The organism is Paenibacillus sp. FSL H3-0310, assembly GCF_038002785.1.
Classification (GTDB): Bacteria; Bacillota; Bacilli; order Paenibacillales; family Paenibacillaceae; genus Paenibacillus_AQ; species Paenibacillus_AQ odorifer.
Genome location: NZ_JBBODC010000002.1, coordinates 1,038,084 through 1,499,456, shown reverse-complemented (window position 1 = coordinate 1,499,456; position 461,373 = coordinate 1,038,084). Strand labels below are relative to the sequence as shown.

Below are 461,373 nucleotides of genomic sequence, written 5' to 3'. Positions count from 1 at the left end.
GCTCCCGTAGTCAGGTGAGTAGCATCTGTTACCCATTTATTAGATTGACTATCTTTTGTAAGCTGCTCTACAGTAACCTTCATCGTGGAAGATGTTACCTGAGAGTAGGTTCCTGTAATTGAAAAGGTAGGGCTACTTACTTTGTAAACACTAGAACGGTCAATAAGTCCCTCAGGATTAGGATTAGCTGTTGTTGCTACAACATCCTGTTTCAACAGAACAGTATTACGTAATGTGAGATCATCCGGACTGAAGAAAGTCGTGGAGCTCGTGGTAGCCGCTGCCGCTATGGGCGTGTATTTACCTGGGAACATAGAAACGATCAAAGCCGCCAGCATCAGCCAAATGAACGGTCTCTTAAAGCGTTGCATGTGTTATATCTCTCCTTTGAGTATAAATTCTCGTAAACCTTCACTTTGTTCTTTATCGGTCATAGGAAGCGATATTTTTAGGGAAAACAACAAAAAACTCATCCGAAAAGGGATGAGTTTTGTTAGTTATAGAAAATATTAGAATAATACCATTAATAAATTAAGATTTGGAACCTCTTTCCGGATTAGCCTTCATACGAATTCTTAAAAAGAAATCAATCAGCGGACGTTTAGTCTTACCGATCAAACCTGTAACTTCCGCACCGATCTGCAAGAAGAAGAGCATGATGCAGATGACTACGAAGGTAACCCAGTTCGCCTCGTAAAGAGCGGCAGAGGATTGAATAACAGCTAAAACTCCAAAAAATGCAGCAATACCATAAATAATGAGCACAGTCTGACGATGACTAAAGCCTAGCTCGCGAAGGCAATGATGCAAGTGACCTTTGTCTGGTGCAAAGATTGGTTTCTTCTGCAGCTTACGGCGCACGATCGCAAAGAACGTGTCCGACAACGGTACACCAATAATAAGCAAAGGTGTAATAAACGAAACCACGGCAATCTGTTTAAACCCTAGCAAAGCAAGTAAAGCTAAGCAGAAGCCTAAGAACAGCGATCCCGTATCCCCCATAAAAATCTTGGCGGGATGGAAGTTGAAGAACAAGAATCCGATTATGCTACCCAGAAGCAACAGGCATAACATGGCAACCATCGTGTTACCCATCAAGAAAGCCATTACCGCAATCGTAGCAATCGCAATCCCTGATACACCAGCAGCAAGCCCGTCCAACCCGTCAATCAGGTTAACAGCATTGGTGACACCAACAATCCAGAAAATCGTAAGCGGGATAGCAATCCAGCTTTCCAACGAAGAATACGTATTGTTAAATGGAATATTCACAAAATCTACAGTAATACCAAAACCGAAAACTACAATACATGCTGCGACAATTTGGCCCAGCAGCTTCAACTTTGCTGATAATTCAAATCGGTCATCCAAACCTCCGATAAGTACAATCAGTCCGCCGCCACACAGCAGCGCTTTGATGAAGTTGGCCTCCCGCGGAGTGAACTCATATGGAATAATCGGCAATACGGCAAGCAGGCCTAACACAAACGCCAGAAAAATAGCTAATCCGCCAAGGCGGGGCATAATTTTCGTGTGCACTTTACGAGCATTCGGCACATCTGTCGCACCAATCTTAATGGCGAATTTCTTCACCAAAGGTGTGAGGCCAAGTGCGAGTCCCATGCATACGATAAATCCAGCGATGTATATGATTAACATTTGATCAGTCGACCCCCATTTCTCTACCGCATTGAATTATACGCTGTTACAAAAACAAATTCCAATCCCTTTTTTAGGCTATTCATCTGATTTTCTAGGTGAATATCGGCATTTGACTAGACTTTTGTTACTTTATCTTTCTCACGCACCACTTTTAATGCGAATTTCGGCAACGCAAGCATTCTTTTGTACCGCGTAGGCTCTTTTAATAAACGGTACAACCATTCAATTCTCATTTTTTGGAAAACTTTTGGTGCTCTCTTGCTCTTGCCAGAAATTACATCAAAGCTGCCGCCGACCCCCATCATGATCGGAACACCTAACTTGGATTTGTGTTTTGCAATCCATGGTTCCTGACTATCCGCGCCTCTGGCCACAAATAATAAGTCAGGATTGGTTTTAACAATTCCAGCAATAATCTCATCATCCGATTCCGGACCAAAATAACCGTCATGATATCCTGCAATAATAACACGCGGATATTGCAATTGTAACCTTTCAGCGGTTTCCTGAATCACCTCAGGTGTAGAACCAAGGAGATATACCTTCCATCCATATCTTTCACCCTGTTGCATCAATTCATGTAACAGGTCAAAACCAGCTACCCGTTCGGTTACAGGCTCCTTACAATAATTAGCAGCCCATACCACACCGGTTCCATCTGGGACAACTAATTCAGCTGACTTCATTATCTCCATATAAGCTGGATCTTCCAAAGCAGCCATAACCATAATCGGATTAGCTGTAATCACTTGATGCGGGATACGGGTATGAACCGCCTCTGTCAAATATGCAACAGTTGCTGCCATATCAACCTTGGAGACTCTAATCCCAAAAATAGGAACTGTAGGTACCGCGCTTTCTGCTTTCACTTTAGATCATCCTTTATGGTGGAAATATTCTACGATTTGCCGTGCTGGAGCCCCTGCTTCTTGAATCAACGAGGAGAGGATCGTCTCCCTCTCATTTCTCCATCCCTCTGCTGTTTCCAAAAGATGGCCTATCTCAGCAGCAACTTGTCCAGCATCTAATGATTGGGTCGTGCCCACAGGCTGACACCGAACTCTGTCTAGAAAATGATCAATTTTCGGATCATAAGAGATACCAATCAGCGGAACTCGCCGCCCTGCGGCATAAATCAGGCTATGAAGACGCATTCCGATCAGCACTTCACATTGCCCTACTTCCCGCAGCATGTGTTGCGGATGACTGGCATCTTCACAAATACTGACCTGCCCCCCATGCTGGCTTATATTTTCTTCCAGCTTCTCCATCACATAACGTGAGGCTTCAATATCAGATGGAAGATGAAACGGAAGGAATCTTAAATGCAATGGTTTTTCAAGATTCGCCTTAATCAAGCCTTGAGCAAGAGCGTCCAGCTCCTTGCGATCTTGTTCCCAATAACGTACCGAAATACCTACTACCGGAAGTGAATCTGAAGACTCTGGTAATTCAGCAGCATCAGTCTCTTCAGGTAAAGATAAGCCCATCACCGGGTCAGGAACAACCTCTATGTTCTTCTGTTCTAATCCCATAGAAAGTAAAAGCTCGCGGGATTGTTCATCCCGCACAGAGATATAAGTACATTTGCGAAACACTGATTTGATTAATGGGTGGAAAAGCTTACGATTCACAGGTCCGATACCTTGAGCATAAATAAAGGTCGGTTTACCCATCCACTGCGCAAGCTTAATAATACCTAAATAGTAAGGAATACTCTTGCTTCCTGTTACATCTTGCAGCAAGCTGCCTCCACCGCTAATCAGACCAGAACTCTCATAAATAGCTTGACGGACTTCAACCAGCTTCATCCGGTGCACAGATTTCACTCCATATGTGGCGCTAGTCCACTCAGGATCGATGGACAAGACAATGGGTTCGATCTCTATACCTGCAGCTTGAGCATGTTGTTGCAGTGCAATCAATATAGATTGCAGTACCGCCTCATCCCCGCTGTTATGGAAACCGTAATAACCGGAAATAACTATCTTTTTAGGAGTGGCGACCATCGTTTCCAACACCCTTCTGCAATTTGCCATACGATTACGGCAATCACACCAATGATCAGTCCTAATCCAAGACCGAGCAAGCCACGAATGAGCGAGATCAGAACTGGCGAGTGAATATGAGCAAAGGTATCTACCATCGAGAGCTGACCGATTACAGCAATAATCATGATAAACGCTGCATTCCGATATCTAAAGGCCAAGAATGCGCCAAGAATTAATAACGGATGCGCTAGCAAAAACTCTTTATTACGCGGTCGAACGCCAACCGTATTTTCCAAGAATGTACGTAAAACCATTTCCAACGGACTCACACTGCCACCGTTACCTGTACGGGTCATGTAATAATAGCCAACAACCGCCAAAACAAAGGCAATGATAATCATCGCAAATGTGATTGGTGTCCGCAGCAGCTTACCTGTCTTGTTAAAGACAAAATCCCCACGATACAAAAGCACGTAAAGTGCCACAAGACCGATAGGCGCCATATGAAGCAGACTGACACCACGGAACTGGTTGAGAACCAGGCTATAAGTTACATTATTAAGCAGTGCTATCATAAACGGCACAGCGCTCAAAGAGATCAGTGAAGTCTTAAAATAAAGCACTAAGCTATGTGTAAACCGGCGTTGCGGGCTCATAGCCTTATAGGTAAGGGGATTGCTCCGTAGAGGTGGTCCCATTTCATTAACCTTACGAATGGCAAGCACAACGGCAAGCGTTGGTGCACTTATCGCAGCGGCAAGCGCGAGCGCTTGTTCAAACATTTCAGGCTTCACTAGCATCAGGCCTGCACTTCCAATCAAACCTAACACCCAGGCAGCAAGCGTGAGCTGTGGAATGAAGTAAGAGACCAGCAGAGCCACTAAAGACACTGCTCCAACCACCGCAACTAGCTTAAAGTAACGTTGATAAGAGGAATCTACAACCTCAAATGCCGTAGCTTGTCCCAGTTTAAATCCATTGCCTTTAATCTGCTCAACTGCTCCGCCTGGTTCGCTTAGGCTGGTAATAAGGTTATCTAATGTATCTGTAACCTGTGCCTTAGCAGTATTTCTTGCAGGAATCGTGTTTAAGTAGATCATGCGGATATTCCGATCCTTTGTTGCCAGAGCGAAACGGTCCGAAATTACTTTTGGATCTAAGGCAGAATCTCCCTCACTAAGGGAATATAAACGTGTCACATTATAATCCAGCAAATAAGCGAGCCTGTTAAAGCCCTTTTGCTGTTTTTTAATATTCTCAATTGCTGCAATCCCCATTCCACGTTCCTTAAGGAGATTTGCAAAGTCAGTGATACTCCCAGTATCGGCATCATCATTAAACCCTTTAACAGACTCACCTTCAAATAGAATCCGTTTAACACCCAATTCCTCATAACGATCCAACAGCTTCTTTACCGTGGCTTCATTATAAGTCAGAGAATCCACAAGACGAGGTACAATACTGAATCCCTTGTTATGCAGCATGTCCAGTGTAAATGGATCGGGCTGCAGTGGCTTCAATGTAGCGTCTTCTAGCGGGGTCTCGATGATAAGACCCTGCTGTCCGCGGAAACTCCAGTCTCTTGAATTAATCCCAAGATTACTAAATGCTTCTTTAATTACAGGCGCTAAAGTATCGCTGTAATCAGCACTGGTAAACAGAATATAGGTATAGTTTTCATTTTCAGGTATGATCGTGTCCGTAAGATTAGCTATATCAGCCGCACCCCATATCATTAGACGACGCGCCTTACGGTAATCTTCCAATGTGCTTTCGTAAATCGCCATGCTCTGTACACCAGCGTCTTTAAGGCGATCTAACTGTTCGGAAATATAATCTTGTGGATTTGCACGATAGCTGGCTACATCAACCAGATCACGATAATCAAATACAAATTCTACTGTCTTGGAAGACTTCTCCGTCTGCAGTCGATCATAGACCACAGGCAAGGCTGCTATAACGCCAACCACAACTATGATCCACAGCCACTTTCGGAAAGTAATATTCCAACGTTGCCATTTTTGCCGCACCAAAAGTACCTCCTCTTTCGCTTTAAAAACTCTTTTAACAAAAGTAGAAACGGATCGTCATCCTTTTAGAGACGGTACCCGTTTCTACGTAAAATATAATTCACAATATAGAAAGCACTCTATATTTATTATTGTCCCCCGTCAACGCGAGCCATAACCTGTTTCGACAGTGCAGCAACCTTATCCTTAGCATTCTGCAGGGAGTCACCCACTACTGCAAAATAAACTTTAATCTTAGGTTCTGTGCCGGAAGGGCGCAGGCAGAACCAAGATCCGTCAGCCAGCAAATACTTCAGTACATTTTCCTTCGGCAGTCCATTTAAGCCCAGGGAATAATCCTGAATTTCTGTTACGGCAGATCCAGCAATTTCTTGTGGTGCATTAGAACGCCAATCATTCATGATTCCTTGAATTTGCGCAACGCCATCTTTGCCTTTCAGCGTACGGGACTCCAAGCTTTCCAAGAAGTATCCGAACTGCTCGTACAATTCCTGAAGAACATCATATAATGTTTTGCCTTGAGCTTTATAATAAGCACCTGCTTCAGCGATAAGCATAGCAGCAAGAACAGCATCCTTATCGCGAGCATAATTGCCTGCAAGATAACCATAGCTTTCTTCATATCCGAAAAGATATGTGTATTCTCCGGATTGTTCGAACTGGGTCATCTTTTCTCCAATATATTTGAAGCCAGTCAGCGTATTAAATACAGTTGCACCATAATGAGAAGCTACAGCAGCCCCCATTTCGCTAGTAACGATAGTCTTTACAACCGCACCATTGCTAGGCAGCTTTCCTTGTTCCTGCAAACGACTCAAATAGTAATGAATCATCAGTGCTCCGGATTGATTGCCGGACAGAACAACAAATTTACCTTCATTGTCGCGAACTACCGCACCCATACGGTCTGCATCAGGATCCGTGCCAATCAAAAGGTCAGCATTCAACTCTTCGCCCAGCTTCATAGCCAGCGTAAAAGCTTCACGTTCCTCCGGGTTCGGCGATTTCACTGTAGAGAATTCAGAATCCGGCTGTTCTTGCTCAGGTACAACATGTACCTGGGTGAAGCCGATTTTCTCAAGTACACGGCGGACTGGCAAATTACCTGTACCATGCAGCGGAGTGTATACGATTTTGAAGTCTTTTCCAAGCGTAGAGGCAATCTCTTCACTTGCAAGACTGACCGCAGCAACAGTATCGGTAAACGCTTCGTCATCCTTCTCTCCTAGCCAGTGCAACAGACCTTGAGCTTCAGCTTCTTCTTGCGAAATCCGCTTTACACCATCAAAAGTGTCAACCTCTAGTATGTAAGAAATGACCTTTTCGGCTTCGTGTGGTACAAGCTGTCCGCCTTCCGAATTATAGACCTTATAACCATTGTATTCAGGAGGGTTATGGCTCGCGGTGATTACAATACCACCCGTTGCTTTCAAATAACGCACGCTGAATGACAGCTGTGGTGTTGATCGAAGGGAGGTAAACAAATGCGCCTCGATGCCATTAGCAGCCAGCACAAGAGCAGCCTCAAGTGTGAATTCAGGCGAGAAGCGACGAGAGTCATGCGCGATAACAACCGAAGGTCTGCCTTCTCCAGTATGCTTTTCTAGAATATAATTAGCGAAGCCTTGTGTAGCTCTGCCAACAGTATAACGATTGATACGATTGCTGCCCGCACCAATAACCCCACGCAAGCCGCCTGTACCAAACTCTAAGTCTCTGTAAAAACGCTCTTCAAGCTCCTGTGGCTCATTCTCCAGAGCGCGAAGCTCTGCCTTTGTAGCCTCGTCAACAGAAGGGTCCTGCAACCAGCGGGATAATGTGTCTGCCGCTTTCGCACTTAATTGAGTCATATGAATCTCTCCTTTAGATATATTTATAGAAAAATAAAATATTTAGCTCAGAGCAAACATAATTTCTCCAGAGGCTACAACCTTACCTTCAACGGAAGCAGTAGCTTGTCCTTTTCCGATGCTACCCTTAAGGCGGGTGATCTCTACTTCAAGAGTGAGTGTATCGCCCGGTACCACTTGACCACGAAAACGGAATCCGTCCAGCCCAGCTAAAAAACCGATTCGGCCGCGATTAGCTTCTACTCCCAGGATAGCAACCGCACCCACTTGTGCAAGGGCTTCTGTAATCAGTACACCCGGCATTACCGGATAGCCCGGAAAGTGACCTACAAAGAACGGTTCATTGATCGTTACATTTTTGATTCCTACAGCTTTTTTGCCCATTTCAATCTCGATAATTTTGTCCACCAGCAGAAATGGAGGCCGATGGGGGATGATTTCTTGAATTTGGTTGATATCCAGCATTATGACAAAACTCCTTTCGGATGTTGCACATTTTCTTTTATTCTTTGCCGAAATGCATAAAATTAGGCAGGTTCGGTAAAAACTATATTTATCCTTCACCAACTGCAGAAGTGGAGGTTGAGATAAGGGGCTTTCTCCACCGGATGCGGCAGCATGGCGGAGAGGGCCCTTTTTGCTGCCCGAGGCCCCCCACCATTATACATTTTTCAGCATAAAAAAGAAAACTCCCTTATATAACAAGGGAGTGGTTAAATCATCTTCATTTATGGAGCAAAAACCAAATCATATACATGTCTCCACGTACTCCACTGCAGAGCATCGCTTAACTCTTTCTTACCCAGGACAACGTAACCGACGGCCAGGCCGCCTCCAAGTGCAGCTACGAGAAGCAAGGGAATAAGAACCCATTGTATCATGGTCCATTTGGAGATCCCTCGTGGAGAGGGTTCTTTCTTCTCTTCCGATTTAACTTTTTCCTGTCGATCCATTCCTTCACCTCTACGCGCGCATGTTATTGGCTAGACCAAACATCTGATCACTGGACGAAAGTGCCCGAGCTACGAGTTGATACGTGCGTTGAATCTGCATCATTTCTGTCATTTCTGAGGTCATATCGACATTCGACTGCTCCAGCCATCCTGAGCGCACTCCAATTCCAGATGCCTCGCCTGCCGCTCTTTGTACAAAAGCCTGCTGTGCTGTAACCCCATCTGCAAGCATATAGAAATTCCCGTCGACAGCCTTTAAGGCATTCTGTGTCTTAGGTTCTACTATCATTATAGTACCCGCTACCTGAACAGGTCCATTCTCCGTCTTTTTTGTTAACACACGACCAGATTCATCGATAGCAGCATTCACACCTACAGGAACCGTTAGAGGTTTGCCCTCTGTATTTAAAACCGAGTTTCCTGTGTTATCAACCAATACCATCTTTTTAGCATCAGTCGTGTCAGGAATAAAGTGAAAATCACCCTGACGTGTATACGCTGTAGTACCATTGACCTGAACACCAAAAAGCCCGTTGCCCTGAATGGCTAAGTCGGTCGGACTCCCTGTTTCTTTAAGGGGTCCCTCTTCCCAATTCGTTGAGATCGAAGGCACATAAGTCCCAAAACCCATATTAAAGCCTAGGGGTGTAGAACGGCCCGGTTGGTCATAATCATCTGATTGCTGTTGTACACGAGTCAGCACGTCCTCAAAAGAGCCCTGCTTGCTCTTATAACCATTGGTATCCATGTTGGCTAGATTATCCGCTATAATATCAAGCCGCTGCTGAAGGCTCGACATGGAGACTGCTGCACTAATCGTTGAGTTGTTCATAGATCAAACCTCCTATAAGCTCTACCTGTAAAGCTCATTCCTAAGCACTGCCTATACCCTGCCAACTTCACTTACAGCCTTCTGCAAGCTGCCATCATAATATTGAACAATCTTCTGGTTCGCTTCATAAGCCCGATAGGCGGCATTCAAATCCACAGTAACCTGAGTAGGATCTACATTGGAGCTTTCCAGGTAACCTTGGCGTACTTGCATGTTATCTGTTCCGTTAGAGAAACGGATATCTGCCGCCTCTACATCATCAGCGTGAAATACACCATTACCGTCACGTACAAGCTCCTGTGGCTTTGTTACTACACTCACACCAAGCTTGGTCCCTGTCGGAAGTCCTGTTACTGGATTAAGCAAATTACCCTGCCCGTCCACTTTAAGGGTGTCCTGATTTCCTGTCAAGACAAGGGGCTTGCCTGTGGAATCAAGAACCTTGAAGCCACCACTGCTCAGTACCTCTCCTGTAGCCGCGTTTATTGAGAAGCTCCCATTTCGCGTATACAGATTATTCCCTTCAGCATCCTGTACAGTAAAGAAGGCCTGTGGACGATAAACAACCTCACCCTCAGGGCTTACATATTTGCCTGAACCATCAAAGGAGATATTTTGACCTGTCACTGGATCAGCTACTTGCAAATCCGTAGATAAAGCAAAATCCATGGTCTTGCCGCTCTCCCTTAAATCACCCTGTAAATATTGGGATATCGATTGTTCTGCAAAAACCCCAGTGTTAAGGCGCCCCACTGGCTTTGTATTGCCATTACTCATAGCAGAGATCAGTACATCCGGAAAAGCATGATTGACACTGTCAACCTGCTTGTACCCCGTTGTATTCAAGTTAGCGATGTTCTGTGTTGCCGTATCATGTCTACGCTGCTGTGTAACCATACCTGCAGCGGCTGTATATAATCCTCTTATCATGAAGGTAGTCCCCTTCCGAATCTTTTGCTACCTTTTATATCGGCTGCTTAGAACTTTTTCTTAACGACCTTGTCCAAATTATCTAGCATTATTCCGGTTCCCTTAACTACACAATGCATCGGGTCTTCCGCTATCCACACCGGAACATGTAATTCTTCTGAGAGGAGCTCGTCCAATCCATTAAGTAAAGCGCCACCACCAGTTAGAACAACACCCCGGTCAATAATATCTGCTGATAGCTCAGGCGGTGTACGTTCCAGAACGGACTTAGCAGCTGCCACAATAGAAGAAACCGGATCCCATAGTGCTTCTTTTACCTCGCCTGAAGTAATAGTGAGCGTCTGAGGGAGTCCACTTACCATATCACGACCACGAATATCCATTTCAGCCTGCATCAGGCCTGGACGCACGGTGCCAATTGTAACCTTAATATCCTCTGCCGTACGTTCACCGATTAACAGCTTATACTTTTGTTTAATATATCTTAAAATGGCCTCATCGAACTTGTCTCCTGCGACTTTAATCGAAGAAGCGGTAACGACGTCGCCCATAGAAAGTACGGCTACATCCGTCGTTCCGCCACCGATATCGACGACCATGTTCCCACTAGGCTGATAAATATCCATTCCCGCTCCGATTGCAGCGGCTTTTGGCTCTTCCTCCATAAAAACTTCCTTAGCCCCGCTCCGCTCTGCCGCTTCCCGTATGGACTTCTGTTCCACAGATGTAATATTTGTAGGGGCGCAAATCAGAATACGGGGCCGTGCGTACCAGGACCGGCCGCCAACGCGGTCGATAAAATACTTGAGCATCATTTCTGTGATTTCAAAATCTGCAATGACACCATCCCGGAGAGGACGGATTGTTATAATATTTCCAGGTGTACGTCCAACCATGCGACGTGCCTGTTCTCCCACCGCAAGGACTCTCTTCGTATCACTTTCAAGTGTGACCACGGAAGGTTCATCCAGAACGACTCCCCTTCCCTTAACATGTATGAGCACATTGGCCGTGCCGAGGTCGATTCCGATATCCTTGCTAAACATAATGAAAGAGCCCCCAAAGTGTTATTTTAATTGAAAAAACAGCAGTTAGTACTAAATTTAAAAATACCATACTTTAGGGGAAGTACACAATGTATTAAAGCTGAATATTTCCTTAAATTTCCGAAAATCTCATGGCTTTGATGCTACAGCAACCTCACGTTTTTTCCCCGTCGATTTTTTATATTTGATTTTTGTGGCTTCTCCCCCCCGAAGATGTCGGATGGACTTGTGATATTCGAGAATGTGCTTCACCTGATCGGCCAGATCAGGGTTGATCTCTGGCAGACGCTCAGTTAAATCTTTATGCACCGTGCTCTTTGAAACGCCAAATTCCTTGGCTATGGTCCGGACCGTATGCCTGGTTTCCACGATGCAGCGTCCGATTTTGATCGTACGTTCCTTGATGTAATCGTGCACGCTCCCGCCTCCCAACTGTGGATAGTTTGGTACATTATATGAGGGGCGGGCTTATATATTCGCGCTTTCAAGACATGACAAGCTATGGAGGGCTCATTTTATTTAATGGACAACCTAATAACCCGTGTTATTAGCATGATGAAAAGCCGTCGTTCTCCCTTTAGGTCAACAACCGTTTCCCGCGTAAACAAAAGGCTCATCACAAACACAACCTTAAAAATCCTTATATACACAAAAAAATAGGGGGCTTTCGCCCCCTGCTATAGAAATTTTTATCGCTGTGGCAGTAAATCCGATGGATTGACTACTTTGCCATCTTCGTACACTTCAAAGTGTACATGATTTCCAAGGTCCTTTTCGATCTCACTGCGACCAGCTGTGGCAAGAGTATCTCCTTGCTTCACTACATCGCCTTGTTTAACTTTTGTTTCACCAAGACTTTGGTATACAGTCTTCAAATTACCTTGATGGGTAATTTCAATCACTTTACCTAATACCGCAACATCTTCCACTCTGGTCACTTCACCGCTGAGCGCTGCTTTAACATCGAACGTATTGTTGTCTTCACGGGCAATATCGATTCCGACATTAGGAATAAATTTGTCGTTATATTGCACCATAGCGGCAACGTGATTGTCCTCTGTACCATTCTCATCATAATACGGCTTAACTACTTCTACTTCACCTGGATTAGCTACTGGCCAAGCCATACTTTCCGTTGAAGCAACAACTTCAAGTGCATCTGGACCTCCGGTTGTTGTACCAGCTTCGTTAGCGGAAGTTCCTACTTGCTGCGAAGTGGCGGCGGTGTCCTGGTTGAGCGGCTTCTGGCCGGCATCCTGATAGACCCACACCAAGGTTAGTATAATTGCCGCTGCCGCCGTGTAGACTGCTGGGAATACCCAACGCTTAGATACCAGTCTGTTCCATGAAGAAGGTTTTGCACCAGGTAAATCTCCCTGAGTTTTTTTGAGAGATTCATCTTGGTTTGTTTTGTTTTTGTCTTGTTCATTCATATGGTTATCACCTCAGTAACCAGTGTTACCGGGGTTTTCTCTTTTATACGTATCTTTCAAGTTATTTTTTCAGAAGAGTTGAGATTTGTGTAAATGAGATACCACTATAATAGTGTTTGAGAATTTGGGTAGCAGTTCCACCCTCTTTAGCCATCCCATTTGCCCCCCACTGGCTCATCCCTACTCCATGCCCATTTCCGAAGGTCGTGATTAAAATCTTATTCCCCTTACGACTCCAACTGAATTGGCTGGATCGTAGGCCCAGCTTCTCTCTCACTTCACGTCCAGTAAATATAGAGCCTCCAATTGAGATTTCTTTAATCCGATGTCCAGTGGTAAGAGACAACACTTCCATAGGTAATCTCGAAGATGATGAAATCTTCGTTGTAGTTCCTGAATTGGTAGTTTCTTTGGAGGCTGGAATGACTTTATCGTTCAGACCCAATCTAGTAAGTATTTCAGCAACAGTAAAGGTGTTAGTCACTGCATAGTTTGGGGTAATCTCTTTCTCCCAAGGACTCGTCACGCTGCGCAGATAGGGAATCGCTGCATTCCAATACTCTTCTGAGTTCTCAGTATATCCTCCACTGGAGGCGAAAAAGGAGGCCGTTATCGGCTGCCCTTTATAAGTCATGATCACTCCGCGCGTCTCAAGGACCGCGCGCTGCAGCTTTGCGAGGTCGGCGCTTCTTCCGCCGAGCTTCCATTGCCGTTCCAGCGTGTCCTTAGATATGTAAGCCTGATGGCTTACCGTATCGGTTACATCCGCCTCCGGAACGGGTACGCCGCTTCTGTCGCCAGCCACCAGGCGGCGCATGATAAAGGTGCGGGCAGCTACGGCCTGCGCTTTGAGCGCTTCAAGCTCAAAGTCGGCCGGCATCTCGGCCGCAAGCACGCCGCGGACGTAGTCCTCCAGCGGCAATGTCTCTATTTGTCCGCTGTGTGACAAATAGACAGAGACGTCCGGCTGCGGCGCTTCCTGCGCAGCCGTCTCCGGCGCCGCCGGAGGGGCCGTGACTGCTGGCACGGCCACAGGCGCCGGTTGTCCCCGGTGTAGCGGGACAACCGCCAGCGGAATCAGCAGCGCCGCCAGGAAAGGCGCTGCGAGCCAGGCAACGGGGATGAGTCGCCTGCGCCGGGGAGCAAGGGGACGCGAGTGCCAGCGCGTTGTCTTGTTTCTTCGCAAGTAGCGGAAATCTTTCATCTCTATGGCTCCTTCCGTGAATCACTGGTGATTCTTATAGATATGAATTTGCAGCAACTGCTAGAACACAATTTGAGAGAAAGAGAGTTCCTGTCCTCAATCTATTACTAGACCACAGGCTATTAAATTGCATACAAAAAAATCCCCATCAAATGAGGATTCCATAAAAAAAGACCAAGCTGCAAACTGCAGCCTGGTCTCTCCTAATGATTGATATTATACCCAAGTTGGTTGAACCTGAAAGCGTGGTTTAACCTCTTCGTTTTTAGTCGATTCACTCTTGGATACTTCCGGTTTAAGAACTTCATCCTTCACGGTTTGCGCTGAAGTATCTTCCATGGAGATGCGCCAAATTTCCGCACCCAATCCGGACAGTTTCTCAGCCAAATGAACATACCCGCGGTCAATATGATGAGTTCCGCTTACTTCAGTAGTGCCCTCAGCAACCAGACCTGCCAAAATAAGCGCAGCTCCCGCACGCAGATCCGTAGCACAAACCTTAGCTCCGACCAATTGTGCATTACCTGTAACGATCGCCGAGCGACCTTCGATCTTAATCTCAGCATTCATGTTGTGGAATTCATCCACATGCATAAACCGGTTCTCAAATACGGTTTCTGTAACGACACTAGTACCTTCAGAACGCAGCAATAATGCCATCATTTGCGACTGCATATCCGTAGGAAAACCTGGATACGGCAAAGTCTTCAAATCAACAGCTTTGAGAGGCTTGTCACTGATTACACGAATACCGTTCTCGTCGGGAATAATGGTTACACCCATTTCTTCCATCTTAGCAATAACAGGACCTAAGTGATCAGCAATTGCGCCTTCCACATATACATCGCCCCCGGTAATTGCTGCAGCCGCCATGTACGTACCTGCTTCGATACGGTCAGGGATTACATGATGTTTGACCCCATGCAGACGTTCTACCCCTTCAATACGGATAACGCCTGTTCCCGCACCGCGTACGATTGCGCCCATACCATTCAAGTAATTGGCCAGGTCGACAATCTCAGGCTCCTTAGCCGCATTCTCGATAACGGTCACGCCTTCGGCTAATGTAGCTGCCATCATTATATTTTCGGTCGCACCTACGCTTGCTACATCCAAATACACTTTGGCACCGCGCAGGCGTCCGTTGCTTTTCGCTTCAATGTAGCCCTGGCCGAGACTAATCTCCGCACCCAGTGCTTCAAACCCTTTCAAATGCTGATCAATCGGTCGTGTACCAATGGCACAGCCGCCTGGCAGGGAAATTCTTGTCTGACCAAGTCTAGATAACAGTGGGCCCATGACTAAAAAAGACGCCCGCATTTTTCGAACCCATTCATAAGGTGCTTCACAGGATGTGATATTTGTAGCATCCACCTGGATAATATCGTTCTGATATGTAACCCCTGCACCCAGAGATTCCAGCATTTTTGATATCGTCATCACATCATCAAGCGGAGGTGCGTCTACAATGACGCTTACTCCTTCTTCTGCCAATAGAGAGGCGGCTATGATCGGTAATACGGAATTTTTTGCGCCGCTAACTTTCACGCTCCCGGTCAATCTGTTGCCACCGCGGACGATAAATTTGCTCATTTTCGGTTTCCCTCCGCGTCCATTATTTCTTAAATTATTTTTTTAGATTAAAGTAATTGCAAAAAAGTTCTCTACTCCATCAATACGCCCATTTACTCGGGCATGTTCCTTAAAGTTCAGTGTTGACATAATAAAACCTTATTATTCGACACCTTTTGACCACTGCGACCTAAGACACTTATAACCAAACTACATCCCCTTAAAACATATATCGGATCATCCCACTCCAGCTCAGGTAATCCAGGAAGAACCCCGCTACAAAACGACCAAGTACAATGGCCAACAGCAAGTGCAGCAGCCTTCCCTGAGGACTCTTGGGATATCTTATGACCAAATCGAGCTTAAGGTTCTGCAATGCCCACCAAGATAATACAACACTGAGCAAAGATACAATCATTGAGACCATACTGCTGGTTCCAACTGCGCTAGACAACCCACCCGACAATATATCCTCCATGCTAACCCTCCGTGTTCGTATTACTCGGAAATCGACTCTTATATCATACTTGTGAAGGGCAAAAGAATCCAGTACTTTTACAAATTTTTAAACAATTCAACGCCATTATCCAAAATAATGAAGAAATTTTAACCTTTTTTCAATAGATTACTATAATAAAAAGCAGTCAAACCCTAAGGCTTGACTGCTTTTATCCTACTGTTGTCCTTTTCCAGTGGACACTTTAATCCGTGTAACAGCGCGTTGCAGCGCCAATTCCGCACGGCGGTGATCGATATCATCTTGTTTGCTCCGAGTCTGGAGACGGCGTTGAGCCCGTTCTCTAGCCGCTTCGGCGCGCTCAACATCGATATCTGTTGGCAGCTCGGCACTTTCAGCCAGCACGGTTACTTTGTCCTTATGCACTTCAACGAACCCGCCATGAACAGCGATGGAGATCGTAACACCGTCCGATTTGACGGATAACGGAGCAACCTGAAGTGGAGTCACAAGCGGAATGTGTCCCGGCAAAATACCCAACTCGCCTTCGACCCCTCTTACAATCAAGCTATTCACTTGCTTGGAGTAAACGAGATGCTCCGGCGTGACAATTTCCAACAAAAAGGTATTCACTTCCATTCCTCCTTAAAGCTTTACATTGTAAAGCTCGCTTCGAAAGCATGCACTAAGCTTTACGAAGTAAAGCTTGCATCGAAAGCATTAGCTAAGCTCAGGTTACATCGATTTCGCTTTTTCTACTGCTTCTTCAATCGTACCTACAAATAGGAAAGCTGCTTCTGGAAGATCATCATGCTTACCATCCAGGATTTCCTTAAAGCTGCGTACAGTTTCTTTGATTGGTACATATTTACCCTTAAAGCCAGTGAACTGTTCAGCCACGTGGAATGGCTGCGACAGGAAGCGTTCAACTTTACGAGCACGAGCTACGATAACCTTATCATCCTCACTCAATTCATCCATACCCAAGATGGCAATGATATCTTGAAGCTCGGTATAACGTTGCAGCAATTGTTTAACACCTTGTGCCACGTTGTAATGTTCTTCACCAACAATTTCTGGAGCGAGCAAACGCGAGCTGGAAGCCAGTGGGTCAACCGCTGGGAAAATCCCCTTCTCGGAAATTTTACGCTCAAGGTTAGTTGTTGCATCCAAGTGAGCAAACGCTGTAGCCGGAGCAGGGTCAGTGTAGTCATCCGCCGGTACGTAGATTGCTTGAATCGATGTAACTGAACCTTTTTTAGTCGATGTGATACGCTCTTGCAGCTGGCCCATTTCAGTAGCCAGAGTCGGCTGATAACCAACCGCAGATGGCATACGGCCGAGAAGAGCGGACACTTCGGAACCCGCTTGGGTAAAGCGGAATATATTATCGATAAAGAGCAGCGTATCGCGGCCTTCCACATCACGGAAATATTCCGCCATGGTCAAACCGGTCAAAGCTACACGAAGACGTGCACCTGGAGGCTCGTTCATTTGTCCGAAGACCATTGCTGTCTTCTTAATAACGCCGGAATCCGTCATTTCGTGATAAAGGTCATTACCTTCACGAGTACGTTCACCGACACCTGCGAATACGGAAATACCACCGTGCTCTTGGGCAATGTTATTAATCAATTCTTGGATTGTTACTGTTTTACCTACGCCGGCACCGCCGAAGAGGCCGACTTTACCACCCTTAGCATAAGGTGCGAGCAAGTCGATAACTTTAATACCTGTTTCCAAGATTTCCGCTTGTGTTGACAATTCGTCAAATGTTGGTGCGAGACGGTGAATCGGGTTCTTTTTCTCAGCAAGAACTTCACCAGCGTTATCAATTGGATTACCAAGTACGTTAAATACACGGCCTAATGTCGCTTCCCCTACAGGAACCGAAATTGGACCTCCTTGATCGATTGCATCCAGTCCACGAACCAGACCATCAGTAGAAGACATCGCGATACAACGTACCAGATTGTCTCCCAAGTGATTGGAAACCTCAAGTGTTAGGTTAAGCTGACGACCATTGTCCAAGACGGTTTCAATTTTGATAGCGTTGAAAATCTCGGGCAACTGGCCGCGTTCAAATTCAATATCGACAACCGGACCCATAATGCTTACAACGCGTCCTTTGTTCATCTTCTTTTCCCTCCTCGAAAGCTGTTACATCAAGAAGAAACGACGTTGTCGTCATATAAAGATGACAACCGTTTCTCGTAGAAATATAAGCATTTTGTATAGTGTAAAACCATACTTTCTTATATTTTAAGAAGAACTTACAGTGCCGTTCTTAAGGAGCTATGCACCCTAAGCAAGCGACACTGTTTCTCGTAAAACACAAGACAAGTTAAGCACTTAGTTTAACTTTTCTTGTATTTTAAGACTGCGCGTTCGCTCCGGCCACGATCTCGGTAATTTCCTGCGTAATTGCCGCCTGACGGGCACGGTTGTACGTAAGGGTAAGTTCTCCGATCATTTTCGACGCGTTCTTCGTTGCACTGCCCATAGCTGTCATTTTCGCACCCAGCTCACTGGCCTTGCCATCCAGAATAGCGCTATAAATCAAAGTTTCAGCGTACTTTGGAAGCAATACTTCTAGCACGCCTTCCGGTGAAGGTTCATATTCGTAGTTTGCAGAAGCTTCATGATGCTCTTGATTCCCTACTCCATCCATAGGCAACAGTCGCTCAACGGTTGGGATCTGGGTGATAGCATTGACGAATTGATTGTAACAAACATACAACTCATCATACGTACCATCTACAAACTGCTGTACTGCCGAATTCGCGATAGACTTGATGTCAGCAAACTTCGGCGCATCCGATAGCTCAGTAACTTCCTGTACAATCGGATATTCACGGCGACGTAGAAAGTCACGGCCCTTACGACCAATAACAAACAATGCGTACTCATCTTTGGACTTATGCTTCTCCGCGATGAGCATCGTCACCTTACGCAAAATATTAGCGTTGTAACCACCTGCAAGCCCTCTATCAGAGGTAACGATTAGATAACCAGTCTTCTTCACAGGGCGGCTAACCAGCATAGGGTGTTGAACACCTTCTGTGCCAGCCGCAATGCTCGATACAACCTCTTTTAGCTTCTCAGCATAAGGACGGGCGGCAATTGCCTTCTCCTGAGCTTTTCTCAGCTTGGATGCGGCTACCATTTCCATCGCTTTTGTGATCTGTCTTGTGTTTTGAACACTCTTAATTTGACGTTTAATATCACGCATGCTTCTTGCCATGATTTCACCACCTTAGAGCTTTGACGGAGTCAAAGCTAACTTCGTAAGCATCATCTTAGCTTTGACGGAGTCAAAGCTACTTCATAAGCACAGCCTGAGCTTCGGCAGAGCCAAAGCTCACTTAGTAAAATCCGTTAAAGTCTATCTATATTAGCTAGTAGCGAAACCTCTTTTAAAGGTATCAATCGCTGCTTTAAGAGCGGCTTCGTTATCAGCTGTCAAATCTTTTGTATCCCTGATGGATTGAGCTACATCAGCAGCACTGCTATCCATGTAAGCAAGGAATTCCTTTTCAAAACGTTTTACGTCTTTAACTGGAATATCATCCAAATATCCTTTTACAGCTGTGTACAAGCTAAGTACTTGATGCTCAACAGACAACGGCTGATTCACACCTTGTTTCAGAACTTCCATCATACGTGCCCCGCGATTCAGACGGGCAAGTGTAGATTTATCAAGATCTGAGCCGAACTGTGAGAAGGCTTGAAGTTCGCGATATTGGGCAAGATCCAGACGGAGCGAGCCGGCTACCTTCTTCATCGCTTTGATTTGAGCGGAGCCCCCTACACGGGAAACGGAGATACCGACGTTGATTGCCGGACGTTGACCAGAGTAGAACAGATCGGATTCAAGGAAGATTTGACCATCTGTAATCGAGATTACGTTCGTAGGAATGTAAGCTGATACGTCAGATGCCTGTGTTTCGATAAATGGAAGTGCGGTTAATGAACCACCACCAAGCTCATCACTAAGCTTAGCTGCACGCTCCAAAAGACGGGAGTGCAAGTAGAATACGTCACCCGGGAATGCTTCACGACCCGGTGGACGACGAAGCAGCAAGGACAATTCGCGATAAGCCGAAGCTTGTTTCGAAAGGTCATCGTAAATGATCAGTACGTGCTCGCCCTTGTACATGAAGTATTCGCCCATTGCGCAACCTGCGTATGGAGCAATGTACAACAATGGGGACGGCTCGGAAGCCGATGCAGTTACAACGATTGTATATTCCAAAGCGCCATGACGGCGAAGAGTTTCTACAACCTGCGCTACTGTGGATTGCTTTTGACCAATGGCAACATAAATACATTTCATGCCGTTGCCTTTTTGGTTGATAATCGCATCAATTGCGATTGCAGTCTTACCTGTTTGACGGTCACCAATGATAAGTTCGCGTTGTCCACGACCGATTGGTACCATCGCATCAATGGCTTTAAGACCTGTTTGCATCGGTTCATGTACCGATTTACGATCGATAACACCTGGTGCATTATTTTCTACAGGACGGAATTCAGTTGTAGCAATTGGGCCTTTGCCGTCAAGCGGCATACCAAGTGCGTTAACTACACGACCGAGCAGAGCTTCACCAACAGGAACTTGCATAATTTGTCCTGTACGTTTTACTTGATCGCCTTCACGAATTTCCTTGTACTCACCCAGAATAACAACACCGACGTTGCTTTCTTCCAGATTGAGCGCCATGCCCACTACTCCGTTGGAGAACTCTAGCAATTCGCCAGCCATTGCGTTTTCCAGACCGTAGACACGGGCGATACCGTCGCCGACTTGAATGACGGTGCCGACTTCGGCAACTTCGATATCGGCTTTATATTCCTCAATTTGACTTTTGATCAAAGTGCTGATCTCTTCAGGTCTGATGCCCAATATCCTCACCCCTATCTTCTATGCTTATCATTAAAGGATTTCTCGAGACGCTCCAATTTGTTAGACAGACTGCCGTCATACAGCGTATCGCCGATATAAACTTTCAGTCCTCCCAACAGGCTTGGGTCCACCACATTCGTAATCCGGATTTTACGGTTTACGAGTTGGCCGAATTCTGCAGCTACAGCTGCTTTTTCTTCTTCACTTAAAGAATAAACAGAGTATACCTTAGCATCACCAATGCCAAGAGCGTCTCCTTCAATCTTGATATACGTATCCAGCAGATCGGCAAAAATATCGGTTCTGCCTCGCTCTACTAACAATTCTACAATGTTCATCACGATGGGAGAGAGCTTATCTTGAAGCGCTGTGCGCAGCACTTTCAGCTTGTCGGACTCCGAGATGCGCGGTGCAAGAATAAACCGCTTTATCTCTTGGTCGGAATGTAATAATCCAACCACTGCCTTGAGCTCTTCTTCTACTTCAAGGGTAATCCCTTTCTCTACCGCTGCACTGTACAATGCTCTAGCGTAGCGCTTGGCAACTACCGTATCGCGGCTCATGATTGGCCTCCTACCTCTTTGAGGTATTGGTTCACAAGTTGCTCCTGCTCGCCGTTAGCACTAACTTCTTTCTTAAGAAGTTTAGAAGCAATACGAACAGATGCCGTTCCAATTTCGCTGCGCAACTCTTCCACTGCTTTGTTCTTTTCGTTCTCGATATCGCGCACGGCCTCTTCTTTGACACGTGCTGCATCTGCTTTGGCTTGTGCCAAAGTTTGTTCTACCTGTAGATTGCTTGTGATTTGCGATTGTTGAATAATCTGTTGAGCTTCCTGGCGTGCACTGTTCAGCGCTTGCTTCTGCTCTTCCACATACGCGACCGCTTGTTCTCTAGTCTTCGCAGCTTCGTCCATTTGCTGCATTACCAGCTCACGGCGTTTCTCCATAACTGCAAAAAGTTTGCTGAACGCATACTTGCTAAGCAAGAAATATAAAATCCCAAAGGCGACAATTGAAAATACTATGTTTGTCCAAACAATATCCACTGAGGTCACTCCCTTCCGTTACCGCGTCATGCGGACGTATACAAAAGTAAGGCGCGGATGGCATCGGCCGTCCCCGCCAAACCGTAACTACGGTTTATTAAGTAAACATAATCAGGAATGCGATAACTGTTGCTGCCAACGGAATAACTTCGACGATACCTACACCAATAAACATTGTTGTTTGCAAAGCATTTTTCGCTTCTGGTTGACGAGCGATGGACTCAACTGTTCTACTAACGATCATACCGTTACCAAGACCTGCGCCAAGTGCACCCAATCCAACCGCTATTGCTGCTGCTAAAAATTCCATTTGTAAATATCCTCCTTTAATTTCGGTTCATATTTGTGTTTAATGATATAAGATATCTCCCACGAAGGAAAATCAGACGATAGCCGTTCTCTTCGCAGCAGTTCATTAATGTGCTTCTTCTTCGTGAATCGTCATCTGTGCGATATAAACCATCGTCAGAATTGTAAAGATAAACGCTTGTAGTGCCCCGACGAAAATACTGAAGCCCTGCCATACAGCCAGGAACGGAATACTGAGAATCCCCAGCTTCAAAATGACTGTAATCAGTACTTCTCCGGCGAAAATGTTAGCGAATAGACGAATAGCCAACGCTACAGGTTTTGCCAGGTTTTCGATAATGTTCAGTGGCAAAAAGATTGGAAACGGCTCGATGTAGTGTTTGAAATAATGTTTGCCGTTGAGCTTAATGCCCAGAAAGTTCATCAGTACAAATACTATGATTGCCAGTCCTGCAGTGACGTTAATGTCAGCAGTTGGCGACTTGTACCATAAAATTTCTGCATGCTCACCATTCGCCAAGTTCTTAGTTGCTTCAATCACGTGGCCAAACACTGTTACAGGTCCATGCGCCTCAGTTACAACGGAGAAAGGCAATCCAAGTAGATTGGAAACAAAGATAAACAGAATCAATGTCAACCCTAAAGATATGTAAGGTTTTCCTTTCTTCAGATCCATGGCACTGCTTATGACACCCTCTACAAATTCCACAACCCATTCCATGAAGTTCTGAAGCTTGGATGGATTTTCAACGGAAAGCTTACGAACCGAAAGCATAACCAGAACAAACACCACTGTACAACTGATCAGAAGCATCAACACGGCGGATAAATCTATCGGTATTCCCCCGACAAATATTTTCGGCATGTCATGCATAGTATCATCCCCCTTTCTCTTTAATCTGGTTAAAGCTTATTCTTCACACTCAGATATATCCCCGCAGGAATGGCGAGAAGCTGAGGAATGAATACGCCCGAAACAGTTGCTACCAGGGAGAAATGCTCAATCTTGACCGAGAACATGGTGACCAAAATTGCGAAGCTAATCCGTGTAACAAAACCGAGGCTGAAGGCATTCCCTTCGTTGCTCGCAATCGACTGCGTAACCCGTCGAACCTTGACGGCCAGATAACGAAAGTTTACCAATCCCGCCACCAGACCCAGAGTCATGCCCAGTGTAATTGCCCGGGTCTCATGATGAAGCACCCAGCCCATTAAGAGTCCTGCCATAAGGACGAGCGTAACTCTAGTGACGGTATTGATCATGGGAGTCATATTATCCATTCTGCTCCCCCAAAAATTTTTTAATTAACAAGGCGACATTCACAATTCCCAGAATCATTCCAGTTATAGTGCCAATGGCGAGCCAATATTTCGGCCCCTCCATCAGGTCTTTCAGCCATCTTGCCGCAAAAAAACCAATAAGAATGTAAGCGGCAAGCAAAGTGCCTGCACTTCCAATGACAAGCGCGGTCTGTAACAAGCTGTCCTTGCTATTTTGTTCTTTCATGGGCTACAATCCCAACTAATTTTACTGAATTTCCTGAGTCTTTGTCAATTCATTGAACATTGCCTAAAAACCCTTGAAAACATGAAAATAATCACAGCAAAACGTTCCAAAACCATATAAACCGTACAGTTTCACTGTATGTTGATTTTAATCAGATCAGATATTAGTTTAATTGAAATTATTTATTTTTTGTGAACATTCTGTGAAACTCTTCAGGACGTTCCTTATTAACACCAAAATGGTGCAAAATCGCATTGACAATCCGTTGGGAAGCCTTGCCATCTCCATACGGGTTGGCGGCCCGACTCATCGACTGATAGAGCTCATTATCAGTCAAAAGAGCATGTGTCCGTTGATACACCTTCTCCTCGTCCGTGCCCACAAGTTCCAGTGTTCCAGCCTCTATCCCTTCGGGACGCTCCGTTGTATCACGAAGCACAAGAACAGGCACTCCATAAGAAGGAGCTTCCTCTTGCAGACCGCCGGAATCGGTCAATATCAAGTGGGTATGCGGATAAAAATTATGCAGGTCCACGACATCCAGCGGATCAATCAGCTTAATTCTTGGATGTCCTCCCAGTATCTCATGCGCAGGTTCCTTAACGGCAGGACTCGGATGCACAGGGTAAACAATGGCGACATCTTCGAATTCATCAGCGATTCTTTTAATAGCTCGGAAGATATTACGATGCGGTTCACCTTGAGATTCTCTGCGGTGAGCGGTCATCAAAATAAGTCTTTTTCCTGAAGCAAAATCCAAAACAGGATGCCGGTAATCCGGCTGTACGGTATATTGAAACACATCAGTTACGGTGTTGCCTGTGATATAAATACTTGATTCTTTTTTGTTCTCGTGTCTCAGATTGTTAGCTGACAAATCGGTTGGAGCGAAATGCAGATCAGCTAACACACCTGTGAGTTGACGGTTCATTTCTTCAGGATACGGAGACAATTTGTTCCATGTCCTAAGTCCTGCTTCTACGTGCCCAACCTGAATTTGCTGCAGGAAGGAAGCGTAACTAGCTAAAAACGTTGTTAAGGTGTCCCCATGCACCAGCACGAGGTCAGGTTTAACTTCTTTCAGTACAGGTTCCAAACCTTCAAGCACACGAATAGTAATCTCATTCAAGGTCTGACGGTCCTTCATCACGTCCAAATCGTAATCAGGGGTGATATTAAACACTTCCAACACTTGATCGAGCAGTTCTCTATGCTGTGCTGTTACACATACTATTGATTCGATATGCTCAGGATGCTTCTTCAGTTCAAGAACCAGAGGAGCCATCTTGATCGCCTCGGGGCGCACTCCGAAAATAGTCATTACTTTGATTTTGGACATAACCCCTACCCTCTCATCAAATATTCTCGCATTACTATACTTAATACTTAATTACTTATTACTTGGTTCCATAAAGACGGTCACCAGCATCACCAAGACCTGGCACGATGTAACCATGTTCATTCAAATGATCATCAAGCGCTGCAACATAAATATCAACATCCGGATGAGCTTCCTGAACTGCAGCAACACCTTCTGGCGCTGCAATCAAGTTCATCATTTTGATCTGTGTACAACCACGATTCTTCAGTGAGGTAATCGCAGCAATTGCGGATCCGCCTGTAGCAAGCATCGGGTCAATTACTATCAACTCACGTTCCTGTACATCAGTTGGAAGCTTGATATAATACTCCACTGGTTGAAGAGTGTCTGGATCACGGAAAAGCCCTACATGTCCTACTTTAGCCGCAGGTAGAAGCTTCAGTACACCTTCAAGCATACCTAAACCCGCACGAAGAATAGGAATAAGCCCCAGCATTCTTCCCGAAATCACTTTGCTTTCCGTCTCAGTGACCGGTGTTTGTACCGTAATGGTCTCTAGTGGAATATCACGTGTAATCTCATAAGCCATCAATGTGGCAACTTCGTCAACATGTTCTCTGAAATCCTTCGTGTTTGTTCTAACGTCGCGAATAAATGTTAGTTTGTGTTGAATTAAAGGATGATCGCAAATCACCAATTTTCCCATTTACTGTCCCTCCGGTAATTGTAAGTCTTGTCTATAGCCCTAGAAAGCGCTTTGCTTCTCAGTGGCTAAATCCTGTCTATTATAGCACTCCCGCCGCTGCATTTCACCTCAGAATGGTACTTGAACTCACATTGAACATATTCCTTTGTATTTCCTTGTTTTTAAAGGTAATGATTGGCTTAATTAGGAAACCAATCACTTATAAAACCTAGATTATGTTGTGCAACTTTGGCTTTTTCATACTATTCACATTATTTTCACTAATTTTATTGAAAGTTCCATGAACTTTCATGATTAATTTCATTCAATTTCATCTAATACCTACTGTAATATTTGTGAACAATATGCAACAAAAAAGCCTCCATCAAACCCGGAAGAGGGTATGGATGGAGGCAGAATCATTTCTTATTAGAAGCAAAGATTTAGTATTTCAATTCTGGATAAAGAGGGTATTGGTCAGTCAACTCAGCCACTTGACGGGCAGATTCTGCCAAGTTTGCCTCATCCTTCGGATTCTTTAGAACATTAGCAATGATACGTCCAATAGTGACCATCGCCTGCTCGTCCATACCACGGGATGTGACTGCAGGTGTACCAATACGAATACCACTTGTTACGAAAGGACTTGTAGGATCAAATGGAATTGCGTTTTTATTCACAGTAATCCCGATGGAATCTAGTACTTTTTCCGCATCTTTTCCGGTAATGTTCAGATTACGGGTATCCAGCAGCATCAAGTGGTTATCTGTACCTCCGGATACAATGTTAACCCCTTCGCTGATCAACGTTTCTGCAAGAACATTAGCGTTCTTCACTACATTTTGAGCATAAGTCTTAAAGGATGGCTGCAATGCTTCACCAAATGCGACTGCTTTTGAAGCAATTACATGCATCAGAGGTCCACCTTGGGAACCAGGGAATACCGCTTTATCAATAGCAGCTGCCCATGGCTGTCTGCACATAATCATACCTCCGCGGGGACCGCGCAAAGTCTTATGCGTAGTAGTTGTAACGAAATGAGCATGAGGAACCGGGCTCGGATGAAGACCAGCAGCAACCAATCCTGCGATATGGGCCATATCTACCATAAATAGCGCACCCACATCATTGGCGATAGCGCCAAGTTTTTCGAAATCAATAATACGCGGATAGGCACTAGCACCAGCCACAATCATTTTTGGACGGTGCTTGAAGGCTGCTTTACGTACTTCATCATAATCAATTAGGAAAGTATCTTCTTGTACTCCATAAGCAACGAAGTTATAAAGCAATCCAGAAGCATTAACTGGGCTACCATGTGTCAAATGACCACCGTGCGCCAAATTCATTCCAAGAACGGTGTCGCCAGGCTTAAGTGCAGCCAGATAAACTGCCATATTTGCTTGAGCGCCGGAATGTGGTTGTACGTTGACATGATCCGCGCCAAACAATTCTTTTGCACGATCACGAGCAAGGTTCTCAACGATATCTACATCTTCACAGCCACCATAATAACGTTTGCCTGGATAACCTTCTGCATATTTGTTCGTAAGCACGGAGCCCATAGCTTCCATTACGGCTTCGCTAACGATATTCTCTGAGGCAATAAGCTCAATGTTGGCACGCTGACGTTTCAGTTCCAGTTCCATCGCTTCCAGTACTGCCGGGTCACTCTTACGCAATTGTTCCATGTTCTTATTTCCTCCCTAGTGTGTGTAGATATGTTGTATTTAAGTAGAAACGATTTGCCCGCCATAAAGAGACTTAGGTCTACGTTTCTGCAAAAAATATAAAAACTAAAGTTCGTTAATCACAAAACTGTGAACCACTTTGTTCTGGAGCACGATATACCGCACGTTCCCCGCCAATTAGTGGGGGTCTGGTCCATGCCGCATTCACTCTGGCTGCTCCAATGTATCGTAGAGTCGGACGGAAAGGAACGGCTACCCGCCGTAAATGCATTCCTATCAGTGTCTCGCCAATATCTAAACCAGCATGAGCTTCTATCGTTTCCGCCAAAACAGGATCTTTCATAGCGTGATAAGCAGCCGTAGCCATCGAACCTCCAGCACCTCGTATAGGTACAGCTGATACTTCCTTCAGACCAAGTGACTCTAGCAGAGAGCGTTCCATGACAAGTGCACGATTTAAATGCTCGCAGCACTGATACACCGGATGAAATCCTTTTTCCGCTGCTACTAAACGAACACCTTCAAGCAGTTGTTCTGCAACTTCAAGTGCACCACCAGTTCCAATCCGGACACCAGCAACCTCACTTGTGCTCACTCCGACGACAACAATTTTGCCTGACCCAAGGTTACCAGCCTCCGCCAACTCCCTTAACACAGTGACGGTGGCTTCAGTTAATGATAGCTCCACAACTTCGTCCATCACTCTACCTCCTCAAACTTCAAACAAGCTTATTTTAAACAAAAAAGAGCAGTCCGCAGGTAGCTGCGGATTTGCTCTTTTGCCCAGGCGACCGGCCGTTTATTCCGATGCTCCATCGTGGTTTGATCCACATTTGTCGCCAGTTACATCGGAACCGATTATTTGTAACTTCATCTTAAAGCAAAGTGAACTGAAAATCAACCATTTACAAATGGCGGAAGGTTTCCAGCTTATCCAGCAAACTGAATAGCGCAGTGCGAATCTCAGCAGCAGTTAGCTCATAGTCCTCACGCGTGCCACCAAATGGATCAGAAATATCGAAGCTCGGAATACGCTGGCGAATCTCAATCATCCGCTGCAGATCCGTTGCATTCGGTTCACCACCAAGAGCTAAGCTCAACTCCGCATCTGCGTAGAGGCTGTCCAATTCCTTGATATCTTCCGTCACCGACTCTTCATCATGCACGTATTCCTTCAATGTATAGGTTTTCGTTACAGCATCCGGAAAATACTGCAGCAAATGCTGCTTATGCCCACCCGTCAAGGTCAGCACAAGGTCGGCCCAAGCGACAGCTTGACCTGTCAATTGTGACGACTCCATTGAATCATGAATTCCTTCTTCCTGCAGTATAGCTGCAGCATGTCTTGATATAGAAGTACCGGAAATGGCGGATACACCTGCAGACCGCACTTCCAGGTCGATTCCACGTTCCTTCGCGAGCTTTCGTAAAAGCCCCTCAGCCATAGGACTTCGGCATGTATTCCCGGTGCAGACGAATAAAATATGCAGCATGTTTTGCACCCCCATGAAATTAAATATTCTAATGCCGTTATTGTATCAAAAGATGAATAGCAAGCCAAACCCCAGAAGTATTGCACCGCCTAGCGCTTCTCCATAATCCCCGAGACCACGACTGACATGCCGTCCAATTAGCAACCCTAGAATCGACATTATTCCCCCGCAAGCACCGAAGGCTAAGATGGTCAAAAGTACTCCATTCACAAACATCCCCAGTGATACACCCACGGAGAAAGAGTCAATACTGACACTGAGCGAAAGAAGTATCATTCCCCACAAGGTTCGATGATCCATAGCTCGTGAGCTTCCTGTATCCGGACGAAAGGAGTTGTACACCATATGCCCGCCCAAAAGAACTAGAAGACCTCCAGCAGCATAAGTCGTTACTTGACCTAACAGGTGTCCGACATAACTTCCTGTCAATAAACCCAGGAGAGGCATCAGCATATGAAAAACAGCAATGAGCAGACTCATTTGCAGAACATGCAGCAGACGAATACCTTTCATCCCGATCCCTACACCGAGCGAAAAGGCATCCATCCCTAATGCAACCGCCATTATAGTAATGGTAACAATCTGCCCCCATTCGGTATATACATCTCCTAAGCCCATGCTTAACCCCCCAAGTCCGAAATATCTTGTACAACAACGATATGCGGACAAGGGGGTATTCATGACTTCATATGGGAGTCATATACGAAAAAGCAATGCCGTGGTTATCCGGCGTCGATGACAGATCCGCCGGCGGCTTTCATAAGCCGGTTCATGATTGCAGCGCCGAGGCCGGTATACGGGCAAGCCTCGGCTAAGATGTAAGTCGCTCCCGCTTCATCGAAGCGCCGCAAGGCGGCATATAGGGAGCGAGCCCCTTCCTCCGGCGAGGATAACGAGCCGAGGGAAAGAACACAGGCGGCAGGGTCGGCGGGATAAAGGGCCTTATGCTCCTCGAAGAGGAGCAAGCCCGTGACCTCGCCGTTTAGCTGCGCCGCCTGAAGTTGACTTGCGGCTTCATCCGCCACGCGCTGCGGGGAAGAGCCGCGCACTACACCAAGCCAGCCGCGCGGTGCGTAGTGCGTGTACTTCATGCCCGGCGCGCGCGGCGCCGAAATATCGCCAGCAGCATCCGCACCATGCTGCTCAATAGATGCGGAAGCCCTTTCGAAAGGCTCACGATTGTTAACATTCAGGCAATCCGCTGAAGATTGCGCGGTAGTTGCTTTAGCTGTGATTGGCTCAGCAGTACTGAAATCAACAACAGAGTTTGTCGTCCCCGAATCAGCCAAGACAGTAGCGGCTGCGGTTGCTGAAACAGTTGCCTCAGCTTTACCGGGCTCTGAGCTTACTGCCTCTGCTCCCACCACTGCAGCCAATTGTTCCGAAGTAATCCCGCCGGGGCGCAGCACAGCAACTTTTCCGTCAGGCTGTACCTGCACGACTGTTGACTCTAGTCCAACTCCAGCAGCACCACCATCAAGGACGCCATCAATGTATCCAGCCAAATCTTCCATCACATGCGAAGCTAATGTCGGGCTCGGGCGACCCGAACGATTAGCACTGGGCGCCGCAACTGGACAACCTGCGGCACTTATCAGTGCTAGAGCTACCGGATGATCCGGCATCCGCACACCAACCGTATCCAAACCCGCCGTCACACAGGGCGACAGTACACCTTCACGAACAGGAAGCACAACTGTCAGCGGACCAGGCCAATAAGCTGCCATCAGCGCGGCCGCCTTAGGATGCACCTCTACAACAAGCTCGTCCAAAGCTGCCGTATCCGCAATATGCACAATTAACGGATTGTCAGAGGGCCGTCCTTTTGCCGCAAAAACAGCCTCAACTGCCGCCGTATTTCGGGCATCCGCCCCTAGCCCGTAGACGGTTTCGGTTGTAAAAGCCACGGTTCCGCCTTCACGAAGCATTGTTGCTGCCTCCGCTATCGCCAGCTTGTCAGCTTCATTCGGCTGAAATACCTCAGAGTTCGTTCCCTCAGCGGAATTCAACTTCCAGTATACAGTCTCATCTCTATTTCCACTCCGCCGCTGAACGGCGAATAAAGGATTATTGTGTTCATTCATTCTCATCACAGGCTTTCTAGAAGATATAATTTAGCTTAGCAAAAAAACGGCCCCTGTAGGGAGCCGTGATAGATCTGCTTATAAAATAGTAACACATCTGGGGTCTTACGACCATAATCCACTGATCCAGTTCCAAAGGTTTTGCAGCAGCTCCCAGACGAAGAACCGTACCTCTGGCTCAGCAGCAGTTTCTCCTGATGAAGCACTTCCTGCCGAGGAATCAGCCTGCACTGTTTTTGCAGCTGCTGATTTCACCTTAGCACTGTTATCCGCACCAGCAGCGGACACTGTTTTTGTACCTTTGTCAGCAGCAGGTGCTGCCGCATCTCCAGAGCCTGCATCGATAAAGCAAAGCGGAGGAAACAGTACACACCACCAATTTTGCCCCTTGCCCGCACCAAGTGTGACCCGAACAGCTTCATACTCCCCAGCAGGATAGACGGTGCCACCGTATAATTTGGTTGGAAAAGGGACTACGCCCAGCTCCACTTTATAGGAATATTCAATGCCCCGTTTCTCCAGCTCTGATCCAACCAACGCGTTAAGCTCCGGCAGATGATTTCTAATCAGAGCACGTGCCTGCTCCAAGCTCTGTGGATCCTCAAGAGCGGATACCCACTGGTTCATTTGCTCCACAATTTTATCGCGAATTTGCCGTTTCACCAGCTGATCTTGCGCTCCGTCAGAATTAGCTAGAATACGTAACCGGATAGATTCTTGGGGAATAGATACTTCAGCTACTGCAGCATCGGTTTTTTGACCTTCCCAAGCCATCATGAGGACCATAAAAAAACAAATTAAAATGGCAGTATACTTAAAAGTTACACGTAAGGAATCTCTTTTATCCATATGATTATCGTTCATTTGTTGCAGCCCCTCTCCTCTTAACTCTCATGCTAGTAGTATGCCCGGAGATAAGAGACTGCAAACCTATGAATCTATTAAAATTATAACTTCAATGCCAGCTCCTTATGCAGCTGCAAATCTTCCTCTACATCCTGCCCATAAAGATGCACGCTCATCACGACCCCCATGCTGGCCATATTAATCAGAAGAGACGTGCCCCCATAACTGATAAACGGAAGTGTTATTCCTGTCAACGGCATCAGGCCGATAAAAGCTCCAACATTCTCAAGAATTTGATACAACAGCATAGCCGTAATTCCAATGATTAGAAATGGACCGCTACGCTCCTTACTCTCGAGAGCAATCAATATCATCCGATGCAGCAAAATAAAAAAGAGCAAGAGCAGCAGCGCAGACCCCACAAATCCAAACTCCTCGGCAATCTGCACGAATATCGCATCCGAATAGGTATATGGGACACGATTATTCTGCACAGAGCTGCCCTGCATATATCCCTCTCCACTCATTCCCCCGGAGGCTATAGCTATTTTGGCATTTTTCGTGTGATAGCTTGCCTTATCTGTCGCTAAATCAGGTACCAGCCAAGGGTCAAACCGCTCCACTAAATGATCCTTACCAATGCCTTCAAAAAAATTGACTGCCTCATCATGATAGTTTATGTAGCTCAAAATCCCAGCAAGGCCGATCCCACCCACTATAAGCAAACCGATGAGTGCATGCGACAATTTGATATTCCCGATCCATAGAAGCCCAATCAATATTACGATGTAGCTAAGGGCATTTCCCAAATCATTTTGCATAATGACTATACCAAATGGAATGAACGTAAGAATGGTGAGAGGAACAATCCCTTTCCAGAAGGTTAAGGTAGACCCTTGTTTTCGAATTAAGATCGATGATAAAAAAAGAATTAATACCAATTTAAACAGCTCGGCAGGCTGAAACCTAAGTCCACCAATCTCAAGTCCCAATTGAGCACCGTTCTCTACTTTACCAATAAAACTAACCGACACTAACAAGACTAAGCCCAAGAGATAAATATAAAGTGCATGTTTAACAAATATCTTAAAGTCCACAAAAGCGAGCACAATAAAAACTACAAAACCTAAAATATAGTATTTAAGCATTTGTAAATGAAATCCATCCAATTTCATCGGAGGCGTTATTCTTCCATTGGTTACACTGTATATTGAAAAAATACTAATCACCATCAGCAAAATCAGAACAGTAACAATTACCTTATCAATCCTTTTGAACTTTTGAAGCATCTGCAAGCCCCTTACTCTGTTAAGGTTTCAACTCTCCTCTCTCAGGGAAAGTCGTTCCTTTCTATTGTAGAACATTCGTGAATATAATTCCAAATTTATGTAGCCAATCTATAAAATATCTTTCTATTAAAATTATACTCTGACGTGATTTTACTCTATGATCCAAACCTAACGGACTCCGTAGACTTTATTTATGGATTTATTGCTTCACGGGAACTTTTGCGGACTCCAGAGTCGTTATTACTTGCCATTTTGCAGTAAATCCAGTCTTTTTGATCAAATAACGTCTTTGCGGTCCGATACTATCCAATACGTAGTTAATATTCGAGTATAAGGGCATCTGAGTCCGAGTCAGGATACAAATACAAATACGAATACGATACAAATACAAATACGAATTGCTTCCAGCTTGCTTACCTGAAACGGCCCGTATTACGTATTACACCAATCCGACGAAGCCGTCCTCCATCAAAAAGAACCGCCAGCACCCCTATTAAACAATAAGGACCTGACGGTTCTACTTTATTTCATGGTTACACCTGTTTGGCAGCTGCATAAGGAGTAGGTTTAGGAAAATCCTCTTCCACTTCTTGCCCGTGCAGGCGCACACTCATTACCAGCCCGATGCTGGCCATATTAATGAGCAGTGATGTACCCCCGAAGCTGATGAAAGGTAACGTAATACCAGTCAATGGCATCAAGCCGATAAATGCGCCGATATTCTCAAAAATCTGATACAACATCATCGCGACAACACCGACAATCAGGAAAGGGCCAGCTCTATCCCTAGACTCCAGCGCAATCAGAATCATCCGGTGAATCAAAATAAAGTACAGCAGCAACACAAACGCCGAACCTACAAACCCAAATTCTTCGGCAATCTGCACAAAGATAGAATCTGAATACGTATATGGCACCCGATCCGTCTGAACGGAGCTGCCGTTCATGTAGCCTTCGCCACTCATTCCACCTGATGCAATCGCCAGCTTGGCGTTTTTAGTATGATAAAGGGCTTTGGCTGTTGCCTTGTCTGGAACAAGCCAAGGATCAAAACGTTCAATCCAGTGAGATCGTCCAATATCCGTAAGAAAGGTTTTAATTTCATCATGATAATGGATATAACTCATAATTCCCGCAATCGCAGAACTAGCCACGATGACCAGCCCGATTAATGCATGCGTGTATTTAATATTGCCAATCCACAACAGACCCGCAAGAATCACAACGTAAGACAAGGCATTCCCAAGGTCATTTTGGGTAAGGACAATAAGGAACGGAAACAAGGTCAGAAGGCCGAGCGGCAAAACATCCCGCCAGAACAGAAGCTTACTCTTATTCTTGCGGACAAGCATGGCTGCCAGAAAAAGAATTAATATCAGCTTGAACAGCTCTGCAGGCTGCAGACTCAGGCCCCCCGGCAGGGTCAACCAGCCTTGCGCATTATTTTTGGTCTCGCCCAAAAAGCTGACGAGCACCAGCATCCCTATCCCAAACAGATAAATATATATCGCATATTTCACTAATATTCTGTAATCCAAAAAGGTCATTCCAATAAAGGCTACAAAACCAATAGCATAATACATCATCATACGAATATGATGTCCGTCCAGCTTCTCTCTTCCATGAGTAACGCTATATATGGCGAAGATGCTGACCACCATGAGTAATAACAGAACGACTACAATAGCACCATCAATCTTTTTAATCTTCTGAAGCACGCTCTGCCTCCCTACTCTATATCTGGGCTTTCTTTATGATCCCCTAAGAAATCCTGCTAAATTCTATTGTAAAGGAAGTCGGATTGAAAATACAATTTCTCTACTCCGGACAAAATGAACCCTCTGCATAGCAGGTAATATTATCTCGTTATGCCTAGCACATGACGCGGGATTCCAGCCAGATCATTAATGGTGATAATCTCGGTCCAATGGCCCGCTGCCGCAAGGAGTGCAGCGACTTGCTCAGCTTGACCGAAGCCAAGCTCAAAGCCGATCAGGCGCGGCGGTGCCGGGAGCAGCGTCAGCTGCTCCATCATGCGGCGGTACGGGTCCAGCCCGTCCGCTCCGCCATCCAGCGCAGTGCGCGGCTCATGGTCGCGCACCTCACGCTGCAGCCCGGCGATATCCTCGCCGGGGATGTATGGCGGGTTGGAGACGAGAATATCCGTCTCCATCCCCGCGAACGGCTCGAGCAGATCGCCGAGCCGAAAGTCCACAGCTGTGCCATTGCGCAAAGCGTTGCGCTCGGCCACAGCCAGAGCCGCCGGCGAAATATCGCCGGCGCAGACCCGCCACGCCGGCGCTTCCGCCGCCAACGTGACGGAGATCGCACCGCTGCCGGCGCCGATATCGACGGCGGCCAGCGGTCTTGCGGCGCGCACGTCCCCCGCGCCGCCCGCGCTATCCAGCGCCGCTTCGCCCGGCGTTACGACGCCGTCCGGCCAAAGCTCCGCGCCGTAACGTAAAATCGCCTCGACAAGCAGCTCCGTCTCCGGCCGCGGAATAAGCACGTCAGGCGTCACCTCAAAAGGCCGCCCGTAGAATTCTTGCTCGCCGATGATATACTGCACCGGCTCACCAGCGCCCCGGCGGGTAACTCCCGCCTCAAATGCTTCCTTAACCGCAGCTGGAAAAGGATCTGCCAGCGCCATGTAATAAGCTGCGCCAGACACTCCAAGCACATGCTCCAGCAGCAATTGTGCACTGCGCTGCGGTTCATTGCAGCCGCTCCGGCTCAAAAAAGAAGAAGCCTCCGCAAAGGCTTCCCGGATGCTTTTGACTTCCGACATGACATATACGCCATCGTTCAAAGCATTATTCTCCATTATCCATATTATCCATCAAGTCAGCTTGTTCAGCGATTGAAAGGGCTGAGATAATTTCAGTGATTTCTCCGTTCATAACCTGCTCCAAACGGTGCAGTGTCAGGCCAATACGATGGTCTGTAACCCGGCTCTGCGGGAAGTTATACGTCCGAATGCGCTCACTACGGTCACCCGTACCTACTTTGCTCTTCCGTTCCCCAGCATACTTCGCTTCTTCTTCCTGCCGTTTCATATCGGAGATACGGGCACGAAGCACTTGCAGCGCTTTTTCTTTATTGGAGTTCTGTGACTTACCGTCCTGACAGGTAGCAACGATGCCTGTAGGTACATGGGTTACACGTACTGCAGACTTGGTCGTATTTACAGACTGTCCGCCTGCACCACTTGAACAGAAGGTATCCACGCGAATATCTTTATCATGGATCTCGATCTCAAAAGCCTCAGCTTCCGGCATCACAGACACCGTAGAAGTAGAGGTATGAATACGACCTCCGGATTCGGTCGCTGGGATACGTTGTACGCGATGCGCACCACTTTCGTATTTCAGCTTACTGTATGCACCACGGCCGTTAATAAGGAAGATTACCTCTTTGAATCCACCAAGATCACTCGCGTTAACATCCATTAACTCAACGCGCCATCCTTGTGCATCAGCATAACGAGTGTACATCCGGTAAAGGTCTGAAGCGAACAATGCTGCTTCATCTCCACCCGCTGCACCACGAATTTCAACGATTACGTTCTTATCATCATTCGGGTCTTTAGGCAGCAGCAATACGCGGATTCTCTCTTCCAGCTCCACTTGACGTTTGGAAAGGTCATCAATTTCCATCTTGACCATTTCTTTCATCTCATCATCAAGCTTTTCGCCTTGCATCTGCTTAGCAGCCTCAAGCTCTTCCATTACACTCTTATATTCAGTATACGCCTCAAATGCGGGCTGTAGGTCTGATTGTTCTTTGGAATAGTCCCTCAGTTTCTTACTGTCGTTTGCAACATCCGGATCACAAAGCAGTTCACTGAGCTTCTCATAGCGGTCCGCCAGGGATTGCAATCGGTCCAACAAGGGAATTCACCTCTCCTGATTCAATTTCAAATTCGCAAATATAACATCAAATTTGTACTGTCATAAAAATAGATATACGACTTTATATTATACCAAAGATATTGTGAAATGGCTACAGTTCCGTACGCACAATACCTTAATAAAAAGCTTATATTTTTAAAAAGGATCATCCCAGCAATAGAAACTCCCACTGCTCGAGATGACCCCTTTATCATTCGTACACTTAAACCTTCTTAAACGTTAAAACGGAAATGCATTACGTCGCCGTCTTGCACCAAATATTCTTTACCTTCAAGACGTAGTTGACCACGTTCCTTCGCACCGTTCATGGAACCAGCTGCCACAAGATCCGCGTAAGCCACTACTTCAGCACGGATAAATCCGCGTTCGAAATCTGTATGAATCACACCGGCAGCTCCAGGTGCCTTGGTGCCGCGGCGAATCGTCCACGCCCGAACTTCCTGAACGCCTGCTGTGAAATACGTATACAAGCCAAGCAGTTTATAAGCCGCTTTAATCAACCGGTTAAGGCCGGATTCTTCCAGTCCCAGCTCTTCCAGGAACATAGCTTTATCTTCGCCTTCAAGCTCAGCAATTTCTGCTTCCACCTTAGCACTGATCGGAACCACTTCTGCACCTTCAGTAGCTGCAAAATCGCGAACTTGCTGTACATAAGGATTGTCCTCTGCACTTGCCACTTCATCTTCACTTACATTCGCCGCATACAGCACTGGCTTCAATGTTAACAGATGAAGATCGCGGATAATAAGCTTCTCGTCATCAGACAATTCTATACTGCGTGCAGGTTTATCTTCGTAGAGCACTTCTTTGACGCGTTCTAGCAGTTCAACTTCTTGAGCGTATTTCTTGTCGCCGCCTTTGATATTCTTACGGGAACGCTCAATCCGCTTCTCAATGCTCTCAATATCAGCAAGAATCAGCTCCAGATTAATGGTCTGGATGTCGCTGATCGGATTTACTTTTCCATCAACGTGGGTAACGTTCTCATCTTCAAAACAACGAACCACATGCACGATAGCATCTACTTCACGGATATGGGCCAGGAACTTGTTGCCTAGTCCTTCTCCTTTACTCGCACCACGCACGAGACCCGCAATATCAACAAATTCAAAAGCAGTAGGTACGGTCTTGTTCGGCTGTACCAGCTCAGTCAGTTTATCAAGACGTTCGTCTGGAACTTCAACAACACCCACGTTAGGGTCAATGGTACAAAAAGGGTAGTTAGCGGATTCTGCTCCCGCTTGCGTTATCGCATTAAACAATGTGGATTTTCCTACGTTAGGAAGACCGACGATTCCAGCTTTCAAAGCCATTTATATGACAACTCCTATTTTCAGCTAAATTGATCATCCGAATAAGCTATACGATCTAAACCATTATATATTAGAACATATTCGCCAGCAACACCGGATGTCAAGCAGATGTGTCCGAACGCGCAAGCTCTAATACCTTTTTTATCGCCGACTGGTCCAGTAATGGCTTAGATTTATCTGGATCAACCTCCACATCAGGCACAGTCTTTACCTCTTCATTACAACTTCCATCAGAATTCAGACCCATTTCAAAGGAAAACCTGAATACATAACCGCTATTTGGCAATGCAACAACAAGCGGATCTATCCCTAGTCCATCCCCACCTGTCCTGCCGCCTACAACCGTTGCAAACCCGGTGCCTTTTGCAAAGGCTGCAAGACCTTCCGCTGATGAATACACAGAGCTATCTACCAGCAAATAGATTTTCCCTTTAAATCCAACAGATTTATTAGGAGTTACTACATCATTTATTTTTCTATATGTCTTGAACATCTTTAAAGCCTCAGATGGCAGATTAGGCAGTTGCTCATCTTTGATGCCGGAAATAGGTTGTTGCCCGGCTGTGATCTGACGTGCCTGCATAAAAGTCTCCGCATATTTGCCTCTTGTATAAAGGAAGTATGTATTATATTCGATAGGTTTATTAATCAATAGAGGAACAATATGAATTCTCCAATAATTACTGTTTCCTCCGCCATTTCCACGGATATCTAATATTAAGGTCTTATAGTCCTTTACCTCTATTAAAAAATCATGGATCTCGGAGCTGTCCATCTCCATGAGACTCCCGTCAAAGCTTTGCATGCCGAGATAAGCGATTCGATCGGGCTCTATAATGACTTTTTTTACATTCCCAGAAGTCTTTTTTGTTACATCTCCTACTCCATCTCCACCATTATGCATATCATTATTGAGTTCATTAGAGCTTTGCTGCTCCGCTAAAGGTTTCTGGTTGTAACGGGCCAATACGTTAGGCTGTTGAACCACGTCGATCCAAGGTTCATAACCAAAACCTGCTTGAACATAGGTATGTAGATACCAAGGATATTCCTCCTTGGATATAAAATTCGTATGCCCATTGTTTAATCTGCTAAGGACAAATCTCATTCGTCTCAAAAACTCATCATCCGATTTCACGGCTGCTATTTTATTGCGGTATTCCTCTTTTTTAGCAAGCCAATCCTCTCCATTGAGACGTTTATTCACCTCTAGGAAAGGATAGTTCTCCTCAATAATCTTCCACATGTAATCAAAATCTTCTAGCCTTTTTTCCACTGTCAATGAAGGCAACGCTACTTTCGATTGTTCTTCAACTACAGCTGAAGAGGCTAGCGGTGCAACCGGACTTGCCTGAACTTGCTCAGACTCAGATTTCTTCTTTCCTGGTAAATCGCCACTGTTGCAGCTAACCAGTAATAGTAATACTACTGCGGAAACAACCACCCACGATACAGTCCTTGGCCTCACCTTAATCCCCCCTTTTCTCTCTTTATGACTTAATCCATTTTCAGGAAGTTATTTTTTAATCATATTTTCCTAATCATCCTAAATCAAATATATTTATCACAATTATTTACATAATAATTCAGTAGAACAACAAAAAAAAGACCTCTTTCGAGGTCCTCACACTTATGGACTACAGATCTTTAGACATCGTGATGTCAGTTACGATATACCCCATTTTTTTGTATAGCTCAAATGCGCGATTGTTCTGGCCGAAGACGTGCAACCCGATTTTGGTAACATTCATCTCCCGGGCTTCTTCATCGAGTGCGATCATAGCCTGCTTGCCATAACCCTTACTCTGGAACGGTTCAAAAACATAAAAATCATAAATGAAAGCCTCGCGGCCACCACGGCCTTCACTTACGTTAAACCAGATATAACCCACCTGTTCATCACTGCTTATTTCTACTATGGAATATAGATAAGCACCATCTGTGTGCAGCCCTTTTGGCAAAGAGCGTGTTATAGCTTCCTCAGACAGCTTCATCGCGATCTCTGGATCCCAAGCACCGGCACTGATCTTATCTTCCGCATAATCCCGGGTAGCTTGACCTAAGAAAAATTGAAAGGCCGACTCATCCATATGGATCAGTTTAATCATAATCTTACTCACTTCCTCGCTTCAATATTTACCATCCTATTTACGTATTAAACGGGAAGTTCCACGTAAAGTTGCTAAATCTGGAGCGCCAATACCAAACATTGCTATTTTCAGCTCCAGTTCTACCTGTGCTAATGCAGCATCCAGCGCCTCTTCAGAATCGACAGCCGGCCCTAACAGATTGCGGCCAAAGCCTGCCAGATCAGCTCCAAGTGCCAATGCTTTCGCTGCATCCACGCCATGTTTCAGTCCGCCGCTGCCAATCAAAGCGCCCTGCGGAGAAACTGCACGCACCTCTGTGATACAATCAGCTGTTGGAGTACCCCAATCCGCGAAAGCCTCCGCCGCTGCCCGCCGTATAGGATCTACACTGCGGAACTTCTCCACCTGACTCCAGGATGTCCCGCCTGCACCCGCAACATCAATAAAAGCCGCTCCTGCATTATAAAGACGTGCAGCTGCATCTCCATCAATGCCCCAGCCTACTTCTTTCACACCTACAGGGACTTCAAGTGCCCGGCATACCTTCTCTATCTGCGATAGCAAAGAGGCAAAACCAGTGTTCCCTTCCGGTTGAAAGACCTCTTGCAGGCCATTCAGATGTAGTACAAGAAAATCAGCACCTGCGATATCCACAGCCCGGCGACATTCCTCAATCCCAAAACCATAGGACAGCTGTACAGCACCAATATTGGCGATAACCGGAATATCAGGCGCTTGATCCCGCACATAAAAGGTTGCCGTAAGCTCAGAACGCTCCACTGCCGCCCGAACCGAACCTACACCCAGCGCCCAACCCCGACGCTGCGCAGCTGCGGCTAACCGGGCATTAATCGCTCCTGTAGCTGCACTGCCACCTGTCATCGAGCTGATGAGCAGCGGCGTACGCAGCTTACGATCCAAAAACGTAGTCTGCAATGATATATCGTCGAAATTCAGCTCTGGCAGAGCATTATGCTGAAATCTGTAATGTTCAAACCCTGTAGTCACACCGACGCCACCTACTTCCTCATTTAGGCAAAGGCGTACATGTTCAATTTTGCGTTCGCCTGTCTTCGATGTAGGCAATAAAGATCTTTTGTCAGAAGCCTCTGCAGCCGGTAGGTCCTTGCCATGATCTGCGCCAGACTGCCTAGTCGCATCATATGGCACGGCCTCTTCTGGCGTATGATTCATGCTGCGTTCCTCCTATTTCCAAACTCGATTTATTATAACATATCCCTACAGATGAATTTACAATATGAGGTTAGCGATTACAATTCTCCGTTTCGTAATCATTAATTTCATAAACATCGTACTAATCGCTCAAACTCATTATAGCTAGCCGAATGTTATTTCATTACTGTTAAGGATATTTGGGCTGCTTCATTTCGCTCCACTAGGTGTTAATAGGTTGGTAATACACCGGAGCATAACAATCACAAGGAAGTGCTCTGCAATAATTTCAGGAGGAACTTCCATGAATTCAGATCGTCAGCAACCCGTTCACCCCTATAAACCTAAAGAAATAAACTACGCTCCCGGTTTAACTACGAAGAAACGTTCCGGTTCACGCCACCGTACACGGGTGTTATGGGCTTTCGTCATTCTAATCCTCTGGCTAATCGGCGTAATGACTTACCAGACGCACAAACCTTTACCCCGCGGCATTTCCTATGAAAGCCCTATATACAAAACGAATCATGTATCCTTCTGGCACGACCTAACCTATTCGGACGGTACAGCCACGGGCACTCAAGAGAGTCAGATTCTTTCGAGGATTCTACAAATTATCGAGGAGTCCAAAGAATTTTTGGTGATTGACCTCTTTCTTTTCAATGATTATACCCATAAAGATCAGTCCTTTCCTCCGGTCAGCCGAATGTTGACGGACAAGCTTATTTTACAAAAAACAACTTATCCTGAGATGGAGATCGTCTTCATTACAGATGAGGTTAATACCAATTACAACTCTGCACCCAATCATCTTCTGGAAGAATTGAAGGCTGCGGGGATTAAAGTGATTTTGACCGATGTAAATGCTCTACGCGATTCTACGCCTGCTTATTCCGCTGTCTGGCGTACCTTTATTCAATGGTTCGGACAGTCGGGCGAAGGCCGGATTCCCAATCTTATGGCCAGCGGAGGACCGGATATTACCGCACGTTCTTATTTGAAGCTACTTAATGTGAAGGCTAACCACCGTAAGGTAGTTGTTAGTGAGAATACCGCTCTAGTCTCCTCAGGAAATATCCATGATGCCAGCGCCTATCATTCCAATATCGCTCTGGAAGTACAAGGCCCAATTATTGCTGATATTCTCCAGACGGAACAAGCCGCGGCCAATCTTTCGGATGCAGGGCCACTACTCACTTATGAGCCAGACTTCACCAAGGAGAAGGATCAGCACTCTGAAGAATCTATGGAGGTCCGCTATTTAACGGAAGGAAAGGTATATAAATATGCACGGCAAGCCCTCCAATCTGCGCAGAAGGGTGATACCATTTGGATGGGTATGTTCTACCTTGCCGATGATGCCATTCTCGATGAATTGGTAGAGGCTACCGAACGAGGGGCTACGGTAAAATTGATACTGGACCCCAATCAGAACGCCTTCGGCCGTGATAAAATCGGCATTCCTAACCGTCCAGTTGCCATGAACTTGAACAAGCGCACGAACGGAAAGATCTCTATTCGCTGGTACAATACGACCAAAGAGCAATATCATCCAAAGTTGCTCTTCATTGCCAAACAGACTGGAAGTTCCATCATTCTTGGCGGTTCCACCAATTTCACGACACGCAATCTGGATGACTACAACCTGGAGAATAATCTGTGGGTATCTGTAAAACAAGACCAGCCTCTTTATGCCGAGATGGAAACCTACTTCAATCGACTGTGGAATAACGAGGACCATGAGTATACTCTGCCTCTTGAAGCTTATCAGGGGGAAGTAACTTGGTTCAAGTACATTCTGTTCCGGTTGCAGACCACCTTGGGTTTAACTACTTTTTAAAGCAAAAACCACCGCAGATGAGGGATAACACCCTCTGCGGTGGTTTTTGGGTTATAGTAACGGTGACATAAGCCGAGCAGCAGATTCCAGTATACGGATCACCATACGCTTATTCATAAATTCCTCATGCTCAATTAAGCTGGTAGATAATAAATCCCGTTCAAAATCAGCAACAATACGAGCAACGCTCTCCGTCTGAATCAGTAGTGCATTCACTTCAAAGTTAAGGTGGAAGCTGCGCATATCCATATTGGCCGTGCCAATGGTCGCTATTTCACCATCAACGATAAGCAGCTTCGAGTGGATAAATCCCTTTTCATATTCATAAATCTTCACGCCAGCTTCCAGCAACGCCGGAAAATAAGAGTGTGAAGCCAGAAACGGAATCCATTTATCCGGCTTAGCCGGGAATAACAATCGCACATCTAAACCAGAAACAGCAGCTACACGCAGTGCAGTTAAGATGTCCTCATCAGGAATAAAATATGGACTGGCAATCCACACCGATTTCTCGGCAGAAGTGATCATGGAGAAGAAAATGTTTTTGAGCGCACGACGTTCGTTATCCGGCCCACTAGCAATAATCTGTACGGCACCATCACCTGTCATAAAGCGAAGCTGCGGAGTGAGATAGTCTTGCTCCAGTATTTTTTCACCCGTAGTGTGCATCCAATCTTGCAGAAAAATAATTTGCATCGTCCGTACCGCTTCGCCTCTAACCAACATATGTGTGTCACGCCAAAACCCATAAGTCTTACTGCGGCTTAAATATTCATCGCCTACATTGAGACCCCCCATGAATCCGACATCGCCGTCGATCACAACAATCTTACGGTGATTCCGGTAATTCACACGACTGGAAAAAAAGGATGTTGAATTTCCGTACGAAGCCACCTGAACCCCGGCATCACTCATTTCCTTCAAAAAAGCTTTGGAAAGCTGAAAACTGCCAACGGCATCATACATAAATCTGACTGCAACACCGGCGCGAGCTTTATCGATCAGAATTTGTTTAATGCGTGTTCCAATGTGGTCCGCCCGGAAGATGTAATACTCCATATGAATGTGATGTTTAGCTTGACGGAGCTCCAACAATAACGTACCAAACGTCTCTTCACCATTAGTGAGGATACGTGTTTCTGATGCAAAGGAAATAGGAGTACGTGCTAAAGTTTTGGATAACAGCAGCAGTTTTTGGCGCGAGGGATCAAAGACTGACCAATCTTGGTGCGTACGTAAAGCGTCATTCTCAATTCTTTCGTAGGCCATAAGGTCTCTTTGTGCCTTTTTATCATATTTACGGCGTTTGAACACATTTTGCCCAAATAGAAAATAGAAGACCAGTCCCAGCACCGGGATCAACGCAAGCAATAAGATCCATGACATTGTTGTAGAAGGATTACGGTTCTCCATAAAAATAGCCAAGCTAATCGAAATGACTGTCAGAGTGGAGAAGATACTAATAATCGTTCCCGCAGTACTCCCAAAAATGCCGAAACCAAAATAATAAAATGCTATGAATGCCCCAATGATAATTATAGATTGAAGTCCTCTTCTCATACTCTACCTACCTTCTTATTCATACAAGCAACACGAAATTGACACATTTTATATATTACATGAAGAACACATTTCTTCCTAGCAAATTACTGTTTAAAGTCTATTTACGACAAAACTGTAACCCTTCTGTTCCGATATTTGTAATGCCTGGTTGTATAGAATATAATTATTCTGACCAACTAGTCAATTATAGAACCGGGTAGTCAGAAAGGAGGTTAATCCTTTAATGAATGATAAAACTGTTGATAAGCAGGAGCAGATTATTAAGATTGCTATGCAGTTATTCGCTGTAAAAGGCTCCTCGTCCACATCCATGCAAGAGATAGCTGAATTATGCGGGATTTCGAAGGGCAGTTTATATCTGGTATTCAAATCAAAAGAAGAACTGGAGCGCAGTATCTTCCTTTATTGTTATCGGATGATTCGGGATCCCTTGTTACGTGAAGAACAAGAAACCCGACGAACACCACGTGAGAAGCTTAGGAATCAGATAGAAATTCTGCTAAGTCATGTGTACGAATTACGCGAGTTCTTGCAGCGTCAAATTCAGGAGGTTGCGGGCAAAGGATTTGATACTGAAGTCCCAGACTGGCTGCGTAGAAACAACGCTTCCTTCTTAAGATGGTTCCAGGTAAAAATGGAGTTGCTCTACGGAAAAGACGTCGTTCCCTATACCGGAGATTTATGTATGATCGGACATGGTCTCATCAAATCTTATATTGCGGTTATTTTTCGTAAGGATACGCAGGTACCTATTGCCGATATGGCAGATCATCTAATGAATCTAATGGATATGATCGTGTCTGGCTTGCTTACTAGTAAACAGGCTCCGCTAATCAACTCTGCTACTTTAGCAAACTGGATGGCGGAGAATGAGGAGAACAAACGAAAAAATCCATTACAGCTCATTAAAGAAATGAAGACTGCGATCAGTAAACTAGATAATATAGCATCCGAAGAAGCAGCCGATCTGCTGGAATCGCTCAACATTCTGGAAGGTGAAGTGCTTATCCCTCACCCGCGAAAAGCAATCATTCAGGGGATGCTGTCCAACCTCCAATCCTGCTCTGAGCTCACAGCAGAATTGGAAGAGCTGAGGAAGCTAATTGCCTCAATTCCGCACAATTCATGTGTATTTCGTTAATTGACTCTAAGAAGAGTTCGGTAGAGAGAAAGTCATGGATAGTGAGTATTATGATTTTTTATAATGGCGCCTTATTTCGTAAAGAAAAGGGCCGAGAGGAGCAGAAACGAAACTTATGAAAAGCTTAATTAATTTCTCGCTCAGGAACAAATTTGCCATTTGGCTTCTGACGATAATTATTGTGTTTGCCGGTTTATATAGCGGACTGACGATGAAGCAAGAAACCTTGCCTAATATTAGTATACCCTATCTTAGCGTAACAACCATTTATCCGGGGGCCGCACCAGAAGGCGTCGTTAATGATGTCAGCAAACCGTTGGAGCAAAAGCTCCGCAATGTGGATGGTGTAAAGACGATCACCTCCACTTCTCTGGAGAATGCCTCCAGCATCCAAATTGAATTCGATTATGGAACAAATCTGGATAATGCTACAGCAGCAGTGCGCGAATCACTAAATGAAGTCTCATTGCCAGACAATGTGCAGAAGCCTTCCATTTCCCGCTTTAGTCTTAGCTCAATGCCTGTTGTCTCCCTCAGTCTTTCTAACGGGGATACCCAGGATCTTGAGGAACTGACCCGTATTGCTGAGAACGATATTCGCCCGGCCCTGGAGGATGTTGAGGGTGTCGCTTCTATCCAAATCTCTGGTCAATACGTCAAAGAAGTATCACTCAAATTCAATCAAGATAAGCTCAATCAATATGGACTGACCGAAGATACCGTTAAAGGTATCATTCAAGGCTCTTCCCTCCGTGTTCCACTCGGACTATTCGAGATGGACAAGGCTCAAAAGGCAGTTGTCGTGGATGGCAACATCACTACCGTTGAGGATCTTAAAAATGTGACCATTCCGGTAATGCCAACTGGCGCTAACGCTGCTGGTGCTGGAGCTACTGGAGCTACTGGAGCTACTGGAGCTACTGGAGCTACTGGAGCTGCCGGCGTTGATGCTGGTGCTGCTAACGGAGCTGCTGGTGCTGGTGCTGGAAATGCTGCTCCTGGCGGAGCTGCAAGTATGGGACTTCCAACCGTGAAGCTCGGAGAGCTGGCCACGATTGAGGTTGTGGGCAATTCCGAATCCATCTCCCGTACAAATGGTAAAGAATCGATCGGTATTCAGATTGTCAAAGCCAATGATGCCAACACTGTTGATGTTGTAAATGGCGTTAAAGACAAAACTGAAGAATTAAAAGCACAATATAAAGGCATTGACCTTACTGTTCTACTTGACCAAGGGAAGCCCATTGAGGACTCCGTAAATACGATGTTGTCCAAAGCGGTATTTGGTGCCTTATTCGCAGTAATTATCATTTTGGTGTTCCTGCGGAATATTCGTTCGACGATTATTTCTATCATCTCTATTCCATTATCCCTGCTGATCGCAGTGCTGTGTCTGCGGCAGATGGACATTACGCTTAATATGATGACACTGGGAGCGATGACGGTCGCGATCGGGCGGGTAGTCGATGACTCGATTGTAGTCATAGAGAACATATATCGACGGCTCTCCTTATCTGGTGAGAAACTGAAGGGTAGAGAATTAATCAGTGCGGCCACACGTGAAATGTTCGTGCCTATCATGTCCTCTACAATTGTAACCATCGCGGTGTTCTTACCACTTGCTTTGGTTAGTGGTATGGTTGGTGAGCTGTTCTTGCCTTTCGCTCTAACCATGGTCTTCGCCCTGCTCGCTTCATTAGTAGTTGCGATTACCCTAGTTCCTGCAATGGCTCACTCGTTGTTCCGTAATGGATTGAAAGGTAAAAAAACTCACAGCGAGAAACCAGACAAACTTTCTGCTGGTTATCAAAAGATTCTGAACTGGTGTCTTTCTCATAAGCTCGTTACGTTTGGAGTTGCCGTTCTTCTCCTTGCAGGCAGCTTGTTCTTAATCAAACCTATTGGTGTAAGCTTTATGCCATCCCAAGAGGATAAAACCGTAATGCTTACTTATTCACCAAAGGCTGGACAACGGATTGAGGAAGTTCAAGAGCAAGGTCTGAAAGCTGAAAAATACATTTTAGCGCAGAAGCATATAGACAAAATGCAATATTCCATTGGCGGCGGAAGCCCGATGGGTATGGGTGGATCCAGCAATTCAGGACTATTTTTCATCGTTTATGATAGTGACACTCCTGATTTTGAAGCTGTTAAAGAGAAGCTTATTGAAGGTTTGACCGCAGAAGTGCCAGATGGTGTATGGGGTGACATGTCCGCTCTGATGAGTGGAGGCATGGGTGGAAGCACTCTGACCGTGAATGTATTCGGAGATGAACTGGATCAGCTGAAGCCAGTCGCGGATGAGATTGCCTCAATCGTACAGGCTGACACCACTAATTTCAAAGACGCAGAAACAAGTCTCAAGGAAGCTTACGATCAATATACGATTGTAGCGGATCAACAGAAGCTTAGCTCCCTTGGACTTACAGCCGGACAAATTGCGATGAAGCTGAGTCCAGCAGGCACACGTCCAGTGCTCACAGAAGTAGAATTGGACGGCAAGAACTACAAAGTCTATATCGAAACAGATAAAGAAACGTACAAGAGTATTAAAGAAATGGAAGAGGCTACTTTGACTTCCCCACTAGGCATCTCCGTGCCAATCGGGCAAGTCGCTAAAATTGAAAATGGCTCCTCACCTGACTCGATTACTCGTATGGACGGTAAAATGAAGGTAGATGTTACTGCCGAAATTATTTCGAGTGACGTGAATAGCGCTTCGAACAGCGTGAAAGAAAAAATAGACGCTATGGAATTGCCTGATGGTGTAACTGTTACCTTCGGCGGTGTAACCGAGCAGATCAATGATACGTTTGGTCAATTAGGAATTGCTATGGCGGCTGCTATTGCCATCGTATACTTCGTGCTTGTGGTTACATTTGGCGGTGGATTAGCACCATTCGCTATCCTGTTCTCACTTCCTTTCACAGTGATCGGGGTACTCGTTGCCCTTCTGATCGCTGGGGAAACCTTAAACGTGTCCTCGCTCATGGGTGCGCTGATGTTGATTGGTATCGTAGTAACGAATGCGATTGTCCTTATCGACCGCGTTATTCATAAGGAAAAAGAAGGACTCACTACGCGTCAAGCCTTGCTTGAAGCAGGTGGCACACGTTTACGTCCAATCCTGATGACTGCACTTGCAACGATTGGTGCATTGCTGCCATTGGTTACTGGACTTGAAAACAGTGCTGGAATTATCTCTAAGGGGCTCGGTGTGACCGTAATCGGTGGTTTGGTCAGTTCCACGCTGCTGACACTTGTAGTAGTGCCAGTCGTGTATGAATTCCTGATGAAATTCCGCAGCAAAAAGGTAATTGATTAGAACTATGATGTGAACAAGTAAATAAGCTCAAACGAGAGGCTGTCTCCAAAGTAGTGAATTCTACTTATGAGGCAGCTTCTTTTTTTAGTAAAAGGCTGTACAGCGGATTCTTGCCTTAGCCAATAGACTGTGTGCTGTGCCAATTGTTCAACGCCATTAGGTTGGGTGGTGAGTAGGGAGAGTTGAGCGGTGAAAAATACGTGATGAGTGATAGCTGATGTACTGTGGGTGCTGTATGATATGCGGTGGACGAAGTACCGTGGGTGATGTGCGGAGTGGATCTTAAACTAGGGCGAAAATCCCTGAAAAAAGCCAATATTCGCTCTAAATGAACGAAATTAGGGAATTCCTCCCTGATAATAAGGGGGATTTCTTTAATTACCGCCGAATCAGCTATATTTTAGGGAGGTTTTCCCTAATTATTAGTCTAATGACCAGAAACTCTAGAATTTCAGGGAGAAATTGCCCAATTATTCTATCGGCGCTTGAGTTAGGCAACAATAAGGCGCTTCGGTTGGTACTTCAATTACTACTTCAGTTGGTGCTTCAGCCTCTACTTCTATCGGAGTTTAATTAGATCATCACTAGGATGCTTCCCACGGTACTTCTATTTGTGCTTCTACAGAGCTTCTATTAAAGCTTCATATCTACTTGACCAGCACGCAAAAGCCCGACCTATCAATTAGGCCGGGCTTTCTAATATTAAATGCTTGTAGCTGCACTGCTCTCCAATGAAGCTCTCCAGGAACGAAGCATTTGCAGATCAAGTGGCAGAAATTCCTCAAGCATATGTGAGAGACCTAGATATAGCGGACTATCCGTTGCTGCATTCAGTTTCTGACAGAACTGCGGTGTCCATTGCAGTAGATGCTTTTCCAAAAAGGACTCCTGAATATCAAGCAGCTCCATAGCACTTCTTATTGAAAAGCTATTGTAAAGCATACGCTCATGCATGACTGCCATAAATTCGAGCTCAATAGCAATATGATCATCGGCTTCACCATTACACTTATTGAATACAATTCCAGCGGAGGTGTATACATCCGCAAGCACGTTACAGAAATCCTCCGAGCGTCCTAAAATCGCTGCTTCGCGCAATTTAAAAGAACTAACGGACTGTTCTTGCATAAGCCGTTTATATTCTTTGCTCTCTTTCTCGCATATCATTGGCAGCTTGTTCGGTTCCTGACTCAAATAGCGCTTCAGCTCCCGACCGCCTTCCGTCATCTCAGCCGCTACACTCATCTGGCGATTGCGGCTCCATTGAGCCACTAGAGAGAGTGATGGTTTTCTACCCAAAAAATCCACTAAAAGCTGATATATTAATCCCCGACTTTCCAACCAACGGCTAAAAGCCTCCGGAACGGTGAGCGATGGAACAGTATGTGTACTCATTTTGCAAATCCTCCTCAATGGTTTCCCGGTCACTCTCCGTCACATTACCGACGTGCGGTTTCCGGTATCCTATCTGTTTTCGCAAAAGTGAACGTTAAAACTAATCCGCACCTAGATTATATCGGATATTAAAAGCGCTTTCCGTGAGCATTCTATGTCTAAAAACTTTATTTGTCGTACTTTTGTCACACTTTCCGTTGTTCAATATGCGTTATCTTCTTATCTAGTTTGTCCAGTTTTATGTAATGAAACCCTGTCGTCCAGAACTTTGCTCATTGACGTGAATCCAAGCGATCTTTAAAATTCTAAACAAGTATAAACATCTTCGCGTTCTGTCCTATTAGGGACGTTATGCGTGTATACGAGAAAGTATAAGAGCAATTTATCAGCCAGATTTAAAGGAAGGGAGCAACGCCATGGAGCCGCTGACGGACCCTTTTGGACGTTTACACGATTACATCCGCATTTCGGTTACCGACCGCTGCAACCTGCGTTGCATCTATTGTATGCCAGCGGAAGGGATGCAATTCCAACCGCAGGACGAGATTCTGAGTTACGAGGAAATTACCGCAGTCGTTAAGTCGCTAGCCCCTCTTGGATTACGTAAAGTACGACTAACTGGTGGAGAACCTCTTGTCCGCAAAGATCTGGAAAAGCTTGTTGCTATGATATCTGCGATCCCAGGTATAGAAGATATTTCGCTGACTACAAATGGTTTAATGCTTCCAGCCAAAGCAGCACAGCTAAAAGAAGCCGGTCTGTCACGGGTAAACATCAGCCTAGACTCCTTACGGCAGGATCGATTTTCTATGATTACTCGTGGCGGCGAAGTCGCCAAGGTATTAAAGGGGATCGAGGCCGCACAAGCCGCCGGACTTCAACCGATAAAGCTTAACGTTGTATTGATGAAAGGAATTAATGACGACGAAATCAAAGACTTCATCTCCCTTACGCTGGAGAGTCCTCTAAATGTACGCTTTATAGAATACATGCCGATTGGCAGTGCTACTGATGCTTGGCGCCAAACTTATCTGCCTCTGGAAAGGGTTGTAGAAGCTTGTACTGAGGCTGGTTGGGAAACGGAAGCGGCAGAAATGCCCTCCGGGAATGGCCCTTCCCAGAATCGGCGGGTTGTCGGAGCCCCTGGTACATTCGGCCTGATTCATCCGGTGAGCGAGCACTTCTGCGATAATTGCAACCGCCTGAGACTTACCGCAGATGGGCACATCAAAGCTTGCCTGTATTGGGCAGATGAATACAATGTCCGCCCTTTGATAAGCGATCCTGTTGCTGTGCAGGCCTTATTCCGGAAAGCGCTGGGCAACAAACCCCATAATCATGAAATGGCCTTAGCTCTGGAGAAAAAAGCACAGAGCCACACGCCGACAGCTCGGCGCATGTCTCAAATTGGTGGATAAACGTCCATCCCGGTATTATAGTTCCTCTTTTAATTGCATAAATACAAAAAACGCCGCTTTCCCACTGAACGATCTGGGAAAGCGGCGTTGTGCTTAAAGCTTAGCGATGAGCTATTCAATCACTATTAGAGAGATAGAGCTTCGAGCAGCTTAGAAATAGTCGCCGCCGCCTCGGCTCTTGTAGCCTTTTTCTCAGGACGGAAGGTATTGTCTTCGAATCCACCCAGAATACCGGCTTCAGCTGTTTTTCACATACAGCAAGTTTATTTCATTCGTACTGGCAAGCTCACCTTGAACGCTGTCCCATCCCCCGGGCGACTATTTGCAGTTACCTTACCTTCATGCAGCTCAACGATTTTTTTAACCAATGACAGACCTAGTCCACTACCGCCACCACTTGCGGTTCTAGCTTTATCTGCCTTATAGAAACGCTCGAAAATCCGAGGCAGATCTTCCTCCGAGATGCCAATCCCGCTATCTTGAATCTCCACCTCTACCTGCTCATCGACCATGCGAAGGCTAATATGGATGCAACCGTTCTGCGGAGTAAACTTGATACTGTTATGCAGCAGATTAGTCCAAACCTGACTCATTAAATCTTTTACAGCAGATACATTCACTTCTTCCAGTTCAGCCTCTACCTCTATTTTTTTCTCCAACCACTGTGGTTCAGAAGCCAGAATCGTATCTCTAAGCTGCTTATCCAGGCGGTAAATCTGATTTTCAAACGGAAAATTGCCCGATTCAAGCGCGGACAGCTTCAATAAATTATCACTGAGCCCAGATACGCGGGTACTCTCAGCCACTATAATATTAAGGTAGTGCCTCCTGCTCTTCACACTCAGAGTTTCATCCTGCAGCGCAAGAGCAAACCCCCGAATAGAGGTTAGCGGAGATTGAATTTCATGCGATACATTAGAGATAAAATCCTGACGCATGGTCTCCATCTGGCTCAGTTCGCTGGCCATTACGTTGATACTCTCTACAATCTCACCGAAATCACCGTAGTCCTTTGTATTATCAAGTACCACATTGAAATCACCCTTAGCAATCCGCCCTAAACCTTCGATAATTGATTTATAAAAAACACGTTCCCAGCCCCGGAATAACTTGGAGGTTACCAATGCCATCAAAAACAAAATCACAATTCCGACCATCACGCCGATTAACTGGGTCAAATACTCCGAAGAGGGGCGTCCAACCCTGCCATATATCCAGTTCATCAAGAAATAAGCTGCACTCCAGCTAATCCCAACACCACCGAAGTAAATAAAAGTCATCCCAATCCGCTTAAGAAGCTCCTTAAACCGGTTCATGCCTCTGCCTCCAGCCGATAGCCTAATCCGCGGATGGTACGAATAACAAACCCGTATTTATCAGGAGCGAACCGTTCGCGTAAACGGTTGATATGCACATCGAGCGTCCGCTCATTCCCTTCAAAATCATAACCCCATATCTCTTCGATTAGCCTGTCTCTAGTCAATGTCTGCCCCGGATAGCTGCCCAGCTTAAATAACAGCTCAAATTCCTTAAGCGGCAAGGTGACTTCTCCATACGCTGAGGATACCTCGTAGGTTTTACGATTCATTCGCAGCCGGCCAATCCCCACACTTTGTGCAGCAGAGATTTGGTAACGTTTGAGCAGCGCCTTTACTCGCGCAATAAGCACCACTGGCTCAAAGGGTTTGACGAGATAGTCATCACTTCCCAGCTCAAAGCCCTTCACAATTTGTGAGGTCTCTCCCTTAGCCGTCAGCATCAATATCGGAAAATCATAGGTTTGGCGCATCTTCCGGCACAGCTCCCAGCCATCCAAATTGGGCATCATCACATCAATAATGGCTAAGTCTATGTTATGGCTCTCCAGAATCTGAAGAGCCTCCAGTCCATCAGAAGCTCCATAGATGTCATCCATCCCCTCAGCTCTCAGAAACACTTCTACCAATTCGCGGATGTGCGGATCGTCGTCCGCTACTAGTATTTTTGTCATGTATCACTGGAGCCTCCTCTTTATTGTCTTGAATCTCAAGGTTATTCATCTGCAGTTGCTGGGTGGCAAATTCACGATATAGCTCATGGTTTTCCAGCAGTTCTTCATGTCTTCCCATCCCGGTAATCTGGCCCTTTTCCATAAAAATAATCTGCTCAGCATTTACAACAGTAGCCAAACGGTGCGCAATTACAATCGTAGTCCGGCCCTTCATCAAATTGGACAGTGCCTTCTGCACTACGGCCTCTGATTGGCTATCCAGACTGGAGGTCGCCTCATCAAGCATAAGAATCTTTGGATTCCGCAGCAGCGCTCTAGCAATAGCAATCCGTTGCCGCTGTCCACCCGAGAGCTTCACACCTCTCTCACCGACATCCGTATTATATCCTTCAGGAAGCTCATCGATAAAGCCATCTGCATAAGCCATTGCTGCTGCTGCGCGCATCTCCTCCATGCTAACGTCTCGATCCAATCCATAGGTTAAATTCTCAGCAATCGTACCTGCCAACAATGGGCTTTCCTGTGAGACGTACCCGATCAGTTTCCGCCATGAGCGTAATGAGAAGGTTGACACTGGTTTATCGCCTAGCTTAACCATACCTTTCTGAGGCTCATAGAATCGTTCGAGCAGTGAAAATAATGTAGTCTTGCCTCCCCCGCTCGGTCCAACAATAGCCGTCACCTGACCCGGAAGCATCCGGAAGCTTACATCGGTTAGCACATTCTCACCATTTTTATATCCAAAGCTTAGATCTTCTACCGAGATAGGACCCTCTGCACCGTTCGCCTCTTCCTGGCCCTCATATACCTCCTCTTCTGCTGCCAGGGTTTCAATAATGCGCTCTGATGCCCCTTTAGCTTTCTGAATCTGTGTAAAGAACGTGGTCAATTGAGTAAGCGGCATAATAATCTGAATAAGATACAGGATAAAGGCTACCAGCTCTCCAGCTGTCAAAGCACCGGAAGATACCTGCATTCCGCCATAACCGATAATGACCACAAGTAACATCATAAAGACAAAAGAGACCAGTGGGCTGATCATAGCGCTGATTTTGCCTTCACGAATACCAAAGGAGAGCAGGTTCATAATTCCGGTTTTGCCTGCTTCGTACTCTTTTTTCTCTGCACCCGAGGATTTCACCAGACGGATCTCTGACAATACACCACTAAGTGTGGCGGTAAAAGAAGCTGTTTCGTCCTGCATGCCTTTGGAGATTTTGTACATCTGCCGTCCAAGCGGCACCAAAATCAACGCAGATAGTGGAAGAACGGTGAACAGAACAAGCGTCATCTTCCAGTTTAAAAATAACAGCACAGCAATGGAGCCCACAATGGAAATCACTCCGGTAAATAAGCTGGCCAGATGTTCAGAGATCAGCGTTTTGATGATCCCTGTATCATTCGTCATCCGGCTGACGCTTTCTCCTGTCCGATTATCATTGTAATAAGCTACTGGCAACACTAAAAATTTACGCCATAACCGGTCACGAAGACCTGCAACCATCTTCTGGCCTACATAATTCAGCAGATAGATAGAGATTCCCCCGGCGATCGTCTGCGCGATAAAAGCACCCGCTATGCCTGCAATTTGCAGCTTGCTGACAGAAGCCAAAGAAAAGCCATCCACCAGATTTTTGGTGAACATTGGGATCACCAGACTAACCAATGTCGAGATCATGCTTAGTGCAATGGCTATTGCCAATAAGCCGTATGAAGGCTTGGTTTCTTTTAATAATGTGAGGAATGGCTTCAGCGCCGTTTTCCCCTTAGCTTCGGATTTTTTCATGCAAAAACTCCCCTTTTTTTGGTGAATCTGCGAGAAGAATGTATCTTCTCTGTTTCGCCTAACCCCATCCTAGCCCTGAATTGTAAACTGAAGTTAAACCCATTGATTCTCTTTTATACAAACGTAGATAGGATAATCCTCAGGCATATTCCTAATAAGGAGGAGCGAACTCTTAACATTTCTACCACCTGCAAACTTGTTATATGCGTTTTTTGTCACTTAGCGGATCAAATTTAAATAAACGTTAAAAAAATGTAAAAAAGTAAAAAAGGAAGTTTGTATCCCTTTTCAACACGTGTTACAGTGATAGAAGGGCCTAATATTGGTCAGTATATCCATGCAAGACATCTAGTGGGAAAGGAGTGACGCATTTGCGGAAAGGCGTTAACTATCCATCTTCTTTCACGTCTTTAAAATGGTTCAATTTTTTTGTATACGGAACCATGGTCCTCTTCTCCAGCTTCTTTCAACTATACCTGCTGGATGTAGGGATGAACAAATTAGAGATCGGTGCCGTATTTTCTATGGGTGCGCTAGTATCCATCTTTGCAAATCCATTCTGGGCAATCTGGACTGACCGATACCAGAATATCCGGAGAATCGTTTTGCTTATGTTAATCGGAACGTTAGTGTTATCCCAGCTTATGTTTCGGGCAAATACATATGAGATGATCTACATCTCCATTCTTTTGTTCTATTTCTTCCAAGGACCGTTATTTGCTCAGAGCAATACGATGATTCTCAGCTATATTGACGGAACTAACTATCGCTTCCGTTCTTTTCGGCTTTGGGGTTCATTGGGGTGGGCACTAATTGCAATTGCCGCCGGATTGGTCCTTGATTGGGCTGGTGTATCTATCTTGTCCTATCTGTTTGCAGGCTTACTATGTGCATCAATGTTATCCATTCTTGCATTACCGAAACTTAACCATACCATTGGCATGGCTCCTATGCCGTATAGAGGCTTCAGCAAACTAATTTATAATCCCTTTTTCTTGTGTTTCATATTGTTTGGTATCCTAGTTTCCATACCGAACACCATGAACACTACATTCATGTCTTTGTATATTACGGACCTAGGCGGCTCCAAGGGAATGATTGGTCTCGCAGTATTCCTCTCCTCTATTTTGGAAGTGGGTGTATTTGTTCTCTGCGACCGATTCCTTAAACGTAAAATATCTGTTCTGCTCGGCTGGCTTGCGCTGGTTAGCGCTTTATTCGTACTACGATGGTGGTTCATGGCGGACGCGACTACAGCCCTCCAAGTAGTGCTCATTCAAATTTTACACTGCATAACATTTGGTGGTTTCTTCTATGTAGGCACTCAACTGACCATGCTTCTTATTCCAAGACCTTACCGTGCTTCAGGACAAGCGCTCTACACACTGACTTGGAGCGGTATAGCCGGTATTGTTGGAGGAGTTCTCGGAGGTTGGATGTATCAAAATCTAGGGGCACAGAGCATGTATCAAGCGGGTGTCTTCTTGACACTGTTTGGAACGCTAGGCTTTACTTTCATGTGGCTCTTTGTAAACCGTGGAGGCTACCGGCCCCCTACAGAGGATGAGGAAGAACTCTCTCACATCGAAATATTATAAGCGAAAATATAAAAAACAGGCGCAAACGTACCTAAACGGGACGTTTGCGCCTGTTTTATTATAAAGAACCTGAACGAATCAAGTGTTAGCCTTGTTTTGGAGGCTGAAATGAACTCTTCAGTGAAACGATAAGATTGAATACGAGATGCCCAGGCGCCGAATATTTGCTATCTACATTAAAATAGCCATGACGGAAGAACTGGAATTTATCCTGAGCCACACTGTCCTTAAGCGCGGGTTCCACAAAACCTTGTAAGATTTCAATGGATTTAGGATTAAGCTGATCCAAGAAGCTAGGCTCCGCTTTCTCTACCGTGGAATCCAGACCTTCAACTTCTGCAGCTTCATCTACTTCTTCAGCAGAAATCAGTGGCTCGTATAAACGGAATTCTGCAGGCACAGCTTGACTAGCTTCTACCCAGTGCAGAGTACCTTTTACCTTACGGCCTGTAAATCCACTACCACTCTTTGTTTCCGGATCATACGTACAATGCAGTTCAACAACCTCGCCATTCTCATCTTTAATGACTTCATTACATTTGATGAAATAAGCATGCTTCAGGCGTACTTCATTGCCGGGGAACAAGCGGAAATATTTATTGGGCGGATTCTCCATAAAGTCGTCGCGCTCAACATAAATCTCACGAGAGAACGGAATTTGGCGTACACCCATTTCTTCATTCTCTGTATTATTCTCCGCTTCAAGCCATTCTGTTTGGCCTTCCGGATAATTGGTGATAACAACCTTAAGCGGACGAAGTATAGCCATGGTGCGAGGCACAGTTAACTTAAGGTCTTCCCGGATAAAGTGCTCCAGCATTTGCAGGTCCACTAGACCCTGACTCTTGGAGATCCCTGCTTCGTACACGAATTTACGAATCGCTTCCGGCGTATATCCTCTGCGGCGCAGGCCGGAGATCGTTGGCATCCGCGGATCGTCCCAGCCATCCACATGTTTTTCGTCTACCAGCAGCTTCAGCTTACGTTTACTAGTCATAGTTTGAGCGAGATTCAGACGGCCGAATTCATATTGATGCGGAACTGAAGGCATCTCACATTCCGCTACGACCCAATCATAAAATGGGCGTTGATCTTCAAACTCAAGCGAACAAAGGGAGTGAGTTACTCCTTCAATGGCGTCCTCAAGTGGATGAGCGAACGTGTACATCGGATAGATGCACCATTTATCCCCTGTATTATGGTGATGCGCATGAGTAATCCGATAGATGACAGGATCACGCAGATTAATATTTGGTGATGCCATATCGATCTTGGCACGAAGAACCTTCTCACCATCTTTGAATTCCCCTGCCCGCATACGGCGGAACAGATCCAAATTCTCTTCGATGCTGCGCTCACGATGTGGGCTGTTCTGTCCTGGCTCCGTCAGCGTTCCCCGCAATTGGCGAATTTCATCCGCGCTGAGGTCATCTACATAAGCTTTACCTTTAGTAATTAATAATTCGGCACGTTTGTACATTTCCTCAAAATAATCCGATGCAAAACGCAGCTCTTCCCATTCATAGCCCAGCCACTTTACATCTTCCTGAATGGAGTTCACATATTCCGTATCTTCTTTGGCAGGATTCGTGTCGTCAAATCTTAGGTTAGTCTTGCCACCGAACTCGTCCGCCAGTGTAAAGTTAATCCAAATCGCCTTGGCATGTCCGATATGTAAGTAACCGTTCGGCTCCGGCGGAAAGCGTGTGACAACTTCTTTTACTTTACCCGTACGGAGGTCTTCGGTAATAACATTTTTAATAAAATTGGAGGGGGTAGTACGGTTCTCCACAGCTATCAACCTTTCGTTCTGTAGTGTTACACTACTTCTTGTATAAACATGTTTCCTACTAATATACCCGTTAACTGTAGATTGTTCAATAAAAGGGGGCACATGGCCTGGATCAATTTTTAGCATCTTTAGACCTTTTGACTTCTCTGCGGGCGATAGAGTAGCATGATAATCATAAGAAAAAATCCATAATCATACATAAGGCCTTGTGCCGAAAAGGAGGCAACTGCTTGTTTAATTATGTCATCGACGAAGAGCTTATCTTAAAGCCACTCATGCCTGAGCATGCTAGGCACATATTCGCGTTAGTGGAGCGCTCGCGGGAACGACTTAGGCAATGGCTTCCTTGGGTTGATGCCGTTACGGAACAGGATCACACCCTTAATTTCATTAAAAATGCTATAAAACAAGGCACCGACAATGGCGCCTTCACTGCTGGACTTTGGGTCCGCGGCGAGCTCGCTGGCGTCATTGGGTATCACCAGATTGACTGGCATAACCGTTCCGTAGGGATTGGTTATTGGCTTGGTGATGGATATGAAGGCAAAGGTTATATGACCAGTGCCTGCCGAGTTCTAGTAGACTACGCCCTGCTGGAAATGGAGCTGCAGCGGGTAGAAATTCGCTGCGCAACCGCCAACGTAACTAGCCGGGCAATTCCTGAACGGCTTGGTTTTGTGCTCGAAGGTGTGATCAGACAGGCAGAAAAGCTGCCCGATGGCTACGTGAATCACGCCGTATATGGTTTATTGCGTAGTGAGTGGCAACTGCTCGGCTAAGTTGATTAAGGAAAGTTATACAAACACGCAAGCAGAAATAAACCTGGCCGGCATACGCCCCCAGGTTTATTTTATTGTGCAGACCAAGATTAGATCTCTGGCATACCCAGTTGTTTTCGAAACTTGTTCCGTACTACGGCTGAGAGAGCTTCCAGCTCCACAAGCTCTGCCAGAGCAGCTTCCTCTTGCAGCCCAACCTGCATTAAATGCAGTACATGCGCCACGGAAGCATTGCTGTCTCCGTTTTCTTTTTTGACAATTGCATCGCCGGTTGAAATCATTCCTTCACGAAGTACACGTAAGTAAAATCCGCTATACCTTGTATCCAGAACTTGAGCCGGTAGATCTGCGGGTCCATGCTTTTGTGAGATTTTGAAGCAAGGGTATCGTGGTTGGCTAACCTGAAGCAAAGTGGTGCCTATTTCATATACATCGCCAATACACACCTCTGTCTCCAGTAGACCCGTTGTGGTGATATTTTCTCCAAAAGCCGAGTACTCCAGTTTCTTTCCCATCTGCTGTTCCCAATACGGATAGTGCTCAATGGGATAGGCGCATACCGCCTTGTCAGGACCTCCATGATGTTTAAGATCTGCCTGGCCATCTCCAACAAATCCATTGGTATGTAGCTGAACTGATCCATCTACAGGCGTTTTATAAATTCCGGTCTCCAAAGGTTTTCCCCGATAATCCACCGTCACCGGCCGACCGACATTAAGCGAGACGATCTCCATATCCATTTCCTCCTGTCAGCATGCAGCTCATAAATATCTCATCCACATAACGACCGCCAAGATAAAACTCCTCCCGCAGACGCCCCTCTTCCACAAAACCGCATTCCCGGTAAAAAGAAATCGCTGATTCATTGCAGGATAATACACGCAGACGAAGCTTACGAATAGCATGCGCCGCAGCGTGTTCCTTAATGGCTTCCATGAGCTGCCGGCCGATGCCTAAACGTTGATAGTTCGGATGAACAGCAATATTAACCTCGCACACATGCCGGTTGCTCTCCATTCTACTAGGGCAGCCAAACCCGACATATCCACATAGCTTGTCATCTTGCAGCGCTACGAGCTGTGATCCCGGGGGAGCATTCAGTAAGAAATCTTCTTGTGAGCGCCACAACATAGGTCCCGGGCTAGTATCCTCTGTCCAAATCAGATGGTCCAGATCAATCAGTTCTCGCACGTCTTTAATCTCTGATGGTCTAATAGTTAACCTTGCCTTGTTGATTTGTTTCATAAGATGTACACCCCTTGCCTTGCACCTCTATAGAATTCACAGCAGATGTTGGAATCCACTGTGTATAGTTATCCTACGGACCGCTCTAACGAATGGCCTTTACGATTGACTAAAGCATGGATGACGAAAAACCCTACAGACAGCAGCGCCATCGCACAGGCCAGCCAGGCTGTTGGTGCCAAACCACCGCTATCATACAGTCTGCCCATGAAGTAAGGGCCAATGACTCTCCCGACTGCACCAATCCCTCCGCTTAGTCCCAAATAAAACGGTGCGCTGCGCCCCGCATGATCCGAGATAAAGGATGGCATCGCTGGAGAAATCAGCATTTCTCCCAGTGTAGCAAGCACCATTCCAAGCACTAATCCAGGATAATTAGGCATCCACAAAAGAAACGCATAGCCACCCAAATAAAACAGGGCACTTGCAGTCATTTGCGCCGTTGAGGTAGACGCGAACCAGCGCTTAATCATTGTTACCAATGGCTGAGCTGCAAAAATCAAAATACCGTTCAGTGTCCAGAGAAAACCATAAGTTTTCTTAGGCCAGCCCTCTGAAATAATGAACGGAGATACCCCTGTATTCCAGATAGAGTTACCGAGAAGCAGGAACAAAGAACCGATCCCCATATAAAGATAAATACGAGTATGCCCCATTAGCTTCCACGTGGATTGTTTCTCTAGTTCATTCTTCTGATGCCCCATTACCTCATGCGCAGGTTCTCCACCGATTTTCTTCAGATATATAAAAAAGAAACCCGCAAATACCGCCGAGGTTACACCATTCATTACAAAGCTTAGCATATAGGAAATATCGGCCAAAAAACCGCTTAATGCCGTCCCCAGTGCTACACCAATATTATTGGCGACATAAATAACATTAAACAGCTCACCACGCTGCTTCGTGAAACGAAAGCCGATAAATGCCTGAATGGCAGGTAATGATAAGGAATTAAATAATCCCACTAGTCCCATTGCAACCATAAATAACGTCCAGTTGTTACTAGCTGCCGGCAAGGTGAACAGTGCCAAAGCATTCATGGCGAGCGCTCCGACAATCAGCCGGTTCACGCCTACCTTATGATAGAGTGAGCCCCCGAGTAGTTGACCCACGATCCCACCAACCGATTGAATAAGAATCACCAGTCCAGCATCTGACATGCTGCGTCCAAGCTCATCAAATACATACATCGTAACGAGCGGCCACATCAGCGCACTACCTGTTGCGTTAATTAGGCTGGCAATGAGAAATATTTTCACTTCTTTTGGATATGCCTGTAAAAACTTCATAAGTAGTGTACATCCCCTGTTATATATGTGTCATTAATTCATCCAGTATCATCCCAAAACAGGGCTATGAGCAAGCATACACATTGACGTTTTATCGTGATAAAGTACGCATGAAATCTAAAGGATAAAACGCACATATCGCATGAAATATCCCGTCTCCCTTGGGGTTCACGTCCGCAGTCCTCCCTAGTTCTAATATCTATTCTTATTTTAAAGCCGTGGCTGTCGTCCGTAAAGCAAACAAACAAGAAGAAACTGATTCGCTTTTAGAAAGACGGGGTAATAGAGCCTAGAAACACTCCCCCTTCAAAATTCGCCGTGATCCGATTTCGTTCCCCCGAGCGCGGATATATCACGGCGGATTTTTTTGTGTCTACATAACAAAAAGCACCCCTAAAACATTAACGCCACCAATAAGGCAGACCTTGAATGTTCTATGGAGTGCTCTATAAGACGAGCTTAAGCGTGTTTTTTGACACTGCTGCCGGACATGCTATCTACGGATTGAATAGCCGTAGGTGCTTTACGCAAGTATGCCATCCAATAGGCAGCTGCGACAAATATTGCCCCACCCGTTAGATTTCCGAGCCAGACGGGAACAAAGTTAGTGAAGTATTGCCCCCATGAATAGTAACCTTCAAAAATAGCTGCTGGAATTAGGAACATGTTAGCTACAACGTGCTGGAATCCGATCGCAACAAAGGCCATCGTCGGGAACCAAATACCAAGGATTTTGCCGCTGAAGTTATCTGCTCCATAGGAGAGCCATACGGCCAGCGCAACGAGCCAGTTACAGCCGATACCCGAAACAAATGCCGGAAAGAATTCTGCATCGATTTTATGACCAGCCATATCCACCAATTTTTCTAAATACACACCCTCTGAAGTTAAACCCACCACATGACCGAAGAAATAAGCTACAAATAATGCCCCTGCCAGATTACTAATTGTAATGAGCAAAAGATTCTTCACAACTTCCCAGAAAGAAATCTTCTTAGCCATAAAAGCAAGCGGCACGGCCATCATATTCCCTGTCAGTAGTTCTCCACCTGCAAGGAGTACCATGATCAGCCCAACGGGGAAGACTGCGGCTCCGATAAAGTTAGCAATGGAACCCCATTCCTGTGGTGCGCCAGCAATGACGCGAATATCTAATAAAAACCCGAGCGCAATAAACGCTCCTCCCAAAAAGCCCAGAATAAGTACGGTACTTAGCGGATTATGAGCTTTTTTTATGCCGTTCTCTACAGTTACTTCGGCAATTTGCTGCGGTTTGCTATAAGCCATGGTTCCTATCCCCTTCATCTATTTACTTCAAATTTGTTCCTTTATGACCATTGTAGCGTGTCGTAAAATACATTAACGTGATAATTATCACTTTGAGAAAACTAAGTGAAAGTTTTCACTGACATGTCAAATTTACTGCGACCTGAGCACAAATAGAAGTTTGTGTATGACCGGCTAAGCCAGCATATCTTGTTTCGTTGGATTACATTTGAGCGTACGCAGCAGCTATCGGACACAGTTGTCCTTATATGCAGCTAGATCTCACAGTAGCTATACCTCACTGTAGTCATACCTCACTATAGTCATACTTCACTATCGGCATTCTATCGGACTCGGATGACTCTAATCGTAGCTTTTGAGCATATTTGGCCCACACCCGGACATCGGACTCAGTTGACCTTATACGTAGCTTTTGAGCACATTTGGCTCGCTATCGGACCCCATAGTCGCTATTGGCACCAAAAACACACTAGTTGTACCTCATTCTATGTAATAGCTGCACTGGAGTCCGAAATCACACTCAAAAGGCGATTATTTGCTAAATAGCGGCTTCTGAGTCCGAAAAATTCTGCAGAGGGCGATGATTCAGCACGATCGGACTCAGTTGACCCTAATCGCAACTTTCGAGCACATTTGGCTTGCCATCGGACCCCATGGTCGCTATTAGCACGAAAAACACACTAGTTTTACCTCGTTCTATGTAATAGCTGCACTGGAGTCCGAAATCACACTCAAAAGGCGATTAATTGCTAAATACCGGCTTCTGAGTCCGAAAGCTTCTGCAGGGGGCGATGACTCGGCACGATCGGACTCAGTTGACCCTATTCGTAGCTTTTGAGCACATTTGGCTCGCTATCGGACCCCATAGTCGCTATTAGCACCAAAAACACACTAGTTGTACCTCATTCTATGTAATAGCTGCACTGGAGTCCGAAATCACACTCAAACGGCGATTATTTGCTATATAGCGGCTTCTGAGTCCGAAAAATTCTGCAGAGGGCGATGATTCAGCACGATCGGACTCAGTTGACCTTATACGTAGCTTTTGAGCACATTTGGCTCGCTATCGGACCCCATAGTCGCTATTGGCACCAAAAACACACTAGTTTTACCTCGTTCTATGTAATAGCTGCACTGGAGTCCGAAAGCACACTCAAAAGGCGATTATTTGCTAAATAGCGGCTTCTGAGTCCGAAAGCATCTGCGGAGGGCGGTGACTCAGCACGTCGGACTCAGATGACCTTATACGTAGCTTTTGAGCACATTTGGCTCGCTATCGGACCCCATAGTCTCTATTGGCACCAAAAACACACTAGTTGCACCTCATTCTATGTAATAGCTGCACTGGAGTCCGAGACCACGCTCAAACGGCGATTATTTGCTATATAGCGGCTTCTGAGTCCGATAAATTCTGCGGAGGGCGGTGACTCAGCACGATCGGACTCAGTTGACCTTATACGTAGCTTTTGAGCACATTTGGCTCGCTATCGGACCCCATAGTCGCTATTGGCACGAAAAACACACTAGTTGTACCTCATTCTATGTAATAGCTGCGTTGGAGTCCGAAACCACGCTCAAACGGCGATTATTTGCTATATAGCGGCTTCTGAGTCCGATAAATTCTGCGGAGGGCGATGACTCAGCACGATCGGACTCAGATGACCTTATACGTAGCTTTTGAGCACATTTGGCTCGCTATCGGACCCCATAGTCGCTATTGGCACCAAAAACACACTAGTTGTACCTCATTCTATGTAATAGCTGCACTGGAGTCCGAAATCACACTCAAAAGGCGATTATTTGCTATATAGCAGCTTATGAGTCCGGAAAATTCTGAGATGGGCGATAACTCAGCACGATCGGACTCAGTTGACCTTATACAGAGCTCCTGAGTCCGAAAGCTTCTGCAGGGGGCGATGACTCGGCACGATCGACTCAGTTGACCCTATTCGTAGCTTTTGAGCACATTTGGCTCGCTACCATCACCGAAGCCATTGGATTGCATCTACCCAAGCAGCTAATCATTCTGCACCTAACAAAAAAAGCAGCGATCCTCCCGTTACAGGAGGATCACTGCTTCTCTAGCTTTACAAGGCTGTCTTATTCTTCGATAAATCACTCAGGAACAACGTCCCTTTTTAAACCGTTACAGCCTCTTTGCTTGGTACTGTTGTCGGCAGCGCTTGAAGACCTACTGTATTCAGGAAATTCCAAGGTTTGTTGTAATGCGGTTGGAAGAAGAAATCGATAAAGGCAAGTTGGTCGATTGTCATTTGATTTTGAATACATACAGACACTGTGTTGATCGATTGCGTCAGATCCATCTTGGACATAATTTGAGCCCCGAGAATACGGCGTGTGGCGCGATCAAACACTACTTTTAACTGAACCTGCTCAAAGGTGGGCATAAATTCTGGACGGTAGTTATCAATAATCATGGCGGTTTCTACGTCCATTCCTTCAGCCTTAGCTCCTTCTTCAGTAAGCCCTGTTGCAGCGATATTGTCTTCATAAATCTTAATGCCCGAAGTTCCTTGTGTACCCATATAAGGAATGGTCTCTGTTACCAAGTTGCGCGCAACTAAGGTTCCCATCCGTACGGCATTGGTTGCCAGTGGGATATAGGCGTGTTTGCCTGTAGGGTTGTAATGAATCGCACAGCTGTCGCCAGCGGCATATACATCCGGGCAGCTAGTCTGCATATAGTTATTGACTACAATGGCACCATTAGGCAGCATATCGACTTGACCTTTTAAGAGTTCAGTATTAGGACGGAAACCAATGCAGAGAATGACCAGATCTGTCTCATGCTCACCTTTGCTTGTAATAACCTTTGTTACCTTACCGTCTTTGCCTGCAAAAGAGCTGACCTTCTCATTCAGTGCCAATTTAATCCCATGATCCTGAAAAGATTGTTCGATCGGTGCAGTAAATTCTTGGTCCAGATATTTACTCAGAATGCGATCTTCACCATCAATTAGCGTAACTTGCTTGCCATTCATTTGAAAAGCTTCCACCAGTTCAACGCCGATATATCCAGCGCCGACGACGGTGATTTTATTCGCTTGTTTAGCTTTTTCTATAATAGTGTTGGAATGATCATAGTTCTTGGAAAGTAAAATCCCCTCGAGTTCAAATCCTTCAAGCTTCGGTACAATCGGCCATGAACCTGTAGTCATAATCAGCTTATCGTAGGTATCAGCGAACTCGTGGCCTGTCTCCAGATTGCGTACACGCAATGTTTTGGACTTCGTATCCACTGCAGTTACTTCATGACGCATATTGGTCTTTACGCCAAGCTCTGCAAGCTTTTCTGGTGAAGAATAGAATAGCCCCTCTGGGTCTTTAACCACTCCACCTACATACAAGGCAATCCCACAGGATAAGAAGGAAATATTATCATTACGCTCATATACAGTAATCTCGGCATCCGGGTAAAGTTGAGCAGTATTCACAATTGCGGCGGTTCCGGCATGGGTACATCCAATGACAGCTACTTTCATTATTTCTTCCTCCTTCAAATGGACAATCGGGTTATATATTTGACTTGCATGACCGATCAATGATGGAATCTGATCAACAATGGGTTAGTTGTGATTTATTTCACTTTATAAACTGATTATATTGTGATATTTATCACATTACAAGTCTTTTTTACCTATATCCTCATATTGTTCACAATTTTAAGTTTTTTTCCGCCACTGCTGCCGAATGCGACTCCGTTAGCTTTGCCACGTGGGAGGTACATTATGATCCGCATTTGCAGGAATCCAAAGGAAGCATAAAAAAAGGCCTCCCCTCTAATACCAACAAGGAGAAGCCTTTTATTAAAACACTTTTACACCAAACCGTGAATCTCTCCGTCCTCATCCATCCATAGTCCCTCAGCGGCTGGCTTAGCTGGCAGACCTGGCATCGTAACGATATTGCCTGTAATAACTACCGCAAAACCTGCACCAAGCGAAAGGGTAATATCTCGGACACCAATCGTAAAGCCTTCCGGTGCTCCGAGGAGTCTAGGCTGGTCGGAGAAGGAATAAGGCGTCTTCGCCAAACATACTTGAAGATCATTTAGCCCAAGCCGCTCGATAACCGCCAGACTCCGCTTAGCCGCCGGGGAAAAATTCACTTCTGCCCCGCGGTAGATCTCATGGACAATTTTGTTGATTTTGGATGAAATGTCGAGATCCTTCTCATACAGAGGAGCAAACTGGCTCGGACCACTATTGTCCAAGAGCTTGTTCAGTTCAGAAGCCAGCTCCTGTCCACCTGCACTACCTTCCGCCCATACTTTTGAGATCGCAGCTGGCACGTTTAAATTGCGGCAGGCCTCCAATACATCATTAATCTCGCCCTCACTGTCCCCTTCAAAATGATTTATGGCAACTAAAACAGGGACTCCAAATTTACCAAGATTCTCTACATGACGTTCTAAGTTCACCAATCCCGCGCGCAGCGCCGTCCGATTCTCGGTTAGAAGCTCGCCTTTAGGCACACCACCGTTATATTTTAAGGACTTAACAGTTACGACAAGAACAGCAGCAGAAGGGGTTAACCCGGCCTGTTGGCATTTGATATCCATGAATTTCTCTGCACCAAGATCCGCTCCGAAGCCTGCTTCGGTGACCACAACATCTCCCAGCTTAAGGGCATAACGAGTGCCAATAACACTGCTGCAGCCATGAGCGATATTCGCAAACGGCCCCCCGTGCACAATAACAGGCGTACCTTCCAGAGTCTGTACCAAGTTTGGCTTAACTGCTTCCTTAAGCAGCGCTGTCATCGCTTCAACGGCCCCGATTTGCTCGGCTGTTACCGGTTGTCCCTCTTGGTCATATCCAATCAGAATACGGTTTAAACGCTTCTTGAGATCAATAAGGTTATCGCATAAGCATAACACAGCCATAATCTCAGAAGCCGTTGTAATCTGAAAGCCACTTTCCCGTACCGCTCCATTTCCGTCCCCGAGCCCAGTCACAATACTGCGCAGGCTGCGGTCGTTCATATCCATGACACGTTTCCAAACGATACGCTGCGGATCCAGTCCCAGCTCATTGCCTTGGAAGATATGATTGTCAATCATTGCGGACAATAAATTATGCGCAGAAGTTACCGCATGAATGTCACCGGTAAAGTGCAAATTAATCTCATCAGCCGGAACAATCTGCGACTTCCCGCCGCCTGTTGCGCCGCCCTTCATCCCTAAGCAAGGCCCAAGCGAGGGCTCACGTAAAGCAGCCACGGTCTTCACTCCTGCTGCATTCATTGCCTGCGCCAACCCGATGGTTGTTAAGGTCTTACCCTCGCCAGCAGGGGTCGGATTCACCGCAGTGACCAGAACCAGCTTGCCATCTGGCTTGTTTTTCATATCCTCCCATAAGGAAGGTGAGAGTTTGCTTTTATATTTGCCGTATAGTTCCAGATGCTGCTCGTCGATTCCTGCTTGTGCTGCTACCTCTGTAATTAACTTCATGCTTGTATAAAACCCTCCTGCCGTTATTATCCTGCTGTACTCCGCTTTTTTATGCATGTTCGCTCAGTTGCTATATTCTCTTCAAAGGATACATCGTCTTTTTAAAGCGTCAAGTATAATTTATCACAATAAAAATTCAAGGCAATCTCCATTAATCCTTTAAAAAAGAAAATCCCCGCGAGCATCGGTCGAAACCGAGTCGAAGGGATACTTGGAAGATCACTCTGCAACTGACCCCATAATGGATCTACAGTAGTGACTCAATATGTTGTTTCATCGTTTCCGGCGATTCTTTGGGCTCCACACGAGCCACTACATCGCCGCTGCGATCAATAAGAAATTTGGTGAAATTCCAGCTAATGTCGCTGCTGTCTCCAGCACCAGGCTGCTGCTCCTTCAAATAATTGAAAAGCGGGCTGGCATCCGGTCCATTAACATCAACTTTGGCGAATACCGGAAAGGTAACTCCATAATTAATCTGACAGAATTCCTCAGCCTCTTCACTCGTACCTGGCTCCTGGCCCGCAAACTGGTTGCAGGGGAATCCTAATACTACAAGTCCTTGATCGCTATACTGTTCGTATAGTTTCTGAAGATCTCCATACTGTGGCGTAAGCCCGCACTTACTAGCCGTATTAGCAATCAGCAGCACCTTACCTTCATACTCCGCAAACGGCACTTCTTTACCCGAAGGTGTAACGCCGGCAAAATTGTAGATCGACATCTTTATTCCCCTTCCTTCCTTGTACTTAGACTACACTACGTATCTTACCCGAACTGTAAGGGAATGCAACTTCTGAACTTTTTTTATTGCCATAGAAAAAGCAGCCCTACAAATTTCATAGGACTGCCCTCTGCGTCTGTGTTATTTCGATGCCGGAATTGCGTCATAATATTCTTCCAACGTAATATCCTTCTCATTGATATAGGCAGCAATGTCCTTACCTACATAACGGATATGCCAAGGCTCGTACTTATATCCGGTAATGTCTTGCTTACCTTCAGGATATCTGATGATAAAACCATATTCCCCTACATGCTTGGCCAACCACTCGGCTTCCTTCGTCCCACCAAAACAGCTCTCAGCGGCACACTTGCCATCACTTCCCGAGACATCAATAGCCAGCCCGGTCTGATGCTCACTATAGCCAGGGACTGCACTGTAAGTACGGGCTTTTTCTTCCCCATCTCTCTCCACATAACGGTTATACAAAGTCGTCTGGGTTGCCTGTGAGCGGTAGGCAGAAACGCCTGCTAAATAAATTCCGTCTTCCTCTGCACCTGCGAACATCTTCTCCAAGGCTTTAGCGGCTTCGCTGCGCATCATACGCTTTTCGATTTTCTCTTTGAAGGTAAACCGGACATCAGGATAGACAAGATCCGTTGGTTTATAATTATCAGGCAAACCATACTGCTTATTTACCATCACTGTAATACTATCAGGCTCTGCAGATATAGGATCTGGAACACTACCTGCATTATCACCGCCTGATTCAGGCGGACTAGAGGGTTCTGATGGATCTGGTGTATCCGATGGATCAGCTACTGCCGGGTCTGTAATCCCCCTCCATCACTTTCCCCCGTCTCCCCAGGCTCACCTTGAAGATTATCCCCCACATTTATATTTGAACCGTTACTCTCCGAAGCAGAAGGAGACGTGTACTTTCCTATTCCCCAACCGACAGCAATAACGACAATTAACAAGATTATAATTTTAAATTTTTTTGACATCTGTAAGTTCTTCCTCCTCGAAGCCGAACATTCTATTTATCTATTAGACAGGCTTTCCTTCATAAATGTTTCACTAAGAACCTATTTTTAATATAAAAATCAATATGTTCCACGCTATAAAATAAAGGTTACCATAGGTCATTAGCTTCAGCGCTAACTACCCTATGGTAACAAGTTTCATCTATAAAACTCTACTAACTTTATCTGGAAGTGCCGCGACCGCCGCTTTTAAAGCCACCGGATCCATTGCTACGGCCACCGCGTGAAGATCCGCCGCCGCTGTTGCGGCCGCCTTTGCCAGCAGCGCCACCCTTGGCACCGGCGTATCCGCCTTTGCTGCCTTTACCACCTTTGCCGCCTCTAGACGGGCCTGCACCGTAGCCGCTGCCTAAGCCGCCACGTGGAGTGCCTCCAGTGTAGGCACCGCCGTCCGCACCTCTAGCTACGTTCTCACTGTAGCCAGTGCTTGGTCCGCCCTTCCGGTTCGCACCGCGCGAACCGGCGCTAGGCGTTGCCGCGTTGCCGCTGGCAGACGCTTCGCCTCGGGAGGCGAAGGCGCCATAGCCGCCGCCTACTCGCACTACGCCGGCAGCCTTGCCGCCGCCCTTAGGAGCAGCAGCGTCATAGCCGCTGCCGCCACGCTTGCCCGCCGCCGCATCGGAACGACCGCGGCGACCTTCTGCAGGCGCGCCCCAGCCGCCTGCTTCTTTACCGCGGCCACGGCCACCTTGCCGCGCTCCGCCTTCGCCGCGCGGAGCTCCGCCGCGGCCAGAGCCGCCGGTCTTCGGCCCGCGGCCCGTGCGCGCTGCTTCAGCGCCGCCGCTTTGGCGACCGCTGTGGCGTCCGCCGCCCTGCACAGGGATGAATTCGCCAACGCCGAATTCATCCTTCTCGTAACGGCGGCGATCCAGCCGCTGCGAGATGCCATGCTCGATCAAATCCAGACCCTCTTGATCACGTGGAGATACGAAAGTTATTGCAAGCCCTTTGCCTCCAGCACGGCCAGTCCGGCCGATCCGGTGAATATAGCTATCCACATCAAGCGGCATATCATAGTTAAAGATGTGAGTAATACCTTCAACATCCAGACCTCGAGCTGCTACGTCTGTCGCTACAAGCAGCTGCAGCTTCGCATCACGGAATCTTTTCATCACGCCTTCACGTTTACCTTGGGACAAATCACCGTGCAGCTCGTCACATTCATAACCGGCTGCTTGCAGCGCTTCGTTCAGATTGGATACCCGCCGTTTCGTCCGGCAGAAAATAATTGCCAAGTAAGGACGATCCCGTTCAATGAGGGATTTGAGCGCTTCTTCTTTATTACGGTCCGAGCATTCCACTACTTGCTGTTTGATATTATCCAGCGGAATCGGAGAACCGCTCTTAATGATGATATCCAGTGGCTCTTTCATGTAATTAGCAGCGAGACGTTTAATCGGATCAGGCATTGTCGCGGAGAACAACATAGTCTGACGGCGATAAGGCACAGCCGTAATGATAGTCTCAACATCCTCCAAGAAGCCCATGTGCAGCATTTGATCGGCTTCGTCCAGAACGAGCATTTTTACACCGCTAAGATCCAGCGTCTCCCGGCGCATATGATCCAAAAGTCTGCCCGGTGTACCGATGATAAGATGTCTGCCGCCTTCCAGCTTGCGCAGTTGCTTCTCTACATCCTGACCCCCGTAAACCGCCAATATTTTGATATCCGTATGACGCGCCAGCTTGCGTGCCTCTTCTGTAATCTGCAAAGCCAGCTCACGTGTTGGAGCCATAATCAGCGCTTGAGGATAAGCCCGCTCCGTATGGATCTTGTCCATAATTGGCAGCAAAAAGGCCAAGGTCTTCCCTGTACCTGTCTTCGCTCTAGCTATTACGTCCAAGCCCTGCACCAATGGCGGAATGGCTTCCTGTTGCACTGGCGTAGGCTTAACAATGCCTTGACTTTGAAGCAATGTACACAGTAATTCTGAAACTCCTAAATCTTTAAATCCCGGCAAATTCTCCACCTCACTATTTTCTCGGTTTAATTTGATTACATCTCTTTCTTAACTTCCGTCTTCAAAAGCCCTGTATGAGGCAGCCTGCATAGGCTGTCCTGTTCTGGGGCATATGCTTCAGATTCAGCTATATTCAAACAAAAGCGGAAGAACACCGTCACCGGCATCCTTCCGTCCCATGTATCCCTTGACCCGTTAAAAGAGTGCGGTCAAAGTTCGGTTTCTGGGCAGCAGCGATCCACCGGACGTTAAGACGGCACTCCATTTGCGTTCCATTCCACTTTATACAATAGAAGTAAAGTTAAGCTTAGAAAGTTATCTTTTATATTGTACTTGATAGAAAGGCATTTGTGTGAAACTGCTGAAGAATAATTATTCAAATCCCTTAAGCTAGAACCTTCCCGATTTAAAAATCGCATAGATCAGCCACAAGAACATCAGAAGAGCCACTACGCTGCCAACCTCCACTGTAGGGAAATTCCATAACACTGAAGGCTGTCCACGCATCGCAGTACCAATAATGAGTCCTGTCATGATGATGCTAAACGCGAGCATCACAATACTGAATGCTAAACGGTTACCTACCCGGTCCAGCTTACGCTCCAGATTCTGCATCTCAGGTGCCACAATCTCCACCTTTATCTTTCCCTTACTGATCAGCGCGGATAACTGCTTAGCCTGCCCAGGAAGCTCCAGCAGACTCTCTGTTAAGTCGGCTACGCCTCCCAGGAACTTACGCTGCAATCGACTGCCGCTAAAGCGCTGCTTCACAAGTTCCCGCCCAAAGGGTTCCGCCATCTCCAAAATACTGATGGTTGGATCTAAGTTGCTGATGACTCCCTCCAGCGTGAGCATTGTCTTCCCTAACATCGTCAAATCCGGCGGCAGCACTAGACGGTGTTTTCGCGCTATGCCGAACAGATCATTCAGGGCTTTGCCTATACTCATTTTGCTAAATGGAACATCATAATATTCATCCCGCAGCCGATCCATATCATCATGCAGCGCACTTCGATCAGCATCCTCAGGAATGACTCCAAGACGCAAAATTGCCCGGACCATTGCATCCGTATTTTTGCGCATCAGAGCGATAATAAGTGCAGACAGCTGCTCCTTCATCTCCTCATTCAGCCGACCCATCATGCCAAAATCAATCAAAGCCAGCTTTCCATCACCCATCCGTATAACATTGCCCGGATGAGGATCAGCATGGAAAAAACCATGAATGAAGATTTGTCTAAGCATCATCTCCACAAGTTGCTGAGCAATGGCTTTAAGCTTAACGCCTTTACTCAGCAACTCATCGCGACGACTCAGTGTTGTCCCTACCACATATTCCATCGTCAGCACTCGTGTTGACGTATAGTCCCAATAGATATCCGGGATGTACACTCCCTCATAATCCATCTGCTGATCGATTTTCTCTGCATTACGCCCCTCTTGGCTGTAATCCAGCTCGCCAAGCAGCGATTTCGAGAACTCCTCTACCATACGGCATAGCTGATATTGCCTCGCCCAAGCGAGCCGCTTTTCAGCAAGCATGCTTAAATCTTTGAGAATTTCCAAATCCCTGCTCATCGTTCGCAGAATACCCGGACGTTGAACTTTAACAGCTACGACTTGTCCACTGTGAAGCACAGCCCTATGCACCTGACCGATGGATGCCGCAGCAAGTGGCGTATCCTCAAAAGAATTAAAGATTTCATCCATATGCTGGTCCAGTTCCTGCTCAATGATCGCGCGCACGCGGTCGACAGGAAAAGGAGGCACATTATCCTGTAGTTTTACCAATTCCTGAATAATAGAATCAGGCAGCAGATCTGAACGGGTACTGGCGAGTTGTCCCAGCTTAATAAAGGTTGGACCCAAATCCTCCAGCACCAGCCGAATCCGCTCCCCGAGCGTAAGGCTTGTGTGTGCTTCCTGCGTTACAAGACGACGTGGAAGGGATAGTAAGTGATAGAGCCCCAGCTCTTCCACCATATAGCCAAAACCATGGCGCATAAGCGCCATGGCGATTGCCCGGTAACGTCCGGCATGTCTAATGCGTACTGCCATTTAGTCCGAACGCGTTTCCGCCGATGTTCCCTCTAGATGGGAAATTCCCTCTAGCTCGGCCAACCGGCGCTCCAATACTGCAATTCGCCCTTCCAGCTCGGCAATATCGTTTTGTACAGGCACATTCATTTCCTTCAGCACGCGTTGTACTTGCTCTTGTACAGCAGATTTGAACATGCCTCGTTCTTCCTCACCACGTTCAATCAACCGATCGACGAGAGCCCTAGATTCCGAAGGAGCAAGCTCCCCGCGTTTCACTAGTTCTTCAACAACCTTCTCTACTTTTTCCTTACTGACAATGGTGAGGCCCACTCCTAAAGAGATCGCTTTTTTAAACAAATCACTCATGGCACTTTCCTCCCAAAGATTCCGTTTCATTACATAACGGAGTTTATGATTAAAGTATACCCCACTGTGTACGTATTTCAAAAAAAACACAACATTGCTTAGTTAGTGACCGGAATACGGGCAGCCCAAGTAGCCGCCTGTAGAATTAGTTTACGTAGTGCCGGATGACGGAAGGAGGGTTCATGATGACCAGGCATAAGGAATACTACTCGTCCTAAACCATAGCTATGGCACCATGCAGCTGGAATCCATTGCCCCTCAGATTCATATTGAAGCAGAATAGTCCGTTCTGTGAACGGGTCAAATTCAAAATGATAGGGCTCCTCATCCAATTGGAAATCTTCCACACCTTCGGTGATGTCATGCTCTAGCACTTTGAAGTTCAGGGGTTCGTAAGCTGTGTGTCCGTTAAATCGACCCCCGATTAGCTGTGCAAGCTCGTTACGTTTCGTCAGCGAAGCTCCCGTATGAAGAACAATGAGTCCGCCTCCTCCACTTACGTAGCTGAGCAAACCAGCCGTTTGTTGAGGGGAGACTGTTTCGTTCCACAATTCATTGTAAGCAATACATAGGTCATAACTTGCTAAATGCTCAATGCGCATTAATTTTTTATTTTCTGAACATTGCACGGTTAATAAATCATTTAAGATCTCACTAATTTGTTGGTCCACTCCTTGAAGTGGATGAAACCGGGGATGGGTGTAATCACCAAGTAATAGACATTTTCTCTTGTCCATGGGATCCTCCTCCTTATTCGTTGTTATTATTCGTCACATGTTGCCTATATTCTAAGGAAAACTGCCGCGAATGTCCATGCAGATGGCAGGTATATTGCTCTTTGGGCTTATTTTTCCGGGTAAAAAAGCATCCCCGGCCTTGATAACAGGCGGGAATGCTTCTGTGCGATAACGTCATTCGTGTAAAGCTGACGCAACTTGTGACTTAGCGATTCGCCGCCACATATTTGCCTAGCTCTACAATCATGCTTCCCATCCGTTCATGCTCAGGCATAATGATACGCTGTACGCCCTCTTCTTTAAGCGCCTCAGAGGTAATCCGTCCTACAGAAACAGCAAGCACTTTATCCTCGAAAGACTTCAGCATTTCTTCCAGCTTTCCCTGTTCCCGTGCAAATTGACAGAGGAAACGAAACTGTGGTGCACTCGTAAAAGCCACGGCATCAATTTTGCCTGATATGATTTCTAGAAGCAATCTTTCCAGTTCGCCCGGCTCAGGTGGGGTATGGCGATACGGCAGCACTTGGCGGGTAGTAGCCCCAGCCTCCTGCAGCCATGCAAGCATATGAGGAGCTGGATCGCCGTGCAGCTGAAGAACGACTTCTTTCCCCTGCAAATTCAGGGATTGAAGCCCACGAATCAATCCGATTGTACTTCCGTCGTCGTCACGAACCTCCGGCGTAAGTCCTCTTTTTTTCAAAGCATTCACTGTCTTATAACCCCGTGCGGCAATAATAGAACCAGAAAGTACTTCTAAGAAACGTTCTTCGATCCCCATTCGCTCAGCCATATCGAAGAGAGCATCAAGTCCCATCCCTGTAGTCAGGATCGCCAAGTAGGGAGGCTGATTGATCCATGCATTCAAACCTTCCTGCAAGGCCTCGTCATCAAGAAATACAGTCCCTTGAGCAGGCCGGCATACTGCCGTCCCCCCCATATTCTGAACCAGCTTGGCCATTTCTTCCGATTTGCGCGGACCCGCCAAGGCGACAGTGATCCCTTTTAATTGCTCTGCCATTTCCTATTATCTCTCCTCTCTCCATTGCCTAACCCAACATTATTGTTTATCAGTATACTTGCAAAGGAGTTCAAAAGGGAAGATAAAAAGCACGGTTCTCCTATCAGAAATCATTCTTATTACCAGAAGCGTTTATCTTAAAGCGGCTCGCCAGCTTCTGCAGTTCTTCTGCAAGACGGCTAAGGTCGGTAGACGAGGATGCCATCTCCTCTACAGAAGCAAGCTGCTCTTGTGCGGCAGTTGCGATAGTTTCCGTATTCACAGCCGCCTCTTCCGATATGCCGCGAATTTCCCCAATAGCCTTCTCCATATCATTAGATTCCACCAATAAAGTCTGCACAACCCCACCCATGGCTTCAATCTTCTCCGCGGCACTCTTTACTGCTCTTCGGATACGAGAGAAAGAACGTCCGGAAGTATCCACAGCCTCAATACCTTCGGATACGCGCTGTCTGGTGTCTTCCATCGTATGAGTTACCAGCAGCATTTCACTATTAATAGCGGTAATCTGTTCGGCAATCAAATGTGCGGATCTCTCTGATTCCTCTGCCAGCTTACGCACCTCGGCAGCAACCACCGCAAATCCACGCCCTTGTTCCCCGGCTCTGGCTGCCTCAATGGAAGCATTGAGGGCCAGCAGGTTGGTCTGGCGGGCAATCCCGGTGATGACACCAACAATGCCCTCAATTTGACTGGTTCTTTCATTCAGCTTGTCAATTACACTGCCCAGCTCTCCGACCGTTTCATGGATACCATTGATTTTGTCCACCACGCTGATAACCGAATCATTACCTTCTGATGCTGAGAGTGAAGTCTTGTCCATCATTGTGGATACTTGCTCCATATATGTGGAAATCTGCTCGACCTCACTAGCTGTAGCGGCAGTGCTCTCCATTCCTTTTCGTACACTAACCACCTGTCGCTCCGTCCCTGCCGCTACGTCCTGAATCGCTATGGTCACCTGCTCAATCGTTTGGGCAGTCTGATCCGCACTAGCCGTCAGTTCTTCCGCTGAGGAGGATACATTGCTTGTCATCTCCTGCACGCCAATGATCATCTCGCGCAAGCTGATCACCATTAATTGAAAATTCTCTGCCAGCAGCCCTATTTCATCTTTACGGAAAACACCCATGTCTTCCGACAGATCACCTTTGGCTATCACCGCAGTTGCTTTCCGCAGCCGGAAAAGCGGTCTCAAAATCGATTGAATATTAAAATAGATCACAACCAGCGCAAGCAGAACGGAAACTACAATAACAAGCAGAGCTGTATCGCGAATTCCACTAGTTGCTGAGTTAACCTCATCAATGCTGATCGTACCTCCGATTCTCCAACCCGTCAGTTCATTGACCATAAAGGTCATCTTTTTGGACGTATCCTTGAAGACATAATCGAAGACCCCTTGTTCTTTCTCGAACATTTTCTTTACAAAATCATCTGACGATTCCTGCCCGATAGCCTCTGTAGGATGAACTAGAAACTTCTTGCTGTTATCAACGATGAGGATATAACCTTCCTTGCCTACCTTAATTGAGGTCAGCTCCCCTAAAGTAGACAGGTTGAGATTCATTGTGATCACCCCATCACCGCCCTTAAGAACCGTTGATATCGCAATCGCGGTTTCTTTATTTACGGTTTGAAAAGCTGGAGAAATCACAGCCCCTTTTCCTTGCTTCAGAGAATTAATATAGGCGCTTTCCTGCCTTGGATCATAACCCTCTGGCAGCTTAGCATCTAAAGCATGAATAGCCTTGCCATTGCTTGTACCCACATAAATGTCCAGTACATCCGGATGCAGCGCCACATATTCCTTCAGTCTGGCTTTTACAGCAGAGGAAGTCCCCCCAGATCCCTCACTGTTGATCCCCTCAGATGAAAACTCCGCGGCAAAATAAGAAATCGCATCTATTTTGGATTGAATATTAGAGTTAATGATTTCATTTACGGCCAACACACTTTCGGTAGCATTGTTCACCAGTTGATCTTCCACTTCCTGGCTGGCAGCTTGATAGGTTCGCCAGCCTATTATAATACTGGGCAGCAGCAGTATTATTAGGTATGTAAGAATTAACTTGGTACGGATAGTCATACCCGCATTTTTTTTCATAGACGTCATCATCTCTCTCTCATCTGAGTCTTAGGCAAGGATACATTTACCAGACTTAATATATAATTTAAAATCTGTTTTAGGAACCGATTTTCCTCCTATCTTTCTTTGTTTTTCTCATTTTTTTTGAGAATTGTCATATAAATGCAACAAAAAAGGCCGCCTCAATGAAAGCGGTCTCTCCGGATATACATATTATTACCGCAGCACAGGCTCCGGCACCTCTATCCTAATTATTCTTTTTGTTCTTACAGTTTGGGCAGACGCCCCCGAATACTACATGAGCATGACCAATGGTATAACCGGTATCCTTGGCCACTGTATTCATCCATTCACGCGGAACTTGATTCATAACCTCATCCACTGCTCCACAAACCTCACAAATGATATGCTGGTGATCATCCATACGTGCGTCATATCTGCTAGCAGCTTCACCAAGCTTAAGCTCACGAATCATTTGTTTATCTGAAAGATAACGCAGAGAGTTATATACCGTACCGTATGCTAAGCTATGTCCCTGCTCTACTAGCCGATTCATTACTTCCGCAGCAGTAGGATGGTCATGTGAATTAAGGACGATATCGTAAACGGCTTGACGTTGGGAGGTCAAATTTAGACTTTTCATTCCTATCATCCTCTAACTTATTTTTAGATCAAGTATAAATCTTGTGAATGGGAACGTCAATCCCATTTTTATCCACATGTTACTTTACAAGCTACCTAATCATTCCTGAATATTTAATGTTTACATCAGCCTTCACTTGGAAATCAAGTTTAGAATAGAGCTCCTTCCACACTTTCATTTCCGTATCGTTATTAAAATGCCTTGCTCCATAATGCAGCCCCCAACCCAAGGGATCTAGGCCACTGGCTTGTATTTTGGTCAGCAATGCTAAGATATCCGCTTCCAATTCCTTTTCCCCGGCTTCCTGGATCTTCTTCAACATGTGATGTGTCACCAGATCTGGGCTACTACTCTCTTCGAGAATACCTTTTATCTTAATATGATAACGAATAGTAGCTTTCCCATGCTCTGGTGTTACGATTTTATAGTGCGAGGATGACCTCTCTGTGTAATATTGAAACATAATTCCCTCGGAATGGGCGGGTAAGTTAGTCCGCAGATTCGGGCGTGACAGCAGATTATATAGCCGGGTCTCATTTGGCGTAAGAACCATTTTGATTTTCTCATTATTCAGCAGAGCAATTTTATCAATTAAAAACTCCTTATCCCCTTTGGCCTCAATAATCGGCAGGATTGGATCAATCCCCTCCTCAAAGATATTTCTCATCAGCTGAAAGGAATACACACTAGAAATAAATGGAGACTCTGTGCCTTGTCCACTCATAGCCAGAATAAGAGAATTCGATGGGATCCGCTCCGATTCGGGTCTTACCTTCAGCACTTGAAGTGCTTCCGGACGCCCTATTGCAAAATTGACAATAAGCTGGATATCTCTACGTCGCACAGCCCAATCCATAACATGGAGAATATCTTCACGGGCAACCCCTTCCCCCAAAACAATTGATTTACAATGGGAGTAATCAAGCTCCTTTTCCACTCTGGATTTCATTCTACGAAGGGCTTCCGAAATGCTTGGAGATTCCTCAGTCAAGATTTGCATCTTCTCATCAATCTTAGTAACATCCCCCTGAGGGATGGCAAGCTTCAAGCTAATCTTAAAATTCCCTGCTTCTGTACCTTGGTCAACGCCGATCGCTAACACGAAAATCCGCAAATCAATCTCCTTGAAGTCACAACCGGGAAGAAGAAGGAGCAAGGTAATTCCAATTCCAGCAAGTACTCTTCTCATAGCTTCCCCCTCCTAGCTTTGCGATAACAATAAAACAACAGAGCGATGATGAACATCTCACCAAACCAGCGAATTTGCAGAAACCAGGCACCAAACATATTAAGTTGATACTGATCCTGCCCCATTAAGGACAGAACCATCGCGCTAAACAAGCCTAGGATGCCCCACTCTTTCCAGCGCTCTGCTTTTGGGGACTGTTTTTTTGCAGATGAAAGAGCACCTTTAAAAAGCTCTAAACCTCCATGCCAATGAACGATTACACTCACCAGAGATAAACTTAAATAGGCAAAATAAAAAATAAACAGCATCCGTTCAATAATAAAGGATTCCATCCGAATACTGTCGGCCGTCGAGAACCATGTATACACATGTCTATCAATAGCAACGGTTCCGAAATAGCCGATGGGAACTAAAAAAGTCAAGAGTAATACGAAAAGACCCTCCACACCTAAAATCCAGACATGCTTCAGCTTCAGCCCATGAAATACCCGATTAAATATGGCCAGGTTTAAGTAACCGCTAAACGAAAAGGTAGCCGCCGCAAGGCTCATTAGGTCCGGCTTATGCCAGAAGTATGTAGTGACCTGCAGAACAGAATCCCAATTAAAGTCCGGATTGGTCAATGCTTTTACGAGGCCATAAATAATTAAAGGTAAGGATACGCTGAGAATGATTTCAAGCCCATACAAGAGTGATAGAGAATCGAAGCGACAGCAGATGCAGACCAAGACTAAAAAACTGATCACAACCGTATAAGGACTCGAATCCGGACTGATAAACCGCAGCGTAATATCTACAAAAGAAAGCAATGTAACTCCCCCGGCCACACACCATAAGCCAGCAAAAAGGACCAGTAAGATTCTGGATAACTTCTTAGGAAGCAAAGAGTTAAATATTTCCGGTAACCCCTTGCCGGGGAATTTAGCAATCAGTACAGTAAATATATAGACAAACAAAGTGCCCAAAATCGTTCCGATTAGTATGGACATCAAAGCGCCACCAAAACGTCTGTCTATTAGTTCCCTTGGAACAAAATTAATGATGTTGATCAGGCTGTTCATCAGAAAAAGACAGTAGAAATAACGGCTTTTGGCCATCAATGCTCTCCACCCTTCTTCTTGCCGAGATTATCGAGAAAAAACAATCTGAAATAAGGTTGTCCGAAGGTACGCTGTTTGCATAAATACATTGCGAATCCCACGACACAGACTACTACCCCAACCAATCCTAAAAAAGCTGCGGCAATTAAAAAAATATACTTCAGCACTCGTATGGACAAGCTCATCATATTCAGCGGAATTAGAAAATTAGATATCGCAACAGCAGAAACCAATATGATCATGATATTTCCTACAAGTCCTGCTGCCGTCGCTGCCTGCCCCAAGATAAGCCCCCCTACCGTCGTGGCCGTTGGACCAATTGCCTTGGGGAGCCGTAAGCTCGCCTCAGTCAGAAACTCCATCATCATGAGCATTAAAAGCACTTCCACAAAAGATGGATAAGGCACAGTCGCACGACTGCCCGCAATAAGCAAGGCAATCTGCACACGAATAATCTCTGGGTTATACGAGGTGAGTGTTACATAGAGCGCAGGCAGCCACAACGTCATGCACACACCGATAATCCGAAGCAGCTTTAGGAATCGCCCCACGATAGGAAATTGTATTTTATCATCCATGGATGTAAAGAAATCATTAAAAATAGAAGGCAGCACTATCGCATAACCGGTTGTATCCAGCACTATCGCTACTTTTCCTTCAGACAAATTAAACACCACTCTATCCGGTCTTTCGGTGATGATGGACTTAGGGAGTATTCTTAATTTGTCACTGCTTATAAACTTCTCAAGCTCTCCTGTAGCCTGCAAAATATCAACCTTTAGCGTTCCCATCTTCTCCCTTAATTCTTTTAAAACGTTATGGTCAACACGACTGTCATCGTATAAAATAGCTATCTTTGTTTTAGAGACATCGCCGATGACCATGGTCTCCATTTTGAGATTAGTGGATTGATAACGCCGCCGAATCATGTTCAAATTAATCGCTATATCCTCTGTCAGTGCATCTGACGGCCCCTGTGAAATACTTTCGGCAGACGTTTCACTAACACCGCTGCTCTCCGTACTCATAGCATCGAAGAAATATATCACATCTTTTATACCCAGAAGCACATAACCACTGAGCAAAAGGTCGATCGCCTTCTCTCTCGTAGTCGCCTCTTCAGTGCCCGGATAAGTCATAATGTAATCCTGATAAGCGCTAATACTCTCCATTTCATAAAACGGCGCAATCACGTGGCGGCTGAGTGTCTGCGCATCTGTAACACTTTTGATATAGAGCAGGTTGATTTGCCCAAAAGGGGCAACGCTTGTTTTATCGATTAAATCCGCGAACCCGTTCAGCTGATCTTTGATCCATTCCAGAGAAATATTGTCCTTATCCTGTTGAACTGACATGGAACATCATCCCTCCTATTTATCCTTTACGTCCCAGTTTCCACCTTATTTTGGCACTGTTTCTCTGAATTCATGCACAGCACGATGGAATGGGAAGTTTCTTTTCACAGGACTGTGGTAATAAATGAGATGAAGATTGTAAAGATGGAGGGATAATAGATGGACCCAAACCGTAAAATAACGCAAAGTCTTCCACAATTTCCGGAATCATTATGGAGAGATACCACGGATTTACCGGCTTTTCCAAAGCTGGCTGAAGATATTTCTACAGATGTGGCAGTGGTAGGCGGTGGAATTACAGGCATTACAACAGCCTATCTCCTCAGCAACGCAGGCTACAAAGTCACGCTCTTAGAAGCCGGAGAAATTCTGAGTGGCACTACGGGTTTTACCAGTGCAAAAATCTCAGCACAGCACGGGTTAATCTATCATCATTTGATAAAGCATTTTGGGCAGGAGCAAGCCCGGCTCTATTATCGCTCGAACAGCGAGGCTATGAATTGGATCCAGAATACGGCTGAGGAACTTGAAGTATCCTGCGGCATGAAACATGAGGCGGCTTTTCTGTACGCGGATGCTGAAGATCATAAAACGCTTAAACAACTGGAGGAAGAGTATAAAGCCTATGAACAATTGGGTCTGCCCGGAGAATGGCTAGATAACGTCTCTATCCCTCTGATGGCCAGTGGCGCCATTAAATTACCAGGACAAGCCCGCTTTCACCCGCTGCAATATCTGAAGGGGCTACTGAAGGTCATTCAGGATAAAGGTGGCGTAATCTATGAGCATACGATGATGGCGGATAAGGTGGAGAAGAACGATAAGCTTACGCTTTTTACTGAAAAGGACGAGTATCGGATTACCTGCCGCTACGCTGTTTCAGCTTCTCATTTCCCCTTTTACGATGGAGGAGCATTATATTTCTCGCGGCTGCATGCTGAACGTTCCTACTGTCTGGCGATCCAGCCTGAAACGGATTTTGAGGGTGGAATGTATCTAAGCGCAAGCGAACCCACCCGTTCTCTGCGTGCAGTAGAGTGGGAAGGCAGGAATCTGGTCATTGTCGGGGGAGACAATCATAAGACAGGCCAAGGCATCTGTACGATAGGACATTATGAGAATTTGGAGCTTTTCGCAGGAAATCTGCTCGGCATCAAAACAATCCCTTACCGCTGGGCAGCACAGGATTTAATCACCTTAGACAGGGTGCCCTACATCGGCAAGATTTCAGACAACGAAGAAATTTATATCGCCACAGGTTTTGGAAAATGGGGCATGACAAGCGGTACGCTGGCCGCACAGATCATCTCGGATCAGATTCAGCGCAAAGATAATCCATATACCGAATTGTACGATCCGTCCCGCTTCAAAGCTGGCACCAGCCTAAAAAACTTCATCGTGCAAAATGCCAATGTAGCAAAAGAGCTCGTGGCGGGCAAAGTGGAAATCGTCCATAAAAAGACCACTGATTTAGAAGCTGACGAAGGAGCCGTTGTGTTCCATGATGGCAAACGTGTGGGAGCTTATAAGGATACAGAAGGTAAACTTCATCTGGTGGATAGAACCTGTACCCATATGGGCTGTGAATGCGAATGGAACAACGGGGATCGTTCTTGGGATTGCCCTTGCCATGGTTCCCGCTTCTCCTACGATGGCGAGGTTTTAGAGGGCCCAGCTTCGGTACCGCTGACGAAACTCCATGAATAATACCTTTCATGAAAAGGCAGTTCGGCTTCATGAAAATTTGCAGACCATTTTCTAAGGGGCGATTGTAATTGCCCTACAGCATTCAGGTATAATAAGACTTGAATGAAGCAGCTGCTTCAAAAAAGTTTGAAGGAGAGTGACGATAGAGATGGATTTGAGAGGAAAGAGTGTTGTAATTACTGGTGCAGGCAAAGGGATCGGAAAAGCCTTGGCTATGGCACTGGCTAAGGAAGGTGCTAATTTAGGCCTGATCTCCAGAACTTCAGGTGATCTCGAAGCGTTAAAATCAGCCTTAACGGAAGTATATGACGTTAAAGTCAGCATTGCCGTGGCCGATATCGCCGTACGCGAAGAAGCTGAACGTGCTGTTGCTTCCCTGCAAAATGAGCTTGGAGCATTTGATGCATTAATCAACAATGCCGGGATCGCAAAATTCGGCACTTTAGTAGAAATGGATCCTGCAGACTGGGAGCGCCACATCCAAGTTAATCTTTACGGTACTTATTACGTAACCCGTGCTGCACTGCCTGCGATGATTGAGAAAAATGGCGGAAATATCATCAATATTTCATCCACAGCCGGAGAACGTGGCTTCGCGACAGGCTCTGCTTATTGCGCGTCCAAGTTCGCTCTCATGGGCATGACCGAAGCCCTCGCACAAGAAGTGCGCAAACACAATATCCGCGTCGTAGCTTTGACTCCAAGCACCGTCAACACTGGCCTAGCTTCCAATGCTGGACTTAAAATCGGTGACGAAGACCGCATGATGCAACCTGAAGATGTTGCTGAATTGGCACTGACAGCTTTGAAGCTGCCGGATCGCGTCTTCCTAAAAACAGCAGGACTATGGACCACCAATCCGCAATAAAATCGCGCTGGACGCGGGGGGAGCCGGGTGATCTGGGGGATTGCATTTTGTGCAATAGAATCGCTCTAGACGAGGGTGAGGCCTTGGGTGATTGCACTTTGTGCGGGATAACGCTTCAGGATTGCTCTGCTCCGTTTTCTCATTGCACTTTGTGCAATTGAATCCCTCTAGCTGAGGGCGAAACCTTGGGTGATTGCACGTGCACGTGGTGCAATCAGTTTAGTGGCTCCCCTCCTTTTAGGCGATTTGGGCTTGATTCTATTGTACAGAATGCAACAGACTGCCTTATTCAGATAACATTCAGGCTATTCTGTTGCACATTCTGCAATGCAACTTCATTTGGGGGCTTTATTAGGGAACTGGGACTGGAATTAGGTGCTAGCTGTAATGGTGGTTTTGAGTAAAAACTTTGGAGTTGGGTTGGCACTTTGGCTTAGAGTAACATTACGGTTGAGGTGGCACTTTACTTGCGGTAGTTACTTTAACGTGCAATAGTTACTTTAACTTGCTATAGCCACTTTACTTGCAGTAGACACTTTGATTTTTCGCAGGTACCTGAGTTTGCACAATACTTAACGTTTAAATAGATAATAGTTGCACTTTGTACATCTATTCAGCGCAATTAGAGTAGAAATCATACTTTAATTGCACTCTATACAGTTAAAAGAAGGCTAATCTCGGCGATTCACCAGATTCGCACAAATTAGTTGCAGAGAATACACTTATTCGATCGTTTCTGGTGTGACGGATAATTTAAGTGTACAAAGTGCAATTAAACGCCCGCACTCTTGTGTCTTGTGGGATGGTCTTTTATTTTGTTAGTTGAAAATCACGATGTTACCTTGAGATATTGGCTAATTTTCGAGGTTCCCATGTTATATTATTTCGATTCACAATGTCCTGAAAAATATACTAACTTTCTGATCGGAGGTTTATCTATCATGCTGGTAGTAACTAATACTATTAAAGTAAAAGAAGGCCATGGCGAAGCTATTGCTCAACGTTTCGGAGGAAATAATGGTGTGCAGGTTATGCCAGGGTTTGTACGTATGGAGGTTTGGCGTGGAAATGCCAAGGAAGGTGTCGAGGAACTAAAAATCTGCACCGTATGGGAGAATGAGGATGCATTCAAAGGCTGGACCTCCAGCGAGTCATTCCGTCAGTCGCACCGTGGTGCTGGTGGTAATGACGCAATCCTGGGTGCTTCCATCGATAAATATGAACTAATGATCAGCCGCACGCCCAGTAACTAAGGATTTGGACCACCCAAACAGAGCAGTAGTAGCTAGATTGAACCAGCAGTGTGTACGGAATGGTAGCCCGATAAGTACAGTTAACTAATTGACTATTAATGCTAGGTAACCGGTGATACGAGCTAATTAACTATTATTGATGCAGCCACCTAATTGTCTTTTACCACTCGGTTAACCAATGGAGCCACCTAATTAACTTTTACCTCCGGGCTAGCCAATGCAGCACGCTAATTGTCTTCTACCACTGGGCTAAGAGAATCAGCGGGCTAATTAACACAGTTATCGCTTCTAGATACTAATTAGCACAGTGAATACTTAGAATAACTATCGTCAAGCAGACTGATTGATTAGCCTAATAGATACAATTAAGTTAGTTGGTACAAGCAGCGCTATTATCCAGCGATGTCCTGTGCCCAAGCCTAAAACAAACAGGGATGTCCGGAGCCAATATGGCTCTGTGACATCCCTGTTTGTTTATAAACTCATTATTTACTTACATCTGGCTGAGGGGTCTCCACCTCTTGATGTTTACCCGGCCAGAACGACCAACGGCCAAAGAGCGTTGTAATAGCTGGTACAAGGAACGGCCGAACCACGAAGGTATCCAGCAGAACACCAAGAGCGGTGATAATACCGAACTGCACAAGCACCTGAATCGGCAAGCTTGCCAATACAGCAAATGTACCTGCCAGAATGAGGCCGGCAGAGGTAATTACCGAGCTGGTCTCATTCACTCCTTCCGCGATAGCCTGCTTAAGCGGCATGGTTTTACGCTTTTTCCAGATATTCGAGATCATGAAGATGTTGTAGTCTTCTCCAAGTGCCACCAAGAAAACAAAGGAATACAGTGGGATCGCTCCCTGAATAGCATCTGCTCCCATCACATAGTGAATGATAATCCAGCCTAAGCCAAGCGCTGAGAAGAAGGAGAGAATAACAGTGCCGACCAGATAGATGGTGGCCACTATTGAACGCAGATATATCAACAACAGTACGGTGATCATTCCGATCACCACGGGGATAATCAGATCGGTGTCCCGATCTCCAATCTCTTTAGTGTCATGCTGTGTCGCCGTCTGCCCGCTTACCCACACGTGATCCGCAGGGTTCGCAACGTCTACATCGATTAATGCCTGCTCTGCGGTAGCAAGAAGGGTAGGAATATGACCCATCGCTTCTAGTGAATATGGATTGCTTTTAAATTCAATATCAAAACCAACAATATCTTTGTTTACTGCCCCCTGCTGCGGATCGGAAACCGTGTCCACATAGGTGAGTCCGCCAAGAATGACCTTTAAATCCTCTCCGCTCGCTTTTCCTTGGGTATCAATAATCAGCTTCGCTGGAGCTAATTCTCCGGGAGAGAACTGTTTGCCAATAAGGTCGAAACCTTCGCGGGACTCCATATTTTTAGGAAAAGAGGATAGGATATCATACGTAAATTTGATGCCACTGGAGAATGAAGCCAGAATCCCCAGGCCGATAACGGTCACACCTACGATAGCCCAAGGCCGGGTTACTACCAAGCCGCCAATGCCCTTTTTACGGGAAACCTTGAGTTCAGGAACAGGTTTGCCTTTAGCCTTAGCCCGTTCTACCTCCATTTGCGGTGTGCGCGGAATGAATGGGAAGAACGAGGTCCGTCCGAAGATTGCCAGCAGTGCTGGTACGAGGGTTAGACTGGCAATTCCCATGATGAAGATAGACACGCTAAATGGAATGGCAAAACGATGATAAGCTCCATACTTAGCCAGCAATAACGCAAACAGCGCGAGCACGACGGTGAAGCCACTCATAGCAATGGCGCCTGAAGATTCGGTAATGGAGCGAAGAAGCGCACGACTCTTACTCTCTTCTACCTTCAACAACTGCCGGAACCGTGAGATCAGGAACAGGCAATAGTCCGTACCAGCTCCGAATAGCAAAACAGTCATAATCGAGACAGCCTGTGAATCTACTGTGATCCAGCCTTCTTGTGCCATTTTTCCAAGAATCGGACTAGTTACACCATAAGCGAATCCAACCGCAATAAGTGGAATAAAAGCCAAGATCGGTGAACGATAAATCACCAATAAGAACACCAGCACAAGCATAACCGTAGCAATTAACAAGGAAACGTCTGCGTTCTGAAACAGGCCTGAAGCATCTATAGAGATGCCCACTGGACCCGTAACACGTAAACTCAGGTCTTTTCCATCTACCTTAGCCGCGGAGGGGTCTCCACCCGTCTCTGTGTTTATGATCTTCTTCATTTCTGTCACAGCTTCACCGAGCTGATCACTATCTGCCGTTTTATCAAAAAGCACCGGGGTTACCAGCGTGCTAAGATCCTCAGATAACGAGGCTTGTAATGCCTGTGGCGGCAGTTGTCCTAATGGGGGAACAAAATTCTGATGGGGCAATGGTTGCTGCTCCAACTTCTTGTACACAGCAGTGATATGTACTAAATCATCTTGTGAAAGCCCACCTTCTCTATGCCATACGAGCAGCGCAGGCACTCCACTTCCACTAGGGAATTCTTGCTCTGCAATAGCTGCTGCCTGTACCGATTGTGAATCATCTGGGAGGTTAGGCGCATTATTAGCAACCTGAGAATTCACTGCAGGCCATAACAGGGTAAGTGCACCTACAAGCACTATCCATACGAGAAGAGTAATCCACTTCGTCTTTTTTCCTGCCACCCATTTTCCGTAGCCTGACATTCCCTTCATCCTCTCCTTTACCTTGCAGCCTTAAAAATGAGCCGCGGGTCATTTTTTATTCTATCATATATATGCTTTAATTTTTAATCAAACTTTTTTTATTTTTCAGAAAAATTAAAACACATCATCACATATAAAATACCCCTCTCTTCACATAAAAAATCAGCAACATGTGAAAAGAGGGGTTTATGGGTTATCTATACTTTTTTCTTCACTTCAATTTAGCCTACGTCCAAATCTCCTTCAGAGAACTGACTGTTATAGAGATCCGCATAGAATCCGCCTTGGGCCAGCAGTTCTTCGTGGTTGCCTTTCTCGATTACACTACCTTGATTCATGACAAGGATGAGATCCGCATCACGAATCGTCGAGAGACGATGGGCAATAACGAAGCTGGTTCTGTTTTGCATCAGCGCATTCATCGCTTTTTGAATCAGCAATTCAGTCCGTGTATCGACACTGCTCGTTGCTTCATCAAGAATAAGGATCGATGGATCGGCCAGAATAGCGCGAGCAATAGTAATCAACTGCTTCTGTCCTTGTGAAATATTAGAAGCTTCTTCATTTAACACCGTATTGTAGCCAAGCGGAAGTGTGCGGATAAAGTGATCGGCATGCGCAGCTTTGGCAGCCCGCACCACATCAGCTTCAGATGCACCTTCACGACCGTAAGCAATGTTGTCACGAATCGTACCGTTGAAGAGCCAGGTATCCTGAAGCACCATACCAAATTTACTGCGTAGGTCACTCCGTTTCATATCGGTAATGTTGACGCCATCAATGATAATTTCCCCATCGTTAAGCTCGTAGAAGCGCATCAACAGGTTAATCAAAGTGGTTTTACCAGCACCAGTAGGACCGACAATCGCTATAGTCTGACCTGGACTAACCTCAATATTCATGTCCTCAATCAGAATAGCATCCTCTTTATAGCCGAATTTCACATGGCGGAACTCAACGGAACCTTCCGGAGCACCTTCATCAAGCTTCACAAGTGTAGTATTAACTTCCTTAACTTCCTCTTCTTCATCCAGAAGTTCAAATACACGTTCTGCGGAAGCAATGGTGGATTGAATAATGTTAGCAATATTAGCCGTTTGTGCAATCGGCTGGGTGAACTGACGTGAATATTGAATGAAGGCTTGGATATCCCCGACATCAATCATTTTTTTAGTAACAAAAATACCACCCACAACACAGATAAGCACATAACCCAAGTTACCGATAAACATCATAAGCGGCATAATCATACCTGACATAAATTGAGACCGCCAGCCAGAATCATAAAGCTTATCATTTATTTCATCAAAATCTTTAAGCGACTGCGGTTCGCGGCCGAAAGCTTTAATAATCCGGTGCCCCGTATACATTTCCTCTACATGACCATTCAACTGGCCAAGCGATTTCTGCTGTCTCACAAAATAAGTCTGCGAACGTTTAGAGATCGCCATAATCACAATAAAGCTGAGTGGCAACGTAGTAATCGTGATTAAAGTCAGCCATGGGCTGATGGTAAGCATCATCACAATAACACCAATAATAGTGACGATTGAAGTAATTAGCTGCGTTAAACTTTGCTGCAACGTGGTACTGATGTTATCCACGTCATTCGTAGCACGGCTAAGAATTTCCCCGTGTGTACGGGAGTCAAAATATTTTAAAGGTAAACGCTCCAGCTTGCTGTTGATCTGCTCACGCATGTCATAAACTACCTTCTGCGCTACACCAGCCATTACATACTGCTGAATGTAACTAAACAGAGCACTAAGCAGATACAATCCCGCGAGCAGGATCAGAATATCATTAATATATCCAAAATCAATGGAGGCACCCTCTACACCCATCAGTTTGCCGTAAGCACCTTCGAACAGTTTGGTTGTAGCTTTACCCATAACTTTTGGACTGAAGATACTGAACACCGTACTGGCAATCGCCATAATTAGTACAATAATCAATTGAACCATACGCGGGCGCAAGTATTTGATCAGGCGACGAAGTGTACCTTTAAAATCTTTAGCTTTTTCTGCCGGCATCCTCATTCCAGGACCACCCGGTCCACCCGGTCCTTTATGGCCGCGGGGAGCTGCAGGTTTATGTTCTCTGTTTTGTTCACTCATGCTATTTCCTCCTCTGACAGCTGCGAGGATACGATCTCGCGGTACACATCACTGCTCTCGAGCAGTTCACGGTGAGTGCCCATTCCAGCAATTTCACCCTCATCAATTACAATAATCCGGTCCGCATCCATAACGGTGCTAACCCGCTGAGCTACGATCAATACGGTGGATTCCGTAGTTTCAGCTTTGAGAGCCGCGCGAAGTTTGGCATCTGTCTTGAAATCAAGAGCTGAGAAGCTATCGTCGAACAGATAAACTTCAGGTTTTCTCACAAGCGCCCGAGCAATGGACAACCGCTGTTTCTGACCACCTGAGACGTTATTCCCACCCTGAGCAATTTCCGAGTCAAACCCATCCTTCATCGCGGATACGAAATCGTAGGCTTGAGCCACCTTCGATGCATGAATGATTTCTTCATCCGTAGCATCCTCTTTACCATAGCGGATGTTCTCATTAATCGTACCCGAGAACAATACTGCTTTTTGTGGGATGTAACCGATTTTGCTCCGCAGCTCTTCCTGTGTCATCTCACGCACATCCACTCCGTCTACGCGTACAGCACCTTCATTAACATCATAGAATCTTGGAATCAGGCTAAGCAGTGTAGATTTACCCGATCCGGTACCCCCGATAATTGCGGTAACTTCACCCGGACGAGCACTAAAGCTAATTTTCGAAAGTGCAGGCTGTTCTGCCCCTGGATAGGAAAAAGATACATTCTCAAACTCAACAAAACCACGCAAAGAATCGCGTCCATCTTTTTTAGTAGCTTGAGCTGTTGTATGCAGTTCACTCTCAGTAGGATCTGTAAATTCAGGCTGCATATCCAGCACCTCATTGATACGCACGGCTGAAGCTGAAGCACGCGGAATTAACACGAACATCATCGATACCATAATCAGAGAGAACATAATTTGCATTGCATATTGGATAAATGCCATCAGGGACCCAACTTGCAAGTCGCCATCACCAATTCGTATTCCACCAAAATAAAGAATAGCAATCATAGAAAAGTTCATTACAATCATCATCAGCGGCATCAGGCCGGCCATGATTTTGTTGACCTTGATAGCTGTATCCGTAAGATCACGGTTAGCTTCGGTGAAACGTCTATTCTCATGATCAATCCGGTTAAAAGAACGAATAACACGAATACCTGTCAGATGCTCACGCAGCACCAGGTTTAATTTATCAAGCTTAATCTGAATGGCTTTAAACAGTGGCAGACCCTTCATCCCAATAAAGAAGATCGCCCCTACAAGTACAGGAATAACGACTACAAAAATCAATGATAATTTAGCATCTTCAGATACTGCCATGATGATACCACCAATCATCATCATCGGTGCTCCGATCATCATGCGCAACATCATAGTAAGTACCGTTTGAACTTGTGTAATATCATTTGTTGTACGTGTAATCAAGGAAGCTGTACCCAGCTTATCGAATTCATGCAGCGTAAAATTTTCTACATGGTTAAATACTCGTGCACGGGTGAGTTTACCAAACCCGGCTGCTACTTTTGCCGATAAGTAACTGGCAATTACCGAACATAAAGCACCGCCACCTGCAACCAGGAGCATGAAACTACCTATTTTCCAAATATAAGCGCGATCTCCTTGAACAATCCCTTTGTCGACGATGTCGGACATCAGTGTAGGAAGGTATAAATCGCCCATGGACTGCAAAAATACAAGGATTAATACAGCACCAATAGCTACCCTAAAAGGCTTCAGTTGTTTAAATAATTTAATCAAGCTTCTCATCTCCGTTCATTTGTAGCCTATCCCAATCAGGTGGTGGATTATCCTCAACGTATTCATGTACCTTAAGCAATAGCTCTGTGAGCTGTTTAGTGTCTTTTTCGCCTAAGTGTTGCACAAGCTTATCAAGCATCACATCACGATAATGTTCTGCTTTTCGTGTGAGTTCTTTTCCACTTTCCGTTAATTTCACGCGTACAACTCTTCGATCCGAAGGATCCGCGCGTCTTTCCACCATCTGTTTCGCTTCAAGACTGTTAATCAGCTGCGTGATGGTAGGAGGAGTGAATCCAAGTAGTCGGCTGATTTCAGACACCTTGAGACCCTCTTCATCAGAATGATTCCATTTTTCAATGCATATCATTAAAGTCATCTCACTTGGCTTGTGGCCCTCAACGCCCTTTTGCCATTGAGCTTTGTGCAGGCGTTTCATCGCCGCAAAAAGCCCGTGTGCGACTGAATTTTCAGTATTTTCTGTATTTCCTCCGTTTATCCCAATTTCCTTCACCTCTGTTTTAGTTAGGTCAACTAATTATTAAACACTATATTATTTAGGCTACCTAATTATATTTTCGCCAGATTACTTTGTCAAATTATGAATACGCTATCAATTATTACGAAAAAGAAAACTCCCCAGCACGAGTGCAAGGGAGTAGTTATCGGTTTATGTATTGCTCTGTATTTTAAGGATTGAATAGATGTTTTCATCCCTTAGAACCAAGCTCCGTGCTCATAGGTTGTAATGCCTCCATTACTTCCAGAGCCCACAGGTCCAATGATAATGAAGCTAAACAATGCTAACACGCTTACCATCATCAACAGTGATTTTTTCATTTTTTCTCACCCCCTTTACTAGTTCTCTATATTTATCCTGTTGAGAAGCAGTAGCGTAATCCCTGCTCGTCTCAAATAAGGTTATACAATTAATGAAATCTTTTCCGTTGTTTTGCTTTATAGATAACTCCAAAGATTTCAGAAGATAATCTACACCTGTGCTATAACATTGCTTATTTATTTCATAGATTGCTACTTGATAGTACAAACGAAATACGCGATCTACATTATTAGGCTCCTGGAACCCTTCAAACCTCAACATTTCTCGTGAGAATCGTGTAAGTACACTGTCAGCAGAGAACCCGTAACGATTAGCAGCATCCATAATAGTTATAAGTCCAGCTAAGATTTCACCTGGGTGATCTGCTAAAAAGGCCGCGTAGGAAGATAGAACATCCACATTACCCATCAACAACTCAATTGTGAAACCATTGCCCATTGCGAATAACCGAAATTGTTCTACCGCCTGACGACCTTCTTCGTTCATCATTTCAAACCAGCCAAGATCTGCGTAGCCTGCAGTATACTTTTTGGCTTCTTCATATTTACCTTGCTTGGTCAGCGAAATCGCTTTAAGCAAATACCCATGACCGTAATAAACCACTAATGGACGTTCCGTATGAAGAACTTCCTTACGTTTATCCACATTACTTCGCAGTTGCTCGCGGTAAACAGCATTAGCCAGCGTTCTTAGCTCATCAGCGAAAGACTCCATTTTATTCCATCGACGAAGATCGAAACATAACTGTGTCAAAGTTAAGAGACCATCCAATTGCATATTTTCTGGTAGACGATTCCTGAAAGGTTCAAAAGTAATAACTGCATGTAACTTCTCGTCTGAATCGACGATTGATAAAATGGCTCTAAAAATACGATAATGACTTATTGCGAGCCGCTCCGAGTAACTGTCGGACTCATTCTCAGCTACAACTTTATAAAAAAATATCGATTCATCTATTTTACCTTTTTTAAACAATTTATCAGCTACCGAATAAACGATATCCAGAGACTTCGGATATTCCAGTAATCTGCTTAAAGTGTCCTCAATACAAGGCTGTTTGCCCAATTCAGCACAACGAATCAAAAAAGGCTCCACTCTACGGCGTGAGACCTTCTCATCATTGAAGCATTCATCAACATATAGAGGATATAACCAACCTTCTGGAAAACCAAAGGCTTTTATAATTGCATCTACTTGTCCCAAGGACATAGGCTTCGGCGGATTTCCATGCAGAATTGCACTGAGGCTGCCTCGATTCAGGCCACAAATTTTTGAAAATGAGGCGAGATTATGGCCGGAGCGGGACAAATTTTTCTCAATTTCTGAGCGTATAGTTGTTAACTTTCCCTCCACTCGGCACCCCCAAAGTTTGACTTGAAAAGATTCTATTAATTGACATTATAGGTGAAAGTTATGGATTGTACAACAAATAGATTGTACGACAAATAGAGGAGCCTAATACGCTCCTCTAGATCAGTAACATCTTCATAGTATTATAATTCTATGTTGTTGGTAGTTTAGCTAACAGTGATGGCGGTTTTGGAACTTCTACTATAGGATGTAATGCCGGCTTTCCGGTTGCGCAAATTTTCCATCATCTTATTTTGTGCCAGCAAAATATAGCTGTCTAATCGCTCACTGAGCTCTAGAACAGCACGGTCACTAAGACTGCGTTGCTCTGCAACCTCCAGCAATTCACATCTAAGACTCTCTATAGTTACAAGTAGCTCATCTTCTTTATAATCTTTTCTATGATTATTCTTGGAGGAATTTGGATTTTGTGTCACATCTCTCTCCTTCTCTCTATCAACATCTTCTCCTATCATAAGTCATGATACCAAAAAACATATTTTCAAAAAAAAGAAAAATTGTAGAGCTTCTAACAAAAACGGAATTACTACTTATTCAGAGTCCTCCGCAAGTTCGTCAGGGAGCTCATTTGGATACTGTTCTCGCAAAAGTCCCTTTGCAAAAGCAATCCATTCGCGTGCCGCAAAAGATAAATAACGGTCTCTACGCCACGCCATAGCAAGCTGCCACGGAATTACCGGATCCGTCAAAGGCACAACGACCAATCGTGAACGATCCATATCCCGGCAAATGGTTTCTGGCAGCAATGCGATTCCCATTCCGGCAGCCACCATACGGCTAATTAAGTCCCATTGGGAGCTCTCATAGATAACCTTAGGCTGAAATCCCGCCTTCACACATTCCGTAATAATCCGATCATGCAGCGTAAAATCCTCCCGGAACAGCACAAACTCCTCTTCGGCTAGTTCACTTAACGGAACAAGGTCTGCCTCGGCCAATCTATGTCCAACAGGTAAAATAAGATTCAGCTTCTCTTCAACAAAGGTGAAGCAATGAAGTTTGGCTGTATTTACAGGCAGCACAACCATTCCGATATCCAACAAGCCCGTTTCTACATCTTCCTCCACTTTTTTCGCGCCATCCTCATGCAGACGAATAGTAACCTGCGGATAACGTTTATGAAATTGACCAATCACCGAAGGAAAAAAGCTCGCTCCTACCATTGGAGGCAGACCGATGCGGATGTGGCCCTGCTCCAAATTTCGTAAGCTATCCAGCTCAGAAGACAAGCTGGCGAACGACTCCACGATATTTTGCGCTTTGGTGAACAGAATTTCCCCCGCATCTGTAAGCCGGACACTTTTCCCTTCACGGTAAAACAAATCAGCCTCCAGCTCGATCTCCATATTCCGGATCATTTTACTGATCGTAGGTTGTGAAATATATAAGGATTCGGCAGCCCGAGTAAAGCTTTTCATTCGTGCTGCTTGGACGAAATATTCTAATTGTCGGATATCCATTTTCCAACCTCCGATCCATAGACAAAAGGAATGTCATTTATTCAATCTATTCATTTTACCTATGAAAACAATTGATGTAAACTTTCATTATCATGAAAGGAGCGAAGCCTTATGAAAAAGATTGTTATAGGCTTGCTGCAGGTAGCGGGACTCACCCTATTCTCATTACTAATCAATGCTGTAACCCCATTTTTGCATATCCCTATTCCCGGAAGCATACTCGGAATGATTATATTGTTTCTTCTGCTTGAGTTTGGTGTCATTCATCTGAATTGGGTTGAAGTTGGTGCTTCTTGGCTACTGGCTGAGCTCTTGCTGTTCTTTATTCCATCTGCTATCGGCGTAATGAAATACGCCAATATTCTGGAAACTGATGGTTTACGAATCCTCGCGGTGGTCATTTTGGGTACGATTGTTGTAATGGCCAGTTCCGGATTACTTACCAGTAGAATTTACAAAGCAAAGGAGCGGAAAGGATCATGTTAAACGCTCTATTATTCTTCGGTCTTACGGTTGCTGTATATCTACTGGCGAAACGCATTTATGCTTCTAGTGGCAAAGTGTACACCTCTCCATTGATCATTACACCCGTGCTTATGATTATCTTCTTACTCATCACAGGCATTACTTATGATTCTTACAATGCGGGAGGCAAATGGCTGACGGATTTGCTGCAACCGGCAACTATGGCCTTTGCAATCCCTTTGCATAAAAACTTCAAGGTGCTCAAAAAGCACGCCGCCGAAATTGCGGCAGGCGTGCTGTCAGGGACGATAACAGCGGTGATCTCTTCCATTCTGCTCGCCAAATGGCTGCATGTCAGCGGCGATCTGGCAGCCAGTCTGGTTCCACGTTCGGTGACTACACCGATCGCTATGAGCATCTCGCAAAGTATCGGCGGTGTACCGAGTATTACTGCAGTCTTCGTCATCATTACCGGGATACTCGGTACAATGATGGGCCCTACAGTACTCCGCATCTTCCGCATTGACAATGAAATCGCGCGTGGTGTATCGCTGGGAACCGCTGCGCATGGTACAGGAACATCCAAGGCCTTCGAGCTTAGTTCACTGACCGGAACCATCTCCAGTATTGCGATGATTCTGTCCGCGCTGTTATCCATAGGTGTGGCGCCAGCTTTACTCGCAATATTCCTCCACTAGGCTAACCCAGCTTGAGCCAAGGACATGTCTCATTAGCACATCTAAGGCGGCATGTCCTTTTTTTAAGAATCCGAACTTAGAATTTAACCGGAAGTCCACTTTGTGCGGACTCGTAAGCCGCACAAGTTACTTTAAGCGTCTTGAATCCATCCTCATAGTCACTGAGAATACGCGAACGATCTCCTGTCCGTACAGCATACAGAAAAGCTTCACTTTCCACTAAATATGGATTTCCTGTGTTTTCAAATTCGGTGCTATTGCCACTTCGCACTTCCAAGAGACGATCCGGGTTCCAGTCCAGCAATCCCCGATCATTATAGAAACTAAGACCTACACTTCCTACCGGATCAGGCAGCACACATGTATTTGAAATATTAGCTATGATTCCATTCTCAAGCTTCAGAGATACGGTACCTACATCGGCTACACTCACACCTTCATGCTGCTCATGCATAATTCGATTTCCGAACATGCCGTATACTTCTTTTACCTCTCCTGCCAGATAACGCACCAAATCGACGATATGAGTGGTCTGCTCGGTGAACTGTCCTCCGGATTGCTCCTGATCACGCCACCAAGCTACGCCCGGCATGCCGCCCATCCACTGGCCCATGACCATACCGATCTTGTCACCACGTAGTGTTTCCTTGAGCCTATTAACATTCTCTTGATAGCGGAAATGGTAGCCTACCGAGGTCAATAAATTATGTTCTTTAATATCTTGCAGCAAGCTGGCAGGAATTTCAGTAGTCATACTAAGCGGCTTCTCTATAAAAAAAGGAATATCCCTCTTGATTAATGAACGTTCAATCGCACCATGAGATTGTGGAGGCACACAGATATAAACAGCATCAAGCTTCTCCGCATCCAACATCTCTGTAATATCACCATATCCAGCAGCTCCATATGGACGTGCCATATCTTCGCCTTTGGCTTTACTGCTTCCACAGACTGCCCGCAACTGGACATCAGCCATCCCTGCCAGCAAATCAGCATGTACCTTAGAGAACCAACCTGTACCCACAATACCCACTTTTATTGTCATATTATTTCCTCCTGCCGATTGATTATGAATACCCTTTCGTAGATTATAACCTCTTATGAGCGTATAAGATAATCTCTCCATTCTTCGGGAAGCAAATGCATATATGGACTCTGCAAAAAACGGTCATCCGCCAACACGATAATGCCCGTATCCGTCTCGCTGCGAATCAACCTGCCTCCGGCTTGGAGTACCTTACACATTCCCGGATAGACATAGGCATAATCAAAGCCATTTTTTCCTCTGGCATTAAAATATTGACGCAGCAGATTGCGTTCAAGACCAAGCTGTGGCAGGCCAACGCCAACAACCATAACCCCATTGAGGCGATCCCCTGGCAGATCCACACCTTCTGAAAAAATCCCTCCAAGTACAGCAAATCCCAATAACGTCTCGTCATTATCTGGACTAAATGCGGCTAAAAATTTTTCTCTAGCTAGCTCGCTCATGCCTGTATCCTGCATCAATGTCCGGATTTCAGGGTAATTCTCCGTAAAGGCCTGATATACGTTTTGCAAATAGAGGTACGAAGGAAAAAACACCAGATAGTTGCCCTTTTTAGAGACCATTTGGCTCAGTGCTTTAGTCAACGGAACTAGGGAGGCTTCCCGGTCATGATAACGTGTGGAGACAGGTAAGACGGTTACTTCCCACTGCTCTTTTTGAAAAGGGGAAGACACGGTTAAACTGTAATCTTCCTCCGCTGCACCAATCATATCCCGGTAGTAAGATAATGGAGAAAGTGTAGCTGAGAACAGGATCTGACTGCGAAAGCTCTTGGACATCTGCCGTAGCAGATGCGAGGGATCCAAATTGAATAGCTTGAGATAGACATCCCCTCTACGAACCTCCGCATAGGTAATGTAGCGTTCATCATAGGTCTTAAAGGTGCGGAGCATGCCCTGAACTGCAAAATAGGTATCCAAGAGGACATTTTCCCCTTCTCCTTCCCCATTCAGTGAGACAATACTGGAGCTCGGGTGAATAAGCTCCTGTTCCGCCTCCAAAGAAAATATCTCAAGCAAAGCCGGCAGCTCCTCCGGGAACGAGTCCCACTGCCCTTGCCCCTCTTCATTGCAAATTTTGCGAAGGGAGATGAAAAAAGCATTCACCGATTTAGCGGCTGTACTCAAATTCCGGTTCATTTCTTTATATTGGCGCTGGATTTCCAGGAAAGGGGCTTTCAGCAAAGAGGCGGAGAACATCTCCCGTCCCCGGTCTACCAGATTATGTGCTTCATCTACTAGAAGTACCGTTTCTCTCTTTCTTTCCTCTGTAAGCCGTTTCAGACTGATGCGAGGATCATATATATAATTGTAATCGCAGATCACAGCATCACAGGCATAAGCTGCATCCAATGAGAACTCAAACGGGCACACTTTGTGTTTGTGAGCATACAGTGCAAGGGTGTCTCTGCTCATGAGCGTCTCGTGCTCTAACAGATCCATCAACGCGTCGTTGATCCGGTCATAATAGCCGTCCGTATAAGGACAGGAATCCTTACCGCAAATCCCCTCTTCGAGAAAACAGGCCTTCTCTTTAGCGGTAATTGTGATGACATGCAGCTGAAGTCCCTGCGTTAGCAACAGCGAGATGGCTTCCTGCGCGGCAAAACGGGTAACTGTCTTTGCCGTTAAATAGAACAATCCCTTAGCTTGTCCTTCGCCCATCGCTTTAAGGACAGGGAACAACGTCGACATTGTTTTCCCGATACCTGTGGGGGCTTGAGCGAACAGACTGACCTTTTCCACGACGGACTTGTATACAGCTCCTGCAAAATGACGTTGTCCCTTTCGATAAGAGGAGAACGGAAAGCTCAACTCCCGAAGACTCTGCTCCTTCTTAGCATCATGACGAACCATCATCTCGGCGTATGGAGCATATCTAGCCACTGTGTCATTCACAAATGAAAGCAGTTCTTCAAAAGACAACGTTCGGTACAAGCTTTTTTGCTCATCAGTGGCCCGGTGGACATAGGTAAGCTTAACCTGAATAGAAGAAAGCTCTTGCTCCAGAGCTACCATATATGCGTACATCAGTGCCTGTGCCCAATGAACCTCATGTCCCTCATCCAGTAAATCCAGCAGTCCGGAGGTTGATTTGATCTCTTCGACCGTAAAGCTCCCATCCTCCGAGACCAGCAATCCATCACAACGCCCATCTACAACATAAAGCAGGTTTCCATAAGGAATCTCCGTTTTCAAATAAACCTCCTTGCGGTCACCTTCCTTATATTGCTTTTGGATCTTCTGATGAATTCTTGTGCCTTCGACCATAGCGCCCGTTCCATGAAAGCCAGGTTCAATGCTTCCGCTGCGAAAAACATATTCAACGAGAGTTCTAACTGATAAAGCTACTGTAGAGCTCATCCAGCATCACCTCCTTTTATTATCCATATATCCTTTTTGTTCCCAATTGCCGTTTTAGTCCTGAATTCGTTGTATAGCCCTGCATGAGAGCAGGAGCGTCAGCTTCAACCCTTTGTGTTCAACTTTACGCGCTCCACTAAGCTTATACTTAGGTTCTCGATTTTTGACATTCTATAGCCAGCCCTGCATAATAAATTTAATTACTATGGAATTATTTTGTCTGGGCGCTGTTTCTTCCTAGCCGGGAAATGGCGTTTTATCATGTAGAAAGAAGGCGAAGCTGTGTCATCCTTTAACTTTAAACAGTGGATCGTTAAACCTTTTGTGTTTTTCACAATAATTTTTATTCTAAAAGCTTTCTTGGCATGGGGCGTAATCTTTGACGATATATTGCCCTGGAAATCATTATTAACTGAAATCCCCTTTGCTTGGGCGCTCTTCTGTATCATTGAACGTTTTGGTTCCAAGCGCAAGCTCGGATATTACATGACCGTAAATTTATTAGTGACAGCCATTTTCTTCGCAGCCATTATGTATTTTAAATATTACGGTGTTATTGTGACTTACCATGCAGCGGAGCAGGTGAATCAAGTCACCGCCGTCAGCAACAGCGTATTCTCACTAATGGATCCATACTACCTGCTGATTTTTACAGACATCATTATTCTTGGCGTCTATTTCTTCTTTAATAAAAAAGGCCGGGTCTATAAGAAAGAGAATATCAACCACCGCCGTGGCGGAAAACTTAAGTATAGTGTTCTGTTTGCAGTCTCACTTGCTTTATGTTTGTTCAACATCTTGCCTAATAAGGCCAGTATGAACGAAATTAAGAAAGCTCAAGAAATGGGAATTCTTAATTATGAAGCTTATACGATCTTCGCTAAAGAAGAGCCTGAGCTAGTCGATTCAAGTGACATTACACAAGATGCCATCAACAAATTGAAGGGGATTAATACTGCGGCTAGTTCTCCACTTCAAGGCATCGCTAAAGGCAAGAACCTTATTATTCTTCAAATGGAATCTTTCCAGAATTTCTTGTTGGGCCTTAAATTAGACGGTCAAGAAATTACACCGAACCTGAACAAGGTAATGAAGGACAGTCTTTACTTCCCTAATTTCTATCAAATGGTTGGCCAAGGGAATACGTCGGATGCAGAGTTCGTAGTTAACACTTCCTTCTACATCCCTCCACGTGGAGCGGCAACGATGTCTTATGTGGATAAAGTACTTCCAAGTCTGCCACGCGTGCTTAAAGAAAATGGATATCAGACTGCAACCTTCCACACCAATGTCGTAGAATTCTGGAACCGCGGCGAGCTGTATGACTCCCTCGGCTTCGATCATTATTATGACCGCAAATTTTTTGGTGAAGATGATGTCTTCTTCTTTGGAGCTTCTGATGATACGCTCTACAGTAAGACAGCCGATAAACTAAAAGAAATGGACCAACAGGAGCAGCCTTTTTACGCTCAAGTCATTTCAATGTCAGCGCATCACCCTTTTACTATTCCGGAAGAAAAATACCGCATGAAGCTGCCGGAGCGTTATGAAGGTACTTTTGTTGGTGACTATATCCGTTCCCAGAACTATGCCGATGATGCTTTTGGACATTTTGTAGAAGAGCTTAAAGCAAATGGTGTCTGGGACAATAGTGTAATCATGATTTATGGAGATCATATGGGATTGCCGATTTATTCGCTCGATCATGATGATAAAGAATTGATGACTGAAATCTATGGTCATGAATACAGTTATGCGGATATGATGAACATCCCTCTGCTTATTCATGCAGGTGCTGGCGTAGCATCGCAGACCATTGACGAAGTAGGCGGGGAAGTGGATATCATGCCAACCGCAGCCAGTCTGCTTGGGATTTCATTAGAGAATAACGTATATTTTGGTCAAGATCTACTCAGTCAGACTTATAATTTGCTGCCAGAACGATATTATTTACCTTCTGGTTCATTCATTGCCAGCTCAGGATTGCTTATTCCTGGTAACAGCTTTGAAGACAACACTCAGTACTCTATTTATAACAATGGAACAACGCCGAGTGCCACTGAAGACGAATATAACCGTGCCTTGAGGCTTTTACAGCTTTCCCACAGCTATATCACTCAGTTGCCTGACAAACAACCTAAACAATAAATTACAGGGCGTAGGCAGCCAACGAACAAAAACAGCAGAGCAGCGGTTCTCCAATAATGGAGAACCACTGCTCTGCTGTTTTTTTATAAAGATATCCATTCCGAAGCTTAGCTGACTAACGCTCCTGGTCCTCGATCATACGGTAATACTCTGCAAAGTTGCGTAGTTCTTCGGGCTTCAGTATGGATAAATGCTCCGCCAGCAGTTCTTTGGACCGGAAATGTCCTTCTTCGAGCACCTGCTGACCTTTTTCGGTGATCGTCACTACAACCGCTCTCCGATCCTTCCCATCCGGCTCACGTTTGATATAACCCAGCGCCTCCAAACGGTCCAGCATCACCGTCACTGCACTGGATTTGACCTCCATACATTCTGCCAGCTGTACCACCCGCGACTTCTTTTCTTTCGCTATCATATTTAACAGACCCATCTGTGGCACCGTAAGTCCGAGTTCTTTGTGCAAAGACATTTGAGACATAATCTTACGCTGTACTCTCCACATGGATAGTCCAAGACGATCTATTAACGGATCTATTTGATGTGGCATATTTGTTCAACCCCAATCCGTTTTTAATAACTCAAGCGTACCATTAGAACTGGTTATGATTCAATGGTTTTGTCTACTAAACCATTGAAAGCATGATGGAAAGCGCAAACTTCCATGATTCTCCAATTTCCGACACAGAAATACTATATTCCATGTAAGGTTATAAGCATATCAATACGATATAATCGTAGAGGTGAGAGCTATTATCACTGAGAACATAATTTGTCAAGGTTGGTGCGAAGAATGAAATTAGCAACTAAATTAACTTGGATGATGTTCGTCGTCTTACTTCTTGTAGGATCATCCATCGGGTTTTTCGGATACCGTACAGCTTATAAGCAAGTAGACGAAGCTGCAGGTATCGAATTGGTAGGATGCGCTAATATTACAACCGGCCTGATTGACCCCGCAGACATTTCCGCATTGTTGGCAGGCGATCAAAGTAAACTGGAGGCTGTAGAGGATCGAATCGGTTGGATTGTAGCACATAAGGCTATTTTTAAAGAGGCATTCATCTTATCCTTAGACGGAAAAGTACTTGCCGCAGATTCAAGCTTCCAAGCTAGAGGTTATAAAGCAGGCGATACTTTTTATTTTTCAGATGAAGATAAGCAAATGATTACTGAGCATAAGCATTCCTCCTACTCCAAGGTTTATACATACGAAGGCACCTCACTTAAGACAGGGTACGGCCCCATCTATCAGGATCATGATCCGTCTAAACCTATAGTTGCGCTGATGGCTATTAATTTCGATGGTTCCATAATTCAAGAACGAACTCAAGATATCATTGTTCAGCCTTTTATTATCGGAGCTTCCATTCTGGTTATAGCTATTGTGGCAGCTTATCTGTTAATCCGCCGAATGATTAGTCCGTTAACCAAGCTGTCCAAAGGGGTCAATCTTGTTGCACAGGGCGACCTTACTCATAATCCTATTTTATTCAACAGCAAGGATGAGATTGGTACATTAGCCCGTAATTTCAATGACATGACCCAAAGCCTGCGCTTACTTATTACCGAGGTCAATGAGACCTCCATGCAGGTAGCCTCCTCTTCCGAAGAGCTCTCCGCCAGTGCGCAGGAAACCAACCGGGCCGGTGAATATAGCGTCAATGTTACGATTGAGCTTGCCGATAGCGCGAATTCGCAGCTGCAGAATATGGAGGGTGAATATAAGTCTGTACAAGACCTATCTCGTTTCATCACAGAGATTGCAGGCAATGCAGATAACGCGATGAATAATGCGGTCAGCAACGCTAATAAAGCACGTACAGGCCGTGAGGCAATGGATTCCACCACACAGCAGATGAGAGTCGTAAGTGACAGTATTACCGACCTAGCACTCATTATTGAAACCTTGGGTGGTTATTCCAAAGAAATTGAAAATATCGTGGGTACTATTGCCAGCATCGCAGAAGAAACCAATCTCCTGTCCCTGAATGCAGCGATTGAAGCCGCAAGAGCTGGAGAAGAGGGAAGAGGGTTTGCGGTCGTTGCCCATTCCGTACGTAAGCTTGCTGAGCGCTCAGCCCATTCCGCTGCGCAAATTGGCCAACTGGTCAACATCATCGTGAACCAGATGGATCAGGCAGGAGAAACTATGAAACGCTCTACAGAAGAGATGGAGCACGGCAGAGAAATGATTGCCACGGCAGGCCAGTCCTTCTCGGAGATTGAAATGTCTGTCTCGGGAATGGCCTCACAAAGCCAACAGATCTCAGGAACGGTTCGACAGCTTTCGCTGATCTCCGACCGTCTCGTTACAACCCTTCAGAATATAGTAAATGTCGCTAATCAGACGGCCAGCAGTGCAGAGACATTATCCGCTTCCTCAGAAGAACAGCTTGCCGCAATGGAGGAAGTTGAGTCTGCAGCAGCTTTCCTGTCCTCCCTAGCTGAGAAGCTGCAAATTCTGATTGAACGATTTAAGGTTTCTTAATAGCAAAGGGGCTAGCATCCAAGCAGAGATATTCTGCTTAGACGCTAGCCCCTTATTCTATGTATTGAGATCATCTGCTACGATACTGCTGTATTCGCTATAAACCACTGGCCCAGCTCATGCACCGGCATTGGCCGCCCATAATAATAACCCTGCATCACTCTGCAGCCTAAGGATTGCAGCAGCTCAATCTGCTCTGGTGTCTCCACACCTTCCGCCACGACCTCCATATTAAGATTGGTGGCAATCGCAATGATATTACTGATAATGGCTTTCTTGGAATGCATCTTGCTCTTACGAATAAACACTTGATCAATCTTGAGTGTGTTAACTGGAATCTCATCTAAATTACCAAGGGATGAAAAGCCTGTCCCAAAGTCATCCAGTGATACCCTTACCCCAAGTGCCCGAAGTCTGGAGAGCTGCGCAACCGTCTCTTCCATGTTATTCATCGCAATGGACTCTGTAATCTCCAGTTCAAGGAAATGCGGCTCTAGACCTGAACGTGTGAGTGCTTCTTCTACAACATCGTATAAGCCCCCGCCCTCAAACATCCGTGCTGACATATTAATAGAGACTGCGACATTTGCTATCTCTTCCTTATGCCAAAGCATGTTCTGGCTGCATACATCATGCAGCATCCAATAGGTAATCGGGACAATCAGTCCCGTTTCCTCTGCAATGGGAATGAATTCAGCCGGGGAGATTATCCCATGTTCAGGGTGCCGCCAACGCAGCAGTGCTTCAAGACCCACGGTAACGTTCATATACGAATCCCATTTTGGCTGGTACACAACCATAAACTCGGAGCGTGCCAGCGCTTTACGAAGATCCTTCTCCAGCGACATCCGTCGCAGCTGATGGCGGTTCATCTCCTGATCGAACACACTGAATTTATTCTTACCCGAATCCTTAGAGGTATAAAGAGCTGTATCGGCTGCCTTCATTAACGCTGAGCGGTCAGTTCCATGCATAGGGGTCATACTGATCCCCACGCTTGCAGTAACATATAGCTCATTACCTTGAATACTGTAATATTTCTTAAGCTCATATAAAATGTGCTCTGCTTCCTCTTGCGCATCCTCCACAGTACAATCTGGAAGAGCGATCAGGAATTCATCTCCGCCCAAACGAAAGACCTTGCCTTTACTTCCTACAGAGCGTCTTAATCTTATAGCGACCTCTCGCAGTAACAAGTCCCCTATATCATGTCCAAGCGTATCATTAATCGACTTAAACCGATCCAGATCCACAAAAAATACGGCGCCAGATCTACTCCCGAAAAATTCATCTTTAAAATAACGTACCAGGCCATGCCTGTTCGGAAGATCAGTTAGTGGATCATAATAAGCCATCCGTTCCAGCACATGCCGGTCCAGAAATACAGCACCACCAGAAATCGCAAGCATAAATAGCGTTACCAAGGACACTCCCATTAAAAGAATAACATCAGTCTCCATAAAAAAAGTTGTATTGCCTAGTAGACCGTTATATTCAAAATGAGTCGCCCTTACACTCGTATAATGCAATCCAGTCACCGAAAATCCGATAAAGAGAGCAGAGTATAACTTCCAGCGGTTAAAACCCACATAGTCTTTAAACTTGTGAAATAGAAATAATCCGATAAAAGACGAGAGCATAACGAGGATTACAGCACATGTCTGAGTCCATATCTCATAATGAATCTCCGCTGCGATCTTCATGGAGGACATTCCGATATAATGCATAGCCGAAATTCCGCTGCCTAGAAGAACACCACTAACTATTAAACAACTTTTTCTTAAACGTGGCACAAACGTAATCCGGAATGCCGAATAGCAGCACAACACACCAACCAATAACGATAATACAGCCCTGCCTGGATAATAATTCACGCTAAAAGGAAAACGGCTCGCCATAATCCCTACATAATGTATCGACCATATGCCACTGCCGAGTACACATGCCCCCGATATTAACCATAAGCGACGAACTTTCCCAAACGAACGAGGGACTTGCGAGATCAGATTCAGCGCGGAATAAGCTGCAGTCGCCGCTAGCGCAAATGATAGTAAAACAATCCAAACGTTATAGTGGATTCCCATTTTATCCATTAGTTAACCTCTTCACCGGTTTTGAATACCGTAATCGCTGCAGCGTATTTCTCAAGTAAAAAATCAGTACACGAATATCAGATAAATGGAAGAGTGCGTAAAGATTATAGGTTATCCCTGAAAAGCAACTTTAGATGTATTCTACCTTGTATTCAGCCGATTGTCTAAGAAAATACTGGAATTTATACCCTTTTTTTATGTCGGCAAAAAATGTCCATATTTGACGCATTCACTCACCCCGAAAAGTTGGATATGTGACCTGTGGTTGATGGGGTTTTGGGGAAGGTCTTTCGCCATAACCATTGATTCAAAACTACCAGAACTAACAGATAGATGTAAATTCCTCCGGTAAATAAAGTGAAGACATAATGAATACCCGCCATCCCCATCAGCAAAAACATAAGCATGAAGGCGACTCCAGTGTAATCCTTTTGTTTGGCTGCCTCATAACGCTCTGAAAAAGGTAAGCTCCGCGGATAAACACGAAAGCAGATGACTGAGAAAATCAGCATGGCGAATAATACCACTACTAAATCAGGTACAATGTGCACACCGAACAACAGAATGAACAATACCGCATCTACAGCAAATAAAGGCAAGACTAGCCGTAGCAGCGCCGCCTTAAGCATCCCACGGTAAATAGGCGTGCTATCGGGTAAAGGAATCAGCCTGTAAATCCAAGCTCCTTTATAACTTGTAGAGTATCGTAGCATCTGTATTACAGTCTGCATTAACATCGTGCAGAAATAGATTAACAAGTACACTTTTGAACCTTTAAGGGAACCATCATAACTATTCTGCAATATACCAAATATAAAAATAAACGGGAATGCGATAGAAAAGCCAAGTGCAGGATAGACCTTCAGCTTAAAATCGCGCTCATTCTTCATCATGGACCAAGTAAACCGAAAGAAAATCCCCTCTGCCGGTTCCTTGCATACTCTGCGCGAGAGCCACTCTGCGATCTGGCCCTTGTCTTTTCCACCGGAGCCTTGCTCCGCCAGCTTTTGCAAATTCCGCTCAAACTGTGGCATCAGCTTAATATAGGCTGCGATCAGTACAAGTGGGGTTATCAAAGCCAGCATTGAAAGAATGAAGTAATAGGGTTCTCTCGCTCCACCAAGCAACAGTTCAAACGGAGCCGCGAACCAAACCGGAAAAATAAAGTACTGCCACCAAGCAGGATGATAAGCAGCGCCAAGCTCAGTGAGGTTGAACAACCGGGAGATGAATTGATAGCCCACCATTATTCCGATCGTCAGAAGGATTTGCGTATAATTTATAATATCCTTGAGCTTCTCCCCATCAAAAAACCGCATGATCATCAGGTAGAGCAGTGCAGTTATTACGAGGATAAAACAGTCTAACAAGACAATTGTCACCGCATACATCAGAAAAAAAGCGATCCCCTGCTTAAATAGGCTAAATACCAAAGATGGACCAGTGATCGACAATGTAACTGTCCCTAAGTAGAGGAGAACGTGGATGGTTTTGGCCATATTTAAGGTGGTACGGTTGACGGGTTTGGAAAAAAGAATATTTTTATCACGTAAATCAAGCATTACTGAAGAAAAGTCAGAGATCAGGGTTGTGGAGACAAAAAACATAATGATCCCAAAGGTTAAGCTCATTTGCAGCATATAGTGGTCGTTGGATAGCGTTAGCGGGATTAATATTAAACCAAACAGTAAATAAATCCACTGTAATCGCAAAGGCGAACCTTCTTTAACGTTCTCCTTTTTCTGCATACCTGCAAGCGCTGTAGGCGTTCTTCTTCCGTCCATGGTCAGTTTGATCTGCAGAATACTCCGTATGGTGTCATAATCGACTCCAAATCTTATAAATGCACCCCGCAGCTTATCCAACAGCCTTAGCACGAAGAAATCAGTCATAAGAGGATACCTCTTGCTCTTGCATGACCGCAACAAATTCACCAGCGATATCACGGTATTTATCAAATCCGGTTAATTGATTGAAAATATCTTCAAGCGTCCCTTCGCGGCCTTTCTCCTTCAGCTCTGCAAAACTTCCGTCCGCCACAATATCCCCGCCATCAATCAAAATGATCCGGCTGCTGATTTTCTCAACCACATCCATGATATGTGAGGAGTAAAAAATGGTCTTCCCCCTTGCTGCCAGCGATGCAAAAATCTCCTTCACTATCATCACGCTATTAGCATCCAAACCACTCAGCGGTTCATCCAGGAATAAAATATCAGGGTCATGCAGCATGCTGGAGATAAGCAGCACCTTTTGCTTCATCCCTTTTGAGAACGAAGAAATCCGCATATCGTAAGACTTCTCCAAACCTAACAGTGTAGTTAATTTTTTGGCCTTGTAGTCCGCCTCCGCACGACCTAGCCCATACAGCTCGCCAACAAAGGTTAGATACTCTCTTGCAGTGAGGCTATCATATAATTCGGCTACCTCCGGCACATAACCTATACGTTTCTTGTAAGAAACATCTCCATCGGCAATATCCTTACCGAAAATCTCCACTTTACCGTTATATCCTTCTACCAGACCGAGCATAATCTTCACCGTTGTACTCTTGCCTGCCCCGTTAGGGCCGATATAACCAATAATTTGTCCTCTATATACCTTAAGATCAATTCCCTTTAGCACCATTCGGTCTGTATAGTTCATCCATAAACCTGAAATCGCTATGACCGGATCGTCAGCTAAACCCATATCTCAGTCCCCTTTCTAGTAACTAATCAATAATGTGAAATATTACTACTTTATGTAATTACAATAATTGTATCATTTAGTAGAATCCTCTTCCATGATTTAGTCTGCTAATCTTATGTCTAGTTAAAAAAGAGTGGCCATTAGGCCACCCACTAGAGATTTATAGCGAAAGGCAGCACCACCGATGCCACGAAATGGCTGTTGGCACCCCCTCTATTTGAGCAAACCAGACTAAGATCAGCGTACGTTTGGTCGGGTAGCATTTATAAGTAAGAGAGCGAACACGCTATCGGACACAGCTGACCTTATACGCGGCTTTTTCCCACATTTAGAGTGCTAAAGGACCCCATAGTCGCTATCAGCATGAAAACCACCATAAACGCACCTTTTTCTAAGTGATAGCGTCGCTGGAGTCCGAAACTATGCCCCAAAGGCTGGAAAGCGGAAAATAACGTCATCTGGGTCCGAAAACCGCGCCGATAATGAATGAACTGCTGAATCAAGCGGGCATGAGGGCAAGCGGACAGGGCAAGGGCAACCAGCCAGCCTGCTAACAAACAAAAAAACAGAGCAGCGATACTCCAATAAAAGAGGAATCGCTGCTCTGCTGTCTTAGCCAAACCGAGTCGCCGCATTCATAGTTGAACGCTACTTACGTGACGTCCGCTATGTCTTAGTGGCTGATTATTTGGATAGCAAATTGTAAATAACCAGTGCTGCTTCTGCTCTTGTAGTGACTTCTTTTGGATTGAGTTTACCGTTCGCTCCGGTCACTATGCCTCTCTCTACCAGCGCTTGAAGGGCTTCTTGTGCATAACCAGCGATCTGTCCAGCATCACTAAAGCCGGCAAGCGTGGCCGCTGTCTTCTCAGATGGCAGTTCACCTAGCGCTACAAGCGAGCGGTACAAGAGTGTAAATAGCTCCTGCCTAGTGATCTGAATATCTGGCTGGAATTGATTATCTCCCGAACCCGTTGCTACCCCAAGACGTTTAGCTGTAGCAAGATAATTCGTATAATACGTATTGCCTGCATCTGCAAAATTATCAGCAGCAATGGCATCCGGTGTGATGTCATAAGCCTTGAGCAACAAGACGATGAACTGCCCTCTAGTGATTGCAGCATTCGGACTGTAATGTTCAGCATCCGTACCAGATGTGATACTGCGTGCTGCTAAGAAACCTACTGCATAGCTATACCATGATGCCTCTGGAACATCTGCAAAGCTCACCTGATTATATCCAATAATATATTGGGAGAAATGTGTGGTTACGAAATCTACAGTTCCCTTGGCGGCATTGTAATTTCCACGTACATTGTCCAAACTTCCAGTGCTGTTAATGTGATACACGATAACCGCATCTGACCTTTCTCCCGCTTGCAGCACATACGGTACGCTGATACGAACACTCCCCCCACCGAAGGTGGAAATCGTACTTTCACCCGCTATAACCGACAAGTCATAAACCGGTCTGTCTCCGAGAACAGCCTTGCCTTCTGCCGTTAATGACACCTTCGCGATTCTAACAATTATGTCTCCGGCATCTGAAGCTGCACTAATGCTCGCCAATGATTTGGCATCAAACGTAATCGTACCCACATTCTCATAATCAATGGTAATCTCCGCCTTCGTTCCGGCGGCTAACTCATTAATTATGCTTCTTGGAAGTATAAGATCAGCTGTTTGAGTATCCGAAGTAGCTGCAACTTTAATTTCAAGAACAGCTTTCTTCCCATCAGCTTCTGCCTTCTTAGCGAGACTCACAAATTCAGCAGCCGTTTCTTTTGTGATCGTAGCAGTAGTAACTCCTGTGGTTTTATCCGTTTTAGTTGCCGCTGTTGCTGACAGGTTCACGGTATTCCCTGCTGTTGCCGTAGCAACCAGTTGCGGGCTTGCTGATGGTGTTGGTGTAGTCGTGCTCGGTGTAGAATTGCCACCCGATCCACCTGTTCCACCTGTTCCAGGATCTGAAATAGGCACATAGGCCGGAACCACAATGTCAGTCGCTGGACTTGCCTTATAACCTTCTTTGGCTGCGTATCTCACTTGATACGCGCCCGGTATTAATCCTGTGATTTCTTTATCTGGTGCATACACATAATTAGTTACACTCGACAGCTTATATTCTAAGGCTGTCGTGGTTCCCGTAATTCTTCCATCGTTGTTCGCTGCTGAGGTAGGAGCAACTCCCTGTAACCCAGTTGGAGCTGCTTGTTCCGCAGTGAATGCTGGAACGATTACATCTGCTGCTCTACCAGCGTTAAATCCCTCTTTAGCTGCGTATCTTACCTGATAGATACCCGGCACAAGTCCAACGATCTCTACATCTGATGCGTAGACATAATCGGTAACGGTAGACAGCTTATATTCCAGCGCTTTCGTAGTTCCTATAATTTTACCGTCGTCATTAGCTGCACTGGTTGGTGCTACACCTACTAATCCTGTAGGTGCCGCTTGCTCACCATATGCCGGGACTTCAACTGTAGCGTCTTTACCAACGCTGTATCCCTCTTTTGCCGCATATCGCACATTATAGAAGCCCGGAGTAAGACCAGTGATAGCCGCACCTGTTACAGGCTTATAATCAGCTTCTCCAACGCCTTTATACTCCTGTCCTTCCGCTGAACCCGTAATTTGCCCATCATCATTAGCTTCAGAAGTAGGGGCTACGCCCACCAGTCCTATCGGAGCTGCTTGTTGATGGGTGTAAGCAGGAACTTCCACACTTACGTCTTCGCCAGCATTATAAGGAATGATTGTGGGTCCAGCTGCGGAAGTTGGCCCTTGATAGCCCGATGTTGCGGCATATCTTACCTTGTAAACACCAGGTGCAAGCCCTGTGATGGCTGATCCCGAAACTGGGGTGTAAGCCTCGTCTCCAGCAAGCTTAAATTCCAATGCTGAACTGGTGCCTACAATTTGCCCATCCTTATTGTCGGCCGCAGTTGGTGCTACACCCGTAAGTCCTGCCGGCACAGCTTCGAGTCTGGAGAATATTTTATCCAGCGCTGTTGTAGTGTTATTGTATCTGGCTCCGATTGGGTAATTAGCCTGCACGTAATCCGGTTGGATATTCGTCCAGCTGTACATAAGTTCAACATGCCCTAGAATCGGTGTGTTTTTGCCTCCTGCATCCTTGTTGTCCTTGTTATAAGTGAACAGATACGGAACCTGAAGTCTGTCTCCGCTCACAGTGTTTCCAAGTCCGTCTACATAACTAATTACAGTTGGTTTAGCAGCTGTATTGTTTTCGGTCTTGATATTGGTCAGATAAGTACGAACCAGATCAACATAAAGCTGCGCATACGGATGATTGGTGGTTCTAATCTGAAGCTCATTATTATTATGCGGATTCGCACTGCCCTTAGTGCCGCTGTTGTTATTAGGCTCAGCAACGGTCACACCAGCATCCAGCTTAGTGTCGAAGAAGTAGATCTTATGGATATTATGTTTTTTGGCATATTCGTTGATATATTTAATCACCGCTTGCGTGTTAGGGCACCACGAGCCGCCTAACAAAATCGCATAGTTTCCCTCACTCGCTAAAATTTGCTTCAGCTGATGATAGGTCACATGTTCATAAACAAGCGTGCCATCCGCTTCGTTGAAGATCGTAGGTTTGCCCTCATTTTCCCCTTCATAGTTCTTATTAAATGCAGCCTTGATATAAGCCGACTCGTCGATAGTGTCATATCGGGAAGCGGCACCCAGCACCTCACTTACTGATGTTTTATACGCATTAACCTTCGCCGCATCAAGTGTTCCGTTCGTCAGGAACTCATTCCACGAATAGCTCTTATCCAGATAGGATACGACAGGAGCACTATTTCCCTGTGCATCCTTGTGATCCTTGTTGTATACCAATAAGAATGGAGACTCGAGCTTGTTAGCAGTCACAACTTCCCCGTTTGTATTGGTATAGCTGACATTGCGTTCTGGATCATCTTTGGAAGACAGATTTAAATTCTTCAAATACTTGTTGACCAGATCAACATATTTATAGGCAAATTTATTATTGCTGTCTGCAATCTGAAGGGTGTCCCCGTCCAGCTTAGTATCAAAGTTATAAATCGTTGAGATGCCATATTCCTTGGCTGCCTCGTTGATAAAGCCGATATCGGCCTGTGTATTCTCACTCCAAGCGCCGCCAACCAGAACAGCGTATGTGCCTTCACTCTCAAAAAGATGAACGATATCTTCATACGTCGCTGTTTTAAATACATGGTTAGCATCATTTAGACGGTCATAGACATGACTGAAATAGTCAAACTGGTTAACGCCGCCTTGGGAAGAGGTTATCGCTTCTGCGGTATCCGGATTAGCATAAGCTCTCCCTGCCTGAGTAGGCAGGATTAGCAGGGAGGCTGCCAGCAACAGCGTTACAATTTTTTTGAAGGTTAATGGTCGTATCATTATGTGCACCTCGCCTTAAATAGGTTTATGGGATGAATGGGCTGAAAGGAATCCTGAATGAGCCTGCTGCTCATCAAGGACAAACCTCTTCCTCAGCGGCTGGTGCCGGTGCGGGTGCCTGAACCGTTTCCACTGGAGCAGCTGCTGGCGCGCTGACTGTAGATGCAGGTGCAGAAAACGATGTTTTCGGTTGAGAAGACTCAACTACCGGAGCCGGGGTTGCCTTAACTACCTCTGTGGTAGAGAAGGTTATAGCCTTTTTGGAAGGTGTCTCCGTTGCTTTTGCTACGGGAGCTGCAGTTTCCTTAGGCTGTTCAGATACAACAGGAGCGGCAGTCGGCTGAACGGCTTTAGCGGTTACGTTTGCTTTTGGAGCAGTCGTAGGCGCAGCAGTTGGCGCAGGCGTTGCTGCGCTGGTTTGCGGTTTAACAGATGCAGATACCGTTGTTGCAGCTGTTGCCGTCTTAGCGGTGTCCGTAGCCGGGGATACAGCTGCTTTAGGCTGAGCTGCACCCGCTTCTGGAGCTGCTGAAGCCACAACCTTCGCCGCAGAATCAACAGCTGCGGCTGGGGCCGTAGTCGCTTTTGCCGTGACTGTCTCAGCTGCTGGAGCCGAAGCTTCCGGCTGGACAGCTTCTGTTACAGGAGCTGCAGTAGCTTCTGCCTGAACAACAACTGCTGCCGCAGAAGTAGCTACTGGTAAAGCTGCTGCGGTTACTGCTGTATTACTACTCTCTTGAATGGGTGCTGCCTCTGCTGTTTTTTTGTTAGCGGATACCGCGGCATACGTCAATGCGGAGAAGACGATAGCGGCGGCAACCAAAGAGATCGAAAGCTTTTTCATATGTGTACCATCCTTTTCAAATAAAATAAGAAACCCCTTCACTACATTCTTGTACCTTAAATCCGTAACTCTCCCTTCTCTAAAGTAAAAAAAAGAGACTCAACGGGACGCAATTTACGCGTCTTTCGTTGAATCTCCGGCTGTCCAGTCGATTCCAATTGGCTTGTGATTAAGTTCCATATTATTCATGCCATAGTGCCTTGTCAATCAATTTTTATTTTTCACATGGTTTTTATCGGAATTAATTATTTTTAACATATAATTACATTGACTTTACTATAAATTCTATATAGATTGATCTCAATAGGATTAATCACATTAAAAAACTAGGTTTAAGGGGGTATTGGTAGTGAACATAGATAACAACTTATTATCCGCCATCGAAACGAACTGGTATGGATTTGTCGCCTCCATATTTGTGTTTGCAATTTTGTTTCTACTGGCACGTAAACGAATTGGATTTGGTACCCGGGTACTCATCGGACTTGGCATCGGACTTATTGCCGGTATATTCTTTCAGTACTTCGATTTAGAGACCAAAGCTATTAGCACATTCGGCAGCATTTATATCAGCTTGATCCGCATGCTCGTCATTCCTTTAGTATTCGTACTCGTATTAAACAGCATTTCTTCCTTAACCAATCTGGAGTATCTACGCAAAATCGGGATCAAAACCTTCGCCTGGTTCCTCGGAACAACGGGCATCGCTTCTATTATCGGCCTATCCGTTGCGCTGCTGTTCAATCCCGGCCAAGGTATACAACAAGATGTACCCGCAGATTTTGCAGCCCGTGAAATCCCGACCTTCTCCCAGGTTATCCTCGATCTTGTTCCATCTAACCCTGTTAATGAAGCAGCTACGGGTAAGGTTGTGCCTCTACTCATTTTCGCGATCTTCCTAGCAGTGGCTATAATCAAGATTGGCTCCAAGAAACCGGAAGCCGTCAAGCCTGTACGTGATCTTATTGAATCCCTGACACTGATACTGCATCAGGTTGTGAAATTCATTATTCGCCTGACGCCTTATGGCGTATTCGCACTGATTGCCGGAATCACCGCACGTTATGGCTGGGAGACGTTGCAGGAGCTAGGCAGCGTAATTATAACCTCGTACGTAGCAATGATTATACATTTTGTACTTATCTTTGGCGGATTGGTTCTATTAGTAGCGAAGGTGAATCCAATTCGTTTCTTCCGCAAAGTGTATCCAACCATTACCGTTGCCTTCACAACCAGAAGCAGCTACGCAACCCTACCGGTCAATCTAGAAGTGATTACGAAGCGGCTTCATGTCTCCCCGCGGATCGCGAGCTTTATCGCACCGTTAGGGGCATCTGTGAACTTTAATGCGTGCGGTGGGATTTGGCCAGCTATTGTGGCTGTATTTACCGCCCAAGTATTCGGTATTGATCTGAACTGGACCGACTATATTACACTGGTATTAGTAAGTATTATTTCTTCCATTGGTGTAGCTGGCGTACCTGGACCTGCCGTAATATCGACCACGGTAGTCTTAACTGCTCTCGGCCTTCCGCTTGAAGGAATCGCTATCGTTGCAGGTGTTGAAGCGCTCATCGATATGGGCCGTACCGCAGTAAACGCAACTGGAACAGCTGTAACAGCTCTGTTAGTAGCTAATTCCGAAGGTGAATTTGACCGCGAAGCGTTTAATAGCAATGATGACGATGATATTCTCTTGAGCACCGTGTAAAAGCTGAAACTGTAAAAACCTCCGGAAGCTGCGTAAAGCAGAGCGCCCGGAGGTTTTTTTGCATAGATTCCTATTGGATTCATCTTCTTAGAGCATACTAATTCTTTCCCGCTTTTTAGCAGAAGCTAGACAAGTCTCGATCAATTGCATGCCCAGCACTGCATCCTCAGGTGCAAATAATTTTTTTCCTGTAAATACTGCGGCGGCAAAATCATCGACCTCCCGTGTATAGGGATTCGCCCCGGTGGCATCAACCCGTCTTACCCCTTCTCCCGTATGCACAAAAAATTCAGCATCCTCATCTCTAGCATTAAAAGGCATAGGCACTTCAATCATTCCATCGGTCCCCAGAATCTCTAACAGCTGGCGGTTATATGCCCACATCCCGCAATCAAAAATCAGGCTTAGCCCCTTCGGAAACTCTACCAGCCCTGAAGCCATCATATCTACATTGTCATGCTTCGGAGAGAACATTGCCTGTACTGTCACGGCTTCCGGCTCAGCTCCGAACAGCAGTCGTGCTGCACTAAGCGGATAACAGCCGATATCATAAAGCGAGCCGCCGCCCCAAGCGGATTTAAAGCGAATATTAGAGGTGTCTGTAGCGTCATTATAAGTAAAAGTGCCTCGAATGGAGCGTAATTCGCCAATTTCACCGCTAGCTATAATCTCTTGCAATTCCGCAATCCGAGGATGATGCCGATACATATAAGCTTCTGCCAAATGGACTCCAGCATCATTACAAGCTTTTACCATCTCAGCCGCTTCTTCACTGTTCAGCGCGATCGGTTTCTCACATAAGATATGTTTGCCAGCTTCCGCCGCACGGATTACCCATTCCCGATGGAGGTGATTTGGCAGTGGAATATACACTGCATCAATATCCTTATCCGCCAGTAATTCATCATAGCTGCCGTAAGCTTTATCTATTCCGAACTCTGCGGCTACAGCGCTGCTTTTTTCTAAACCGCGACTGGCTACCGCTGTAATCATTCCCGTCTCCGAATCCATTATAGCCGGCATCACTGAACCTGTCGCAATCTGCGCGCAGCCCATGATTCCCCAGCGAAGTTTTTGCACCATCGTTGCTAACCTTCTTCCTTATAGATTACTTACTATACTTAAAGCCACCTTATCATAGAATGAAACGTTTCTCTAACAGAAAGAAGCCTGCAAATTGCAAAAAAACAGTGCCAAAAGGAGCTCCAACCCCGATAGACACTGCTTTTTTATAAAATATGAATGTTTATATTAGTGCATTCAACAGCACAGCCGCACCCAGCACAACTATACGCGCAAGGTTCATCAATACGAAGTTTTTGACGGCAAGAATAAAGGTACTCGCCTTCTCCTGTTTCTCTGTGAACAAGGCAATATTTCGGCGAAGCGGGATCAGCGTAAGTAGAATCAACAGAACCAGAATAGGATTAATCCCTAAGATCAGCAGCACTACAAGATCCAGATAAGAGACATAGTAGAGATATTTAAAAAGCACAAGCGCATTGCGGCGGCCAATGTACACCGGAAGCGTGTACCTGCGATTCTCCACATCCTCATCAATATCACAAATATTATTAGCGAGCATAATCCCTGCGATCCCCAAAATAGCGGGCACGGAAAACCAGAAAAGGTACAGCACTTCCACGATGTTGATATTCAAGCTGACCCAGCCGTTCTGAAGCAGCAGTGAAACCACATGCTCATCCGTATGGATATAGGCAGAGATAAAAATAATAACAAAGCCCATAAACAAACCCGAAAACAGCTCACCTAACGGCATACGCGAGATGGGAATCGGCCCGAACGAATAAAGTATACCGATCAAGAACGACAGTCCACCCAGCAAAAAGACCAGCAAACCCGTCTGAGTGACAAGCGCAATCCCGCCCCCTGCTGCCAGCGCCAGCAAAATAACAATCGTCGCCACGACGGTGCGCTCTTTTAGCTTAAAATGAACAATCGGATTATGCGTTTCGTAGCCGTAGCCGTGGGTTTTGGAGGCTTTTTTGAAATCGTAATAGTTGTTAATCGCCGTCGTCGCCATATCGAAGCTAAGCAAAGACACGAACATCAATCCAAAACGCAATACGTAAAAATCCTCAAACCGGTACAGGGCATACAACGTTCCCATTAGAAACGGAATAATACTGGCTACCTTCGTCGGCAGCTCCACAAATCTTAGAAAGCTTTTAATATTCACACCATACACCCTTATCTGTCAAATGAGCCTGCAAGGTATTACTGTTCAGTTGTTGTAACCGTCACCGGGGACCATTCTGCAATAACTGTTTGTCCATGTACAGACACACTGCCTTCAGGACTCAGATCCTTCTCTGTCATAATTCCGAGCGCTACAGTGAAGTTATTGAATTTAAGCGGTATATTTTTCTCGCGGCGTACTTCCTTGCCGTTCAAATAGAATACAGCCTCATCATTGCCGCGGTGATAGGTAATACGGTACGTATTGAATTCCCGTGGTTTGAAATCCGTATCTTCTTTAAAGATGCAGAAATATTTCGTTCCAGTGCTTTCTGGCACTTGTACACCCGGGAATGGCAATATACCATATACACTAGCGTATTTGTCATTTCCCGCGAAGAAATCAAGCGCAGCGCCTGTCGTGAAATCCAGCAGGTTCAGCGATACATATCCATCATACAGATCTCCAGGTGCAGTTCCTTGTGTACGGCAACGAATTTGCAGCTCAATGCTAATCTCTCCAGCTTCCGGAATCTCCACTGGCTTGGCTGAATAATACATGTGCTTGGCATTGTCCAGAATTTGCACTTGATGGTTCTCACGAGATAACTTCGCACGTACATACAAGGTATCATTACGAACGATAACTACAGCCTCCGGCTCACGGTAAGCCCAAAAAGATCCGTCAGGCAGTGTAAATCCACCCGTCTTCCAGACCTTTCCTTCTTCTAAAATAGAGTGGAAATCCCCAAGAACCATGCGATTGCCTTTAACTTGTTGTTCTTCTGCCGTCAATTCCTTGTCCTTCTTTTCCATGAAAGCTCACTCCTTCTGTAGTCCATCTATTAGTATCAGATCAAGCCTTGAATTAATAAAGTTATTGCCATTACTACTCCGCAGCGTACGGAGGCTTTTTGTGAAGCACCCATCAGCGGGATATAAGCCGGCGAAGCATTATGTTGCTTGAGACTACTGTAAATGCGCAGCGGCCAGAAAGCTGTAACCAGCGCCAGCAGTGCGTAAACAGGAAGTACACCCAACAGCACACAGACTATCACCGAAGCGTAACCAGTAAAAAGAAGTACACGTGAGAATACAAGTGCCTTTTGTTCTCCCCATACTACAACAAGCGTAAGCTTACCCGCCTGCTCATCCGCTTTCCAATGTAGGAAATGGTGATTAAACAACAATAATGTAGTTAAAAATCCGACAGGCAGCGAGAGAATTACAGGCTTCATGCTAAACTGACCGGTTTGTACGAAATAGGAGCCTAATACAGGCATAATCCCAAAAGCAATAAAAATGGCCATCTCACTATAACCTTTGCCGCGATAGCCATAACGCAGTGGCGGAGCCACATAGAAATAAGCGATTAAAGCACCAACAAGTACAAACCAGAGGATGTTCCAACCGCTATATATACTAAGAATCCCACCACAGATAAGGGCAATCGCCAGCATACTCCAGGTCATCCTTGCATAAAAAGACTCCGAGAGGATTCCACCTGTCAGTAGCCCGGAGTTTGTGCTGATTTCACCAGCGGAATTCTTTGCTTCTGTATCGGTTCCGTTGCGGAAGTCCCACAGATCATTCACCATATTGGAGAACAAATGCGCCGAAATCGCCCCTATTAAGGTAAGAATAAATAAAACCGGATGGAATGTCCCTTCCCATACATATGCCCCAACGGTCCCCAAAACAATCGGGATGAGCATAACAGAAAAACTCCAAAACCGGGTCGCCTTGGTAAATAATGTCCATTTGTTCACTTCAAGCTTACCGCCTTTTTCATATGATTTGATAATAATTATCACTGACTATTATACATCAATTTTCAATAGATTGTGAAGATTATCACTGCATATAATGTCTATTCTTGACATAATACTTCCGTTTGTTTGGTTAAGTATCTTGATAATGGAAGATAAAAATGTAAACAATTCCTTATTTCACGCAGGACCCCTATTTTACGACAAAAAATGAGTGTTGTTTTATAGGCAAGCACATACCGATATGATATGATAGGCAAGCCTATGAACAGCGCCCCTTACGGGCTGTTTTTAAGAGCGTAAAACTATATATAATAATGGAGGCTTTTACTGTCATGTCAGCGCAATCCCCTAACACCCAATCTGTCAAAATCGTCACTGCCGACCCTAGCGCCATCGGGCTATTCGGACTGGCTATTGTCACATTGGTCGCTTCTTCACAGAAGCTTGAATTTACAACAGGACTTAGCTACGTTATTCCTTGGGCTATCTTCCTGGGAGCATTCGCGCAGCTATTCGCCGCCATTCAGGATGCTAAGCACAACAATACCTTTGGTATGACCGCCTTTGGCGCCTACGCTTTCTTTTGGTTCGGCATGGCTAGCAGCTGGCTAATCAAGCTTGGCGTATTTGGTCCAACGCTTGCGGAGGCTGTAGATCCTAAGCAGCTCGGATTTGTATTTCTGGGTTACTTGATCTTCACACTCTTTATGACGATTGGTGCCGTTGAGGCAAATAGAGTTCTGCTTATCATTTTTGTATTGATAGATTTTCTCTTTATCGGACTAACCTTTGATTCCTTTGGGATCGCTCCAGAATTCTTCCATAAGCTAGCTGCTTGTGCTGAGCTTGGTATTGGTATCGTGTCCCTTTACGGATGTGGAGCATCCGTGCTAAACGCTCATTTCGGCCGCAGCTTCTTACCGATTGGAGCTCCGCTGGGCATCTTCAAAAAATAGAAATTGTTCTGATCTGAAACTAATACTTTTGCAAGCCGAAAGGATGCTGAGACTATGCATGTCCTGTCCTCTTCTGAATTAGCGGTAACTGCTATTTTCGCCCTTATTCTCGCAGTTATTGCCTACCTGATCATTCGGAATATCCCGAAGATGGTTGGTGATATTGCGGCTTTTCGCAAAAGAACACTGGTTTGGACCCAAGTTTCACTAGTACTAACGGTGCTTCAGTTGAATTTCAAAGCAGGCGATTGGCGCTTTTCTATCGTCCTTGGACTCATTGTGTTATTTACCGGAGCTATTTGGCTGTCCGCCCGTTATTACGACATCAGTCGCAATGCAGGTCCAGAATCTAAAGATCCTGAAGCACATTAGTAAATCTCAAGCTCCCGAAAGGGGGCTTTTTTTTATAATTTCAGAAAGCTTCTTCGCATAGTTCTCCCCATCACAACCATACTAATGACATTCTAATAAAAGTAACGGGAGGATTATCAGGGTGAGCAAAAAAATCAATCTGCTAATGTTCAGTGGGGAATACGACAAAGCGATGGCTGGACTGATCCTAGCAAATGCCGCAAGAGATATCGATGTCGAGGTTACTATGTTTTTTTCATTCTGGGGTCTATTTTTGGTGCGTGATCCGGAGAAAATGACTCTTGAGGACAAGAGTATCTACGAGAAGCTGATGGATGTTATTACACCGAAGGGCCCTGGGCAGCTGCCGCTCTCTCATCTGAACTTTAGCGGGCTGGGACGAATGATGCTGGAGGAAATGATGGAGGAACAAGGCGCACCGAAGCTGATTCATTTTCTAAAAGGGGCTCGTAAAAAAAACATCAAATTCTATGCCTGCAAGCTCTCTGTGGAGATCATGGGCTTTAAGCCCGAGGAACTGCTGCCAGAGGTCGAAATCATTGATGCTGCGGCATATTTAAAGGACGCTTTAGAAAGTGATGTACAGTTATTTATTTAAAGTCTGACTAGGCTTTAACCCAATCCCCCATGCAGGCATATACTGTTGCCATAGAAACTACTGGCACGCCGAAAATACACCCCATTAACTTAACACTGACGGCGTACGGGCTGGAGGGAATATCCGTGCTAAACATCATCCACGCCTCTTCTGCAGAGACGCCCGCTTCATTACAAGACCATTTTAATACTTTTCGTGGTCACACCATCGGCATTCGGCATCAAATCAACACCCCTTATGGCAGACAGCCGCTTCTGTATGCCGATTGGACCGCAAGCGGGCGCTTATATGAACCGATCGAACGCAAGTTGCAGGAAGCCTTCGGTCCCTACGTCAGCAATCCACATACAGATTCCAACACCACCGGACTAATCATGACGCAGGCTTATAATGAAGCTCGCCAAATCATTAAGAACCATGTAAATGCTGGCCCTCAGGATGTACTGCTCTTCTGCGGCAATGGAACAACAGGAGCCGTGAACAAGCTGCAGCGTATCATGGGATTAAGGCTCCCGGAATGGCTACTGGAACATAATAACCGTGCACTGGAAGACCGCCCCGTTATCTTCACCAGCCATATGGAGCATCATTCCAATATTCTTCCTTGGCAGGAGGGACTTGGTGACGTCGTTACCATTCCCGCCGGAAAGGACGGAAATATTGACCCTCAACAGCTTGAAGACCAGCTGCGACTGTACCCCAATCGCCGTTTCAAGATTGGTTCATTTACAGCTTGTTCTAATGTGACTGGAATTCAGACGCCTTACGCAAAGCTAGCGGCTACTATGCATCGTCATGGGGGCGTATGCTTTGTGGATTTTGCCGCCAGTGCTCCCTACGAGCCTATCAATATGCACCCACCTTCCCCACTGGAGAAGCTTGATGCGATCTTTTTTTCTCCGCATAAATTTCTGGGTGGGCCGGGCACAAATGGCGTTCTAATCTTTGATGAAGCGCTGAGCAATGGACGTATTCCTGACGAACCGGGTGGAGGTACAGTAGCCTGGGTCAACCCTTGGGGAGGACGCCGCTACACTAATGCGATTGAGATGCGGGAAGACGGGGGAACACCGGGGTTTTTACAGGCTTTTCGCACGGCACTTTGCGTGAAGCTGAAGGAGCAGATGAATGGAAACGGTCAATATATGGTGATTAGAGAACACGAGCTGTGTCAGGAATTAATGGCAGGACTCCGCAGCATCCCGGAGTGCGCGCTGCTGGCCGGAGATCATACAGAACGTCATGGAATCGTCTCTTTTACACTTCGTGATATCCATTACAACCTCGCTGTTCAGCTGTTGAATGACCGTTTCGGCATACAAGCTCGAGGCGGCTGCTCTTGTGCAGGTCCATACGGACATTACCTTCTTGGATTAGGGTGGACGCAATCCGCTCAGATTGCCGGAGCGATCATGAGCGGCGACCAATCCTTCAGACCAGGGTGGATTCGCATCTCCCTACATCCCATTATGACTAATCAGGAAGTAGAGAGAATTGTATCCGCTGTAAGGAGTATTGCGACCCATGTCCAGCAATGGAAGCAGGACTACCTTTACGATACTTCCACGAACAGCTGGAATCATATCTACGCGCAGCATTCACCCGAGATGAAGCTCCAAGAACTCTTCACCATGTAACAATCTAACTTATCACACGTTGCCCTTCACCATGTCCAAATCGGCAGCACTGGCATTGGAGATGACCTGTTCTACATTTTTGCAGCCCGGAATTACACTGGTTACTGCGGAATGCTGGAGACACCAAGCCAAAGCCCACTGCGCCATATCCAGACCTGACGGCACTTCAGTAGCAGCAATTTCTGCTACTGCGCGCAGCTGCTTTTGTCTTACATCCTCTTTATGGTTAGCTCGCACATCACCCTGAGCAAAAACCGCATCTGGCTTATACTTGCCGCTCAAATAACCACTGGCTAACGGAACGCGAGCTAACACACCTAATTGATGCTCGATGCACAGCGGAAGAATCTCTTCTTCAGGTTGACGATCCAGCCGATTATATACTACTTGTATGGCCTCTGCTTGCACATCCGCTGCCGCAGAGGTCTGGTGCACCCCCGAGCCCGATGCACTGATCGACACGCCCAAATGACGGATTTTGCCGGCTTGCTTCTGTCTGTCGAGCATACTCCACAGCTTATCATTATCGAATTGCTCATCCGTTCCGGAATGGAATTGATAGAGGTCAATATACTCTGTTTGGAGTGCGCGGAGGGAGTCGTCTAGCTGCTTAAGCACATCCTCAGCACGCCATAGCTGTTCCCGCTGCAAATGCCCCTGAAAATGATGGCCAAATTTCGTAGCTACAACCCAGTCCTCGCGTTTGCGGCGCGCCAGATAATCCCCGATGAACTTCTCCGACAAGTGATCTCCGTAACATTCTGCCGTATCAATCAGATTAATACCCAGCTCTCCAGCCTTATCCAGCATGGCATCGACTTCAACCTGAGTGAAATCCTTGCCCCACTCTCCGCCAAACTGCCAAGTCCCTAGGCCAATCACCGAGACATTCATTCCTGTACTGCCAAGCTTACGATATTTCATCATCATTTCCTCCTTTATTCTATTTAAATTTAGGGATTCAAGTTAATTCTGACTCTATGCTAAGCTATCTTGTTCCCATCCTGTGCTGTTCTAGCAAAACGCGCTTCGATGGCTTTGACTCCCCATAACGACAGCCCGATAAACAACAGAACATAGATAATCTCCCACGGCTGGCGAATGAAACGTTCCAGATCGTTGCCAATGTATGAAACTGCGAATACCATAATCGCTTTGCCTACCGTGAGCGCAAGAAGATACGAACGGAACCTCATCCCGGCAAGCCCCGCTGCCATATTAATCACAACAAAAGGTCCTACCGGAAATATACTAAGCAGAAAAACATAGCTAAATCCGCTTTGCCGCACCCACGTCATGCTTTTGGCTACTTTGGGCCGCGCTGCCCATTTTCGTAAATAACGATGGGAGGCTACTTTGCGGATAATCCAAAAGGTAGTCACACAGCCTGCAACCAGACCGATCCAAGAATACAAAAAACCTAACCATAAACCATATACGGCCCCATTTAACCCTACGATCGCAATAGTTGGCAGTGGTGGTATAAATGATTTCATAAACGTTAACGCAATGCCCGGAAAGGGCCCAAACGAACGATATTGTTCAAGCAGATGCCGCAGATTATCCTCTGTCAGCCAAGACATAATATCAAGAAAATACATAACCAGCTGATCTCCTCATCCGATTGGAATTCTTAACACTTGGTCTCAATTATACACGAAGTTACGTTTATTCCTACAGTGCCGCCAATATAGAGTGAGCAACCGGGACTAATTAAATGACAGGGAGAAAATTCTTCGTTACTATAGACAAAAATACATATTAGACGGGGGCATAAGGTTATGATCATTCATTCAGAAACGTTGGATCTGCAAACTACCACTGAGCAGGATTTAGCGTTCGTTCTAGCCATTGAACAAAGTGAGCTTAATCGTGCCTATATCGGACAGTGGAGTAAAGACGAGCACATTACGGCTATCCATGATCCAGATATCCTGCATCTTACAATTTGGGAGAGGTCCGGGAAAAGAGTCGGCTATATCATCGTAACAGGACTTCAAGATATTCATCTTACCGTTTGTATTAAACGAATCGTCATCCATTCCAAGGGCTTTGGGTATGGCAAACTGTCGCTTCGTCTCGTGAGCGACTGGATCTTCCAGCACACCGAGACGCATCGGCTATGGTTGGATGTTAGAGATCACAACCACAGGGCTCGCCATGTCTATGAAAGCTGTGGCTTTACACTGGAAGGGACTCTACGTGATTGTATGAAGGTTGAGGGACATTTTGAATCTCTGCATATCATGTCCATATTACGGTATGAGTATATAGAGCGTGAGCAGCAGCGACAGAAATAGATTAGGGAAATCCTCCCTGATCTTTGGTCTTTCAGGTGCCTATAACTGCAAATCAGGGAAAACTTCCCTAATATTCAGCGAATTTGAGCAAAATCGGCGTATTTCAGTAATTTTTAGGGAGGTTTTCCCTAAATCGTCTATTCGGGGACCCTAATCAGCCACTTTTTAGGGAGGTTTTCCCCAAAAAGTGTATGCCGCGATGATAATCGGCTATTTTCAGAGAAGTTATCTCCACGCACCCTTTCAGGAACACAATAAAAAGCCGAGCAGTAGGCCCCCTATCCTGCGCAGGCTCACTACTCAGCTTTCAATTCCATTTCCCTCAAACCTCTCCACTGTAACAACCCGCCTGCTCACCTTCCGCCCTCAGCCCCGCAACCACAAGGGTTGTCACGTACTTACGGGCATCCGCTGTCAGCAGTAACAGCTCTACCGAGCTTTTAGCCGGCTCCCCTCTGACAAACTTTATTCGGGCACCGTCCAAATCCTCTTGGATGCCGGCAATCGTATATCCTTTAAAAAGCAGCCCATCAATCTCCTGCTGTTCTTTGGCATATTCCGCAAAAGCAGACATTAGACTACACCTCCGCTGATTTCTGCCTTAGAAGGAAGAGGAGCCTCCGCTGCAAAACGTTTGCGTTTCAAATATTTTCCCGAACCTGCTTTGCCGACAAATTGTTTGTCACGAATAACAAATTCGCCTCGACTGAGAACAGAAACAGGCTCTCCCTTCACTTCAAAGCCCTCAAACGCATTATAATCTACGTTCATATGGTGCGTGTCCGCAGAAAGGGTTCTTTCTACAGAAGGATCAAAAATGACCAGGTCAGCGTCACTACCTACTGCGACCGTGCCTTTTTGCGGATACAAGCCAAACAGCTTGGCGCTAGAGGTAGCAATAATGTCTACGAATTTGTTCAATGAGATCCGGCCTTTCTGCACACCTTCCGAATATAGAATTGTAAACCGGTCCTCAATGGTCGGCCCACCGTTCGGGATTTTGGAGAAATCGCCCAGCCCCAGATCCTTTTGTCCTTTGAAATCAAACGAGCACTGGTCAGAGCCAATCGTCTGCAAGCTGCCGCTCCATAACGCATCCCACAAAACATCCTGATTCCACTGCTCACGCAGGGGCGGAGACCACACGTATTTAGCACCTTCGAAATTAGGCTTTTCCAGTGCCGTCTGATCCAGCACTAAATACTGTGGACAAGTCTCGCCGTAGACGCGCAGTCCCTTTTTACGCGCTTCAGCAATCTTCCAAGCAGCTTCCGCACAGGTCACGTGTACAACATACAGCTGAGAATCTGTCAGTTCGGTTAGATAAGCTGCGCGTCCCGTAGCTTCACCCTCCAGCTCCGGCGGGCGGGTCAGCGCATGAAAGATCGGATCAGTGTTGCCTGCGGCCAAGGCCTGCTCAACAAGATATTCAATGACATCTCCATTCTCCGCATGCACCATAACGAGTGCACCTTCTTTTTTCGCAGCTTGAAGGGTCTTAAAAAGTGTGCCGTCATCCGCCTGAAAAGTATTCTTATAAGCCATAAATACTTTGAGCGAGGTAATGCCTTCATTCTCAATTATCTCCGGAAGCTCACCCAGTACTTTATCGTTTAATTCTGAGACCATAAGGTGGAAGCTGTAATCAATCACCGCTTTATCCTGCGACTTATGATGCCATGTATCTACGGCTTGCTGTAGCGGTTGTCCTTTGGTGGTTAAGCAAAAATCAATGACTGTGGTCGTTCCGCCATATGCAGCCGCAATAGTTCCCGTCTCAAAATTATCAGCTGTAACCGTGCCGCCAAAAGGCATATCCAGATGGGTATGAGGATCAATGCCTCCAGGAAAAACATAACACCCCGAGGCATCTATAATTTCCGCACCAGGGACATCCAAATGAAGGCCAATCTCCGTAATAACCCCGTTTTCAATCGCCACATCGCCTGTATAAGTATCTGCTGCGGTAACGATGATGCCATTTTTAATAATCTTTTTCATCCTTACACCACCTCCACTTCCGAATAGGTGCCATTCAAACTGCCGATCACTTTCTGCCGCTGATTCCAGGTCAGTGGAGCTGCCCCGGTATCTACTGGAACCATATCGATCGCGCCGTCTGCTGGACAGACAATAGAACAAAGATTACAACCTACACAATCTTCCTCGCGGACCTGTAGAATAGCTTTCCCATCTGCATTAGTTAACATATCAATACACTGATGTGAAGCATCTTCGCAGGCAATATGGCATTTATTACAGTTGATGCAGTTGTTCTCATTAATACGGGCAACAACCTTATAGTTGAGATCCAGATCACCCCAGTTGGAGTACCGGGATACCGATTTACCGATTAACTCTGTTACAGAAGCCAAGCCTTTGTCATCCAAATAGTTGTTCAGGCCATCGATCATTTCCTCTACAATCCGGAAGCCATGATGCATGACCGCTGTACATACTTGAATGCCCGTAGCACCCATCAGCATGAATTCAACAACATCCTGCCAGGTCGAAATCCCTCCAATACCGGAGATAGGAATGCCTACTCCCCGGTCACGGGCACACTCGGCCACCATACTAAGCGCAATTGGTTTCACAGCCGGCCCGCAGTAACCGCCATGTGCACCCTGACCCCCAACATTCGGAATTGTGTTCCAGCTATGAATATCTACACCAGCAAGACTGTTGATCGTGTTGATCATACTAATTGCGTCTGCTCCACCCTTAACCGCATGGCGGGCAACGACGGTGATATCCGTAATATTAGGCGTCAGCTTCACAATCACCGGGGTCGTCGCAACTTCTTTTACCCAGGTGGTCTGTGCCTGCACCAGATCAGGCTGCTGCCCCGAAGCAGCGCCCATTCCACGCTCAGCCATTCCGTGCGGACAACCAAAATTAAGTTCCAGGCCGTCTACACCCACATCCTCTACCCGCTTAACAATCTCATGCCATTTATGCTGCGTTGGTTCTACCATCAGGGAGGCTATAATCGCATGATTCGGGAATCTTTTTTTCGTTTCATAGATTTCCTTCAGATTAACTTCAAGCGGACGGTCGGTGATCAGTTCAATATTGTTAAAGCCCGCAACCCGTTGCCCATTGAAATTTACTGCCGCAAAACGCGATGAGGTATTAATGATCGGATCGCCGAGCGTCTTCCACACCGCACCGCCCCAACCTGCTTCAAAGGCCCGCTGCACTTGATAACCTGTATTCGTAGGCGGCGCGGAGGCCAGCCAGAACGGATTCGGTGATTTGATTCCTGCGAGATTAATACTTAAATCTGCCATGATGTTCCCTCCCTGTCATGTAAAATCCAATTTGACTTCTACGCTCAGCCCGCTGATCTAACAACGACCTCCTGCTGGCCTGAGAATTGTTTAACAATCGCATGGGCTGCATCTTTTCCCTGCTGTGCCGCTGACACAACCATGGCCTCACCCTTACCTGAACCAAAAATAATGTCCCCAGCGGCATAAATCTGCGGATCGGAGGTTTGGCAGGTGACCTCATCCACCTTAACAACCCCACGGTCATGCATAAGACCTAAGGAATCTATTAGATCCAGACGACGCTTTTGACCAATAGCTATTACAACCGCATCAACAGGAATCAAGAACTCAGAACCCTCGATCGGCATAGGTATTGGACGCCCATCTTTGCCCAGCTCCTCCGTCAGCTTCATCTGCACACATTCCAGTGCGGTTACATTCCCAAGCTCATCACCCACGATACGTTTCGGTAAGGTAAGCCAGCTGAACTCCACACCTTCCTGCTTCGCGAATTCATATTCAAAGTCATATGCCGTCATCTCTTCGCGGGTCCGGCGGTAGACCATTTTCACATTGGTGGCTCCCAGCCGCACTGAGCAAGTCGCTGCATCAATAGCCGTATTCCCTGCCCCAATGACAGCGACCCGCTGACCCATCAGCTCTAGCAGAGGAATGCCCGTCTTAGTAGATTCTACAAGCGCAATAGCGTCATAAACTCCAGCCATTTTTTCACCTTCAATCCCTATTGGAGGCACATATCCCATACCCGCTGCCAAAACGATAGCATCATAATTCGACTTCAGCTCATCTACAGAAACATCCACTCCGACTTTTACACCTGTACGTATTTCCACACCCAGCTTCTCTACCTGCTCTACTTCCCAAAGAGATACAGACTGCGGGAGCCGAAACGATACAATCCCATGTGTATCCAGCCCTCCCGCTAACGCCTTTGCTTCGTAGATCACAACAGCAAAACCTTCACGGGCGAGCTCCCTAGCCGCAGACAATCCCGCAGGACCACCACCAATTACGGCTACCTTTTTCCCATTAGGGGTGCCAGCCTTAAATAATTGAACTCCGCTGTTCATCGCCCAATCTGTCGCATAACGCTGCAGCAGTCCGATTTGGATCGGCGCCGAGGCATCATTTAACACACAGGCTCCTTCACACAGCTCATCTGTAGGACAAACACGAGCACAACTGGCACCCACAGGATTGGAATCCATAATCGTCTGTGCCGAGCCTTTCAAATTGTCAGTAGCGATCCGTTTGATAAAGGAGGGAATATTAATGCTGGTCGGACATGCTTTTATACATGGGGCATCGTAGCAATATAGACAGCGATTAGACTCATCCAGGGCACCTTTATGGGTCAGAGGCGGCTCAGCCTCGGCGAAATTGCGCATGAACATATCAGGTGTAAATGCTGTTAACGGAGATGAATGCTCCATCACTAGTCCCTCCTTATGGGTAATTTTTCATATTTGTGTTATATAATATAACATTATTTCAAGTTTTGTCTGAATATTTTGCTTACATCTTTAATTTATTGTAGTAATATAAGCATTAATAGAAATTATCTCTCAACGTTCTTCCTGATTAGGTTATATATACTGACATCCGTTAATCAAACTATAGTCATTTCGAATTTTCGTTGCATTAGACACTTTGTCTAATTTCAAAACTGTATTTTTTACGTGTGAGAATAGGCTGAGAATAACAGGGCGTTAGCCGAAGGCCAGAGCGCAGAAGATCGAGGGGGAGTAACTATGGACTGGGAGCTTGTATTAACCATTCGTGACGCTTTAAAAAGACCACTATTCGCAGAAGCCGAGGTGATCGGCGGGAAAAGCGGCCTAAGCCGTGCCATTCGCTGGGTGCATGTACTGGAAAGTGCCAACTTCGAGACTCTGATTCATGGCGAAGAAATGATTTTGACTACGGGGATTGGTGCAAGTGTCGATCTCCCTTCCTCCTTGGAGTTTATGCAGAACCTGATCGACAAAAATGCAGCTTGCCTATGTATTGAGTTAGGTACGTATTTCAGCACCATCCCGCAAGAGATGATCGACTTAGCCGACAGGCATGACTTTCCGCTAATCATCTTCACCCGCACGGTTCGTTTCGTAGATATCACGTTGGATCTTCACTCGATTATCATTAACCGGCATCACCGGATGCTCCAAGAACTTGAAAAAATCTCACGTGAATTCCACCGCCTGACCTTAACTTCACAAGGAACGCTGAAAGTGCTGCAATTATTGTGCAAAAGTACCCGCACACAAATTGTCTATATGCAGCTGCAAGGCAAACCCTTATTTTTTCCGGCACTTCCGCCGGAAGAGCAGGCTCCATTGCTGAATTTTTTCACCGCCTTCGGCGACGAGCTGGAAGGAATTCAACCTGACGTTGCCCCCTATATCCGGGAATATGGACAGAAGACCATCGCGCTCAAGCCTGTAGGTGCGCTGGATCAGACCTGGGCTTACATTCTGATGGTATGCAATCACAAACCACAGGAGTTCGACTGTCTGCTGCTGGATTCCGCCTCTTTGTCCATTGCACAAGAGCTGCTGCGGACGCGGTATATGGAGGAGCGTAAGCTTTTTTCAGAAAATCTATGGGTCGACGAGCTGATCAATGGCCGCATCGAAGATGATAACCGCTTAAAGGGCCTGATCGGCTCCAATTTCAACGTGGTCAACGAGCTCCCTTACCGTGTATGCCTTATAGAGATCAAGAACCCCAGAGATGTAAAATGGAACAGCTCGGAGAACGAATGGGAGTCCATTACCTTCCACCTTTCGCTCATCCTGCGTTCCATCTTTGAGAAATATTCTTTACGTCCGCTGATCACCCTTAAGAACAATCGCCTCACCGTCATCGCCCTCGATATCCAATCGAAAATGCCTGGAAAAATGCGACTTCAACAAGCACTTGAAGCCCTGCAGAACATCCGCTCCGATGAGAAGCTCAAGGATTTGCAGCTCGTCATTGGAGTCAGCAAATCGCATAAGCGCCTAAAACGAGCCTATTCCGGTTATCAGGAAGCCCTACAGGCATTGTCGTTATACTCCTGTTACCAGAAGTCACTACTCTTCTATGAAGAGCTGGGTGTATTCCAGCTGCTGTTGAGCTTAAATGACGGAAAAACGTTGCAGAACTTCATTCGCAGTTATCTCGGCCCGCTAATCGACCACGACCAAACCAAAGGCAGCGAGCTGCTGCTTACCCTTCGTGTTTATCTGGATCATGATGGTTCCAAACAAATTGCCGCTCGAAACCTATTCATTGTCAGACAGTCCCTTTATTATCGCCTGGACAAAATAACAGAGCTACTGGGTGAAGACTTCATGCAGCCAGAGAATCGGATCTCCATTCAAGTCGCCCTGCGCGCTTACCAATTTCTATATCCAGACAAAATCACTTTACCTAGCCCCCGTTCAGCACAGATTTAAAGGTATCGATAATAAATTCTATATCTTCATCCGTGGAGGATAACGGCGGGGCGAAGGTAAGCACGTTGTTGAACCCAGCTACGGTATCGCCATTTTTACCGATGATAAGCCCCTTGGACTTACATTCGGCAATAATCCCCTTCACAATATTCAGATCAACCGGTTTCTTACTGACCTTGTCTTCAACCAGCTCAATCCCTGTCACCAAACCAAAGCTGCGGACATCACCTACAAGCTTGTGATCAAGCAGCTCAGTAAATTCTGTATTTATTCTTTTACCTAAAAGATCCGCACGTTCCACCAGCTTCTCCTGCTCGATAATTTCCAGATTACGCAGCGCCAGCGCACAGGAAGCAGGGTTACCACCAAAAGTATTCACATGGCGAAAATGCCCATAGTCATCGCTATTGTCCTTAAATACCTCATAGATATCCTTACGAACAGCAGTGGCAGATAGAGGAAGATAAGCGCTAGTCAGTCCCTTAGCCATCGTTACGATGTCAGGCTTCACATTAAAGTTGTGATGACCAAACTTACGTCCAGAACGTCCGAATCCACAAATCACCTCATCCATAATGAGCAACACACCGTGCTTACGGCAGATTTCCTGCACCCGATCCAAATAAACCTGATGCGGTACAATGACGCCACCACCCGTAATTACAGGCTCCATAATCACCGCAGCTACCGTCTCCACGCCTTCCCAGATGATCATATCCTCTATGGACTGTGCACACTGGAGATTGAATTCTTCCACAGTCATCCCAGCCGGGCGGCGATAGCTGTCCGGGGGAGCTACATGCAGAAAACCACCTGCCAACGGTTCATATTTATATTTGCGCTGGGCCTGGCCCGTTGCAGATAATGCCCCAAGTGAACTGCCATGGTACCCACGATAACGGGCAATGAATTTATGGCGATAATGCTGGCCGATTTGCTGCTGGTACTGGCGGGCCATTTTGAAAGCAGCCTCATTGGCTTCCGATCCACTATTGGAAAAAAAGATCACATAATCGTCTCCGAGCCACTCATTCAGCTTCTCCGCCAGCGCAATCGCCGGGAGATGACTTTGTGTCAGAGGAAAATATGGCAGGGCCAGCAATTGATTGTAAGCAGCTTCCGCCAGCTCCTTGCGCCCGTATCCCACATTTACACACCACAAGCCAGACATCCCATCCAAAAATTGATTGCCCTGTATATCCGTAATCCACGACCCACTTGCCGAGGCGGCAATCATAGGCGGATTCTTTTCACTATAAGGTGTAATGTTGTGCCATAAATATTTCTGATCCTTCTTCACCGCAAGCTCACTATCATTCCCCAGACTCTGCATAACATTTTCTCCTCTCAGCAGCTCATTTTCTCTAATAACGGGCAGTGATCATCTTTTTACGCGTATAGAACTCCACCCCATCACGCCCATTGGCATGCAGGTCTCCATAGAACGATTTCTTATAACCCGAGAAGGGGAAAAATGCCATGGGGGCAGGCACACCCAGATTCACACCCAACATCCCTGCATCAATTTCTTCCCGAAATTCACGGATCGCCTTTGCGCTATCTGTATAAATACACGCCCCATTCGCGAATGGGGATTGATTCGTTACCGCAATCGCTTCACTCAGACTTTTCACACGAATCACAGACAATACCGGCGCAAAAATTTCATCCTTCCAGATAGTCATTCCCGGCTGTACATGATCAAATATCGTCGGCCCGATAAAATAACCCGCACCACCTGTAGCAGCATCCTTCCGCCCATCTCTCACAAGCTTGGCTGCCTCAGCTTCACCAGTCTCAATGTAATAAAGCGTCTTCTCCTTATTCGACTGGCGAATTACCGGACCCAAAAACACCCCGTCATCGGCGCCATTACCAATCTTAAGTTCATCCGCAGCCGCAGCCAGACGACCCACTAGCTCGTCAGCGATATCCTCATGAACCACCACAACCGAGCACGCCATACAACGCTCACCTGCCGAACCAAAGGAAGCCGCAATGATATTTTTGACCGCATTGTCCAACTCCGCATCAGGCAGCACAATCGAGTGATTCTTGGCTCCAGCTAGCGCCTGCACCCGTTTTCCCTGCGCCGTCCCTGTCTTATATACATATTCCGCAACCGGCTGCGAACCCACGAACGAAATCGCCTTCACTTCATCATGCTCCAGCAGCCCATTCACAACCTCGTGCGCCCCATGTATCACATTCAGTACACCTGGAGGAAAGCCCGCTTCGGCAAATAACTCTGCCAATCGATTAACAAGCAGCGGCGTCCGTTCAGAAGGCTTCAGCACAAAGGTATTTCCACAAGCGATGGCAAGCGGAAACATCCAACAAGGAACCATCATCGGAAAATTAAACGGGGCAATCCCCCCGATCACCCCCAATGGATAACGGTACATCCCGGATTCAATACCGGTAGCAATGTCCGGAAGCTGACTGCCCATCATCAACGTGGGGATGCCTGCGGCAAATTCCACACACTCAATTCCACGCTGCACCTCACCTTGCGCCTCTTCCAGACTTTTGCCATTCTCCAGCGTAACCAGCTCGGCCAGCTCATGCCAATGCTTTACCAGCAGCTGTTGATATTGAAAAAAATAGCGGGCACGACGCGGCACAGCGACCCTTTTCCACGCTTGAAATGCTGCCGCAGCCGCTTCTACCGCTGCACCCAGCTCTTCCTTACTAGAAATGGGCACATAAGCAATCACTTCACCTGTCGCCGGATTATAAACCTCTTCATCTCGCCCGGACGACGATTCTACCCAAGCTCCATTCACATAATTCTTAACTCTTTCAGCCTGCGTTACTAGGAGAGACATAGCTCGCACCCCTTTCTCTGTTTCAGATGCACTGATGGACTGCTGATTATAATAGATGACCGCCAGATCAGGCGGCCATCCACTATAACATTAAGCTCAGTTAGTTATTTTGCCGCCATTTCTACGATTTCGTTCGTATAAGCCTCATCTACCTTAACCGGTTCTTTAATGACACCAAATTTAAGCGAAATATCAGCGGTTTGCTGGAACGCCGCCGCATCGGTATATCCCATCTTGGCACTGTCAAAGCCTTCAGGCAGAATCAGCTTGGCAACCTCAGTCATCATTGTCAGCTGATGTTCCTTCGTCGTACTGCCGTCTTCCGCTTGCTTCATCACACTGTCCACGGCAGTTGCAGGATCAGCAATTGCATCTTTCCAGCCCTTCAGGGAGGCACGTACAAACTTTGCTGCAGTCTCTTTATTCTCCGCAAGCCATTCCTTATTCGCGAACAAGTTATCCTCAAGCATCGCAACGCCTTCTGTATTCATGTCGATGACGTTCAGATCCTCAGCCTTAATACCTGACTCCAACACCACTTGGTACTCGTTATAAGTCATCGCTGAGGCCGCATCGATCTGATCGCCCAAGAACTGATCCATCGTGAACCCTTGCTTCGTAAAGCTTAGGTCCTTATTCGGATCGAACTTATATTTATCGAATAACGCTAATAGTTCAAATTCGTTGCCACCCATCCAGTTGCCGACTTTTTTACCCTTAAGATCAGCGGCTGAGTTAATGCCAGCAGTTTTTTTGGAGACCAGGACCAACCCGCTCTTTTGATAGATTTGCGCGATCTGCACCAGCGGCATTCCCTCTTCAAGACTCGGCAGCAAGCTGGCTACCCAACCCACACCGATATCTGCGGAGCCACCTGCCACTTGCTGTTCCGGAACGATATCAGGCCCACCCGGCAGAATTTCTACATCCAAGCCTTCTTCCTTGTAATATCCTTTATCCTGCGCCACAAAATACCCAGCGAATTGTGCCTGCGGCACCCATTTCAGCTGTAGCTTCACTGTAACTGGATCAGCAGCCGGTTCAGTAGCAGCACTTGCGTCAGGAGCTGCTGAAGCTTCAGGGGCAGTCGTAGCTTCAGCTGCCGAGTTATTATTGTTGCCACCGCAACCCGCCATTAAAGAAACACTCAACATCATCACGATTGCCAACAAACCACCACGAAATTTGCGTTTTTTCCCGTTCATCAATCGAACTCCCCCTATCGTAATTTAAGTTTGTAACAAGCACAGTATGGACAATCATCGTGGTGCGTTTATGCATACAGCCGTGGGCGGTTTCTCTTTTCCATTCCCACTATGGCCGGATGTAATGAGGGGAAGATTAAGTACGCTGCGAAGGATGCCACTTAATGAATACTTTCTCCAGCCGCTCAACCACTAAATAGAAGAGCACGCCTGCAATTGCAGCCAACACAATACAGGACCACCCCAGTGGCATTTTGGCAACTTTAATGGAATTGGATAGCAGATATCCAAGCCCTTTTGAGGAGAAAAAGAATTCCCCAACAATGGCGCCAATCATACTGGCAGTAGCATTAATCTTGAGTGCTGTAAATACATAGGGCAAACTGCTCTGAATCCGCAGATAACGGAACACTGCCGGTTTACCTGCCGCATAGGAATGCATCAGATCCAGCGCCAATGGATCAATCGCCGCCATACCTTTATAGGCGTTGATCGCCATCGCTGCCATTGTAGTTGCTGTTACTATGGCAATTCGTGAGCCTATCCCATCTCCAAACCACAAATTCATGATGGGCGCGAGGGCGACGATAGGCACAGCATTTAGGGCGGCAACCAGCGTCAAGCTTCCACTCCCCCAGCGCGGCCAAGCTGTCGCGACTAAAGCGATCAGGAAGCCGATAGCAGAACCAACCAACATTCCCAGCACAGCTTCAGCAAGAGTGTATCCGGTATAGGACAGCAACAAGCTGAAATTATCTCGCATGGTTTCGGCGATGGCTGTAGGCAGCGGGAGTTGATATTTTTTCAGATCAAAGATCTTATGAAAAAATTGAAATTCCCATAGTGCAAGAAATAACAGACCTGCCAGTACAGGCAGCAGTACCCCTGCGCTAAATATCCTCTTCAGCATTCGTGAGCCGCCGCGACTCGCCGTAGCTTCCGCAGGTTTCGGAACGGCTACAGCATTCTTTGGTGTAGCCGTTAGCGCCGGCTGAGCCATTTCTTTACCAGTAGAGCCTATAAACGTGGTCTCCCGAACGGAGTTAGTTTCCATTAGCGGCTGCCTCCTTTCGGACGATATTCAGGCTGCCAAGGCGTTACCAGGCGTTCTATCAGACTGATTAACCAGTAGCTTACGATTCCCAGCAAGGCACCCACAATCACCGTAGACCAGAACATATAGGTGTGAGAGCTTCCATAATAGAGATTGCGCAGCATAATTACACCAATGCCATGCTGGGCACCCATAAGCTCCACCAGAATAGCTCCAGTCACAGCAAGTGGGGCAGCTATCTTAAGCCCACCGAACAAACCCGGCAAAGCCGCCGGGAATCTGAGTTTCCAATAGACCGCCCAAGGTTTCGCCGCGTAAGAATGCATCAATTCGAGCGCTGATGGATCTACACTCCGCAAGCCGCGCAGCATGTTCAGAGCCACCGGGAAAAAGGTGATATATCCCGAAATAATAATCCGCGAGGTCTGCTCATCGCGCACAATCCCGTAGATGATGGGTGCCAACCCCAGAATCGGAATCATCTGCGAGGCAATAGCATAAGGAAAAGTTAATTGCTCTATTGTCTTCGACAAGCTCATCAACACCGCCAATGAGGCACCAGCTACCGCTCCAATCAGGAAGCCAACACCAGCATTACCGAAGGTCGCAGCCCCCTCCTTCAAGAGCGTGTCTCCATACTGCCATAAGGTAGCTAACACCTCATGAACATATGGCAGCTTGGACTGTGCCAACGGCGTCTCCACCACATGGAGCAGCATCCAGGAAGTCCCTTCCCAGACTAGCAGCAGGCCAAAAATCCAGACGAACAACGGCAGCAGACGGCCTCGCACAAAGATACTGCCCCCTTTCATCACTACACCCCTTCGAAGCTGTCGCGAATACGTGCGATCAGTTCGAAAAACTCTGGGCTATTTCTCATTTCCGCCGTTCGCGGACGTGGCAGAGGAATTTCGACCACAGCGGACAAGCGACCTGGATGCGGGGAAAGGACAAACACCCGGTCAGAGAGGAATATAGATTCAGGAATACTATGAGTTACAAAGACAATTGTGTTCTGCACTTTACTCCAGACAGACAATAACTCTTCATTCAATCGCTCACGCGTAAATTCATCCAGCGCAGAGAACGGCTCATCCATGAGCAGAATTTCCGGCTCCATCGATAGCGCTCTGGCAATCGCTACACGCTGCTGCATCCCGCCGCTGAGCTGCCACGGATATTTATCCGCAAAGCTCTGCAGCCCCACCAGATCAAGAAGCTCCATCGCCTTTTCCTCACGGATTGACTTCTTTACCCCCATCAGCTCCAGTGGCAATGTGATGTTATGCTTCACTTTTCGCCAGTCGTATAACACTGGACTTTGAAAAACAATGCCATATTTTTGCGCCAGCCTGGCTTCTCTGGCACTTTTCCCAGCTACCACAATGTTCCCGCCTGTTGGTGCTATGAGATCGGCCATCAGTCTAAGCAGCGTCGTTTTGCCACATCCGGAAGGTCCGAGCAGGGAGACGAACTCCCCTTTTGCAATATCAAGACTCACCTGATGCAGGGCAAGCACTTCCGCAGCTTCTGTCCGATAACGCATTTCAACATTCTCCAGCTGAATCTCAGGAATATTTGTCGCTAGTGATGACATCCTCAGCCCCCCTTTTCAAAATAAGCCATGTTTATAATGTTATATAAACTGACGCTATTTAGATAAAATAAAGAAAACTTCTGTTGCGTGTAGTATTAACTAACATGTTACACGCTGCTCACTGGACTCTCACTAGACAATTAGTAAAATAGCTCCTGTTAAATTGCGTCATTTTGTCTAGGAGACATTTTTTTGACCACAAACCCGAAGTATTTTTTTTATATCCGCAGATATGTGGTAATATTTATCCATATCTTTCCTCGGTAGGTGACAATAGACCCATGGGATCTATAATCTCGAATTATATTGTAATTGTTGCTATATCAGGTGTGCTGAGTGTCTTACTAGCCCTTTTCGCCTATTATAAAAAAACTGATTTCTTAGGAATCAGGGCTTTTGTTATAAGCTCCTTTACCTCTGCTATTTACACCTTCGGTTTCGCATTAGAATTATCGGGGAAAACTCTGGAGGAAATCAGCTTCTGGATTAAGTTAGAATATCTGGGGATGCCCTTTATTGCGCCGGCTAGTCTAATCATGGTGATCCATTTCGTTGGGCTGGAGACGCTGTTTAAAAAAGGCATACGGGCGGCGTTATTTATCATTCCATTCATTACAACGCTGCTGGTCTGGACCAATGATTACCATCATCTCTTCTATAAATCCATTTATTTACGGGAAAATACGCCCACCCCACTCGTTGATGTTGTGATGGGACCTTGGTATATCGTTCACGGCAGCTTTACTTTCGGCTGTCTGCTGGCAGCCATTTGCCTCATGATATGGCAGTGGAACAGGATGAAAAGGGTATACCGCAGGCAGATCATCACAATAATAATCGGGTTAAGCCTTCCAACCCTCGGCGCTTTTTTGTATCTGATAGGCTTGACTCCTTACGGAATGGATCCCGTCCCGATCATTATGAGCCTAACCTCCTCCCTATATATTTGGGCTATTTTATCCCGGGGCATGTTAACGGCTGCACCTATTGCTCGTGAGAATCTGTTCGAGAGCATGCGGGAGGGAGTGCTTGTCACCGACCGCTCGGACATGCTCGTCGATTACAATCGTGCAGCCGCGAATATGATAGAGGGGCTCAACTCCTCATCGATTGGCAAACCGCTAGCACAATTGTTTCTTAACGCAGGCAAAGATGCCTTGTCCTATGTGATGGATGCCGAGCCACTGTTGCGCGAAGAACGGGAAGTGGCTTGGAACAAAGCAGAGGAGATCTGCTATTATCAAATCCGCTCCTCTCCGGTACAGAAACAAGAAGGGCACATAGCAGGACAGATGATCATGCTGATTGACGTGACTGAACGAATACTGCTTCAGGAGAAGCTGCGTCAATTGGCTACGATGGACAGCCTAACGGGTATCTATAACCGCTCCTATTTTTTGGAGCTGAGTCAAGCATTGCTTGCCCGGGCTGCCAGCCTGCGAAGCTCATTATCTATGATTTTGCTGGATGTGGACTTCTTCAAGAGCATTAATGACCGCTATGGGCATCAATATGGAGATCAAGCTCTACAGCATATTGTCCAGGTGTGCAGCAGACATCTGCGGGAGGGAGATCTCTTTGGCCGTTATGGTGGTGAGGAATTTGTGATCTGTCTGCCAGAGACGTCACTGAAGCAAGCAGCATTGCTCTGCGAAAATATCCGCGCGGATATTGAACAAAGCACCTTATATACCGTCATCGGGCCCATTAATGTGACCGCAAGCTTTGGAGTTGTGGAGGCCCTAAATCCAGAGGCCACTCTAGAAGAACTGCTATCTGAAGCCGACCATGCTCTGTATAGCTCCAAACGGAATGGACGCAACGCTGTGCATCTCTCCCAAAGGTCAGAAATCATTCTTTTCAAGCCTGTTTAATGACAATCATGTCCCTTCCTGCGCATTCAACAACTGGCCTTATTTTTCATAGTCTGTTTTTAAGTTTAATAAGAGTTATCTGAAAAACTAATCAGAGTGTTGAGAGTAAAATTTGCTTGATGGGATATGGAGGCGTAAGAAATAATGAGGAACCATACAATGATGCAGTTTTTTGAATGGCATGTTGCTGCGGACGGGAAACACTGGGATCGCTTAAAAGAAACTGCACCCGCGCTAAAAGCCGTAGGCATTGATTCTGTTTGGGTACCTCCTGTGACAAAGGCCGTCTCCGCTGACGATACAGGCTATGGCGTGTATGATCTATACGATCTGGGCGAATATGACCAAAAAGGTACGGTACGCACCAAATATGGCACCAAACAAGCACTGATCAACGCAATTTCGGAATGTCAAAAGAATGGCATCGCCGTTTACGTTGATTTGGTGATGAATCATAAGGCTGGCGCGGATGAAAAGGAAGTATTCCAGGTCATCGAGGTCGACCCCAATGATCGGATGAAAGAAATTTCGAAACCTTTCGAGATTGAGGGCTGGACAAAATTCACCTTCCCTGGCCGCGGGAATGAACACTCTGCCTTTAAGTGGAATCACAATCATTTTAACGGCACTGACTTTGACGCCAAAGAAGAGCGAACCGGCGTATTCCGTATAGTAGGCGAGAATAAAGCGTGGAATCAGAATGTTGACGACGAGTTCGGAAACTATGATTATCTAATGTTCGCTAATATTGATTACAGCCATCCGGAAGTCAAAAAAGAAATGATCCAATGGGGAAAATGGCTGGTGGATACCCTCCACTGCAGCGGCTTCCGCTTGGACGCCATCAAACATATCAACCATGAGTTTGTTAAAGAATTCGCGGTAGAGATGTTTAATAAATGCGAGAAGGATTTCTATATCGTCGGTGAATTCTGGAATTCCGACTTAGAGTCCTGTCGACAATTTCTGAATACCGTCGATTATAAAATTGACCTCTTCGATGTATCCCTTCACTACAAGCTGCATTCAGCTTCTTTGGAGGGCAGAAACTATGATCTGACCAAAATTCTTGATGACACACTGGTGCAGACTCATCCCACCAATGCTGTAACCTTCGTTGACAATCATGATTCTCAGCCTCACGAAGCCCTGGAATCCTGGGTAGATGATTGGTTCAAGCAAAGTGCTTACGCGCTTATACTGCTGCGACGGGATGGATATCCTGTGGTCTTTTACGGGGATTATTATGGGATCGAAGGACCAACACCTGTAGCAGGTAAAAAAGATGCGATTGACCCTCTGCTGTATACCCGCTATCACAAAGCTTATGGTGAACAGAAGGATTATTTCGATCATCCTAACACGATTGGCTGGACACGGCTCGGCGTGGAGGATATTGAACACTCCGGTTGTGCGGTTGTGATCAGTAATGGTGAGAATGGCCAGAAGAGAATGTTCGTAGGAGAACATCGCGCCGGTGAAGCATGGGTGGATTTCACCCATAACCATAAAGCCACCATAACCATTGAAAAAGATGGTTGGGCGACCTTCCCGGTCAATGGCGGCAGCGTCTCCGTCTGGGCTCTGCCAGATGCAGAAGCTGACAAGAAGTAAACCTGATTAAAAAGGTGCCCAACGCCGTTTGGCGTTGGGCACCTTTTTTTAGTTATTCGTTTTATGCTCCGGATGGCGGGATACAAGCCTCACCAGATCCAGCGTTAAGACGGGTAATGTTAGGGACGCTGGATAAGCTAAGTAACGCGGCTCCCACTCTGGATTGAACTTTTCCTTGTAACGACGCAATCTGGCAAAACCGTAACCATGCCCATGCCCACCTCTATTAAACACTTGATGAGCCAGCTTCTCCTCCTTCAGAGCTCCGGGGTCCTGACCCCCACTGGATGATAGAGGAGTGTTGCCTAGATTAAATCGCCGATACCCCTTGGACTTCGCCCATTCCAGCATACAAACCAATAAATAATCTACCGTCCCGTTTGGCACATTCTTCCGCTGGCGCAACAAATCTACGGACAGGGTCAATCCTTGATCATACCCTGGGGCAATAGAAGCAAATGCCAGTATTGTACCTTTGGTGTTCCGCAGCACCACAATGGGAGCCCGTTGCAGATACTCGACCTTAAACCACCCTAACGAATAACCCTTTTCCGCTCGGCCATTCAACCACTCGTCCGAAATCGTTCGCAGATCTCTCAGCAAACTATCAGCATGCGGCGCTTCTGTAATTTCAACACTCATGCCTTCCCGTTCAAAACGATCGCTTACCCTTTGCAGATCACCATTCTTCAGATCACTGAGTGCAAAGTTATCAAGGCTTATCACTGCCTCTTCACCCAGCTTAAAAAAGCGATAGCCCTGCTCCTGATAGACCGATAAAAAAGCAGGTGAAGCTTGATAGAAAACTACAACCAGACCATACTGATCTGCAGCTTGTCTAAATTCACTGATGGCTTCACTTATTAAGCTTCTCTCTCCCAGCGGATCACCCAGCACAACGAGTTTATCCCTAACTCTGGCGAAAGCGAGCAGCACTTTATCGTTCTGAGCCCAGAAGAAGCCCTTATCACCCAAAAACAAAGTATGAGTTAAGGTATTGCCTTGAACTCCATCTAGAAAATGTTTCAGCTTAGCTACATCCAAGGTCCCGAACAGCTCGTTCTCCTTATGATGGGGCCTGAGGTTTACCCACATTATGAGCAGTACCCAAGACAAGACCAATCCTCCCACTGCCGTAAATGCAACATGACTATATCGCTGCAACCATTCAGGCTGTACACCCGGAGGCAGATGCTTCAGAAATCCACGATGTACATAACAGCCCATCAGATAGTAGCTTAGTGCAATTACTGAAGTGAGGGCAAACCACCGGATCGCGCTCTGTCTGCTGATTGGCGCACTAATCCGATAAAACCGCGATCTGGATATCCAAAGAATAAGCGCTACTATAAGTAGCAAAAGCGCCTCTTCATAATCAAAACCCTTAGTGACTGCAAACAATGATCCAATAAACAGAAGTATGCTAGTCCATACATATGCACTATGGACCCGCAATGTAATGCCCCGCGACAATAAAATCAGCATAAAACCAATAAGGACAGACAGATGATGAGAAAGCTGCATTACCGGAAACGGCAATATTTCCTCCGTAATCTTCAACCTATACAGCAATCCGGGTACTGCTGCAGATAGTAAGAGAATAAGCCCGCTAGCTAGTACCAGCTTGCCAAGAGCCCACATCCCAAGATCGCTCAGAAAGGTATACTGACCCGGCCAGCCCCAGATCTTCTGCCATTTGTTAAGAGAGGGTTCGAACCCTGGAACTGAACGATCTTGATCCTTTTTTCCTTGCAGACCAATTTCCAGTGCAGCCAGCACCAATCCAATCAACCAAGGAATGACATAATAAAACAATCGAAAGATGACAAGCACCGCCATCGCCTTATCGGTCTGGTAGCCAAGCTGTGTCAGCCCGAGCAAGGCGATAAGGTCAAATGCACCGATACCGCCGGGTGCCATACTCAAGATTCCGGCAATAGCAGCAATCGTAAATATACCAAAGATAGCTATAAAATGGACCTCATCCAAGAGATGGCTGCTGATGGTCCAAAACGTCACGCCAGCAAAGCTCCATTCCAGAAAGGAAGCACCGACGGAGTTAACGACTGTAAGCCATGATGTTCTGCCTTTTCCCCGGTTAATCCATTTCGCATAAAGCGATGAGCGCTGCACAAACACAAAAACCGGCAAATAAAGCGCCATACCCCATACTGCAAATACCAGCCAGCGATGTTCTTCCAGCAAAGCCGTTGCCGGGAGTAAACCAAAGATATTCGCCCATGAAAGTAGTGATAACCCGGTAATCATAAGCGGCGAAAGAAATACAATGGCGGGCGTTAGCACGGAGGTCGGCACTCCGCTTTTTTTATACAGCAGCGTCCTTAAACCAACTCCAGCCAGACCTGCAAACCCAATCAAGTTATTAAATGTATTAGCAATCCATGCATACCGAAAGGTACTCCACAGCCCTACTTTTAAACGAAAATGTGCCCGAATCAAATAATCATAAGCACTCATCACAGCTACGGAAAGAAGTGCAAAACCAATCATTTGCAAAATAGCAGACGTAGGTACTCGCCTTAGTTCACGCATTATAAGTCCTAAATGAACCTGCTTCAGCTCATGTTGCCCCTCCCAGTATACGAACGCTATGATAGCCACTGGAAAAAGAGCTCTGACCGCCCGGATCCGATAGATAGATAAGATCAGTCTTACAATTTTGAATCTTTCTAATGTCTGTTGCTTTGAATGCATGAGCCCACCTGCCTTTACCGCTGACACACGTTGTGCTAGACAATTTTTACAACTAGTCCATTATAGCAATTCTTGGAATAGAAGACCCGTGATAATCAACACCTACTCTATTAGACTGCCAGCAAATCCCTAACCCCTGCAACAGTTAAAGATTTTTTGGGAAATGAGGATAAGCATAGTTAATATATTACGAAGCTGGACAGATCAATATGACGGAACTTTATTTTAGGGGTATCTTTCTAGTATTGGCCAACAATGTGATAAAAGAACATTTAAATTGTAGTCTAAACTTAAAAATACATAACAAAAAGGACATCCCTCACGGCAAAGGATGCCCTTTTTGTTATGTAACACGACTTAGTATGGTTTATACACGAATATCAAATCTGCCTTGGCTATTCGTTGTTGCGGTAGCGATTTCTTGCGGGCTTGCCGCAGCAAGCGCGTTGTTTGCAGGTTTGGCAGGTGCTTCTGCACTACTGCTTGCAGCGGAAGCACTGCTCTGCGACTTCTGGGAAATTTGTGCCTCGATTTGCTTGATCTGCTGCTCAATTTGTTTCGTTTTCGTTTCTTTGGTCTTCGCGTCATCCGAGCTGGCATCAATCTTGTCCAATTCGGCTTCCAGCTTCGCTTTTTGTTTCTCGAGCGCGCTGGTATCTGTAGTACTAGACGTCGAGGTAGTATACGATGTAGAACCTGAGACTGCGGATATACTCATAATCATCCCTCCCTTCCTTACCTCCAATATAATCCTTTTGCAGATAAGGAACGTTAAAACCCGCTGAAAGTTTGCTGAAAGTATTGCTCTCTTTCAAGGTTATAAGGATGAGCTGTCAATAATTGGAATTCCCCCGTTTGACCAACAGAAGATAAGACAGAATAGAGAGAACACCCGTACAGGCAATCACAATCGCCATTGGAAGGGCTGAATCTACGCCTCCAAGACCCACAAGCGGTGCTACACAGCTACCAAGCAGCAACGGGATCAGCCCTATCAAAGCCGAAGCGCTGCCTGCGGCTTCTCCTTGGTCCTGCATTGCAAGTGAGAAGCTGGTTGCGCCGACAATCCCCACACTGGAGACAACAGCGAACAGACAGATTAGAATAGGAATCAGCCCTCCCCCTATCAGGATCGTAAGCAGCAGCAAGACGCCCCCCGTTGTACAGAGCAGCAACCCGCTAAGCAGTAGCTTCGTCTCACTCACCTTACCAGCAAGTCTGCCGGCAATTTGACCTGTAATAATAATCCCAATCCCGTTCACAGCAAAGATCAAGCTATATACCTGCGGAGTAACCGCAAAAATATTTTGCAAAACAAAAGATGACCCAGAGATATAAGCGAACATAGACGCTGTAACAAAACCTTGGGACAAGGCATAACCCATAAACTTGCGGTTGCCAAGTAACACCTTAAAGGTAAGCAAAGTACCCTTCAACCCACTCTTGGAGCGCCGCTCCTTCGGCAATGTCTCAGGCAAGCGCAGGAGAATCGTTAAGCAAAAAATAATTCCGGCAGCAAATAATACGAGGAATATCCCCTGCCATGTAGTCACTCTTAAGAGCTGGCCTCCAATGACTGGAGCCAAAATCGGACCCAGACCATTAACAATCATCAATAAAGAGAAAAATTTCGTTAGTTCAGAGCCACTGTACAGATCACGCACAGCCGCCCTAGAGACAACTACACCCACTGAACCAGCAAGACCTTGAATAAACCGCAAAACAATTAAAAGTCCAATCGAAGGACTAAAAGCACATAGCACTGAGGAAACGGCATAGATGAACATCCCTATAAGCAGTGGACGGCGACGTCCATATACATCACTCAGTGGTCCAGCTACTAACTGACCCGAGGCCAGTCCCAATAAAAAGAAGGTGAGACTTAGCTGCACCAAAGCAGCTGTCGTACCGAAATCGTCGACAAGTGTAGGCAGTGCTGGCAAATACATGTCAATCGACAACGGCCCAATGGTTGTAATGGAGCCCAGAATAACAGCAAGTTGCAATCTCTGCTTCCTTGAGGGTCCATCTACAGCAAGTTTATTAGCATTTTGCATTCCAATCATGATCCTTACGTCAACCTTTCTAAAGCAACCCGGGGGCCTTTTTTGTATTCTTCATACTAACGTAAAGGAACTCAAATGATCAATCCTTTTATAAGGCCTCATTCGGGGCTAATAACTTAAAAATAACCGCCAAAAGGCGGTTATCCTAATTGTTTTATGCATTTTGAGATGTACTAAACCCCTGTAGCCAATCTTTGGCGGCTTCGGCTTCCGCCATACTCAAGCGGTGACCTTGGTTGCCCCAATGGGTTGTAACCTCAGCGCCTGCTTTCTGCAGAATCCCCTCTAGCTCCTGAGTTTCCGTAGATGTTATTAGCGGATCATTCGTACCTGCCCCAATAAAGATAGACACCCCTTCAAGAGAAGGAAGCTCCACATTGCGTAATGGCACCATCGGATGCAACAGCACTGCCGCGCGGAAAATGTCCTTATAATGAAACAGAAGGCTACCAGCAATGTTTGCACCGTTAGAGTAACCAACCGCTACCAGATTGTTGGCATCAAACCCGTATTTCTCTGCCGCTTCATCCAGAAATTGCTTAATCTCATGGGTACGGAAAACTAAGTCCGCTTCATCGAACACTCCTTCTGCCAGCCGACGGAAGAATCGTGGCATGCCATTCTCCAGCACATTGCCCCGTATACCTAGCACCGATGAATCTGGGGATAACATCTCAGCCAGCGGCAGCAAATCCTGCTCATTACCACCTGTGCCATGAAACAACACTAATGTAGGTTTAGTTATATCTTTACCTTTACGGAATACATGAATCATCCCTGCTTCACCTCAATTTCTCTTACTTGAATAGGCGTTAAGTTTTCTTCGATGGCCGCGCGATGCGGCTCAAACCAGGAAGGCAGCATCAACTTTTCACCCAACGCATCTGGGGCTTCATCACGGGCAAAACCTGGAGGATCTGTAGCGATTTCGAACAGGATTCCTCCTCTTTCACGGAAATAGATCGCATTAAAATACTGACGGTCTTGAACGGGTGTAGGTCTATGCCCATGACTCTGTACATGGCGCGACCATTCCAGTTGCTCTGCATTATCCTTTGCCCGCCACGCGATGTGATGAACTGTCCCTGCACCTCCAGCTCCGAGCGGAACGGGTGATGTCTTCAAATCAATAATATTACCTAGCTCCCCATTGCTTCTATAGCGAGTATATCCATCTCCGTCAGCAATATGTTCCATACCCAGCGTATGAACAAGTGTCTCAGCTGTTTGCAACGGATTGCTGCTATACAGCACAGCTCCGCCAAAACCTTTGATCGCGTATTTAGTAGGAATCCCACCAAAGGACCACTTACTGAGCGGGCCTTCCTCACGTTCCACCAGTTCAATCCGCAGACCGTCGTAATCGGCAAAAGATAAATAGGGTTCCGAGATCCGACTTCCCTTTGTAACCGAAATTCCGTATTCAGCAAGGCGTTGTTCCCAGAATTGCAGAGCACCGACCGGCACTGCGTAGATCGTTACGCCAACTTGACCACTGCCTATTCTGCCTCTACGCCCTACAGGTGAAGGGAAAAATGTAATAATCGTTCCCGGCGAACCCTGCTCATTCCCAAAGTATAAATGATAGACCTCTGGAGCATCAAAATTAATCGTTTTTTTCACGAGCCGTAGGCCCAGAATCCCGGCGTAGAAATCAACATTGCGCTGAGCGTCTCCGACAAAAGCTGTAATATGATGTATTCCTGCAGTTTGAAGTGTCATTATTATAAACTCCCTTCTTAGTTAAAAAACAATGCATCTAGAGAAATCGAACCTGGTCCCGTAAGCGCCACACCTACCGCAAATACCAAAACCGTAAGCGGAAACTCAATCCCGTTCGAAGTGGACCAGAAACCATTTGGAGCATGAACCTTAACGATTGCCCCCAGCATCGTGGCAGCGATTAACACCGCTGCAACAGGCGTTAACAGTCCGGCAGCGAACATAAATCCGCCCACCAGCTCCATAATCCCTGCTAAAATCGCCATAGTCACACCCGGTTTGATTCCGATGGACTCCATCCAGCCTCCCGTACCCTTCGGACCGTAACCTCCGAACCATCCAAATAGCTTTTGTGCGCCATGTCCTATAAAAGCAAGCCCTATCACCAATCTCATTAATAACAGTCCTACACTTATCATTTTTACCTTCCCCTATTCCTTTGATTTAATTATCTTAATGTTAAGATATTTGGTAAAAAAGAGCGCCCGGCGAACCGGAATAACCTATGGGCTGCTCTCCTCTTCCCTCTTCTATCTACAACTCGGAGGCGTTAAACGTATCGCCGCCCTTAATCGTACCCGAGTTAAAACCTTTGTAGAACCAGCGCTTTCTCTGCTCTGAGGTACCGTGAGTGAAACTATCCGGCACTGCATAGCCCTGAGCCTGCTTCTGAATCGTATCATCGCCGACGGCGCTTGCAGCTGCCAGAGCTTCCTCTAAGTCGCCTTCCTCCAGCAGATTCATACCCTGAGCATGATTGGCCCAGACACCGGCCAAATAATCAGCCTGCAGCTCAAAACGAACCTGATATTTGTTGTACTCCTTCTCACTCAACGTCTGGCGAAGGGAATCGAGTTGTTTCGAGGTGCCTAGTAATGTCTGTACATGATGTCCAACCTCATGGGCAATGACATAAGCCATGGCGAAGTCGCCCGGCGCGTGGAAGCGTTGCTGCAACTCATCATAAAAGCTCAGATCAATATATAGTTTGGCGTCGCCCGGACAGTAGAAGGGACCAACTGCCGAGGTGGCTGTTCCGCAAGCAGAGTCTACACTCCCACTGTATAGCACTAAGGTGGGGTCCGTATAGGTCATTCCCTGCTGCTGAAAAATCTCACCCCAAACCTCCTCTGTGTCGGCAAGAACTACCGATACAAACTCCGCAAGCTCTTGCTCCTCTGCGGTCTGTTCATAAGGGGCCGTTGAACTGGAGCCTGTGGAAGTCAAACTTCCCAGGATATCCCCGGCATTGCCTCCACTGAGTAATGTGATGACCAGGACAAGGATAATTCCTCCGATCCCGCCACCAATCATCTTGCCGCCGCCGCTCATGCCTCTGCGGTCCTCCACGTTCGAACTCCCTCTTCTTCCCTGCCATTTCATGGCCAAGCCCCCAGTCGAAATATCAGGTAATCTTAAGTAAATGGCTACCTGGCTTCGTTAAGTTAAATATCTTATTAGTGATATACCCAAAAAAGCAGGGTTTCACTTATACTTACTGGAGTTGGGAGAATGAGGATGGAGCCGAACTACTTCCAAACTTATAGAAGCGCCTAGTTATTCGTCATGTTCGCAGCACCTATACACCTTTGCCAAGCTTTTTCATTAATTCGATAGCCTGGACTTTCTCTTCCTTATCTAATCCACCCATCAAATCATGAATTGAGGCTACATGACGAGGGAAAATCTCATCAAACAGTTCACGACCTGCATCCGTAATCTCCGCATAAGTAACGCGGCGATCCTCGCTACAGGGTACACGTTTCAGCAGTCCCTTTTTCTCCAACTTGTCGATATTATAGGTAATGCTTCCGCTCGTAACGAGAATTTTCTCCCCGATCTGTTGCAGCGGAATCCGCGTTCTATGGTAAAGTACTTCAAGCACCATGAATTCAGCCGAAGCCAAGCCATAACTCTTCATATCCTTCACCGCATGATCCATTAGGCTCTTATAAGCCTTAGATAAGACTACAAACAATTTCAGTGAGGCGGCTTGTTCTTCGTCAGGTGCACTCTCTGTATTACGCAGATTTACTTGTTTATCACTCATCAATTCCACCTCCACTTCAATCAAACTTGTATTCAATCCATTTATTTGTCTTTACATTAAATATCTTTAAGTTAAGATAACTATACGACTTCCCATCCTCCTTGTCAACCTCATCGCTAAAAAAGTTACTTCCGTCTAGAGATCGGTAAGTTTTCCTATGACACTTTACAGGGAGTGATAAAAATCACCCCAAGTTTGACCTGACCTATAAAAGGGCGTATTCTTGTCTTTACGAATGACTCTTTAGTAAGCGATTTCAATACCCTAAAGGAGGCGACCTGATGAGTTCGTTCAATCCAACCCCTACCGAAGAAGCTATGGAGGGGCAGGCTGGAGCACGACGCGTGCTGATCGTGACAGCCGTAGACGCGGAGCGTGACGCGGTCCTGCGCGGCCTGCAAGGCAGCGACAGGTTCCATGTTATCGCTGCCGGCGCTGGGCCGGCAGCGGCGGCGGCGGGAACCGCCGCGGCACTCGCAGCCGGTACTTACGGCTGCGTATTGAGCGTCGGGATCGGCGGCGGATTCCCGGGGCTGGCGCCTTTAGGCTCGCTGGTTGTAGCCAGCGAGATGATTGCCGCCGACCTCGGGGCCGAGACGCCGGAGGGCTTCCGCAGCGCTGCCGAGCTCGGCTTCGGCAGCGTGTCCGTGCCGGCTGACCGCGGCACGGTGCAAGCGGTTTCGGCCGCGCTGGCTGCGGCCGGGTTACCCGTAAGCACGGGCATCGTGCTTACGGTCTCGACGGCGACCGGCACCGCGGAGACGGCCGCCGCCCATCTCGCGCGGCATCCCCATGCCGTCGCGGAAGCGATGGAAGGCCACGGAGTCGCCGTGGCCGCTCAGGCGCTGGGGCTCCCGGTACTGGAGCTCCGCGCCATCTCGAACCCGGTCGGTCCCCGCGACCGGGCCGCTTGGAAGATCGGTGATGCAATGGAAGCATTAACGGCGGCAGCCGCTATATTACTGGAGGTGCTGTAATGACAACTGAGCTTAATATCGCTTTTTCCCCTTGCCCTAACGATACCTTTGTATTTCATGCCTGGGCGCACGGGCTTGTCCCAAATGCACCTAAGCTGAATGTAACCTATGCCGACATTGATATTACCAATACGCTGGCTGCTGACGGAGAAGGACCAGAAGTCCTCAAAATCTCCTACGCTGCTCTGCCTTGGGTTCTGGAGCGGTACAAACTGCTGCCATGCGGCGGTGCTTTAGGACGCGGCTGCGGCCCGCTGCTGCTTACAGCAAGTGGACCCCATGCGGTCAAACGCCCAGAAAAGCTAGCCGGACGCCGGATTGCTGTACCTAGCGAACGCTCTACGGCTTATTTGCTTTTCCGATTATGGGCAGCACAAAATGTAACTGGAGGCATCGGCGAAATAGTCGTAATGCCTTTCGATGAGATTATGCCTGCCGTACGGGATGGCCATATCGATGCAGGGCTGGTAATTCACGAAGCCCGCTTCACTTACGCCTCTTATGGTCTTAATATGCTGACTGATCTAGGCAGCTGGTGGGAAAGCGATACCGGACTGCCCATTCCTCTCGGCGCTATCATTGCCCGCCGTGATTTAGATGCCGATGCTATCACCAGCTGGATTCGCAGCTCTCTTCAGTATGCGTGGGATCATCCAACGGATTCCAGAGACTATGTGCTTAGCCATGCTCAAGAGTTGGCTCCTGAAGTGGCTAAATCCCACATCGATCTCTACGTGAATGACTTCTCGATGAATCTGGGTGATGACGGCTATGCCGCAATCTCTGCCCTGCTTAATCGTGCTGCGGCAGAAGGACTTGTGCCTGCAATCGATCCAGCACTGCTTCGTTAGCATTTACCAGATAGTTTAACAATCCCCGGCTACACCTATAAGGTGTTCTCCGGGGATTTTATTTATTCTACGTAGCCTTCCAGCCAGACATTATTTGGCTTATCGAACCAGTGATTATACAATAGACCTATAAACATGATCTATGAGGGAGGATCACATGATACCTGAAAAAAACAGCAAACAAAACATCGACCGCTTTCTGGGCTTTCAAAATGAATATGACCGCTACCGTCCCGAAGCCCCTGAGATGATTATCAAATTGCTAACAGATTACCTAGGTACCACCCCTTCACTCGTCGCAGATATAGGCTGCGGTACGGGTTTGTCTACTTTTCTCTGGAACGATGTCGCAGAACGCGTAATCGGTATCGAACCCAATCCAGATATGTTGGGAAAAGCAATCGATAAACTTAGCAGATTAGAAGAACCCCAATCAATTACTTTTGTGCAAGGCTACTCTAACCAGCTTCCGCTTGCATCAGATAGTGTAGACATAGTTACCTGCTCGCAATCATTCCACTGGATGGATCCTGAAAGTACACTGCAAGAAATCTCCCGGGTCTTAAAAAAAGGCGGAGTCTTTGCCGCCTACGATTGCGATTGGCCTTTATCTCTTCAGCAAAATGTAGAAGAACGATACAACCAGCTGATCTCCAAAACAGAAGAATTGCTGGCTTCGCTTTTACCTAATGAGGAGAGAGCACATAAATGGGACAAAGAAGGTCATTTGTCACGGATCAAAGCTAGTGGGGCCTTCTCTTTTGCCAGAGAAATCGTATTCCACAACCTAGAGTCCTGCGATGCCCAGCGATATATTGGTTTAACCCTAAGTCAAGGGGGAGTGCAAACCGTAATGAAACTAGACGCTACCTTGCTTGAGCAAGACATCGCCGATTACACCGCCGCAGTTGAACAGCATTTTAAAGGCAGAACATTAGAGGTTCTAATCAGCTACCGAATGAGAATCGGCATCAAATAATCTTCGATCGCAACCAAAAACGCCCCGCCCCCTCATATGAGGAGTTCGGAGCGTTTTCTTCTTTTTTATTTAACTTCTTCCATGAACCCTGAGGTTCTCCACGATCACTATTGCTCCTAATACTTTCAGCAACAGGTTACGCACTTTATGTTTTATGAAGAATGCGGGTGCATTCAAGCCCTCGCAAGGTACCGCTTGGAAGCTAATTACTCTGTCGGGGCTATAATTGGCAGGGTGACGATGATGGTCGTTCCTTGGCCTGGTTCGCTTTCCACGCGGATATCCCCTTTATGAAGCGTTACGATCTGTTTAACAATGGCAAGTCCCATCCCGCTGCCGCCATATTTACGGCTGTGGGATCGATCAGCCTTAAAGAACCGTTCAAATATACGTTGCTGATCCTCAAGTGAAATCCCGATGCCAGTGTCTGTTATCCGAACGGTCACGTTGTTGATATCTTGTTTGAGGCTGACGTTAATTACACTGTTATCCTTAGAAAACTTGATGCTGTTGCCAAGGAGATTGGTCCATACCTGACTTAACAGGTCATAATCAGCCAGTAGGATAATAGGCTTTAGATCAAGGTCGAAGCTGATGTTACGAGCTGACCATTGCGGCTGAATCGCTACGATTACTCTTCTTATCTGTTCGTCCAGATTGAATGTAGTTAGCCGTAGCTGCTGGGACTGCGATTCTAATAAACTCAGCTTCAGCAGGCTGTCACTCATTTTAGACATCCGTTCTGCTTCAGCGATAATAATATCCAGATAACGATTTCGCTCTTGTTCTGCAAGATCTACTCGCTTGAGCGCAATCGCATACCCAGATATTGAGGTGAGCGGAGACTGGACCTCATGCGACACATTGGATACAAACTCCTTACGCATTTGCTCAAGCTGCTGCAGATCGTGCATCATTTCTTCAAAGCTGCGAGCCAAGGTACCTAGCTCACCGGTTTGCTTAATATTCAGCTCGACGTTAAAATCACCAGCTGCTATTCTTCTGGTCGCTTTGGTTAGCTTCTTAATCGGTCTGACTAAGAACATTGCAGCTACCAGAATCAAGAGGCTTCCAGCTATCAATGAATAGAGCAAGAAATTTAATACCAAGTTCCTTCTGGCAGTGACGGAAGGGGGATTAAGCGTCTCCACAAACATCGCTTTGGTACCGTCTTCCGTTCTCAGTTGTAAGCCTAGGAGAAGCGCAGAAATATTCCTGTTATGAGGTTGATATACTTCTCCTGCGAGAACTTTTTTTATTTCTTCCATAGTTACAGGGACCGGCTTGTGCCCATTAAGCGTTCCGTAAGATTGGAATTTACCCGCTTCATCGAAAATTCGGATGTGGTAGGAATCAAGCTGCTTCATTCCACTTACGAAAGAGTTGGCTTCACGAAATGGGAAGGTCTCGTAAACCCTGACAATATCCTGCCCAAAATGCAATAAGGGAATTCGCGTGTTCTCGTTCAGTTTATCTTCGAATACCCAAGTTGCCACAAACAAAGCAATGATTGTGCCCCCGATTACGGAGGCTAGGAAGGTCAGGACAACGCGTGTATATATAGATCTGATCATTCATGCACCTCAAGCCTGTAGCCAAGTCCACGCACCGTCTCAATACGAAAATCAGGGGTAGTCGCGAACCGTTCACGCAGGCGTTTGATATGCACGTCAATCGTCCGATCATCTCCAGCATAATCAATTCCCCAAATTTGATCGATCAACTGCTCGCGCGTATAGACTTGTCCAGGGGTTCCAGCAAGCTTGTACAGCAACTCGAACTCCTTAAGGGGTAAGGGAAATGACTCCGTACCTTTCATCACCTTATAGGTCTGCCGATCAAGGATGACATTGCCAATTTGGATCATCTGCGTGGAGCCAATCCGATATCGTTTCAGCAATGACCTAACACGAACCGTCAGCTCTAACGGATCGAACGGTTTAGTTAAATAATCGTCCGTGCCTAATTCGAAGCCCTTCACTTTCTCCCAGGTTTCGCCTCTGGCAGTCAATATAAGTAATGGAAGATCAGGATTAGCTCTGCGGAGCTCCTTACAAAGCATCCAACCATCCATATTTGGCATCATAATATCCAGCACGACAAGATCGACATGTGTTCCAGCATATACGGCGAGCGCTTCCTTGCCATCCACAGCTTCAACTGTTTCGAATCCGTCGTTGCGGAGAAATAAACAGACAAGTTCGCGAATGTTCGCATCGTCGTCAGCAACCAGTATAGTAGGCATTCGTTTCCTCTTTTCCTGTTGTCCATTCTTACTATTATACTATATTATACTTTCGGCTAAACTGTCTGTTGTCTTGAGACTACACGATGATCAAACCGAAAAAGAGCGTCTAACACGGTTACCCGTATGTAGACGCTCTTAATGTCGTTTCGCTTTAGCTTTAGCTTTAGCTTTAGCTTTAGCTTTAGCTTTAGCTTTAGTCAGCTTACTTCTTATTCATCTTAAACATTAGGAACAGCTCATTATAATGAGCAAGCATCCGTTTGCCAAGGTTATCGTATACTTCAAGCCGGTCCGTAATTTCGGCTGGTGGATAGAAACGGGTATCCTCAGAAGTTTCCTCAGGAAGCAGCTCCAGTGCAGGAATGTTAGGCGTGGAATAACCTACATATTCTGCATTCTTAGCAGCAACGTCTGGGCGGAGCATGAAGTTGATGAACTGATGCGCTCCATCCACATTTTTCGCTGTCCGAGGAATAACCATGTTATCAAACCATTTGTTCGAGCCTTCTTCCGGCACTACATAATCCAGCTTATCATTCTCGTCCATGATCTCGGAAGCATCGCCGGACCAGACAATCCCAACCGCAGCTTCTTCATTTGCCAGCAGCATCTTGATCTCATCACCGACAATCGCCTTCACGTTAGGAGACAACTTGTTGAGCTTAGTCAGTGCTTCCTGCAGATGTGCCTCATCCTTGTCATTAACGGAATAATGCATGCTGTTCAAGGCCATGCCCATCACTTCACGGGCTCCGTCTACCAGGAAGATGTTATTATGCAGTCTGCTGTCCCAGAGAGAATCCCAGCTGGTGAAGTCCATGCCCTTGGTCATTTCCGGATTGAAAATAATCCCGACGGTCCCCCAGAAATAAGGTACAGAATATTTGTTACCCGGATCAAACGAGAGGTCCATAAAGCGTGAATCAATATTCTTTAGATTCGAAATCTTGCTATGATCCAGCGGGATGAGCAGATCTTCTTCTTTCATCTTAGCAATGGCATAATCCGAAGGGATTACAACATCAAAGGTAGTTCCGCCCTGCTCAACCTTGGTCAACATAGCTTCATTGGAATCGAAGGTTTGATAAATGACTGTTAAGCCGGTCTCTTTTTCAAATTCCTTCAATAGATCCGGATCGACATAGTCGCCCCAGTTATAGATAGTCAGTGTGTTTCCACCCGAATATCCCTCTCTCGAATTCATCCAAGATCCCAAGTACATGAGCGCAAATGCCGTGATAAGGATCGCCAGAAAAGCATTTATCAGCTGTTTCATCTAGGCACCCCCGCTTCTGCAACAGGCTCCGCCACCGCTTCTGCTGTGTTATGACGATTTTTCTTAAGGGTCAGGAAGTAATAACCAACCACAAGCAGAATGGTGAACAGGAAGATCATTGTCGACAGCGCATTAATCGATAGCGACACCCCTTGCCGGGCTCTAGAGTATATCTCAACCGATAACGTCGAATAACCGTTGCCTGTTACGAAGAACGTAACCGCAAAGTCATCCAGTGAATACGTAAGCGCCATAAAAAATCCGCTGAATATCCCTGGTTTAATAATCGGCAAAATTACTTTAGTCAGCACATCCTTACGGCTTGCCCCAAGATCACGGGCTGCATCCGTTAATGTAGGGCTCATTTCCTGTAGATGCGGCAAAATCATCAATACGGCAATCGGTACGCTGAATGCAACGTGTGAAAGCAGAACAGACGCGAAACCCAGCTTGATGCCAGCTATGGTGAACAGGATAAGGAACGAAGCACCAATAATGACATCTGGACTGACGATCAGCACGTTATTCAGAGACAGCAAGGTGTTCTTGGCGCGGCGATTCTGCACACTTTTAATGGCCAGCGCACCAATAATAGCGATAAGGGTCGCAATAGCCGAGGATAGCAGCGCGATCACAAGCGTATTGATTACGATGATGATCAGGCGCTTATCTTGGACCACCTCACGGTAGTAATCCAGCGTGAAGCCCTCGAACTTATGCATCGTCCCCCCACTGTTGAACGAATAGTACATTAAATAGAAGATAGGTGCATACAGAACAATGAACACCAGAACTAGGTAGAGGTTAGAGAATCCATTTTTATTTCTCATTCCGCGCCCCTTTCCGCGATCCGCCTGTGATAATCATAAACAGCGCCATAATGGCAATCAGAAACACTGCAACTGTAGAACCCATGCCCCAGTCCTGAGTGACCAGGAAATGCTGCTCGATTGCGGTGCCCAGCGTAATGACCCTGTTGCCTGCAATCAGACGGGTGATCATAAACAGGGACAGCGCAGGTATGAATACTGCCATACAGCCTGAGCGTACTCCCGAAATGGTCAGCGGAAAAATAACACGTCTAAACGTGGTCCAGCCCGAAGCCCCTAAATCACGTGCCGCATCCAGCAAGGATAAATTCAAATCCTCCAAAGCGCTGTATATCGGCAGGATCATAAACGGAATAAAAATATAGACAGATACAAATACAAAACTGAAGCCCGTAAACAGAATTTGCTGTTCTCCGATTCCAAGCAGATCAAAGAAATTATTGATCGGACCAAATGTACCGAATATCCCTATAAAAGCGTAGGTTTTTAGCAGCAAATTAATCCATGTCGGCAAAATAATCAGCAATAACCACAGCTGCTTATGTTTGGTTCTCGTCAACAGATAAGCCGCCGGATAGGCAACCAGCAAAGAGAATGCTGTAATCAGAAACGCGTACCAGAACGAGGTCAGCGTCATTTTTAAATATACAGGGGTGAAGAAACTGACGTAATTATCCAGAGTAATATGGCCATCCAAATCAAATAACGAATAATAGATGACAAGCACTACCGGTGCAATTACAAACAATGCGATCCAGAGGTAATAAGGGATGAGATAGTACGATTTGCCCTTATTCTTCATGACTCTCCACCTCGCCATAAGCTTCCAGACGTCTGTCGAATTCTTCCTCCGTTTCACCGAAACGCATAACATGAATCGCTTCCGGATCAAAATAAAGGCCAATTTCACTGCCTACAGTCGCCTTACGTGTAGAATGCACAAGCCATTCATGCCCGGATTCATCATAACAGCTGATTTCATAATGCACGCCCCGGAATAGCTGGGAATCAACCCGCACACGTAGTTTACCCTGTTCTAGCGTAGAAATTTCCAAATCCTCAGGACGAATAACAATCTCTACGGATTCATTCGGTTTAAGCCCGGCATCGAAACATTCGAAGCGGCGGCCGTTAAACTCCACCAGATAATCCTCGATCATAACTCCCGGCACAATGTTCGATTCGCCAATAAAATCCGCCACAAAACGGTTAATCGGCTCATCATAAATATCGTTAGGGGTGCCGCTTTGCTCGATTTTTCCTTTATTCATGACAAAAATCCAGTCGGACATCGCGAGTGCCTCTTCCTGGTCATGCGTTACAAAAATAAAGGTAATGCCTAACCGCTGCTGCATTTCCCGCAGTATGTACTGCATCTCCGTGCGCAGCTTGAGATCTAGCGCCGATAGAGGCTCGTCCAGCAGTAGAACCTGTGGCTCATTCACAATCGCCCGGGCAATGGCAACCCGCTGGCGCTGACCGCCGGACATTTCGTTAATCGCACGCTGCTCATAACCCACAAGGTTAACGAAGCTTAGCGCTTCCTGCACCTTCTTCGTGATAACGTCCTTCTTAAGCTTCTTAATACGCAGTCCGAAAGCCACATTCTCGAATACGTTCAGGTGTGGAAACAATGCGTAATCCTGAAATACCGTATTGACCTGCCGCTCATTGGCGGGAATGTGGTTAATTACTTTTCCATTTAAATAAATAGAACCGCTCGTTGGCTCAGCGAACCCGGCGATCAATCGAAGAATAGTCGTTTTACCACAGCCAGATGGACCAAGTAGTGTATAGAATTTGCCGCGCTCTATCTCAAAGCTGACTCCTTTTAACACCGGATCTTCGTCGTCATATTGCTTAGTAACTTCTTCAAATGAAATGATGGTACCTTCCTGAATAGCTATAGCTAACAACCTCCCTTACCTTAGTAATACAATACTATTTTACCCGCATCTTGCGGAGAACAATCGAAATGAGTATGCTCAGCGCTAATAAGCGACAATTTTCCCTCTCCTTCGACGCTCCAATAGATATAGCATATTAGATTGTACCATTATATGCGATAGCTTACATTGTTAAATGCTAAGCATAAACTTAACAAGTTTGTAAAAAGTCCAGTCTTCCCTGCCCTTTTTGAGGTGCTATAATGAAAACGAACTGAAAAGCCAGTGTGGTTTTCTTATTTTTGCGAAAGAAGATGAATGATAATGAACGAGGGGTTACTAGACCGCCTTGAAAAATATGGATTCTCGCTTTACATGATACGAATTACGCTTGCCGCATCACTATCCTGGGTAGCCGTACACAGTTTATATGGTGACCAATATTTATACTTTGCACCGCTTGCAGCCATTCTAATTACTCAAGCCAGTGTGAAGGCTTCACTTGAAAAAGGAATCTACCGCCTGATCGGCATTATTATCGGCGGAATCGTCAGCCTGATTGTAGGCCAATTCTTCGATGTAGGTGCATTTTCCATTCTGCTAATTCTGCTCATCGGGATTGGAATTGCCACAGCCTGTCGGATGAATATCCAAGCGGTTTCGCAGGTGGGGGTGACCTCGGTTCTGGCCCTTACCTTTTATCACAATGATTACGTGCTGTGGAGAGTCGCCGAAACCTTTATTGGTGTGCTCATTGCCTTGATCATCAATATGATTATCGTTCCACCGAACAGGTTCGTCAAGGTAAAAGCATTGGCACTCGATGGAAGCCTTCTACTTTCGGATGCTTTAAAAGGTCTCGTAGGCATAAGAAGAGATTCATCAAAGGATAATAATATGCTGGAGCAAGCAGGTAAACTGCTGTCTGCCAGCAATCAACAACAGAAGGAAATGTTCTATACCATTGCTCACTATCAGTGTCGTGGTGATCTAAAGGGACTTATACAAGCCACGGCACATCTAAAGACCATTCATTCCTATGTTAAAGAAATTGCCGATGATATTTGCTTGCTGCCAGCACATCATGCCAATTCTGACTGGATGCTGGAAGTGCTGGAGGCAACAGCCGATTGTATAGCTGTTTATGGTACCAAGACCTTATCCAAGGCTGAATGCCAACGTTCACTTACAGATTGTCTGCATCGTGCCCGCGACTTGCAGGCGGCCAGCTTCTCTGAACTGCAAGGACGGTGCTCACTGTCATCAGTTCGTGATCTAGGAGCGCTCTTCAGTCACTTAAACCGGGTACTCGAAGAAGTGGAACGCGCTAGTTCTGCTACTTACGTAGTTGCAGCTCGGCCTTCAACAGCTGAAATCACACGCGCTATACGCTTAATTAAAAAAGGACTCTCCCAGAAGCTCTAAGCTTGGGAGTGTCCTTTTTTTATGTTCAATCCCTATTAGACATAATGCCCTTTAGCACGATTGGTTACTACAACCATCCAACAAATTTAACTGACTGATTGTTTGGCAGCACGCCCTATCTTCACATTTACCAGTACAATACTGCTGACAATCAGCAATAATCCGATCACAAGGTTTATGGTAATCTGCTCTTTCAAAAAAACTACGCTGGTTGCTATCGAGATCAGGGGGATCAAGAAGGTGAATGAACCTACTTTTCCTGCTTCTCCTTCGTTAATCAGCTTGAAATAAATTAGCCAGCCCAGAGCAATAACAAAGATTGCGATAAACAAGGTATCCACAATAAAGGTTCCACTCCAGGTGATATCCGACCATTTCTCCGTAGCTGATCCCGAAAGTAGCAGAATGATGCCACCGATCGTGATTTGCATAGCCGTCATCCACAGCATATCCACACGTACAGCATTCCGTTTCATATATATTGTTCCTAATGCCCAGCTTAAGGCACTGGCTAAAGCCAACACAATTCCCCATATGGAGATACTCCCATTAATTCCGCCGATACTAAGAGAGGCTACCCCGAGAAAGCCAAGCAGCAAACCAGCCATTTTAAGCCCGTACATGCTCTCACCTAACCACAGCCAAGAAAAAATACCTAACAATACAGGCTGCAAAAATACAATCGATGAGAACAATCCCGCCGGAACATACTGCAAGCCAATTGTCTGAAATCCATAATAGAACACAATACTAAGTACCGCCGAGATCAGATAGATCGGCCAGAGCTGCTTGAAGCGAAGCTCCTTCACCTTGGGCAGTGCAATTAGAATCAGAATAATACCGCCTACCACGGTTCGAATACCTGCAAATAATAGAGGTGGAGCATAGTCTAAGGCGATTTTGGATATAGGCCAATTAATGCCCCATACAATCACCAAAAAAATAAGAAGGATCATACTTTTCTTCTGCTGATTCATTTGTTCACTTCCTTGGTGTAGATTCATCACAAATGATACAATAAACAAGAGCATAAATGAAATGAATAATAATCATAAGGGGCATATCATATTTGTTATGAACAATACTCAAATTCGTTTATTCGTCAAAATCGCCGAAAGCGGCAGCTTTACTAAAGCTGGTGTAGAACTGAATATGACACAGCCTGCGGTCAGCCGGGCGATCTCGTCCCTCGAAGCCGAATTAGACGTGAAGCTCTTGCTTCGAGACCGGCGTAATGGCCTGATGCTTACGGATATCGGCAAACGTATTCTTGTTATTTTCCGTGAAATTCTAATGGGCTTTGATAAGGTCAATCAGGAGATTTACGCGGAGAGAGGTCTTGAAAAAGGAAGTATCCGCATTGGAGCTTTCCCTGTGGCAGCGGCTCATTTTCTACCGAAGATTATTAGCTCTATTACTAAAAGATATCCAAATATTACAATTAGCTTACAGGAGGGTTCTATCGCTGAAGTCAGAGAATGGCTGGATTCAAAAGAAATTGATGTTGGCTTATTGCTCGCTCCCAGTGCAGAATTCGAAACCATTCCATTATATAGAGAGAAATTGTTTGCCGTTTTTAGAGATGACCATCCCCTGCAAAAGCGATCCATTGTATGTGTGCAGGAATTAGCGAACGAGCCCATGTTGATTTGCAAAGCAGGATATGAACCGCCTGTTGTAGAGCTATTCCGCAGAAGTAATAGCCATCTGAATGTAAAATATGTGGTTAATAACTTTGCAACAGCTCTTAATATGGTTCAGGAGGGACTGGCGATCGGCGTGATGTCTGAACTGTCCTTGTTATCTCTGCCTCCAAATGTGGTTACCCGTGAGCTGCAGCCGGATGCTTATAGAGATATCCAAATTGCGGTCAGCTCGCTTGCCGACACTTCAATTGCTGTAAAGCTCTTCATTGAGACAGCGCTGGATCTTTTCACTCAAAAATAAATGGATTAATTAATAGATGATAAGGAGTGCTGAGGATGAACTTTAAAAGACTAGGAAATAGCGGATTACAGGTATCCGCATTAGGACTGGGAACGAACGCTTTCGGCAAACGTGCGGATCAAGAGACCTCCATTCAGATTGTACATGCTGCGCTTGATCAGGGAATTAATTTCATAGACACTGCTAATATTTACGCTGGCTCAGAATCCGAGCGAATCATCGGTCTGGCCTTGGAAGGTAGGAGACATGAGGCTGTTCTAGCAACTAAAGCAGGTTTAGTCAAAAATGAGGGTCCTAACGGTAGCGGCTCCTCCCGTCGCCATTTGCTGCAGGAGCTTGAAGATAGCCTTCGCCGTCTTAAGACGGACTATATCGATCTATACCAGATTCATACCTTTGATCCCTATACGCCGCTTGAAGAAACCTTACGAACCTTGGACGATATGGTATCCTCGGGGAAAGTCCGTTATATCGGGGCCTCCAACTATACAGCATGGCAATTAATGAAGGCGATTGGGATTAGTGAAGCACGCAACTTCACCAAGTACACTTCAATTCAGTGCAGCTACTCCTTAGCAGACCGGACACCGGAGAATGAGCTCCTTTCGCTCTGCCTGGATCAAGGTGTAGGGATCATTCCATACTTTCCACTAGCTGGCGGGATTCTCACAGGCAAATATAATACAAGCGACTCAGCGCCATCGGGGTCCAGAGCAGATACCGATCCTAATTTCAAAAGATTCCTTGATGCTGACCGGATCAAGCTCGGAAGCCAAGTGAGTCAAATTGCTGAGGAAATGGAAACCTCATCTACCGCGCTCTCCTTAGCTTGGCTTATGAATCGGCCTGCCGTCTCGACGGTTATTGTCGGGGCTACGCGTGTGGAACAGCTGGAACAAAATTTGCTTAGTACCTCACTTGTACTTAATGAAGAAACTTCGGCCAAGCTGGATGAAGCCAGTGATTCCTTCCGTTATCGCGAGCCGTTCGCTTTTTACCGGCTCCCATAGAGTCGTATGCTCTAACTTCTTACAAGGATGGAGGAAAGATTAATGACAACCTATACAGCTGACAGCATTCAAGGAATGCTTGAAGAGCATAAGAATTTTTTTAATAGCGGCGTAACTAAGGAGGTTTCTTTTCGTCTCCAGCAGCTGCTCAAGCTTAAGAATATTATTAAACAATACGAAGGACGTATCATCACCGCACTACAACAGGATTTAGGAAAAGGTGAGTTCGAAGCCTATGCCACAGAAATCGGCTTTACGTTGGACAGTATCGGCTACATGATGAAACATCTTAAGCGTTGGGCGAAGCCTGTAAAGGTTCGATCGCCGCTGCACTTATTTCCTGCAAAAAGTTATATTTTAAGTGAGCCTTACGGCACAACGCTCATTATTGGCCCGTTTAATTATCCATTTCAGTTGCTGATTGAGCCCCTGATCGGCGCCATTGCCGCTGGTAACTGCGCTGTCCTCAAGCCATCTGAGAGCACACCTGCCATCTCGTCCGTGGTTGAACAGCTTATTCAAGAGACCTTCGAGCCGCAGTATATCCGCGTAATTCAAGGGGAAAAAGAGACCACTAATTTGCTGATCCACGCCAAGTTTGATTATATTTTCTTTACGGGCAGTGTGCCTGTCGGCAAAATCGTAATGGAAGCGGCAGCGAAAAATTTAGTGCCTGTAACCTTGGAGCTTGGCGGGAAAAGCCCGGTTATTGTTGATAAGACCGCTAATCTTGATATTGCAGCGAAACGGATTGTCTGGGGCAAGCTGCTGAACGCGGGCCAAACCTGTATCGCACCGGATTATCTGTTAGTCCACAAGGATATTGCCAAAGAATTGATCACCAAACTCAAACATCACATCACTGAGTTCTACGGTCAGGATGCACAGCCTAATACAGATTATGGCCGGATCGTGAATGATCGCCAGCTGCAAAGACTTGCTGACCTCATTGCGCGTGATCAGAGCAAGGTGATTATGGGCGGCACCATCGTGCCAGAAGAACGTTATATTGAGCCTACTTTAATCTATCCTGCCACTTGGACGGATGCTGCTATGGAAGATGAGATCTTCGGTCCGATCCTCCCAATATTGGAATATCATCAATTGGATGAGGCCATTCAGAGTATTAATGAACATCCAAAGCCACTGGCACTATACCTATTTACGGAGGATAAGAGTGTAGAACAAGAGGTGCTGTCCCGGGTCTCATTCGGGGGAGGGTGTATCAATGATACGATCTCACATGTGGCGAGCACTTATCTTCCGTTTGGTGGAGTAGGAAACTCTGGAATCGGGGGTTATCACGGGAAGTATAGCTTTGAGGTCTTCTCCCATCATAAAAGCATCGTCAAGCGAGGCACACGGATCGACCTCGGAATCGTGTATCCTCCTTATGGCAATAAAGTGAAGCTGGTTCGAAAAGTAATGAAATAAACAAAGCAGCAAACCTCCCATGATCGGGAGGTTTGCTGCTTATCAGGGTAACTACGCAAACAGCTCTAACAATTTCTCAACACTTATCTCTGCGGTGGAAGCCAGACATAGATCCGCGGTCCCGGTTACGAGCGCCACTCCAGCTCCCACTGACCTCATACCAGCAGCATTAATTGCGGCTATTCCTTCCTCGGTATCCTCAATCGCCACACAGCAGTCTGGGGATATGCCCAGCATCTCCGCAACCTGCAAGTGAATCTCTGGATCTGGCTTGCTTCTACGCAAGTTGCCAGGGTCAGCCACCGCCTGAAACCAATGCCCGATCTGCAAGCGTTCGAGAATCAGCAGCGCATTCTCATTCACTGAAGCCAGTCCGATAGCAATCCCTCTTTGCTGCAAATCGGACAACACGCTGTGGATACCCGGATACAGCTCAGCAGGCGTCATTTGCTGAACCAGCTGTCTATACTTCTCGTTCTTTTTGTTGCAGAGCATTCCCTTTACCGGTTGCGGCAAATTCAGTCCACTACTCTCCAGAATGACTTCTAAAGATTCCATTCGACTTAGGCCCTTAAGACTCTTATGCTTCTCTCGATCAAAAGAAAGCGCAAGCTCATCCGCCAGATCCTTCCAAGCCTCATAATGATACTCTCCAGTGTCAGTAATTATCCCGTCCAGCTCGAAAATAACAGCTTCAAGCTGCTTCACATTCGAAAGCCTCAGCGGCTTCTGTGCAGACAACTGTATAAGGTTTCCCTTATGCATAATCTCAAGCTCTTCGCCCTCCAGCAGTGTATAGATCACTTCTGTATCACTCACAAAAATATCCAATAGCTGTCCAGCGCATGTTATTTTAAACCGATAGCTCTCCCACTGCGCTGGCACACTAGGATTAAATGATAACATCCCGCCGCATAAGCGCATGCCACCAAAACCATTCACAATCGACAGCCAGGAGCCTGCCATAGCAGCAGTGTGCAGTCCATCCTTTACGTTGCGGTTGATATCATCCAAGTCCATCCGTACCGTGCGGTCAAAATAGGAATAGGCTCCCGTCAAATCACCAATCTCAGCAGAGATTATACTGTGGATGCACGGTGACAATGAAGAATCATGCGTCGTCAGCGGCTCATAATAATTATAATTCCGGATCTTATCCGCCAAGCTGAATTGGTCACCCAGTAGAAACATCGCCATTACCAAGTCCGCCTGTTTCAACACCTGATGACGGTAAATTACCAGCGGATGGTAGTTGAGCAGCAGCGGATATTTGTCAGCTGGTGTATGCTCGAAATCCCATTTTTTCTTGGAGAGAAACGTGTCGTCTTGAGCATAAATGCCAAGTCCCTCATCAAAGGGGATAAACATTTTGTCCGCCGCTTCCAGCCACACTAATGTCTCATGCTCAGTCAGACCGATTTTTTGCTTCAGGCGTTCAAAATGCTCAGGATACTGCTTAGACAATATCCCTGCCATCTCGTGTGCATAATAAAGCTGATCCTGGACCATAAAGTTGGTGTATGCATTATTGTTGACGATAGCTGTATATTCATCAGGACCGGTTACTGCATCAATACAAAAGACACCGCCCCTAGCCGGATTAAAGTACCCCAAGTCCAACCAAAAGCGGGAAGTTTCGAATAAAATTTCCGCTCCCTTCGTAACCAAAAAATCATAATCTCCGGTAGCCAGTACATACTGCTTGATGGCATACGCAATATCCGCATTAATATGCATTTGCGCCGTGCCTGCCGGGAAATACGCAGAGTTCTCTGCCCCGTCTATAGTCCGCCAAGGGAACAAGGCTCCCTTCTGCGACATTACCGCTGCACGCTCCCGTGCTTTGTCTAACGTGGCATAACGAAATTCGAGCAGCTTTCGGCTAATCTCCGGCTGTGTGAACGTAAAGAAGGGCAGCATATACATCTCGGTATCCCAGAAATAGTGCCCTTCGTATCCTTCACCCGTTAATCCCTTGGCTCCAATATTCGTAACCCCATCACGGCCTACGGATTGAAGCAGTTGAAAAGCATTAAAGCGAATGCCCTGCTGAAGCGCAAGATCACCATGAATCTCCACATCCGTATGTGCCCAGTATCGATCCAGATAAGCCTGCTGTTCCTGGGCAAGCGCTTCAAACCCGCTATGGTCTGCTAAGTGTAATATTTCAGTACTTCTACTAAGTAGTTCGTCTTCTGGATAATCTTTAGAGGTATGGTAAGAGATATATTTGGTTAGTGAGACGCTTTCCCCACGCTCCACCGGGACGACAAACTGCATGGATAATTTCTGCCCCTCATGCTGTACGGTCCTTTTACCCTCAGATCTTGAATCAAGCTTATGACTTACCCCTGTTAATAGGGCAAACCGGGTATGCCGCGTCCGCTGCTTCATCCATAAGAAGGACTGTCCCGGTTCATGACCGGTATCCTCCAGGAGCAGACTGGGCTCCTTGCCTCCCGAGCCCAATCTGGGATCATCCGTTACCTTAGGTCTTTGGATCTTGCCGTCGATGGATGAAGTGAAGGTAAGCACTCCGCTGAAATTCAGCGCTTTAACCTCATAATCTATCGCCGCCAGATGTTTGTGCTGCAAAGTCACCATCCGCCGGATATGAAGCTGTACCCGGTGACCAGCTGGAGATTCCCAATCTACCTGCCGATGCAGAACCCCGCTTCGCATATCCAGCTTTCGTTCATAATGATGCACTTGCCCACTGTTTAACTGAAAGGTCTGCCCTTCAATACTCAGTTCAATAATCTTGGCATCTGTTACGTTCAGCATCGCTTGATTGCGGGATGGATATCCGTACGCTCCTTCTGGATATACAATGGGCTCCGAATCAAAAAAACCATTCAAATAATTGCCTGTTACAGACGAGCCTGAGCTGCCGTGGTAACCTTCTTCGAAATTACCGCGCATACCAATATATCCATTGCCAAGAGCAAAAATACTCTCGCTTCTTTGATTGTTCTCTTCACTATAAGCTTCCTCATCAAGACTCCACTCCCGGTAAGGATATACCGCCGCCGGATGTACGTATGGTTTCATCTTCATCTCTCTAAGCTCCCCCTGATCACAGTTTCATTCGGGTTCTAAATCATTAACCTTTCACCGACCCACCCATAAGCCCTCTGACGAAATACTTTTGCAGCAGGAAAAAAATAGCGAGCGGCATCAGCATAGAGATAAATGCAGCCGAAGTAAGTAAATGCCAATCGTTGCCTCGTGAGCCAACTAAATCGGCAATTTTCATCGACATAACTTGCACAGACGGTTGATTGCCGATAAAAATCAATGAGACTAAATAGTCATTCCACACCCACAGGAATTGGAAGATTCCGATAGAAGCCAGTGCTGGCACTGATAGAGGCAGAATTAGCCTACTGAATATAGTGAAATGACTTGCCCCATCCATGAAAGCCGATTCGAACAAATCCTTCGGCAATTGACTGATAAAGTTGTACATAAAGTACGTAACCAGCGGTAATCCAAAAGCCGTATGCGCCAGCCAAATTCCCAGATAACTTCCGTTTAGCCCAAGTGCGGTATAATCCTTAAGCACTGGAATAAGCGCAACCTGTATCGGAATGACGAGCATTGCAATAATGATTACAAAAAGGATTCTGCGCCCAGGAAACCGCAGCCAGGCAAAAGCATATGCAGCAAAAGAAGCGATCAGCACCGGAATAACTGTTGCTGGAACAGCAATCGTTAGCGTATTCCAGAAGGCCTGTGACAATCCGGAGCCTTTTTGCACCGTTTCACTACCATCAGCCTGTTTCAGCTTGTATTCCTTACCGGAAAGCACATTATTATAGTTATCCAGCGTGAGATCCGGTGTCATCTTCCAACCTTGTATCTGTTCATTTACGGTACGCGCTCTACGATTCTCCCACATAAGCCGGCTGCCATCTGCCTTCACGCCAGCCTTCAGCTCATCATCTGTATAAGTTTTACCGTTCACCTCAATTGGCTCCCGAAGATCCACATCCTTGGATAGCTGAATCGTCTCTCCAGCCTTCCACTCCTGATGAGGAAAAGCTTTCCACCATCCGGTCTGCAGAATGTCAGAAGCCGGACGGAAGGAGGAAATAAATAGCCCAAGAGTCGGAAGCAGCCAAATAAAACAGATCACACCCAACACGATATTTACAACCGTTTTGCTGCCTTTTCTCTTCTTTTTGCCAGCCATTAGAATCCCCCCTGCTTACGGAACTGACGTAGATTGATTATGATTACAGGCAGCACCGCGATCAGTAGAACAATAGCCAGCGTGGAGCCGTAGCCGAAATTACGGTACATAAAGAATTGCCGGTAGAACTGTGTAGCAACAACCTCTGTATCGTATTGACCTCCTGTCATCACCATGACGACGTCAAATATTTTCAACGTAAAGACGATAATGGTCGTTGTCACTGTCAGAATGGTTGATGAAATATATGGAATCATGATTCCAAAGAAAATCTTCACCTCATTTGCTCCATCCACTCGTGCAGCTTCCAAAATGTCGTCAGGAACCCCTTTGATTGCTGCCGAGAAAATCACCATTGCAAATCCCGTCTGCATCCAGATCAAAATAATAATGAGGAAAAAGTTATTCCACGGCTGAAGCATACTCGTCCAGGCTTGGGGTTCTCCCCCAAAATAAGTAACGATTGCGTTCAACAGCCCGATTTGTTCGTCACCCGGTTGATAGTAATAAACGAATTTCCAAATGACTCCTGCCGCTACAAAGGAAATAGCCATCGGCATAAAGATGATCGATTTGGCGATTTTCTCATAGCTGCTGCGATCGGCAAGAATAGCAATTAAGAGCCCGAATGCTACACAAGCAAGCGTGCCAACGAATACCCAAAGTAAATTGTTACGCAATGCCGTTGCCATCAGATGATCGCTAAAGATCGCTGCATAATTGCTCAGACCCACAAATTTTTCTGAAGAAGCATTAAAAAAGCTCAAATATAATGTTCGCAGTGCAGGCAGGACCAGTAACCAGCCCAGAATAATCACTGCCGGACCAATAAAGATATAAGGCAGCACCTTACGCCGGATATGATCCGGGTACTGCTCAACCGCCCACGTCAGCGTATAGTAAATCAGATAAACACCTAGAACTCCCCAGAGGACAGCCAGAACCGCTGTTAGCAGCGGATTTAATGTGGAATCCCGGAAGAATAAAAAGATTGCGCCGTTAACAACAATATTCGCTAATAACACAACTAGGGACAGCATTACCGCCTTCAGGCTGACGGTTGGCCTAGCTTGTGGTTGTGTTGGCATTTGTGGCTGTGGCTGTGATTGTGCACCCATATTAGCTCCAGCTCCTCCTATAAGTTTTGCGGAGCAAAACTCTTATCATAAGCATCGAACTCACTAGTTAGAAAACAAAAAGAGGGGCAGACAATCCTCTTTTCTCACTGCCCCTCTTTTTACTGTGCGCTTTAAATATTAGGTTAGTTGTTCCAGCCGGACTGGATTTGTTCCAAGGCTTGATCCAGTGTCGCTGTACCGCTCACATAGTCGGTCATCCCTTTCCAGAAGGTGCCTGCACCCACTTTACCTGGCATCAAATCAGAGCCATCAAAACGCAGTGTGGAAGCATCTTGAACCAACTTCGCCATCCGGCGATCGGATTCAGAGGTATACCAATCAAGGGAAGCATCATTCATAGGAGCAATTACGCCGCCAGATTGTACCCAGCTCTTAATCGACTCTCCAGTGGTGAAGAATTCCATGACTGCACGAACCTCTGGACGATCGTTGAACATAGCGTAAATATCACCTGCAACCAGCACTGGTTTACCATATTGTGCATCAATTGGCGGCAAGTAGAACCAATCATAATCCTGATCAACCTTTGCCGTTTCAGGGAAGAAGCTTGTAATAAAGTTACCGAGCATATTAAACCAGGCTTTAGGCGGATCAGTGAACATTGGCGCTGGGGCATCCCCGAAGGATGTTGTCACGATAGACTTAGCACCACCGTAAACATAATCCTTGTTAAGCCAAATTTTAGACATGATTTCAACAGCATTTTTTACTTCTGGTGAAGTAAATGGCAGTTCACCTTTTACCCACTTATCGTAGTTCTCAGGCGTAGTCGTACGAAGCATTATATTTTCGACCCAGTCTGTTGCTGGCCAACCCGTTGCAGCACCGCTCTCAATGCCAATAGCCCAGGCAGGATCGCCATCCTTGGCAATTTGTTCAGTGAGTGCCATCAGCTCATCCCAAGTTTCAGGAACCTTGTAACCTGCATCATCAAATTGTTTCTTTGGATACCATACCAAGCTCTTTACATTACTGCGGTTCCAAATCCCCGCCATGATCTTCCCGTCTTTTCCGTCCATCGTAGACATATCGAGCCAGCTCTTGTTGTAATTAGCCGTCAATTTGTCTTGATCCAGCACACTGGTCAAATCGATAACCTTGCCCGTCTTTGCAATCGATGCCAGCAATCCCGGCTGCGGGAAGTCAGCGATATCAGGAGCATTTCCGCCGTCCACCCGAATATTTATTGTTGCTTCGAACTCCTTGGAGCCCTCGTATTGAATATCGATCCCTGTCTTCTCTTCAAATTCTTTAATGCTGCTCTCAAATTTCACTTGGTCAGCATCTACGAAGGGTCCAAACATGGTTACTTTAGTCCCTTTATATTCACCTTTCATCGCTAAATCTAACGGGGAACCCGAAGGTTCAGCACTAGGTGCATTTGTCGCTTTCTCGGTGTTATCTGCTGTTGGGCTGACTGTTTCCGCCGGTGGATCTGTAGGCGCCGCATTATTGTTGCCTCCGCCGCATGCGCTCAGCGTCATTGTGAAGGATAAACACAGTACTAAAGCCAACGACTTTTTACGTCCTGAGATCTTCTTCATCTTTTGTACATCCCCTTTAATGGTTATAGAGATAACATCATATTCAATCATCCGGGCACCCTGGCATGTATTAGCAGCTTGTAGCAGATCACCTCCTTGCAAAGCTTTTCAGAAGATAGGTAAATATCCTAAAATCAAACTCCATCACAAATGTAATTTAATAATAGCGCTTACATTTTTTATATTATCATAATTAGTAACCGTTTCCAATCGGAAAATGAGATGTTTTTCATAAGAATTCATACTATTTTCTATCCTAACATTTAAATTTTAATTAAGACCGATACATGGCTCTGAAAAGCTTTTCAGAAGAAGGTCACAAAAATAAAGAGCCTTTATTTTTCCCGCGTGGATTCCCGCACAATCAGCTTATGCTCCATCTTTTCATTCAATACCTGGACACCACCTGTTGTGAGCAATTCATGCAGCATCTCCGCCGCACGATACCCTAACTCATAAATCGGCTGTGCAATCGTGGTCAGCTTTGGAATGAACATACTCGACATCCGCAAATTATCAAATCCAATCACAGATACCTGCCCCGGAACTAGAATATTACGATCCTTCAGATAAGAAATCGTCCCCATTGCAAATTCATCAGCAACACAGAAAACAGCGGTCAGCTCGGGATAATCAGTAAACAACTCATGCGCAGCTTGATAAGCGTGTTCGAACCTGTGATTGGCATATTTGCTCTTCACAATATTCTGCTGTAGTCCAAACTCTGTTAATGCTCTTACAAAACCCTCATAACGAGGCGGGCCAGATACGGAGTTATCATGGTTAAAACCAATCATGCCAATGTCCTTATGCCCTAAATCAATCAGAAACTTTACCGCATCGTAAGCCGCCTGTTCATCATCCACCTCCACAGATGGAATGTCGTACTCATCAGAATGCGAGGATACCAACACAAAAGGAATTCTACAACCGACTAATTTGTCATGTGTCTCAGGATAAAGGACATCACTGGCGAACACGATCCCATCCACCTGCTTCTCATGAAAGTTATCGATGTAAGACAACATCCGTTCTTTGTCGCGGTCCGTATTGCAGATCATTAAACTGTATCCGAGCTTGATGCATGCATCCTGCATTCCCCGAATAACCCCTGCGAAATACAGGTTCTCAATATCCGGAATCAGCAGGCCCAGTGTAAAAGACTTCTTGTAGATCAGGCCGCGTGCAAACGCATTTGGTTGATATTGCAAACGTTCTACAGCCTCCATCACTCGATTCCGTTTGCTCTCTACGACCGTATTCGGTGCATTCATAACCCGCGATACGGTGCTGATCGACACCTCCGCCATTCTGGCAACATCTCTTATGGTTGGCTTCATAACGATAACTTCCTTTTTTTCAGGTAACTTTTCGATGTGATTATAGCAAGCCCGTTAAGAAATAACAACAGATTTTTTAAAGCGCTTACATTTTATTTTAAAGACATACTTATTCCTTATCTAATCATTACAAAGTGCGTATAACTTACTTAAAGTGTGTATATAGTTTTATTACATGGTATACTAGGCGAGTAGCATTATTCGCAGCTACAAATACTGCTCTAGACTATCTGAGCGTTTATTATAGGAGGGATTACATTGAAGCAACAGCGCGATATTCGATTCTCCGTACTGGACTTAGCCTCTATTGTGGAGGGTGGCACAGCGGCAGACTCTTTTCATAACTCTTTAGCTTTAGCTCAACATGCTGAGGCATGGGGCTATCACCGGTATTGGTTTGCTGAGCATCACAACATGATTGGTGTTGCCAGTTCTGCTACCTCACTCTTAATTGGCCACATTGCTGGCGGCACAAAAAGCATACGCGTAGGCTCTGGAGGCATCATGTTGTCCAACCACGCACCACTTGTCATTGCGGAACAATTCGGGACCCTCGAATCCCTATATCCAGGACGGATTGATTTAGGACTGGGCAGAGCCCCAGGATCCGATCAACCGGCTTCCCGTGCGCTACGCCGTGGTCTCGGAAGCGACGGCAGTGACTTCCCCGAGCAGTTAAGTGAGCTCAGAGCCTACTTCGATCCTGCAGGTGCAGGATCACGACCGGCTGGGGTTCGTGCTGTTCCTGGTGAAGGCTTGAATATCCCCATCTGGCTGCTGGGCTCCAGCGGTTTTAGTGCTCAGCTGGCAGGGAAGCTAGGTTTACCTTTTGCTTTCGCCAGCCATTTCGCACCAGAATATTTACTACAAGCTTTACACATCTATCATAGTAATTTCCGTCCTTCAGCAGCACTCGACAAACCTTATGTGATGGTCGGAGTTGGCATTACAGCAGCCGATACCGTGAATGAGGCAAGACGACTGGCTACCTCGCAGCAGCAGCAATTCCTTAATATCATCCGCGGACGTACGGGGAAGTTACAACCACCGGTTGATAGTATGGAGGGGCTATGGACGATGCAAGAAAAAGCAGCCATGCTTGAGAAACAGCGTTACTCTTTCGCTGGTGATAAAGCAGCAATTAAAGAACGGCTTCAAGAAATCCTGCAAGAGACACAGGCCGATGAATTGATTGTTTCTGGTGGAATTTATGATCCTAACGCTCGTCTACGCTCTTATGAGATTGTAGCCGACGCTATGAAGGAAATCTAATTTATCATCATAATTAAGGCAAGACGATAGGTCTGGTATCGGGGTTTGAGCCCTATTCCAGATGTATGTCTTGCCTTTTTATTTTGCATTCATAATCGTTCTCAATAAAATACAATAAAAACAATGAATTACATAAAAATAAAGAGTTAAATAGAGAAAACTGGTGTAAACCCATTAAAAGAATTGATATTTGATCAAATATGATGGATTTCCTTATAATATCCCATTTTTGTTTAGATATTATTTTGATTATACTTTAGTTATTCGCTATAACGAACGAATTGGCGGTATATCTCTACCCTCTCCTTCCACTTTCACGGAGATTCCTGTATACGCACAAAAAAAGTGGTTCTGTGAGATACTACTTATTTCGACAATGTTTGATGAAAAATCCGATTAGAAGAGAAGAATTTGCCGGAAGCCCGCAAATGATGTCTACAAAATTTAATATGGGGTTCAGGAGAAAGGAGCGAGTAAAGTGAAGAAGAAATATCGCTCGGCTTTCATAGCTGCTTATATCCTGACTATTCTAGCAGGAGTCATCTGGCATGCTGGCGGAGTTAGTGCGCAAGATACCATTAAGCTTACGGTGAATTCGCATACGACAAGCACAGCCACCATGAACAATATGCAGCCTGGTGATGAAACGAACTCAGAATACACAATTATTAACGCAGGTAGTGAGGGCTTTAATTACTATGTGGACTTCAAATTCATCTCTGGAGACGCAGAATTATACGATATTCTCCAAATGACACTCGAAAAAGAGGGAGTAATCATCTATTCAGGGGTGATGAGTGAGGCTGCCGGAAGAGTTGCCATCGGTTCACTTGCCGGGGGAGAACAAAGTGTAATCCAAATGGATGTAATTTTCCCGTGGGAAGCAGGGAACGAATATCAAGGGAAAACCACCACTGTAGCCTTTGAGTTCTCCGCTTCTGGAGGACCGGAGCCATCCGCTCAACCTAGTCCTTCACCGACAGCGTCGGCCACAGCTCAGCCTACACCGGAGCCATCACCTACAGCGACTGCTACACCTACTGTAGCGCCAACTACGACACCTACTGCCACGGCTACAGCTACACCTGAAGCTTCACCGACCGCAACAGCTTCACCAACCACGACGGCTACTTCGCCAACGGCAACAGCAGCTGCCACACCAGGGCAATCAACGACGCCAACACCATCGCCAATACCTACAGCTTCACCAGTAGTAGATGAAATTAGTGTCACTGAAGCGCCGATCCCACTGGGTGGAGGCGATAATGAGCCGACAGTATCACCAAGTGCTGGCAGCCAAACTACCAGTGCAACACCGCAGCCAAGCAATGAGATCGCCCTGCCTGATGATGAGCTTCCACTGGGAGCACCAGAGGTTGGCAACAAGCTTCCAAATACCGCTGAGCCTTGGTATAACTTGATTCTTGCCAGCTTAGCCATTGCGGTACTCAGCGTGATTATTATGCGCAGATTGAAATCGAAGAAATAACCACATTTTGCAGCATAAGTCTGGAGGTGAGAGAGTATGAAGAAGCGTAATGGTGTCTTGCTAGCCGTGAAGCTAATCTTCATACTCTCTTTAGTTGTGTTGATTTACTCGGTTGTACAAGTGGTCAAAGCACCGCTCGAAGCTAAACAGGCTTTAAATGATTGGGCGAAAAAGAGGGAGGAAGCTGTCGCCCGCCCCCTTTCTGCCGAAGAAATCCCTCTTCCCATGGGAATGATCAGTTCAGCCAAGGAACAGCCGCACCCCGCTCATTCCTATTCAGAAGGTGAAATCATAGGAGAGATTCGTTTCCCCAAATTAAACAAAAAGATCGCAGTGCTAGAAGGCACGGAAAGCCCAGAGCTAAAAAAGGGAGCCGGACATTACAAAGGCAGCGCAGCTATCGGTGCCACCGGCAACAGTGTGCTCGCAGGCCACCGCGATACAGTGTTCCGTAACCTGGGAGAACTCGTCGCTGGAGATCTTATCGAGCTGGAAAGTACCGATGGGACTTTTACCTATGAAGTAACAGACAGCACAATTGTTGACGGGGACGAACGTGGTGCTATAAAGCCAAGTGATAAGGCCATCCTCACATTGATTACCTGTTATCCCTTTTCATATGTGGGATCTGCACCGGACCGTTATTTACTTTCAGCGAAGTTAGTGAAACAAGAAATATTGCCGCATTAAACTTAAATATTACCTCAATCTTCTTCCTCAGGGATGAGACCTTATATGGAAAGTGATACTATATATATACAATAGTAAAGAGGAGATGACCCAAGGTGAAGAAAGAGGTTGTAGAACGGTTTATTTCGTATGCACAAATGGATACCCAATCGAATGAAGATAATGAGACTTGCCCATCCACTCCGGGACAGATGGTTCTGGCCCACAAGCTGGTTGAAGAGCTTAAGGAAATCGGCATGGAGGAAGTCCAGGTGGACGAGCATGGCTATGTTATGGCGACACTCCCTGCGAATACGGACAAGGATGTTCCGACCATTGGTTTTTTAGCCCATTTGGATACGGCGACTGATTTTACCGGAACGAATGTGAAGCCACAGATTATCGAGAACTATGATGGTCAAGATATTCTTTTGAATAAAGAGCTGAATGTTGTATTATCCACAGCGAGCTTTCCGGAGCTGGCGGAATACAAAGGCCACACCTTAATTACAACCGACGGCACGACCCTGCTTGGCGCAGATAATAAAGCCGGTATTGCTGAGATTATGACCGCCATGCATTACCTCATTCAACATCCAGAAATCAAACACGGCAAGATTAGAGTTGCCTTCACACCAGACGAAGAAATCGGCCGCGGGCCTCATAAGTTTGACGTAGCCGCTTTTAATGCTTCCTATGCTTACACTGTAGACGGAGGTCCACTCGGAGAATTAGAGTATGAAAGCTTTAATGCTGCGTCTGCCAAAATCTCAGTCTACGGCGTTAATGTTCACCCTGGGACTGCAAAAGGAAAGATGATTCATTCCGCCAAAATCGCCATGGCACTTCATCTCAGACTCCCTGCTGAGGAAGCGCCCGAATATACAGACGGTTATGAAGGCTTTTATCACCTAAGCTCTATAGAAGGCACACCTGAATTCAGCAAGCTGCAATATATCATCCGCGACTTCGACCGTGAGAAATTCGAGGCACGTAAAGCATATCTCTCAGCTGTCGTAGAAGAATTCAAAAGCATCCATGGTGAAGAGAACATCGTGCTTGAAATAAAGGACCAATATTACAATATGCGTGAAAAAATCGAGCCAGTGCGTCATATCGTCGATATTGCCCATGAGGCGATGGAGAACCTTAACATCACACCGATCATCCGCCCGATTCGCGGAGGTACAGATGGCTCGCAGCTTTCCTACATGGGCTTGCCGACACCTAATATTTTCACCGGAGGCGAGAATTTCCATGGCAAATTCGAATATGCGTCTGCGGACAATATGGTAAAAGCGGTAAATGTTATCGTGGAGATTGCTAAGCTATTCGAACAGAAAGCCTAAAGCATTATCCGCATCACTCCTTTAAAACACCAAAAAATCCCTGTAGAGGCCGATCCAGACCTCTCAGGGATTATTAATGTTCATAGGCTATTCGATTAGCATCTTTCTTCCGGCGGCGTGTCCTTCCAGATCACGTTTTCTCCGTAATTTTTACCCCAATCATACATCAATCGAAGGACAGGAAGCAGACTTTGGCCATATGATGTCAGGGAATACTCTACTTTTGGCGGAACCTCAGCGTACACTTTTCTTAGAACCAGCTGGTCCTCTTCGAGCTCGCGAAGCTGATTGGTCAACATTTTTTGCGTGATATGAGGAATTAGCTTCTTCAGCTCGCTGAATCGCTTTGTCCCTTCAAGCCCTAGATGCCAGAGGATAATCAGCTTCCATTTCCCTCCGATTACCGCAAGCGTCAATTCCTTCTCACAGTTAATTTCCTTCAAGTTTATGCGATCTTTAATCTCGGTTGCCATACCTAAAGCGCCTCCTCTCTCCTGTTATCATACTAACACAAAAACGAATAACCTCCTTATAGGAAGGCATTCGTTTCTGTACGTTCACTCTAAATTAGCATGCTTGCCGAACATTTGCTGATTCGTCTGCCCCGTCTTCTCCATCATTCGCAGAATAATAGCATCATAAAAGACCAACATCGTCTGTTCGAATAAAGAAGCCATCGGCTGGATCGTGCTGTAGCTTCCACTGGCCGGATCTTTTGGAGATCCCGGCAGCTTCACTGTATAGCCCGCTAAACGTCCAACCGTCGAATCCGGCGCAATGGTAACGGCAACAACTTCTGCACCCACCCCTTTGGCTTTCTCAGCCATAGAGATCAACCCTTTCGTCTCACCAGAACCGGAACCGAGGACTAACACATCCCCCTGTTCAATCCCCGGAGTCACCGTTTCGCCTACAACATAAGCCTCTTTACCAACATGCATTAACCGCATAGCAAAGGCCCGTCCCATCAATCCAGATCTGCCCGCTCCAGCCACGAAGATCTTGTTGGACTGAAGCAGCAGCTCAGCCATTCGCTCAGTCTCTTCTTCATCAAGCTGAGATATGGAGCGCTGGAGCTCCTCTATAATTTGCTGCGCATATTTCATTGTATCCATTGTAATCTTAAGCCTGACTAACTAGACGTTTCATTTCTGCTGCGGCAGCCTTTTGATCCGCTTCACCTGTGATGCCTCCGCCAACGATGACAAGATCAGGGTTCGCGGCGATCACTTCTGGAAGTGTGCTTAGCTTGATCCCTCCAGCGATAGCTGTTTTAGCCTGCTTAACCACACTCTTAATCGCATTTAAATCTGCAAAAGAATTTTTACCTTCCGCTTGATGGTCATATCCAGAGTGTACACAGATATAGTCTACGCCAAGTGCGTCTACTTCAGCCGCTCTTGTTTGGATATCCTTCACATTAATCAGATCAACTAGAATCTCTTTATTGGTTTTCTTCGCTTCCTCCACTGCACCTCTAATGGTAGAATCATCAGAAACACCAAGTACAGTAACGATATCCGCGCCCGCTTCCACAGCCTTCATCACTTCATATCCACCTGCGTCCATGATTTTCAAATCCGCCAACACAGTCAAAGCTGGAAAAGCCTCTTTGATTGCCTTCACTGCATGTAACCCTTCATTTATAACGATAGGTGTTCCAATTTCAACGATATCTATAAATTCGGCAACTTTTGAGACAACCTCTTTCGCTCCCGCAATGTCCACTAAATCCAACGCTAATTGTAATTTCATATTTATTTGCACTCCTTATTAATATATTTTAGTAAGTCATGTACAAATTGTAGTTCCTTACATCCCTTTAGGGAAGTAGGCACTTTATTGTGATGTAGTTACCTGGAGGATACTAATGTGCGGTTAAAGGGCTCTTTTCGACTTAAATTAAAAACGTTTTGTCATTTTTCTGTAAAAATACTGCATTTCCATGAAAGCTGTGCTAATATTACAGTTTGTTTATGAAATTTTAGGAAGTACATCATAATATAAGAAGGTGCACAATGAAGCAAAATAATCACCAGGAATTCAACCTGGTCAAACTGACCTGGCCGATTTTCCTCGAGCTATTCCTCTTTATGCTCATGGGCAGTGTGGATACTTTTATGATCAGTTCAGTGTCGGACGATGCCGTGTCTGGTGTCGGCGCAGCGAATCAGATCATTGCGATAGCAATTTTAGTCCTCAGTGTAATTGGTAACGGCGCAGCTATTGTGGTCTCCCAATATCTCGGTTCCAAAAAACCTCTGGAAGCCGCTCAAGTGACCGGCAATGCCATTACCCTAAACCTGTTAGTCGGCATTCTCCTAAGTACGTTTTTGCTGATATTCGGAGGGTCGCTACTGACTGCGCTGAATGTAAAAGGGGATATCCTCATTTACGCCAAAGCCTATATGAATATTGTTGGGGGCGGTATTTTTCTGCAAGCATTAATTAATGCTCTGGCGACTACTATCCGTACTCACGGTTTCACCAAACAGACGATGGTCGTATCCTTGCTGATGAATATCATTCACGTGGTGGGCAACTACCTGCTCATTTATGGTCATTTCGGACTTCCGGCGTTAGGTGTGGAGGGTGCGGCTATCTCAACAGTGATGAGTCGCTTTATCTGCCTGATCCTATTCTTCCTGCTGCTCTACAGAGTGATGGAGGTACGGGTGAAAGTAACCTATTACATTCATCTTTCTAAAAAATACGTGCTGCAAATTCTCAAAATCGGCATCCCGTCCGCTTTTGAATCCATCACTTATCAGTCGTGCCAGCTTGTATTCACACTGTATATTACTTATTTAGGCGCTGAAGCTATGGCTACCCGCCAGTACGCGCTTAATATTTCCAATTATATTTATTTATTCAGTGTAGCTGTCTCTATGGGAACTTCCATCGTTGTAGGACATCTCGTGGGAGCTAGACGACCTGATGAAGCCTATAAGCGTGTATTCACCAGTGTAAAGTGGGCGTTGCTGGTTACCGTAATAATAGATGCTGTGGTGATTTTCTTCCGGGTACCGCTATTCGGGCTTTTCACAGACAATGAGAACATCATTAGGATGGGGGCGCAGGTCATATTGCTTAGCTTCTTCCTGGAAACCGGGCGCACAACCAATCTGGTTATCATTAACTCTTTACGCGCCTCGGGCGATGCCAAATTCCCTGTATATATGGGACTGATCTCCATGGTCTGCATGAGCTTACCTCTTGGTTATTTCCTGGTGTTCCAACTTGATCTCGGGTTAGCCGGCGTGTGGATTGCTACTGCGGTCGATGAGTGGGTAAGAGCCGTCATTATGTATTTCCGCTGGAAGAGCCGAGCTTGGGAGAAACATGGACTTATCGAACACGAAGCTCCAGAACACTGTACACCTTCCGCTACTCCTGCAGCTGTAAATTAATATGTATATACAGAGGGTTCTTTAAGGTCATATCAGATCTTAAGGAACCTTCTATTTATTTACGCCAACATTACATAAAATTTGAGAATGAAGGAACCATTCTACGTTACAATAGATAGAACATAATTCACAAAGCTAAAGGAGAGAACTTCATGCCGGAGGAAACCGGAATCCATGAGTTACTGACGCTCAAAACGATTGCGGAGACTTTAAACAGTTCCAATGAGCTCAGACCCATGCTCGACACAGTCATGGGCAAGCTACTTGAGTTAACCGGAAACACTGCAGGCTGGATCTTCCTGAGCGAAGAATACATGGAATATGAGTGTGCCGCTGATCGAGGCCTGCCACCTGCACTACAGCGCGACAATAAACAACCAATGCAGTGCGGAAGCTGCTGGTGCCTAAGCCGCCTATGGGACGGTCGGCTCGAGCATGCCGTTAACATTCTAAGCTGCAAGCGGCTGAGTAACGCCAGGCAGTATAACTGGGGCGACACGCTGGGCATCACCCACCACGCCACCGTCCCGCTGCATTCAGGTGAGCGTTACTTGGGACTTATGAATGTGGCCGCACCAGGCAAAGCACATTACGCCGACAGCGAGCTGGCTTTGCTGCAATCCGTGGCTTTGCAAATTGGCAGTGCTATAGAACGGATGCAGTTATATAGCACCGAGCAGCGCCGCGCGAATCTGTACGCCAAATTAGGCGAATTCAGCGCAGCTTTAAATCTAACCGCCAACCAATGTATCTCGCCCAGTATTCTGATCGAGAAAAGCGCCGCCCTGATTGGCGACTATTTCGATTGGCCCTTTGCAGCGATTATCGGGCAGCATGAGGGACAATTCGAAGTCCATGCTGCCTATGCGGCTAATATAATGCCGGAAATAGCTCCCTTCGAGCTCTCGGATTCTTTTAAAGTACGTCTAGGAGATATCGCGAAAGGACAACGCTTTGCGACATTAACCCCTGATGAAGAGCAGGAAATTACGAAGTCCTGCTGTTCTGAACACCCTGTCGCGGAGCATGTTGTGATGCTCGCTGTGCCCTTTCGGCAGATTGCCGCACAAGGTGCAGGAATTCTACTGATCACCTCACCTAAAGCACTAGCCTCCGCAACTGCGGATGGAGAGGTGCTTGAGGCTGTCGCTGAGCATATTTCCGCTACATTGGAAAGTGCTCAGCTTGGAGAGAAACGCCGCGAAATTGCGCGTCTTGATGAGCGGAATCGTCTGGCCCGTGACCTGCACGACTCCGTGAACCAGATCCTCTTCTCCCTCTCAATGACCGCCAAAGGCGTGGAAAGTATGCTGAAGCAGGAGCATATCTCCCATCCTGCTACTGAGGCTGTCCGCGATATTCAAGCTTTATCCCAGTCAGCACTCAAAGAAATGCGTGCATTAATTATGCAGCTTCGGCCTGCCGGACTGGAAGCCGGTTTATTGACTGCGCTGCAGGCTCATGGCCAGCAGCTAGGGCTGCTGATACAGACGCAACGGAGCGGTGTTCACGAACTTGCCCGCAACGTGGAGGAAGGGCTGTGGCGCATTGGCCAAGAAGCACTCAATAATGTACGTAAGCATTCCGGAACCTCTAAAGCGGAGGTATCTCTACATCTGAATGCAGCCGAGGTGGTACTGAGCGTTGCCGACCAAGGTAAAGGCGGGGCCAAACGGCGTTCTAACACAGACACTAATGAATCTCTTGGTCTGCATATTATGAAGGAAAGAGCAGAGGCCCTCTTCGGTCGTATTCATATCCACAGTGTGGAAAATCAGGGCACAACGGTTGAGGCAACCATACCTCTGCCCATCCAATCTACATAAAGTCGGGTGATCATAAATGACGATAAACTTATTATTAGTAGACGACCATGCAATGGTACGCCGTGGGCTGCAAGTATTTCTCTCCACACAACCCGATATCAAGGTTATCGGGGAGGCCTCCAACGGCCGCGAGGCACTGGAAAGAACAGCCGAATTGAACCCGGATGTCATATTAATGGATTTGCATATGCCCATTATGGACGGCATTGAGACCGCTCAAGCGCTGAGGATCTCCCACCCGCAGGTCAAGGTCATTGTATTGACCTCCTTTTCGGATCAGGATCATGTACTCCCGGCTATCCGCGTAGGAATCAAAGGCTATTTGCTTAAAGATATAGAACCAGAAGCGCTGGTAGTTGCGATCCGCAAGGTACATAACGGTCAAGTGGAGCTACATTCCGAGGCTGCCAGCCAACTGATGAATCTAATGGCGACTTCTACACTAGAGCAATTGGAACTTAATACTTCCGATCCGAACGGCCCAAACACAACACCTGCTGCGATCACCGGATTAGAGCTTCTTACCCCACGCGAGCAAGAAGTATTAGACCTGATTGCGCTCGGTATGAGTAACAAAGAGATTGCCAGCAAGCTGGTCATCACCGAAAAAACCGTTAAGACCCATGTCAGCCACGTTCTCGGAAAGCTAAACTTAGCGGATCGGACTCAGGCTGCCATTTTCGCATTGAAAGGCGGCTATAACGCCTAGAATCAAAACTCCTCTACAACTTTAGTCTTAGACGCTCAGCACAATGGCTGAGCGTTTTTATTATGTATGTTCATTCCATGTGCTGATGTTAACAGAGGCCGATTCAACTATCATTGGTTTATAGCAACTGACCTCACATAGGAGTGGATACAGATGAAAGTGATGATCCTGACAGGCAGTAATCGAAAAGAAGCAACCAGCACGAAGCTGGCAGAACATGCCGCCCATTTCATTAGTCAGCAAGGAGAAAAGGTTAACGTGTTTGATCTCTACAAACGCCCAATTCCCTTTTATTCACCAGACGAGGCTTACACAGAGCATGAACATTTAAACGAGCTTAAACAAGAGATGTTAGCAGCGGATGCAGTAATCTTGGTTACTCCGGAATATCACGGCTCGGTAAGTGGCGTATTAAAAAATGCGATTGATCATCTAGGCCAGGCGCATTTCAACGGTAAAGTTGTGTTATCCGCCAGTTCAGCCGGGGGAGCGGTAGGGATAAGCTCATTACTTCAATTGCAAGCCATCGTACGCAACCTGCACGGTATCAATACACCAGACTGGATCTCCATCGGTGGACTGCAACGCAAGCGGTTCGAGGTCGGGTACGACGGATACGAGGGTGGGCAAGAAATCGAAGATCGCATCCACCTAGTATTAGAAGCATTCCTGAACTTAGCCCGCAAAATCGGCAGACCGGCAGGTGCTATCCAATGATCAAAGGACTATATGAAGCACATTTACCAGTAAGCAATCTTGAAGTATCCATCGAATTTTATGAGAAATTAGGTCTGAAAATGGCTTGGCGGGATGAAGAAACTGTATTCTTCTGGATCGAGGAAGGTCGGAGCTGGATTGGTCTTTGGGAAGGCCAGGAGGTTCAAACCCCATACCATCCGTCCTTGCGGCATATTGCCTTCCGTATCACTTACGAGGACTTGAAGCACTCACTGCAATGGCTGGAATCGATTGGGGTAGAGGCTGTTCCGTTCCGCAACCGGACTTCTGTTGAGCCTTTTATCCGGGCTTATCAAGGAAATGCTTCTGTCTACTTCAACGACCCTGACGGCAACAGCTTGGAATTTATGTGCCACGTAGAGGTTCCTGAACATCTGAAGCCTATTTCAGAGAACATAACCTTAACGGAATGGGAGAAATTACTGCACAGTAAATAAAATACTCAAACAAAAAAACAGCTGCTCCCGTCCAAGGGTCCAGCTGTTTGAGTATATTAGCTTCTTCGATTACTTAATCGAAATGCCCTTCTTCATGGCCTTCATGTCTGCATTCGTATTCACAAGCGTTGGCAGTATCTTCATACTTCTAGTCATGGGAGAGTTGCATTGCCAGCAGGTAGGTACATATTGAAAGGCGAAATTATCGCGCATCCAACCTGTGCAACCTTCCTTGGTACAGGACCAAATAGCTGTGTCTTCTTGCGGAAGTTCCTCCAGTGCTTTTTTACGAAAATACATAAGTACCCCTCCTTGGATCGAATCGAGACGATATCGCTACCCTATTAGGGGCAGATTCATACTATGAAAATAAAAAAAGCTGCCCTCAACTTGTGTTAAGGGCAGCCTGATTTTTAAACTACAGTTTTACAACGTTTTCGGCTTGTGGTCCACGAGCGCCTTGAGTTACGTTGAACTCAACGCGTTGGCCTTCGTCCAAAGATTTAAATCCGTCGCCTGTGATTGCGGAGAAGTGTACGAATACGTCGCTTCCACCTTCAACCTCGATAAAACCGAATCCTTTGTCTGCGTTAAACCATTTCACTGTACCTGTTTGCATGATATTACCTCCAATATTTTATTTAACACATGTCCTTTTATTCCTACGTAGTGTACGAACAAATAAAAATTCACACATTGGAAAAGGACTCATACGCACAAATGATAACCTTTTACAATATGTGAATTAAGGGTTAAATTTATGATTGATTTCATTGTACCACACTAAATCACTAAAAGCAATGCGTAAGCCTATTTAATTTTCACTCCGGCTCTTATTGCCTATAAACAGCAGCAGCCGAGCCGGACGAACACCCATGTTAGTCGATATAACCTGCCAATCCTTTATCCATCAAGTAATCCATTTCTGCATCAAGAATGGTCTCTACTGTGATTTCATCCAGCTTCACATCACGTTGGGCAGTGACATAGTCGACCAGATCATCGCTGTCGATGTCTACCTCACCCTTGGCGTTCGCCTTGGCCTTATTGATAAAGGTCTGTTCATGCTTCAATACTAAGCGGATGATTTGCGGATCCACTTTGGTTTTGGCAGATAATACATTTACTAGCTCCTGCTCATTTACTTTGTCACTCATTTTTTAAATTTCATCTCCTTACAATTATTACACAATCATTGTAGCATATTTCGCGCTTTAACGCGTCATTACGCGAAGTATACCGCGGTTTATTCACACTTTTCTTATCATTCCAGTGTCTATAACGTTCCACTTGAAGTAAGTTATTTAATAAAAACAGTTGTGAGGAACATTGACTTGTGCCAAAATATAAAAAAAGTGTTGGACCAAATGAATACTAGAAAAGGCGGTTGAATTCATGAGCTCTGTATCTACCCAGCAATTAGACACAAACAGCAACAAGGCACATCGTTATATCGAAGACGTATACGCACAGGTTGTTGCGCGTAATCCTTTTGAGCCCGAATTTCATCAGGCCGTAAAGGAAATCCTTGAATCTTTGCTTCCAATCCTCGCTGCTGAACCTAAGTATCAGGAAAATGCCATTCTGGAAAGATTGGTTGAGCCAGAACGTTTGATTATGTTCCGTGTTCCTTGGACAGACGATCAAGGTAAGGTCAGAGTTAACCGTGGATATCGTGTACAGTTCAGCAGTGCAATTGGACCTTACAAAGGTGGACTTCGTTTTCACCCATCCGTTAATGCTAGTATTATCAAATTCCTTGGTTTCGAGCAAATCTTCAAAAATGCTCTTACCGGCCAACACATCGGCGGAGGTAAAGGCGGCTCCGACTTTGATCCTAAAGGTAAATCCGAAGGCGAAATCATGCGTTTTGCACAAAGCTTCATGACTGAATTGCAAAATTACATCGGTCCTGACCAAGACGTTCCTGCAGGAGATATCGGTGTAGGTGGTCGTGAGATTGGCTACATGTACGGACAATACAAGCGGATCCGCGGAGGATATCCGGCTGGCGTATTGACTGGTAAAGGTATTGGTTACGGCGGAAGTCAGGCTCGGACAGAGGCTACTGGTTACGGTACAGTTTATTTCGTAAACGAGATGCTGAAAGCAAAAGGCCTTTCCTTTGAAGGAAGCCGCGTTGTTGTTTCCGGTTCTGGTAACGTAGCGATCTATGCGATCGAAAAAGCTGTACAGCTAGGCGCTAAAGTCGTAGCTTGTAGTGATTCCGCCGGATATATCTATGACGAAAATGGGATTAACCTCGAAACCGTCCGCCGCCTGAAAGAAGTCGAAAGAAAACGGATTAGTGAATATGTGAATGAACATCCTAACGCTGTGTATACTGAAGATTCCACGCAAATTTGGACCATTCCTTGTGATATCGCCCTTCCGAGTGCTACTCAGAATGAGATTGATGAAGCCATGGCATTGAAACTGATTGAGAATGGTGTAAAAGCAGTAGGCGAAGGTGCCAATATGCCATCCACCCTTGAAGCTATTCATCAGTTCCAACAAGCTGGCGTACTATTCGCACCTGCTAAAGCTGCTAATGCTGGCGGCGTAGCTGTATCTGCGCTTGAAATGGCACAAAACAGCATGCGGTTGTCCTGGAGCTTTGAAGAAGTAGATACGAAGCTGCATGAAATCATGGTTTCTATCTACGAACAATCTGTAAATGCATCCGAGCAATATGGACAGTCCGGCAACCTTGTTGCAGGAGCGAACATCGCTGGATTCAAAAAAGTGGCCGACGCTATGCTGGCTGAAGGTGTAATCTAAATAAATTACCGGCGCTCTAGTCACGAACGCCTGACATACAAAAGTCCCCGTAACCGGTCAGCAAGAATCCGGTTACGGGGACTTTTTGTGTGTCTAAGCGTTCCATCCGGGGATCTTCCGCAAATCCCCGTCCCAAATCGATTGAGTACTCTCCACAGTCGTATCGTGGGGTGAAGAAGCCGTACGAATGTAACAGGAATCTATTCCTATCGTTAGCGCCCCTGCAATATCCGTACGGGGATCATTCCCGATCATGATGGCCGAACGCAAATCCGCTCCATAATGTTCAACTAAATAACGATAAAATAGCGGATCCGGCTTACTCACTCCTGCTTCGGAGGAAATGGCAATGCCATCGAATAAAGGAAGAATACCCAGCATCATTAATTCTGCTTCTATAAAGGTTTTCTGGCCATTGGAGAGCAAAAACACCTTTTTGCCACGTTCTCTTAATGTTTGCAGAATTTCAACCACACCCTCATAAAGTGAGATATGGATCATCGATAATGTCCGCAGCCATCTAACCGTTTCATGTAACCACGCTTGATCCGGTTCCCCACCCAATTGACGGGCCACAGAACGAAACACATCCTCCATTACGAAATCTGGATACTGACAATTCCGTGCGGCTTCGGCGAGCTGTAAATCCCTCTCCCGCAGAAATTGTGCCTGTAGCTCACTTCCTGTTATGGACATCCCCTGATATCCGAAATGGAGCGATAATCGATCCCATACCTCCTGCTTCTCCTCATCTGTCTGAATATCGATTAATGTGCCATACAGGTCGAAAATATAAGTCTCGTACATCCACCGTCTTCCTTCCTATTATTCTCTCTGTGTTTTATCCCTTAGTACCATTGCCATTGTCGGTGGTTGTCTGGCCCTCCTCCATCCGGTTTGACACCTTTTGATAGAGATAGGAGATGCCGAGCAAACAGATACCAAAGCTGGCATAGGCTATGATTTTGCTGCCAGTATTCAGCAGACCCAAATCATAGAGCAGCAGCTTGCCCGTGGCCAGCAGCGTTAATCCAAGGCCGAAGCGCCGGATGTACACATACCTTTTGCGGAAGCCATACATGATAAATAGAACTGCTAACAGTAGATAAATGAGACTAAAAATTAACCCTGCATCACTCAATTGCAATTGCACTCCTAGGAAAGCGGTGATAATGCCGAGTAGATAAATCGCCATGAAAACAGGATAGATCTCCATACTCTTAAACTGGCGATTCAGCGCTGCAATCAGCAGATCACGTCCGCTAAACCAAACAAAGATATTAAAGATAATCAGTACGGCCAGTGCGATATAATCAGCTGCTGTATTTTGCGCGAAATTATTTTGCAGACTTGGCAGACCTACTGTAATCACTATACAAATGACGTAGCCAATCCCAAACAGAAGTCTCACAAAATATTTAACAATCGTGTCATACAGCACCTTCACCTTTGGCAGCACGTAAGCCAGAACCAAGGTCCATACAGCGGACAGCAGCAAATTATAGAAGGTTCTATGCGCAAAATCCTCCGGTACAACCAGATGATACAATCTTCCCGATTCATACAAGCCGTAGATCCAGAAATTTAATAACGCCGCATATTTGAACCACAACGCTAAGGTGATTTCATAAGGTTCGCTGCGCTGAAGAGCATCCTTACGGTTATGCTGAACAGCATACAACACCGCGACAATCAGCATGCCTGCTGTGATAAAGACATATTTTAGCGGGAAGTAGACATCTCTAAAATTCGTCCATTGATAGTCTGCGACCCACTGCGTCGGTACATTTAGACAGAAGAATACTACAAGGCAGAGCATCATAATGCCCCAGCCTGCCCTTTCCATCCCCTTAAAGCGGTTCAGATTGCCATACAGCGTAAGAACGACGCCCTCAATCAGCCAACCGATGGACCACCAAGCCGCTCCAAATTGAAATGGAATCATCAATATGCCGAAGGTCAGTGAAGTGGCGTAGAACAGCAGCATGCTTTCTTTTTCCTGTGGCATCAGCTTCTCAAGCCCTCGACCCAGACCGAGATACAGCAGGCAGAAAAGCAACGCCAGTGCACCATTGTAATCCTTCAGTCCTGCATCCATAAATAAAATATACAAGGTGAGACAGCTAATAAACGTATTACATCCTAAGAGAGAGAAATCCCACCAGGACAGCTTGGAACGATATTTGAAGGGGTACCACAGGGTAATTCCCAGATACATCGCAAAAGTCAAAACAGCATAACACATATTAATTCCGTTGCTATCCGACAAAGCTATTAATATGAGCATGGAGGGTGTATTAAATAAGTAGCTGATATAATTGACAACGTTCCAGCGTTTGCGGAAAGAAATCAATAAGATGAATAAATTCAATAGAAACAAGTAACCCATAGCCACATAAACCGCGTTGCCCGAAAGGCCAAACGCCCCCAGATAAGAGTATAAGGGCAGATATCCTCCGATTAAGCCAAGCGCACAAATACTCCGTGATTCATACCTTAAAGACAGGAGTACCGCAGTTAAAGTAACGAGTACAGACAAGGATAAACCTACATATATACTAATAATATCAAGCAGAAAATAGCTATAAAAAATAGAGCCATACAGCACCGAAATCCCGCCGCCAAGCAGCCCTAAAGCGAAGGTGCCTTTTCCTTTGCGGTATAGCCACTCCCCGCCTCCCAGCATCAATAACCCCAGTAGAAAAAAAGCGCTTCCCTTCATATAACCTGTGAACCAGTTGGAATAGGTATACCGGAAGCCTGCCCCCACCGCCAAAATCAACAGCAGAATGCCCAGCTTGTTAATCCAGCTTAGTCCAATCTTCATTTCGATCTGATTTTGTTTTCTTCGGCGCTTAAGCACCTCTTCACTGATCTCTTCCGAAGCAAAATCATGTAATCCATTATCCATGCCCGAGTTGAGGCGAAGCTCCGCTTCCCTCAGTCTCTGCCGCTGTGCCAGCACACGCTCATTTAATTCTTCCGCCAACGCCCCGAGTCGACTGGATATCTCTGCTTGTTCCTCACCCAGCTGCCTGGAGGCTGTGTGGTACAGCTGCTGAATATGGCGTTTCGTCTCCACTTCAAAAGCCGTCAGCCGATCCGTATGAGCGTGGCTTCTAGAGGCAAAATAAGTTTGCAGCTTCTGCCTCGACACTTTAAGAATGCCCAGCTTTTCATCTAAAATTTGTTCCGTTAGCGCAACTCTTAGCTCAGTATTCTCTTCTTGAAGCTTACCTACCTGAGTCTTTAGCTCGACCAAAGCGAGCTTATGCTTCTCATATTGCTTCTTCAAGTATTCATTCTCGTTGACCAGATCGTGACTTTCATATTCCGCGATCAGAGCCTCATATTCCTTAATCAGCCCGTCCTGCTGTACCTTCATGAATCTCAGTCGATCTTTGAATGACTCCATAGCGCCTCCTTATGTGAGCGATTGTTAATACTTACATATTACTACATATAGCTGGGGGGTCTTATGCTTTTTTTATATTTGCAGTGAATGAAGATTACAATCGGGATGCAAAAAAACTGCAACATTTTGGAGGGGTGTCCCGTCAGAATAATAACAACACTAACAAAAGATTTTAAAAGGAGCTCACAACCATGAACAACATTTTAAAAACAAGTACAGTTCTTTTAACTTTGTCCCTAGCACTTTCTACAGGAGCAGCTTATGCTGCACCCACCACAACTTCTGCTAAAAATGAGGCTAAACAAACCTCCGCTAGCGTTAATCAAAAGACGTTTGCGATTGAAATCAACGGATCGACTATTAAAGAAACAGGCTTCCAAAGCACAAGCGGTAAAGAGCCGATGGTACCACTACGTTCAATTACTGAAGCCCTTGGATTTGAATTAACCTGGAATGCACAGAATAAATCCGTTGAACTTATCAATGGCGCTGTATTCACTACAGTGAAAGCTGGAGAAGATCGTTATAGTATCAACAAAATGAATACAACACTTGGAACTGCACCACAATTGGTTGACTCCACTTTGTATGTCCCAGCTTCCTTTTTAAGCGAAGTAATTCATCAAAACATGACTGTGAAGGGAGATTCCATTGTGATCAACACAAATGCCGCCGAGCAGCACATGACTAAGACTGGTGTGATTACAGCAGTCTATGATGGTGGTAAATACCAATCCGTTCAAATCCAAGGTGTAGGTACGGATGGAATCGTATTAAATGTAGGGGAAGATACGGCTATTGAGATGGCTGACGGCACTAAAATTGCACTCAAAGATCTCCATATCGGGATGACAGTAAAAGCAGAACACTCCATGGTCATGACTATGAGTCTTCCGCCACAAACACCAACTTACAAAATCACCGTTCTGGATAAGCAAAAACAAGATGATCTTCTAGGTACTGCTGGTACTATTGAAGAAGTTCAAAAAGACGATAAGGGAAATATCAGTATCACTGTTAAAGGTAGTGGCCTGAGCGAATTGTCACAAAAAGAAGTAGTACTGCGCATTAGCGAAGACACAGTGCTCATTAACAAAGACGGCGAAGCTGTTAAAAGCAGCGAGCTTGTTAAAGGCACAAAAGTTATCGGATTCTACAGCCCAGTGCTGACCAGAAGCCTGCCACCAATCGGCACAGCTGTCAAAGTTGTAGTAGATTCTGCACAACAATAAGAGAGAGACTGGAATCTTATTAAAAAGATTCCAAAGAGACATTAAAACAGCGATCCTTCCGTTATGGGAGGATCGCTGTTTTGCGTTATAGACTATAGGTTGGCTGACTCGCTTCAGCCGATTTGTGAGGTAAACGAAAGCCGGCTGAACGCTTGGTCACACTTTTACTTGCCTTGCTGCAGAGTTTGGGATGATCATAATCGCGAGCCTTACGGACCCAGCTGACTTTATTTGCGAATTTTCTGCCTTCAGAGCAGCGTTTCGGACTCCAGCGCCACTATTCATTAAAAAGAGGGGCATATTCGATGTTTTTTATGCCAATAGTGTCAGTGGGGTCCGTTAGTATTACAAATGTGGTAAAAAGCTGCGTTAACGGTCAGCTGTGTCCGATAGCAGAGCAGATTATAGTTACTTCGTTCGCGCAACTTCACTCGAGTTGTCCGAAGTTGGAGGTCTAGCTCATGAATCGCTAGCCAGTATCAATTGCATCAACGCTAATAAACGCTCCAAGTTAACAGGCTTACTGAGATAATCTGTTGCCCCAGCCTGTAGGATTTTAGCCTTATCTTCCTTCATCGCTTTTGCAGTCAGTGCAATGATGGGAATATCCTTCTTTGCGGGCATTTGTCTGATCCGATTGATTGCCTCATACCCGTTCATCACTGGCATCATAATATCCATAAGAACGATATCTATAGAAGCCGCTTGCTCCAGTTCATACAGGCCGCTCTCTCCGTTAGTAGCTGTAGTTACATGCAGCCCGCGCTTTCTTAGGGTATTTGATAAAGCGAACAAATTCCGTTCATCATCATCCACGATAAGTACATGCTTTTGATTCAAAGAAGTGAAGTCAGTACGTGTATCCTCAGCCGTTGTAGCGGCAAGTACCACTCCACTCCCGATCTCTTGAATAACAGTCGCTTGATCAGCCACTTCCTCAAGGCTTGGAGCCTCAAGCTGCAAAGGCAAATACACTGTAAAGACACTGCCCACACCCTCTTGGCTCTCCAGCGTAATTCTACCACCAAGTAATGTTGCCAGCTCTCTGGATATGGATAAACCAAGCCCAGTTCCCCCATATTGACGTTCTGTATTTCCATTCGCCTGTTGAAATGCTTCGAAGATAATTGACTGTTTGTCTTCTGAAATCCCAATTCCAGTATCTTTGATGGCGAAGGCAATAAATTCCCCTGTATACGAACCTGCCAAATCCAGCAACTCGTCCTTAGTTGCTAAACGGATTTCCAGAGTGACTGCGCCTTCCGCTGTAAACTTAAACGCATTGGACAGCAAATTTATAATAATTTGCCGTACTCTTTGAGCATCCGAATAGAACAGCGGGGGTAAGTCCTCTCCGAGCTGTATTTGCAAAGGAATCTCTTTTTTGCGGGAAAGCTGACTGAAGTTCTGGATCATTGCCTCCGGAATCTCCGATATATTTATCGCTTCAATTTCAATATTCAGCTTTCCTGCCTCAACCTTGGACAAATCCAGAATGTCGTTAATCAGCGCCAGCAGATCTTGTCCCGAAGAATGAATGGCTTTTGAGAATTCAATATCCTCTTCGCTTAGAGCTCCCGACTGATTCTCCATAAGAAATTCGGAGAGCAGCAGAATGCCGTTCAGCGGAGTTCGCAGTTCATGAGACATATTAGCCAGAAACTCAGATTTATATTGTGAGCTTTGCTGCAATAACTCTGTGTATTCACTAAGCTCCATTTGAGCTCTTTCCGCCTCCAATGACTTTTGTTCCGCCAGCAGATTCTTATCCTCCAGCTTTCTATTTGTTGCATGCAGTGACTCCGTTTGGATCTGCAGCTCCTCAGACTGAGTCTGTAGTTCCTCGGTATATACCTGTAGTTCTTCGTTTAGACGCTGAGATTGTGCCAGAAGTTGGTCAATCTTCATACTGTTAATCGTGCTGTTAATTGCAGAGCCAAAGGCATTCGAAATAGACCCTAGGAACTTAACCTGCAATTCCGTAAGTGGAGCAAAGGCGGCGATTTCCACCACAGCAACTACCTCACCCGAAAAAGAAATCGGCATTAACAGAAGCGCCTTCGGCGCAGAAACACCCAGCCCAGACTGTATGCTAATATAATCCTCCGGCAGATCCTGTATTTGCATCAAACGCGCCTCTTTAGCACATTGTCCAACTAGACCTTCTCCGGTCTGGAATGCCCGCTGATCTGGAATGTTACTGCTTCCGCCAAAAATAGAGACTCTCTTAAAGAAATCCCGATCATGATCCTGTGTTCGAACATATAAGGATCCATATGGGTAATTGATCACTTCTGCGGTTTTGCCAAGAAAAATATCGCCCAGTTGCGAGATATGTGTGATGCCCTGATACCTCGCCAACAGTTCGTTTGCGTTAGCCTGAATCCATATCCGTTCTTGTTGCGTGTCTATCAGATGATTCGTAGCTACGCTCAGATCCCTGATCTCATCATTCGTGGTGATCTCTATCCTTGTCTTCATATCTTCGTCAGATTCCAATTCTGCAATCGTATGGGTAACTTTACGAACCGTACTAACGATGGAGCGTGAATTGATCCACGAAGCGACCATCGCGGTAACCGCTATAATTGCCCAAGCAATATAAAGAAGCTCTAGCAATAATTTATTCTTGTCTGCTTGTCTAGCTATCAGACTGTTGGTGTTCTCTTTCATCGTCTCGCGGTAAGTGCTGATCTGATTACGAATCCGGTCCATTTGATCTTTGCCATCGTCGGAATTAAAGTATCTTAGGAGCTCAACGTCCTGTCCCTCTTTTTTCAACTGGATCACATAATTTCCGGACTGTTCGATCCATTGCTTAATTTTACTTTCAATACCCAACAGACGCTGTAGCTGTAAAGAATCATTAGCAGTCAGCACGTAGAGCTTATCATAATTAGCTTCCCATTCAGCCTTACCCAAATTGTAGGGCTCCAGATACTTGTTATCGCCGGTGATGACATATCCGCGTTGTCCGGTTTCCATATCCAAAATATTCTTCTCAATTAGATTAGCTAAATTAGTAATCTCTCGATCCTGATGAGAGATGAAGCTGGTTTCCCGCTGTAGTGCATTGATTCTTCCATGCATGACAAAAACGAATCCTAATAGACAGATCACGATTAAAACTGTAATTGACAGTATTTTATACTGCAAAGTGAATCGGCGTTTGTTCACAACTAGCCTCCGTCCTGTCTTCTAACTATAAACCCCTTTCTATTCTACATCATTGTAAAAGATTACTTGAATAAGGCTTCATTAATTCTTCTATGTAAATTTTGACTGCTGCTAATTTAAACAATTTCCGCAGGGTTGAAACACTTGTTTTTCCCGGAATAAAAAAAACCCCACAAGTGCCTTTCACCTTGAAGGGTTACCTAAATATCTAACTTAGCAAATACAAGTTTTCTTCTTCACACCAAGCTTCCCAGCTTGTTCAACCTTAGCAATATAATCAACAGCCATAGGAACTTTACAAGCGGTTTGTCCCATGTTCACCTGGACCTTACCTATACCTGCTGCGATCTTTGCTGCCTCCTCATGCAGTTCTGTGATACTGCTGCCCACCATAATTAAGAAAGTATTCATCGTATAACGGACACGATTCCGCTCCCGATGAATAGTAGCGCCTACTTGTTGTAACAACTCCCTAATTTCAGCGATGTCCAGCTTATCATCCGGTGTAATTGAAATGTAATTTGCATAAGTGCTCCAGCCGCAAATGGCTATTAGTTCATCCGAGGAACGAATCCACTCTCTCGCAAGTTCCAATCCATATGGACTCTCTGCGGCGAGAGGGGATACTATATATTCCACTACCGCATGCCAACTGGCCGCCGAAGCCCAGCTTTGAAGCTCTTCCTTCGTCATACTCTTAGGATTGACCGTTAGTCCAGCCAAATACATTACATCGTAATTGCCTGTCTGATACAAAGCCCTTGCCAGACTCTGATCTTTTTTCACATCCTTAACCAGCTTCTTCATATCCCCTACCTTTACTCCAAATAAAGGTTCCACTGCGCCATGTCGTAAGAAAGTACGTTTCGTCTGCTCTGTACCCATCTCCTCAAGCTTACTCATCACTTCATCAACAGTCAGATTCATTAGGCCACTCCCTTATCTTCGATGTTCTTATCCCTTTACCGCTTCTCTTATGATCGGTTCACGACCTAACGTAACTCTGTTCTTCCCTGTATTCTTAGAGTGATATAACGCTTCATCCGCTTCCCGATATAAATCTTCGAAAGTCACCTCTCTACGCTCCGTAAAAGAGATTCCGATACTTGCGGTAAGATGAATGCTATCCTGTTCATTCAAGATTATCGTGTAATCACTCATCATTGTACGAAAATCCTCTGCTTCTTTTAAGGCTGCACGTTTATCTTCAGCGAAAAAGCATACAGCAAATTCCTCGCCACCTACTCTTCCAGCAATACCTTTATTCTGGTATACCTGAAGTATTTTATTCGAGAAATCAACTAACGCCTGATCGCCCGCTAAATGACCATAAGTATCATTAATTAATTTAAAATCATCGATGTCAAATAACAGCAGAGCCAACCCTAATCCATCCGGGATCGTTTGATTCTGGACCCTTTGCATGAAATGCCTGCGATTATAAAGCCCTGTCAGATCGTCAACCGTTGCCTGATAGACCAGTTCACGCTCATATCGCTTTTTCTCACTATGATCACTAAACACAATAAGCATACCCTTATTCTCTGTTGCCGCATGTTCCGTAGCAATTAAAGAAACCCCATAACAGAGCTCCCCTGCGCCAGAACAAACTACCTCAAACTGTCCTTCCGTCCTCTGACTGTAATGAGCTGCAATGTCTTTGTGAGACTTCGTAAAAAGATCAATGTTTTTTCCCATCCAATTATCGTTCGCTATTCCGGTAATGTCGTATAAAATAGCAGTCGCCGCATCGTTTATGCCAATGATATTATCATAACGGTCAGTCAGAACTACGCCGTCTTTCATGTGCTCTAGAATTTTGTTTTTGGTTAGAGGGAAGATGGTTAATTTGGAGCTAACAAAAAGTGCAAAATAAGCCGCTATAATCGCAGGCAAATAAGTAAACGCCGTAAAACCTGTAATGGTAATCTTCAAGAGGGGGAGTAAAAAGACGGAAATAACCGGAACCAGCAAACCCGCCAACAGCAGGATATTAGTCCGCAAATAAACTCTCGGGGTATTCAGTAGGGAAACTGCCAGCAAGCAGACCGCATATAGCCCAAAAAGCTGATCATACGCAATAAAAGCCATACTAAGGAGCGTAGGCTTTACAGCAATTCCACTAACACCCGCGACCGTCAGGACGGACACTTCACTGCGCATCAGATGATGATAGCTATCCGTAAAAATAAGAAGTACATCCATAACAATAGGGATAGAGAAGATGGCAAGCTTCACGGGCAGGCGCCCTGTGGAAGGAGATACGTATTCTTTTACCACAGCATAAGTAAAGAGCGCACTAAAAAAAAGCGGAGCCTGCTGTACATTCTTCCACCACAGCTTAGACTGAAAAGAGGGTGACATAATCTCTCCCGCCGTTGCAACAAATATAAGGCTGACTAACAGCATTAAGATCCACAAATAGCGTCTCCCTGCTAACTTACGGTGCCGATAGGAGCTGACGCCCATGTACAGACTTAGAACACTGCCCATTAATAAGTAATACGGATATCCCTGAATCCATGGCATGCCATATTTCTCCTATTTTTCAAGTCGCTCCTATCATTATAGCCTAATCCTTGGTACAAATGAATCAACAATAACAGCACATCTTATGCTTTAAATTTCACCCGATTGGAGAACATATATTTTCTGGCTAAATCCTTAAATGTTATTTTATCTTGTGCCGATTCAAAGAAACGTTTAGGGATAATCAGCGCTCTCTGTGTGGACACAAAAAACACAAACAAGTTCGTAGTTTCACCTATCTTATGTATCTCTTCCCACTTCACTTGCCCAGTGCCCGCTTCGGAAAGATAAGATATGCCTTCATCTGAAATCGTATAATTTTGCGGTTGCTGAATTAGGTTATCTGTTTTGAACGCCTTTTTCGATTTTTTGATCAAGCTTGCCTTGGTCATATACCATAAGACAGCGGCAAGAATTATAGCAGTCGCAGCCAGGATTGAGATGCTTTGAGTACTGTAATCCTTAGTAATTAATAACAAAATCATAAAGTAAGCGACTACGCTAAAAGAGTTGAGTATAATCCGGCTATTCAAGCTGAACCATAAGTTAAACTCCTGAACGTCTTCACTCTTTAGGACTGTATCTACTTTTATTACATTTTCCATCACTGATCGCTCCCTCGACGCCATGTATATTTTTAAATTCATCTCATTTTAACATGCCTGAACACAAAAAAGGGACATCCCCGAAGCGATTGCTTCTAAATGGGTTGTCCCTCTTCAATCCGTAAGGATTCTTATTTCTTTTGTGCAAGACGTTGTTTGAACTTATCAACACGGCCGCCTTGTTCTGTATCTCTTTGTTTACCAGTGTAAAATGGGTGGGATGCGGAACTTGCGTCCACACGGAGCACTGGGTAAGTGTTGCCGTCTTCCCATTCCATAGTTTCATTGGATGATTTAGTAGATGCACTCAAGAACTTGAAGCCTACGCTTGCATCCAAGAAAATCACTTGGTTGTACTTAGGATGTATGCCTTCTCTCATTCTGATCGTCCTCCTTCTGAATAAATTCGTGGAGCCTTTATGGTAAATTATCCAAATGATCTGTAGGTTTATATATAGAATAACCTAATAAACGTAGGAAAATTCGTAAATCTTACGATTTAGACCACCGCTCCATCATACGCTTATTTAGAGCACAAAGCAACTAATATTCAAATTACTAATTTTTCCATAACCTTTCAAAGCCTACCCATAACGCCGGAGGTTAGAGCGATTTCACCATTCCTCCATCGACTAAAAGAGATTGTCCCGTAACATAAGTATTCGCAAAAGAGCCTAGAAAAACAGTAGCCTTGCCGAATTCTTCGGGCGTGCCCAATCTTCCTAACGGGATTTGCAGCAGCGCTTCCTCTTGAATCTGCTCCATAGGGATCCCCTCTGCTTGTGCACGTTTGCCGTCTAGTTGAAGAATCCGGTCGGTTGCAATACGCCCTGGTGCGATCGTATTAATTAAAATGCGATCCGCAGCCAGCTCAGTAGCCAAGCTCTTGGTCAAGGCATACACGCCAGCGCGAAAAACATTGGAAAGAATTAACCCCTCAATAGGCTGCTTGATAGAAATCGAGCTTATATTAACGATTCGCCCTGCCCCAGAAGAGCGCAGATGCGGCAGTGATTCACGGATCAAACGAATGGTACTCATCAGTGTGAGCTCAAACCCCTGGTTCCAATCCGCGTCTTCCATATCAGCGAAACCTCCGCCATGAGGCCCCCCCGCATTGGTCACTACAATATCAAGCCCACCGTTTAGGGCTACAGCCGTTTGAATAGCATGTACGATATCCTCTGGGACAGTCACATCCATCTGAACCATGTTCACCTGCTGTCCTGTGGCTGCCTGAATCTCTTTCTGTGCGTCTACAAGCTGCTCCATACTCCTGCTGGCGATCATTACCTTCGCTCCCTCACGGGCGTACTCCAGCGCAGTTGCGAGTCCTAATCCTTTACTTGCTGCGGCTACAAAAACTGATTTCCCACGAAGTCCCAAGTCCATCATTAATGCCTCCTTCTTAATTAAACTCCCAACAGCTAAGACTTAAATTGCCATACTGATAACTTCGGTGCAGCAGCTTCGCTTCCTTCCCTTTATCGCCAGCTCCCATAGCTATTATCAAGGGGATAAAGTGCTCACTAGTCGGCACTGCATCAACGCCATAAGGAGCAAGCTCCTGATAGTTAAATAGCGACTCTGTATCCCAAGCTTCCAACCTGTGCTGCAGCCAGTCATCGAATGTCTCCGCCCATTTCTCGACGTTCTCCATTCCCCACTTCACGCTACGCAAATTATGGACGGTTCCACCGCTGCCAATAATCATAATATCCTGCTCACGCAGCTCAGATAAAGCCTTACCCATTAAATATTGCTGTTCATTGGACAGCTCTCGATTAACTGACAAAGACACGACAGGAATATCTGCATTCGGATAGATTAATTTAAGAATAGCCCAAGCTCCGTGATCTAGTCCACGCTCTGTATTTAATTTGCTGACAATCCCATTCTTGTGGAACAGAGACATAATTTGCTGTGCAACCTCATTGTCCCCTTTGGCAGGATAAGTCATTCGATACATCTCATCTGGGAAGCCATAGAAATCATAGATGGTGTCGAAAGTCTCCATAACTCCAACCGATTGTGTGTGTTCTTCGAAATGTGCAGAAAATACAACAATCGCTTTCGGTTTGACATTCCTCTCAGCGAGCTCCCCAAGAAATTTCGTATATGCATTGTTATCAAGTACCAGAGAAGGAGCACCATGGGCAATAAAGTAAGAAGGTATCATAAGTTCTGCCGTAACCAAGCGATCAGGTCCTGCTGATTCTGCGGTAATACACCATGATCCGAAGGATAAGTTTTAAAGGTTAATAATGGGGTTAGACCTTCGAAATAAGCGGCTGTTTCTGTCCCCACTGAAATTGGAAATACAGAATCATATTCACCATGCGAGATGAAGACCGATAACTCCTGCACACTCTTCAGCTCATAATCCGTCTTCACAAACCCCGGAACATAACCGTTCAGCGCTACAATTCCCCGAAGCAAATTCCCCATTGTAAGCGCGAGAGTCATGGACAAAATGGCTCCTTGACTGAAGCCAAGCAGATAACGGTGTTTAGCATCTATAGGGTATTTGTCGGTGGCGTATTCGATAAACTGCTGCAATTGCGATACAGCCTGATCAAACTGCTCGCGGATGGGATGACCTAGACTTTTGAGATCATAATATTGAAATCCTGCCCCTAAAATCATATTTCCCCGAATCCCGATAATAATAAACTCTTCAGACAAGGACTCAACAAGCCCGAACATATTCTTCTCATTGGAACCTTTGCCATGCAAGGTGAAGATAACCGGATAAACCCGATTCTCATCGTAACCGGAAGGTAGACTGACATCATATATATAAGGTGCCTTCATAACTAAACACTCCTTCAAAATATTTGTAATACAAAAATAATATTTGTAAAGATAATATTATAAACCTCTAGCTAGTATGTCAATTAATAATTTGTTAATATAAAAATATATTTGCTATTACTAATATCAAAAGGGGCTTTACTAATGAATATAGGTTCAAACATTCGTACAATCCGTAAAAGAAAACATATTACGATTGCCCAAATCTGTGAAACAACTGGCCTGTCACAAGGTTTTATGAGCCAGGTTGAGACTAATAAGACCTCTCCTTCGATTGCAACCCTTAGCCTGATTGCGGATGCGCTGAACGTTCCATTGGCTTATTTGCTGTTAAAAAAGGAAGAGCGGATGCAGGTGGTACGCTCCAAGGAGCGGCAAATCACCAGTAGCGGAAGTGATAAACTGCAAGTTGAGCATTTAAGCTCGGCAGGTGGTGTACGAATGGTGCTTGTCCATTTCCCTCCGGGCACTTCTACGGGTGAAACTCCGCAGGCGCACGAAGGCAAAGAGGTCCATTTAGTAATAAAAGGTGAGGTTTATGCGGAGCAAGGTGAAGATTTCGGGATGTTCCAAGCGGGGGATTCCTTTAGCTGGAATGCCTGTGTGCCACATCTGGTCATAAATAAAGGCGATGAGCCGGCAAGCGTGCTCATCGCCATCCATACAGAGGCTGATAGTGAAACCGTTGATTTTTAAGCTGGCCTACACGTCGTACTCCAGCTGTTTTTTGGCCTGAACAATGAAATCCAGCGGATTCTCAATCGTGCCGGCTTGGTATTCGACCGCCCCAATCTTAAGACCCAGGCTGACCTTATATTTTCTGGAGAAATTATTGTCATTCAACTCCTGAAGCTTGAGCTTAATCCGCTCGATCACAATCTTCGCCCCATCGCTGTCCGTGAACAGCAGCAGGCCCCATGTTGCTTCATCCTTATCTAGCAGATAGAGTGCATCATTGGTACGAATACTCGCCTGACTAAGCTGAGACACGTCATAGATAGCTTCTGCCAGCTGATCTTCAGGAATGATCCGTCTGATCTCTTTCCAATACTTCACCTTCACCACTAGCAGGGTGAGCGGAATCTGATAGCGGGTCGAAATGCTTGTAAATAATGTAGCATCCGTCTGAAAAGAAATACTGTTCCGCAAATTTGTGTTTTCATCTACGATAGCCATATTGGCAGTCTTTTTGCGTAGCTGCTCATTCTCCACCTGCAAATCACGGCTGCTTAAAGTGAATACCCATAGAACGACCGTTAATAGCGGAGTCATAATTAGCCAGAAATAAGTATTCAGGCTAATCGTTTCCCCCAGCGTTATCGTCTGGTACATCGTGTAGAATCCGTAAGCAAAGATAAATACCAGATTCAAGACCAGACCCGCAGTGACCGTCGTAAAATACGTAACAATGGCCAGAATAAAAGCCACCGTTAAAATGATAATATTCTGGAGGTAATCATCCGGTGCCCCGGCAATGAAGACGATACAGAGGAACGATAACACCAGGAATGATAAGAGAGCGATGTCCGACACTAAGCTACGATTACGTCTCACGCTTATCACCACGTTTCTTCATGTGTTTGCGAAGCAGCAGGATCAGCGATAGAACCACCAGCGTCAGCACCAGTAAAATCACGATGATAAAACTGAGTACATCCGACCGTTCCATTATTTTCTGGGCCACAGAGTCCTCGGCTGCTCCAGTGATCGTTTTGAAGCGGTGTGCGCTGACATTACCGTCTTTATCAACGATTGCACCATCGCCAAACACCTTCCACTTGTCCCGTTCTGTAGCGAGCAGTTTAGATCCTAAGTAATACTCTTCCGAGCTGACCCCTGTAACCGCGAGCAATGCACGTCCCGCCTCAAATGGCGAATCAATCAGCTGCAGTGTTCCGATTCGTGCGCCGTATTGCTCTTCAATACTCATTTTCTCATTGGAGCGAATTGTGGTTCCATCTCCGTTATATTGAAAATAAAGCTTAGCATTCTGATCACGGATCACCTTATTATTCTTATAAGCACCAATAGCGATGATATTATTATTTTTCAAATGATCGGCGCTGACAGAATCGGTATAGAACTGGATATTCCCTATATTTCCGCTGGCATATTTACCAAGCAGATTAAAGATATTCGATACACTTAAATAGGCGTAATCATCCATTTGTTCGGGCAGTACAACCGCCACATGATTATAGATCCCATCGCGAATGAACGGATATGGATAGTTATTAAATAAGAGATCCGTGCGATCCTTCGTATTCAGCTGCATTACAGAATCTTTACTGATATAAGCCCACGGCATTTGGTCCCGATCGATAATACATCTGGCTCCTTCGATCTCCAAATCAAAAGCCACTGTCACCGAGAAATTTCCGGAGATATTCAAGTTCTGAGGCACCGAGAGATTAAGAATATCGCCATTCGCCAGTTCCTTGGTCAGCTTCTTACTGCCAATCGGAGTATTGTTGATGCTCACGGTAACCAATGAACGAGTAAAATCCAAATTCTGTGCATAACGGAAATCCAGGCTGATTTTACCGGAATCGGCAATCGAGCGGTTCGCTGGCAATGAAATAAAATACGTCTGCTCCTGATGATGTGCCCCGGTCAGTTTATCACCTGTCTCAGTGAACGTGATGTTAGAGCTAATCGAAAGCGCAGGTGCTGATACTTCTGTAGCATCCGTTACTGTTTTCAGATCACTAGTGATCTGCCCGATCAGCTCTGGATTAGCAATCAAACGACCCGCTTTAATCAGCAAGTTCTCATCCTTCGAGGTTACAACCAAGGTGGGCTGGGTATCCTTATTCACTAGCTGGAGCAGCGCGTGCGTACCCAAATCTTCAGTGGAGCTTAGCTGAGCTTTCAGCCCGCTTGGTACTCTGTCATACATAGCTACCAGTACAACTGCGGCCTTATTCTGCACAGTGTCTGCCCGGTAGGGAAGCAAGGGAATAGTCTTATCATTTAACGTAATCCCCTTAACAAGCCCGGAGAGAGCATAAGTGGCTGCTTCCATTTCTGCCGCTGTGCTTTTGTCCGGTACAGTCAGAATACTCTGATTCTTCGTTAAGGTATCCATCCCGGCGAATCGCTCGCTGAAGTCACTGATCCCTCCACTCAAGGGCTTTGCGGTATAAATCACGTTAATACTGGACGTATTGAACAGATGCAGCCAATTATCCGACGTTTCATCGACCGAACAAAAGAGGTCATCTTGACGATCTGTCTTTAAATAGCCCTGAATGCCCAGCGTATTCGTCCCTTTTTTCAGAAACCCCTTGGGCGCCACAAGGGTCAACAGCTGTTCGCCGTTGTCTTGTAGTGACGGACGAAACGTATAGAACGGGCTGCCGTTTAGCGTTAAGGTAACACTAGAAATCTGCTCTTCGGTAATTTGTGAAATTTGAAAATGCAGTTTGATCTTTACTTGATCCACATTCCAATAATCCAGAACCTCAAAATATTGCTGCTGGGCACTCGAACCTGTTAAGGACGAGTCCGTTCCCGTAAATGAGGTTGTGTAAGTGGACTTATGATCCTGCGGCAACGTCTCTGCGGCAGCAGGATGGATTGGAATTAACAAAAGGGAGAGGCAGGTTAACAGTATAACCAGCTGTTTTTTTATCTTCATGTTCTGTTTCTCCTGTGATTACATTTTTCTCATATGACTTTTTGGTGCCTCGTTAGTAGCGCTCCGTCTTATACCATTTGGCTTCTCTTTTGAAGATGAGGTCTTTCAGATATAGATATAATCCGTTAGCCGCGACAACCATCCACAGCTGGCAATAAGACACATACATCAACATTACAATCCCTAGATTGGACAAGCTCATCTCGCCCTTTTCTGTCGTTAGCGTGATGAAGGTCCCCACAACGAAAAGAATAATAGCGAGCAGCCATAAGAAATTACTAAGACCTGCAATAGTAGTATGCACATAACCCAAAGCATGCAGGATCAGCAGCACATCCGAGGTGATTAACGACAGCAGCAGTAAGAAGTAAATGGATAGAAAATAAAGAATATCGAACCGCACCTTTGCGGCCGATTTATTGAACAGCAGCGGAATATTTTTGACAATGACATAAATATTGCCCTTCGCCCAGCGGGTTCGCTGCTTGAACCAGACCTTCAGGGTCTGTGGTTCCTGCTCCCACGTGACGGATTTCGGCTGGAACTTGATTTGGTAACCCATCATATAAATCCGGAAGCTGATTTCTGTATCCTCGGCTATCGCTTTAACATCCCAACCACCGATGCTTTCCACAATTGACCTGCGCATAATGAAATTGGTTCCCGGAATAGTGCAAAGCTTGAACAGCTTCCAGCGTCCCGCTTGAGCCATCCATTGAAAGGATAAGGTCTCAATATTAATGAACCGGGTCAGTAAACTTGCATCACGATTACGGGTCCGGAACTTCCCAATCACCGCACCGAGGCTGGAATCATGCATGATCTCAGCAACCAGATAACGCAAAGCTGTTTTCTCCGGAGTATTGTCGGCATCATAAATGGCGATTAGCTCCCCTTTACAGCTGGTAAAGCCTATATTCAAGGCATTGGATTTGCCTTTGCCTCCTGTAACTGCATCCGTATTAATGACTACCAGCTGACGCCCCGGATTTCGGGATTGTATGCCCGCAAGCAGCTCGGCACTGTTATCAGAGGAGTTATCATTAATCACAATAATCTCATACCGATCTTGCGGATAATCCAGCGCCAGCAGAGATTCAACCGTCTTACAAATCACTACCCCCTCATTGTGAGCGGGAACCATAATTGAAACAAAAGGATATTCGCCCTCTATCTCTGGTATATCCTCATTTTCGGATTTAATGTAATATAGATAGCCCGCGATAATGAGGGTCACATTCACCAGCAGCAGAGACCAAATACAGATCACCGCAATCACCATCAGCACGTCTGAAATCGTCATAGGGTCCTCCAAATCACGATTAGTTGTCTCATTTCAAAAACTTTCTGCGATATAACCGGTATCCGATCATTAACAATCCGCCAAACAGCAGTAGAGAAATCATGATCACAACAATAAAAAATTGATTCTGAATATTAAAAAGTCGGGTGAAGCTCTTTTGCTGCTCCTCTGTGTAGCGATAATCGCTATCCACTGTTTCCGGTGTATAGTCCAGGCTTAGAGGTTGTCCATTAATAGAAATCATTCCATCTAATGAGGAGATTGTGTTCTGATCAGTAACGACCTGATGCTCTTCTTGCTTATAATCGGCAAAAGAAACCCAATTCCGTTCCAGACTTTGCAGCATTTCTTCAAGCTGACGCTCATCCTCGGGCATGTCGACGGTGATTACAGTATCCATCGGCAATTGCGGTATCAATTTATTGGATGTATGCAAAGCTTGAAGAAATTCCAGCGGAACGCTATATAAAGAGGATGGAAAGGATTTAGAGGTGTCGCTCTGCTCCATATAATCAATCTGTTCATCCGGATATAACACCACGGAATCAAAAAAGCTCATCCCCGCTTCTGAATACTCTTTGTCATACGACCAATGCATTTCTGCTCCGACTCCAAGCGGCCCAAGCCCGTTTTCGGCCAACAGATTGATGAAATCATTCATCTTTCCTTTAAGCGTATGGTCACTGGAGCTTATCGTTGGCATCACCACTGGGGCATTGACCAGAATGCTTCCATTGTTGGATTGCACACTTTTCATGGCCACTAAATAACGCTGCATGGCCGGATAATCGGTATTGCTGAACACAGGCCGCACACTTGCAAGAAACGGAATCCCCAGTTGATACAGCCGCTCACCCGTTTCTGCCAGCAGTCGCAGATCGGAGAAAGGATAGATTTCTTTGATCGCAAGGTACATTTTAGGAGCAGCAGTGATATGGAGCCAATCCTTCAGAACATACGCCATCCCCAGCGTACTGACATTCCCTTGTTCAAAATATGGGGCATATGTATCATTCCCCTTACTCACAGCGTACGGTGCTTGCAGACCCTCCTCCGCAAAAGAGAGTTGCCCGAAGGATTTGACCGCCTGACTCGCTACAATATAAGGCATATCCTGCACCTTAGCTTGAATTCCGGAGAACTGTCCGATTTCGAGCTCAGCACTCCCGTCATAGATCACATCAGTGGTTAGCTGTAACGCCTTCGTTAGACTAGCGGGTGGGTTGTACCCGATATGCAAATACTGCCCCTGATAATGCTCCCAATCCTCTATGTAGGATTTATTCGTGATCGAAATATCCGCTTCGTTACGGACCATGATCACTCTGGAGTAATTTTTCAGCATCCCCTGCTCGTATTGATCTAGGCTTCGAAGTGTAACCTTTGTCGAGTAAGCTGCCAGCAGACGTTGAAGTTCAGTCACATTTCCATCCTTAGAGGTCCCCTTGGCAAGGCTGTCATAGAGCAGTAAGACTTGTTGTGGCGATGCAGCAGATTGAACAGGAGTGGCGGGAAGCAATAGGATGGTTAAACTCAGCGTCAGCAGCAATATACAGTATAAGATCCCTCTGCGCTTCAAACACTCACATCCTTTTGAGGCTTTGTAAATGGACTAGACATGGTGGGGCTCTCGTTAACCGGCTTTTTGCGATTTTTGGAGAATCTGCGTCCGATCACACTAGATACTGTCAAAAAGGTCACCAAATCAAAAGATAAAGTGAACAAGAATTCATGCTTGGAAATGTCGGCATCACCGGCACCGATAATCGATACAAAAATGCCTGAAAGACCAATGCCTATCGTAGCGACAATCAATACCATCCGCTGCAATCCTCTAAAATTGCGTGCCTTAATGGCTGTTACAAAGGAAGGCATATACAGACCGATGACAAGCACTGTCCAAAGGAAGATAAAACCTATCGTTCGTGGTGCTAAAGCTTTTTTCAGCTGACTATATCCAGTAAAAAAATGACTCTGTGCTCGAAATTCCTTCCCAACGGATTGCTCGTAATTGCCCATCGCCGCTGGTTTGATCGAGAATGCACTTTGAGCAGCTACATTAAGAATCGAGTTAAGCTGATCCGGATTCGATATATAGTATTTAAGGATCGAAACAAATCCGTAACGACTGTAAAAGTTCTCTTGGAGGATCGGTGAATTCACATCAATAGTTCCGTATTTCTCGTAGTAAATGCTATTTTTCAAGATGGCATATTGTTCATCAATATCGAATGACTTCAATGCCTTCTCCGGATCGGAGGAATCCTTCAGCACCCCTCGGGTCATGGCATGGAACTGGTTAATATTCACGAACTCATCCGAGATATTCAAATAAGTGAACACACCTGCGAACAGGATCAAGGCAAGGGAAACCAGGGTCAGAATACGAAAGATCTTATCCCTGCGAATCCAAAGGATTGAACACCCCAGAACCGCAATGATTATACCCACTGGCGCATTTTGCTGTTTGGAAGTAGTCAGGATGATCGTACTGATCAAGAACAGGGCCAGCAGCACATAGTCATTGTATCTTTTTTGATATAACAACAACCAAGCTGCGAACATAGTAATCATCGTGATCATCACGACGCTCTCGCCGTAAAAGGAGTTGAAATAAGCGGTATACCCGGTATCTCCAAATATAAAAATAGCAATACCTGCAGTGACCCATCCCTGCTTGCGGGTCATCCCCCATGTAATAGCCTCTATTAATAAGTAGATCGCCGCAGCATATAAAATCGTGTAAATGACTGCTTGAAACCGGATATCGAAAACCTCGCTGCTAAAAAACAGCTTATTAAGTCCAATGGCCAGCTGAATAAATAGGGACTGTGAAGAAAATAATGTCGCGCCATTCTCATTAAAATATTGAAAGATTCCATATTGCTTTACAAAATAACCAAAGTATTGCTCGTCATAATCCGGCAGATTGAAATAAATTCCGTTACTATAGATGCTGCGAAAAAAATCACCATTATCCGCCATTCCGACATACGGGGCGGTAAATAAGGCGATGATGGTTATAAGCAACACTCCAAAAGCAGTGATAAAAGCCGGGGACAATGGCAACGGTAGGTTAGCGAGTGTCATCCCCTGCCTCAGAGGTGATTTCACCGTGTTGTTTATCATGCAGATTCACCTTCGTTACTATAGGTTTAAATTAATAGACATAGGCCAATGCTGCCATCAGATTGTCAAAGGAATAGGCTTGGCCACTAGCTACATCGCCGAAGCCTCCATACAGTGAGCTGCCGGCATCGGTTATTCTGAACTCGTTCATTCTTTCAATGCTTTTGCGATAGAGTGCATCGTCTCCGATCTCGGCACCAATCATAGCCGTAATGGCGTAAATGGCTGTTGAGCGAATATCGTTAAGCGGCTTTCCCTCACGCGAATATTGTCCATATAATGTGCCAGCCTCGACCTGCTGCTTGATAAAATTAATGCTGGAGGATTTCTGCTGGTCTACCTCTGCCAAAGCCAGAATAGACAGTAGCGATTCTACTGTATTGATATTCTCCGAACTATAGGTTCCACTCTCATAATTAAACCTTGTTTCATAGAAGGGAAACTCATCTGATAAATATCCATCTTTCAGAATAACGCTCATATTATTCAACAAAAAGTCACGAGATTCTCCAGAAACCGACAATTTTCGCATTGTACCTAAATCAATATAACATAAAGTAACGAATGTGTTGGTTTTTTTGTAATTTTCATCATAGAAGTCATACATATATCCATTTTTTACATTATAGTTATAAAACCTCTCACCATACTTAGCCGCTTCTTCTGTATATTGTTTATCTCTAAACGTATCCCCCGCTTCATAAAGCGCACGAATGATACGTAAGTCATCAACTGCAGCATTCACAGGATATAATTTCTGCTGTTTAGGGCTATACCGGTAGCTAAAACCACCCTTCATATCAAAGGTTTGCTTAGCCAGCGCCCATTCTTCTGCAAATCGCTCTTTCTCACCACTCCGTACGGCTGCCAGCATCCTCAGAGAGGCAGACTCACTTAGAATCTCATGGCCGCTTGCTGCTTCCCCGGATTGCTCTGTTTCAATTAAATTCGTATAAACACCGGACGAGCCGGTAAGCTTCGTAACAATAAATTGCTCTAAAGCATCCAATTCCTGTGAAGGGTCCCCCATATCATTATTAGCCGAACCCGTAGGATTCGGTGGCTCTGTTGTATGAACATTCGCGGAGGGCGAGGGTGTTGATGCCGGCATTGCTGTTTGCTCGCATGCTGTTAATGCTGTAAAACCTGTAAGTACCACTATAGCAACAGCTATCTCTTTCCTCAAAAAATCACCTCTCTAAGCATCTGCTTATATTGCCTAGTATTATCTATAACGGTAATATACATCACATCCTTAATCCAAATGTTAAATTTATGAAACCATTAGATGAAAAAAAGGAGGCATCCACACGCCTTCTGACGAGCAGATCCTCCTTTTTCTGTAATTTACTTACTTTATTCCATACGTTCCCAAAAACGATGGGCAGTAATGGCCGCAACGAAGCTAGCCGCAAAAACTTCCCCACCATCGCCTATTATGACTCCCGGACTGCTTCTATGTTCATCTGTTGCAAGCAGCTCAGCAAGTATTGTCGTCATCGCGATAGGTTTAAAATGTGCATAGGCTTGGTTGAGGAATAACGCTGCATCTTTATGGAATTTCTTGCGTTCCGCATTTCCACCCGCCGCATAAATCGCATCGAAGAGCACCGAATCTGTAGTGGACAAGGTATGGATGACTTCAAGCTCTGTGCCGCTTGAGCCTTTAATAAATCCAAGCTTATCACTGATTAGCTCCGGTTGTATCCCAGCTCCCATAAGCGTGTCCAACACAGGCATTACCGCAGCTTCATCAAAACCATCTCCGATAATCACGCCTACTTTCCGCGTGTTGGGATGTTTTTTCGTATTAGCCTGACTTAAGGCAGGGGAAGCTTGAGTAACCTCGGAACCGCCAACTTCTGGAGCCGCTACTCCAATGGCTTCTGCCACAGGTACAGCAAGCTCGGAGGTAATGTTAGCAAGCATATTTACGACCTGCTGTCGGACCGACTTACTCTTAACCTTTCCAAGCTCAAAAGAATAAGCTTCGATAATATGCAATTGTTCCGGAGGGCTCATACTATTCCAGAATAACTTGGCTTGTGAAAAATGATCCTCAAAGCTTTTACTCCGGCTCCGTACCTTACGGCCCTCAACCTTTTCTTGATAATGCACATAACCGCCTTCTGCCTCTGGGACAGGTCTCGGCGTATTTTGGGCCAGAGAATTATTATGATAACTCACAGTGCCCTGATTAATCATCTGCCGCCCATATCCGTCACGCTGGTTGTTGTGGAAAGGACACACCGGTCTATTAATCGGCAGTTCATGAAAGTTAGGACCCCCAAGCCGAATCAGCTGGGTATCCGTATAAGAGAACAATCTGCCCTGAAGTAGCGGGTCATTGGTGAAATCAATCCCTGGCACTACATGTCCAGGGTGGAAAGCCACCTGCTCCGTTTCGGCAAAAACATTATCCACGTTGCGGTTCAAGGTCATTTTCCCAACGATCTGCACGGGCACGTCTTCCTCTGGCCATAGCTTTGTAGGGTCCAGCACATCGAAATCAAACTTGAATTCGTCTTCTTCACTAAGAAGCTGAATGCCCAGCTCGTATTCCGGAAAGTTGCCGGCTTCAATCGATTCCCATAAATCACGGCGGTGAAAGTCAGGGTCCGCTCCGGATATTTTCTGTGCTTCGTCCCACACCAAAGAGTGTACACCAAGCACTGGTTTCCAATGGAATTTAACAAAATGCGCTTTCCCCTGTTCATTGATCAGACGGAAGGTGTGAACTCCAAACCCTTCCATCATCCGGAAGCTGCGCGGAATGGCGCGGTCGGACATCAGCCACATCGCCATATGGGCCGATTCCTGATTATTGGCGATGAAATCCCAGAAGGTATCATGGGCTGATGCTGCCTGAGGCATTTCATTATGCGGCTCCGGCTTAAGCGCATGCACTAGATCAGGGAATTTAATCGCATCCTGTATAAAAAAGACCGGCATATTATTGCCTACCAAATCATAGTTGCCTTCTTCGGTATAAAATTTGGTCGAGAAGCCCCGGGCATCCCGCACAGTTTCGGCTGAACCCCGTGATCCTGCTACCGTTGAGAACCGGACAAACACCGGGGTCTTCACGGACGGATCTTGAAGGAATTTCGCCTTCGTATATTCTTTCAACGATTTATATACTTCAAACTCCCCGTGGGCGGCAAATCCGCGTGCATGCACGATCCGCTCAGGAATCCGCTCGTGATCGAAATGGGTCATTTTTTCCCGAAAATGAAAATCCTCCAGCAAGGTTGGCCCCCGGTCACCGGCTTTTAGGGAGAACTCATCCTCGGACACTTTCAATCCCTGATTGGTTGTTAAAGCGTGACCTTCGTCCTTACTGCGAAACTGTTCCAGTTGCTCATTTTTGCTATTTCCGTTCACTTTTTGCTGTTCACTCATTAACAATGGCTCCTTCCGAAAGGTAGAGTAACGATAATATTCATCTCTTACCCTTAAGGAAGGAACGGCAAACAAAAAGAAGCGGAATTCCGAGAAGCCATTCTCCCGAAAATCCGCTTTACTCGCTTATCACTGACCTAACCTTTAATTCTCCGATACGTCTCTTCATCCGAAACAATATATAATCTAGCCTCTTTAGGAATAGGCTGGTCCAGCTTGCGATTGATGCTAAGGTCACTACGATCCGAGAGTAAAGTTGCACCTTGAAGGAGCAATTCCTGAAACGCCTGCCCATAGGTCTTCCATGCACTATTCACTGGAATCTCATAAATATCATCCCCATACTGGCGGCTCAGCAGCTGCGTAATCACCTCTGAATTCCCCTCTTGCAGAGCGGATCGGACAGCCAATCTAGAAATGGCATCATGCGACAGAACGAATTCATTGACCTGAACATGCCTGAAATTCTGTATATTCTTCTCCTGCATAATTTCTACGGTAGTATGTACTTGTGGCGCTATGCGCTCAATGCTGGAGGCGATAAGCAGAGACTTCCCGTCAATTAGCGATGCTTCATCAATCCGTGTGTCTCCGAACACAATGGCTGCCCTGGCTTCGTGTATGTTAGCTTTAAGGAGAATCTCATCGCTGGAAGCATCACCGCTTACAAAGTGGACCTGTTCCATATGCTCCAGCGGATGCCGTCCTATCTCATCAATGATGACGATATGACATTTAGGTGAATAACATAACACCTCATCTACCGCAGCTTGCGCTTTCTTACTCCAATTGATTAATATCACATGATCCTTTCCCCGGAAGCTCAATGTTCCTGCTCCTCTCCTTCTCTGCACCTCTGCAATAGAGTCAATAACCTTGCCAATAACCAAGCTGAGAAGACCAATCCCAAAAATATATAGAAACATGGTGAATAGCTTACCAACTACCGTCTCGGCAAAATAATCCCCATACCCAACGGTGGCCATCGTTGTCATGACCCAATAGAAGGCATTAAACCAGTTGTGGAATGTACTCGGTTCAAGCAGGTAAGCTATCGATGCGCTAAGAATTATAAAGATCAAAATAATCAGACCGATCGACCGTTTGCGTAAACGCATCATCCTGGTGGATATTCTCAGAAAAAAATGCATCTGCCATCCCTTCCTCACATTAATAAAGCTGCCTCTCGAGGTTATTACTGAGGGCAGCCTTATTAATGTCCATCTGCGATTTGTGAACTAAACAATCAAACTGCTGACTGCAAATGCTGTGCCGATAAACACCAAGCAGAGCATAGTGCCTACTGCCACATTGCCTTTTTCCAGATGTTCTGAAATTTTAAAGCTTGGGGTCGCCAATTCAAAAATCCAGTAAGCAGCGATGAGGCATACATAACCGACAGCAAACCAAATGATCATATGCAGAATAGAGGTATTCGTATACGCCGCTACTCCAATGATAATTGCTGTAGCGAGAAATTTGCCGCCAAGCGCTAGAGCTACAGCCACATTCCCTTTTTTCAGCTCTTCCATATCCTTGAACGGGGTCATCAAGCCAAAGATAACCATACCCAACAATTGCAGAAGAATAATCACAAATATACTGACTATTAAATTAACAACAATCGTCACTTTGCCCACCCCCGAAATTTCGCATATGCCGAGTCATAATCGGCGAAATCATGTACTTCCTCAAGGACTACGGAAGCGGTCTTTTCTTTCTCTAATGCTGCATAACGCTCATCGTCTATCGGCTGCTTGATCCGGTTGCCGGAAGGCAGCTCGAGGACGGCAAAGTTTCTTGTCTTCTCATTATATTTTGTCTTGTATACTCCTACAAGATCAACATCTGTAGTTACCGATACCTTAAGGTTGGTAAGATCCTCGACTGCTGTTTTTTCATCGGGATACGATTTAATGGTCGTCCAGGAAGAGAGGCGGACTTCATTGCGTTGGTCGGCATCTGTGATCAGCTCAGCGTCCATGAACTGCAGTGTCCATATTTTATCGCCCGTAGCATAATTCTCATCATTCGGCAGCAGCTCATTATCCGGCAACACCGTCATATCGCTACCAATTAGATCACCTACAGTACTCTCCACAACCCGGTAATCCCAAGGTACCCGTGCAACACTGTCAGAAGTTTCAGCAGTGCCTGAATCAAACACACTCCCCTGATTACTGGAACATGCACTAAGCAGCAATACCGTTAGAAGCATCATACATAAAGCCCCGATCCGGGCCTTTACTAATCTAGTAGACGACTTGTTTATAGCCTTACTTTTATCCAACTATCTCACTCCCAACGCGATAAAATGACTGGCATTGCCCGTAATCAGTCCGCCAGCCCGGCCGAGCAGCCCACACGGCTTCCCATTAATGACGAACATGCCTGTCAGTAGGTGGAATTCACCTTCGGCGGTGTGTATTCGGGCTAGTTCAGCTCTTTTTTGATATACAGAGGGAAAAAGCTGACTGCTATCATAACCCTCTTCGTCCTCAATTTCTAGAGTTCCACTATCGTCAAAGAGACGTACAGAACCGCCTTCGCGGCCAAATACAGATTTGGACACAAAGCTGCCAGAGAACACAGGCTTATTATAAGTCGGCAAAATATAACGTGAGATCGCCTCACGCTCTTCATTGTCAAATAATAAGCCAAGCTCATACATTCCCCACACAGCTGCAATCAATCCCTTAGACTGCAACAGGATACTGTGCGGTCCATTAAAAAGCTGAAGATTTCCCTGCTCAACAGCATAGGCAAGTGCATCTCCACCTTCATCGACGGCCATCCACTCTTTAGGATATAGGGCGAACATCCGCTTTATCACCCGGTCCTCCCCGTCCTTCAAAATGCCCTCATCGACCCACAGGTCGAGACAGTCCACACACTGAATAGTAAGCCCGCTATGTCTGGCCAAGGCTTCAATCGTACCCGAATCTTCAAGATGAGACCCATAAGCAACACAAGCTGCGGTATCTGGACGTTCTATCTGCCAGGCTGCGGCAAGTTGTTCCTTCATCGCATGATTTGGACTAGTCACACCCGCCTGTTCACAGATCCAAGGTGTTGCTATGGAAGCCTCCACATAACCTGTAGGTGTATCGGCATTCAGTTCCAGAAGCTTGATGGTTCCATCATTAGCTATCGCAAAATCGAACCTTGCATACCGACTGATTAGACCTTCTTCCGGAATAGGAAACCCATCAAGCATCTCCCAAAGAACAGGAGGAATGCCCAGCAGCTCATACAAATCGCGTTTTAGATGTATATACCGAACCGCTTTATCGAGGATAGCCCACAGCTTTGCGGAGGCTTCCTCAAGCTCTTTATAAATGTCGCTGCGCATCACAGCTATTGCATCCATCCAGTACTCTTCTTCCTCTAGATCTGCCCAAGTGAACCCAAGCTCATGCAGCGCTTGTACCCGTGGGCCCCGCTCCAGATCAGACAAATCCAGAATCTCAAACACGCTCTGCTGATCACTCATCCGCCGAAACCACTCTTACTAGAACCAGATCTCGATGAAGATTTCGAGCCTGAGCTTGATTTAGAGTTCTTCGAAGAGTTTAAGCCACTGGAAGTGCCACCGATTCCGTTCTTTGAAGAGGAACCTCTTCTCGTGATGGAACCCGTGGATGAGGTTGAGGTTTTAGGTTTCACTACAGAACCGGGCACCTTTTTATTCTGGAACTTTTCGCTGCTATAAGTAGGTGGTTTATAAGTGGTTCTCGTGCCCCCATAATAGGTAGGACGGTCCTTAGCCCATCCTCTGGAGGAGTAATTGGCACCGCTGTTAAACAACATGTGATACAGAAGCAAATCCGTCCAGCCAAAACCTGAATGATAACCGCCATAGTTATTCACTACCGTTGTTCCGTTTGAAGTTACTACGCCTTGGCCTTGCTCCTCTACCTCTTTCGTACCTTCTTCGGGGTAGGGAATATTCCAATCCACATTTTTATCAAAATAAGCTTTAACCTCTTCATTAGACCAAGAGACTAGCTGTGGTTCGCCCGCAGAAGTATTCGCGCTAGCCCCCGCTCCGCCAGGAATAAACATAGCATTCGCTAATAAGGCTATGCCTAGCGATGTTGATAATACACGGATGGGTTTGCCATCTGCGGTAAATAATTTTGATGCAGGCAATTCCTTATCCCTTTCTTCTTTAGCCATCGTAAGGTTCTCCTTCCCTGATGATCTTCTATCCCTCAGTGTGCATCGGAACAAGCAAAAGCTCCAGCTTGCCCTCATCCACATTCAGTCGTCCTTCAACCGCCTCATATTCCTTACTGCCCACCACTATATAATTGACATGTTCAAGTGCAGTTATCATATTCATGCTCCACGTACGCTCTTCAATCACTCGTAGATCACCTTCTGGCATTTTTTCGATTAAAACTACACTCATCCCGTTATCCATTATTACCATTCCTTCCTTATATCTGCTATAGCATCTGATACGTTTTTATCACCTTTTCGTTTCAGTTCTAAGCTTGTATAGATTGCCCAGCATTACTTTTGGAATAAGAACGTCTATATAAAAGGAGAACTCCTAACGAACACAAGCTGACAAGGAGCAACAGTCCGTATACATGCTCATAGGCTTTTGCCGGCGCAAGATCACGCTGAGCATGCAGCAACAGCCCACAGACCGCAACAGATACAGAACCTCCAAAGAACTGAATCAGTTGTAAAAGCCCCATACCTGAACCAATCCAAGTTCGCGGAAGAACCCGAGAAGCTTCATTATTTAAGGATGCCATTGTCGCCGAGAAGGCCGGAGAGAAGCAAAGATAACCAAGCAGAAGAACTACAGGAGATACAGAAAGGTTCAGCGCAAATGCAGCCATAACAGCGGCAAGAATACAATGCCCTATGATTAAGAAGCGCAAGTTGCCATACCGGTCAATAAAACGTCCAACAAAACGGGTAAGAAATGCAGATAATAACGCACCTGGTGCGATAAACAAACCAATCATCAACGCGGATTTACCAAACAGATTAGCGAGCACAAGCGGCATCAGGAACAAATTCCCCAAGTTCAGCACCAGAATACAAAAGCCTATGGTAACTAGCTTCAAGTATCCCGGCATTTTTAGCAGCTGCGGGTTAATAAAGGATTCCTTCGCCTTCTTCAAATACCAAGCGTGCACGATAATAGACACTACGCCCACTGCCAACCATACCAGAGATTGGGTAGTTACGGCTACCAGCAGACTTGCCGCATTTACTACGGTCAGCGCCGCCCCAATAACGTCAAAGCTTGCAGGCTGCGGCTGTTCCTTAGGTAATAAACGCAGTAGTACTGGCAATACAACAAGCACAAGGCAAGTAATTCCGAATAACCCGTTCCAGCCAAAATACTGACTGATGACACCACCAAAAATCGGGCCCAAACCAAAGGCCATTGCACTCCCTGCGGAGATCATGGCGATAGCCGCACCACGTCTTTCAATAGGCACATAACGGCTAGCCAGTACGAGACCCAATCCAGCCATCGCACCCGCGCCAGCAGATTGTACTATTCTCGTTATCAATAATGTATTAAAGTCATGCGCAAATAATCCAAACACTGAGGCCAACCCAAGAGTAATTAAGCCAACGGTCAAAAGTCTCCGAATCGGCACAACGTCTGATAAGCGGCTATAAATAACCGTCGATAAAGCATATCCAATCGAATAGCTCGAAATTACCCATGAACCTAGATCAGCAGAAATTTGGAGATCCTGAATAATGGTTGGAAGTGATACATTAAACATCGTTGTGTTCATCACTACGATAAAAAGGCACACGGTCCATAATGGCATGACTACTTTATCATTCATTACTACTTTCTCATTCATTCCTATCCATCCCTGTCCTAATTTATCTATACAAGCTTATCTAAGTTTATGCCTATAAAATCAGGATGGCAATTGGAATAGGGGGATTTAGACTATTTACGCCACATCAATCCGCACAACAATTCAAACAACTCCATGTAGTTGCGTGGATTTTTGCCCGTTAATGTATGAATGCGATTAAGCCGGTAGTTCAGTGTATTTCGGTGAATATTCAGCTTCTGTACAGTACGATTATGGTCCCCATTCTCAGCAATAAATACTTGCAGTGTTTCAATCAGGCCTGTCTTATCGCCCGACTGATCCAGTAGAGCATAAATCGTCCCGGGCCGTTCTGCCCCGTCATAGGAGAGATGAATTAAGAATCTTAGTTCTTCATAAGTGTACAGTATCTTGAGCGGGTCGACTCTACTACCAACACTAATCGCCGCCTGGGCCTGTTCAAGTGAATAAGCAGCTAACTCCTCTGCTTCGCCAGAACCTATTCGCCCCACATTCGCACATGAATTTAGTTTTCCTATGAGCTCTTTATAAAGAAAAACATCCGTTATAAAAAAAACCGCCTTATCATTCTCCAAATTCCAGTAATGTGGATAGGACCTAAATACATTTTTGAATTCTTTTCCGTTCACATCGCCTTCCACTAGGATCGCCCAGCATTTTTTCTTAAGATCAAGCCCATAGCTGCCCGCCCGTTCCAGAAACTCAAGATCATATGCTTCTTTACGATAAGACAATTCATGATAAAATTTCACACGTTTTACTCGCTCATCCTGTTCCAGCTTGTTCCTTGCTTCCTGCTCAATAAGTAATATAGTAGTGACTCTGACCAGCTTACTAAACGGCCTAACCTCATCTGGATGTCCCGTAATACCTACCACACCCAAAACTTTATGATCTATAATAATGGGTTCATTCACCCCCGGCTTCATGCCGCTGCCATCCTCGTACACTTCAAAGACATGCCCACTTTGAATGGCTATTCTCGCTCCCTCATGTAAGGTTCCGACCCGTTTCAGATCTCCGCTCCCCACAATAAAGCCGCTCTCATCCATAACATTAATGTTATAAGGAACTACGCTCATCATTTCTTGTGCTATTTGTCCTGCAAGTGATTTCGATATCTTCATGTCTGTACCTCCTGTCCCTTTATATTCTACTCAGAAAGCTTCTACCTTAAAAAAGAAAAAGGGGCTGACTCCGTTCAGTCAGCCCCTCTATCACTTTGTATAATTCAATCAGCTTCCTTGGTTCAACATGACTAACCTAGCCACATTCTCAGCCGTTCTTTCCAGATTCTCTTGCCCTTTATTCAAGGCATCCTCCAATGAAGCTGCACCTGGCATGATCCCAAAAATAGCATCAATCCCTTTATCATACAGCACTTCCGTCTGATCGCCGATCCGTCCCGCAAAAGCCAGCACAGGTTTATTATATTTCTTAGCTACCTCAGCAACGCCAAGCGGAGTCTTGCCATATTGGGTCTGGAAATCGATGCTTCCTTCCCCGGTCCACACCATGTCCGCCTGCTGCACTTTTTCTTCAAGTCCAGTATAGTCGATCACAAGCTCAATGCCTTTTTTTAATATTCCGTTTAAGAACACCACCAGTCCTGCCCCAAGGCCACCCGCTGCACCAGCACCAGGCATATCTATAATATCGAAACCCAATTGCTCTTTGATGACACTCGCATAATGATGCAGATTGCTGTCCAGCTGTTTGATCATATCCGAAGTAGCCCCTTTTTGCGGACCAAATACATTGGAGGCCCCGGTCGGACCACATAATGGATTCGTAACGTCGCAAGCCACTTCAACCTGTACTTCCTTAAGGCGAGGGTCAAATCCACTCAGATCAATACGGGCTAATCTGCCGAGCTCACCACCACCAAACAACAGCTCATTGCCTTCGGCATCCAGCAGCCTGCCGCCTAATGCCTGCACCATCCCGGCGCCTCCGTCATTGGTGGCACTGCCACCGATACCGATCAGCAGCTTGCTGACCCCACGATCCAGACATGCTTTGATTAATTGTCCTGTCCCGTAGGTGGTTGTAATCAACGGGTTACGTGTCTCAGGGGATACCAGCTGAATACCACTCGCACTAGCCATTTCCAGCACCCCTGTCAGCCCGTCTCCTGTGATTCCGTAGGATGCGCTAACTTCATTGCCCAGTGGCCCTTTAACTTTTGTTATATATACTGTACCTTCCGTTGCATCGACCAAGGACTGCATCGTTCCTTCGCCGCCATCTGCCATGGGTACATGAATACAAGTAATATTAGAATTTACTTTGTGAATGCCTTTTTCCATGGCTTCACAAGCTTCTTTGGCTGTCATGCTTTCCTTGAAAGAATCCGGTGCCAATACGATGACAAAGTCTTTATTCATAGAATATCCGTCCCTTCTAGTTGCAAATATAAATTATAGGATGAAGCCGTATAATATAGTGGCGACGATAGCCATCGTCAGACCCACGAGACTTTCATAAGGAATCAGTGACATCCGGTCCTTAATGTTCATCTTAACGGAATCAGCGGTCACGTGGAAGAAGTTACCGTGTGGCAGATGGTCAATAACTGTAGCCCCGGTGTGCACCATAATTGCTGCATTTAGCGGCGCTGTGCCCATCGAAAGAATAGCGGGACCAAATGATCCGGCAGCCACGATAGAAGCCGTAGAGGTTGATGCTGTAGCAGCCGCCATCAGGATCCCTGCAATTGGCGCAAGGAACGTTCCGGAAATCCCCATAGCCGTTATTGCATCTACAACAGTAGCACTCAAATCCGATTTCGAGATAATACCAGCGATAGCACCAGCACCAATCAGGATAATGGCTGTACCTGTCATTTTATTTAACCCTGAGGTTGTAAAAGAAATGATGTTCTTCGTTTGTTTCATAGCAATCAATCCAATAATGCCGGCAAGAGGCAAGATGATCATAGAATCGACTTTAAATGATTTCAGCAATTCAATATTTAGAATATTTCCGATTGGGTTAATGGCTAGAAGTAAAATAGCGACAACTGGAGCGACGATGGCACGGCCAAAGCTAGGTTTAACCTTAGTACTGTCTTCCTCTTTAGTTACAACGTCGCCCTCTGCAATTTTCACACCTTTGTTGACCAGCAGATTAGCAATAATAACAGTGACAATCAGACCCGCAATGGCTGGGATGAATCCATGAATCATGACCTGAGCCAAATCTACATCAAAGCCTTTCGCTACGGCAATGGTGTTCGGGTTCGGTGAAATAATGTTACCGGCTTTACCGCCACCGACCAGTGCGAGCAGCAAAGCGGTTTTGGAAATGCCGATCTTCTTACCTACGGACAAAGCGATTGGAGCGACAATAATGATAGCGACTGTGATGAATACGCCTACCGCTGTAATAATCATAGTTGCCAGCGCTATAGATAATAACGCTTTCTTTTCGCCAAGCTTATCTACTATGGTCTCGGCCATTCGTTCGGCTGCCCCTGATTCAATCAATACCCCGGCCAGCACACCAGCCGCGAGTACACGTACAACTGCCCCCATAACACTATTCGTTCCGTCGATGATATATTGTACTGTCTCTGCAATGGATGCCCCGCCTAATATCCCTCCGGCAATCGCGCCTAAAAAGAGTGCGTAGACCGGGTTAACCTTTTTGAAAATCAATACGACGGCCAGAATCAATCCCGCAATCGCGCCCATCCAGTTAATTACTGTGCCTTCCATCTCTAGTTGCCCCCTAGTATAAGAATTTGACACTATACAGTGTGTAATTTGATAACGCTTTCTAAACTGAGTATACTGCGCTTACAAACCCAATAATATTGACGGGACAACCTATTTTTTTGTGCATATGCACAAGCTCTGAGCATGAGAAAAAGACCAAGCTTAGGTTTCAGCACACCAGAGCTTGGTCTTTTAACATGAATTAGACGTATTAAGAAACTTGAGTTTCTTTCGTTAGAACAGGGGCAGCAGGATCTTCTGCCAGAACATTATCCTTTGTCTTCGAGAGGAAGATATTCAGCACAATCGCTGTAAGGGAACCGGATACGATACCGTTTTGCAGCAGCATCCGAGCGAATTCAGGCAATTGATCGAACATTGCAGGTACAGTTGCCGAACCCAATCCAACAGCGATACTACAAGCGGCAATCAGCAGATTACCATCCTTGCGCAGATCTACCTCTGACAGAATCGACATCCCGGAAACAGCAACCGATCCGAACATCACGATCATCGCTCCGCCCAGTACGGCATTGGGAATAACTGTTGTCAGAGCCGCCAATTTAGGCAGTAGTCCAAGCACAACCATAATCCCGCCGGCTGCAAAAATAACATTCCGAGTTTTGACCCGAGTCAGCGAGACCAGACCTACATTTTGCGAAAATGCTGTGTACGGAAATGCATTAAAGATCCCGCCCAGCATAATCGCCAAACCTTCCGAACGCAGCCCGTTTACGATCTGCTTTTGTTCCACTTTCTGATCCGTCACTTTACCAATCGCAAAGTAAACACCTGTGGACTCCACCATACTAACAATATTAACAATGATCATAGTGAAAATAGCCGTAAGATTGAACTGAGGCCATCCGAAGTAGAAAGGCTGTGCAACACTTACCCAAGAGGCTTCACCTACTGTAGAGAAACTAACAATGCCCATTCCATAAGCAATAATTGTACCCACTAAAAGACCTATCAAGACAGAGACCGAGCGAAGAAATCCTGTAGTAAAACGGTTAACCGCTAAAATGACCAGCAGCGTGATCAGTGCAAGCAACAAATTGCGGGGATTCCCAAAATCAGCGCTGCCTTCTCCGCCAGCTACGCTATTCATAGCTACAGGAATAAGAGATAACCCAATAATGGTCACGACTGAGCCCGTTACTATCGTTGGGAAAAACCTCAGTAGCTTCCCATAAAGGGGGGCCGCCAGTACCACGAATAAACCAGATAAAATAATTGCTCCGTACACCGTCGCCAAATTGTTGGCACTGCCGATAGCGATAATCGGCCCTACTGCCGTAAAGGTACATCCAAGAATAACCGGCAGCCTGCTGCCAAAATACTTAGTGCCCATAATCTGCAGCAAAGTAGCTAACCCGCAAGTAAACAAATCAGCTGCGATAAGATAGGCCATTTGGGTGGCATTCAGGTTCAGCGCGTTCCCTACGATCAGCGGAACAACAACTGCTCCGGCATACATCGCCAGTACATGCTGAAATCCTAACGCAAATACTTTTTTCTTGCTTAACATCTCGCACTCTCCTTGATTGGCTCTTTTGAACTTTCATTATCAATGAAGTGAATTTCACCTGGTGACATAGATGTAATCCGGGCTAAAGCATGGACTTCTATCCCTCTATCCTCGAGTAGACTCCGGCCTTCTTGGAAGCATTTTTCAATCACACAACCAACGCCAAGGAGTTCAGCGCCAGCCTCTTGCACGATATCAACCAGTCCAACAAGAGCAGCACCAGTAGCCAAAAAGTCATCTACAATAAGCACCTTATCGCTTGGTCCGATATATTTTTGCGAGACACTAACCATATAATCCTCTTTGCGTGTAAAAGAATGTACCGGCGCGGAATAGACCGCTTCAGATAAGGTCACTGCTTTCTTTTTCTTCGCATATACAAACGGTACGCCTAAGGCGATGGCCGTAGCCATGGCGAATTGAATGCCACTCGCTTCAATAGTGATGATCTTAGTGATAGGCAAATGTCCAAACAACCGCTTGAACTCCTGTCCAATTTGTAAGGCAAGCTCCGTATCCACCTGATGATTCAGAAATGAATCTACCTTTAGTACCGTTTCTGATAAAATAAGACCCTCTTGTCTGATGCGCTCTTGAAGTACCTTCATAGTAAACTTGATCTCTCCTTCTGAATTAAAAACAAAAAAAGGACAAATCCCTTGAGTCGTTTCTCTCAAGTGAATTTGTCCTTCTGGGTTTTTGTCCCTTAGTGGTGTAACACTGCATAGTGTCCGCATCGCTCGGTCCAGTCCTTCCATAGTCAGGAAGCGGAACCCTAGATGCGCTATTTCACTCATAGTCGGATAATTACATTGGTTATCCGGTAGAAACTTATGGGCCATATTCCCAAGATTATATGAGTTAACAAGCAAATATAAGGATAATGTATAATGTGAAACTTATATTTTTATAAATGTTCGATATGAATACCTTGTATATCTTACACGCTCTGTCTGGTGCTTACAAGCAAAATTTTAAGCAATTTGCATGCCATTTTCAGGTTATTTTCACGAAATTCAATTGTTTACATTTAGTAGTTGCTACTCCAATATCTTCTGCGCTGTTTCTTGGGTCGTTACAATTACATTCATATAGCCCCCATTTAGTGCCCCAAGGATCCCCGTTACCTTCTCAAGTGACTCCGCTACACCAATCGAATACCGTGCTTGCTTGATCTGCTCCAGCTCAATAGTCAGCGTTCGATCCGATATTCCGGTATGCACGGGAATCCCGTTGCCATCATAGAATCGTGAACAGATATCACCAGCGACCTTTCCATTCTCCAGCTCAGCAATCACTGCATCACCATAAAAACCGCGCCACGCCTCTTCCCCTTTCATTTCCGGCGATCCGATGCCGAACATAGCGATATCCAGATGGTCCCACGCCTTGGCAATGGTCTGATAATACTGCGAATTCATCAGTTGATCTCTAGTTTCCTTTTGCTCCGTGATCGCTGGAACATCAATCATTAACGAGCGCGCACCCCATTTTAGAGCAGCTTGATAACAGATGTTATTTACATGGTACCCGCTCTCCATCTTTCCTGATGGGCCGCCGACCGTAGGTACACAGGTTACAAATGGTCTCTGGGCTTGTGTTAGGCTTTCTACAACGCTAGCTAAGCTGCTTCCCCAAGAAAACCCAATCGTATCTTTCGGGAGAAGCACTTGCTCGAGCCATCTCGCACAGGCTTGTCCTATAGCTTTGCGTTTAATCGTGCTGGACTGTGCAGGATCTACCTCCACAACAATGGCTTCCCGTAGCCCGAACCGCTCCTTCAACTCCTGCTCCAATGTAAAATGATCGCCAGTATCGTAATTAATAGTTATTGTAACGATCCCTTCTTCACGTACCCTCTTTAGCATCCTGCTGATAGTGGTACGATATATACCAAGTTGGCTGGAGATTTCACTCTGCGTTAAATTCTGTTCATAATACATTTGTGCTATTTTAATAAGCAGCTTCTTATCTTCTTTTCGATCCATGTTACAACGCCCCCGCGTATTCAACAGTTTGACGGATTTAGACCCCCCCGCTATACTGTAGACGATTGTTTTGCACATTTATTATTATATTGCACAAATGTGCTTAATATCAAAACTTTTATGAAGATGAATGGTTCAGATGGAATCAAGGTATCTCTAAATAAAAACAAAAAATCAAACAAGTGAGGTGCTGGAAATGAACCCTTTAAAGTGGGCAATTGTCGGTCCAGGAAGTATAGCTGCCGAATTTGCGGCTGCGCTGAATGAAACGGGAGGAACGTTGTATGCGGTTGGGTCGCGAAGCTTGGAGAAAGCACAACAATTCGCTAATCAATATGGAGCCACGAAAGCTTATGGCAATTACAGTGAAATGCTGCAAGATCCTGCAATTGATGTAGTGTACATCTCTACGCCACATAGCAATCATTATGAATACATCATTGAAAGCTTACAGAATAACAAACATGTTCTCTGCGAAAAAGCAATCACGGTGAACAGCAAACAACTTCAAGAAGTCACCCGACTTGCCGCTGAAAAGGATCTGGTTGTGGCCGAAGCTATGACCATCTACCATATGCCACTGTATAAGAAACTGCGGCAGCTCATTGATGACGGCATCATCGGGCGCCTCAAAATGGTGCAGGTCTCCTTTGGCAGCCATAAAGAATATGATGTGAACAACCGTTTCTTCAGCAAAGATCTGGCGGGCGGAGCACTGCTGGATATTGGGACATATGCGCTGTCCTTCACAAGATTCTTCCTGTCCAAACAGCCCCATGAGATTCTTACTACGGTAAAACAATTCGAGACAGGAGTGGACGAGCAATCCGGTATTATTCTTAACAATGCGGCAGATGAAATGGCGGTAATCTCCCTTACAATGCGCTCCAAAATGCCTAAACGGGGGGTGGTTGCAGGAGAGCTCGGATTTATTACCGTAGACAATTTCCCGCGGGCCAGCAAAGCCACCATTCAATATTTGGATGGCACAGTAGAGACGATTGAAGCTGGAGATACAGCCAAAGCTTTGCAATACGAGATTGAAGATATGCAGCGGTATATTGCAGATAAAAGCCATAAAGAGACCCTCAACCTCTCCTTGGATGTCATGGACATTATGAGCAATGTCCGGGAGCAATGGGGGATCAAATATAGCTTTGAATAAATAAACCGTTTAGTAGGCAGCTAACTTAGGCAAATGATTGTTTTTCGAGGTAGATCGCCCGTATTCATCACTTATTCCCCCCATCTGCATTAATGTTAATGAAGTCAAAGTATGGGAGAGTGAATATGGGTGGCCTATAAAAGAGACCGGATCGTTGTCATTATTCAAAAAGGAAAACGGCGCATAATTACAAGGACCCCACTCCACGGAGTGGACAGATTAGTCTTTGTCATCAATAATCAATATACGAACGCCCCCAACACTACACAAATTGCAAGCGGTGCAGGGCGCAGCAGCGCAAGCGGCAATAATGCCGCCATTGCTTCTCCCTATACACGCCAACAACAAAGTGTCGGCGCAGGCGGTGATGCGACTAACCTAGGCAGCGGGGGCTACAAACGCGGCAAAGCTAAGCCCCTCTTATTATATCCGTATCGCAAAGAAGTTGTGGTCGTTATCAATACCCAGACGGTTAAACTGCCTAAACGGAGCCAGAATGCCTCCGCAACTCAGGTAGCAAGCGGAGGCGGAACGTTCAGCACCGGTGGAACAAACTCCGCTATTGAAAGCCCAGGAACAAGACAGCAGCAGGCGGTTGGTGGAGGATCGGGTGGGCACGCCACTAACAAAGGCACAACTAAACGGCGCCACCTCAAACAACGGTCTCGTTAACCCTATTGGGACTATATAACAAGCATAGCAAAAAGCATGGGCAAACCTGACGAGATCAGGGTGCCCATGCTTTTTGCGGTTTGGCGAGTTGCGCTATAGGTACTTTTTAGTACCTATAGCACTTTAAAGTACGTACTATACTTAATGGACAGATCTCTTCATAATAGCACTTACCGGCCGGTGATTAACACAGCGTAGGAGTGAAAGAAATGTCCTTAGATAAAAAAAGAAGCACCTTGGCGCTCTTAGCTCTAGCCATTAGTGCCTTTGCGATTGGTACCACTGAGTTTATCAGTGTGGGGCTGCTGCCTCTAATCGCCACGGATCTGCATATACCGGTAACCACAGCCGGGTTGACCGTTACTTTATACGCTTTAGGAGTAACTTTTGGCGCACCCATCTTAACGTCGCTAACCACGTCGATATCGCGCAAAACCTTACTGCTAAGCATTATGATCGTCTTTATTATCGGCAATAGTCTTGCGGCGGCTGCGGACGGAATTACATTGCTGTTAATCGCGAGAGTAATTTCCGCTCTGGCCCATGGCTTGTTCATGTCGATTGCTTCGACTATTGCCGCCGATCTCGTGCCTGAGGATCGTAAGGCCAGTGCCATTGCCATCATGTTCACTGGACTTACAGTAGCTACTGTTACGGGCGTTCCACTAGGTACGTTCCTTGGCCAACAACTCGGCTGGCGTGCTGCATTTGTTGCTATTATTGCTATCGGGCTTATAGCACTCATCGGCAATCTGATCCTTGTTCCTTCATCCGGGCTGCGCAAAGGCACCCATACACCCCTTCGTGAGCAAGTTAAGCTGGTCACCAATGGGCGTTTACTGCTTGCCTTCGCAATTACGGCTTTGGGCTATGGGGGCACATTTGTAGTCTTTACTTATTTATCACCCCTTCTGCATGAGATCAGCGGCTTCAAAGAGAATACAGTCGCCGTAATCTTGCTTGTATACGGCATTGCGATTGCCATCGGGAACGTGATTGGAGGTAAAGCCGCCAACCGCAAACCGATGAATGCTCTATTCTATATGTTTGCAGTCCAAGCTGTCGTCTTATTTGTCTTAGCTTTTACCGCACCTTACAAGGTTGCCGCACTGATTACGATCTTCTTTATGGGACTGTTAGCTTTCATGAACGTGCCCGGCTTGCAAGTACATGTCGTTACGCTTGCAGATCGATATGCGCCAAGTGCACGAGATGTAGCTTCTGCATTAAATATTGCTGCTTTTAACGCTGGTATTGCCATTGGTGCGTACCTTGGCGGCATCGTCACAGATCATATGGGACTGATTCATACCACTTGGGTAGGTGCCATCATGGTTCTGTCCGCTGTATTACTAACGGCATGGAGCCGTGCTCTGGAGAAGAAAGATGAGGCTCCTCTCCAGACTAAAGCTGCTTAAAGAGCAGTCCATTAACAACCCAAACAAACTTTTAAATATCTTAGGAGGTTACTTTATTATGGCTCAACATCTACAGGATACAACTACATTACACAACGGTGTAAATATGCCTTGGCTAGGGCTTGGCGTATTTAAAGTGGAAGAAGGCGCAGAACTGATACAAGCGATCAAATCCGCTATTAGACACGGTTACCGCAGCATTGACACTGCCGCAATTTATGAGAATGAAACAGGCGTGGGACAAGCCATCCAAGAGGCTCTGCAAGAGAACAGCTTGTCCAGAGAAGAGCTTTTCGTAACCTCAAAGGTCTGGACCGCAGATATGGGCTACGAAGAAACCATTGCCGCCTACGAGACTAGCTTAGCTAAACTCGGACTTGAATACCTGGATCTGTACCTTATTCACTGGCCTGTAAAAGGAAAATATAAAGAGTCTTGGAGAGCGCTTGAAACGTTGTATAAAGAGGGCCGGGTAAAAGCCATTGGGGTCAGCAACTTCCAGATTCACCATCTTGAAGATGTACTGAAGGATGCTGAGATTAAGCCGATGGTCAATCAAGTTGAATTACATCCTTATTTGAATCAGCAAGAGCTGCTCGACTTCTGCAAAGAGCAAGGAATCCAATTAGAAGCTTGGTCTCCGTTAATGCAAGGTCAATTGTTCGATCAGCCTGTACTGAAACAAATTGCCGTCAAACATGACAAATCCGTCGCTCAGGTTATTGTCCGTTGGGACCTGCAACGGGGGATTATCACCATTCCTAAGTCTACTAAAGAACACCGGATCATCGAAAATGTAGACGTGTTTGATTTCAAATTATCTGACGAGGATATGACTCTAATTAACTCTCTCAACCAAGATCAGCGGGTAGGTCCAGACCCAGATCATTTTGATTTCTAAGGGATTACGCACCTTGCACTAACACTATAAGCACCGGCAACACGAGAAACGAAGCAAGCGTCGTCCACAAAATACATTTGGATACCAGCTCCGGTGAGGCATTAAAACGCTCGGCTAGCACGACGGCGTTGACGGCAACTGGCATAGAAGCCAAAATCAGCAGCACAGAGAACAAGGTTCCGGTAATTTGCAGGATCGATAATCCGAGGTAAGCCACTAGCGGCGCTAAGATTAATCGAATCGACAGCCCAGTCCAAAAAGTAGACTGACCCTTGCGTGCGGATGGCATGTTTCTCACTTTAACCATCTGTGCGCCAAGGATCGCCAGTACCACCGGTGAATATCCTCCAGCTACCAAGGCAACCCCTGTAGCCACCTCTGCAGGCAAATGCAGGCCAAAGATACGGAGAAGAAGGGCCAACAGAGCTGCGTAAATGGCAGGAAGTGAAAAGACCGATTTTACTGCATTTTTTACCGAGAACTGAGATCTTGCTGCAAAATAAACGCCTATCGTATTCACGATAATCATTTGTCCGATCACATATACAGAGGCCTTATCGAGACCAAGCTGTCCGAAAGCTAGCAACACCAGCGGAAGTCCATAATTCACGCTATTCGTAAACGTTGAAATCAAAGTCAGACCGGATACTTCGGATGGATCTAGCTTCAATAATTTGCCGACTATATTCGCAATCGCCCATAAGAAGATTAGATTTAGAAGCGAAAAGGCGAGCGTCTTATAAATATCATCCATGGATATCTCTGCAGTAGCCAATGTATTTAAAATAATTGCCGGCGTTAAAAAGTATAGATAAAGCGTCAATAACGGCTTCGTATCCAGATTCTTAAACCGCCCAAGTAGGGCACCCACGATCACAGGAATGGACAAAGGCACGATGACTTGGTATAACGTCGATAACACACTTTGGATCATGAATAGAACTCCTCTGCTGTAGGTTACTTCAAACTATAAGCGTAACAGCGCAGAACGTCTAAGATATGAAATCAATATATCTCATAGCCAAAACCTATCATACCAGCAAAAAAGCTCCCAACCCTTACAAAGGGTTGGGAGCTTTTCGGTATATTGTTACATCATTTTGATCTCAAGCAACTCATATTTAATGATGCCCATCGGTGCATTTACACTAACAATATCTCCGACCTTTTTACCCAGCAATTCCTTGCCTAGCGGGCTTTCATAGGAAATCTTGTTATTAAGAACATCTGCCTCAGCAGCTCCAACAATTCTATATTCGATCTTCTCCGAATATTCGATGTCATTCAGAATAACAATACAACCCATACTAACCTTTGACAGATCCATTTGGCTCTCATCCACGATCTTGGCTTTGGTCAACATTTTCTCCAGAATCATAATACGAGTCTCCATGAACGATTGATCGTCCTTGGCCGAATGGTACTCACTATTTTCCTTCAAGTCTCCATAGCTGATCGCCAATTTAAGCCGTGCGGCCAATTCCTTACGCCCTGCGCCTTTCAATTCCTTCAGCTCTTCCTCTAATTGAGCCAACCCTTCTTTGGTCAAGAACACTTCTTCATTAGACATGTATACAACTCCTATTTTGGATGCTTTATAATATTTTAACCGATATATCCCAAACTTGCGAAAGATCTTACAAGAAGAAACAACATTGTCGTCCTTAAAGGACGACAACCATTTCTCGTAGAAATATAAAGATACTTTAAAGTACAAAACATATAAATGCTTATATTTTAAAAAAATCCCTGCCACAATTGAACATTGGGCAAGGAGGTCAATGCTGCTTAATTATTCTGGCAAATGCTCTTTACAAAAAAGGAGTAACGCTTCTTCCTCGTCCTCTTCCATATCGAAATCGAGCAGTTGACCTGAAGTTGTCTCCTGTAGATCATAACTTACGATGCTGACTTGATCTTCATCCACCTTAATAATCGCTCTAGCGGATACTCCGTTCTCTACATACAGCTCATCATCCTCTGGAACGTCCAGTTGAACGACAAATTCATACCGTTTACCGGTTAGTATACCGAAAGGATCTTTTACATTCTCCACATTATAGCCCGTAAATGTCAACATAACTCAATCAACCTCTTTTCCTAATACCTGCCACGTCATTGTATCACAAAAAGTAACATATTGTTGTCGAGGTAGTCCGTCAAGCCATGGCTTTGGATTTCTTGATTTGTTTGCTTCGCAGCTGTCCGCAGGCAGCATCAATATCCACACCATGCTCCAGACGAGTGCTTACGCTGACACCCTGCTTCTTCAAGGTATCAAAAAAGGCCCGCACCGTCTCCCGCTCGCTTCTTTGATATTGGCTGTGTTCATCCACCGGGTTATAAGGAATCAAATTCACATTGACGAGCGGGCGTCGATCGCCAATCAGCTCGGCCAGTTCAAGCGCATGCTCTCTGCCGTCGTTTACATCCTTCATCAGAATGTATTCCAGCGTAATTCTCCGCTTGGTTTTCTCCAAATAATAATCTATAGACTCCATTAGCTTCTCTATTGGAATGGCCTTGTTAATCTTCATGATCTGCGTCCGCAGTTCATTATTAGGGGCATGCAAAGAAACCGCCAGGTTCACCTGCGTATTCGCATCCGCAAATTCAACGATTTTGTTAGCCAATCCGCTCGTTGATACGGTAATCCCTCTACCCGCAATTGCTAGTCCCTTGTGATCTTTGACAATCGCCAGGAAATCGAGCAGGTTCTTGAAGTTATCGAATGGCTCGCCAATGCCCATCACTACGACGTGACTGACCTTTTGATCCAGGTTCGCCGTATCCAGATGCTGCTGGACCTTCATAATCTGCTCCACAATCTCTCCGCTGGAGAGATCCCGGCTCTTCGCCAATAGCCCACTTGCACAGAAGCTGCAGCCGATATTGCAGCCCACTTGCGTGGTTACACATACAGACAAGCCGTATTTCTGTCTCATAAGCACGGTCTCGATCAGGTTGCCATCCTTTAGACGGAACAGGAACTTAATCGTTCCATCCGCAGATTCCTGCTTCACATGTTCTTCCAAGGTATGAATGACAAAATTCTGCTCTAATAATTCTACACAATCTTTATTTACATCGAGCATTTCCGAAAAGTCTGTAATCCGCTTCCGATAAAGCCAATCCCAGACCTGCGTAGCCCGAAACTTTTTATGTCCACGTTCTAACAGCCATGCCGCCAGTTGATCAAAAGTTAATCCATAAATGGATTCTATATTCATTCGTTATCCTCTTTTCAAAACGTTAAAGTTCAGAACATCACTACTCATTGTCTCAAATTTTTTTTATTAAAACAAGGGGAGTTATTGGGTTGTGTCGAAGTTTACACCATTAAAGTCTGTTCTATGAACATGTATCTAAGGAGCGATGGAATCATATGGGTTCAACAAGAATAAAAGCAATCAGCCTCACCCTTCTAGCTGCCGTTCTAATCCTTGGCGGTTTTTTAGTGTATATTACTCTCACTGACTATAAACCACAGGAGATTACTACACTTACTGTAAACAATAATCCGCAGCAAGTAATGAAGCAGGGAGAGTCCTTTTCTGTAACTACCTTTAATATTGGCTACGCCGGGTTGGATAAAGGCCAAGATTTCTTTATGGATGGCGGAACAAAGTCACGCTCAAGCAGTAGGGAACAAACGAAGATAAACCTTGAGGCCGTAGCGTCCCTTATGACAGTTACAGACTCGGACCTGTTCATGCTGCAGGAGGTCGACATCGATTCTTCCCGTAGCAACGGTATAGATGAAGTCTCTTACTTGTCGAATAAGTTCGCTGATTACAGCAATGTTTTCGCGACCAACTACAAGGTACCTTGGGTACCGCTTCCTGTTCTTGATCCGATGGGCTCGGTGAACAGCGGTTTATTAACTTTATCCCGTTTTAACAGCACAAGTAATATTAGATATGATCTCCCGGGCAAAGAAACCTGGCCTCGCCAACAGTTTGATCTCGACCGTGCTTTTGTGGAGAGCAGATTCCCCGTTGATAATGGAAAAGAACTGATTCTAGTCAATCTTCATTTATCAGCCTTTGACCAAGGCGGAACGATTCGCAAACAGCAATTGGAGTATTTATCGGCTTATATCAAGAAGGAGAATGACAAAGGGAACTACCTCATCTTAGGGGGAGATTGGAACCATTCCCTTCCGGGTACAGCTCCTGATGCTTTCGAGACAACGCAGGATTGGCCGCAATGGCTGCAAGAATTCCCTGAACATTTTCAACAGGGCTTTCAGTGGGCTGTAGATGCCAAGGTACCCTCCGTCCGGACGCTCGATGTTGCCTATACAGAAGGTGTGAATTTCCGCGCAGTGATTGATGGCTTTCTAGTCTCACCAAACGTCAGCATAAGCGGCGTACAGGGTCATGAGTTATCCTTCGAACACAGTGATCACAACCCTGTAACAGCCACTTTTATTCTGCAATAACATGGATTCTCTGATTCTATTTAAAAACAACAAATTTCAGGTTTTTCTCTTGGAAATACTTAATGATAGCGGGCAAAGCTTCTACAGTAATCTTCTTTTCGTGAAATAGATAGACTCCGCCGGACGGATCGGCATGATGAACATATTGAAGAATATCCTCTGGGTTCTTGACGTTCCAATCCTCGGGATCACGATTCCACAATAATACCTTCATCTGCTGTTCCGTCACCTTGGCGGTTAACTTGTCATCAATCGCCCCATATGGCGGCCGAAAAATAGTAATCGGTGATTGTGTAATTTGCTCCAGCGCCTGATTAGTCTTCGCCAAGTTAATCCGGTTCTCCTCAACGCCATTAGCAGTCATTTTGCTATGATCCCACGAATGACTCCCAACCGACATCTTATGCTCATTAGCATACCTAACGGCTTCCGCATTATGAGCTACCTTATTCCCAATGAATAAAAAGGTGGCAGCCACCTTATGTTCTACTAGAATATCTACGATCTCTTTCGTATACTTTGACGGCCCATCATCAAATGACAAGGCAACATAACCCTTCGGCAAACTATACAAAAATTCATTCTCGGGTAATTCATACTTTTCGTACGGTAATGTCTGTTCTTGAGGAGGGACTGAAGGTTCTGGTGTAGGCTCGGCTTGCTGGTTATGAACCGATATCGTCTGCGCTAAGGTAACGAACGGTACCGAAAGTAATGGCTCAGAGTCGGCCCCTAATACGGGTTCCTCCAGCGCTTCAGCACTATCTACGAGTTGTCCATCCATTCGCAGAGGTAACACAAATATCAAACAAGCGAACATGAGACACAGCAGTGCAACCAGTCCAATTCGTTTGGTCTTCTTTCTGCTTATCCTATGCCCTGGTTCTGTAGAGGGAAGCATGGTCTGAACTACCCTCTCCTCTTCTGCTTGAGGATAGTCCTGCTGCTTTAATTGAAGAAGTTGGGTTACATAATTTTCAGAACAGGCAAAATACAATGTTTCGCTGTAAGCTCTGTTCATTATAATCAGCGTGCTGTAGTAACTATTCCGAAACGGATCCCACTTCGGATACAGCGACAATCTCATTCTCCCTCCAGAAAAGGGACCTAGCGCCTTCAATTGTTCGTATGTAAATTCATCTATGGTGAGCTTGCTTCTTGCGTACCCAACATTACGGGTTAGACCTACCTCAATCTGATAACCGGCCTGTTCATGCTCAAGCGACAGTAACTCAATCATTAGAATGGTGTCCGGTTCCTTAGATGCCATGAATCCTATGTATCTCCGTTTCCATCGTTTCGATCCGTCAGACTACTGCCACTCCCAAAAGGAACCGTCATCCGATTGGTGAAATCGCTGATCATACCCGAGAGATACGCCTTTTCTTGGCGAATCGTATCGTACTTTTGTTTTAGATGTGCATTCTCAATCTCAACCCGTCCGATTTTCTCTTCCAGATCATTCATCTTTTTGAGTTTCTCTGCATGGGCTTCGTTATGTTTTTGAATCAAATTTACATATTTTTGCTGCTCCAGCTCAATGGTACTCTTCAATTCCTCAATCTCAGCTGTGAGCGTAGTTTGAAGCTCCCGGTAATCCTCCAGCACTTGATCGACCTTCAAATTTCTCTCAATCAACTTATGCTCAAGCTCGCGGACATTCTTTTCTCTTTCCTCAATAACCTTATTGAGGTTCTTCATATCCCGGTTTAAGCGCTCCACATGACTGCTGGAATGGGTTAACCGATCCTGAAGTTCATTAATATTGGTCTCCGCATGTTGTCTGGCCTGAATAATCTGCTCCACGGAGAAGATCAAATCGAGTGATTTTTTATCAAGCTGAGCTTTGCCTGTAGTAACCAATCCAGCTAAAGTCTCGTCTGAGGTCTTTTCTTCTATTTCTTCGACCTGTTCATCTAATAATTGTACCTTTTGAACCATATCCGACTTGGATTGCTTATCCACTGAATCTTTCTTTTTAAAAAAGGGGGAAATCATCGATTTTATCACCTCAATTATAAAAAAATGTCAAAAAATGTCGAGTGCCCACGAGTCTATTATAGTTTACTTATCTTGTATGTAAGTGAGCCTTTATATCTAACTTTCTGAAATGCACCTAAAGACCTATTCTCTTCTGCAAAATAAAAAAAGCACCCCTTCGGGTGCTTTGATTTCAATTGAATTTATCGGGAAATTGTTTGATCAATCCCTCGGTTAAGATATCTGCGAACATGATCATATGTTCCAGCCCTTTATCAAATGCGGCAATTTCGGCATCCCAATCCTTTTTAACTCTAGCTGTCACGTCATCAGTAATCAATTCCAGATGTTCATGAAGCATTTCCTTTAATTGTTCATAAGAATATTTGGGGTTCTGGCTACTAAGAAACTTAGCAATGTCATCAGCGTTGGCATACCACTCTTTATTGTATTTTTCCACATCGGCCTGATTTCCAGCCTTTACAGCACCTAGAACTTTTCCGGCAATAAGAATATGCTCCCGCAATAATTGAGCCAGCTTATCTCCAACTGCCTCACCGTAATACGGTTTAAAGACATCCCCTATGTCCTGTTGATTCTGTAACAGCCTTGCCAGTACCTTATCCTTGTCCTCAGAATCTGCAAAGGCGCTAACAATGTAGTTCTTTGTCCATACCACATGATCGATCCATAACTTCCTAAGATTATCCTTAAGCTCAATTACGGAGGGGGTTAAGCATTGCTTGTGGGAGCTCTTTTTCTCTTTAGCTGCTGCAGCATCGGCAATTGTAGGTGTAACACTTACAACCAGAAACATACACAATAAGGTTAGCTTCAACATCAAATACTTATTTTTCAATATGACCTATCTCCTTGTGAACAGTGATGGATTTGAATATCTTGTATATTGTGCACCTTTACTTCCATTTCATTCGCAACTATTCTCAGAACACAAAAAAGCACCATCACGTGGACGGTGCCTGGGTCTTACTTTTATCTAAACATCACTTTATCTACGTTGTATTTAGATTTCAGTTCATTAATGATATAGGTTTCGTAGATCTCTCTATGAACTGGACTTTCGATCAAACACACATCAATTCTGGTGACCTCGTCCCGATGTTGCTTGATGTCAGATACGGTGTCTTCAAAATGTTTTTTAATTCTTGGTCTTAGCTTTCTCGCTTTACCTACAAACAACAACTCATCCTGATCATTGTAGAACATAAAGATACCGCCGTAATCTCTCGGAATCAGGTGAAAGTCCGTAAATCCGTAAATATTGCTTAACTGCGGGTTAATTTGTTTAGTAATACTAACATCCGCTTTTGGAATCGTTATGTTGATCATTAGCTCACGTCCTCTTTCTATATAGGAGTAAATAGTATCATAAATCGCTAAGTAAGACCATTCAATCTGGCGCAGTCAAATAAATACAATAAAAGCAAGTTCGATTGATCTAATGGAAATATTACTAAAAAATATAGCATTATTCAAAACCTTCCTGCCCAAGGGTTGCGGTCTTAGACAGGAGAGGATTATAAATAAAATAGAGGCGTTTGCATCATGATATATAGATATTTGTCATCTAGGAGGATTTGATTCATGGCAGTAACAGACCGGCAAAAAATAGTAGATAGCGTCCCGCAAAAGGGTTTCTTCGGACATCCTAAGGGACTTTTCACCCTTTTCTTCACAGAATTTTGGGAGCGTTTCTCTTATTATGGCATGCGAGCTATCCTTGTCTACTACATGTATTATGAAGTGAGCCAAGGCGGTCTCGGATTACCTGAAGATATGGCACTTTCTATTATGTCTATCTATGGTTCGCTTGTATATATGTCAGGGATCATTGGAGGCTGGCTTGCGGATCGGCTCCTCGGGACTTCGAGGGCTGTTTTCTACGGCGGCGTTTTAATCATGTTCGGGCATATACTACTGGCTATTCCAGGCAATACCACATTGTTTTTTGCTTCGATGGTTTTAATCGTACTCGGAACGGGTCTACTGAAACCCAATGTTTCAAGTATTGTCGGCGAAATTTATAGCGAGCAGGATAACCGCCGTGACGCTGCCTTCAGCATTTTTTATATGGGTATTAACCTGGGAGGATTTCTCTCCCCACTAATTGTTGGCGCAGTAGGCATGAATAATTTCCATCTAGGTTTCTCGATTGCCGCAGTCGGAATGTTTGTTGGACTAGTCGTTTATATTATGACTCGCACAAAAAATCTGGGTTTGGCCGGTACGATTGTACACAACCCTATTCCTGCAGATCAGAAGAAAAAGATCTTTACTTGGATTGGTGTAGGATTAGTTGTACTTGCGATTTTGATTACGATCGGCATTCTTACCGGAGTGCTTACCTTTGAAACATTAATAAAAATAGTAGGGGTATTAGGCTTACTTATTCCTACGATGTATTTCATTATGATGTACCGCAGTCCCAAAACAACAGCCGTTGAACGGTCAAGAATTCTCGCATACATTCCTTTATTTATCGCATCGATTATGTTCTGGGCGATTCAAGAGCAGACTTCTACAGTTCTTGCTAGTTTTGCTGATAAACGGACCCAATTGGATTTTGCAGGCTTACACATTTCTCCTGCTTGGTTCCAATCGCTTAACCCGCTGTTTATTATCACTCTTGCACCTATATTTGCCTGGTTGTGGTTAAAGCTCGGTAACCGTCAACCCTCGATTCCGCAAAAGTTCTCGCTTGGTTTATTGTTTGCCGGTTTATCCTTCTTGGTGATTCTAGTACCTGCTTATTTCGGTGGAGCTAATTCACTTGTGAATCCATTATGGCTGGTACTCAGCTATTTTATCATCGTAATCGGGGAGTTATGCTTGTCCCCTGTGGGCTTATCAGCAACGACCAAACTGGCACCGGCGGCTTTTACCGCTCAAATGATGAGTATGTGGTTCTTATCGAATGCCGCTGCTCAAGCAATTAATGCTCAAATTGTGAAGTTCTATACCCCGGATACCGAAATGATGTACTTTGGAGTAATTGGTGGAGTGGCCCTTATCCTTGCGCTTATCCTCTTCCTATTCTCTTCCAAAATTCAGAATTTTATGAAAGGGATACATTAAAGACACCCAAAGGCTGCCCGAGATCTTCTCGGCAGCCTTTTTTTAGTTTCCTATAGTTATCCAGCCTCTACACCAGAAACATGGCGACAATCGTCGTGACTACCAGCCCAATGAGTACAGGCTTAACATTCCGTCTCGCCAGCTCAAAGGGGCTTACTCCGCAAATAGCGGCGGCCGGAATCAATGCCCACGGAATCAGCGTGCCTCCACCTACCCAAATTGCAGCTACCTGACCCAGCGCAGTTAAAGTCGCCGCATCGGAATGTGTGGCCACCGCAAACAATTTCCCAATAGACCCAGCAAGTGAAATGCCCGAGAACCCTGAACCATCTAGGCCTGTAATGGCTCCGGTTATAGTTGCGGTCACAGCACCCACTGCGCCGTTCAGAGGAACGTTATGCGCTAGAGCGACCCCTAGATCATTTACAATCCCCTGAGATGCGGCGGGCAGCACCTTGCCGAATAATTCAGCAAACGCCGAATCCCCCAGATAGAAAAAAGCGGCAATCGGTATCACAGGACCAAATACTTTGAAGCCAAACGTAAGTCCATCAATCAGATAAGAGGTTACTTGCTCCAATCCTTTATTACGATGTGCCAACAAGGTTACTACAACCAGAATGAATACCGCAGTACCACCAACTAAGGCAGTTGCGTCTCCACCCTGCAAATCGAGCAGGAACATGCCTGCTACATCGGCTAAAAACAGGATGGGAATGGCGATGGCCAGCCATTGTTTCAATGCTGGATGAATCACCGCTGGATCTTCTGCCGTATCATTCTCTGCAGATAACGCACTCACGGCACTTTTCCCGGCAATAAGCCCGTCTCGCCAAGTTCCCTTCTTCTGATCTCTGCGCATCATCCAATACGCCGTTATCGTAGTCACCACGCCCATAACAATTACAAGCGGAACACTCGCCTCCATGACACTGGTCACCGGAAGTCCGGCCGCATCTGCTGTTAGTTTAGGTGCACCTTGAATAATGTAATCACCTGAGAGCGCAATCCCGTGGCCAAATAAATTCATTGCCATCGCCGCTCCAAGAGCCGGCAGTCCCACTCGAATGGCAACCGGCAGCAGCACAACCCCGATCAAGGCCACTGCGGGTGAAGGCCAGAAGAACCATGAGGTGACCATCATAATCAGACCGATCCCCCAAAAGGCTATGAACGGTGTGCGCAAAAAGCGGGTAAGTGGAGCAACCATGATTTCGTTAATCCCCGTGCGTGTTAATACCCGGCTCATGGCTACTATGATCGAAATAATCATGATCGTACCCATTAGCTCCTTGGTTGCATATACAAAAGAGTTGAATACACCTGTGACCGAACCACTGACAGTTTCTGTGGCTAACCACCCAAGTACAAAGATGCCCGCAATACAGATCATCGTTGTGTCCCGTCTCTTGATCAGAAGTGCCATTATAAATACGATAAATGCCAGATATACATAATGGAGCGCTGTTAACTGGATGCCCATCTCTGCACCACACCCTTCTCCTACTATCCGAGTGCTATATGGTATGCAGGGGTGTAGGCTAATGTTCGGTAGAAATGGGCCTAAAACAGCAAAAGAAGCCATCCCGTACGTAGAGAAAATCTACGTATGGGACGGCTTCTTAATGTTTCTTAATTAGCTATTATTTAGCTACAACTCCGCCATCAACCGGCAGCTCAACACCTGTAATGTAAGAAGCTTCATCAGAAGCCAAGAACAATACAGCTTCAGCTACTTCAGAAGCACGACCAACACGTGGCAGCGCAGTCTGAGACATAAAGAAGCTATGCATTTTTTCGTTATTTACAAATTCAGCACTCATTGGGGTTTCGATAAATCCTGGGTGAACAGAGTTCACACGAATGTTATCTTTACCAAAGTCTACAGCTGCTGCTTTACTTAGCATACGAACTGCACCTTTAGAAGCTGTATAAGCACCAGCACCGCTGCTGCCAGTCAAACCTGCGATGGATGAAATATTAACGATGGAACCACCTTTATTGTTCTTCATTTGAGGAACAACATGCTTCATGCCAAGGAATACGCTGCTCACGTTGATGTTCATTACTTTGTTCCATTGATCAACAGTGGATTCGAGCAATTGAACCGGGAATGAGATCCCTGCATTGTTTACCAAAATGTCGATTTTCCCGAACTTGCTAATCACATCTTCTACAACCTTGATCCAGTCTTCTTCGGAAGCCACATTATGTGCATAAGCTGCTGCTTGTCCACCATTTGCTTCAATTTCCTTCACAACTGCTTGTACGGCAGCCTCGTTAATATCAGTGGCTACAACTGTAGCACCCTCTTTGGACAATAAAAGGGCTTCTTCACGGCCCATACCGCTGCCTGCACCTGTAATAATTGCTACTTTATTAGTTAGACGATTCATAATTAGGTCTCCTCTATAATCGTATTGTGATATAATATTTGAGTGATGATAGTCACACTATCACCGTGATATACATCATATCATTTTTGCAAAAGAACTACAACCACTCCTTGCTTAATCCAATAAACGGTGGATATAATACTAATAATTGAAAATCCCAATCAAAAAATGGAAGGGTCTAGCCCTCATGAATCCTAAAACACGATACGAAAAAGAAAGATCCGATGGTAAACAGCAACGATTAATTACGATCCTCGAATCCGCAGAACGAGTATTATCACAAAAAGGAATCGAAAAGTCGACGATGCAAGATGTCGCAAGCGAAGCCAATATCGGGATTGCGACGTTATTTCGCTATTTTCCCAGAAAAGAAAAACTCGTAGTGGCTGTAGCCACCCGAATGCTGGAGCCTATGCTCGATCATTTTAAATACGTAGCTGACTTGCCCCTTACTTGTCTTGAACAAATCGAGAAATTATTTGATTTCTTTATTCAGGATCAAAATCATCTAAGTATTATTTTTATGGTCAATTTCGAAAGCTACGCCTCACACTCAAGTGAACCTGTTGAGGATGTTCTGAGCTTCAATGCACTCAACCGCAAAATTTGGCATGAATACTCCAGGATCATTCAAAATGGGGTAGAAGACGGCTCTATTCGTGCGGGTCTCCCCGTAAAAGAAACCTTAATTACGCTCATGAATAGCTTTGCCCTCTTTTCCAGAAAACTAACGATGAAAAAAAACATTCTCCTGCTGGAATCGGATCTAGACTCCGACGATCAGCTTGAGCTGCTTAAACAAATTTTTCTGGATCATTTAAAAGCCTAAAAAGCTCCAGTTTCCTTAGAAGGGGAACTTGGCGCTTTTTCTATAGTCAAACAAAAAGAGACATTTCCGAGGAAAATGCCTCTATCCAGATTCAAGTTGCGACCTATATACTGCCTTCGTTAGCTAGTGAAACGGGCAGGTTGCGACGGGTGATTGTTGATAAAGAAAACGAGGGCTGAAATCATATTCTTTTAACGTACGATCATGCCAAATCGGTGTAGACGAAGGTGACATAGGCGGAATCAGCCAGGACCAGCGCCCTGAGACTTGGCGCCCCTGCTCGTTCTCCTGTTGCTGGAATCGAACAAATTGATCTGCTGCTGTATGGTGATCCACGATGCTGACACCTGCTTGCTTGAAGGAATGCAGCACTGCGCGATTCAGCTCAAGAAGCGCCCGATCCTTCCAAAGCGTTGTGTTGCTGGAGCGATCCAGTCCCATCACATCAGCTATAGCCGGCAAAGTGTTGTATCGTCCAGTATCCCCCAAGTTACGCGAGCCGATTTCAGTCTCCATGTACCAACCGTTAAAAGGAGCAGCCGTGTACAGAATACCGCCAATTTCCAACTGCATATCCGTGATAATGGGTACAGAATACCAACGGAGCTGAAGCTCAGCAAAACGTTCAATTTCAGGATGTGTTAACGGTACCTCCTGAATGAGGTGATCAGGAATAGGGAAAACGTAAGGATGCCCGTTGCCAATACTGATCACTAACGGCAACACATCATAATCGCCACCTGTTCCTTGCCAACCTAGTTGCTGGCACATTTTTGTGAATTCATCCGATGCCGGATCGCCAGCGCGTCCGTGTTCTTCATCGCCAGGATACCCGGCATAACGAATCAATTGGTGGTTCCAGATCCGAATCCGCTGATTCGGATCTTCTCCGCTGCGGAAGACCGTGATGAGTGAACGAATACGTCCTCCGTTGTTCGCCTTTTCCAGATGTCGCAGCAACGCTTCAGCAACTTGTTCCTCAGTCTCCGCTTGGCGTTCATCGATCAACTCAATGGATTGCCAAAAAAGACGCCCAATGCAGCGGCTATTGTGGCGCCAGGCCATTCTTGCACCATGCGCTAATTCTTCCGTTGTATGTGTGTAACTGCCTGATTGGTTAATTTCCTCATGTACGGCTAGGATGCGATGATCCGTCTCGGCTTCAGACTTGTCTAGTTCAGCGTAACATTGTCGAATGAAAGCTTCCGCCTGCCGGGTTAATTCTTCGATGTGCTTGCCATTCATATCCCTTATCCCCCATCTAAACCCTTGCTTAAACTCTCAATCCAGTATAACATCCCTCTTCCTATGCCACATCTTTCAGGGAAAAGCGCATAAGAACAACCCGTGAAGCTTGGAGCTTCACAGGTTGTGGCAGGAACATTTAGCGCTCTGAACGTTTCCCTTGCTTATTCAATGAGGCAAGTCTGCTCTTATCCTCGGTCAACAGTTCTTCAGCCAACTCCACACCTTGAGGACCTAGCCAGTCCTGAGCTTGCTGAATCGCCTGCTCAGTATGTGCCAGGCGGTTCTCAGCCTGTGCCAAAGTCTGTTCTGTTGGATGACTAAGTGCCTGAGAGACAGAGAAATGAAGCTTGCCCAAAGAATTTTTGGCTTGAGTTACATTGTCATTCGCTTGCAGACTGGAATCGGGTTGTTTCATAAATGAAATACGCTCCCTTCTGAAATGCGCCTGTTCTCTTCTAGCATGGTTTGGGTGAAGTCATCTTATGCATTCACTATCTACTGGATAATGGATTGCATAAAGGACGTCATTTCATTACTCGCTTTATTCAGGCGCTCAATGACACCGCTGAATTCAGTGACCAATTCTGCTTGTGAGTGTGAAGAAGCAGAGATCGCTTCAATTTCTTGCTCCATTTGCTTAATGGACTTTTGAACATCACTCAGTGATTTTTCAATATTATGGGTTGCTTCTTTAGTGTTAACGGACAGTTTGCGTACTTCCGTAGCAACCACCCCAAAACCTGCCCCTTGCTCTCCTACACGCGCGGCTTCGATTGCGGCATTCAGCCCAAGCAGGTTCGTCTGCTCAGAAATCTCACGAATGAAGCCGGCAACCTTATTCACTTCTTGTGATTCTGTTACGGCTCTACGCGTATTATCTAATATTTGCTGCGAGGTTGCTGATAATTCCTGAGATTGGGCAGCTACGCTCTGCACCATCTCCATTAGATGACTGCTTATCTCATTAATCTCATCTGTGAATCCTTCAAGCTTATTCTCGTTCTCTAGTGTATAGGCAATGGCAAAAACCCCGATTACATCATCATCCGTTCCGTAGATAGGTACACATGTTGAGATTACAGGAGCTCCATAAATTTCTGCTGGGATTCGGTTAGAGCTTGCTATACCTTTCAGTCCATTTGAAAGCGACAGATCTTCAGGAGGGATAGGGTTACCCTTAACCAATCCGAGATCAATAACTTTACTTGGTGCGTAATAATGGAAGATCTCCCTGTCCGTGATTCCAATCATAATATCCTGCGAGTGAATCTTTTTGAAATAAGGTGCTGCGAGGACTAAGGCATCGATAATACTCATCTCTTCATCTCCCATATAAAAAAAATGTATATGTAGTTTTATCGTCACAATGGGTTATTAAATGAATATTGTCATAGTAGAGTAACAATCCCCGCGTATGATTTGTTTATGAATACTATTAGCAGACGACAATTTCTACAGAAAAGCGCTCAAGTAACTCTAGGCCTTCTTGGAACAGCTGGTGCATCCGGTATCTATTCACATTGGATCGAACCCTACTGGCTGGAAATCAAATACGTAGATATTACACTCCCTAGACTTTCTCCAGCCTTCGATAAATTTCGTATCGTTCATTTTAGCGATTTACATCAGGGGGTATATTCCAAGCCGCAAGCTTTAACGGAGCTAGCGCAGCAAATTCAACATGTAAAGCCAGATCTGATCTGCTTCACCGGCGATTTATTAGATCATTCAGCCGATTATATTTCAGAAGCCGTAGCCTTGTGCTCTCAGTTGCGGGCTCCTTTTGGACAATTTGCCGTATTAGGCAATCATGATGCTTTTGGGACCAGAAAGGTTGTAACGAAAGGGCTAACACAATCGGGCTTCCACGTGCTCCATAATGAACATATCGTCCTAACCCAAGGTACGGACAAGCTCTATATTGCCGGAATAGATGATCCTTGGGTCGGAAAAGCAGACATCGCCCAAGCGCTGCTTCATATCCCGGAAGAGGCTTGCACAATTCTCCTGGCCCATGAACCTGATTTCGCCGATGACTTTTGCAAGCTGCCTATAGATCTGCAATTGTCTGGCCATAGCCACGGAGGCCAAGTGCGGCTTCCATTTGTCGGAGCTTTATATACCCCGCCTCACGGAAGTAAATATTCAAGTGGATTATATCAACTGCCCAACAGCCAACTTCAGGTCTATACCACTCGCGGGATAGGAGTAACTCGTATGCCTGTTCGTTTTAATTGTCGCCCCGAGCTCACCGTAATTACCTTACATTCTTAATGCTAGTGTCTTAATCGTACAAAATGGTTAAAAAGTATATACCTTTTGCATATCTATGCAACAACACTGTAACCGCCTTTGTAATCAAATCTATTTGGGACCTAGGTATAATTGTAGGAGTGATAGAGGAAAAAATATCATATTGCAACTACATAAGCCCATCCTTGGGAAGGAGAGATTAAGTTATGAATAAAAGTATGAAATGGACCTCAGCCATCTTGGCTGCTGGAGTATTGCTTGGAGGGTCGGGACTAGTAGGAGGAACTTCAGTTCAAGCCGCAACTACCGGAGGAAATACGGTAAAACAAGCCGCACAGCAACCCTCTGTAGTGCTTAAATATAAAGGCCAGACCTTATCGCAGCAAGCGAAAATAGTAAACGGCAATACCATGATCCCTTTAACTGTACTACGGGATGCTTTTGGCCTCTCCATTAACTATAATGCAAGCACCAAAACTTATAGTGTAGGCAGCGATTCCATGAAGCTGGACATGGAGGTCTCAGATTACGGTGTTATTACAACCCTGAATGGCTATTACATTTATAGCATGACCGGCAGTCATGATGTGAAGGTCATCAACGACCGGATTTATGTTCCGTTCAAACTGTTGTCTGACTATTTAGGAGTGCAAGGCGTTTATAATCCTTCATTGAAATCACTTGATCTAAGTAAAAAAGTAATGAATGACATCAAAATCACCTCTGAAACCTTAGATAAGAGCAATAAAAATGCCAGTATCAAAGTACAGTATCCAAAAATCAGTGGCTTAACGGATGAAGTGCAGACTAAGATTAATGCGATCTTCAAAAAGCAAGCTGAACAATTCGTCGCAGAGAGTGAAGAACAGGCTAGCCGTAGAGATGGTACTATAGAGAATAAATATGACTTCTCTCAAACTTTTGTTGTCTCCTTTAACCGTGAAGGGGTTCTGAGCATCGTGACTGATCAATATGGCTATACTGGTGGAGCTCATGGTGGAGCCCTTCGTGAAGGATTTACCTTCTCGCTGAAAGACGGCAAACCAATTGAACTTAAGGACCTGCTGAAGGCAGAGCCAAACTACAAACAAAAATTAGATAAAATGTTGAAGGAAAGCACCAAGGAGCTAGCTTTTCCAGATACACCTGGCGGACTAACAGAAAAACCAAACTTCTACGTTTCCGAGAGTGGCCTTGCAATCTTCTACCAACAGTATGAAATTGCCCCTTATGCGGCTGGAATTCCTACGTACACCTTTAATTTCAGTTCAATATTACCAAAGGGAACTAACCCATTCGCTGCCTTCAAATAAACTTCTATTGTAAAAAAGAGCGTCACAGTCATTAGGACTGGGACGCTCTTTTGGTTTTACAGCTTAGGCTTCCAAACTTCCAGCCGGGCCGAAGAATTCATAATGAATTCTGTCTTCAGCCACCTTCCATTCCTTAAGAGCCTTATATATCGCCTTCATAAAAGGAGTCGGTCCGCAGAAATAGAATTCAGAGTTTACGTCTGTTACTTCTTGCAACCAAGCTAGATCAATATAACCTGTTTTATGGAACGTATCTCCTTCACTTGGAGTTTCATAACATACATAGGATCGTAGGGTAGGATGGGACTGCTCCAAATCCGCCACCATTTCTTTCATAGCATGCAAGCTTCCATTGATGGCTGCATGAATGTACGTTACCTCTCGTTCTGGCTGCGTAGCAATTAATGTCTCCAGCATACTTACCATAGGGGTTAGTCCAACCCCGCCACTGATAAGAACCACTGGACGATCACTATCTTTATTTAGTACGAAATCACCTGCTGGCGAGCTTACTTCCAATATAGCTCCCACTTGTACGACATCATGAAGGAAAGTAGATACGACTCCAGCTGGTTTATCCGGCCCTTCACCTTCCCGTTTAACTGTGATGCGGTAATACGACTGTCCCGGCGCACTGGACAAACTATAGTGGCGAACATGGGTGTATTCCTCGCCCTCAGGCTGAACACGAACCGTGATGTATTGACCCGGCAAGTAAGAAGCTATAGCCCCTCCATCCTCAGGAGAAAGGTAGAAGGAAGTAATAAGTTCACTTTCTTTAACCTTCTTAGTAACCACAAAGTTTCTAAATCCACTCCAACCCCCGGGAATTTCGGCAGCTTCACGATACTTCTCTGCTTCGACACCAATAAAGGCATCTGCGATCACGCCATACGCCTTTGCCCAAGCATCAATAATTTCCGGCGTCGCCGCATCGCCAAGTACTTGCCCAATAGCAGCTAACAAAGTCTCACCTACGATGGGATAATGTTCAGGTAATACTCCCAATGCCCGATGTTTCTCCGCAATCTGTTTTACCACAGGCAAAATATTTCCCAGCTGATCAATATTCATTGCCGCCGCGAGTACGGCGTTAGCAAGTGCAGTCTGCTGTTTACCTTCCCGTTGGTTGGCATGATTAAATATATTTAGTAACTCCGGATGATTTTCAAATAACATGCCATAGAAAGTAGTTGTGATGGTCTTCCCATGAACCTGCAATACGGGCACCGTTGATTTTATGATTTCAATGGTTTGTTGATCTAACATCTAAATACCCTCTTTCCTGCGATAAATTAATTCCTCTATAAAAAGCATATAGAAGCTGAACATCCCATAGTGTGCGTTCAATCACACGGGAAATTGAAAAAATGTGAACGATTCAATAATTGCAATGATATCCATCACAATAACGTACCCGAAATCAAAAAAACTATCCAAGCAGCCATTATAGCTTCCGGGATAGCTTTTTATCTTATTATTTTGACAGCTCCACAAAACCTTCTCCGAATACATCTCGTACATCGTGGATGGTAATAAACGCCTCTTTATCAATGGATTTGACGATTTTCTTAAGCATAGTCACTTCCTGCTTGCTAATCACAATATACAGCAGCTCTTTAGGTGTCTTGGTATAGTACCCACGGCCATATATTACTGTGACGCCTCTATCCATAATTCCATTAACCTGTTCAGCAATTTTGTCCTGCTCTTGGGATACAATCGTAACAGCCTTCTTAGGGTTCACTCCCTCAATAATGAAGTCCATTATCTTAGTGGCTACATAGAGCATCACGATCGTAAACATCAGACTTTGTACTCCAATGATGAAATACGAAGCGAACACCACAATTAAATCAACGAGCAGTAGCGCGTAACTAACATTCCAGTCCAAATATTTATGTAGGATTCTGGCGATGATGGTTGACCCTGCAGTCGTTCCACCCACTCGTATAATTAGCCCGATACCCACACCTGAGAAGATACCCCCGAATATTGCATTAATTATCAACTCATCGCTGCCAATATTCCAATTTTTCGTAAGAATCAGGAATAACGAATTGAAAAACACCGCAATAATCGTGTATACCGTCGTAGTTTTGTCTAGAAATTTGTACCCCACAATTAATAATAAAGCGTTAAGAATCAAGCTAATAATACCGGGTGACCACTGATACAAATAGTAAGTAATCATAGTCAGTCCCGTGACCCCGCCTTCACCGAACTCGTTCGGAATCACAAACAAATTAACGGCCAAGGAGAATAACAAAGCTCCTACAATGATGGAAACAATATCCGAAATACGCTTTTTCATACCATGCCCCTTCTACCCTAGATCTATATCCACAAATACTAACACCGCTTTGATATAGATGCAATCCATCCGAAAGAAGTCAACAGTCTATAGATACAGTAACCAGCCACCCCGCCGCCAGTGTTCAAAATAAGATCATCCACATCAAAGGTGCCGATATACAATACTAATTGTGTGAATTCAAAACAGAAGCTCAGCGCCAGCGAGAGGAAGAAAACTCTTCGAAACAGCCTTACTTTTTGCGATAACAGCATGGGCACCAAGATCCCAAACGGAATAAAGGCTAACAAATTCCCTACTAAATTAATCGATGAAAAAGGATCTGAAAGCGACAGCTCGTCCATCCCCCGGGAGATCTCCTTAAAAGGGATATAGTTGCCTCGCCGATTAAAAATCCGGTCTGGATGTTCAAACATACGTCCCGCTTGCTCCCAAAGCGATAATAAGTTCACCGGTGCACCTTTAAATAAAATGATTCGGATTAAAAAATACATATAGACGATAAATATCGCTGCCAGCAAAAGGTTTATAGCAGACTTTTTTTTCGGCTCTTTAGTCATTAATATGTAGTAACAATTATGCCATCCATGTTATCGCCTGACGTCATATATTGCCCTTCCTGTGGAATTTTGATCGTAGTGTATTTGGATACCGGAAAATAACTTACTGTATAAGCTTTGCCGTCTACTGTTGTTGAAATCTCTTTGTTCTCTTTCAAGAAATCCAAATATTGTTCTAGCACAAGCCCCTTCTCATGAATAATGGCGCTGTGCGGCAACCCTACATAACGGAAATGCCAGGGTTCATATTTTATCCCCGTAATCTCGGTTTTGTCTTTCGGATAGCGGAGAATAAAGCCGTATTTCCAGGCATTTTTTTGCAGCCATTTTCCTTCAGGCGCTTTACTCATTTCTGATTGGGACGACCCGATATCCAGAGATAATCCTAAATTATGTTCACTATATTGCGCCGGTAAAGCATAGTCCGAACCTTTTTCCTGATATAATTTCTCTTGCTCTTCAAAGTCCCTGTACCCGCTGCTAATTAAAAAATGATTCACACCCTCTTTTTCGGCAGCTTTGACCATCTTATTGAATTTATGCGCTACACTTTCAGACAAACGAATCGAGGTATCCAGCAGCCCATAACCCTGCACCAGATCCGCCTGCTCATATAAGGTCACGATATCAGACTTCACACTATCCTCATGTACCGGGTATTGTTTGTTCACCAGCAACAAATCCCCTTGATACACTTGATCTTGTGTTACTACCTCTAAACTATTGTTATTTCTAATAGATTCTTTGCGAATCTTATCATCGTATCCTAAATTACCCGTATTCGGTAAATAACGAGCCGCTGCATACCCAAGCAACAACACAACCAACGCCAAAAAGCCCCACTTCTTCATCAGCAATGTCCTCCCATTTCCTTGATAGGAATAGAATAACGAAGACACTTTAAAGAAAAGGCGGGACAAATATAAAGTTTTTCTTAAAATAAATAAATTTCACGAGCTTTACCCATTAAAAGTATATCCAACGCCCCAGATCGTCTTAATGAATTTATTCTTATTGATGTCTTCACCGAGCTTTTTGCGCAAGGTACGGATATGCACCATGACCGTGTTCCCACTCTCATAATAAGCATCGCCCCACACCTGTTGAAAAATGTTCTCCGCACTAAACACCTGCTTAGGATGGCTGACCAATAAGTGCAAAATATCAAACTCTTTTGGAGTTAGCTCAATAACCTCACCATAAAGAGTAACCGTATGCTCATCCGGTGAAATCATCAATCCCCGAACCTCTAGCACCGATTTAGGTATGGCTGCGGGCTGACTGAATTGTATGGAGCGCCGCAACTGGGAATTGACCCGGGCGACCAGCTCCATTGGATTAAATGGTTTGGTCATATAATCATCTGCGCCCATAACCAGTCCGGTGATTTTATCAAGATCGGAAGTTTTAGCACTCAGAAAAATAATCGGCAGATGATGATGCTCCCGAATATGGCGGGTGACCTCGTAACCATCCAGCCCCGGCATCATGATATCCAGAATCGCCAAATCTATCGTTTGCGACTCAATGGCTTGTACCGCTGCCCTTCCATCGGACACTTTGAGGATATGATACCCCTCTTTTTGCAAATGCAAGGCCACCAAGTCGGCAATTTCCGCCTCATCATCCGCAATTAAAATGGTGATGCGCTTCATCTATTTTTCACTCCTATAGGTTGTGCTGTACACTCTTCATCCATTATACCCTAAACTCAAAAACCACTCCTAGAAAGAAGTGGTTTCGGATTAAATCTATGATTTATATAGTCTATTTCCTTTTATTATAGCTGTCTAACAATAGCTCTAATGAAATCCCATTTACTGTGACGCCTGAAAGATTGCAGTCTCTTATATCCACATTCGAAAGATCACAATCTACAAAGGATGTCCCGTTCAGCTGGCATCGCTCAAACTTATTGCCTTTACCGTACAAATGAATATCGTGGAAATAAGCCTCCCCTAGTTCACTATTACTAACCTCTATTTCCCACAGCCCCACTTCATTAAACTTAACAGAATGCATATTGATGTCATTAAAGGTAGTACTGCTCATATTAATATTATCGAATCCGGTCCCCTCCATATTTACATTGGAGAAGTTTGTTTTATGCATATCAATATCATCAAATTCACTTTGGCCCATAGCCACACGACGAAAATTCGTTTCAGTCATTCTTTCATCCTGAAAGACTCTCTTCTTAAATTCGTCCTGTAATTTGTTTTCACTAAGATTATTATTCACTGTACTCAACATCTCCCTTTTTAAGATCGCTCTTGATCTGCGGAGTCTACTCTCAACAGCTTCGCTCGATAAATCAAGGAAATCGGCGATTTCCCTAACCTTGTAATTGTCGATATAGTAGAGAATTGTGACTATACGGTTAGCTTCTGATAGGGTGTTTAAGGCTTTCCACACATCTTGCTGGAGTTCTTTTCTGAGCAGCTGATCTTCGGTAGATTCTGGCTGCGGAACCTCCATTTTTTGCATGAATTCGTAAGCAGTTTTCTTTTTATTTGACCTAAACCAATCCATGCATTCCCGTGCAGTAACCGCATATAACCAACTGGCGAGTTTCTCAGGCTCCTTTAAGTTAGGTAATTTGCGATAGGTTTTAACAAAAACCTCTTGGGCAATGTCTTGTGCGGTATGAAAATCACCCAATTTACCATAAGCAACCCCGTATACTGCATTGGAATATTTGCCGATAAGTACACTGAATGCATCCATGTCACCTTTACACACCTTATCTACCAGTTCTGCGTCCGTACAAGTCACTATTTTCCTCCTTAACATCAAGCTCATAACATAGACGGAAAAGAGACTCAAAAACCGTCTTTATGCCTGCAAATAATTTTTAATGGAGAGGGGATTTCAACTTTTCTTCACCGTGATAATTATAGCCTAATTATTACCTAGCTAAAACAATCTGCGAGCCGTGACCAAACGTTTCTTCCACTTGTCACTTAAGGCTTCATAATGAACGCCAAGCTCCTTGGAGTACGTATGTAGGATCTGATTATTTCCCGCGTAAATCGCCACATGCCCAATATCGAGTCCTCGTGCACTGAAGAATAACAGGTCCCCTTTGCGCAGCTCGTTAATTCCAACCTCTTTGCCCTCTTTGGCCTGATTGTAAGAGACACGTGGCAGGTCAATTGCCAACACATCCTTAAATACATGTCCCACAAAAGAAGAACAGTCAAAGGTAGATGTCTGGTCAGTAGCAGCACCAAATTCATAAGGTGTTCCCAGATATTTTTCTCCGTAAGCAAGCAGCTCGCTTCCCTGCCGCTCTACAAGAGCCGTACTAGTATAATTGCTATATTTGGGTTTAGCAGATATATAGCCACTCTTGTTATCTTGTGTTCGCACTTCTAACCATAAAGCATCTACTTCTCTAACCACATGTACCTTATCTCCTGCTGACAACATTTGCTGCACCGTTGATTGGGCTGACGAGTCTGGCAAACTTCGCAGGTTAACCCCATATAGAATTGTCGTATCGTAATCCACTGCCGAGTAGATACGAACGGCACGAGTAGTGGTATCCCACTTCACAGTGCTGCCCAAAGCTTCGCTGACAAAACGCAGTGGCATCATCGTATAACCGCCAGCAATCTGGCCGGGAACCGTTACACTTAAGGACTGGCCATTTTTATTCGCTGCCTGATCACCAATATGATAGGTCAGCACCAGGTCTCCCTTGGTTGCCTTAACGGTCTTGGTATCATTATTCCAAGTAATCTTTGCCCCCTGAGCTTCAAATAACTTGCGCATAGGGACTAGTACTGTATCGTTTACTAACAAGGGCTGAGCCCCCAATTGTAGCTGTTGATCATCCAGATAGACGGCTGTAACCGGAGTCTGAGGCGTTGTCGCCGCATAGGCCGGAGCAGTATAGAGCATAGATGTAAGTAGTAAAAGTAACATAGCTTTCTTTTGAAATTTCATGATGTCATCACCTCGTTGATTGATATGTACACCTATTGTTACTAAAAAAAGGGTGATTAGTTTTGTTACAAATTTTGGGGTAAGCATCTACCTACGGCATAAGCACCTAAAAAAAGAGGACTACGATCACCTTTCGGTATCATAGTCCTCTTTTTAAATATGCCTCATGGAGCCGGCTAGACAGGTTCCTCAACTTCAAAAATGGAATCAATAATGATCGGAAGATTATCCCTTACAGAAACAGCACCCAATACAGAACGAGCATGAACACCCTTGTCTCCGAACACCTCAAGCATTAAATCTGAACAACCATTAAGCACTTTATGATGTTCTTCAAAAAGGGGATCTGCATTAACGAAGCCTTGAATTTTGACTACTCTTTTCACTTTGTCCAAAGAACCTAAAGCTGTCTTCAGGACGGCAAGGATTTCTATACCCGTTAAACGTGCAAAATGGTAGCCTTCCTTGGTAGTGTAATCTTGTCCCAGCTTCCCTTTGGGATGGCACGCTGGTCCTTTTCCCGACACAAAACATAAACCATTAACAATTACGTAGTTAGCGTATTTTGCCGCCGGTTCACTAGCCTCAGGCAGAACAACTCCTAATGCTTCGAGTCTGCTCGCTATAGTGTGCTCTGTCATATCCATCTCCCCCTCCATTATCAACAGCTTCAATAATTAAGTAAGATCATAGTTACTACTTAGCTTCAACCTCTGCTTCCCATCTCGATATCTCAGCGCGAACAATGGGTGCTACTTGGGTACCCAATAGCTCAATGGCTCTCATTACATCCTTATGAGGCATTGTGCCAAGCGGCACATGCAGCATAAATCGTGTGATGCCTACTTGCTTGCGCAGGTGAATGATTTTCTCAGCAACGGTCTCTGGGTCACCTACATACAAGGCACCTTCAAATCTACGTGCCGCATCATAGCTTGCACGGGTGTATTGACCCCATCCGCGTTCCCGGCCAATAACATTCATACTAGCTTGTGTAGAAGGGAAGAACATATCGGCAGCCTGCTGATTGTCCTCTGCAATGAAGCCGTGCGAGTGCGAAGCAACGGGCAGCTTCGATACATCATGTCCCGCTTGCGCTGCAGCCTTCTTATAGAGCTTCACGAGCGGAGCAAACTGTAGCGGACTGCCGCCAATGATAGCCAGCACAAGCGGTAATCCTAGTAGACCTGCACGAATTACGGATTCTGTATTTCCTCCGCTACCAATCCATACTGGCAATGGATTCTGCACGGGACGCGGATAAATCCCCAGATTATTAATGGCAGGACGGTGCACGCCGCTCCAGGTTATTTTTTCGGATTCCCGTATTTTGAGCAGCAAGTCCAGCTTCTCATCGAACAGCTCATCATAATGATTCAAATCATACCCAAACAGCGGGAACGATTCAATAAAAGAACCCCGGCCTGCCATGATCTCTGCGCGTCCATTCGAGATTCCATCCAGGGTAGCGAAATCCTGAAACACACGTACGGGGTCATCAGAGGAAAGTACTGTAACCGCACTGGTTAGCCGAATCCGTGTCGTCTGTGAGGCCGCCGCAGCCAGTAAAACTGCTGGAGAAGACGCCGCATAATCTTTGCGATGATGTTCGCCCACGCCAAATATATCTAAACCCACCTGATCTGCAAGCACAATCTCCTCTACAACCTCGCGCAATCGCTGCGCATGACTTATCACTTCACCCGTCTGAACATCCGGTGTTGTTTCTACGAACGTGCTTATTCCTATTTCCACTTACAAATCCCCCTTAACTATAATTTCCTCTTTAAATTGTTTGTTTGATTATAACACAAGTTAAGGTTAAAAAAGCTAGTCATTCTGTCCAACCCTAGTTTCCCGGGAAACTCATCCTTAAAATTTGCAAAACCACGCTTACAAATAGAGGATTTTGAAGGAATATGTTGAAAGACTCTTAAACAAATAGCGGTTGTCGTAGAACAAATAATCATATGGCAACGAATAAAATTCAAGGTAACATGAAAGAACTGTTAACCGGGTGGGAGAAGGTGTCACTGAAATGAATATCATGACATGGATTGATTTGTTATTATTTTTTGTTTTGTTCGCTTTGTTCATCTACATATTTGCGTCTGTAACTATCACTAACCTACATAAAGCATACTTAGTTTTTCATTTTACTATGATGTTATGGCCCTTCTGCCAATTCGCTATCAAAACGACCGACGATCCCAAGTTTCAATTGTTTTATGTAAAGATCGCTTTTATCGACTCGGTTCTGTTAACGATTGGCTGGCTTCTGTTCACGGTACTACTCACCGGGAATTCACATCTTCTTCGAAAAAAGAACACATTGATCCTATACATTCTCGCAGCTTTGATCTTAGTAGGGGTGATCGCCAATCCAAACGGAAGTTTTGTTCTCCCTATGAACGGCGGATATATCGAAAGATATTATGGTCCGATTTTTTGGCTGCTTATTATCTTCTTAACCACCAGCGTAATGATTTCTCTGTATATCATCTATTCAGCGCTAGTCTCAAACACTACACAGCGGATCAAAAAACAGGTTGCTCATGTGCTCAAAGGGGTGCTGGTGCTAACGGTATTTATTTTATTGGATGTTTTTCTTAATGTGGTATTGCTTAAATCTGATCCAGTTATTCCAGGGCTGACCTCTCTGGGGATCTTAATCTCGGCAATCTTTTTCGTAATTGCTATCCATCGGGATAAAATATTTGATCTCGTAACCATCGCCCATCAGGATATCATTGACACAATTACAGAAGGAATTCTTGTACTGGATGATAGTGAGACTGTAGTAGAAATCAATCGCTCGCTTTTTCCAAAAATCCATCTGCAAATCGGTGCTCACTTTGACGTGTCGACCATCGCACCCATAGAGCAAACTTCCGGAGCTTTCGATTTATTCCTTCATACATACTTGAACCAGCCCATGGAGAGGACTGAGGTTGAACTATTCTACACCTCACTCGATGCATACATTAACATTACTGCGGCGCCGATTGTGGTAGGTGGAATCAGGGTTGGACGCATTCTCACTTTTCAGGACAGAAGCGAGCTGCATCGCCTCATAGCCGAGACCAATCACCAGAACGAGACCCTGCAAGAGCGTAATGCTACATTAACTGAAATCCAGGATGAATTATCGCAGACTAACCAAAAACTTAAGCAGATGGCCATAACGGACAGCCTAACCGGTTGTTATAATCGTCATTACTTAACGTTGCACTTAGAGCATGAGATCATAGAAAATATGAAACTCAAGCAGCCTTTTGCTATCATCCTTCTGGATATCGACTTTTTCAAAACAGTGAATGATAATTACGGCCATTTAATCGGTGATGTCGTCATTTGCAGCACGGTAGAGGTAATTAAGAAAACGTTGAGGGAGACGGATGTTCTGGCGCGTTATGGCGGAGAAGAATTTATCATTTACTTACCAAATACAGATCAAACACAAGCAAACCACTTAGCAAAACATATCAAATCTATAATAGAAGCTAATAAAGTACATGTAGAGGATGTTGCTCATTCCCTCTCGATTACTGTTAGTATGGGACTGCTGTCCATTAGTAATTTTGCAGCACAATATACAGAAAGCCTGACCAATCAACTAAATGATTTATTCGAATCAGTGGACAAAGCCTTATATCAAGCAAAAAATGCCGGACGAAATCAGATTGTTGAGATTAATAGATAACGTTTAAAATAAAGAATCAGCCTACTTCTGTTGAAGTTAAGCTGATTTTTATTTTTTAGATCTTTTTAACAAACTCGGACTTTAATTTCATAGCTCCAAAACCATCGATTTTGCAATCAATATCATGATCTCCGTCCACTAAACGGATGTTTTTCACCTTTGTTCCTATCTTCAGAACGGATGAGCTTCCTTTTACTTTAAGGTCTTTAATAATAGTTATAGCATCTCCATCATTTAAAATATTTCCGTTGGCATCTCTGACAACCTTGTTCTCTTCACTGCTTTCAGCCTCTGTGTCGAGGCTCCACTCATGCGCACATTCCGGGCAGACGAGCAAACTACCATCTTCATAAGTGTATTCTGAATTACATTTCGGGCAATTTGGCAAAGTTGACATCAAAGTGTCCTCCATTCGTTAATGTAAATCTAGTTGTGGTTCCAGTGCATAGCCTCAAAAGTATATTTCATATTTGGTAAGGTTTCCACTAGATATCAGCAGTAAGTTTGTCTAGATTTCGACAGCGGACAGTAATTCTCAAATATTGTCTTGTATATTTTTTCCTAATTCAATAAGATGGAAATGTCGAATTTTTATGTAAATACATAGGAGAGTGAGTAATGATTAGTCGCAGAAGTGTTGCATTCGCCATTATTTTGTCATTAATTACATGTGGGCTCTATACAATCTATTGGTTTATTGTTCTAACCAATGAGGTAGGCGAACTGAGTGGAGACTATACATTTACAGGAGGAAAACATTTCCTTCTAACGTTGGTTACGTGCGGGATCTGGAGCTTCATTTGGGCCTATCAGGTAGGTAAACATATTGCTGAAGCTCAAAGACAGCGCGGCCAATACCCGTCAGATAATTCAGTGCTTTATGTGATCCTGACACTCTTTGGCCTGGGTATTGTCACGTATGCCTTGGTACAATCCGATGTTAATAAACTGGTATAAGTTTACGATTTATAAAAGGACACATCCTAAACTATTTTGGGGTGTGTCCTTAAGTCTCGTCGGCGTAGTATATCTCAAAGCATGGATACCCTTAACCAATATTAGTATCCCTTGTCCATTTCATGAATGGACTGGATTGTATTGCCCCGGATGTGGAGTCACAAGAGTTATTCTTTCCTTGCTGAAGTTCGACGTTATTCAAGCGTTTAGATTTAACCCGTTGCTGTTTATTTTAGCACCTCTGTATATGTTGTATTGGATTACTAATAAGAAGCAAATCCGGCCTCTTAGCCAGGCAATTATGGCTATAATGTTGATTCTGACCGTTACATTTGGAATACTGAGGAATCTCCCGCTGTTTGAATATTTGGCCCCGACAGTAATTCGTTAACAGCAACAATTATTACAAAATAGCCTGCAGTCGCACAATTGCTTGGGCCCGATCAACCACTTCTAATTTGCTGTAAAGATTGCTAATATAATTGCGCGCCGTACCTTCCGCAATATGTAATGTATCGGCGATTTCACGGTTGTTCAGTCCCCGGATAATGAGCTGTGCCAGCTCCTCTTCCCGTTCTGTCAGACTGATACGATCCAGACCCGATCTTTGCCAGTGTTCATAGTCCTCTGTTAACCTGTTCATCCTCGATGCCAGTTTAGCTGCTACCGGAGCTGGCAGAATAAATTGCCCGGATAACGTATCATGAATCGAAGCGATCATTTTATCTGCATCCATGTCCTTCAGCATATAACCGCTTGCTCCGTAGGCCATTCCCTCTACAATATAATCAGTCTCTATAAAAGTAGTCAGAATCAGAATGAAGATGTTCGGGCGAATCTGCTTTATTCGTTTCAAGGCGCTAAGGCCATCCATAACTGGCATTTGAATATCGAGCAGCACCAGATCAGGCTGGAATGCCTCAACCATCTCGCAAGCTTCTTCTCCATTCTTGGCAGCACCAACCACTTCCATATCATCTTCCAGATCCAAAATGGTGCGAAGTCCTTCCCGCGTCAACAATTGATCATCGGCAATTACAATTTTTATTTTACTCATGTTCTATCCACAACCCTTCGCATGGGCAGATCAATCTCCAGTAAACAGCCTTCATCCATTTCTGAATCGATGGATAAGCTGCCTCCCAGCTGCTCAACCCGTTCCTTCATCGTCCTAAGTCCAAACCCCATCACGATTGGACTCATCCCTAGCCCACAATCCTTGAGTCTAAACTGCAAGTTCGCTCCAACAGACTCCAGACTAAAATGGAACTCCACACTCTTCCCATGTCTGATCCCATTAGTTAAGCCCTCCTGCAAAGCATGATAGATTGCCTTTTTATAGGCTGTTGACATGGCTTCCGGCAGATCATAAATAACTGCATGAACAACAACGCCTGCATTGCGTTCTGTATCTCGAATCAACTGCTTCAGCATCACGGTTAGATCAGAATACCTGTCCTCTTTCAGCATATGGACAGAGCCGCGGATTTCATTCAAGCTATGCCGCACAAGATCCTGGGCCTCAGCCAGACGCTGAAAGCCGCTGTCTATCTCCTTCTTCTGAAGCAGCCGCTTGCCAGCTTCAATCTGCAGAATCGTCGATGTCAGGGTATGCCCGACAATATCATGAATCTCTTGGGCAATACGATTGCGTTCCTCAAAAACAGTAGCTTCGGCCAACGCCGCAGATGTTTCACGCATCGAACGCTCCAGGCTACGAGTTCTTTCTACCACCTGATCCTCCAGATTTTTTTTGAGATATTGGATTCCCGAATACAGCTTGGCATTAGCGATTGAGATTGCGCATTGTGAACCAAGCAGCTTGAGCACATCGAGTCTGCTTGGAGTAAATACACCCGGCGATAGATTATTCTCTAAATAGAGCAGGCAAACCAATTTATTCTGATTCATGATGGGGAGACATAGAACCGATTTCAGTCTATTATTCCTAACGTAAGTATTACGTGTAAATATTCCTTCACTGAGTGCATCATGTAATACAACCTGTTCTTGTGTTCTTGCCGCGTAAGCTATAATCGCTGCCGGGACCAACCCCGATTCTTCCCCAAGTGGAACAGATTCGATATGCTGGGCTTCTGAGGTCCCATAAGCTTCCACCATCCATTTGCCGTCATGATCAAAAATAACAGCCCCATATTCTGCCCCAGCATTGTGGAGCATGATTCGCATCAGCGTGGCCAATAATCGGCTCATCTCCATTTCGCCGGATAATGCTTGGGCAGACATTACCACAGAAAGGGAATCCACACGATCGAGCCCGGGCTCTCGTTTAATATGCAGCAAATGGCGATGCTGCTGCTCCAGGTCAGCCGCTTTAGCCTTTGCGCCCCATTGCAGATAAGCCTCATAGGCCTCAGTCATATAGATTCTTGCCAGATGCATTTTGCCATGACGAAGCCCGTATTTACCATAACATTCCGCTGCCATCGCTAAATCGTGAATATGACCGTGGATCCGAGCGTTCTCAATGGATTGCTCATACAATGCTTCAGCTTGGCGGGGATCTCGCGATAGACGAGTTAACTCAGCCTTCATTAACAGATATTTATGCTGATAATTCCCCGGACAACGCCTGGCAAGCTTTTTCATTTTCTTCAAGCATTTACGCATTTTTGCCCGATATGTACGTTGCTCTTCAGCGTTATATTCCTCATACAACTGAGCCCAGACTAAACATTCATACATGATCTGCATGGGACTGTCTAGGCCATCTTCGCGTGATTTTATAATGGCCGCTGATTTGGCTAATGCCTCACTGGCTTCTCGGTATTCCCCAAATACATAGCCCGTCAAATATTGATAGATCCAGACCATTTCTTGTATAAAATCAAAGGTGTCCCCATGAACCGACTGTGCAAAAGCAGGCTCGCTAATCTCCGCGATGGGAAAGGGATCATCTATAGAGCGATAACCTGTCAAGCGAACAAGAATGGCCGCTGCTACAATAGCCTGCTTACAATGAAGACTGTTGTTATGGCGCAGCAAATCACCGGAATGAGTAATTAATCGCTCATAGATATCGCCGAGAGGATGACCAAATTGCAAAAGGGAGGCACAGTTGATCAACACATTCTGGTTGCCCTTCCATAAGTCACCTGATTCCAGTCCTACTTTACCAGCTTTCTCGGTAAACGTATGGAGCATAGCAGGATCATAATGCCGCCAGCTATCGTAGCACATGGCGAACGCGGCTAAGGTTGTCATGTGCTGTTTCGGATAGGGTTCGGATAAGCTGAACGCCAGCATGGCCCATTTGAATGTCTCTTCATCATTACGGAAGTAATAATATTGAAACATTGCATAACCTATGAATCCAATGGAAGCCTCCGGAGTCATCCCATAATCAAGCGTTAATTCAATCATGGTGAAGGAAGAAGCAAGCCACCCTTCTCGATTGACGTAAAAGCAAGCATTGCTTGAATGATCTAAAGTAGACATTGCGATTCTACGTGCTTCATCAGTCATTGGAGGTAAAAGAGTAAGCGATTCGAGTGAGACCTTCTTGAGTCTATGCCGCAATCGTAACCATTGAAGCGTCAATTGAGCATAACCAGGATCAAATTGATGCTTCACTTTCAGTAACGATAAGGTATGCTGGCCTAAGGAGATCACCTCTTCATGGTTATCATTACTTGCTTCCAACTGCACCTTCATTACGTAGACGTAAGCCTTATCCATATTTGTCGTAGCTTTATCAATTAACAGATGGAATAATTCATTAGCCGTATCAAAATGGGAACATAAATATTCGAGCTCCGCCCTCTCACGGAATACCCGGAAGGTCAGCCCATAATGCGCCTCCCAGCTCTGCTCCTCTAATAATGACGTTGCCTCAAGCATATATTGCAAGGCTGTCTCATGTGCGGTTGTTTGCTTCGCTTTTATCCCTGCCTGTAAGTTCAGCTCTACTAGTTGAAGCCTCTCTTCAGGGCGGTCTAACCATGTAAGTGCCTGATTCAAATGATGGACAGCTTCGAATAGAGTCGTTCCTTCACTAAGCGGGCCTCGGCCTAGCAATAACAGACCAATCCTCCAATGCAGCTCGGAACGCTCCTCTTCGGAAATAAAAGTATATGCTGCCTGATGAATGCGGTTGTGCTGGAACTTATAATGCGGATATTCCTCCCCGTTAACGGGCTGCAACAAGCGCCCATGTACAGCAACCGCCAACGCATCGTTCAATGTCTCTATCGGTGTCTCCGTAATATCAGCAAGTGTACGTAAATCAAATAGGCTGCCTATAAATGCGGCTCTGCTAAGTGCATATACCGTCTGTTCAGGAAATTGCTGCAATTTACTTGAAAGGTATGAAGCTACGTTATCGGGTACATTCAATTCAGTAATACGCTGGAGATCCCATTTCCAGCTTCGAATATTCTCATCAAATTCCACTCGCTGATCATCTATCAAATCTTGAAGGAATTGCTTAATAAATAACGGGTTTCCATCTGTCTTATGAAGCAGCACGCGCGCCAGCTCGTCCAAGTCAGCTGCCTCGTAACGCATAACATCAAGTAGCAGTTGTTTTAAATCGGTGAGTTCAAGCGCTTGTAAAGAAATTCTGCTCATCGCTACGTTGCGGTCAATCAGATGTTTTTCCAGCCTACTGAGCGGGTGCAGCCTTGTAATCTCCCGATTGCGATAGGAAAGCACGATTAGCAGATGAGTCGTTGCTGTATCCTCTATAAGCGAAGTGAGATATTGCAGCGACGTATCATCAGCCCATTGCAAATTATCCAATACCAAGATCAAAGGATGATCCTCATGAGGAAAGAGTTGAATAAATCGGCTCATGATTAATTGAAAGCGATGCTGAGCTTCCAGCGGTGGCAGTGGAGGCACGGAGGGTTGAAGGCCAATCAAGAGTTCAAGCTTAGGAACAAAATCGATCAGCAACTGACCGTAATTGTCCACTGCTTGTAGAATACGCAGCCTCCAAACCTCCACCTGCAACTTTGTTTCCATCAGCAGCTGACTAACCAACTCTTCTATGACTTGATGCCAGATGCCATAAGGGAGTGAGGTATGTCGGGATTCGAATTTGCCTCTGGCGAAGAAACCATCCAAAGAGACTGTATTTGTAAGGGTCTCCTTCAGAAAGGTTGTTTTGCCGATACCACTCTCCCCGCTAATCCAAACCGTCTCTACGGCACCTTGTGATGCTCGTTGCAGTGCTTCTCTTAAGCTTTGTTGCTCAAGATGTCTTCCATAGAAGCGTCCTGATACCATCCAGCGCTCTGGGATATCCCAGCTTCCTAGTGGAAAAGGCTCAATATGCCCGGATTCTTCTAGACGGGATAGACATTCCTCAAGATCCGATTTAATGCCGAACGCGCTGGCATACCTCGCTTCAGGCATTTTCTCCATGCATTTACCAACAATATCAGAGACCGATAGAGGGATAGTGGGGAACCTGCGGTGCAGAGGCTCAGGTGTATCTGCAAGATGACGATATACAATATCAACAACATCATGCAGCTCAAAGGGGCGGCTGCCCGAGAGACATTCATACAGGATGATCCCCAGCGAATAAAAGTCAGAACGGTAATCCGGTTTGACTCCGGTTCGTCCCGTTTGTTCTGGAGCTATATAAGGAAGCAGAACATCGGGCCGGCCGCTTAACGGTGACAAAGGACTCGTGGTGTTTTCGGTAGAACACATTCTTATATCAATAAATTTCACTTCAAAAGTAATGGGATTTACGATTAGATGAGCGGGGGTTAGTTCATTTAGTGTTATTTTTTCACGATGAATTTGCATAAGACAATCAGCAATAGCTGTAGCGATTCGAAGCAGCGCTGGAAGACCCAGTGAATTAACAGGCATACGCAGGATCTGCCCAAGGGTACTCCCCTCTATATCTTTTAAGAGAAGGACTGGTCGGTCCGCCATAATTTCCAAACTGTACGGCTCTATTGCACCACGACCGCAAAGTCGCTTAAGCATGTCATACTCATGACGAAAAGCATCGACCATGGCAGCTCCCGGGTATTCTCCTATTGTTGTCTTAGCGATAACCCTCAGGCCGTCCTCTTGACGTAGGAGTCTGTATAACCTGATATCTGCGGTATTATCTATCAGATCTAAGGTTTGGTATCCTGGCAATTCAAACATCAACAGCACTCCCTAATTACAATTAGACAGAATACTCAATCTCGCAAAGTAGTTAAAGCCATTATAACATCTGATCTTGCCGTTCTACTCATAAGACATTTCATATTTCGTTAATCCTATCGCGTTTGCGCACAATGCCGCCTGTGTCCGGTCAGTAACCTGCAGCTTCGCTAAAATCTGACTGACATGCTTCTTCACCGTAAATTCACTGATAAAAAGACGTGTGGCAATCACTCTATTGCAAGCACCTTGTCCAAGCTGAATCAGGACTTCCTTCTCTTTTGGTGTCAATTCATCTGTTGGACTGCTGGCGCTCATTCGCATCTTTTCTTCCATTAGACCAGGATCATAGTATTTTCTCCCTTTGTACACCAACTGGATAGCAAACAGTAATTCCTCCGGCAGTGCCTCTTTCAGAACATATCCGTCTACCAGTACTTCTTCAGCCCTCAAAAAATCCTCTCTGCTCGCAGAGGAAGTCAACAGTATGAATTTACTAACAATGCCGCGGGTACGTGCTATCTTAATGACATCCAGTCCTGATTCATCAGCAAGTTTAAGATCAATGAGGACAATGTCTGGCTTTGTCTCTTCAATCACATCAAGTGCTTCCGGACCATTCGTAGCTTCACCGGCAAATTGCATATCCGATTGCATTGCAATGACAGATGCCAGCCCTCTTCTAACTAAAGGATGATCATCTACAATGATGATTTTCACAGAAACACCTCCCTCTAAACCGCATACATTATTTACTTCTTTGTATAAAAAGCTTCAATTGGAGTATTCATTTAAATTTGGCGCATTTCTGATTAAGTATAGTTAAAAGACTACACCGCTTATAGTGAGCGTTGTCATTTCTTTTGTCATATGACAAAATGGATATTTTTACATAAAAACCCCTCATTTAAAAACTGGCGAACCATGGTTATAGAGACCACAATCCGCCTGCTTTCTTGGGAATTCAATTATTATCAATAAAAGAAATGATTTGCACGAGATTACCTGCGACTTGGTAAGTTAACCCCAGCATGTAAGTTCCTTTCTCCTCGTTTGATAGGTCAATAGTGAACACATCCGGATTAGCAGCCCATTCCTTCATATCAAACACAATTTCTTTAGATGTTCTAGTGTTTCTTACTCCAGCCGAATTAGGGATCACTTTGCTGCCATCGAGCCCTTTCACCAGATTGGCCACTTCAACTACAGGTCCCTTAAATTCTCCTACCTCTACCATTTGTGGGTCGGCCAATAAGCTCGTTAGTTTAGTTAATCCTTGTAATGGGGAGAAATCTGTAATTTCATTTCCAGTAATATCAAGTGTCTCTAGGTTCTTCGCGTACTGCAAACCTTCCAAGGATCCGGCTCTTCTGGTTTCGCTAGTTAACGTTGTAAGGTTATACATATCACCTAATGTTAATTCTCCAGTTACGCCCAATGTAGTCTTGATCGAAGCACTTAAATACGGGTCCGCCACAGTAATTACTTGCGTAAGATCTATTTGGACCAAACCTTCGGTTGCTTGTTGCAACGCTGCTACAGCTTCGTCTACTTCACTTTGCGTAACAGAAGAGTTAGCCAACACTGTCTCTGCTATCGAGAGGCTGGACGTAAATGCCGCGATGCTCTCAGGTGTGAAGCCTTCTAGAGAAATTGCTTTAGCCGCTGCAATCGCCTGTTCGAGATCTCTAGTGAATAAGTGATCTCCATTCGCGAAATGTAGTTTGGCTCCACCCCATGCAGCATGGTCAGATCCGTTGCCATTTCCCCCGTCTGTGACGACTAATTTCAGTTCTTTTGCTTCATTAATATCCAATTCGATGAATTTCTGCGGATCTCTCGAACCCATGACCCCACTATCGAATTTCTTCTCTCCATCGACAAACACCTCAAAGCTCACCGAACCAACAGAACCGTACATTTGTCTATCTACACCTACATAGGAAGTGAAATAGTCCGCGTTTTTGTCGCTTAGATTGTATACAATCGTCGAATTAGAGTGCGCTCCAATTCCTCTTTCATAGGACACTACCTGATTGTTCTCATCTGTTAATCTCAGCGTATTTGCACTAATAGATTTATCCTTCAAAGGTGCAGTATAGCTGTTCTGAGTAGAATTCCAGTCGTAATCCGTCAGGTACGTAAAGTCCGTCATGTCTACTACGGCTATAGTTCTAATCTTCGTGGTCGTATTTCCATCACTATCTGTTACTGTGTAAGTGATTGGATACTTTCCGGCCCGGTTGAATTTAACTTGCTCTTGGCCTGTGACCTTCACTTGAGCCGTCAAGTCACCGTCTTCCGAATCCATTGCCGAATAGCTTTCACTGATATCAATCGCTTGGCCCACTTTGGTTGAGACAGATTTAGGTATGGTAAGCTCTGGTGTATTGTTCAAGATCATAAACTTCGCATCAGCAAAATCACCGTGATCTGAAGCATTTCCGTTACCTGCATTATCTAACACCAGCTTCAATTCACTTACATCCTTAACAGGTATCCGCGCAAGCTTGGCTTCTGTACCAAATTTCATCAGTCCGCTGTTATAAACCTCTGCCCCGTCGGCAAAAATTTTGAAAATTACACTGGAGTTGCTTTGCTCAGGGATATTTCTATCAACCCCTACATACGTTTCAAAATATTCATAGTTTGCACCTGCCAGATTATACACGATTTCAGAGCTGGCATGGGTTCCTAAGCCCTTAGCGAACTCTTTGACCTCGCCATTTACCAGCAGCTTAATCGGATTGTTAGAGCTAGCCTTATCTTTTCGAACCACATTATAATCCGTTTTTGCCGATTGCCAATCTATATCACTCAGGTATTTACTAGCGCTGTATACAACAATCTTTCTGGCCTGCACAGCGGAGTTCCCATCTGAGTCTGTAACTGAAAACTCGACGTTGTAAGTCCCTGTTTTGCTTGATGTGAATCCATTTGAATGCACTTCAACGGCTCCAATTAAGTTACCATCTTCCGTATCAAAAGCTGTTACATCGCTCAACACATCAAATTCGCTGTTCAGCTTAACGAAGGTTGTCTCTTCCGGTACTGTAATGGTAGGTTTGCTTGAATTATTCGAGAACTTCGCATCCGCCCATACCGTATGGTCTGAAGCATTGCCATCCTTAGCATCTGTTGTAACCAGCTTCACCTCTCTTGCGCCAGTCACAGGGATTTTCACAAATTGATGTTCTGTTCCTGCCCGGAAAACATCACTCTCAAATTTCTGTTCTCCATCCACATACACTGCAAAAGTAGCCGAGGAAGGTTTCCCTTTCATGGCTTGATCAATCCCAATGTAGCTTTCAAAGAAGTCGTAACCCTTACCTTCAATATCGTAAACTACCTCAGAGTTGGCATGAACACCAATCCCTTTCGCGTACGTCGCAGCCAACCCTTGGCGAACAAGGGTTATGATTCCCCCGGAAACGGCTTTATCTTTCTTTAATTCACCCCAGCCTACAACGACTGACTTGGCATTGAGATCGGAAATATAGGCGTAGTCGCTCGTTACCGTAACCTGTGTGGTTTTCGTTTCCGTAACCCCTTCGCTTTTCACTTCATATACAATTTCGTAGTTGCCTTTTTGCGTTACATCAACGTTATTGGCTTTCAGAGAGACATCTGCAGTAATATCGTTTCCTAGATAGTTAGCCGCTTTTACATAGCTCATCGGATCAAAGGTTTGATTAAGCTTTAAAGTGAGCTGATCTTCAACAGACAAGGCTGGCTTAAAGGCTTTAACCTGTACGGGCTTCAGTGGGTTCAGCTTTTTATCATAACCGACGATCTTGTACGTATAGTTGATACTCGCATCTACATTCTGATCCACAAATTGCTCAGTTCCTGTAAAACCAACTAACACATCATTTCTATACACTTCATATCCTAAAAAGTCTTGCTTAAGCTCTTTATCTATACTGAAACTTAACGTGTTCGTTCTAGCCGTGGTGTTAGGTGTGATATTAACCTTAATGGCCAGATTTTTATCCGCTATTCCAGTTCCCTCATAATTAATCACCGAGTTATTTAAATACCATAACTTTTGCGGTGCCGGATACTTGGCTACTTTCGCTTTTGTCTCAGGATTCACAGTGAAGCCATGTCTGGCAAAATAGCTGCTTAAATCTAATCCCAGTACTTCGGAGGAGAACTCCACCAAATACTGCTGCTTGGAATTGTCACCGTTGGTAAGGATGACCTTCCGCTCCCGATATAGCTTGGTCAGCTCTGTCCAGTATCCCGGATGTGCCAGCTCCAGCTGCCAATAGGCTCCGAGTTGTGCAAATAAGCCCTGCTGATTCATAACCACTTTGTTTTCTTCGAGGACATATTTATAGATATCTGATTCATACGGTATACGATTATCTATCGAATTCGCCGCGACAGACATAAACATAGACACCATATTATTAGTTACTTCGCCATATTCCCGTTCACCCATAGCCAAGCGATGCCCGATTTCGTGATTCAGTCCCCAGCCCGGATAAGCTTTGTTAAAATCACCTAACATGGTTCCTACTGTTCCAAGTTGGATCCCTGTATGATCTCCCGCTGCATACATCGCACCATAAGGCTGCATCAAGCGAATATTCTCACGAATTAGCTTGGCATCATGAATCTCGCTACTGCCATCCAGGCCATAGAAGGCAAAAATACTCTTCATCCAGGTGTCATACCCAGTTACGGTGTCCAGCGGGTTATTTCCTTGCGTAATATATTTGTTGTACGCCTCCGTCGCCGTTCCTGTGAAAATAACATGATCGCTGGCCAGTTCTACCACATCTATGAGTTTACGATCTTGAACATTTGGATGAGCCGCTTTATCTTCGTCTAGTCTTTGTTTGTATGTGATTAAGAAGGTTTTGAATTGTTCTGGATCCGTGGTCTTGGTCATAAAAGGAATCTTTTCTAAACCTTCGAAGCGGATCAATGGCGCTTTCCCTTGTTCCTCTGCTGTATAGGGATTTACGATATAAACGGTGCCGCCCTTAGTCACTTCATGTGCATAATAACTATTCATAGCAAATTCAGGAACGGTTATAATGTTCTTACCTGGACGCAATTGCACACCTCTAGCCCAAACATTCCAAGCGGCCTCTTGTTGAGAAAAGACTAAAGAAGGTAGCTTATCGTTAGAAGCTGCATCCACATAAACGTTGATCGTATCTCCAGGCATTGCAACGAGACCTGTAGGCTGGTTGTTCGTACCAAAACCAATTCTCAGGTTTTCCTGCGCATGCTTTTTCATATCTCCACGTTGTTCCGCCTCAATGATGGTGCCTTCGGTTTGAACTTCACCATTCACTAGCCTCTTAGCTAAATCCAAAGAATCTTTCAGGATTGGATAGAGCGGATGTACTTTTGCCGCTTCTTCTAATTCGTTGATTGCTTCGACGCTATTATAAGCAGGCACAACCGCACTCATCGTTCCATCTGTGAAAATACCATTTACAGCTTCGCTTACTTTATCTTCTGTATAAAATCTAAATTCAGCCGCAAAAGGTCTGTTGATATTAGCTTTTGTGAACTTAAATTTTAATCTTTTAAACTTCGTCGGTTCGAATTTAAATTCCAGAAAGTCATTGGTACTAATCGCGGTTCCGCTAGATACAAGTTGGAAGGTCTCTCCTTTACTCGTCTCTGATGCATAGATTTCAAAAGCCTCTGGGAATCCTTTGCGGTTATCTCTAGCCAAAAAAGCCACTCTGTCCAGCACTTCCGCTTGCGCTAGTTCAAACACGACTTCATTCGTGAAGCTTGCATCATTGTTTTTGTTCGTTTCCCAATGCGTAGTGGGCTGGTCATCCAGCATATATTCAGGCTTCGTACCTGGGTAGCTTCCACCGTTCACCGTTACTTTTGATACGTTTGCATTCGGCATTCTATAAGCTTGGCTATAGGCATTTTCATAGGCTGTTCCATACCCTTTTAGCTTCGAAACCTTGGCTGCCGTTGCCTCTACCTGATGGTTCTTCAAAAGGATCTTTGCATTCTCTATCTCTTCTTTAAACTGCGCATACAGTGGATGTGCCTGCACTTCATTCTCTAAAGCTGTTAATTTCTCTGTCGTATTAAAGGCAGCACTAACTTGGCTCAAGGTATCATCTGTAAATAATTTTTTCATTTTAGCAGAGACACTATCCTCTTTATAAAAAGAAAACTCAGCCGCACTCGCCCAATCTTGGTTCGCTTTTTTGAAGACAAATTTAAGTCTCTTAAAAGCCGTAGGTGCGAACTGAATCTCCACTACATCACCGGTTGAGCCTGTATATTCTCCAGAAGACACGAGCGTAAAATCACCCGCATCGGTAGTGGAGCCGTAGATATCAAATTCTTGAGCAAAACCTTTACCTTTCGCACCGGATTGCCTAGCCGCGTATACCATTCTATTTAATTCAGTGGACTCATTGAAAACAAACACAACCTCATTCGTAAACGTTGAACTATTCGGTTTGCCAGTCTCCCAATGCGTGCTCATATCCCCATCCATAGCCTTAGCTATAGGCGAGCCTGAGTAGTTGCCACCGTTATTTGTGATGGATTTAATATTTGCTGGATTCATTCTAAAAACCTCATTATAGGCATTTAGAGCATCCTTGCCGTACAGCTCAAACGGAATAACCGAGGCGTTGCTTAATAAGTTAACCTTACTTTGCGCCACTGTTTTTGTTACATTTACCTTGCTTGCCTCACTTGCTAAAGCATAACCTGCCTCACTCGAAAAACTGGCCAACATGGCCGCCGATGTAGCGATCGCAATCATTTTCTTCATCTCTTCTTACCCCCAGATGTCATATGAATCTCTCCAGTGCCCAAAAATGGGCACAAAAAAAACTACCCCAAAAGAGTAGCTTGATTGCGTATAAAGTCGCCTAAAAATTAAGACTTAATTTTTATTAAACCTTAACAAGCATAAACGCCTTCGGCGTCCTTATAAGGACGGTAAGCGTTTAAGCGAGAAATATAAGATATTAAGTATAGTTTTATAACTTATACTTTCTTATATTTTAACAAAAAGCGTTACGCACTCTTTGGCAGCTGGCTGACAATAGTTATGATAACCTTAGTCCCTATAGCTTTGCGTCCCTACATTTCCATAGGTTTGCCTATGAAGTTTCGAATACATTCAAAGAGTAACATAAGCCTAGATCTGATCGCATGATTAATTGGTATGAAATGAGTATAGGTAATTGCAATTAGTTTTTCTTATGTGATAGATATTATTTATCGACTATCCCGGAAGAGAAGGACATCCTTTAGGACTGTAGGTCTACTTAACTCTCCGATCCAAACAAACCCCGGAACCAATTCCACACATCGCCCGTGACGGGAATTAATCCGAAACCATGTTCGCCAACTGCGATTACACCATATGCCCATTGTCCGATAGCTATGGCACCCCCAGCGATCCTGCCTATCGCTATCGCACCAAACGCCGTATCCCCTATGGCGATGGCCCCCAACGCTTTTTCCGCGATTGCGATCGCTCCTACAGCCACGCCTGCAATCGCAATCGCTCCCACTGCGAAGCCAAGCCAGCTAAGTGCTATTGCTCCGATCGCTAACCACATTCCCAGTGATATTGCTCCTAAGGATAATACGCCCACGCTTATCGCACCTATGGAAATCAAGCCAACAGCTACATCTCCAATAGCGATTAATCCAACGGCTGTCTTCACACGGGGTTTACCTCCACGGCCATACGCTTGACCTGAGTATCGCCCTAGATTACTGCGAATACTGATGACCGGAAATGAGGGAGAAGGCCATTGATAATCAATCTCTCGTCCATCAAAGCCCCTAGAATCCGCCCAGCGCGTTACAAATTGATGCCATTTCATATTTATCCCGTCCCCCTTTTCAAATTACCTAAATTATACAACCCCGGGGGTTGGCTGTACTCAGACTCTGACCTGAAATTCATCTCATCCTCTGGACGGATATATACTCATTAGGATTACTGTTTGGGAATAGGATCAGGCTTTCCAAATAAATAGCCCTGAAACAACTGATAACCACTCTGCTTAAGCCATTCAAAGTCCTCTCTAAACTCCACACCTTCTGCTAAAGGAACGGATTGGATTTCTAAAGCTTTTTCTAAAAATTGCTTTGCTATTTTCTGTTTGTTCAGATCGCTGGACACACCCTGAACATATTTCATATCCAGCTTCATGTAATGGGGTTTAAGCTCCAATAACATCTCGATCGTGCTGAAGCCCTCACCAACATCATCTAAAGCGTATTCAAATCCCCGATCCTTGTAATATGTCAAAATAGCTTTCAAATGAGCGAGATCATCCACTTTCTCCGTCTCAACAACTTCAAAGACAAAAAGAGAAGGATCGACGCCTAATTGATTGGCCAGTTCAACGGTTGATCTTAAGCAGAACTCTGGAGCGTAGATCGACGTTGGGATAAAATTAATAAACGTTTTTTTATTTAAGGGTGCAGCATATTTTACAGCCGTCATTCTACATAACCGGTCTAAAGCATATAAACGCCCACGATTCCGTGCCGCCGCAAAAATCTCATTAGGATAGATAAGAGATCCGTCTTCTTTTTTAAATCTGGATAGGAGCTCGTATGCAAAAATCTCTTCCCTTACGTTCACAATCGGTTGGAAGTAGCAAGTAACAAGACCCTTAGTGATAACCTCATCAATCCACTCCATATCAAGTACAGTGGGTAATTCGGATAGAGGTCTCCATGTTTGGTCATCTATACGGAATTCAACCTGCTCCGACTCCATATGGTCATTACAGAAATCCAGAAAATCCCGCACCCCAGCCTCCTTAATTGTAATCACATTTTCTTCCACCTTATGTATCGTATTACTTCTACTCAAGTGATGAATAACCTCAGGTAAAACCCTAAGATTAAGCTCACCATGAGCCTTGATTTGAAAATTCAGCTCTCTTACTACACAATGATTACAAGCCACATTCATAACCCCTTTAATAATCGATTCTCTGAAAAAGATCCCGGAACGGCTCTTCTCAATCGAAATCCGTATACTCCAGTAAATACGCCGGGTCTAACACGGTGATCTGCTGATGTTGAATCTCAATAATCTTTTGTTCTTGCAGATCTTTAAGCACAAGGGTAGCCGTCTCCCTTAACGTTCCGATCATATCACGCGCTCTCGCATCATGAAATTTCATTTCATATAATAACCGATTCGATAAAAATAAACGCTCCATTTGCAGCAGCATCAATTGATCCTTAATCAACGGGTAATCGGCAACCATCTGCTTAAAAGGCTCATGTTTAATCTCAAATAATACAGTATCATTCATAGCCACCGCAGACAGCACTCTTATATTGGAGGGATGGATCACTTCCAGATCGCCATAATCCCCGAATAGATAATGTAGGTATGATCCACATTCCATAGTTTTGTATGCCAACATACTGATAATAAATCATCATCCTGTTATATTCTATCGTAACGTTGTCACATAGGCTTGATGCCAATACGAATTACAAAGGAGATCCATTCATGAAATTCCGAATTCCCTTTTACAGCTTGAACGATTAGAGAAACTGGATCTCAGATGGAATCACAGCTTGAAGGGAACAGACATTTTAGAGCAATTAGAGCAAAGAGGATGTATCGTTTATAAATAACAAAAAAAGCCTCCAATTAAAGAAGCTTTTCACTCAAATCCATAATATGCGTAACGCGATTTCTCCCCTGTTCTTTAGAAACGTAAAGCGCTTGATCAGCTTTTTCCAGAAGAGTGATGTCTGTATCGGTTGCTTCAAAGGTAGCTATGCCAATGCTTACCGTAATGCTGCCAATCTCCCAAGTGGAGCTGGCTATGAATTGTCGTAGACTCTCAGCTATAGCCGTGGCATCCGATGAATCTGTATTAGGCAGCAGAAGGATAAACTCCTCACCACCATACCTAGCTGCGATATCTTCTTTACGAGATTGGGACTTCAGGATACTCGCCAATTTCTCCAGGACATAATCACCCATCTGATGACCGTAGGTGTCATTCACATTTTTAAAGTGATCAATATCTAGAATACATAACGAAAAAGGCGCCTGATCACGGTGATACGCTGCAATCTGTTCTTCCAGCTTTTCTTGCAGGAACCTTCTATTCTTTAATCCAGTAAGCTTGTCTGTAGTAGATAGCTCTACTAAAACGGCATTCATCTCCAGTAATTCAGCTTGCTTTTGCTCGATTTCCAGGTGGATTTGTTTGAGCTTTGCCAGCGCCTGATCTTTTTCCCAATATGCCTCTTCTATTTGCTTCTTCGCAGATCGTAACTCTAGCTCATAATCAATACGTTTGCCCATCTGTACGAGAATACAATCAATGACCTCTACACCTTCACATTCAAGGCGTCTACCATTTAACAAGTAAGGCACGGCTTGCCCCTTGCTGTCCTTCAAATTGATAAATAGCTCTTCTACATGTCCATTCAGATTGATAAAAGGATAGAAGTATGAATGAAAAATAAGCTTGTTGGCTGTAGACATGATAGATTCAAAGTGTTTATTTACCAAATCAACCTGTTGATATCCCATCCCATCCAAAAAGGTTTGATTCACATCGAGGATCATTCCTTCATGGGTAATGGAAACATATCCGCATGGCGCATATTTTAACCGGTCATCCATTGTCTAAATATCCTTTCAACACCATAATCTTCTCCATCTCACCCAAGATACTCATTAATCAAAGTAATGGTCTCCTGGGGATGGCTAATATGTGGATAATGGCCCTTGGCCTCCATTAACCGGAACGTACTATTATTCATATGTCTATGTAAATATTCTCCTACTTCTATAGGAACGATACTATCATCCGAGCATTGCAATATGAGTGTAGGCACTGTCGCTTTAGGCAGATCTTCTCGATGATCCGAAAAAAATGTAACTTCCGCAAATTCTCTAGCGATAATAGGGTCGGCCGAAATAAAGCTTCGTTCCAGCTGTTTAGTCAACATTGGGTCAGGATTATTCATCGCAAGTGGAGCCATAAAGCTAGCCCAGCCCGCGAAATTCATCTCCATCATATCCAGAAGCTCAGTAATATCACTTTTTTCGAAGCCCCCGAAATAAGCATCTCCCTCATTTAAATAACGTGGGGAAGGTCCGATCATAATCATTTTATTAAAATAATCCGGCCGCTCGATTGAAGCAAGCAAACCGATCATAGAGCTAATAGAATGGCCTATAAAAATAAGATCCTTGAGTTCAAATGTTTCGATAACATCTAGTACATCCTGTACATAACCATGGAGAGTATGATATTTATCCGATGTATATGCGCTTAAATCTGAATGGCCTGAGCCTACATAATCAAATAGAACGATTCGATACTTTTTCTCAAATGATGGCGTGATAAACTGCCACATGCTTTGATCACACCCAAATCCATGCGCAAAAAGGATAGTTTTTTCTCCTGCTCCAATGACTTTTACATGATTCCGCACCATAACATCGTTCATTTCATATAACTCCTCTATAGTTAGCATTCTCTCTATTTTGCAGGGTTCCCCTGGAAATATCAAGCGTAGAAAAAACTCCGCTAGATTAATCTCTAGCGGAGTTTTATGTAGCCTCCCGTTTGGGTCATCATTTGGCAAAATGGTAGCGTGCTGGGGTACCTCTGCGTTTAATCCGATCACATTTTGTCCGAAAAAATTGGTTAGCGGACCGAGTAGACCTTAAATGCGCCATTATTCCACATTTGAATTGCTATCGGACTCCACTGCAGCTATTGGCGCGAAAACACAAAATATGGGCCGATTTATATGAAATAGCGTCTCTGGAGTCCGAATTCCTTCTCAAAAGGCTGAAAATTTGCGAATAACATCATCTGGGTCCGTAAGACTCCGTGGATAAACTGTTGAGGCAGAGGTAGACAACCAACATTTAGAATGCGGAAGTCCAACCCGCATCAGCAGCGATGATAGCTCCGTTTACAAAACTGGAATCATCCGAAGCCAGGAATAACGCAACTTGTGCGATTTCTTCAGGTGTACCTACACGAGGGATCACAGCCTGTGTTAATTGCGTACGGCTCACGCCGAATTCATTTATATTTTTCATTGAAGCACTGATGTTTGTGGCAGTAGCTCCTGGTGCGATAGCATTACAACGAATCCCTTTGTTGGCATACATAAAAGCTGTGTTTTTCGTCAAGCCTACTACAGCATGTTTAGAGGCAGTATAAGTTGCTCCCGCATGGGCACCACTTACCCCACCTGTAGAAGCGGTATTAACGATAACCCCTTTTCCTTTTTCCAGAAAAATAGGCAGTGCTTTACGAGTGGACCGCATTACACTTTTGGTATTGATATCAAAGATAAGATCCCATCGTTCATCTGTAATATCACCAACTGGCTCAAAGCCATCCATAATCCCTGCGTTATTCACTAAAATATCTAGCGTGCCATATTCTTTTACAGCGGTATCAATCATGCTATCAATATCTCCAACCAGGGCAACATTTACTTTCAGTGCCTTAGCTACTCCACCGTTACTATTGATGCCTGCGGCTACTTGTTCAGCACCTTCTAGGTTCAGATCGGCTACAATCACTTTTGCCCCTTCTTTAGCGTACAACTCTGCGATAGATTTCCCCATACCCGATGCCGCCCCAGTAACCACTGCAACTCTGTCTCGAAGTTTCATGTTGGAAGTCTCCTTTACGTTTATCTATAATGTAAATATCAATATATAAAATCTCTTTAACGCTTAAAATTTATACTACTCAAGTTTAATCCTCTAAAATTTAACTATCAATATACAAATGAGACACCAAATGTTCATAAATATATATAACGTGGGATTCTGTTCAAATAGGATTAGAAAATAGACAGTTAGGTGGTCTTCTGTTGCTTAAAAATAATCGGAGAACTAGCAAATCGCGTAAAGAGCTTAAAAACGCATTGATATTACTCATGGAAAAAAAGAATTTCCGCACCATTACGATAACCGATATCGTTACCCTTGCCGATTTAAACCGCGGAACCTTCTATAAACATTATCAAACCAAAGAAGAACTTCTAAATGAGCTAATTGATGATGTGTTGGAGGATTTAATTAAGGCTTATAAAGAACCCTATCTTCATACCGATAAATTTATAGTTAGTGAGCTGACCACCTCGAGCATCAAGATTTTTGAACATGTGGTCTCTTACTCTAATTTTTATACCATCATTATAAATTCCAATGTTCTGCCAGGGTTCCAAAATAGGATTTGCGACCTCTTAAAGGAGCTCACCAAGCGGGAATTAGTCGCAGTTAATAACACTAATACCAATGTAAATATAGAATTGTTTTCCAGTTATACCGCCTATGCTCTATTTGGATTAATCATAGAGTGGGTAAAAGGCGGATTTAAATATACAGCTAACCATATAGCAGAGCAGCTGATTGAAATTCTGTCTTTTAATTCACATAATGTGATCATCAACACTTCAAATCAACCGATTAAACAGAATTCCATCCCTGTTAACGGCGACTAATTTATCTCAAACTAAAAAAAGCCACTCCAAAATGCTGGAGTGGCTTTTGAATGCAATTTATAACCTAAGGTCTTCTGTTTCCACCACCACCGCCACCTGGACCTTGATTAGTGTTTGCGGTTGTTACTCCGGATTCATTTAGCCAAGTTACGCTGCTTGTAATTTCGAACGCTACTACTTTTGTTCCTCCTGTATATTCACCATCCGTATACAGTCCGTTCGCTTCACTACCAGTCGAGGTACCTCCCGAGTAGAGGGTGTAAGAACCGCCGTCCTTCAGATCCGGTGAACTAATCACCACCGTTTGATAGCTCTTCGAAGGAGCAAAGGTCAGGATCGAGTTACCTTCGCTGTCCTCTAGATGAACCAATGTTCCAGCCTCCTGGGTCTGAGGGAAAGTCATGCTGACTGCATGTTGGCTAGAGGTGTCAGACGGTGCTTGTGCCATGCCCGAACTTCCCGCAGCCACCAAAGTTCCTCCACTCTGTTCAAAGCTACCGTCGAAATCAAGTGCACCGTTACCGCTATTGGTAGGTCCATTAACAATAACCGTGCCACCCGACATTGTGATGGAGCCGTTCGAATCCAGCCCGTCACCTGAAGCATCGACCGTTAGTGTTCCTCCACTAATCGTTAGCATATTGCTAGCAGAATCGCTGAATTGATCCTGCTCCTGAGGGCCGCCGCCTACAGTCGCCTCATCGTTACCTCCTGCTACATTCACTCCATCATCAGAAGCAACCACATGAGCTTCGCCACCGGAAATCTCGATGTTTGCTACTTCAATCCCTTCGTAGCTCTTCGTAATATCAATTTTACCACCAGATATCGCCACCAAAGCATCCGCATGGATTCCATCGTCGCCAGTTTTGATGTTGAATTCTCCATCAGCTATAGCAATGTTACTGTTGCTGTGCACTGCATCATCAGCAGAATCGATGGTAAAGGTTCCGTTGTTTACGCTAATATCTCCTCCAGCCTTCAAACCTTTAGTACTTGGTATTTCCGATTCTGTAGTTGTTGCCGTTGTTGTCGTTGTTGATGCTTCCGTTGTTGGTATCTTCGGTTTTGTTTCTGGCATCGTCTCTGGTTTGGTTTCAGATGTTGAGGTTCCTGTTGTTCCTGGTGCTTGATCCCCTGTTCCCTGACCTCGGCCACCTCTCATGCCCATACCTTGCCCTTGATCACCTGTTTTCACTTCACCCTTCTCGTTGCCCCCACCCGTAACTAAGGTGTATGTTCCGCCATCTATTACAAGTGAAGTCTCAGCTTGAATTCCATCATTACCAGCCGTAATATCAAATGTTCCTGCTGCTATTGCTATGAAGCCTTTGTCCGTCTCAGTATCGTTGGTTGATTTCATTCCATCGCCTTCTGCCGTTATGCTGATATTTCCGTCTTTTACAGCGACAAGATCTTTACCTACAATCCCGTCATCGGCAGCCTTAATTTCAATAGTGCCACCCATAATTTTCAGATCGTCCTTGCTCGTAATTCCGTCATTATAGTTAGCGGAAACAGACAGCTTCCCGGTCCCATTAATCGTTAAATCCGCTTTACTGAAGATAGCCGCACTCGGTTCATCTGTAGTTTCATCGGCATACACGTAAGTTGCTCCATCAGATACGGAGTTCTCCGTCCCGTCTTCCAAGGTAATGATCACTTTCCCCGCTTCTTTAATATCAATTGCTGCACTATCGCTGTTCGTGATGTTCACACCGTTCAGTACCAAGTGCACAGTACCTTCATCCTGATTATTAACTACAATCTGTCCATCACTCAACTTACCAGACAGCACATAAGTTCCTGCTGCAGTAATTGTCACTGAGCCATCCTTGGACTCAGCCCCGGTGCCGTCAACAAGCGCACTTGTTCCAGCCAAAGCAATTTCCGTCGATTGGTCAGCCGTCCAAGTTGTATTAGAATCCTCTTCATCGAACGTCACCAGATCGGACAATTTGGCGCTTGCCAGTTGTACTCCCGTAGCAGCCCCATTCTGAGTTATCGTTGTTCCCGAGGCTGCTACTGTACCCGCCGCCGCTTCAGACTGTGTTGTTGTGGCATTGGTACTGCAAGCCGACATAAGTAATGCACACAATAGCAAGATTCCTACTTTACTTCCGGTTATATATTTATCCATTTTTCATCCATCCTTTCGTTATCTTAATAGTCATTAGCAGTTGGAGTCATGGTCAGAGACAGGTCTAAATTACCGTTCCGGGTACGAATCGCATCCAAAAATTCCTTCTGGTTTACAGCCTCACCCAGCGTTACAGCGTAGACCAGTTCATATAAACTGCCAAGCTCAGACGTTCTAATCTTTTTAAGCTCATACCCAACGTTATATTTATTGAATACTTCAGCGAAGGCTTCCTCATATCCCAGACTCTCCGGGATGGTTACCTTTAATGTTTTTTGCGACGTTGTTCTTACACCAAAGTTAGTCCGGTTAAGGATAAACATAAGGGCGCATAGGATAAGGGTGAAAAAAACTGCATATCCAAAGGAACCCACTCCACAGGCAAGTCCAGAAGCCATGGTGAACAGAACAAATGTGATATCCTTCGGATCGCCCGGCGCACTTCTAAACCGAATGATGGAGAACGCCCCGGCAAGACTGAAAGCTCTGGCAACATTACTTCCGATAAGCAAAATGATGATGGCCACAATTACGGGCAGCAGTACCATTGTTAGTGTGAAGCTTTGCGAATAGCCGCTTGCATTGGTCTTCATATAGGTGTAGCTAATGATCCCGCCAAGAGCAATAGCTATAAAAATAGTTAGCAGTGCGTTGGTAAACGTTAACTCTGTACTAGTTGCTACGGTAAATAATGAATCAAGCATAGAGGGCACTCTCCCGTTCTGTTTTACTGTTCTTCAGCATTTTTTTATATTCGTTGCCGTACTTGGAGAAGCTTGTACGGTACATTTGATGCTCTGAGAGCATTTTGGCCAGCCAGACCGGAATCGTGTTCTCAGCTTTTACTTCCATAAGCCACTGCCCCGGCTCCAGCAAGGGTTCGCCATGAACACCGTGCTCCATCTTCAGATCGTACCGGCGGCTGCGAATATTTGTATCGAATGTAATTCTTAGATCGCGATTGTTTTTACAGAACAACGCTTTTCGGTCATAAGACAGATACACCTTGGGCTGCAAATCATAGCGTGTCAGAAAATATTTGATCTCTTCAATCACCTGTTTATTCATGTAATCCTTGAATTCCGGTTCCATACCGGTGGCGACAAAATCATAAGCCTCGTTTAATTTGAGCGACGTTCTTCTTTTATTAACAAGACCAAATACCTTCTTTTTGATTTCCAGATACACCTTCGTATCTTGATTTGGAACACCGTATGCTCTTAAACGAAGCTTCTCTTTGTACTTGGGCTTCGCAAGACTGTTACGAATCAGGGTGTTGTGCTCCGTGTCATAATATAAGTTGGTTATGGAGTAAAACTCATGTTGCTTGTTGAAATCGTCTAGTTCCATGTATTCAAGCAATTGGTTATAAAATTTATAGTAGGCTTCGTTGTCCAACAAATATTTGTTCTCATAACGGTTGAATACCTCAATCGCCATATGTGATCAATCCTTTCTGTTTATCGTTGTCTCGTGTGCTTATGAATGTATCTTAGATCCCAAACCTTTAATGAATCTTAAATGGTTTTACAAATTATTGATTATCTTTTACATTCCCTTAACACAGGTGTAAATCGTAACTGCGGTGAATGTTGTTCTTCCGGCCGCTGTTGTCTGCAGATTTCTTGATTTCAAACTGCTGTTCGCAGTCACTTCTATCTCAACCTTCATTAAGGTTCAATAAAGGTAATCCTGATATAATGACCTCAATAACAAATACTGGTTCTATGTAGGGGATGGCAAAACCATGAGAATATTAATAGTAGAAGACGAGCTTCATCTCGCTGAAGCCTTAACTCAAATATTAAAAAAACATAATTATTCGGTGGATGCAGTCCATGACGGCAGGTCGGGTCTGGATTACGCACTGAGTGGAATCTATGATTTGCTGCTGCTCGACATCATGCTGCCTGAGATGGATGGGGTCAGCGTCCTCAAGACGCTGCGGAAAAAGGGGATACCCACTCCCGTTATCCTGCTTACCGCAAAGGGTGAAATTACAGATATGGTCACTGGGCTGGACTATGGAGCTGACGATTATATCGCCAAACCTTTTTCCTCGGAGATCTTATTGGCAAGAATAAGGGCTGTACTAAGACGTAAAGGCGAGGTGATACCAGATGATGCTTTAAAGTTCGGGGATATTGAACTGAATACATCCAATCTGAAACTTACCGTGGGTGGCAAAGAGATCAAGCTCAATCTAAAGGAATGCGAGCTATTGGAGCTTCTGATCTTGAGGAAACAAGCTGTAACCTCCAAAGAACAAATTATTGAGAAGCTGTGGGGCTTTGATTCAGATGCTGAGCACAATAATGTAGAGGTGTATATTTCTTTTTTGAGAAAAAAACTGACCTTCTTAAATTCGACCGTACGCATTAGTACGATCAGAAACGTAGGGTATGTATTAGAGGTGACGACCTAATGTTCACAAAGCTCAGAAATCGGTTTCTTATTGTTAACTTAGTCACCATCTCGGTGATCATGCTTGTGGCCTTCATCTCCATATATGTAATTACGTACCGGGATGTCCAAAACGATATTCAGATGGATCTTCACAGAATCATGGAAAACTACAAGTCTCCCGGTGGTGACACAGGACGATTAGGCAATACCAAAGGAGGAGCCACGTTACCACGTGTGGATAATAAACGTACGGATAACGGAACACCTCCTCCAGAACGCTCAATCTCATTTATGCTGAAAATAGATACAGCGTCGAACCTTACGGGGAAAGATTCCAAATTTACTATGGACGATGAATTTTATAATACGGCTCTGCAAGAAGCACTAAGCGCCGGTAAAGATACCGGAAGGTTCACCTTGGATAGCAGCAAATGGATCTTCAACATCCAGCATACGAATGATGGGGCGATGCTTGTATTTCTGGACATCACTGCAGAGCAAAAAATCCTCACCAATCTAATCTATACCTTCTCTGTAGTTGGCTCAGTGATGCTGATTATCTTGTACTTCGCTAGCCGCTTTTTTGCTAATCGTTCAATTGCGCCGGTAAAGGAGGCTTTTGAGAAACAGAAACAATTTATTGCGGATGCTTCCCATGAGTTAAAGACGCCGTTGACTATTATTAACACCAATGCGGATGTTCTCCTGTCCAACAGTGATGACACCATTCACAATCAGTCCAAGTGGCTGCACTATATCAAGTCGGAAATAGAAAGAATGACCAGCCTGACCAATGATCTGTTGTACCTGACCGAGATGGACGATTCCAGATCGAGAATGATTTATTCGAAATTCAATCTGAGCGACGTGGTTGAAAATATCATTTTAACGATGGAAGCTGTAATCTTTGAGAAGCATATCTCCCTTGAATATGACATCGAGCCTGATCTGACAGTGCTAGGCAATAGTGAACAGATCAAACAAGTGATTATGATCCTCTTGGACAATGCTGTAAAATATTCGAACCCTAAAGGTTCAGTCACCTTATCCCTTAAAAAACAACATAATGACATGGTGTTAGCGGTCACCAATACGGGGGAGGGCATTGCGCCGGAGCACTTAGCAAGAATATTTGACAGATTCTACCGTACAAATGCTTCCCGGGCGCGTAAACAAGGGGGGTATGGCCTAGGACTGGCGATTGCCAAATCGATTATTGAACAGCATAAGGGAAAAATTTATGCCAAAAGTTTTGTCGGCGAGTCCACCACGTTTTACGTACATCTTTCATAACTACCAAGTAAAAAAGACTCAGACCCTGTTATCTCAAAGGTTTGAGTCTTTTTATTTACTTTACACTTCGCCCCAATAAATTTCGGTATTATAATCAAAAAACACTTGCCCACCCTGATTATTTCGTTCAAAAATATTCCGCAGCTCAGCCATCATATTCTCATAGCTTGGATCTCCGGGGACCGGAGTGTAGGAAGACGATCGAAGCCGCCCGCTTAATCCCTCCAAATCAAATACCTGCTGATTGCTAAAATGCGCTACTTGCATCTGTCCTTTCTTGAAAAAGGAACTAAGGATCTCAGGGGTAATGTTCTTATGATTAACTTGAGTGTAGTTCGTCCCGAAGGTCTGCAGCAGCTGCTCATATTCCTCCAGAAATGGGGTACCGTAAGTAAGCCGGGAGTTCCATATCAGAATAACTTTTCCACCCGGTTTTAGAATCCGCTTGAATTCCAATTGCGTTGCGTCCCTATCAAACCAATGAAACGCTTGGGCGCATACGATAAAGTCCATGGACTGATCGGATAATTCTGTATGTTCAGCAGACCCCGGCGATACAGAGAAATGGTTATCCTTTGCGAAATTCTCTTCCGCAGCTCTACGCATTTCCGGATTGGGTTCAACGGCAGTCACACGACTCCCGCGCTCCAGAAGTAATGCTGAGAATATTCCTGTTCCTGCACCAATATCAGCAATATCACAATTGGGTTGGAGCCCAATAGTATTGTACAAATAATCAATGGCTTCTCCAGGATAGCTCGGCCGATATTTTACATACGAATCCACCCGATTAGAAAATATTTCTTTGCTATTCATCCTTCGTCTCCTCCTAAGCGCTCAGGTTCATAATCACTTAATTTACCTTGGTAAACCAAACGCAGCCGATCACTTTGGCGAAAATCATCCGGAGTAACGAGTGCGGGCAGCTTATCCCATAACTTAATGCCCGACCGCTCTAGAATTTCCGCTACAAATTGCGAACAAAAATAAGAGTTGCTGAATTCGACAGGCTCCTTCAGGGCAATGCCAATTACGCCGAGAATATTATAGAGATACTTTTGACGGCTTCGGATAAAGACTTGCAAGACCCGCTCCATCTTCTCCACTTCGCGGGCTGTAACTTGAAGTTCATATAGGACACATGTTGTATTAGGGTATTTGCTGAACGTACCTGTCTTAATATCCTCCTTCACAAACCCTCCATTCAGGGGGTTGCTCGGATGCTTTCTGCCAAAGCTATACAGCTCGGAAAGCTCCCGATTAAAGGAGATCGAGGCATGATTATAGGGTGCTTTTGTATAGCCTTGAATGAGCTTCGTAAAAAGCGTCCCGGTATTCGTCAGTAATATAAAGACCGATGGATCTGCTGCCATTTACAATTTTCCCCTTATCAAGTTTGAGCGTTTCCTTCATAATAACATATGAACCCATTAATGGAATCTACTCTAGGACAAGTTGGTGATCAGTTATCGACCGCTCTTTATTAACTATAATTCTTATCTTTGCGGCCTTATCGGCCATTCACTTGATGTATGTAGTTATAGGGAAGCTACAACCAAATAAGGATTATACGGGCATTGGCTTTCGTATCAAGACGTGGTGGGGAATGCTTTTTATCTTTTGCCTAGCTACCCTATTTAATCCCGTCGTCTCTCTGCTGTCTCTCATGGTGCTCTGCTTCTTTGCACTGAAAGAGTATTTCTCTATGATGAAATCACGAAAATCCGACCGCAGGCTATTTCTGTGGGCTTACTTATCCATCCCGTTGCAGTTCTACTGGATTTATATCGAGTGGTACGGAATGTTTATTGTCTTCATCCCGGTTTATGTATTCTTGCTCCTACCGCTGCCCAGAATGATTAATAAAGGCACGGTTGGTTTTATGCGTAGTGTCAGCTCCACCCAATGGGGGCTTATGCTGATGGTATTCGGACTTAGTCACTTAGCCTACTTTCAATTTGCTACACCGGAGTATGGGGCGGGGCTTGTGCTTTTTCTAGTAGTGCTAACGCAGCTCAATGATGTGGTCCACTATCTCGCATCACTTTATGTAGGGAAGCGGAAAATAGTTCCCACCGCCAATCCGTATTTGACTTGGGAGGGTTTCGCTTTCGCATTTGTCATCACAACAGGAGTTTCCTACCTAATCTATCCCTACCTGACACCGCTCAACCCAATCTTCGGGTTACTGTCAGGCATGTTGATCAGCTTGAGCGGCTTCTTTGGCAGTTTAACGGTTTCCGTGTTAAAGCGGGATCTGCTAATCGGCGATGGCGATAAATTCGTGGCATTGAAGCAAAGCCATTTAAGCCGGATCGATAGCTTAACCTACACTTCACCGGTCTTTTTTCATGTCATTCGTTATTTTTTCGACTTCATGTAGATCATCTGATGGGGAGCTTGAATCAGCCCTTCCATGAATGATTATGCAGTATCTTCACCATTTGTTCTTGCTGGCTGGCGAACTGCTTATATCGATGTCCGTTGGCGCCCGAGGGATGGGGAAATCCCCATAAGCAGCGTTGTTTATCAAGCTCACCTGCGGACACAAGGAGTTGAAGTATACTTTCCACTGTTTTTCCTAAGGGAATAATTAAGGCCCGGCTCAGTATGTTCAGCTCCTCACGCAAGGAAGATAATGCCTGCGCCCTGAGGAATGAATTTGAAAGTAGCTTGGGCTGGGCCCCACTATAATTTTTCTTATCCACGAACACGGGAAAATGTAATAAAGAGCTGGTGTGCAGGATCGTCTGCTGCTGCTGAAATAGTTCTTCACAAGAGGTTAGGTTCAAGTGTTGATGCAGTTTAAGTGTATCTAACATATGAATTAACGTGTTCCGCATGGAGCCTGCGAATCTCGCCGCTTCCTTCGCTGTCCTACATACCTCTTCATCTGACAAACCAGCCTCCAGACCTATGATCGCTTCTTGTATCGCTATGCCCATTTGTGTGAACCCGGGCGTTAACCCTATAATGATCACCTTAGCAGAAGGATTAATGTACTCATTATGGGGGGCATAATACATTTCCACCTTGCCATTACGCTCCATTAGAAGCTTATCCACCTGCAGATCCTGTTTAGTTAGCACTGTACCCTTCGGGAGTGAGAGGATCGCCGATTTATACTGTTGCAGATAGGTAGAGAGGAGCATATCATCTGCCTCACAGGTCTCTATTTGTTATCGAACCACTCACCAGTCGGCCTTCGTACCAGACGGCTTGGCGCTGCGCTCTTCGGGCTACTGCTTCAGCCGAACAGCTGGCATGCAGCAGCACAAAGCTAGCAGTGTCGCCAACCTTTGGCCATACCTGCTCGCCTTTTGGATCAAGGGGTGTTAATCCTCCTGTTATAAATCTGAGAGATTGAGATAATGCCAATTCATCATTGCAGCCGTACAACTCCGCGTAACGCCCTGCCTTCTCCAGTTGATCTCCATTTCCAAAAGGGGACCAGTGATCGGTAAGGCTATCTGTTGCCAGCTTCACTTTTACCCCTTGGCTGTGCAGCATCGGAAGTGGCATCATCATTCTTCCAATAGGCACTGTGGATGCAATAGTCATACCCAGTGATGCCATCCGTTTAGCTACCTCTTCTGCCTCTTGCTGCTGAGCTCCTGCGAACCAGAACGCATGACTGACCGTGACCTTTCCTTGCAAGCCAGCTTCTTCCGTCAGATCAGCTAACCGCGTCAGTGTTTTCTTTCCCGCTTCTTTTCCATCATGTAAATGAATATCAATGCCGGCATTACTCATCACTGCTAATTCCACCATCGTCTGAAGTGACTTCTCGATATCTCCATCCACCGTATAAGGATCTACTCCGCCTACAAAGGTTGCTCCCTCTGCCAGAGACTGTTTTACCAGCTGTACAGAATCCGAGCGCAGCAGGCCATGTTGCGGAAACGCCACAATTTCAGATGAAATTTTACCCGCGAATGCATTTAATGCTTGTACAGTCGCTTCTAATCGTTGCAAGCCGCTGACAGGCTCAATATTGCAATGGCTGCGCACATGTGTGGCACCAAACCCCTGAATAAGCGTCAGGATGCTCTCTGCTTGTTGTCTCGCCATGGGCAGCAGCTTAGGCAATAATACCTTCTCTTCCTCAATCCGTTCGAAAACACTGGACGCAGGCTTTACCGCTCTCCAAGGTCCATCGAAATATGTTTTATCTAAATGGATATGTGCTTCTTCGAAAGAAGGCAGCATCAACAACTCTTTACAGTCATATTTCGGGAGCTGGCTCTGAAGCTCGATGTCTGCTCCAACAACTTCTGAAATCTTATCCCCGTCAATGCGGAGATGACAAACCTTCGTATTCGTACCCGCTACTTGCCCATCCTCAATAACATAACCTTGTTCTAATCTTATATTGGTTAACCAGTAAGAAGCATTCAACATGCTACCCCATCCTTTTCTCAACAATTTATATAGGTACGGACCGCTTTACTCTAAATGTTACCATAGCCCTTGCCATATAAAAAATGATTGAGAAATTTCAATAGCTACAGATCAATCTGACCCCGATGTTTGACTCTGGATCTAGCTTCTCTACTATAATTAACTTCCTTGTTCAGCAGTTCATCTATCCGCAGACACTTCAGACCCTTTTTATCCATTTCTTTTAAGACTTCTTCTAATCCAGTGATCATATTCAAGGGCGCTTCTTCATCTGCCCACGGTGTATCTCCGCTGTCGTGTAGAACAATGATTGAGCCTGGTTTTATTTTTTTTATTAAGGCATCCTTTAATTGCTCTGCACTCAGTGACGCTTTCCAATCTCCGACCATGACAGACCACAATACGATTCGATAAGATTCTCTTAGCAAAAAGAAATCCCCTAGATTAAGAAGCCCCCAAGGTGGGCGGTAAAAGATAGGCCGCTCTCCTGTAATTCGCTCAACAATGTCTGCGGTGCGATCTACTTGCTTCCGTCTATTGGTCCAGGGGAACTGGATCCAGTTGGGTGTATGAGTATAATTATGAATGCCGATTTGGTGCCCTTCTCTGTGCATACGCTCGATCAGTTCCGGATATTGCTGCGCCTTTTTGCCCAATACGAAGAAGGTCGCTTTTATGCCATGCTCTTTTAATAGATCTAGAAGTTCAGGTGTATAACAAGGATCCGGACCGTCATCGAACGTAAACGCAATTTCTTTCTCTGCACCTACCTCCGAGTGAACCCCCCATCCCAATATTCGGGTAAGAGCAAAAGGAACGATCATATAAAGAACAATCACATCCACTGCTAAAATTATGAAGGCCCACATTAGGAAGCCGCCTCTGTCTTACGCGGGGCAAACCGCGCTTTCAAGGACTGCTTGCTAAGCACAAGCATCATGGGAGATAACTTCTCTGTGCTGTCCTCTACACGATGTTTCCCTTCCGGATGTAGCATGCGAAGTAAAAAACGAAGGTATATCCCGAACCAGTGCCGCTGCCATTTGGACTTGATGGGGCGCTGCTCAAAACCTATTCCATGAATAATCCCCCGGTGAAGCAGTGTAATCCCGGTTAGCGCGTTTACTTTGCTTAGTTCCGGATTGCTGTCTAGATCACGACTGATCTCCTTCATAGCCTCGCGAAGCATGCGTGCCGTACGAATTCCGGCCCGATCTGCGCCAAGCGTACGTGTCAGCTGCACAATCTGGCGATTGTCCAAATGAAGCTCACCCACCCAATCTCCCGGAAGTATCCGTTGCCCATCTTGGCAGACCAAACTTTCTCCGTGATATTTCAACACTACCAACTTACATATCCCATATCTACGCACGGACTGACTACGAAATTTGGTGATGACAGCAAATATGTTCTCCCACATCATCCAAAGGGATTGTGAGAATAATTTTATAAATGGAACTGAGGTTACCATCATTTTTCCTTCTTCCTGTTTAAGTTTATCTTCTAGCAAAATCCTTCACTAAACGCCGCGTATACCTGCCGATCATCTTTACCAGACTGTTTCCGAGATAAGCACCTATCCATAGAGACACTGCACCTAACAACATGAAGAAAAGTGAGATGTTGAATGTTTTATTTTCAATCCCAAATAGCGATATAGAGGACACATCTAATAAATACAGGACAGGTGACAACAAGAGAATAATAGGGGTCAAGTAAAAAAGAGTGGCACAAATGAGACTGACCATGCCGATTCCAAACTGCAACATCAACCCTAAAATCGCTCTCCAGTTATGTTCATCCAGAAACTCTGCCTTAACCCTTTCCCACAAGCTGCCTTCTTCTTGAGATCGGGTTGGGAGCGTGCGAACCGAGATATCCGTATAGACTTTAGTTCGAATTCGCTCATGCTGTAAAAAAGTCTCGGTAGAACGCAAAACATAATAAAGGATCGGGATCCCCACTAAGGTGAAGGACATCGAAACTCCAAAGGTAATGCCCACCAAATAAAAACAAAAGTAAAATAGCCCTGTGGCAAAAGTAATTAATAAGAAACAAAAATTTCTCACATGTTTCCGGATTATTTGATTCATGTTTTTCTCTCCCTCTCTGCAATAAAAAATTGTTCATAACTAAGTAACTCCTATGCTAGTGCTTTTGGTGTAAAATCGACCAGTGCCATAATGTCATATGACAAAAAAAACACCCTACTGCCTACTCCCACAAGGGAAAGCAAACAATAAGGTGCTTATCAATTTCAAATACTTCGGTCAGGATTAATCCGAAATGCTAAAAGCCTTCTCGACTGCCTCCTCACGGTTTCGTACCCCGAGCTTGGCATAGATGGTGGACGCGTAATTTCTCACCGTTCCATCGGACAGATATAGTTTAGCGGCAATAGATTTATAACGCATTCCCTTCGAGAGGCATTCTAGAATCTCCAGCTCACGCGGGGTCAGTCCATATTCATTACTCTTCTCTGTCGGTGGTGCCTCTGAAGCTGGATGCATCTCATAGTGATCAATTAATACATTCGTAATATCGGGTGTAATCATCTTTACGCCCCGATGTACAAGACGTATTCCTTCGAACAGCTCCTGCGGCTCGGTAGACTTTAGCAAGTAGCCATCTGCCCCGTTTTGCAGTGCTTCGACTGCCATATCTGCTTCTTGAAAAGTAGTCAGGATCAACACTCGTACCCCTGGCCACTTTTGCTTAATAAGCTTGGTCGCTTCCGCACCGTCCATGCCCGGCATATTTAAGTCCATCAGCACCACGTGAGGTTGTTCCTGCTCGCAGAAGCTTATCGCTTGTTCACCATTCTCAGCTAACCCATTGATCACAAAATCCGGCTCCTGCTCTAGAATAATTCGCAGACTATCCCGGATATAGGGTTGATCATCTACCAGCAATAAACGAATCGTTTCCTCCTGTATCTCTTCAAGCCTTGGTAAACTGCAGGTCACTAAGGTCCCTTCCCCTGGCTTAGAGTAGAAATACACTTGTCCTTGCAAGTTGGAGGCACGCTCCTTCATCGCATTCACACCAAATCCTGCTTTTAAATCTTCAGTGCCTAATCCATTATCCTGCACATCCAGCCGAATCAGCTTCTCTTCATAATGTAAGCTGATGACAATTTCACTGGCTTGACCATGACGTACAGCGTTGGTTATCGACTCCTGCAAACATCTGTATAATGTCATTTGGGCCTGCTTAGATACTGTATACGGCTCTCCGAATGTTCTTAAGCGAATCTTAACCTTGGAGAAGGTCTGGAAATCATCCACTAATTTCTGCAGGGACTGCATTAGCGTCAATGAATCCTCCGAAGCGCCCACATGGTGCAAATATCGCCGAACATCATCCAGGCCATTGCGGGTTAACTTTAACAAGGCATCTATTTTGTGCTCCCCTTCAGAAGTACTCACCTCCGAACGTAAAGTCTCTAGCCCCATAATAATTGAAGTATAAGAATGCCCCACCGTATCATGCAGATCTTTGGATAAACGATCTCGTTCTTCCAGAAGTGTCATACGTTCAACTTGCGAGATGTACTGCTCTAAAACAGCATTTTGCTCCTTAATAATTCTGCCCTGCTTGTGATTCACCACCAGTAAATGAAAAGCGAACCCAAGCGTATACACCAAACCCATGTTAACAATCATCGATACAGCATCCATTTGTTGTGACAATCTAGATAACATAATTGGAATCAAAATGACCGTGATCGGAGCTGTCCAACGATAGGACTTCTGTGCACTATTGCTGGCGATCATAAAAGCGATAGGCAGAAAAGTTACGTACGATTCAGGAAACAAAGCAGCCAAATATAAACAAAGCCCACCCGAAAAAAGGATCTCCGCGATCAGATAATACTTGTAATGCAGCTGCAAACAAAACCAAGGCACAGAAAAAGAGACCACGCCCCAAACAAACGCGATCCAGAAAGGAATCGTAAAATCCTCCGAAAGATAACACATGGTGACCAAAAAAGAAGTAGAAAAACAAATCCGAAACAGGAGGACGAGCCAATCGTACCAGAACCACTGTTTGACCAGATTAAACAAGGCATTTCCCCCTATATACTCTGCTGACTTAATCTTTATTATAGTGTAACCCCTTAAGGGCTCACTAGTTACAAAAAGTCATGAGTTGAGATGACATTTTTACTAATGGTGTAATTAGTGAATAGGTAGCCTTGTATACTTAGCATTAACGTAAAAAGGATGCCAACCCATTTAGGGAGGCATCCTTGATCAATCATATTCTTTAATACCAAGACTTAAAACTTAATTCTTGAAAATCCTTTGTCTGTCTTTACATATCCCACGCTATTCCCCACATAATTGAAATTAAAATTATCCTTCAGCCTGAAAGTATAATCTACTGCGAGCGTTTTAGGATTTAAAATATATGTTGCAGAACCAGGAAAGCTAAGCTCAATATTACCATCCTGTAATTGATATAACGAAACAAAAAATTCCGTCTCATCTTGTAGGGCTACTGTCTTAACCAATCCTTTTACATTATATAAGGACAGCTTCCCATTGGCATAAATCCCATATACCTCTCCCAGGGATGATATGACAGCATTACCTGCGACATCTCTACCCCACAGCAATTTACCTTTAGAGTCAAAACCAAATAGTCGGTTCCCTGTTTTGGGAAGATTAGCCCGAATTAGTACGGTCCCATCGGTGAGCACCTCGTTGTAATCGACTTCTGTATACGAATCCGCAGGCAACTGGTATGTAAATACTGAATTTAGCGAAGAATCAAGAGCCTGGATTCGCGAGCCTTTCCCACTTCCGTAATTTGTTTGAATGAGGATACGATTTCCTTTCCCTGCTACCGTCCCTTTGTAAGTTACGTTTTTTATTTTAGTTCCATTTTTATTAATTAAGGTTAGGGACCCAGAATAATTACCGGAACCATCAAACTCTCCTCGGGATGCAAAGACTAAATTGCCGTTATCAAGTCTATACAAGTATCCCTCTGCTTGAGATAAATTCACCTTCCATTTCCGTTTCCCGTCAGCTCCCACCGCGTAGATTTGAGTTGCGTCAGGAGAAAGATTATCTGTAAAAGTTATGTATACCGTTCCATCTGGTGACACTAAATATTCTTTGGATTCACGAAACATCGATGTACCAGGGTCTGCAAAATTAACCGACCACTTCAGCTTTCCAGTCTGTGTGTCATATGATTTCAGCGTATCCACTAACCATATCTTAGTTTGAGTAGCATGCTCTTCTTTGGTGTGTAGATACACTGTGTTTAATTTAGTAACCTCCATAGGATTGCCTTCCACACTCTCCAGCTCTCCCACAACATTCAGCTGACTCCATTGGGCATTCGGTAATTTGGTTACTGCTGCTGCAGCTTCTACAGTGCCAGAGGTCACCGTACTTGTAGTCATCAACAAGAGAGCAACCAACCCTGTAAATATTCCTTTTTTCAAAAATATCAACCTTTCTTTCCATATATAGTATGCATTCTGTTACTTTACTACCTTTTCTAAGGGACAACAAGATTATATTAAGCAGCTTTTTAAATCAAGACACAGACTGTATGATAGTACATATTATTTGTCCATAAAATTGTAGTAGACCAATTGAACCAATAGGACAGCCAATTCTATAACGTATGAATACTATCGGAGGAATAATAAACTATGTTAGCCGCACTACTTCATGGCATTGCACTGGCCTTTGGATTAATTCTTCCACTTGGCGCACAAAATGTCTTTGTACTTAACCAAGGGGCCTCGCAGCCACATTTTAAAAAAGCCATTCCCGTTATTGTTACAGCCGCTTTATGCGATACCCTGCTTATTCTATTAGCCGTATTAGGTGTTTCAGTCCTTGTGTTTGCCATCCCCGTTCTGCAGACCGCTTTATTTGCTGTAGGACTTTTATTTCTTTTGTATATGGGATGGTCTATCTGGAAAAGTACACCTACATCGTCAGCGCAAGACGCAACGCCTCTATCCTCCAAAAAACAAATCCTGTTCGCGCTGTCCGTTTCTTTATTAAATCCACATGCGATTTTGGATACTATTGGCGTCATCGGCACTAGCTCACTTAGTTACACAGGCGTAGACAAAGTTGTATTTGCTGGCGCGACTATCCTAGTGTCATGGATTTGGTTCTTTGGGCTGGCTGTAGCCGGAAAAACCGTAGGACAAATCGACTCAAGTGGCAAAATCATGCGGATTATTAATAAGATCTCCGCGATCATTATTTGGATCGTTGCTGCTTATATTGCCTTCAAGCTTTTTTAAGTGGAGGAAAAAGAATGCTGTACACCAATTTGCCGTATAATTATGTCCAATTTACACCATAATGTACTAGAATTTTGACTTACGGCGCAGAATGAGGTACATTACAATTTGGACGAACAATTAACAAACCAAAATACTATAATGTTCGCATTTAGAGGTGTAAATTATGAAAGAAGTATTCGATTATGAAGATATTCAATTAATTCCTGCAAAATGTATCGTAAACAGCCGTTCGGAGTGTGATACATCAGTCACCCTCGGTGGGCATAAATTTAGATTGCCGGTGGTACCTGCCAACATGCAAACCATCATTGATGAGAAGATCGCTATCTCCTTGGCGCAAAATGGCTATTTCTACATTATGCATCGTTTTGAACCGGAGAAACGTACGTCTTTCATCAAAGACATGCACTCCCGTGAATTAATCGCATCCATCAGCGTCGGAGTTAAAGAAGAAGAGTATGATTTCGTCGAACAATTATCCAAAGAACAGCTGGTTCCGGAATTCATTACAATTGATATTGCACACGGCCATTCCGAAGCAGTTATTCGGATGATCAAACATATTAAACAATACCTGCCTGCTAGTTTTGTTATTGCAGGAAATGTAGGAACACCTGAAGGCGTTAGAGAATTAGAAAACGCTGGAGCTGATGCTACTAAAGTTGGGATTGGACCAGGGAAAGTATGTATCACTAAGATCAAAACTGGATTCGGTACAGGCGGCTGGCAGTTAGCTGCACTACGCTTGTGTGCCAAGGCTGCAAGCAAGCCAATTATTGCCGATGGTGGCATTCGCACACACGGTGATATTGCTAAATCCGTACGATTTGGCGCTTCTATGGTCATGATTGGTTCACTATTTGCCGGTCATGAAGAATCTCCGGGTGAAACCATTGAAATCGCTGGGAAGCTCTATAAAGAATACTTTGGCTCCGCTTCAGAATACCAAAAAGGTGAAAAGAAGAACGTCGAAGGTAAAAAAATTGCGGTTGAGCATAAAGGGGCTTTAGCAGAAACCCTAAGAGAAATGGAGCAGGATCTTCAATCCTCCATCTCTTATGCAGGTGGCAATAAATTAGAGGCTATCCGTAATGTGGATTACGTTATCGTTAAGAACTCCATTTTTAATGGAGATAAAGTCTATTAATTGAATACACAGGTGGGCAGGATGACTTAGGTCAATCTTGCTCACCTTTTTTTATGGGAACGAGTTCCACTGGCCTACTTTGGGGTAATGGTAAGAATAAACTTCTACTAGATCACAATAGAGAGGATTATCCTTATGCGGCAAGCTATGATTATTATTAACCCCTCATCCGGCAAAGAGGAAGCCAGCCAATATGTCAGATATGCAACAAGAGTTCTAAGTGATAAAGACTACTCCGTTACGATCAAGGAGACGGCAAAAGAACTAGACGCCACTCGTTATTCCATCGCTGCTTGTGAGGAAGGTTATGATCTGGTGATCTCCATCGGCGGGGATGGCACGCTTCACGAGACCATTAATGGTCTTATCGATCAGGAACACCACCCAAAGTTAGGTGTGGTTCCTTTAGGAACGGCTAATGATTTCGCCCGCGCATTACAAATTCCACTGAATCCCGAAATAGCCATTCAAACCCTTGCCTCCTCAAATTTAAAAACAGTAGATATCGGTCGCTTAAATGACCGCCTATTCGGCAACGTGGTTGCTGTAGGTTCAATTGCCGGAGCATTATCCTCTGTATCCTCCGAAGATAAAACCAAACTCGGCTCATTGGCATACTTGAAAGAAGGTCTTAAACAACTTACAAGCCCTACAGCCCACCCCCTTGTCATTCACCATGATGAACAAATATGGCAAGGAGACTCCTTACTCTTTCTCGCCGTATTAACCAACTCAGTCGGCGGGTTCGAGAATCTAATACCGGATGCTGCGGTTGACGACGGTCTGCTTCATTGTTTTATTATTTTGGACCTCAGTATATTCAATACCATTACAGCCAGTATATCTTTACTGCTGGGTACCCTTAAGGATCATAAAGACGTTGTCTATTTCACAGCCCACAATGTAAGTGTAAGCTCTCCAGAAACCGTAAGAACCAATGTAGATGGCGAAGAAGGTCCAACTTTGCCTATTACGCTAAGTGTTCTCCCTCGTCATATCCAAGTCATTGTGCCAGAAGTGGACTAACAAACAAAAAGCAGTCCGGAACTCAAAAAGTTCCAGACTGCCCTTAATTTATGGACGCCCCGATCCATATCTTACTAATCAAATGACTAAGAAGTTATTTCTATTCCACTACAATAAATTTTTTGCCTAATAACCACATTCCGCCGCTAATCCCTAAGAAATAAATAGGCATCGTCAGTAATGAACCATTATGGAGAGCGCTCATTCCCCACGTCGCCAAGCTAACAAGCAAATAATAGCCCAAGCTGAATATCGCACCTGCTGTTCCTACAACATCCTGAAATTGAACAAGAGCAAGACTTAGACAATTAGGTAAAGCAATCCCTGCACCCATTAATAGGACAAACAGTGTTATTAGAATACATACGATCACTATCATATCCGGCAGCGAGTCAAGACTGCTTGCGATTGTTAATAGCAAGGCTCCGCTCGCCATTACTAGACAGCCGATATGGATTATTTTTTCTGGGGCATAGAGGGTTAATAATCTTTTGGAGATCATTGCGCCTACAATCGACGCCAAAGCCACAATAATGCCGAGAAAACCATAGACTCCTGGCGAAATCTGAAAGTGTTCAATAAATATAAAAGGAGCTTCAGCATAATAGCTGAACAAGATTCCGTTAATGCCTCCAATTAGTAACCCAAACACCAATACACGTGGCAATGCGAGCATTTTTTTGACTATAGGCAGAATAGCCACCTTTTTTCTCATGGAAACATCAGTGGTTTCTGGCAGCTTCCAAAAAGCATACATAAATAACAACACACTCATCATTACTAATGTAAAGAAAACCGCTCGAAAACCAAAAGCTTGATCCACCCATCCGCCAATTAACGGACCTACTGCGGGAGTAAAAGCAATGACCGCCGAGATTTGGGCAAACATAACATGCCGTTTATTCCCGGAGACACTCTCACGAAGAATGGTTTGGGTAATAATCGAACCTGTTGCTGCTCCAAACGCTTGTATAAACCTGCTGACTAACAGCAAATGAATGGATTCTGAGTAAAAACACATCAAGCTTCCCATACCGTATACAAGAAGTCCAGCCAGCATGGAAGATCTCCGCCCGATGAAGTCAGACAACCAACCCCAGCTAAAAACTCCTAAAGCAAATCCAATAAAATATATACTTAACGTTAACTGTACAGAACTATTGGTGGCCCCAAGTGCTACTGCGATATCCGGTAACGATGGAGTGTAAATCGTCTCACTAATTTGCGGAAAAGCCACAAGAACAATCATTAAAAGTAACGATGGTGCTGCATATTTTTTCATCTTATTTTCGCCCTCCTACAAGCTTATATCCTCGAACAACTACAAGAATATGAGCCTAGCTAGGGAAATGGGGGCATCATTATGGCAAGACGACTATAGATCATCATGTTAGAAAATCACCTTTCATTGTTATGCTTTCATGGTTTTATAGGAGGGCTTACCCGAAAGATATCGGGCAAAGATTTGAGTTTCAATTATTCAGCCAAAACATCATTATACACGGTAATAGAAAAGCTCTCAAACGAATCGCTTCGCCTGAGAGCTTATTTAGGTTAGGAATTTTGTTCTGATAATCCATGTATAGTTACGCCAACAGCGCTGGATTTCTTTTTGTCCTGAGAAGCATGTAGCTTTACCATCACAAATCTTGCAAACGGCTGTATCAATATACTTTCAGCGAACAGTGCAATCAGGAAATTTCTTGGCCAATTGGCTAAGAAGTGATTAAACGTTTGAGAACTCAACCCGTTTCCGATAATGTCTCCAATAAACGTCATACAAAATGACATTCCTAGTACGGTGAATAAGATACGGAATAGGATTTTGGCGTTGAAGCTATCTGTAGGTTGTGTGAATGTAGCTGTCAGCTTTTCGGCAATACGGCCAATAACAACAGGCTCAATAATCATGACAATTACCCAAATGATCGGAAACACCTTAAGAATCGTTAAGGCAACCTCACCATTAAATTCTCCAACCCCTAAAATGATATTTATTGAGGACATAAACAGTACCGTCAGTGTACAAATGATTGCACCATATAATGCCCCCTCCTTGCCGTTTCTTGGTAATCTTGCTTCTTGATTCATGATGTACTTCCTTTCAAAATTGTCGGTAATAGTTTGGCGATAGTTTTTAAGGGAGTTGTGGATTTTTGCGTTAGGCACAACATCATCGCCCCTTCGATCGAAGCCGTCATCCACAATGCCATCTCGGAGGCTGATTCCTGCGAATAACCTTCAGTTACAAGCTTATCGCAGTATATTCGTTCCATGTTCTCATAGAGCAAGCTACATGCCTGGCGGACAGGTTCACTCACCGTAGCCATTTCACTGACAATACTGCTAAAGGTATATCCGGTAATCGTGCCCTCAGTTTCTAAGTTGTGAATCAACTTGTCGATCATGGATTGTATAGCTTCTAACGTCGATGGATGCTTTTTAAAAATATCCTCAATATCTATCGTAATTGCTTCATTTAAGCCCTTTAAACAAGCAATTAATAGTTCTTCTTTTCCATTTGGAAAATGATGATAAAGCGCTCCTTTGGTTACATTACAGGCTTTTAAAATTTCATTCACGCCTACATTTTTATATCCTTTTTGCTGAAAAAGAAGTGTAGCTGTATCAATCATTAGCGATTTTGTATCCACAATAACGTACTCCCCCTAACATACCAACCGGTCTGTTTGTTATTATAACAATATAAAAATCATTAATGTAAGTCTTTTTTGCTTTTTTTCAAAAAATATTTCATTATTTTCATTTATAACAGCAAAAAAAACTTAGAAAATTGTGTAGAAAGTGGAATTGTTGCAGTCTCACTTGGATTAATGATATCATTCTGAGGAAACTTATCTTACTTTAAATATGAAGGAGGAATACCCGGTGAAAAAGAGATCGCTAAAATATTTATCTTTTGGTATTGGGTATTCTACTGCTGTTTTTTTCTAGAATTAATTATTGATAGGAGAGGTCTGTCAAAAATTAAAAGAAACTAAAAAACAGCGGAGATATATAACTTAGATATCGTTATGTATTTTCTATTTAAAGGAGAATTCACAAAATGAACTTAAATAATAATGTTATTACAAGATATAATCCAGAAAATATTGCTAAACCTGTTGGTAACTATAGTCATGTAACAAAAATAAGTAGAAATGCAGAAATGTATGTATTTTCTGGCCAAATTGGAATCGATCAAAACAATCATATCCCTACAGATTTTAACCAACAGGTAACAAATACGATGAGTAATATTGTTGAAGTCCTTTCTTCTCAAAGGCTAACACCTGATAATGTAATCAAAATCAACATTTGGGCTACGGAAGAAATCGATTGGAACCATTTCTATGAAATTTGGAATAAAGTATTCGGTATGACACCTCCTTCAATGACAATTGCTTATATTAAAGGATTAGGGTTACCTGAATTAAAAATTGAGCTAGATGTATGGGCTGCTGGTTAAACCCTAAATCAAGAGGGACTAATTTAATATTCTGTACACCAAACGAGCCTAAGAAGAAATTCTAAAGGCTCGTTTTTCTAACCCCCCTCTATAACAGCAAAAAGGGCTCAGTTTCCTGAGCCCGTAAATACTTACCCTACTATGTTTTTATGTCTGAAGAATTGTCCCAACACTCCACGTTTTCCAGACCTTCTATGCTATCTTTATAAAAGACAGGGTCCTTCCCTGCGCGCTTCTGGCGCTTATAATCCTGCAGGGCGGCAAAGGCCACTTTAGATAACAAAAGGATAGCGATCAAATTCACGATGACCATGAAGCCCATAAATAAATCAGCCAAATCCCATACCAATTGAACTTTAGCTACGGAGCCAAAAATAATCATCGCCAAGACGCTGTATCTATAGAATAGTAATACTTTTTTATTGGAGTTCAAGAATTCTATATTGGTCTCACCATAATAATAATTTCCGATTAACGTACTGAAAGCAAACAACAAAATCATGATCGCTAGGGATCCAGAAGCCCACGAACCAATATGTTCGCTTAATGCCGCTTGTGTCAGCTTAATTCCATCCAGCCCTGGCTGTTTATACGCATCGGATAACAAGATAATAAAAGCAGTACTCGAACAAATAAGTAACGTGTCTGTAAGTACACCCAGCGCTTGCATCAGCCCTTGTTTCACCGGATGACTAGTTGTTGCAGTTGCCGCAGCATTCGGAGCACTACCCATCCCCGCTTCGTTGGAGAATAGTCCTCTTTTCACCCCTTGCAGAATAACTGCCCCAAAAGATCCCCCCGCGATTTGTTCAAATCCAAAAGCACTTTTCACAATAAGCGCCAGAATCGCCGGTATTTCCGTAATATTAATTAACATAATAATAACAGCAGCCCCAATATAGATCCCTGCCATAACCACTACAATATACTCGGACATTCTAGCAATACGTTTAACCCCACCAAAGATAACAGCCGCAAAAGCAGCAGCGACTACAAGTCCAAGAATCACCCGATTAGTGCCAAATGAATTCTCAAAGGCCACTGTAATCGTATTGGATTGAACTGCATTAAATACAAGACCAAAGGATAACGTGATCAGAACCGCAAATACCGCGCCCATCCAACGTTTTTTCAGGCCTTGCTCCATATAATAGGCGGGACCCCCACGAAATCCAGTCTTGTCCTTCACTTTATACACCTGTGCCAGAGTACTTTCAATAAATCCGGACGCTGATCCAATAATAGCTATGACCCACATCCAAAAAACAGCGCCTGGTCCACCTATTGCGATAGCAATTGCGATCCCTGTAATATTCCCTGTCCCAACCCTTGCTGCCATACTGATACAGAAAGCCTGAAACGACGAAATGGAATCTTTTGACCTTTCATTGGACTCTTTAAGAACCCTAAACATTTCTTTAAACATGCCAAACTGAACAAACTTTGATCGAATGGTGAAATAAATTCCACAAACAATAAGCAGAACCACCAAAATTTTCGACCAAAGAAAGTCATTTGTTGTACTAATCATACTGTCTAACATTTGTTGCATGTAAATCCGCCTCTCCATTGTGTCGATACCCAGTTGCTAAACCTTAAGTTACATAGTATTTTCAAATATAACAGCCCTTATTTCAAAAGCCAACAAAAAAAATTAGCCAGCAACACCATACCTTACACCGGTGTGAGAGCTATTTCTCCATCTTCATCTGAGCTCACAAGCTCCTTTAGAATAATCTAGGTATTATAAAAAAATGAAAAAGCATCCGGTGGAAGAAATGTATGACTACAATGTATGCGCGTATTTATATCGTGGAGAACATTTGGTTTGATTTGATTTCAGGACGAACGAGGAACGAAGCTATAACATCAGCAGCACAACTAGTGCCCTTATTAGCCGCAAAAGATATTGAAGAAATGGCTGTCCTCTATCATGAGCTAGCCAGCAAAAATAAAATCGTTCTGGCTAGTCAAAAAGATAAGGATCCCACCGTTGTTTTGGACCATCCAACTATGGGATCGCTTGAGACATCCATTTCCGGGGTTATCTCGAATAATCATAGAGCAGATATTTTCGAGGTATTAATTAGCCACAGCTTTAAAATATTGGTACACCTGATTTAACTTCTTATCATGTTTCCCTTTTGGACTCTCCATATTCCCAAATTCGAAAAACTTCACTTTCTTGATGCCACAATATTGAAATAGTGCTTTTCTCATCAGCACTTTATGGGAATTATTCAGCCAATATAAAGGATAAAGGGTCGGCCCCTTCATGCTGGAAATGCAAACCACAGACTTTCCTTTCAGCAGCCCTTCGGGGATGAGACCACCCTTTTCTCTGTAAGCGAAATTAGAAGCAAACATTTGGTCAATATAACCGAGCAACATCGCGGGAGGACGTCCCCACCAGATTGGATACACAAACACAATTTTGTCGGCCTGACGAATCTGCTCCCGATACTTCTCGAGCTTGGGATCGATATGCATGTCTCTTCTACGTTTATTTTCATTAAAGACCAGCACAGGATCAAATTGCTCTTCGTAAAGATCAAGGACCTCTATCTTCGTGATCTTTTGATTCTCATTACTTCCCTGAATGACTTTATTGAAAAAAGCATAACTTAAACTTTTATGATTCGGATGTGTATAGATGACTAAAACGTTCATTGCTCCACCTCTTTAATTATCATTTGATAACAAAATGGTATCACAACCGTTATTTAGTTGTCAAATGATAATTGTATTATGATAATTATTTTGTTAAGGTTTACAATAAGAGGTGATCCTTATGGACAAACAAGCGTTTTTTCAGAAAATTGTTACCTTTACGACAGCAGTCCATGAAGTAACATTTGACTTTACCAAAGATGTTAGACCGGAAGGCATTACGCCCGTTCAATATAGTATTCTGGAATATATTGCGGTTAGCCAGCCTGTTACCCTCAGCCAAATCAGCGATTGTAAGAATATCTCTATGCCGAATACCAGCCGTGAGCTCAAGAAATTAACAGAAAAAAACCTGTGTGAGAAGCTTGATGTCGCCGAGGACAGGCGTAAGCAAATGATCCGGTTGTCTGATGCTGGACAAGCGATGATGAACGAGGCTTTTGAGCGGATCGGTGAACGTTTTCTGAACCGGATTAAAGAGGTTCCCCCAGAGGAATTAGCCGAGATTAACCATGCTCTCGATATCCTGCAATCTAAGGTGTTTAACACCCAGCAATGATCTGAGAAAAAGACAGCAGAGCAGCGGTTCCCCATTAATGGGAGCACCGCTGCTCTGTGTTTTGGGTCGATGATTAGCTGACTCAAGACCGATTATTGGCTAGTTAAAGCCTAACGAAATCGAATCAGCCTCACCTTCAGCTAAATCGCCGAATCGCACTCGTCCACTGAGGCTTTCGGACCCAGATGACGTTATTGGCATGTTTTTAGCCTTTTGTGCGTAGTTTCGGACTCCAGCGACGCTATTCCTATGAATCGAGTTCATATTGGGTGTTTTTTATGCCAATAGCTGCTATGCGGTCCGTTGGCATTCCAAATATGCGAAAAAGCTGCATTTAAGGTCAGCTGAGTCCGAAAGACGCTTCCCTAATAATCCCCTAATAGAAATAGGCACTCCTCTTAAGGAATGCCTTGATTGGATTATAAGTATTCTTAGCCGGCGAAATAGACTATTTCACCAGTCCGCTGATAAAGGTCTCAAAATTGTCAGCCAAACGTGTGATTTTGTATTTGTTATCCCGATCTACATGAATAACCTCAGGTTCGCCATCATTCCCGAATTCACGGTAATCCAGCATCACCACTTCATTCTCAGAAGGACAATCACAAATCACCACACCAACTTCAGGATAACGTCCATTTTCAATCACAGTCCGGCTGCCTGAAGCCCCACACAGCGACTTATTCTTATCTCGTCCAATTCCGAGGATACCAGAAATCGTAATAAATTCTCCTGTTCCCGGAATCGGATAACGATTGTTATGAGGAATTCCCCCATTATGTAACTTCATCATATCCACATAGGAAGCAGGCAGCTTGAAGACCAGCTCTTCTTGTACAGAAGTAATCAATGCATCTGAAGGCGGGTCAGAAATATATTCTGAGAACGCATACTCGCTGTCATCCCAGAAATTAGTGGTATCCAACGCTATTACAGGCTTCTTAGCAGGTTTGTTTACAGGCTTTTTCGCAGCTTTTTTAGCCAATTTACGTTTGATCCAGCCCAGAAACTCCAATGTGTCTTCATCATCAGGTTCCAGCTGATCGGCAATCGTAAACGCTTTTAAAGCTTCGTCATATCTTTTCAGATAATAATAAGAAACCCCGATACGGTAATGCCAGAGCGGGTCACCTTCACCCTCTTCTTCAATGCTCAAATACTGCTCTAAAGCCTCTTCATATTGCCCGAGATTATTAAGCGCCCTGCCCAAATGACTAGTTAGAACATAATCTCTTTCCTCTTCAGGAATTTCCGTGATTGCATCCACGATTTCTTGAAATTCATCTTCCTCATGCCATTCATCCAATTTTGCCAATAACTCATCACTCATCATTAATACCTCCTATTAACGATCACTCAAAATACCTATTAGAAATTATACCATTTCTAACCTATGCCCAGCCAATAACGCATGTCCTAGCCCTATCAATCAAAAAGCAACTTCCCTTTTTGCTGTGAAAAACAGACCGCAGCGTTTATCTGCGGTCTGTTTTTCGTATACAGAAAACCATTTTAATTATGGTAACTATAATTGCTGCTTTCTATCCTGCCTTTACGACTGCATCCCGTTTTCGATCCTCTGCAGGAACTCTTCAACGGCACTATAGCCAAGCTGTTTAAGGTACCAATTGTTCGCAGCCGCCTCGATCAGGCCAGCCACGTCGCGGCCAGGCTGAAGCTGAATTTCAATATGCGGAATTTGCACGCCAAGATATTCTGTGAACTGGGGTTCGATTTCGAGCTCATTATTCAAGGAATTCTCCCGCCATGGTGACAACTCGATGTCGAGTACAATTCGTGTCTCTTCCTGAAAAGCTCTACGCCCGTACTGCCGTACAACATTGATCAGACCAATACTACGCAGCGCTAGGAATTCACGGGTCGTTTCATTATGCGTGCCGAGAAGCGTCGCCGGTCCCAGCTTCTTAAGCACAACTACATCATCGGCCACAAACCGATGGCCTCTTCTAATGAGCGTGTGAGCGGTTTCGCTTTTTCCGATCCCGGACTTGCCTCTCAATAGGACACCTATGCCAGACACGTTCACACACACTCCATGAATTGAAAGTTCTGGCGCCAGCGCCTTCACCAGATAAGTATCAATCTTTGCGATGAACTCTGACGTCGTCTCTTCCGTCCGAAGTAGTGGTATACCTTCTTGGTCGCAGAATAAAGTCAAATAGGGAATCTCCTGCTGACCCGTCGTCACAATAAAGCATGGGGGATGGTACTTAACGATATTGCCAATATGTAACTTGCGTTGCTCAACGCTTAGCTTTAGCAGATAATTGATTTCTTTACGGCCCAACACTTGTACTCGCTTCATGGGGAAAAAGTCGAAGTAACCCACGAACTCCAGGCCAGGTCTATGTGTCTTAGAGCGAGTGATCTCGCGGTCCATGCAGCTAGCACCCGCAAGCACTTCCAGCTTAAACGTTTCCGTAAGGCTTTGAACGGTAATCGATTTCAATGTTGTTCTCCTCCTGTGGCTACGTATTTTGAATACGTAATACGGTTACCGGGATATATTCAACGACGAATAGAATGATTCCTGCAAAAGAAATAGACAGATCATGAGATATTAACAACTATGTTCCTTCAAGAAAATTAATGAGGTATATCTCCGGTTGCGTGAGAAAATCTGCAAAACTACATAAATCCGCGTACGTCTGATGTTCCACGTCGTAACAGCCTATCAGGCCTTTTTTCTTCGGATTCCACATAAGCAGCAGATCAGAGTAATTATCTATGTCGGCTGACAGACGGAGCAGCTTTTGCCGGCCGATTTTTATTTCAATGGTATCAGTTAATGTGAAAAAGTCGATATATCTAATTTCATATTCATTTTGTGTTAGCTCAAGACGCAGTTTTGTTCCAGTAAGAAAGCTAACCAATTCATCAGACAATTTATATTTTCTCAGCTCAAACTTCTTATTCTCGATATCATGAAATTCAGCCGGCTCTAGCGATTTCAAAAAGTCAGCCAAAGCTGTATTCTTATTGCTCACTGCAATGGTGTAAGGACGATCACCATCTTTTTCCGCCAGGGTAACGTCTGCGCCACGTTCAATCAAATATTGTACCATCGCTTGATTACCCATTCTTGTGGCAACTGTTAACGGAGTGGCTTGATAAGGATAGACCATATCGGAATTGTTGTAATTAATGTCCACCCCATGATCCAGTAAATAAGCAACGGTCTTAAGGTCGTGATCTGACACCGCTTTGCGTAATACAGCCCCACCATGCTGCTTAATATCTAATCCTAGCTCATGTATGAGCGGGATATTGTTTTTGTTGCCATAGTAGGCCTGCGAATATGCACCTGACTTGACCTGATTAAGCTTGTCCAGTTTGGCCCCTTGTGCTGCAATATAGCGGACGATATCTTCTTTGCAATAGCGGACCGCGAACAAAAAAGCCGGATTATTCTTCACATTCAGATTTACACCGTGCTGTACCAGCAGCTTTATGACATCCATTCTCTCTGATATAAGCGCCAAAGCTAACGGGGTTAACGTAGTATATTGGCTAAGGACGATTCCCTCTTCAATATCCCAGCCTGCTCTAATGGCAGCCTCTAATTCCGGAATATTTCCATTGTAAATATGCATGGCCATTTGCGGCAGTTCCTCGAACTTCCCTATATCCTTCAGACGGATCATCCATTATCCACTCCTACTTCAAGTATTATGAAGAGTATAGAGAACCGTATAGTAAAAAACAATCCAAACTAAGGATGTTGTTCTAACAAATAGTCCTCATAATGTTCAGATCCGCAAGATTATTGCTGCTATTTCAAAAAAATAAAAAGAAGCTCCGTAAATTCACGAAGCTCCTGTTTACAATTTATGATGGTAAGTAAAGTTGAAGCAGCCTGCTGTTCTCAGCGAGAAAGCTGGATATATCCCTCTTTACCCTTGGATGTCCCGTCTCGCCTCTTGCTCGGCAAGAATCTCGTTATCTTCCGCGTTATCCCGCGTCACTTTCTGAACGCCAATAGCGCTATAAGAAATCAAGAGAATAACAGCTATGTAATACCCCTTTACATTTAATTCAAATGGAGCATTGTAAAGGCCAATAAAAAACATCGCATACCCGATAATCAAACCCACAAAAGCCATAATTGTGAAGGCCCCTGTATTTCTCATCCTGTGTTTAGGGTTATCCAAACGAAATTCTTTATCCTCTGTATTGTCCCTGACCACCTTTTGCACAACGATACAGGAAATCGTAATTAACACCATACAGAGCAAATAATACCCTTTTACGTTTAGCTCCCAAGTGTCGTTGTACACTCCCAAACAGAATAGAAAAAGTCCTGCCCCCAATGCAAAATACGATGCCCCCGTAAAAGCAGCCGTGTTGCGTTTGCGATATCTCTGATTCATCTGATAATTCCTCTCCCACTACAAACTTGAATGATGATATATCCTTCTCCACTATACCGTGGAACATCGGTAAAATTCTACCATTAATCAGGTTGTTTTAGGGAATTTCAGGAATTTTTTTACTATACAAATATAAAATAACGCAAACACCGAAAGGACGGCCTCAGTCCCATACAATATAGGACGAAAACCGCCTCCAGCGATCTCTGCAACATAAATTAGAAAAATGCTACTGCCTTTCCTGATCCACTAATTGTTGCTTTGCGAGACGAATCATTTCGCGGACCATCGATCCACCAATTTTACCGCCGATCTGGCCCACCGATTCTGTGCTCAAATGACCATTTTGACCGCGCTCCAAAGGGACACCCAGTTCTTTTGCAACTTCGTATTTCACATCATCAGGCCGCTCCGGATCTACATCATACCCCTCGCGCCGCATCACTTCCGCTTTAAAAATTTGCATTCCGCGGCTGGCTCCCGGCACTGCATATTTCCTGTTTCTTCTAGACATCCTTATCCCCTCCCAAACCTGTTTTAAATAACATGCCCGGAAAACGGAACCTCCACCCTTATGGACTTGCCCCGATTATTTCCAAGCAGGGCGCCGTTGCAACGCGGCATTCGTAGCACGCAAGGTTAAAGCCCAAAATAAAAAAGCCACAGCACTAACAGAAGCTCCAAGCCAACATACCCCGTTCCAGCCATAGTGAGAATAGATTTGAGTGGAAGCAATCGATCCGGTAGCACTTCCAATGGAGTAAAAAACCATATACCCTGCGGTGAGCCGACTACGTGCCTCCATGCGCAAGGTAAGTATTATACTTTGATTGGTGACATGCACCGCCTGCACCGCCAAATCAAGCAGAACAATACCAATGACCAATGCCAACAGCGACTGCTCGGTAAAACTGATAAACCACCATGAAATCAACAATAGAAGTAAGGCTATGCCTGTCGTTCTCTGTCCATGACCCTGATCCGCTAGCTTTCCCGCCCGTGCAGCAGCTAATGCTCCCACAATTCCCGCCAGACCAAATGCCCCAATTGCAGTATGTGAAAGTGATAACGGCGGAGCACTAAGAGGCAAGACCACAGAAGTCCACAGAATACTGAAAGCAGTAAAAATCAACAAAGCCAGAATAGCGCGGATACGCAATACTCTCTCTTGTACAAACAACATAAACACTGAGCTAAGCAGCTGAGCGTATGACAGTGTTTTTACCTCACGTTCCACATTTGGCAACACCCTAAATAATGTACACACCATACAAAGCATTAAAGCAGCAGAAAAAAGGTATACGGAACGCCAACCTGCAAGATCTGTAAGTATTCCTGAAATGGATCGCGCAAGAAGTATTCCAATCACAATTCCACTTGTGACCATGCCTACGACTCGCCCGCGTTCGGCAGGGGCAGCCATTGTCGCCGCGAACGCAACAAGCGTCTGCGTTACAACAGCGAGTAGTCCCACTGAGGCCATACCTACCAATAGTACCGTGCTGGAAGAGGCAGTACCCACGATAATCAAAGCCACCACAGATAATAACATCTGGCCGATAATCAGGCGGCGCTGATTCAGTAAATCTCCTAGTGGCACGAGCAGTAACAGCCCCACTGCATAAAAAATCTGCGTGATAGTAATAAGAATACCAATGGTTGAATAATCAATACCAAATTCTTTCGACAAATGATCAAGCAACGGTTGAGCAAAGTAGATGTTTGCAACCGACATCCCGCAGACAACGGCAAACAAAAGTGTCATATACCGAGGCATCGAGGAAGCATGAATAGAATCAGATGGCGTATGCGTCTCTTGTGACGAAAGCTTCTCTTTAGTCCCCTGCATTTTGGACACACCCTTTCTCTGTTAAATTTAAATCGCAAACATATTTCATACTGATCAGTATGTTATTATGCTCAGTAAATTTATCTTACAAAATGGTGTGTGTCAACATAAATATTTGATGCTACCGACTTTGATTTGACAATATAGACGACTAGTTCTAGTATTATAAAATACTGTTCGGTAATAAATTATTGAAATCAAATATAACGAGGGGTGTTAAAAATGGCTCGGACCCGCGAATTTGACGAGGAAAAAGCATTAGAATCAGCTATGGAGCTATTTTGGGAGAAGGGATATGAGGCTACTTCATTAAGCGATTTAACTTCCAGAATGGGCATTCAACGCCCCAGTATATACTCAGCTTTTGGAGACAAAAAAGAATTATTCGAAGCTGCGCTACGTAAATACACGATGTCCCATGCTTCCCGTGTCCGAGCCCAACTTCAAAGCAATCCATCCGCAAAAAAAGCCTTTCGTAGTTTTTTTGAAGATGTGGTGGCGGAGGAGTATGCAGGCAGTGTGAACCGAGGATGTTTTTGCATCAATACAATGGTCGAGCTGGCACCTCATGATGAGAAGTTCGAGATTCTTACAAGAGAACACCAAATGTATCTATCGGTTATATTTCAAGAAACTATTGAACGTGGTATACAATCAGGTGAGCTTAAGGGTGGTGTAAATGCGAAGGCCTTGGCACAAGCACTAATCGTATCGCTAATAGGGCTTACTGTACTCTTGAAATCCCGCCCGGAGCGATCCTTTGTTGATAACGCAATAACAGTGATACTTACTTCGCTTGATTAAATTCAGAGTCTTGATTTAAGTCAATGCCCGCCATAGTACTCCTAATTACAATGAAATAAAAGTCCTTTAGGAGGCTATCTTATGGCTATCTCAGAAAAAGACCTATCGAACCAGCGTAAGTCCGCTTTAACAGCTGGAATATCACTGATCATCATGACCCTCGCCTCATTTTTTTCATATGGCTTTGTCCATGGGACTCTTGTTGTGCAAGGCGATGCCAGTGCCACATTTATTAACATTGTATCTTCCAACAACCTTTTCAAAGGGGAAATCTTGGGCTGGATCATCATTATGATTACTGACATTCTGGTCGCCTGGGCGTTTTATGTGTTTCTAGAACCCGTCAACCAAAATCTTTCATTACTCGGCGCATGGCTCCGTCTAACCTATTCCGCTATATTGGCAATCTCTATATTAACCTTGATATTTGTGCTGCTGCTCACGGGAAACACAAATGGCTTTTCCTCATTAACAATCGAACAAACTCAAGCATTTATGATGTTATTTCTGGATGCATTTCAATTCATTTGGTCTATGGGGCTGGTCGTTTTTGGCGGGCATTTGTTAATAGTGGGCTATGTGGCTTTAAAATCCGATGTCATTCCTAAAGTAATCAGCATCTTGCTGCTGCTTGCTTCAATAGGCTATATTATCATTCATCTAAGCAAAATGTTTCTCCCACAATATGAGGCAGTCATTACAACACTTAATTTTATTTTTACTATTCCTATGATTGTAGGAGAACTAGGCTTTGGGATATGGCTACTGCTTAGAGGTGGGAAAATCCCCAAAAGTGTATAACGATTTTGTTATTCATCACTGGAATGAACCCGCTTCTTAATTCTACTTAATGACTCTGGCGTAATCCCCAAATAACTGGCTAATTGATGTTGGGGGACACGGGTAAGTAAATGAGGTCTTTTTTGTAACAAGGCTTTGTAACGTTCTTCAGGATTGGAAGCAATAAAGGAAGTCAACTCATCCTGAACCTCACCCAAGTTCTCCTCTACCATTTTGCGTATCATGGTTTCCAGCTGAGCGTGTTTATGGAGCATATCCTGTTCCGCATTAAGATCACCAACCACCAATATGCTGTCTTCTAGGCAGGTTAAGGTGTACGCTGAGGGTCTACTCTCTTGATGCCGATTAAAAATCGAAACCGCTTGCTCTTCCGTATAAAAATTAGATGTGACTTCTTTGCCCGATTCATCTACCGAGGACTGCCTCACACATCCCTTTAACACAAAAAAACATTTTGAGGGAACGTCTCCTTGTCTAAGGAGTACCGTTCCCTTCTTGTATTCCTCAATAGGAATACCTTCAACAATATCCTGCTGTTCCACTTCGTTAAGAGATGTAAATTTACTCATATACTTATACAATATGCTTTTCATTTATCTCTCCAATCTCATTGCACTACCTCATATAAAGATCCCTCTAACGGCTGAATAAAGTGTGACCAATCACCTGTTGTGTACAGCAGAAGCCGATGCATCGCACGCGTACAGGCTGTATAAAAAAGCTTGCGTTCGCTTTCCCGATCATACGTCTGTGTGGAAGCATCATAAATCAGTACGGCGTCGAATTCAACCCCTTTTGCGAGATAAGCGGGAATTACTAAAATGCCCTTCTCAAAAGTGAGCGTCTCCTTCGTAATGAGCCGCAGAGCTTCGCATCCTTGTGACTTTAATTCTTCATAGGCCGCACGGCTTTCAGCTGCAGTCTTGGTAATCACAGCAATAGAGTCGAGCCCTTCAGCCATCAACGCCGCGAGATCTTCTTTAATTCTTATCGCCCGCTCTACATCGCTACTAGCGTTCACTAGGAACGGCTTCTTACCCTCTCTTTCAAAAGGTACGATCTCCTCATTAGGCAGCAACGCCTTCGTAAACTCCACAATCTGACGAGTTGAACGATAACTTCGAATTAGACGGATCAGGCTCGTTTCATCTTCACCATAAAGCCGGATCAAAGGTGAATCCACCTCGTGCAAATTCGTTGCTTGAGGGAAAATCGCTTGGCCGAAATCGCCGAGCACAGTCATGCGCGCGCGGGGAAACAGCTGTTTGAGAAACGCGTATTGGAACGGCGAATAATCCTGGCCTTCATCGATAAACAGATGCCGAACTTCTGTGTTCATACGAGTACCCTCGACAAGTTCTTTTAAATACAGGAATGGAGTGGCATCCTCGCAAAAGAGTTCATCGCGGCTCAGCTTTTCCTTCGTTTGCTTACAGATTTCCTGCCACTGAGCAGGCACCTCAGTCTCGTTCGCCATTTGCCGATAACTGGCGTCGGCACTAAACAACTGATCGTATAACCCAATCGTATCTATGAACTTAAACCGTTTGACATCGCGTCTCAGCGGTGTAAAGTGCTCCTTCACAATCATGCGGCGCAGCAGTTCTTCTTCCTGCAGACCAAAGTCAAAAACATTCTCTTCCCCTTGGTCCTGATTAGGGAAATCCCCATAGTTCTCAAGATACTGAGTCGTAAAATCAAAGACGGCTTCCTCCCGCCGATACTTCTTAAGTATCTCACTGTAGGCTTCGGCATACTGATCGGTATCGAGGTAATCGAGTTCATCTTGAACCCAGAATGCCTCCTGTTCCTGACGCTCCAGCGAAGCCAACTGACGCAGTAGCCATTCACGCAATAAAACGATGCGATTAGCCAAACGGATGGAGCTATCATAGCTGTAAAATTGCGATTTCATCTGCTCCGCAGTAATCAACTCGCGGTCCCGAAAACGGATACTATGAAACAACATCCCTTCCTGCCCTAACCACAACGCATAGTTTTGCAAAACATGCAGAAAAGCTTCTGAAGCTTTATACTGCATTCCAGTTAGCCGTGCTTCATACTCTGGAGAAGCTTTGGACGTCAGTACATATTCAATCTGCTCGAACGGGTCCTCTAGACGAAGCGTAGATCCAAGCCAATAATCAATATACTCCTGAAAGGTTGTTTGCTGCATATTCTCCTCGCCAAGCTCGGGAAGCACCGTAGATACATAACTGTTAAACATCGGATTAGGCGAAAAAAGAACAATCTGATCCGCTTTGAGCCTATCGCGGTGTTTATATAGCAAATAGGCTACCCGTTGCAGCGCTGCGGATGTTTTTCCGCTGCCCGCCGCCCCCTGCACAATGAGCATACGGCTACTATCGTTGCGGATAATAGCGTTCTGTTCCTTCTGAATAGTCGCCACGATGCTCTTCATTTGTGAATCCGCACCCTTACCAAGCACCTGCTGAAGTAATTCATCACCGATCGTTAAGCTCGTATCGAACACGTTCTGAAGCTGACCCTGACGGATCTGGTATTGCCGCTTCAGCATCATCGTTCCTGAGATTTGTCCTCCCGGTGTATCGTAAGTGGCGGGGCCTGGCGAATGGTCATAATACATACTTGCAATAGGTGTCCGCCAGTCATATACCAGAAAGTTTACACCTTCTGCATCGATGAAAGACGCCACCCCGATATAGATTTGCTCACTGGAGTTCAACCCATCTTCTTGAAAGTCCATTCGTCCAAAATAGGGTGACGGCAGCAGCCGTTTCATGTTTTTATAACGCAGCAGCCGTTGGCGGTGGCTACGTTCCCGTTCAGACAACAACGCTTCTTGCTGTTTTATACTGTAAAAGGTCTCCTCGAAATCCTCATGTGTGCTCGTATTGACCGTAACTTCCTCCCAAAACTGCTTGCGGATGTCCGTCACCTGTTCACGTAATCCTGTCACTTCCGGTTCCAGCTCGCCAATCTTTGATTGCAATTCTTCCGTGACCGAATCTAGCCGTTTCTGTTCTCCCTGCCAATCTTTTTCGTTTAACATTTTTACTAACACGCTCCTTTTCAAGGTTGTTATCAAGAAGCAAAAATACAAATTTGACAAACTGCCAATCCGCGTGGTATTATTAATGTATAAATAAGATGTAATAAATCTGTCTGAAACACGCAGATTAACAGTGGTCTTCTCATAATATCACGTTATTTCATGGCGCGCAAATTATATATTAAGAAGAACCGGCAGCTCATGCCGGTTCTTCTTTTTTATTCCTTTCTGCAAAGAGTAGCCGTTCTCCCTAAGTATCCATTTCCCTAGCAAAAGGGTTGCTGCCTTTTGTTTCTGGTCTGCCTAACGGACCGAGGTGACTTTATTTACTGATTTTCAACCTTTAAAGCAGACTTTCGGACTCCAATGCAGCTATTCTTTATCCTGAACTTCATTCTAGGCGTGTTTTAGGCTAATAGCGACTATGAGGTCCGTTAGTATTCCAAAAGTGCGATAATGCTGCTATTAGGGTCAACTGTGTCCGATAGCGGCTTCACCCGCAGATGAGCCCAATTAAACAGGGAGACCTAACAGCCATTTGATGACTGTTAGGTCTCCCTTATTCTGTAGCTTATTTGTTTGCCAAGAAAGCATCGATTTGAGTTTGTAGTTCGGTTTGGATTTTATCAATGCCCGCGGATTTCAGTTGCTTGTTCAGATCTTCAAGACCTTTGTCGATATCTTTGATTACGCCGTATTCGAGCGGAATCGCATAACGGAGCATTACGTTACCAACATTGGCAATTTCCGTTTTCACTTTGCTGTTATCAAATACAAAGGTTTCAAGCGCGTAGTGATAGACATTTGCTTCCCAGCCTTTAGCCAGATCGTTTGCTTCTTGCGGGAATGCTTCATTGTCACGGTTAAGTGGCGAGTTGAAGTTCCAGTTAGAGAAGCCAGTATAGTTCGGATTCTTTTCAAGAGCTTTATATTTGTCATCGCCAACCGCTTCGTAATGTACACCGCTAAGGCCGTACATCATTAGGTCGTGCAGTTCTTTATCATTTTGCATCAGATCGAGGAACATCAAGGAACGTTCCACATTTCTGGAAGTAGCGTGGATCGAAGTACCGTTTTGGGTGGAAATCGCCACTGATTTCTTCTTGCCTTGGTTGATGTCAGCCAATGCTACTTCATAAGGGGAATTCTCTTGGCGCATCAAAGCCATAAGTGCTCCAAGTGTTCCGTTGTTGTGCGTAATTGATGCTGTTTTGCCTGCTTTAAAATCGGCCTGATGATCATTTTTACTGTTTAGAACGTTTTTCGACCATGCATTGTTATCAGCGAGATCTTTGTAATATACGAGTAGATCTTTAAACTCTTGCGTTTCATATACGTTAAATACTTGCCCTTTTTCATCCGTCAATTTGAAAGCAAACGGAAGGTCGAGATCAAACATATTCCATTCGTTTTGTTGCTTCAGCAATACACGGTCCAAATTATGATATTTCCAGTCTCCTGTTTCCGGGGTGAACGGTGTAATTCCTTTTTCGTTTTGTGCTATGGTTTTCAAGTAAGTGGCATACGCTTCTGGGCTGTTGATCTCCGGAAGATTGTATTTCTTACGCAAATCCTCGCGGTACAAAATCAGTTTTTCAACGGATTCCCCTCTGTTTTGCGGAACCATATACAGTTTGCCGTTTACCTTAGCTTGATCCCAGCTCACATCAGACATAGCTGCTAAAGTCTGCGGCATATATTGGGTAAGCAGCTCATCGGTCAATTCCAGGAATCCGCCTTTCAGCGCCTGGTCATTGTAACCAGCCCAGTTTGCCGAATAGATGAGGTCAAAATCCTCATTTGCTGCCAGCTTCAGCGGATATTTTTGCGCCCAGTCCGACCAATCCAGGAACTCGCCCTCTACAGTAGCATTGATTTTTTCTTTCAGCTTTTTATTAATCTCAGCAAAAACGCTATCATAGTCTATCGGTTTAGGGCCAACAAAAATCATTTTCAGCTTCACTTCTTTAGAGGTATCAAGGGTGTCTGAGGTAGTTGCAGGTTCTGAGGTGTTCGTAGTGTCGCTTCCTCCCTCTGACGCATTATTTGTAGCCTGTGCAGACGTATTAGCATTGTTATTGCCACCACCACATGCACTTAGAATCATTACGAAGGTTAAAACGAGCGCTAGCATCATCAATCTATTTCTCTTCAGCATCTCAAGCCTTCCCCCTTGTGTTTAATTATATTGATAAACCGAGTTTCCCCGGGTTCATCCTTTCACAGCACCAATCGTCAAACCTTGTACAAAATACCTCTGCACGAATGGATAAGCCAGCAAAATCGGGCCAGTGGCCACAACTGTCATCGCCATTTTCAAGCTCTCGGTTGGGATCGATGTCGTTACGACTGCCCCTGCACCCATCATCGCTTTGCGCATGCCATCCATATTGCCTAGCATTTTATACAAATAATATTGGAGCGGCATCAAGTTTTCATTCGATACAAACAGCAATGCATTGTACCAGTCATTCCAGTAGGCCAGCGCTAGAAACAAGCCAATGGTAGCTAACGCCGGCTTGGACAGCGGCAGGATTAGACGAGCATAGATCTTAAAGTCGCCTGCGCCGTCAATTTTTGCTGATTCTACAATCGCTTCCGGAATGCTGCCCATAAAAGACTTCATAACAATGATATAAAAGACATTGAGCATCATCGGAACCACTAAGGCCATCAGCGTATCCTTCATATGCAGGTAGTTGACCATAAGCAGATACCACGGAACCAAACCGCCGCTGAACAAAGTCGTAAAGAAAAAGAAGAATGAAAATTTATTGCGCCACTTAAAATCTTTTCGGGATAGCGCATAAGCAGTCATCGAAGTCAGAAACAAGCCAAGCACCGTGCCGAGTATAGTAACTCCTAATGTCACTATATAGGCTTGAATCATCTGTTCGGGATACTTAAACAAAATGCTGTAGGCCTCAGTTGAGAAAGCAGTCGGTATAAATTGATAACCATCCGTTAGGATTTTGGATTCTTCCGTAAAGGATGAAGATACGACAAGTATAAAAGGAAAAATACATAAAACTGAGAGAAAAATCAGGGATACATAACCAATACCTGAAAATATTTTACGATCAAGCTGCTTCATATCGTTACCTCCATTATGAAAGACTTAACTCCTGATACGATTAGAACAGAGCGCGGTCTTTGTCGTATTTACGGACAGCATAGTTCACTGACATGATCGTCGCGAAGCCAAGAACGGACTGGAAAACACCAGCTGCAGCTGACATGCCGATATCATTCGAAGTAATCAGTGACCTAAATACGAAAGTGTCGATAACGTCTGTCGAGGAGAACAACAAGCCGTTGTTGCCGATCATGTTATAGAACATCCCGAAATCACCACGGAAAATGTTCCCGACTGCCAGCAGCACCAGAATAATAATCGTTGGATACAAATTCGGAATGGTTACTTTCATAATTCGCTGAAAAATATTAGCCCCATCGATTTCGGCTGCTTCATACATTTCTGTATCTATCCCCGTAATCGCGGCCAAGTACATCACCGTTCCGTATCCGAGACTTTTCCAGGCAGAAACTATAACCAGAATATACGGCCAATAGGAAGGTGTATTATAAATATCGACAGGCTGGAGTCCGATACCTCTGAGCAAAGCATTCACGGTGCCAATATCATAATTGAGCAGGTTATAAGCAATCGCTCCGACAACGACCCATGAAATAAAGTAAGGCAGGAACAACGCCGATTGTGTGATTTTGCGGAACCATTTACCACCGACCTCAAACAACATAATCGCTGCAAAAATTTGCAAACTGTTATTGACGACGATAAACGCAATGTTATATAGTGCTGTATTTCGTGTTACCCGCCAAGCATCGCCTGATTCAAAGAAAAAGCGGAAGTTGTCGAGCCCGTTCCAGGCACTTCCAAAAATACCGCCCGCATAATCATAATGCTTGAAGGCAATAATAATGCCCGCCATCGGGACATAGGCAAACAGAAGGAAAAAAGCAACCGCCGGAGCCAGCATCAGCAAGAGAACTCTATAATTCTTTAAATCGCTCCAAAATGTATGCCCTTTCATCTTTGCACCCCTCTCTTCTCTATATCTCTTATTATAAAAGGGCAAAGGCGCTTAGATAATTCAGCGAAACAACTAAACATAATACTAATTCAACGATTCGACAAAAAAAGGTTAGCCGGCAGACCAAAAACACCCGGCAGCGATTCTCCAATAACCGAAAAATCATCGCCGGGTTTTCATTTTCACCGCTTTTTTGTTAGATTTTATTTTTCTTCCGGTACTCTCCGGGCGACATGCCCATGCATTGCTTGAACTGTCTGTTGAAATAAATAATATTTTTATATCCGGCTTGTTCCGCAATCTCATACACTTTCTTAGTCGGATCTTCGAGCAGCTCACATACCCGTTTCATCCGTAATTCACTTAAAAAATCGCTGAATAAACTGTTGGTTTCAACCTTGAATAAATGACCGAGATAGTTAGGCGTAAAATCGAAATGGGCGGCCACTTCGTTCAGCGTTATTTTTTGATCTAATCTTTCTTTCACATATTCCGTGATTTCATCAATTAACTTCCGCTTTTGTCTTTGCCGTTTCAAATAAAGCAGCTCCGACAACTCAAAAAATCTTCTTCTCAGCCAAGAGAGAATATCATGCACCGTTTCAAACTGAAACAGCACAAAGGGATGATGTGAATCCCAATTCAAAATCTCGTATAGATGCTCGTTCATTTGCTGCAGATCGGCATGAAGCTTGGAGGTAATTCGAATAATGATATCGTAGATGTCATTTTTCTGGGAGAGCGGACTGTCCCCGGCAAACAGCTGCAGCAAACAATCATCAATGGTGGTAAGGTCGTAATCAAGCATCGCTTTAAGCATCCGGTCCACAATAACCTCTAAATCTGAGGCGATTTTTTCCTTCGGGCTCCATTCCGAGGCATCTTGGATGATTCTATTTTTCCCAACAATCCATTTAATACTTAAAGCAGCCTGAGCCTGCCGATAGGAATCATGCAGCTTACCCAGTTCTGTTGTGTACATCCCTCTTCCAATCGTAATTGAACAGGAAAATTCCTGATAGAATGACCGAATGAGCTCTTCCATCAAAGCGGTAAAATATTGTTCCTGAACCGCAGCAAGGATCACAAAATGATAGTCATAGGTTGTGATGACCATGCCTAAATTTTGATCTTGCGCGAACTTCCGGATAAAATGATTGGCTGTACTGCTCCATAAACTCCGCTCTTCTTCCGTCCAAGTTTGGATTTTCCGTGCCATATCGTCAATCTCGACGATGGCAACCGCCGACGCGCCTTGTAAGTAAGACGTAAGAACGTTGTGAATATGCGTCTCCACCTGCCCCGGGGCAGTCTCATTAAACCAGCGCAGCAGCAGCTCCTGATTCACAAGCGTCAGTGTTTCCGACAAGGAAATATGCTGCTTCCTCTCCTTCTCAATCTTGGCGCAGAGTTCAGTCAGTGTCTTATTTAACTCGTCATCATCAACGGGTTTAAGCAAATAACCGGAGGCATTTAATTGAATGGCCTCTTTGGCATAGTTGAAATCCTGATGTCCGCTAATAAAAAGCAGATGGACCTCAGGGTTAATCTCCTTCGCTTTCCGGGCAAATTCTACGCCCGACATAATCGGCATGCGGATATCGGAGAGAATGATATCAATGCGGTGCTGCTCCATCATTTTTAAAGCGGCGAAACCGCTCGTTGCCGTTCTCACGCTATGCAAAGGCAAATGATCACTGCCCGCCACCCGCCGTCTCAGCCATTCCAAATCGATCACTTCATCATCCACCAACAGAACGTTGATTTCCATCGCCATACTATTTACTCCCCCATAACTTCCCGGATTTCCGCATTATCCACCGGTAAGATAATTTGAACGGTCGTTCCTGCCCCAAAGTAACTGCCGATATGAATGCCGAAATCATGGCCGTATCTCAGCTTGATTCGTTCCTCCACGTTTCTCAGTCCATAGCTGCTCGAATGGAATGAGCTTGAACGCATATTTCGCAGTGTCTCCGCCCGCATACCAATTCCGTTATCGATGACCTTGAGCTCGATGCGTTCACCCAGCCGTTTTCCGGTAATCCGGATCGCAATCGTCTCCCCAAACCAAGCATGCTTGAATATATTTTCTACAAATGGCTGCAAAATCAGCTTAATGATGGGAACCTGTAAAATATCAGGATCAATATCATAATAAACCTCAAACGCATCGGCATACTTTACCCTCTGAATTTCAAGGTACATCCTTACCTGCTCCAGCTCTTTTTCAAGAGAGATATAGACATGTCCTTCATTCAAGGTGAGGCGATAGAATTTAGAAAGACCTTGTACCATCTGTGTAACCTTCTCAACTTCGCCCAAATTGGCTAAGCTACCAATGGTCGACAATGTATTGTATAAAAAATGCGGACTGATCTGAGCTTGAAGCACATCCAGTTCTGCTTGCTTTTTCTGAATCCCTTGCTCATAGACGTTCTGGATCAGGTCCTGGATACTAGTCGCCATCTGATTAAAACTATTAGCAATGTAGACAAATTCATCATTCCCGGCAAACCCGATTCTTTTATAAAAATTCCCTTCCTGAAAGGACCGGACCAAATATACGATCCGTTTAATTTTTTTGCCTGATATGCGGGCAACGAGGAAGCCGATCACCGCCATGACTAAAAAGCTGATCAAACAAACCGTGGTGATCACCTTCTGCATTCGGCTAGCATCTTTATTCAAATAGGCATGCGGCACCCGTACCTCGATAGCATAGTCAGACAACGGAATATCTTCACTAATGATCAGATAAGCGTCTTGCTTCGCATGTTCATCGACAATACCTTGTTCATAAAGCGTTAATCCACTAACCCGATCCACTAGACGAAGGTCTATACCCTGTTCAATCGGAAAGGTATCGAAATTGCCAAAAAGCTCGTCAATTCTCGCCGTGACGCGAATATAACCAATAATCGATGGGCCTCCCTTAGAAGAAACCAGCTTGCGGAAATACGAAATATTGCTTAGTTCACTGTCGCTGTCCGCCTGAAGCCACAAGCTGTCTTTGTTATTAGCAACAATCGACTTGAACCATTCCTTATCTTCAATAACCTGATCAGAAAGAATATAATAATCGCTTCTACCGATAGGTACAGACATATCATCACCGGGGATTTCAAGCATCGTCTCATTTGCGGTATAGAGCACAAGTCTCAGATTGTTCCCATACAATTGCAGAGGGGCTTTCATATAAGGAACGATATCATCCCTCATTTTGAGCATGTTTTCCAATGCATCTCCCCTAAACTGCAGAGCATTCTGAAAATTCGTATTGAGAAACAGCGAGTTAGTCATTCGTTTAATTTCATCTGTCTGATATTCGATATTGTTCCTCGTCTGCTTCAAAGCTGTCCGGACATTCGTTTCCGCCATTTCCGTTCTGGACTCTACGAGCATCGTATAAGCTATATAACCCACCAATACATCTGTCAGCAATACTAGAATGAGGTACGGTATCATCATCTTATAGGTGAACGGAATATACTTTTTACTGAATAAAAACCTCTCCATACCCATGCTCCCTTGTATCCGAGTTAATGCTAACGTTGTTTTCATCCATTCTACAATGGAATGAAAGCGGTTACTATATATTGTGTTTGGAAAATGGGCTTTAGAGCAACACCCTGTTTTCCAATATATTTTTCAGACTGATATGAGATTTTGAAGGTCCAAACTTTATAAGGTTGTCTTGGAATTCAGCTAACTCCTCAATCGACGCGGTTTGCACCTTTATGAGGTAATTATATTCTCCACTAATCCGATATAAATCGGTAACTTCCTTAGCATTTTTGCAAAAATCCGTAATCTCTTGGCAATGTTCTGTTTTTAATAGAATAAACGTAGTTGTGCCCCGATCCAGATCTCGTAAATTAAAAGCTGTATGATACCCAGAAATGATATTCCTTTCCTCCAGCTTGATCATTCGTTCTTTAACAGAGGGTTGTGACATCGAAACCTCTTTACTGATTTGTGAAATGGACATTCGGGCATTGTACTGAAGTAATTGCATAATCTTTTTATCAATGTCATCCACAAGTTGTTCCATAGCAAGCGCCTCCTAAACCCATTTTATAAAATAAACTTATTCCACTAAAATACCTTAAATTTAATAACCATATTACTACAAAACACTTATCTTATATATATATCTCATATTTTAATACAACTATAATAAGTATATATTAAAGTTGGGAGCGATTATAAATGAGTGTAAAAGGCCTTGCACATGTAGCGATTCAAGCCAAAGACTATAAAGCAACTATTTCTTTCTATATTGACGTTTTAGGATTCAAGCTAGGTCATCATTGGAGTCTGCCATCCTTTCAGATCAAAGAAGCCTCCATGCTGATTTCACCTGACCGCAGAACCTGTATTGAGATTTTTGATAATGATGCAGTCATCGCCGCTCAAGGAAAAAAAGCCTTGTCTGATGAAGATATAGCACACGGAGCGTTATTACATCTTGCCTTCTATGTGGATAATGTAGAGGAGATATATCAAAAAGCCCTTGCACATGGGGCAAAGGCTTTTATAGCACCGGACTCTCTGTCTCTGGGCGAACCGCCTCTTCTAATAAAAAACGCGATCATTCATAGTCCCAATGGAGAAGTTATCGAATTTCTTGAAGAGGTTGATTTTGATATGTCCAGCAAAGTTCATGTAGAATAAACGCTAGGGAGGGTTATGAATTATAAAACATACCATTCTCAGTAAAAAGTCGCTTTTCCTCTTAATTTTTTTGATATTTCTTATAGGAACCTACTTTTTATTCTTTGGACTTCCGTGGAAGTCTCTGGCTTTAAAAAAGCAATTTGAAGTCTATTTAGAAGATAAATATCAAATCGATTTCCAGCTGGGTAAGATGGACTTTGATTTTATACATCGCACTTATCTTTCTTATGCCCATCCAGCAAATGATCCCACTCTGATTTTTTATGTAGGTCAAGATATTGAAAGCAAGGAAATTCAGGATCTTTATCAATATGAAGTTAATAAACGAAATGCTGGGAGAAAGTAAGAGAATTGAATCCTGCTTCTAGCAGATGAAGAAGGAATGATAGTATTGATCGTGATTCAAGTCATCGCTTGGCTCATCGCCTTCGCAGCCTTGTTATCCATGGTGTCGATTGTGCTGGTGAGCTGGAGGAACGGGATATCGCCGATGCCTACGTCAAAATCTGTACGCTCGGCTGTTGCCGTTGAGGTGAATCGGATTCCGGGATATAGCAGCATTGTGGAGGCGGGATCGGGTTGGGGAACACTTGGCATGGATGTTATTCGCCAATGTCCAGGCAAAAGGCTGACAGGCATTGAAAATTCCAGTATTCCCTTGTGGACATCCCAGCTGCTTGCTAGGTTCGGCACACGTATGCTGCGAGCAGACGAAGGCCAGAATCTGCTCCACGGAAGGCTTCGTTATGTACGTGGGGATATCTATAGCAGCTCTTACGAGCATGCGGATATTGTTCTTTGTTACTTATTTCCCGGAGCGATGAAACGGCTGGGGGACAAGTTCAAGCGTGAGCTACTGCCGGGCGCAGTGGTCATTAGCATTTGTTTTGCCCTTCCAGGCATGCAGCCTGTCCGTACCATAACATGCACGGACACACTGCGTACCAAGGTATATGTATACACTTTTTAATTCAGGATTACCCCACTACTTCTCTTCTGATAAGGTGGTAATTCCTGAATTTATTTCAGTTTATCCACTTGAAGTCCCCCCCTTTCTATTAACCTCTCCATCTTTGCCAAAAACAATGAATTGCATGGATTTTATACTACTACCGAGGTAAGTGATTTGTGTAGGAGAATGAATTTTATCCTAAATATAACTTTTTGGATGTCTTCTCCATCTAATTATACAGAGGGCCCTCAAGGAGGAAAAATCATTTGCTGGAAAACGAACTGGATATCAAAAAAGCGCAGAAAGGCGACCACGAGGCGTTTACCCGTCTTTTCAGGCAACTGGAATCCCAGTTGTACAGATTAGCCAAAACCATTCTGCTAAAAGATGAAGATTGCGCGGATGCTCTTCAGGAAACAACACTGAAGGTGTATAAAGGGTTGGCCAACCTTAAACAGCCTAAGTTTTTTAAAACCTGGGTTATACGCATCCTGATTAATGAATGCAATCAGTTACTTCGTATGCGAGAACGAACTATAGCTGTGGCGGAAATTCCCGAGGAACCGGTCGTTTCCTATGTGCATTTTGAAGATTCAGGCAACGTAGACCTGCAAAGCTTCATTAATCAGTTGGACGAATCCCTGCGGCTTGCTATCGTGCTTTTTTATTATGACGATTTATCCATTAAGCAGATTGCAGATGTGCTCGACATCTCCGAGGGAGCGGTCAGGGCACGACTTCATCGCGCACGGAGATTGTTGTCCAAACAGATACATCCTGTGCGGGAGGAGGGTCTTGCTAATGAATAATAACAATTTAGAAAAGCAGATCAGGGAGCTAGGGAAAGCTAATATACAGGAGCTTCCTCCTTTACTACGATCACGGCAGGATTCGATTTATGCATCGCTGGCCACCATTGTCCAGGATCCTGTGGAAAAGGAAAAGAAAAAGCGGATATATCCAAAAATCACAGCTGCTGTGACTGCGGCGATATTGTTAAGTGTTATGCTAACGGCTATCTATCCGCCTACGTTGGCCAATGCGCTCAAGCAGCTTCCCTTGATAGGCGGTATTTTTGAACGGGCAGATGATATAGGGTTACAAGCGGCCCAGCGTCTGGGACTGACTTCCCGTCTAAACAGCAGTGATACGCATGAAGGGATCACCTTGTCTGCCGAAGAGGCTGTATTTGATGGCAGCCGGTTGGCATTCTCGGTGAAGCGTGAGGGAGAAAAACTGGAAGGTAAGCTAGCCGGAGTAACGATTGGAGCGGATGGTAAGCCTTTTTTAGCGAAAGGTGCAATAACCTCTGCAGAAGTATTGATCGACGGCGCTTCCCTGGAGCAATTTTCAGATGGTCTCTGGAAAGCTATGCCGTTTCTAAGCTGGATAGAAGGTGCGGAAAGCAACACAGCTATTTTTAGACTAGTGGATTCCTCGAATTCCGGAATCTCCAACAAACCTTTTCCTGATCGATTTGTATTGACCGTAACTCTTGGCTTAAACGGTATGGATGAACCGTTTGTTCTCCAAATTCCTGCGCGGAAGGCTACGATTAATAAAATTTCCACACCTGATATACGCGCACAAGTTGGAGGATGGAGTTTGATCCTGAAAAAGCTGGAATATAGTCCATTAACGACACGCCTGTCGCTCATGCTGGAACAGGATACAGACGAAGACCATGCAGCATTGAGTTTAGTGGGCTTTGAAGTAAAGGATCAACAAGGACAGGTGCTGAAAGATATTTCACAGAAAGTCCTCTCGACTTCCAATAGGTCACTTAATGTCGATTTGCTTACTGAGCCATTTGAGAAACACCCTAATATGCTCACAATCCGTGGCTATCTTTATGAGTTTGAGAACCCACAAAGTAAGAATGGAGCATTTAAAACAGACAGTTCTGGAAACCCAGTGAAGCATTATATTGACGGTCTAGAGATAAACGTGCTAGTTAAATAAAAATTAAGGAGCTTGATAATATCATGAAAAAAATGACTAAGAAGATGTCTGTAATTTTAAGTGCTGCTGTATGCCTAGGAGCATTGGGAATGCCAGCTTTAACCCAAGCATCCAGTGCTCAACCCGCTGTTGAAGCTTCCCTGAATACAACAAAAGTGGCCGATTCACACGATCAGCTTACTTTAAAGGGCAGTGCGCAGTTTGATGGTAACTATATTAAGATCGACCTGAGCCGTGAGGGATCGCTATTTTCAGGAATGCTCGCAGGAGTAACTTTAAATGATAAAGGTGAGCCCTATCTTGCAGAAGGTACTATTGTGGGAATAGACGCTAAGCTCACTCAACCAGGAGGCATTGATTTAAAAACACCACGCTGGATCAGTGACGGTGATGCCAACAAGGCGGTTGTTGTATTGCAGACCGGATGGTTAACTGAGCAACAAAAGGCAAACCTGGCTTCCTCTGAATTGAGTATCCATGTGAAACTTAACGGAATCGAAGACCCGTATGTACTTAAATTTTCTCTCAAGCAAGCAGGATTAGTGCATAACATTCAGCTGCCTGCTATAAAGAAAGACAACCAATTTGAAATCAAAACCACCCGTGTTGCTGCGGGAGAGACTTCTGTGCGTATCGCTTTAGCGGTTAAAGGGGTTGCCACCCAAGCACTGGCTTTAGGATATGACATATATGATAACCTGGGAAATGAATTAGAATTTATTGCAAGGGATTCTGTTGCAGCAACTCAAAATACGGTTTCTGAAGATTTATTGTTCGAAGCACCTAGCTCAGCGGCAGAATATCTGATTATCAGACCGTATCAAGCCGTATTTGAAAAAGGCAACACCGGGGCTTATAAAGTAGATGCCAAAGGCAATGTAGTTAAAAATTACAACAAGCAATTGGAGATCAAAATCCCTCTGAAGTAACCTTTAGCGCAGCAAATATAAACATATTTACTAGGAAAGGGGATTACCTCTCCGGCCGAAGGCTTGAGGTAATCCCCTTCTTTCAATGGAAAGAATGTTCCGTTTTACTGGTCATTTATAGCTAAAAAGCGGATAGTAGCTGTTGTCCCTTTACCTACAGAACTACTATAATAAATTTCCCCGCCGTACTTTTCTACGATATTAAAGCAAATCATTAATCCTAAGCCTGTTCCATTACTTTTTAATGAATAAAAAGGAGTCCCTAGCGACTTAACCTCAGCTTCCGACATCCCGCTTCCTTCATCGATGATTGTTATCTCAATAAAATTATTGTTCCTATTCGCCATAATAGAGACAGATTTACCAACATCCGAAGCCTCTAAAGCATTTTTTATTATATTAATAAGCAGCTGCTTAAATTCAATTTTATTAATAGAGATCTTGCAGTCTTCTTCTACATAGGTAACAATTTGATTATCAGATAACATTGCATAGGAATGGAGCAATCCTGTGACACTCTCAATAACATCCTTCACATCTACTTTTTCAAGTTTTTGTTCTCCATTTGGCTTTGAAAGGGTTAGAAATTGCGAGATAATCTGTTCTACTGTGTTCAATTCATCAATCATTAATTTAAATTTTCTTTTCATAGGATCATCAAATGAAGGATCCTCATCAAAAAACTGCAAAAAACCTCTAACCACTGTCACTGGATTTCTAATTTCATGCGCAACGGCAGCAGTTAATTGTCCAACCATCTTTAAGCGCTCAGATTGCTGTAATTGTTCATAATAAAGCTGCTGTTTTTTCATCCGTTTAAATGATATTTGAAAAATGAAAAATAATAACACTTGAACCGCTATTATATTAATGAAATTCCCTAGAATATCATAATGTAAATATGTATATAGATCCCCTCTATCAATCAAGAGGATATAGCCAAATGTAATTACCATCAGTATTCCATTTATAATGAAGGAAAAATAGAACAATTTTAAATCAAAAAATAGAATAGAGAGTGCAGGAATAAGACAAATGAGGATATAGGTAGTCCAAGTTTGAGGGTATAAAAAGAATAGCGTATAGAAATACGCAAATCCAAATAGAATGATAATCTTTCTAAAAGTATGTGTCTCATGCTTAGGGTAAATCCATAAACAAACCGTTAGAAACGCCACACATAAAAAATGAATGATATAACCAAAATCAATTCCATCTAACTCTAGAGTAGATAGTATTAATCCAGACATCATAAGAACGATGATCATTAACATTAATATGTAATAGGTTTTTCGATTCACCCGACTGTAGAACTCTCTCATGAATTCACCACTTTTAAATTGATTGTCGAAATAAGAATTATATCAGCTGAAATAGTAATAAACAATAACTGAAAAAACCAGTAAACTCAATACCCCATTTAATTTCTGAAACTAGTAATTATTGCTATAATCATTGTATTCACTTTAGTTCTGATATCTAAAGCATTAGGATGGTGTTCCCTATGGTATTTGCATTTTTATTTATATTCGCTATGTACGCGGCAACTAACTATTACATTGCGAGAAAGATTTTTAAATGGTTACAACATATATTTTCACATATAAACGGGATCATATATGGAGTCATCTACAGCTTATGTGCGTTATCAATCATTATTAATTTACTATTGTCTTCTTCAGCTATGACGACCGATTCAAATATTGTTAATTTTATTGGTCAATTCGGGGACTATTGGATGGGTATCTACTTCTATTTGTTCTTGCTTTTGATCCTTTCAGATGTAATCTTACTAATTAGTAAATGGATCAAGGTCCTCCCTTCTCCTATACCAGCACGTGTTATTTTTCATACAAGGTCCATAGTATTAATTCTAGTCATAGGATTGGTGTCCTATGGGATTTATAATGCAAATCATTTAAAAGAAGTCACCTATCCGCTCCAAATACATAAAAACACTTCATTAGATCAGTTAAATATCGTCCTGATCAGCGACTTACATTTAGGCTACGTAAATGATGTAAAGTTTATTGAAGACGTTGTTGATCGTATTAATGGACTACAGCCGGATATAGTGTTGATGACAGGAGATATATTTAATGGTAACTACTATGCGCTCTCTAACCCTTCCAAAGGAATAGAGTTATTAAGTACTATTCAGTCAACCTATGGAGTTTATGCTTGTTTAGGTAACCATGATGCAGGACGCTCATACGATGAGATCGTGAACTTTATAGATAAGAGTAATATCAAACTTCTAAATGATGAGCATGTCGTTATTGATAATCAATTCGTTGTTGTTGGCAGAAGGGATTCATCACCGATTGGTAATCAAGGGAACCCTCGAGCAATTACTTCAGAAGTGATGAGTGACATTGATACAAATATGCCCGTTATCGTAATGGATCATCAACCAACCAATAGGATTGAATACGCAGATGACGTTGATTTGATACTTAGCGGACATACGCATCAAGGACAAGTATTCCCTGCAAATCTGATCACCAATGCTATGTTTACAGTAGATTATGGCCACTATCAGAAGAATCCTAACAGCCCTCACGTCATCGTTACATCTGGTGCAGGGACTTGGGGACCGCCATTACGAATTGGCACGAATAGTGAGATAGCACAAATCAAAGTTGATTTTAAATAGACGATAATTTTAGACTGATTAAAAAACATGGAAGAATATCCCGTTAGCATACATAAGTTCGAAAAAGAGCATCGACCACATTAATGAGAAAATCCACCACCGTATGCGGTGGTGGATTTCTATGTCTGCCTATCCAACTGTAATATCAGCAAGCACCCTCATCGACTAATCATGCCGGATCTCCGTGTTAGTCCGAATACCTTCGAGACGTGCTCTTGGATCAGGCGTTATTCTTTCCCTCTTTCTTCTATTTATCGAATACAAAACAAATAATAATATAAACCATAAAGGCGTCAACAATAAGGCCGGACGAGTTTCATCAGCAAATAGCATAATTATGAGTATGATTGCAAACAAAGCTAGAACAACATAATTCACAAAGGGTGTAAACGGTGCTTTGAATTTTGATTTGGCCTGCAATTCCGGCTTCGTCTTTTTATATCGCAAATGGCAAATTAGAACGACGCCCCAAACCCAGATGAAACAAATGGCACTAATTGTTGTCACGATGCCAAAAGCCGTCTCCGGAATCAGCTTACTCAACAAAGCGCCTACAGATAAGACAAGCGTGGATATGAATAAAGCATTACTTGGTACATGATTTTTATTAAGCTTTGCAAAGTTGGCTGGAGCCTGGTCATTTCTGCTTAGATTGTATAGAATCCGGCTTGTTGAGAACATCCCGCTATTACAAGCGGACGCAGCTGAAGTTAATACAACGAAGTTAATAACCCCCGCGGCAATCGGAATCCCCACTAAACTAAATGTTTTAACAAAAGGACTTTCTGCCGGGTTTAGTTCTGTCCAAGCGTTGATGCATAATAAGGCAATAATAGCACCCACGTAAAAAAATAGAATTCGTAAAGGTATTTTATTTATTGCCGATGGGATAGTTTTTTCTGGATTGGAGGTCTCTGCTGCCGATACGCCCACCAATTCCACACCCACAAAAGCAAACACAACCATTTGAAATGAAAGTAGGAACCCTGAAATGCCGTTTGGAAATACTCCCCCATGTGCCCAAATATTACTGAGCGCAACCGTTCCAGTAGTTGTTTTGAATCCAATCACCAGTAGAACTACCCCGATGGCAATCAATGCGAGAATAGTGATTACCTTAATTAAAGCAAACCAAAATTCCAATTCGCCAAAGCTTTTTACCGTTAATAAATTGAGTCCTAATAAAATAATTAAACAAATGACTGCGGGTATCCATTGTGGGATATCAAACCAATATTGTACATAAACCCCAACAGCTATAATATCGGCCATAGCCGTCATGATCCAACAAAACCAATAGGTCCATCCGGTTACAAACGCCGCCCGCGGTCCAAGATAGTCTTCGGCAATGTCTGTAAAAGATTGATAACCTGCTTTAGACAACAGAAGTTCTCCTAATGCCCTCATCACAAAAAAAATAGCGATACCCACGATTAAATAAGCAAAAATGATGGATGGTCCTGCCAGCTGTATAGCTTTACCTGATCCTAAAAATAATCCGGTACCGATGGTTCCACCAATCGCAATGAGCTGAACATGCCGATTCTCTAAATCTCTCTTTAATTCTTGTGCTGCCATTTCAAACTCCCCCTTATGTGAAAAAATGTACAAGTAAAAATGATAACAAAAAAGAGATTGGATACGCTCCAATCTCTTAGGTCTAAGAATAATAAATAAAATACATTCCTTTATTCTGACGATGATCAGAATAACAAATGAATTATCTAGTACTCTTCTGTCCTTTTGCCTGAGATTGTGAACCCTTCGGCGCCGGGGGAATCCCCCACGGTCTCTCCAGAAGCTGCTCCTGCTATAGTGTGATCCATAGCAATCATAGCTTGCGAATTATTTAATTGTTATGCCGCTAACTTCATTTTTAATATTTTTCAATACTAATCATTGTCAAATATTTTGTCAATAACATTAATTACCGCTTTATTTCAACTGCGAAATACGCGAATATCACGCATTGCTTCGGAAACATCGCAACCAACAGACCAAGATTGGCTGATGGTTAATATGAAAAAAGGGCTATCTCATTGTAGAATTCTACTCCTGAGACAGCCCCTTTATGTTTTGAAACACACTCTATTAGTGGCTTGTCAGCCAAGCCGCCAACTCTTCTGTCTGACTCAGAATAGCTATTGGGTCCCAGTAGCCGGAGCGATCGCTTGTCCAAAGAAATACGTGATCATTTTTGACTGCTGGCAGTGCGCCCCAGATCGGGTCGGCTTTAAGTTCATCCAGCTTTTTCGAGTCGGAGGTAAGAATAATATAGTCACCGGCATACTTTGGTAAGACCTCAGCAGAGAATGAAGCCCAGCCCGGATCGGCCATTTCGGCGGCGATATCCGCAGGAGGCTTAAATCCTAATCCATTATAGATTGGTTGTCCACCTTTGCCGAAGTCTGTCCCCACCGCCATTAAGCTATTTTCAGACCATTCAATAATGGAAAATGTGCTGTCTTCAGGCACAACCTTCAATACGCTCTCCTTGGCACTGGCCATACGGCTGTCATAGTCTGCAAGCCAGGTTTTTGCCTTATCTTCTTCACTAAGCAGTTTCCCGAAATAAGCCACTTCCTCATGTACCGTTTTTAGGGAAGCGTATGGAATAACGACCGTAGGTGCGATTTTTGACATCTGCTCATTTAGCTCAGGATAGAAATCATCCATAATAATCAAATCAGGATTAAGCGACAGAATTTTCTCTACATTTCCATTCCCATCCCCTATATTCTCAACGTCTTTCAAATACTCCTGAAAATATGGATTTTTAATATGATGTTCGGAGGTGCCGATAGGTGTAATGCCAAGCGCAATTAAGCTGCCAAGATATTCGCCTGCAACAATTCTCTGGGGATGAAGGGGGATCTCCACCTCACCGTTAACCGTTTTAACGATTTTGGTCTTCGGCTGCTGTGAGGCAGCATTTTCCGTAGCCCCGTTTGTACCACATGCGCTCAGCACCAAAATGAAGCTTAGCAGCAGTACCGATGCCAGCGTAGGCCTTGAATGTTTAAACATGAATGAATCTCCCTCTTGATCAAAATGATACTGATAATCGTTATCAATATAATCAGTATAGTCAAATGATTCAAGGGCAACAATGGAGGATTCTATGTTTGTGGCAGGACTATCTTCTAGTTTGTTCTTTCTGGAATGCAATTCTCTATAGCTAATCGGGGAAACACCCTTATACTTTTTGAACAGCCTGCCCAAATAACTAGGGTCTTGATAACCGACGCCCACTGCAATTTCCTTCAGCGTAGCATCTGTTTCCAGCAGAAGTGCCACCGCTTTTTCGATGCGCACCTTAATTAAGTAATCAATCGGGCTAAGTCCAGTACGGATTTTGAAGTAGGAAGATAAATGGGGGACGCTATAGTTCAGGCTTTCCGATAATGATTCCAGCGTAATGTTATCCGTATAATGTTCATGGATGATGTCGGCGATTCGGGCAGCCAGATCCCGCTTAGTCGTATTAACCCCTTGCACCGACATTTGATGAAATAGCTCATACACAAACTGATGGAGTAAAGTGCGAACATGCAACCGCGCAAGCGGCTGCTGCTTTCCCCACTCCTTAAACATCTCGCTCACTATGCGATACAGCGCTACCGAATTGTCAGGCGTCATGCTGTACGAATGATCAAAGGATTTAGCGCCCTCGTATAGCGTAGCAATCTCTAAGGGTAGTGAGGGATGCATACTCACTTTATAATAAATGCTATAGTAATCCAGCCCCTCGCTGCCTGCGTCAATGTTGAGCACAGTTCCTTTGCCTACATGAAGCACTGTAAAGCGCTGTAAACGGTGAACTTGGCTTCCCAGGTTAACTGTAGCATTACCGTGAATCGACATAAGAAACAGCCTTGAGGGGACGTAATAGGAAGGTATAGATTCGCCAGGTCTAAGGGTCATCCGACGAATATCAACTACTTTGCAATTCGCGTGATTCCATACAGCAATAAGGTCATTGATGTCCATGATTGACTAACACCTTACATGTTTTCGTTTGAAGCCGAGCTGCGATTTATCAACTGCCTTTTGAATATTAATTGAAGCATTCAAAATCTTGCTTTTTGCACTACCGGTATGGATTTCCACCGGGCCAACTTCCTTTGCAATCTCAACCGCTTTATCATGAAGCGGCAGATAGGATACGCCCACAGTGTAGATGAAATTGTTCATTGCGTATTTCGTTCGCTCAGGAGCATCATGAATCGTGTTTTTTGCAAGCTCCAACATAGCGGCCAATTTTTCTGCGGAAAATTCACTGTCCGGGCGATTTCCGAGCAGCCAGCAGTAACAGTTCCAGCCCGCCGACATTTTCAGCTCTATCTCACTTGCAATCCATTTATCAGAAACCTCTTGCGCAATATCCGTCTCCGCCAACGTTACTGCCACCACAAAGTCCGATAGCATATAGAAATAAGCCCCAGCAATCCACCGCTCAAAATCCGACTCGGTCATTGCTTTAGGCTCCGCGATCACCCCGGCAAAATACATAGCGTCGTAATTTCCCGTAGCATAAAGCTGCTCGGCCAAGGGTTGATTATGTTTTATTTTTCTGAAGATGGGCTTCATCTGGCCTGTGGCCACACCAAAAAGCGGTTCGTGCGCGCCATTGGATAGATATATTTTCTTGGTGCGTTCCTTGCCGAGAGCTTGAAGCTCTTGCATGACCGTTTCTAAATCCATTGTTCGCACTTCCTTTTTAGATTATTGGCTAGGGACTCAAACTTTACTTGAATATATCATAAAAGCCCTTATAAATACCTTCTTTTATACATCAAGGTAATTTGCCCCGCTATGTATTCAGCGCTATATTGGTTGCCATCCTTAATCCACCACATAATAATCCCCAGTAGTGAGGCTGCAATAATATCAACGGAGACTACCTCCTTAGTAAGGTCAATGTTCCTCGCGTTTCTTCGTTTTTCGACAGTACTTTTTAACAGGTTGGTCAAGTTTTTTTTGAAGCCTTTATGCTCAATCAATACAGCAAAAACTTTCCGGTATTCAAAAAAATAATTTAAAAAGGTGACCAGCTGCTCCTGTTCGTTGTTGCTCTTCATTTGTAATAGCGGTTCAACCTTCATGGACAGGTCATCGAAGATTTCATGTACGATCTGGCGCAATAAATCGTTAATATCCTCATAATGCAAATAAAATGTTGCGCGATTTAGTTCCGCGCGGTTGGCGATTTTTTGGACGGTTAATTGCGAAATCTCCACATTGTCGGCCAATAATGAAAAAACGGCGTTCTTAAGCATCTTTTTTGAGCGAATAGCTCGTGGGTCAACTCTTTTATGTTCAGTCATTTCATCCCTCTATTATCGTTTAAATGGCCTTTCATCAACTAATTTGCCTATTCTGTCGATTAGTCGACATTTTCAATAAAATTGCAAATAGGAATACTATTTAAATCCTGATATGATTTATTTTATTGACACTATGTCGAAAAAGCAATGAAGAGAGGACTGCAACATGCAAGAAGACATTAAGAAAATAAATAAAGGGATCTTACTAACCATCTTAATCTTTGGTTGTTTCTTATCCACACTCAATCAGACGCTTTTAAATGTCGCCTTAAGTAGTCTGATGGATGTATTTGATGTCACGGCAACAACCGTACAATGGATTTCAACAGGATTTATGCTGATCAACGGGATTTTGATTCCGATTACGGCCTATTTAATGAAACGTTTTACAACACGGCAATTATTTATAAGTGCCATGTCATTTTTATTAATCGGTTCTATAATTTGTGCAGCAGCGCCGAGCTTTAGTCTACTCTTAATCGGACGAATGATCCAAGCTGCCGGTGCTGGCATTATAATGCCGCTCATGATGAGTGTTGTGCTGGCGATCTTCCCCGTTGAAAAACGTGGCAGCGCTATGGGACTGCTTGGACTGGCGATGATATTCGCTCCTGCTATTGGGCCAACGCTCGCGGGTTTTGTTGTCGAATACCACTCTTGGCGCTGGTTATTTATCGGGCTTATTCCACTTGTCCTCATTGTTATAGCGTTGGCACTCAAGTATTTAGTGAATGTATCTGAGACGTCTAAGTCGAAGCTTGATGTCATAAGTGTTCTTTTATCAACCGTCGGATTTGGCTTAATTTTATACGGCTTCAGTAGTGCAGGCAGTAAAGGCTGGGATGATGTAATCGTGATCCTGACCTTAGGGATTGGGGTCGTGGTAACAGCCGTATTCTGTCTTCGACAAATCAAATCGGATGATCCGCTGCTAAACCTGTCGGTCTTCAAAAATAAGGTTTTTACGATGACATCTCTTATTAACGTATTAATCACGATGATGATGTACGCAGATATGATCTTATTGCCTATTTATCTGCAGAATGGCCGCGGGTTTACAGCATTTGATGCAGGACTACTATTGTTGCCGGGCGCACTCGTAAATGCGTTCATGTCACCCGTCACCGGTAAACTATACGACCGTTTCGGTGCGAAGCCGCTGTTCATCATTGGTCTATTGTTTATTATTCCATCTATGTGGGCGGTAACAGATTTATCTGAATCAACTACGTATACGTATCTAATGATTCGTACCATTGGCCTGCGAATTGGATTAAGCTTCATTACTATGCCACTCAATACAGCCGGACTAAATGCGTTGCCCAAACAACTTGGCACTCATGGTACAGCTGTGAACAATACCGTTCGCCAAATTGCCGGGGCCATTGGTACTGCTGTCGTAATTACAATTTATACAGTGCAGGCAACAAGTCATGCAACTACAGTGATGCTGAACAATCCCTCCACTACTCCTGACATTCTTAAATCCCTTACATCAATTCTTGGGGCAAGTGACGCCTACTACTTCATGATGATTTTATCCATTGCCGCATTTGTTATAACCTTATTTATGCCCACGAAAAACAAGCTCATGATTGAAAAGAAAGCAAACCTAGTTAGCAAGGAAGAACCTCAGTTGTAACTAGTAATTGCAGAGTAAATGAAGAAAAGCCATTCCTTAGCGGAGTGGCTTTTGTTATGAATGGCTTGCTTTGGATCATTGGAGCACGTATTCCTACGAGCATCAATATTTTCTTATCCATATCAGTATCCCCCTCTCCATATCAAATGTGTAGACTCTATTATAAAAAAAGGAAAAATATGTAAACTTTACACATAAGTTAATATATGGTATTTTAATAGTGTTATTAAAAGGAATATTAATCCATAATAAGGAGCTGATTCCATTCATGAAATTATCTTTAAAAAAGAGATTGATGCTTGTTGGAACCTTTGTTTCAGTCTTTCTTTTTTCTTTTGTTTCCCAAGCATATGCGACTAATTTAATTGGCTACCCTACAGCTACACAAGCTAAGAATAATTGGTGCTGGGCTGCGACTAGCGTTACCATACTTCAATATTACGGAATCTCTGTAAGCCAATGTTCTTTTTATGATCATGTGAAGGGAACCTCCGGCTGTACAACAGACGAGAGTGAATCTTATGGAACTGTTCAAGAAGGCATTCATGATTATGGTGTCTCCAGTTGGAATCATACAGGAGCACTATCTTACAGCGATGTAAAAAACCAGATTGATAATGTTGGCAGTCCTATATATGTAAGCTGGAAATGGAATAGTGCTACCGGTGGCGGGCACGCAGTAGTTATCTATGGGTACGACACATATAGTGGAAATGATTGGATTCAACACATGAACCCGAGTGGGGGCACAAAAACCTCCATGTTATACACCAACGTTAAAGGTGGCTCCAGCTACGATAGAACCTGGAGATGGGGACTTCATGGCTTCAACAAATATATTTAAGGAGGGCTTCCCATTAAGAAAACGCTGCTGTTAACTGTAACTTCATTCGTTTTATTTCTGACTTTTTTCTCACCTGTATGGGCTCAGACCGTAACTGAAGATGTTGTTTCTTTTGCAAATACAGAAGGATTAACATTGATTAAAGAAGGGCTATCTAAAGATCCTGAAGGGTATGGTTACAACAATGAAGCAGAGATTAGTGAAATTACCGTAGGTCAAGGAATGCAGATTCATTTTATTGATGGCGCTAAGCTTAGGGCGGCTTCCGATAGTCTGATTGAAACGGTCACACCCCAAGACAACTGGGAGTTTCTTATTTTATCGGGCGGAATACCCAAATCTAAAATGATCATTCAAAAGGATTCAAACGGGTCCTATCAAGTTACTGAGTTTGGAGGAAATCCTAATACTTTGGCCTATGCTATTCATTCACTAGAAGCTGAGGGTGAAGTGAGTGAGCCTACACTTATCCGTGAGCGGGACGAATATATAGCTGCCTTCAAGAAAGACAATCAGGAACTAATCATCGCCCCACAACAAGCCTCATCAGCAGAAACAAAAGGACTAAGCAATATTTCAGAGCCTCAAGCACCCGGGCATTTAATTGATGTGTTACAAACGATGCAGAACGATTCTTCCGATGACGAGCAGGATGGGTCGGGAACCATTGCTTCCGCATATTATGCGGACGATAATAATCATCTAACAAGGTCTATCACCATTAGCGCCATTATTGCTCTAGTAGCGGTATTTGTGTTCTGGGCCTATCTCAGAAGACGTAAACAACCTAAATAAATGTAAAAATAAGTAGGCCGCCCTCCTTCATTGGATTGCGGCCTACTTTGATAGATAGTACCTCTAAAAAGCCTCCCTCTCCCCATATGATTAGGACATAAAGGCTGCCAAAGACCTCGTTAGCATAACACCATTTGTAATGGTATCTTGCGGCTAAACATCTCGTCCAGTACCCATGCCCCTTTTATACATTTTTTCTGCTTCAATAGGACTTTCTTTTGCCGTGATATGATACGGAATTACCCGATAAACTTGAACCGGACCGCCAAATACAGCCGATCTATACTTTTCCACATGCTGCTTGGACAAGGGGCGATTATAATAACCCGGTACGTATTTATTGATCAATTCCTGAAGTACATGTGTGGCTTCATCCAAATCTGAAATCGGTTCTGCTTGTCCAAAAATCATTACGCTCATATAAGCTGTATCCGTTTTGGCTGGTACCGGATCTGTAATAGTTCCGAATTCCTCACATACCGTAAAACATACCTCCGGATTATCACGCATGACCTGATTACGTCTTCCATCTCCAGCCCCATGAATATACAGTTTCCCTTCAGTCCATACATAATTAAGTGGCACAACATAAGGGAGGTTCCCATCAACCAACCCCAGATAACCTAATCTCGTTTGGTGAAGGAACCTTTCAATCTTCTCTTGATCTAGGCATTCCCTGGTCTTGTAACGAACCGAATTCATATCGAATCTCTCCTTTTATTTAAATTGCGGATACCAGCGTTGTTACGGTAGTATATCAATGAATGGATTGCATTAAAATATCCATAATTCGCTGTTTAGAGCAATCCATAATCAGCTTTTTATGATTGGAGTTTCTATTTGGAGGTATGTACGATGATGAAAGTAATTCGTAATGATAAGAGACCGATCTGGCAGCAATTGCTTGATCAAGCGATTCATAATATTACTAGCGGAGTCTGGGCACCAGGAGAATTACTGATTCCTACCCGCGAACTTGCACACATCGTAGGTGTCTCCCGCTCAACTATACAGATCGTCTATGAGGAATTGTTAAGTCGGGGTTATACAGTTACCTCCCGTCGGGGAGGGACGCGAGTTAGTACATGGAAGCAAGTCACTATGTCCACGAAGGAAATAGAAACAGAGGGCCCCACACCTCCGTCACTCTCCTTGCTAGACTCAGCTGTTGATCAATTACATGACTGGTTCAGAGGTAAAGAACAGCTAGAAGTGGATATTGATTTCAGTCCCCATGAACCCTATTTGGATGAACAATTTCAAAAAAACTGGCGGCAATCGCTGCTCCAGGCATCCGCTGAAATGGATTTATCAAGCTGGGCTTACGGTAACTGCTACGGGTACACACCATTACGTGAGCAAATACAGCGTTATTTATCACTTGAACGGGGCATACATGTCCAAACCAATCAGATTCTGTTGACCTCAGGAGTTCAGCATAGTATTGACTTAATCGCACAGTCACTTTTAGCTGATGGGGACACTGTCTCAGTAGAGGATCCAGGTTTCCCAGCTGCTTGGATGGCAATGAAATACCGCCGTATGAATGTGGTACCCGTTCCCGTTGATGAGTATGGTCTAGTGGTTGAGCATATTCACCCGCAATCCAAGCTGGTCTTTGCCACCCCTTCCCACCAGTGCGCAGTAGGGGTCGTTATGTCGGAGCCCCGCCGGCAACAATTGCTGCATAAGGCCGTTCAAGAACGATTTTGGATCATTGAAGACGATTATGATAGTGAATTTCGATATCGCGGGGAGCCGCTGCCAACGCTGTTTAGTCAGGCATCTAATAATACTTTGTATCTCATGAGTTTCTCTAAAATGATTGCACCAGGCATTCGTATTTCGGCTATTATTGGATCAGTCGAGGCAATTGCTCAGCTAGCAAAGGTGCAGGAGCTGACTTACCGTCATCTTCCGATTATGGATCAGCTAACACTAACCCACTTCATTAAAAATGGTCATTTTATGCGCCATATGCGAAGAGTCAGAAATGTGTACCGGCGAAGACACGAGGTCATGGCAAAAGCTATTATGGCTAGCGGTTTAGGGGAGCGCTTCACGCTCAGTGGAGTAGAAACTGGATTACATATGTTATTAGAAGCTGAGGAAACATTCGACGAGGAAGCTGTGACAAAGTTAGCCCTACAACATGGAATACGTGTGTACCCTCTTGGGCCCTATTGTTTGGATAGCAAAAGAAAAGGATGGGTATTAGGGTTTGCAAAAGTATATGAGGCAGCGATTGAGCAGGGTATTCATCGTCTTGCGGAGCTGATCCTATAAAATCATCTCCGCAGCACTCACAAAATTTGTTGAACAGTCCATAGACTATTTTAGATTTATGAAACCATTGCTTCCGCGTATTATCCGGACGATAATAATCACCTAACAAGGTCTATCACCATTAGCGCCATTATTGCTCTAGCAGCGGTATTTGTGATCTGGGCCTATCTCAGAAGACGTAAGTAACCTAAGTAAATGTAAAAAGAAATAGGCCGCTCTTTTCATGGAGTGCGGCTTATTTTTCTCTCATCTACGGCTCCCGAGAAATATTCAAACACTGCACTCTAATACTATTAAAAACTTACCAAGAAACTACTCAAAGGCATATCGGTTTACTCAACTTTCCTTATAAACAATTTTTTCAAAAAAAGCATAATCCTTATAAAGAATTTTCTGGAATTTCCGATATATTAATAGTACACATAATGGTTCAAATTACCTAATTGGGAGGGTTTTATTTGAAAAAGATTTTTAAAATTGGGTGTCTGGGATTCATCGCTTTAATTGTACTAATCATTGTTATTGGTATATTTGCTAAAGATAAGGATAGTTCAAACGACACAACTAGCAAATCTAATACCACCGCAAACTCTGTAGAAACAAAGGGCACCTCAAAAGAAGATGCGAAAAAACTAGCAAAAAAAGGAGAGGAATTACAAGTTGGCGATGTTGTTTTTAAAGTTAACAAGGTAACTACTACCAAGGAAATTAAAGATGGAAATTACTTATCCTACTCACCTAGTGCTGACGGAAGTATTTTCCTAGTAGTAAATGTAACTGTTAAAAATGCTGGTAAAAAAATGATTACCACAGACTCATCATACTTTCAACTCCTAAAAGATGAAGTTACGTATAACCCGTCAACGTTGATTACTACTTCCGGAGACTATTTTTTATATGAAGGAATCAATCCTGGATTGGCTCAAACAGGCAATGTAGTATTTGAAATCCCAGAAGATATGACTGGCTTTCTTTTAAATGTCCAAACTGGGTTCTGGGGAACCGAACAAGGACAGATTGAATTGAAATAATACTATATGGATCGTAAACCACCAATGTAAGTTGGTGGTTTTTTGTTACTTCTTCGAAGTAAAAATTCTACTTTATGATCAAAATAACCGTCAACGAAGTAACTGGTGCTTTAAAACGTAGTGGTTAAGATACTTGGCAGTTAACAACTGAATATTTAAAAATCAATGCAAAAGGCACTACCTTGAGGCAGTACCTTTTGCATTGTTAAGTGAAGAGATATCCAATTTAGGGGAGGTTAATACTCCACATCGACCCAATCAGGTCGTACATTACATAGCTTTTTCAGCCAGATCACTAACTAAATTTCTCATCCACTTACGGGAGTAAATCCGGGCGTAGCCGAAGCCAAAGCGGACAACCTCCTCCAGCGAGATGACGAGATACACAAGGTAGACAGGTTGCTTCCAAATGTATGACAGCAACAGCCCGGATGGAACACCTATCAGCCACGTTGCGGTAGACTCCATGCCGAATACGAACTTGCTGTCTCCTCCGCTGTTTAGAATACCGCCGGCTATAATCATATTGGATACTTTGACCCAAAGAAATCCAGCAAACACGATAACGATATACATGCTCATTTGTTTAGCGTCCTCGGAGATATTGAACGCAGAGACATACAGCTTCGAGCCTGCCGCAATGATAACCCCGACGATCAGAGAGATAATGATGCCTAGACGAATGAACCTTTTCGCATGATCGAGTGCGATATCAGATTCATTCGCACCCAAACGGTTGCCAACCATTACCCCTGCTGCACTAGCCAGACCCGATAATAAACCGATGCAAAGACCCTGAAGTGGGAAGGTAATGGTCATTGCAGTCATTTCCATCGTCCCCATACGGCTATAAATGACCGCATATGCCGTTTCACCCAATACCCAAATCAATTCAGTCAGTAGCAGCGGATAGGTCGTTCCAAAAAACTTGCGAATGAGCGGTTTAGGAACGATGAATAAGTTCTTTAACCCGACAGCTCCCGGTAAACGATACCGGTACACGGCACCAATGATCAACAAGCATTCGAAGACCCTAGAGATAAGAGTAGCAATGGCAGCGCCCTTCAGACCAAGCGCAGGAGCACCGAAATGACCGTAAATAAGTACGTAATTCAGTATAATATTCAAGCCGACTGCAATTAGACTTACATACATCGGCCATTTGGCATGGCCAGTACTGCGTAAAATCGCGGAATACATCATCGTGAGCATGACAGGCACAAAACCGATCGACATTATCTGGAGAAAGATATAACCCTCATCTATTACATTCACGTCTGTAGTGAACAGGCTCAGAAAGAGCGGCGAATCGATGAAGACAGCCGCAGAGAACAGGAATGAGAACGCAAAGCCGGTGATCAGTCCGAGACCCAGTACTTGAGAGACGCTTTTGGAATCTTTATTTCCCCAAAACTGGGCTGCATATATGGATACACCCGTCGATAAACCGGCCAAGACAACCGCGATGATCCCGTATATTTTAGTCGACATCCCCACCGAGGCAATTGCCACATCTCCCAGCTGCCCAACCATCAATTGATCCGTCAAATTAAGCAACGCCATCAGCAAGCTTTGAAGCGTAACGGGCACAGCGATTTTATAAACACTTTTGTAGAAATCTTCTTTCTCTGACATGTATCGTTCACAACCCCCATATTCTCGATTTTTCCAGAACCCATTGCCATTCGCAGTCTATGACTTAGTGTGAGGTTAGATCACCTTTTTGTAGCGCATGAGCGTGTAGTTATCTTTTGGTTGAATTTCTACAACCTTGAACTTTTTCGCAAAGTTCAATTGCTGATACCCGTCTCCATCCACTAAAGTAATGTTTGTCGAGCCGCCTATGATGATTGGAAGCTGCATTAGAATAATCTCATCGACGATATCCTGATTGAAAATATGCCAGTTTAAGAATCCGCCGCCTTCGACCATCAGACTGGTAATCCCATAGTTCTCCTCCAACTGACGTTCAAGCTCCACAAAATCTACTTTATCCTCGCCGCAGATAAGGCACTCCTTCCCTCTTTGCCGGATCTGTTTGATTTTTTCTTCATCCCGTCCTTTCTCGGTCGTGACAATAATCGTCTTCCCTTGGTCCGAGAGTACATTGCAATCTAGCGGAATATCCAAGGTAGTTGTCGGAATGATACGAATTGGATTTTTATTTTCCTCATACCGATTAGTAAGGAAGGGATTGTCCGTCAAAATTGTATTTTTGCCGACCATAATTCCCTGCACCTTCCCCCGGAATAGATGAATAAATTCCATATCCTCACTGGAAAATAAAGAAAAAAGCTCTTTACTCGAATTACCAGCGCCCATAGTGAGCTTTCCATCAATAGAAATTTGGCTGAATATCGTTGTTTTCATTTGGCTCTCCCCATCTCTAATTAGCTTTTAAATGCGCCCCAAGAGGCTTGAATAGTCTGTTCTATTTTGTTCAATGCTTGTTCAGGATTGCTCAGGGGCAGCTCAATAAGACCCGCATTTAACGCCTCCCATACATGGATCATGAAGGGATAAGTCGGCATCGGCCGTGAATGATCCAAAAGCGATAAAATCATCTTTTTGTTAGGCGCAGCAGAGGCAGCTAGACGGTTCAGTACCTCTTCCTGAGCCGGAATCCGCTGTACACCCAGCGTCCACATCGTTTGGCATTCGTCACTCAGCATAAAGCGCGTGAATGATAAAATATCTTCCCGCTCCTCGGACGTTAATGAATGATTAGGGTAGATCAGGCCAATAGAAGAAGACATGGATAACGATTGCCGCCCTTCGATGCTCGGAAGCTGGCAAACCGCAAGCCTATTGTTCATATGCTTATCTAGATGGTTATAAATCCACTCGCCACAAATAATGGCGCCGATCTTACCGTCAATGAACTGCTCAAGCAGTCCTGTCGAGCCGTCGAGACTAACGAGCACGCCTTGATCCATCTTGTCGCGAATAAACTGAAGCGCCTGCTTCATTTCAGAGGTGACGATATTCGGCTTTCCATTCTGTACAGGCCAGCCGCCGAAAGCTGTAAGGAACGGAATAAACCAATAGCCTTGCTGTAAGTCTGCTCCAATCGGTACGATACCTTGGGCGGATAACCTTTCTGCTGCCTCTTCGAACACGTCCCATGTCGTCGGCGCACTAGGGTAAATCGACGGGTTGTAATACACAACCAGATGATTGCCCCGCAATACCGGGATACCATACTGAACACCATTCATTTGCATCGTTGAAAGAGCACCCTCAGTCAGCGTATCGTCAAATAGCCCGCCCGGCACTTCGGAGTAAAGACCGTTCTCAACATAGGAGGACATGTCGGCAGGAACCATCGCCAGATGCGGACCTTGCTGGGTGTCCTTAATTTGGTTCAGACGCGCAGTCAGCTCCGTAATATTCATGACTTGTGGCGTAATTTGTACCCCAAAGCGCTCAGTATACAGCTTACAAATTCCCTCCAGCACCTCAATCGAGGTATCTCCTGGACCATCAAACTCATGCCATACCACGACTTCCTTATTGTTCTTTTCCATTGCAGCCTCTCTCCTTACCTAAATTGTCTATGATTGTTTACGAGCACTAAAGCCTGATTAGGCGCAAGCAGCAAGCAATCGAACGCCTGACCTACGCTGCTACCCGTTAAGGAACTATCCAGTGTTACCGTCATTGGGCATCGGCCAGGTACGGCAACCTTCAAATCAACTTGGCAGAAAGCAGCAGCACTCAAGTTAAAGCAGCACAGCAGCGTTTCATCTCCTTGCATATACCCGTACAGAACAATACCTTCCGGGGATTGAGCCACGAAAAAGTTTTCCGGCTTCACTAGGTGGCGCCAATCTTTCTTGAGTTCACTTAGTTCTGCCAACAGCGGCAGCATCGGTGTAGGATTGGTCCAATTAATTTGCATAACGTTAAAAAAAGCTCGGGAAATCTCCTCTCCGTTCGTGTTATCTCCAAGACCACAGTTGAGCGGCTGCTCCTCATTCATTTCATACCCCGTCGTCACGTATGGAATTGCGTTCGGAAGAAATTGATTAAATACCGCGATCATCCGAGCAACCTCTACACCGCCACGGCTGGTGATCCGAGGAGTATCTGCTGTTTCTGCACAGGCAAACACATGTATATTCAACTCAGGCAGCTCTTCTAAGAATGAAACGAGATTCTCTTTAGTAATTTGTGTCATGACGTTCCACCCACTGCCAAGCATAATGTTATAGCCGGTGTTTGCCGCCTTCTTGTGGTTGCGATTGAACAAATCTTCGCTGATTAAGATCGCATTTGGATTCATCTCTTTAATTGTGTCAAAAATACGAGTCAACAACGGAATAGGAAGCACGTGTCCGATGTCGATGCGGAAGCCGTCAATCCCATATTTTTCGAGATTAACCCGTACTGCCTCCTCCAGAACATCCCACAGCTCCAGATTCGGCTCCTCTCCCGGGTAGTCATTGCATTTAATCGTATCAAAAAGGACATATGGCGACTGATCCGGACTTATAAGATGTCTCACTTGCGGAGAGAAATCCTTGTAGAGGCGTAAGAACGTAATGTCTGTCCAAATCGGCTGCACATCATTTATCCAATCCGAATGCGCTGGAGCAGTCGTTATCCCCATCTCTTGCTCCACCAAAGTTAATAGCTCATCTCCAGTTTTAGCAGCTTTCTCCTTTAAGCGCTGCCAAAGAATTGGATGGAGTTCATTGGGCGGTGGCGTGAACTTCCGCAGAAATACTGCTGTCTCCTGGCTGCGGTAGACCGTCTCCAATTTGTCCGGCGTACACTCCTCAAAAAATCCAAGCTGGGGAATCGCGGGCGGCGCAAAGCCTTCTAATTCGTCCATTTTGATCCAATACACCCATTCAGGATGCTCGGTAATGAACACACTGTTTTTCGCCGTCACACGGGGAATGAAATCAACAACAGTCTTAATATCAAGTAAATGACAAGCCTCTACCAAAGCGCTGAGCTCATCATGGATCGTAAACTCCTCCATATCATCCAATAGGCTATCGTGCAGGTTCTCGTCCAAATGGAATAACGATTGCACTGCGTAAGGGGACCCAATATCCCCCTTCAGATTCAACTTGCTGTACTGGTTAACTGGAAGCATGTACAGAATATTGATGCCCATTTTCTTTAGCAGAGGCAGAAGAATAAAGAATCTTAAAAAAGTACCCGATTCAATTTTTCCGTCATGGTTGTAATCCCAAGCCGTAGAATAGCGAATAAGCGAAGAATAGATCGCGCTATCGTCCAGATTTATGCGTTCCTTAAGCAGATATCTCCACGAAAGCCTGTCCACATAATTCAAATGATCAGTCAAAAAATCATACGGGTGTACACAAATTTCACCCTCTTTTTCTAAGAGAACACGTTCATATTGGCACTCATTCCACACTGCGGGTATCCAAATTGGCTCTACCTCTTTGGCCTTTTGTGTAGACAAGTAATCTTGAATTAATCTGAATTTGCTATCATTGCTCATCAACAGTGCCACCTCTCATTGATTGTAGTCTTACGTTTAGGGAACAAAAACCGTCTTTACGGTTTCACTCCCAACCACCTTCAAAGAGTTCAATTCATAGCCGATTAACTCATCTATCGCTGCTTCATGCTGACTGAGCTTAACTTTTCTAGTTACTAGTTTCTCCATTTCAGGAGTTTCAGCGGCAAACCGCAAAGCTTCCTCGAAAATGTAGCGGTATTCACCTGCTGCTATAATTTTTATTGCATGCTGCACGAATTTGGTAGGGGAAAAGGTGTAGCGATACTTCGCATTAATACCAAAAGGAACGATGCGGCCTCCACGTTCAATCCACTTTTCCGCCATTTCGAGTTGAGTGCCCACCGTATCGATAATCACATCAAACTTATGTCCCGCACAGATTTTGTCTACGGTAGCTTGATTTAATTGGGCAGGGGTTAGAGCAAAATCTGAGATCTCTTTGGCAAAAGCTAGCCGAAAGGGATTAACTTCAGTCGCTACCGTGAGCGCAGATTTCGACTTGCTCACAATTTGGCTTAACAGTCCCATTGGACCCGATCCAAGAATGAGTACCTTGTCGTCTGCTGTGACATTGGCTTCTTTGAAATTGTGCAGTACACAGGCAAGCGGCTCAATCAAAACCCCCGTCTCCCAGCTCATATGATCGGGAAGACGGTGTGCAAACGTTTGTGCAGTTGAGTAAAAAAAAGTGAATGTCCCATTTCGATTCAAACCCGCAATAGGCATCCCATTTCCATCGATGCCCGTACAGAGGTGCGGCTGTTTCTTCAAGCAAAAATAGCATTCATCACAGCTTTGATTCGGATCGATAACTACTCGGTCGCCTACCTTAACACGGTCAACGTTGCTGCCGATTTGGATTACAGTCCCTACTGCCTCATGACCCCGAATGACCCCTGGAACCCCCTCCTCTTTCCCAGTTATGACTGCTAAATCTGTTCCACATACACCTGTCATCTCAATCCGGATCTTGACTTCATCCGGTGCTGCAATCTGCGGCTCTTCCCATTCGCAGAGCTCCAGCTTATGATTGGATGTCCACACCAACGCTTCCATACTCATTCCCCTTTCTCTTTTTTGTTATCCATATTCGCCCAGAATATATCATAACTACCATGTAAAAGTAAGGTGAATGTTGTCGAAAAATGTTAATAATTACATTTTTATATAAACACTCACGAGTAAGCGCTTTAATTTTCTTTCGCTTATTATGCGGAGTGCACTGTCTGAAACGGCAAGTTTAAGGGCCATCCCTTGTGGGATGACCCTTGAATACTATCGTGATCAATCGAGTTCCGCGAGGAAATAAATCCCGAATCAACGTCTCCTATTTTGCAGCTTCCGCTTCCAGCCGTGCAATGACCTCAGAACGGGCTTGATCTGTGAAGCTAAGCACGCCGTTTTCCTGAACGATCAGTCCTTCCCGTATTCGGCCATCCAGCCAATCGCTGATCCAGCCGGGAGCATACCCGCCTTGGCCGAACTCGCCGCCAAAAGCAATCATTTCTTCATATACATCCAGATATTGTTGACGGCTTGTATTTGGATAAGAGCTTGTGTATAGCCAGAACTGCACATCATACATCAGAGTAGAAAGCTCATCCGCATGAAAGGAGAAATGTCCCTTCTCTTCAACGATTCGGGTACATACTTTACGGATCTTCTGCTCAAGCTGATCCACCTCAGACACATGGCTGCACAGCTTCGCAAGCAATGGTGAGAATTGGCCTACGGCTACTTTGCGCAAATCCTCCTCTTTATCTTCTTCAGAGGTGTCGTATTCCTCATCACTCACCAGGCCACGTATAAACGTCTCGAAGTCTGGGGCCAGAAACGTAATCTCATAATTATCTTCCTGATCCACATGAATCACCTCGGGTTCACCGTCCTTCCCGCAATTCCGGTAATCCAGCATCACGACATCATGACCTGCCGAAGGGCAATCACAAATTACCACGCCAATGTCAGGGTATCCCCACTCCTCAATCATAAACGGACTGCCGAGATCGCCGCAGAGTGAATAGCTTTTCTCACGTCCGATGCCCATAATGCCCGTAATCGCAATATGATCCTCAGCCCATGAGGTCGCATCCTCCGTAGGAAAACAAGTATTATAAGGCACTCCCCCATTGTGCTGCTTCATCAGACTGATATAAGAGGCAGGAAGCTTGTAACCCAGTTCTTCTTCTACAGAAGCAATCAGCTCATCCGTAGGCGGGGCCAAAACATATTCTTTTAGCGCATAATCGCTATCTTTCCAAAATTCGGAGAGGTCCATCCCTTCAAAAGGAGTTGCAGTCGTCCCCGAATCATTATGTTGCTCTCTGATTGCCTGTCTGGCTGCGGCGTGTTGTTCTTTGCGTAGCTTGCGCTGGCTGAATTTCAGAAACATGGCCGTATTCTCATCATCCGGATCGAGGTCATGGGCAATACCCAGCACTCTCACCGCTTCCTCATATCGATTCAAATAATAGTAGGAATATCCCACACGAAAATGCCACAGATAATCATTCTGTCCTTGTTCCGCAATCTTCGCGAAGTGTTCAAGGGCTTCTTCATAACGTTCCAAATTGTTATACGCTCTTGCCAGACTGCTGACCATCTCGTAATCTCTGTCCGCTGGAGGAATCTCCATCAGAGTGTCTACAATCTTCTGGTGTTCATCATCTTCATGCCACTGTGTCAGCTGTGCGATTAGTTCTTTGTCCATGGTCTACCTCCCAAGCTTATAATCAAGTTACTAGAATATAGAGAAATATGGTTTTCCCTATTCTACCAGATGGGATGTAGGTATTGAAAATCGATAATAGAGCCTCACAAAGATTCTTAATTATGGGTACAGCCATATCCCTGAAACCGTCATCACCGCTGGCAGTACAGCCTCGTCAACCGCTACATTGTCATACCAGCCGCCCACTGCAAGGTTCAGCACCAGATAAAATGACTCGTTAAAGGGCATAACCCCTGGCTCCAAGCAGCGCTCGGCAAAGCAATGTCCGTCTACCAGCCATCGAATCGAACTGGCGGTCCATTCCAGTGCATAATCATGGAATTCATTAATGGTTCCGCTTTCAAAATGGTGCGAGAACTCCTCGACGATTTGATGTTCCCAATCCTTTCCGTAGTGCAGTGTTCCGGATATTTGCTGAGGCAAGCGGCCTTTGGCTTCCATGATATCAATCTCGCCGGAAGCTGGCCAAGGTCCGTAAGCCTGTTCCTGCGGAAGCAACCAGATGGCAGGCCAAACCCCTTGCCCCACCGGCAGCTTTGCACGCACAACTAACTTCCCATAGCAAAAGGAAAAATGGTCCTTTGTATCCAAACGAGCCGAGGTATATGCAAAATTACGCCCATCCTTTCCAATGGATTCACTGCGTGCGCACAGATTTAAGCCAAATTCATCGATATACAGATTGCTGGAATGATCCGTGTAATACTGCTGCTCTCCGTTGCCCCAACCTGGGTCTATGGGATTACCCTCATTATCTAACAAGTCATTGCCAAGGCGGATATTCCATAGCTTCAAATCGGCATTTCTATCTAAGAAATTCTGTTCCCATATAGGTTTATTCATCCTTTGCACACTCCCTTCATTTAATCACAGCATACTTAATTTTTGCGGCTGGTCAAACAAATCTAAAAAAATGGGATAGGGTCGATAATCATGGGCTTTTTTTCCTATACGCTTTTTCATACGATGAAATAGAAAGGGGGCACGGAAAATGTTCCAATACAGAACGGAACAAATGAAAGCGCTTTTTAAGCAGTGGCAATTGCAAAGCATGGTTATCCCGGGAATCATCTGGATGTTTATCTTTTGTTATATCCCTATGTTTTGGCTCATTATTGCATTTATGGACTACAGCATCGCCAAACCCTTACTAGAATCACCGTTTGTCGGGCTGAAGCATTTTCAGGATTTTTTGACGGATGAGCGTTTTTGGCGTTCGATTCGCAATACTCTGGGGATGAGCAGCATCAAGCTGGTCCTGGGTTTTCCCATTCCTATCTTGTTTGCCTTGCTGCTGAATGAAATACGGAGTCTTCGATTTAAGCGAACGGTACAAACCATTTCGTACCTGCCGCACTTTATTGCCTGGACGATTTTTGGCGGCATTGCGCTCAATTGGCTGGGCGAGGGCGGTGTGATCAATCAGTTGATGATGGCGATCGGGCTCCAGGAACGCGAAATCCTGTTTAACAGCGACCCTAAGTACTTTTGGTGGATCACCTTTTTTACCGATACGTTAAAAGAAACCGGCTGGAGCGCCATTATCTACATAGCGGCAATATCCGGCATTGATCCGGGGCTGTACGAAGCGGCTGAGCTGGATGGCGCAAACCGGCGGCAACGGATGTGGCATATCACCATTCAGAGCATACGCCCCACCATCGCTATTTTGTTCATCCTCGCTGTCAGCGGGATACTCGGCAGTAACTTTGAGCAGATCTTTATGTTGAAGAACAATATGAACATGAGGATGGCGGAAAGCCTAGACTTGTATATCTACAACATGGGGTTGGTCTCCGGGCGCCATTCCTTCTCAACAGCCGTCCTGTTCGCCCGCTCTATTGTGGCGCTAGGTTTGTTGTTTTTGGCCAATCACACATCCAAAAAACTAACCGGCGACAGCATTTTTTAGAAAGGAGAGGACAGAGGTATGGAAAGACGCAAAAGATTTCGGCAAATTGGAGTATTTGAGGTCTGCAACACCCTGCTGATGCTGGCGGTTTGCTTTTTAACACTGTACCCGATGTGGTTTGTATTCATTAACTCGCTTAACGCGCCGCAGCAGGCATCCCTGGGCACCGTCAACTGGTTTCCCAAAGAATTATCGCTGGCCAGCTATAGTGTTGTGTTCAATGATAAGACAATGATGAACGGTTTTTACATTACCACTCTGCGCACAGTGATCGGGACAGCAACGCATGTGTTGTTTACCGCCATTATTGCTTACGGAATGAGCAAGTCTAATCTGATCGGACGCAAGCTGTATCTTAAAATCGCATTGGTTACGATGCTGTTCTCAGGCGGGCTGATCCCTACATTTATTCTGATGACGAAGCTGGGCTTATATGATAATTTTTGGATATTCATCATTCCCTCTATGTACACTTTTTTTAATATGGTCATTTTCATGAGCTTCTTCCGCACCATACCTGACAGCCTGGAGGAATCTGCGAAGGTAGACGGTGCTTCAGACTATGGTGTCCTGTTCAGAATCGTATTGCCCAATAGCATGGCTGTCATTGCGACTATATCGCTTTTTTCAGCCGTTTATCATTGGAATGATTATTACCAGGGGGTCATCTACATCCGTTCGCAGGAATTACTGCCACTGCAGACCATGCTGTACAAAATCATTGCGGAGAACTCTATGTCCTTCATGCAGCAGCAAGCTATGGCGCAATTCGGCGCAAGACTTCCCGGCAACTCTATTAAATTTGCATCCATGATGGTGGCCACACTGCCTATTCTGATAGTCTATCCTTTCATTCAACGCTATCTGGTCAAAGGCGTGATGATTGGCGCCATTAAGGGATAAGAGTGTGAGTGTCTAGAAACTGGTATACAAAAATTCAGAAGCAGCAAAGAAAGGATGATAATGTCATGAAACGCAATCTGATTAAGCCGGGGTTGACCCTCCTTCTGGCCGCAAGCCTGATGCTAGGCATAGCCGCGTGTTCCAATTCAGCGAATAGTGAAAATAAGCCAACACCACAGCCTACAGATAGTACACAGCCGCCGCAGAGTGAAGCAAAGCTCAATCCCGATGATCCGGCATGGAAGCTGGATACCAGCCCTGTTGATTTGACCTGGTTCGTAGGTGCTAACTGGTATGCCCACACTTGGGGAGACAGCTTGACCTCCAAGTACGTAACGGAAAAAACAGGCGTAAACATCAAGCTTGAAGTACCTTCCGGTGAAGCGAATGAGCATATTACCCTAATGATGACCTCGGGCAAGCTGCCAGACTTGATATCAATGGGTTCGTGGGAAACCGCTGTCAAAAAGCTGTGGGAAGGCGATCATGTCTACGCCTTAAATGAATTAGCTGACAAGTATGACCCTTACTTCTTCAAGGTGGCCGGGGACGGTACACTGAAGTGGTATCGTCAAGAAAATGGCAATACCTATGGCGTTCCGAATGATTCATATAGCCCCAACCTGATGCATGAAACTGGCATGACGGCCGCCAACCAGACTTTCCTGGTGCGAAAAGATTTGTATGAGGAGATGGGCAGCCCGGACCTTAGCACTCCAGAGGGCTTTCTGAACGCACTGCAACTGGTAAAGGATAAGTACTCCCAATATAAAGGCCAGCCCATCAGTCCCTTTTTTGCACAAGGGAACGTCCCTTACGGGATGACCGAATATCTGCAGAACCTACTGGCCGTTCCGCATGAGAAAGACGGAAAAGTATACGACCGCATTACCGATCCCGATTATATTGCCTGGCTAAAAACCTTCCGTACGGCTTACGAGCGCGGGTTGATTAATGTGGATTTCCTGGTAGATTCCGATACTCAAGTAGAGGAAAAAACAAACAACGCCCGCTATTTCATGATGGTCCGCGAGTGGACCGGTATGTCGGCTGTCAATCCTATGCTGGCTGCTAGCGGCAACCCGGACTCTTACTACATCGCAGTCGATGGGCCAAAGAACAGCAAGGGCGATAACCCTAAGTTATTCCCTGGCAACATGGACGGCTGGATGGTGACGATGATTAGCAAATCAACCGAAAACCCTGAACGAGCCATCCGCTTTTTGACCTATCTGGCCAGCGAAGAAGGCCAGCGAGATTTGTTCCTTGGCAAGGAAGGCGAAACATGGGAGATGGTGGATGGCAAGCCGCAACTGAAGCCTGAAATGGTAAAATTACTCGACACTGATATTGAGAAGCTGGAGAAAGAATACGGCATCATGGATACCTATTGGATGATGCGAAACCCTGTAATCGTCAACCAGTGGAGACCGGAGAAATCTCCTGTCATTAAGCAAATGGAAGACTTCGCCAATAAGCAGGCCGATATTGATAGCGGTATCTATAAGGGCTTAGATCCACAGGGCGATTCTGATGTGTCGGTAGCCTGGTCCCGTATTTCGCAAAATTGGGAGGAAGTACTCCCTGAGCTAATTACGGCCAAGAATGAGGCTGAATTTGATAAAATCTTCGACAATTTCCTTGACCGCCGCGAGAATTACAACTTTGGCAAGGTGATGGAATACCGCCAGGCTGAACTGGATGTGCGAAAATCCAAAATGGCAGAGTAATAATGCCCGTATAAAGATTACTGCCGGCCACCGAAAGGTTGGCCGGTATTCCCTTTTTCGCTTCTTTTAACCATTTAACAAAACAGCCTAGTTACCTACCGGGCAGTTTGTAATATATGGTATATTACAAGGGTAGGAGGCTACTTAAATGAAGTATCTGCTGACTAAAATGAAGAAGCTGTACCGTAATTCCCGCATCTCCCAAAAATTGTTTTTGGCCTTTAGCATGATGATTGCCATCCCTGCGATTGTGGTATCCTTTTTATTTATCCGCACACAGGAAAGTCAGCTGTACAAGGACGCTATGGCTACCGGCAGCAGTCATGTCTCAAGAATTAACGAACAGCTGCGCAGCAAAATGGGTATTATTGAGAACGCTTCCTCTACTGCGCTGAATCAAAAGGCTTTTGTAGATTTTATTCACTCCAATATGCGCGGGGATGGCCTGCGTCTCGTAAAATTTAGACAAAATCAATTTGAGCAAATGCATAATATCATTCAAAGCTACGAGATGATCAGCGAGCTCAGTTTCTATGTCGATAATCCAAACCTATTTGAGATTTGGCCTGAAATCTACCATTATGACAAGTTCTGGCCGAAGGACTACTGGGTGACTCTTCGTGAGGAAGGTGGTGCGGCATACCGCTTATTTGCTTTTAAAGATGGAGAGCATACGCTATCCTATTACCGGTTGGTACGTCTTCAGGGGCAACAGCAGAAACTCCCTACCATTATGGAAATCCGCGCCCAGCATAGCGTCTTTTTCAGTGACCTGCTTGAGGATAGCGGGGGGGATTTCTTTTCTGTAGTGATGGATGGAGCCGACTCTTCCCGATCTGTATACAATCCTGAGCATACTTTTTCTCAAAATGCCGGTGAAGAATTGGATAAAATTCTAGGCAGCATTCACCAGCAGCTGGATGTGCTGCAGCAGAGTAGCCCCATTAAGGTAAAGGTAGGCGACCATACTTACTACGCGTTGTATCGCTACATCGCCCCACTGAACGCCTATGTAGTGGATATTGCCTCTCATCAAGCGCTGATGAAAGGCCCACGAAGCTGGTATTTGCTCGTAGTAGCGATCACATTGTGTGTATTGCTGCTGATGTTACTGCTCGTTTCACATACCACTCGGCGCATTTTCCGCCGGCTCGACAGGGTGCTGGCTTCTATGCGCAAGGTGCGGCAAGGCCAACTGGATGCGAAAATTGATACCGGCCTGGATAAAAACGAAACCGGTGACGAAATCGACGAGGTGGCCGTCAGCTACAATAATATGTTGGACGAAATCAAACATTTGATGACCCAAGTGGTAGATAAGCAGCTGATCGCCAAAAATGCACAGCTGCACTCGCTGCATTCGCAGATCAATTCACACTTTTTATATAACGCGCTGGAATCCATCCGTATGCTCGCGGAGGTTCAGCGACAGCCGGCTATCGCGGAAGCGTTGGTGTCTTTAGGCTCACAACTGCGATACAGCATGCAATGGCGCAGCGATACGGTTGCGCTTAGCGAAGAACTTGCCAACATACACAGCTATGTCCGATTCATAAACTTTATGGAGGATGGCAGCATTGAGTTGACGGCCGATCTCCCGCAGGAGGTACTGCGTTATACAATTCCTAAAATGTGCATGCAGCCCATCGTCGAAAATGCCGTTCATCATGCAGCGCCCTCGGGCGGCAGCGTAAGTATCCAAATTACCGTATCGGTAGAAAATGACAGCCTTCTGCTAATTGAGATACGAGATGATGGCGCAGGTATTGACCCGGAAATGCTGTCCAGTCTGCAGGCTGTGCTGCGGGGCGACTCAGATTCACCGATTGTTACCAGCAAAAACGGACTGGGCTTGGAGAACGTGCATAAGCGCATACAGCTTCATTATGGTAAGGACTGCGGTCTTTGGATTGACAGTGTGCAGGGCGCCTATACTTGTGTAACCATACGTTTGCCTTGGGAAAATGTGAATCTTGGAGGATGGTAGGGCATGATCAATATTCTAATTGTGGACGATCAAAAGCACATTCGTGATGGGCTGCAGGCTATGCTGCGCCAATTTGCGCTGCAGCTGGACAATATTTACTGTGCAGTAAACGGAATTGAGGCCTTGGATATATTGAGTCAGCACAACATCCAACTGGTGATTACTGATATCAGGATGCCCGATATGGATGGACTGACGCTGATGGCGCAGAGCAAACAGAAGCACATCGAGGTAGATTATCTGATTATTAGCGGCTATAGTGATTTTGCCTATGCTCAAAAGGCCATCGAACTTGGAGCAAAGGGCTACCTGCTCAAACCTGTGAAACGTGAAGATCTGCAAACCGCAGTAGAACATGTAGCGAATGAGATAAAAACACGGCAGACGCTCTCGCGTAATATGGAGCATATCTCCCGCCGCGCCCGGGAGACAGACCGCAAAGAACTGAGTATGTTCATGCAGGGTGCAATGATTGATGAGGCGTGGGTTATCCAGACCCAGCAACAGAATCCAGAGTTGTGGAGTAATTACCGCCTGTGTCTGCTGCGGGAGGAATTATGGATTAACCAACCGGGAGCCGACAGTAGCCACAGCATGGAATCCCTTGCCTACCGTGTGTATGGCAGACGAGGGTGTATATGCCTGCAACACCGCCCGTACCTGATTCTCGCGGTTGATGCGGCCGTAGATACGGGAGCCTTCCCGGCCGCCCTCAAAGCAGGACAAATAGATGCCATTACTGCTATGACCAGCCCGCAGCAAGGATTGAAGGAGTTGCCCCGCAGCTATACACAAGCGTTGGAGCTCTATCGCCACAGTTACCTATTTCCAGAGAAGAGCTGCATCTTGCCAACACATATTGAGCGACTGGAGCAGCAGTGGGAGCTTCCCTATGAAGAGTTATACGCCCTGTTTCAGTTAATCGGCACCAAAAACAGCGGTACAATCACCCAAGGCATTTCTATGATATTTCACAAAGATACATTGCAACGCTATCACATCCAATACACACAGCAGCTATGCCGTGCCATTGTACAGATGCTGGAGGAATCTGTGCGTGTGATCCGCCCGTACATGGGGGAAGAAGCGCTGGACATCGAATGTTTACGAAATCTATTCGATTATCCGGGTATTCGCGATTATATTCAGGCGCTGCAACAACAGCTGCTTCGGCTGAACCAATTTTATTATGAATATAAGTGCAGCTATCGCAACTCGCAAGATTTAAATGAAGCCATACGCTTTATACACGAAAGCTATCATAAACCCCTGGATCTCGCGATGGTATCGAATCACGTGTCGCTTAATTATGCCTATTTTTCTAACCTGTTCAAAAAAAATATCGGCAAAGGCTTTGCAGAATACTTGCGCGATGTGCGCCTGGATAAAGCCCGGCGGCTACTGGCCGAAACCGATCATAAAATTGTAGAGGTAGCCACCATGGTAGGGTATGAAAGCTACAAAAGTTTTACACGATCCTTTCGGGATGTCATGGATATGCAGCCCACAGAATATCGGCAAATGATGCGCCGGAAGCACGACAGCGGGGAAAAGTACCGTGACACAGCGCTATAAATAATCAAAAGCCAAAAAATTGGGTTAGAACAAAAATAATTGTACCTTTTAGCTGATTATTATATTCGATAGAATAGAGATGTCCCTAAATGTAAGCGGTTTCGTTTCTTCATTATTTTATTAAAGGAGGGCAAGTATGAAACGACTTTACAATACGGAGAGTGGTTTTAAGCAGAAGGTATTTAGTTTGTTCTTAGCAGTAGTACTGTTAGCTGGGGTTGGCCTATTGCCGACTTCAAAGGTGCAGGCAGCAGGAACCACAGTTACCTCTATGTCTTACTTTTCAGCAGCAGACGGTCCTGTCATCTCAAAATCAGGGGTTGGGCAAGCTAGCTATGGTTTCGTCATGCCTACATTTAATGGGGGCTCTGCCACCTGGAATGATGTTTCCGATGACGTCGGTGTAAAAGTAAAAGTTGCTGGAAACTGGGTGGATATTGACAATGCAGGCGGCTATACCTACAACCAAAACTGGGGACACTGGAGCGACGGTGGCTTGAATGGCTATTGGTTCACTCTCTCCGCAACAACGGAGATTCAGCTATTCTCCAAGGCTAATGGAGTTACACTTGATTACACCCTGGTAATTCAAAACATAAACAAAACGACCATTACTGCTATGGCCCCTACACAAGGGCCGCAGATTACAGCAGGATTTACAGGAAGTGCAGGCTTTACTTATCCTACCTTCAACAATGATCCGGCCGTTACCTATGAAGCCGTAGCTGAAGATCTGAAGGTATATGTAAAACCTGTAAGCAGCAATACATGGATTGATATTGACAATAATGCAGCCAGCGGCTGGATCTATGATAACAACTTCGGACAATTCACCGAAGGCGGCGGCGGCTACTGGTTCACCGTAACAGAGTCTATCAACGTCAAGTTAGAATCGAAAACCTCAACGGCTAACGTCGTTTATACCCTCACCTTTAATAAACCGGTAAGAAATTCATATGTCTTAACTCCTTATGAGGGAACGACCTTTACCGCAGATGCAAAAGGTGTAATAGGTGTACCGCTACCTAAGATTGATGGGGGCGCTCCAATAGGCACTGAGCTAGGAAATTACGTATACCAAATTAACATCAACGGACAATGGGTTGCTATGAGTGATTCCAGCCAAAGCGGATTTGTATACGCCGGCAATGGCTATAACAACATGTCCGATGCCAACCAGTGGGGATATTGGGCTGACTATATCTATGGGCTTTGGTTCCAGCCCGTCCAAGAGGATGTGCAAATCCGTATTGGCTATCCATTAAATGGACAGGCGGGCGGAAGTGTCGGCAACAATTACGTCAACTATACCTTTATCGGTAATCCAGATGCCCCACGTCCGGATGTATCCGACCATGATGACATTGCCATCGGAACACCAAACGACACCGCGATAGAAGGCATGAATCTCATTTGGCAGGATGAATTTAACGGAACAGCGCTCGATACGAGCAAATGGAGCTACGAACAAGGTTATTATATTACTGACGATCCGAATAGCTGGGGCTGGGGCAACGCGGAACTGCAGCACTATACAGACAGTACACAAAATGTATTTGTACAGGACGGAAAGCTGAATATCAGAGCTTTGAACGATTCAAAATCCTTTCCACAGGACCCAAGCCGGTATGCCCAGTACTCATCCGGCAAGATTAACACCAAAGATCACTTGTCCTTCCAGTACGGCAGAGTAGATATTCGTGCTAAGCTGCCTACAGGTAACGGCGTTTGGCCAGCGCTTTGGATGCTTCCGGAAGATGCCGCTTATGGAGCGTGGGCCGCATCCGGAGAAATTGATATTATGGAAGCCAAAGGACGCTTGCCCGGCACGACCAGCGGGGCCATACACTTTGGCGGACAATGGCCTGTAAACAGATATATTGCTGGTGAATATCACTTCCCTGAAGGCCAGACCTTCGCCAATGATTATCATGTGTACTCCATGATCTGGGAAGAAGATAATATGAAATGGTATGTGGACGGCAAGTTCTTCTTTAAAGTCAGTAGAGATCAATGGTATTCCGTAGCTGCACCTAACAATCCGAATGCCCCATTCGATCAACCCTTCTACATCATTATGAATCTGGCGATCGGCGGGCACTTCGACAGCGGCCAAACCCCAGATCCATCCGATATTCCTGCAGCAATGCAAGTGGATTATGTTCGTGTCTATAAAGAAGGCAACAGCGAGAATCCGGTAAACGTACCCGTTACTGGTATTTCTCTGAATCAAACTACTGCGCAGGTGGAGGTTGGACAGACTGTGCAGTTGAACGCCAATATTGCCCCGTCTAATGCAACCAATAAGCAGGTCACTTGGACCGTATCAGGTACCAGCGTCGCTTCCGTGAATCCGAACGGTCTCGTGACGGGACTCACTCCAGGCACAACAACCGCAACGGCTACAACAGCCGACGGCAATAAAACAGCCCTCTCCACCATCACTGTTGTACCGGCAGAATCATCCGGTGTTATCATCGTCGGCGATGAGGTGCGGGGTCTGAAGAAAATAGGTGACGACCTGCTGTTCTATGTGAACGGCGCAACCTTTGCCGACTTACACTATAAGCTAAATAACGGTGGGCAGCTAAACGTAGCCATGACCCCAGCAGGAAACGGAAACTATACCTACCCTGTAAATCACCTGCAACACGGGGATACCATCGAGTACTCCTTCACCTATAATCCGGGACAAGGGGCCGTCGATTCCCCAACGCTCTCGTATATCCATGGGGTAACCCAAGGAACACCAGAATAAAGTAGTTGAACCCTAAGCAACTGCATGAACACGAATAGGCGAGGAGGAAGTGTTGAAGCTTCCCTCTCGCCTATTTTGTTGTTTCTACCGTGTTGCTGGTCTTCTCGGTGGAAGCTCAGCTAGCCTCATGATTATGGGCCGTCAGTTCATCACCTGACGCTTTCCGCACCTTCGCTCGCTTGCCTAAATTAACGCGTCGAAATGACCCTCCGCGTCCACCGTCGCCGTCCGGGGATCAGTCAGGCCGATGCCCTTGAGGCCTCCCATTCCTTCATTTCCCCAAAGGGGGAGGTGATCCTGAAGCGGAGAAGCAGGCACAAAATTTACGGAGGTGCTGCTCCCGCTTTTCTGTACCAGTTGGGACTCCAGCAGCCGGATTTGCCGCTGCAGCTGCTCCCGGCGATAAGGCGTCTGCATCTCACTTCCTTGTGCCGCATTCACTTTATCCAGTTCCATCATCAGCCGGTTTCGCTGTTTCTCCAGAGAACTGACATCACTCTGTGTACCGCCGTAGGCCGCAATGGTCTGTACGGAGCTGATGCCTGATACTGTCTGTGCCGCCATGATCTTTCCCCCCGTTTCCTTGGCTCCCAATCCAAAATCAGCCAAATTTGAAAGTTCTAATCATCTTTATTACCCGGCAGGCCCCGTCATGACAACATCACAGCCTCAATTGGAAAATAATCGTCGTATAGTCTCAGTCGGCCGCTTGTTTCAACCCTACCAAAGACCCACCGAAGGCTGGCTAAAGTCCCTTCAGAGCTCCCTTACTCGTCCTTCAACCGCCGCTGATAGAAAATGACAGACACTACTGTTAGCACAACCGTCCATACCAAATTAATGAGGAGTGGTTTCAATACATCGCCCGTCGTATAACCTGTATTGCTTAGACCCAGCAGATGCACAAGCTGACTGCTTGGCATGTAATCCAGCACTTTGAAGACCGGATAATCCTTCGCTAGTACTTCTCCCCACGGTGCCCCCATAAATATGAACGCCACAGGGAGTATAGATAATGAGGCTTCAAGCAACGTCTTGGAGAATAAGCCGCAGATCGTCCCGGCTGCAGTGTACAGAATAATCGAAAGAATGATTACTGCCACAAACGCCCATATATTAGCTGGCTCATAGCCAAATAATAATGTGGAAATAGCGAGAACAACAACAGACATGACAAAGACCAAACTGCTTTTACCGATTAGTACATCCATGGTCGTAGCCGGTGTCATCATTAATGACCGTAAAGTGTTACGCTCCTTCTCTTCCGCAATCAAGCAGGCTTGTGCGAAACATGTTAGCAATACAAACGAACTATTAAAAAGAAAACCGCTGGCTCCAGGTAAAGACGCACCTGCCCTCTTGAAAATCAGAGCGATAATAATAGGAAAAATCAGCATAATGGACAGCGCGTAGTTACGTGAAAACTCTTTGTAATCCTTCACAAATATCGCCCGGGCACGTTTGTATGAGATACTCATAGTAGCTCACTTCCTGTCATTTTAATAAAGATATCACCTAGACTTGGTTCTTTCATCTCTAACCGGTCAATTAGCCCCCGCTTCATCCAATCCGCGATTTGATCAGCCGCCCCCTCATCGATCGGGAGCTCGTAGGTTTCCCCATTGATTAAGTCCACACAAATTACGTTCTCCCGGTGCTGCCGCTTAAGTTCCTTTGGTGAGCCTATGGTTTGGATTTGTCCCTGATACAGAATCGCTACACGGTTGCATATCAATTCTGCTTCAGACATATCATGCGTAGTCAGAAAAATCGTTGTTCCTTTCTCATTTAAGTAGCGTAAGCCTTTATAAATATGTGCTGTGTTTACCGGATCCAAAGCCGAAGTTGGTTCATCCAGAAATAATAATTCCGGCTCATGGATAATCGCGCATGCCAGCATGACACGCTGACGCATCCCTTTGGATAAGAGGTTGGCTTTCTTTTTGCGCTCTCCGCTTAAGTTTACAAACTGCAGCACCTTGTCGACCGCAGATTTGGGAAGATCATATAGCTTACGATACAGCTCCAGATTTTCCTCAATACTTAACCTCTCATATAGACCACTGTTATCCGTCAAAATGCCAAAACGCATCTTCTGAGCAGACTGCTGCATCATCTCCGCTGGCTGGTCAAATACACTTGCCTGTCCACTTGTCGGATTTAATTGTGCCGTTAAAATCTTGATTAATGTTGTTTTGCCTGAGCCACTCGGTCCAAGGAAACCAAAAATTTCACCCTTAGGAATTGAAAAAGAAACATCTGCTAACGCATCTTTTTCTCCAAATCTCTTACGGATACGTTCTACCCGAATAACATTCATTAACTCCACATCCTTAGTGTTGATGGCTTAAACATATACAGATTACATGCTTCCTGCCATCAAAACGCGCCGAAATGTAGCTGTAAGCGCCTGAATGGTACCCTTTAAATGTTAAGAAGTGCTTTTAATTCAGACAATTTTGAACGGGATAACGGAACCACGGCATCTTGACCTGTATTTAATCGCAAGCTGTAGCTATTTTTCGTCCATGTAATAATCTCTCTTACTTTTTGCAGATTAACAATATAGGATCGGTGACACCTAAAAAAACCGAAATTTAATAATCTCTGCTCGAGCTCGGTCAGCGTCAGCGCACAGTCATAATTTTCACCGCCCACATGAACAAGGATTGACCCCTCTACACTTTCTATAAAATCAATTTCAGGCGGATTAAATAAAATCACTTTGTCATTTCTTTTGGTAGAGATCTTCTGCAAGGTTATATTGGCCTCGTCTTGTTTCTGTACTTCCTGCTTATCCTCGTCGAAGTCCCGAATATCCAATGGATGAAATCCCGATTCGTTCAACCGATAAATGGCATCACAGGAAATAAGGGCATCCTCTAAATTCGAAGTTAAAATTAAAATCTGCTTTTCTTGTGAAAGATCATCAAGAATCCGTTTGAGTTGACGACAATCTTGCTCTTCCAAGTAAAAATAGGGTTCCTCCAGTACAAGTGTAGGCTGATGCGCAAAAAATACACGCAGCAATGTCACATACATTCTTTTCGATGAGCTTAGATCCTTGATCTTTACCTTCCGTTCTTCCTTTAAAGCAAAATAATCTATCAACGAAGCGGCACGCTCATACCTCTCCGTTATTCTGATTAGAAAAGTGATTAGTTCCTCCACCGATAAACGCATATACTCGTTTTGCCCAGCCCGAAATAAATAATATTGGGAATGATCACCTAATTGATTCATTAAAAGCTGCTTTCGCTTCAAGTCCGTTATGATGCCAACCGATTGATTCGGTGTCATATTTAATTCGATCTTCGGTAGAAATAATTCCCCATTATAATAAATTGGTTGAAATTGCATGCCATCCTCCCGGTCAGTGCTGCTATAGGGTATACTTTTTCAATTTAGTTCCTGTTATTTCCTGCTCGATAAATACGATTTAGGTAATATTTAATGCAAATATAAGTCAAGGCATCTTCTAGTCATTTCTGCACATAAAAAAAGCCCAAGCAGCTTCTCCGCTCGGTGCAAGAGTACATTAATTAGTAATACGGTTCAGCGCAATTTCTGTAACAGCAAGTTTTGAATAAAGACCATCCCGATAAAAGGATAGTCTTTAGGGTCACTAATTTATTTTAATTGCCTCAATACAAAGCTCGATCCTCACTTCATTTCCGACTATAATTCCACCCGTTTCTAGAGGCGAGTTGAATTTCAATCCAAATTCATTACGATCAATACTGGCTGTTGAGTGAAATCCTACACGTTCCCGTCCGCGGGGGTCCTTGTTTAGTCCTTCAAAAACAGTATGAAAAGTAACAGATTGGGTTACTCCATGCAGAGTTAGATTGCCTGTAAGTTCATATTGCCGCTCACCAGCAAAGACACAGTTGGTGCTTTGAAATGCAATGGTTGGATACTTGGCAGCATGAAGGAAGTCGTCGCCCCTCAAATGTTCATCTCGTTGCGCTTGGCGAGTTGTGATACTATTTGCGTCTACGGAAGCCTGAATACCCATGGTTGTTAACTCGTTGGGATCAAAACTTAAGATAGCCTGGAAACGCTCAAATACTCCTTTGATTTTATTAATCATTAAATGCGTCACCGAAAACTCGACAGAGCTGTGGTCCGGATCCACTTCCCATTTGATATTACTCATGAATAAATTCCACCTCTATAATAAGATTATGAGCAAGGTCACCTATCTCCAAAACAATGCGCTACTCGCTATACACCTAATATACAAAAACGCTACTGACAACGTTGTGTCAGTAGCGTTTTAGCATTTTTGTGGCTTCCTCGTAAATCCGATTTCAGAATGGTTCCCCATTGAATCCGTAATTCCTTTTACCCAAATATCCACCATCGCAATAAACATCGAACTGTGTGTGAACAGTCATAATCTGCAACTAGTCGAATCTTTGCAGCGATTCAAATAAACGCCTTAAGTTATTCAATAAGCTGTTTTTTTCCTCCAGAGTCCAGTCATCCAAAGCTTCATGCAAAATTCGTTCACGGGTGAGGCTAATCATTGCATTGATTTCCTCCCCGCTTTTCGTCAATTCAGACACACGAATGCGGGAATCTGCACTTGATGGATACGTATGAACCACCCCCGCGTTTTCTAACTTATCGATTTGCCGGCTAACACTCGAATAGTTTTTTCCCATCATGGCGGCCAAATCACCAACACTAGTCGGTTGGAGATGCACGATGCCCACAAAGACACGAAAGGTTGCTGCCTCCAAATTTACGCCAGCATTAGCAATCATCTTCTTATCGCGGTCTGGCCTATTGATAATGGAAACTAAATCGATCAGCGCTTTAAAAATATCGTTTTCCATTTTATTTCACCCTTACAACAGGACGAGGCATTAGCGGGGCATTCCAGGCCTCTTCAATATCTTCTAAAGCGAACTCTTTTGTGGTAATTTTTATCTTCCCCTCGGCGGCCATTTCAAAGACACCTCTAACAGCGGATAGCATATCAGCTTTGGAAACACTCTTATCTCCGCTACCTACGAGTTCGATTGTTGATGAGCGTAAAAGAGATGAAGGTAAATGAATGCTTTCTTGGCCAGATGAAGTTCCAATGCTTACAAAACGGGTTGAACGATCCGTTTCCGCCTTAGCAAGAGCTGACATGATGGCGAGTGCGCTGTCGCCCCAAAGATAATCCAATATAACATCAACACCTTCAGCAATAACTGGCATTAGGGCGTTTTCAAACATTTTTTGACCGTTGTCGGCTGTCATATCAAATGCAATGGCCTCATCAGCTTCAAGTGCTTGCAACTTTGATTCGTTGCGTCCTGTTACAATGACCTTATTGGCCCCCAGACCCTTAGCAATCTGAACTGCTAAACTACCGGATGCACCAGTAGCGCCATTAATCAATACAGTTTGACCGGATTTAAAACCAGCTCGAAATACCAATGCAGCCCATGACGACATAGCAGGGTTGGCGATAGCGGCAGCAGTGAGATCATCAATACCATCTGGTAAACGGACAGTCAGCTTTTCGTTGACGATTGTTTGCTCAGCCAAACTGCCATATGGTGCAGTAGGCAGCGCAAAGTAAACACGAGACCCATCTTTCAAAGTTCCTACACCGTCGATACCGGCTACAATTGGAAAGTTATCTTCAGAAGAATAGTGCATACCCATTGAACGGAACTTGCTAACTCGACTCAAGGCTGTGGCCGTAACGTTAATTATAACTAGCCCATCTGTCCCAACGGGTGAATCACAATGACCCATTACGGGAATCGTCCCCTTATCCTTTACGATTGCTGCCTTCATATTTACACCCTTCTTCCACCCCATATTATGTGCATATTGCACATAATAAAGTATAACAAAAATTATGTGCAATATGCACACTTTATTTGGAATCCATATCCAAACGCACGCCCATTAGCTTATTTCCAAAAGAAACGGCTGGTCAGGTTCCCCTGATCCAGCCGTTTTTTGATTACTTTAATATTACATTATCGATTAGTACCGCCGTATCGTAGATACTATCTCCTTGATCCCAAACATGGAACCGAAGGACAATGGAGCCCTTGCCGGCAAATTGGCTTACATCAAATTGTACATGCTTCCAATTCGTCATGTATGTTGTATGATCCCCGCCGTAGAAATCAATCGCTACTTTGTTCTCTTCAATCCAATAGGCCGTGGATTCATTAATCGATTCAGCCCCGATAATAACAGAATCATTACCATAGACACTGGACGTCACTGTATTGCCGCCATTTATGTGAGAAGTAATGAGGGAAGCCGTATTAATGTATACACTGGAAGTTACCGTTGCTCTGAAGGTGTCATTGAATTTGCTTCCAACGAATTCCTTAGGCTCCTCAGAAATGAAATTGTAATCGAACGATAGGGTTGTTGCACCCGCCGGAACAATGAAACTTTGCTCGATATAACTGTCTGAATTGTAGTCATATCCTCCTTGATCATTGTTTTCATACCCAAGGCCAGTGCTGATAATAGCCATGTAGTTCCCCTCTGTCGGTTTAAGCGGTCCCAGCTTGGAGATCACCCGAACATCGCCGTTTCCATTCCAGCCGGTCCAAGTTCCGTTTTCAAAGGTTCCGTTGATGACCCCTTCGGTCTTAGTGCCAATGCTGCTTCCTTTCATGAAGAATGCTGCCAACCCATCGTTTGCTCCATGGGCAGCCACTGCTGCTTGAAAGGCTTTTTCGGTTGTCATGTTGTCATCGTTTAAAGCGGTAAATACGGATTTAGCAATAGCTTGATCATATGCAAGCTTTACATAATCGGTATATCCATAATAAGTGCCAGCACCATTGTTGATGAAGGCATCTGCCATGGAATCGTTGTACGCGCTGCGGCAGCTGCCATTATATACGATGGTATCAGGAAGCATATCGTTGTACCGTGTAATAAAAGACGGTGTAATAGCATAATAACCGGATATAATAGCCAGTCTTCCCTTTTTCAAGTCCAACTCATAGGTCTTTTTGCTCTCTGTCGTTGCCTTTTCTCCTGTCAGGAACATAACTTGCGGTCCAGCGTATTTGAAATCAATGCCGTATTTATTATGGAGCTTCTGTAGCACTATTTCATCATAATAAGTATCTCCGTGGGTATCCAAGACCACGACGCCATACTGATTCAGCCCTTTAAAGAAATTAACGCCCGCTGCGGTGTCCTTTACTCTTTCCACAAGGAAAGGGTAACTCGACTGGTCGAAGCTGTCATATACAGCGTCATATACAGTCGAAGATGGAAGTGTGCCGGAGAACGGAGAAATTACAGCAACCCGCTGGCTTCCTATGGTGGCTACGGTTTGTTCCACATTTTGCGTTAGCGCCTCAGCCGCCAATGCAGCACTGGACGCAGCCTCTTCTACGGTGCTGCTTAACCCTTTTGTATTCTCAGGAGCTGCGGAGATCCCCCCTAGAATCCCGTTGTCCAGCAAATACCAGATGCTTCCTCCTTCACCCGAAATCCCAGCATGCTCTACTTCTGCTTGGGTTTGGAGCCAAGCCACAGTTTCTTCCTTTGCTTTTTGCAAATTACCATATGAAGTAGCCAGTTGATCAAGCTTACTCTGTGTATTATTTTCAATGATTTCCGTTTGTGCAAGCTGTTCATCCGTAAGATGCTTCATTACAGATAATTTAAAAACTGTGCTGCTTGGCACATCTCCCACAAACGCCTGCAGATTTATGTAACCCTCCGTACTTTCAGTCAATACTGCTTTCCCACTGTGCAGTCCGTCTGCCTCAAGACTGTCTCCATGGGCTTCCAAACCGTCATCGTACAACGAAATGATTTGCGAAATCACTTTGCCGCTGTCATCTACTTGATAGACACTAGCAATTACCGTTCCTGGCGCATTAATCGATGAGCGGAATATAACTTCTGTTGGCTCTTCCACATAAATGGCATCTGAACTCTCCCCCTTCACCACAACCTGGAGAGCATTTGCCGGTGCCGGGGTTGCCGGTGTCGGTGCCGGTGTCGGTGTTGGTGTTGGTGTCACTGGTGCTGGGGTTGCCGGTGCTGGGGTTGCCGATGCTGGCGTTCCCGGACCTGAAGCTCCCGGCGCCGGTGCTGTCACAGATGTCCCGCGGTCAGTTGTTGCCGGGGTGGCAGTCGGTGTTACCTCAGGACTCTTGCCCTTATTAACCTCTTCAGCCAGAAGCTGTTTGGATTTCTCGACATATACTGACTTATTGGTTTTGAACTCATAAGCCAGACGAGCCAGAGCCTGGCGCTCCGCATGCTCTTTCGGTTTGAATTTCAGAGTGCCGTCACTGCCTTGGACCCCGTTGATGAAACCATTTTTGAAGGCAAGGGATACTTGCGCTTTTGCCCATTCGGACACCTCTGAGATATCCGACAGCTTGCTATCAACCGGAAGCTTCTTCGCTGTTTCATCCAATTCGAAAGCTCGGATGAAAAACACGACCAGCTCCTCACGGGTGACATTTGCATTAGGACTGAAGGTGGTGGCCGATGTCCCCTCCGTAATGCCTGCCTTTACCAATGCACCTACATAACCGCGATACCAACTGTTCGCGGCAACGTCTTTAAACGGTGCGGCTTGATCAGCATTTGCTTCTAGCCCCAACGACAGGACTATGATTTTCGCCAGTTCGGCACGTGACATAGCCTTTTTCGGTTTAAAAGAGTTATCTTCATAACCTGAGATTATTCCTGCTTCAGTTAATGATTGAATCTCCTTTTGCGCATAAGAGCCTGTGATGTCTTTGAACTGCGCGGCCTCACCAAACACCATATGTGGCGTAAGAGTGCTTAATAATAGGGCAAACACAATCATCAGACTGAGTTTACGGCGTGCTGCTTGGAATAACATTGTTTCTTCCCCCTTCTTACTCTAAAAATATCAATGAGTCTGTCGTCCTAGTGAGTTCCAAGGATGGCATTTTACACCATTATTCGACAACTTCTTGATTCTACAATAGGACCAGGGTAATTTACAATGTCTATTACATAAAAAAAATAGATATATTTGTAGACTGGAGATTAAATGGCATAAAAAAAAGACCATCGAGTATAAGCTTGGATTGATAGCGATTTAATATTTTATCGTATTATTCTTCACATTCACTAAGATTTTACAATGATAAGCTTAATAATGTATGCCTTATGACACTTTAGGAGGTAATATAATGAGCAAGTACGACGAAGCCATGAAGCTGCTGGAAGAACAAGCGGGTAACAAGGACGGCCTGATCTCACTATCCACCATCGCACTGGAACCGGGGGCTAATGGCAAAAGCCGTCCCTCCGCCCGCATTGTAGACGCCTATTATGAGGACGGTGCGTTCTACACCGTTACTTACGCAACCTCAGGCAAGATGCAGCAGATCGCCCAAAACCCCGAAGTCGCTGTTTGTATCATCGTCGAAAACTTTACGGCCTATGGTATCGGTGAAAACCTGGGCTGGGTATGTGACGAGAAAAACGCGGAGATGATGACAAAGCTGCGCACAATATTCGCCGGGTGGTATAACGAAGCCAATAACGACGAAGATCCTAACACATGCCTGCTGCGCATTCGCCTGACAAAGGGCCTGTGGAATGACGCCCATAAAGGGATCAGAAATGAGATTGATTTTATCAATAAGACGGCAAATTAAGTGGTCTGTGTGATAGAACAGTCAGCAAAAAAGGTTCATCGCAGCAGTCAGCCACGATGAACCTTTTCATAAGAACCAACTAAATGATAACAGCTACATTAGAACTTTATAAAACCCGTAAGGCCTGGGAATTGACTTCCCAGAAATCCCGGAAAACCTGGAAATCCCGGATTTTCACCTTCTCCACCTTCTCCGCTTCCTTCGTCAGGCAAGATAAGCTCATAAGTCACATTTTGTGCCGGCACTAAGTTCATAGCATACTCATCAATTTCCGGTGCCCCGTCTAACGCCTTCCATCCAATTCCAGTCACTCCTAATCCCCAGACAGATTTACTTGGAATCATGAATTGTACGCCGAAACGATAGGTTTCCTCATTGATTAGCTTTTCTTCTTGTGTAAATGGATCAATGTAGATAAATTTCACTTTATACACATTTCTATCATAATATAGCTGGAGCGTCCTACTGCCATCTTCACCCCGGCTAATCTTCTCTTTCTCAAAATACTCGGTAAGCTGCGCGCCAATTCGCGAAGTGAATCTGAGTACGACCTGTATGTCCCGCTGCGAATAGCTTTGCTTAATAACCTCGGCGATTTGGTCTTCCGGCAGCTCTCTTTTTGCAAAAGGCGGCCCCTGTCTCAGTTGCCTAATCCGCACGAGCTTGAATCTGCGGTAGTCCTCTCTGACCCGGCAAAAGCCTATCACATACCAATGGCCGTGGCGAAAGTCAATCCAGCTTGGCTCTACCGTTCGCTCCAGCTTTTCCATATCCCTATTGATATAGTCGAACACCAGCAGCCTGTTATCCGTGATGGCCTTGCTTATGATCCCAATGTATTCTTTATTTTCCTGCTCCATGCTGAAATGGGACATATCCAGAGTCAGCTTGTGCTTATCGGACTCCCGCTTATAGGTATGCTCAACCTTTAACATGATGTCATTAAAAGCTTCGTTCCTGCCAAACAAGCCGTGTAAATTCTTCATTCGCAAGGATACCTCGAAATGCTCGGCAAGCTCCTTGCCCGTTACCGTACCTTTACCGGAGATGATCAGCAGCATGGAGAGCAATCGGTCGACTCGCATGATTGTGTGTGACGTCGGGTAACGTCTCCTCCTCTGGGTGAAGTAAGTGAATCATATATTCTCTTGCTTTAATGCATCAATAATATTCTCCTTTTTTACTTTAGCTCCGGAATAAACAACCGCAGAGCTGACAATGACAAATACACACACAATGACAGACAGAATGCTCATCCAGGGCAGGGTGAACCCATAGCTGAATTTGTTCGCAAATGCTTTATAGATCAGAAACATCACGGCGAAACTGACAGGAAGCCCATACAAGAGCGACTTGACCCCATAAAAAACACTCTCATAGTTCAGCATTTTTGCAAACCCCTTTGGTGTCGCGCCTACGGATTTCAGCATCGCGAATTCCCGTTTGCGAAGAGCCAGCCCTGTTGAGATCGTATTAAAGATGTTCGCAACAGAAATCGCAGAGATTAATACGATAAAACCGTAAGAAAAGACGTTCATCAGCAGAATCTGTTGTTCTTCTCTTATTCTGAATTGATATACATTGTAGACATTCAGATTGGTCTCATTCATCGCTTCAATTTCCTGCTGCGTTTTCACCGGTTCCGTGCTTTTCAAATGGAGGTACATCGAAGCGTTAGCCAGCTCCTCGCCGTCTGCCAGCCGATTCATGACGCGTTCCGACACGATCATATTTAACCCGCCTACGCCTACCGGGCTCATCCCCATCGGTGCCTTATCCGTCAATGCGGCAAATATCACTTTATTTGCCTTCGTTTCTTCCCCGCTCGCTTTAATAAAACTCGTTAGCTCGATATGTTGTCCGATATTCGCATATATGGACTTCGTCTGAATATATTTCCCCGTATCTATATCTTTGTAATGAATCGTATCCATCACGATTGCGGCGGGATGATCCAGATCCGTAAGCTGTTCGTAATCTGCGTGAGCCGCTCTGGCATAGGCTTGCAGGCTCGAATCATTCATTGCATAGAGCTTAATTTCGTAAGGGTATTTCCCGTCTTGCAGCATACTCTTATCCTGCTTAACCTTCTCTTGCAACTCGTCGGCGATGCTTGCTGCATCGACCCAAGCGTTCCCGACTAACTCATGACTCACGTTGTATTCCGTGACGCCATCCAGAGATACAAGCGATTGCATCAACCGGTCATCTAGTCTTTCGCCATTACTGGACGACACTTCAATATCGTAATTGATGCCTTCCAGCGACAATGCCAGAGATTGTGTCAGGCCAGTCGTGAAAAACGATATCGTCAAAAACAAAACGATGCTGATGACAAGCGAAAAAAGAATAACATGATGTCTTCGTTTGTTCCTTTTTAAGTTTTTCAGCCCGATTTCTGCTTCGATTCCGAAGAGCTTACGAATGATCTTCGACGTCTTCACTGCTTTGGCCGTAAGCTTTACGTCAGTGGTTTGGCGAATCGCGTCCACGGGAGATACCCTAGATGCTTTAACCGCCGGGAGATACGCCGAAACGAAAATCGTCAGCATCGAAACAAGACAAGTAATCAAGAGCAATAACGGCGTGACGATAAGCCTCAGCTTTTCACTAGTCCATAATGCCCCTTCAATCATTGTGTTCATGAACGAAAAGGCGATTCCGATTCCGGCAAGACCGCATAAGATGCCAATGGGAATGCTGATCAAACCAATGACGATACCTTCAAAAAATACGGAATTTCGCTTCTGCCTTTTCGTCGCCCCCACGCTCGCGAGCATCCCTAAATGGCGGGAACGTTCCGAGACGGATATCGCAAAAGCGTTATAGATGAGTCCAACCGAGCCAATTATAATAGTCCCTATAATGATTGCCGATAATGAGAACATCATGCTGGATGAGGCCCCGCTGCTGGACAAGCCATAATAACGAAGCAAATCGTTATTATATTGGACAGTGTCAATTTGGTTTTTCTCAGCCAGCTTCTCCGCATGTGCGAACAAGAACGGATTGACCCGCTGCAAGACCACCGACGCATCGACCCGATCGTCCCCCCCGATGATATGATCATCGACATAGCTAATGATCGTATAAGCCGGGGCCCAAGCCGTTTCCGACACCGGACGTTTAATGAAGCCTACCACCGTATAATCCCTAATTATGCTATGCTGTAATGTCTCGGTCAATGTGCCGTCTTTCCTGCGCAGCGGTTCCGTCTGATCCAGGGGATGATCGCCCCCTTGTTCGAATCGGTCGCCGACGCGAAGCGTTAAACGGTCGCCGATTTCGTACTTCACTTTGCCATTTGTTGCAACAGACTCGGAGATCACAACCTCCTTGTCCGTGTGCGGAAGACGTCCCTTGCTTATTTCAATCTGAAATTGTGTGAACCCTTGCACATCATATTCCTTAATGAACAAGTACGGCTTATTGGAATTTTGTCCCCCTTCTAATGGGGCATACCCAAGGTCTCTTGTGATTGCAACCGTTTTGGTTGCATCATCGCCCTGTATCGCCGCAAGCTGTTTCTTGGTTATATCTTGATACTGAATATGCCACTCCCCTGTATCTGTGATAGTTTGTCTGATCATTAAATCCGCAAAGGAAAAAACAAGCGTAATGACAGCGGTCATCATGGATACCGAAATAATTACGCCAAAAATAGTCACAAGTGTTCGTCTCTTGTTCTGCTTCAGATGCCGGATGGTTAATGTATTGACAATATTCATCGCCTTATTACCTCGTTTTTGGCAATCCTCCCATCTTCAATCGAAATGATTCTGTCGGCTTGCAGGGCGATCCGTTCGTCATGCGTGATTACGATCAGTATCTGATGATAGGTCTTATTCAGTATTTTCAATAAAACGACGATCTCGCTGCTATTCCTGCTGTCCAGATTCCCGGTGGGTTCGTCAGCCAGCATGATCGCAGGATTGCCGATGATCGCCCTGCCAATCGAGACACGCTGCTGCTGTCCACCGGATAGCTGATTCGGCAGATGGTTTAATCGATGCTGCAAATTCAACGTATTCACAAGATCAGCCAATTGCTTTTGATCTACCTTTTGTTGATCCAGCAAGAGCGGCAGCGTAATATTCTCTTCCACCGTCAGGACGGGAATCAGATTGAAAAACTGGTAGATCAGCCCGATTTGCCTGCGTCTGAAGATGGCCAGCTGCGTTTCGTCCAAGGTATACATATCCGTATCCTGAACATACACTTTCCCGCCAGTCGGTCGATCCACACCGCCCAGCATATGAAGGAGTGTCGATTTCCCCGATCCGGAAGGTCCGATAATTGCGACGAATTCACCTTTTTGGACCGAAAAGGAAACATCATCAAGCGCCTTCACCACCGATTCGCCTGTGCCGTATATTTCGGACAAATTTTCAATTGTTAAAATCTCCATTGCCATCCCTCCTTCCCTAGATGCTCAATTCCAGGTATATACCATCTCTCTATATCCAACATCCCAAAGGGTTTCATTCCCCTCAATGGTTATCTTAAGCTCATTAGCCCCGGTGAGATAAAGGATCCTCATATCCGGCTCATGGAGCTGATCTTCTGCAGATACAGACAGGAGCTCATGCCCGTCAACGGTAACCTTAATGCTGCCCTGAAAATCCTTATGATCAGGAATTCCATAATTCAAGCTAAGATACAGATCTCCCTTATTGCCTAGCGAATACGTATATGTTTCCTTCTTTTTACCTTCGATGCCATACACATTATATTGGGGTGTCACGTCTTGACCGCCAATCTTAAGACTGTCCTGTTTGGTTCCCGTTAATCGATTTCCGGTACTATCTTCCCATTCGTTTATCGCTACAAAAGGGGCCAACTCTTTGGTGAACACTTGATCAACTACTCCTAAGACCCCCCACACGCCGAGCATTAAGACAGCACTGGCAATTCCCGTAGCAGTGATATTTCTCCAGTAGTTTTTTGTACGGAAGCCAATCTTGTAGGCCCCGAATCCAATAGCAGCGCCCAATGAGTTCTTTATGACGTCGTTCGTGTCAAAGCTGCCGAGGAATGTTAGTGCCTGGATGGTCTCCACCACAAGAATGGACAGGATAAACCCTGTCATGAAGCGAACAAAGCTGGTGCGGTATAACAACGGAAACAGTATGCCAAAAGGTATGAAGGCTGCAATGTTTCCAATACCCACCAAGTCCATCAGTGTCGGATGTAGAAGATCGGAAAGACCCGGCACCCTAAAAAAATCGTCCGGCAAAAAAATAAAGGTGTACTGACTGGTTAGATCTACCTTATCCGCTCTGCCGAAAGCAAAAAACATAAAATAAAAAATAATCAGGGTGTAGCCTATCGTCATAAAAAAAGTAATCTTGCGATGCTGCTTCATTTGCATGGTTGTACCTCCATCGTTCATCTGATGAATATCATTTTATCTGTCCAAAATGACTTTACAGTGACATTGGAGGTGACAGTTTAGTCACTTATGGAGTGCTGTTAAATCACATGCTTATAAAATTTGATCCGATACTCTGTACCAGTCCCGCTGTCGCTCGTTACATCAATCACGCCGTTCTGGCTTGCAATGATGCTGTGAGCCATCGCAAGCCCTATACCGATGGTTCCTTCATTAGCATTCTTTCCTTTATAAAAACGTTTGAATATATAAGGCAAATCCTCTTTCGGAATGCCCTCTCCGTTGTCAGCAATAACGATTTCCGTAAATAGCACGTTGTCGGAAAATGTGATGGTAATCGCACCGCCCTCAGGTGTATGCTCCACTCCATTCTTCAAAATATTGATAACCGCTTCAGCAGTCCAATGGAAATCGCCGTCAAAAGAGACGTTGTCATCCCCTGTGATGGAAACGGTCTGTCCCTTAATATCCATCGGAATCATAACCGGCTCCAGTGCATTTAGGATTAGGGTTTTCATGTGTATTCGATCTTTTTTGAACGGGATAGTTCCCACATCCATTTTCGCTAGCTTTAATAAAGATGAAACAAGCCAATCGATCCGTTCAAGTTGAATGCGAATATGATGGGTGAACTCCGTTCTTTTGAGTGGAGGCAGATCAGGGGCGCTTAACAGATCTGCCATGACTGTCATAGAGGTGATCGGTGTTTTGAGTTGATGTGAAATATCGGAGATGGCATCGGTCAGTTGAAGCTTATCCTGCTGCAATAGAGAACGATGCTCGGAGAGCATGCGTGTCACCTTGTAAATATCATTCTTTAAGATGCTAAGCTCACCTTCTTGATTATCGCGAGGGTCAAGGGAGGCCTGGCCGCTGCTAATCTCCCGTAAATAGATGGACAGCTTCTCTAGCTCGTAATAGTGAACTGATCGATGTCTTCGGCGAGCACCTTTCGGGCTGAAGCGGCATTATGGCAGAGAACAGTCCAATAACCCTCTTGCTGCAGCGAATATTCCAGTCCCGACGCGATCGTCTTATCATCTTCAACTAATAATATTTTCATCTGAAGTTCATCCTTAGGATTGGATTGAATTGCACCTGTCTCGGATTTACTTATAGTATTCCCCAAGATTTTAGAACATTTAATGAATTCCACGACTACACAATCTCTTTATTAAAATGTCCTCTTGTGTCTGTTTCCTGATTAAAGACAGCATTATTCATAGAGCCATTTAATTTGCCTGACGCCATATTAATGACTTTCACAACCTGCTCTTTGGATTCAACTGTGAAGTTTAATCTGAGCGCCTCGATTCCTTTGATGTTTTGTAGCTCATCTAAAAGATTAAGCGTCTTCCCATTAAGGAGAGTCGTTGTACAATCATTATGGGAAATGATAGGGAACGTTCCGTGCTCATCTTTTAACTCATAGCTCTTCGTTTTGCAAATTCTGCATTGATTCATTTTTTTCATCGGACAATATTTTGTAAACATCAAAGGAACCTTGCCATATACAATCATTTCCAGTGCAGGATAGCCGTCATTTTCTTCATAATAGGCATTCCTTAAATCTTCAATTTGGCTCTTATTCAATTCATAAGATAAAGTGACTCGTTTTGCACCTAATTTATATAATTCATAGCAACTAGTAGCATTAACAACATTTAGAGAATAGTCCGTAACAAACGGATTCGTTTCTCTGTAGTGATAAATTCCGCCGTATCCTCCGATTAGTAGCTGCCCTTCTTTTTCCTTATAACGATTCTGATTTCTTCTAACAACATTTTCATAATAGATTTCCTTAATTCCACAGCTCACGCAAGCATCATACTGCTCCTTAGTCGTTACAGAGGCCGTAAAGTATGGTTTTTCAGGGGCAAAGCTTATTTTTTCTTTTGCTTCCAAAGCCTTGGTTCTTTTCTTCTGGCTGTTAAGCTTTAAGTCATATAAGCCCAGTACAATATCTCTTCTTGCTGCATTTAACAGTTTAGCTGGAATAAAAGCATTGCATTCCTCAAAATCCACATGATTAAGTTCGAATATCGTATCATTTAATCTTGAAAATTGCTTGATTACCTGGTCTTTTGTTGTTGGATTATTAATGGCTTCGCCTAGTATTTCCTCGCTTTCATATGAATAATGACAGCCTAAGCCCTCCGCATCTATGACAAGCTTTGAATCTGGACGTGCATATACTCTAATATCGAGGTTAAACCGCTTAAATTCTTTTTCCAGTGATGATTCTAATTCTTTGTTATAGAAATAATCCTTCGTTTTATATACTAAATCTCCCGTAGACATCTTTTCTTTGATTTTGATATAGCAGACATCCTCTGCTTTGTTGATTAATTCGCCCTCTTTATCGTACAGTTTTGCAACCGTTAAATTAACATCTTCATTGTTGTGACTGATTCGAATGGTATCGTTCTGATTTAAAGGACGTGTAAGTGTTATTTCATACCTATCTTTAACAATCTTGCTGATTGTTCCAATTTCATAACCAAAGTGATTAGGTCTTAAAATGTTTGTAATATTTCTCCTATCTTCGTGAAACAAATATCCTTTAGTAAATGTTCGATTGAATGTTTTTTTTAGATTTTCTTTATCTTCTTCGGTTATTTTATGATCTAAGGCCATGCGATATTTGGATACAACATTAGCAACATACGTAGGCACTTTCATTCGGCCTTCTATTTTTAAAGAATCGATTTCTTTTAAATCCTCGATATAGTCGATTGTGTTTAAGTCCTTGGTAGATAGAATATGGTTTTTCCCTAAAGATGTACCTGTTGTCTTATCCATGAGTTCATACTCCTTACGGCATGAACCCACACATCTTCCGCGATTTGCGCTTCGATTACCCATTAATCCTGACATTAGACAGTTTCCCGAGTAAGATACACATAAAGCACCGTGAACGAAAATTTCTAAAGGTATCTCAGCTTTTCTTTTGATCTCTTTTACTTTTTCAATCTCAACCTCACGGGACAGAACAACTCTTTTGGCACCAAGTTCTTTTAATAATAAAGTTCCGTCTAAATCGTCTATTCCCATTTGAGTTGAACAATGTGCTTCCATATCAAGAAAGTTTTTAACGATATAATCGAACGCAGTCAGATCCTGGACGATAATGCCATCCACACCGATTTTATTTAATTCGTGGATCTGCTCTTTCATCTCTTCAACTTCGTTTTCAAAAACGATGGTATTCATTGCAACATAGAGTTTAACGTCCCTCAGGTGCGCATACGTAACAGCCTCTTTTAACGTTTCTAAATCAAAATTAGATGAGTATGCACGTGCACCAAATTTTTGCATTCCTAAGTATATTGCATCACAACCATTAGAAATTGCAGCTTTTAAAGCTTCCATATTTCCTGCTGGAGCTAGTAATTCAGTCATTTCTTCCTCCTTATGACCCAAAAATTAATAAAATTTGTAGTTACTTGTGATACGGTTCAGCGCTTTGTCTGTAACGGCAAGTTTGCATGCTAGTTTGTCCAAAGGTGTTCTTAAAAGTACATCGTCAGGACTGCATGTTATTGAAGAACAGTTAAAGGTCGTTTTCACGCTTTTGTTATTGCTTTTCTTAACAGCAGGTTTCCGCTTGCCGTACTGCGTCCTCTCTTCTTCTTAGTCCCCTGCTTCATCCCAGTTAAGATGGATAATACGATAATAACTACTATAAATCCGATAAATGACGACATGGCCACTCCCGTTTAAATTAATAAGATTATTAGAAAATCAAATTTCAGACTATTACCATTAATCATAAAATAAGAACTATACTTAAGCTGCAGCAAAACGCACAAGCCAATGGCTTGTGCGCTTGTTTTAAATGACCTCATTTGCTCTGAGGGACGTATCTCATAATAATTCTTAAGTACATTTTTCGCCACGCGTATCTTCTCATCATTAGCGTCACGAAGCATACCTACAATATCCTGAATATCGCTCTCAGCTGAGGTAACCATAAACTCTTCACTCCTCATGTATAGAGAATTATTTGGCTCCTGGAGCCAAAATTGAGCAGGAATTATGGGTGCCTATCATTTCCAAGTAGCAAACATTTAATTTTACATAAGTATGAGCGAGCATCTGGCGCATTGATTAGCAGCCTTAAAAGCCGTGCAGTTCAAGTCATTTAAACTAATATTGAGTTCTGTTCTCCGCTTTACCACTACTTATGATACGGTTCACCGCGCTGTCTGTAACAGCAAGTTATAGGGCCATCCTTTGTGGGGATGACCCTTTATTAATCTAGATTTGTTCAGTTGTCATCTTCGTTAACGCCTACATTCCGCTCGCATAAGAGCGTTATTTTTTCTTCACCGGTATCCAGATTTCTCCTGAAACATTCCCATGCCGTGCCATTCCATAATACATTTCGAAACTAGGGCCCTCAACCTGTTCGTATTCAGATGTCGGAAACCACTCAGAATAGATTCGTTGCCATAGTTTTTGCATATCACATTGCGGCTCCGGGAAAATCGCCCACGTTAATGTTGGGACAGAAAGTTTTGTAAATCTCTCCGGAATTTCAAGACCCTTAGGTAAATGATAACAGACCATGTATTTGAAAGATTCTTTAGTGTGATCGTAAAGGGCGGCGTGTAACATGGTGTCACCAAAACGTCCCAGTAAGTCGTTCATAAGATCAACGCTGCCATCATCATCACATTTTATACGGAATTGAGGAACTTCAGAGAACGCTGTTTTCTGGTCTGCATTTATAAATCCATATACTCCAAACATCTCAAAAGAACCTCTTTGCTCAATACGGTAATTCATTTCGACATCCCCTTTTATTGAAATATGAAAGGACATTCGAGGATAGGCTTTTAGAGAAACGCCTGTATCGCGCGCAGATGTCGGCATAATACCATGAAGATTCTTAAAGGCCCGTGCAAACGCCTCCGGCGAATCATATCCATATTTCATAGCTACATCAATAACCTTTGAGTCTGTTGTCTGCAGTTCGAATGCCGCCAATGTCAACCGTCGACGTCGAATGTACTCCGATAACGATACGCCAGTAATAAATGGAAACATTCTTTGAAAATGATAGGTAGAGCAACAGGCTATCTGTGCTATTTCATCAAATGAAATAGTGTCCGCTAGATTTGTTTCGATATATTCCATGGCACTATTCATCCTGTCCAACCAATCCATCGTATTCCCTCCCTTCAAGGTAATTTTATCGGAAATAAAAAATGAATACCTTGCAATTTCTGCACGAAAAAGTCAGCAAAAAACTTGCCCTTATTTATGATAAGGTTCCCCCCGATTGATCTTCACCGCGCGATACACCTGCTCCACCAGCACCAAGCGCATGAGCTGATGAGGCAGCGTCATGCGCCCGAAGCTCATGCGCTGCTGCGCGCGGCGCATGATCTCGTCGGAGAGCCCGTGGCTCCCTCCGATGACGAACACGACATGGCTCGTCCCGTAGGTGCCGAGCCGGTCAATTTCTGCGGCAAGCTCTTCCGAGCTCCACAGCTTGCCGTCGATCGCGAGCGCAATGACATGCGCCTCGCTCTTAATCTGCGCGAGGATGCGTTCGCCCTCGCGTCCCTTCACCTGCACGACCTCTGCTTCGCTTAGAGAATCGGGTGCTTTTTCATCTGCCACCTCAATGACCTGAAACTTCAGGTATGGTGTCAGCCGTTTTGCATACTCCGCGATGCCATCGATCAAGTACTTTTCCTTCAACTTTCCTACGCCAATAATTTGAATAAGCATAAGTGCCTCCTGTCATAATCCTCTATAGAAATAGCAAAAGGACGCGCACTGGGCGTCCCTTGTAGTTTTAGTAAGTACCTTCTGTTCTATCACATATTTGGTGGAAAAGAAACGACAATTAAAACGGCCTACTCTTGCGCAGTCCCTAAATGTCCTATTTTTCATGCAATCCCTGGATCTGATCCCACGTATTCCTAGATTGCCTGAATCTAGAATTTCATGTATTCCCCGTCCTCAGCAGGTTCAATCTACTTCTACTTACTCTCCCCCTGCTCCTCCATCACAAAATCCGGTTTCTCCCCAGCTTCATAAGCACTCAATATAGAGTCCAGCAAGCCTGGGAAACGTGCATTAAGATCCTCAGTCCGCAGGGACAACATGCGCTGTGTTCCTTGAACTCGTGTAAAAACAACCCCTGACTCGCGCAAAGTACGGGCATGGTGAGACATGGTGGATTTTGCGATCGGGACGTTGAAGCAGTTGCAAGCCTGTTCTCCATTTAAGTGAATATCCGATACGATATGTAAGCGAATCGGATCGCTGAGTGCATACAATACGGAGGCAAGCTGAATGTCCTTGCGGTCCGGATGAAATAGTATTTTCACGGATGATTATCCCCTTTTGTCGTACGATGAATGCGAAAAAAATATTGGTGTTCCTAATTGCATTTTATATCAACGCATGCTATATTTCAATTGTTCGTAAGTAATCGAACTATTAAACAATAATAAAAGGAGTGCTTCGCACATGACTTCTGTAAATAACCTCTCCGCGAATGCGGATCATGAAGCCTCCGTTCCGGAAGCGCCTCTTCCACGAGAAGGCCTGCTGACCCTGCTGTTCAGTGTCGCTGTGGTTCTCGTCATCATGAATACGGCTATGTTCAATCTGGCGCTGCCTGATGTGACCGAAGCCTTCGGGATTACGGCTGCGTCTGCTTCTTGGATTGTCACTGGGTATTCCATTATGTTCTCGATTGCCTCAATCACGTACAGCCGGCTTTCTGATTTTCTGCCGATTCGCCGTCTGTTGGTTATAGGCTTGTTGACGCTGGGCCTCGCGGCTGTTGCCGGCTTTTTCAGCACCAACTTTATCTTCCTGCTTATCGTTCGTATTCTCCAGGCCTCAGGCGCGGGCGCAGTAATGTCCTTGTCGCTTGTCCTATTTACCCGCTATATCCCGCAAGCCCGCCGCGGCAAAGCAATGGCGACAATTATGTCAGCCGTCTCGCTGGGTCTAGGACTTGGGCCGGTCGCGGGCGGAGCCATCGTCGAATATCTCGGTTGGATTTGGTTATTCTCTGTAACGGCAGCTATTCTGCTTCTAGTGCCGCTGTTCCTTATTCTGCTGCCCAAAGAAGTACCCACCCGTGGCTCCTTTGATGTGCTTGGCGGGCTGTTCTTGGGCGTCGGCACGACCGGGCTGCTGCTGTTCCTGACCAGCGGGCTGTGGATTGCCTTGATCGCCGGAATTGTCGCCATTGCTTTATTTGTTGGCCGTATCCGCAGCACACCTGATCCATTCGTGATGCCGGAGCTTTTCCGTAACCGCTCATATCTCGTGTTGGCTCTGATCGGAGTTGCCTCCTACCTGTGCAGTTTTGCCACGTTATTCCTGCTGCCGCAGATTCTGACTCACCGTTTCGGCTTCAGCGCAAGCCATGCCGGGCTTGTGATCTTTCCGGGTTCGCTGCTCGCCATCTTTGTCTCCCGCTCCGTGGGGCGAATCATTGACCGTTATGGCAATGCGGGGATTTTACGTTTTGCACCATTGCTCGTATTGACCGCTACCATCCTATTCGCTTTCTTTGCTGGGCGGTCATGGATTGCCGTCATGTTCATCTATATGATTATGAGTCTGGCCTTCACGACACTGTCCAGTAGTGTATCCAATGAAATCTCTCGGATTCTGCCTTCTTCGCAAATCGGCTCTGGGATGGGCCTGTTCCAGCTGCTGCAATTCTTTAGCGGCGCCTTCAGCGTGGCTATGGCCGCAAGCGCTCTGGAATGGCAGCGCGGACTGCCGCTTTCTGCAGCCTACTCCAATATCTACTGGGGACTCTCTATTGCAGCATTGATCGCCATCATCTCAGCTATTCTCTATCGCCGAGGCAACCGAAGTAGCTCGCTGACCGACATAGTAGATGCAGCAGATGCATAAGACCTAATCGGCTAACACATATATTATTTCATGCAAAAAAACACCCTGCGGCCCATTTCCGGAACTGCAAGGTGTTTTTAATAAATTTTTACAGTCCTTTAGACCACTAAATATTCCGCATTCTTCTCACATTCCGCACATTTGGCCGGCGGGTCCCAGTCCGAGAACTCGGTCTCCTTCAAGTCCACAATATCAGGTGCATCCTCATACTCGTCCACAAATTTGTCGATGGCTAACTCTACATGTTCTTTACATACTACATACATTCAACCAAGCATCCCTTTCTGTGCCGCTGCGGCCTAATACTCCTTCTATTGTTCTACCATACTTCCCACGAAAATGGAACTCCTATCTATCCATTCCAGCAATCTGTTCATCCATTGTCTATATTCTTGCCCTACCGAAAAAAAAGATTCCTCCCACCCCAAACGGGCAAAAGGAATCTCTTCACTTATATCTCTCTAATTTCTATAAATGTTATCTGCAAACTCTCCATCCTACCCTAGAAACTCCACTGGACGATCCAGCTCATACAATCTGCGGTAACGTGGTTCTTTTTCCATCAGCTCTGCATGGGTTCCACGCATTTCTACCGAGCCATTTTCCATAAAAATCACTTCATCCATCTGCTCCGCACCAACCAAATGATGCGTTACCCAGATCAGAGATTTACCGTCCATAGCTTCAAACATCGTCTGCAAAAGATCACGCTCCGTGTTTGGGTCCAACCCTACGGTCGGTTCGTCAAGAATGACGACAGGTGTATTTTGCAGCAAAATACGAGCTAACGCTATCCGCTGGCGCTCTCCACCGGAGAAACGTTGCCCCGCTTCACGGACAAAGGTATTGTATCCATCTGGTAACGAGGAGATCAGCGTATCCATTTTGGCTAATGCTCCAGCTTCTTTAATCGCTTGTTCGGAAGCCTTCGGATCACCCATGCGAATATTGTTCGCTACCGTAGTATCAAATAAGTGTGGGCTTTGATTTAGCACCGCTATAATAGACGGAATGTTATCGCCATAGGCAGCAGCCGCGATTCCATTAATCATAGCCGAACCTGCAGAAGGTTGGATAACCCCTTGAATAGCCTTTAACAACGTCGATTTCCCTGCCCCGCTACGGCCGATGATGGCAATTTTTTTGCCTTGTGGGATGTCGAGGCTGAGATCACGAACCGACCAATTATCCTCTGATCCATAGCGGTAACCTATATTTTCGAGCTTGATATGAGCACTTTTTATGACCTGAGGTAGAACATCGACTACAGATGCCTGTTCGGAAACTATATTCTGCTCTTCTCCGACCACTCCAGACAACCGCTCCAGCGAGTTACGGTACTGCGGGATTTTCTCCACTGCTTCGGATACTGGCAAAAAAGCATCTGCCACAGGAAAAACAACCAATACAAACGCCGCAATCAACGTACCTGCAATAGCACCATCCGCATACTCCCCGGCGGCCCAATATAACATCGAAAGCACGCCAACCCCAACAACTGCTTGCCCGATGAACGCACGTAGACGCGCCCAGCTGCGCAGCGCTGCATCAGTTTTGGCCACTTTTTTCTCATCTGCTTCATAGGTCTCCACGAACTGACTTTGCCGTCCACTAATGACCCAATCGCCCATACCAAGAACGGCGTCCGTCAGCTTTTGATAGAGGCGATTACGCTCTACCTTCACTTCACGTTGACGTTTCTGGGTGAACAACAAAGATATAAGCGGCAATACCACGACCAACACCAAAATATACAAAGCCATTAATAACGCAAAACCGATATCAAAGGTGCCCAACGCAATCACTGCAACCCCGTAGATCAATAAAGCAATAACACTTGGAAATACGGTTCTCAGATATACATTTTGCAAATATTCGATGTCATCAGCTAACATCCCGAGAATATCCCCAGTACGGAAACGCGACGACAGGAACAAGGCCTGTGGCTCCAAAATATTGTACAGGCGCACACGCATTTTAGAAAGAATCCGTAAAATGGTGTCATGCCCAATCAGCCGTTCCACGTAGTGAATGACTGCCCGGCTTGTTCCGAACGTACGTACACCAACAATCGGCACGTAGATCATCAGGATATTTTCGACTGGTGTAGACGCTTTTGAGATCAGAAATCCTGAAGTATACATCAATGAAGAGGCAGTAAAAATCGTCAACGCCCCAAGCACAATAATTAGCACAAAACGCCAAAAATACGACGATACATAGGGAGCAAACCATCCTTCACGTTTCAATGGATTCCCTCCAATTGCGACCCAATCAACTCATAATACGCACCCTTGCGGGCAAGTAACTCCTGATGGGTACCGATTTCTGCCACTTGGCCTTGCTTCATTACTACAATAATGTCCATATCGAGCATCCAGTGCAGGCGATGGGTAGCCAGAAAGACCAGCTTTCCTTCAAAAAGGGGCACCATCGTCTCCTTCAGCTCATATTCCGTTTCAATATCCAGATGCGCCGTTGGCTCGTCTAGAAGCATAATCGGACGGCTGCTAAGCAGTGCCCGGGCTAATGCCACCCGTTGCTCCTGGCCACCGCTGAACGAACGGCCGCCGCCACCAATCATCTCATCTAAGCCATGCGGAAGAGTATCCACCAAACCCGATAAACCCGTAGCTTTCACTGCCGCGGCAACAGCCTCCATAGAAGCCTCAGGGTAATAAAAACGTATATTATCAGCTAACGTACCGCTAAAAATATACGGACGCTGCGGGATATACGAGGTCTGTTTTCGCCAAGCCTCATCCGTTAATGCACTAACCGTAGTACCGTTAACCGTGATACTTCCTGAAGTAGGGTGTAAGAAGCCCCCTAATATATCCACTAAAGTAGATTTACCGGCCCCGCTCTCTCCGATAATCCCAATTTTGCTAGCTCCTTTAAATTGCAGGTTCAGCGCTTCCAGCGAAGAAAGCCCTGCTTCCTCATACTTCACGCTAACATCATTTAATGTGAGCACGCTATTCTCATGCCAAGTGAATATTTGTTCCGATGTTTTTGCTGCAGAACCGACAGATAGATCACCGTTAGGGACGATTACTTCAGCCTTCACCTCATCTTGATCTATAATGCTCTTCATTGCTTCAGCGGCTTCTTTCCCATCCAAAGTAGCATGGAAATCTGAACCTACCAATCTGACAGGCAGGAAATATTCCGGAGCCAAGATTAGAATCGTTAAGCCCGTAACCAATGTCATTTGTTCATTTACAAGCCGCAAACCAAGACTTACTGCTACAGAAGCTACAGACAGCATAGTGAAGAAATCCAGGGCGAACGATGACAAAAAGGCCACTCGCAGCGTACGCATGGTCGCCGAGCGATAACGATCGCTGACCGTAGCAATGCTGTCGCTATGACTACGACTGCGTCCTAGAAATTTTAATGTTTCTAGCCCACGTAATGAGTCTACGAAATGATTAGATAATGTGCGATACGATTTCAATTGCCGATCCATTTGCTTACGGGCCGTCATCCCAATCAAAATCATAAAAACAATAATAATCGGCATAGTTACCGTAAGAATAATCCCGCTCGTAGTGTCCATCGTAAAGACGTAAATAAGCACCAAGATCGGTGTAACAGACATCCCTACCATTCTAGGAATGATCGCTTCCAGATACGTGCGGAATTTAGTTACGCCTTCCAGCACCAGTGTAACAAGATCCCCGGTTCCACGCCCGCCCACCATTCTAGGGCCAAGCTGGAAGAGCTTGTCCATCATTTCCCTCCGCATAGTGCTGCCCGTTGCTTCCGCGAAGCGGTAAGAGACACGGCTCATCAGCATAGCACAAGCATGGCGCACAAGAAATGCAAGAAGGAACAATAGCGCAGTGCCCCATTGTTCCTTCAGAGGTTCTCCCGCAAATAGCGCAGAGATGACTTCTGCCAGCGATTTAGCCAGCAGAAGTATGGACAAGCTTTGCACCAGGGTAAGGAAGCCTACAATCAGAAAGACTGGCTTAACTCCTTTATACCCAAGCAAGTTTTTATCCATTAGTATTCAAGATGCTCCTTCTCGTGAACCCGTTTATGAAAGACAAAGTAACTCCAAATTTGATATCCCAATACGAACGGAAGGATGGTCAGTGCCACAATCGTCATTACCTTCAAAGAGTAATGGCCCGAAGCCGCATTAGTGATCGTCAAATTAAAAGCTTGATCAATTGAACTAATCATAACACGCGGGAACAATCCTACAAAGATAGAAGTTACCGAAAGCGCCATTACTGCTCCTGTCATTCCAAAAGCGTAGCCATCCTTCTTCTTCGTCATGAAGTAACCGGACAGTACAAAGGCGATAACTCCCAGGGCTACAATAATCATAAGAATCGTTCCACGTTGCTCGAAAATATCCGTCATATTATAAGTCATAATCACAAAAGCAGTAAATAAAGCTGCGAGTGGGATTAGCAATTTTTGAGCCAACTTGCGAGCGCGAGCCTGTAGATCCCCCACTGTACGCAGTGTTGTGAACATGAGACCATGCACCAGGCACAGAAGGACAACAGTAAGCCCTGCTACTACAGTGTACACATTCACGATATCTGTGAACCCTGCATACATTTGCATCTCCCCATCAATAGGCAATCCTTTGATAAAGCTTGCAAATACTACTGCTAAGAGGAATGGTGGAAGGAAGCTGCCAATAAAGATACAAGCATCCCAAGTTCTTTTCCAAGCCAATGAATCACGTTTACCTCTGAATTCAAAAGCGACACCACGCGCTATCAGAGCTAATAAGGCAAATACAAAAGGAATATAGAATCCACTAAACAGCGTTGCATACCACTCGGGGAAAGCCGCAAACATTGCACCCGCAGCTGTGATAAGCCATACCTCATTCCCATCCCAGAAGGGTCCGATCGAGTTAATCAGAACACGGCGCTCTGTATCATTTTTAGCGAGAATTTGTGTTTCCATCCCTACGCCGAAATCGAAACCCTCCAGGAAGAAGAACCCTATAAACAGAACTGCAATCAGCACAAACCACAATTCATTAAGAGATATCATGGGAACCCTCCTCGTTATATGGATCATTCGAATCGCCGTGATCGTTATCCATTGCATAAGGACCTTTTTTAATCACTTTAATAAACAATCCGACCAACACTAATCCTAGAATTAAATAAATCGTTGTAAAAGAAATCACGGAGAACAGAACTTGACCACTTGTAATATTAGGCGACACACTGTCTTCCGTTGTCATCAGTCCGAATACCGTCCATGGCTGACGCCCGAATTCGGTCATAACCCAACCGGCTGTATTCGCAATCGGAGGAAGCAACAAGCCCCATAACATAAACCGCATAAACCAAGTGTTCGGACGGTCCATTTTTTTGCGCCACATTAAGTACATAGCGTACATTCCCAATACAATCATTAACGTTCCTGCTAGAACCATGATCCGGAAACTCCAGAATGTCGTACGTACAGGTGGAATATAATCACCGGGGCCATAGGTTTGCTCATACTCCGCTTGCAGCTCAAGCATACCTTTAACTTCACCGGAAAATTTACTGTATGAAAGGAAACTCAGCATATAAGGAATTTGAAATTCTCCACTACTGATTTGATTCTTTGGATCAATGTTTGCCCATACGGTCCAAGGTGCGGGGTCACCACTCTTACCCCAGAGTCCTTCGGAAGCTGCCATTTTCATTGGTTGAGTTTCAACCAAATATTGCGCTTGGGCGTGACCAGCAACAGCTACACCAATAGAAGAAATAATCCCTACGATGGCTGCAATCTGAAAAGACTTCTTAAAGAAAGAAACCTCTTGTTTCTTCAATATTTTATAAGCACTAATACCTGTTACAAGAAAAGCACCTGTTGCATAAGCAGCCAGTACGGTGTGTGGGAATTCAACCAGCAATTGTCCGTTCGTAATAAGCGCGAAGAAATCGTTCATTTCTGCACGTCCATTATTTATCGCAAAACCCACAGGATGCTGCATAAAAGAGTTAGCCGCTAGAATCCAGAATGCAGATAACATCGTACCGAATGCTACCAGCCAGATGGACAGTAAATGTACTCGCTTGGACACTTTATCCCAACCGAATATCCATATCCCAATAAAAGTAGACTCCAGAAAAAAGGCTGCCAATGCCTCAACTGCAAGTGGAGCCCCGAATACATCACCAACAAAACGTGAATAATCGGACCAGTTCATCCCGAACTGAAATTCCTGCAATATCCCTGTAACTACCCCTACTGCAAAATTGATGAGGAATAGCTTTCCCCAGAACTGCGCCATTTTTTTGTACTCTTCATTACCTTTTCTAACGTACATTGTCTCCATGATTGCAATCAAGAGCGCTAGTCCGATTGATACCGGTACAAAGAAATAGTGGAATATTGTCGTCGACGCAAATTGTATACGCGACAGCATTACTGTATCCATATTTGTCCCTTCCTTCTCCCCTTTTCGTTAATTATATTCTGTCAAAAATTTAAACTTCTTTTTGTGATAAATGTCACATAAAGATAGTCATTTAACGGTGAAATTCAAATGATTTGTGACAAAGATCACAATTTAGCATAAAGAAAGCAAAAAAAATAAGACGGTTTACCCGTCTTGAGTGGTTCGTCGTTCTATTAAATGCTTGACTCATTTAGGTATTGGTTAGATGGAAATACCCTTCTTCAGCGATTTGAGATCGCCATTCGAATTAAGCAATTGGGGTAGCATCTTCGTGCTGCGAACCATTGGAGAGTCACATAGACGGCAAGAAGGCGCATGTTCAAATGCGAAATTATCCCTCATCCATCCGTTGCATCCCTCATTGGTACATGCCCAAATTGCGGTATTTTCTTCCGGTATTTCTTCCAAAGGTTTCTTCCGGTAGTTCATTGCCGTTCCTCCCATCCTGTAAGTCAATAGTGAGTAACTAGATATAAAAAGACCGTCCCAACTTTCACAAGCTGGGACGGTTTCTTCTATTATTACAGTTTTACAACGTTTTCGGCTTGTGGTCCACGGTTGCCTTGAACAACGTTGAATTCAACGCGTTGGCCTTCGTCCAAAGTTTTGAAGCCGTCGCCAGTGATTGCGCTGAAGTGAACGAATACGTCGCTTCCGCCTTCAACTTCGATAAATCCGAATCCTTTTTCTGCGTTGAACCATTTAACTGTACCTGTTTGCATGTGTGTTACCTCCACAAATTTAAATTAATATGTTCTTTTTATCTTCAAACAAAGAAAAAATTCACACATTGAAAAAGGTTGTATTACCAAATATGACAGCCCTTTTCAATGCGAGAATTAGGGACTAAATGTATGATTGATATCATATTACCACACCTGATTAGCAAAGGCAAGCAAGCATCCGAATATATCCGTTTTTGCCCTAATAAGTATTACCTTCCAATGTAAGGGCTGCCACTTAGTGTTTATTCCCTAAATAGATCCTTTTTCTGGCATAATTATCATGGTTTTAGAAAAATAGCTTTTCCAAAAACGTTACTTTTATCCGCTTTTTCAAGAAGGTACCCCCTCGGAATCGAAGGGGTAGTCCGCTCTACTTGTCGTAACTGCTATATCATTATATACCGACTTCCAGCATATTATTCCTGTGGTTTTTCAAGAAGTTTAACTGTTGCCTGTTTGGCCTCGCCGTTTCGATAATAAGTAATTTTCAGATCATCACCGATCTTCGTATGATTATATAAGTACTTGCGAAGAGAAAGGGTAGATATGATTGATTGATCATTAAATTTGGTAATGACATCATTGAATTGCAGTCCAGCTTCCTTCGCAGGGCCAACGGCTTCTAGAACAACTACTCCATCCTTAACACTGTTCGGCAGGTTCAATTCATTGCGTTGATCTTCTGCTAGTGGAACGTACGGATTGTTCAAATCAACTGAATATACACCCAAGTACGAACGGGCAATATGTCCTTTTTCAGCCAGCTCATTAGCGATATCTATCACATGATTCGCAGGAATTGCAAAACCCAGACCCTCTACACCCGTATCTGAAATCTTCATTGTGTTAATTCCAATGACCTTGCCATCCAGATCCACTAATGCGCCGCCACTGTTTCCTTCATTAATCGCCGCATCGGTCTGTATCACTTCTTGTTCCCAGTCATATACTCCATCCTGATTAAGGGATACGGGAACCATCCGTTCAGTATAGCTAACAATCCCCGAGGTCAATGTATCACCAAGTCCTAGCGGATTACCGATAGCAATGACCGTTTCACCTAGACGAAGCTTAGAGGAATCACCGAGCTGCGCGATGGTATCGATTCCTTTGGCATCAATAGAGAGTACCGCAATGTCGCTTACTTTATCCGTTCCAACGAGTGTTGCCTTACGAGTCTCTCCGTTCACTGTAACTACTTCGAGATTACCGGAGTCTTCGATGACATGATTATTGGTAATGATAAATGCTTTATTCCCTGTCTTTTTATAGATCACTCCTGAGCCTAGTGCAGACTCATCCAGAATGTTTAATTCTTCATTATCTTCTTTATGATTGATAATACTTACTACTGCAGGGCGAACCGTGGCAGCAGCTTGAATAATCCGGTCAAATGGATCACTACTGCTTGGGGCAACATTTCCAGTTGCTACAACCGGCTTCTGAGCAGTCTCATGACTCATCTGGCCTGTAAACATACTGAATAACAAAACTGCCACCACAGCGCTGACTAAGGAGCAAACGGCGGATATTTGCCAAGTAGATAAACCCTTACGCGATCTGCGTACAGAATGTCTACGATTAGCAAACGATCCCTTTGATGCTTCATCCCCTCTGGACCGCGAAACTTTAGTTGAATAGAAATCATCATCAAACAATCCCACCGAAAATCTCCCCCTTCTATTGCCAAGCGTTCACTGTTGGTAAGACCTGAACCTATAGCAACCACGTCCGAACCAAACCTCTGTAACCATTAGACTCCAAATATCACTAAAAAGTTTCACTTTATCCATTAACCCCACAAGAGTTTCGATCAATCGTTAGATTATGATAATCTTTTAATATATCTTCTCTATTAGGAATATTTTGCAACTTAAAAGACTACAATAAAATAGAAGTGTCCCTAAAATTTTAGCTTTGCTCATCACGCTTTTAATTGTATCACAGGCAACCTGCAATTCGGGATTTTCCTCAGCTAAAACACCTGCGAATTTTTTACAGTTTTCAGTTCTAATTACACTATATATTCACACTATTAAAGGAGGATTAATTATGAGTTCTTTTTCAACAAGTATGGATTTAGTCGAGTTTATCGGTAAGCTAGGTGACTTAAAGGATGAACACTACCACATGACCCTTGCCTTTAGCGCAATGATCGAATTGATGATTGAAAAAGGCCTAATCTCCCGTCAAGAATTAGATCGCAAGACCGCTGAACTTGATCAGCTTATGACTGGCTCAGCTTATCCCATGGCGTAGGTTGATCATAATACGTATCACACAGTCTGAACTCACTATCTTTGAAAAAACAGCCCCGATCCTCCATTGCGCCGCGTACCGACATTTTTGCCAAATCCATCATATTGTGATCCCGGCTTAAATGCGCCAAATAGGTCCGTTTGGTCCGCCCTGTAAGAATTTCGCTAAGCGCAGCTCCAGCTGCCTCATTGGAAAGGTGACCCATGTCGCCTAGGATGCGCCGTTTCGTATTCCACGGATAACGTCCCATTCTCAGCAATTCGATATCATGATTCGCCTCCAGCACCAATACATCTGCATCTGAAATTGCATCTCTTACCTTATCACTAACATAGCCCAGGTCTGTAGCTACACATAACTTCTCTTTTCCATCATAAAAATTGTAACCCACTGGCTCCGCTGCATCATGAGAAATCGCAAAGGATTCTACTCGCATACTGCCGAAATCCTTGTGCTGGCCAGACTCCATGATCATACGGTTATACTCCGGTATTTTACCAATTCCCTTCTCGATAGCTCCCCAGGTATTGGTGTTCGCATAAATCGGAAGATCGTATTTACGGGCCATGGCCCCGAGTCCCTTGATATGATCGGAATGTTCGTGTGTAACTAGAATCCCGTCTATATCATTACCCGTTAGTTCACGCATGGCCAACAGCTCATCGATCCGCTTGGCACTAAAACCTGCGTCAATCATAAGTGTTGTCTCCCCGTTTCGTACCACCGTTACATTGCCGGTAGAACCACTGGACAGTACTGTAAATGAAATCCCCATTTTCCTTACTCCTTCTACTCTGTTGTCTTAGGACTGATGATGTCCGCACTAATAGCATCCACATAATAGGCATTGCCGTTCTCCAGCATAAACCGCCACATCGGCGAAGCTACCTGACTTTCCGAGTTGAACAGCTCACCGTAATATCCCAGCTCAATCTCCTTCACTACGGAATCTGCCGGGAAATACTTCTCTATCAAACTACTAAGTGCTTGCGATGCTGGAAGCACCTTCTGTTCTTTATCGCTGCTGCTTGTCCCTATTTCAATCTTCGGCCAGCGGTAAGCTACGATTTTTTGATCACTGTTAATCAACTCTAGCCTAACACGGAACAACGACCACTGATTTTGAACCAGCGGATGAAGAACGAACTTCCCAACCTCACTTTCCTGTGAATCAAAGCGATAATTGGAAATGTCAGGAATCTTATCCTCAAGCGCCTTGCTAAGCTCTGAGAAGGAAGAATAGATCAGCTTGCTGTCTATAGGTACATCTAATTTAATTGGTGGTTCAGTCTGCTCTTCAGCAGAATAACGATAAGTAATGTTAGGAAGCTGCGGGGTAGAAGCCGGAATGGGACACAATACACGAATCCCTTTCTGCTCCATTACGGCTTGGGTCTCAGCAGACAGGGAAGTAAAATCAAGATTAGCACTAACCTGATCGCGTAAATCGACCCACAGCTGGTAACATAGCAGCAGATTCAGACCTAAAAAGGCGCAAATCAGTACATTTTTAGCTCTTCCCCAATCCATACCCGAACCTCCTAAATGTTATATGAACCACTTGCCCATTAATTCAAAGTAAGCACGCTGCCATCACTAAGTGTAACTTTCCAGACAGGTATCAGCTCCAGATGATCTTCCTTCACCTCAGGCACATAAGCAGGCGTTAAATCCTTCACTGCCGAAGTTTTACTGACCAGAGACAACCTATACTCCAGATCCGCACCTCCAGATAGCTCCACTACCTTTTTTACGGCCTTACTTTCATCTATATAGATTAGAGAACGTTCATAAGAGGATACTGTTCCCTGCTGCAGTTCCAGATTTATTACACCATACTGTAATGATGAATGGCTCATTATCGGATAGGAGCCGTACGGGTAGGAGCCATAATATTGTTGAAAAGAGACCTTTCTCTCCTGTCTGCCTTCCTCTGTAGCCTCCAAACGGTAAGTCCCATTCCATCCGCCATGCTGGTTCACAAATTCTACAGCTTCCAAAGCATCCTTGGCAGGGGTACTTTCTCCAGCTGGAAGAGCCGCAGGGTCGCTATAGCTCATCCAGTTCTTACCCTGGTCCACCTGAAGGCTTCGTTTGCTGTCCGTATAAATCTCCGAGCCGTTTTTCTCCCGGATATATCTAGTACTTCCAACATCGAAGAAAAGATTACTCTGCATTTGCTCTATGGTGTACATCCCGGAAGGCATGTCTACCTGAACCAGAGAAATCTTACTGTCTGGCACATAATAATCCCCGCTTACGGTCTTGTAAGGCGTCCAATTCTTACCGAAATCAACATGCTGCTGCACATCCTGAACCGTTAAATCCGCTTTTGCCGCTTCGTATATGATGTCGCCTCTCGTACTGAAGAAAATAGCATGGGCCTTGGAATCGTTCTTAATGTTATAGATCCAAATGCGATCGATGCTTTCTCCTTCAAAAAGGGAATCTGGCGATAACTGCATCACCCGCTGCAATAACGTTACCGGAATGCCCGCTCCGAACGAAAGCTCAATCCCAGGATTCTCATTGCGGATCTTATCCCAATCATAATCCTGTACCGAGTGCCGCTGAAAGCTTTCAAAGCCACGACCTTTTAAGCGATTCATGATCAAGCTATAGAACGTAGAGTCCGGATAAAAAAGCGTATGCTTGCCTTCCCCCATATGGATGATCATTTTGTCAGGGTATAACAGGTTCTCTACCTTCTCTTCCGGACCCATATTATCTGTCTTCACATACAGGTTCTCAGAAAGCACCGCAGAATCAGCACCAGGCAAGCGGTAGATCAAATAATAGCTTTCAACCAGGCTTCCGAGCACGAGCAAGGCTAGAATGCATGATTTGATTCGTTCCTTCACGCCTCACTCCCCCTTTGCTCGTTCAAAGGCAGGGTAAAGGTTACCTTTGAACCTTCATTTAGCTCGGATTGCAGGGAAATGGAGCCTCCATGTGCCTTCACAATTTCCCGGGCAATGGAAAGGCCAAGTCCAGTGCCTCCCATGTTCCGCGAACGTGCCTTATCCACGCGATAAAATCGTTCGAAGATCCGCTCGATATCTTTTTTCGGAATCCCTATCCCCGAATCACGTACAGAAATGGAGAGCATTCCATCCTCATTCTTCAACGCTTCCAATTCAATTGTACCGCCTTCTGGCGTATATTTTAGCGCATTGGAGACCAAATTCCCCAAGACCTGGTCGATTTGATCACGATCAAGCCACGCCGTAGTAACATCTTTGCGGACCCTTGTACTGATATCGATACGCTTTTGCCGAATTTGAAAAGAAAAACGATCCGCAACATCCTCCAGCATCTCGGTAATATCTGTCTGCTGAATTCGAAGAAGAGCTTCCTTGGAATCCAGACGGGAAAGATGCAGTAAATCCGTAACCAGACGAATCATCCGTTCCGTTTCGTTGCGAATCACCCCAACAAACCGAACCGCCAGCTGCGGATCTTCAAGTGCTCCATCATCCAGTGCTTCAACATAGCTTTTAATAGTGGTAAGTGGTGTTCTTAGCTCATGCGAAACGTTCGCCACGAACTCCCGGCGTGATTCCTCCAGATTCTCCTGTTCGGTGACATCCTGCAACACAGCAATTGTACCGGCAATTCCCCCCTCACGACGATGAATGGGAGTAAACGTCACTCTTACGATATTAGAATCTTCTCCACCCATATGGGTCAGATGAAGCATTGCAGATTGGGCATTGCCTTTAGCCAGAGATCCGCTTTGTTCGTAATCTAAGCCCAACAGTTTATCTAGAGGAGCGCCTTCCGGCAACGGACCTTCATTTCCGAGCATCAACGCTGCCCGCCGATTCATCAGAATCACTACTCCGTTCTCATCTGTAGCCACAACACCATCACTCATGTTCGTCAGAATAGAGGTAAGCTTCTCCTTCTCCTCTTCATTCTGCGAGAGTGCTTCCCGCAATCTACCGGTCATATAATTGAACGCCTGACTGAGTTGTCCAATTTCATCATTGCCCAATACGGGCATTTTACGATTGAATCGGCCTTCAGCGACCGCCGTAGCATGCCTCGTCATTTCCTTAATAGGCTGCGTGATAGTGTGCGCCAGAATGACGCATAAAACAACCGTTAACGCTAGAGCTAACAGCAAACCTGAGATAAATACACTATTGATCCGGCCCATCGTGGCGTATAGATCCTTCATGTCAGCAGCAATATAGATTGCGCCCACTACCTTGTCCCCCGAGAGCACAGGCTTAGCCACAACCTTTTTCCGCACATTATCATCCGCAATAATATATTCCTCGTTATCACTGATGCCCTGCAAGGCCCGATTCACAACTGTCTGGGTGTTACGCTGCCCGACATAATCATTCTGCGAGGGAACAGAAGTGGTGATGATTTTGCCGCTGGCATCCAGTACCTGAATTTCAGCCCCGTTAATGTACAGATTATTGACCATCCCGCGCAGACTTTCCACAGCCGTTTCCTCATCAGCCGTTCCAGCCTCACTACCAAATTTATCAGCAGTCAGGATGGACAACATCTCAGCACGTGCTTTAAGGTCCTTGGTGAAATTATCTGTTAACGAGTTCTTCATCGAGCTGACAAAATAAACCCCGATCAACTGCATAGCTATCAGAATCAGCAACACGTAAATAATAATAAGTTTTGCCTGAATTGTCCGGATAAAGGACCGCCACTTCATCACAGTCCTCCATTTTTAGGGCTATGCATCAAATAGCCAAGTCCACGCCGAGTATAAATATATTCGGGCTTGCTGGGGTTCTCCTCAATTTTCTCTCTTAGACGACGGATCGTCACATCAACGGTCCGCACATCACCGAAATACTCAAATCCCCACACTGCCTGCAGCAAATGCTCCCGAGTCATCACCTTACCGGCATGTTTGATCATATAGTAGAGCAGCTCATATTCACGATGGGTCAAGTCAAGCGGCTCCCCGCCCTTATAGACCATATACATATCTGTATCTATAAACAGATCAAAATGATAAATGCCCTGCTTATTCTCTGCTGGTTCACTCGCCATCCCCTGTGGTGACGGTTTATGCTGTCTCCGCATCTGGGCTTTAACTCGGGCCAGCAATTCACGTGTACTAAAAGGTTTGGTCACATAGTCATCAGCACCAAGCTCCAGGCCAAGTACCTTATCAATCTCTCCGTCCTTGGCTGTAAGCATAATGATAGGAATGTCCAAGTGCGCAGAACGCACCTCGCGGCAGACGTCCATGCCATCTTTGCCGGGCAGCATAAGATCAAGCAGCATAAGATCGGGCCTTTTGGACAATGCCAGCTCCACTGCGCTGTTACCATCAAAAGCACAAATAACCTCGTAGCCTTCTTTTTCTAAATTAAATTTCAATATATCAGCAATAGGCTGTTCATCATCTACTACCAGAATCGTTCCCATCTGCATGTCCCAGCTTCACCTTCCTATCCTTACTTAATGATCATTCCTTTATTTTAACATACCTGTCTAACCGTCACATCCTACGAAATAAGCAATCCCCCTGCCCAGCAAAAAGAAACGGCTTTGCCGTCACTCGTAGATTAAAAAAAATAAAAACCGCCCGATTAAAATCGAGCAGTTAAAGGATTAAGTATGAATTATTGCAAATACTTCATTGGATTTACAGCAGTGCCATTCTTCCGAATCTCAAAATGCAGATGTGTACCCGTCGAACGTCCGGTGCTACCCATTACGCCAATCTTGCCACCCTGCTCCAAGCGTTGGCCTGTAGAAACCGAGATGCTTTTTAAATGACCATAATAGGTCTGGTATCCGTTGCGATGATCCACAATAACTACATTCCCGTATCCATTCTGCACCCCTGCAAAGATTACGGTCCCGGCATCAGAAGCTTTTATATTCCGATTGCTAGATACCATATCAATACCCTTATGGGCACGGCTCCAACGCTCACCGAAGCTACTTGTCAGGGTTGCCCCGCTTACCGGCCAACTGAACATGCCTGTTCCTTCACCAACAACCTTCGTTCCCCGATAAACAACTTCTGGCAGCGAGGCTTTTATAACGGTCTGGCCTAACCATTCTTCTTGAACAACCATGCCATTTTCCTTTGTTACCCGATACTCCATTTCTTTAAGTCCAGTTTGTCCTGGACGAACCACTTTGCTTTTGCCTGCCGCTAGCTGATCGCTCGAACGCACAACCACTTCCGGCTCAGTCACTATCTGCTCAGTCACTTTTTCCACAGTTACTACTGTAACATCTGGTTGGGGTACCTTCAGCTTCAGTGTATCTCCAATCTTCAACGTCAGCTCTTTCACGTTAGGGTTGTTACTATAAATCTCTTTTTGGGTGATTTCAAACCGTTTGGCAATCCCCGAAATCGTATCACCCTCTTGAACGGTATAAAGAAGAGGCGCCTCTTTACCTTCAGTAAGTGTCTGGACCGCTGCCTCCACATCCAACACTTTATTAGGATCTGCTTTGATAGGAACGATAGAAATATCTTCACTAATCTCTACCGACTCTACTTGCTCTGGAGCCTTCGCTTTTGCAGCAGATGAGCTGGAAGCAGCCGTTCTTGTTAGCTTACTAGCCGTCGTTGCTACTTCTGCTTGTGGGACATAATGATTTTTTACCCCTTCGAGCACAGCATTAGCAGTTTCCTGATCCTTAACTATGCCAACGGCCTTGCCATCTACCATCAATTGGACGCCTACCGCATAAGCTTTCAGCATTCCATCTAGTTTAGTAAGTGTCGCCTCACTATCAACTTCTGGCTTGTATGCCTTCTGCTCTTCTATTGTTATGCCCTCTGTTTGCAGCACCATGGTTGAATTCGGATATTTCTCCTGATATTCTCGTTGTTTCTTATCGTATAGCTGGTTAAGCTGCGTCTGATCGGTAAGTCTTCCGACTTCTTCGCCCTTCACCAACACTTGATAATAGGTAACCGTGTTAGCGGCTACATACTTTTTCTCTGCTCCAACCAACACCGTAGCTAGAAGCACAAGGCCGACAGATCCCAAAATCCAAGCACGCCGAAATCTGCGAGTACCTTTCTCTTGTTGAAAGTGTTTGGAGTCGTGATCGAAATTGTGGCTCTGTTGAACATTCGCCTCGGATTCTGCTGGATGTCCATCCTGCAGCTTGCTCATCCGACGCATGAACTTAAATCCCTTCATGAAACTCTCCCTTTCAGTCCGCTTTTACTTCCGACAAAAGCGGCCAAGCTAATTGTACGACCTCGATTATATAGATTACGTCCATGTAAATTTCTGCGTATACTAGTGCTTAATTCCTGCTTCTAATGAACCTATAAAAAGGTTGTTAAGGAGGTTACAAAAATTTAACCTCTTGAGGTCCTTGTTTACTGTACCATAGCTTAGAGAAAAATTTCAACTTTAGACATGACAAAAAACCCGCCAAATACGCGGGTTTTTTGCGCAAATATGAAATTTTAACCTTTTTCTTGTGTCTATAAAGTGACAATTATAAAAGCTATTGCGTAGATTCTGTAGTTGGTGTAAGCATTTTCATTATGCTCTCATATTCGTCTGCATCAACATATTTTGCAATTACCTGTTGCAGCTCTTTAACCTCATCTTCTGTTAATCCATCCTCCATCGCTGTTGAAATTTTTGCCATCTCATCCTGGGGTAGTTTGGACATCAAAATATTGAATATATTTACCTTCTCTTCCGATGGAAGATTATCTTTGAAGTCACTGAGTGCCTCAGGTGTCATTACTAATTGTTGGTCACCAACACTTCCACTTCCGTTATCAGTTGAACTTTCGGTTGTAACTTGCCCCATAACTGGTAAGGCATCAGTCGGAGTATTATCATCTACGGGCTCGCCCTTGCCTTTAGCTGGCGAATCCGTGCTTTTGTCGGTCTCCTTGCTAACTGTACTCCCTGTGGTTACTTCTTTATTGGCTGTATCCGAGTCAGATTTGTTATCCATGCCAATGATGCTCCGAATCATTCCTCCAAATCCCGGACCGGGAGTATTCACTTTAATATCGAAGCTAGCCAGTACCGACTGAATATAAGCATTTACAACCACGCCCGTTGTTAGAATTGAAAGAGTGCTGGCAAGTACCACAATCAGACATACGCTAAGTGCTCGCTTCACGATCTTCATCTTCATTTCTCCTCTCACCTATGTTCAAGTCTATCTGGTAGATCATGTACATGTTCTTCTATACATCCAGTATTGACTAGAACCGGCCTTGGGAAACGTCTAGGTATAAATCTAGGCCCCAAAAGAGAGAGAGATAGTCCTCAGAACAAAAAAAAGAGCCTCTAACGGGGCTCCTTATTATAACTAGATTTTAGATATAAATTGGCAATACTTGATTCGTCTGCTCACGGTTACGACCCACTGAGAAGATAGCAATCGGAATACCTGTAAGCTCAGATACACGTTCAACATATCTGCGTGTATTTGCTGGAAGATCATCCAATGTTTTTGCAGAAGTAATATCTTCGCTCCAGCCTGGAAGCTCCTCATATACCGCTTCACATTCTGCCAGCATTTTGAGGCTAGCAGGGTAATGAGTAATTACCTCACCACGGTATTTGTAGCCTGTGCAGATCTTCACAGTCTCAAGTCCGCTAAGTACATCCAGCGAGTTAAGAGATAGCCCTGTGATTCCACTTACACGACGAGCGTGACTCACAACTACACTGTCGAACCAGCCTACACGGCGTGCACGTCCGGTAACTGTGCCATATTCATGACCTGTTTCACGGATATAATCACCTGTTGCATCATTAAGTTCTGTAGGGAATGGGCCATCTCCAACACGAGTGGTATAGGCTTTTGCAACCCCAATAACCTGTTTTATTTTGGACGGTCCAACACCAGAACCTATGCACACCCCACCGGCAGATGGGTTGGATGAAGTAACAAACGGATACGTACCTTGATCGATATCAAGCATTACTCCTTGCGCACCTTCAAACAACACTTTGCGATCCGCATCAATGGCATCATTAAGAATAACAGAGGTGTCTGTTACATAATTACGCAGCACTTCTGCATATTCCAGGTATTGAGTCAGAATCTCTTCTACGTTAAGAGCTTCAGCACCATAGACCTGCGTAATCACTTGGTTCTTCTCTTGCATCAAGGGGCGGAGTCTCAGTTCGAATTCCTCAGCGTCCATCAAGTCAGCAATACGGATACCGTTGCGTGCTGCCTTATCCATATAACAAGGACCGATACCTTTACGTGTAGTACCAATCTTGTTCGGACCCTTACGGTCTTCTTCGAGAGCATCCAGCACCATATGGTATGGCATAATGACATGAGCACGATCACTGATCACTAAGTTCTTAGTATCAAAACCGTTCTCGTGAATATAATTAATTTCTTGGATCAAGGCAGCCGGATTAATAACCATTCCGTTACCAATTACACAAGTTTTCTCTTTATAAAATACACCCGAAGGGATCAAGCTGAGCTTAAACTTCTCACCGTCAATCAGAATCGTGTGACCGGCATTATTGCCCCCTTGATAACGGGCGACCACATCTGCACTTTCCGCTAGAAAGTCAGTGATTTTCCCTTTACCTTCGTCTCCCCATTGTGTTCCCACGACGACTACCGTTGACATGTTCATTCCTCCGTAGGTGCTACTTAGCACCATTATTTTTCATAATATGGACCCTATACGTCATTCTTATGTACGTGGCCCTCCGGACGCCAAGCAGATTTAACCCGCTAAAGGACAATTCTCAGTGTAACAGCGGTTTTTTTCAAAGTCAAATAAAACGAACGATTACACAAAGAAATGTGCAATCGTTCGGGAATTATACATGTCAGGTTTAACCAGCAAATGGTTCCGCATGTGCTCGCTCGTAGTTAACGAACTTGTTGAAATTTTTAAGAAAGACCAGTTCTACCGTGCCTACGGGACCATTACGCTGTTTAGCTATAATGATCTCAATAATATTCTTCTTCTCCGTATCCGCATTGTAATAATCATCACGATACAGAAACGCAACAATATCGGCATCCTGCTCGATAGAACCCGATTCACGCAAGTCACTCATCATTGGACGTTTATCCTGGCGCTGCTCTACACCCCGGCTTAACTGCGACAGGGCAATAACCGGCACATCCAACTCACGGGCAATCTGCTTCAGTGTACGAGATATATCCGATACTTCCTGCTGACGGTTCTCTCCGCCTTTACCGCGGCCCTGAATGAGCTGCAAGTAGTCGATGACGATCATGCCAAGTCCTTTTTCCTTCTTCAGTCTCCGGCACTTTGCACGAATATCGGTTACCGTGATACCTGGTGTATCGTCGATGTAAATCTCCGCTTCAGATAGAGACTGAATACCCATCGTCAGCTTGGACCAATCATCATCACTCTTGAAGTCACCGGTACGCATAATATTGGCATCTAAGTTGGCTTCAGCACAAATCATCCGCTGTACCAGCTGTGGCGCTGACATTTCCAGACTGAATATCGCAACAGTTTCTTTAGCGCGTACTGCCACGTTCTGTGCAATATTCAGGGCGAATGCAGTCTTACCAACAGATGGACGAGCCGCAACAATGATCAGATCGTTACGTTGGAATCCGTTAGTCATATGATCTAAATCCACAAATCCGGTTGGGATACCTGAGGTACCCCCCTTATTTTGATGAAGCAACTCAACCTTGTCGAACACTTCCATCAAGACATCGCGGATCGCAATAAATCCACTGCCGCTCCGCCGGTTAGAGATTTCAAGAATGCGCCGCTCTGCATCACTCAGCATATCGGCTACATCTTCACCGCCAGTATAACCTTCGCTCACAATTTGCGTGGCTGTGCGAATCAAACGGCGCAGCATGGCTTTCTCTTCGATAATCTGGGCGTAGTATTCTACGTTAGCAGCAGTAGGCACGGCATGCGCCAGCTTAGCTAAGTAGCTAACCCCACCAATATCTTCAAGCTCTCCTTTGTCCTGCAGTCTGGACGTAAGTGTAACAAGATCAATCGGCTGGCTCTCTTCTCCGAGCTGCACCATCGCCTCAAAAATCATTTGATGCGCTTTATCGTAGAAGTCTTCGGTATTCACCCGTTCCATTGCAGTAATGAGCGCTTCATCCTGCAACAGAACCGCACCAATTACCGCCTGCTCGGCTTCAAGATTCTGCGGGGGAACCCGATCGAAAAAGAGATCTCCACCCATGTTACTCCTCCGTTACCTCAACCTTAAGTGTGGCCTTTACTTCAGTATGCAATTTTACGCTTACTTGAAATACTCCTATATGGCGAATTGGCTCACCTAATTCAATCTTGCGCTTATCAATAGTAATTCCTTTGGTGGAAGCCAGTGTCTCAGCAATCTGTTTGCTTGTAATAGCACCGAATAAACGTCCGCCTTCACCTGATTTTGCTTTCATTGTCAGTGTTAGCTCGTCAAGCTTCTTACCCAATTGCTGTGCTTCTTCTTTTTCGTTATCTTTACGGCGTTGTTCAGCAGCCGCTTGATTCTCCAGCGTCTTCACGTTACCTTCCGTTGCCGGACGAACCAATCCACGTGGCAATAAGAAGTTAGAAGCATAACCTTCGGATACCTCTTTAACCTGACCTTTTTTACCTTGACCCTTAACATCTTTTATGAATATGACCTTCATTCGAATAACCCCTCTTTCGATTCGATTTCAGCCAGCACCTGCAGTAATCTGGCTTCTGCTTCTTTACATGTTCCTTCAAGCTGTACCGCGGCATTGGACAGATGCCCTCCGCCGCCTAATTTCTCCATCACGACCTGTACATTCATACGTCCGAGTGATCGGGCACTAATGCCAATCAGGCCGTCAGGCCGCTCGCTGATGACGAATGAAGCGACTACGTTGGTCATCCCAAGCAGCGTGTCCGCAGTCTGAGCAATAAGAAGCTGCGGAATTTTCATGCCTGGTGCCGTAACTACGAGCGCGATTTGGTCATACACCATCCGCGCATGTTTGATAATTTCGGCTTTGGAAATATACTCCTGTAAATCCTCCTTGAGCATGCGCTGAATAAGTACGGTATCGGCACCATTCCGGCGCAGGAAGCCTGCGGCCTCAAAGGTACGCGACCCCGTATGAAGCGCAAAATGCTTCGTATCCACCGTGATCCCCGCTAACAACATTGTAGCATCCAGCGGACTGATCTTTACCTTCTCATGAATATACTGAAGCAGCTCTGTCACCAGCTCACAAGTCGATGAAGCGTATGGCTCCAAATACACCAATACAGCATCGTTAATGAACTCTTCACCTCTGCGGTGATGATCCACCACTACAATTCTGCTGGCATATTGCACTAACCGCGGCTCCATCGTCATAGACGCCTTATGTGTATCCACAACAATTAGCAGGGTATGCTCTGTCATGATCTGTAGGGATTGCTCCGTTGTGATGAATGACTTATACAATTCATCGTCCTTACGAATCTGCTCCATCATGTTAGTTATCGATGGATTAGGAGTCTCCATCACAATGCTAGCCTCTACATTATACATCTGCGCAGCCCTTAACAGGCCGATTGCAGCACCCACAGCGTCGATATCCGGTGTCCGATGACCAAGGATCAGCACACGATCGCTCTCCTGCATCAGATCCCGCAAAGCATGCGCAATGACCCGCGCCCGCACTCGGGTACGCTTCTCAGCAGCATTACTCTTGCCACCGTAGAAGGATAACCGTTGGCCTGCTTTTACAGCCGCCTGATCACCACCTCGGCCAAGCGCCATATCTAGACTGGATTGGGCCAATGCCCCTAATTCACTTGCAGAGTCTGCGCCAAAGGCCAGACCAATACTCAGTGTCATGGGTACCTTAAGATCAGCAGTCATTTCTCTGACTTCATCTAGAATCACGAAGCGGCTCTCTTCCAACGCTTGCAGGCTACGATGATTAAGCAGCATTAGATAACGTTCCGAGGACAACCGCCGCAGATAAACCTCAAACTGCTTACTCCATTCAGTGATTTCACTCGTCACCTTAGCAATCAGCGAGGTTCGCTGTTGATCATCCATCCCTTGAGCAGATTCATCCAGGTTATCCATCATCACTATGCCGATCGCCAGCTTCTCATCCTCATACCGCTCACGTAACACCACAAGCTCAGTGATATCATACAAGTAAAGAATACGCTCACTCGGAATAATGACAGCTTGATAAAATCGTTCATCCACGGTGATCTCAAGACGGGTGTCATGGAGCACACCTTCTTTGGCGACCTCCCGCTTACCCGCTGCAGCACCTGTGAAAAAAGACTGCATATCAGGCAATAATTCTTGCAGTGATTCCCCGACTAAAGACTTACGTGCGAAAATATCGCCGGCATAGCGGTTATTCCATTCCACCGTTCGATCCTCGCTAAACAGAATGATTCCAAGCGGCAGCATGCTGACTGCTTCGCCCTCTACCCGCTTAATGCGGAAAGATAGTCCATTAATATATTCCACCAGATTACGGCGGAACGAGATCTCCGCTTTCAACATATAGAAGCATAAAGTACCTGAGAGAAATAGGCCGGCGACCCCAAGCGCCCAGTTATAAACACTGACAATTATAATAAGGACCAACAGCAGCATGAACGCCCATACGGTATGATAGCCGTGCCAGCGTCTTTGCAGAAATTTAGGCATGAACTCTCACCCTATCGTTTCGATTTGGTCACATACTCCCGCAGTGGGAACGCAAGATCAATAATACCAATAATGCGCAGCGGCGGCAGTAAAATAACCGGTATCGCTAACAAAACGGCAGACATCTTGTTCCATTTGCGTTCATGCGCCAGGAAGAAGAAAAATCCGATGGCCTGAATCATAAAGCCAATTCGCAGCAGTGGCAGAAGATTGGCAGAAATCATGAGGATGAAATTGTTCTCCGACCCTGAGAAGAAGAGCTGTAGAACAACACCAATCAGATAGTACCAAATAAACGATCTCGAAAGTCTCCATTCACGTGCAGGCTTCATCTTAGGTACTGCATAATTCATACTGTTCAGAATCGGGCGGGCAATAGAATGCGTAATCACAGCAATCATGAAGGAGCTTACGATTAGAGTCATAGGGATCATTTGAACCGTCATATGACTTATCTTGTTTACATCCTCAGTTGAAAATCCAATATCAGTGAGCAGAGGATTGGTAGTTCCGAGCTCAGACAGAGGTGAATTAACCATTTGCAATACATCGTTCACATAGGTAGACAGGTCAAAATTAAATAATGCCGTACCCAGCAGCAAAAGCAGCAGGAACTGTGCAAGAATCGTAACCGTACCTGCGATCACGGTAGACATGGCCGGGGCATGTCTTTTATACCAGCGCCCCATAACCAGAGCCGGTATTAAGAAATACGCAGCTATCAACAGATAAATTGGTGTAATCAAGCCTACAATCAGCAACACCGGCAATACATGCAGCACAAATTGTCTCGTGTTCAGGGTAGTAAACAACACTACTGCCGGAACAATCATAAAAAGGGTAGTGATGATGAGGAGTGGAGTCGTTAAACTAAGCAGCAAAAGTAAGTATGCTACGCTCCAAGCCACAGATGACCAGCGAAATTTCAACAGTATTCACCTCTTACGCATATGTTCTTCTAAAGCAGATATATCTTGGTACCAATCTTCCAGTTGATGCCCTTCCTGCTTGTGCTTTCTAAGCTTCTCCAGTAGCAAGTCATCTAAAGAACGATAAGGAATCCCTAGTCTGCGGCCCAAAATATAAGAGCTCATAATCAAGCTAGCCAGACTGTCACCGACACGGGTAGTACTGCCTTCCCATAACGCTTTAAATAACCTTGAAACTTGATCAATCACTTCGGTTTTCAGCCATTCAATTACCTTGGCGCGCTTGGCTACATCCAGATCCTTCGGCACATTGGACACGTCTCTCTACCTCCGGCAAAAAGCTTTATTCTCCATTATAGCATAAAAAATTCGGTGTCACACTGGACGCCCCGCGCCCCTTAAGTATGCTTCAATCCATGCTGGCTATGCCTCTTTTGGGAGAGGAGCTTTCTTTAAAAAAGACCCGCATTCCGTTATCGCCGGAAATACAGGCCTTGTTCCGATAGCTTCTATAACCGCGAATACACTGGGACTATAATGATTCCTGTGATTGTCTTGTTACAAATTTCTCGCAATATTCTATGACTTGACTCCGGCGAACAATTCCAATAAACCGGTTCATATCATCGACCACAGGTACAAAGTTCTGCACCTTAGCCAAATTAATTAGATCTTCCATATCCGCATCAATCGAGACCGGCTTGTTATTCATACGTAATGGAACGTCCTTCAGCAAAAATTTTGAAGCGTTCTCAAACGAAACCTTACCCTCCGACTCTTTCATGTACCAGAGCAGATCACCTTCCGTTACCGTGCCGGCATACTCTCCATTACGGTTAAGAATCGGGACTGCTGTATAGCGGTGAAACTCCATCCTCTCAAGCGTTTGGCGCAGCGTAGAATCGAGCGTTACGCAGGCCACCTCCTGTTTCGGAAGTAAAAAAAATGCAATATTCATCTCTTGATCCTCCTCAAAGAGTTCCGAAGGAATTACGGTTCTTTAACTTCCTTTTACTGCCATGCCAATGTGATTATACGTAGCAGCTAAATAATAGTTCCAACTCATTATAACATGAAGACAGTAAGCAGCAGCCATGAGAATGTTTATGGCTGCTGCAATTTATTTATATGAGTTTAGCTTTCCAATTAGAATTACTGTGTAACTGCTGTTGCTTTGGGCTCGAGTGCATTACTTGCTTTTCCCGGCTCAATCAGTTGATCTACAGGTGTTCCTGCATTCATCCAATTATCAATCAGCGCCTTAGCTTCGCGCAAGTCCTCTTCATCAACGATATCATAATAAAGTCCGTCAATACGTTTTCCTTCGCCCATTACCGTAAAGCTTGAGATATCCATATCTTTGCCGCCCATAAATTTCTTGGCCAGACTAATAATCATTGAAGGCTCAATATCGGTCTTAAAATTATCGCCCATAATATCCAGCAGCTTAGGAATATTGCCGATTTGGCTGATCGATAACATTTTATTAGCTACGACATCAATAAAAACCTGTTGGCGTTTGGTCCGGTTAAAGTCACTATCTTCACGGTAGCGTGTATAGTTGAGTGCTTCTTGACCGTTATAATTCGACTTTCCACCCTCGATCGTAAACTTTTCATGGTCCTTACCCTTGTTTACAATGTCCTTCTTGATTGGCAACGGAACGCCTCCAATAGCATCAACGGCATCCTTGAGCCCTTGAAAGTTAATGGTGGCATAATACTGAATATCATGCTCCAGCAGTGCTTCCAGAGTATCCTTAGCCATTTGCTGCCCACCAAAAGCATAAGCATGGGTAATCTTATCTTTTTTATTATCGTTATGCCCAATAATCTCGGTATACGTATCACGTGGAATAGAAATAAGCAGAATTTTGTAATCCTCAGGGCGAACAACAGCATACATCATAGTGTCTGAACGTGCGGTTTCATTGTCGCGTTGATCAGTCCCGAGCAGCATCAGCGAGAATGGATCGCTTTTGTATACAACCGGCTCTGGCTTAACCTTATTCTCATCCTTAAGTGGCTGGTAAGATTCTTCTTTCAGCTTGCTTTCTACCCGATCGGACAAAAAGAGGTCAAAGGCTAATACGGCCAAAGAATTCCGAAACAGAAAGCCTCCCGCTATAACAACGACGAGAACAATTAGCGCAATGTATCTTTTCTTTATTTTTTTCATCTTTGATTCCTTCTTTATTGTAGAATAATTACAAATACCATATATTTACAATGCCTCCTGATCGTTCTCAGGCAGTCATGGTTTTATTTCTCTCGGCGGCGAATTTACTGTCCCTTATTCCATTATCTTATTGTCCCCCCTTTCAGGAAATTCGGGTCATTCTAAATTATAGAAAAAATTTTTTTTGCGTTTCTAAAATAATATGGGATAAAACAATATTTCTATTGTAATCACTAAATGGATAAAAAGAAACAACAAATACCGACATGAATAGGGAAAAAGCACCATACCAAGTAATAATTACTGGTATGATGCTCCAAATTTAACTTCGAATTCCAAGGGCATGTATAATATGTTTTACCCGTTCTCCATAATGTAAATCGCGGAAAAACCCATAATCGAACAATTTAGCAGCACCCTCAAATCGGCTGCCATAGGTCTCTGCCCCCATAACGACCGCAATAAGCCGGTGCCCCTCTCGCTGGGCTGATCCCGCAATACAATATCCCGTCTGGCTATCATATCCAGTCTTCAACCCATCTGCTCCATCGTATGCGTAAGCGCCGCCCATACCTGGAAGCATAAGGTTGCTATTACTAACATATAACCCTTTATCCTTTAATTGCATCTGTGTACGACCGGAAATATTCAGTACATCAGGATGATTATGGATTAGAGCAGCTGCCAATTTGGCTGTATCCCTCGCTGTCATCATCGTCTGGCCACCGATATGCGTAGGCTGACGAATGATACCAAGATCCTTGCTCGACAATCCAGAGGCGTTGGTAAATACCGTATTAGGAGATAAACCTAAACTACGTGCTCTATCATTCATCATAAGTACAAAAGAATCCTCTGATCCTGCCATATATTCTGCCAATGCAACTGCAGCATCATTAGCAGAATAGATGGTGATGCCTTCGAATAGCTCCCTTACTGTATAGAAATCTCCTCGTTTTAATGAGAGACTCATACCTCCCATTTGACTGGCGTAAGCACTAATAGGGACTCTATCCTCCCACCTAAGGGTTCCAGAGGTTATGTGATCCAGCACAATCATTTCAGTCATTAATTTAGACACACTGGCCGGTGGCATAGGCACATCGCCGTTTATATTGACCCATATGTCTCCACTATCCATATCTAGCAGCACTGCTGAACCCGCGTCAATATCCGGTTTAAAGCCCAGCTCGATAGGCCTCCACACCGTAATTAAGACAACGACTATCAAAGCTGCACCAGCCCATATCAATATCCGTCTCTTCATCGTTGTCATCCTCCATAATATATATGACGAATGAAACAGCAATTTGATTTCACTTTTTGCGTAATTTTTTTTATTTTTTTTAATTTAGTCCTTTATCCACCATTTATTAGGCTCAATTATGGAGCCCAAAGAATCAACACGCACACCTTGTAGACGTTTATTAACAGCAGTAATGCTTTCTCTTTCCGCAAAAAAGATCATTGGAACCTCTTCATTCACTAGCTTCTGCCATTCATAATAGATTTGTTGTCGATAATCTCTATCATATGCCTTCATACTTGTGCCATCGCGAATCAATTCTTCATTCCGCTCCGAGGACCAACGTGGGTAGTTCCACAAATCATTCTCCCTCCAGAGACCTGAAGGATCAGGATCATTAGCTAATCCCCATACCCCGTTAAACAACTCAATGGACGGATCATCAGCCTCTACTGCTTCATAGAAGGTGTTGAGCTCTTTTAACGCCCCACCATTAAGCTGCACATCGAGTCCCACATTTCGCCAATCCTCCAGAATAGCAGCAGTTCGTAACTCCGCTGAATGACTGCCTAGCATAGAATCATAATGAATAACTAATTTTTCTCCTTTTTGATCCTCACGCAGCCCATCTCCATCAACATCTACAAAACCAGCCTCATCAAGCAGCTGCTTCGCTTTTTCCGGATCATAGGGATACGTATTAATCTGACTGTCAGGGATCTTCGCCCAGCTTGCACTGGAAACCGGAGTTTCTATAGGCTTGCCTAACCCATGAGAAAATGATTGAATGATCCCCTCCCGATCAAGTGCATAATACATCGCCTGACGTAATCTTTTATCCGCAAATTTAGGGTTATCCATTACGATTTTTTCAGCTTCACTATCCCAATACCCAAATTTAAACCCTATATACTCATAAGCAAGCTCATTTGATTGTAAAATATTAATATTATCGAGTTCGCTCAGCTTTTCATAAGTATCTCGTGGGGCATTCTCTATATCAATTACGCCTTGTTCAAACAGGCTGATGATTTCCTTGTCATCAAATACCTTATACAACACACCATCCAATAAAGCCTTACCTTTATAGTATTGATCAAAGCGCTTCATCTCGACCCGCTGGCCAGGTTCAATAAGGCTCACCTCAAAGGGGCCAATCCCAATCGGATTTTTTCGCATCTGATCACTCTCAGGCATATCCTTAACAGCGACTCCAGTATAATATTTTTTATTCATCGGATACGGCCATAGATTATCAATCGTATTTACGCGGGCAGCTGTCATTGTTATTTTCAAAGTATAAGGATCTATAACCTTAAGACCTGTTATATTCTTCGCCTCACCCTTATGATAGGCTTCTGCACCTTGAATCATTTCCACACTATAATAACGCGATCCGGTGTATTCTGGACTAGCAATAGTCTCCATCGCAAATTTCCAGTCCTCTACGGTCAGTTCATCTCCATTATGCCAACGGATTCCCGGTTTAATTTTAAAGGTAAATATTCTATGATCCTCGGACTCCTGCCAAGTGGCGATATTAGGAACCGTTGATAAATCATCATCTATCGTAAACATGGCCTCAGTAATAAACTCCAGCACATGAAAGTCATCTTCACCTTCATAAAAAGCAGGCTCAAAGAAGCCCATAAACGGCGATGAGTATCCATAAGTAACTACTCCGCCAGTCTGTGGCTTTTCGACCACCTCATTGTGATGTAAAGATAATGAATTACTGCTGGTACCTGCTCTGCTGCATGCTGACAATACAGTAGTCATCACGAGCATTGTTAACAAGAACCCGCATATCTTCTTATTCTTCATGTGTTCCTTCCCTTCTCTAGTTGAACGTATATCTACATATAAGCTATGGAATAAATATTTACTGTAACAAAGTTTTAGAATGGTTACAATAACTTCTAAGCTTTAGGCCTATACTCCTGCTTGAATTTACGCATATTTCATAGTATTTATAAAAAAAGAGGGACCTACCTCATAGGCAGATCCTTTTATTACATTATTCTTCATCCTTATGCGTAATTCTCAGGCCTTCGACATGCTTACGCTGCATCAATTTCCGCTTTTTACGGGTATCCTTGCTCTCAAAAATTATATCAAAGTCATATTCCTCAGGATACAGCTCATCTTTGGATAGATATGGTTTTAAACGTTTATGATTAATCCGCATTTTTTGCTTCTGGATCATCACTCCGACCATTCCTAAGTGATCTCTTTTCTCATAAACAATGCCTATCCGCCCCAGTGAAGTTACAAGAACAGCATCACCAATTTCATATTGGGTCTGCTTCTCCTTATCGCTCAGTGATTCCGCAGACTTTTCTTCTTTTTCAAAATCCTCTATAACAGGTGCAGTCTTCCCTTTCTCCCCCTCTTTGCTAAAAAGACTTGCCCATGCCGACCCATCACCTTTCTGCAGCCTTTGCTGCTGCGCCTCAACGATCTCCCACGATCGCTTGATAACGTTATCCTGGATACCCAGCTTTTTGGCAATTTGCAGAGCGTAACTCTCCCCCGCTTCTCCGATAGTCAGATGATACAACGGCTGCAGCGTTTCTTTGTCGAATTCCATTCGTGCATTTTGAAAACCGGCTGTCGCAGCGGCAAAGGCTTTTAGCTCATTAAAATGGGTTGTGACGATAATATTGGCCCCTTTACGGCTCAGCTCTTCCAGAATGGCGATTGAGAGGGCGATTCCTTCACCAGGGTCTGTACCTGCCGCCAGCTCGTCAATGAGCAGCAGCACCCCTTTAGAGGCATCTCTCAGCATTCCCTCAATACTCTTCATTTGTGCCGAAAATGTACTCAGTGATTGGGCCAAACTTTGTCCGTCTCCGATTACACTGATCACATCCGTAAAGACCGTAAACTCACTCCCCTCCTCGACCGGAATCAACAACCCGGATTGAGCCATGAGGGTCAGCAGCCCGAGGGTCTTGAGCACCACCGTTTTCCCGCCTGTATTTGGACCTGTAATGATTAGGGATTTATATCCCTTCCCTATCTCCAGGCTAATTGGAATCATGCCCTGCAGCATGGGATGTCTGCCTCCGTTCATCCTTAGAAAACCCCTATCATTTAGAGTAACCTCAGATGCTCCCAGCGTTCGTGCATATTTTGCTTTGGCAAAAATAAAATCATAGGTGCCTGTAACCTCGATATTTAGGCGCAGTGCAGTTTGTTCCTGTTCTACCATGCTGGTCAGCATACTGAGGATCACAGCTTCTTCACGCGCCTCTTCTCCTAATAACAGATCCAGCTCAATCTGCATGGAGGCGATCTCCTCTGGTTCAATGAACACCGTCTGTCCACTTGTGGATTGATCAAGTACCGATCCCTTTATTTGCCTATGATACTCCCGCTTTACGGGGATAACATATCGTCCACCACGCTGGCTATAAATATTCTCTTGCAAAATCGATTGATGGCGCGACATGATCCCGTCAATTTTTTTATGAAGACGTTCTTTAGCTACGCCAATCCGTTTACGAACCCGCTCTAACCCCTTACTAGCTCCATCATCAATCGCCCCAAAGCGGATACAACGATCAATTGCTTCCCGCACATGATTTAATTCCAGCAGCGAGGAAGCATAAGCAGCAATCCGGGGAGCACTTTGCTCTTTAGAAGCCATATATTTGCGCAATTGACTACAGCTCTTTAGAAATGTAGCCACTGCAGTGAAGTCTTGCTCACTGTACAAATATCCAGTCCCCATTAGTGACATGATCCACTCAATCCCCTCCAATGAAGGAATCGGTACACTGGACCCCCGCTCGAGCAGTTCTTTAGCTTCAGACGTTTCCTCCATCGCTCTTTGAATCGAAGGTAAATAGGTCATAGGCATAAGCTCTTCTACAGTTTTCTTTCCTACATAAGATACCGCATGACGGCTAAGCTCGGTTTTAATAATTTCGTATTCCAACGTGTTTAGACTTTGTAAATTCACAGCAAATCCTCCTTATTGATCTAACTTTTTTTGGAACTAAATCTCCCTAACGCAAAAAGGACAAAGAATGCCACTATGGCAGTCCTTGCCCTTCTTTTTGAGCTATTGTTCTCTGGCGTCTTAAGGTCCCCATAAAAGCCAGGGTGGCCGAAAAACAAAAAACCGTGCTCTAAGAGCACGGTTAATTACAAAGAGAACAACAGCCGTAAAGAGGCCATATGACGCTTCGTGTGTTCTTAACTAAATCATCCACTGTTAGGAACAACAGACCTCTGCGCGAAACGAACTCAAATAGAGCACGGAAACGCCAAAAGACGAGCCTGCTAAAGCCTTCCTAATCAAGTGTTATGAAATTGCTAGTTAAGAACGGTCACCAACATCAATATTTCCCCTTTTGTTATAGGATAGCTGTAATTTAACACATTCCAGATGGAACGTCAACGTAATCCACACGCTGGCTTTTCACAACAAAAAAGCAGCCGGTTTCCCGACTGCTTCTATAAAACGTCCTATTCCGTTGTGTAAGGAAGCAACGCGATTTGACGCGAGCGTTTTACAGCAATGGTAAGAGCGCGTTGGTATTTTGCACTTGTACCCGTTACACGACGTGGCAAAATCTTTCCACGTTCGCTGATGAACTTCTTAAGAAGTTCAGTATCTTTATAATCAATGTGAGTAATCTTGTTCACAGTGAAAAAGCAAACTTTTTTACGCTTGTTGCGTCCACCACGACGTGCTGGTCTTTTGTCGTTGTCAGCGCCTTCTCTTGGTTTAAAAGCCATATTCTTTTCAGTCCTTCCTAATTAAAATGGCAAATCATCATCCGATATATCAATCGGTTTACCATCGCCCGAAAAAGGATCTTGAGTATTGTTGTTACGCGAGAAATTATTGTTGTTATTTCCGCGTCCAGCGTTACCACCGCCACCATATGCTGGCTCTTCAGGCATACTACTTGCACCACTTGAAGTATTTCCACCTTCACGGCTTTGTGAAGATTCCAGGAAACGAACATTATCAGCAATAACTTCAGTTACGTATACACGTTTACCTTCGTTATTCTCATAGTTCCGCACTTGGATGCGTCCTTCCACTGCTGTCAGACGACCTTTGCGCAAATAATTGGCACAGGTTTCTGCTAGCTGTCTCCAGGTAACAACCGGGATGAAGTCTGCCTCACGTTCACCGTTCTGGCCCGTAAAGTTACGATCTACGGCAAGCGTAAATTGAGTTACGGCAACACCAGCGGGAGTATAACGAAGTTCCGGGTCACGGGTCAACCGTCCGATCAAAATGATACGGTTCAACAATTCTGGTCCCCTCCTTTAGAGCGATTCATTACAAAGCTTGTCAAGATCTTAAGCAACGTCGTTCGTAATGAGATAACGAATAACTTCGTCAGAAATCTTCATAAGACGTTCTAATTCAGTAACTACTGCAGGTTCTGCATTGAAGTTAACCAAAACATAAACGCCATCACGGAATTTCTTGATCTCATACGCAAGACGGCGTTTACCTTGCACTTCGTGCTTTGTAATTTCCCCGCCATTGGAGATGATGCCTTGGAATTTATCGACTGCTGCTTGAACAGCTTCTTGTTCAATGTCAGGACGAATAATGTACATCACTTCATATTTGCGCATAATTTTCACCTCCTTATGGTCTGAGGCCCCTAATCACGTCAGGAGCAAGGAACGAGCACAAACATAGACTCGCACCTGATTAATATACCAAAACGAGCAGCAGAGTGCAAGCAATATTAATACCGGACAACCTTCCACCCTCTTTTTACATGAAAAAAACCCTACCTGCGCACAATAATCAGTGAATTCATCTGCACTTAAGGAAGGAGCGATAATGATGGGCGAAAAGACAGAATATGAAAAAGGCGACAAAGCCCCCAATCCAGGCATGTATACAGAGGTAGGTGAAGCGCGAAGCTTCCACACCGAAATTCAGAATCCACAGCATATTAAAATGGAAAAAGGAGACACCTTCCCCGAGACCAGTAACAAAAATCGGAAGTGGAAAAAGGTTGAAAAAGCACGTGTACATTAAATAAAAATAAATGTGTATAAAAAAAACGACATTACACATACTATACTCAGGCAGTACAAAAGAGAGGTGTGGTTCCGTTGGCCGTCGTAGACGAACACAATCACAGGATATCTGATTCAGCATCTATTGTTAGCTGGGAATAGTAGTGGGTTATTGTCTAAAAAGCAGTAACCTCAGCAACGCCTAAATCACTTTAGTCGCTATATACAGAGAAATTCCAACATCATTGATGTACTGCCTCTTGAAGAAGGACCCGAAAGGGCCCTTCTTTTTGCATGTTATGATCTTTTGCAAACAGCTCAGTGGACACAAAAAAACCTCCGTTACAGGAACGAAGGATTCATTAAAATGTTATATTATGCTGAAGTGGCGGAGAGGGTGGGATTCGAACCCACGCACGCTGTGACACGCCTAACTGATTTCGAGTCAGCCCCCTTGGGCCTCTTGGGTACCTCTCCGCAGCAAAAATAATTGTATCATGCAGACATGCCATTTGCAAGCTTAATTATTGTCTGTATTTCCCTCTGCTGAACGCAGTACCTTCTTCATATTCTTCTCGAATTTCGCCCGGGGAATCAGAACACTATGCTGACATCCTGTACACTTAATGCGGATATCCATCCCCATGCGAATGATCTCCATCTCATTAGAACCGCAAGGGTGCTGTTTCTTCATCTGTACAATATCTCCAAGCTGAAAAACTTTACGTTCCACTACCCTTCCCCCTTTTTCCCCTCTTGTGTAGCTGCGATTTGGCGTCTTGATCCAGTGTCAGGCGTATCCGATACTTCCTGCTCATTTTCTGCTTTTGCCAGTTCAATTTCAGCCTTTGCTTCTTCTTCTGCCTTCAAACGCGCTTCCTCTTCGGCTAGAGCAGCTTGGGCCTGCTCTAGACTGCTGAGTTTCTCTAGTGCCTGCTTAATATCATTCTGAATCTGTCTCTCCGCAACCTCTTTTGCATTAGGTAAACAGCTAGCCGCTATACGAATTACATATTCCGAAGTACTCATGGACTGTATACCGAGCACATTAGGATAAGCAAGAACATTAGAGTTACGCTCTTCTATTCCTTTTAGCGCTTCTCCAATCAAACCTAGCGTGGCCTCCAAGCTCCGCTCCATTTTTACAGGAACATCAACTACAGCCAATGCATTCGAGAGAGAATAATTGGTCACGTTCGTGATTAATCCATTCGGGATAATAAATACTTCTCCAGTTGTGCTTAACAGTCTGGTTGTTCGCAGTCCAATTAATTCTACCGTTCCTTTATAGGTCCCCGTTTGAATTACATCACCCACTGCAAATTGATCCTCTAAAATAATAAAGAAACCTGTAATAACATCCTTCACCAAACTTTGTGCCCCAAAACCCACTGCTAAACCAAGCACACCCGCTCCAGCCAACAATGGTGCCAAATCGAAGTGGAACTCAGAAAGCACGAGCATGATCATCACAAAATTACAGATAACTGTCACTACATTTTTCATCAATTCCCCAACCGTAGTAAACCTTCGTGTGTTGGACAGAAGTCTGCCACCGGTTTTACGCTCAAGCGAACGATCAATAATATTAGAAACAATTTTAATAATAACCCGGGTTAAGAGAAAAATAACAAGAATCCGTAGACCCGCAAATAATACATCCGCCCACATATCAGCATCGGTAAACCAATTCCACACCTTATCTTTAAAGCGAATGGCATCTTTTAATGTATCCGCACCGGGTGTATCAGCCTCCAGTATCCACATATTCATCGCATGTACTCCTCCCTACCCCTAAATCAGTATGTAGTTCTCGTTGTGTTTTCCGTAGATGCCACGTATTTCTATTTCCTGCTCAACTATAATTCTTTTTACCTCTTCCAGCGCATTTTGAAAAAACTGAATTGAAATTGCACAGCCTGCGGTGATCTCCTTCGGAGTTGGAAATATATCAATTTCTATTTCAGCATACTCAAGCAGCATTTCAGCACGAAGCGCCTGCTGGGTGGAGTCAAACGCTATTAACATCTCATCCTGCATATACGTCAAGCCTCTCCATAGGTTTATCGTCCTATCTCTTGCTGCTGGAGTATAAAACCCCTCTTCTATCCATATACTAGATACCAACAAATAGAATCACCCTTAGAAAGGAAGATGGTATGAACTCCTCATCCAAGGCTACAGCAGCGCAAGAAACGTCCTGTTTAAAAATATCACATACAGATCCCGATATCTATTCCGCAATTACTCATCGGCTACTTTTTCACTTTTCACGCACGCGTCCAGAGACTCAAATTATCGTCATCTGTGTAGGCACTGATCGCTCCACCGGAGATTCTCTCGGTCCTCTTGTTGGTACTGCATTATCCCGTTTTCATAGTCCATTGTTTCATTTATACGGTACCCTTGAAGAACCGGTTCATGCCGTCAATCTTGAAGAGACTTTGTCTCTAATTAATGAAAAATATAATAACCCGTTTGTCATCGGAATAGATGCCTGCTTAGGTCACTCTACTAGTGTTGGCTGCATCCAAGTCGTTGAAGGTCCCCTCAGACCAGGAGCTGGCGTAAATAAACAATTGCCGCCGGTTGGAGATATCCATTTGACTGGAATCGTTAATGTCGGCGGCTTTATGGAGTATTTCGTATTGCAGAATACACGGCTAAGTCTAGTCATGCGATTATCTGATATTATCGCTACAAGTCTATATTCTGCTTTAAAACAATGGAACCTGCATGCTACTTCTGCTGCAACGCGAGAGTTATAACTTCTTTTTCTTCAGGCGATAAGGCATATTGTGATTCCCCATTTTGCATAGGCTTGGAGTAAATATATGAGTTCTCACGATTATGAAGGCTGGTTAATACAATGCCACTGCTATTGTCATCCAGAATAGCCACCGAGAAGCTCAAATCATTACCACGTTCACCGAAGGCATTATAACGCTTCAGAGCGATATTTGACTTCATGCCGCGGATTTTGACTTGGGTAGCTTCTATCAACGCTTTTTGCTCACGTTGTTCTTCTTCCAGCATGTCGCTTTGGTTCTTCAGATCAACCAGAAGGCCTTCCAGATCCTCCACACCGCTTCCTGCCATCATGGCCTCATATTTGCGCCGTATAGTCCGCAGCTTAGCTCCCTGGGCGATTACAGTCACTATCAATACTAGCATAATTACTACGAAACCAAACACAAACCACTGCAACTGTTCATTAATTAATTGATTCATTTCAGACATGAATGGACCATCCTTTTTATTTATCTGCTGCGGGCATCAGCCATATAACTCATCCATAGCAGCTAGCATTCTGCTTATATTATGCTCTGTTGTATCTACGCCTACACTCGCCCGAACAGCACCACTTTCTAGTGTATCAACAGCCTTATGTGCCAGTGGGGTACAATGCATACCCGCTCTGACGGCTATTTTATACTCACGATCTAGACGGTGGGCTATATTCGCCGATTCTTCCCCATCCACTACAAACGACACAATTCCAGTTCTCGGAGCCCCTAATGTGGGCCCTAACAGTTTAATGTTTGGAATATGGGACAAGCCCTCCATCAGCAGTTGAGTCAGCTTCCACTCTCTTTCGTGGATAACGTTTGTCCCTATCGATTTTACCTTTTGAACACCGGCTAGTAAACCAGCAATTCCTACCGCATTTTGCGTTCCCGCTTCATACCGATCTGGGCGAACAGAGGGTTGTTCACTATTCTCAGATTGACTGCCTGTCCCTCCATGCATTAAGGGCTCGAGATCCAATTCAGGTGATATATAGAGCCCACCAGTCCCTTGTGGTCCAAGCAATCCTTTATGCCCGGGAAAAGCTAATAAGTCAATATTCATCTTTTTCACATCAATATCAAGCGAGCCTGCACTTTGAGCAGCATCCACTAGAAATATAGCACCCTTTGCTTTAGCTAGATCCCCGATTTCACCAATGGGAAGTATACTACCTAATAAGTTGGAGCTATGATTACAAATTACCATTTTAGTGATTGGTCGAAACGCTTTGTCCAATTCGTTCAAATCCAATTGCCCTTCTCGATCCACCTTCAGATAATCAACACTTATCCCTAGTGACTTACGTAAATATTCCAAAGGTCTCCGCACAGAATTGTGTTCAGTCATTGTAGAGATTACATGATCCCCTGCTTTGAGTGTACCTCTAATCGCCATATTTAATGCCATCGTAGTGTTTTGGGTAAACGCTATGTCTTGTGCATTAGAAACCCCAAACAACTCCGCCAGCAAACTCCGGGCTCTCACCAACACCCGTCCGCTTCCCATGGCCAACGAATAATTCCCTCTACCAGCATTTGCTCCCGACTGCAAAGCATTCATCATCGCAGCTGCCACCTCTGGAGGTTTAGGCCAGGACGTAGCCGCATGATCCAAATATACGAAGTCTTCCATAACCCCGCTCCTCGTCTCATACTCTTTTTCATTAAGAAGAAACAACGTTGTCGCCCTTTATTGATAATAACCTTATTTGTAGAAAATATAAGAATAATATTCAGCTGCACTTTATACATCCTTATATTTTGAAAAAACATACCCCTACTCATCCGATTACGGATAGCTCAGGATATGTTCTTGGCATAGATACCCATTTAGTTACCCAATAATTCTAACAATCTTTCTAAGTCCTGCGCACTGTAGTAATTCAGTTCAATCTTCCCTTTTTCCTTACCTTGTTTTATCTTAACCGTTGTTTTAAACCGTTCACGTAATACTTCCTCTACATTATCAATATAGGGATCACGTTTAACAACTTTAATCTTTGTACCGTTCGTTGGCTTTCGATCCAGATTTTTCACTGTTTCTTCAAGCTCTCTTACGCTCCATTGCTGTTCCACGCATTGTTCAGCCAATTGTTTAATAACTTCCGGATCTTTCAGGGCAACAATAGCTCGTGCATGTCCCATAGACATTGTTCCACGTGAAACATATTCTTTTACTTCTTCCGGTAAAGTAAGCAATCTTAGGAAGTTAGCGATGTGTGATCTGGACTTTCCAACTTTAAGTGATAGCTCTTCTTGTGTGAGTGAAAATTGATCCATCAAACCTTGATAAGCAACTGCGATTTCCATTGCATTTAAATTTTCACGTTGCAAGTTCTCAATCAGGGCGATCTCCATGACCTGTTGATCACTTAGATTTCTTACGACTGCTGGAATCGTAGGTTTACCACAATATTGCGATGCCCGGAATCTGCGTTCACCGGCAATGATTTCATACCCCTTCAAAACACTCCGTACAATGATCGGTTGAATCACGCCATGTTGTCTGATGGACTCAGCCAATTCCTGGATTGCTTCTTCATTGAAATCCTTGCGTGGTTGATAAGGGTTAGCCCGTAATTGAGCTAATGGGATTTCTACTACCTTATCATCTTCATTAATAGATAAAGAAGGAATCAGAGCATCCAGACCTTTTCCTAAACGTTTACTCATAAGAAATCACTTCCTTTGCCAACTCTAAATACACTTCTGCTCCCTTTGAGCGAGGATCATAAGTAATAATGGATTGTCCATGAGACGGTGCCTCACTTAAGCGGACATTCCGAGGAATGATAGTTCTGTAAACTTTTTCCTGAAAATACTTTTTAACCTCTTCGATGACTTGGATCCCTAGATTCGTACGGGCATCCAACATGGTTAATAGTACTCCCTCTATTTTTAAATGCGGATTAAGATTTTTTTGTACTAGACGCACGGTGTTTAAAAGCTGACTCAACCCTTCGAGCGCATAATATTCACATTGAATCGGAATGATTACCGAATCAGCAGCTGTAAGGGAATTGATCGTCAAAATCCCAAGGGATGGAGGACAATCAATGATGATATAGTCATAATTATTTTTAACCGCATTTAGGGCTTTTTTCAATTTCAACTCTCTGGAAATCGTTGATACTAATTCGATCTCCGCCCCCGCTAATTGAATGGTTGCCGGGATGATGTGCAGTCCTTCATTTTGAGTTTCAAGTATCGTTTCTAGAGGATTTACTTCATTAATGAGAATGTCATATATACAATTCGCTACGTCCGCCTTGTTGATGCCAACGCCGCTGGTAGTGTTACCTTGAGGATCGATATCAACTAGAAGCACTCTTTTTCCTAATGTAGCCATACCGGCACCTAGGTTCACAGAGGATGTTGTTTTACCGACACCGCCTTTTTGATTTGCTATGGCAATAATCTTGGACACTAATTTCACCTCGAATAGTTAGGAAGAATCTTCTCGTAGATCGCAAGTATAAACGGCCAAACTATGTTACTTTATATGAGCTAAAACTCTAAAATGCAGGACTGAGCAATACATCCTGGTTTAAGTCACACAAAAGGCGGCCAATCACTTTAAGGCCGCCTTCAGCTTTTGAAACAATTTATCTTTTGGGGATCTGGATTACAATCTCGTAATGGTCACCACGGTCATTTTCTGACGTTTTGATTTCCATACCTGAGCCTGACACCATATCAATAGATTGACGAATTGTATTAAGAGCTAGACGAACATCCTTGGTATAGGAGACCCGTTTTGACTTTTTAGTTTGCGAAACTTGTTTATAGAAAGCAATACGAGCTTCCGTCTGTTTAACATTTAATCCTTTTGCAATAATCTCTGCCAAAACTTTTAATTGCATTTCCACACTATCCAGTGATAAGAGTGAACGCGCATGTCTTTCGGAAATCTGACGTTCCATCAACGCTGTCTTAACCTCTTCAGGTAAGTGGAGTAAACGAATCTTATTCGCAATAGTCGACTGACTCTTGCCTAAGCGTTGTGCTAAGCTTTCTTGTGTTAATTGATGAAGATCAATTAACTTCTGATAAGCGACAGCTTCTTCTATGGAGGTCAAACCTTCACGCTGTAGATTTTCTATGAGCGCAATAGATGCTGCCTGAGAATCATTGAACTCACGGACAATAGCAGGGATCGTCTCTAAACCAAGCTTTTTAACTGCCCGCCAGCGCCGTTCACCTGCGATGATCTCATATATGGAATCTCGCATACGTACAACAATAGGCTGAATGACACCATGAGTTTTAATTGTCTGACATAACTCATCAATTTTGTCATCATCGAATATAGTCCGTGGTTGGTACGGACTGCTAACGACCTCATGAACTGGTATTTGTTTGATTTCTTCTCCGCTGCTCCGCTCGTTAAACCCAAATAGCTTGGTAAATTGTTCTTTCATTCCGTTCATAACCACCTAATTTCGTTATAGTACGATCTTCTTGACCTTCTTCACGGAAAGCATATCGTACAGCAATCTAAAACATTCTGATATTATGGAATTACCTGTAATGAACAGGCATCATAATCTCTCCTTCTTTCGAACAAGAGTACAGAGAAGGAGTTATATACAAAATTAAAGTCTACTATGCTATTCTATCACTTTTCTCCACATAATCATATTCTCCGTAAAGACCTATTTTTCCTGCATTTTTACAGGTGCAACAACCAAATCAGCTTATAAATCTAATTTTCATCTAATTTGATATTTATCGATTTTTGTTATCATCATCTTCATAAAAAAAGAGCATTCCCTTTGTTCAAAGAGAATGCTCCTAAAGGAACTTTGAGTATCGGCAATGTTTCACGTGAAACATTATTTTATCAATGGCATTTTGGCAGGAATTCCCGCTTTTCTTGGGTATTTAGCTGGTGTTGCTCCTGTCTTCCGGATCATAACAATATGTCGATCCGACTCCTCCACTGGTAAGCTGAACGACTCCACTTTGCTGAGTTCAGCACGAAGCTCTTTTAAGCTGTACTTAGCTTCGCTTAATTCCTCTGAAGGATCGCTGCCCTTCATTGCAGCGAACACCCCATCTTTGCGTGTGAAGGGAAGACAAAATTCATTCAATAAAGACAGTCTTGCTACCGCACGTGCTGTAACCAAATCATAGGCATCACGATGAGTGAACTTGCGCGCGACATCCTCTGCCCGCCCATGGATCAATTGTACATCAGTTAATCCCAATGTCGTACTTACATGCTGCAGAAATGAAATTCGTTTATTGAGCGAATCAACAATCGTTAGCTTCAAATGAGGAAAACATATTTTAAGTGGGATTCCTGGAAACCCAGCTCCTGAACCGATATCTGCGAGATTGGTGATCTCGTTAATATCAAGGAAAAAAGCTAATGAAATAGAATCATAGAAATGCTTCGTATATACCTGCTCTCGCTCAGTTATACCCGTGAGATTCATTTTTTCATTCCAGGTTACGAGTTCCTTATAATACAGATCAAATTGTGCTAACTGTTCTGCTGTAAGGGATATGCCTCGTTCCTGTAATAGTTGTGTGAATTGAACTTCCGTATTATCCATAGCTTATCCTTTCGCCGCGGTTACCCGGTTGTAATGCTCAAGATATACAAGAAGAATGGAAATATCAGCAGGTGTAACTCCCGCAATCCGAGAAGCCTGCCCGATAGAGATCGGGTGAATCTTAGTCAGCTTCTGCCGCGCTTCCATCGCTAATCCATGGATTTCATTATAATTAATGTCATCTGGAATTTTTTTCTTCTCCATCTTTTGCAGGCGCTCCACATGTTGAAGTTGTTTTTCTATATATCCGGCATATTTAATTTGGATTTCTACTTGCTCCTTCATTTCTGCATCCAGCATCTCTGGTGATGGTGATACTTGATCAACAAAACTATATACAAGCTCTGGGCGCCGCATCAGAACAAGCAAATTACTGCCATCTACAATAGGTGCCGATTCATATTGCGCTAGTACTTGGTTTACATCAACAGGTTTAACCTTTGTTTCTTGCAGACGAACAATTTCACGCTCCACCCGTTCTTTCTTATCTGTGAAGTTATCGAAACGCTCCTGTGTGATCAAACCAATGTCATAACCGATAGGTGTAAGTCTTAGATCTGCATTGTCATGGCGAAGCAACAAACGATATTCTGCACGTGAAGTAAGCAGACGGTAAGGTTCATTCGTTCCCTTAGTCACGAGATCATCAATGAGTACACCAATGTATCCCTGTGAACGATCTAGGATTACGGGTTCTTTGTCTTGCACTTTGCGTGCTGCATTAATTCCAGCCATAACCCCTTGGCCTGCTGCTTCCTCATAACCGGAAGTGCCATTGATTTGTCCAGCAGTGAACAGACCTGGAAGACGTTTGGTTTCAAGAGATGGCCATAGCTGTGTAGGAACCATTGCATCATATTCAATAGCATAGCCGTTACGCATCATCTCTACCTTTTCCATACCAGGAATGGAACGTAAGATAGCTAGCTGTACATCCTCAGGAAGACTAGTGGACAGACCTTGTACATAGTATTCCGATGTATTTTTTCCCTCTGGCTCTAAAAAGATCTGATGCTTAGATTTATCACTGAATCTTACGACCTTATCTTCTATAGAAGGGCAATAACGTGGGCCAGTTCCTTCGATAATACCTGTGAACATCGGCGCACGATGAAGGTTATCATTAATAATCTGATGAGTAACCTCAGAGGTATACGTTAACCAACAAGGAAGCTGTTCGTTATCGGATGATTTCGTTTCGAACGAAAAGAATTTCGGTTCATCGTCCCCTGGTTGAATTTCTGTCTTAGAGAAATCGATCGTATCACGATGTACACGTGGTGGAGTACCTGTTTTAAAACGAACCAATTCAAACCCAAGCTCCCGTAAGTTCTCAGAAAGCTTCACGGATGGCTGTTGATTGTTAGGTCCACTTTCATATGTTAGCTCACCCATAATCACTTTACCACGCAGGTAAGTACCTGTTGTCAGGATAACAGTCTTACTATGGTATTCGGTTCCGGTCTTCGTAACTACACCTACACAACGTCCATCCTCAACGATTAAACGCTCAACCATCCCTTGACGAAGTGTCAAATTAGGCGTTTTCTCCATAGTTTCCTTCATTGTATGTTGATAAAGGAATTTATCAGCTTGTGCACGTAAAGCATGTACAGCTGGTCCTTTACCTGTATTCAGCATACGCAGTTGAATGAATGTCTTATCTATATTGCGGCCCATTTCTCCGCCAAGCGCATCAATTTCACGCACTACATGTCCTTTGGCAGGTCCGCCTATGGACGGATTGCAGGGCATGAATGCAACCATATCCAGGTTAATTGTGATCATTAACGTACTGCAACCCATCCGGGCTGCAGCCAGTGCTGCTTCACAGCCAGCATGACCAGCGCCAATGACGATAACGTCATAGTTGCCTCCATCATAACTCATGTCCTGTTTCCCCCTTGAAATTATATTAAATCGTGAATCTTATTTTCCTAAACAAAATTGTGAGAATATTTGGTCTAACAAAGAGTCAGCTGCAGTATCGCCAATTATTTCCCCAAGCTGTTCCCATGCGAGCCGTACATCGATTTGAATCATATCAATCGGTATATACTGTTCTGCAGCATCGTATGCATCTTGAAGTGATTTATAGGCTTTTTTGAGCAGGGCTATATGTCTCACATTACTCACATATGTCAAGTCACCCGATTCCAGCTTTCCACCAAAAAAGAGTGTCGAAATGGCATCTTCAAGTTTGTCTAGACCTTCCTCTTCCAGAACGGACATCGGTACAATGTTAGACTCTTCAAAAAATGAGAGCAACTTATCCTTATCCAGTTTGGGCGGTAAGTCCATTTTATTCATGATTACTAGGCACTGTCTACCGTGGATTTGTTCCATCAATGCCAATTCATCCTCATGCAGCTCTTCATTAGCATTCAGCACAAGTAGAATCAGGTCGGCGTCACTAACTGCCGCTTTGGAGCGCTCCACCCCAATTTTCTCAACAACATCCATCGTTTCACGAATTCCCGCTGTATCGAGCAGCTTAAGCGGTATATTATTTATCGTTATAAATTCTTCTATTACATCACGTGTTGTTCCTGGAATATCTGTTACAATCGCTTTGTTATCACGCGCTAATGCGTTTAGCAATGATGATTTACCAACGTTCGGACGTCCGACAATAGCTGTCGTAATCCCTTCACGAAGTATTTTTCCTTCATTAGATGTCTTAAGCAGCTTTGTTATTCCCTCCATAACCTCACTGCTTTTATCTTTAATAAATTCAGCTGTCATGGATTCTACATCATGTTCTGGATAATCTATATTCACTTCAATATGAGCCAGCATCTCAATAAGTGTATGGCGTAAAGCATGAATTCGATCCGATAAGGATCCGCTAACCTGTTTTAAAGCTACAGAAAAAGCCCGGTCAGACTTAGAGCGAATCAGATCAATAACAGCCTCAGCCTGCGATAAATCGATACGTCCGCCCAAGAAAGCACGCTTGGTGAACTCCCCCGGCTCGGCTAACCTTATCTCCTGCTGCAGAAGTAAATCCATCACTCTTCTTACAGAAATTACACCGCCATGAGCACTGATCTCTACTACATCCTCTGTCGTAAAAGAACGTGGTCCTTTCATAACGGTTACCAACACTTCTTCCATCTTCTCTCCGTTATCAGGACTGACGATATGTCCGTAATGAACGGTATGCGATTCCGCTTCAGTTAATGGAACTCGGCTACGAAATAATGGTGCCACTTGGGAAATAGCCTGTGGGCCACTTACCCGAATAATAGCAATTCCTCCCTCGCCTAATGCCGTCGATACGGCAGCAATGGTGTCACTAAGCATGCTGTTTTTCACCCCAAAACTTATATTTTTTGAATAGAAACGTTCTTTTATTTTTAAAAAAACAATGACCCCTTACATTGGTCAAGGAGTCATTGCATCCATATAGTCTTTACTTCAAGGTTATAACGACGCGGCGATTTGGCTCTTCGCCTTTACTGAGGGTACTCACTTGCCGGTGATCCTGTAACCTGGAGTGGATAATCTTGCGCTCCTGAGGAGACATTGGCTCCAATACAACCTCTTTACGAGTGCGAATTACACGTCCGGCTAAACGATCAGCCAGCTCTTCAAGCGTTTTTTTACGGCGCTCACGGAAGTTCTCTGCATCTAACACAAGCCGTATAAAACTGTCGGAATAACGGTTAGCTACAATATTAGCCAAATACTGTAGAGCATCGAGAGTTTGTCCTCTTCTGCCAATTAACAGTCCCAAATCTGGACCGGAAATTTGCAGAATCGTGGATTCCTTGGTGTGGACGATTTCTACCTCCACTTCGAGCCCCATGCTCTTAGCGACATCCACAATGAAATGAACGGCTTCTTGGTAAGCTTCCTCCACCGGTTGTCCGGAATCTTGGCGTGGCACACCGCCGATGGCCTCCTGTTTGCTCTCTCTTGCTGACTGTTGAGGCAGTGACGGAGCACTCGCCGCTGATGCCGGTGCGGCTTCGGCTATCAAGGTTAGTTCAACCTTGGCACCTTTCGCACCGATCAATCCCAGGAATCCTCTTGATGGCTGCTCAAGTACGTTGACCGTTACCCGGTCCTTTTGAACTCCAAGCTGGGTTAGTCCCCGTTCTACAGCTTCTTCAATGGTTTTCCCTGTTGCGACGACTTTGCTCATTTTGACTTTTTGGCTCCCTTCGATGACTTGTTGCCGCCTTTGCTCTTCGGAGCAGGACTGGAGTCATCTGTACTTTTTACAGCACTTGCGATTGCCAATTTGTGTTTATCGTTGTTGCGGTATAAGAAGTAGTTCTGAATAATAGTGTAAAGGTTACTGTACACCCAGTATAGTGGCAAGGCTGCAGGGAAATTGTACGACATCACGAAGATCAGAACTGGATAGATCATCATCATGAACTGCATTGGCCCTTGTTGTTGCACTGGGTTCATTTTGGTCATCATTCTAGTTTGAATAAATGTTGTTAATGCTGCTAGCACTGGCAAGATAAACAGATGATCCGGTTTACCTAGCTCCAGCCACAAGAAGGTGTGCTCCCGTAGATGTGGATTATAGTAGATCGAGTTGTAGAGAGCGATAAAGATAGGCATTTGTACGATCAGCGGTAAACAACCCGCCATTGGGTTAACCTTATTTTCTTGGAACAAACGCATTGTTTCTTGCTGCACCTTTTCAGGTGTGTCTTTATATTTTTTCTGGATCTTTTGGAGTTCCGGTTGAATGGCTTGCATTGCACGCGAGCTCTTCACCTGTTTAATAGTAAGCGGAAGAATCAACGTGCGGACAATAATAACCATCACAAGTACGGCTAAACCATATTCTCCGTTAAACCAATCTGCAAACTTGTCCAAGGCAATGGCGAAATAATACACTACATTACTTTGCCAGAAGCCTCCATTCTTCAAATCCTCCGTAGTGTGCGTGACAGCAGCCGACGGAGCGCATCCCGACAGAACAGCTAACGACAACACCATTACCGTGATGAGGAGAAACCATTTTCCTCGTCTAGTCTTCATTAGAGACACTTCAAAACCCCTCTCTTAAACATTCCATTCCACCGTAAATCATACCATAATTATGAATACAAATAAACAAGCCTCTTAAGCACCCTTTATTTGCGGGAAGCCTTGAGTAGCTTGGCTTTACGAAGCACATGCAGCACACTTTTTTCGAGCTCTGCATACTCCATGGAAAGCGCTCCTTTTCTTACGATAAACACCATGTCTAAGCCACCTGCAATCTCAGGTTCATGGTGACGGACGATTTCCTTAACTAATCTTCTCATACGGTTACGGACAACCGCGTTTCCGACCTTTTTGCTAACAGACACACCTACTCTAAATCGCTCTACCTCTTTTTTGCCAAACCAATACACTACAAATTGATGATTCGCAAATGACTTCCCATGGCGGTATACACGACTGAAGTCGGCACGGTTTCGTAAACGTAACTTTTTGTGCACGGGAATCTCCTTCATAAAAATCCGGTTTAAGTGTCCCTCCGAATTTTTTCTTCTAATAGTATAGGCATTTGCAAGCAGCCATAAACGACCACATTTGCTGTGCTGAAATTAAGCTTCTATATATAGTAGGAAAAATAATTTCAACTTCTCACAAAATATTTCTCAATATACGTTAAATAGCCCCGCAAAGTGTAGCTAGCGCATTAAGCGAGATCCTAGACTTTTGCAGAGCAATAATAATAAAAAGCAGTAAAAAAAGACCACCGCAGTGGTCCCTTAGTGGCCTAACTTACGCACTCAAAACTTTTCTGCCTTTCAAGCGGCGAGCTGCCAGCACTTTACGGCCGTTTTTCGTGCTCATTCTTTTACGGAAACCGTGAACCTTACTACGTTTGCTCACATTTGGTCTAAATGTCGGTCTCATAATTGCACCTCCCTTACAGGAACTTAATTACTGTCATATAAGCAGAAACGGACTAAGCCGTCCTTATAGTAGGGACAGTATCTACAAGAATTATCATTTTTATATATCGAGACATATCCTTACAGAAAACACCTTTATATATTTAAACATATTTTATGAGCAAAAGTCAACCTAGTAACCGGCTTGTTCCTCCCCCTCAAGCTCAGGTGTTTATCCACAACTCTCCCCAGGAAAAAAGTAATCCACAAGATATGACAGTTATCCACCTGTGATCAAAAAATAAAGTCGACTACTCACAGTTGAGCACAACCTGTGTATAAAATTATCGAACCTTTGGCGTAAAGTGTCGAACCGTAAACAAATTATCAACAATATGTAGTGGTGTTCCTAATAATTGTACACAAGTGCTTGAATTTGTGGATAAAATAGCCCTGCTCATTGAAAAACAAGGGGCGTTTTGCTATGATGGTATTACTTTTGAATGTGAATAGATTTGTTTGTTCTCTTAATTATCAACAAGCTGTGGATAAAGTTGTGAACAAATCAAATTTATCCATATTTTTTTGTCTCTTCATATTGCCTACTGGGGATAAATATCAGCACCAACCTATTTTCTTCGACATTTCCACTTCATGGCTGATGCCACATTTGGAAGATTTAAAGGAGTGACAGTCTGTGGACAGCCATACTTCCGAATTATGGCAGCAAATTTTATCGATTATTCAAACCAAATTAAGCAAGCCGAGCTTTGATACCTGGTTTAAGGCTACTAAAGCGATAACCTTCAACTCCCAGGTTCTCATTATCTCGGCACCTACAACGTTTGCAGTAGAATGGCTGGAAAGTCGTTACACCAAACTGGTAGGAGCAACCGTCTACGAAGTCACAGGGAAACAAGTGGATGTAAAATTCGTGATTGAAGAAAGCAAGCCGCCTGAGCTTGTGGTTCAACAATCCGCTCCGACTCCCGTAGTATCAAGAGAAGAAGCACAAACGCATCTGCTCAATCCAAAGTACACTTTTGACACCTTTGTAATCGGCTCTGGGAACCGCTTTGCGCATGCAGCCTCACTGGCAGTGGCCGAAGCACCAGCCAAAGCATACAATCCCTTGTTTTTATACGGTGGTGTAGGTCTGGGCAAAACCCATTTGATGCACGCAATTGGGCACTATGTCCTGGAACATAACCCAAATAACAAGGTAATTTACATCTCGTCTGAGAAATTCACGAATGAATTTATCAATTCGATCCGTGATAACCGCGGTGAAAGCTTCCGTAACAAGTATCGTAATGTTGACATTTTGCTTATCGACGACATTCAATTCCTCGCTGGAAAAGAGTCTACACAGGAGGAGTTTTTCCATACTTTCAATGCGCTCCACGAAGAACGCAAGCAAATTATCATCTCCAGCGACCGACCACCAAAGGAAATTCCCACACTGGAAGAACGGCTGCGTTCCCGGTTCGAATGGGGCTTGATTACGGATATTCAACCACCAGATCTGGAGACCCGGATTGCGATTTTACGCAAAAAGGCTAAGGCAGAGAACCTTGATATCCCTAATGAGGCCATGATGTATATTGCCAACCAGATTGACACCAATATTCGTGAGCTTGAGGGTGCATTAATCCGGGTAGTTGCTTATTCTTCGCTTACCAACCAGGATGTAACCACTCATTTGGCAGCTGAAGCGCTCAAGGATATTATTCCTTCCAGTCGTCCCAAGATGATCACCATCGCTGATATTCAGCAAAAAGTCGGAGAATACTACAATTTGCGCCTTGAAGACTTCAAAGCACGCAAAAGAACCAAAGCCGTAGCGTTTCCACGTCAAATCGCAATGTATCTATCCCGTGAACTAACGGATTATTCGCTGCCTAAGATTGGTGAGGCTTTCGGAGGACGTGACCATACGACCGTAATTCATGCGCACGATAAAATTACACAGGCATTAAAGGTCGATCAGGAGTTGTACAAAGTGGTAAATAATCTTGCGGAGAAAATTAAAAATCCTTCCTAAGAGGAACAAAGAGCCTATACACAATCTATACACATGTGGGTAGGCTTAATTTTATGCTGTTTGGTGGGGTTATCCACATATTCGTCGCCCCTACTACTAATACTATTAAATAACTATAATAATTCATCATGTAAAGACGCGTAATTAACAGACTCAAATCCATCGAAATTCCCAATTTTTCAGCTAGGAGTGAAATCATGAAAATAAGCATTCTTAAAAATGAGCTTAACGAATCCATTCAACACGTATCCAAAGCTATATCCAGCAGAACAACAATCCCTATTTTGACCGGTATTAAACTGGAAGTTAGCCATCAAGGCGTCACATTAACTGCAAGTGATACCGATATTTCTATTCAATCGTTTATTCCAGCAGAGAATGACAGCCACACCATCGTGAAGATAGATCAGCCAGGAAGTGTTGTCCTTCCCGCTAAATTTTTCGTCGAGATTATTAAGAAGCTGCCCTCCAAAGAAATCCACATGGAAGTAAAAGAAGGATTCCAAACGTACATTTCTTCCGGATCCACTGAGATTCAGATGGTAGGTTTAGACCCTGAAGAATTCCCAGTGTTACCGAGCATTGAAGAGAATGACACGATCTCTCTACCAGGTGATTTGCTGAAAAATATGATTAAACAAACAGCCTTTTCTATTTCTACCCAAGAGACAACTCCGATATTAACGGGTATACTATGGAATCTGAGCGACAATGAGTTTAAGTTTACAGCGACTGACCGTCACCGCTTGGCAACAAGAGCTGCTAAACTTGAAGGCACGGAAAATGTCAATTTCGGAAATATTGTTATTGCCGGTAAAACCCTTAATGAGCTCAGCAAAATTATCCCTGACCAAAATATGCTGGTTGATATTGTCGTTGCGGATAATCAAGTTCTCTTCAAAATCGACAAAGTACTGTTTTATTCACGGATCCTAGATGGGATTTATCCTGATACTTCTAGAATTATTCCAACAACCTACAAAACAGAACTAACTTTAGATACAAAAAAATTAAGCGAATCGATTGATCGTGCTTATTTGCTGTCCCGGGAAGAAAAAACAAATATTGTTCGTATGCAGACGCTTGATCAAGGCGGTATTGAAATTTCTTCAAGCTCATCAGAGCTGGGTAAGGTTCGCGAGGAACTTGAAGTCATTGATTTCAAAGGTGAACCTCTCAAAATATCTTTCAACTCGAAATATATGCTTGATGTATTAAAGGTCATAGAGAGTGAGCAGCTCGTTATTGCATTTACAGGGATGATGAGTCCGATCATTTTGAAACCACTTGACCAAACCAATAGCTTGTATATCATTTTGCCTTACCGTACAACAAATTAATGCCAACATTCATGAACATGTGGATAAGTGGCTGAAAGGATAAAAACCATGAAAAAAATACTTATCCACAGTGGATACATTAAGCTGGACCAATTTCTGAAACTCGCAGATTGTGTATCCACAGGTGGAATGGCCAAAGCTTTATTGCAGGAAGGTCACGTATTGGTCAACGGAGAGGTAGAGGAACGGCGCGGCAGAAAACTTTATCCGGGTGACAAAATCGAAGTGCAGGATAACGGTACCTTTGAGGTTGAAGGCGGAGGAGTAAAAGAGTAGTACGCTAGGGGAGGAACCATTTCGTGTTTGTTAAAAATATCGGTCTGCAGCATTATCGGAATTACGGGCTGCTGCGTCTGGAGAGCCTGGGCGATGTGAATCTGATTCTGGGTCAGAACGCCCAAGGCAAAACAAACCTCATGGAGGCATTGTTCGTCCTGGCGATGACCAAAAGCCACCGCACCTCTAAGGACCGCGAACTTATCTCCTTCGATGCCCCCGGAGATGCAGCTCAGATCGTTGCCGAGGTGGAACGCAAGTATGGCGATCTCAAGCTGGAGCTCACCCTATCTGCCAAAGGTAAAAAAGCCAAGATCAATGGTTTGGAGCAGCGGCGCCTTAGTGAGTTTGTTGGATCTCTGAATGTGGTCATGTTTGCACCGGAAGATTTAGAGATTGTAAAAGGGACCCCTGGTATCAGACGGCGTTTTCTTGATATGGAGATCGGCCAAGTCCAGCCTAGTTATCTATTTCACCTACAGCAGTATCAAAAAATTCTCTTGCAAAGAGGTAATCTCTTAAAGCAATTATGGGGAAAAGAGGCTGCAGGGAAAGAGCTTCTGGAAATCTGGGATGCTCAACTTGTAGAGCATGGTGTTAAAATCGTCAAAAAAAGGAAACAATTCATAAAGAAGCTGCAAATATGGGCTGAAAGCATTCACCGGGGGATTACGAACGGCGGAGAAGAACTGAAATTGCTCTATGTCCCCTCTTTCGGCGATCGGGATGAGGAAGATGAAGCTGTCTTATTAGACAATTTTATGTTAAAGTTATCACAAACGAGAGAACAAGAAATCAGGCGCGGCATGACGCTGACGGGTCCCCATCGGGATGACCTGTCCTTTTTTATCAACGGAAGGGAAGCTCAGGTCTACGGTTCTCAAGGACAGCAGCGTACCACGGCTTTATCGCTTAAGCTGGCGGAAATCGAGCTGATCCATGAGGAAATCGGAGAATATCCTGTGCTGCTTCTTGATGATGTTTTATCCGAGCTTGATCCTTACCGCCAGACCCAGCTTATTGAAACCTTTCAAAGCAAGGTACAGACATTCATTACCGCTACCGGAATTGAGGGTCTGAATGCCGATAAATTAAAGGGCGCCAGCCTATTTCATGTTCATGATGGAAAAGTTGAGTTATAAAAGAGCGGAGGACGATCATGTATATTCATTTGGGCGGGGAGAAGATCATTAGGTCTTCGGAGTTAATTGCTATATTTGATATTTCGATTGAGAAATCTTCCAAGGTATCTAAGCAATTCGTTATTCACTCTGAGCAGGATAAGAAGCTTGAGCGGATTGGCGAAGAGGAAGCAAAATCTATTGTCGTAACTAAAAATATCGTGTATTACTCCCCCATTTCCTCCTCCACTCTTAAAAAAAGAGCCAAAATTTTGCTCGAAATATAACTTGCATTGGGTAACAAAGAGATAATCAGAAAGAAGTAGGTGAAGGCATGTCAATGAATCAACCGACATATGATGAGAGCCAGATTCAGGTACTGGAAGGGCTGGAAGCGGTTCGGAAACGTCCGGGCATGTATATTGGTTCGACTAGTTCTAAAGGTCTCCATCACTTGGTATGGGAGGTCGTCGATAATAGTATCGATGAGGCACTCGCAGGTTATTGTGACCGGATTCAAGTGATTATACATGAGGATAACGCGATCACTGTTATCGATAATGGACGTGGCATACCTGTAGGTGAGAATGTAAAGCTTAAGAAGTCGACGCTTGAAGTCGTAATGACCGTGCTGCATGCAGGCGGTAAATTCGGCGGTGGCGGATATAAAGTTTCCGGTGGTTTGCATGGTGTGGGTATCTCTGTAGTGAATGCCTTGTCTGAAAAGGTCCTTGTTAAGGTCAAACGTGACGGTCATATCTACCAACAGGAATATAGACGTGGTGCACCGCAGTATGATATCAAAATCGTTGGCGATTCAGATGAGACAGGAACGACTACAACCTTTCATCCGGATCCTGAAATATTTACGGAAACCACAGTTTTTGAATATTCGACACTGCTTACTCGTATTCGGGAGCTGGCTTTTCTTAACAAAGGAATCGAGCTTTCACTTCATGATGAGCGGACGGATGTCACCAACGTGTTCAAATACGAGGGTGGTATCGTTGAATATGTGAAATATTTGAATGAGAAAAAAGAAGCACTACATGAGGATCCGATCTACGTGGAAGGCTCACGCGATATGATCCAAGTTGAAGTGGCTCTCCAATATAACGATTCGTATACTGAGAACATCTACTCTTTTGCGAATAATATTAATACGCATGAGGGCGGAACGCATGAATCCGGCTTTAAAAGTGCGCTGACCCGTATCATCAACGATTATGCTCGTAAAGCGGGAGTACTGAAGGATAGCAATTCGAATCTGACTGGTGATGACGTGCGTGAAGGATTGACAGCCATTATTTCTGTCAAAATTCCAGATCCACAATTCGAAGGTCAAACGAAAACTAAGCTCGGAAATAGTGAAGTGCGGGGTATCGTAGAATCACTGTTCGGAGAGAAATTACAAGAGTTCCTGGAAGAAAACCCAGCAGTGTCACGTCGCGTTCTTGAGAAATCACTTTCCGCTTCACGCGCTCGAGAAGCTGCTCGTAAGGCACGTGAGTTAACCCGTCGGAAGAGTGCGCTTGAAGTCAGTGCTCTGCCTGGTAAACTCGCCGACTGTTCATCCAAGGATGCCTCGATCAGCGAACTATACATCGTCGAAGGTGACTCAGCGGGTGGATCGGCTAAGCAAGGACGGGATCGCCATTTCCAAGCGATTCTACCGTTGCGTGGTAAGATCCTAAACGTTGAAAAAGCTCGCCTTGACCGTATTTTATCTAACGCGGAGATCCGCGCCATCATTACGGCTTTGGGCACAGGGATCAGCGATGACTTTGACTTATCGAAGGCTCGCTACCATAAAGTCGTTATTATGACCGATGCCGACGTCGATGGAGCCCATATTAGAACGCTATTATTAACGTTCTTCTATCGTTACATGCGGAAGCTAGTAGACGCGGGTTATATCTATATTGCACAGCCTCCTCTCTTTAAGATTGAGCGCAATAAGGTTATCCGCTACGCAGGCAGCGAGAAGGAACGCGATGATATTATCGCTTCTTTTGGAGAAAATGCTAAGGTTAACGTCCAACGTTACAAAGGTTTGGGAGAGATGAATGCAACCCAACTTTGGGACACAACGATGGACCCTGAGACCCGTATGATGCTCCAGGTTACGATTGAAGATGCGATGCTGGCAGATAGTATTTTTGATACACTTATGGGTGACAATGTTGAACCAAGACGTGACTTTATCCATGAGCATGCCAAGAACGTTAGATACCTTGATGTGTAAAAACAATATTTAATACAACCTCCGGCTTCTATTCCTAACGGAATGAGAACGCTGGAGGTTCTTTGATTTCAAGCTTCTTTTTAGGCTCTTGTAGATTGTTTATTGCGGGTCGAATAAGGGGATTTTCTTGCTTTTACACGTCCATAGGCTACGGCATAGCGATGTATTTTACGATAGATTGATTTATCAGGAAATAATTTGAATACAGCAATGGACGGAAGAGTGTTGACTTCCAGCAGCCACATATCCAGATGCTGATCCATGGCAATATCCAGACCAATCTCTTTGATTCCCGGATAGGCAGATTGAAGCTGTGCCGCGATTTGTATACCCAAAGCTTTTAAGTGATTGATCGTAACTAGGACTTCAGAGGGCGGCATATAATTTTTTAGCAGAGTACTTACGGAAAGGATACTGCCTCCACTGTGATAATTGGTGACGATTTTTTGAGGGGCAGCTACTCTTCCAAGCATTCCTGTTGTTTCCCATACTCCTGATGGAGTCTTTTGGGTAAGAACCCGAAGATCAAAAGGGCGGTCTTGATGACGCAGAAGGTCAATCCCTTTTTGAATCAAATAGGTTCGATTCTGAATTCGTTTCTGTAAGTTCTCATACAGCTCTTCTGGTGAGAAAAACACTTCCGCAGTCTTCCCATATCTTAAAATATACAAGATCTGTTCTTCGGGCTCTTCTTTATTAACATTATCGAGGTCGGCACCGTGTTCAGCTTTCTGTTTGCTAGTGCTAAGAGTTACAGTACGCTGCTCAGCTCTCATTACACCGATACCATAACTTCCTCGATCTGGCTTAATATAGACCATTGTATATAACGCAAGCATCTCCTTAAGAGCATTGACATCGAATTTACGGGTATCAGGCACATATTGCAATAGAGAGTGATTTTGAAGGATGACTTTCGTTTTAGCCCATTTGCTTGGGACGCGTTGAATCTTCATTATCTTCCTCCTTATGAGTTTTGTGCAGGAATAGGTCCTTTGGGTTCCTTGTTGTAAAAAATGCAGTGGCAGCATAATCTTTGACAGCTGAAAATCAGGACAAGCTACCTAAACAATGGTATAATATAAGGATATGGGGTTATGCCTTATCGAACGATATTAGGATAATAAAACCGTGTTTCTTGTCTTTACAGTCTATGTAGTAAAGATATTTGCGGAAAGGGCAAATACCCTGATAAGCGCAAAAAGAAATCAATATTAGAAGATAAAAGGCTATCATGTTTAATTGTGCTACTTTTGTGAAAGTAATATAATTAAGGGTAGCGGTTTTTTAACTGAAGGAGGTCCAGCAACTCATGGCTGAACAAAATAACCCACAAGTCAAAGATCGGGACATTGGCGTGGAAATGCGTGAATCCTTTATGGATTACGCAATGAGCATCATTGTTAGCCGGGCTTTGCCAGATGTGCGGGACGGACTCAAGCCGGTTCACCGACGCATTTTGTTTGCGATGTCGGAGCTTGGAATGTCTGCGGATAAGCCTCATAAGAAATCTGCAAGAATCGTCGGTGAGGTTATCGGTAAGTACCACCCTCACGGTGACTCAGCTGTCTATGAAACAATGGTACGGATGGCTCAGGATTTCTCGATGCGCTATATGCTTGTAGACGGTCACGGGAACTTTGGTTCGATTGATGGTGATATGGCCGCGGCGATGCGGTACACAGAAGCCCGTCTCTCCAAGATTGCAGGCGAAATGCTTCGTGATTTGAACAAAGAGACAGTTGACTTCGCACCCAACTATGATGGTGAAGAGAATGAGCCGGTTGTATTGCCAGCCCGTTATCCGAATCTGCTCGTAAATGGGGTATCTGGTATTGCTGTAGGTATGGCTACTAATATTCCACCGCATAACCTTGGTGAAGTTATCGATGGTGTGCAGGCGATGATTAAGAATCCTGATATCACGCCAATGGAATTGATGGAGTTTATCCAAGGTCCGGATTTCCCTACGGCTGGATATATTTTGGGTCGTGAGGGCATTCGTCAGGCTTATCGTACGGGGCGTGGTTCAGTAACCATGCGTGCGAAGGCAACGATCGAAGAGAACAACGGCAAGGCTCGCATCATTGTGCATGAGCTTCCATACCAGGTTAACAAAGCAAGATTGGTTGAAAAAATCGCAGAATTAGTACGTGAGAAACGGATCGAAGGTATAACGGATCTTCGAGATGAGTCTGACCGTAACGGTATGCGTGTAGTTGTTGAGATGAGACGCGATGTTAATCCAAATGTAGTATTGAACAATCTATATAAACATACTTCTATGCAATCCACATTTGGGATCAACATGCTTGCCATCGTAAATAACGAGCCGAAAATTCTTAATCTGCGTGATGTACTTTATCATTATTTGCAGCACCAGATTGAAGTTATTCGTCGTCGTACTATATTTGATCTTAAAAAAGCTGAAGCACGCGCTCATATCTTAGAAGGTCTGCGCATTGCGCTTGATCATCTGGATGAAGTGATTGCGTTAATCCGTGCTTCACGGACAACTGATATAGCCCGCGAAGGATTAATGAGCACCTTTAGCCTCAGTTTAGAGCAGGCTCAGGCTATCCTCGATATGCGGATGCAACGTCTGACCGGTCTGGAACGGGAAAAGATCGAGAATGAATATAACGAATTGATCGTTAAAATTGCAGAGTACCGTGAAATTCTGGCTAACGAGCATCTTGTACTGGAAATCATCAGCAACGAGCTGCAGGATATCCGCGATAGATATTCTGATGAACGCCGGACAGAGATTACGGTTGGTGAAGAAAGTATCCTGGATGAAGACCTTATTCCACGTGAAGAGGTTGTTATCACTATTACACATACAGGATATATCAAACGTCTACCTGTCAGCACCTACCGCAGTCAGAAGCGCGGAGGTCGCGGAGTCATGGGGATGGACACCAAGGACCAGGATTTCGTGGAGCATCTCTTCGTGAGTAACTCTCATAACTATCTGATGTTCTTTACCGATAAGGGTAAAGTTTACCGGATTAAAGCTTATGAGATCCCAGAATTGGGCCGTACAGCCCGGGGGACGCCAATCATCAACCTGATTCAAATCGAACAAGGTGAGAAGATTAGTGCGGTAATCCAAGTGGAAGATGGCGATAGCGACAAATATTTATTCTTTGCTACCCGCGAGGGTATCGTGAAGAAGACGCCTCTTGGGGATTATAACAACATCCGTAAAGGCGGTCTTATTGCTATTAATCTTCGTGAAGAAGATTCCCTAATCGAGGTTAAGCTGACTGATGGACAGCAAAATCTCATTATCGGTACAGCTCGCGGAATGTCGATCACGTTCTCAGAGAATGATGTGCGTTCTATGGGACGTAGCGCGACTGGCGTTAAGGGCATTACGCTTGACGGTAATGACCATGTCATTGGTATGGACTGTGTCGATAAGGAGCTTGAGGTTCTGATTGTTACTACCAAGGGCTATGGTAAACGGACACCAGCCGGTGATTATCGTTCCCAGACTCGTGGCGGTAAAGGGATCAAGACCATTAATCTCACCGATAAGAATGGTCCTGTAGTGGGTCTTAAGGTCGTTAAGAAGGATGAAGACTTAATGATTATTACGACTAGCGGTACCCTGATTCGTACCAGCATGGATGGAATTTCTACTATGGGCCGTTATGCTCAAGGGGTTAAGCTGATTAACATCCGTGAGGATGACGCAGTAGCTACCCTGTGTAGAGCTGACAAGAACGAAGAGGATGAATCTGAGGAAGTGGAAGGTCTGGAAGGCTTGGAAGGGCAAGAAGGCCTGGATGGGCAAGATACAGTCGAGGAATCTGGCAATATTGATCAGCCTGAGATCCTGACTGAGGACGAAGACACTGACTTAGAATAGGTTGAATTCAAAAAAGAGCAAGGGCTTCTTTTACAGAAGTTCTTGCTCTTTTTGTTGCTATTTGAATGACCGATGCTTATAAAAATAAAATAAATATTTTGAAAGAATAGTTTTCACTGCACTAGTGTCTTCCATTTATCCGTACTATAATTAGCCAATAGAATCCTATAAAGTACTAATTTCTCAGAAATTATCTGTCTTATCAATGTGAGGTAATGCTGGGTGTACGGCTTATAGAAATTAAGGGGCTGAGTATATGCCAAATATATTGGTTGGAGAAGTTAAAGCAGGCTCAAAGATAATAAAGGATGTAATTACACCTTTAGGGGGGACTTTATTCACTAAGGGAAAAATATTGCTCCCTCGTGATCTAGATATTTTACAGGCTTTTTTGATTGGGCAAGTGGAAATCGAAGGTGACCAAGGTGAGGCCAGTTCGGATGGAGCCAAGACAACAGCTAAGCAAGCTTCCCCTAAAGCTGGAGCCATTATCAACGAATCGATGTTGGCCAAGACTAATTCTCCTCTACATGATGAATACGATAAAATGCTCACTCTTATTAAGAACAGCTATCGATCGGTAACGGCAGCTTCACTTCCTATTTTTGAGCTTCGCAGTCAGTTAGAGACACTAATAGGTTATTTGAAGGATTATCATGTCTTGAAGTTTACACCGCGCACTTTAAAGTATGAGGATTACAACTATCACAATGCTGTGTTGTCCGCGTTGACATCCTATAAAATTGCTCAGTGGTGTGGGTACCCACAAAAGGATTGGATGCAGATTGCTTTTGCAGGATTATTACATGATATCGGCAATGCAAAAGTAGACAGCTCACTTTTACAGAAACCGGAGTCACTTAACAATAGTGAAATAGAAGAGGTTCGCCGACACACTACATATGGTTATCAATTATTACGCAATGTTACAGCGATTAATGAAGGGGTAAGACTTGCCGCCTTGCAGCATCATGAGAAGATTGATGGCTCTGGTTACCCATTGAAGCTGGACGGCAGTCAGATTCATTTCTACGCTAAAGTAGTCGCAGTAGCAGATATATTCCATGCTATGACCTTAGAAAGAGCCTACAGAAGAGCACAGTCTCCTTATTTGGTACTAGAGCAGATTCTGACAGAAAGCTTCGGTAAGCTTGACCCAGTGATTGTGCAGACGTTTATACAGAAGAGTACTGATCTCTTTAATGGCACTAGAATCAAATTAAGTGATGGCCGTCATGGGGAGATTATCTTCACAGATCGCGCAAACCCTACACGTCCGATGGTTAAAATAGAGGAAGCAATAGTTAACTTGATGTTGGAACGTGAATTGTATATTCAAGAGATCATTGCTTAGGGCGTAGGTACAAGGGAATAAGGCTGTGCTAGCCATTATATATCGCAGTATTGAGGCTTATGGCAGCACAGTCTCTCATTTATCTATTATATTTCAAAAAAAGACTTGCAATGCATCTCCATACATGATATATTCTAAGTCCGGCCAAGAAGTACACATGCCGAGCTCGAAAAAGAAGTTAAAAAAAGAGCTTGACATTAAATAGCCGAACATGATATAGTATAAGAGTTGCTGCTGAGACATTAAACGGCGCCAACGAGAACTTGATCTTTGAAAACTGAACAACGAGTGAGTAGGAAATCACGCAAGTGAAATCCAAAATTAGAGAATTAATTTTCTCGTCAGATGTTTCAAAATGAGCATATCGCTCTTTTCAATACTAATTGGAGAGTTTGATCCTGGCTCAGGACGAACGCTGGCGGCGTGCCTAATACATGCAAGTCGAGCGGAGTTACTTTGAAAGCTTGCTTTCAAAGTAACTTAGCGGCGGACGGGTGAGTAACACGTAGGCAACCTGCCCTTCAGACTGGGATAACTACCGGAAACGGTAGCTAATACCGGATAATTTCTTTTTTCTCCTGAGAGAAGAATGAAAGACGGAGCAATCTGTCACTGAGGGATGGGCCTGCGGCGCATTAGCTAGTTGGTGGGGTAACGGCCCACCAAGGCGACGATGCGTAGCCGACCTGAGAGGGTGAACGGCCACACTGGGACTGAGACACGGCCCAGACTCCTACGGGAGGCAGCAGTAGGGAATCTTCCGCAATGGGCGAAAGCCTGACGGAGCAACGCCGCGTGAGTGATGAAGGTTTTCGGATCGTAAAGCTCTGTTGCCAGGGAAGAACGTCCGGTAGAGTAACTGCTACCGGAGTGACGGTACCTGAGAAGAAAGCCCCGGCTAACTACGTGCCAGCAGCCGCGGTAATACGTAGGGGGCAAGCGTTGTCCGGAATTATTGGGCGTAAAGCGCGCGCAGGCGGCTATTTAAGTCTGGTGTTTAAACCTTGGGCTCAACCTGAGGTCGCACTGGAAACTGGGTGGCTTGAGTACAGAAGAGGAAAGTGGAATTCCACGTGTAGCGGTGAAATGCGTAGATATGTGGAGGAACACCAGTGGCGAAGGCGACTTTCTGGGCTGTAACTGACGCTGAGGCGCGAAAGCGTGGGGAGCAAACAGGATTAGATACCCTGGTAGTCCACGCCGTAAACGATGAGTGCTAGGTGTTAGGGGTTTCGATACCCTTGGTGCCGAAGTTAACACAGTAAGCACTCCGCCTGGGGAGTACGGTCGCAAGACTGAAACTCAAAGGAATTGACGGGGACCCGCACAAGCAGTGGAGTATGTGGTTTAATTCGAAGCAACGCGAAGAACCTTACCAGGTCTTGACATCCCTCTGAATCTGCTAGAGATAGCAGCGGCCTTCGGGACAGAGGAGACAGGTGGTGCATGGTTGTCGTCAGCTCGTGTCGTGAGATGTTGGGTTAAGTCCCGCAACGAGCGCAACCCTTAACTTTAGTTGCCAGCAGGTAATGCTGGGCACTCTAGAGTGACTGCCGGTGACAAACCGGAGGAAGGTGGGGATGACGTCAAATCATCATGCCCCTTATGACCTGGGCTACACACGTACTACAATGGCCGGTACAACGGGAAGCGAAGCCGCGAGGTGGAGCCAATCCCATCAAAGCCGGTCTCAGTTCGGATTGCAGGCTGCAACTCGCCTGCATGAAGTCGGAATTGCTAGTAATCGCGGATCAGCATGCCGCGGTGAATACGTTCCCGGGTCTTGTACACACCGCCCGTCACACCACGAGAGTTTACAACACCCGAAGTCGGTGGGGTAACCCGCAAGGGAGCCAGCCGCCGAAGGTGGGGTAGATGATTGGGGTGAAGTCGTAACAAGGTAGCCGTATCGGAAGGTGCGGCTGGATCACCTCCTTTCTATGGAGAATCGTTCTCTGCAATGAGGACATTCAAATCGGAAGTTTAACTTCCAAAACTCAGGTTTAGGCCTGTTACTCACTCGTTGCTCAGTTTTGAGAGTTTAAGCTCTCAAGTAAGACTTGATCCTTGAAAACTGGATACCGAAACGAATTTGCGTTTTAGAACATCTTTTAGCAACTTGTGTAAACAAGTAAATGTTATTAGTGAGATTTTTCTTCGGAAGAATCAAGGTTAAGCTAATAAGAGCACACGGAGGATGCCTAGGCGCCAGGAGCCGACGAAGGACGTGGCGAACAACGAAACTGCCTCGGGGAGCTGTAAGCAAGCTTTGATCCGGGGGTGTCCGAATGGGGAAACCCAGCTGTGGTAATTCGCAGTTACTCATTTCTGAATACATAGGAAATGTAGAGGCAGACCAGGGGAACTGAAACATCTAAGTACCCTGAGGAAGAGAAAACAATAGTGATTCCGTCAGTAGCGGCGAGCGAACGCGGAACAGCCTAAACCTAAGAGCTTGCTCTTAGGGGTTGTGGGACGTCTCACATGGAGTTACAAAGGAATATGGTAGGTGAAGAGGTCTGGAAAGGCCCGCGATAGAGGTAAAAGCCCTGTAACCTAAACTGTGTTCTCTCCGAGACGGATCCCGAGTAGTGCGGGGCACGTGAAACCCCGTATGAATCCAGCAGGACCATCTGCTAAGGCTAAATACTACCTGGCGACCGATAGTGAAACAGTACCGTGAGGGAAAGGTGAAAAGCACCCCGGAAGGGGAGTGAAATAGAACCTGAAACCGTGTGCTTACAAAAAGTCAGAGCCCTATTAATGGGTGATGGCGTGCCTTTTGTAGAATGAACCGGCGAGTTACGTTTAACATGCAAGGTTAAGCCGAGAAGGTGGAGCCGCAGCGAAAGCGAGTCTGAATAGGGCGAATGAGTATGTGGACGTAGACCCGAAACCGTGTGATCTACCCCTGTCCAGGGTGAAGGTGCGGTAACACGCACTGGAGGCCCGAACCCACGTACGTTGAAAAGTGCGGGGATGAGGTGGGGGTAGCGGAGAAATTCCAATCGAACTCGGAGATAGCTGGTTCTCCCCGAAATAGCTTTAGGGCTAGCCTCGGTATAAGAGTAGTGGAGGTAGAGCACTGATTGGGTGCGGGGTCCGCAAGGATTACCAAGCTCAGTCAAACTCCGAATGCCATATACTTATTGCCGGGAGTCAGACAGTGAGTGCTAAGATCCATTGTCAAAAGGGAAACAGCCCAGACCATCAGCTAAGGTCCCCAAGTGTGTGTTAAGTGGGAAAGGATGTGGAGTTGCACAGACAACCAGGATGTTGGCTTAGAAGCAGCCACCATTGAAAGAGTGCGTAATAGCTCACTGGTCGAGTGACTCTGCGCCGAAAATGTAACGGGGCTAAACACACCACCGAAGCTATGGCTAGATACTATGTATCTGGGGTAGGGGAGCGTTGTGTAGGGGTTGAAGGTGTACTGAAAAGAGCGCTGGACACTACACAAGTGAGAATGCCGGTATGAGTAACGAAAAGATCAGTGAGAATCTGATCCGCCGAAAGCCCAAGGTTTCCTGAGGAAGGCTCGTCCGCTCAGGGTAAGTCGGGACCTAAGGCGAGGCCGAAAGGCGTAGTCGAAGGACAACAGTTTGAAATTACTGTACCACCGTAATCCGCTATGAGCGATGGGGTGACGCAGGAGGGTAGTGACGCGGACTGATGGATGTCCGTCTAAGCAGTGAGGCTGATGTGTAGGCAAATCCGCACATCGTTAAGGCTGGGCTGTGATGGGGAGCGAAAATTATAGTAGCGAAGGTCATGATCTCACACTGCCAAGAAAAGCCTCTAGCCAGGAGAAGGTGCCCGTACCGCAAACCGACACAGGTAGGCGAGAAGAGAATTCTAAGGCGCGCGGAAGAACTCTCGTTAAGGAACTCGGCAAAATGACCCCGTAACTTCGGGAGAAGGGGTGCCCCGGTAGTGTGAATAGCACGAGGGGGCCGCAGTGAAAAGGCCCAAGCGACTGTTTAGCAAAAACACAGGTCTGTGCGAAGCCGCAAGGCGAAGTATACGGGCTGACGCCTGCCCGGTGCTGGAAGGTTAAGGGGAGTGGTTAGGGGTAACCCGAAGCTATGAACCGAAGCCCCAGTAAACGGCGGCCGTAACTATAACGGTCCTAAGGTAGCGAAATTCCTTGTCAGGTAAATTCTGACCCGCACGAATGGCGTAACGACTTGGGCGCTGTCTCAACGAGAGATCCGGTGAAATTTTAATACCTGTGAAGATGCAGGTTACCCGCGACAAGACGGAAAGACCCCATGGAGCTTTACTGCAGCTTGATATTGAATTTGGGTACGATCTGTACAGGATAGGTGGGAGCCGTAGAAATCGGAGCGCAAGCTTCGGTGGAGGCGCCGTTGGGATACCACCCTGATCGTATCTAGGTTCTAACCTAGTACCCTTATCGGGTACGGGGACCGTGTCAGGCGGGCAGTTTGACTGGGGCGGTCGCCTCCTAAAGAGTAACGGAGGCGTTCCAAGGTTCCCTCAGAATGGTTGGAAATCATTCGCAGAGTGCAAAGGCATAAGGGAGCTTGACTGCGAGACCTACAAGTCGAGCAGGGACGAAAGTCGGACTTAGTGATCCGGTGGTACCGCATGGAAGGGCCATCGCTCAACGGATAAAAGCTACCCTGGGGATAACAGGCTTATCTCCCCCAAGAGTCCACATCGACGGGGAGGTTTGGCACCTCGATGTCGGCTCATCGCATCCTGGGGCTGAAGTAGGTCCCAAGGGTTGGGCTGTTCGCCCATTAAAGCGGTACGCGAGCTGGGTTCAGAACGTCGTGAGACAGTTCGGTCCCTATCTGTCGTGGGCGCAGGAAATTTGAGAGGAGCTGTCCTTAGTACGAGAGGACCGGGATGGACGTACCGCTGGTGCACCAGTTGTTCCGCCAGGAGCATGGCTGGGTAGCTACGTACGGACGGGATAAGCGCTGAAAGCATCTAAGCGTGAAGCCCCCCTCAAGATGAGATTTCCCAATTAGTAAGACCCCTTGAAGACGACGAGGTAGATAGGTTGGAGGTGGAAGTGCAGTAATGCATGGAGCTGACCAATACTAATCGGTCGAGGGCTTATCCTATACTTAAAATGCAGATTTGTTTCGGATTCAGTTTTCAGGCATCAAGCCTGAAATACGCTTAGAAATTCATTGTCACTTCAGGTGATGAACCGAATTTCACGCGGCAGCGTCTGTTTCACAGACGCATGTTTGGTGGCGATAGCGGAGGGGTTCCACGCGTACCCATCCCGAACACGACCGTTAAGCCCTCCAGCGCCGATGGTACTTGGACCGAAGGGTCCTGGGAGAGTAGGACGTTGCCAAGCACGCAAGACCACTGTTGAGTAATCGACAGTGGTCTTTTTGTTATGTATATTTACTTAAGGATTGTTGCAAATTAAATTATGTTTGACAGACTAGAGTGTTTAACCCATAATACAATTCATACTAAACATATAAGAATTATAGGGGGAGCGAATTATGTCGTACTTTAGTGTATCTATTAAGAAACCAATTCTGTTGGGGGCAATAGCAGTTTTGCTATTGATGTTAATTGCAGGGTGCTCGGGGTCTAATAATAAGGCTGATTCAAATAAAGAGGCACAGGAAAGTGCGAGTCCGGCAACTCAAAGTCCTCAAACTGCAGAACCTGCAACGGGAGGGACTTTCGTCTATGGACGACCTGCTTCTGTAACTTCGCTGGATTTGCATAATCAGATTACGTCCAACAATGCTTTTGCAATCGACAAAGTCTTTGAATCATTAGTCGCTTTTGACAGCAAAGGTGAAATTGTAGATTGGCTTGCTAAGTCACATAATATCAGTGAAGATGGTCTGACGTATACATTCGAGCTTCGTGATGGGTTGAAGTTTTCCAATGGTACGGATGTGACCGCAGAAGATGCTGTATTCTCTCTTGAGCGGCACTTGAAGGTAGGCGGCCCGCTTGCAATATCCGCAAAGGTCGACACAATCAAAGCGCAAGATAACAAAACGCTTGTTATTACACTTAAAGAGCCTTATACACCATTTATCTCGGAGCTATCTAATTTCTCAAATGGTATCCTTCCTAACAATTTCGGGGGAGTATCCGAAGAGGAATTCTTCAAGAAACCAATCGGTACGGGACCTTTTGTTGTTGAAACATGGGACACTGCTGGTGATCTGACCTTCACTAAGAATACATTCTACTGGCAAGAAGGTAAACCCTATATTGATAAGCTCGTTTATAAGCTGATTGAAGATGACAGCCAAGCGATTAACCAGCTGAAGGCTGGAGAAGTTAATGCTATTGAATCTTTGGCTCTGCAAAATGCCAATGAGATTAAAGACGGGGCTGACACTAAAGTAGTTACTAACGGTAGTTGGGTGACAGAGCAATTGTTCTTTAATACGTTGGATGAACATTTTTCTGATGTGCATGTCCGTCGCGCTCTGGCGCTGGCGCTTGATCGTGAGGGCTTGACCAAGGCGCTAACCTTTGGTTATGCACAAACAGCAAACTCATTGCTGCCAACAACGATTCCTTATAACGCAAATGATACAATCAAAGCACTGAACTTTAATATCGAAGCAGCCAAGGAGGAGCTTGCAAAATCTTCCTTCCCTAATGGCTTCACTACCAAATTACTTGTAGCATCCGGTAATAGCACAAGAGCTCAAGAGGCACAAATTATTCAGGCAGCGGGCCAAACGATCGGGATTAAGATTGAGATTGAATCGATTGAACTTGCCACTTTCCGTGAACGTTTCTTCGCATATGATTTTGCGGCAATGCTGAACAGTGGCCAAGCGGATTCCCCTGAAGCGAACTCAATTATTGCTTTCCAGACCGATCCGGAAGGCTTCAGCAAATCATATTGGACGCATTATACAAATGATGAAGTAACGAAGCTTCTATATGAGGGACAAAAAACTGCGGATGGCGATGAACGTGCACAAATCTATACTAAGCTGCTGCAGACCCTTGCTGATGAAGTTCCTTATATTCCTCTTTACTATCCAGATGTTTTAAAAGGTATTCGTTCTTCAGTTGACGGTCTCGTTGTTCTACCGAACGGCAGTGCCCGTTTCGAAGATGTCCGCATCAGCCAATGATGAATCCTAAGCAGGTGTTAAATCAACCGAAAGGAAGCAAGGGTTCTTACAACTGGCTTGTGATATCTCTTATAAAAGCATTGGCAGTGATCTTCTGCGTAATGATAGCAGTCTTTTTCATCATACGAATCGTGCCGGGAGATCCAGCAAAAATGATTTTGGGAGAATACAGCACCCCTGAGGCGCTCAAGAGTATGCATCATACTCTTGGGCTGGACCTCCCTTTATGGGAGCAATTCATCCGATTTGTGAAGACGCTGTTTACTCAAGGAGATACTGGAAACTCCATTATTATGGGGACATCAACAAGAGAGTTGATTACACAACGGGCCCCTGTTACTTTGCTGCTCATCGTGATGGCTTGTGTGTTGGCGATTTTTGTATCCCTTCTGCTCGCTACGGTAGCCGCTACGCATAAGGATAAACTGCTGGACCATTTGATACGTATTTTTCCTACAATTACTCTAGGTATGCCAATCTTCTGGGTTGGCTTACTTTTAATTTTGCTCTTTAGTGTCCGGCTTGGCTGGTTCCCTGTTGGGGGAGTAAGTGAAGGGTGGGTCGGAACCTTGCATAGTCTTGCACTTCCAGCAGTCACTGTTGCTTTTTCACAGGTTCCTACGCTTGTTCGTTCATTAAGAGCGCAGATGCTTGAAGTGTTAGAATCGGATTTTGTAGTCACCCTTAAGGCTGCGGGCATACCAAACAGGGTTATTTTATTTAAACATGTGCTGCGCAACTCTGCTCTTCCTACGTTAATGCTGCTGGGTGTGAATATTTCTTATTTAATCGGAGGCACCTTGGTCGTTGAGCAGGTATTTGGAATTAAGGGAATTGGCAGCTTATTGTTCACCTCAATTTCGAAACGGGACTTTCCGGTTATTCAAGGAATAGCACTTTACTGTGCGCTATCTGTTGTGATCATCAGTCTCTTGATTGAAATCATTTCCTGGTGGCTTGATCCCAGAACGAAAGGAAAACAATGAAAACTATAAGACTAGACTCGCGATTGTATGAAGACGGTAAGATAACAAGCGGCTTAAAGCGAATATGGAATACCCCATCACTTCTAGTGGGAATTATTATGTTTGCAGCTCTTATTCTCTTGACTGTGTTTATACCTTATATAAGTCCTTATGACCCCTCTGAGCAAAATTTGAGTGCCTTTTTACAGCCTCCGTCAGCCGAACATTGGTTGGGAACTGATCAATTAGGGCGTGATCTGTTTACCAGACTGGTTTATGCAGCGAGGACTGATTTGAAAATCATGGTCTTGGCAGAAATCATTCCCTTTTGCACAGGTGTATTTCTAGGAATGCTGGCAGGATATTACGGCAAATGGATCGATACAGTTATTACGTTGTTGTCAGATACATTCATCGCCTTTCCTTTTTATCTGATCGTTATTATCGTGGCTTTTGCAAGTGGAGCAGGAGAACGAGGCATTTATATTACTTTTATCTTTGTAGGATGGATTGTCTTTGCCCGTGTCGTCAGAGGTCTTAGTGCTTCTTTTCGTAATCAGGAATGGGTGGCGTCCGCTCAAACCTTAGGGCTACCAGGAGTGAAAATTATTTTGCGTCATCTCCTGCCGAATGTACTTCCGCAAGCCGTGGTCGTCCTTATGACAGATATGATTGGATTGCTTGTTGCCATTGTTACACTCGGGTATCTTGGTATCGGCATTACACCGCCAACTCCTGACTGGGGGACAATGATTTCAGATGGACAGCCCTTCATCACTACAGCTTGGTGGCTCTCGGCCGTTCCGGGATTTGCAGTGGTGTATACGGGGATAGCTTTGTCGCTCCTAGGTGATGGTTTGGCAGACATATGGAGGAAAAAATAATGTCTATACAACCCATTTTAGAAATAGAGGCGCTATCGCTGGCAGCTAAGTCAAATGAGAGATTGGTCAATAATGTTAGTTTTTCGCTGGGTAGAGGGGAGAGTCTGGGATTAGTAGGTGAATCGGGATCAGGAAAATCGCTTACGCTGCGTGCAATTTTAGGCTTGCTTCCAAATGGTGTTGAACAGACTGGTGGCACCATTAAAAGTGACGTAAGCAGTGCGATGGTATTTCAAGATCCAAGAGGTGCGCTTGATCCGCTCTGTACGGTTGTCAAACAACTGGCTGAAGTTGTGTATTACAGACAGAAAGTAAGCCGTAAGACTTCGCGGGTAATTGCACTGGAACTGCTCGAAAGGCTTGGTCTCCCCGATTCATTGAAGAAAAAGGACCGGTATCCGAGTCAGCTGTCAGGCGGTCAGTGTCAACGGGTAGTCATCGCTCTGGCACTGGCGTGCAAGCCAGGCATACTTCTCTGTGATGAGCCGACAACGGCACTGGACGTCACGGTTCAACGGCAAATTATTGAGACGATCACGAGCCTCCAGCATGAGCTCAGTTTTGCCATGGTATTTGTTACGCATAACCTAGCGATTGCAGCAAACTTGTGTTCACGGCTATGTGTAATGAAACAGGGACAGATTGTTGAGCAGGGCAATACCCTTGATATTTTGCGAAATCCGAAAGACCCTTACACACAGATGCTGATTGATTCGGTGCTTCCTTTGCCAGAGCTTGAAGGGAGTAGAGACTCATGGAATTAGCCTTACAAATAAAAGATTTAACTGTTCATTATGGCGGCTTTACTGCACTGGATCATATCAATCTGAATCTTGAGCAGCACACCACCCTTGGGCTTGTTGGAGAATCCGGATCAGGGAAATCTACGCTGGCGCGAGTAATTGCTGGACTGATTGCCCCAAATGAGGGACAGATTCTGTTGGGAACCCAAGAATTAAAAAAGAAAAGAAGCCGTGAGCAGCACAAAACAATCCAGATGATTTTCCAAAATCCAGATGCTTCGCTAAATCCTAAACATTCGATTAGGCAAATTCTTTCCGAGCCCTTATTGTTTCATAAAATAGTGGGGCGTACAGATGTTGAACAAAGATGCAAAGAGCTTTTGAATCAAGTTCATTTAGAACAAAAGGCGTTAGACAAATTCCCGCATGAATTTTCCGGCGGCCAGCGTCAACGGATAGCGATCGCTCGTGCATTAAGTGTTGAGCCAAACATCCTGATCGCGGATGAACCTACAAGTGCGTTGGATGTATCTGTGCAGCTTAGTGTGCTCGAACTGTTCAATACGCTGAAGGCTGAGCTTAATCTCACCATGCTTTTTATTTCTCATGATCTAGGAGTAATCAATGCAATTAGCGATACGGTAGCAGTTATGCGGCAAGGAAGGCTCGTGGAGCAGAGTCCGCGGGACCAATTCTTCATCCGTCCTAAACATGAATACAGTTATGAGCTGTTGTCGGCGGTTCCGAAAATGCCAAAATAAAGTACATCAGGAGGTTTTTTTATGAACCGAGAACATAAAGGATACGTGCCACTTTCACTGGCTGAGTACAATAAGCTAACACATTTAATTTCCAAAGTCTTGTTTACTGAGCACCCTCCAGTTATTATTCCGGCTGAGGCAATCCTTGGAATCGAGGCGGTAGCCGCCGGAATAGCTGCACCCGGTCGAACCATTGTAAATATAGTAACAGGTCCTTATGGAAGTTTATTTGGAAAATGGCTTGAGCGGGGTGGAGCAACGGTTGTTGAAGTAAAGGTTCCTTTTGATGAAGTGGTCACTAGCGACCAAGTTGCTTCTGCGATTAAGGAGTTTAGACCTTGTGCCCTTTCTTTTGTTCAAGCTGAAGTGGTTACTGGAGGCTCTAATCCTGCTAAAGAAATATTTGAAATTGCAAAAGAATTCAATCTAATTACTGTGTCGGACTCCGTATCTGCGGTTGGGGGAGAGGCCCTGCTGGTGGATGAATGGTCCGTTGATTTTGCAGTTATAGGTGCGCAAAAAGCCTTAGCTGGACCCAACGGTGTTAGTGCCGTAAGTATTTCTCCACGTGGCTGGGAATTTCTTGAGTCGAATGAAAATGCTCCACGCAATTCTATTTTATCCTTGCTGGATCTGAAACCATCACTGGGAGACGCCGCGCCATCGCGGGTTGCCCCAAACATTCCTACGCTGGAGGCTAGAGCCTTGACTCAAGCTTTGACACGAATTGAAGAAGAAGGATTGGATCAAGTAATCAAACGCCATGAGCGAGCCGCAGCAGCTGCTGTAGCTGGTATTAAATCCTTGGGGCTTGAGCCTTGGCAAAAGGACAGCAGACATTATTCTACGCTGACTACAACGGTGCGGATTTCTGGAAAGCAAGAGTTGCGGATTGAGCAGCCTATAGGCATTGTGGCTCCCGGAGACGGAGAATTATTTGGCCATCTTCTACGGATCAACCATTTTGGAACGAATGCTGAGCGGCAAAGTGTGGAGAAGGCTATATCCACGCTTGCCGAACTGTTGAAACAAGACCCTGTTCAGGCATTAGCAGCTGTTCGGCTGGCATGGGGGGAATGAAGATGATTCATAAGCATTCAGAGCTGCAAACGTTCAATGACATTTTTATAGCAGGTATCGAAGGCAGACGTTTTGATGTCGTGATAAAGGATGGGCGTTTTTCATCCATTACTGAAGCGGATCCGCATCAAGTAGAGTCAAATCTTGCAGGAACAGATCTGTGGCTAAGTCCGGGTATTATTGATCTTCATACGCATTTAGCTTGGACAGATTTTGACCACTCTGATCAATTGAAGCGCGATGCCAACAAGATCGAAATTATGCAGGCACAAGCTTTTGAAGCTACTCTTAGAACGGGTGTAACGACTGCCCGTGATGCAGGTGGGATTCTGCCGAGCACAGTGCAGCATCTTGTTCAGCAATATCAGCATCCATTAAGAGTGCAGACCAGTAGCGATATGATTGGAGCAGCAGATGCCCGTGGTCTCAAGCATTTAGAACAACGCATGGCGGAAATCTTTGCTACAGGAGCGGGTTGGATAAAAATCATGGCCACAGGCGGGCTTGGAGCACCTACCGAGAAAGTCGTTGACCCGATCTTTTCCGAAGAAGAGTTCTCGTTCATTGTTCGTAATGCACATGCCCATGATAAGAAGGTACTGGTTCATACCTGGGGCGGAGTGACGATAGACTGGTCCATCCAGGCCGGCGTGGAATCAATAGAGCATGGGATGTTTCTAACTGAGGATCAGGCAGGAAGACTTGCTAACTCGAGGGTAGCGTTTGTACCCACCACATCAATTTATCGTATTGCTGCAGACCCAAAAGGCGTTCTAGCGTTGAACCCGATCATTTGCGACCGAGCTGCCCGCGCTGCCGAATGTCATTCCAAGGCCATTCATTATGCAAAAAGAGAAGGCGTTCGTATTGGATTCGGTACAGATTATGCCACACCTGCACTACATGGCTATAACCTTCAAGAACTGGATACATTGATTGATTATGGCTTAACTCGGAGAGAAGCGTGGCAGGCTGCGACTAAAAGTGCTGCTGATATTCTGGGGAGCGGTAACGAGCTGGGACAAATTGCAGAAGGTTTTATTGCAGATGCTGTTGTTTTCAAAGTGGATCCATATGAAGCGCACAATGCGGAGGCACTTCGAAGCAATATCATTGCCGTAATTACTGGAGCGAAGGAAGCGGAATTAATTTAGAATCGTCTAAGCTTCTTCTAAAAAACAACTGTTATCTTCTGCAGTTGTTTTTTTACTTTCTAGATAATTAGATGATAAGGGGAGGTAGTTATTATAATACGATAATACATAGATGATGTTTTATGCTTTTGATTTTATATAAAAAAACTCTTGCAATGCATCTCCATACATGATATATTCTAAGTCCGGCCAAGAAGTACACATGCCGAGCTCGAAAAAGAAGTTAAAAAAAGAGCTTGACATTAAATAGCCAAACATGATATAG

At 44.8% G+C, this 461,373-nt stretch carries 399 protein-coding genes, 1 tRNA gene, 3 rRNA genes, 4 pseudogenes and 4 riboswitches (1 of these 411 cut by a window edge); of the genes and pseudogenes, 106 read left to right on the top strand and 301 right to left on the bottom strand.

Annotation, left to right across the window (positions count from 1 at the left end):
• The 42 genes from MHH63_RS26075 to fni form a co-directional block, all read right to left on the bottom strand.
• Positions 1-371: the 5' portion of an S-layer homology domain-containing protein gene (locus MHH63_RS26075; RefSeq protein ID WP_341172241.1), read on the bottom strand. The gene continues 3,556 nt to the left of window position 1, outside the view; the window shows 371 of its 3,927 coding nt (coding positions 1-371); the start codon lies at positions 369-371; its stop codon lies off the left edge, out of view.
• 160 nt (positions 372-531) lie between these two features.
• On the bottom strand, positions 532-1,659 hold the full coding sequence (locus MHH63_RS26070) for a glycosyltransferase family 4 protein (protein ID WP_036681523.1): 1,128 nt from the start codon (positions 1,657-1,659) through the stop codon (positions 532-534).
• Between the two features lie 116 nt (positions 1,660-1,775).
• Entirely contained in the window at positions 1,776-2,531 is a 756-nt protein-coding gene (locus MHH63_RS26065; protein WP_036681526.1) for a WecB/TagA/CpsF family glycosyltransferase, read from the bottom strand.
• A 6-nt stretch (positions 2,532-2,537) separates the two neighbouring features.
• Positions 2,538-3,671 (bottom strand): polysaccharide pyruvyl transferase CsaB, encoded by a 1,134-nt coding sequence (gene csaB / locus MHH63_RS26060; protein WP_076279125.1) that lies wholly within the window; start codon positions 3,669-3,671, stop codon positions 2,538-2,540.
• A complete protein-coding gene (locus MHH63_RS26055; RefSeq protein ID WP_341172240.1) occupies positions 3,647-5,683 on the bottom strand; it encodes a DUF5693 family protein in 2,037 nt (678 codons plus the stop codon). The genes csaB and MHH63_RS26055 overlap by 25 nt, the downstream gene beginning before the upstream one ends.
• A 128-nt stretch (positions 5,684-5,811) precedes the next feature.
• Complete coding sequence (locus MHH63_RS26050) at positions 5,812-7,533, bottom strand: phospho-sugar mutase (protein WP_076123920.1); 1,722 nt, start codon at positions 7,531-7,533, stop codon at positions 5,812-5,814.
• Between the two features lie 42 nt (positions 7,534-7,575).
• A complete protein-coding gene (fabZ, locus tag MHH63_RS26045; protein WP_036681536.1) occupies positions 7,576-7,998 on the bottom strand; it encodes a 3-hydroxyacyl-ACP dehydratase FabZ in 423 nt (140 codons plus the stop codon).
• A 263-nt stretch (positions 7,999-8,261) separates the two neighbouring features.
• Positions 8,262-8,486: a DNA-directed RNA polymerase subunit beta gene (locus MHH63_RS26040; RefSeq protein ID WP_036681538.1), complete on the bottom strand. Its 225-nt coding sequence runs from the start codon at positions 8,484-8,486 to the stop codon at positions 8,262-8,264.
• A 10-nt stretch (positions 8,487-8,496) separates the two neighbouring features.
• Positions 8,497-9,318 (bottom strand): flagellar hook-basal body protein, encoded by an 822-nt coding sequence (locus MHH63_RS26035; protein WP_076099680.1) that lies wholly within the window; start codon positions 9,316-9,318, stop codon positions 8,497-8,499.
• 51 nt (positions 9,319-9,369) lie between these two features.
• Positions 9,370-10,248 (bottom strand): flagellar hook-basal body protein, encoded by an 879-nt coding sequence (locus MHH63_RS26030; protein WP_038573634.1) that lies wholly within the window; start codon positions 10,246-10,248, stop codon positions 9,370-9,372.
• Positions 10,249-10,295: 47 nt separating this feature from the next.
• Positions 10,296-11,294: a rod shape-determining protein gene (locus tag MHH63_RS26025; protein WP_036681546.1), complete on the bottom strand. Its 999-nt coding sequence runs from the start codon at positions 11,292-11,294 to the stop codon at positions 10,296-10,298.
• Between the two features lie 129 nt (positions 11,295-11,423).
• Entirely contained in the window at positions 11,424-11,711 is a 288-nt protein-coding gene (gene spoIIID, locus MHH63_RS26020) for a sporulation transcriptional regulator SpoIIID (protein ID WP_036681548.1), read from the bottom strand.
• Between the two features lie 272 nt (positions 11,712-11,983).
• On the bottom strand, positions 11,984-12,727 hold the full coding sequence (locus MHH63_RS26015; protein ID WP_312151113.1) for a M23 family metallopeptidase: 744 nt from the start codon (positions 12,725-12,727) through the stop codon (positions 11,984-11,986).
• A 61-nt stretch (positions 12,728-12,788) separates the two neighbouring features.
• The gene (gene spoIID, locus MHH63_RS26010) at positions 12,789-13,931 is read right to left on the bottom strand and encodes a stage II sporulation protein D (protein WP_341172239.1); all 1,143 of its coding nucleotides are present in this window, start codon (positions 13,929-13,931) and stop codon (positions 12,789-12,791) included.
• A 216-nt stretch (positions 13,932-14,147) separates the two neighbouring features.
• Positions 14,148-15,524 (bottom strand): UDP-N-acetylglucosamine 1-carboxyvinyltransferase, encoded by a 1,377-nt coding sequence (gene murA / locus MHH63_RS26005; RefSeq protein ID WP_076123926.1) that lies wholly within the window; start codon positions 15,522-15,524, stop codon positions 14,148-14,150.
• Positions 15,525-15,723: 199 nt separating this feature from the next.
• A complete protein-coding gene (locus tag MHH63_RS26000; protein WP_036681556.1) occupies positions 15,724-15,981 on the bottom strand; it encodes a DUF1146 family protein in 258 nt (85 codons plus the stop codon).
• Between the two features lie 195 nt (positions 15,982-16,176).
• Complete coding sequence (locus tag MHH63_RS25995) at positions 16,177-16,593, bottom strand: F0F1 ATP synthase subunit epsilon (RefSeq protein WP_036681559.1); 417 nt, start codon at positions 16,591-16,593, stop codon at positions 16,177-16,179.
• A gap of 102 nt (positions 16,594-16,695) precedes the next feature.
• Positions 16,696-18,096, bottom strand: coding sequence for a F0F1 ATP synthase subunit beta (gene atpD, locus MHH63_RS25990; protein WP_036681562.1), 1,401 nt, complete (start codon positions 18,094-18,096; stop codon positions 16,696-16,698).
• Positions 18,097-18,334: 238 nt separating this feature from the next.
• Positions 18,335-19,204 (bottom strand): ATP synthase F1 subunit gamma, encoded by an 870-nt coding sequence (atpG, locus tag MHH63_RS25985; protein WP_036681564.1) that lies wholly within the window; start codon positions 19,202-19,204, stop codon positions 18,335-18,337.
• Positions 19,205-19,354: 150 nt separating this feature from the next.
• Positions 19,355-20,866, bottom strand: a complete 1,512-nt coding sequence (gene atpA, locus MHH63_RS25980; RefSeq protein WP_036681566.1) for a F0F1 ATP synthase subunit alpha — start codon at positions 20,864-20,866, stop codon at positions 19,355-19,357.
• 11 nt (positions 20,867-20,877) lie between these two features.
• The gene (locus MHH63_RS25975) at positions 20,878-21,429 is read right to left on the bottom strand and encodes a F0F1 ATP synthase subunit delta (protein WP_076123928.1); all 552 of its coding nucleotides are present in this window, start codon (positions 21,427-21,429) and stop codon (positions 20,878-20,880) included.
• The gene (atpF, locus tag MHH63_RS25970; RefSeq protein ID WP_076123930.1) at positions 21,426-21,914 is read right to left on the bottom strand and encodes a F0F1 ATP synthase subunit B; all 489 of its coding nucleotides are present in this window, start codon (positions 21,912-21,914) and stop codon (positions 21,426-21,428) included. Before atpF ends, MHH63_RS25975 begins: the two co-directional genes overlap by 4 nt.
• A 97-nt stretch (positions 21,915-22,011) precedes the next feature.
• The gene (gene atpE, locus MHH63_RS25965; protein WP_036681574.1) at positions 22,012-22,224 is read right to left on the bottom strand and encodes a F0F1 ATP synthase subunit C; all 213 of its coding nucleotides are present in this window, start codon (positions 22,222-22,224) and stop codon (positions 22,012-22,014) included.
• 105 nt (positions 22,225-22,329) lie between these two features.
• Positions 22,330-23,097, bottom strand: coding sequence for a F0F1 ATP synthase subunit A (gene atpB, locus MHH63_RS25960; protein ID WP_036681575.1), 768 nt, complete (start codon positions 23,095-23,097; stop codon positions 22,330-22,332).
• Between the two features lie 29 nt (positions 23,098-23,126).
• Positions 23,127-23,504 carry an ATP synthase subunit I gene (locus MHH63_RS25955; RefSeq protein ID WP_036681578.1) on the bottom strand — a complete coding sequence of 126 codons (378 nt, stop codon included), beginning with the start codon at positions 23,502-23,504 and terminating at the stop codon, positions 23,127-23,129.
• Entirely contained in the window at positions 23,497-23,730 is a 234-nt protein-coding gene (locus MHH63_RS25950) for an AtpZ/AtpI family protein (RefSeq protein ID WP_036681579.1), read from the bottom strand. The genes MHH63_RS25955 and MHH63_RS25950 overlap by 8 nt, the downstream gene beginning before the upstream one ends.
• 178 nt (positions 23,731-23,908) lie before the next feature.
• Positions 23,909-25,069: a non-hydrolyzing UDP-N-acetylglucosamine 2-epimerase gene (wecB, locus tag MHH63_RS25945; RefSeq protein ID WP_076123932.1), complete on the bottom strand. Its 1,161-nt coding sequence runs from the start codon at positions 25,067-25,069 to the stop codon at positions 23,909-23,911.
• Between the two features lie 58 nt (positions 25,070-25,127).
• Positions 25,128-25,757: a uracil phosphoribosyltransferase gene (upp, locus tag MHH63_RS25940; RefSeq protein ID WP_036681583.1), complete on the bottom strand. Its 630-nt coding sequence runs from the start codon at positions 25,755-25,757 to the stop codon at positions 25,128-25,130.
• A 422-nt stretch (positions 25,758-26,179) separates the two neighbouring features.
• Complete coding sequence (glyA, locus tag MHH63_RS25935; RefSeq protein ID WP_038573642.1) at positions 26,180-27,427, bottom strand: serine hydroxymethyltransferase; 1,248 nt, start codon at positions 27,425-27,427, stop codon at positions 26,180-26,182.
• A gap of 115 nt (positions 27,428-27,542) precedes the next feature.
• On the bottom strand, positions 27,543-28,127 hold the full coding sequence (locus MHH63_RS25930; protein WP_076099682.1) for a TIGR01440 family protein: 585 nt from the start codon (positions 28,125-28,127) through the stop codon (positions 27,543-27,545).
• A 74-nt stretch (positions 28,128-28,201) separates the two neighbouring features.
• Positions 28,202-28,284: riboswitch (ZMP/ZTP riboswitch) on the bottom strand.
• A gap of 48 nt (positions 28,285-28,332) precedes the next feature.
• Positions 28,333-28,920, bottom strand: a complete 588-nt coding sequence (locus tag MHH63_RS25925) for a low molecular weight protein arginine phosphatase (RefSeq protein ID WP_076219284.1) — start codon at positions 28,918-28,920, stop codon at positions 28,333-28,335.
• A gap of 45 nt (positions 28,921-28,965) precedes the next feature.
• Entirely contained in the window at positions 28,966-29,538 is a 573-nt protein-coding gene (locus MHH63_RS25920; RefSeq protein WP_076309993.1) for a manganese efflux pump MntP, read from the bottom strand.
• A gap of 104 nt (positions 29,539-29,642) precedes the next feature.
• Positions 29,643-31,004: an L-threonylcarbamoyladenylate synthase gene (locus MHH63_RS25915; protein ID WP_341172238.1), complete on the bottom strand. Its 1,362-nt coding sequence runs from the start codon at positions 31,002-31,004 to the stop codon at positions 29,643-29,645.
• A gap of 105 nt (positions 31,005-31,109) precedes the next feature.
• Positions 31,110-31,853, bottom strand: a complete 744-nt coding sequence (gene spoIIR, locus MHH63_RS25910) for a stage II sporulation protein R (RefSeq protein WP_076099806.1) — start codon at positions 31,851-31,853, stop codon at positions 31,110-31,112.
• Positions 31,854-31,951: 98 nt separating this feature from the next.
• Complete coding sequence (locus MHH63_RS25905) at positions 31,952-33,139, bottom strand: FtsW/RodA/SpoVE family cell cycle protein (RefSeq protein ID WP_076282409.1); 1,188 nt, start codon at positions 33,137-33,139, stop codon at positions 31,952-31,954.
• Between the two features lie 533 nt (positions 33,140-33,672).
• Positions 33,673-34,857 (bottom strand): FtsW/RodA/SpoVE family cell cycle protein, encoded by a 1,185-nt coding sequence (locus tag MHH63_RS25900; RefSeq protein WP_341172237.1) that lies wholly within the window; start codon positions 34,855-34,857, stop codon positions 33,673-33,675.
• A gap of 140 nt (positions 34,858-34,997) precedes the next feature.
• Positions 34,998-35,963 (bottom strand): peptide chain release factor N(5)-glutamine methyltransferase, encoded by a 966-nt coding sequence (prmC, locus tag MHH63_RS25895; protein WP_341172236.1) that lies wholly within the window; start codon positions 35,961-35,963, stop codon positions 34,998-35,000.
• Positions 35,953-37,029, bottom strand: a complete 1,077-nt coding sequence (gene prfA / locus MHH63_RS25890) for a peptide chain release factor 1 (RefSeq protein WP_036681601.1) — start codon at positions 37,027-37,029, stop codon at positions 35,953-35,955. Before prfA ends, prmC begins: the two co-directional genes overlap by 11 nt.
• Before the next feature lie 233 nt (positions 37,030-37,262).
• Positions 37,263-38,363 carry a redox-regulated ATPase YchF gene (gene ychF, locus MHH63_RS25885; protein WP_036681604.1) on the bottom strand — a complete coding sequence of 367 codons (1,101 nt, stop codon included), beginning with the start codon at positions 38,361-38,363 and terminating at the stop codon, positions 37,263-37,265.
• A gap of 100 nt (positions 38,364-38,463) precedes the next feature.
• Positions 38,464-39,831 (bottom strand): S41 family peptidase, encoded by a 1,368-nt coding sequence (locus tag MHH63_RS25880; protein WP_341172235.1) that lies wholly within the window; start codon positions 39,829-39,831, stop codon positions 38,464-38,466.
• A gap of 169 nt (positions 39,832-40,000) precedes the next feature.
• The gene (locus tag MHH63_RS25875) at positions 40,001-40,471 is read right to left on the bottom strand and encodes a GNAT family N-acetyltransferase (RefSeq protein WP_232061473.1); all 471 of its coding nucleotides are present in this window, start codon (positions 40,469-40,471) and stop codon (positions 40,001-40,003) included.
• Positions 40,472-40,507: 36 nt separating this feature from the next.
• A complete protein-coding gene (fni, locus tag MHH63_RS25870; protein ID WP_081383175.1) occupies positions 40,508-41,647 on the bottom strand; it encodes a type 2 isopentenyl-diphosphate Delta-isomerase in 1,140 nt (379 codons plus the stop codon).
• A 283-nt stretch (positions 41,648-41,930) separates the two neighbouring features.
• Here fni and MHH63_RS25865 point away from each other — a divergent pair, with 283 nt between their 5' ends.
• Positions 41,931-43,466 (top strand): phospholipase D family protein, encoded by a 1,536-nt coding sequence (locus tag MHH63_RS25865; protein WP_341172234.1) that lies wholly within the window; start codon positions 41,931-41,933, stop codon positions 43,464-43,466.
• 51 nt (positions 43,467-43,517) lie between these two features.
• On the opposite strand, the gene cls is transcribed toward MHH63_RS25865, so the two are convergent.
• Positions 43,518-45,026 (bottom strand): cardiolipin synthase, encoded by a 1,509-nt coding sequence (cls, locus tag MHH63_RS25860; RefSeq protein ID WP_076123942.1) that lies wholly within the window; start codon positions 45,024-45,026, stop codon positions 43,518-43,520.
• Between the two features lie 226 nt (positions 45,027-45,252).
• Here cls and MHH63_RS25855 point away from each other — a divergent pair, with 226 nt between their 5' ends.
• Both MHH63_RS25855 and MHH63_RS25850 read left to right on the top strand, forming a co-directional pair.
• On the top strand, positions 45,253-46,170 hold the full coding sequence (locus tag MHH63_RS25855) for a TetR/AcrR family transcriptional regulator (RefSeq protein ID WP_340011521.1): 918 nt from the start codon (positions 45,253-45,255) through the stop codon (positions 46,168-46,170).
• 115 nt (positions 46,171-46,285) lie between these two features.
• Positions 46,286-49,495 carry an efflux RND transporter permease subunit gene (locus MHH63_RS25850; RefSeq protein WP_341172233.1) on the top strand — a complete coding sequence of 1,070 codons (3,210 nt, stop codon included), beginning with the start codon at positions 46,286-46,288 and terminating at the stop codon, positions 49,493-49,495.
• Between the two features lie 702 nt (positions 49,496-50,197).
• On the opposite strand, the gene MHH63_RS25845 is transcribed toward MHH63_RS25850, so the two are convergent.
• On the bottom strand, positions 50,198-50,890 hold the full coding sequence (locus MHH63_RS25845; RefSeq protein ID WP_076123947.1) for a TorD/DmsD family molecular chaperone: 693 nt from the start codon (positions 50,888-50,890) through the stop codon (positions 50,198-50,200).
• 416 nt (positions 50,891-51,306) lie between these two features.
• Here MHH63_RS25845 and moaA point away from each other — a divergent pair, with 416 nt between their 5' ends.
• Positions 51,307-52,308: a GTP 3',8-cyclase MoaA gene (gene moaA / locus MHH63_RS25840; protein ID WP_341172232.1), complete on the top strand. Its 1,002-nt coding sequence runs from the start codon at positions 51,307-51,309 to the stop codon at positions 52,306-52,308.
• 125 nt (positions 52,309-52,433) lie between these two features.
• Here the strand turns inward: moaA and MHH63_RS28650 are convergent, their stop codons facing one another.
• The 4 genes from MHH63_RS28650 to MHH63_RS25825 are packed head-to-tail and all read right to left on the bottom strand — an operon-like array spanning position 52,434 to position 56,084.
• On the bottom strand, positions 52,434-52,538 hold the full coding sequence (locus MHH63_RS28650) for an S-layer homology domain-containing protein (protein WP_081383200.1): 105 nt from the start codon (positions 52,536-52,538) through the stop codon (positions 52,434-52,436).
• A gap of 33 nt (positions 52,539-52,571) precedes the next feature.
• The gene (locus MHH63_RS25835; RefSeq protein ID WP_076192343.1) at positions 52,572-53,624 is read right to left on the bottom strand and encodes a HAMP domain-containing sensor histidine kinase; all 1,053 of its coding nucleotides are present in this window, start codon (positions 53,622-53,624) and stop codon (positions 52,572-52,574) included.
• The gene (locus tag MHH63_RS25830) at positions 53,621-54,298 is read right to left on the bottom strand and encodes a response regulator transcription factor (RefSeq protein WP_076123953.1); all 678 of its coding nucleotides are present in this window, start codon (positions 54,296-54,298) and stop codon (positions 53,621-53,623) included. The genes MHH63_RS25835 and MHH63_RS25830 overlap by 4 nt, the downstream gene beginning before the upstream one ends.
• Entirely contained in the window at positions 54,228-56,084 is a 1,857-nt protein-coding gene (locus MHH63_RS25825; protein ID WP_341087995.1) for an ABC transporter ATP-binding protein, read from the bottom strand. Before MHH63_RS25825 ends, MHH63_RS25830 begins: the two co-directional genes overlap by 71 nt.
• A gap of 362 nt (positions 56,085-56,446) precedes the next feature.
• On the opposite strand from MHH63_RS25825, the gene MHH63_RS25820 reads away from it, so the two are divergent.
• Positions 56,447-57,682: an MFS transporter gene (locus MHH63_RS25820; RefSeq protein WP_305953522.1), complete on the top strand. Its 1,236-nt coding sequence runs from the start codon at positions 56,447-56,449 to the stop codon at positions 57,680-57,682.
• An 85-nt stretch (positions 57,683-57,767) separates the two neighbouring features.
• Here the strand turns inward: MHH63_RS25820 and MHH63_RS25815 are convergent, their stop codons facing one another.
• Positions 57,768-59,474 (bottom strand): glutamine--tRNA ligase/YqeY domain fusion protein, encoded by a 1,707-nt coding sequence (locus MHH63_RS25815; RefSeq protein ID WP_038574952.1) that lies wholly within the window; start codon positions 59,472-59,474, stop codon positions 57,768-57,770.
• Positions 59,475-59,704: 230 nt separating this feature from the next.
• Here MHH63_RS25815 and MHH63_RS25810 point away from each other — a divergent pair, with 230 nt between their 5' ends.
• Positions 59,705-60,253: a GNAT family N-acetyltransferase gene (locus MHH63_RS25810; RefSeq protein WP_036681941.1), complete on the top strand. Its 549-nt coding sequence runs from the start codon at positions 59,705-59,707 to the stop codon at positions 60,251-60,253.
• A gap of 89 nt (positions 60,254-60,342) precedes the next feature.
• Here MHH63_RS25810 and MHH63_RS25805 read toward each other — a convergent pair whose 3' ends face one another.
• The 19 genes and pseudogenes from MHH63_RS25805 to MHH63_RS25715 form a co-directional block, all read right to left on the bottom strand.
• Positions 60,343-60,987 (bottom strand): MOSC domain-containing protein, encoded by a 645-nt coding sequence (locus tag MHH63_RS25805; protein ID WP_340011526.1) that lies wholly within the window; start codon positions 60,985-60,987, stop codon positions 60,343-60,345.
• Positions 60,968-61,498 carry a GNAT family N-acetyltransferase gene (locus tag MHH63_RS25800; RefSeq protein ID WP_076123959.1) on the bottom strand — a complete coding sequence of 177 codons (531 nt, stop codon included), beginning with the start codon at positions 61,496-61,498 and terminating at the stop codon, positions 60,968-60,970. Before MHH63_RS25800 ends, MHH63_RS25805 begins: the two co-directional genes overlap by 20 nt.
• Positions 61,499-61,566: 68 nt before the next feature.
• Entirely contained in the window at positions 61,567-62,787 is a 1,221-nt protein-coding gene (locus MHH63_RS25795; protein WP_341172231.1) for an MFS transporter, read from the bottom strand.
• A gap of 459 nt (positions 62,788-63,246) precedes the next feature.
• A complete protein-coding gene (locus MHH63_RS25790; protein WP_036681949.1) occupies positions 63,247-64,074 on the bottom strand; it encodes a formate/nitrite transporter family protein in 828 nt (275 codons plus the stop codon).
• Positions 64,075-66,212: 2,138 nt separating this feature from the next.
• Positions 66,213-67,577, bottom strand: coding sequence for an FAD-dependent oxidoreductase (locus tag MHH63_RS25785; protein ID WP_076123965.1), 1,365 nt, complete (start codon positions 67,575-67,577; stop codon positions 66,213-66,215).
• 335 nt (positions 67,578-67,912) lie between these two features.
• Positions 67,913-69,547 carry a formate--tetrahydrofolate ligase gene (locus MHH63_RS25780; protein WP_076301455.1) on the bottom strand — a complete coding sequence of 545 codons (1,635 nt, stop codon included), beginning with the start codon at positions 69,545-69,547 and terminating at the stop codon, positions 67,913-67,915.
• Between the two features lie 247 nt (positions 69,548-69,794).
• Positions 69,795-70,271: a glutathione peroxidase gene (locus tag MHH63_RS25775; RefSeq protein WP_341172230.1), complete on the bottom strand. Its 477-nt coding sequence runs from the start codon at positions 70,269-70,271 to the stop codon at positions 69,795-69,797.
• Positions 70,272-70,412: 141 nt separating this feature from the next.
• Positions 70,413-70,997 (bottom strand): annotated as a pseudogene (locus MHH63_RS25770) (M15 family metallopeptidase); the annotation flags it as partial.
• 92 nt (positions 70,998-71,089) lie between these two features.
• Entirely contained in the window at positions 71,090-71,278 is a 189-nt protein-coding gene (locus MHH63_RS25765; RefSeq protein ID WP_340033772.1) for a hypothetical protein, read from the bottom strand.
• 200 nt (positions 71,279-71,478) lie between these two features.
• Entirely contained in the window at positions 71,479-73,278 is a 1,800-nt protein-coding gene (locus tag MHH63_RS25760) for a DEAD/DEAH box helicase (RefSeq protein ID WP_341172229.1), read from the bottom strand.
• 390 nt (positions 73,279-73,668) lie between these two features.
• Positions 73,669-75,336 carry an ABC1 kinase family protein gene (locus MHH63_RS25755; RefSeq protein ID WP_076182022.1) on the bottom strand — a complete coding sequence of 556 codons (1,668 nt, stop codon included), beginning with the start codon at positions 75,334-75,336 and terminating at the stop codon, positions 73,669-73,671.
• Positions 75,337-75,684 (bottom strand): phasin family protein, encoded by a 348-nt coding sequence (locus tag MHH63_RS25750; protein ID WP_036681962.1) that lies wholly within the window; start codon positions 75,682-75,684, stop codon positions 75,337-75,339.
• A 98-nt stretch (positions 75,685-75,782) separates the two neighbouring features.
• Complete coding sequence (locus MHH63_RS25745) at positions 75,783-76,421, bottom strand: ThuA domain-containing protein (RefSeq protein WP_076123974.1); 639 nt, start codon at positions 76,419-76,421, stop codon at positions 75,783-75,785.
• 205 nt (positions 76,422-76,626) lie between these two features.
• On the bottom strand, positions 76,627-77,439 hold the full coding sequence (locus MHH63_RS25740) for a uroporphyrinogen-III synthase (RefSeq protein WP_076182020.1): 813 nt from the start codon (positions 77,437-77,439) through the stop codon (positions 76,627-76,629).
• 103 nt (positions 77,440-77,542) lie between these two features.
• Complete coding sequence (locus MHH63_RS25735; protein WP_179086281.1) at positions 77,543-79,546, bottom strand: methyl-accepting chemotaxis protein; 2,004 nt, start codon at positions 79,544-79,546, stop codon at positions 77,543-77,545.
• Between the two features lie 229 nt (positions 79,547-79,775).
• A complete protein-coding gene (locus MHH63_RS25730) occupies positions 79,776-80,171 on the bottom strand; it encodes a Fur family transcriptional regulator (protein WP_076123979.1) in 396 nt (131 codons plus the stop codon).
• Between the two features lie 91 nt (positions 80,172-80,262).
• A complete protein-coding gene (locus tag MHH63_RS25725; protein ID WP_076191747.1) occupies positions 80,263-81,360 on the bottom strand; it encodes a Ger(x)C family spore germination protein in 1,098 nt (365 codons plus the stop codon).
• Positions 81,357-82,457 carry a GerAB/ArcD/ProY family transporter gene (locus tag MHH63_RS25720; protein ID WP_280753192.1) on the bottom strand — a complete coding sequence of 367 codons (1,101 nt, stop codon included), beginning with the start codon at positions 82,455-82,457 and terminating at the stop codon, positions 81,357-81,359. Before MHH63_RS25720 ends, MHH63_RS25725 begins: the two co-directional genes overlap by 4 nt.
• Entirely contained in the window at positions 82,457-83,815 is a 1,359-nt protein-coding gene (locus tag MHH63_RS25715) for a spore germination protein (protein WP_076123985.1), read from the bottom strand. Before MHH63_RS25715 ends, MHH63_RS25720 begins: the two co-directional genes overlap by 1 nt.
• 159 nt (positions 83,816-83,974) lie before the next feature.
• On the opposite strand from MHH63_RS25715, the gene MHH63_RS25710 reads away from it, so the two are divergent.
• From MHH63_RS25710 to MHH63_RS25700, 3 genes are all read left to right on the top strand, one after another.
• Complete coding sequence (locus MHH63_RS25710; protein WP_341172228.1) at positions 83,975-85,522, top strand: FAD-dependent oxidoreductase; 1,548 nt, start codon at positions 83,975-83,977, stop codon at positions 85,520-85,522.
• A 148-nt stretch (positions 85,523-85,670) separates the two neighbouring features.
• Complete coding sequence (locus MHH63_RS25705; RefSeq protein WP_036681981.1) at positions 85,671-86,390, top strand: 3-ketoacyl-ACP reductase; 720 nt, start codon at positions 85,671-85,673, stop codon at positions 86,388-86,390.
• Between the two features lie 941 nt (positions 86,391-87,331).
• Positions 87,332-87,643, top strand: coding sequence for an antibiotic biosynthesis monooxygenase (locus MHH63_RS25700; RefSeq protein WP_280753193.1), 312 nt, complete (start codon positions 87,332-87,334; stop codon positions 87,641-87,643).
• 485 nt (positions 87,644-88,128) lie between these two features.
• Here MHH63_RS25700 and MHH63_RS25695 read toward each other — a convergent pair whose 3' ends face one another.
• From MHH63_RS25695 to cidR, 7 genes are all read right to left on the bottom strand, one after another.
• Entirely contained in the window at positions 88,129-90,354 is a 2,226-nt protein-coding gene (locus MHH63_RS25695; protein ID WP_341172227.1) for an MMPL family transporter, read from the bottom strand.
• Positions 90,355-90,566: 212 nt separating this feature from the next.
• The gene (locus MHH63_RS25690; protein ID WP_076123991.1) at positions 90,567-92,462 is read right to left on the bottom strand and encodes an ABC transporter ATP-binding protein; all 1,896 of its coding nucleotides are present in this window, start codon (positions 92,460-92,462) and stop codon (positions 90,567-90,569) included.
• On the bottom strand, positions 92,459-94,219 hold the full coding sequence (locus tag MHH63_RS25685; RefSeq protein ID WP_076132622.1) for an ABC transporter ATP-binding protein: 1,761 nt from the start codon (positions 94,217-94,219) through the stop codon (positions 92,459-92,461). Before MHH63_RS25685 ends, MHH63_RS25690 begins: the two co-directional genes overlap by 4 nt.
• Positions 94,212-94,733, bottom strand: coding sequence for a MarR family winged helix-turn-helix transcriptional regulator (locus tag MHH63_RS25680; RefSeq protein ID WP_081383179.1), 522 nt, complete (start codon positions 94,731-94,733; stop codon positions 94,212-94,214). Before MHH63_RS25680 ends, MHH63_RS25685 begins: the two co-directional genes overlap by 8 nt.
• A gap of 279 nt (positions 94,734-95,012) precedes the next feature.
• Complete coding sequence (locus tag MHH63_RS25675; RefSeq protein WP_076123994.1) at positions 95,013-96,413, bottom strand: DNA-binding protein; 1,401 nt, start codon at positions 96,411-96,413, stop codon at positions 95,013-95,015.
• 164 nt (positions 96,414-96,577) lie between these two features.
• Positions 96,578-96,847 carry an aspartyl-phosphate phosphatase Spo0E family protein gene (locus MHH63_RS25670; RefSeq protein WP_076099698.1) on the bottom strand — a complete coding sequence of 90 codons (270 nt, stop codon included), beginning with the start codon at positions 96,845-96,847 and terminating at the stop codon, positions 96,578-96,580.
• 114 nt (positions 96,848-96,961) lie between these two features.
• Positions 96,962-97,891 (bottom strand): cidABC operon transcriptional activator CidR, encoded by a 930-nt coding sequence (gene cidR, locus MHH63_RS25665; RefSeq protein ID WP_076278300.1) that lies wholly within the window; start codon positions 97,889-97,891, stop codon positions 96,962-96,964.
• Between the two features lie 111 nt (positions 97,892-98,002).
• Here cidR and MHH63_RS25660 point away from each other — a divergent pair, with 111 nt between their 5' ends.
• Together MHH63_RS25660 and MHH63_RS25655 are read left to right on the top strand one after the other, a co-directional pair.
• The gene (locus MHH63_RS25660) at positions 98,003-98,377 is read left to right on the top strand and encodes a CidA/LrgA family protein (protein ID WP_076123997.1); all 375 of its coding nucleotides are present in this window, start codon (positions 98,003-98,005) and stop codon (positions 98,375-98,377) included.
• On the top strand, positions 98,371-99,054 hold the full coding sequence (locus MHH63_RS25655; protein ID WP_076123999.1) for a CidB/LrgB family autolysis modulator: 684 nt from the start codon (positions 98,371-98,373) through the stop codon (positions 99,052-99,054). The genes MHH63_RS25660 and MHH63_RS25655 overlap by 7 nt, the downstream gene beginning before the upstream one ends.
• A 76-nt stretch (positions 99,055-99,130) precedes the next feature.
• Here the strand turns inward: MHH63_RS25655 and MHH63_RS25650 are convergent, their stop codons facing one another.
• Both MHH63_RS25650 and MHH63_RS25645 read right to left on the bottom strand, forming a co-directional pair.
• Entirely contained in the window at positions 99,131-100,099 is a 969-nt protein-coding gene (locus MHH63_RS25650) for a Gfo/Idh/MocA family protein (RefSeq protein ID WP_341172226.1), read from the bottom strand.
• 53 nt (positions 100,100-100,152) lie between these two features.
• A complete protein-coding gene (locus MHH63_RS25645; RefSeq protein ID WP_341172225.1) occupies positions 100,153-102,465 on the bottom strand; it encodes a helicase C-terminal domain-containing protein in 2,313 nt (770 codons plus the stop codon).
• A 282-nt stretch (positions 102,466-102,747) separates the two neighbouring features.
• On the opposite strand from MHH63_RS25645, the gene MHH63_RS25640 reads away from it, so the two are divergent.
• Entirely contained in the window at positions 102,748-104,613 is a 1,866-nt protein-coding gene (locus MHH63_RS25640) for an LTA synthase family protein (RefSeq protein ID WP_076124004.1), read from the top strand.
• 115 nt (positions 104,614-104,728) lie between these two features.
• Here the strand turns inward: MHH63_RS25640 and MHH63_RS25635 are convergent, their stop codons facing one another.
• Entirely contained in the window at positions 104,729-105,160 is a 432-nt protein-coding gene (locus tag MHH63_RS25635) for a MarR family winged helix-turn-helix transcriptional regulator (RefSeq protein WP_081391781.1), read from the bottom strand.
• Between the two features lie 243 nt (positions 105,161-105,403).
• Between MHH63_RS25635 and MHH63_RS25630 the strand changes: the two genes are divergently transcribed.
• Complete coding sequence (locus tag MHH63_RS25630) at positions 105,404-107,101, top strand: methyl-accepting chemotaxis protein (protein WP_341172224.1); 1,698 nt, start codon at positions 105,404-105,406, stop codon at positions 107,099-107,101.
• A gap of 77 nt (positions 107,102-107,178) precedes the next feature.
• On the opposite strand, the gene MHH63_RS25625 is transcribed toward MHH63_RS25630, so the two are convergent.
• The 6 genes from MHH63_RS25625 to MHH63_RS25600 all read right to left on the bottom strand — a co-directional run bounded on the left by MHH63_RS25625 (position 107,179) and on the right by MHH63_RS25600 (position 117,142).
• Entirely contained in the window at positions 107,179-109,194 is a 2,016-nt protein-coding gene (locus tag MHH63_RS25625; protein ID WP_038573706.1) for a bifunctional diguanylate cyclase/phosphodiesterase, read from the bottom strand.
• Between the two features lie 233 nt (positions 109,195-109,427).
• Positions 109,428-111,086, bottom strand: a complete 1,659-nt coding sequence (locus tag MHH63_RS25620; protein ID WP_248548954.1) for a hypothetical protein — start codon at positions 111,084-111,086, stop codon at positions 109,428-109,430.
• On the bottom strand, positions 111,079-111,885 hold the full coding sequence (locus tag MHH63_RS25615) for an ABC transporter ATP-binding protein (protein ID WP_036682032.1): 807 nt from the start codon (positions 111,883-111,885) through the stop codon (positions 111,079-111,081). Before MHH63_RS25615 ends, MHH63_RS25620 begins: the two co-directional genes overlap by 8 nt.
• A gap of 305 nt (positions 111,886-112,190) precedes the next feature.
• Complete coding sequence (locus tag MHH63_RS25610; protein WP_179089365.1) at positions 112,191-112,505, bottom strand: hypothetical protein; 315 nt, start codon at positions 112,503-112,505, stop codon at positions 112,191-112,193.
• A gap of 64 nt (positions 112,506-112,569) precedes the next feature.
• The gene (locus tag MHH63_RS25605) at positions 112,570-116,298 is read right to left on the bottom strand and encodes an S-layer homology domain-containing protein (RefSeq protein ID WP_341172223.1); all 3,729 of its coding nucleotides are present in this window, start codon (positions 116,296-116,298) and stop codon (positions 112,570-112,572) included.
• Between the two features lie 73 nt (positions 116,299-116,371).
• Positions 116,372-117,142 (bottom strand): hypothetical protein, encoded by a 771-nt coding sequence (locus MHH63_RS25600; protein WP_248548952.1) that lies wholly within the window; start codon positions 117,140-117,142, stop codon positions 116,372-116,374.
• Positions 117,143-117,497: 355 nt separating this feature from the next.
• Between MHH63_RS25600 and MHH63_RS25595 the strand changes: the two genes are divergently transcribed.
• Positions 117,498-118,853 carry a dicarboxylate/amino acid:cation symporter gene (locus MHH63_RS25595; RefSeq protein WP_076179275.1) on the top strand — a complete coding sequence of 452 codons (1,356 nt, stop codon included), beginning with the start codon at positions 117,498-117,500 and terminating at the stop codon, positions 118,851-118,853.
• A gap of 87 nt (positions 118,854-118,940) precedes the next feature.
• Here the strand turns inward: MHH63_RS25595 and MHH63_RS25590 are convergent, their stop codons facing one another.
• From MHH63_RS25590 to MHH63_RS25575, 4 genes are all read right to left on the bottom strand, one after another.
• The gene (locus MHH63_RS25590; protein ID WP_076303572.1) at positions 118,941-119,936 is read right to left on the bottom strand and encodes a Gfo/Idh/MocA family protein; all 996 of its coding nucleotides are present in this window, start codon (positions 119,934-119,936) and stop codon (positions 118,941-118,943) included.
• A gap of 163 nt (positions 119,937-120,099) precedes the next feature.
• Positions 120,100-121,053, bottom strand: coding sequence for a 1,4-dihydroxy-2-naphthoate polyprenyltransferase (menA, locus tag MHH63_RS25585; protein ID WP_076219134.1), 954 nt, complete (start codon positions 121,051-121,053; stop codon positions 120,100-120,102).
• Positions 121,054-121,091: 38 nt separating this feature from the next.
• Positions 121,092-121,868, bottom strand: a complete 777-nt coding sequence (locus MHH63_RS25580; protein WP_076303570.1) for a DUF6081 family protein — start codon at positions 121,866-121,868, stop codon at positions 121,092-121,094.
• A 35-nt stretch (positions 121,869-121,903) separates the two neighbouring features.
• Entirely contained in the window at positions 121,904-122,821 is a 918-nt protein-coding gene (locus MHH63_RS25575; protein WP_036682043.1) for a prenyltransferase, read from the bottom strand.
• 335 nt (positions 122,822-123,156) lie between these two features.
• Between MHH63_RS25575 and MHH63_RS25570 the strand changes: the two genes are divergently transcribed.
• The 4 genes from MHH63_RS25570 to MHH63_RS25555 all read left to right on the top strand — a co-directional run bounded on the left by MHH63_RS25570 (position 123,157) and on the right by MHH63_RS25555 (position 126,387).
• A complete protein-coding gene (locus MHH63_RS25570; RefSeq protein ID WP_036682044.1) occupies positions 123,157-123,780 on the top strand; it encodes an acetate uptake transporter in 624 nt (207 codons plus the stop codon).
• Between the two features lie 54 nt (positions 123,781-123,834).
• Positions 123,835-124,152, top strand: coding sequence for a hypothetical protein (locus MHH63_RS25565; protein WP_076278292.1), 318 nt, complete (start codon positions 123,835-123,837; stop codon positions 124,150-124,152).
• Between the two features lie 121 nt (positions 124,153-124,273).
• A complete protein-coding gene (locus MHH63_RS25560; protein ID WP_036682046.1) occupies positions 124,274-124,750 on the top strand; it encodes a DsrE/DsrF/DrsH-like family protein in 477 nt (158 codons plus the stop codon).
• Positions 124,751-124,875: 125 nt separating this feature from the next.
• Positions 124,876-126,387, top strand: coding sequence for an aminotransferase class V-fold PLP-dependent enzyme (locus tag MHH63_RS25555; RefSeq protein ID WP_340394720.1), 1,512 nt, complete (start codon positions 124,876-124,878; stop codon positions 126,385-126,387).
• Between the two features lie 12 nt (positions 126,388-126,399).
• Here MHH63_RS25555 and MHH63_RS25550 read toward each other — a convergent pair whose 3' ends face one another.
• A complete protein-coding gene (locus MHH63_RS25550) occupies positions 126,400-127,311 on the bottom strand; it encodes an aldo/keto reductase (protein ID WP_076301471.1) in 912 nt (303 codons plus the stop codon).
• Positions 127,312-127,370: 59 nt separating this feature from the next.
• A complete protein-coding gene (locus MHH63_RS25545; protein ID WP_036682051.1) occupies positions 127,371-127,988 on the bottom strand; it encodes a TVP38/TMEM64 family protein in 618 nt (205 codons plus the stop codon).
• 180 nt (positions 127,989-128,168) lie between these two features.
• Here MHH63_RS25545 and MHH63_RS25540 point away from each other — a divergent pair, with 180 nt between their 5' ends.
• A complete protein-coding gene (locus tag MHH63_RS25540) occupies positions 128,169-128,687 on the top strand; it encodes a GNAT family N-acetyltransferase (protein ID WP_248548950.1) in 519 nt (172 codons plus the stop codon).
• Between the two features lie 322 nt (positions 128,688-129,009).
• On the opposite strand, the gene MHH63_RS25535 is transcribed toward MHH63_RS25540, so the two are convergent.
• The 4 genes from MHH63_RS25535 to MHH63_RS25520 are packed head-to-tail and all read right to left on the bottom strand — an operon-like array spanning position 129,010 to position 133,416.
• Complete coding sequence (locus MHH63_RS25535) at positions 129,010-129,261, bottom strand: hypothetical protein (protein WP_051491218.1); 252 nt, start codon at positions 129,259-129,261, stop codon at positions 129,010-129,012.
• A complete protein-coding gene (hydA, locus tag MHH63_RS25530; RefSeq protein WP_248548949.1) occupies positions 129,261-130,688 on the bottom strand; it encodes a dihydropyrimidinase in 1,428 nt (475 codons plus the stop codon). The genes MHH63_RS25535 and hydA overlap by 1 nt, the downstream gene beginning before the upstream one ends.
• Positions 130,689-130,690: 2 nt before the next feature.
• Positions 130,691-131,980, bottom strand: coding sequence for an NAD-dependent dihydropyrimidine dehydrogenase subunit PreA (gene preA / locus MHH63_RS25525; protein ID WP_076099706.1), 1,290 nt, complete (start codon positions 131,978-131,980; stop codon positions 130,691-130,693).
• A 44-nt stretch (positions 131,981-132,024) separates the two neighbouring features.
• Positions 132,025-133,416, bottom strand: a complete 1,392-nt coding sequence (locus tag MHH63_RS25520) for an NAD(P)-dependent oxidoreductase (protein WP_076179221.1) — start codon at positions 133,414-133,416, stop codon at positions 132,025-132,027.
• Positions 133,417-133,734: 318 nt separating this feature from the next.
• On the opposite strand from MHH63_RS25520, the gene MHH63_RS25515 reads away from it, so the two are divergent.
• Positions 133,735-135,423, top strand: coding sequence for a PucR family transcriptional regulator (locus MHH63_RS25515; RefSeq protein WP_076181983.1), 1,689 nt, complete (start codon positions 133,735-133,737; stop codon positions 135,421-135,423).
• On the opposite strand, the gene MHH63_RS25510 is transcribed toward MHH63_RS25515, so the two are convergent.
• From MHH63_RS25510 to MHH63_RS25485, 6 genes are all read right to left on the bottom strand, one after another.
• Positions 135,398-136,756, bottom strand: coding sequence for an aspartate aminotransferase family protein (locus MHH63_RS25510; RefSeq protein WP_248548948.1), 1,359 nt, complete (start codon positions 136,754-136,756; stop codon positions 135,398-135,400). The genes MHH63_RS25515 and MHH63_RS25510 overlap by 26 nt on opposite strands.
• A gap of 31 nt (positions 136,757-136,787) precedes the next feature.
• Positions 136,788-138,251: a CoA-acylating methylmalonate-semialdehyde dehydrogenase gene (locus MHH63_RS25505; RefSeq protein WP_248548947.1), complete on the bottom strand. Its 1,464-nt coding sequence runs from the start codon at positions 138,249-138,251 to the stop codon at positions 136,788-136,790.
• 104 nt (positions 138,252-138,355) lie between these two features.
• Positions 138,356-139,456, bottom strand: a complete 1,101-nt coding sequence (locus MHH63_RS25500) for an ABC transporter substrate-binding protein (RefSeq protein ID WP_076124036.1) — start codon at positions 139,454-139,456, stop codon at positions 138,356-138,358.
• 136 nt (positions 139,457-139,592) lie between these two features.
• On the bottom strand, positions 139,593-140,510 hold the full coding sequence (locus tag MHH63_RS25495) for an ABC transporter permease (protein WP_081390534.1): 918 nt from the start codon (positions 140,508-140,510) through the stop codon (positions 139,593-139,595).
• Entirely contained in the window at positions 140,510-141,322 is an 813-nt protein-coding gene (locus MHH63_RS25490; RefSeq protein ID WP_076191718.1) for an ABC transporter permease, read from the bottom strand. The genes MHH63_RS25495 and MHH63_RS25490 overlap by 1 nt, the downstream gene beginning before the upstream one ends.
• A gap of 2 nt (positions 141,323-141,324) precedes the next feature.
• Complete coding sequence (locus MHH63_RS25485; protein ID WP_036682061.1) at positions 141,325-142,107, bottom strand: ABC transporter ATP-binding protein; 783 nt, start codon at positions 142,105-142,107, stop codon at positions 141,325-141,327.
• Positions 142,108-142,388: 281 nt separating this feature from the next.
• Between MHH63_RS25485 and MHH63_RS25480 the strand changes: the two genes are divergently transcribed.
• Together MHH63_RS25480 and MHH63_RS25475 are read left to right on the top strand one after the other, a co-directional pair.
• Complete coding sequence (locus MHH63_RS25480) at positions 142,389-143,981, top strand: histidine kinase N-terminal 7TM domain-containing diguanylate cyclase (RefSeq protein WP_076303564.1); 1,593 nt, start codon at positions 142,389-142,391, stop codon at positions 143,979-143,981.
• 141 nt (positions 143,982-144,122) lie between these two features.
• Positions 144,123-145,595, top strand: a complete 1,473-nt coding sequence (locus tag MHH63_RS25475) for an alpha-amylase (protein WP_076191713.1) — start codon at positions 144,123-144,125, stop codon at positions 145,593-145,595.
• A 48-nt stretch (positions 145,596-145,643) separates the two neighbouring features.
• Here MHH63_RS25475 and mprF read toward each other — a convergent pair whose 3' ends face one another.
• The 8 genes from mprF to MHH63_RS25435 form a co-directional block, all read right to left on the bottom strand.
• Positions 145,644-148,310, bottom strand: a complete 2,667-nt coding sequence (gene mprF / locus MHH63_RS25470; protein WP_248548945.1) for a bifunctional lysylphosphatidylglycerol flippase/synthetase MprF — start codon at positions 148,308-148,310, stop codon at positions 145,644-145,646.
• A 367-nt stretch (positions 148,311-148,677) separates the two neighbouring features.
• Entirely contained in the window at positions 148,678-149,028 is a 351-nt protein-coding gene (locus MHH63_RS25465; RefSeq protein ID WP_076099710.1) for a FlxA-like family protein, read from the bottom strand.
• A gap of 115 nt (positions 149,029-149,143) precedes the next feature.
• On the bottom strand, positions 149,144-150,376 hold the full coding sequence (locus MHH63_RS25460) for a multidrug effflux MFS transporter (protein ID WP_428323531.1): 1,233 nt from the start codon (positions 150,374-150,376) through the stop codon (positions 149,144-149,146).
• A gap of 154 nt (positions 150,377-150,530) precedes the next feature.
• The gene (locus tag MHH63_RS25455; protein WP_076124044.1) at positions 150,531-151,151 is read right to left on the bottom strand and encodes an alpha/beta hydrolase; all 621 of its coding nucleotides are present in this window, start codon (positions 151,149-151,151) and stop codon (positions 150,531-150,533) included.
• The gene (locus MHH63_RS25450) at positions 151,148-152,098 is read right to left on the bottom strand and encodes a ring-cleaving dioxygenase (RefSeq protein ID WP_248548944.1); all 951 of its coding nucleotides are present in this window, start codon (positions 152,096-152,098) and stop codon (positions 151,148-151,150) included. Before MHH63_RS25450 ends, MHH63_RS25455 begins: the two co-directional genes overlap by 4 nt.
• Positions 152,099-152,115: 17 nt before the next feature.
• The gene (locus tag MHH63_RS25445) at positions 152,116-152,517 is read right to left on the bottom strand and encodes a DoxX family protein (RefSeq protein WP_036682076.1); all 402 of its coding nucleotides are present in this window, start codon (positions 152,515-152,517) and stop codon (positions 152,116-152,118) included.
• Between the two features lie 115 nt (positions 152,518-152,632).
• Entirely contained in the window at positions 152,633-153,481 is an 849-nt protein-coding gene (ypfJ, locus tag MHH63_RS25440) for a KPN_02809 family neutral zinc metallopeptidase (protein WP_076191707.1), read from the bottom strand.
• A gap of 196 nt (positions 153,482-153,677) precedes the next feature.
• Entirely contained in the window at positions 153,678-154,148 is a 471-nt protein-coding gene (locus MHH63_RS25435; RefSeq protein WP_036682080.1) for a MarR family winged helix-turn-helix transcriptional regulator, read from the bottom strand.
• Between the two features lie 281 nt (positions 154,149-154,429).
• Between MHH63_RS25435 and MHH63_RS25430 the strand changes: the two genes are divergently transcribed.
• The 3 genes from MHH63_RS25430 (at position 154,430) to MHH63_RS25420 (ending at position 156,955) form a co-directional block, all read left to right on the top strand.
• Complete coding sequence (locus MHH63_RS25430; protein WP_341172222.1) at positions 154,430-155,125, top strand: futalosine hydrolase; 696 nt, start codon at positions 154,430-154,432, stop codon at positions 155,123-155,125.
• On the top strand, positions 155,125-155,976 hold the full coding sequence (locus MHH63_RS25425; RefSeq protein WP_339812953.1) for a 1,4-dihydroxy-6-naphthoate synthase: 852 nt from the start codon (positions 155,125-155,127) through the stop codon (positions 155,974-155,976). Before MHH63_RS25430 ends, MHH63_RS25425 begins: the two co-directional genes overlap by 1 nt.
• 157 nt (positions 155,977-156,133) lie before the next feature.
• A complete protein-coding gene (locus MHH63_RS25420; protein ID WP_076181960.1) occupies positions 156,134-156,955 on the top strand; it encodes a class I SAM-dependent methyltransferase in 822 nt (273 codons plus the stop codon).
• Between the two features lie 206 nt (positions 156,956-157,161).
• Here MHH63_RS25420 and MHH63_RS25415 read toward each other — a convergent pair whose 3' ends face one another.
• The 6 genes from MHH63_RS25415 to MHH63_RS25390 all read right to left on the bottom strand — a co-directional run bounded on the left by MHH63_RS25415 (position 157,162) and on the right by MHH63_RS25390 (position 163,210).
• Positions 157,162-158,529: a sensor histidine kinase gene (locus MHH63_RS25415; RefSeq protein ID WP_341172221.1), complete on the bottom strand. Its 1,368-nt coding sequence runs from the start codon at positions 158,527-158,529 to the stop codon at positions 157,162-157,164.
• Complete coding sequence (locus MHH63_RS25410; RefSeq protein WP_038573732.1) at positions 158,526-159,200, bottom strand: response regulator transcription factor; 675 nt, start codon at positions 159,198-159,200, stop codon at positions 158,526-158,528. The genes MHH63_RS25415 and MHH63_RS25410 overlap by 4 nt, the downstream gene beginning before the upstream one ends.
• Positions 159,201-159,405: 205 nt before the next feature.
• Complete coding sequence (locus MHH63_RS25405; RefSeq protein WP_341172220.1) at positions 159,406-160,479, bottom strand: ABC transporter substrate-binding protein; 1,074 nt, start codon at positions 160,477-160,479, stop codon at positions 159,406-159,408.
• Positions 160,476-161,309: an ABC transporter permease gene (locus tag MHH63_RS25400; RefSeq protein WP_076099717.1), complete on the bottom strand. Its 834-nt coding sequence runs from the start codon at positions 161,307-161,309 to the stop codon at positions 160,476-160,478. The genes MHH63_RS25405 and MHH63_RS25400 overlap by 4 nt, the downstream gene beginning before the upstream one ends.
• Positions 161,299-162,111 (bottom strand): ABC transporter permease, encoded by an 813-nt coding sequence (locus tag MHH63_RS25395; RefSeq protein ID WP_036682096.1) that lies wholly within the window; start codon positions 162,109-162,111, stop codon positions 161,299-161,301. Before MHH63_RS25395 ends, MHH63_RS25400 begins: the two co-directional genes overlap by 11 nt.
• Complete coding sequence (locus tag MHH63_RS25390; RefSeq protein ID WP_036682445.1) at positions 162,101-163,210, bottom strand: ABC transporter ATP-binding protein; 1,110 nt, start codon at positions 163,208-163,210, stop codon at positions 162,101-162,103. Before MHH63_RS25390 ends, MHH63_RS25395 begins: the two co-directional genes overlap by 11 nt.
• 309 nt (positions 163,211-163,519) lie before the next feature.
• Here MHH63_RS25390 and MHH63_RS25385 point away from each other — a divergent pair, with 309 nt between their 5' ends.
• Positions 163,520-164,620 carry an FUSC family protein gene (locus MHH63_RS25385; RefSeq protein WP_052097383.1) on the top strand — a complete coding sequence of 367 codons (1,101 nt, stop codon included), beginning with the start codon at positions 163,520-163,522 and terminating at the stop codon, positions 164,618-164,620.
• Positions 164,621-164,706: 86 nt separating this feature from the next.
• Here MHH63_RS25385 and MHH63_RS25380 read toward each other — a convergent pair whose 3' ends face one another.
• Positions 164,707-165,597 carry a DMT family transporter gene (locus MHH63_RS25380; RefSeq protein WP_036682097.1) on the bottom strand — a complete coding sequence of 297 codons (891 nt, stop codon included), beginning with the start codon at positions 165,595-165,597 and terminating at the stop codon, positions 164,707-164,709.
• Positions 165,598-165,694: 97 nt separating this feature from the next.
• Between MHH63_RS25380 and MHH63_RS25375 the strand changes: the two genes are divergently transcribed.
• The 3 genes from MHH63_RS25375 to MHH63_RS25365 are packed head-to-tail and all read left to right on the top strand — an operon-like array spanning position 165,695 to position 169,011.
• Positions 165,695-166,567 carry a LysR family transcriptional regulator gene (locus MHH63_RS25375; RefSeq protein ID WP_038574974.1) on the top strand — a complete coding sequence of 291 codons (873 nt, stop codon included), beginning with the start codon at positions 165,695-165,697 and terminating at the stop codon, positions 166,565-166,567.
• Positions 166,568-166,602: 35 nt separating this feature from the next.
• Positions 166,603-167,577 carry an aldo/keto reductase gene (locus MHH63_RS25370; protein ID WP_076191692.1) on the top strand — a complete coding sequence of 325 codons (975 nt, stop codon included), beginning with the start codon at positions 166,603-166,605 and terminating at the stop codon, positions 167,575-167,577.
• A 42-nt stretch (positions 167,578-167,619) separates the two neighbouring features.
• The gene (locus MHH63_RS25365) at positions 167,620-169,011 is read left to right on the top strand and encodes an aldehyde dehydrogenase (protein ID WP_339170390.1); all 1,392 of its coding nucleotides are present in this window, start codon (positions 167,620-167,622) and stop codon (positions 169,009-169,011) included.
• Between the two features lie 51 nt (positions 169,012-169,062).
• Here the strand turns inward: MHH63_RS25365 and pgmB are convergent, their stop codons facing one another.
• The 5 genes from pgmB to MHH63_RS25340 form a co-directional block, all read right to left on the bottom strand.
• Positions 169,063-172,068, bottom strand: a complete 3,006-nt coding sequence (gene pgmB, locus MHH63_RS25360) for a beta-phosphoglucomutase (protein WP_081383184.1) — start codon at positions 172,066-172,068, stop codon at positions 169,063-169,065.
• Positions 172,069-172,114: 46 nt separating this feature from the next.
• On the bottom strand, positions 172,115-173,206 hold the full coding sequence (locus tag MHH63_RS25355; RefSeq protein WP_341172219.1) for a carbohydrate ABC transporter permease: 1,092 nt from the start codon (positions 173,204-173,206) through the stop codon (positions 172,115-172,117).
• Positions 173,206-174,324: a carbohydrate ABC transporter permease gene (locus MHH63_RS25350; RefSeq protein ID WP_232061475.1), complete on the bottom strand. Its 1,119-nt coding sequence runs from the start codon at positions 174,322-174,324 to the stop codon at positions 173,206-173,208. The genes MHH63_RS25355 and MHH63_RS25350 overlap by 1 nt, the downstream gene beginning before the upstream one ends.
• 143 nt (positions 174,325-174,467) lie before the next feature.
• Positions 174,468-175,889 carry an ABC transporter substrate-binding protein gene (locus MHH63_RS25345; protein ID WP_341172218.1) on the bottom strand — a complete coding sequence of 474 codons (1,422 nt, stop codon included), beginning with the start codon at positions 175,887-175,889 and terminating at the stop codon, positions 174,468-174,470.
• 335 nt (positions 175,890-176,224) lie between these two features.
• Positions 176,225-177,229 (bottom strand): LacI family DNA-binding transcriptional regulator, encoded by a 1,005-nt coding sequence (locus tag MHH63_RS25340; protein WP_036682112.1) that lies wholly within the window; start codon positions 177,227-177,229, stop codon positions 176,225-176,227.
• Between the two features lie 258 nt (positions 177,230-177,487).
• Here MHH63_RS25340 and MHH63_RS25335 point away from each other — a divergent pair, with 258 nt between their 5' ends.
• The 4 genes from MHH63_RS25335 to pepT all read left to right on the top strand — a co-directional run bounded on the left by MHH63_RS25335 (position 177,488) and on the right by pepT (position 182,008).
• Positions 177,488-178,501, top strand: a complete 1,014-nt coding sequence (locus MHH63_RS25335) for an LLM class flavin-dependent oxidoreductase (protein WP_081383185.1) — start codon at positions 177,488-177,490, stop codon at positions 178,499-178,501.
• A gap of 478 nt (positions 178,502-178,979) precedes the next feature.
• Positions 178,980-179,990: a hypothetical protein gene (locus MHH63_RS25330; RefSeq protein ID WP_341172217.1), complete on the top strand. Its 1,011-nt coding sequence runs from the start codon at positions 178,980-178,982 to the stop codon at positions 179,988-179,990.
• A 36-nt stretch (positions 179,991-180,026) separates the two neighbouring features.
• On the top strand, positions 180,027-180,680 hold the full coding sequence (locus MHH63_RS25325) for a sortase (RefSeq protein WP_341172216.1): 654 nt from the start codon (positions 180,027-180,029) through the stop codon (positions 180,678-180,680).
• Positions 180,681-180,775: 95 nt separating this feature from the next.
• A complete protein-coding gene (gene pepT / locus MHH63_RS25320; RefSeq protein WP_341172215.1) occupies positions 180,776-182,008 on the top strand; it encodes a peptidase T in 1,233 nt (410 codons plus the stop codon).
• 95 nt (positions 182,009-182,103) lie between these two features.
• Here the strand turns inward: pepT and MHH63_RS25315 are convergent, their stop codons facing one another.
• The 3 genes from MHH63_RS25315 to hxlA all read right to left on the bottom strand — a co-directional run bounded on the left by MHH63_RS25315 (position 182,104) and on the right by hxlA (position 183,763).
• Positions 182,104-182,481, bottom strand: coding sequence for a winged helix-turn-helix transcriptional regulator (locus tag MHH63_RS25315; RefSeq protein WP_036682121.1), 378 nt, complete (start codon positions 182,479-182,481; stop codon positions 182,104-182,106).
• A gap of 84 nt (positions 182,482-182,565) precedes the next feature.
• On the bottom strand, positions 182,566-183,123 hold the full coding sequence (hxlB, locus tag MHH63_RS25310; RefSeq protein ID WP_036682124.1) for a 6-phospho-3-hexuloisomerase: 558 nt from the start codon (positions 183,121-183,123) through the stop codon (positions 182,566-182,568).
• Between the two features lie 7 nt (positions 183,124-183,130).
• Positions 183,131-183,763, bottom strand: a complete 633-nt coding sequence (gene hxlA / locus MHH63_RS25305) for a 3-hexulose-6-phosphate synthase (protein ID WP_036682127.1) — start codon at positions 183,761-183,763, stop codon at positions 183,131-183,133.
• A 263-nt stretch (positions 183,764-184,026) separates the two neighbouring features.
• On the opposite strand from hxlA, the gene MHH63_RS25300 reads away from it, so the two are divergent.
• The 5 genes from MHH63_RS25300 (at position 184,027) to MHH63_RS25280 (ending at position 189,128) form a co-directional block, all read left to right on the top strand.
• Positions 184,027-185,418: an MATE family efflux transporter gene (locus MHH63_RS25300; protein WP_076124068.1), complete on the top strand. Its 1,392-nt coding sequence runs from the start codon at positions 184,027-184,029 to the stop codon at positions 185,416-185,418.
• 152 nt (positions 185,419-185,570) lie between these two features.
• A complete protein-coding gene (locus MHH63_RS25295; RefSeq protein ID WP_341172214.1) occupies positions 185,571-187,244 on the top strand; it encodes a GAF domain-containing sensor histidine kinase in 1,674 nt (557 codons plus the stop codon).
• A 16-nt stretch (positions 187,245-187,260) separates the two neighbouring features.
• The gene (locus MHH63_RS25290; protein WP_280753198.1) at positions 187,261-187,953 is read left to right on the top strand and encodes a response regulator; all 693 of its coding nucleotides are present in this window, start codon (positions 187,261-187,263) and stop codon (positions 187,951-187,953) included.
• A 153-nt stretch (positions 187,954-188,106) separates the two neighbouring features.
• Complete coding sequence (locus MHH63_RS25285) at positions 188,107-188,670, top strand: NADPH-dependent FMN reductase (protein WP_076191671.1); 564 nt, start codon at positions 188,107-188,109, stop codon at positions 188,668-188,670.
• Entirely contained in the window at positions 188,667-189,128 is a 462-nt protein-coding gene (locus MHH63_RS25280) for a VOC family protein (protein ID WP_076191669.1), read from the top strand. Before MHH63_RS25285 ends, MHH63_RS25280 begins: the two co-directional genes overlap by 4 nt.
• A 69-nt stretch (positions 189,129-189,197) precedes the next feature.
• On the opposite strand, the gene MHH63_RS25275 is transcribed toward MHH63_RS25280, so the two are convergent.
• From MHH63_RS25275 to MHH63_RS25265, 3 genes are all read right to left on the bottom strand, one after another.
• On the bottom strand, positions 189,198-189,428 hold the full coding sequence (locus tag MHH63_RS25275) for a cold-shock protein (protein WP_036682139.1): 231 nt from the start codon (positions 189,426-189,428) through the stop codon (positions 189,198-189,200).
• Between the two features lie 118 nt (positions 189,429-189,546).
• Positions 189,547-189,747, bottom strand: coding sequence for a cold-shock protein (locus tag MHH63_RS25270; RefSeq protein WP_019914790.1), 201 nt, complete (start codon positions 189,745-189,747; stop codon positions 189,547-189,549).
• Between the two features lie 259 nt (positions 189,748-190,006).
• Positions 190,007-190,285, bottom strand: a complete 279-nt coding sequence (locus MHH63_RS25265) for a hypothetical protein (protein ID WP_038573758.1) — start codon at positions 190,283-190,285, stop codon at positions 190,007-190,009.
• Between the two features lie 238 nt (positions 190,286-190,523).
• Here MHH63_RS25265 and gdhA point away from each other — a divergent pair, with 238 nt between their 5' ends.
• A complete protein-coding gene (gene gdhA / locus MHH63_RS25260) occupies positions 190,524-191,909 on the top strand; it encodes an NADP-specific glutamate dehydrogenase (RefSeq protein WP_036682144.1) in 1,386 nt (461 codons plus the stop codon).
• A 93-nt stretch (positions 191,910-192,002) separates the two neighbouring features.
• On the opposite strand, the gene MHH63_RS25255 is transcribed toward gdhA, so the two are convergent.
• Both MHH63_RS25255 and MHH63_RS25250 read right to left on the bottom strand, forming a co-directional pair.
• Complete coding sequence (locus MHH63_RS25255) at positions 192,003-192,716, bottom strand: HAD family hydrolase (RefSeq protein WP_076278268.1); 714 nt, start codon at positions 192,714-192,716, stop codon at positions 192,003-192,005.
• Positions 192,717-192,750: 34 nt separating this feature from the next.
• Positions 192,751-195,324, bottom strand: coding sequence for a DUF2339 domain-containing protein (locus MHH63_RS25250; RefSeq protein WP_248548936.1), 2,574 nt, complete (start codon positions 195,322-195,324; stop codon positions 192,751-192,753).
• A gap of 191 nt (positions 195,325-195,515) precedes the next feature.
• Here MHH63_RS25250 and MHH63_RS25245 point away from each other — a divergent pair, with 191 nt between their 5' ends.
• On the top strand, positions 195,516-196,556 hold the full coding sequence (locus MHH63_RS25245) for a copper amine oxidase N-terminal domain-containing protein (protein ID WP_076181920.1): 1,041 nt from the start codon (positions 195,516-195,518) through the stop codon (positions 196,554-196,556).
• Between the two features lie 459 nt (positions 196,557-197,015).
• On the opposite strand, the gene MHH63_RS25240 is transcribed toward MHH63_RS25245, so the two are convergent.
• The 8 genes from MHH63_RS25240 to MHH63_RS25205 all read right to left on the bottom strand — a co-directional run bounded on the left by MHH63_RS25240 (position 197,016) and on the right by MHH63_RS25205 (position 205,681).
• Positions 197,016-199,733, bottom strand: a complete 2,718-nt coding sequence (locus tag MHH63_RS25240; protein ID WP_248548935.1) for a CHASE3 domain-containing protein — start codon at positions 199,731-199,733, stop codon at positions 197,016-197,018.
• A gap of 213 nt (positions 199,734-199,946) precedes the next feature.
• The gene (locus MHH63_RS25235) at positions 199,947-200,654 is read right to left on the bottom strand and encodes a DNA alkylation repair protein (RefSeq protein WP_248549043.1); all 708 of its coding nucleotides are present in this window, start codon (positions 200,652-200,654) and stop codon (positions 199,947-199,949) included.
• 33 nt (positions 200,655-200,687) lie between these two features.
• Positions 200,688-202,262 carry a histidine kinase N-terminal 7TM domain-containing diguanylate cyclase gene (locus MHH63_RS25230; RefSeq protein WP_248548934.1) on the bottom strand — a complete coding sequence of 525 codons (1,575 nt, stop codon included), beginning with the start codon at positions 202,260-202,262 and terminating at the stop codon, positions 200,688-200,690.
• An 83-nt stretch (positions 202,263-202,345) separates the two neighbouring features.
• Positions 202,346-202,867: a YcxB family protein gene (locus MHH63_RS25225; protein ID WP_341172213.1), complete on the bottom strand. Its 522-nt coding sequence runs from the start codon at positions 202,865-202,867 to the stop codon at positions 202,346-202,348.
• 131 nt (positions 202,868-202,998) lie between these two features.
• Positions 202,999-203,247, bottom strand: coding sequence for a type B 50S ribosomal protein L31 (locus MHH63_RS25220; RefSeq protein WP_036682161.1), 249 nt, complete (start codon positions 203,245-203,247; stop codon positions 202,999-203,001).
• A 223-nt stretch (positions 203,248-203,470) separates the two neighbouring features.
• Positions 203,471-204,259 carry an SDR family oxidoreductase gene (locus MHH63_RS25215; protein ID WP_076309976.1) on the bottom strand — a complete coding sequence of 263 codons (789 nt, stop codon included), beginning with the start codon at positions 204,257-204,259 and terminating at the stop codon, positions 203,471-203,473.
• Positions 204,260-204,275: 16 nt separating this feature from the next.
• Positions 204,276-205,046, bottom strand: a complete 771-nt coding sequence (locus MHH63_RS25210) for a DODA-type extradiol aromatic ring-opening family dioxygenase (RefSeq protein ID WP_076309975.1) — start codon at positions 205,044-205,046, stop codon at positions 204,276-204,278.
• Entirely contained in the window at positions 205,043-205,681 is a 639-nt protein-coding gene (locus tag MHH63_RS25205; RefSeq protein ID WP_341172212.1) for an alpha/beta hydrolase, read from the bottom strand. Before MHH63_RS25205 ends, MHH63_RS25210 begins: the two co-directional genes overlap by 4 nt.
• Positions 205,682-205,825: 144 nt before the next feature.
• Between MHH63_RS25205 and MHH63_RS25200 the strand changes: the two genes are divergently transcribed.
• Positions 205,826-206,377 (top strand): helix-turn-helix domain-containing protein, encoded by a 552-nt coding sequence (locus MHH63_RS25200; RefSeq protein ID WP_076191653.1) that lies wholly within the window; start codon positions 205,826-205,828, stop codon positions 206,375-206,377.
• Positions 206,378-206,383: 6 nt separating this feature from the next.
• On the opposite strand, the gene MHH63_RS25195 is transcribed toward MHH63_RS25200, so the two are convergent.
• The 20 genes from MHH63_RS25195 to MHH63_RS25100 form a co-directional block, all read right to left on the bottom strand.
• Positions 206,384-207,235, bottom strand: a complete 852-nt coding sequence (locus MHH63_RS25195; protein WP_036682174.1) for a diguanylate cyclase domain-containing protein — start codon at positions 207,233-207,235, stop codon at positions 206,384-206,386.
• Positions 207,225-209,321 (bottom strand): cellulose biosynthesis cyclic di-GMP-binding regulatory protein BcsB, encoded by a 2,097-nt coding sequence (locus MHH63_RS25190; protein WP_341172211.1) that lies wholly within the window; start codon positions 209,319-209,321, stop codon positions 207,225-207,227. The genes MHH63_RS25195 and MHH63_RS25190 overlap by 11 nt, the downstream gene beginning before the upstream one ends.
• Positions 209,322-209,373: 52 nt before the next feature.
• Positions 209,374-210,624 carry a glycosyltransferase family 2 protein gene (locus tag MHH63_RS25185; protein ID WP_036682179.1) on the bottom strand — a complete coding sequence of 417 codons (1,251 nt, stop codon included), beginning with the start codon at positions 210,622-210,624 and terminating at the stop codon, positions 209,374-209,376.
• Positions 210,625-210,652: 28 nt separating this feature from the next.
• The gene (locus MHH63_RS25180; RefSeq protein WP_341172210.1) at positions 210,653-212,203 is read right to left on the bottom strand and encodes a hypothetical protein; all 1,551 of its coding nucleotides are present in this window, start codon (positions 212,201-212,203) and stop codon (positions 210,653-210,655) included.
• On the bottom strand, positions 212,200-213,753 hold the full coding sequence (wsfD, locus tag MHH63_RS25175) for a glycan biosynthesis hexose transferase WsfD (protein WP_340394732.1): 1,554 nt from the start codon (positions 213,751-213,753) through the stop codon (positions 212,200-212,202). The genes MHH63_RS25180 and wsfD overlap by 4 nt, the downstream gene beginning before the upstream one ends.
• Before the next feature lie 31 nt (positions 213,754-213,784).
• Positions 213,785-214,939, bottom strand: a complete 1,155-nt coding sequence (locus MHH63_RS25170; protein WP_256715744.1) for a glycosyl hydrolase family 8 — start codon at positions 214,937-214,939, stop codon at positions 213,785-213,787.
• 170 nt (positions 214,940-215,109) lie between these two features.
• Positions 215,110-217,155 carry a catalase gene (locus MHH63_RS25165; protein WP_340977830.1) on the bottom strand — a complete coding sequence of 682 codons (2,046 nt, stop codon included), beginning with the start codon at positions 217,153-217,155 and terminating at the stop codon, positions 215,110-215,112.
• A 137-nt stretch (positions 217,156-217,292) separates the two neighbouring features.
• A complete protein-coding gene (locus MHH63_RS25160; RefSeq protein WP_339281506.1) occupies positions 217,293-218,276 on the bottom strand; it encodes a potassium channel protein in 984 nt (327 codons plus the stop codon).
• Positions 218,277-218,393: 117 nt separating this feature from the next.
• Positions 218,394-218,786 carry a DUF350 domain-containing protein gene (locus tag MHH63_RS25155; RefSeq protein WP_038573772.1) on the bottom strand — a complete coding sequence of 131 codons (393 nt, stop codon included), beginning with the start codon at positions 218,784-218,786 and terminating at the stop codon, positions 218,394-218,396.
• On the bottom strand, positions 218,783-219,376 hold the full coding sequence (locus MHH63_RS25150; RefSeq protein WP_232061559.1) for a hypothetical protein: 594 nt from the start codon (positions 219,374-219,376) through the stop codon (positions 218,783-218,785). Before MHH63_RS25150 ends, MHH63_RS25155 begins: the two co-directional genes overlap by 4 nt.
• A 69-nt stretch (positions 219,377-219,445) precedes the next feature.
• Complete coding sequence (locus tag MHH63_RS25145; RefSeq protein WP_076181895.1) at positions 219,446-220,648, bottom strand: glutathionylspermidine synthase family protein; 1,203 nt, start codon at positions 220,646-220,648, stop codon at positions 219,446-219,448.
• The gene (locus MHH63_RS25140; protein WP_076124098.1) at positions 220,645-221,334 is read right to left on the bottom strand and encodes a hypothetical protein; all 690 of its coding nucleotides are present in this window, start codon (positions 221,332-221,334) and stop codon (positions 220,645-220,647) included. Before MHH63_RS25140 ends, MHH63_RS25145 begins: the two co-directional genes overlap by 4 nt.
• Positions 221,335-221,362: 28 nt before the next feature.
• Positions 221,363-221,569: a hypothetical protein gene (locus MHH63_RS25135; protein WP_232061479.1), complete on the bottom strand. Its 207-nt coding sequence runs from the start codon at positions 221,567-221,569 to the stop codon at positions 221,363-221,365.
• 79 nt (positions 221,570-221,648) lie between these two features.
• The gene (locus MHH63_RS25130; RefSeq protein ID WP_248548928.1) at positions 221,649-223,004 is read right to left on the bottom strand and encodes an MFS transporter; all 1,356 of its coding nucleotides are present in this window, start codon (positions 223,002-223,004) and stop codon (positions 221,649-221,651) included.
• 92 nt (positions 223,005-223,096) lie between these two features.
• Positions 223,097-224,131 (bottom strand): CdaR family transcriptional regulator, encoded by a 1,035-nt coding sequence (locus MHH63_RS25125; protein ID WP_076181893.1) that lies wholly within the window; start codon positions 224,129-224,131, stop codon positions 223,097-223,099.
• A 108-nt stretch (positions 224,132-224,239) separates the two neighbouring features.
• Positions 224,240-225,391 (bottom strand): glycerate kinase family protein, encoded by a 1,152-nt coding sequence (locus tag MHH63_RS25120; RefSeq protein ID WP_076222377.1) that lies wholly within the window; start codon positions 225,389-225,391, stop codon positions 224,240-224,242.
• A 33-nt stretch (positions 225,392-225,424) separates the two neighbouring features.
• Positions 225,425-226,723, bottom strand: a complete 1,299-nt coding sequence (locus MHH63_RS25115; protein WP_076124103.1) for a GntP family permease — start codon at positions 226,721-226,723, stop codon at positions 225,425-225,427.
• 211 nt (positions 226,724-226,934) lie between these two features.
• Entirely contained in the window at positions 226,935-228,254 is a 1,320-nt protein-coding gene (locus MHH63_RS25110) for a nucleobase:cation symporter-2 family protein (RefSeq protein ID WP_036682206.1), read from the bottom strand.
• Positions 228,248-228,862, bottom strand: a complete 615-nt coding sequence (locus MHH63_RS25105; protein WP_076301573.1) for a xanthine phosphoribosyltransferase — start codon at positions 228,860-228,862, stop codon at positions 228,248-228,250. Before MHH63_RS25105 ends, MHH63_RS25110 begins: the two co-directional genes overlap by 7 nt.
• 168 nt (positions 228,863-229,030) lie before the next feature.
• Positions 229,031-229,134, bottom strand: a riboswitch (purine riboswitch).
• Positions 229,135-229,294: 160 nt separating this feature from the next.
• On the bottom strand, positions 229,295-230,242 hold the full coding sequence (locus MHH63_RS25100; protein WP_076301498.1) for a sugar-binding transcriptional regulator: 948 nt from the start codon (positions 230,240-230,242) through the stop codon (positions 229,295-229,297).
• Positions 230,243-230,438: 196 nt separating this feature from the next.
• On the opposite strand from MHH63_RS25100, the gene MHH63_RS25095 reads away from it, so the two are divergent.
• The 4 genes from MHH63_RS25095 to MHH63_RS25080 all read left to right on the top strand — a co-directional run bounded on the left by MHH63_RS25095 (position 230,439) and on the right by MHH63_RS25080 (position 234,398).
• Positions 230,439-231,407, top strand: coding sequence for a Gfo/Idh/MocA family protein (locus MHH63_RS25095; RefSeq protein WP_339170452.1), 969 nt, complete (start codon positions 230,439-230,441; stop codon positions 231,405-231,407).
• A 129-nt stretch (positions 231,408-231,536) separates the two neighbouring features.
• Positions 231,537-232,079 (top strand): hypothetical protein, encoded by a 543-nt coding sequence (locus tag MHH63_RS25090; protein ID WP_081383190.1) that lies wholly within the window; start codon positions 231,537-231,539, stop codon positions 232,077-232,079.
• A gap of 209 nt (positions 232,080-232,288) precedes the next feature.
• Complete coding sequence (locus MHH63_RS25085) at positions 232,289-233,497, top strand: MFS transporter (protein ID WP_076105088.1); 1,209 nt, start codon at positions 232,289-232,291, stop codon at positions 233,495-233,497.
• A gap of 58 nt (positions 233,498-233,555) precedes the next feature.
• On the top strand, positions 233,556-234,398 hold the full coding sequence (locus MHH63_RS25080) for an aldo/keto reductase (RefSeq protein ID WP_076222381.1): 843 nt from the start codon (positions 233,556-233,558) through the stop codon (positions 234,396-234,398).
• A gap of 4 nt (positions 234,399-234,402) precedes the next feature.
• Here MHH63_RS25080 and MHH63_RS25075 read toward each other — a convergent pair whose 3' ends face one another.
• From MHH63_RS25075 to rlmN, 4 genes are all read right to left on the bottom strand, one after another.
• Positions 234,403-235,332 (bottom strand): AEC family transporter, encoded by a 930-nt coding sequence (locus MHH63_RS25075; RefSeq protein ID WP_076181882.1) that lies wholly within the window; start codon positions 235,330-235,332, stop codon positions 234,403-234,405.
• A 156-nt stretch (positions 235,333-235,488) separates the two neighbouring features.
• Positions 235,489-235,968, bottom strand: coding sequence for a transcription elongation factor GreA (gene greA, locus MHH63_RS25070; protein WP_036682220.1), 480 nt, complete (start codon positions 235,966-235,968; stop codon positions 235,489-235,491).
• Between the two features lie 222 nt (positions 235,969-236,190).
• A complete protein-coding gene (locus MHH63_RS25065; protein ID WP_036682221.1) occupies positions 236,191-236,478 on the bottom strand; it encodes a DUF6509 family protein in 288 nt (95 codons plus the stop codon).
• 79 nt (positions 236,479-236,557) lie between these two features.
• Positions 236,558-237,628, bottom strand: a complete 1,071-nt coding sequence (rlmN, locus tag MHH63_RS25060; protein ID WP_076181880.1) for a 23S rRNA (adenine(2503)-C(2))-methyltransferase RlmN — start codon at positions 237,626-237,628, stop codon at positions 236,558-236,560.
• 155 nt (positions 237,629-237,783) lie between these two features.
• Between rlmN and MHH63_RS25055 the strand changes: the two genes are divergently transcribed.
• On the top strand, positions 237,784-238,842 hold the full coding sequence (locus MHH63_RS25055; protein WP_076181878.1) for an endonuclease/exonuclease/phosphatase family protein: 1,059 nt from the start codon (positions 237,784-237,786) through the stop codon (positions 238,840-238,842).
• Between the two features lie 16 nt (positions 238,843-238,858).
• Here the strand turns inward: MHH63_RS25055 and MHH63_RS25050 are convergent, their stop codons facing one another.
• The 4 genes from MHH63_RS25050 to MHH63_RS25035 form a co-directional block, all read right to left on the bottom strand.
• Entirely contained in the window at positions 238,859-240,112 is a 1,254-nt protein-coding gene (locus MHH63_RS25050; protein ID WP_339281507.1) for a polysaccharide deacetylase family protein, read from the bottom strand.
• 5 nt (positions 240,113-240,117) lie between these two features.
• Positions 240,118-240,840, bottom strand: a complete 723-nt coding sequence (locus MHH63_RS25045; RefSeq protein ID WP_076124118.1) for a hypothetical protein — start codon at positions 240,838-240,840, stop codon at positions 240,118-240,120.
• Positions 240,841-241,015: 175 nt separating this feature from the next.
• The gene (locus MHH63_RS25040; RefSeq protein WP_175617270.1) at positions 241,016-241,681 is read right to left on the bottom strand and encodes a glycosyltransferase; all 666 of its coding nucleotides are present in this window, start codon (positions 241,679-241,681) and stop codon (positions 241,016-241,018) included.
• A gap of 134 nt (positions 241,682-241,815) precedes the next feature.
• Positions 241,816-242,172 carry a nucleotide excision repair endonuclease gene (locus tag MHH63_RS25035; RefSeq protein WP_036682230.1) on the bottom strand — a complete coding sequence of 119 codons (357 nt, stop codon included), beginning with the start codon at positions 242,170-242,172 and terminating at the stop codon, positions 241,816-241,818.
• A 255-nt stretch (positions 242,173-242,427) separates the two neighbouring features.
• Here MHH63_RS25035 and MHH63_RS25030 point away from each other — a divergent pair, with 255 nt between their 5' ends.
• Entirely contained in the window at positions 242,428-243,918 is a 1,491-nt protein-coding gene (locus MHH63_RS25030; protein WP_076124120.1) for a peptide MFS transporter, read from the top strand.
• Positions 243,919-243,985: 67 nt separating this feature from the next.
• Here the strand turns inward: MHH63_RS25030 and MHH63_RS25025 are convergent, their stop codons facing one another.
• Both MHH63_RS25025 and MHH63_RS25020 read right to left on the bottom strand, forming a co-directional pair.
• The gene (locus tag MHH63_RS25025) at positions 243,986-245,401 is read right to left on the bottom strand and encodes a hypothetical protein (protein ID WP_076132753.1); all 1,416 of its coding nucleotides are present in this window, start codon (positions 245,399-245,401) and stop codon (positions 243,986-243,988) included.
• Between the two features lie 160 nt (positions 245,402-245,561).
• Positions 245,562-246,314: an SDR family NAD(P)-dependent oxidoreductase gene (locus MHH63_RS25020; RefSeq protein ID WP_038573803.1), complete on the bottom strand. Its 753-nt coding sequence runs from the start codon at positions 246,312-246,314 to the stop codon at positions 245,562-245,564.
• Positions 246,315-246,501: 187 nt separating this feature from the next.
• Here MHH63_RS25020 and MHH63_RS25015 point away from each other — a divergent pair, with 187 nt between their 5' ends.
• Positions 246,502-247,143: a TetR/AcrR family transcriptional regulator gene (locus MHH63_RS25015; RefSeq protein ID WP_076105092.1), complete on the top strand. Its 642-nt coding sequence runs from the start codon at positions 246,502-246,504 to the stop codon at positions 247,141-247,143.
• Between the two features lie 123 nt (positions 247,144-247,266).
• Here the strand turns inward: MHH63_RS25015 and MHH63_RS25010 are convergent, their stop codons facing one another.
• From MHH63_RS25010 to MHH63_RS25000, 3 genes are all read right to left on the bottom strand, one after another.
• Positions 247,267-248,388 (bottom strand): nitric oxide synthase oxygenase, encoded by a 1,122-nt coding sequence (locus MHH63_RS25010; protein ID WP_076282175.1) that lies wholly within the window; start codon positions 248,386-248,388, stop codon positions 247,267-247,269.
• A 139-nt stretch (positions 248,389-248,527) separates the two neighbouring features.
• Complete coding sequence (locus MHH63_RS25005; RefSeq protein WP_038573810.1) at positions 248,528-248,806, bottom strand: hypothetical protein; 279 nt, start codon at positions 248,804-248,806, stop codon at positions 248,528-248,530.
• Between the two features lie 80 nt (positions 248,807-248,886).
• Complete coding sequence (locus MHH63_RS25000) at positions 248,887-249,708, bottom strand: methyl-accepting chemotaxis protein (RefSeq protein ID WP_036682244.1); 822 nt, start codon at positions 249,706-249,708, stop codon at positions 248,887-248,889.
• Positions 249,709-249,816: 108 nt separating this feature from the next.
• On the opposite strand from MHH63_RS25000, the gene MHH63_RS24995 reads away from it, so the two are divergent.
• Positions 249,817-250,665, top strand: a complete 849-nt coding sequence (locus MHH63_RS24995) for a metallophosphoesterase (RefSeq protein ID WP_341172209.1) — start codon at positions 249,817-249,819, stop codon at positions 250,663-250,665.
• 185 nt (positions 250,666-250,850) lie between these two features.
• Positions 250,851-251,957, top strand: coding sequence for a PdaC/SigV domain-containing protein (locus MHH63_RS24990; RefSeq protein ID WP_076301504.1), 1,107 nt, complete (start codon positions 250,851-250,853; stop codon positions 251,955-251,957).
• 63 nt (positions 251,958-252,020) lie between these two features.
• Here MHH63_RS24990 and hmpA read toward each other — a convergent pair whose 3' ends face one another.
• The 9 genes from hmpA to MHH63_RS24945 all read right to left on the bottom strand — a co-directional run bounded on the left by hmpA (position 252,021) and on the right by MHH63_RS24945 (position 260,537).
• Positions 252,021-253,226, bottom strand: coding sequence for an NO-inducible flavohemoprotein (hmpA, locus tag MHH63_RS24985; protein ID WP_076181862.1), 1,206 nt, complete (start codon positions 253,224-253,226; stop codon positions 252,021-252,023).
• Between the two features lie 208 nt (positions 253,227-253,434).
• Positions 253,435-254,271 (bottom strand): YitT family protein, encoded by an 837-nt coding sequence (locus MHH63_RS24980; protein ID WP_248548919.1) that lies wholly within the window; start codon positions 254,269-254,271, stop codon positions 253,435-253,437.
• 38 nt (positions 254,272-254,309) lie between these two features.
• Positions 254,310-254,831, bottom strand: a complete 522-nt coding sequence (locus MHH63_RS24975) for a VanZ family protein (protein WP_076181860.1) — start codon at positions 254,829-254,831, stop codon at positions 254,310-254,312.
• Positions 254,831-255,682: a M15 family metallopeptidase gene (locus MHH63_RS24970; protein ID WP_076124134.1), complete on the bottom strand. Its 852-nt coding sequence runs from the start codon at positions 255,680-255,682 to the stop codon at positions 254,831-254,833. Before MHH63_RS24970 ends, MHH63_RS24975 begins: the two co-directional genes overlap by 1 nt.
• Before the next feature lie 108 nt (positions 255,683-255,790).
• Complete coding sequence (locus MHH63_RS24965; protein WP_076124136.1) at positions 255,791-256,486, bottom strand: response regulator transcription factor; 696 nt, start codon at positions 256,484-256,486, stop codon at positions 255,791-255,793.
• Positions 256,487-256,598: 112 nt separating this feature from the next.
• Entirely contained in the window at positions 256,599-257,606 is a 1,008-nt protein-coding gene (locus MHH63_RS24960; protein WP_076124138.1) for a sigma-70 family RNA polymerase sigma factor, read from the bottom strand.
• Between the two features lie 141 nt (positions 257,607-257,747).
• Positions 257,748-258,782, bottom strand: a complete 1,035-nt coding sequence (locus MHH63_RS24955) for a C40 family peptidase (protein ID WP_339188926.1) — start codon at positions 258,780-258,782, stop codon at positions 257,748-257,750.
• Positions 258,783-258,958: 176 nt separating this feature from the next.
• Positions 258,959-259,423: a RidA family protein gene (locus MHH63_RS24950; protein ID WP_341143668.1), complete on the bottom strand. Its 465-nt coding sequence runs from the start codon at positions 259,421-259,423 to the stop codon at positions 258,959-258,961.
• Between the two features lie 55 nt (positions 259,424-259,478).
• Complete coding sequence (locus MHH63_RS24945) at positions 259,479-260,537, bottom strand: LLM class flavin-dependent oxidoreductase (RefSeq protein WP_076124143.1); 1,059 nt, start codon at positions 260,535-260,537, stop codon at positions 259,479-259,481.
• Between the two features lie 283 nt (positions 260,538-260,820).
• Between MHH63_RS24945 and MHH63_RS24940 the strand changes: the two genes are divergently transcribed.
• Positions 260,821-262,485, top strand: coding sequence for a histidine kinase N-terminal 7TM domain-containing diguanylate cyclase (locus MHH63_RS24940; RefSeq protein WP_076191593.1), 1,665 nt, complete (start codon positions 260,821-260,823; stop codon positions 262,483-262,485).
• 55 nt (positions 262,486-262,540) lie between these two features.
• Here MHH63_RS24940 and MHH63_RS24935 read toward each other — a convergent pair whose 3' ends face one another.
• The gene (locus tag MHH63_RS24935) at positions 262,541-262,882 is read right to left on the bottom strand and encodes a zinc ribbon domain-containing protein YjdM (RefSeq protein ID WP_036682263.1); all 342 of its coding nucleotides are present in this window, start codon (positions 262,880-262,882) and stop codon (positions 262,541-262,543) included.
• Positions 262,883-263,103: 221 nt separating this feature from the next.
• Between MHH63_RS24935 and MHH63_RS24930 the strand changes: the two genes are divergently transcribed.
• Both MHH63_RS24930 and MHH63_RS24925 read left to right on the top strand, forming a co-directional pair.
• Positions 263,104-263,442, top strand: coding sequence for a DUF4234 domain-containing protein (locus MHH63_RS24930; protein WP_051491231.1), 339 nt, complete (start codon positions 263,104-263,106; stop codon positions 263,440-263,442).
• Positions 263,405-263,833, top strand: a complete 429-nt coding sequence (locus tag MHH63_RS24925) for a DUF2752 domain-containing protein (protein WP_305953674.1) — start codon at positions 263,405-263,407, stop codon at positions 263,831-263,833. Before MHH63_RS24930 ends, MHH63_RS24925 begins: the two co-directional genes overlap by 38 nt.
• Before the next feature lie 12 nt (positions 263,834-263,845).
• On the opposite strand, the gene MHH63_RS24920 is transcribed toward MHH63_RS24925, so the two are convergent.
• The 10 genes from MHH63_RS24920 to MHH63_RS24875 form a co-directional block, all read right to left on the bottom strand.
• Positions 263,846-264,499, bottom strand: coding sequence for a response regulator (locus MHH63_RS24920; RefSeq protein WP_076191591.1), 654 nt, complete (start codon positions 264,497-264,499; stop codon positions 263,846-263,848).
• Positions 264,496-269,577 (bottom strand): AAA family ATPase, encoded by a 5,082-nt coding sequence (locus MHH63_RS24915; RefSeq protein WP_341172208.1) that lies wholly within the window; start codon positions 269,575-269,577, stop codon positions 264,496-264,498. The genes MHH63_RS24920 and MHH63_RS24915 overlap by 4 nt, the downstream gene beginning before the upstream one ends.
• Positions 269,578-269,661: 84 nt before the next feature.
• Positions 269,662-270,297, bottom strand: a complete 636-nt coding sequence (locus MHH63_RS24910; protein ID WP_076124152.1) for a response regulator — start codon at positions 270,295-270,297, stop codon at positions 269,662-269,664.
• 244 nt (positions 270,298-270,541) lie between these two features.
• Positions 270,542-276,355: an NPCBM/NEW2 domain-containing protein gene (locus tag MHH63_RS24905; RefSeq protein WP_076191586.1), complete on the bottom strand. Its 5,814-nt coding sequence runs from the start codon at positions 276,353-276,355 to the stop codon at positions 270,542-270,544.
• Between the two features lie 258 nt (positions 276,356-276,613).
• Positions 276,614-276,700: riboswitch (cyclic di-GMP riboswitch) on the bottom strand.
• A 157-nt stretch (positions 276,701-276,857) separates the two neighbouring features.
• Positions 276,858-277,424, bottom strand: coding sequence for a hypothetical protein (locus tag MHH63_RS24900; protein ID WP_076282228.1), 567 nt, complete (start codon positions 277,422-277,424; stop codon positions 276,858-276,860).
• A 116-nt stretch (positions 277,425-277,540) separates the two neighbouring features.
• On the bottom strand, positions 277,541-278,389 hold the full coding sequence (locus MHH63_RS24895) for an EAL domain-containing protein (RefSeq protein WP_305953541.1): 849 nt from the start codon (positions 278,387-278,389) through the stop codon (positions 277,541-277,543).
• A 190-nt stretch (positions 278,390-278,579) separates the two neighbouring features.
• A complete protein-coding gene (locus tag MHH63_RS24890) occupies positions 278,580-278,975 on the bottom strand; it encodes a Crp/Fnr family transcriptional regulator (RefSeq protein WP_179089366.1) in 396 nt (131 codons plus the stop codon).
• Between the two features lie 251 nt (positions 278,976-279,226).
• Positions 279,227-280,216: a sensor domain-containing diguanylate cyclase gene (locus MHH63_RS24885; RefSeq protein WP_248548914.1), complete on the bottom strand. Its 990-nt coding sequence runs from the start codon at positions 280,214-280,216 to the stop codon at positions 279,227-279,229.
• Between the two features lie 38 nt (positions 280,217-280,254).
• On the bottom strand, positions 280,255-281,049 hold the full coding sequence (locus MHH63_RS24880; protein WP_076181841.1) for an alpha/beta fold hydrolase: 795 nt from the start codon (positions 281,047-281,049) through the stop codon (positions 280,255-280,257).
• A 427-nt stretch (positions 281,050-281,476) separates the two neighbouring features.
• Entirely contained in the window at positions 281,477-282,238 is a 762-nt protein-coding gene (locus tag MHH63_RS24875) for an SDR family oxidoreductase (RefSeq protein ID WP_076278246.1), read from the bottom strand.
• A gap of 269 nt (positions 282,239-282,507) precedes the next feature.
• Here MHH63_RS24875 and MHH63_RS24870 point away from each other — a divergent pair, with 269 nt between their 5' ends.
• Positions 282,508-283,074: a TetR/AcrR family transcriptional regulator gene (locus MHH63_RS24870; RefSeq protein WP_341172207.1), complete on the top strand. Its 567-nt coding sequence runs from the start codon at positions 282,508-282,510 to the stop codon at positions 283,072-283,074.
• Positions 283,075-283,138: 64 nt separating this feature from the next.
• Here the strand turns inward: MHH63_RS24870 and MHH63_RS24865 are convergent, their stop codons facing one another.
• The 4 genes from MHH63_RS24865 to MHH63_RS24850 form a co-directional block, all read right to left on the bottom strand.
• Positions 283,139-285,214 (bottom strand): carbohydrate-binding domain-containing protein, encoded by a 2,076-nt coding sequence (locus MHH63_RS24865; RefSeq protein WP_341172206.1) that lies wholly within the window; start codon positions 285,212-285,214, stop codon positions 283,139-283,141.
• Positions 285,215-285,237: 23 nt separating this feature from the next.
• Positions 285,238-285,918: a DUF4956 domain-containing protein gene (locus tag MHH63_RS24860; protein WP_341172205.1), complete on the bottom strand. Its 681-nt coding sequence runs from the start codon at positions 285,916-285,918 to the stop codon at positions 285,238-285,240.
• Positions 285,911-286,654 carry a polyphosphate polymerase domain-containing protein gene (locus tag MHH63_RS24855; protein WP_076105108.1) on the bottom strand — a complete coding sequence of 248 codons (744 nt, stop codon included), beginning with the start codon at positions 286,652-286,654 and terminating at the stop codon, positions 285,911-285,913. The genes MHH63_RS24860 and MHH63_RS24855 overlap by 8 nt, the downstream gene beginning before the upstream one ends.
• A gap of 108 nt (positions 286,655-286,762) precedes the next feature.
• Entirely contained in the window at positions 286,763-286,885 is a 123-nt protein-coding gene (locus MHH63_RS24850; RefSeq protein WP_256716004.1) for a hypothetical protein, read from the bottom strand.
• Between the two features lie 76 nt (positions 286,886-286,961).
• On the opposite strand from MHH63_RS24850, the gene MHH63_RS24845 reads away from it, so the two are divergent.
• The gene (locus tag MHH63_RS24845) at positions 286,962-287,639 is read left to right on the top strand and encodes a response regulator transcription factor (RefSeq protein WP_076099753.1); all 678 of its coding nucleotides are present in this window, start codon (positions 286,962-286,964) and stop codon (positions 287,637-287,639) included.
• On the top strand, positions 287,639-288,913 hold the full coding sequence (locus tag MHH63_RS24840; protein ID WP_341172204.1) for a sensor histidine kinase: 1,275 nt from the start codon (positions 287,639-287,641) through the stop codon (positions 288,911-288,913). Before MHH63_RS24845 ends, MHH63_RS24840 begins: the two co-directional genes overlap by 1 nt.
• Before the next feature lie 60 nt (positions 288,914-288,973).
• On the opposite strand, the gene MHH63_RS24835 is transcribed toward MHH63_RS24840, so the two are convergent.
• Positions 288,974-289,729, bottom strand: coding sequence for a class I SAM-dependent methyltransferase (locus tag MHH63_RS24835; protein WP_280753209.1), 756 nt, complete (start codon positions 289,727-289,729; stop codon positions 288,974-288,976).
• Positions 289,726-290,286 carry a hypothetical protein gene (locus MHH63_RS24830; RefSeq protein ID WP_076124175.1) on the bottom strand — a complete coding sequence of 187 codons (561 nt, stop codon included), beginning with the start codon at positions 290,284-290,286 and terminating at the stop codon, positions 289,726-289,728. The genes MHH63_RS24835 and MHH63_RS24830 overlap by 4 nt, the downstream gene beginning before the upstream one ends.
• A gap of 95 nt (positions 290,287-290,381) precedes the next feature.
• On the opposite strand from MHH63_RS24830, the gene MHH63_RS24825 reads away from it, so the two are divergent.
• Complete coding sequence (locus MHH63_RS24825; RefSeq protein WP_076132799.1) at positions 290,382-291,296, top strand: phosphatidate cytidylyltransferase; 915 nt, start codon at positions 290,382-290,384, stop codon at positions 291,294-291,296.
• A gap of 22 nt (positions 291,297-291,318) precedes the next feature.
• Here MHH63_RS24825 and MHH63_RS24820 read toward each other — a convergent pair whose 3' ends face one another.
• From MHH63_RS24820 to MHH63_RS24790, 7 genes are all read right to left on the bottom strand, one after another.
• Positions 291,319-292,002 (bottom strand): uracil-DNA glycosylase family protein, encoded by a 684-nt coding sequence (locus tag MHH63_RS24820; protein ID WP_280753210.1) that lies wholly within the window; start codon positions 292,000-292,002, stop codon positions 291,319-291,321.
• Positions 292,003-292,075: 73 nt separating this feature from the next.
• Entirely contained in the window at positions 292,076-293,314 is a 1,239-nt protein-coding gene (locus MHH63_RS24815; RefSeq protein ID WP_076191571.1) for an amidohydrolase, read from the bottom strand.
• 104 nt (positions 293,315-293,418) lie between these two features.
• Entirely contained in the window at positions 293,419-294,183 is a 765-nt protein-coding gene (locus MHH63_RS24810) for a polysaccharide deacetylase family protein (protein WP_076220092.1), read from the bottom strand.
• Positions 294,183-294,788, bottom strand: a complete 606-nt coding sequence (locus tag MHH63_RS24805) for a YkoP family protein (RefSeq protein WP_254847726.1) — start codon at positions 294,786-294,788, stop codon at positions 294,183-294,185. Before MHH63_RS24805 ends, MHH63_RS24810 begins: the two co-directional genes overlap by 1 nt.
• Positions 294,789-294,810: 22 nt before the next feature.
• Positions 294,811-295,407 (bottom strand): sensor domain-containing protein, encoded by a 597-nt coding sequence (locus MHH63_RS24800; protein WP_076124185.1) that lies wholly within the window; start codon positions 295,405-295,407, stop codon positions 294,811-294,813.
• Positions 295,408-295,590: 183 nt separating this feature from the next.
• Positions 295,591-297,381, bottom strand: a complete 1,791-nt coding sequence (locus MHH63_RS24795; protein WP_341172203.1) for a hybrid sensor histidine kinase/response regulator transcription factor — start codon at positions 297,379-297,381, stop codon at positions 295,591-295,593.
• Between the two features lie 215 nt (positions 297,382-297,596).
• A complete protein-coding gene (locus MHH63_RS24790) occupies positions 297,597-298,775 on the bottom strand; it encodes a hypothetical protein (protein WP_341172202.1) in 1,179 nt (392 codons plus the stop codon).
• Positions 298,776-298,988: 213 nt separating this feature from the next.
• Here MHH63_RS24790 and MHH63_RS24785 point away from each other — a divergent pair, with 213 nt between their 5' ends.
• From MHH63_RS24785 to MHH63_RS24775, 3 genes are all read left to right on the top strand, one after another.
• A complete protein-coding gene (locus MHH63_RS24785) occupies positions 298,989-299,597 on the top strand; it encodes a LysE/ArgO family amino acid transporter (protein ID WP_341172201.1) in 609 nt (202 codons plus the stop codon).
• 166 nt (positions 299,598-299,763) lie between these two features.
• On the top strand, positions 299,764-300,747 hold the full coding sequence (gene guaC, locus MHH63_RS24780; protein WP_036682307.1) for a GMP reductase: 984 nt from the start codon (positions 299,764-299,766) through the stop codon (positions 300,745-300,747).
• Positions 300,748-300,882: 135 nt separating this feature from the next.
• Positions 300,883-301,773, top strand: coding sequence for a diacylglycerol/lipid kinase family protein (locus MHH63_RS24775; RefSeq protein ID WP_076278239.1), 891 nt, complete (start codon positions 300,883-300,885; stop codon positions 301,771-301,773).
• A 100-nt stretch (positions 301,774-301,873) separates the two neighbouring features.
• On the opposite strand, the gene MHH63_RS24770 is transcribed toward MHH63_RS24775, so the two are convergent.
• The 3 genes from MHH63_RS24770 to MHH63_RS24760 all read right to left on the bottom strand — a co-directional run bounded on the left by MHH63_RS24770 (position 301,874) and on the right by MHH63_RS24760 (position 304,427).
• Positions 301,874-303,055: a multidrug effflux MFS transporter gene (locus MHH63_RS24770; protein WP_076124195.1), complete on the bottom strand. Its 1,182-nt coding sequence runs from the start codon at positions 303,053-303,055 to the stop codon at positions 301,874-301,876.
• A 272-nt stretch (positions 303,056-303,327) separates the two neighbouring features.
• On the bottom strand, positions 303,328-303,864 hold the full coding sequence (locus MHH63_RS24765; RefSeq protein WP_036682312.1) for a DUF2798 domain-containing protein: 537 nt from the start codon (positions 303,862-303,864) through the stop codon (positions 303,328-303,330).
• Positions 303,861-304,427, bottom strand: coding sequence for a TetR/AcrR family transcriptional regulator (locus MHH63_RS24760; RefSeq protein ID WP_076179246.1), 567 nt, complete (start codon positions 304,425-304,427; stop codon positions 303,861-303,863). The genes MHH63_RS24765 and MHH63_RS24760 overlap by 4 nt, the downstream gene beginning before the upstream one ends.
• A 413-nt stretch (positions 304,428-304,840) precedes the next feature.
• Between MHH63_RS24760 and MHH63_RS24755 the strand changes: the two genes are divergently transcribed.
• Entirely contained in the window at positions 304,841-305,242 is a 402-nt protein-coding gene (locus MHH63_RS24755; RefSeq protein ID WP_036682315.1) for a RidA family protein, read from the top strand.
• Between the two features lie 139 nt (positions 305,243-305,381).
• Here MHH63_RS24755 and MHH63_RS24750 read toward each other — a convergent pair whose 3' ends face one another.
• Positions 305,382-306,794 carry an alanine/glycine:cation symporter family protein gene (locus MHH63_RS24750; protein WP_339188962.1) on the bottom strand — a complete coding sequence of 471 codons (1,413 nt, stop codon included), beginning with the start codon at positions 306,792-306,794 and terminating at the stop codon, positions 305,382-305,384.
• 230 nt (positions 306,795-307,024) lie between these two features.
• On the opposite strand from MHH63_RS24750, the gene MHH63_RS24745 reads away from it, so the two are divergent.
• A complete protein-coding gene (locus MHH63_RS24745; protein ID WP_339170520.1) occupies positions 307,025-307,366 on the top strand; it encodes a hypothetical protein in 342 nt (113 codons plus the stop codon).
• Here MHH63_RS24745 and MHH63_RS24740 read toward each other — a convergent pair.
• The gene (locus MHH63_RS24740) at positions 307,325-307,912 is read right to left on the bottom strand and encodes an NAD(P)H-dependent oxidoreductase (protein WP_036682318.1); all 588 of its coding nucleotides are present in this window, start codon (positions 307,910-307,912) and stop codon (positions 307,325-307,327) included. The genes MHH63_RS24745 and MHH63_RS24740 overlap by 42 nt on opposite strands.
• A 121-nt stretch (positions 307,913-308,033) precedes the next feature.
• Between MHH63_RS24740 and MHH63_RS24735 the strand changes: the two genes are divergently transcribed.
• On the top strand, positions 308,034-308,471 hold the full coding sequence (locus MHH63_RS24735) for a MarR family winged helix-turn-helix transcriptional regulator (protein ID WP_076124207.1): 438 nt from the start codon (positions 308,034-308,036) through the stop codon (positions 308,469-308,471).
• Positions 308,472-308,919: 448 nt separating this feature from the next.
• Here the strand turns inward: MHH63_RS24735 and MHH63_RS24730 are convergent, their stop codons facing one another.
• The 7 genes and pseudogenes from MHH63_RS24730 to MHH63_RS24700 all read right to left on the bottom strand — a co-directional run bounded on the left by MHH63_RS24730 (position 308,920) and on the right by MHH63_RS24700 (position 314,639).
• Positions 308,920-309,801, bottom strand: a complete 882-nt coding sequence (locus MHH63_RS24730; RefSeq protein ID WP_076301522.1) for an SMI1/KNR4 family protein — start codon at positions 309,799-309,801, stop codon at positions 308,920-308,922.
• A gap of 222 nt (positions 309,802-310,023) precedes the next feature.
• On the bottom strand, positions 310,024-310,941 hold the full coding sequence (hprK, locus tag MHH63_RS24725) for an HPr(Ser) kinase/phosphatase (protein WP_076124211.1): 918 nt from the start codon (positions 310,939-310,941) through the stop codon (positions 310,024-310,026).
• A 118-nt stretch (positions 310,942-311,059) separates the two neighbouring features.
• Positions 311,060-312,136 (bottom strand): ankyrin repeat domain-containing protein, encoded by a 1,077-nt coding sequence (locus tag MHH63_RS24720; RefSeq protein ID WP_076301523.1) that lies wholly within the window; start codon positions 312,134-312,136, stop codon positions 311,060-311,062.
• 249 nt (positions 312,137-312,385) lie between these two features.
• Positions 312,386-312,622: a YiaA/YiaB family inner membrane protein gene (locus tag MHH63_RS24715; RefSeq protein ID WP_305953524.1), complete on the bottom strand. Its 237-nt coding sequence runs from the start codon at positions 312,620-312,622 to the stop codon at positions 312,386-312,388.
• Positions 312,623-312,679: 57 nt separating this feature from the next.
• A pseudogene (locus MHH63_RS24710) lies at positions 312,680-312,862 on the bottom strand (YiaA/YiaB family inner membrane protein); the annotation flags it as partial.
• 229 nt (positions 312,863-313,091) lie between these two features.
• Positions 313,092-313,376, bottom strand: a complete 285-nt coding sequence (locus MHH63_RS24705; protein WP_340977781.1) for an alpha/beta-type small acid-soluble spore protein — start codon at positions 313,374-313,376, stop codon at positions 313,092-313,094.
• A gap of 75 nt (positions 313,377-313,451) precedes the next feature.
• Complete coding sequence (locus tag MHH63_RS24700) at positions 313,452-314,639, bottom strand: MFS transporter (RefSeq protein WP_280753243.1); 1,188 nt, start codon at positions 314,637-314,639, stop codon at positions 313,452-313,454.
• A 294-nt stretch (positions 314,640-314,933) separates the two neighbouring features.
• On the opposite strand from MHH63_RS24700, the gene MHH63_RS24695 reads away from it, so the two are divergent.
• On the top strand, positions 314,934-315,515 hold the full coding sequence (locus MHH63_RS24695; RefSeq protein ID WP_076124215.1) for a TetR/AcrR family transcriptional regulator: 582 nt from the start codon (positions 314,934-314,936) through the stop codon (positions 315,513-315,515).
• An 81-nt stretch (positions 315,516-315,596) separates the two neighbouring features.
• On the top strand, positions 315,597-316,316 hold the full coding sequence (locus MHH63_RS24690; RefSeq protein ID WP_076301524.1) for a DUF4386 domain-containing protein: 720 nt from the start codon (positions 315,597-315,599) through the stop codon (positions 316,314-316,316).
• Between the two features lie 8 nt (positions 316,317-316,324).
• On the opposite strand, the gene MHH63_RS24685 is transcribed toward MHH63_RS24690, so the two are convergent.
• The 8 genes from MHH63_RS24685 to MHH63_RS24650 form a co-directional block, all read right to left on the bottom strand.
• The gene (locus MHH63_RS24685) at positions 316,325-316,909 is read right to left on the bottom strand and encodes a Crp/Fnr family transcriptional regulator (RefSeq protein ID WP_280753216.1); all 585 of its coding nucleotides are present in this window, start codon (positions 316,907-316,909) and stop codon (positions 316,325-316,327) included.
• Between the two features lie 14 nt (positions 316,910-316,923).
• Positions 316,924-319,350, bottom strand: a complete 2,427-nt coding sequence (helD, locus tag MHH63_RS24680) for an RNA polymerase recycling motor HelD (RefSeq protein WP_341172200.1) — start codon at positions 319,348-319,350, stop codon at positions 316,924-316,926.
• A 571-nt stretch (positions 319,351-319,921) separates the two neighbouring features.
• Positions 319,922-321,508: an ABC transporter substrate-binding protein gene (locus MHH63_RS24675; protein ID WP_076276301.1), complete on the bottom strand. Its 1,587-nt coding sequence runs from the start codon at positions 321,506-321,508 to the stop codon at positions 319,922-319,924.
• A 54-nt stretch (positions 321,509-321,562) separates the two neighbouring features.
• Entirely contained in the window at positions 321,563-322,444 is an 882-nt protein-coding gene (locus MHH63_RS24670; protein WP_341172199.1) for a carbohydrate ABC transporter permease, read from the bottom strand.
• Positions 322,445-322,484: 40 nt separating this feature from the next.
• Complete coding sequence (locus tag MHH63_RS24665; protein WP_036682339.1) at positions 322,485-323,405, bottom strand: ABC transporter permease; 921 nt, start codon at positions 323,403-323,405, stop codon at positions 322,485-322,487.
• Between the two features lie 196 nt (positions 323,406-323,601).
• Positions 323,602-325,182 (bottom strand): response regulator, encoded by a 1,581-nt coding sequence (locus MHH63_RS24660; RefSeq protein WP_305953952.1) that lies wholly within the window; start codon positions 325,180-325,182, stop codon positions 323,602-323,604.
• A gap of 5 nt (positions 325,183-325,187) precedes the next feature.
• Positions 325,188-326,924 carry a sensor histidine kinase gene (locus tag MHH63_RS24655; protein ID WP_076191558.1) on the bottom strand — a complete coding sequence of 579 codons (1,737 nt, stop codon included), beginning with the start codon at positions 326,922-326,924 and terminating at the stop codon, positions 325,188-325,190.
• A 100-nt stretch (positions 326,925-327,024) separates the two neighbouring features.
• Entirely contained in the window at positions 327,025-327,459 is a 435-nt protein-coding gene (locus MHH63_RS24650) for an Lrp/AsnC family transcriptional regulator (protein ID WP_076124228.1), read from the bottom strand.
• Positions 327,460-327,617: 158 nt separating this feature from the next.
• Here MHH63_RS24650 and MHH63_RS24645 point away from each other — a divergent pair, with 158 nt between their 5' ends.
• From MHH63_RS24645 to MHH63_RS24620, 6 genes are all read left to right on the top strand, one after another.
• A complete protein-coding gene (locus MHH63_RS24645; protein ID WP_076181797.1) occupies positions 327,618-328,082 on the top strand; it encodes a VOC family protein in 465 nt (154 codons plus the stop codon).
• A 193-nt stretch (positions 328,083-328,275) separates the two neighbouring features.
• Entirely contained in the window at positions 328,276-328,431 is a 156-nt protein-coding gene (locus tag MHH63_RS24640) for a hypothetical protein (RefSeq protein WP_280775866.1), read from the top strand.
• Between the two features lie 36 nt (positions 328,432-328,467).
• Positions 328,468-329,055: a class I SAM-dependent methyltransferase gene (locus MHH63_RS24635; RefSeq protein ID WP_076191549.1), complete on the top strand. Its 588-nt coding sequence runs from the start codon at positions 328,468-328,470 to the stop codon at positions 329,053-329,055.
• 248 nt (positions 329,056-329,303) lie between these two features.
• Positions 329,304-329,846 (top strand): sigma-70 family RNA polymerase sigma factor, encoded by a 543-nt coding sequence (locus tag MHH63_RS24630; protein WP_232061486.1) that lies wholly within the window; start codon positions 329,304-329,306, stop codon positions 329,844-329,846.
• Entirely contained in the window at positions 329,839-330,999 is a 1,161-nt protein-coding gene (locus tag MHH63_RS24625) for a DUF4179 domain-containing protein (RefSeq protein WP_341172198.1), read from the top strand. Before MHH63_RS24630 ends, MHH63_RS24625 begins: the two co-directional genes overlap by 8 nt.
• A gap of 23 nt (positions 331,000-331,022) precedes the next feature.
• Positions 331,023-331,928: a DUF5643 domain-containing protein gene (locus MHH63_RS24620; RefSeq protein ID WP_341172197.1), complete on the top strand. Its 906-nt coding sequence runs from the start codon at positions 331,023-331,025 to the stop codon at positions 331,926-331,928.
• Between the two features lie 104 nt (positions 331,929-332,032).
• Here MHH63_RS24620 and MHH63_RS24615 read toward each other — a convergent pair whose 3' ends face one another.
• A complete protein-coding gene (locus MHH63_RS24615) occupies positions 332,033-333,196 on the bottom strand; it encodes a sensor histidine kinase (RefSeq protein WP_256720960.1) in 1,164 nt (387 codons plus the stop codon).
• 236 nt (positions 333,197-333,432) lie between these two features.
• Here MHH63_RS24615 and MHH63_RS24610 point away from each other — a divergent pair, with 236 nt between their 5' ends.
• Positions 333,433-334,584 (top strand): metallophosphoesterase, encoded by a 1,152-nt coding sequence (locus MHH63_RS24610; protein ID WP_076181791.1) that lies wholly within the window; start codon positions 333,433-333,435, stop codon positions 334,582-334,584.
• A 165-nt stretch (positions 334,585-334,749) separates the two neighbouring features.
• On the opposite strand, the gene MHH63_RS24605 is transcribed toward MHH63_RS24610, so the two are convergent.
• From MHH63_RS24605 to MHH63_RS24590, 4 genes are all read right to left on the bottom strand, one after another.
• Complete coding sequence (locus MHH63_RS24605; protein WP_076191542.1) at positions 334,750-336,162, bottom strand: amino acid permease; 1,413 nt, start codon at positions 336,160-336,162, stop codon at positions 334,750-334,752.
• Between the two features lie 147 nt (positions 336,163-336,309).
• A riboswitch (glycine riboswitch) is annotated at positions 336,310-336,392 on the bottom strand.
• 283 nt (positions 336,393-336,675) lie between these two features.
• Entirely contained in the window at positions 336,676-338,574 is a 1,899-nt protein-coding gene (locus MHH63_RS24600; RefSeq protein WP_341172196.1) for an AraC family transcriptional regulator, read from the bottom strand.
• A gap of 6 nt (positions 338,575-338,580) precedes the next feature.
• Entirely contained in the window at positions 338,581-339,288 is a 708-nt protein-coding gene (locus MHH63_RS24595) for a DNA alkylation repair protein (protein WP_076301532.1), read from the bottom strand.
• Positions 339,289-339,356: 68 nt separating this feature from the next.
• Entirely contained in the window at positions 339,357-339,911 is a 555-nt protein-coding gene (locus tag MHH63_RS24590) for a TetR/AcrR family transcriptional regulator (RefSeq protein WP_076301533.1), read from the bottom strand.
• Positions 339,912-340,077: 166 nt separating this feature from the next.
• Here MHH63_RS24590 and MHH63_RS24585 point away from each other — a divergent pair, with 166 nt between their 5' ends.
• From MHH63_RS24585 to MHH63_RS24575, 3 genes are all read left to right on the top strand, one after another.
• Positions 340,078-341,553 carry a DHA2 family efflux MFS transporter permease subunit gene (locus tag MHH63_RS24585; RefSeq protein WP_076124247.1) on the top strand — a complete coding sequence of 492 codons (1,476 nt, stop codon included), beginning with the start codon at positions 340,078-340,080 and terminating at the stop codon, positions 341,551-341,553.
• Between the two features lie 268 nt (positions 341,554-341,821).
• Entirely contained in the window at positions 341,822-342,397 is a 576-nt protein-coding gene (locus MHH63_RS24580; RefSeq protein WP_076124249.1) for a C39 family peptidase, read from the top strand.
• Positions 342,398-342,532: 135 nt separating this feature from the next.
• On the top strand, positions 342,533-343,192 hold the full coding sequence (locus MHH63_RS24575) for a hypothetical protein (protein ID WP_076124251.1): 660 nt from the start codon (positions 342,533-342,535) through the stop codon (positions 343,190-343,192).
• 153 nt (positions 343,193-343,345) lie between these two features.
• On the opposite strand, the gene MHH63_RS24570 is transcribed toward MHH63_RS24575, so the two are convergent.
• Positions 343,346-343,894: a pyridoxamine 5'-phosphate oxidase family protein gene (locus MHH63_RS24570; RefSeq protein ID WP_341172195.1), complete on the bottom strand. Its 549-nt coding sequence runs from the start codon at positions 343,892-343,894 to the stop codon at positions 343,346-343,348.
• 153 nt (positions 343,895-344,047) lie between these two features.
• On the opposite strand from MHH63_RS24570, the gene pdxR reads away from it, so the two are divergent.
• Both pdxR and MHH63_RS24560 read left to right on the top strand, forming a co-directional pair.
• Positions 344,048-345,478, top strand: a complete 1,431-nt coding sequence (pdxR, locus tag MHH63_RS24565) for a MocR-like pyridoxine biosynthesis transcription factor PdxR (protein WP_341172194.1) — start codon at positions 344,048-344,050, stop codon at positions 345,476-345,478.
• Positions 345,479-345,936: 458 nt separating this feature from the next.
• The gene (locus MHH63_RS24560) at positions 345,937-346,509 is read left to right on the top strand and encodes a DUF4352 domain-containing protein (RefSeq protein ID WP_052097390.1); all 573 of its coding nucleotides are present in this window, start codon (positions 345,937-345,939) and stop codon (positions 346,507-346,509) included.
• Positions 346,510-346,779: 270 nt separating this feature from the next.
• Here the strand turns inward: MHH63_RS24560 and MHH63_RS24555 are convergent, their stop codons facing one another.
• The 7 genes from MHH63_RS24555 to MHH63_RS24525 all read right to left on the bottom strand — a co-directional run bounded on the left by MHH63_RS24555 (position 346,780) and on the right by MHH63_RS24525 (position 355,586).
• Positions 346,780-348,144 (bottom strand): MATE family efflux transporter, encoded by a 1,365-nt coding sequence (locus tag MHH63_RS24555; protein ID WP_076132870.1) that lies wholly within the window; start codon positions 348,142-348,144, stop codon positions 346,780-346,782.
• 75 nt (positions 348,145-348,219) lie between these two features.
• Entirely contained in the window at positions 348,220-348,879 is a 660-nt protein-coding gene (locus tag MHH63_RS24550) for a dihydrofolate reductase family protein (protein ID WP_036682374.1), read from the bottom strand.
• Between the two features lie 20 nt (positions 348,880-348,899).
• Complete coding sequence (locus MHH63_RS24545) at positions 348,900-350,036, bottom strand: sugar ABC transporter substrate-binding protein (RefSeq protein ID WP_341172193.1); 1,137 nt, start codon at positions 350,034-350,036, stop codon at positions 348,900-348,902.
• A 14-nt stretch (positions 350,037-350,050) separates the two neighbouring features.
• Entirely contained in the window at positions 350,051-351,991 is a 1,941-nt protein-coding gene (locus tag MHH63_RS24540) for an alpha-amylase (RefSeq protein ID WP_341172192.1), read from the bottom strand.
• 36 nt (positions 351,992-352,027) lie between these two features.
• Positions 352,028-353,074, bottom strand: coding sequence for a zinc-dependent alcohol dehydrogenase (locus tag MHH63_RS24535; protein WP_341172191.1), 1,047 nt, complete (start codon positions 353,072-353,074; stop codon positions 352,028-352,030).
• Between the two features lie 265 nt (positions 353,075-353,339).
• On the bottom strand, positions 353,340-354,722 hold the full coding sequence (locus MHH63_RS24530) for an SMI1/KNR4 family protein (RefSeq protein WP_341172190.1): 1,383 nt from the start codon (positions 354,720-354,722) through the stop codon (positions 353,340-353,342).
• A 120-nt stretch (positions 354,723-354,842) separates the two neighbouring features.
• Entirely contained in the window at positions 354,843-355,586 is a 744-nt protein-coding gene (locus MHH63_RS24525; protein ID WP_076191524.1) for a glycoside hydrolase family 16 protein, read from the bottom strand.
• 148 nt (positions 355,587-355,734) lie between these two features.
• Between MHH63_RS24525 and MHH63_RS24520 the strand changes: the two genes are divergently transcribed.
• The 6 genes from MHH63_RS24520 to MHH63_RS24495 all read left to right on the top strand — a co-directional run bounded on the left by MHH63_RS24520 (position 355,735) and on the right by MHH63_RS24495 (position 365,608).
• Positions 355,735-356,655: an ABC transporter permease gene (locus MHH63_RS24520; protein WP_076124267.1), complete on the top strand. Its 921-nt coding sequence runs from the start codon at positions 355,735-355,737 to the stop codon at positions 356,653-356,655.
• 18 nt (positions 356,656-356,673) lie between these two features.
• The gene (locus MHH63_RS24515) at positions 356,674-357,558 is read left to right on the top strand and encodes a carbohydrate ABC transporter permease (RefSeq protein ID WP_038573901.1); all 885 of its coding nucleotides are present in this window, start codon (positions 356,674-356,676) and stop codon (positions 357,556-357,558) included.
• Positions 357,559-357,623: 65 nt separating this feature from the next.
• A complete protein-coding gene (locus MHH63_RS24510; protein WP_341172189.1) occupies positions 357,624-359,288 on the top strand; it encodes an extracellular solute-binding protein in 1,665 nt (554 codons plus the stop codon).
• Between the two features lie 148 nt (positions 359,289-359,436).
• Positions 359,437-361,275, top strand: a complete 1,839-nt coding sequence (locus MHH63_RS24505; protein WP_341172188.1) for a sensor histidine kinase — start codon at positions 359,437-359,439, stop codon at positions 361,273-361,275.
• A gap of 3 nt (positions 361,276-361,278) precedes the next feature.
• Complete coding sequence (locus tag MHH63_RS24500) at positions 361,279-362,850, top strand: response regulator transcription factor (RefSeq protein WP_076181764.1); 1,572 nt, start codon at positions 361,279-361,281, stop codon at positions 362,848-362,850.
• A gap of 136 nt (positions 362,851-362,986) precedes the next feature.
• Positions 362,987-365,608, top strand: a complete 2,622-nt coding sequence (locus MHH63_RS24495) for a family 16 glycosylhydrolase (protein WP_341172187.1) — start codon at positions 362,987-362,989, stop codon at positions 365,606-365,608.
• Between the two features lie 183 nt (positions 365,609-365,791).
• Here the strand turns inward: MHH63_RS24495 and MHH63_RS24490 are convergent, their stop codons facing one another.
• The 8 genes from MHH63_RS24490 to MHH63_RS24455 form a co-directional block, all read right to left on the bottom strand.
• Positions 365,792-366,172, bottom strand: coding sequence for a hypothetical protein (locus MHH63_RS24490; protein ID WP_340394775.1), 381 nt, complete (start codon positions 366,170-366,172; stop codon positions 365,792-365,794).
• Positions 366,173-366,375: 203 nt separating this feature from the next.
• Positions 366,376-367,086, bottom strand: coding sequence for an ABC transporter permease (locus MHH63_RS24485; RefSeq protein ID WP_341172186.1), 711 nt, complete (start codon positions 367,084-367,086; stop codon positions 366,376-366,378).
• A complete protein-coding gene (locus MHH63_RS24480; protein WP_076278213.1) occupies positions 367,083-367,928 on the bottom strand; it encodes an ABC transporter ATP-binding protein in 846 nt (281 codons plus the stop codon). Before MHH63_RS24480 ends, MHH63_RS24485 begins: the two co-directional genes overlap by 4 nt.
• 104 nt (positions 367,929-368,032) lie before the next feature.
• Entirely contained in the window at positions 368,033-368,968 is a 936-nt protein-coding gene (locus tag MHH63_RS24475; RefSeq protein WP_340011658.1) for a LytTR family transcriptional regulator DNA-binding domain-containing protein, read from the bottom strand.
• Positions 368,969-369,233: 265 nt separating this feature from the next.
• Positions 369,234-369,767 carry a YceI family protein gene (locus tag MHH63_RS24470; RefSeq protein WP_076181754.1) on the bottom strand — a complete coding sequence of 178 codons (534 nt, stop codon included), beginning with the start codon at positions 369,765-369,767 and terminating at the stop codon, positions 369,234-369,236.
• A gap of 250 nt (positions 369,768-370,017) precedes the next feature.
• Positions 370,018-370,452 (bottom strand): MarR family winged helix-turn-helix transcriptional regulator, encoded by a 435-nt coding sequence (locus MHH63_RS24465; protein WP_341172185.1) that lies wholly within the window; start codon positions 370,450-370,452, stop codon positions 370,018-370,020.
• A 1-nt stretch (position 370,453) separates the two neighbouring features.
• Complete coding sequence (locus MHH63_RS24460) at positions 370,454-371,410, bottom strand: quinone oxidoreductase family protein (protein WP_341172184.1); 957 nt, start codon at positions 371,408-371,410, stop codon at positions 370,454-370,456.
• A 172-nt stretch (positions 371,411-371,582) separates the two neighbouring features.
• Positions 371,583-374,465: an S-layer homology domain-containing protein gene (locus MHH63_RS24455; protein WP_341172183.1), complete on the bottom strand. Its 2,883-nt coding sequence runs from the start codon at positions 374,463-374,465 to the stop codon at positions 371,583-371,585.
• 316 nt (positions 374,466-374,781) lie between these two features.
• On the opposite strand from MHH63_RS24455, the gene MHH63_RS24450 reads away from it, so the two are divergent.
• Positions 374,782-375,252 carry a pyridoxamine 5'-phosphate oxidase family protein gene (locus tag MHH63_RS24450; RefSeq protein WP_076301541.1) on the top strand — a complete coding sequence of 157 codons (471 nt, stop codon included), beginning with the start codon at positions 374,782-374,784 and terminating at the stop codon, positions 375,250-375,252.
• A 98-nt stretch (positions 375,253-375,350) separates the two neighbouring features.
• Here the strand turns inward: MHH63_RS24450 and MHH63_RS24445 are convergent, their stop codons facing one another.
• The 12 genes and pseudogenes from MHH63_RS24445 to MHH63_RS24390 all read right to left on the bottom strand — a co-directional run bounded on the left by MHH63_RS24445 (position 375,351) and on the right by MHH63_RS24390 (position 386,991).
• Positions 375,351-376,337 carry a helix-turn-helix transcriptional regulator gene (locus tag MHH63_RS24445; RefSeq protein ID WP_341172182.1) on the bottom strand — a complete coding sequence of 329 codons (987 nt, stop codon included), beginning with the start codon at positions 376,335-376,337 and terminating at the stop codon, positions 375,351-375,353.
• 51 nt (positions 376,338-376,388) lie between these two features.
• The gene (locus tag MHH63_RS24440) at positions 376,389-378,980 is read right to left on the bottom strand and encodes an ABC transporter permease (RefSeq protein WP_341172181.1); all 2,592 of its coding nucleotides are present in this window, start codon (positions 378,978-378,980) and stop codon (positions 376,389-376,391) included.
• Positions 378,977-379,660 carry an ABC transporter ATP-binding protein gene (locus tag MHH63_RS24435; RefSeq protein ID WP_341172180.1) on the bottom strand — a complete coding sequence of 228 codons (684 nt, stop codon included), beginning with the start codon at positions 379,658-379,660 and terminating at the stop codon, positions 378,977-378,979. The genes MHH63_RS24440 and MHH63_RS24435 overlap by 4 nt, the downstream gene beginning before the upstream one ends.
• Before the next feature lie 24 nt (positions 379,661-379,684).
• Positions 379,685-380,623, bottom strand: a complete 939-nt coding sequence (locus MHH63_RS24430) for a VanZ family protein (RefSeq protein WP_341172179.1) — start codon at positions 380,621-380,623, stop codon at positions 379,685-379,687.
• A gap of 101 nt (positions 380,624-380,724) precedes the next feature.
• Positions 380,725-381,564, bottom strand: a pseudogene (locus MHH63_RS24425) (sensor histidine kinase); the annotation flags it as partial.
• A pseudogene (locus MHH63_RS24420) lies at positions 381,561-381,707 on the bottom strand (DNA-binding response regulator); the annotation flags it as partial. The pseudogenes MHH63_RS24420 and MHH63_RS24425, both read right to left, overlap by 4 nt.
• Positions 381,708-381,802: 95 nt before the next feature.
• Positions 381,803-384,046, bottom strand: coding sequence for a U32 family peptidase (locus MHH63_RS24415; RefSeq protein ID WP_341172178.1), 2,244 nt, complete (start codon positions 384,044-384,046; stop codon positions 381,803-381,805).
• 164 nt (positions 384,047-384,210) lie between these two features.
• Positions 384,211-384,351 carry a hypothetical protein gene (locus MHH63_RS24410; protein WP_339170595.1) on the bottom strand — a complete coding sequence of 47 codons (141 nt, stop codon included), beginning with the start codon at positions 384,349-384,351 and terminating at the stop codon, positions 384,211-384,213.
• 12 nt (positions 384,352-384,363) lie between these two features.
• A complete protein-coding gene (locus MHH63_RS24405) occupies positions 384,364-384,618 on the bottom strand; it encodes a hypothetical protein (protein WP_340394781.1) in 255 nt (84 codons plus the stop codon).
• Positions 384,619-384,961: 343 nt separating this feature from the next.
• Positions 384,962-385,816, bottom strand: a complete 855-nt coding sequence (locus MHH63_RS24400; protein WP_341172177.1) for an AraC family transcriptional regulator — start codon at positions 385,814-385,816, stop codon at positions 384,962-384,964.
• Between the two features lie 90 nt (positions 385,817-385,906).
• Positions 385,907-386,386 (bottom strand): 23S rRNA (pseudouridine(1915)-N(3))-methyltransferase RlmH, encoded by a 480-nt coding sequence (gene rlmH / locus MHH63_RS24395; protein ID WP_248548879.1) that lies wholly within the window; start codon positions 386,384-386,386, stop codon positions 385,907-385,909.
• 254 nt (positions 386,387-386,640) lie between these two features.
• Complete coding sequence (locus MHH63_RS24390; RefSeq protein ID WP_076181727.1) at positions 386,641-386,991, bottom strand: ArsR/SmtB family transcription factor; 351 nt, start codon at positions 386,989-386,991, stop codon at positions 386,641-386,643.
• Between the two features lie 142 nt (positions 386,992-387,133).
• On the opposite strand from MHH63_RS24390, the gene MHH63_RS24385 reads away from it, so the two are divergent.
• Positions 387,134-388,546, top strand: coding sequence for an MFS transporter (locus tag MHH63_RS24385; RefSeq protein WP_038573941.1), 1,413 nt, complete (start codon positions 387,134-387,136; stop codon positions 388,544-388,546).
• A 98-nt stretch (positions 388,547-388,644) separates the two neighbouring features.
• Here the strand turns inward: MHH63_RS24385 and MHH63_RS24380 are convergent, their stop codons facing one another.
• From MHH63_RS24380 to MHH63_RS24345, 8 genes are all read right to left on the bottom strand, one after another.
• Positions 388,645-388,812, bottom strand: a complete 168-nt coding sequence (locus MHH63_RS24380) for a CxxH/CxxC protein (protein ID WP_063829780.1) — start codon at positions 388,810-388,812, stop codon at positions 388,645-388,647.
• 231 nt (positions 388,813-389,043) lie between these two features.
• On the bottom strand, positions 389,044-390,795 hold the full coding sequence (gene cydC, locus MHH63_RS24375; protein WP_341172176.1) for a thiol reductant ABC exporter subunit CydC: 1,752 nt from the start codon (positions 390,793-390,795) through the stop codon (positions 389,044-389,046).
• A complete protein-coding gene (cydD, locus tag MHH63_RS24370; RefSeq protein ID WP_076282217.1) occupies positions 390,792-392,558 on the bottom strand; it encodes a thiol reductant ABC exporter subunit CydD in 1,767 nt (588 codons plus the stop codon). Before cydD ends, cydC begins: the two co-directional genes overlap by 4 nt.
• The gene (gene cydB / locus MHH63_RS24365) at positions 392,558-393,574 is read right to left on the bottom strand and encodes a cytochrome d ubiquinol oxidase subunit II (RefSeq protein ID WP_076124301.1); all 1,017 of its coding nucleotides are present in this window, start codon (positions 393,572-393,574) and stop codon (positions 392,558-392,560) included. The genes cydD and cydB overlap by 1 nt, the downstream gene beginning before the upstream one ends.
• Complete coding sequence (locus MHH63_RS24360; protein WP_339170612.1) at positions 393,561-394,964, bottom strand: cytochrome ubiquinol oxidase subunit I; 1,404 nt, start codon at positions 394,962-394,964, stop codon at positions 393,561-393,563. Before MHH63_RS24360 ends, cydB begins: the two co-directional genes overlap by 14 nt.
• 222 nt (positions 394,965-395,186) lie before the next feature.
• Complete coding sequence (locus tag MHH63_RS24355) at positions 395,187-395,414, bottom strand: cold-shock protein (protein WP_036677829.1); 228 nt, start codon at positions 395,412-395,414, stop codon at positions 395,187-395,189.
• A 92-nt stretch (positions 395,415-395,506) separates the two neighbouring features.
• The gene (locus MHH63_RS24350) at positions 395,507-395,707 is read right to left on the bottom strand and encodes a cold-shock protein (RefSeq protein WP_019914582.1); all 201 of its coding nucleotides are present in this window, start codon (positions 395,705-395,707) and stop codon (positions 395,507-395,509) included.
• 419 nt (positions 395,708-396,126) lie between these two features.
• Positions 396,127-397,374, bottom strand: coding sequence for a S1C family serine protease (locus MHH63_RS24345; RefSeq protein ID WP_076124305.1), 1,248 nt, complete (start codon positions 397,372-397,374; stop codon positions 396,127-396,129).
• 388 nt (positions 397,375-397,762) lie between these two features.
• Here MHH63_RS24345 and MHH63_RS24340 point away from each other — a divergent pair, with 388 nt between their 5' ends.
• On the top strand, positions 397,763-397,969 hold the full coding sequence (locus tag MHH63_RS24340; RefSeq protein ID WP_036677826.1) for a hypothetical protein: 207 nt from the start codon (positions 397,763-397,765) through the stop codon (positions 397,967-397,969).
• Here MHH63_RS24340 and MHH63_RS24335 read toward each other — a convergent pair.
• From MHH63_RS24335 to rpsF, 21 genes are all read right to left on the bottom strand, one after another.
• The gene (locus MHH63_RS24335; RefSeq protein WP_036677825.1) at positions 397,938-398,744 is read right to left on the bottom strand and encodes an MBL fold metallo-hydrolase; all 807 of its coding nucleotides are present in this window, start codon (positions 398,742-398,744) and stop codon (positions 397,938-397,940) included. The two genes, MHH63_RS24340 and MHH63_RS24335, sit on opposite strands and share 32 nt — an antisense overlap.
• Positions 398,745-398,758: 14 nt before the next feature.
• On the bottom strand, positions 398,759-399,499 hold the full coding sequence (yycI, locus tag MHH63_RS24330; protein ID WP_036677823.1) for a two-component system regulatory protein YycI: 741 nt from the start codon (positions 399,497-399,499) through the stop codon (positions 398,759-398,761).
• Positions 399,500-399,537: 38 nt separating this feature from the next.
• Complete coding sequence (locus MHH63_RS24325; RefSeq protein WP_076124306.1) at positions 399,538-400,830, bottom strand: YycH family regulatory protein; 1,293 nt, start codon at positions 400,828-400,830, stop codon at positions 399,538-399,540.
• Positions 400,827-402,656: a cell wall metabolism sensor histidine kinase WalK gene (gene walK / locus MHH63_RS24320; protein ID WP_036677817.1), complete on the bottom strand. Its 1,830-nt coding sequence runs from the start codon at positions 402,654-402,656 to the stop codon at positions 400,827-400,829. The genes MHH63_RS24325 and walK overlap by 4 nt, the downstream gene beginning before the upstream one ends.
• Complete coding sequence (gene yycF / locus MHH63_RS24315; protein ID WP_076124308.1) at positions 402,656-403,387, bottom strand: response regulator YycF; 732 nt, start codon at positions 403,385-403,387, stop codon at positions 402,656-402,658. The genes walK and yycF overlap by 1 nt, the downstream gene beginning before the upstream one ends.
• 191 nt (positions 403,388-403,578) lie before the next feature.
• Positions 403,579-405,126 carry a M23 family metallopeptidase gene (locus tag MHH63_RS24310; protein ID WP_076307602.1) on the bottom strand — a complete coding sequence of 516 codons (1,548 nt, stop codon included), beginning with the start codon at positions 405,124-405,126 and terminating at the stop codon, positions 403,579-403,581.
• 316 nt (positions 405,127-405,442) lie between these two features.
• Positions 405,443-406,087, bottom strand: coding sequence for a hypothetical protein (locus MHH63_RS24305; RefSeq protein WP_339189048.1), 645 nt, complete (start codon positions 406,085-406,087; stop codon positions 405,443-405,445).
• Between the two features lie 190 nt (positions 406,088-406,277).
• On the bottom strand, positions 406,278-407,564 hold the full coding sequence (locus MHH63_RS24300; protein WP_076105178.1) for an adenylosuccinate synthase: 1,287 nt from the start codon (positions 407,562-407,564) through the stop codon (positions 406,278-406,280).
• Between the two features lie 211 nt (positions 407,565-407,775).
• Positions 407,776-409,137 (bottom strand): replicative DNA helicase, encoded by a 1,362-nt coding sequence (gene dnaB, locus MHH63_RS24295; protein ID WP_036677807.1) that lies wholly within the window; start codon positions 409,135-409,137, stop codon positions 407,776-407,778.
• A 1-nt stretch (position 409,138) separates the two neighbouring features.
• Positions 409,139-409,585, bottom strand: a complete 447-nt coding sequence (gene rplI / locus MHH63_RS24290; protein ID WP_036677804.1) for a 50S ribosomal protein L9 — start codon at positions 409,583-409,585, stop codon at positions 409,139-409,141.
• On the bottom strand, positions 409,582-411,588 hold the full coding sequence (locus MHH63_RS24285; protein ID WP_076124313.1) for a DHH family phosphoesterase: 2,007 nt from the start codon (positions 411,586-411,588) through the stop codon (positions 409,582-409,584). The genes rplI and MHH63_RS24285 overlap by 4 nt, the downstream gene beginning before the upstream one ends.
• 11 nt (positions 411,589-411,599) lie before the next feature.
• Positions 411,600-412,517, bottom strand: coding sequence for a DUF2232 domain-containing protein (locus MHH63_RS24280; protein ID WP_076124314.1), 918 nt, complete (start codon positions 412,515-412,517; stop codon positions 411,600-411,602).
• A 6-nt stretch (positions 412,518-412,523) separates the two neighbouring features.
• A complete protein-coding gene (locus tag MHH63_RS24275) occupies positions 412,524-412,826 on the bottom strand; it encodes a MazG-like family protein (RefSeq protein ID WP_170914153.1) in 303 nt (100 codons plus the stop codon).
• 223 nt (positions 412,827-413,049) lie between these two features.
• A complete protein-coding gene (locus MHH63_RS24270; protein ID WP_036677795.1) occupies positions 413,050-413,475 on the bottom strand; it encodes a CBS domain-containing protein in 426 nt (141 codons plus the stop codon).
• A gap of 194 nt (positions 413,476-413,669) precedes the next feature.
• Positions 413,670-414,695 carry an LCP family protein gene (locus MHH63_RS24265; RefSeq protein WP_076099795.1) on the bottom strand — a complete coding sequence of 342 codons (1,026 nt, stop codon included), beginning with the start codon at positions 414,693-414,695 and terminating at the stop codon, positions 413,670-413,672.
• A 322-nt stretch (positions 414,696-415,017) separates the two neighbouring features.
• Positions 415,018-415,962 (bottom strand): D-alanyl-D-alanine carboxypeptidase family protein, encoded by a 945-nt coding sequence (locus MHH63_RS24260; RefSeq protein WP_341172175.1) that lies wholly within the window; start codon positions 415,960-415,962, stop codon positions 415,018-415,020.
• Between the two features lie 84 nt (positions 415,963-416,046).
• Positions 416,047-417,765: an oligopeptide ABC transporter substrate-binding protein gene (gene opp4A / locus MHH63_RS24255; RefSeq protein WP_076278205.1), complete on the bottom strand. Its 1,719-nt coding sequence runs from the start codon at positions 417,763-417,765 to the stop codon at positions 416,047-416,049.
• Positions 417,766-417,958: 193 nt separating this feature from the next.
• The gene (locus tag MHH63_RS24250) at positions 417,959-419,908 is read right to left on the bottom strand and encodes an endonuclease MutS2 (protein WP_076278204.1); all 1,950 of its coding nucleotides are present in this window, start codon (positions 419,906-419,908) and stop codon (positions 417,959-417,961) included.
• Positions 419,909-420,417: 509 nt separating this feature from the next.
• A complete protein-coding gene (rpsR, locus tag MHH63_RS24245) occupies positions 420,418-420,690 on the bottom strand; it encodes a 30S ribosomal protein S18 (protein WP_036651767.1) in 273 nt (90 codons plus the stop codon).
• A 21-nt stretch (positions 420,691-420,711) separates the two neighbouring features.
• Entirely contained in the window at positions 420,712-421,218 is a 507-nt protein-coding gene (ssb, locus tag MHH63_RS24240; RefSeq protein ID WP_036677780.1) for a single-stranded DNA-binding protein, read from the bottom strand.
• Between the two features lie 48 nt (positions 421,219-421,266).
• Positions 421,267-421,551, bottom strand: a complete 285-nt coding sequence (rpsF, locus tag MHH63_RS24235) for a 30S ribosomal protein S6 (RefSeq protein ID WP_036677776.1) — start codon at positions 421,549-421,551, stop codon at positions 421,267-421,269.
• Between the two features lie 217 nt (positions 421,552-421,768).
• Between rpsF and MHH63_RS24230 the strand changes: the two genes are divergently transcribed.
• Positions 421,769-421,966, top strand: a complete 198-nt coding sequence (locus MHH63_RS24230; protein WP_036677774.1) for a YjzC family protein — start codon at positions 421,769-421,771, stop codon at positions 421,964-421,966.
• A 367-nt stretch (positions 421,967-422,333) separates the two neighbouring features.
• Here MHH63_RS24230 and MHH63_RS24225 read toward each other — a convergent pair.
• The 4 genes from MHH63_RS24225 to MHH63_RS24210 form a co-directional block, all read right to left on the bottom strand.
• Positions 422,334-422,424 (bottom strand) — tRNA-Ser (locus tag MHH63_RS24225).
• Positions 422,425-422,467: 43 nt separating this feature from the next.
• Positions 422,468-422,680, bottom strand: coding sequence for a DUF951 domain-containing protein (locus MHH63_RS24220; RefSeq protein WP_036677772.1), 213 nt, complete (start codon positions 422,678-422,680; stop codon positions 422,468-422,470).
• Complete coding sequence (locus MHH63_RS24215; protein WP_076305873.1) at positions 422,680-423,720, bottom strand: mechanosensitive ion channel family protein; 1,041 nt, start codon at positions 423,718-423,720, stop codon at positions 422,680-422,682. The genes MHH63_RS24220 and MHH63_RS24215 overlap by 1 nt, the downstream gene beginning before the upstream one ends.
• 21 nt (positions 423,721-423,741) lie before the next feature.
• Positions 423,742-423,987, bottom strand: coding sequence for a DUF3343 domain-containing protein (locus tag MHH63_RS24210; RefSeq protein WP_076124321.1), 246 nt, complete (start codon positions 423,985-423,987; stop codon positions 423,742-423,744).
• A 119-nt stretch (positions 423,988-424,106) separates the two neighbouring features.
• Here MHH63_RS24210 and yyaC point away from each other — a divergent pair, with 119 nt between their 5' ends.
• Positions 424,107-424,715, top strand: a complete 609-nt coding sequence (gene yyaC, locus MHH63_RS24205) for a spore protease YyaC (RefSeq protein WP_036677770.1) — start codon at positions 424,107-424,109, stop codon at positions 424,713-424,715.
• Here yyaC and MHH63_RS24200 read toward each other — a convergent pair.
• The 12 genes from MHH63_RS24200 to rpmH form a co-directional block, all read right to left on the bottom strand.
• Positions 424,687-425,187 carry a DUF4446 family protein gene (locus tag MHH63_RS24200; protein WP_036677768.1) on the bottom strand — a complete coding sequence of 167 codons (501 nt, stop codon included), beginning with the start codon at positions 425,185-425,187 and terminating at the stop codon, positions 424,687-424,689. The two genes, yyaC and MHH63_RS24200, sit on opposite strands and share 29 nt — an antisense overlap.
• Before the next feature lie 36 nt (positions 425,188-425,223).
• The gene (locus tag MHH63_RS24195) at positions 425,224-426,369 is read right to left on the bottom strand and encodes an aminotransferase class V-fold PLP-dependent enzyme (RefSeq protein WP_340011686.1); all 1,146 of its coding nucleotides are present in this window, start codon (positions 426,367-426,369) and stop codon (positions 425,224-425,226) included.
• Positions 426,370-426,566: 197 nt separating this feature from the next.
• Complete coding sequence (locus MHH63_RS24190) at positions 426,567-427,409, bottom strand: ParB/RepB/Spo0J family partition protein (RefSeq protein ID WP_036677764.1); 843 nt, start codon at positions 427,407-427,409, stop codon at positions 426,567-426,569.
• Entirely contained in the window at positions 427,402-428,163 is a 762-nt protein-coding gene (locus MHH63_RS24185) for a ParA family protein (protein WP_036677762.1), read from the bottom strand. Before MHH63_RS24185 ends, MHH63_RS24190 begins: the two co-directional genes overlap by 8 nt.
• A gap of 178 nt (positions 428,164-428,341) precedes the next feature.
• Entirely contained in the window at positions 428,342-429,157 is an 816-nt protein-coding gene (gene noc / locus MHH63_RS24180) for a nucleoid occlusion protein (RefSeq protein ID WP_036677760.1), read from the bottom strand.
• A gap of 414 nt (positions 429,158-429,571) precedes the next feature.
• Positions 429,572-430,297, bottom strand: coding sequence for a 16S rRNA (guanine(527)-N(7))-methyltransferase RsmG (rsmG, locus tag MHH63_RS24175; protein ID WP_076218353.1), 726 nt, complete (start codon positions 430,295-430,297; stop codon positions 429,572-429,574).
• Positions 430,298-430,300: 3 nt separating this feature from the next.
• On the bottom strand, positions 430,301-432,187 hold the full coding sequence (gene mnmG, locus MHH63_RS24170) for a tRNA uridine-5-carboxymethylaminomethyl(34) synthesis enzyme MnmG (protein ID WP_036677754.1): 1,887 nt from the start codon (positions 432,185-432,187) through the stop codon (positions 430,301-430,303).
• A 39-nt stretch (positions 432,188-432,226) separates the two neighbouring features.
• On the bottom strand, positions 432,227-433,603 hold the full coding sequence (mnmE, locus tag MHH63_RS24165) for a tRNA uridine-5-carboxymethylaminomethyl(34) synthesis GTPase MnmE (RefSeq protein ID WP_076124328.1): 1,377 nt from the start codon (positions 433,601-433,603) through the stop codon (positions 432,227-432,229).
• Between the two features lie 109 nt (positions 433,604-433,712).
• A complete protein-coding gene (gene jag / locus MHH63_RS24160; protein ID WP_036677749.1) occupies positions 433,713-434,447 on the bottom strand; it encodes an RNA-binding cell elongation regulator Jag/EloR in 735 nt (244 codons plus the stop codon).
• On the bottom strand, positions 434,444-435,313 hold the full coding sequence (locus MHH63_RS24155; protein ID WP_076124330.1) for a YidC/Oxa1 family membrane protein insertase: 870 nt from the start codon (positions 435,311-435,313) through the stop codon (positions 434,444-434,446). The genes jag and MHH63_RS24155 overlap by 4 nt, the downstream gene beginning before the upstream one ends.
• A gap of 86 nt (positions 435,314-435,399) precedes the next feature.
• Positions 435,400-435,750 carry a ribonuclease P protein component gene (gene rnpA, locus MHH63_RS24150; protein ID WP_036677842.1) on the bottom strand — a complete coding sequence of 117 codons (351 nt, stop codon included), beginning with the start codon at positions 435,748-435,750 and terminating at the stop codon, positions 435,400-435,402.
• A gap of 289 nt (positions 435,751-436,039) precedes the next feature.
• Complete coding sequence (rpmH, locus tag MHH63_RS24145; RefSeq protein WP_036677745.1) at positions 436,040-436,174, bottom strand: 50S ribosomal protein L34; 135 nt, start codon at positions 436,172-436,174, stop codon at positions 436,040-436,042.
• Between the two features lie 675 nt (positions 436,175-436,849).
• Between rpmH and dnaA the strand changes: the two genes are divergently transcribed.
• From dnaA to gyrB, 6 genes are all read left to right on the top strand, one after another.
• Positions 436,850-438,196: a chromosomal replication initiator protein DnaA gene (gene dnaA / locus MHH63_RS24140; RefSeq protein ID WP_036677741.1), complete on the top strand. Its 1,347-nt coding sequence runs from the start codon at positions 436,850-436,852 to the stop codon at positions 438,194-438,196.
• Positions 438,197-438,393: 197 nt separating this feature from the next.
• Positions 438,394-439,536 carry a DNA polymerase III subunit beta gene (dnaN, locus tag MHH63_RS24135; RefSeq protein ID WP_036677739.1) on the top strand — a complete coding sequence of 381 codons (1,143 nt, stop codon included), beginning with the start codon at positions 438,394-438,396 and terminating at the stop codon, positions 439,534-439,536.
• Positions 439,537-439,584: 48 nt separating this feature from the next.
• A complete protein-coding gene (yaaA, locus tag MHH63_RS24130) occupies positions 439,585-439,812 on the top strand; it encodes a S4 domain-containing protein YaaA (protein WP_036677736.1) in 228 nt (75 codons plus the stop codon).
• Positions 439,813-439,835: 23 nt separating this feature from the next.
• Positions 439,836-440,954, top strand: a complete 1,119-nt coding sequence (recF, locus tag MHH63_RS24125) for a DNA replication/repair protein RecF (RefSeq protein ID WP_036677733.1) — start codon at positions 439,836-439,838, stop codon at positions 440,952-440,954.
• A gap of 17 nt (positions 440,955-440,971) precedes the next feature.
• Entirely contained in the window at positions 440,972-441,220 is a 249-nt protein-coding gene (remB, locus tag MHH63_RS24120) for an extracellular matrix regulator RemB (RefSeq protein ID WP_036677731.1), read from the top strand.
• 47 nt (positions 441,221-441,267) lie between these two features.
• Positions 441,268-443,178, top strand: a complete 1,911-nt coding sequence (gene gyrB, locus MHH63_RS24115; RefSeq protein WP_036677726.1) for a DNA topoisomerase (ATP-hydrolyzing) subunit B — start codon at positions 441,268-441,270, stop codon at positions 443,176-443,178.
• 80 nt (positions 443,179-443,258) lie between these two features.
• Here gyrB and MHH63_RS24110 read toward each other — a convergent pair whose 3' ends face one another.
• Entirely contained in the window at positions 443,259-444,134 is an 876-nt protein-coding gene (locus MHH63_RS24110) for a YheC/YheD family protein (RefSeq protein ID WP_341172174.1), read from the bottom strand.
• Between the two features lie 356 nt (positions 444,135-444,490).
• On the opposite strand from MHH63_RS24110, the gene gyrA reads away from it, so the two are divergent.
• The 12 genes from gyrA (at position 444,491) to MHH63_RS24050 (ending at position 461,108) form a co-directional block, all read left to right on the top strand.
• Complete coding sequence (gyrA, locus tag MHH63_RS24105) at positions 444,491-447,055, top strand: DNA gyrase subunit A (protein ID WP_076191454.1); 2,565 nt, start codon at positions 444,491-444,493, stop codon at positions 447,053-447,055.
• Positions 447,056-447,311: 256 nt separating this feature from the next.
• Positions 447,312-448,409 (top strand): HD-GYP domain-containing protein, encoded by a 1,098-nt coding sequence (locus MHH63_RS24100; protein WP_341172173.1) that lies wholly within the window; start codon positions 447,312-447,314, stop codon positions 448,407-448,409.
• A gap of 380 nt (positions 448,410-448,789) precedes the next feature.
• A 16S ribosomal RNA gene (locus tag MHH63_RS24095) occupies positions 448,790-450,347 on the top strand.
• Positions 450,348-450,579: 232 nt separating this feature from the next.
• Positions 450,580-453,505, top strand: a 23S ribosomal RNA gene (locus MHH63_RS24090).
• A 128-nt stretch (positions 453,506-453,633) separates the two neighbouring features.
• Positions 453,634-453,750, top strand: a 5S ribosomal RNA gene (gene rrf / locus MHH63_RS24085).
• The 16S, 23S and 5S rRNA genes sit together here, the layout of an rRNA operon.
• Before the next feature lie 154 nt (positions 453,751-453,904).
• Positions 453,905-455,521, top strand: a complete 1,617-nt coding sequence (locus MHH63_RS24080) for an ABC transporter substrate-binding protein (protein ID WP_076195273.1) — start codon at positions 453,905-453,907, stop codon at positions 455,519-455,521.
• A gap of 14 nt (positions 455,522-455,535) precedes the next feature.
• Entirely contained in the window at positions 455,536-456,507 is a 972-nt protein-coding gene (locus MHH63_RS24075) for an ABC transporter permease (protein WP_340397590.1), read from the top strand.
• Positions 456,504-457,370: an ABC transporter permease gene (locus MHH63_RS24070; protein ID WP_139330225.1), complete on the top strand. Its 867-nt coding sequence runs from the start codon at positions 456,504-456,506 to the stop codon at positions 457,368-457,370. Before MHH63_RS24075 ends, MHH63_RS24070 begins: the two co-directional genes overlap by 4 nt.
• Positions 457,370-458,134, top strand: coding sequence for an ABC transporter ATP-binding protein (locus tag MHH63_RS24065; RefSeq protein ID WP_076195269.1), 765 nt, complete (start codon positions 457,370-457,372; stop codon positions 458,132-458,134). The genes MHH63_RS24070 and MHH63_RS24065 overlap by 1 nt, the downstream gene beginning before the upstream one ends.
• Positions 458,125-458,874, top strand: a complete 750-nt coding sequence (locus MHH63_RS24060) for an ABC transporter ATP-binding protein (protein ID WP_076195266.1) — start codon at positions 458,125-458,127, stop codon at positions 458,872-458,874. Before MHH63_RS24065 ends, MHH63_RS24060 begins: the two co-directional genes overlap by 10 nt.
• 21 nt (positions 458,875-458,895) lie before the next feature.
• On the top strand, positions 458,896-459,954 hold the full coding sequence (locus tag MHH63_RS24055) for a pyridoxal-phosphate-dependent aminotransferase family protein (protein ID WP_076307474.1): 1,059 nt from the start codon (positions 458,896-458,898) through the stop codon (positions 459,952-459,954).
• A gap of 2 nt (positions 459,955-459,956) precedes the next feature.
• Positions 459,957-461,108 carry an amidohydrolase family protein gene (locus MHH63_RS24050; RefSeq protein WP_341172172.1) on the top strand — a complete coding sequence of 384 codons (1,152 nt, stop codon included), beginning with the start codon at positions 459,957-459,959 and terminating at the stop codon, positions 461,106-461,108.
• Positions 461,109-461,373 lie beyond the last annotated feature (265 nt).

Bases quoted from the DNA above. Each gene is read 5' to 3' on its own strand.
- moaA (WP_341172232.1), top strand. From the start codon at position 51,307: ATGGAGCCGCTGACGGACCCTTTTGGACGTTTACACGATTACATCCGC.
- MHH63_RS25420 (WP_076181960.1), top strand. From the start codon at position 156,134: ATGATACCTGAAAAAAACAGCAAACAAAACATCGACCGCTTTCTGGGC.
- MHH63_RS25450 (WP_248548944.1), bottom strand. From the start codon at position 152,098: ATGACACTTCAAACTGCAGGAATACATCATATTACAGCTTTTGTCGGA.
- fni (WP_081383175.1), bottom strand. From the start codon at position 41,647: ATGAATCATACGCCAGAAGAGGCCGTGCCATATGATGCGACTAGGCAG.
- MHH63_RS25735 (WP_179086281.1), bottom strand. From the start codon at position 79,546: ATGAAAAAAAATGCGGGTATGACTATCCGTACCAAGTTAATTCTTACA.
- dnaN (WP_036677739.1), top strand. From the start codon at position 438,394: ATGAAAATAAGCATTCTTAAAAATGAGCTTAACGAATCCATTCAACAC.
- MHH63_RS25550 (WP_076301471.1), bottom strand. From the start codon at position 127,311: ATGAAATATCGTAAGCTTGGCAGTACAGGAATGAATGTCTCGGTGATT.
- MHH63_RS24335 (WP_036677825.1), bottom strand. From the start codon at position 398,744: ATGGGGATTTCATTTACAGTACTGTCCAGTGGTTCTACCGGCAATGTA.
- MHH63_RS25750 (WP_036681962.1), bottom strand. From the start codon at position 75,684: ATGAGTGATTTGTTTAAAAAAGCGATCTCTTTAGGAGTGGGCCTCACC.
- MHH63_RS25265 (WP_038573758.1), bottom strand. From the start codon at position 190,285: ATGAGTGACAAAGTAAATGAGCAGGAGCTAGTAAATGTATTATCTGCC.
- MHH63_RS24550 (WP_036682374.1), bottom strand. From the start codon at position 348,879: ATGAAAACAACGATATTCAGCCAAATTTCTATTGATGGAAAGCTCACT.
- MHH63_RS25165 (WP_340977830.1), bottom strand. From the start codon at position 217,155: ATGAGTGAACAGCAAAAAGTGAACGGAAATAGCAAAAATGAGCAACTG.
- MHH63_RS25230 (WP_248548934.1), bottom strand. From the start codon at position 202,262: ATGCCATGGATTCAGGGATATCCGTATTACTTATTAATGGGCAGTGTT.
- MHH63_RS24460 (WP_341172184.1), bottom strand. From the start codon at position 371,410: ATGAAGGCAGCAATCGTAAAGGATAAGGGGACGATTCCCGTAATGGGT.
- MHH63_RS24525 (WP_076191524.1), bottom strand. From the start codon at position 355,586: ATGAATAAACCTATATGGGAACAGAATTTCTTAGATAGAAATGCCGAT.
- MHH63_RS25710 (WP_341172228.1), top strand. From the start codon at position 83,975: ATGGACCCAAACCGTAAAATAACGCAAAGTCTTCCACAATTTCCGGAA.
- MHH63_RS25085 (WP_076105088.1), top strand. From the start codon at position 232,289: ATGTCCTTAGATAAAAAAAGAAGCACCTTGGCGCTCTTAGCTCTAGCC.
- MHH63_RS24970 (WP_076124134.1), bottom strand. From the start codon at position 255,682: ATGAAGAAGTGGGGCTTTTTGGCGTTGGTTGTGTTGTTGCTTGGGTAT.
- MHH63_RS25270 (WP_019914790.1), bottom strand. From the start codon at position 189,747: ATGCAAACAGGTACAGTGAAATGGTTTAACGCAGACAAAGGATTCGGT.
- MHH63_RS25285 (WP_076191671.1), top strand. From the start codon at position 188,107: ATGAAAGTGATGATCCTGACAGGCAGTAATCGAAAAGAAGCAACCAGC.
- MHH63_RS25455 (WP_076124044.1), bottom strand. From the start codon at position 151,151: ATGATTCATGTATTCCGTAAAGGTAAAGATATAACTAAACCTACATTA.
- MHH63_RS24870 (WP_341172207.1), top strand. From the start codon at position 282,508: ATGGAAAAAAAGAATTTCCGCACCATTACGATAACCGATATCGTTACC.
- MHH63_RS25280 (WP_076191669.1), top strand. From the start codon at position 188,667: ATGATCAAAGGACTATATGAAGCACATTTACCAGTAAGCAATCTTGAA.
- MHH63_RS24210 (WP_076124321.1), bottom strand. From the start codon at position 423,987: ATGCAGGATGAGATGTTAATAGCGTTTGACTCCACCCAGCAGGCGCTT.
- MHH63_RS24755 (WP_036682315.1), top strand. From the start codon at position 304,841: ATGAACTTAAATAATAATGTTATTACAAGATATAATCCAGAAAATATT.
- MHH63_RS25645 (WP_341172225.1), bottom strand. From the start codon at position 102,465: ATGAGCTCTACAGTAGCTTTATCAGTTAGAACTCTCGTTGAATATGTT.
- guaC (WP_036682307.1), top strand. From the start codon at position 299,764: ATGAAAGAAGTATTCGATTATGAAGATATTCAATTAATTCCTGCAAAA.
- MHH63_RS24050 (WP_341172172.1), top strand. From the start codon at position 459,957: ATGATTCATAAGCATTCAGAGCTGCAAACGTTCAATGACATTTTTATA.
- mnmE (WP_076124328.1), bottom strand. From the start codon at position 433,603: ATGCTTAGTGACACCATTGCTGCCGTATCGACGGCATTAGGCGAGGGA.
- MHH63_RS24980 (WP_248548919.1), bottom strand. From the start codon at position 254,271: ATGAAAAAGCGTATTTCGGATATTGTTTCCATCATTGTAGGAGCTTTG.
- MHH63_RS24580 (WP_076124249.1), top strand. From the start codon at position 341,822: ATGAAATTATCTTTAAAAAAGAGATTGATGCTTGTTGGAACCTTTGTT.
- MHH63_RS24885 (WP_248548914.1), bottom strand. From the start codon at position 280,216: ATGGATGACCGGTTAAAATATGCGCCATGCGGATATGTTTCCATTACC.
- MHH63_RS24540 (WP_341172192.1), bottom strand. From the start codon at position 351,991: ATGAGCAATGATAGCAAATTCAGATTAATTCAAGATTACTTGTCTACA.
- MHH63_RS24490 (WP_340394775.1), bottom strand. From the start codon at position 366,172: ATGGCGGCACAGACAGTATCAGGCATCAGCTCCGTACAGACCATTGCG.
- MHH63_RS24900 (WP_076282228.1), bottom strand. From the start codon at position 277,424: ATGAAATGGCATCAATTTGTAACGCGCTGGGCGGATTCTAGGGGCTTT.
- atpD (WP_036681562.1), bottom strand. From the start codon at position 18,096: ATGAACAAAGGACGCGTTGTAAGCATTATGGGTCCGGTTGTCGATATT.
- MHH63_RS25830 (WP_076123953.1), bottom strand. From the start codon at position 54,298: ATGACAAAAATACTAGTAGCGGACGACGATCCGCACATCCGCGAATTG.
- MHH63_RS25340 (WP_036682112.1), bottom strand. From the start codon at position 177,229: ATGAAGCCAACCATAAGAGATGTTGCCAGAATGGCGGAGGTGTCGATC.
- MHH63_RS25205 (WP_341172212.1), bottom strand. From the start codon at position 205,681: ATGAAGGCACCTTATATATATGATGTCAGTCTACCTTCCGGTTACGAT.
- MHH63_RS25765 (WP_340033772.1), bottom strand. From the start codon at position 71,278: ATGTCAAAAAAATTTAAAATTATAATCTTGTTAATTGTCGTTATTGCT.
- MHH63_RS24355 (WP_036677829.1), bottom strand. From the start codon at position 395,414: ATGAACTACCGGAAGAAACCTTTGGAAGAAATACCGGAAGAAAATACC.
- mnmG (WP_036677754.1), bottom strand. From the start codon at position 432,187: ATGAGTTATGATGGAGGCAACTATGACGTTATCGTCATTGGCGCTGGT.
- MHH63_RS25315 (WP_036682121.1), bottom strand. From the start codon at position 182,481: ATGGCAACCGAGATTAAAGATCGCATAAACTTGAAGGAAATTAACTGT.
- MHH63_RS25565 (WP_076278292.1), top strand. From the start codon at position 123,835: ATGCATGTCCTGTCCTCTTCTGAATTAGCGGTAACTGCTATTTTCGCC.
- MHH63_RS24545 (WP_341172193.1), bottom strand. From the start codon at position 350,036: ATGGAAAAGAACAATAAGGAAGTCGTGGTATGGCATGAGTTTGATGGT.
- MHH63_RS24975 (WP_076181860.1), bottom strand. From the start codon at position 254,831: ATGACTAAAGAGCCGAAAAAAAAGTCTGCTATAAACCTTTTGCTGGCA.
- MHH63_RS24465 (WP_341172185.1), bottom strand. From the start codon at position 370,452: ATGGAAAACGATATTTTTAAAGCGCTGATCGATTTAGTTTCCATTATC.
- gyrB (WP_036677726.1), top strand. From the start codon at position 441,268: ATGTCAATGAATCAACCGACATATGATGAGAGCCAGATTCAGGTACTG.
- MHH63_RS25255 (WP_076278268.1), bottom strand. From the start codon at position 192,716: ATGTACGAGACTTATATTTTCGACCTGTATGGCACATTAATCGATATT.
- MHH63_RS24380 (WP_063829780.1), bottom strand. From the start codon at position 388,812: ATGTATGTAGTATGTAAAGAACATGTAGAGTTAGCCATCGACAAATTT.
- wsfD (WP_340394732.1), bottom strand. From the start codon at position 213,753: ATGATAAACAACACGGTGAAATCACCTCTGAGGCAGGGGATGACACTC.
- MHH63_RS25245 (WP_076181920.1), top strand. From the start codon at position 195,516: ATGAACAACATTTTAAAAACAAGTACAGTTCTTTTAACTTTGTCCCTA.
- MHH63_RS25905 (WP_076282409.1), bottom strand. From the start codon at position 33,139: ATGCTTCAAAAGTTCAAAAGGATTGATAAGGTAATTGTTACTGTTCTG.
- MHH63_RS25160 (WP_339281506.1), bottom strand. From the start codon at position 218,276: ATGATGCGTTTACGCAAACGGTCGATCGGTCTGATTATTTTGATCTTT.
- MHH63_RS24480 (WP_076278213.1), bottom strand. From the start codon at position 367,928: ATGAATGTTATTCGGGTAGAACGTATCCGTAAGAGATTTGGAGAAAAA.
- rlmH (WP_248548879.1), bottom strand. From the start codon at position 386,386: ATGCTTATTCAAATTATTGGCGTAGGAAAGTTGAAGGAAAAGTACTTG.
- MHH63_RS24350 (WP_019914582.1), bottom strand. From the start codon at position 395,707: ATGCAAACAGGTACAGTTAAATGGTTCAACGCAGAAAAAGGATTCGGA.
- MHH63_RS25105 (WP_076301573.1), bottom strand. From the start codon at position 228,862: ATGAAGGTACTTCAAGAGCGCATCAGACAAGAGGGTCTTATTTTATCA.
- MHH63_RS24955 (WP_339188926.1), bottom strand. From the start codon at position 258,782: ATGAAATTTCAAAAGAAAGCTATGTTACTTTTACTACTTACATCTATG.
- yycF (WP_076124308.1), bottom strand. From the start codon at position 403,387: ATGCAGATGGGAACGATTCTGGTAGTAGATGATGAACAGCCTATTGCT.
- MHH63_RS25220 (WP_036682161.1), bottom strand. From the start codon at position 203,247: ATGAGAGAAGGCATACATCCTAAGTACAACCAAGTGATTTTCTTGGAT.
- glyA (WP_038573642.1), bottom strand. From the start codon at position 27,427: ATGGAACAATTGCGTAAGAGTGACCCGGCAGTACTGGAAGCGATGGAA.
- MHH63_RS25615 (WP_036682032.1), bottom strand. From the start codon at position 111,885: ATGGGTTTAGCTGACGATCCGGTCATAGCGATTTCAGGTTTATGGATG.
- MHH63_RS25445 (WP_036682076.1), bottom strand. From the start codon at position 152,517: ATGATAAGTGTAGGACTGTTATTAATGAGATTGGTGATAGGGCTTGCT.
- MHH63_RS25140 (WP_076124098.1), bottom strand. From the start codon at position 221,334: ATGGCTAAAGAAGAAAGGGATAAGGAATTGCCTGCATCAAAATTATTT.
- MHH63_RS25215 (WP_076309976.1), bottom strand. From the start codon at position 204,259: ATGGACTTGGGACTTCGTGGGAAATCAGTTTTTGTAGCCGCAGCAAGT.
- MHH63_RS25275 (WP_036682139.1), bottom strand. From the start codon at position 189,428: ATGTATTTTCGTAAAAAAGCACTGGAGGAACTTCCGCAAGAAGACACA.
- MHH63_RS24705 (WP_340977781.1), bottom strand. From the start codon at position 313,376: ATGTCTAGAAGAAACAGGAAATATGCAGTGCCGGGAGCCAGCCGCGGA.
- MHH63_RS25120 (WP_076222377.1), bottom strand. From the start codon at position 225,391: ATGAATAAAGACTTTGTCATCGTATTGGCACCGGATTCTTTCAAGGAA.
- MHH63_RS25865 (WP_341172234.1), top strand. From the start codon at position 41,931: ATGAATTCAGATCGTCAGCAACCCGTTCACCCCTATAAACCTAAAGAA.
- MHH63_RS24230 (WP_036677774.1), top strand. From the start codon at position 421,769: ATGGGCGAAAAGACAGAATATGAAAAAGGCGACAAAGCCCCCAATCCA.
- jag (WP_036677749.1), bottom strand. From the start codon at position 434,447: ATGAGCAAAGTCGTCGCAACAGGGAAAACCATTGAAGAAGCTGTAGAA.
- MHH63_RS25925 (WP_076219284.1), bottom strand. From the start codon at position 28,920: ATGCTGCATATTTTATTCGTCTGCACCGGGAATACATGCCGAAGTCCT.
- ypfJ (WP_076191707.1), bottom strand. From the start codon at position 153,481: ATGAAATGGCAGGGAAGAAGAGGGAGTTCGAACGTGGAGGACCGCAGA.
- MHH63_RS25130 (WP_248548928.1), bottom strand. From the start codon at position 223,004: ATGAATGAGAAAGTAGTAATGAATGATAAAGTAGTCATGCCATTATGG.
- MHH63_RS25625 (WP_038573706.1), bottom strand. From the start codon at position 109,194: ATGGATAAAATGGGAATCCACTATAACGTTTGGATTGTTTTACTATCA.
- dnaB (WP_036677807.1), bottom strand. From the start codon at position 409,137: ATGGGTGGAGATCTCTTTTTCGATCGGGTTCCCCCGCAGAATCTTGAA.
- MHH63_RS25250 (WP_248548936.1), bottom strand. From the start codon at position 195,324: ATGGAGTCATTCAAAGATCGACTGAGATTCATGAAGGTACAGCAGGAC.
- MHH63_RS25795 (WP_341172231.1), bottom strand. From the start codon at position 62,787: ATGAAGTTTTTACAGGCATATCCAAAAGAAGTGAAAATATTTCTCATT.
- MHH63_RS24605 (WP_076191542.1), bottom strand. From the start codon at position 336,162: ATGGCAGCACAAGAATTAAAGAGAGATTTAGAGAATCGGCATGTTCAG.
- MHH63_RS24405 (WP_340394781.1), bottom strand. From the start codon at position 384,618: ATGGTTACCTCAGCTGAGAGCGATATTCAGGATATTGTAGGTATGCTT.
- MHH63_RS24615 (WP_256720960.1), bottom strand. From the start codon at position 333,196: ATGATCATCGTTCTTATGATGTCTGGATTAATACTATCTACTCTAGAG.
- MHH63_RS25655 (WP_076123999.1), top strand. From the start codon at position 98,371: ATGTTAAACGCTCTATTATTCTTCGGTCTTACGGTTGCTGTATATCTA.
- MHH63_RS25635 (WP_081391781.1), bottom strand. From the start codon at position 105,160: ATGCCACATCAAATAGATCCGTTAATAGATCGTCTTGGACTATCCATG.
- MHH63_RS25850 (WP_341172233.1), top strand. From the start codon at position 46,286: ATGAAAAGCTTAATTAATTTCTCGCTCAGGAACAAATTTGCCATTTGG.
- MHH63_RS25145 (WP_076181895.1), bottom strand. From the start codon at position 220,648: ATGAGTGATCAGCAGAGCGTGTTTGAGATTCTGGATTTGTCTGATCTG.
- MHH63_RS25010 (WP_076282175.1), bottom strand. From the start codon at position 248,388: ATGAATGGCAAGCACATCGAAGAATTAACCCGGCAGGCGGAAGCTTTC.
- spoIIR (WP_076099806.1), bottom strand. From the start codon at position 31,853: ATGGATAAAAGAGATTCCTTACGTGTAACTTTTAAGTATACTGCCATT.
- MHH63_RS24585 (WP_076124247.1), top strand. From the start codon at position 340,078: ATGCAAGAAGACATTAAGAAAATAAATAAAGGGATCTTACTAACCATC.
- MHH63_RS24660 (WP_305953952.1), bottom strand. From the start codon at position 325,182: ATGGCGATGGAAATCAACGTTCTGTTGGTGGATGATGAAGTGATCGAT.
- MHH63_RS25540 (WP_248548950.1), top strand. From the start codon at position 128,169: ATGATCATTCATTCAGAAACGTTGGATCTGCAAACTACCACTGAGCAG.
- MHH63_RS24555 (WP_076132870.1), bottom strand. From the start codon at position 348,144: ATGTCAGAGAAAGAAGATTTCTACAAAAGTGTTTATAAAATCGCTGTG.
- MHH63_RS25715 (WP_076123985.1), bottom strand. From the start codon at position 83,815: ATGTCAGTTCAACAGGATAAGGACAATATTTCTCTGGAATGGATCAAA.
- MHH63_RS25515 (WP_076181983.1), top strand. From the start codon at position 133,735: ATGGACTGGGAGCTTGTATTAACCATTCGTGACGCTTTAAAAAGACCA.
- hxlB (WP_036682124.1), bottom strand. From the start codon at position 183,123: ATGGATACAATGAAATATGCGCAGCAAATTATAGAGGAGCTCCAGCGC.
- MHH63_RS25385 (WP_052097383.1), top strand. From the start codon at position 163,520: ATGAACGAGGGGTTACTAGACCGCCTTGAAAAATATGGATTCTCGCTT.
- MHH63_RS24055 (WP_076307474.1), top strand. From the start codon at position 458,896: ATGAACCGAGAACATAAAGGATACGTGCCACTTTCACTGGCTGAGTAC.
- MHH63_RS24340 (WP_036677826.1), top strand. From the start codon at position 397,763: ATGAGTTCTTTTTCAACAAGTATGGATTTAGTCGAGTTTATCGGTAAG.
- MHH63_RS25545 (WP_036682051.1), bottom strand. From the start codon at position 127,988: ATGTATTTTCTTGATATTATGTCTTGGCTGACAGAGGATAATCTGCGG.
- MHH63_RS25835 (WP_076192343.1), bottom strand. From the start codon at position 53,624: ATGAACCGGTTTAAGGAGCTTCTTAAGCGGATTGGGATGACTTTTATT.
- murA (WP_076123926.1), bottom strand. From the start codon at position 15,524: ATGAGCAAATTTATCGTCCGCGGTGGCAACAGATTGACCGGGAGCGTG.
- MHH63_RS25650 (WP_341172226.1), bottom strand. From the start codon at position 100,099: ATGACAATAAAAGTGGGTATTGTGGGTACAGGTTGGTTCTCTAAGGTA.
- MHH63_RS24745 (WP_339170520.1), top strand. From the start codon at position 307,025: ATGACTACAATGTATGCGCGTATTTATATCGTGGAGAACATTTGGTTT.
- MHH63_RS24940 (WP_076191593.1), top strand. From the start codon at position 260,821: ATGAATATCATGACATGGATTGATTTGTTATTATTTTTTGTTTTGTTC.
- MHH63_RS26000 (WP_036681556.1), bottom strand. From the start codon at position 15,981: ATGGAGGATATATTGTCGGGTGGGTTGTCTAGCGCAGTTGGAACCAGC.
- fabZ (WP_036681536.1), bottom strand. From the start codon at position 7,998: ATGCTGGATATCAACCAAATTCAAGAAATCATCCCCCATCGGCCTCCA.
- MHH63_RS25395 (WP_036682096.1), bottom strand. From the start codon at position 162,111: ATGAAGAATAAGGGCAAATCGTACTATCTCATCCCTTATTACCTCTGG.
- MHH63_RS24200 (WP_036677768.1), bottom strand. From the start codon at position 425,187: ATGTCTGAAATGAATCAATTAATTAATGAACAGTTGCAGTGGTTTGTG.
- MHH63_RS25350 (WP_232061475.1), bottom strand. From the start codon at position 174,324: ATGGGTGCACAATCACAGCCACAGCCACAAATGCCAACACAACCACAA.
- MHH63_RS26070 (WP_036681523.1), bottom strand. From the start codon at position 1,659: ATGTTAATCATATACATCGCTGGATTTATCGTATGCATGGGACTCGCA.
- MHH63_RS24505 (WP_341172188.1), top strand. From the start codon at position 359,437: ATGAAGTATCTGCTGACTAAAATGAAGAAGCTGTACCGTAATTCCCGC.
- MHH63_RS24415 (WP_341172178.1), bottom strand. From the start codon at position 384,046: ATGACTGAATTACTAGCTCCAGCAGGAAATATGGAAGCTTTAAAAGCT.
- MHH63_RS25095 (WP_339170452.1), top strand. From the start codon at position 230,439: ATGAACCCTTTAAAGTGGGCAATTGTCGGTCCAGGAAGTATAGCTGCC.
- MHH63_RS24265 (WP_076099795.1), bottom strand. From the start codon at position 414,695: ATGAAAAAAATAAAGAAAAGATACATTGCGCTAATTGTTCTCGTCGTT.
- MHH63_RS24300 (WP_076105178.1), bottom strand. From the start codon at position 407,564: ATGTCAACGGTAGTCGTCGTGGGAACACAATGGGGAGACGAAGGTAAA.
- remB (WP_036677731.1), top strand. From the start codon at position 440,972: ATGTATATTCATTTGGGCGGGGAGAAGATCATTAGGTCTTCGGAGTTA.
- ychF (WP_036681604.1), bottom strand. From the start codon at position 38,363: ATGGCTTTGAAAGCTGGAATCGTCGGTCTTCCTAACGTAGGAAAATCC.
- MHH63_RS24690 (WP_076301524.1), top strand. From the start codon at position 315,597: ATGGCTATCTCAGAAAAAGACCTATCGAACCAGCGTAAGTCCGCTTTA.
- MHH63_RS25930 (WP_076099682.1), bottom strand. From the start codon at position 28,127: ATGGACGAAGTTGTGGAGCTATCATTAACTGAAGCCACCGTCACTGTG.
- MHH63_RS24830 (WP_076124175.1), bottom strand. From the start codon at position 290,286: ATGGCAGCAGATCCATCGGTCTTTATATTACTGACGAATACCGGGACG.
- MHH63_RS24775 (WP_076278239.1), top strand. From the start codon at position 300,883: ATGCGGCAAGCTATGATTATTATTAACCCCTCATCCGGCAAAGAGGAA.
- pdxR (WP_341172194.1), top strand. From the start codon at position 344,048: ATGATGAAAGTAATTCGTAATGATAAGAGACCGATCTGGCAGCAATTG.
- MHH63_RS25425 (WP_339812953.1), top strand. From the start codon at position 155,125: ATGACAACTGAGCTTAATATCGCTTTTTCCCCTTGCCCTAACGATACC.
- MHH63_RS25030 (WP_076124120.1), top strand. From the start codon at position 242,428: ATGGCAGTAACAGACCGGCAAAAAATAGTAGATAGCGTCCCGCAAAAG.
- opp4A (WP_076278205.1), bottom strand. From the start codon at position 417,765: ATGAAGAATAAGAAGATATGCGGGTTCTTGTTAACAATGCTCGTGATG.
- MHH63_RS24715 (WP_305953524.1), bottom strand. From the start codon at position 312,622: ATGAGAAATACAGGGGCCTTCACAATTATGGCTTTTGTGGGTTTGATT.
- MHH63_RS25005 (WP_038573810.1), bottom strand. From the start codon at position 248,806: ATGAAACAACCCGATTCCAGTCTGCAAGCGAATGACAATGTAACTCAA.
- MHH63_RS26030 (WP_038573634.1), bottom strand. From the start codon at position 10,248: ATGATAAGAGGATTATATACAGCCGCTGCAGGTATGGTTACACAGCAG.
- MHH63_RS24930 (WP_051491231.1), top strand. From the start codon at position 263,104: ATGATTAGTCGCAGAAGTGTTGCATTCGCCATTATTTTGTCATTAATT.
- MHH63_RS26035 (WP_076099680.1), bottom strand. From the start codon at position 9,318: ATGAACAACTCAACGATTAGTGCAGCAGTCTCCATGTCGAGCCTTCAG.
- MHH63_RS25375 (WP_038574974.1), top strand. From the start codon at position 165,695: ATGAACAATACTCAAATTCGTTTATTCGTCAAAATCGCCGAAAGCGGC.
- yyaC (WP_036677770.1), top strand. From the start codon at position 424,107: ATGAACTCCTCATCCAAGGCTACAGCAGCGCAAGAAACGTCCTGTTTA.
- rpmH (WP_036677745.1), bottom strand. From the start codon at position 436,174: ATGAGACCGACATTTAGACCAAATGTGAGCAAACGTAGTAAGGTTCAC.
- MHH63_RS25135 (WP_232061479.1), bottom strand. From the start codon at position 221,569: ATGAGTGTAGTTTTAATCGAAAAAATGCCAGAAGGTGATCTACGAGTG.
- MHH63_RS24735 (WP_076124207.1), top strand. From the start codon at position 308,034: ATGGACAAACAAGCGTTTTTTCAGAAAATTGTTACCTTTACGACAGCA.
- MHH63_RS25600 (WP_248548952.1), bottom strand. From the start codon at position 117,142: ATGAAAAAGCTTTCGATCTCTTTGGTTGCCGCCGCTATCGTCTTCTCC.
- MHH63_RS24990 (WP_076301504.1), top strand. From the start codon at position 250,851: ATGAATAAAAGTATGAAATGGACCTCAGCCATCTTGGCTGCTGGAGTA.
- MHH63_RS24840 (WP_341172204.1), top strand. From the start codon at position 287,639: ATGTTCACAAAGCTCAGAAATCGGTTTCTTATTGTTAACTTAGTCACC.
- MHH63_RS26050 (WP_076123920.1), bottom strand. From the start codon at position 7,533: ATGACTCAATTAAGTGCGAAAGCGGCAGACACATTATCCCGCTGGTTG.
- MHH63_RS25605 (WP_341172223.1), bottom strand. From the start codon at position 116,298: ATGATACGACCATTAACCTTCAAAAAAATTGTAACGCTGTTGCTGGCA.
- MHH63_RS24700 (WP_280753243.1), bottom strand. From the start codon at position 314,639: ATGCCTCGGTATATGACACTTTTGTTTGCCGTTGTCTGCGGGATGTCG.
- csaB (WP_076279125.1), bottom strand. From the start codon at position 3,671: ATGGTCGCCACTCCTAAAAAGATAGTTATTTCCGGTTATTACGGTTTC.
- mprF (WP_248548945.1), bottom strand. From the start codon at position 148,310: ATGCATTCAAAGCAACAGACATTAGAAAGATTCAAAATTGTAAGACTG.
- MHH63_RS25700 (WP_280753193.1), top strand. From the start codon at position 87,332: ATGCTGGTAGTAACTAATACTATTAAAGTAAAAGAAGGCCATGGCGAA.
- MHH63_RS24190 (WP_036677764.1), bottom strand. From the start codon at position 427,409: ATGAGTAAACGTTTAGGAAAAGGTCTGGATGCTCTGATTCCTTCTTTA.
- MHH63_RS25660 (WP_076123997.1), top strand. From the start codon at position 98,003: ATGAAAAAGATTGTTATAGGCTTGCTGCAGGTAGCGGGACTCACCCTA.
- MHH63_RS24845 (WP_076099753.1), top strand. From the start codon at position 286,962: ATGAGAATATTAATAGTAGAAGACGAGCTTCATCTCGCTGAAGCCTTA.
- MHH63_RS25355 (WP_341172219.1), bottom strand. From the start codon at position 173,206: ATGGCTGGCAAAAAGAAGAGAAAAGGCAGCAAAACGGTTGTAAATATC.
- MHH63_RS24485 (WP_341172186.1), bottom strand. From the start codon at position 367,086: ATGAGTATCTCATACAAACGTGCCCGGGCGATATTTGTGAAGGATTAC.
- MHH63_RS25400 (WP_076099717.1), bottom strand. From the start codon at position 161,309: ATGAGAAATAAAAATGGATTCTCTAACCTCTACCTAGTTCTGGTGTTC.
- MHH63_RS25845 (WP_076123947.1), bottom strand. From the start codon at position 50,890: ATGAGTACACATACTGTTCCATCGCTCACCGTTCCGGAGGCTTTTAGC.
- MHH63_RS24950 (WP_341143668.1), bottom strand. From the start codon at position 259,423: ATGACAGAGCACACTATAGCGAGCAGACTCGAAGCATTAGGAGTTGTT.
- helD (WP_341172200.1), bottom strand. From the start codon at position 319,350: ATGTTAAACGAAAAAGATTGGCAGGGAGAACAGAAACGGCTAGATTCG.
- MHH63_RS25035 (WP_036682230.1), bottom strand. From the start codon at position 242,172: ATGATCAACATAACGATTCCAAAAGCGGATGTTAGTATTACTAAACAA.
- MHH63_RS25435 (WP_036682080.1), bottom strand. From the start codon at position 154,148: ATGAGTGATAAACAAGTAAATCTGCGTAATACAGAGAGTGCACCTGAC.
- MHH63_RS24430 (WP_341172179.1), bottom strand. From the start codon at position 380,623: ATGCAAATGAAGCAGCATCGCAAGATTACTTTTTTTATGACGATAGGC.
- MHH63_RS24195 (WP_340011686.1), bottom strand. From the start codon at position 426,369: ATGGAAGACTTCGTATATTTGGATCATGCGGCTACGTCCTGGCCTAAA.
- MHH63_RS25535 (WP_051491218.1), bottom strand. From the start codon at position 129,261: ATGTCTGCTTTTGCGGAATATGCCAAAGAACAGCAGGAGATTGATGGG.
- rlmN (WP_076181880.1), bottom strand. From the start codon at position 237,628: ATGAATATAGAATCCATTTATGGATTAACTTTTGATCAACTGGCGGCA.
- MHH63_RS25100 (WP_076301498.1), bottom strand. From the start codon at position 230,242: ATGGATCGAAAAGAAGATAAGAAGCTGCTTATTAAAATAGCACAAATG.
- rpsF (WP_036677776.1), bottom strand. From the start codon at position 421,551: ATGCGCAAATATGAAGTGATGTACATTATTCGTCCTGACATTGAACAA.
- MHH63_RS25500 (WP_076124036.1), bottom strand. From the start codon at position 139,456: ATGAACGGGAAAAAACGCAAATTTCGTGGTGGTTTGTTGGCAATCGTG.
- cidR (WP_076278300.1), bottom strand. From the start codon at position 97,891: ATGGATATCCGACAATTAGAATATTTCGTCCAAGCAGCACGAATGAAA.
- MHH63_RS24890 (WP_179089366.1), bottom strand. From the start codon at position 278,975: ATGGAATGTGGATCATACCTACATTATCTATTCGGGGATTATGGCGAT.
- MHH63_RS24665 (WP_036682339.1), bottom strand. From the start codon at position 323,405: ATGAAAGGGCATACATTTTGGAGCGATTTAAAGAATTATAGAGTTCTC.
- MHH63_RS25705 (WP_036681981.1), top strand. From the start codon at position 85,671: ATGGATTTGAGAGGAAAGAGTGTTGTAATTACTGGTGCAGGCAAAGGG.
- MHH63_RS24965 (WP_076124136.1), bottom strand. From the start codon at position 256,486: ATGAAGCGCATCACCATTTTAATTGCGGATGATGAGGCGGAAATTGCC.
- MHH63_RS24785 (WP_341172201.1), top strand. From the start codon at position 298,989: ATGTTAGCCGCACTACTTCATGGCATTGCACTGGCCTTTGGATTAATT.
- MHH63_RS25465 (WP_076099710.1), bottom strand. From the start codon at position 149,028: ATGAGTATATCCGCAGTCTCAGGTTCTACATCGTATACTACCTCGACG.
- MHH63_RS25920 (WP_076309993.1), bottom strand. From the start codon at position 29,538: ATGGGCTTAGGAGATGTATATACCGAATGGGGGCAGATTGTTACCATT.
- MHH63_RS24470 (WP_076181754.1), bottom strand. From the start codon at position 369,767: ATGAGTAATATCAAATGGGAAGTGGATCCGGACCACAGCTCTGTCGAG.
- MHH63_RS25745 (WP_076123974.1), bottom strand. From the start codon at position 76,421: ATGGACAAGAGAAAATGTCTATTACTTGGTGATTACACCCATCCCCGG.
- MHH63_RS24445 (WP_341172182.1), bottom strand. From the start codon at position 376,337: ATGCGAGTCGACCGATTGCTCTCCATGCTGCTGATCATCTCCGGTAAA.
- MHH63_RS24435 (WP_341172180.1), bottom strand. From the start codon at position 379,660: ATGGAGATTTTAACAATTGAAAATTTGTCCGAAATATACGGCACAGGC.
- MHH63_RS26025 (WP_036681546.1), bottom strand. From the start codon at position 11,294: ATGTTTAGCAAGGATATCGGAATCGACCTCGGCACGGCCAATGTGCTC.
- MHH63_RS24530 (WP_341172190.1), bottom strand. From the start codon at position 354,722: ATGGACAAAGAACTAATCGCACAGCTGACACAGTGGCATGAAGATGAT.
- MHH63_RS25485 (WP_036682061.1), bottom strand. From the start codon at position 142,107: ATGTCATCACTAGCGACAAATATTCCTGAGATTCAGCTGGAGAATGTT.
- upp (WP_036681583.1), bottom strand. From the start codon at position 25,757: ATGGGAAAATTGGTGATTTGCGATCATCCTTTAATTCAACACAAACTA.
- MHH63_RS25020 (WP_038573803.1), bottom strand. From the start codon at position 246,314: ATGAATCGTCTAACTAATAAAGTAGCAATTATTACAGGTGCAGGCAGC.
- MHH63_RS25110 (WP_036682206.1), bottom strand. From the start codon at position 228,254: ATGTTAAGCAAGAAAAAAGTATTTGCGTTAGGATTTCAGCATGTACTG.
- MHH63_RS24070 (WP_139330225.1), top strand. From the start codon at position 456,504: ATGAAAACTATAAGACTAGACTCGCGATTGTATGAAGACGGTAAGATA.
- MHH63_RS25955 (WP_036681578.1), bottom strand. From the start codon at position 23,504: ATGGATAATATGACTCCCATGATCAATACCGTCACTAGAGTTACGCTC.
- MHH63_RS24905 (WP_076191586.1), bottom strand. From the start codon at position 276,355: ATGAAGAAAATGATTGCGATCGCTACATCGGCGGCCATGTTGGCCAGT.
- MHH63_RS24805 (WP_254847726.1), bottom strand. From the start codon at position 294,788: ATGATGGTAACCTCAGTTCCATTTATAAAATTATTCTCACAATCCCTT.
- MHH63_RS24100 (WP_341172173.1), top strand. From the start codon at position 447,312: ATGCCAAATATATTGGTTGGAGAAGTTAAAGCAGGCTCAAAGATAATA.
- wecB (WP_076123932.1), bottom strand. From the start codon at position 25,069: ATGTCCAAAATCAAAGTAATGACTATTTTCGGAGTGCGCCCCGAGGCG.
- MHH63_RS25975 (WP_076123928.1), bottom strand. From the start codon at position 21,429: ATGAGCCGCGATACGGTAGTTGCCAAGCGCTACGCTAGAGCATTGTAC.
- MHH63_RS25015 (WP_076105092.1), top strand. From the start codon at position 246,502: ATGAATCCTAAAACACGATACGAAAAAGAAAGATCCGATGGTAAACAG.
- MHH63_RS25510 (WP_248548948.1), bottom strand. From the start codon at position 136,756: ATGCAGAGTCTGGGGAATGATAGTGAGCTTGCGGTGAAGAAGGATCAG.
- MHH63_RS24815 (WP_076191571.1), bottom strand. From the start codon at position 293,314: ATGTTGAATGCTTCTTACTGGTTAACCAATATAAGATTAGAACAAGGT.
- MHH63_RS24810 (WP_076220092.1), bottom strand. From the start codon at position 294,183: ATGTGGGCCTTCATAATTTTAGCAGTGGATGTGATTGTTCTTTATATG.
- MHH63_RS24650 (WP_076124228.1), bottom strand. From the start codon at position 327,459: ATGGAACAACTTGTGGATGACATTGATAAAAAGATTATGCAATTACTT.
- MHH63_RS24385 (WP_038573941.1), top strand. From the start codon at position 387,134: ATGACTTCTGTAAATAACCTCTCCGCGAATGCGGATCATGAAGCCTCC.
- MHH63_RS24360 (WP_339170612.1), bottom strand. From the start codon at position 394,964: ATGGATACAGTAATGCTGTCGCGTATACAATTTGCGTCGACGACAATA.
- MHH63_RS25590 (WP_076303572.1), bottom strand. From the start codon at position 119,936: ATGGTGCAAAAACTTCGCTGGGGAATCATGGGCTGCGCGCAGATTGCG.
- MHH63_RS24750 (WP_339188962.1), bottom strand. From the start codon at position 306,794: ATGCAACAAATGTTAGACAGTATGATTAGTACAACAAATGACTTTCTT.
- rsmG (WP_076218353.1), bottom strand. From the start codon at position 430,297: ATGGATAATACGGAAGTTCAATTCACACAACTATTACAGGAACGAGGC.
- walK (WP_036677817.1), bottom strand. From the start codon at position 402,656: ATGAAGTGGCGGTCCTTTATCCGGACAATTCAGGCAAAACTTATTATT.
- MHH63_RS24620 (WP_341172197.1), top strand. From the start codon at position 331,023: ATGAAAAAAATGACTAAGAAGATGTCTGTAATTTTAAGTGCTGCTGTA.
- MHH63_RS24915 (WP_341172208.1), bottom strand. From the start codon at position 269,577: ATGTTTGAATTGCCAGGATACCAAACCTTAGATCTGATAGATAATACC.
- yycI (WP_036677823.1), bottom strand. From the start codon at position 399,499: ATGGATTGGGGAAGAGCTAAAAATGTACTGATTTGCGCCTTTTTAGGT.
- MHH63_RS24770 (WP_076124195.1), bottom strand. From the start codon at position 303,055: ATGAAAAAATATGCAGCACCATCGTTACTTTTAATGATTGTTCTTGTG.
- MHH63_RS24515 (WP_038573901.1), top strand. From the start codon at position 356,674: ATGGAAAGACGCAAAAGATTTCGGCAAATTGGAGTATTTGAGGTCTGC.
- MHH63_RS25050 (WP_339281507.1), bottom strand. From the start codon at position 240,112: ATGGCATCTAAGGAACCGGACACCATTCTAATGATTGAGTTACTGTCG.
- cls (WP_076123942.1), bottom strand. From the start codon at position 45,026: ATGAGAAGAGGACTTCAATCTATAATTATCATTGGGGCATTCATAGCA.
- MHH63_RS24695 (WP_076124215.1), top strand. From the start codon at position 314,934: ATGGCTCGGACCCGCGAATTTGACGAGGAAAAAGCATTAGAATCAGCT.
- MHH63_RS25725 (WP_076191747.1), bottom strand. From the start codon at position 81,360: ATGAGAAGAGTACTTGCTGGAATTGGAATTACCTTGCTCCTTCTTCTT.
- MHH63_RS25295 (WP_341172214.1), top strand. From the start codon at position 185,571: ATGCCGGAGGAAACCGGAATCCATGAGTTACTGACGCTCAAAACGATT.
- atpG (WP_036681564.1), bottom strand. From the start codon at position 19,204: ATGGCAAGAAGCATGCGTGATATTAAACGTCAAATTAAGAGTGTTCAA.
- MHH63_RS25480 (WP_076303564.1), top strand. From the start codon at position 142,389: ATGGGATCTATAATCTCGAATTATATTGTAATTGTTGCTATATCAGGT.
- MHH63_RS24455 (WP_341172183.1), bottom strand. From the start codon at position 374,465: ATGTTATTCCAAGCAGCACGCCGTAAACTCAGTCTGATGATTGTGTTT.
- cydD (WP_076282217.1), bottom strand. From the start codon at position 392,558: ATGGATAAAAACTTGCTTGGGTATAAAGGAGTTAAGCCAGTCTTTCTG.
- MHH63_RS25855 (WP_340011521.1), top strand. From the start codon at position 45,253: ATGAATGATAAAACTGTTGATAAGCAGGAGCAGATTATTAAGATTGCT.
- MHH63_RS24060 (WP_076195266.1), top strand. From the start codon at position 458,125: ATGGAATTAGCCTTACAAATAAAAGATTTAACTGTTCATTATGGCGGC.
- prmC (WP_341172236.1), bottom strand. From the start codon at position 35,963: ATGGAGAATAATGCTTTGAACGATGGCGTATATGTCATGTCGGAAGTC.
- yaaA (WP_036677736.1), top strand. From the start codon at position 439,585: ATGAAAAAAATACTTATCCACAGTGGATACATTAAGCTGGACCAATTT.
- MHH63_RS24285 (WP_076124313.1), bottom strand. From the start codon at position 411,588: ATGCCTAAATTTCTGCAAAGACGCTGGCACGGCTATCATACCGTATGG.
- MHH63_RS25150 (WP_232061559.1), bottom strand. From the start codon at position 219,376: ATGATGCTTCTAACGGTATTGCTGCTTAGTGCATGTTCCAGTAATCAG.
- MHH63_RS25045 (WP_076124118.1), bottom strand. From the start codon at position 240,840: ATGATTTCCCCCTTTTTTAAAAAGAAAGATTCAGTGGATAAGCAATCC.
- MHH63_RS24645 (WP_076181797.1), top strand. From the start codon at position 327,618: ATGAGTGTAAAAGGCCTTGCACATGTAGCGATTCAAGCCAAAGACTAT.
- MHH63_RS25740 (WP_076182020.1), bottom strand. From the start codon at position 77,439: ATGGCAGAGCAATTAAAAGGGATCACTGTCGCCTTGGCGGGTCCGCGC.
- MHH63_RS24765 (WP_036682312.1), bottom strand. From the start codon at position 303,864: ATGAATCAAGAAGCAAGATTACCAAGAAACGGCAAGGAGGGGGCATTA.
- MHH63_RS25755 (WP_076182022.1), bottom strand. From the start codon at position 75,336: ATGGCAGTACGCATTAGACATGCCGGACGTTACCGGGCAATCGCCATG.
- MHH63_RS24595 (WP_076301532.1), bottom strand. From the start codon at position 339,288: ATGGATTTAGAAACGGTCATGCAAGAGCTTCAAGCTCTCGGCAAGGAA.
- MHH63_RS25345 (WP_341172218.1), bottom strand. From the start codon at position 175,889: ATGAAGAAGATCTCAGGACGTAAAAAGTCGTTGGCTTTAGTACTGTGT.
- MHH63_RS25490 (WP_076191718.1), bottom strand. From the start codon at position 141,322: ATGAAAGGGGGCAGTATCTTTGTGCGAGGCCGTCTGCTGCCGTTGTTC.
- MHH63_RS25190 (WP_341172211.1), bottom strand. From the start codon at position 209,321: ATGAAGATAAAAAAACAGCTGGTTATACTGTTAACCTGCCTCTCCCTT.
- MHH63_RS25080 (WP_076222381.1), top strand. From the start codon at position 233,556: ATGGCTCAACATCTACAGGATACAACTACATTACACAACGGTGTAAAT.
- MHH63_RS24675 (WP_076276301.1), bottom strand. From the start codon at position 321,508: ATGCTGAAGAGAAATAGATTGATGATGCTAGCGCTCGTTTTAACCTTC.
- greA (WP_036682220.1), bottom strand. From the start codon at position 235,968: ATGTCTAATGAAGAAGTGTTCTTGACCAAAGAAGGGTTGGCTCAATTA.
- MHH63_RS25115 (WP_076124103.1), bottom strand. From the start codon at position 226,723: ATGGAAGGCACAGTAATTAACTGGATGGGCGCGATTGCGGGATTGATT.
- atpB (WP_036681575.1), bottom strand. From the start codon at position 23,097: ATGCATGACATGCCGAAAATATTTGTCGGGGGAATACCGATAGATTTA.
- MHH63_RS25025 (WP_076132753.1), bottom strand. From the start codon at position 245,401: ATGGGCATCCAGTTAACAGCGCTCCATTATGTATATCTGGCATTTATC.
- rplI (WP_036677804.1), bottom strand. From the start codon at position 409,585: ATGAAGGTCATATTCATAAAAGATGTTAAGGGTCAAGGTAAAAAAGGT.
- MHH63_RS24305 (WP_339189048.1), bottom strand. From the start codon at position 406,087: ATGAAGATCGTGAAGCGAGCACTTAGCGTATGTCTGATTGTGGTACTT.
- MHH63_RS24935 (WP_036682263.1), bottom strand. From the start codon at position 262,882: ATGTCAACTTTGCCAAATTGCCCGAAATGTAATTCAGAATACACTTAT.
- MHH63_RS24720 (WP_076301523.1), bottom strand. From the start codon at position 312,136: ATGATCCGTCTGAAGGATATAGGGAAGTTCGAGGAACTGCCGCAAATG.
- MHH63_RS25410 (WP_038573732.1), bottom strand. From the start codon at position 159,200: ATGCCTACTATACTGGTTGCTGACGACGATGCGAACATTCGCGAACTT.
- MHH63_RS25825 (WP_341087995.1), bottom strand. From the start codon at position 56,084: ATGAAAAAATCCGAAGCTAAGGGGAAAACGGCGCTGAAGCCATTCCTC.
- MHH63_RS24835 (WP_280753209.1), bottom strand. From the start codon at position 289,729: ATGAATAGCAAAGAAATATTTTCTAATCGGGTGGATTCGTATGTAAAA.
- MHH63_RS25210 (WP_076309975.1), bottom strand. From the start codon at position 205,046: ATGATACCTTCTTACTTTATTGCCCATGGTGCTCCTTCTCTGGTACTT.
- spoIID (WP_341172239.1), bottom strand. From the start codon at position 13,931: ATGAAAGATTTCCGCTACTTGCGAAGAAACAAGACAACGCGCTGGCAC.
- MHH63_RS24610 (WP_076181791.1), top strand. From the start codon at position 333,433: ATGGTATTTGCATTTTTATTTATATTCGCTATGTACGCGGCAACTAAC.
- MHH63_RS25690 (WP_076123991.1), bottom strand. From the start codon at position 92,462: ATGAGTGAACAAAACAGAGAACATAAACCTGCAGCTCCCCGCGGCCAT.
- MHH63_RS25415 (WP_341172221.1), bottom strand. From the start codon at position 158,529: ATGATCAGATCTATATATACACGCGTTGTCCTGACCTTCCTAGCCTCC.
- MHH63_RS26040 (WP_036681538.1), bottom strand. From the start codon at position 8,486: ATGGATCGACAGGAAAAAGTTAAATCGGAAGAGAAGAAAGAACCCTCT.
- MHH63_RS25570 (WP_036682044.1), top strand. From the start codon at position 123,157: ATGTCAGCGCAATCCCCTAACACCCAATCTGTCAAAATCGTCACTGCC.
- MHH63_RS25505 (WP_248548947.1), bottom strand. From the start codon at position 138,251: ATGTCTCTCCTAGTAACGCAGGCTGAAAGAGTTAAGAATTATGTGAAT.
- MHH63_RS25780 (WP_076301455.1), bottom strand. From the start codon at position 69,547: ATGAAGTTAATTACAGAGGTAGCAGCACAAGCAGGAATCGACGAGCAG.
- MHH63_RS25405 (WP_341172220.1), bottom strand. From the start codon at position 160,479: ATGAAACAGCTGATAAATGCTTTTCTGGCGATCCTTATCACGGCATTT.
- MHH63_RS25225 (WP_341172213.1), bottom strand. From the start codon at position 202,867: ATGGAAAATGTAATAAAAGTAGATACAGTCCTAAAGAGTGAAGACGTT.
- MHH63_RS25365 (WP_339170390.1), top strand. From the start codon at position 167,620: ATGACAACCTATACAGCTGACAGCATTCAAGGAATGCTTGAAGAGCAT.
- MHH63_RS25185 (WP_036682179.1), bottom strand. From the start codon at position 210,624: ATGACGATTTCAGACGTGCTGATGGTGATTGCGGTGATCTGTATTTGG.
- MHH63_RS24865 (WP_341172206.1), bottom strand. From the start codon at position 285,214: ATGGATAAATATATAACCGGAAGTAAAGTAGGAATCTTGCTATTGTGT.
- MHH63_RS24995 (WP_341172209.1), top strand. From the start codon at position 249,817: ATGAATACTATTAGCAGACGACAATTTCTACAGAAAAGCGCTCAAGTA.
- MHH63_RS24670 (WP_341172199.1), bottom strand. From the start codon at position 322,444: ATGAAGCAGCTTGATCGTAAAATATTTTCAGGTATTGGTTATGTATCC.
- noc (WP_036677760.1), bottom strand. From the start codon at position 429,157: ATGAAAGAACAATTTACCAAGCTATTTGGGTTTAACGAGCGGAGCAGC.
- MHH63_RS24535 (WP_341172191.1), bottom strand. From the start codon at position 353,074: ATGAGTATGGAAGCGTTGGTGTGGACATCCAATCATAAGCTGGAGCTC.
- MHH63_RS25805 (WP_340011526.1), bottom strand. From the start codon at position 60,987: ATGGAGATCGTCTCGCTTAATGTCGGTCGGCCGGTGACGGTGGATTAT.
- MHH63_RS25785 (WP_076123965.1), bottom strand. From the start codon at position 67,577: ATGAAAGTAGCTGTCATTGGATGTACCCATGCCGGAACCGCCGCAATT.
- MHH63_RS25620 (WP_248548954.1), bottom strand. From the start codon at position 111,086: ATGACTGATTTCTTCGTGCTAAGGCTGTTGGATAAGCTGCGGGGTGCA.
- MHH63_RS24510 (WP_341172189.1), top strand. From the start codon at position 357,624: ATGAAACGCAATCTGATTAAGCCGGGGTTGACCCTCCTTCTGGCCGCA.
- MHH63_RS25055 (WP_076181878.1), top strand. From the start codon at position 237,784: ATGGGTTCAACAAGAATAAAAGCAATCAGCCTCACCCTTCTAGCTGCC.
- MHH63_RS24080 (WP_076195273.1), top strand. From the start codon at position 453,905: ATGTCGTACTTTAGTGTATCTATTAAGAAACCAATTCTGTTGGGGGCA.
- MHH63_RS25200 (WP_076191653.1), top strand. From the start codon at position 205,826: ATGAATATAGGTTCAAACATTCGTACAATCCGTAAAAGAAAACATATT.
- MHH63_RS25460 (WP_428323531.1), bottom strand. From the start codon at position 150,376: ATGATTGGAATGCAAAATGCTAATAAACTTGCTGTAGATGGACCCTCA.
- MHH63_RS25075 (WP_076181882.1), bottom strand. From the start codon at position 235,332: ATGATCCAAAGTGTGTTATCGACGTTATACCAAGTCATCGTGCCTTTG.
- MHH63_RS24860 (WP_341172205.1), bottom strand. From the start codon at position 285,918: ATGCTTGATTCATTATTTACCGTAGCAACTAGTACAGAGTTAACGTTT.
- MHH63_RS25915 (WP_341172238.1), bottom strand. From the start codon at position 31,004: ATGAATGAACACAATAATCCTTTATTCGCCGTTCAGCGGCGGAGTGGA.
- MHH63_RS24920 (WP_076191591.1), bottom strand. From the start codon at position 264,499: ATGAGTAAAATAAAAATTGTAATTGCCGATGATCAATTGTTGACGCGG.
- MHH63_RS25580 (WP_076303570.1), bottom strand. From the start codon at position 121,868: ATGGAAAAGAAGGACAAGGAATTGACGGCAGAAGAACAACAAGTTAAA.
- MHH63_RS24925 (WP_305953674.1), top strand. From the start codon at position 263,405: ATGCCTTGGTACAATCCGATGTTAATAAACTGGTATAAGTTTACGATT.
- MHH63_RS24635 (WP_076191549.1), top strand. From the start codon at position 328,468: ATGATAGTATTGATCGTGATTCAAGTCATCGCTTGGCTCATCGCCTTC.
- MHH63_RS25370 (WP_076191692.1), top strand. From the start codon at position 166,603: ATGAACTTTAAAAGACTAGGAAATAGCGGATTACAGGTATCCGCATTA.
- gdhA (WP_036682144.1), top strand. From the start codon at position 190,524: ATGAGCTCTGTATCTACCCAGCAATTAGACACAAACAGCAACAAGGCA.
- hmpA (WP_076181862.1), bottom strand. From the start codon at position 253,226: ATGTTAGATCAACAAACCATTGAAATCATAAAATCAACGGTGCCCGTA.
- MHH63_RS24065 (WP_076195269.1), top strand. From the start codon at position 457,370: ATGTCTATACAACCCATTTTAGAAATAGAGGCGCTATCGCTGGCAGCT.
- MHH63_RS24450 (WP_076301541.1), top strand. From the start codon at position 374,782: ATGAGCAAGTACGACGAAGCCATGAAGCTGCTGGAAGAACAAGCGGGT.
- MHH63_RS25790 (WP_036681949.1), bottom strand. From the start codon at position 64,074: ATGGCTTATAGCAAACCGCAGCAAATTGCCGAAGTAACTGTAGAGAAC.
- MHH63_RS24625 (WP_341172198.1), top strand. From the start codon at position 329,839: ATGAATAATAACAATTTAGAAAAGCAGATCAGGGAGCTAGGGAAAGCT.
- MHH63_RS24215 (WP_076305873.1), bottom strand. From the start codon at position 423,720: ATGAATATGTGGATACTGGAGGCTGATACACCCGGTGCGGATACATTA.
- MHH63_RS24685 (WP_280753216.1), bottom strand. From the start codon at position 316,909: ATGAAAAGCATATTGTATAAGTATATGAGTAAATTTACATCTCTTAAC.
- MHH63_RS24640 (WP_280775866.1), top strand. From the start codon at position 328,276: ATGGACTTTGATTTTATACATCGCACTTATCTTTCTTATGCCCATCCA.
- gyrA (WP_076191454.1), top strand. From the start codon at position 444,491: ATGGCTGAACAAAATAACCCACAAGTCAAAGATCGGGACATTGGCGTG.
- preA (WP_076099706.1), bottom strand. From the start codon at position 131,980: ATGGCAGATTTAAGTATTAATCTCGCAGGAATCAAATCACCGAATCCG.
- pgmB (WP_081383184.1), bottom strand. From the start codon at position 172,068: ATGAAGATGAAACCATACGTACATCCGGCGGCGGTATATCCTTACCGG.
- MHH63_RS24110 (WP_341172174.1), bottom strand. From the start codon at position 444,134: ATGAAGATTCAACGCGTCCCAAGCAAATGGGCTAAAACGAAAGTCATC.
- MHH63_RS25300 (WP_076124068.1), top strand. From the start codon at position 184,027: ATGAAGCAAAATAATCACCAGGAATTCAACCTGGTCAAACTGACCTGG.
- MHH63_RS24850 (WP_256716004.1), bottom strand. From the start codon at position 286,885: ATGAAGGTTGAGATAGAAGTGACTGCGAACAGCAGTTTGAAATCAAGA.
- rpsR (WP_036651767.1), bottom strand. From the start codon at position 420,690: ATGGCTTTTAAACCAAGAGAAGGCGCTGACAACGACAAAAGACCAGCA.
- MHH63_RS24570 (WP_341172195.1), bottom strand. From the start codon at position 343,894: ATGAATTCGGTTCGTTACAAGACCAGGGAATGCCTAGATCAAGAGAAG.
- hxlA (WP_036682127.1), bottom strand. From the start codon at position 183,763: ATGAAATTACAATTAGCGTTGGATTTAGTGGACATTGCGGGAGCGAAA.
- MHH63_RS24475 (WP_340011658.1), bottom strand. From the start codon at position 368,968: ATGCAATTTCAACCAATTTATTATAATGGGGAATTATTTCTACCGAAG.
- MHH63_RS24875 (WP_076278246.1), bottom strand. From the start codon at position 282,238: ATGAAACTTCGAGACAGAGTTGCAGTGGTTACTGGGGCGGCATCGGGT.
- MHH63_RS24495 (WP_341172187.1), top strand. From the start codon at position 362,987: ATGAAACGACTTTACAATACGGAGAGTGGTTTTAAGCAGAAGGTATTT.
- MHH63_RS25775 (WP_341172230.1), bottom strand. From the start codon at position 70,271: ATGTCGATCTACAATTTTGCCGGCGTTACACCTTCGGGTAAAGAAGTG.
- atpE (WP_036681574.1), bottom strand. From the start codon at position 22,224: ATGGAATTTTTAGCAGCAGCAATAGCGGTTGGATTGGGTGCACTTGGC.
- MHH63_RS24855 (WP_076105108.1), bottom strand. From the start codon at position 286,654: ATGGCGATTGAGGTATTCAACCGTTATGAGAACAAATATTTGTTGGAC.
- MHH63_RS24410 (WP_339170595.1), bottom strand. From the start codon at position 384,351: ATGTCGTCATTTATCGGATTTATAGTAGTTATTATCGTATTATCCATC.
- MHH63_RS25800 (WP_076123959.1), bottom strand. From the start codon at position 61,498: ATGAAACAAATCAACAAGGCAAGGTTAACTATTAGACCATCAGAGATT.
- MHH63_RS25730 (WP_076123979.1), bottom strand. From the start codon at position 80,171: ATGAAAAGTCTAAATTTGACCTCCCAACGTCAAGCCGTTTACGATATC.
- MHH63_RS24500 (WP_076181764.1), top strand. From the start codon at position 361,279: ATGATCAATATTCTAATTGTGGACGATCAAAAGCACATTCGTGATGGG.
- MHH63_RS24440 (WP_341172181.1), bottom strand. From the start codon at position 378,980: ATGAATATTGTCAATACATTAACCATCCGGCATCTGAAGCAGAACAAG.
- MHH63_RS24600 (WP_341172196.1), bottom strand. From the start codon at position 338,574: ATGGACATCAATGACCTTATTGCTGTATGGAATCACGCGAATTGCAAA.
- MHH63_RS24740 (WP_036682318.1), bottom strand. From the start codon at position 307,912: ATGAACGTTTTAGTCATCTATACACATCCGAATCATAAAAGTTTAAGT.
- MHH63_RS25430 (WP_341172222.1), top strand. From the start codon at position 154,430: ATGAGTTCGTTCAATCCAACCCCTACCGAAGAAGCTATGGAGGGGCAG.
- MHH63_RS25630 (WP_341172224.1), top strand. From the start codon at position 105,404: ATGAAATTAGCAACTAAATTAACTTGGATGATGTTCGTCGTCTTACTT.
- MHH63_RS25000 (WP_036682244.1), bottom strand. From the start codon at position 249,708: ATGAGTATTATCGATGCCTTAGTCCTCGCAGCACCTTATTTCAAAAAG.
- MHH63_RS25695 (WP_341172227.1), bottom strand. From the start codon at position 90,354: ATGAAGGGAATGTCAGGCTACGGAAAATGGGTGGCAGGAAAAAAGACG.
- MHH63_RS24800 (WP_076124185.1), bottom strand. From the start codon at position 295,407: ATGAATCAAATAATCCGGAAACATGTGAGAAATTTTTGTTTCTTATTA.
- MHH63_RS25290 (WP_280753198.1), top strand. From the start codon at position 187,261: ATGACGATAAACTTATTATTAGTAGACGACCATGCAATGGTACGCCGT.
- MHH63_RS25495 (WP_081390534.1), bottom strand. From the start codon at position 140,510: ATGGAAACTAACTCCGTTCGGGAGACCACGTTTATAGGCTCTACTGGT.
- MHH63_RS24520 (WP_076124267.1), top strand. From the start codon at position 355,735: ATGTTCCAATACAGAACGGAACAAATGAAAGCGCTTTTTAAGCAGTGG.
- MHH63_RS26015 (WP_312151113.1), bottom strand. From the start codon at position 12,727: ATGAATGAACAAGACAAAAACAAAACAAACCAAGATGAATCTCTCAAA.
- MHH63_RS25065 (WP_036682221.1), bottom strand. From the start codon at position 236,478: ATGTTGACATTTACGGGCTATAATGTGGAGAATGTAAAAGATCCTTTC.
- MHH63_RS25720 (WP_280753192.1), bottom strand. From the start codon at position 82,457: ATGGCCAAAAGCCGTTATTTCTACTGTCTTTTTCTGATGAACAGCCTG.
- MHH63_RS25380 (WP_036682097.1), bottom strand. From the start codon at position 165,597: ATGAATCAGCAGAAGAAAAGTATGATCCTTCTTATTTTTTTGGTGATT.
- MHH63_RS24655 (WP_076191558.1), bottom strand. From the start codon at position 326,924: ATGGAGAGGTTTTTATTCAGTAAAAAGTATATTCCGTTCACCTATAAG.
- MHH63_RS24590 (WP_076301533.1), bottom strand. From the start codon at position 339,911: ATGACTGAACATAAAAGAGTTGACCCACGAGCTATTCGCTCAAAAAAG.
- MHH63_RS24400 (WP_341172177.1), bottom strand. From the start codon at position 385,816: ATGGATTGGTTGGACAGGATGAATAGTGCCATGGAATATATCGAAACA.
- cydB (WP_076124301.1), bottom strand. From the start codon at position 393,574: ATGATATCTCTTAATGAATTGTGGTTTGTGCTGATTGCAGTTCTGTTT.
- MHH63_RS24310 (WP_076307602.1), bottom strand. From the start codon at position 405,126: ATGAAGGGATTTAAGTTCATGCGTCGGATGAGCAAGCTGCAGGATGGA.
- hydA (WP_248548949.1), bottom strand. From the start codon at position 130,688: ATGAAAAAGATTATTAAAAATGGCATCATCGTTACCGCAGCAGATACT.
- MHH63_RS24270 (WP_036677795.1), bottom strand. From the start codon at position 413,475: ATGAATATTGCATTTTTTTTACTTCCGAAACAGGAGGTGGCCTGCGTA.
- MHH63_RS24730 (WP_076301522.1), bottom strand. From the start codon at position 309,801: ATGAGTGATGAGTTATTGGCAAAATTGGATGAATGGCATGAGGAAGAT.
- MHH63_RS25125 (WP_076181893.1), bottom strand. From the start codon at position 224,131: ATGAAGATATCGAAATCACTTGCAGGACAAATAGCACAAGAAATGATG.
- MHH63_RS24260 (WP_341172175.1), bottom strand. From the start codon at position 415,962: ATGAAGAGACGGATATTGATATGGGCTGGTGCAGCTTTGATAGTCGTT.
- MHH63_RS24880 (WP_076181841.1), bottom strand. From the start codon at position 281,049: ATGAACGATGTTATGGTGCGGAATCATGTAAAAGTCATTGGAGCAGGA.
- MHH63_RS25875 (WP_232061473.1), bottom strand. From the start codon at position 40,471: ATGATTAAACTGATCCATATGGATGAGTCGGCCTTTCAATTTTTCTTA.
- MHH63_RS25325 (WP_341172216.1), top strand. From the start codon at position 180,027: ATGAAGAAGCGTAATGGTGTCTTGCTAGCCGTGAAGCTAATCTTCATA.
- MHH63_RS25950 (WP_036681579.1), bottom strand. From the start codon at position 23,730: ATGAAAGAACAAAATAGCAAGGACAGCTTGTTACAGACCGCGCTTGTC.
- MHH63_RS25520 (WP_076179221.1), bottom strand. From the start codon at position 133,416: ATGGAGCATTCATCTCCGTTAACAGCATTTACACCTGATATGTTCATG.